This is a genomic window from Paenibacillus sp. HWE-109 (assembly GCF_022163125.1).
In the GTDB taxonomy this organism is placed as follows: Bacteria; Bacillota; Bacilli; order Paenibacillales; family NBRC-103111; genus Paenibacillus_E.
Genome location: NZ_CP091881.1, coordinates 8,490,857 through 8,837,500, shown reverse-complemented (window position 1 = coordinate 8,837,500; position 346,644 = coordinate 8,490,857). Strand labels below are relative to the sequence as shown.

Sequence of the window (346,644 nt, the reverse complement as noted above, 5' to 3'; positions counted from 1 at the left end):
TTTCGCTCACTGCCGTGTTACCGGAGCAGCGAGAAGTAATATACCATGCTGAGTTTTTTAATGCAACTACTTTTTTTCGAGTTACTTTCGCCAGCCATCTTGCGGCCGGATTTGTAATATAGCACGGTTCGCATCTACTTTGCAATGGTTTATTCTTCCATTCGACAACTTTTTTATTCTGGCTTCTTATCCATATTCATATTTCAACTATTTTGCTATTCCACGTATATATCTATTAAAAATAGCCAAGTCTAGTAGCTATAACTCTATTAATTTATCTAAGAGGAGGAGCTATCATGTTTCGTAAAATATGCTTTATGATTTTGACGCTTCCTATATTGTTCAGTTTTATGCAAGCCAACTCAGCTTATTCGTATCCCATCGGTGACGAGGATCTGGGTATGCCGCCTACCTACAGTTTTGCTTCAAATCCTAGCTCGGCTGAACCTTCCGCAGAAATCTCGCAAGTTTTTGATCCCGCACCGACACCGTCGCCTCAGCAATATCAAGTAAACAGTGGAGATACTCTTTACCGAATTGCCCGCAATTTCAACATTGATGTTTCAGATTTAATCGCTGCTAATCAGATTGGGGATCCCAACCACCTTACGATAGGACAAAATCTATCCATTCCAATAGTAGAAGGTAGCTCTGGCCTGGCAGCGGAACAGCCCAAAATTATTAAAAAAGTAATCAATACCACGCTTACAGCCTACACCGCTGGCTTCGAATCTACTGGCAAAAAAGCTTCCCATCCTCAATATGGCATTACTTACAGCGGCAAAAAAGCCAAAGAAGGGCGGACGATAGCTGTCGATCCAGCCGTTATCCCCCTTGGATCTACCGTGTTCATTGAAGGAATAGGCATACGCAAAGCCGAGGATATCGGCTCAGCCATTCGGGGCCCGAGAATTGATGTCTTCATGAATGATCTGGGGGAAGCACAGGAATTTGGCGTAAAGAAAAATGTGAAAGTCTATCTACTTGATAAGGAAAATGTTTAATACAAAAGAAGCCCCTATCGCCTACTCGGCCATGGAGGCTTCCAGCAACGCATTATTTTCGCAAAATTTGCTTGGAGACAGCATCAACTTGTTGAAGCTCATCCTCCGTTAGGGTGAATTGCATAGCCTTCACATTTTCCTCGGCATGATGCACTTTGGATGCGCCCGGAATGGCGAAAACCGTAGGTCCGTGCGCATGAATCATCCAATTCAGCGCAATCTGCGTCGGCGAAGCGTCGTACTTATGCGAAAGTTCCTCAAGCTGAGCGATCAGCGGCTGCGACTTGCGCAGTCCGGACTCGCGGAAGGCAGCCGTCCATTTGCGCGGACCCGTGATGGCTTTCACCAAAGCCGGGTTCTTATGGAACTTGCCGCTAAGAATCCCTTGCTCCAGAGGGGAGTAGGCAATGATCGCAATGCCTAATTCCTTGGCAGCGTCCATGATTCCGTTCTGTTCGATACGGCGGTCCAGCAGGCTGTATTTCACTTGATTGGAAATAAGACGAAGTCCATGCTCGCGGAGCACACGATCGGCTTCACGCATTTTGTCGGCGGAAAAGTTGCTGACGCCAACGTTCTTGATATGGCCTTGCTTCACAAGCTCCGCCATCGCATTCATCTGGCTGCGCACCGACGAGAAGGAATACGGCTGATGAACCTGGTGAAGGTGAATCGTCCGGTTCTCAAGCAGCTTCAGGCGCTCATGAATCGTTGCTGTAATGCTGTTTGCCGTACGAAGCACTGGCCACCACTTTGTCGCAATATGAGCACCATTCGCCAAAACGCCTGATTTACGCAGCGCTTCAGCAAGCATTTGCTCGGATTGCCCCCTGCCATAAACTTCGGCGGTATCGAACCAATTAATGCCGCCTTTGAGACTAGTTTGGACGATGCGAAGTACATCCTCTTTTCCCAGAACCGGCCAGAATTTGCCGACCATCCCCTGTCCATTGCTGAATTGCCAGCAACCAAGACCTAGGGGCGATAGTTCTAAATCTGAGCTGCCCAGTTTGCGCAGTACCGTTTTGCCGTCCATGAACACCCACCGTTCCTTCACTTTGTTAAGGTTCTATTTTCGTTATTTCTATTATAGGCTTAACTCCGTGAGCATACAACGAATGCAAAAAGAAAGCAGGCTGTGTCAAAAGGTTGAAAACCTTGCGAACAGCCTCTTTTTTATGTCTTGCTTGTAAATTAGGGTAGCTGATATCTATAGAAACGTTTCGATTCTTACTCATATATACTTAAAACTAGATCTTCATTGCAGATTTCAACGAATACAAGCACCAAACACGGAACCCCCCCTATATAAATTTGTTTATTGACGCCTAAACTATTGCTGTCTATAATAATTTTACATCAATCGAAACGTTTCGATAACGTATATACCAACTCAATGGCCATTTAAGAAAGCGAGTGGAAAACATGATTAGACCTAATGACACAGACATCTGCATCCGAACCGGGGAGCTAGCGTTCACTTTTATGAACAGCGGGGATATTAGACAAATCACTTACAATCAGACCATGATCAATCAGTTGATATCCAACCCCATTGACGGTTCGATGAACAACATCTTTTTGCGTATCCACCGGGATTCAGCAATCTCCTTTGTCCCGCTGCTTGGCATCCGGTCTTCCAGCCGCATCCGTCGAACCGACAGCCAGATTTCTTGGACGGGCCATGCCGAGGACCTTGAGTATGAGGTCATATTTACACTCACGCCTCAACTAGTCTGGTTCTGGGACGTACGAGTCCATGGTCATGGAGCTGATATCGATCTTGTTTACGGGCAAGATGTCGGCATTGCGGATCAAGGCGCTGTCAGATCGAATGAAGCGTATCTGTCCCAATACATCGACCATTCGGTCTTTCAAGACCCTATCAAAGGCTGGGTAGTCTGTTCTAGGCAAAATATGCCGCAACAGGGACAATTCCCTTATTTGCAGCAGGGTGCTTTAACCCATGCTGCGGAATATGCAACAGATGGTTTCCAATTTTTCGGCTTATCCTATAAGGCAACGAACAAGCCAGAAGCATTGACGCAGGTCAAGCTGCCCAGCGAGATCTATCAATATGAATTTGCCTATACGGCTCTGCAATCAAAGCGTGTGATTGTCGATGGCATGGCGCGATTTGTTTTTTACGGTCTGTTCAAGCCTCACCATCCAGATGCGGTTGTTAGCCTGGCATACCATCATGACATAGAGGAAGCATGGGCACATGCTGAAGCTTTGGATAAAAAGTGGGATGAAGAACTTATCTCGGTCAACCTACATCCTCGAATTGGTGAGCCGCTTCTAGTTGAATCTTTGACATTAGAGGAGATCGAGCGCTCTTTCCCTAGCCGTCATCAAGAGGAATGGGAGAATGGTATTCTACTGTCTTTCTTCACAGAGGGGCACGAGCATGTCGTGTTAAAAGAGAAGGAGCTGCTTGTAGAGCGTCCGCATGGACATATCCTCATGACTGGGGATAATGCCAGGATGAACGAGCATGTGCTTACTACCACCTCATATATGTACGGGATATTCAACTCGCAGCTTGTGGTGGGAAACACCTCCGCCAACAAAATACTGACGAATGCCCGCAATGCGCTGAATGTGCTCAAGACATCAGGCCAGAGGATCTATATTGAGCTGCATAATAAATTCCGCATGCTCACGATGCCTTCAATGTACGAGATTGGCTTCAATTATGTGCGGTGGACCTACAAAACGGCTGACGATACGATTATTGTCACGAACCTCACAACATTGGACACGCCGGAGGTTCATCTAACCGTACAATCTGCAAGTGGAGCTCCCTACCGCTATCTCGTTACGAATCAGGTAACCATGAACAATAATGAGTACGGTGTTCCTTCCCACATGGAACGTGAGGGCGAGGTTCTGGTGTTCCGTGCTGGAGAAGGCTCAGACAACAGCAGCACCCTGCCAGACCTGTGTTACCGTATGAAGCTCACCGGAGCGGATGTGACCGTGGCTAACGAGACAGCCTTAGCCGATAAGGTCGATCCAAGTTCCTCTTCGCTCGTTGTGCTTGAACTAAGCGCCTGCCCGGAATGGAGCTTGACGGTTCAAGGCCTTATTCATGGCGAAGAGCTGCCATTTGTGAAGCCCAATACGGCTGTAGAAATTGAACGATACCGTGACTATTTTGGCAATGTAATGAATGGTTTCCAATTATCGCACAATGGTGAAGCGACGGAAGCACTCAATAAGGTGAATGCCCTTGCTTGGTGGTACACCCATAATATGCTCGTCCATTATTCCGTGCCGCACGGGCTGGAGCAGTACGGCGGAGCCGCTTGGGGCACGCGAGACGTCTGTCAGGGACCTACGGAATACTTCATGGCAACACAGAAATACGAGCAAGTGCGCGAAATTATCAAAACTGTGTATGCCCATCAATATGAGGATGACGGAAACTGGCCGCAGTGGTTTATGTTCGATCAATACTATCGCATCCAGCAAGAAGAAAGTCATGGCGATATCATTGTATGGCCGCTTAAAGTTGTCGCCGATTATATCTCGGCTACGCACGATTACGGCATTCTTCAAGAACGAATTCCCTATACGCAGCGGAAGGATTTCGCCTTCACCGATCAATGCCCTACCCTGCTTGAGCATGTTCAGAAGCAGTTGACTTATATGAAGAATCACTTCCTTCATGGTACGCATTTGTCCGCTTATGGCGACGGGGACTGGGACGATACGCTTCAGCCAGCCAATGCGCAGCTCAAGCAGTATATGATCAGCAGTTGGACGGTCGCATTGACCTATCAAGTGCTGAATCAATTATCCGCCGCTTTAACGGATGAACACCAAGTGTTCTCTGCGGAGCTCGCCGAGCTGGCAGTTGGCATTCAAGCCGATTTCAATCACTATATGCTGCAAAAGGATGTCATTCCCGGCTTCGTGTATATGGAGAAACCGGGGGAAGCCGAGCTTATGCTGCATCCGACCGATACGAAGACGGGCATTCAGTATCGATTGCTGCCGATGACGCGCAGCATGATCGCCGAATTGCTGACTGAAGAGCAGGCAGAATCTCATTATAGGCTTATCAAGCAGGAACTGTACTGCCCTGATGGCGTACGCTTGATGAACCGCCCAGCACGATATGCCGGAGGGGTAAGCACGCACTTCAAACGTGCGGAGCAAGCGTCGAACTTTGGCCGTGAAGTCGGGCTGCAGTATGTACACGCACATATCCGCTTCGTAGAGGCGATGGCGAAGCTCGGCAAGGTCGACGAAGCCTGGCTGGGCCTGGCTATGATTAACCCGATCGGACTAAGAGAAGTGGTGCCGAACGCCGAATTGCGCCAAAGCAATGCCTACTTTAGCAGCTCAGACGGCAAATTCAATACCCGTTATGATGCCCAAGAACGCTTCCAGGAGCTGATCGAAGGAAAAGTTCCGGTTAAAGGCGGCTGGAGAATCTACTCTAGCGGACCGGGAATCTACATGAATCAACTTATCTCCAACTGCCTCGGTATTCGCCAAGAGGGAGGCGATCTGATCATTGATCCTGTGCTTCCGACGGACATGGACGGTCTTCGATTCGATTTTGCCTGGATGAACCGCCGTGTAAGTTTCGAATATCATATCAGCGGATCAGCGGAATGCCGTATCGTGATTAATGGTCATACAGCAGAAACCGAAGTCCTGCCCAACCGTTATCGCCATGGTGGTACTAGAGTTCGCCACGAGCAGTTAGCGAATATGTTAAGCGACGCAAATAATGTTATTGCCATTTACATCTAGTGGAACGGGCGATCTTTCGAAAACTGCGATATATTGATATAGTAAAGGCAACGATGGCATGAACGATAGGGGCGGTTATTGTGGTTAGTATTAAAGATATCGCGAAAAAAGCGGGGGTCTCGATCTCCACGGTATCCTACGCGATAAACGGGAACCCCAAAGTGACGAAGGAAACGAGCTCAAGAATACTAGCCGTGGCCAAGGAATTAAATTACGTCCCGAATGCAGCGGCCAGATCACTGAAGAAACAGGAAACTAAGATTATCGGGGTATTTCTTACGGATTTTACTGGAGCATTCTATGGAGAACTGCTGCAGGGAATCAAAGAAGTGCTGAATAAACAAGGCTATGACTTAATCGTATGCAGCGGCGTGCAATCCCATCGTCTGCTGCCGGAACGGAATATCGACGGCGCTATCGTGCTTGACGCCTCTTTCTCCAGCGAAGAGCTGCTTCAATATGCGGAGCGCGGGCATAAGCTGGTTGTGCTCGACCGGGAGCTACACCATGCGAATGTGAATCAAGTTCTGCTCGATAATAAGGCAGGCGCCGCATTAGCCATGGAGTACCTGATTGAAAAAGGACATCGCAAGATCTATGTCATAGCAGGGCCTGAAGCCTCATTTGATTCGATGCAGCGCCTTCTGGCTGTCCGTCAAGTCGTGGATCGCCATCAACCTCTTGCCTATACGCAGATTCAAGGCGATTTCAACAAATCTGCCGGTGAAGAAGCCGCCAAGCAGATCATTCAGGAATATACGGAACCTGTTGCAGTCTTCTGTTTGAACGATGAGATGGCTATTGGCTTATATAATGCCGTGAAGGAATCCGAGTACAAGATAGGCACACACATTCATATTATCGGGTTCGATAATATCGAATTGACACAGTATACAGAACCCCGCCTTGCAACAATTGATTATTCGAAGCGAAAATGGGGAGCTTTGGCTTCTGAACAGCTTTTAAAGCTGATTGATGATAAAAAGATCGACCACGAACGAATCTATGTGACATTGGTCAAAGGCAATTCGGTACACACGGTATAAGAAAGAGGTTGTTTCCTTAGTCATTCATTGACTCAGGGAACAACCTCTTTCTGCCATCTTATAATCTGCGCAATTGCTTTGGATAGCGTGTCAACACTTCGACATGGCCATCGGGATGCACATACACGTCATCCTCGATACGCACCCCGCCAAGCGAAGACAAGTAAATCCCCGGTTCAATCGTGAATACATGACCGGGCTCAATGAGCATCTCGCTCTCACCATGTATGGAAGGCGCTTCATGCAAATCCATTCCTAGACCATGACCGATGCGATTATTGAAATAAGCGCCGTAACCCATAGCTGCAATGACACTTCTTCCTGCTTGATCGATAGTTCCGTATGGGAAGCCAACCTTGACCGCCTGAATAGCTGCCAAATTCGCCGTTAGAACCGTTTCATAAATCGTGGATTGCTCCTTGGTTCCTTCTCCCATTAGAAACGTACGCGTGATATCCGAGCAGAAGCCTTCCATATATACGCCAAAATCGAAGAGCACAAAATCGTTCTCCTGGATTGCGCAGGCACCTGGTTTGCCATGCGGCATGGCTGACCTTTTTCCGGTTAAGATAATCGATTCGAACGCGGGCTTATCGCCGCCGAACATCCTCATCTTGTATGCCAATTCAGCGGCAAGTTCTTGTTCCATCATGCCAACTCTGACATTTTGTACGGTGCTCTCGAGTACTTTCTCGGCAATATCTACCGCCCGACGGATGCTGACAAGATCTTGTTCAGATTTCACCAACCGTTCTTTTATGATAAATGGCTCGATATCCATAACTTGCAACCCGGCAAACAATCCCTGCAATTGCTCCACCTGGTGAAGATTGACCGCTTTCTTTTCCAAACCCAACGCACCTATTCGTGTTCTACCCACTTGCTCTCTCAACAGGTTGTAAGGATTCTCGCTATCCGAGCAGGGAATCAGTTCGCGAACAAAAGCATGCTGCTGCGCAGCTTCCAAATCCAGAGCAGGAAGGATCATACTTTCCCTAGCCCTGCCCAGATCAACGATCAGCCCCATAAATCGCTCATGTGGATTCGAATGGAATCCTGTGTAGTAATAAATATTCGTCGGATTCGTGATCAAAGCAATCTCAATTCGTTCTTTCTCCAAATAACCACGCAGTTTGTGCAATCTCATCTCATATATCGAACTCATGCCCAGTCCCTCCCTGCTCTTTCAAAGGTACCGCTGTCACACTCTCCCCTACCGCCACCTGGACTGTAACACAACTGATCATTACACCGTTAACGGTTTTGATTTCTGCCTTCATGGCTAACCCGTTCACTAGAATAATTCGGCAAACGCCTACAAACTGAGCTTCCCAACTAACCGCACTCGCAGCGGAATTATTCCTTAGCGTACTCTTGGTCGCACCGTCATGTCTCAGGTAGATATCGCAGTCTCCCAAAGCTAGATGATTCACTGCCAGCCATTGGATCTCTTGCGGCAATCTGGATAAGGAGGACAGCCCGTTATGCGGTGCATTCGGGGTCACCCCCATCAATCCTTCAATTGTTTGACTGATTAACGTATAGGACACTTCCGGATAATCGCCGTTTGTTCCTTGGCTGCTGATCTCATGCGGTTCGTCCAGCCTGTCGATGATAAACTTCATCCACTTCCAGCCCAACTCATTTTGGCCATAAGGGAAAAATGTATCCGGCAAATACGTGAATGCCTCGATATTTGCCGGCGCTTGTCCGGGCATCTCGCACATGCTGTCGATCAGGATAAGGAATTGATCGGTCCGTTCGCCGGCTTCTGTCAGTTTCTTCATCGGCATGAACCAGCTAGCTTCTTTGCCGAAGCTGCTGTAGGCTTGGCCGCTAGCCTCATAGCCTCTCACATAGCCTGACTCAATACCCCTAACTCCCCAATCTGTGTTGAAGTATGTTTTCAAAGCGCTCGCTTTATCATTGAATGCCTCGTAATTCGCGATATCGCCTTTGGCTTTGGATAACTGGGCATAAGCCAGCAGCGCTTGATACTGGGACGCGATGCCGTCCCCCGCTTCCACAATAGCTTCGCCGCAGTGTTCATCGTAGGATGCTGCGCCATCGAAAATGCCTCTTCCGGTTCCTTCCGCGACTTCGTTTATCAGTTGATTATCATGAAGACGTATAAAATCAGTTACTGATTTGGTGTAGTAAGTCCACAGCGTTGTATCATTCAAATAATTCTCGTCACCCGTCCATAGGTATAAGTTGTAGGCTTTCTCCACTAACTCGAACACAGCGGGAACTTCTCTTACAAATTCATTGGCGTTGCGGTAGTCTAATTGAAACAAAGAGCCATCAAAATTAAGCGCCCAAGCCGGGTACCATTGGTGCAGTTCACTAGCTGTTCCAGCAAAGGCCTTGAGCATGGAGAAGTTCTCCAGGACAAGGCCCAACAAATGAGCGCCCGACATTTGGTGAGCCATATCCCGCGAATAGAAAGCAGAGCGATGCGCATATCCCGCCCAATAGGAGGGTATATACGACTTGATTTCCGGTAAATGGCGACCTGTTTCATCTTGGTTAATCAGACCCTCCATACCCGTTCTTACATAGGATTTGGCTTTGGACTTTGCCCAATGAAAAGCACTTTTGAGCTGCTCATTAGAAGAATCAATCATAATTTCTTTCTCAGCCACTGAATACTCCACCGTCCCTGAAGGAAATCTTCCTATCGCCTTATTTATAAGCTGGAAGCCAATTTCCATGTGCTTCGATAAGCTCGTCGCACAGCGCCACCGTATCGTCGATCGACAGTTCTGCAGCCGTGTGTGGATCTAGTAATGCCGCGTGATAGATATGCTCTTTCTTCCCGGTCATCGCCGCCTCTATGGTTAAGAGTTGCGTATTAATATTCGTTCTGTTGAGTGCTGCGCATTGCGGAGGCAAATCCCCCACATAGGTCGGATTCACGCCGCTTGAATCAACCAAACATGGAACTTCCACGCAAGCTTCTTTGGGCAGGTTAGTAATCAAACCAGTATTCATCACATTCCCGCCGATTTTGAATGGATTGTTCGTTTCCATCGCTTCAAAGATGTATGAGGCGTATTCAAGCGTTCTCTTATGCGTCAAACTCGTGTTACTAACAAGTTCTTCGCGCATCGTTTTCCAGCGATTTATCTGGTTGACGCAGCGGCGGGGGTATTCATCAAGCGGAATATGAAATCGATCAACAAGCTCCGGATACTGCCGTTTGATGAAATATGGATGGTACTCCGCATTGTGCTCGGAAGATTCCGTAATGTAATAACCGAACCTAAGCATCATTTCAAAACGAACCATGTCATCATGCTTTTCTTTCTGCTTCTCACGTGCACGTTCTTTGATTTCCGGATATAAATCGATACCGTCTTTGGTAACTTCCAGCAGCCATGCCATATGATTAATGCCTGCAATTTTCCACTGCACACCTTGATGGTCCATCCCCAGATGTTCGAAAATATGAGGTACGCAGACCTGGACACTATGGCACAAACCAACCGTTTCCACACCGCCATAAGTGTTCATCACATTCGTCAATACAGCCATCGGATTCGTATAATTCAAAAACAGGGCATCCGGACATACTTCCTGAATATCTTTGGCGAAATCCAGCATGACCGGAATGGTACGCAAATTGCGAAAAATCCCGCCAATGCCGACGGTATCCGCAATCGTTTGACGCAAGCCGTACTTTTTGGGAATTTCAAAATCGGTTATCGTACACGGATCATAGCCCCCTACTTGAATCGCATTAACCACATAAGCAGCCCCACGCAAGGCTTCCTTGCGATCTGAGTACGACTTGACTCTACATGTGCTTCCCAAAGTCTGCTTTAAATGAATAAGCATGTTTTCCGAGTCTTTCAACCGTTCCGCATCAATATCAAACAGCGCAAGTTCGAAGCCTTGAAGCGCTGGCGTCAGCATGCAGTCTCCTAACACGTTTTTGGCGAATATGGTGCTTCCCGCACCTAAGAAAGTAATTTTGGACATGTCTGTTTCCTCCTAGTATAGGGGTCTTTATCCCTTGACTGCGCCTAGCGTAAGCCCGCCGACAAAATATCTTTGCATAATCGGATAAACGAAAAAGATCGGCAGCGTAACAATCATCGTTAAGGCAGCACGCAGTGTAGTGGGCGATAATCCTCGTAGTTTTTCACTGAGGGCTAACGGATTTCTTAACTCTTCGAACGCTTCTACTTCCAAAAGCAGTCTTTTCAAATAAATGGGAAGCGTGTCCCAGTTCCCGCTTGAATTGTAGATCACCGTATCCAGCCAATAGTTCCAGTGGCTCACCGAACTAAAAATAGCAATTGAGGCGCACACAGGAATCGAAACCGGCACGGCAATCCGTACGAATATGCCAAGTTCGCTTGCCCCGTCGATTCTGGCCGACTCGAACATGGAGTCAGGAATACCTTCCATATAAGAAGCCATATAAAGCATCCAAGTCGCGTTAAACATAGCAGGAATCCAGTAAACATTGAAGGAATCCGTTAGTCCCAATCCAAGAAAAACCAGATAAGTCGGAATTAATCCACCGCTAAAATAGATCGTTATGATAAAGATGACTTTCATCATCTTTCTTCCCGAGAAATGTTTGATCGTAACTATATAAGCCAAGAGGCCCGTTGATAACACACAAGTTAGCGTACCAATAAAGACCCGCATGATCGAAATCGATAAACTGGAAAGCAGTCTTTTATCCTGAAACAGGAATTCGTAAGCGCTGAACGACAATTGGCGCGGCCATAAGTAAATACCACCTTTCAAGGCATCCGTGCCATCATTGAAAGACAGCGCAAGCAGGTTTAAAAAAGGATAAACAACAAGCAAGCCAAACAGGAGCAAAACGATTATATTTATCACATCAAAAACTTTGCCCCCAAGCGATTGTTTCGAGAATACAGTAACCATCGTGTGCTCCTCCTAGTAGATAGACGTATCCATCACTTTTTTCGTAAAGCGATTGGCCCCGAATACTAAGCTGACCGCGATGATTGATTTTACTAGTTCAATAGCGGTTGCAAACGAATAGTTTCCGAGTTGAAGTCCATACGTGAAGACGTATGTATCCAGGACTTCCGAATAGTCCCTGGTCTGCGAGTTTCCGATCAAAAGTGGAGCTTCTAGGCCTGCTGTAAAAATACTACCCAAGCTCAGAATCCACAGCACGACTATCGTAGGACGAATGGCAGGCAGTGTAATGTGCCAGATGCTTTTAAATCTGCCGAGGCCATCCACTTTCCCCGCATCATACTGCTCAGGGTCAACACTTGTAATGGCCGACAGATAAATGATCGAGTTCCATCCAACATTTTTCCACACGCCAAGTCCTGTGATAATCCCCCAGTAATATTTGCCGCCTTCCCCCAGGAAGGAAATCGGTTGGTCGCTGAAGCCGAAACGCAGCAAAAATTCGTTGAAAACCCCTTCGTTGCCAAACAAGGTAAACGTAATGCTGGCAATGACTACCCAGGAAAGAAAATAAGGCAAGTAGGACGTAGATTGAATAAATTTACGAAAAGGCTTGCTGCGAACTTCATTGAGCAGTAAGGCCAATATGATCGGCGCTGGGAATCCAAATAAAATATTCAACCCACCGATGGCCAGCGTATTGCGCATAATCATCGGGAAATCCGGTGAGGCAAAGAATGTTTTGAAATGCAGGAGGCCTACCCACTCACTTTTAAAAACAGAGGTTCCAGGAATGTAATTCATAAAAGCCGTAATCACGCCTAGCATAGGCAAGTACTGCATCACCGCAATAAAGAGGAGAATCGGGATGCAAAGCATCCAGATTTGACGCTCTCTATAGAATCTTTTCCTAAACGCTTGAAACTTCGTCTTCTTCAGCATCGAGCTTGTTCTAAGGTTATTTAATTCATTCATACTGCTCTCCATAAGGACCTCCGTATCCGATTGTTTGGATTTACTGGGACAATGCGGACAAAGGAAAGGAAGGGTTGACCCTTCCTTTCGTCATTGTTATTTCCACTCTTTCAATCTTCTTTGGTATTCATCGGTTTTATATTTCTCAATCTTATCCAGACCCGCCGCATTCAGTTTTTCTTTCAGGGCAGCGAAGTTGGTTCGACTCTCTTCCTCCGTCTTGCTCAGCACTGCCTTGGCCCACTGCGACTCCAGCAAATCTTTCACTTGCTTATCTGTAATGGCAAGCGGATCGTTGGCCGGAATTTTGATGTCCCCAACGGTATTGTCATAAATCGTATCCTTCAAATTCTCGTTCATCATCTTTTTCCATTTGGCATTATCATTGAAGTTTTGGTCAAACCAATAGGTGCTTTTGCCATCATCCTTCGTAACACCCTGGCTTGTGACCAGATTATACAAATCCATACCAAGCAGATCACCAGCATCGTAATCAAATTTGGAATCAATGATCGCTTGTTTCTGCGATTCAACGAAACTCGCCTTCCCGTCTTTGAAAGTCCATGTTGATTTGTCGGTATTCGGAACTCCCCAGCCGATTAATCTTGTACCGATATCGCTGACCGAGAAATTTAGCCATTTCATAATTTCTTCTGGATTTTTGGCCTTATTCGTGATGACAGTCATACCTGTACTTCGCGAATTCTTCCCTGACAAATTAGCTTTATCCGCACTGGCAGCTTTGGCACTCACTTGCATAAACCGTTTCTCTTCGTTCCAATTCGGATCATTCTTCTGCCAAACTTCGTGGCCTGCGTTCCAACCGATCCACCAAGCGCCGATGAAGCCCATAACGCGATCCGTTGACATTTTGGCTTTCATGTTCTCGTACTTGTTGATAAACGTATCGGGATCCAGCAAGCCATCGCGATAAACCTTGTTCATGAAAAGCGTAAGCTCAAGCCCCTCTGGCGTGTTAATCCAATGCGTAATCTTTCCGTCAGATGAGATCTTATTTCCGTCTTTCAATCCCCACATGCCCGCCAAGGTCGGAACGATCTTCTCTGTAACCGGCGCAAAACCTGAAAGGGCGTACGTCTTCTCACCCTTGTCATTCTTAGGATGCTTCTCCTGGATTTTCTTCAGGACATCATAGTATTGATCCGGCGTATCAAACTTAGGAGTCCCAAGTTCTTTCCAGTAGTCATAGCGAATATGAGCTGAAAAATCCGGGATCGGCAATGATCCCCAATAACCTGGAAGGGCATACATTTTACCGTTCGTTAAGTAAGTTTTATAAAGATCGCCTAGCTGTGACTTGACGTTGGGTGCAAACTTGTCGATATAGGGACCAAGCTCCAGCACTTTTCCCTGCGCGACCCACTTCGCTACTGTCGCCTCATCCATATTGGCGATCACCTCAGGGTAATCGTTGGAGGCCAGCATCAGATTCAGCTTATCCTCTTTCTTCGCGTCAAATGTAATTTTATTCAAGTTAACGTTGAACTTCTCCAATAAGTATTTATGCATTAGATCGCTATTCTTCTTGGTCTTGTCCGGGCTGATCGAATCTGCGTAATAGTAACTAAACTCAATTGTTTTGCTTGGTACTTCCCAACCAAACTCATTCGTTGCGGCTTTGGACGTTTCTACTTTTGTTTCGCTGGTAGCCGCCGCTGTTTCTGTTGCCTTGTTCTCAGCTTTCTGGGCGGAACAACCAACAACTACACTCATCGATAATGCCGTTGATAATACTACTCGCATTTTTTTCTTCAACTTTTACCCCTGCTTTCCTGTAAGTTAAATAAAATGAGTGCGCTTTCAAAACCCTCTCTTAAGATTTCCTCCTTCATCTCAGCAATCCAATTACGCTGTAAGCAAGTTGATCTGGGTATGGACAGCAAATATCTTTCCACACTTTTATTTTACTGATATTTACTTAAAAACACAATAGATTTTACTAAAATTATAGCGAAAAATATCTGTTTTAGAGAAAATATTTACTAAAACTTCATCCTGTTAAGTGAGAAAGCGAACCTACTCGCTTTCTCACGACAGAGTCGTTTATTGTTTTACTGTGCGTTCGCGCCACAGCTTGTTCTTATTCTAAGCTTCGTTGGAATGGTTACATGCAACGCCCGTTCACGTCCTTTCAGACGGTCAACCATTAGCTTCACGGCTGTTTCTCCCATTTCCTCCATAAACACTTTGACACTTGTTAAAGGCGGAGTCACGAAGGAGGCAAGTTCTATATCATCAATACTGACAATGGCTATATCGTTGGGCACTTGATAAGCGGATTCGCTCACTGCTTTAAGCGCAGCTATCGCCATGGGGTCACTGCCAATTACAAAAGCGGTAGGCACATCTTCTGCCTCCAGAGCTTGTTTCATTAATTGATAGCCTACTTCCGGGCGCCAATCTCCGGCAAACACATAGCTTGGGTTGAATACATTGTGCTCTTTCAAGATAACTTCAAACTCTTTTTGCCTAGCATCTGTATTAAATATTTTTCCTTCTAGGGTTCGGATGTAGCTGATACCGCCAATATAACCGATCTTTTGATGCCCAAGTTGAAGCAAATGCGTCAAAGCCTGCTTTGTCGCCTTGGGCAAATCAAACATCACGGAGTCATACTCTTCACTTAATACATAATCAATCGAAACGATATTAGGCGTTTGCGTCGTTTTATGGATGATATCCAGATGAACTTTGCCAATTACGAATAATCCATCCAACTGACTTGCATCGATATCCGTACTAGTTTCATCTATGAATCGGAATACTCTGCTTATGCTAATCCCATATTTGACGCACTCCTTCTCAATCCCCTGCCGAATTGACAAGTAAAAGGGATCCGAGTATTCCATCTGCTCAGAACACCAGATCAATAAGCCAAACTTCAAGTCCTGCATATCCGGTGATACCAGTTTCTGTTTCCGCTCACTTCTGCGATAATTCAACTTAACGGCGGTCTCCATAATGCGAATCCTCGTTTCTTCGGGTACATGAAAGGTGGTATCGCTGTTGAGCACCCTTGAAACCGTTGCTGAGGAAACCCTCGCCATTTTGGCGATATCTTTAATCGTGGCGATCATCATCACATACTCTCCAAGCATTTTTGGTGCTATTCATATACAGCTGCCACACCGCAAGGAGGAATTTCCAAACGATGAATGCCAGCATTCAATTCCACAAGTTCCTTTTTCACCAATTGCCCTTTGCAATCTCGAACCTCCAACCATCTGCTGCCCCAATCCTCTTCAAGCTCCACATTCAGCCGCGAATTCAGTGTTCCGTTCACGAACAGAACCAGTTCAGGAGGATTGCCGCCGGGTCGAACAGTAACATCTCCATAAGCGCAAACGACTCTTTTGGCAGCTGTATCGGCGATGACCAGAGGAAAGAGAAAGTCTGGATGCTGCGGCATTATCCGTCCGTCTACCAACACATCGCGATGCTCTCTCCAAAAAGTCAGCCAAAACCGTACCATTTGCAGATGCTCCTCAGGAAGACCATCCAGCTTAACGGATAGTTGCGGAACAGAAAATAAAGTGTTCACGATTTGCAGCGCTGAACTTTCAACCATTTCGTGCGGATGCCACATCACCATATCGGAATGCACAGCCGTATTTCCGCTGATTAACCGAATATCCAGTGTCCTGACTCTATTTTCGATCGCATCATTCGGACAATCCATAGCCCTAAACATGTTTCCATATTTCCTCATTAACGGACCGATGTAATTCTGGCGGAACTCGATCATGACCTCAGGCTTAATGAACCTCAATCTGTCGATGATATTGCTCATTAAGCAGTCAACAGCTTCAGGAATCGAGATATAATCCATCTCGCTATCGATCTTGTAAATCGTCTCTTCCGTCCCCACAAAACTATCGATAAAATCAAGTTTAAAGCCATCCAAATCCCATTCCGTCAGCGCTGTTTCATACAGGTCAATAATGAAGTCCCGGACATCAGGATATCGCGGGTCGAGCACACCCGTTTGCAAGCTATCGACCGTCTTTAGCATTTTCGTTTTAAAGCGCTCCCAATTTCGGCTCTTGAAGCCCACAAATGGCACCGAGTACCACAACAAATACTTCAACCCCATTCTATGAACGCTGGCAACATGGGATCTCATATCCGGAATCTTCTCTGCGCACACTTCCCAGTCTCCGCAAAATGCATAGCCGCGAGTATGATCAGACGTTTGCCAGCCATCGTCTACAATGACGGCTTCACAACCTATTTGTTTCGCTAACCTGCACTCTTGCTCGATCCCCTCTGATGTAAACTGCTGATGAAAGCTATACCAAGTGGAGTACATCGGTAATTTAGCTGACTCAGGCACAACAGCTGGCGTGTAACCTGGGAGCGTTGCCCACCACTTCTGAACATCGTTCAAGCTTTCATAATATGGCACTTCCCTGGAATCCAATCGCAAAGTCGCTTCATACACAGATAGAGGCGCGATTGGTTCAACAAATAATTTGACTCCACAGCGGAAAGTCGCAGTCTCCTCATTGACGCCAGCCGATAAGGCGACAGAATTAAGCGCATCCGAGAAAGCAAAGGTGAGACGGTTGCTGCCCAGCACATTGAACAAACTAAAGACAGGCGCCGAATAGGTTGATTTGGAAACAACTCCATCTTCCCAGTCCACACGCAGTCTCTTGGAACGATAGGCGCTAGGGTACCAACTTCCCTGAATATCTATGCCTGGATGAAACCAGACCAATTCGATTGCTGGCGGCTGCTGCAGGCTGTCACCTTCCAACTTAATGTGAATGAGTTCTACACCTTCTTGAACCGTCGTCGAAGTTAGCGAGCCGCGAAATTGATCATTGCAGCCTACTAATTGAAAATGATACGTGCCTACGGTTAATTGGATTTCGTTCAAAACTGTTGGTTTCATTGCGGTTCTTCTCCCTCACCATTATAAATTTACTAAAAGTTTACTTAAATTTAGCATTAAAATGAGATTTACTCAACAAATTTTATTTCATTTTAGTAAATCAAATATTTGTGGGCTGCGTTGAGACAATTCCGCCTTTTAACTGCTTGATAACGCCTATCCAGTTCATTAGTGAGTTGGGAGATACAATCTCTCACCGCAGAATTGGAAGCAGATAAGGATTGACCTAAAAAAAACATCCACCAAATCAATGAAGATTTGATGGATGTTTACCTATCATTCCTATGTTTTGGTGCCACAGCTTTCACGAATGATCAGTTTAGTAGGAATTGTAACATGCAATGGAACATCACGACCGTTAAAACGGTCAACCAGCAGCTTCACAGCCGTAATCCCCATATCTTCTGTCAGCACCCTCACCGTAGTAAGGGCCGGAGATACAAACGAGGCAAGCGGAATATCATCGAAGCTAACAATCGCGACCTCATCAGGCACTTTAATTTCCTCCTCATGCAAGGCTTTCAGCGCCGCTATCGCCATGGGATCGCTGCCGATCAAGAAAGCCGTCGGCGGATCGTCCAATTCCAGCGCTTGCTTCATCAATAGATAGCCCTGTTCGGTGCGCCAGTCGTTCACAAACAAGTAGGCGGGTTCGAACCAGCCTTTTTCCCGCATGATCGCTTCATATTCTTTTTGCCGGACATCAATGTTATGGACTTTGCCTTCCAACGTGCGAATATAGCTAATCCCGCCAATGTAGCCGATCTTTTGGTGACCGAGCTGGAACAGATGATCCATGGCATGTCTCGTCGCCTTTTGCAAATCGAACATCACAGAATCATAATCGTCGTCCAACACATAATCAATTGAAACTATGTGCTGAATGGGAGTCAGTTGTTTGAGCAAATCAATATGCACTTTGCCGATGACAATTAAGCCATCCAACTCCTGATCCGCAATAATCATATCCCAATCATCCATGAACAGCACCTTGTTAACGGTAATACCTTGCTTGGCGCATTCTCTGCCGATGCCTTGACGAATAAACATGAAATAGGGATCGGAAGATTCCAACTGCTCCGAACCCCAGATCACTAACCCAATCCCTTGTTTTTTCTCGGTTTCTGGCTCGCTGTGCTTGTTTGCACGTGATTTCACTTTTTTATAATCCAACTGCTTGGCAACTTCAATGATACGCTGCCTTGTCTCATCAGCAACTTGCAAAGTCATGTCGTTATTTAGAACGCGTGAAACGGTGGCACTTGAAACTTGCGCTTGATTCGCGATATCTTTAATCGTTACCATGTTATCACACACTTTCGCCATATAAATAAACAATATTTACTAAACATTCTACAGACTAAAGGTGGTAATGGCAAACCTTTTGATATCCCCCGGAACTGGCAGCTATGGGCGAAATAGCGTCTCTACGATCCGCGGACTTGCCATCAACCGCCGATTTGGAGCAAATAGCGCATCGTCGTTCCACGAGCTATAACGCCAAAGAACCTGGGCCAGCGGCCTAGGTTCTTTACGTTTATGTGCCCCTCGTGCTCCTATATCGCAGACCTGGGGAGATTGATAGGCTCAAGTGCGACTTCCCTGTCCATCCTCAAATGTCTGAGGCGCATAGAAATCGAAGCACTGTATCATTCCCTGAGTTCCTCCAGAGCGTCAGTTTTACTTTTTCTTCTTTTTTTACGGCATTGTCGGTTTGCTGCGGTGCTGCGGTGTTCGCGGCCCCTCCATCACTTTGGGTCGAACATCCGGCCAACAAGCCTCCAACTACGATAGCGATCTGCGATTGCCAATCTTACTCCCTGAGAGATCAGCCTCTTAGTAGCGACAAAACCTGTTAAGGGAACTAGAGGACGCTATATAGGCATATACAGGGATGCTATGGTATTAAGCGGAACTACAGGGTCTTATTTCTACGAAAAGTGCTGAATTCCCCCATTAGACAGCAAAATAGCGCACTGTAGTTCCCTCTGACTCGCGATAATGTCACTTTTGGCCAGAATAGCGTACTGTGGTTCCCTTATCTCCGCGCGAGGCAGCTGAGATAGTTCCGCGTACGTTCCTATTTTAAAAAAGCGCCCACCCGGAAGGGTGAACGCCATCTTTCTTACACATGTACAGCGCTGGTCTGCTGTTTCTTGCTCGCCTCAAGTCGGCTCGATCCCACGAACAACGCGGTAATGAAGCCCACGATGCCAATGCAGATGCTGAGAATAAAACCGTGATTGATGGCTGTTGCCAGAGCAGTCTGTAGAAACTCGCGAATTTCTGGCGAGATTGTACCGCCTGCCCGCATGAGCAGCTCCGGGTTCGCCAGCGTACTAATTTTATCCGCAGGAATACCCGCTTTAGCCGCGCCATCAGTGATCAATTGATGGAGATTATTGTTCACAATCGTCGCCATAATCGAAGCGCCCATGATACCGCCAATGCTGCGCCAGAAGCCGACGATCGAGGAGCTGACGCCCATATATTTGGGATCTACATTCGCTGCAATCGAACTTTGCGCGACACTCATCAGCGGTCCGATCGCTCCCAAACCAAGCAAAATCATAAGGAGGATCATATAGCCACTGGAAGCATCGCTGCTCACAATGGTCAACAGCCACGCGACGATAATCGTCATCGACATACTGACAAGCATCAGCGTGCGGAATGCAAATTTGGATTGCAGGAAGCCGAAGAGGATCGCTCCAGCTATTAAAGAAGCCATCATTGGCGTAAGTACGCCATTCGAATTCGTGTGGCCTAACACAGCCACCGTAAAGATTGGGAGATACGTGATGGCTGAGAACATCAGCACACCTTGGCAGAAGACGATGATGCTGGTTCCGAGAACCATTTTATTTTTGAAGATGCTCAGCGGGAGTACGGGCTCGGAAGCACGCAGTTCGACCATAATAAACAGAGTTCCAAAGATGACCGATACAGCGAATAAGCCGATTTCCTGCCAGGAGCTCCACGCATAATCCTTGCCGCCCCACTCCAGAGCCAGCATCAAGGAAACGGTTGTGATGACAAGGAAGATTGTTCCCAGATAATCGATTTTGGGTTTACGTTCTGAGCGCGTCTCTTTGAGCGCAATCATCAGAACGATCATGGAAGCCAACCCGATCGGTACATTGATATAGAAATTCCATCTCCAACCTAGATGTTCGGCAATAAAACTGCCCAATTGAGGACCGGCTACAGAAGAAAGTCCGAAGATCGCCCCGAAAACCCCCGACATTTTGGCGGCATCCTTAGGATCGCTAAAAATTGTATAAATAATCGTGAAACTAATCGGGAATAAGGCGCCTGAGCCTATGCCCTGAATGACCCGAAACCAGATCAACTGATCGACACTTTGAGCGACACCACACAAGGCGGAACCGATTAGAAACAGGCCAATCCCGATCATATAGAACATTTTTCTGCCGAATAAATCAGACATTTTCCCGAATATTAACATCGTGCTCGTCGCCGCTAGCATGTAGGCGGTGAATACCCAGCTAATTTTATCAAAAACGTTGAAATCCTCACTTAATTTACTGATGCAGGAAGCCACAATCGTGTTATCCAGCGATGACATCAATAATCCTAGCGCCATGGCTAAAATAATCAGTTTCTTGTTTGAACTCGAACCGTTCAATCTAATCCCTCTCCTCTAGTTGGCATTGTTGAATGCTAGCTATACCCTCGCGAATCACTTCCAGCTTCGCCTGATATTCCTTGATCCCGATTTGGATGCAAATAATTTGGGCAGGATGCATTTGATCACTGTAAAGCGCATATTTTTCACTTAAATCATCAAATTGCTTCTGAGCATGTACTTGCTCCTTCGTCAGCCAGGACAGCACTTTGTCATAGCCAACATGTTGACCAAAATAAAGTCTCATCAAAAAATCAGATTTCACACTATCGGACTCCACAGGACTTAATAAATAGTCTGTAAATTGGATTTTCCCTTTGTCCGTGATGGTGTACACATTTTTATTCGGTTTCCCTTCTTGGAGCACGTTTTCCTTCGTTATCAGCTCATCCTTCTCCAAACGGTGAAGCATCGGATAAATCGTACCGTAGCTCGAGTTATAGAAATAGGAGAATAAGCTTTCAAATAGTTGTTTGATTTCGTAGCCTGATAACGAGCGTTTCATAAGCATACCTAGAATGACATCCTGACTGTTCATGTTGTAAAGCCTCCAAGTTCCTCCTCAGATTTATATTACGAAAGTTAATATATCATTTCGATATATATCACGTCAATATAAGAATTCCAAATTTATGAAATCTTAATACGGAGGCGGGAAGCGCAAGCCGTTGTCTTCGCGGATCGCCGTTCCTCGAGATGGTCAAAGCAGCCGATTGTGTACAACTAGCTGATCATCGTTCCTCGAGATAATGAATGTAATTCCGTTTCATCCAAAAAGAGGCTGTCCCCAAAGTCAATGTAATGACTTAAGGGCAGCCTCTTTCTTTCAATATTAAACTACATGGAAAATCTTCCGTTATCTCTGTTCGCCTACCTTATTCTCCGTGCATTGTCCCCCTTCATCAAGGTCGAGGTCCCAAAGCGCAATTAAGGGAACTATAGTGCGCTATTTAGGCAAAAAGCAGGGATGCTAGGGTCATAGCGGAACTACAGGGTCTTATTTCCAAGAAAAGCGCTGAATTTTCCAACAAATAGTCAAATAGCGCCCTATAGTTCCCTCATCCCCGCTATAATAGCACTTTAGGCTAGGATAGCGCACTGATGTTCCCTTATCGTCCGTGAGGCAGGAGACAACTCCTCGATTACTCCAAAACATACCATGGTAGCCGAATAGCGCTATTTTGACCAGTGAGGTTGCCTTTTTAAGAAAAACCCAGTCCAACGCATGACGGTGCGCAATCATCCATAATAATCCAATATTTCACGTAGCATCCGCTTTATCGTCTCTATTAATTCTTGTGGCTGCTCAACTTTCACATCATTCCCCAGTCCAATGAAAAACTTCGCGTAGAACGGGATGTCGCTCTTAGGAATAGCCCCATTCAGCGAACCTGTTCCATCCTCATGGATACGCAGTTTGGAGGATGACCACACTTCCGATTCGCAAGCAGTGACCCCTTCCTTAGTGAGGTAGGCAGACATTGGAATCATAGCCTGCTCCATATGACCAACCGTCTCCCTATTCCCGAGATGAATATCTCTAAGATCTACGGGCTCCGTTTCTGAGGTATCGATTTGAGCGGCATGCATCCGGTCACATCGAAACACGCGAAAGTCCTTGCGGAGGAAACAATAGGCAGGGCAATACCATAGGCCATTGCTCGCATAAATACCGATCGGCTGAATTTTCCGGTCAGAGACTCCTTCTTGAGCCTCGTAAGCGATCAGAATTACCTTTTGATCAACAGCGCCTTCAAGCAAAATTTTGAGAAAAGGAGATTCAATCTGACGCGTTGGCGTTACAAGGTCAAACCGATTTTTCATTTGATCGATGCGATCCCTGACGTCACTTGGCATGTAATAGTAAAATTTATTCAATGCCGTAGCGGACTCCGTTTCAAAGGGGAGAAATCGGTAGTGACGCAGGGCATGACTGGCAAAAAATATGGCTACAGCCTCGTCCTCGGTGAAAGCAATCGGCGGCAAAACCCGCTCCTTCAGCACTTGATATCCGCCATGCGGTCCCACCTCAGAGTACAAGGGAACACCGATTTCACTTAGTTCCTGCAAATCTCGCAGGATTGTCCTCGTCGAAACGCCGAATTCATCGGCTAACTCCTGTACTTTGAATCTGCGCTTCCGATTGACCGTCATCATTAATTCCAGAAGCCGTTTGGATTTAGACATGCCCATTCTCCCTTATTTTTAGTTCATGACAATCCTTGTCACTATTATAAGCTATGATTGAAATCAAGAACAACGAAGTGATTGATAATCAAATAATCACAACCCAAATCAAAGGAGATGTCGGAAGATGAGCATGCAAATAACAACGTACATCATGTTGGATGGAACCGCGAAGGAAGCAATCGCCTTTTACCAAAAAGCATTGGGGGCCAAGCTGCTTTTCATGCAAACAGCGGGCGAGGGTCCACAAAATCCTGATAAGCCCATGTCTGAAGCTGAAAAAGAGCCTGTGGCGCACGCCGTATTAAAAGTCGACGGAGGCGAACTGATGGTTGCTGATTCCCTCCCTGACCAACCCCCGCAGCAAGGAAATCAAGTGAGCGTCTGCCTGACTTTGGACGAAGCCGCGCAAGCCAGAGAGATCTTTGAAGCTTTGAAGGAGAATGGACACGTGGAAATCCCTTTAGGCGAAATGTACTTCAGCCCAGCTTTTGGATTGGTCGTAGATAAATTCGGTGTAACTTTTCAAATTTTCACCAAGCGAGCCCGTTAAGCGCTGTAAAAACACCGAAAATTAGTATGGTTAACAACCGTCAGTAAGGTACTGAAAGTTCATAACAAATTAATATTAGCCAACTAACTTAAAATAAGCTATAATGAGAACTGTAATTATTTTAGGTATAGAAGGGAAGTATTAATAATGGCAACTTTATTGTACGTAACTGCACATCCGAACGATCACCAGACTTCTTATAGTTTGGCAGTAGGTAAAGAATTCGTTGAGGCTTACCGTGAAGCAAATCCTTCCGATGAAGTCATTCATGTGGATCTATACCAACAAGATATTCCTCAAATTGACGCAGAGGTATTTGGCGCTTGGGGCAAATTGCAATCCGGAACGGCTTTTGATCAACTAGCGGATTCAGAAAAAGCGAAAGTAGCACGCTTAGGCGCACTTGTTGACCAATTCGTTGCTGCTGATAAATATGTATTTGTATCCCCAATGTGGAATTTCTCCTTCCCTCCAGTTTTGAAAGCTTACATTGATTCCGTAGCTGTTGCGGGTAAAACTTTCAAATACACAGAGGCAGGTCCTGTTGGCTTGCTGACAAACAAAAAAGGTCTGCACATCCAAGCAAGCGGCGGCATCTATTCCGAAGGTCCAGCGGCTGCTATGGAAAGTGGCTTCAGCTACCTGAAAAAAATCTCCCTCTTCTTCGGCATCCCTTCCTTCGAAGCGCTGTTTGTAGAAGGTATGGCTCTTGCTCCTGACCAAGCTCAAGCCATTAAAGAGAAAGCCATCGTTAAAGCAAAAGAACTTGCAGCAAGCTTCTAAGCTTTACCTGTGCCAAAAGGCTGCCGACACGACGTCGGCAGCCTTTGCTATTTATCCACGCATATGCAGCAGCTTTCTCTCATACTTCTCAATCATTTCGAATAGAATCCCGCTTTTAATCGGCTTACTGATGTAATCATCCATGCCGGCTTCCAGGCATTTCTCACGATCACCCATTAAAGCATTCGCGGTTACCGCAATAATAAAAGGGGTTTTCTCAGGCGGCATGTTAGCCTTAATCTGCTTCGTAGCTTCCAGGCCACTAAGCTCCGGCATGCGGATGTCCATGAAGATGATATCGTAAGATTCATAAGCCAGTGCGCGAATGACCTGATTGCCATTTTCCGCGATACTCGTGTTATGGCCCATTTTTTCGATCATTTTCCTCAGTGTAATCTGATTAATCTCATTATCTTCTGCTATCAAAATGTTAAGCGGTCGTTGTTTAATCATATCCTCACCGATTGAGAAAGGCGTTAACGCGGCAGCTTGTTCATGCTCCTTAAGCCAAATCGTACAGACAAAAGTTGCACCAAGCTCGTCTGTATGTTCAACCCAGATATCCCCGTCCATTAACCCCACCAGCTTTTTACTGATCGCCAAGCCGAGGCCGGTTCCTTCTGATTTGCGTGTCATAAAGCTGTCTAACTGATAAAACGGATTAAATAAGTGCTCAAGCTTTTCTTTCGGAATGCCAATGCCCGTATCCTTGATCGTAAATTGAAGCTGACGCCTCTTGCATTCACTCATGCCATTCTCCACTACAATTGAAACGCCGCCATTATAGGTGAACTTAATAGCATTGCTAAGCAGATTCAGCAGAATTTGTTTGATCCGGTCATAGTCACCGATTAATGTATAGGGGATCTTCGGACTCACTGAAATATCAATAGACAGATTTTTCTCCTGAGCTTTGGCGAATAAAATATCGCGTGTTTCAGAGATGCAATCCCTGATATCCATCGCTTGCTGCTGCAGAACCGTCTTGCCCGCTTCAATCTTCGAGAAATCGAGGATATCATTGATAATCGTTATTAGTGTGTTGCCGCTTTTATGGATGATTTGTACATATTCTTTTTGTTCTTCGTCCAACTCCGTCGTATGCAGCAGCAAATCGGTCATGCCGATCACCCCGTTCATGGGTGTCCGAATTTCATGGCTCATCATCGCTAGAAACTCACTTTTGGCTTTATTGGTTTTCTCGGCAGCTTCCTTGGCGATAAGCAATGTTTTTTGCTCGGTCATATCTTTGGCGATCACGTAATAGCCGACGTTTTTCTTATTAATGATGATCGGTGCGATCGTTGCCAAAACCTCGATCTCCGCGCCGTCTTTATGTTTGATTGCATTGATGTGGCGCTCAGCCGTCACATCTTCGATCACACCAGACAAGATGCGGGCAACATTTTGTTCCCCGATGAATTTGGAGATGTTCTCCCCTCTCATTTCCGAAATACTAAAGCCTGTCAGTTTGGCCGCCATATCGTTCGTATTTATGATCGTCCCCTTCACATCCAGCGAAATGACGGCATCATGGTTGTATTTCTTCAAAGAAGTATAACGTTCTACAGACTCCTGCAGGTTTAACTCAGCTTTCTTGCGTTCCGTGATATCCTGCGTTGTACCGCTCATCTTGATAGGCTTCCCCTCTTCATCGAAGAGAACAGAAACGCGGATCTGCATATACTTCACCGTACCATCGGATTGCAAATTGCGAAATTCCAGGCTCGTAGGGCCTTGTCTTAACTGCTTAGCTTGGTTAATAAACGTTTGAAATTGACCCCTGTCTTCCGGATGAACAAGTATAACTAGAGCCGTCGGGTCTGATGGCAAATCACTTTTGGATATCTGATAAATGCGATAAAATTCCTCGGAAAATGCAATTTTTTCTTCAAGGAAATCAATTTCCCAACTGCCAAGCGCGGCGATATGCTGAGCTTCTGCGAGGCTGTCTTGATATGTTTTGCGTTCTGTCACATCACGTCCGATTCCCAGTATCTTCTGGAGCCGACCTTCCGCATCATGAATCAGTTTGGTTGCTGTTTCTAACCAAACATAAGTCCCATTCTTATGACGAGCCCGATAGGTCAACGTGGGCTGATCTGACAAAATAACCGATTGCAACATCGCCATATCTTCTGGATGATTCAGTTCATTGCTGTTTTTGCCAACCAATTCTTCCGGGTCATACCCTAGTAAATCACAAATAGAGGGAGACAAATATTCAATAGTGCCATCTGGATTGACTAATGTAATAATATCCCGGGCATTTTTGAAGATAAGATCATACCAATGGTCAATCCCCTCTAATTTCTGTTCCTTGCCTTTGGGGGGTGAGATCGTAGTGAGATGTAGGATAAAATAATGAGGGTCCCCATTGCCATCGCGAACCAATGAGAACTTGATGGCCTTCCATATCAGACTCCCGTTATTCGAGATGCATCGTATTTCAAGCTCATGGTTCCGTTCATTCTGAAGATGTGCTTCTTCCAGACAGGTGCGGAAACTCTGAAGATCCTCGGGCAGGACCAACTGCTCAAGTGTCATTTCAGCCGCCATTTGCTGCGAGTAGCCCAGGGTTTGAGTGAAGGCTTCATTAACCTTGCCGATCTTGCCATCTATACCTGCCAAAGCAATAGCGTTTGGCGCCAAATTGAACACTTGCTCAAAAACAGGCTCGCCATTGGAATTTATTTTCATCAATAAAGACATCAGAAGTTCATCTCCTTTACTCATATCTTACCATGGTGGGAGTCACCCTAAACAATTAGGCAACAAAAAAGAACCGTCCCCAGTCCGCATTAGCAGATGTAGGAACAGTTCTATCATAACTTATTATACCTTATGGAGTCTCGGTCCATGTCCGTCTGGGACATTCAGCTTGCTTATTTCTTCACTGTTGCATACCAGTCATTAACTTCTTTGAAACTATCGTCAGCGCCTGCGGCTTTGAATTTCGTTATGAAGGCATCAATCCCGCTAGCCGGCTCAGCGCCGAAAATCAGCTTCGTCGTATAGTCGCTCGACATCGTGTTCAATTGCAGGAAGTTTTTCGAGAAAATAGCCATGTAAGGCGCATAGCCTAACTGATCCACAACTTTGGTCGATGCTGGCGCCAAACCGTTCATCAAATTCCAGGCATCAAACAAACGCATATCTTTGCGGACGCGTGCCTGCCAGTACGTCGGGTAGTTTTTGTCATCCGTACCCGTCAAGAAATTGTTGGCCTGATTGCGTTCTTCTGTAAAAATTGGTTGAATTGGCGCATACGTGCCGTCTTTGAACGTATAGTGCTTATTTTCTTCCCCGATGGCCATCGTTTTGAATGTTTCTTTCTCCAGCTTGGCATTCATCCATTTGATGGCATCTTCGGGATGCTTGGAAGCTTTGGGGATGAAGGTAATGCGGTCAAACCCTTTGGCAGCGGATAACGCTGCTTTGCCATCTTTGCCTTTGAGTGCGGACATAAAGCCAGCCTTCGCCGTAGGAACATTTTTGACCAACGCATCCGTAATCGCCGGCACATCCGACCAGTTCATCATGATGACCCCGGCTTTGCCGCTCGTGAATTTCTCCTTGGAGGTAGCGTCCTTGTTCGCTGCAAACTCTTTATCGATCAATCCTTGTTTGAATAGATCGGCAACGAAAGCTGTGTATTCTTTGAATGCAGGATCCATCACACGAGGGGTCAGCTTACCATTCACCTCATTCCAGTAGTTCGGCATTCCGAAAGCGCCTACAATATTGCTGATGAAAGAAGCTTCCCCGCTCATGGTCAATCCGATATTCTTATCGCCGTTGCCGCCTGGATCTTTCTCCTTGAACGCTTTCAATACGGCCACAAGCTCATCGAGCGTCGTTGGCATTTTGAGACCTACTTTATCGAGCCAATCCTGGCGAATATATAAGCTGGAGACGACGGTATTCAAGCTTTTGGTTGGAATGCCGTACAGCTTGCCATCGATTTTGGCGGCTTCCAGCGCTTCCGGGTCAACGGCCGCTTTGATGTTGGGGCCAAATTTATCGATCAGCGGTCCCAAATCGATCAAAGCGCCTTTTTTGGCATAATCAGAGTAAAGCGCTTTGAAATCAGTGGACCCGAGAGTTGTTACAGCATCATACGGTTCGCCGGATGCGATCAAGATGTTTAATTTATCCTGCGGCTTATCTTGCGGGAGCATTTCGTATTGCACTTTATATCCTGTTGCTTGTTCCAGGAATTTGGCTACCGGATACGTGTTGTAATCTTCTTTTTGATAAATCTGCAAAGATTTCAGTTCAGGCTTGGGACCTGCTGCGGTAGGCGCTGCAGATGCGGCATTGGAAACCGCTGGAGAAGCGGAGCTTCCGGAGCTGGAGCCACCCGAGGAACAAGCGACAAGCGATGAAGCGGATAAACAAGCTGTAAGCGTGACAAGCATCAGCTTCCTGTGTTTTTTCAACATACATAAACCCTCCCTATGTCATTATGTAACTATATCATTAAGCCTGGAATGAGAACATCCAGAGCGTTAACGCAGCGCTAGCCTTTCACAGAACCAATCAGAACACCTTTGACAAAATGCTTTTGCAAGAACGGATACACCAGCAGCATCGGAATTATGGAAGCAATCACCGTAGCGGCACGAATGCCTTCCGGAGAAATATTCATCATATCATCTACACTTTTATTAAGGGCAGATGAACTGTCGGCATCCATCACAATATCGCGCAGGTACAACTGCAATGGCTTGAGACTCGGATTGGAGATATACAGCATCGGATGAAAATAATCATTCCAGAAATACACCGCATAAAACAACGCAATGGTCGCAATCACTGGCGTACTTAATGGCAGAATGATGCGAAACAGAATCGTGAAGTTGCGGGCCCCATCCATTTTGGCCGATTCCTCCAGCGCTTCCGGCAATGATTCGTAGTAGCTCTTAATGACCAGCATATTGAACACGCTAATCAAAGCCGGGAGCATGAGCGACCACAAATTATTAATGAGATGCAGTTCTTTCATTAACAAATAGTTCGGGATAATGCCGCCGTTGAACAGCATTGTGAATATGAACATCAGCAGGATGAACGGAATGCCGGGCAGATGCCTTTTGGACAACGGGTAAGCCGTTAATGCCGTTAACAAAATGGCAAACACCGTCCCGATGACCATCACGAGCAGAGAGACCGAAATCGCATGCAGAAATTGACTGGATGACACCACATATTTCATCGTATCGAGTTGGAAACCAACAGGGATAATACCTACCTTGCCGGAAATAACAGCGGTTTCCTCACTCAGCGCTTTGGACAGTACATTAGCCATTGGCAGTAAAGTGAGCAGTCCCGACAAGAGCAAAGCAGCGTATACACATAAATCAATCGACCAATCGCCTAACGTTTTCTTATTCATCGCTGCACCTCCTACCAAATGCTTCGCTTGACTACTTTTTTGCTAAGCTCGTTGCCCAGCACGATCAAGAGAAATCCGATCACGGAATTAAATAAACCAACAGCTGTACTAAAGCTGTAATCCTGTTGGCCCAAACCTTGGCGGTACACGTAGGTACCGATCACGTCGCCGGATTGATACACAACCGAATTGTACATCGTTAGAATTTGTTCTGTTCCCGCTTCAAGCAAGTACCCCAGCCGCAAGACAAGAATCAGAATGATCGTGGGTACGATACCCGGGAGCGTGATGTTCAGCATCTGACGGATACGTCCCGCTCCATCGATCGAGGCCGCTTCATACTGTTCCTGCTCAATGCCGGCAATCGCCGCGATGAAGATGATGGTATTCCAGCCCGATTCTTTCCAACCAGCCGTGAATACGACCACACTTCGAAAGAAATCATTATTGAGGAAGAACGAGATCGGCTGGCCCCCGAAAAACTGAATTACATTGTTAACCAAGCCGCCGCTCGGGGAAAGAATCGTGATGAACAAGCCCGAGATAATAACCCAAGACAAGAAATGCGGCAGAAAAATAATCGTTTGAATCGTCCGCTTAAACCAGCTCTTGCGCACTTCATTCAGCAGCAGCGCGATAATAATCGGAACCGGGAACAGCAGAACAAGCTTGTACAAGCTGATCAACAAGGTGTTCACGAACACTTGGAGAAATTCTTCCGAGTGAACTAATTTGGAGAACTGCGCCAGCCCAACCCATTTGCTTCCTGTGAAGCCATCGAAAATATTAAAGTCCATAAACGCGATAACAATCCCGTACATGGGCGTATATTTGAATACAAGCAAAAACAGCAGACCTGGAATCAGCAAAACATAGAGATCTATGTTGGTCCGGAACAGTTTCCACCTATTCTTGCTAACCTTTGTCGTTTCGATACGTGCTTTCAATTCTGTTGTTGTAACACTCATATCGCGCTCACCTCCAAGTTGGTATATTCGTATTATATAGTCGGGCTAAGCCTGGCTGTAGATGGTGATCTTTGTGTTTCTGGTAGTATCTTATGATCTTTATACGTAAAAAAAGAGCCTCCCCTTTGTGAATAGGGAATGCTCTTTGGAATTTGCTGTGGCTCATTGGTTGATCTTGGGGTTGAGACGAACGATAACCGTCGTTCCCTCTCCGGGAACCGCTACAATCTCCAGGCCCGCTGTTTCGCCTGTATACAACTTAATTCGCTCATTAACGTTATACAAACCATAGGAACCTGTTGCGCCATCCGAACTCTTGATTGGGCGTGGTTCCGTCAACAGACTTTGGGCGAATGCCTGCTCCATCCCGATCCCGTCATCCCTGACTGACAACGCCAGACAGCTTCCATCCATATAGGCGCGAATCCATATCGTTCCTGACTTCCCCTTGGACTTGCGAATGCCGTGCAGCAGCGCGTTCTCTACAATCGGCTGCAGCGTCAACTTAGGCATTTCGTAAGCATCCAGCGGTGTCTCAATTTGGAAAATAACTTCAAAGCTTTTGGGAAAACGGTTTTGCTGAATATCCAGATACACACGAGCCAGCTCCAACTCGTCCATGACGGTCACGACATCTCTCCCTTTATTCAGGCTTAGCCTGAAATACTTAGCTAAACCATCAATCATTTGACTGATATCATGAGCCTTATGCCCAATCGCAATCCAATTGATCGTATCCAGCGTATTATAGAGGAAATGAGGATTGATTTGTGCTTGCAGCGCCTTAAGCTGCGCTTCCCGTTCCTGCACCTTCGATTTGTAAGTTTCCTCCATTAGGTCCCTAACACGATGGATCAAATGATCGACGCTTTTCTCCAGCAGGTTAATATCTCCGCCTGATGCGCCATATCGCTCATCCAGCCCCTCGATGCCCTCCCGTTTAATGACCCTAATGACCGTTTGCACCCGGCGATTCATCCCTCGCACAATGAAAGCCAACAGAATAAACACGAGAATAAGAAATAGAATCGTCACCCCTGTCAATGTCGCCACACTGGAGAATTGATTCAGAGATGCTGCTCGCGAGCTGATGCCTTTCTTAGGCACCTCTGCGATCAGTTTCCAGCCTGTAGCTTGGACAGTCGTATACACGATATATTGCTGTATATCATTATCCTCAATAGCCGAGACACCTTCTTTGTTCATCCCGATAGCATTCAGCACGGCACTCGATTTGAGCTTAGTTCCCAATAGCGATTTATCGCTATGCAGAACGATCGTGCCGTCAGGCGCCGTTAAGAAGACATGCTGATCATCATTCAGCTTAATATTCGAAACGATATTCTCCAAAATCTTCGCATCCACATCAATCGATAAAATGCCGGACAAGTGATCGTAATGTTCAGGGTCCCGCAAAATACGAAGACCAGAGAAGATGTAAGGGTCTTCCGGAATGTCGATAAAATGTTCCAAATAGGCGCCTGTCCATACAAGAAGCCCACCGGCATTCACGACTTCCGGATACCACTTGCTTTGCTCAATGCTTGCCAAAGGAAAGAAATTCACTTTCTCATGCGAGAAAAGTTTCGATTCATCGACATATAAGCGAACGCGGAAAACATTCAGATTCGTTCTGGCATTATCCACCATGTAGCGCAATTCATTCATAGCTACGAACTGATCGTCATAGGAGGATGAACTGCTCAAATAAGTAAGCAGCTTGGGATTCATGAATATAGCATTCGATGTATCACGCAGGGAATTAATTTGGTGATTCAAGTTAATTTCAGCCTGCTTCAACGTTTGAAGCATTGTTCGCGTGACTTCTTCTTCCAATATGCGTGAATATCGCTGGGAATACGCATACAGAAATATAGAAGCCGGAATCAGAATGAGTACCACATAAGCGATCAGCCATAATCTTGCGGCAAGCACACTTTTGAAAATGATAGCTATATTCGTCCAACCTCTGTTCATGAGGTTATTCATAGGCCCTACCGCCTTTACATGACTTGATCACGAAATGAGCTTGGCGTAAACCCCGTGTATTTCTTGAATATTTTGCTAAAATAGCTGGGATCCGAATAACCGACGGCATAGCATACCTCGTAAAATTTGTTGCTTGGATCTTTGAGCAGCTCCTTGGCCTTGTCGACCCGAACTTTGGTCATATATTCGTTGATCGTTTCACCTGTCTCCTGTTTGAACAACAGGCACAAATAGGTGGAAGACAGGAATACTTCCTTCGCGATATCCGCTACCTGCAAGTTTTCGGCAAATCGCTTGTCAATCATTGCGCGTATGCGTTCAATGCTGAGCTTAGGCTTGCCGCTGCGTTTCTCGCTAATCCGCTCACAAACCTCCAGCAGATAGGAAGCAACCAGCTTCCTCAAATCGCCCAGCGTTTCTTGCAGGAACACTTTGGCCAGAAGCTCATTCTCCTTCTCATCCATCCCTTGACGCTGAATGTGAAGCTCCATCAGAATGCGGCTTCCAAGCAGCAGCAGTTGCAAGCTCAGATTGCGCCCATATTGGATGCCCTCGGCACGGTTGCGTGACAGCGCACTGAAGATATGCTCAAGCTCATCTTGCACCTTGTCCGTATCGGCTGCTTTGAGCGAAGAGATTAGCCGCTCATCCTGCATCGGATCGAATCGATACATGCTGTCTATGCCCTGCTCCAATTGGTCCATGGAGATAATTTGATTTTTCCCGAGATACCATCGCTGATCGGCTGCTTCCTTCGCCTGGGTATAAGACTGCGGAAGCTGAGCCAGCTTCGCTATTCGCTCGCCAACCCCGATCGTTACGCTGATGCGCAAATATTGCTGCAGATTGCCTCTGACTTCCTCCGCCAGTGTGAACAGCAAACTCTCCTGATCCTCTTGATCAGACAGACGCAGAATGCCAACGAATTCGCCCGTCTGATTTTCAAAAACGTAACCGCCAATTTCCCTGTCTATCAGCTCCTGCACAATATTAACGATCGAATAAGACAGCAGTTGCTGGTCACGTTCGGACCTGGCTTCCGCCACTTCCGTGGCATCGTCCACGCGGATCACAATCACCCAATAGGCCGCTTCCAGTGGAAGCTCGAGCCCCAGGAAAGCGATACGATCCTGCATGCGAGAAGGGACCGCACCCCCCTTTTTGATCAGGGACATCAGAAATTTCTCCCGCAGCAGCGGCATGCTTTGCAGCAGCTTCACCTGCATATCGACGATCAGCTTGCGCTCCTGTTCTTCGGCTTGCAGTGCAGCCACCAGGCGTTCAACGACGACAGTCAACTCTTGCAGATTAACGGGTTTAAATATATAGTCAATCGCTTTTACCTTAAGCGCAGATTTCAAATACTCGGCATCATCGTGCCCGCTTACGAACACAATTTTGATTGCAGGGAATCGATCGCTCAGAATATTCGACATTTGAATACCGTCCATCGTGGGCATGCGTACATCGGTCAGCACAATATCCGGCTTTGCACGCTCAATCACCTCTAACCCAACATCCCCGTCGTCCGCTGTATCGACAACTTCAATGCCGTACTGACTCCAATTAAAATAGGTGCTTAATCCAAAGCGTACAGTCGGCTCATCATCTACAATTACAAGTTTATACATCTCTTCGTAGACCTCCCGTCCTGCTGTACTCTTCATTATATCCTGTTTAAAAGGCCCTAGGCACCGGAGAATCTTATGATTTCTGGTTGTATCTTCGCATTGTTGCCGATTGCAGGCCGTTGGCAGCTGGTCGTGATGTCGTACTGCCGATGTGAAAATCGCCTTGAATGCGGATATGTTCAAAAGGCAATGTCGGATTGGCAAGCCGCCACAACATACGGTCAGCAGCGCGATAGCCTGTCTCTCGGATGGAAAGCAAAGGTCTAGTGAACAGGGGCAGATCTTCCGTTTGCTCATTGAGAAATCCTACCAATGACACTTCATCCGGTACGCGCCATTGCAGCTTGTGACATAGGCTTGCGACGATGGACACTTCATTATCGATCCCGCAAATAATCGCTGTCGGCATGAAATCTACCATCTTCTGCTCCAGTTCTTCGAGCCATTGCCGGCCTCCTCCGAACCGCTCGCCGATAGAGTGCTGACTCGGATCAACCTCGATGCCCTGCACGTGCATCGCATGACAGAAGGCCTGCCAGCGCAATATAAACCCCCGTTGCAATTGGATGTCCCCCACATACATAATGCGTTCATGTCCGAGGCTGTGCAAGTAGCTAACCGCTTGGAAGGTGGCTTCATAGACGTCCCAGATCACACTGTCTATTTTCACTCCGGGAGGCGGAAAACTAAGCAATATGCGAGGTTGGGGCAAAGCAAACAGGTAGGACTCCCACACCTTGGGGATAATGCTCGGCGCGATGAATATCCCATCTGCGTAAGCCATGCCGCTCTCCTCGATCCAAGATGGCATATGCTCCTCCTTGATATTTTGCGGCAGCATCAGCAGCTCGATGCGATGACCGAATGAGAAGAAGCGGTCCTCTAAGCCTTGCAGCAGAAGCCGATTGTAGGAAACGGATTCCGCCGTTTGCACCAACAGAAAGCGAAGTCTTTCGCTTGGATACGGTGCGATGCGGTCCAGCCGCAGGCTGCGAATCTGTTCCATCGTATAATAGCCCAGCCTCTCGGCGGTCTGGACGATCCGTTGTCGGGTTGCTTCGGACATGCCGGGTTTTCCTTTTAGCGCTTTGAGCACGGTCTGTACCGTTAATCCAAGCTCGTTTGCGATCGTCTTTAACGTGACTTGCTTGCGGGTCGGCATTCAGGCTGCCCCCTTTCATCGGATAACGTTGAAGGATACTTTTCGGCGCAAGCCGTTTCACTTCCTCTTTTAGATTAAACAAAAGTTAAACTAGTTCCTCCATGGCGGACGCCTATAATAAGACTCATAAGCATCCCTAGGAGGAATAAAACATGACATATGTGTCTACTCAAACGATAACGATCCCTGCACAACAACTCCCTGTCAGCTATACGCCTGACGTGGTCGTCGTAGGCGGCGGCGCATCCGGCATAGCCGCAGCAATCGCAGCTGCCCGCAATGGGGCAAGCACCCTTTTGATTGAACAAAGAGGCTACCTCGGCGGAATGGGCACCGCAGCATTGGTTCCTGCCTTCTGTCCCTATTCAGATGGGGAAAAACCTGTCATTCGCGGAATCGGTCTTGAACTGCTTGATAAAATGAAACAGGCAGCCGGAGACGACTTCTTACGGCATTACAAAGACCAGCTCGATTGGGTTCCCATCGATGTGGAAACGCTGAAACGCGTCTATGATGCCGAACTCTTGGCCAGCGGAGCCAAAGTGCTGTTCCATACCATTGCCGATCAAGTGCTGTTGGAGGGAGATCGCATCAGCGGACTTGTCATCAGCAATAAATCCGGGCGCTCCGTCATTCAAGCCAAGCTGTATATCGATGCTTCCGGTGACGCGGATCTCGCGGCGCTTGCGGGTGTTCCTTTTCTGAGCGGAGGCGAACACGGCGAACTCCAGCCTGGTACGATGTGCTATGTGGTCACGGGCGTGGACAGAGCACGTTTTGAGCAATATCTGGTGGAGACAGATGATAATAACCAGATCGAGAAAACGGTCATGAAAGCTCAACAAAACGGCGACCTCCCTGAAGGGCGCAAACGCATCTCGGGGATGGCCTGGATTACCGACTCCGTTGTCGGCTTTAATTTCGGCCATATCTTCGGGATTGACGGTACCAATGCGGAGGATTTGACCCGCGCAGCGATCGAAGGGCGCCAGTTGATTGATACGCAGCTTCGTTTCCTGCGCAAATATGTGCCAGGCTTCGAGCATATCTTCCTTGCTCATTCCGGCGACCAGATCGGGATTCGTGAAACCCGCCGCATCCAAGGCGACTACACGCTTGTGGTGGAAGATTTCCTGACGATGCGCAGCTTCGAGGACGATATTGCCCGCAATTCGTACTTCATCGACATCCATCTTGCCAACGCCAGCAGCACGATGACAATCAAGCATTTGCCGAAGGGCAAATCGCATGGCGTTCCATTTCGCTGCATGCTGCCGCAGGGCAAATCGAATTTGATCGTAGCTGGACGTTCCGTTTCGTCCGACCGTCCCGTGCAGGGCTCGCTTCGCGTCATGCCCAACTGCTTTGCCATGGGTGAGGCCGCCGGCGTGTCCGCCGCTATGGCAAGCTCGGCGGGCATCGGTTTCCGCGAAGTATCGATCCCAGAGCTGCAAAACAAATTGATCGCACAAGGCGCATGGCTTGGCGAACGGCCAGGTCAGGCCGAGGCCGACTCTCTGGTTCTCGTTGATGCCGTCAGCTACGATACCGAAAGCAATGAATAAGGAGCGGCACTAGCATGCTAAACAAGTGGACAGGAAAAACATGGGGAACGCTCGGAGACAGCATCACAGAAGCAGGCGGCTATCAGCCGCTTGTGCAGGAAGCTCTCGGCTTCTCCAGCGTATTCAATTATGGCAAAAGCGGTTGTCCGATGACAGCCGGCGGCGACCGTGACTACGGCGCAACGACGCATGTCGGCAAGACGATCCATACCGAGTTGGACTGCGTCACCATCTTTGCGGGCGTGAACGATTTCCGCTTGGATAAGCCGATTGGCTTGCTGGAATCGGATAATATCTATACCTTTTATGGCGCGTATCGGTCGCTGATTGAGCATATTCTGGCGGCGAATCCGCGCTGCCGCCTTAGCTTGTGGACGCCGCTGCAGCGGGATAAAGATGGCTACGACATCTTCTCCGTCAACGCGGCGGGCCATCGGCTCTACGACTATGTCGAAGCCATAGTCGAGCTCGGCAGGCTCTATGCCCTGCCGGTGTTGAATCTGTATGCGCAAAGCGGACTGAACAAGCTGACGCTGCCGCACTTCACATCGGATGGCTTACATCCGAATGAGGCCGGACATCGGCGGATTGCCGATATGGCCGGGCCTTTTCTGGCTGGCTTGTAGCGGGGAATTGTCACACGCTTGCTTCATTTGCTTCTGCCGCGGAACGTCGATGGGCCACTCTCATTGGAAAAATCCAATGAAAGTGGCTTTTGACGGCGTTTATTTCAACTTTCATTGGATAAATCCAATGATAGCCCCCCATACGGCACGAAATCTAGAATTCCATTGGATTTATCCAGTGGAATTGATTTTTAGCGCCCCTAATTCTGGATTTCATTGGATTAATCCAGTGAAATCTATGTCTTTGAACGTCATTGCTGCATTTGGCGCTGTCTAACCAAGGAGAATGCTACTTGTCTGGAATCATACCCTGGAGTTTGATTGAGAGGTTGGATGGGTGAGATACTTTAATGTGGCATATCCGACTGTGTGAATCCCTCTGCTGTGAGATCGCATCTACGAAAACTAATATACTCTGCTGCGGAACGTTGTTCCGCGCTGAGTCACTCTCATTGGAAAAATCCAATGAAAGGGGCTTTTGACGGCGTTTATTTCAACTTTCGTTGGATAAATCCAATGAAAACAGCTTTTAGAGGTGTTTGTTTCAACTTTCATTGGAAAAATCCAATGATAACAGCTGCACCCCGCCCCATACGGCACGAAATCTAGAATTCCAGTGGATTTATCTAGTGGAATTGATTTTTAGTGCCCCTAATTCTGGATTTCATTGGATTAATCCAGTGAAATCTATGTCTTTGAACGTCATTGCTGCATTTGGCGCTGTCTAACCAAGGAGAATGCTACTTGTCTGGAATCAGACCCTAGAGTTTGATTGAGAGGTTGGATGGGTGAGATACTTTAATGTGGCATATCCGACTGTGTGAATCCCTCTGCTGTGAGATCGCATCTACGAAAACTAATATATTCTGCTGCGGAACGTTGTTCCGCGCTGAGTCACTCTCATTGGAAAAATCCAATGAAAATGGCTTTTGCAGGCGTTTATTTCAACTTTTATTGGATAAATCCAATGAAAATGCCTTTTAGAGGTGTTTGTTTCAGCTTTCATTGGATAAATCCAATGAAAACAGCTTTTAGAGGCGTTTATTTCCACTAGCCTTGCATCGAACCTGACATGAAAACTTATAGATATAATAATTTCTATATTATGAATATATTTCACTATTTTATCTGGTAAGACATAAAAAAATCCCCTAATGTTAAGGAATAGGCATGTTACCCATTTCCTCATCAAAAGGAGAAATCGCATGGGTATCGTACCAGATAAAACCGTTATTAGTCAATGTCTTCAATTGTTGGATTTACCAAAAGCAGTCTGCGACATTTTGGATTATCGGACTCAAAAACTTACCGTTCGCAGTGCAATCCTACTTTTCATCGAAGCTCAGTTGGCACGGCGCGAAGAGCCGACTGCCATTGAGGAGCATTTGCGTTCTAACGAAAATTTGCAGGCTCTTGTAGGAACAAAATCGATTAGCGCCTCCCGTTTCTCGCGCAAATTGAACGAGTTACCTACTTTTTTACTCCAGTACGCTTTTCAAGAAATCAATCGGCGTATTGCACAGACCTTGCGAGAATCATCCCATGTAAAGGTGCGAGATGTAAAAAAGCTAACGATCATTGACTCTACCACCATCTCTTTACCCAACTTTCACGGTCAGTGGGCCTACTGCAGCAAAACGCAAAATAGCGTAAAAATGCATACCTACCTCTGCACAGATTTCCCGGATATGGCCTATCCCAGCAAAGTTATTTTATCGACGGGAGCTGTAGCTGACTCGGAAGTAGCGATCGAACTTCTCACAGATAAAAACACAACGTATGTGATGGATCGCGGATACATTAACTACGCCTTTTTCAAGAAATGGGCAGAAGCAAACATTCGTTTTGTCGTGCGAATACAAGCAAATAGTAAGACAACCGTCATCCAGGCACGACCTGTTCCAGAAGATGATCCTGGCCTTTTACGAGATGCTGATGTCCAAATGGTGGTTCCGAAGCACCCTGATCAAAAAGTAACGCTCCGATTGGTTGAATTCAAAGATGACAAAAAACGAATCTACCGCGTGGTTACAACAAGGTGGGATCTCTCAGCACGAGAAATCGCTAACTTGTACCGAGATCGCTGGATGATCGAATTGTTCTTTAAATGGATGAAGCAGCACCTTCACTTGGCTAAACTTTATAGCTATAAACCTGATGCGGTATGGAACCAAATCTACATGACACTTTTAGCCTACGGACTGTGCATCCTGGTCAAGTTGCAAACGAAAACAACAAAAAGTACATGGGAAGTGCTGAAGTTAGTTCGCATTTACGTGATGATGAGCTGGGAAAAGTTCCTTGCTGCTTTAAACAGAGCGCCCACGCGAAGTTCAAAAGGACGTCGAAAGAAAAATAAGGGCGGGCGTCCTCGAATTCATCCTATCAAGAAAAAAGCGCAGAAAAAGAAACTTGAACAGAACTAAAACAATTGAAGAGTAAATTGAAAAAAATGGTAATTTGTCTATGCGTATTTGAATGTTACTGTTTTTGTTCTTTTTCACAACAATAAACTGTAAAAATATTCCTTAAGCAAAACAATGATCTGATGTCAGCTTCTTTGCAAGGCTAGTGGTTTATTTCAACTTTCGTTGGATAAATCCAATGAAAACGGCTTTTAGAGGCGTTTATTTCAACTTTCGTTGGATAAATCCAATGAAAACATGCTGCCCCCCCCCATACGGCACGAAATCTAGAATTCCAGTGGATTTATCCAGTGGAATTCTAGATTTCGTGACCCTAATTCTGGATTTCATTGGATTAATCCAGTGAAAGCTATGTCTTTGAACGTCATTGCTGCATTTGGCGCTGTCTAACCAAGGAGAATGCTACTTGTCTGGAATCATACCCTAGAGTTTGATTGAGAGGCTGGACGGGAGCGCGACATATCCAAACACGCAAAAAAAGCTGAAGGAGCAGGCTCCTTCAGCTTTTTTCTATTTCAACATCCGACCCTTGCCATGAGGGATCACCATCGGTGTCCCGAACAACGGGTCTTTGGAGACGACGCTTTCCATGTTGAACACGGATGCAATCATATGCTCGTTCACGATGTCTTCGGGATGTCCGGTAGCCCAGACTTTCTGCTCTTTGATGGCGACCATATGGTGGGCGTAGCGACAGGCCAGGTTGATATCGTGCAGCACCATCACGATGGTGCGGTTCTCGTTCTGGTTCAACTCGAACAACAGATCAAGGACATCCACTTGGTGAGTTAAATCCAAGTAGGTGGTCGGCTCGTCCAACAGAATGGTGTCTGTGCCCTGCGCCAAGGTCATGGCGATCCAGGCTCTTTGCCGTTGCCCGCCAGACAAGGAATCCACCGTTCTCTCCGATAGATCGGCAATTCCTGTCGATTCCAGCGCCATGCGGACCATCCGCTCGTCTTCCTGCGACCACTGCTGGAGCCAGGATTGATACGGATATCTGCCCTGTTTAACGAGCTGCAGCACGGTTAATCCTTCAGGCGCTACGGGACCTTGCGGAAGGATCGCCAAGCGCTTGGCGATTTCTTTGGTGGACAGCTTGGCAATTTCGTGGCTATCCAGCAGAATGGACCCATCTTTGGGCTTCAACAGACGTGCCAGCGAGCGCAGCAAGGTGGACTTGCCGCAGCCGTTGCTGCCCACGAAGACGGTCACTTTGCCTTTGGGAATGGTTAGATTAAGGTCGTTAAATATTAAGGTATCTCCATAGGAGAGACGAAGATTTTTGGCTTCCATGGCCGTCATGGTACCTTCCCCCTTTATGTTCAGTTTAGTGATGACGATGGCGATAAATCAGATATACGAAAAAGGGAGCACCGACGGCTGCTGTGAATACGCCAGCCGGAATATCGAGCGGTGTAAAGGCTGTACGGCCAATCCAATCCGCGAGCAGAAGAATTAATGCGCCTAATAAAGCCGAAACCGGCAATACGCCGCCGAACGCCGGACCTACCAGCTTGCGGGCAATATGCGGAGCCATGAGTCCGATAAAAGCAATTGCCCCGCCAATCGATACCGCTGCTCCAGCCAGCGCAACAGCGATGAGCAGCAAGATCAGACGGTGCTTCTGCACATGACTGCCTACTCCTGCCGCCATATCATCTCCAAGCTCCTGAACATTGACATGCCTCGTATACAGGAAGGCAAGGGGCATAAGGATTAGTGTCCAAGGTAGAAGCGGCAGCACGTCTTTGGCCCAGGAAGTGCCATAGATGCTGCCTGACATGAATGTCAGCGATTTCTGCGCCAGAATATAAGGTGCTGAGATGAGGAGCATATACGTAACAGCCGTGAACGCAGCGGTCATGCCGATCCCGATCAGAACGAGACGAAGCGGTGCTACGCCTTTTTTCCATGCCATGGCATAGATGAGCAGCGTCGAAACAAACGCCCCCAGAATCGCCCCTATCGGCAGCAGATGAATGCTGACTGCCCCTGCGAAAAAGTAAAAGAACGTTACTGCCCCAAGCGTCGCCCCGCCTGTAATACCAACAATATCCGGCGATGCTAGCGGGTTGCGAATCATCCCTTGCAGAATAGCCCCGGAAACAGCCAGCGACGAGCCTACGAGAATCGCGATGACAATGCGCGGCAGCCGTAATTTATAAATAACAACATTGTAAGCACTATCGTTGCCAATATGAAGAAGTGCTTTCAGAACGTCCAATGGCGGAATTTTGAGACTTCCGCTGCTTAGGCTGACCACAATGACAGCAAGCATGAGAACAGTCAACAGCAGCGTTGCCCAAACCACTTTTTTGCTGATTAAATACGAAACCATGGGACTGCGAACCGTGAAAAATTTACTCATTTGGTTTCGCCTCCTTTGCGCGCGATATACACGAAGAAAGGCACGCCAATGATCGCTGTCATCACGCCAACCGGAACTTCCTTAGGCATGACAATGAAGCGCGCGCCGATATCCGCAGTAAGCAGCAGCAAGGCCCCAAGCACAGCACTATAAGGAATAATCCAGCGATAGTCCATGCCGACCAAATATCTTGAAATATGCGGAATAATGATGCCAACAAAAGCGATCGGCCCTGCAACAGCAACGGAGCCTCCGGCTAGAATGACAATAATGAAGGCTGCAATGGCCTTGATATAAGCAGTATTTTGCCCCAAACCAGTTGCCACATCTTCACCCATGCTCAGCACATTGATATGCCGCGACATGATAACCGATAGCAGAAGCGCCACAAGCATATAGGGATACACCGCATTCAGCATGCTCAACTCGCGCCCTGCCACAGATCCGACTAACCAGAATAGGGTTTCTTCGAACACTTTCCCGCTCGTCAATTGAATTCCCTGTGTTAAAGAAGCGAAAAAAGCCGTCATGGCTGAACCAGCCAGCGTAATTTTGATTGGCGTCATCCCATCTTTTCCTAATGATCCAATCCCGTATACCGCCCCCGCGCTTACCGCTGCTCCAAGAAAAGCAATCCACGTCAAAGCGATCAGTGAAACATCCCCGAACCAGGAAATGGCGCAAACGATGAAAAAAGCGGCCCCGGCATTCACCCCGAAAATACTCGGCGAAGCTAGCGGATTCCGCGTAACAGCCTGCATATAGGCCCCAGCTACGGCAAGAGCTGCACCAACTGTAGCAGCAATCAGCGCGCGAGGTACGCGGGCACTTTTGATAATCAGATGCTCATTCGATCCATTAAAAGCAGTATAAGCATCTACAATGCTTCGCAATGGTATTTTCGTAACGCCAAACCTAACACTGCAAGCCATCGCGATAATGACAAGCATAAAAAGCACGGTTAGTCCCAGCCATTTGTAATGTTTGGTAATAATGCCAGTATTCATTCCAATCTACTCCGCCCACGATGTATAGTAATTTGAATAAGTCGATTTTATTATTGTAGGAGACCGCCAGAATGATGTCAATGAGGTTGAAAATCATTTTCAATGAACTTGACAGATGCTCGTTTACATATTAGTATGTTAATGATAATCATTATCAACGAAAACGTTTTTAGGGGGATTACTTACATCATGTTCACGAACAGAAGAAAGACTCGTTTTACAACATTGATCACCGCAGCACTCGCTGTTTCTCTACTTCTTGCAGGATGCGGCCAAAAAGCGGCTGAAGAAAGCAAAGACAGCAAAACAGCAACACCAGCCACAGAAGAAACACGCACAATTAAACACGCTATGGGTGAAACACAAATTAAAGGAACTCCCAAACGTGTGGTTATCCTGACAAATGAAGGAACAGAAGCTTTGCTTGCGCTGGGCATTAAGCCTGTAGGCGCGGTCAAGTCTTTCACAGGAAACCCATGGTATGATCATATTAAAGCAGATATGGAAGGCGTCACCGTGCTGGGCGAAGAATCACAGCCTAACGTCGAGTTGATTGCCGGTCTTAAGCCAGACTTGATTATCGGTAACAAACTGCGTCAAGAGAAAATTTATGATCAGTTGAAAGCCATCGCGCCAACAGTTTTCTCCGAAACGCTTAGAGGCGAGTGGAAAGCCAACTTCTCACTGTACGCCGATGCCTTGAACAAGAAAACAGAAGGCGTGAAAGTCATTGCTGATTTCGATAAAAAAATTGAGGATTTCAAACAAAAAGCTGGTCCTAAGCTGCAAGAGAAAGTATCGGTTGTTCGTTTCATGGGCGGCAGAACACGTATTTACCTCTCTGATACGTTCACAGGCATTATTTTCAAACAAATCGGCATTGCTCGTCCAGCAACCAATTATAAAGATACGTTCGTAGAAGAAATTACCAAAGAACGCATTCCAGAAGTGGATGCTGACATGATGCTTTATTTCACGTATGAAACCGGAGACGGTAAAGGCAACAAGCAAGCGGAAGAATTCATGAAAGATCCGCTCTGGCAGAACCTTCCTGTTGTGAAGAAAGGCAAAGCGGTTCAAGTTAGCGATGCTATCTTCAATACAGCAGGTGGCGTGCGCGCAGCTAACCTAATGGTGGATGAGCTTTACAAAATCTACGGCGTTCAGAAGTAGGCTATAAGAAAAACCAGCGACCCTATTGGGTTTAGCTGGTTTTTTTTCACACCTTGGGTATGACCACATGCACCTTGGTTCCAACACCCGCTTCACTTTCGATGCGAATCCCATATTCGCTGCCAAAATGAAGCTGTATACGCTCCTGCACATTACGCAGGCCGTACCCGCCATTGTCTGAGGCAAGGAGATCAACCTGCCTCGCGCCTCCATGCCCTTGCCGTTATCCCTTACGATGAAATGAATCGAGTCCGCTTCTTCTCTCACCTCAATTATGGAGCACTATATTTAACAACACTGACAGCTGTCGCTTTCTGTGGCTGAGATAACTCGCAGACAAGTGACATCCGAGCATCAGGTCCCTGTCCCCCAACCCGCCGACTAAGCAATCTGTCACTCAACGAACTGTATGATGCTTATAGACCAGAAAAAGGCTACTTTTGCGAACTAATGAACTTTATTGGCGTTATTGAGTAGTTTATAGGTGGAATGGTGATGATTTGCTTGAAGTAACAATTCTGGAATTCGTTAGATTTTCCAAATGAACTATTTTGCTCAAATAAAGGTTATTGAGTTCGTAAGGAGGTTTGCCTCGAGGTTTGTTCATTGACTTTGTCGAAAGTGTTACATGCTTACAGTGGGGTAGATTCCTGTCCCCGTAAGCGAGGCAAATAAGAGCCTTGAAAGGCTCGTATTTCTTCAAAATGGCTGCCTTTTATGCAGATAAGAGCCTTCAGAGGCTCTTATCTGCTCACAATGGGGCTAATCCCCCGTAAGTGAGACACATAAGAGTCCTGAAAGGTTACTACTTAGGTCCCCTTATTCAAACCCCTAAAAATTGGTTAAGAATACTTAACGAATTTAATGGAGAAGAGGGATCAGGATGAAAATGAGCCTCGAAGAAATCAAACAAATTAGCCACAGTAGTCCAGATCAAATCGAGAAGGTCATTACGAAACTGCTAGAACGGATCACTGAACTGGAAAACAGAGTAGCCGAGTTGGAGCGCCAGCTAGGGCTTAACAGCAAGAATAGTAGCAAGCCGCCTTCAAGTGACGGGTTTCGTAAGCCCGCAAACTCCCGCATCGCTGGTGGCAAAAAGGGAGCACCCCTAGGTCATGAAGGACACACACTTAGTATGGTGGATGATCCGGATGCCATCCTCGACTTTTGCCTAACTACCTGCCCTGCGTGTCATGCTCCAATGGACCAGGAGAACTGTATAGGCTACGACCGGCGTCAGCAGATCGATCTGCCTGAACCACGCATCCAGACAACCGAGTTTCGCGCTCATACGAGCTGCTGCCCGCAGTGTAGCGGGGTTCATCAGGCTGCTTTTCCGTCGCATGTCAGCGCCTCTGTCCAATATGGAGCTGGTGTTACGGGCTGGATCGTGTATGTGAGTGCGTACCATATGATTCCACTGAAAAGGGTGAGCGAGATGTTTGCGGACCTGACCGGGCATTCGCTGAGCGAGGCTACGGTCATCGCCCATTTGAAGAAATCGCACAAGCAGCTAGGTCCCTATGAGGAACAAATTCGCCAAAACCTGCTGAATGCCGATGTTTTGCACGCTGATGAAACCGGCATTCACGTCGATGGCAAACAGCGATGGCTGCACACCCTCTCTAATGTGGACTGGACGTTCCAGGCGGTTCACGAAAACCGGGGCACCCTCGCTTTTGATGCCATCGGTCTGCTGCCGGCTTACTCGGGCATTCTAGTGCATGACTGCAACGGGCCGTATTTTAAAGAAAAATACACGTTCCAGCATGCCTTATGCAATGCGCACTTACTGCGGGAATGCCAAGGAATCGCCGATTATGATCATCACCAGTGGGCCGTGCAGATGAAACGCTTGCTACAAGTAGCCTGGCGTCTCACGCTAGCCGCCCGTAAAGTCTTGTGCTGCTTAGCTCCGAGTACGGTTAAATGGCTAGAGAATTGGTACGATGACATCCTGCAGCAGGGCGAGCTGGAATGGAATCAAGGGCGTACCAAAGCCAAAACCGGACCGCAAGGCAGGCAAAGCAAAAGTAAATCGGCCAATCTGGGTGAACGTTTCCGTCGTCACAAGGAACCGATTCTCCGGTTTATTCAAGATGTCCGTGTTCCTTTTGACAACAATGTCGCCGAACGAGACTTGCGGATGGCCAAGGTCAAAGCCAAAGTCTCCGGCTTATTCCGTACCTGGGACGGGGCTCATCAGTTCGCCCGCGCGCGCGGCTTCATTTCAACCCTTCGTAAACAAAATTTACCTGTACTCTCGACGCTTATTGTTACTTTTCGTGGGGAGTTTCGTTTTCCGCGTTTGGAAGAAGGTAAGTAGTAACCCTGAAAGGCTCTTATTTCTTCAAGATGGCTGCTTTTAGTGCAGATAAGAGCCTTCAAAGGCTTCTATCTGCTCTGAATCAGATCTTCTCTTGGCTACTCTTTAAGCGCTTATCTACTCTTATCCACTCTTATCCACTCTTATCCACTCTTATCCACTCTTATCTACTTTTTATCCGCTTATCTACTCTTGGCTACTCTTATCTACTCTTTATCCGCTTATCTACTCTTGGCTACTCTTATCCGCTCTTATCTACTCTTTATCCGCTTATCTACTCTTGGCTACTCTTTATCCACGCTTATCTACTCTTTATCCGCTTATCTACTCTTAGCTACTCTTATCCACTCTTATCTACTCTTTATCCGCTTATCTACTCTTGGCTACTCTTATCCACTCTTATCTACTCTTATCTACTCATTGCCAATCGTACCTACTCCTAACGCAGCACCTCATCAAACCGCAGCTTCAACCGTATAGCTGCCCTTGCTCGTGCCCGCCACTTTGTGAAGAAATTTCGACCCAAACCACAGTATGCAGCGCGGCAACCTGCTCATACGCCGCCGGCTATCAGCTTCTCCGGCTGCTAAGCCTTCACACTGACACGGACGTGCATGAGCGGCAGATGCCCTTCTCCAGTTAAAGCTTCACTACCGGGCATCATTTTTCAGATTCGAAATCTGAATGCCCTGTTCAGTGAAGTCAGCGCCAACGCTCGGGCTGATTTGCGGCGACGACCCAGACCGACGCTGCGGTCGTCAGCCCTTTGATGACATTGCCGCCTGCGCAGAATCGCGCCTGCTCCCAGAACGCCAATGCCGCTAATGCCCTGTGCGGTCAGCCGAGACGGATCTAGGCACAGCCTGCTCCTGCTGTCCAAGCCAATTCTTTAACTTCATAACCTCAGCACCTGCCAGCATCATAATACCGACGCCATGATTGTCATTGGTTACGGTGAGCAGATCCTTTTTATAATAATCCGGAGTAAACGCATAACGCGATCCGCTGCAAACGCCATGCACGTTCCCTTGACCATCGATAGCCTTGCGGGTTAAACCGTGCCATGCCAGCAACGCCGATGCGAGATATCGCCCAGGCTGCTTCAACCAACCAAAACGCACGCCACGCGCAAAACTGTACGTAAACATCGCCGTACAAGAAGCTTCTTCATAGGCATCCGGATCATTGAGTACCTGATGCCAAAGGCCGCTCTCTGCCTGCAATTCCACGTAACCGCTGCACAGTTCGTTGAAGAAATCCAGCAGTGCGGGACGATCCGGATGATCACTTGGCAGAACCTCCAGCACCTCTGTCAATGAGAACAGTGTCCACCCATTTCCGCGTCCCCATGGAATCCCGGTTGCCATTTGATATTTGAAATCATACACATGGGACATGATCCGCTGTTCCGGCATGAACAAGTATTTGCGGAATAAAAGAAACTGTTTGGCGGCTTCATCCAAAGCTGCATGGCTGCCTGTTATCCCGGCATAGCGGCATAGAAACGGCGTGCTCATGTACAAGTCATCGGCCCACATCGTGTTTTCCGCATATTCGCCTTGGCAAATGCGGTAGAAGGCGCCGTCTTCCTTCCGTTCCAGCCGGTGAAGGATGAAATCCGCGATCCGCTCTGCAATCAACAAGAAACCTGGATCCTGCTCCTCTTGGTAAGCTTCCAACATCGCTGAACCAAAGGAACCGCAGTTGTCCAGCATCTTCATCATGACCAACTGCTGGTTAATCGCTGGAAACCCATACTGCTCACGGTCCCACAGCGAGTAGTTGAACATGCGGGTACAACTTTGGACATGATCACGCGCATAACGGATCAAATCCGGTCGCTCAAGCAAGCGCCCTGCTTGCAGCAAGCCATAGATCGTGACCCCTAGCGGATAATCCCAGCGGGCATAATTGGTCACATTACCGACCGTCCATTTATTGCTCAGCATGGCATTCTCATAATAAGGACGAATCCAAGCTTCTGGCTGGTCCAACCGCCAATAAGCCATATCGTCAGCATCCAAACTAGTCGCATACAGCTGATCCGTACGTACTAAATCTGTATAGCGCAACTCCACTTTATTATCTAGTGGTCCTAAGTACAACCACGATTTATCCGAACCGTGAACCCTGAGAGGAGCAGCCAAAGGCATCGTTTCTCCAGCTATACTTGCACTCATGGTCCAACCCCATGCTTGATTCCCGCTTCTGCTCCGGATAACGAGATCATGTTTGCCCGGTTGCAACATCACTTCCGCTCGGAAGATGTCCCCTTCCCCGGTCACTTCCAGCACCTGCAAGCCATTCACCCATAGAGTTAGCGGACCTGCCGAGCTGCCTTCAAACACACACAACTCGCTCCGATAGCTGGTTTGGTTCAGCTTCGTCCAACCATAGAGCTGCTTGCCAGGCTGCACACCAAATAAGCGCTCGCCGATGGGCAGCGCAAGCTCGCTCGCGCTCCACTCGGTCTGCGGCAGCCAGCTTATCGCATCCTGCTGCTCTGAAGCCAAGGCATCAGGCAGTTGAGCATTCTCGAATAGATCCCCGTCCACTGGTAGCGAGTAAACCCACCCGGCTTGCCCCTGCCTCTCAGCGAAGGGAGCCAACACATTGAGAATCCTTACCTTGGCTTCATCTGATCCAAACAGACAGCCGAAACCGGCGGCGGTGTGTTTGGCTTTAATAAATAGACGATTCCAGCCTTTGACGAAATTAAAATTGAGTTTTACGCTAGCGTCTGGTTTAATTTCATCAATAACATTGGAACGGTACGCAAGCTCGTCATTTAAATACAAATGAATCGGTCCTAAACATTGCAGCAGCACATCCAAATTGCGTTCCCCATCACTCCAAACCAGCCCATACGCATAAGCGTACTGACCAGGTCTGGCTTCCGGAAATCTGTTGCCCAAGTTCAGATCGAACAGGCCATGCTCATTCTGCAAGATACCAGAGCGATAAAATGTGCGAAATGCAAAAGGAATCGGGGGATTTGCCCCCATATAGCGATCAGCAAGCACCTGCAAGGTCGCTCTGTCATCATTTCCCAAACGGGCAGAGATGCTTTCGATATCGTGAAAATATGTCGTCATCTTGAACCTTCCCCCCTAGAGCAAGCGAATCGTAAACGTACGATCAAATGGTGTCACCAAGTTCACATGAACGTACCGGCAGCCTATTGGATGCTGATCTTCCCGTAGGACAGGCAGTAAGTGCTCATAAGCGCCTGAGGAAATCTCAATAGCGTCACCCTCAGCCTCATACCTCATTCCACCGCTCTTCAAGAAATACTTGCCATCTCCGGCGTCCGCCAAATCTTCACCGCTAACCTGGCCTTCATCCCCGAGTATAAAAGATAACTGCGTAAACACATCTTCACGCGCATCGGAATGAATACGGATCTGCCATTCTGAGTCACTCTGCACGATTTCTGCCTGAATTTCATGCGTTTGCAGATGTGTCATAGGCCTATGTTGATGCGGCAGCAAGTACCAAGGACTTACTTGGCCTTGTTGGGCTGCTTCAGGCAGATACGACTGCGGGATAGGTCCGTTATATCCTTTTTCCATCACAATATTCAGCTTATAGCCGTTCTCTGCAGCAGTTAAATGATCAAACTTGATAATCCCAGGCGAAAAAGAGGTCGATAGCTTCATACCAAGCAACCGCACTTTCCCATGGCGCAAGGAGAAAAAGGAAGGTGCCAAAGGCATAATCGTCACACTCTGCTCGCGATCACGAATGCGTACGATCGGCGCACCGAAGGCGACATGCATACTGCTATGCTGAATTTTCATATGATGGCCAACACGGTCGATCTGCTTTAGATGCGTCTCCATCGGATGCTTCTCATTCAACATCAAGGTATACCGCTCTGGTAGTTCAGCACGTTCCAAATCTTCGATAGCCGTTTCTGGGTACAACAGCAAACCCAGCAGCGCATGATTGTTCACGGCTTCTGATTTGCGAATAAACGTCCCGGCATAATCCGACATCGCCGCAAACAACGGATTGCGATCGTGCGCTGCCATCAGACGGTAAATCAGGAAGTACGTAGCCATATCATATGTCTCTCCGAAATCCTGGCGACCTGAGTAATCGGTCACAACCTCGCCTGACGGATGGATCAAGTACACCATCATGTTCAGATTGCGGCGCACTCCATCCAATAAGTCAGGGCGATTAAACAACTTGGCTGTATGGTAGAGCGCAATATCACTGACTGCATTGTAGATGCCGTTGCTGCGCTCGGTCCATTCCCCGTCCTCTGTAATATCCATGCCCTCTGCCAGCCACTCATCGGCTCTAGCGACAAGCTCCGGCATCGGGAATATCTCATACAACAAGGCAAGTGCGGCTGTTATAACCCAACGATGGTTCGGCGTGTGGCAGCCCCCGGTCAGCATCGCCGGGATCGTTCTTTCCAAGAATAGCTTCAATTTGGCGGCTGCAGGCTTAACCGCTGCCCAATCATGCGCTGCCAGCAGTTGATAGAATTGCGTCACACCCCCAACGACGAACGCGGTATCCGGCGGCGAATTATAGTTCGTGGAGCCGAGCGAGACCGTACCGTCTGCATGCTGACGGTTCAGGATGAAGTCGGCTGCCATTTCGAAAGCTGTGAGCAGTTTCTCATCATGGTAATAACGCGAATCTGGATTTACTAAAGCGGAAGCCCAGCACGCCATAATGCTCGGCGTACTCATATGGTTGGCACGTGCAATGCCTGTTTCATCGATCACGCCGCCAACATATTTGGAATTCGGATCAAGTATCTGCCGCCCCAACGTAGAAGCGGTATAATCGTTATTTATTTTCACTAATTTTTGATAAATGGCATCCATACGAGTCACCTTTTAACCTTTCATCGCAGCAATTTTAGTTGTGATCAGTCGGTGACTCTCGTCAATCTCATCAGGCTGACATACCGCCTTAAGTTCATAGACCTTCACTTTGGCGAAATCGATAGCGCTCAGAAAATGATCGAAGTAAGCCATATCCTGACTGTGCACATATGGACACCAGTGATCGGATAACTCCAACGTTTCATGGATATGAACGCCATAAATATAGGTCTGCACCTCTTGCAGTTCTTTCAGGTTGTCGTACAAGCCCATTCGCCCCATCATCATGGCATGACCGATATCATACCAGAGGTAGACCGGACCGCCTTTCAGGTTATCACAAATTGTTTTGGCTTCCATTAGCGACGGCATCTGATAACAGCGCGATCTCGTCTCAATGCCGATGGCGATGTCCCAGCCTTTTTTGGCAGCATGCTCACTGACTACTTCCAGACTTTCCTGAATTCGCTTGGTATACAAGGGGCTTAACCGCTCGCGCCGTTCCATCATCTCCTGCCACAATTGTCGATAAGCCGGTGAATCCTTGCCTTGTTCCTTGTACAATTTCTTCAAATCAGAATCGATATTATAGTCAAAAGGGACTTCGCCAGGGTGCACAACCACGGCTTTGGCACCATACCGGTTCGCATAGTCCATCGACCGAATCAACAGCTCCACAGAGCGTTTACGCTTCTCCTCATCGTCGAAGCCAAGCATAACGGAGTCCGTGTCGTAGTCCTTATCGTTAATAAATGGAAATACATTATGAACACTGGACACGCCGATTTCACCTTTTTCAATCATCGGCTCGATTGTTTTCATCATCTCTTCGGTAACGTTGTAATTCAGTTCCACGTACCGGAACCCGAGATCTTTGATTTCCTCCATCATCTCTCTGCCAACGGTGTGTTTCTTAATGTTCCAACAAGTTGAGAACGAATATACGCCTTTATCCAACATGGTTGCGGCCTCCCTAAGGTGAACTTACTCTGAAAGGTCACTCAGCCGATATGCAGCACCGGATTGTGCCGACAAATTGGAAGCTTCCATCAAACGGGTCAAATCGCGTGCCAATGCTATATTCTCTGTTGCCGTCGTCCCTTGCTGAATATGAGATACCCACATCTCGAAAGCAGTTGGTACTGCTTCTGGCATCTCAGTCACCTCCTGCCACAAGGCAGGTCCGCCAGACTTGCGCATCAGCAGCTTGTTATCAGATCTGTCATACAACAGACTGCCTTCCGTACCCTGCACCTCGATGTTAAACTGCGAGTAACTGTTCACGAATCCTGCTTCAACGATACCCAGAGCACCATTCGCATAATGCATAATCGTTACGGCGCTGTCCTCAACCTGGCGTCCCATGATGGAACCATAACCGGCACTTACACGTTCTGGCAGACCGAGAAATAATCGCGCCAAGTACATCGGATGGCAGCCGAGGTCGATCATCGCGCCGCCTCCGCTTTCTAGCGGATCAAAAAAATGTGCCGGCAGTGAGCCATTGGGACTTGCGTCGGTCGGCAGCGCTCCGTTATGGGCAAGCCGGATACGAACCGTTGTTACGGTGCCGAGATCGCCTCCCTGAATGAGCCGCTGAGCCGCTTGCGTGAATCCGGTGTATAAGCGTGGCAGAGATACTACGAGCTTAATCCCCGCTGTCTCCACAGCCGCCAAGATTTCGTTGCATGCCTTCGTCGTTGTAGCGACAACTTTCTCCGTAAAAATATGCTTGCCCGCCGCCGCAGCTGCGATTAGAACCTCACGATGCTGCGTTGTAGGCGTAACAACTATCACAGCATCGATATCTGGATTTGCCAAAAGCTCCGGCAATGCCTCAAAGAAAGGAACCCCTAGTTCCTCTGCTTTCTGACGTCCCCGCTGTGGATTCTCATCCCATAACGCTGCAATTTCTGTTTGTGGATGTTCAGCAGCCATGCGCGCATAATCCTTTGCATGAACATGCCAATAGCTTAGAATAGCAACTCTTACCATGTCTGAACTGCCTCTTCCCTTATTTTAGTCGAAATAAATCGCTTTCCCTGTCCGATTCGATTCATAAATCGCTTCGAGAATCTCCGATACGACGCAGGACTGCTCAGGTGTTACCACTGGCTCCTTATCGTGGATGACGGCGTCGATCCAGACGCGAATTTCTTTATCCTGCATGCTTTCCTTTTTACCATCGTAAAAGTCTGCGCCCTTCGCTTCGAATTGCAGCTGATTCATATACAAACGGCTATGATTTTCTCCGTTAATACGAAGGCCGTCCTGCATATCAGCGCCGCCTTCCGTACCGCATAGCGTACATTTCGCTTCCTTCGTATCCAGCGTATTCAGTGCCCAACTAGCTTCTACCATGATGGTAGCTCCGTTCTTCATGACGATCATCGCAAACGCTGAATCTTCCACCTTAAATTTCTCAGGGTCCCACGGTCCCCAGGAATTAGCCGCATTTTCTTTGCTGGAAAGCTTATGGTAAGCAGTGCCAAGCACTACCTTGGGTTCATAGTTATTCATCATCCACAGCGTTAAATCAAGCGCATGTGTGCCAATATCGATTAGCGGTCCTCCGCCTTGTTTCTCTTCATCCAAAAATACGCCCCAAGTAGGCACACCGCGTCTACGAACAGCGTGGGCCTTAGCGAAGTAAATCTCGCCCAGATCGCCATCCTCAATAACTCGTTTCAAATATTGACTGTCCGCGCGAAAGCGATTGTTGTAGCCAATCGTCAGCTTTTTCCCCGTACGCTTAGCTGTTTCCACCATCCGACGGGCGTCAGCAGCCGTTTTGGCCATCGGTTTTTCACACATCACATGCTTGCCTGCTTCCAAGGCCGCAATCGAAATTTCCGCATGGGAATCATTCGGTGTGCAAATATGCACGACTTCAATTGAAGCATCAGCCAAAAGCTCCGCATAGCTTTCGTAAACCTTGGCATCAGGGGCACCATATTTGGCTGCCGCTTCCTGAGCCCTTACGCGTTCTATATCATAGAAACCGACAATAGCAACCTGCTCAATCTTGTGCAAACTCGGCAAATGCTTACCTAAGGCAATACCGCCACAACCGATAATAGCTACGTTAAGCTTATTCATTCCCGTATCCCCCTATGAGGCAATGACTTGTGCAAAGTGATCGGACAGTGCAAGCTCTGACGCCTAATCATCAGTACCTTCACTGTCCGAATCTTCACCAACAAGTATTACTTCACTTGCTCCATTTGTTGTTTTGCGATTGCCATGACATCTTTGGCAAGGAATGCTTGATCTTTATTTTCTTGGTACCATTTGTTCATGAAATCCTCAAGCTGCTTGCCGCCTGCTTTGTCCCAGGCTGCCTGTGAATCTTTGATCGCTTGTTCAGGCGTGTATTTACTTCCGCTAATAATCGCTTTAACGAAAAGATCGCCTTTTTCTTTCAGGATCGTCGTGTTGATAATTTGCAGATCGGCGTTGTACACCGGCATATGTTCACCAACGGTAAGACCTGGGTACTCTCTTTGCGGATCAAAGTACACTTTCTGAATCTCTTTATACATATCCATTGCGGACTTTTGATCAGGAACTTCGGCGTTGAAGCCGCTGAGCACAAAGCTGCATTTATCTTGGCCTGACGAGTAGAACATTTCGTAATCAAGGGCATAACCGACTTCATTTTTGGATTTGGCAGCGTCAATCGCTTGCGGACAGCTGTTCGCTGCTTTTTTCCAGTGCGTGCCTTCATCGCCATTGATTACTTTCAGAGCGGTTTCCGGTTTCATCATGAAATCCAGGTAACGGCCAACAGCTTCTGGGTCCTTGGCTTTGGCATTAATAACCGTCGTCATCTGAACCGGGTTGTCGATAGCACCCGTGAACGTCCCCACTGGGGATTTCGGATAACCTAATGGCGCAATTTCCGCAGTAGCCACATTTTTCTTCAGCGTGACCATATCATTCATCGTAAAGTCATACCAACCGCCCGTGAACTTCACGTAAATCCCGATTTTGCCATTCAGGAAATCTTGCTTCGCCTTGGCTCCATCTTTGTCATTAATGTAATCCTTATCGATGATGCCATCATCGTATAGTTTCTTCTTGAAGGTCAGCGAGGCAAGCTCATTGTCCCATTGACGAATAATTTTGCCGTCTTTCACGCCCCACGCCAGCAAGTCTTTGGAAGAGCCTTCCCCGAAGATCTCATTAATCGCTTGCTCGGAGTACGTGCTCATATTCATCCCGTAGGTATCTTTCTTCCCGTTACCATCAGGGTCGTTGTCTGCAAATGCTTTGGCAACTGCCATCAATTCATCCGTCGTTGTTGGCATCGAAAGATTCAGCTTTTTCAACCAATCTGTGCGTACGAGCAAAATGTGGGCAGGTACAGCCTCCTTCACTTTGCCGATTTCGTAAAGCTTGCCATCCGGCTTCGTTCCCGCCTTCTTCAACTGCGGATATTGCGTCAGTAATTTCTGATATTCAGGCATGTATTTTAAAATGTCATCAAGCGGCAGCAATTGCTTCTGATCATACAAACTGCCACGGAATGGCGTATTGTATTCACTGACAATGTCCGGAGCCGATCCTGATGCAAAAAGCACATTCAATTTCTTCGTTGAATCACTGCGCAGAATAGGCACGTATTTCACATTCGCCGGGCCGTTCTGATTAATCCATTTGGTCCAGCGATTTTCTTCATACGAGCCTTCGGAAGCCGGAACCGCACCACGATCATACATCGAAACGGTGACATCTCCACGCTTCGCTGCTGCCTTGTCTCCAGCTTTGGCTGTTGCTGCTGCGGTTGAGGATGCAGTTGTCTCTTTCTTATCGCTGCTGCACCCCACCAATGTTGCCCCTAATGCTACGAACCCTACTGTTACACCAAGCCACATTTTCTTGTTCGTCATTCGCATTTCCCCCAATTCATATATTGTGAAGTTTTGTTAAACGGGAACACCCTAATCAGTAACCTTGCTGTGATAACAACCATGAAACGATATCAACCCTTAACAGATCCAAGCATGACACCCTTCACAAAATACTTCTGGAGGAAGGGATATACCACCAACATGGGAACAACCATAACCACAACACCCACAGCTTTGACCATCTCGGTAGCGACGGCCGCTTGCTCCTCATTATTGAGAGAAGGCGAATTCAGCAAGTCGTTTTTTTGCAGCATAGCCTGAACGATAACCGTTAAATTCTGCAAGCTGCTCTTGTTAATATACATCAGTACGTTCATGAACGAGTTCCAGTAACTAATCCCGTAGAACAGCGCTAATGTTGCCAGCATAGGAAGCGATAAAGGGAGAATAATCCGAATGAGCAGCGATGTATCATTGCAGCCATCAATTCTTGCAGCTTCTTGCACCTCATAAGGAATATTCTCGAAATAGCTGCGCATTAGAAGCATATTGTACGTACTGATAAACCCTGTGAGCCAGATCGCCCAGTACGAATCAATCAGAGACATTTCTTTCACAACCAGGTATGTCGGAATTAACCCGCCTGAGAACAACATCGTAAAAACCATAGCCAGCACAAGAAAGCGACGCCCGATCAAATAATTTCTGGATAACGGATAGGCAGCCAATATCGTACCTAACAAGCTGAGAACGACCCCGACTATCGTAATAACAATACTATTTTTGAAAGCTTGGAAAGCTGGACTCGCGATAAAAAAGATTTTGTAGGCTGTGAACTGCAGCCCTACCGGCCAGAAGAAGACGTGACCGGAGTCGACCGCCGAGCGTTCACTCAGCGACAATGCAACAATATGAATGAATGGCATCAAACAAGTTAGTGCAATAACAGCGAGCAGCACATAGTTTATACCATAAAATATTCGTTCTCCACGTGATGTTTTCATGGGCTCCTCCTAAGCATTTGGCTAAAATAAAGCTTGGTCAAATTTTTGCGCAATCCGATTGGCAATTAAAACAAGTCTGCAGCTGATGACCGATTCGAAGAGTCCCATCGCCGTCGTTAAGCTAAACTGCGAACTGCCTAGTCCTATTTTATAAATATAGGTACTAATCACCTCAGACACATCGGCGACAGCTGAATTCTGGAGATTGTACACCTGGTCAAAGCCGACTTCCATCACGCGCCCCATCGCAAGGATCAGCAGCAGAATAATCGTGTGCCGGATGCCTGGCAGCGTAATATGCCAAATTTGTCGCCACTTCGTCGCCCCATCCATGCAAGCTGATTCATACAGTGATGGATCAATCGTGGTGAGGGCAGCGAGATAAATAATGGTGGAGAAACCCATTTCTTTCCAAACACCGGAGCCGATGAATATCGCCGTCCATGAATGAGACTCATATAGAAAAGTAATTGGTTCTATATTAAACAACTTAAACACCTTATTGATGGACCCATAATCGGTCGCGAATAACGAAAGAACAATCCCTGAGACAATGACCCATGAAAAGAAGTGCGGCAAATAGATGATCGTTTGAATCCATTTTTTGAACCAAGACTTGCGGATTTCATTGATCAGAACCGCGAGCACGATCGGTACCGGGAACCCGACAACCAGGCTTAACAAGCTGAGCCAGAACGTGTTCCAAATAATTTGCAGCGTGTTGGAGCTGGAGAACAATAACTTAAAGTACTTCAATCCAACCCATGGACTGTGCCAGATGCCGTCGGCGAAATTATAGTTTTTGAAAGCGATCACAAGTCCGCCCATCGGCCAATACTTGAACAAAATATAATAGGCGATCACGGGGATCAGCATAATGAACAAGGGAATATTTTGCTTCAATAATCTTCTTCTTCGTACTAACGCAGCTTGTTTAAGCCGTTGTACATCAAGGGTGACAGGAGTTTCCTCTAACCTGCTGCTCATCACTGCATCGCTCCTTCTTTGGTATACCCCTATTATAGAAGGTAGCGCATAGGGTTCCCTTAAAAAATTATAGATAAAACTATAATTTTATTGGGTGTTGCGAGCGCTGGCTTATTGCAGCTGCAGCTTTTCCCTTGCATTTACTCTCAGCGTCCTCCCAACCATCTGTCTACACTAGCTAACCTCAAGATTCCGCATCAAACGGAATGAGGAATTTCATTACATTGGATAAATCCAATGTAATCGTGAATTTGACCGCCCATTGGGCTGTTTGATTGGATTTATCCAACGGAATCCTAAAATATGCCGCCTATATGGCGTTTTTATCAGATAGCATTGGATAAATCCAATGTAGGTACGAATTTAACCGCCTATACGGCTGTTTGATTGGATTTATCCAATCAACAACGTGAGGTGTTCCTTAGACATTGGACGTGCTGCCGCACAGTCCGAGTATTTCAGCTACTTTCCTTTGCAACTACTCTCAGCGTCCTCCCAACCATCTGTCTGAACCAGCTAACCCCAAGATTCCGCATCAGACGGAATGAGGAATTTCATTACATTGGATAAATCCAATGTAATCGTGAAATTGGCCGCCCATGAGGCTGTTTGATTGGATTTATCCAACGGAATCCTAAAATATGCCGCCTATATGGCGTTTTTATCAGATTACATTGGATAAATCCAATGTAGGTACGAATTTAACCGCATTTACGGCTGTTTGATTGGATTTATCCAATCAACAACGTGAGGTGTTCCTTAGACATTGGATGTGCCGCCGCACAGTCCGAGCTTCTTTCCCTTGCATCTACTCTCAGCGTCCTCCCAACCATCTCATGTACGCCACCAACCAGACAAATCAAACTACAGGCGGATCGTAGATCCCCTATTTGGGCGAAATCCAGGCATAATCAGCCTGGTGCAGATCGTGGTTCCGCTATTTCGTTAATTTACTACAGAAATCAGCTACTTTCGGCGAAATAGCGCATCTACGATCCGCGTGGATGCCAGCATCGGCCGATTTGGCACAAATAGAGGATTGTAGTTTCCTTTCAACGTTGGACTTGCCACCGCACAGTCCGAGCTACTTTTCTTTGCAGCTACTCTCAGCGTCCTCCCAACCATCTGTCTAAACTAGACCAGCGGGATCGTGGAGCCTCAACATAAACAAAAAGGGCCGCCCCCCAAGTAGATAAATCTACTTGGAGGGCAGTCCCCTTTTCCCATTTAATCCACTTCAGTCGGCGAAGCCGTAGACTGTCGAATCATTAATTCAGGACGCAATACCACACGCTGCTTGGTTGTGGATTCTTTCTTCAGCTCCTGAATCAGCAGGTCGACGACCCTCTTCCCCATCGGCTCAATCGGCTGGGCGACCGTCGTGAGCGGCGGGTCCGTCACCGAAGCCAGAATCGTGTTATCGAAGCCAATCACCGATAGCTGCTCAGGTACCTTCAAGCCCAGCTGCTTCGCAGCCTGCAAAGCCCCGATAGCCAGCATATCGTTGCAGCAGAACAGAGCAGTCGGCCGAACCCCTGCCGACTCTTCCAGCAGCGCAATCGCCTGCCGCTTCCCATCTTCCACGGTATAGTGGCAGTTGCGCACACCGCTGTCCGGCAGTACAACACCCGCTTCCTCCAGCGTGTTCCGAAACCCGCGCACCCGCTCACGGCTGCTGATAACTTTGGCATGCTCCGCCAGAATAGCTAGGCGCGTATGCCCCAAATCCAGCAAATGCTTGGCCGCCAACGCGCCGCCAACGCAATCGTCCACAACAACGGTATGCACGCCGATGTCCGGCATTTCTCTGGCGATCATCGCAATCGGGATCCCTTGCTTCATTAGAGGCGTCAGCATCTCCTTGTTGTCCATCCCGGTCCCGATGATCATGCCGTCAATGCTTTTCTGTTGCAGCAGGTTCAGGTAGCGCTCGACCCGTTCATCCTTATTGTCTGTGCTGCAAATGACCAAGCTATAGCCCAAATGGTGCCCTTGATCCTCAACAGCCCGCGCAATTTCCGCGAAAAAAGGATTCGATATGTCCGGCACAAGCAGTCCCAGTGTGAAAGTCTTCTTGCCGGTTAAAGCGGATGCGATCACACTTGGCTGATAATTGAGCCGCTCCATCGTTTTGAGAATTTCCGCGCGCCGTTCTTCGCTGATCTTCCCCTTGCCGTTCATCACCTGCGACACCGCTGCAATCGAAACCCCAGCCTCGCGGGCGACATCATAAATTGTTGCCTTCATCCTATGACCCCATTTTTCCCGAAGAATACTTGTTTGTCTTCTATTATGCAGGGGCACAAGGGAAGTTGCAAACGGCCTACTCCTCCACTGGCTTCGCCATTAGCCAAGCATGCTCAGGATCATTATGGAACTTCCAGATCCGCGATGGTCCTGCCATCACATTCAGATAGTAAACGTCATAGCCGGGAGGAGCACAAACAGGATGATAGCCTCGCGGCACCAGCACAGCTTCCCCATCCTTCACCAGCAGCGTTTCATCCAGCGAGCGGTCATCCGAATACACACGTTGGATCGCAAAACCATGCCCGGGATCGACGCGATAGTAATACGTTTCCTCCAGAAAAGACTCCTCCGGAAGCGCATCCCGATCATGCTTGTGCGGCGGATAGCTCGACCAATGCCCGTTCGGTGTAAAAACCTCAACGACAAGCAAGCTGTCAGCCGGTTCATTTTCCGGTAAAATATTATGAATTTGCCGCTCGATATTCCCGTAACCGCGGGTTTCAACCCCCACATGGCTAGGCTCAATCAAGCGCGCAGGATAACCGCCAGCACCGGGAGCGCTGCAAATCGCAAGCTCCACAGCTGTTTTTGCAGCAACTTCGTACTGATCATCACTTGGGACATAGACCGAAAACGGCGGAATTTTCTCAAATACGTTCATCCGCTCTCCGATGTCACTCCAGCTTGCCTCCTTGGTCTGCACGTCCGCTTTGCCGCTCAGCAGCACTAAGCAAACTTCTTGCTCGCCCGTAACACGGCTCAGAGATTGCCCCGCCAAAAGCCTTACAATTTCAAAACCGACATAGTTCCAGCCCGCGGATTCCGGCGTTATTTTCAAAATGCTGCCCTCAGCATGAGGATGTTCCAAAGGTTTCACAATCAGATTAGGCATATCCCGCAGCTCCTTTCCTTAAAGCGCACTCTGCTGTAACAAAGCCAAAGCTTCGCTAACTTTCACCGGCCGACCCAACCTAGAAGATAACTTGGCAGCAAGTGCGATCCGCTCCGCCTGCATACCATCATGACCATCCACAGGCACAGCCTTATCGTTCAACAGACAATCTATGAAGATCTGCGTCTCTTCCATATAAGCAGCTTGATAGCGCTCGAGGAAAAAATGCAGCGGTTTCTCGCTCACAATCGCATCTGCGGTGCTAACCACAGCCGTATTCGGATGATCGTTGGCAACGGCTACGCTGCCTTTGGACCCGAACACTTCCACACGCTGGTCATAGCCATAGACGGCTTGACGGCTATTGTCGATGACGCCAAGCGCGCCATTTTCGAAGCGCAGCGTGACTATCGCCGTATCCACATCCCCATGCTCAGCAAAAACCGGATTAATCAGCACATTACCCTGCGCATACACCTCTTCAACCTCGCTGCCAGCTACAAATCTAGCCATATCGAAATCATGAATCATCATATCCATGAAAATGCCGCCGGACACCTTAATATAATCCTCATGCGGCGGATTCGGGTCACGGGAAGTGATTTTGATAATATGCGGGTTCCCGATGGTGCCTTCTTGGACAACCTCGCGAACACGCTTAAAGTTATGGTCAAAACGGCGGTTGAAGCCGATTTGCAGCTTCACGCCGGCTTTGTTCACAGCAGCAATCGCTGCTTCCGTTTGCGTAATATCCATGCTGATCGGCTTTTCACAAAAGATGTGCTTGCCTGCTTCAGCCGCTTGCTGGATCAACGGCACATGCGTGTCCGTCGACGAACAGATGAAGATAGCATCAATCTCTGGATGCTCGATCAATTCCTTACTGTCCTTCGTAACTAGGCCGATTTGGCGCGCTGCCGCCCAAGCCTCTAGCTCAGGACCTGCAAATAAATCACTCACCGCCACAATGTTCACTTGCGGCAGTCGCAGCAAATTGTCTGCGTGGATTTTGCCGATTCGCCCTGCACCGATGATTCCGATTTGAATAGTTTTCATGATAGACTCCTTCCGGCTTTGCCTGCGCTGCCGAACAATTGAATTTTGGCTCTTACGGATGCCCCAATCGCTTCCCGTGCCGGGATTAAATAATTCCGTGGGTCATAGGCCTCTGGATGCTCATTCAAAAACGATCGTATGGCCGTTGTACAGGCGATTTGATTGTCTGTGTTCACATTAATTTTGGCTGTTCCGCAGGCAATCGCCTGACGAATTTCTTCATCCGGCAAGCCGCTTCCACCATGAAGCACAAGCGGAAGACCCGTAACTTGGCGGATTTCAGCCATCCGTTCGAAGCCCAGCTTAGGCTGTCCCCGATAAGGACCATGCACGGAACCAAGCGCTGGCGCCAAGCAATCGATGCCAGTTTCCTGCACTAAACGCACGCAATCCGCCGTGACCGCATACATGCCTTCGGCTTCATCGACGACCAAATCATCCTCGCGTCCGGTAATCCGGCCCAGCTCAGATTCAACGGAAACGCCGAGAACATGAGCAGCCTGTGTCACTTGGCGGGTCACTTCGATGTTATGTTCGAGCGAATGATGCGAAGCATCGATCATCACGGAAGTAAAACCTGCGTGAATCGCCCGGATGCACACCTCATAGCTGCTTCCATGGTCTAGATGGAGCGCGACAGGCACCGTAATGCCGTAATGCTCCATCAACGATTTCACCATACCCGCGATGCAGGGCAGCCCGCCCATATAAGGAATGTAAGCCTCGCTGACGCCAAGAATGACAGGCGCTTGCTCCGCCTCGGCAGCCAGCAGAATGGCTTGCGTGAACTCCAAATTGTTTAAATTAAACTGCCCAACCGCATATTGACCGGCTAGCGCCTGATGCAGCATCTCTTTCATCGAAACAAGTCGCATGAGATTCTTCCTTTCTGGGCCTACCAGCGGGCTGTGACCATTTTTTTGCGTGTATAAAATTCAACGCCATCCGTCCCATTCGCGTGCAAATCACCGTAGAACGACTTTTTCCAGCCTGAAAAAGGAAAGAAGGCCATCGGCGCAGGAACGCCGAGATTGACGCCCAGCATACCCGCATCAATTGTTTCGCGGAATTGGCGGACATTACTGCCATCGCGCGTGAACAAGCAGGCGCCATTGGCGAATTCCGAGCGATTGGATAAAGCAATCGCTTCTTCCAGCGTTGCTACCCGAACGATGGACAGCACAGGCGCAAAAATTTCGTCCTCCCAAATTTTCATGCCGCACTCCACGCCATCAAAAATAGTCGGCCCTACGAAATATCCCTTCTCGTCGGAAGCCTTATCCTTACGTCCGTCGCGAATAAGAATCGCGCCTTCTTTTTCGCCGATCTCGATATATTTCAAGGTGCGTTCTCTGTGCTGGTCGCGAATCACCGGCCCCAAGAACACGCCCTCGTCCGCGCCATTGCCCATCGTGATGCGGTTAGCCGCATCAGTCAGCTTGCTGACAAGCGTGTCAGCCACATCGCCGACGGCAACGACAACCGAGCACGCCATGCAGCGCTCGCCCGCTGAACCAAAAGCCGCGTTGACGATTTCCTTCACCGCGATATCCAAATCCGCATCCGGCATCACAATCGAGTGATTTTTGGCGCCGGCTAAGGCTTGCACCCGCTTGCCATGGGCTGAAGCGGTTTTGTAAATGTATTCGGCTACCGGTTGGGAGCCGACGAATGAAATCGCTTTGACCTCTGGATGCTCCAGAAGTCCATTCACAACATCGTGCGCGCCATGAACGATGTTCAGCACGCCGTCCGGAAGACCGGCTTGTTGGAACAGCTCCGCCAAACGGTTAGCCAAGTGCGGCGTGCGCTCCGACGGTTTCAGCACGAACGTGTTGCCGCAGGCAATCGCCAGCGGGAACATCCAGCAAGGCACCATCATCGGAAAGTTGAACGGTGTAATGCCACCGATGACCCCGATAGGATAGCGGTACATGCCGGATTCTAGATTCGACGCGATATCAGGCAGTTGTTTGCCCATCATCAGCGTTGGCGCTCCAGCCGCGAATTCGACACACTCGATGCCGCGCAGCACTTCGCCGTACGCTTCGGTGTAGCTTTTGCCATTTTCACGCGTCACGATCCGTGCAAGCTCTTCCCAGTTGTCGACCAGCAGCTGCTGATATTTGAACAGAATACGTGCCCGGCGCGGCACCGGCGTGCGGCTCCAGGACTGGAACGCCTCTTGGGAGTTGCGAACGGCTTGATCAACTTCCTCCTTCGTAGAAATGGGAATGTATGCAAGAATTTCTTCCGTTGCAGGGTTGTATACGGGTTCTGTTTGAGTGGAGGCAGAAGCGATCCATTCGCCGCCGATCCAATTTTTCAAAGTCTCTGTCATCGTTAAGCTCTCCCTTTTCAGTCAATTATGAAGCTGTAATCTCGCCGCGGTTGCAGCGTTCGATATAATCATCCACCTGTGCAGCCGTTGGCATAGCATCCGAGCAGCTGTGGCTGGAAATGACGATACAAGCGGCTGCGCTGCCGTATTCCATACTTTTTTCAATCGTCCAGCCTTGCATGATGCCATAGATAAAGCCTGCCGCGTACGAATCTCCAGCTCCAAACGTCTTCACAACTTTAGCCGGGAAGCTCTTCGCACGGTGGCCGACACCGTCAGGCGTATAGGCAATGGAGCCCTCTTTGCCGTGTTTGATGATGACGATCTTGACCGAATAGTCGAACCATTTGGCCGCTGTAATCCGATCATCCTTCTCTGGGTTCGTCTCGAAACGTTCCATCATGTCGAATTCTTCGCGCGTGCCGAGGATAATATCGCATTTCTCCGCCGCCAAGTTGTAGTAAGTTGCTGTCTCTTCCGCTGATTTCCACGTATAGGGACGATAATCCAAATCAAATACGATCACAGCGCCATGCTTCTTCGCATAGCTGAGTGCTTGGAATACCGCTTCACGCGAAGGGCTTTGTGCAAGTGCTGTACCGGAGATCAGCAGCACCTTCGCCTTAGCGATCAGCGATTCCTGAACCTCCGCAGGGGTAAGCAGCAGATCAGCCGCATTGTCGCGATACATCAGAATACTGCAATCGGTAGGGCTTTTGATCTCGGTAAAAGCAAGCCCTGTGACAGCTCCCGTTTGATCGGTCACGACATTCGTCGTCTCGATCTGATTGCGCTGCAAGTAATCCTCGATGAAGCGGCCCATTTGGTCATTGGCGATTTTGCCGATAAAAGCCGTTTGCAGCCCAAGTCTCGCCATCCCAATCGTGATGTTGGCCGGAGAGCCTCCGACATACTTCGTAAACGTCATCGTCTCTTCCATCGGACGGTGAATTTCGTTGGCGTTCAAATCAATGCACAGTCGTCCTATTGCGGCAAAATCCAGCGGCTTATCTAGCGGAAAAGTCACGTAGGTCATCGAACCATTACCTTCTTTCTTGGGGAATAAGAGATTGGATATAACTAAGTGCATTTTTGGCATATTCATAAGGAGGATGCGCAGCCGGGTCTTGCTCGCCTTCCAGCATCGCCCATCCTTCATATTTCCGCTCCAGCAGCTCTTCGAAAATCGGCCCAAAATCAAGACAGCCGTCGCCCGGAACGGTGAACACGCCTTTGCGAATACACGTCACGAAGTCCACTTGTTCCGCTCTCGCTTCATCCAGCACCGCTTGACGAATGTCCTTCAAATGAATGTACGCGATGCGGCCGTAATGCTTGCGCAGCACGGTCAACGGATCTGCCCCGCCGTAGTAGGCATGGCCCGTGTCGAAAAGCAAATGCACGAGCGCAGGATCCGTCATTGCCATCAGCTTGTCGATTTCCTCCGGGCTTTCTACCACTGTGCCGCCATGATGATGATAGGTCAGCTTGAGTCCATACTCCTGCGCGATGGCCCCTGCAAGGTTAAGTCCTTCAGCCAAACTCTGCCAGCCTGCCTCATCCAGACGAAGCACTTCCTTCTCGTTAGGCGTGCGGCGCGGGTCAAAATGGAGCGAGCCCCCCACTTCCGCGGTGCTGATAACTGTGCTGCCCATTTCTTGGAGAAACTGCGCATGCTTGCGATAAGCGGCAAGCTCCTCGTCGCGGTAGGCAGGATCGGAGAAAAGTACCGATTTCCACTGCGAAACAAGCTGAATGCCCCGCTTCGCGAGTTCTTCTTTTAACACGGGAATGTCTGTAGGATATTTGCGCCCCATCTCGGTGCCTGCAAGCCCTAGTGCTGCTATATCATCTAAAATTTGTTCATACGTCGTATCCGCGCCATGCTCCTTAACATCTTCGCCCACCCAATTAATCGGGTGCACGCCCAGCTTGAATGGAAGCTCTGTCATCGTTCAAATCCCCTTTGTTGGTTAAATAGGTTTGGCCGCTTGGATGCGGTTCTTCATTTCTTCATGCGCTTTAAGCACCTTTTCGCTCTCGGATACCTCTGGCACGCCTACTTGCCACCAGGATTCATAGCCATCCGTGTTCGTTCCCGGCACAACCGGAATTTCGATCAAGGTCGTCACGGTCTCTTCCTTCGCTTTCAGCAGCGCTTCCCTAAGTTCTTCAGGCGTGTCTGCTTTGTAAGCCTTCGCTCCCAAACTGCGGGCATGCGCCGTAAAGTCGATCGGCATGTAGCTGCCTGTCAGCTTGCCTGTCGCCGCTTCGCGATAGCGGAATTCATTGCCGAAGCCATCGCTGCCGTGGCCTCTTTGCAGGTTGTGTATACACTGGAAGCCGTGATTATCGAACAGCAAAATCGTAATTTTGCGGCCTTCCTGCAGGCTGGTCAGCAGCTCGGAATGAAGCATCAAGTAGCTTCCGTCTCCAACGATGGCGTACGCCTCGCGATGGGGATCCGCCAGCGCCACACCAAAAGTGCCGCTTACTTCGTATCCCATGCAGGAGAAGCCGTATTCCATGTGATACGTTTTGGGCTCGGTTGATCGCCATAATCGGTGGAGATCGCCCGGGAGACTTCCGGCTGCACAAACGACAACTGCTGAGGGCTCAATGGTTTGATTGATCACGCCGAGAGCGCGCGTTTGCGACATTCCTTCGGTGTGCTCTAAGGCATACAGACGGTCGACCTCCTGCTCCCACTGCGCTTTCAAATGCTCCACATACCCGCTTTCGTAACCGCTCTCATAGTAATGAGCGGACAACGCGTGGAATAAGGTGCCTAACGTTTCTTTGGCATCTGCGGTGATGCCGATGCCGTTTAATTTGGAGGCATCGAAGCCGCTGATGTTAATATTGATAAACTGCGCATCCGGGTGCGCAAAAGCTGATTTGGAGGCCGTTGTAAAATCGGAGTAACGCGTCCCGACGCCGATGATCAGATCAGCTTCTCTCGCGAGGATGTTCGCTGCGCGAGATCCTGTCACACCGATCGCCCCGACATGCAGCGGATGGTTCCATGGCAGCGAGCTTTTGCCTGCCTGCGTCTCGGCTACCGGGATGTGGAAAGCCTCTGCGAACTCAGCCAATTCCTTCGTCGCATCGGCATAGAGGACACCGCCGCCGGCGATGATCAGCGGCCGCTTCTTCCCGAGCATCAAATCCACCGCACGGTTCACAGCTTCTCTGGCTGGAGGCCGCCGATCTACATAGTGCACCTGCTTGGCAAAAAAGGCTTCTGGGTAATCATAAGCCTCAGCCTGCACATCCTGCGGAAGCGCTAGTGTAACAGCTCCTGTTTCCGCTGGATCGGTAAGCACGCGCATCGCATGATGCGCCGCCGTCATCAGCTGCTCGGGACGCACGATGCGGTCCCAGTATTTGCTGACGGCCTTGAACGGATCATTGGCAGACAGGCTGTAATCTCCTGCGACTTCCAACTGCTGCAGAACCGGGTCCGGCTGTCTGGAAGCAAAATTATCCCCCGGCAGCAGCAGCACTGGAATCCGATTGACGGTTGCTGTCGCAGCGGCTGTCAGCATGTTCAATGCGCCTGGCCCGATCGAGCTTGTGCAAGCGTAAATTTGCTGGCGGTTCTTTTGCTTGGCAAAAGCCGCCGCCGCGTGCACCATGCCCTGTTCATTTTTCCCCTGTATGTAAGTCAGATTCCCTGCGCTGCGTTCCAAGGCTTCCCCGATGCCGGTCACATTGCCATGACCAAAGATGCCCATGACGCCCCGAACAAATTTCGTTTCATGCCCATCGACTGAGATGTACTGTTGATCCAGAAAGCGAAGCAGTGCTTGGGCCATAGTAAGACGTATCGTATGAATGGCTTTCTCCCCCTCAAAGGTAAGGTAAAGCGCTTAATCTTCGTGGGTTAAGCGCTTAATCCGATGATATAACAAATTTATTTCCATCGCAATCTTTATTTTTTATGTTATCCTTTAGGGAGTAAATTATTGAAACTGAGGTCATTACGATGCCGAATTGGATGCAAGCCTTGCTTGGAATCAACCGAAGCTTTCGCGTCAAACTTATCCTAAGCTTGTCTACCATCATACTTTTGTCCTTTGGCATCACGGGTTATTTGACCTATCAATACAACCTGAAACTATTTGAAGAAGAGATCAGCAAGCAGTTCTCTCGCACCAATGAAGAAGCTTTGGCCAAAATGGAGCTTAAAGTCCAGGAGATCATTCGCATCTCCCAAACCATTGTGTTTAATCCCCAGATTGAACAGGTCATTAAACGGATCAACTCGGCCGCAGATGCTGACGCTTTCAATTTGTATTTTGATAAAAAGCAGATCGAAGAACAGATTTTCCAAATCAAATCGGATGCCCCTTACATAACTGGGATGTATCTCTATGATCTAAACGGCAATCCTTCTTACTTCAGCTACACGACATCCACCATTAATAATTTAAGTGATCAAGTGTTTCAAGTTATTCGTTCCAAGCTTAGCGATACGTACGGCAATCTGGTTTGGACCAGCATGGCCTTGCCGAGTGCCGTTGAGCCCAGCGGCTACCGACAAACGATTATTGTCGCCCGTTACATGAAAAATAGTACGCTGAACACTTACGGTGTGCTCGTTATGGCGATGGACGAATCATTTTTCTCCGGCTCGCTGAAAGAATTAACGAAAGACGGTACAGGCGAAGTTTACTTGTTTAATAACAACAATGAACTTTTATACAGCAATATTTCTGAGAATTTGTCTGAGAAACAACAGCTGTTGGTCAACCTCAAGCAAACTCAAGTCATGGACAACCATTTATTCGTTCAAGGAGAGTCGAAGGCAACCGCGTTTAAGCTGGTAAGCGGAACTTCACTAGCGGAAATCCGCGTTAAAAATAAAGCTCTTTCCCAAAAGATTGTATATTCCGGTTTAATCAGCATTCTGCTTACAAGCATCCTGATCGTCTTGTCCACAGGAAATCTATTGCGGCCACTTAAGGATCTGCTGCTTGGACTTCGTAAAGTGCGTTCCGGCGACTTCGAAGCGCGCATCGAAATTCGTACGAAAGATGAGCTCGCCTACATCGGCGAGAGCTTCAATGCCATGGCCGAACAAGTTGGCCGCCTGATTAAAGAAGTCTATCTGACCCAGCTAAGCGAACGGGAAGCCGAGCTTCAGGCGCTGCAAGCGCAGCTGAACCCGCATTTTCTGCATAATATGTTCAATGAAATTTACTGGAAGCTCTATTTGCAAAATGAGAAAGAGACCGCTTCCTTGATTGCAGCGATATCCGAAATGCTCAAATACTCGTTAATGCCGGTCCGGACACCAACCACCGTCAGGGAAGAACTGCAGCAGATGCGCAATTATTTGAAGCTGCAAACGGAACTGTTTGAAGCAAATTTGGAGACCATCATTCAAGCGGATGAGGACATCTTAGATTGTGAAATCATGCGTTTCCTGCTTCAACCGCTTGTTGAGAATGTGTTCGTGCATGGATTCCGCAACAAAGTCGCCCACAAAGTGCTAGTCATTAGAGCTCGAAATGCGAATGGATTTCTGGAAATTGATGTGACGGATAATGGCTGCGGCATGGATGAATCCGCGATTGCGCGATTGCTCGGGATGAAAGGCGCTGCAATGCCGCAGCGTTCTGATGGGCGTGAAAGCCTTGGGGTGCGAAGCGTTGTTCGAAGAATTGAGTTAGTCTACGGTCAACCTTATCGGTTGGAAATCATAAGTGTTGTGGACAGTGGAACGACGATGCGTCTTATTTTGCCGTATATCACCATGGAGAACGGAGGGCTTGCCTATGTTGAAGGGTAAAGTGCTGATCGTGGAAGATCAGCCCAATTTTCGCAAAGGGCTGCGAAAAATGTTCGAAGACAGCCAGCAAGGCTGGACGGTGGTTGGCGAGGCCAGCAACGGTCAAGATGCCCTTGCATTAATCGAACAGGTGCAGCCTGATCTCGTGCTGACTGATATTCGCATGCCCATCATGGATGGTATTGAGTTCGTTGGGCATCTGCGGCAGAGCCAGCCGGAACTGATCGTTATTATTTTGACAGCCTACAAAAATTTCGAATACGCACAAGCGGCTGTCCGGCTTGGAGCACTCGATCTGTTAATAAAGCCATGCACCGAGCAGGATGTCAGGCAGGTTATGAGCAAGGCATCCGAGCGGTTCTATGAAAAATATACCCGGCAGCAGCAGCGTCTAGGTGAGCAGAAGCTTCAGCAAAATCAGGAGCTCCGCGCAGCACTACTTAATCTGCCGTATGCCGCTGGCGGCAATGCTGAGAAGGGCCTTGCTAACCTTCTGGATGGTAAGGATTTATGGCTGCTGCAGATGAATCAACAAGATTTGGCGAACAAAAACTACGGAAAAAACGATATGCGTTTAATCCAGTTCGCGCTCTCGAATATTGTGGAGGAGCTGCTCAAGGGCGCAGGGCTAGATGCCCGTCTTCTGCTCGTGGAACATGATAGTTTTGTGCTCGTCACGGAGCAGCATGGCATCGATGAACATTTGCAGGAAGCGATTCAACAGGCCTCGCAGGAATATTTGAAAATCAGCATTAAGCTGCTGACTATGGACGAAGCCACAACCGACAAACCGCTTGCTGAGCGCTATGTGATATCGCCTTAGGTTCTGGCTCTGGGGCAGGCAGCGCATCAAGGGGAAGTGAGGGGGACGCCGGCAGCATTGGCTCCGGTATGACCTTGTCGCTGAACCAGTCCAAAGTGCAGGAACTGGAAGTCCAACTCATGTCGGCCATTCTAGTCGGACAGGAAGAAAGCCTTCCTCAACTGCTGGATCGTATGCTGGTTGAGCTTTCCGCCATCACGCTCGATGACATGAAAATCCAGGCGCTCTCCCTCTCCATCGCGCTGCTCGGCACGATTCAGAAGCAGTTTGACCCGGATGAGAAAAACCTGCTCGCGCGCATTCCCAGCGACATGCCCCAAACCCATTGGACCGCCGAGGAAGTGCTCCGCTGGGCCAGTGAGCAAGTAGCGAACTTCTTGCATCTTTTCAACAACTGGCAAGCTTCCAAAAATGACAATCTGATCGAACGTGCCGTCAAATACATCGAAGAGCATTACAACGAGGAATGCCGGCTAACCGATGTTGCTGCTCATATTCATCTGAATGCCAGCTATTTCAGCGTGCTATTCAAGAAATCAACGGGAGAAAGCTTCACCCGCTTCGTCACTCGCGTCCGCATGGACAAAGCGGCCATCCTGCTGCGCAATACCGATATGAAAATATTCGAAATCGCCTGCGCCATTGGCTTCGATGAGCCGAATTATTTCACCAATGTGTTCAAGCAGCAGTACTTGATGTCCCCTAAGGAGTATCGGAACGGGCGGTTGACTCCTTAGGAGGCGACTTTAGATTGGAACATTGTATGTATCCTGAAACAATTCAATAACCTGCCTTAGCTTGAGATCCAGCTTTAGCATCACTTCCGACACTATCTCTTTCGGAATTTCTTTATAAAAAGCATGAGCAATGCCTCCTGTTATACAGGCGATTGTGTCGCTGTCTCCTCCAATTGATATCGCTTTGCGGATCGCATCTTCGAAATCCGTCGACTCCAAAAAAGCGATAATCGCCTGCGGCACTGATCCTTGGCAGCTTGGATCAAAAGCGTAATTCGGCCTGATGTCATCTAATTTTTGCGTCAAATTATACTTGAATTTCTGCTGAATAAAGGCTTGGATTTCTGCTTTTGGCCTATTGTTCCTAGCCAGAAAAACTGCACTTGCCACGGCCTGAGCACCGAAAATGCCTTGTCGATGATTATGCGTTACAAGTGCCGATCTCCTCGCTTCCCTCAGAACCTCCTCCAGCGTGTTAAAAGCGAATCCTATCGGGCTCACTCGCATAGCGGATCCGTTGCCATAACTGCGATACGGCTTGGGGTCGCTGCTCGACGCCCATTCCTCAAACTTTTGTCCGTAGCCAGCATTTGGGTACCATTTTGCGTATTGCCTTAGTTTATAAGCGTATAGCCGCTTACTTGCATAGTAATCCAATAGCCTGTTGCTTTGTTTTGTCTTATTCAAAACAGCATCGGCTATTGCTACTGTCAACACTGTATCATCCGTAAATCGTGTGAACCTATCGTACAACTGAAATTCAGTTGACTTGACATTATGCCACTCAAACACAGAACCAATAACATCACCGATCACTGCACCTAGCATGATTCACCTCCTATTACTTACCATCATACAAGCAAAGCTCCTTCTAACTCTATCAATTTCGTCAAATGAGAGTAAATAGGGAAATTAGCGGAGATGAGCGAATTAGGAGGCTTTGGGAGAGCCGATATTCGGTGCCCAGACGGCAAAATGTAGGCTTTGGGGACGAATATAGGAGCCTTCAAAGGCTTCTATCTACTCAAAAAGAGGTGGTTTGAGCCAAATAGGAGTCTTTGGGGACTTCTATTGGTTGCTCAGACAGCGAATTGAGGGCTTCTTTGGCGAATAAGAGCCTCCAAAGGCTTCTATCTACTCGAAAAGAGGCGGTTTGAGCCAAATAGGAGTCTTTGGGGACTTCTATTCGTTGCTCAGACAGCGAATTGGCGGCTTCTTTGTCGAGTAGGAAGAAGCTTATCCTGCACCTTCATATAGAAAAAAACCGCCTCTCCATTCGTTGGAGACACGGAATTTCTGCCGTACCTTATCTCATTTGGGAACTTTACGACAATTAATACAGCATAGCAGCCTGACGCTTATAATGGTCCTCAATAACAAGACAGGCCATCGCTTCGATCACGGGCACGACTCTCGGACAAATACAAGGATCATGCCGTCCTGTGGTCACAATAACTTGTTCCTCGCCCTTCACGTTCATTGTGTTTTGCGGCACGGAGATGGAGGAAGTCGGTTTGACTACGACACGGAATACGATTTCGGCGCCCGTGCTGATGCCGCCAATGATCCCACCCGCATGATTGCTGCTGAACCCTTCTGCATTCATCTGATCATTATGTTCGCTGCCCAGCATGCTCGCCGCAGCAAAGCCCGCTCCAAATTCGATCCCTTTGATCGCACCGATGGACAGCATCGCTTTAGCTAATTCGGCATCAAGCTTATCAAAAGCCGGCTCTCCGAGCCCCGGATCGACACCCCGGATTCGGCATTCTACAATGCCGCCGCAGCTGTCGCCAGCCAATGCCAAGGCTTCAATTTTCTCGACCATTTTAACCGCAGCTTCCGGATCACAGGCCCTAACAGGGTTAGTCTCAATAACATCCTCAATAAAATCACGGCACTGTATGCCGCCGATCTCGGTTGTATAGGCAACAATAGAGACGCCTCTGCGCTCTAGCAGCTTGCGAGCGACAGCTCCCGCCGCAACTCTGGACGCCGTTTCCCTGCCTGAAGCTCTGCCGCTTCCCCGATGGTCGCGTAATCCGTATTTTTTCAAATACGTAAAGTCGGCATGACCCGGACGAAAAGCATGTTGAATATCCGTATACGCTTCAGGTCTCATGTCCGTATTGTACAATATAATGGACAACGGTGTTCCCGTTGTACGACCTTCAAACACGCCCGATATGATATGGATTTTGTCATATTCTTTACGAGGCGAAGTGACAGACGATTGCCCTGGTTTTCTTCTATCCATTTGCACCTGAATATAAGCTTCATCGATCTCAACGCCCGGCGTCACGCCATCTATAATGACTCCGACGGCTTCCCCGTGGGATTCACCGTACGTCATAATTTGAAATCTCTCACCAAATGTGTTGCCAGCCATATGCGCATCTCCTAATCAACGATTGTTGTATCTCTATCCATGATTCTAAACGCTTCGTTGGCATAAATGAAATCGGAATAATCGCTGTTTGGCATAGAGAGAGTTTATGACTGCGGAAAAGAACCCTAAGAAAAACGGCTTCGCCACTCTGATAGATCTGCCTCTTCTTAGCCGCAAAACCTAGTAAGGGAACTAGCGGACGCTAATTAGGCAAAAAGTAAGGATGCGAGGGGGATAGCGGAACTACAGGGTCTTATGTCCATAAAAATGTTGAAATTCCCATGAAACAGCAAAATAACGCACTGTAGTTCCCCCCAACCTCCCGATACTGACACTTATGGCTATAATAGCATACCGTAGTTCCTTTACATCCGCGCGAGGCAGCTGGAGCAACTCCGCGTTCACTCCAAAACATATAAACTCTGACGCTTATATATCAAAAAAAGCCCCCCAAAAAGGAGAGCCCCTACCAATATGCGACTTGCGTCCAGCCGTTAGCTGTCTCTCTCCATCCGCTGAATGCCCTGAAACAGCGTAGCCATGTACAAGCTTTCAGCGTTGCAGTCGATGTCCGTTACTGGGCAGCCAAGCCGTACTGAAATTAGGGTGACTTGATTGCGGATATAGCCGACACGGTATAAGCCGCGGTCCGTACAAACGAATACTTCCGTGCCTTTGGTAACGATTGAGAACAGAAATAGATGTGGAAAGCGGATTTGCTCGAAGCCGCCCTTTTTGTCCCCATGCAGTAAAGCTCCGTCTTCAGTGACGCCGAGAATGTGCCCTTGATAGATGGCAAGGCCAGTTACTCCTTGCCCAATCGGGAAGTCCATCCACTCATTGATCAAACGATCATAGATGGCAACACCGGACTCTATGGCAAGGATAAAATACTGTGGATACATCAGGAAATCATAAACTTTAGCATGCGTATAGGCCGCTTTCTGCCAGCCATGATGACTGCGGCTCCACAAGCCATAAGGCGTAGCTGCCCACGAGACTCCGTAATAATCTTTGTACTGGTAGCAGCCAATCGCGAGTTCGGTATCATGCCAACGCTCACTTTCCAAATCGAACTTAAACAACCCTTTATTCGCACAGGCGAAAAGCTGTGACTCTTGAACGATGAGCCGATTCACATGAACACCCTCCGGCAAACCGTGACGCACGCCCTGCCAATCGCCTTCTTTATGTTTAAGGAATACGCCGCTTCCCAGAGGAGCTGCCACCAATGTTTCATTTTTTAGAATTTTAATGGAGGAAAAGTGAAACAGAAAATTGTCGTTATCATTTTTGTCATCTTTCTGTGAACGTTGCAGCACAAGCTCAACTCCTTCTAAACCGAAATCCATCCGGGATGGATCGCTGAATCATCATAATCCTATTCTAAGTGATAATGATTATCATTGTCAAATATTAGTTGGAAGAAGCTTCTTGCCCTTCCTCGCCACACCGTTCATCATAAAAATTTGTTCCGATACTCGGTCGGCGTCAAGCCGTATTGTTTCTTGAAGCTTTCCCGAAAATGATCCTGATCAGTATATCCAATCCAGTCGCAGATTTCGTAGATTTTGATGGCGGGGTCCTTCAACAACCGGGCTGCTTCCTGCATGCGAAGTCGAATTATCGAATGATTGATCGTCATCCCCGTGACTTCTTTAAACAGCAAATTCAAATATTTATCGCTCAAACCGACGGAAGCCGCCACATCAGACAGCGCTAATTCCTTGCGCATATAGGATTCCTTCACGAACTGGATAGCCATCTCGACCAGCTTCTTTTTCTTCAAGCTTCCGGTCCACTCCCCGCGAGGCAGCGCTTCCGACAAATTCGGAAGTTGATCTTTGGCCGTTTGCTCCGCAAGCGACAAGGTTTGACGCTCCTCCCGCTCTTTGCGCAGTACCTCAACTGCCTGCGACAGCACTCTCTCAATTTCACGCGGGTCGATTGGCTTCAATACATAATCCAGTACTTGCAGCTTAATCGCTTGACGAGCATGATCGAACTCATTCAGCCCGGATAATATAATACAACGAATATCCGGATTGCGAAATTTAACCGCCTCTATTAATTCCAGTCCATTCATCTTGGGCATCCCGATATCCGTCAAAAGCAGGTCCGGCTGCTCACGCTCAAGCCACGTCAGCACTTCTTCCCCATTCTCTACAGCGCCGAGCAGTGTAATGTCCAGAGCTTGCCAGTCAATCGCGTGCACGAGTGTTTCACGAACGATTTTCACATCTTCTGCTATCAGCAGCTTAAACATCTGCAACATCCTTTCTTCCTGTCGGCTGCTTCCCTTGATAAGGTAGTACAACTTCGACGCGGGTGCCCTCGCCTTCCCCTATCCGCACATAACGCAAGCCATACATGTCTCCGTCATGCAGCTGAATTCTCCGGTGCACGTTCAGGGTTCCGTAGCCGGTTCCAGCTTCGCTTGAATCTCCGTTCCCTCTCGCAAGCTGCTGCCGAAGCATCCCATTCATCCGGTCGGCATCACAGCCTCGGCCATTGTCGTCGACCCGCAGAATCAATCCTTCACGCTCCAAACGAGCTGAAATCACAATTCGGCAGCCTTGTTTACGATCTGAGAACCCGTGGATGATGGCATTTTCTGCAAGCGGTTGTAGGATCAAATGAACGATACTCGCATGCAGCAGTTCATCCGGTATTTTGATCTCGATTCGCAAATCGTCCATCATCATCATTTGAATATGGAGATAAGCTTCCACCTGTTTCATCTCCTCTTCCAAGGAAATCCACGTTTTGCCGCGGTTCAGACCGTAGCGGAATACGTTAGCCAGCGAACGAACGATCAAACTCGTCTCCTGATCACCAGTCATGATTGCCCGGCAATTAATAAGGTCCAGCGTATTATATAAGAAATGAGGATTAATCTGGGCATGCAGCAGTTCCAGCTGTAGTTGACGGCGTTCGATCTCTTCGGTAAAAGATTTCTCGATGAGGCCATGAATGGTTACGAGCATAGCAGCGAACTTCTGATTCAGCTCATCCACTTCGTAGATGCCCGTGTTCTGAGCTGGCAGCGGTTCTTTAAATTCCACCACCTCCGGACGCTGAATCGCCGTAACCAGCCTCGTGATAGGCACTGTCACCCTAATTACGATTCTGCGCAGCCAGAAGCCGGCAATGAGCAGAGCAGCAGCCGCCGTCGCAGCACCGATGAGTGAAATCGCCAGGGTGTAGCGGCTGAAATGACTCTCTGGAACGACGGCAAGCAGCTTCCAGCCGTTATCCAAGGTCTCGAACATGACCCGATGATTTTCTCCGTCGATCTTCGTAATGATCGAGCCCTTGGCCCCCTCTAATGCGCGAACATACGAAAGCCCGCCAACATCTTCCAGGAAATCGTAGCGTTCGCTGTACATGACACGATCCGATTCATCGAGCAATAGATGAAAACCTTCATCCAGCCTCGCATTGTCGAAAATTCCCCGGATGCTGCCTGTATCGGCGCCGATGATGACCGTGCCAACGCTGCGGCCGTCTTTGAGGCTCGTTTTTTTGCGCGCCGAATAAATCATCGCTGCATTGGCATCTGTTTTTTGACTCCACCAGACGTTCTGGCGTTCCCCGCGGCTCAGGCTTTGGAACCACTTTTGATCCTGTAAATCAGTATTCTTATAAATGCCCGTTATCGGGGAAAAATGTTCCGTAGCCATGGCGAAAAGACCACTCCCCGGTTCAAGCGCAACAGAGACGACATAGGATTGCTGCACCACATTGCCTGATCCGAAGTCATTCAGAAGCGACAATAAAGAGAGATTTTGCAAATTCGCTTCCAGCGTGTAGAAGTCTCCCACGGCCTCAAAAGGCTGCTGATACGTGCTCATGAGTAAATTTTCGATCGATTGATTGCTCATAAGGAAGGCTGCTACGTTATTCATTGTGTTAAATTGATATTCAATATTACGGTAAACAAACTTCGTCGACTGCTCTGCCATCTTCAGGGTATGGTCGTTCTGCACCCGGATCAGAATGTAGCTGGCGGCCGTGGCAAACAGGGCGATGAAAGTGACAATCAGCACGAAAATGGGCAGACTGAGCCGCGATAATAACCCTGAATGGCCGCTGCTTGCGGGGAAGCGAATCGCCATGACTGACACCTTCTCTCACCTTGATGATGGCAAAAGCCCTCTCGCCGACTGCTGCCGAACGAGGGGCTATGCACAACTTATTTGCCTGATTTTATCTTGAAGGAAGCTTCCAGCTCAGCAAGAATTTGCGTGCCGCCTTGCGATTTCCATTTGTCCGCGAATTCATCGAATTTCTTGATGTCCGCGCCCATAATGATTTGCGTAAAGACGGAATCGCGCAGTGTGTTCAGTTCCACGAGCTTGGTGATTTTCGTCGGAGAATCCAAGTAGTTGGAAGCATCCGTAATTTGGAACTTGTTATTAATCGCTACATCGAGCGCCTGCGACTGACGCAGCGGCAGCGATTCCAGATAACGCGGCCAGCCTTTCAAGCCCGGAGCGAACAGGTAGCTTTGAATCCCTCTGAAGTTCCCATTCTTATCCTGCTGCGTCTTGGGATCGATCTGATCCGTAATCACTTTCATCTTGCCATTATCGATCTTGTAGTCTTCGCCTTCAATACCCCATACGGTCAACATTTGATTCTCAAGCGACAACGATTTCTCAATGATCGCCAGCACCTTTTTCGGATCTTTGGTCTTGGCGCTGATTGCGTTCATTTGGCCGAATGGCGCGCCTGAGGGAGCTACCGCTTTACCGTCTGGACCAACAAGCGAGCTGTTCAAAGACAAATATTTGTACGGAACATTGGACTGATCCGGCAGCTTGCCGTCAGCAGCCAATTTGCCGCTTTTCTTAAGCTCATTGCTTTCCACTTGCGTGTCATAATCATTTGGTGTGGACCACCAGCCCATCCACGAGAACAGTTTGCCGCTGTAAAGCTTAGCCCGCAGCTGCTCTTCCTTAATTGTAGCGAATTCTTTATCAATGAGTCCTTCTGCGTACATTTTTTGCAAATACTGCAGAGCCTCTTTCATTTTTGGATCGATATCATAATTGCTGAATTTGCCGTCTTTTTCCGTGAAATAGCCCGGTGTTACGCCAAATGCGCCAAAAATATGATCAAAGGAATTGTTCGCATATTTCTGCTGGCCAATCTGTGCCGTATAGCCGCCGAGCGGGATGACGTCCGGTTTCTCAGCTTTTACTTTTTTCAGCAAGTTGTAGTATTCATCCAGCGTTTTGGGCACTTGAGCGCCCATGCTCTCGACGAAGTCCTTGCGCAGCACAACATTCCAGCGATAGCCTGCACCAGGTCCGCCTTGATAAGGAATCCCGTAAATTTTACCGTTTACTTTGGCTTGCTCGAAGACTTCCTTCGGCACTTCCTTGAGAATATTCGGCGTATCTTTCTCATTAATGAGATTCGTCAGATCAACGAAAGCGCCTTGCTGCGCATACTTTTGAAAATCGTCGGCGAAATCGATCCGTACGACATCGGGAATGTCACCACTGGACATTTTGAGATTAAGCTTCGTCTTGTACTGCTGAACGTCCACCATCTCTGGAGTGATTTTGATGTTCAGCTTTTTCTCTACGGCTTGCTTTACAGCGTCCTTGGTAGGATCATAAGGCTTGGATATATCTTGGGCCTTCAGCCATTTCAGCTCGTAAGGCTCCTCTGTTTTCGGTGCCGCCGATACCGCGCTGGCGGATGTCGTAGGCGCAGCAGGTGCCGGATCGCCGGTCTTACTGCAGCCTGCAAGGGTTACAGAACCTGCAAGCAGTGCAGCAAGTGCGGTATACGACCAAACTTTTCCTTGATTTGACATGAGAATTGACCTCCTTGAATTATATTTTATTTTCAGCCCAATGGGAATGAGATGGCCAATGAATTCACTAGCCTTTGACGGAGCCAATCAACATCCCCTGCTCGAAATGCTTTTGTATAAACGGGTAAATAATGAGCATCGGCAAGGCCACGATCACAATCGCAGCCATTTGAATCCCAATCGTCGGCGGTGGCGTTGATCCTGCTGCTTCAAGCAGCTCCGGCGGCAGGCTGGAACTGGTAATGATGGTGCGCAGGATGAGCTGCACAGGCGCTTTGTGCCAATCCGTCACATAAAGCATGGCGTTGAAGAAATCATTCCAATACACGACCAAATACAGAAGTCCGATCGTCGCGATCACCGGTTTGGACAGCGGCAGCACAATCTGCCATAGGATTCTGAACTCCGAAGCTCCGTCAATGGAAGCTGATTCTCGCAAACTCTCGGGAATGCTTTCGAAAAACGATTTCATAATAATCATGTTGAAAGCGCTGTAGGCCATGACCAGCATAAGCACATAGTTGGTGTTCAACAAACCCAACTGCTTGATGGTGATGTAGGTAGGAATCATTCCACCTTTGAACAGCATGGTGAAGACGAAGTAAAGCATGAAGATTCGTCTGCCGGGCAATCTTTTCTCTGCAAGCGCGTAGGCCGCTGTTGTTGTCAGAAACAAGGCGAGCAGGACACCTCCCGCCGTATTGCGGATCGTATTGCCGTAGGCCGTGAAGATCAGCGAGCCTTCTTTTAACAAATATGTGTAGTATTCAAAACTGAGCGAGCTTGGAAACAAGATCATGCCGTTCTTCTCGCTGAAAATATGGTACGGTGTTACGGAAACGGAAATCACGTACCAGAAAGGAATCACAATAATTAAGGTCATTACCGTCAAAACCAAATAGTTCGTAGTGACAAAGGCTCGCTCGCCTTTCGTTAGCTTCATCATGTCTTTCCCCTTTGTCAAAAAATACCGGAATCATTGATTCGCTTGGCAATTTGATTGGCTACCAGCATCATTACAAGTCCGATAACACCCTTGATTACGTCAGCGGCGGCGGCAAGGCTTAGATTAAATTGCTCGATGCCGACACGGTAAATGTACGTATCCAGAATATCTCCGACTTCAAAGACCATCGGATTGTACAAGTTGATGACCTGATCCAGCCCTGCACTCATGATATATCCGACTCTCAGGATGAAGATGACGATAATGGTCCCGGTAATACCTGGCAGCGTCACGTGTATAATTCGCTGAAACCGCGTCGCTCCATCCACAATAGCAGCTTCGTACACCTCCGGATTCAGTCCGGCGATTGCCGCCATATAGATAATGGCTGCCCAGCCCATCTCCTTCATCGCATCTGTGACGACCAGAATGGTCCGGAAGTAAGCGGGCTCGACGAGCAAATAGGCCGGATCGCCGCCAAAAAACTCGATGATCTTGTTAATGACGCCGGTTTCCGGCGAAAGGAGCAGTGTGATGATTCCCCCATACACGACCCAAGATACAAACCTCGGCAGGTAGACGGCCGTTTGGAGCGTTTTTTTGAACCAGACGATGCGGATTTCATTTAATGCAAGCGCTAACAAAATGGGACAAAGAAAACCGCTGATCATTTTGTATAAGCTGATAAGCAGTGTGTTCTTGAACGCATTCAAGAACATATCCGACTCAAACAGCATTTGAAAATATTTAAATCCAACCCACTGACTTCCCGAGAACCCCTGTATCGCGTTATAGTCCATGAAAGCAATGCTGATCCCATATAGCGGCAGGTAATCAAAAATGAAAACCCATGCCAATGCAGGTAGCAGCAGTACGTAAATCAGCTTGTAAGTCCATATCCTCCTTATCTGCCTAGCCAGCGATATTTCTTTGTTCGGGATGATCTTGGCAGTTGCTGGTTCCATCCATTGTCCTCCTGTCCTCTCTCTCTTTACACTACTTAGCTTATCGGAAATTGGAGGACCGGAAAACGGGAGGGAAGGACGAAAATACAGGGGAAAAGTCGTAAGCTCATCTTTTTTTGAGGGGGAAGGCTTATTTCACAGGGTTTTCTTAAGCGCCTCAATCAGGGCCTTCACGTGCGGCAAATTTCTATTTTTGAGCTTATAGGCGATGTACAAATCATTCGTTACCCGGTATGAACCCGCAACGATTTTCACTTTATTTGCTTCCAGAGCGCTTCCTAGCATATAGGTGGGAAGTATACTGATACCTGCTTTATGCTCAATGGCAGTTAGTATCGCATGCAGATCCGGCAAGACATAGACAGGCTGCAACTGTGGTCTTTTGTGAAAATGTTCCCGCCAAAATCTTCGGATAATCGGCAATTCCTGACCATAGGTAATCCAATTTTGGAGACATAGCCATTTCTCCGGATGCGCGTGCCCCTCAAGTCCCCGGTCGTCAAAATCACTGGATGCGACAACGACAAACTCCTCCTGAAAGTAGGGAATATATTCAACGCCTGGAGCAGACAGCTTTTGTGAGGTGACAATAAGATCAAGCTTCTCTTCCGATAACAACTCTAATATGTGGGCAGCAACCCCGTATTGCGCAATGACGCGCAGGTTAAAATCGCCAAGATAAGGTGCAATTTTCTCCTTAAAAAGCTCCGCCGACGCGCCAATTCTAACGACTGGAAGCTTGGGTGATGAGGATGCGTTGAAATTACGGGTTGTTTCTTCAAGTGCCTCAACAAGAGGAGCCACCTGCGTATAGAGCTCTTTGCCTCTCTCTGTAGGAAATATTTTTCGCGATGTTCTTATAAATAAAGGTTCGCCAATGTAAGCTTCCAAGGCAGCCAAATGCTGACTCATCGCAGGCTGCGTCATTAGCCGTGTCCTTGCCGCTTCCGAAACTGAATTATGCTTATAGATACTAATGAAACTGCGGTACCATTCAAAATCAACCATGACCTATTCCCCTCTATGCTCACCATTTACCTCCATTATACCAAAAAGAGCCTCGAATCAATCTCGAGACTCTCTCATCAGTTGTTTCCTGCCCCAAAGTGTAAAGATCACTCCAATGGCAGTGATGATTGCCGCCACCCATGGAACGGCTGTCAGCCCGCCACCGAATCGGTATTCAATGACAACACCACCGACATAAGCACCAAGCGCATTGCCAAGGTTAAAAGCAGCGATATTCAAAGTAGAAGCCAATGTTGGCGCTTCTTTGGCGGTATTCAACATATGCAGCTGCAGACCGGGCACGATACCGAAAGCTGCTATGCCTAACAAGAATATCGTAATCAGTGCAAGTATTTTGTTATGATCCGTCAGGCTAAAGATAGCCAGGATGATCGTCAATAAGAGGAGAATGCCGATGAGCGATGGCATTAGTTTGCGATCCGCCAACTTACCGCCATAAATATTCCCTATGGTAATCCCTAGACCGAAGAGTACAAGAATATAGGAAACTGAACTGGCTGAAAAGCCCGTAATATCCACCAGGATGGGTGAGATATAAGTGAACGCGGTAAACACGCCGCCGAATCCAAACACGGTCATTAATAGCGCTACATGCACATTGGGGCGCTTCAGGACCCCTAATTCTTGCCGCAGGCTGGATGCAACCGCATTGACCTTAGGGACAAGGAGCATAATACCAATGAGAGCGATGATCCCCATGAAAGTGATGACCCAGAAGGTCGAACGCCACCCGTAAGCTTGGCCCAGGAACGTTCCGATCGGCACGCCCAGGATGTTGGCCAAGGTTAAGCCCGTGAACATAATCGCGATGGCGCCCGCTCGCTTTTCCTTAGGAACCAACTGCGCGGCGACGACTGAGCCAACGCCAAAAAAGGAGCCATGCGTCAACGCGGCAACGATGCGCGCGATCATAAGCACGGTATAGTTGGGCGAGACCGCTGCCAATGCATTGCCTGCGATAAAAATAATCATCAACAGAATGAGCAGCGCCTTTCGCTGCATGTGATGCGTGGCAATCGTAATGAACGGTGCTCCTATGGCAACGCCGAGTGCATATCCGGTGATCAGCAAACCAGCAGATGGAATGGATACGTGCAAATTGTCTGCTACTTCGGGCAGCAAGCCCATGATGATAAACTCGGTCATCCCGATAGCAAAAGCCCCGAGTGTAAGTGCGTAAAGCGCAAGCTGCGACCCTTTGCGCATGACCGCTGAAGTGCTATTTAAAGTGCTGTGTGAAGTCACTTGGCTTCCCTCCTTCTCTTTGTGTACAACTTAGTTTATGAGGAAATACGCCATAATTCAAATTATGAATTCATCATTTATGCATAAATATTTTTATCAAATAGGAGGTTTCCTATGCGGATGCTTCGGATGAAAAAAAACCAATTCATACTCCTGTGAAGAAGTGAATTGGTTATATTATCTTGATTGGGAAATGAGGATACGCTCAACTGCTTCAGCAATTCGCTCTTTATTGTACGGTTTCACTACAAAATCTTTGGCCCCTGCTTGAATGGAATCAACGACCATTTTCTGCTGTCCCATGGCCGAGCACATGATGACTCTTGCCTCCGGATTATAACTGATGATCTCCTTCAGCGCTGTAATTCCATCCATCTCCGGCATCGTAATATCCATCGTCACTAAGTCCGGTTTAATTCGCTTGTACAATTGGACCGCTTCCTGTCCATTGCTGGCTTCTCCCGCAACCTCATAACCAAGGGAGATGAGGACATCCTTTAATATCGCTCTCATAAAAGCAGCATCATCGACAATGATAATTCTGTTTCCCATATTCGGATTCCCCTTTACATCGGTCTATATGGATCTTGCTTCTAATTCTACCAATGTCTTCTCTCAAAATTCTCACATAATCGTAGATTTATTCCCGCCATCATCCCCGCGTGGACTTGGTTTCCATGCTGGTGGTGAAATCGGCTAAGGAGGCTTGGCGCAGCCTTGGCGCAGCCTTGGCGCAGCCTTGGCGCAGCCTTGGCGCAGCCTTGGCGCAGCCTTGGCGCAGCCTTGGCGCAGCCTTGGCGCAGCCTTGGCGCAGCCTTGGCGCAGCCTTGGCGCAGCCTTGGCGCAGCCTTGGCGCAGCCTTGGCGCAGCCTTGGCGCAGCCTTGGCGCAGCCTTGGCGGGCTGAGTGTCTGGGATTGACTGCGAGGCGGGTTAAGGTTGAATTTCAACCTTACTGTCGTGCCTCAGCCAATGCCGGCGCTGTAACGCTGTAAAACAACGTTACAGCTAGAGAAAGAGCACTGTGACTGGCATTTCAGGCAAGTTAAGGTTGAATTTCAACCTTACTGTGCTGCCTCAGGCCAATGCGGGTGCTGTAACGCTGTAAAACAGCGTTACAGCTAGAGAAAGAGCACTCTGAATGGCATTTCAGGCAAGTTAAGGTTGAATTTCAACCTTACTGTCGTGCCTCAGGCCAATGCCGGCGCTGTAACGCTGTAAAACAACGTTACAGCAAAGAAAGAGCACTGTGACTGGCATTTCAGGCAAGTTAAGATTGAATTTCAACCTTACTGTCGTGCCTCAGGCCAATGCCGGCGCTGTAACGCTGTAAAACAACGTTATAGCTAGAGAAAGAGCACTCTGAATGGCATTTCAGGCAAGTTAAGGTTGAATTTCAACCTTACTGTCGTGCCTCAGCCAATGCCGGCGCTGTAACGCTGTAAAACAACGTTACAGGCTGAGCCAATTACCACCGAGCCACCTCACCGTCAATCTATCTTTCTAATGAACTGTATGATGCTTATACACGAAAAACTGGCTACTTTGAAGATCTAATGAACTGAGTTGGCGTTATCGAGCAAATTTTAGGCGGAATGGTGATCATTTTGCTTGAATAACGCAGCGAGGATTCGTTAGATTTTTTTAAATGCCCTATTTTGAGCAAATAAAGGGTATTGAGTTCGTAAGGGAGCTTGCCTCAAAAGCACATTGGCTTGTGGCACCTATTTTCCGTGCAGAACAGCAGAACTGAGTGCCGCCGGCTCCGCTTTGCCTTCAGGCCCCGCGCGACAGCCGCGTTCGGGCTGCGCACATCAGCTCCACCACCAAGCCACCCTCACCGTCAATCTATTTTTCTAATGAACTGTATGATGCTTATACACGAAAAACTGGCTACTTTGAAGATCTAATGAACTGAGTTGGCGTTATCGAGCAAATTTTAGGCGGAATGGTGATCATTTTGCTTGAATAACGCAGCGAGGATTCGTTAGATTTTTTAAATACCCTATTTTGAGCAAATAAAGGGTATTGAGTTCGTAAGGGAGCTTGCCTCAAAAGCACATTGACTTGTGGCACCTATTTTCCGTGCAGAACAGCAGAACTGAGTGCCGCCGGCTCCGCTCTGCCTTCAGGCCCCGCGCGACAGCCGCGTTCGGGCTGCGCACATCAGCTCCACCACCGAGCCACCCTCACCGTCAATCTATTTTTCTAATGAACTGTATGATGCTTATACACGAAAAACTGGCTACTTTGAAGAACTAATGAACTGAGTTGGCTTTATCGAGCAAATTTTAGGCGGAATGGTGATCATTTTGCTTGAATAACGCAACGAGGATTCGTTAGATTTTTTAAATGCCCTATTTTGAGCAAATAAAGGGTATTGAGTTCGTAAGGGAGCTTGCCTCAAAAGCACATTGGCTTGTGGCACCTATTTTCCGTGCAGAACAGCAGAACTGAGTGCCGCCGGCCCCGCTCTGCCTCCAGGCCCCGCGCGACAGCCGCGTTCGGGCTGCGCACATCAGCTCCACCACCGAGCCACCCTCACCGTCAATCTATTTTTCTAATGAACTGTATGATGCTTATACACGAAAAACTGGCTACTTTGAAGAACTAATGAACTGAGTTGGCTTTATCGAGCAAATTTTAGGCGGAATGGTGATCAATTTGCTTGAATAACGCAACGAGGATTCGTTAGATTTTTTAAATGCCCTATTTTGAGCAAATAAAGGGTATTGAGTTCGTAAGGGAGCTTGCCTCAAAAGCACATTGACTTGTGGCACCTATTTTCCGTGCAGAACAGCAGAACTGAGTGCCGCCGGCTCCGCTCTGCCTCCAGGCCCCGCGCGACAGCCGCGTTCGGGCTGCGCACATCAGCTCCACCCCCGAGCTACCTCACCATCAATCCGTCATTCCAATGAACTGTATGATGCTTATACACGAGAAAATGGCTACTTTGGCGATCTAATGAACTGAATTGGCGTTATCGAGCAGCTTATAGGCGGAATGGTGATCATTTGTCTGAAATAACGCATCTGGAATGCGTTAGCTTTTTTAATTGAGCCATTTTGATCGAATAAAGGTTACTGAGTTCGTTAGGGCTTCCCCACTAGTTCCATTGTCCATATAGACAGCCCCCTTTGCGAGTTAAGCAATGTGGAACAGGATATGAAGCCAACGGTGCAGGAATAAAAAAATAGCTCACTGTAGTTCCCTCCCACACTAGGCAGCAGGGCTAACTCCTTTTTCACTCCAAAAGAAAAACCGTCAGGAAGATCCTGACGGCCATTTTGCGTGTAAACTTATATCGGTATGAGTGGGAGTAACCCCGGACGAATGGAACTTACCCCGTTTCAATGGGAGTAACTCGCTTTCGACTTAGAGGAACACAGTATCAATAGGAGGAATCCGGTGTGCGTGTTACTCAAATCAAGCCGGATTTCTGCAATAATCTTCGGATGATGGCGGCAACTTCTGCGCGCGTCATGTTGGCGCTGGGAGCAAGCTCGGCCTCTGATCGGCCGGAGACGAGCCCCATTTTCAAGCTTGCGGCTATGCCTGATCTTGCATACTCAGCAGCACCTGGTGCATCTGCAAAGCCTGCCAGCTGCTGATCTGTTTCGCTGGTTGCAAGCGTCGCTCCCAATCCTGTGAGCTGCATGGCTCTGGCTATGATCGTCATGGCCTGCTCGCGGGAAATGGCATCCAGGGAGCCAAACGTGCCGTCTTCATACCCGGAAATAAGGCCATGCTGCTGGGCAGCTTGGATATAAGGAGCGTACCAGTCCGAATCGTGGACATCGCCAAATGGCATGTTCCCCGCATCCGCTTTGAGCTCCAATGCTTTCACCATAATGGTCGCGAATTCGGCGCGGGTGATATCACGGTCCGGCTCAAATAATTCCTCACTAACGCCGCCTAGAATCAAACGAGCGCCCAAATCATTAATCGTATCTTTAGCCCAGTGTGCCGCGACATCAGCGAATGATGTGGGACTGGCAATCAGAGCGTACATGCCGCTACTTGCCTGCGTGCGGATGATTGCATAACTTTTACCGCCCACCTGCCGGATCTGGGTAGGGACATGACGAACGGTGCCCTCCTGGTCCACGACAATGGCCGTAGACAGCTTGCTTGCTGCCGCTTCGTCAGGCAAGATAATCGCTCTCTCCACGTAAGTGTCGAAATTACCGACTTCATAAGTATTTTCACCATACGTGTAAGTCGCCTTAAAACTTACCGGGGAAGTCAACAGTGTGTATCCGCCTGCTGCAGCCGAGCTTTGAAGCCGCTTCGCCAGCTCTGGTGCAGCAGCGCGCATTTCAATGCGCACTTTGATATCTTTCAACGCAGCACCCGGCCCGAGTTTCTCGGCGATGGCCTTCACATTGAATTGCTGCGCTGGAATGCTGTAGCTAGCCTTCCCTGTATCCACAATAAGAGTAGCTTTCTTGCTCTCCATCTTCTTGATGAAGTCGGCGCTCAGCTCGCCGATCGTGATGTCAGCGCGATTGGCGAACTGAATCTTAATTTCCGATTTCTCACCTTGCTGCTCCAGCAGCTTGGCTAACACTTGCTCGTTAAGAACAATCGTTGAGGTGATAACGGATCCGTTCACTGAAGTCGTTTCGCTGCCAGCCGACTCCGCTTTGCCGTTGACAAGCACCTCAACCGTCGTGCCGACCGGAGGGAAGAAGCCTCCGCCTCCTCCGCCAGCTATCATTTTCTTGTAGGTAGCCGCGAAAATTTCGCTATTGTTTTTCCCCTCAACAAAAGCAATAGCTTTGATCGTTGTTGTACGATCCAGTGTTATAGACTGCCCATACACGAGTGAGTTTACTGTCGGATCCCGGCCGTCCACCGTATAGTAGATGATGCCGTCAGGCTCCGTCGTTGCAAGCGTCACATCGAATTTATCCTTGAAATCGGCTGGGTCAGTGCCCGTCGGTTTTCCAGCGGTCTCCGCATACAAAACTGGCTTCTTGTTGATGGCGATCGTCCTGTTTTTGCCATTCTTGGACACCGTCAAGAGCGTTTGTTCACTGCTCGTTTGGGTCGCCCAGTTCAAGGTTGGGTCCATCGTTTGCGTATAGTAGTATCTGACAGTACGATATGCGTTATCATCTGCATTCAAAATAACCGCGGCAGTCGACAGATCGCTTTCGGTCGTACCATTAAATACGGCTAATTGCGGGTAATACCCTGCCTTCGCTTTCCAAACAGAGCGATCAAGCCCAGCAGGCAAATCTGCTTTTACAAAGTCTGCCGTTTTCATCGCTGTCGCTTTGTTCACTTCTGTCGGCATCCGATTGCCCGCTTCGCTGTAATAAGCCGTTTTCAGCTGAAGCATCTGTTCATCGAAAATATTGTTGCGAAGCGTCGCTCGCTGACCCAACTGTCCTGCAATGCCACCAAAGAATGTTTGGCCCTTGGCTAGGGCGCCATTGACGTTAGCGGAGATTTGTCCGCTGTTCATTGAATCTTCAATGGAGCCTTCCGGGCCATAACCGACGATGCCGCCTGCTCTGGATAAGGTCATCCCGCTCGCCGTCACCGTTCCCGAATTGTAGCTGTCTGCAATCATTCCATGGTTCTCGCCGGCAATACCGCCTGCATGTGGCGCACCAGAGCTGACCCATAGATCCGAGTAGGAAAAACTTTGCGTAATCGAAGCTGCGGACAAATTATTACCGGCGATACCGCCGAGCGCTGTCCCATTTCCGATCATCGAACCTTGTACAGATGCTTGCGCAATCGAGCCTGCATTGACTCCTGCCAAGCCGCCGACGAAGGTTCCGTTAGCCACTTTGGCTTGTTTGGGTAATGTAACTTGAATTTGCGTAACAATGCCTTTGTTATAGCCAGCCAGAGCACCGACATACTGATTCCCCTCGACGGAGATAGGCTCTATTTTCATATCCTGCACAGTTGCGTACTGTCCGATAACACCAAACAATCCGGCATACGAGTTGGCTGTGACCTGAAGCCCGCTAATCAACAATTGATTGCCTCTAAATAATCCCTCGAACGCAGTCTGTTCCTTATTGCCAATAGGTACCCATTGATTGGATTGCAGACGAATCGGCGCTGTCAGATCAATTTCCCGGCCTTTGAAATCAAACGGCTCCATCCCCGTAATCGTGCCATTCACAATCCCCGCCAACCCCGCCAGATCGGCTTCAGTTTGGATGACAAAGCGTAAGGCGGATGGTTTTTTGGTATACCAATTGATGTTCATGTTAACCTCGTTGCCGCTTCCCCCATTCGAACCGCCCGGTGTGCCTCCGGTGTTGGCGCTCAAATTAAGTTCAGGGTATTGATAGACAGCGTTCAAAGAACCAAACCGCCATGCCGTATCGCTGAAGGTCCACTTGGATTCAACAGGGAACGTCTCCCGATTCGCGAGAGAAGCCGCAAGAATCGGACTGAGACGCGAACTCGCCTTCAGTTCGTCATAGGTACCGCCGCCAAAATCAAGACGATCGCTGTTGATCGCCAGCTTGGCATCCTTCACATAATACGAATTGTCGATGAGATCTCGGCTCACATTGTCGTAATAACCTGCAAAGCCCCCAGCCAATGCTCCATTGTTGCCATTCACCTGACCTGCGGAATAACTGCCTTTGACACTGCCTGCCTTCATTAGACCAATTAAGCCTCCCGCATAGGCATCTTTGGCATTTGCCGTGACCTCTTTTGCGGAATAGGTGTTGATCATCGTACCTGTATTTCCGCCAATCAAACCGCCGGCATACGTGTTTGCACCATTCGCCGTTACTTTAGCCGCTGTAAAACTTTTGTCTACGGTGCCGTTATTCTTGCCGACCAAACCGCCTAGGAGCGCATAATTCCCGCTCGTGCCGACAGCATTGCCAGTCAGGTCGGTTTCAATATAGGAAGCAATAACGTTACCATTGTTTTCTCCGGCAAGTCCTCCTGCGACTGTTGATGCGCCGCTGACGCTTAGAAGTGCATTGGAATACGTATAATAGATCGTTCCAGTATTTCGGCCAACCAGACCGCCAACAACACCGTTGTTCCCGTCTGAGGTGACCGGAAGCTTCTCGGCAATGCTGTTATTGGCCAAAATACTGCGATTCTCGCCGATCATGCCGCCCGTAATCGCGGACTGCGCATGGACGATTATTTTGCCCAGAACACGGCTGTTTTGCACCGTGCTGACGGCCTTCTCAATCACAGCCGCATCGGCTTGCCCGCTTCTTGCGTCATTGAGACCGATCATGCCGCCAATCGTTGAAGAGACGGCTGTGCCCGCGGCATTAATAGCTAATGACTCAATGAAGTTTAAATTCAGCACCGCTGTCTCTGCGCCTTTGTTATAGCCTGTCATTCCGCCAACGACGGACCTCTGACCTTTGGGCGTCAGGCTGATGAATGCGCCGAATACCTTTTCAACTTTACTCTCGATATTCGTTCCAACAAATCCACCTGCGTGTACTCCGCTCGCAAGGCTGTCAACAACGAGCGACAAGTTCTCCACATTGTTCTTCACAGCGTTGCCTGTCACACTAATTCGCTCAGCCTGACCCACCAGACCGCCTGCGTGTGAATCACTGCCATAAACGCTTAGCAGCATATAATCAGGCAGAACGCCTAGCGCATAGGACTGTGTAATCGACGCGTCCTTCATCTGACCCGCCAGTCCGCCAGCCTGTGTCCCAACACCATAAACGGTGAGTACAGGACTTTCGGCGACGATGTTTTGAAGCGACGCCTTATTGCTGCGGCCTACGATACCGCCAACTTGAGCACCGCTGGCCGTACTCGAAGTCGTAATCGCAACGCCTGTCACATTGCCGTCTTGACCGTTGCCTCTGATAACACTATCTTCCGCGATGCCAACGATACCGCCGACCGCGGAGTCCTTGCCATTCGCGGTAAATTTCAATATACCGCCTTCTTCTGCATACACCCGCGGATTCAAGATATCCCCTCGCGTAAATCCGGCGATGCCGCCGATCGCGCTGGCGGCTCCCCGTGTCTCGATAGTTCCGTTGTTGACCACGAGTCCTGTCAGCAGTGCGCCGTTGTCGCCCACGGCGCCACCAACCAAGCTTTCCGCTCCTTGGGTTGTAAGCGCAACGTTATGAACGACGATCGCTTGCCCGCTGGTAACACTTGCGGAAGCGACTCCTGCCACACCACCGATTCGAACACGATCTGCACCACTCTCGGCAGTTATGGTCATCTTGTTCACCGTGCTGTTAGCGATCAAGAGTGCCCCGTCATCTGCGCCGACGATGCCGCCAGCTGCCGTATTCCCCGCTGTGACTCTGATCGCAGCTGAGTCATTATTCTCCGCTTCTGCCAAGCCGACCGTCACGCCGGTCACCGTACCTTTGGCTTGACCAGCTGCGCCTCCCGCGAAGCCGCTGGCTCCGCTCGATTGAATAGCTGTAAATCGGACACTGGACGCCGCTGCCGTTCCATCCAAATAACCAGCGATACCACCAACGCGACCGTCGGAAACCAACTTGGCGAAGCTTGCGCTTGTGCCACCGATCGTCGCTCCCGTGATCGTCCCGCCGCTTACATAACCGGCTGCTCCTCCGGTACTGGCGCCCTTGCCGCCTGTCACCGTCAGCTGTCCCGCAAATGCCGGGCTCGCTAGTGTTCCGTTCACTCCGTAGTATCCTACGATACCACCTGTATAAACTGCACTGTCTTCTCCTAAGGAAGAGGCTGTGACCGTTATTTTATTGCTGAATGATTCGCTGCTCATATTCGTATCGCTGCCGGATACAATCCCAACGAAACCGCCTGTGTACAATTTTTGCGCCCCAGTGGCTGTAATGTCACCCTTGCTGAGCACGTTATTCGCTGCCTTTACATACGCTTTATTCGCAACAATACCGCCTGTGTATATCTCCGACGCGCCGGACACTGTGATCTGCCCGCTGTTTATATAAGCGTCTTTAACCGTGCTGTTAAAGAGGAGTCGGTTGCCTGCGAAGCCTACAAGGCCGCCCGTGAACACCTGATCCCCGGTTCCCGATACTTGCAGGGACGCCTTATTTTGAACCGTATTGGTAAATGTAACGGTTCCTCCCGCTTTTCCGACAATCCCGCCTGTATACAGTTCACTATCCCCGTTAACGATGATAGGAACGGTGTTAACGAAGTTTTGTCCCAACGTGAAGTCGCCATAGACAATTCCGGTTACGCCACCTGTGAAGATGGATGATCCCGCTTGATTGGTAATGGTGCCTGTTTGAGTGAAAGGAACGTCCAGCAGCATATCATGTTCGAAGGACCCCACGAGCCCTCCGACAAATGACCCCTTCGATCCCGGTGCCAACACCGAGATGTTCCCCTTGTTTGAAGTCAGATTGGAAAATGTCACAACCGCCCCGGTCTCCACTCGGCCCACAATACCGCCGATCACGCTGCTCGTGTTGTTCGTTGCCGTGATCAAAGCGCTGTTGGTGATCAGCGTATTTTGATCCTTCATAGAAAGCGAAGCGTTCGCCAAGCCAAGAATACCGCCCACATTCGCTTGATATACGCTGCCTGTCACCGTTACCGCGCCTGTATTTTCGATTTTCTTCAGCGAAAGGCCAGAACCGCCTGTTGAGGCTGCTGCGATACCGCCAACAACTCCCGTTGTGGAACCGTTCAGCGTAACGCCCGCCTGATTGACAATGTCGGACAACTCGCCGGAGCCAGCGCCCACAACACCGCCGACATAGGCTTCTTTGGTCGAGGTAACGCGGATCGATGCTTCATTTCGTATGTTGTATACGATGCTGTTTTGATCCATGAATCCGGCAATAGCACCGACTTGGACGCCTTCCGTGCTGTTGATTTGAATATTGCCCAGCACGTGGAAGCCTCCAACTGTAGCTCCGCTTAGGTAGCCGAAAAGCCCAGCTTGCTTACTGCTGCTTGCGATGGTAAGGCCGGACAGATTCATCATCTGTCCTGCTTTTCCCACCAAGGTTCCGCGAAACGGATGGCTAGCGCTTCCGACCGGCTCCCATTTATGAGCTGACAAGTCTAAGTTAGCACTAACTTCCAGCACCTTTTTATCAAAATCTGTCACACCGTTGTTAACCAGCTTGGCAACCCCGGCCAGTTTCTCTTCCGTATCGATGGTAAAGGTCTTGTAATCCTCATTGTACCAGCTCGTCGACGCATGGTCTTCCCAACTGTCATTAGCCGCATACACCATGAATGCCGCTGCCGAGAGGGACAAGATAACTGCCGAGAGCATCATAAGACCGACTCTTTTACTTTTTAACCGCATATTGCACCGTCCCGCTCTATTGATCTCATCTCAGAATTTAAGGATTGCTCACGACCATAAGATGACTCAGTCTCATGGCAATCGCCGCCGCTTGCGCTCTGGTGAGAGGGGCCGCAGGATTGATCGATTGATCCTGTCCTGTAATAATGCCGGCCTTGATGCACAAAGCAACTGCTTCTCGAGCCCAATCCGGAATGGACGCATCGTCCTTGAATGCACCAAGTGTCTCGTTCACTTGGCTTTCCGTGATCGTGCTATTAGCGCCAATCAGCTTCAAGCTGCGACTAACCATGATCATTGCTTCCATTCTCGACAGTTCCTCATTAGGCTTGTAGGTCCCGTCTTGGAAGCCATTCACAATCCCTTGATCTGCTGCGATTGCTACGCTCCGGTTGTACCAGTCTTCCTGGTTAATATCTGCAAAGGAGTGAACCGCTTGTTGGTTCATCAGACCAAGCACTCTCAGTAGCACTGTTGGATACTCCGCTCTTGTAATAGAAAGATTCGGATCGAAGCGATCGGCTGTTCTGCCCAGCATGAACAGTTGGCCGGCTGCTTCACTGATGGTTTGTTTCGCCCAATCCTGTTCGTCGACATCGACGAAATTCTTATGATTGCTGAAGAAGGCCACACTGCCGCTGCCTGTCAAAGTTAAACTGACGTAAGGCTGGTTATGCACTACTTCCAGCTTCCATGGCACCGTTGTCCAATTCCCATTCGCATCTCGCACGACAACGGCTGTAATTTCTTTGGCGTTCACATTCGCAGGGATGGCTACTTTGGCATTAACACTGCGATCTTTGTAGCCATTCGGCAATGGAAGATCGAAGCTAGCGCCTTGCCCATCGCCCAGCACATTCGCCTGAAGCTCATTTGCAATCTGTCGGAAACTGTTTTGTACACTGCTGCTATTTTTATCGATCTTCACTTTCAGATCTTGTTCAATACCAACGGCTGCTGCAGCCGGGAAGGATAATTCGGCAAAAGGCAGTTCAAAGCTGATCGTTTGCTTGCTGTTAACCGCTTGTGCCAGCCTTGTTTGACTAATGTCAAACTCGTAACCGTTAGCCGTCTTATCTTCAGATTGGATAAGCAGCGTCGCTTTGCCATTATTCATTCCCAGCGAATCAGTGATTTTCGCATAGATACGATCATCTTTGCGATCCGAGGCAATTTTCTCGCCACCGACCCGAATATCCGAATTGGCTGGAGGCATTCCTCCGCCACCAGGGCCGCCACTCCTAACTGTCCAAATAGCTGCTGGCATAAGTCCGGTAACCCCGATATTCAGCTTGCCGCCCTTAGGCTGCTTGGCAACCGCCAATTTGTCACCTTCCACAGCAGGTATAATACCGTCGGCAGGAATTGGCAGCCAACCGCTCACATCATCCTGATAAACAGGCGCAACCGGTGTCCCTTCAGACTTAGGATACAAGCGATATACAAGCGCTGCGTCCGTTAAATCTCCCGCGGAAATGATGTTGAGTTTGGTCGCTTTGCCATTATTCGCTATTTCAGCAGTATTGGCGATGATTGTGCTTTCCACGTTAATAACTGTCATCGCTTGCAGCGACATCTCATCTGATAGTTTGTACTCCGCTTTGGCAATGCCCGCTCCGACTTTCAGTGCTTTCACAGCACCGTTTCCGGTTACGGAGATCGCTTCTCCGAGGTAATTGGTGAAGGTCAGCTTGCTGGCATCAGCCTCGACCTCATTCTTGCCGTTAGCCATCCGTAAGTAGGCCTTTACTTGTGCGGACTCGTTGACTTTGAGATTCGGCACTTTTCTAAGCACTAAGGCAACAGGTACTTGAAATGCACCATTGGTCAGCATTACAGATGCCTTATTGCTGTTCCCAGCAAGGTCGCTTGCCTCAAAGGCGATGGTGAACGTCGCATCGCTGCTGACAGCCGCCACTTCGCCTTCAAACTTGCCGTTCTGACTCACCGCAACGGATTGGCCATTGACCTTGAGCGTCGCATCATTGCTCGTAGTGCCGGACACTTTGATTTTACCGTTCTTCGTCCGTTCGCCCGTTAACGGTGTATCGATATAAATCACAGGCGCCATCGTATCGACCGTCAAATACAGCATCGTGACGGAGTAATCACCTGTCGTTTTATTCCGTGTTCTAAGTTCAATGGCATATTTGCCATCGGTCTTAAACGTAGTGAGCTGTAACTTGCCTGTGCTGCCTGTCGACTGATCCGCCAGCCCTATTATGCCGATTGATTTGTCGTCATAGATCGCTTCTACCTCCACATTTTTTTGATCCGAGGTAATGGTAATGCTTTGCTCCTTCTGATTCGTCAGTACTTCCAGGAAGGAGCTTGGCACAGCGCTGAGCTGTTTCGCTTGGCTGACTTGCGCAGTAAGCTTGGGCTTGCTTGGTACAGGCAATAGTGTGCTAGCCGTGTTTACCCGCTCTGCATAATGATCATTCTGATGCTTGTCGGCTGCTTTGGACGGCTTGGCTGCTGCCGAAACGCCAACAACATACGATTGTCCAACTTCCAAGCCGGTATACTTGATTTTCCCTTCCACAGGCTGACCAGCCAAGCTCGCTTGATTAACTTGGCTTGAGTTGGAGTTCGCTGTCCAGCCGCCAAGACGAATATGTTCGTACTTGCCGCTTGTCTTATTCCAGTAAGGCGCGAGCTCTGCTTCCGTCCATTGCTGCGATGCGAAGTTCGGATATGCGCCTAGTTTCCCATTCGCTTCCTGAAGAACATCAATCGCGTAGCTGAGTTCCGCATCGGTTTGATTCAACTTTCTTCCCGCAGGCTTAAAGGACAGTTCAAAATAACCGTTGCCTGCTGGTTTTACTGTCACGTCACTGACAGGTGAAGGTGCGAGCGGATCGATGATGTCGAACTTGTTCTTCGTCGTCTTCGTCTGGAAGGTGCTTGCCGATTTCAACTCCGCACGCAAATAATAATTCCCTTGCGACAGCAAGCCGCGAATATCTTCCGTGTCGCCAAGAAGAGGCACTTTCGTGACATCTATTTCGGTTTGTCCGGATGTTACGCTGCCGGACAAGCCGCCTAAATTGGCAACTTTCAAGTCTTTGGCGATGATTAATCCCGTATCGCCGGGAGCCTTGATCTCTTCATTGAAAGCCTGTTTCGTATCGCTCACGGCATCCTTGGTGAGATACAGACTGACCGTATCGCCTGGTTTGGCATGATTCACTTTCCAGGTTGCGGTAAACTTGTTCGCATCCGTTTGACTTGGATCCAGCTTGATTTCGTCAAGCTGCGCCGCTTGCGGAATGTTCAACAGCTTGGACTCCACAGCTTGATCTGCGTACAGCTTCCATATGCTCCCGCCAATACGATCATGCGGAATAGCAATGTAGACTTTCTTGGATGAAACGCCATCCGTTGTTATTTGTTGTGTAAATGCGTTTGCTTGAGCATTCGTTCTGGTTTCATCATAGATGAGTTTAAAATCTTTGCCGTTGTTGTCTTTGAATACAAAATTAGGCGCTGTTAGGCCGTTATAAGTAAGCTCAAGCAGGGCATCGCCGGTAATTTTGTTCATCGGAATCTCATGAAGCTTTCCTTCGTCCGCTACTTTAATGCCACCGATTCCAACGTTCATGGAGCCATTATCCAACATCTCAACACCTTCAGCGACGCTGTGATACTGGATTTCATGAACAGCATCCTCTTGGGACACCCATGAAGTCGCCATGGTCTGAACGCCTTCTCCGAATACGACCAATTTCGGTCCTGTCTCCGGATCCTGCACTTGCAAGTAAAGCAGTCCCTCTGGCAAGCCTTCTCCTGAAGTACCGAATTCGACGCCTCCGTTGAAGTAATAGGTGATGCCTAGGCTAAAGAAGAGGATGGAGACGCCGCCCCACATCTTGTCATTGTTGGCTCCCAAGGAGACACCTCCGAGAGACATGCCCCCGAGAATTGGCACTTTGCCTGGCACCTGGACTCGCGCGCTGACGAAGCCTTCGAAATCGATGCGGTTTTTGAGTAAATTCTGCCCCAGGAAGATCGAAGCTTTCCCGATGATCAAGTCCCAGCCCATAACATCGATTTCGGCGGATGCGCTGACAAACCAAGGCGTCATCCACTGTGCAGAGACCGTGGCCTCCTTGAGCATCTCTACGCGATCAGACGTTGAGCTCGCTCGATAGTCCATTCTACCGACCAGCTTAATGCCGGATCGTCTCAATGTCATATCGATGCTGCCGTAGAACGTTGCCGGTTTCACGCCAAAGGAGACGTCGGCTCCGGCCTCGATGGTCAAAGGAACATCGCTGGATCCTCCAGCAATCGTATCTGCCAGCTCACGGATCGCTCCGCGAACGCTTGTTAAATACGTCCCGCCTGCGATCAGAACACCGGGATCGCCCAAGTCCGCCGAGAAGGCAATGACATTGGGAAGAATCCGCTTGTCTGCAACCTGTTTGAAGGCAATCTCGACATGTACCTGCGTAATGCCGCGAAGATTAGCATCAAAATTAAGATCGTACTTGTTCTCGACCCCCGCTTGCTTTTGCTCGTAGTGTACGAGATTGAATTCCCCGGAAGCCAGTTTCTCGTCTTCACCCTCTGATTCAGAACTGTCAATGAGACCCATGCTCTTCGACAACTCGAATTTCAAATCGGCATCAATACCCACAAAACCTTTGTCATTAAATTTAACGTTCTTGATTTCCGCATCCGCAATTTTCATTGCAATGCTTCCTCCGAAGGAGACGCCGTCTTCACGCAGGATGAAATCGTTGAACTTCAGTCCGAATCCGCTTATCGAAAAGCTTGGCGCTGCAAACAAACTATGTTTGTTGAAATAAACATCGTGAATTAATAGCTGCCTAAGCGGATTCAAGCGATCGCCGAGCTCGCCGGCTGCCCATTTCAAGGAGCCATTCAACGACTCGTCTTCGCCGCCCTTGTCCGCTTTCTCCTCTTTTTCTCCTTCCGCTAAGGACTTGTCAAAACCATTGAAGAAATCCAGCGTCCATTCTCCCTGATGGAACACAAACCCGCTGCTTGCCACGGTCAGCAAGCCATCCCCTTTTACATTCAGCGTATTAAAGAAAGGAATCCCTTTGTAACCTGGAATTTTCCCGACAAGTCCTAAGACATCCAGCTGTCCGTTCGAGAAAACCATGTCCTTCCCGCGATAAGCGACGCTTTTATTAATAATGGCGGGCTCCGACTTCGTATCGACGACATATTTGGCTTCATTGCCTGATCCGATACGGTTGATCATCCCTTCGATTTCAACGAGTACCTCCTGATGGGTTTGCTCGGCTTTTTCTTTGAACGTGTCCAGCTCTTCTTCACTCTCAAAAGCTACCAAGCGATAAGCCGGCACGCGAGCTTCCGGCAGCATCGTCGTGAGATCCAGTTCAGGATCGGCAAGTTTACTCCCTTGCTCCAATAGCCCCTTCACTTGGTTAAAAAGTGTCTTGTGTGTTTGGAAGCTGCCATTTGCGGTATATCCTGGGTAAGCCTCTTCCAGTTCTTTTTTCGTTGCATCTGTCAAGCCTTGGCCTAAATTAACCATCTTCTTCACGACGGCCAATAGATTAGCCTTCTTCACTCTGGCTTCTTCATTCTCGCTGACAACAAAACGTTGGCTCGTCGTGATATCGTACAGTTTGGCTCCGTCCGGGTCATCCCCGCTATCGCCTTTGTAGTCGATCTCGACTTGATACTCGCCAAGCGGCAGGGCAGCGCCCAAATCTCTCATTTCCTTGCCGTCGGCGTCCTTCATGACAACACCTTTCGTGTCGACAAGGTCGCCCGTACGGTAAGTAATCCGCATATCTCCGACAAGCCCGTCACCCGTCGGCTGCAGAATCACGGAATTCTTCACAGGCACTTTGTAGCGGTGTCCCGTTGCAGATTCCTTCAGATAGAGATCGAAATTCGGGTCAGCAGTTGCATTGCCGGTCGTATAAGCTTCAATATTGCTTAAATTGAGCGTAATGTATTTCACATCCGTCGTATAAGCTTCCTTAGGCGACATCGCATACACGAATGTCTGTGAACCTTGGCCTACAGCAGGCAAAAAGACAAAGTTAGCCTTATTGGACGTGTACTGCGCCTTAATCGATTCATCTTTCACATTTTCCAGCTTTAATTCGGTTTCAGGACTGCTGGCCGTCAGCATATACTCTTTGGTCGTCGGCCACGCTTTGCCCTTCGCTACGACTTTGAAGGAAGCCGTTACAGTTTCCCCAGGCTTAAATTTGGGTTGGATGCCATTTTGCGCTTCTTCCGGCGTGGCTTCTTTTTTGAACGAAATCGAAGATCTATCTGATGTCTTGGTCATGATGTGGCCGTTGCCATCGCGTTTGATCTGCCCTCTTTCGTCAAGATCGACGAACTTAAGCCCGTTTGCCAGCTGCAGTTCGGCATCGATCCGCGACTGTTCCATTTGGAAAGCAGGCAAATTTTCTATTTCGGCAACAACGTTAAACACGCCCTCATTGTCGTAGGCACTGCCATCTTGGGTCGTTGCCAGTTGATTGACAGGATCGATATATCGGATGGAAAAAACTTTATCAGGCTCTACAATTTCACCAAGTCCGTATACCGTTTCAAATGTCTTCGTTGCTTCCTTCAAGACAGGATCAGGGTTCCAGTACAAGGCAACCGCTGAATCGGCAGTACCATAATCGTTGGTATCCGTTGTGAAATCCAGATTGGGATTAACCTGATAATCCCACTTGGTATTGGCCATTTTATTCCAATGACCGACGATCATCTCATCGACAATATTAATATCTTTTTCCGAGAAATTATTAAAACCATAGGCAACCACATTGGTCGCCAGCGGGTTCGTCAAATCGTATTTGTCCTTCATCACCCAATAGGCAGGCAATGTATACAAAGGTTTTTCCTCCGGACTAATGCTCCCGTCCAATTTGGATTCATCGACGAGCTTTCTTTCGACTTGCAAAGGCACTTTATACGCTGTCCCCACTTGGAACGCAGGCCCGTCATTGCCCCCGACCATCGTGTCAAGCAGCATCCGTGAACCCACTTGAATATCAGCACCCGAGTGATTGGTCACTTCGTAACGGACATTCACATTGCCGGAATTCTTCTTATCTTTGACATCCATATACAACATAATGATTTGTTTGATCTCTACGCCTTTGATGGTCCAGACCGTTTCAATCTGTCTTGTCCCATCGGTGTTGTTGACAATCTTGGGAGGCGTCACTTCGGATAGGAAGTTAACGCCAAATTTATAAGGATTACCGAAAATATAGTCTGTACCGTCAATCCGGAACGTCGTAAACGATGATTCTGGATCATCACCTCTAAACATCATATCCACTTGCTGATCGTTCTTGCGCACCGGCTGTCCATCCACAGTACGAATCGCGAATCGTCCGGAGTGATTATCGACGGTTACTTTGATAAAGCTGTTGCTGAGCACCGTCACGTCTTTGGCATTAAGTCCATCAGCCAAGACGGCTAACGGAAAGTTCATAACGAGTGTGACGAATATCAGAATAGCCAAACATTTCCTAATAGCTCTCATTCACAATGGCTCCTTCGTTGTCTGCCTGTCTATTTATTCATTCTGCCGATGAAGAAGGTAGCAAACTCCCTCTCGCGTTCTTGTGTTCTAACAATAATCGTATACCAACCTGTTTCCGGGAAAACAACTTCGAATTTATGGTTGATCAGCTGTTCCATCGTGATTTTCTGGGCAATATACTTCATTTGTCCTTCTCGATATAAACCGCTGTGGTATAAAATATCGAAGGTTCCACGTTCATTGACTTTACTTTCCCCGTCAACATTCATCAGGTTGTAACCTGATATCGTGAACGTAATATCATTTCGATCCAATAAAATGCTTTCACTGGATGCGGAAGACAAGACTTGATCATTGCCCACGATAAGCAAACCAGCACTTGAAAGCACGACGACTTCTTGTTTGATGCTCGTTGAATTGCCAACTTCATCCGTAACGGTATAGATCACCGATTGCTTGCCCAGCTTGGAAATATCCAATTGATCTACCGTAACTTTCAGATTGCGAGCTTCCGAGACATTATCTGAAACCGTATAGCCGCCAAGATCAACAAGCGGGTTGAAGTCTTTCTTGTTTTGCGCAATCGCGGTGTAAGCACTATTCAGGCGAATAGTTGGAGCTGTATTGTCGAGCCCTTCAACCTTGATGAGCGAGATATTCGTATTTCCTAAAAGATCGCTCAGGGCCACTCGTATCTCGCCATTCGTGCCGTAAGTCATCGCATAGTCATACTTCCCAGTCACATCACTGATTAGATTAACGTAGCCTGCTCCTTCCGAAACTGGCACCGTTCCTCGGAAAACTTGATTAGGCGCATCCACTTTGCCGTGAAGGGTAACTCTCATTTTGCCTTTGGCATACCGTTTGCCGCCAATCAAGGCTGTTTGATCCTGAGTCAGAAGCTGCCCGTTGTCATTAACAAAGGCGTATTCGATAAGCTCGGGATCCGGCAGCTTGGTGACAATCGTCGTGATGTTCTCCTCCAGGACGGAAGTATTGCCCATCTGGTCCGCAATGGTGAATTCCACTCCGCCGTTCTCATACAGCGTGGACTGTTTCGGTTTTCTTACGATGATGAAATCTTTGTCACTCGCTTGGTTTTTCTCAACGCCGAAGGTTGCCCCCTGCGCCATAACCACATGACCCATGGCATCTTTTACCGTTTTGAACGTCTTCTCGCCGCGACTTCCGTAGCTGTAGGACTTCACGATATGAGCTGACGGCTGACTTCTGTCAATCGTATCAACAACGGCTGTAGCCGTGCCCGCATTCCCTGCTTCATCCTCGAACTCGAATGTGAATGTGCCGTTTTCCGTGAATAGATACGTGGAACGCCCCTCGTTGTTCTTGATGCGAACATCCTCATCGGTCGTAAGTTTCACACGGACATTCTCCGTTGTTGGACCGGCTACACTTCGCTCGATTGCGCCTTTTGGCGCCGTATTATCCACGTTCTTCACAACGATAACCAACTTATCTTTGCGGGTATCATCCGTCACATCCGTAAGATCAAAGGTGTATACGCCATTCAGGCTAACTTCAAAGTTATTGCCCTTCGTCCGTACAGGGAGTATTTGATTCTCAGTAATCGGCGCAGGAACTACCTTGATGCCAGGCTTCACCGTGATGGTCAGCAAGGCATTGCCAGCCACTGGCCGCAGTGTATTCTGGGAGGCAAGTCCATAAATCGGATCCATGGAAGAGGAATAATCCCTCGTATCTACATTCACAACATTGCTGACCGTACCGGAATCTGATTTGAATTTGACCTTGAGCTTCAATTGTGCGACGTTGCTGCTTGCCACTTCGACCTTAATAAAGTTGCTGTAAGGCAGCCATGGATGCCATGTTGCTCCGTCATCCGTGGAAATTGCATATTCGTAACCCTCTTTGGACACGCTCTTAAGTTCAATCTTCGTGATGGCATAATAGCCATCCGATTCATTGCCTTCCAAATAGACAAGGTCCGACTTCAGGACTTCAATCGGCGTATGTTCTTCTTTGGAGATTTTGAAAGAGCCCGTATGCGTGATGGCTCCGTTGCCTAATCCATCTGTGGCATACACATACAGGGTATAGTCGAGGACTTCGCCTGGAGCCATCTGCGAATTATCAATAACCACCGTACCGCTATTGCCCGGAAGGGATTTCCAATTCGCCGATGATTCATCTGGCGGCGCTGCCGCTGTAGGTATCCATTGATACTTGGTCGTCATTCCGGCTGACGCGTACAGCTCCGTTGCCACAACATCAATACTATGCGATGGTTTGGCATAGCCGACCTCTGTTTTGCTGAAATGTACAGTTGGAGCCTTGTTATCAAAATTGTAGGCACTGCTGAAGAAGTAATATTTCCCCTCCGTTTGATCTTTGATTCGGATATGCAGGTACTGCGTACCATTCAGCGACGTATCTTTCAGCGCAGTATAAACCGCACCTGTAACGCTGCTCCCTGGATCAGGCGTCGGCGCATTTGAAGCTAAGTCAAATGCTTTGAATGCACTCGCATCAGGCACAACGGCCGATGAGCTGAAAGCATATACGGCTTCTGCAACAGATACGCCTTCTATCGAAAAGTCAATATCACGACTCCGCACATACTGTTCGGAGGATTCCGGCAAGAAGGCTGAGCGAATATTCACATTGGAGTTAACAACGGCCTGTTCGTCCATCACAGTCTCCGTCTGATTGCCGGCTTTATCCATAGCTCTAAGATGAAGAACGTACTTACCATCTTTGAGGACTTCATTCCGCGTAGTAACCGTTCGGCTGTCCGGGACCCGTTTCCAACTTATCTCTTGCGGCTGCCCGCCGAGTTCCACCCATTGGAACAACAGTTGGTTCGGATCAATATCGCTGTGCTCATCACTTGCCTCTACACTTGCCTTAACTTCTGCCATATTGTTGCCGCTAGTGATATGGGCCGACACTACTGGCGCTTTGTTGTCGATCGAGATTATCCCAGTTCCATAAACCCAATTGGAATCATCTTGTTTAAAATCATTTGGCGTCCAGATGCTCAAGTTTTTATATTGGCCGACAGCTTCCATGGCTTTGCCGTCTGCATACAGTTGGGCATCCGTATCCGAGCTGCCTGGATGCGCTGCTTTATATTCATTTATCCATCCGTCATATTGGGCAGCATTGGAGGATTTGTATGTTTTCATTTTGTTGACCTGCATCAGTTCCCGTGCCGTATCCCAAGTCATATCTGCTGTCCAAGTATGCAGGTACCACTTCCCGCTGTTTTCTGGTGTGAACGCTTCAGACGGAGGCATCAACGAGTTCGTCTTATTGTTCACAACCATCAGGTTCACATCCGGAAGTTCACCCGGGTACAGCCCTTCTCTCGGTTGCAAGCCCGTGAGCGAGTACCTTTTTACCGCTGCGAATTGGTCCGCATCTTTGGCAGCTAAAGGATTAAGCTCGCTTCGGCTCCACTGGTAGTAGACAAGCCCTACCCCAGGCGAACTTTCCGGCGTCGATCCTGTCAGATTCAGTGGACGATAGATCCCGCTGCTCGGCCTTACTTTCCCAGGTTCGTCGGGATCAAGCGGAGGCGTTGTAATGGAAGGATCATTGGCATCAATCTTGATTTTCCCGGTTTTCTGGTAAACCGCATCTGTGGCGCCTCCATTTTCATAGATGTAGCTCAGAATTGGTTTCGTGTTATCGATGGACAACTTGGCCCAATCAATCTTCGTATTCGGGACCCGCTGTGACGGGTCATTATTGTCTGACTTACTTGCATTAGCGGCGTCCATGAGCAGATTGCCCGCATAATCCTGAATAACCCCTTTGTCCGATTGATCCGGCTTTTCATTGTGGGTCAACGCTATCGCTTTCAGCAGAGATACGTCCAGATCGTTTTCGCTTACCGTTGCTCGGAACGTCCAAATACTGGAGTTTTCGCCACTTTCGTAGTAGGCCTTCATCCCATTATTAAACAACAGATAGAGTCCGCCGACGTTCAAACCTGCCTTGACCGCGCTATCTTCGGTCAGTTGCACCTTGAAATCAATGACATCCCCTTTGTTGAGCGTGCTTCCCGTTACAATATCCGGTTGAATACCGTTAGCCGAAGAGGTATATTTGGGCGGAACAGCATCAATGATTACGCGATACCCTTGGCCCGACGCGAAATCGAATGGATTCACCGTCTTATTTTGCAAAAATTGGCTGCTGGCGCCGCTGGCTTTCGTAAAGCCATCTAGAGTCAGCGGATTTCCTGCTGTATCGTGAAACTCAGCCGCGTCAATTTGGGTCCATAGCGACTTATCGTTCAGCCGATGCGTTTCCAACTCGCCGCCATCTGAAATCGGGAGATTGCCGGTATGATGGAAATCAGAACCCGTGTACACATAAGGGAGCACCTTTGTATAATCAGTTAACTCATTTGCGGCCAGCGTGAGCTTCATGCTTTGATTCTCACCCGAGGCTGGCAGCCCCGTTCCCGCTGGATTCGTAAATAAGTAATGACTCGTTAGTTTGGCTGCTTGCACTGGAGCGGAAGCTTTGACAGGCTCACTGAAGTTGTAAGTCAAATTGAGTTTCTGGTCTTTTTTTAGAAATAGTTCTTTTTGATTGATCTTGGTGTTGTCATGCTCCGTACCGTTCGAAGTAAACGTGTAATCGGAGATAGTTGGCAGATCGATGTCGGCGAAATAGATGCGGATGTTAGTGACTTCCGTACCGCTTCCATTTGTTTCAGTCTGGACCTGGATCGTATCGTTCGGCCCAAATGTCAGCCATCCTGAGTCAACATTCTCTTTATCAGCTTCGCTGCTCGTAGAATGCTCGTACCAACGCTGCGTCCCATTCGTAAAAGCTTTGATGTAAGCGCCGTTGTTCGTCGTACTGTCCAGTTTCCCTGCTTTGACCAGGAATCTAGCTGTACCTCCCTCGGCAATCCGCTTAAGTGCTGGAATTTGCGCTACGTTAATATAGCCATTAAAAAAACCATCTACATGGTTCACGTCTGTATCCGTAAACTCACGATCGTCGCAATCATAATCGTCCCCCTCCATGGAGAACGAAATTCCGGGCAGCTGTGTTGCTCCGCACGGATATGCAACTCTCATAAAAACCGAGAAAAAATTCAATTCGCTAGAATCATAACTCGACGACCAGGACGGCATGTCTTTGTGATTCACAACTTTCGCACCATAGATATACGTATCCAAATAGTCAGTGTTCGTGCTGGCAGCACTTGCGATACCTGCCGTCAAACTCGTGAGCAGTGTCGTTAACAGCAAACAACCCGCCATAAACATGGAAATTCTCTTTTTCAACCGTATGTTCACACTTTGACCTCCTGTAGGTAAAAAATTAGTGACTAGTTACTCATTTCAGCCGAATCCTTCACTTTATAGGCACTATCTGTCATGACCTTTCGAATATCCTGCGCGCTGACTACGAGATGAATGTTATTCATCGTCCTAAGCGATCCGGATATGAGCCCGGCAACTTTCCCGTATTTATCCAAAACAGGGCCACCTGACATCCCGCTTACAATCTGCGCGGAGATCAGCATCCGGTCACGTCCGTTGATCGGAGCTCGCGGGCTGTTCACAATGCCCTCTGTAATGATCTTCGTTTCCTTCATGGGATAGCCAATGGCAAACATCTTTTCTCCATGCTTCATTTGGCTAGATCTGAGTTCGAGCGGTGTATCCTCGTCGGCTTGGCCTGACATGTGCCCAGAAGGGGCAAGCTTGAGCACAGCCACATCGGTTGTTTCATCCTGCGCAATGACGGAGCATGTCTCTGCCACCGTACCGTCATTCCATACACAGGCAATCCGCCCAGCCCCGCCAATTACATGATACGCGGTAAGTGCGGTACCATCCTGCCCCACTGTGAAGCCAGTCCCAACATCCTGCAGCGTTCCATCAGCACGGAACGCCCTTACATAGAAGACCGACTTTTCGGCGTGTGCATAGATGCCCTCCGCATCGTAAGTTTCCGGCGGATCTGCCCCAGAAATGGAAAAATGACTGGTGAATAGGCCTAAAGCCCCAAGCAATATCACTACTATTTTTCGTGCTTTCCGCAATTACATTCACCTCATACATCCAAAATGTCGCTGCTCTTGAACCACGCATGACTTCACTGGCGAATAGTTCTTTACACCTATACATTATAGAGAGACACTCTCTCAAAATTCTCACAAAGCAGAAAATGCTGTCGAATCACGCAAAAAAAGACGGAAGGCGCCTAAACGCCTTCCGTCTTTCTATCTATTCCAAATAAGCAGCTACTCTGGCGCTCATCCCCACAGGAGGTTCCAGCCCCAGTTCCCTCAAGTACAATGTTTTGAAGCTGGCAAAATGCTTGGCGATTCGTTCCTTTTTCCCACTGCTTGCATATAAATCCATGACCAGTTGGTTCATTTCTTCATTCAATGGATATAAGCTCAGATACGTATCCAACTTCATCTCGGCTTGACTCCAAGCTTGTTCCAACATACCTTGTTGAATCATAAGTCGTACGAGTGAAGTATATTGCTTGCCGTAGCTTTCCTCCAGTTGGGTTTTCCACAGATAGTCCTTACGTTCTAACAAAGGGCCGCGATACAGAGAAAACAATCGTTCCGCTCGCTCCTTATCCGGCGTCCCATCTATTGATGTCACTTCGCTCATCTGAAACTCCAGAAGATCGTAAGTCATACCCAGCGTATCGATCATGTAACCGTCGTTCGTTTTGAGAATATCCAAACCGATCTCTTGTTCTTTCAAGAGCTTTTTCAAGCGGTAAATCGTATTGTGCAAATTATGCGAAGCCCGGTCTTCCAGCATCTCCGGCCATAACATATCGGCCAGATGCCATTTATTAATCTCTTGTCCCGGATAACAAAGGAAGTAAGCGAACAGCTCCTCCGTTTTCTTCGTCGGCCAGCGAACAAGCGCGCCTTCCGAATTGCGCACCTCCAAACTGCCAAAGCACCGGATCGCAGACTGCCTCGCCTTCTGCTCAACAGGGACAGGCGGATGTTCAAGTTTCATCAACCGAGTTGTAATACGTTCGATGGCAGCCGGCGTGACCGGCTTTAATATATAGTCGAACGCATAGACCTTGAATGCGTCCAGCGCATACTCTTTGTAAGCAGTCGTAAAGATAATCTTGGTCGTCCCCGCCATGTCATTCATTCTTTGCGCGAGTTCAAGACCATTGATTTTGGGCATCTCCACGTCCAGGAAAGCAATATCCGGCTTGAGTTCGGGCATGCTGGCGAGCGCCTCCAAAGGGTTACTGAAAGCACCGATTATCGTATAATGCGGATTGCGCCCGATCAAAACCTTCATTAATTCGAGAATCGGCTTTTCGTCCTCTACAATAACAACCCTAAACAAGATTATCCCACCTTTCCTCGATGATATCCTGGTCTTTTCCGTTTAAGGGCAAATACATCGTAACCTTCGTACCTCGCCCCATCTCCGAGCTGACCGTTAAAGTAGCGCCTGGGATCGCATCCAACCGCTTGCGGATATTGGCAATCGCGATACCTCCGCTTCCTCGTTCACCTCGAGCAATCTGATATAGAAGATCATCCGGGATACCGACACCGTTGTCCTGCACCGTAATTTGCAAGTAGGTGTCACCTTCTTGGATCGTTAGTGTGACGGTTCCATGCCCGTCTTTCTCGAAGAAACCGTGACGAATCGCATTCTCCACGAACGGCTGAATACAAAGCGATGGAACAGCGCGATGTTTGAGACTCTCATCTACATAGCAAATGAAATCAAACCGCTCTCCATAACGAGCCTTCTCAATCTCGACATAGGCATCAATCAACTCCAACTCCCTGTGCAGGCTGACGAATAAGTCATTGCGATCCATATCCAGAATGTAACGCAAGAATTGGCTAAGCTTGGACAGCAAGTAAGCGGCCTTCTCTCCATCCGTATAGCAAAACGATATTACGCTGCTGAGAGCATTATATAGAAAATGAGGTTTAATCTGCGCCTGATGGAAGGCAAGTTCGCTCCGAATAGCTTCCTTAATGGATGTTTTCATCGCAATAAGCGTCTGAATTCTCGCTACAATCGTCTCTGCTTCGAACGGCTTTGTCACATAGTCATTAGCTCCCGCACTGAATCCGAGGGCAATATCCTGCGATGTATCCTTGACCGTGGCGAATAAAATCGGCAGATCGAGAATCGAATATTGCGTGCGCAGCGCCCGGCAAAGCTCAATACCTGATACGCCCGGCATCATCACATCCAAAATAACCAGGTCAATTTGCGGATGCTCTTTTATTTTGGCCAAAGCTTCCTTGGCTGATAAGGCTGCGATCACATTGTATTGGTGTCTTTTCAAAATATTGAGCAGCGTATAGATGTTAGAAGCCTCATCATCCACGATGAGAATCGTATGCGCATGTTCTTCCAGAATGTCCAGTGAATCGGGGTCATCAACTTCCCTTTGCTGAAGCTTATCGACGAACAAACGGTCATGACTGACAGGGATGTAATCCAAGGCGATCGGCAGCTTAAAGGCCATGCGCGTCCCTTTTCCCACCTCTGACCAGTCAATCCGTATCTCTCCGCCCATTCGCTCCACAAGCTTGCGGCTAATATATAAGCCAACTCCCATGCCTGTGTAGCCGTCCTCGGGCAAAGCATGGTCCATTTGATCGAAATATTCAAAGACCTTGTCGTACTTATCGCGCGGAATCCCCGTCCCCGTATCCTCGACCGTAATCTGGATGGTTTCTTCCAGTGTTCTCGCTTTTACGCTAATGGCGCCTCGTTCTGTATGCTTCATAGCATTGTGCACCAAATTGTACATGACTTGGCGCAAACGATTCTCGTCAGCTTGCACCCACATATCCGGCATCACATAATTATCGAGACGTACCGACTTGCCAGCGAGCTCGAACTGCAGAACATCGAAGACAATTTGTGTCACCGCCCTAACATCCACAACCGTCATGTGCAAGCGCAGCTCGCCGTGTTTCAAGCGGGTGACATCAATGAGATCTTGCATCAGCATCGACAGCTTAACCGAGGTATCCTTGATCAGCCACAGATGCTGTTTCTGCCTGGATGACAAATTGCCCTCATTGTCGTCAAGCAAAAATGATGTAATATTCAGGATGCCATGCAGCGGTGTTTTAACTTCATGCGAAGTGTGCATCAGAAACTCGTCTTTCAACTGATTGGAGATCGTGAGCCGGTGAGTCAATAGTTCTGTCTTCTCATACGCCGTAGTTAACCGGACGGCCAATAAGAGGTTCATTAAGGTAATGAAACAAATAACGCCAACTTTTCCCCACATATCCGAAGAAACGGCACTTTCCGCATAGAGAATCCCATCCACTAAAAAGACCATCAAAGCAACGAGAGCAACGATGAACAACCCAAGTTCTTTGCGTTCATACGTCCCCTTGTTGCTCTTCATGTACAGATAGACCATTCTAATGAAAAGCAGTACAGGCACCAATCCGATATAGAGAAAGAAGATGCTTCTCATTTCGTTATAAAGCGAATACGGCAAGAAGACAACGGCCAATAAAATCAAGACGACCGGGGCATTCAATAGATTCATTTTTGTGCGTGAAAGCAATTGCTTGTGGATGGAGCAAAAAAATAAAAGACTCAAAATAGAACTAAAAAACTCACAGACATCCAACATCTTGTATGCGATCTCAAATGGAATATGCGGCAGAAGCCGTTGGAAGAGCTTCTCGCCATACAACACTTGGACGCCAGCTGTGGAGAAAAGATACAGCCCGCTAAGCAAGTACGTTTTCTCACGAATGCGCAGCACATATAAGCTGATATGATAGCCCCCGAACATGACAAGCATCATAATGATGGACAGATCGCCGCCGATCAACAGGCTGTTCAGCTTCGTAATATCCGCATGCGAGCCAAATTGAATCGCATTAATGATACCGCCTGTCGGGAATTCATAGTTCGATACTTGGAGAATAATATCAAATTGCTTCGACTTTGTGTGAAAAAAAGTGCTGTAAGGCGTATTCCCCGGAATATTCGTCTCCTTGTTCATCGCCGGAAGTCCGCTTTCCCCCTCCAGCTTTCCGTCGATATAAAGCCGATGGGCCATTCGAATGCTGCGCAGTTTGATGCCGTAAATGTCGTCAGCATCCTTCACTTGTACGTTCAGGCGGTACGTTCCATACCCTTTCCTGCTCATGCCGCCCTCTTTCGTTGTTCCTTTCCACGTTCCCGGCACGTTTAAGTAGGAGACATCCGCTCGTGAACCTCCCTGGAAATCGCCAGGTCCCAGCAGCTTCCCTTCATAGAACTCCCACTCACCATCTAAAGAAACCAGCCCCAACTTGTGAAAATCATAGCTCGATAAGTCCATGACTCCGTGCTTTGCTGTCTGCTTATTTTGACTGGGGATCATCTGTGAATAAATACCGATAAATAGTAGGATAGAAAGAGAGAAAACCATTCCTATGCTTATCATTTTAGGAAAGCTTCTCACCGTTATCTCCCCTTTCTCCGTTTGTCAGATACTAATGATCCTATCATTTCACACTCACAAAAAACTCACAAGTCCGAAAGCATGAGAAATGCGGCTTCGCCCCTAGGAAACAAGTCGCTTACAAGCGACTCGGCTTTTCAAGGGAACTCCAGGGCGCTATTTAGGCTAATGGTGGGATTCTGAGGTGATAGCGGAACTACAGGGTCTTATTTCCACCAAAAGAGCTGAATTTCCCAGAAAACAGCAAAATAGCGGACTGTAGTTCCCTCTAGCTCGCGATAAGGACACTTTTCGCTAGAATAGCGCCCTGTAGTTCCCTTTCCCCAGCGCGATAGAGCTGCGGTAACTGCGGTTGCTCCGCGTGAGACGGCTGCGGTTGCTCCGCGCCAGGCGGCTGCGATAGCTCCGCGCGAGACTATGAACGCCAAAAAACAGCAAACCCTCGAGGAAGCCGTTCTCCCCTTAAGTTTGCTGGATTCTTTCTTACATGACGCTGCTGACCATTGCTCGCAACTCCCCTCAGCGAGAGGCTGACGGCTTTCATAAAGCATATTCCGAAGTATCGGCTTTGGTACACCAACGCAAGCTTGATATAGAACCCCAATGGGTTAAGAAGTTGCAAAAGGAGCCGCATTCCTTCGTATTTGAGCCATCCGAGGAGCAAGCGTTCATGTAGAATTTGATGGAAGGCAATACCGATCATGCAGCGCGCATTGAATCGATAACACAAGAAAGACCAGTGTTATGAAGGAGCAGCTAGCGCCCTACCAGCTATTGAAGGACTGCTATACCCATGGAAGCATATCCGCCTTGCTAACGGAACTGCATAGTCATATCTGTCAGATTACCTATCGAATAGGCGAAGCCAAGTTATATTCACGGAACTAAGCCTGGTTTCACTGAAGATAAGAGCCCCCAAGGTCTCTTATCCCTGAAGAATAGCCGCTTTTTCCGCGGATAGAAGCCTCTAGGAGTCTGTCCGACGAAAAGAATTAAAAGAGCACTCCATCGTGAAACTGAACGATGAGTGCTCTTTATGTGTAGCTTTGTAGCTTTTCCCTGTTCAATCTGGTTTTTCCGTAGCCTACTCCTTCTCATCCAGCCACTCTTTGTTTACGGGCAGACCTCTCCCGTTTGTACAAAGTGGCTGGTTTGGGATACTTCGCCGCATGCAATTTACGGATGTTGTGGCTTAGAGAGAGCAGTATGAACTCCCCAGATACTTTATCCTCGCCACGTAAATGGAATTGACGAAATCCTTGAACCTCCTTCAACTGCCCCCATATCGGTTCAACGATCGCCTTACGCATTCGGTAAACGGCTTTCCCCTCATCACTTTGCACTTTCGTTCGCATCTCCTCTCGCAGGGGATCATGTTCACTACGAGTGATGGAACGCTTCCCTGTTTTACTTTTTACACACTCGTCTCGAAAAGGACATTCGCTACATGCGCTGCATTCATAGACCCATGTCGTTGGTTTTTCCGCATCATTTGCATGCACGGTTCGTTTTAGTGTAAGCTCTTGGCCGGCAGGGCAGAGATAATAATCGGACTCAGGTACGTAGGTGAAGTTGGTTTTGTCGTAGGCATTATTCTTTTTTTTGTTTTCGCGATCGGCAGCAATGTAGGCATCTACTTCAGCCTCCTGTGCCGCAGCAATGTTAGTTGCACTAAAATAACCTGCATCAGCACTAAGCTTCTGAGGCCTATCTCCTGTTATTGTTTTCATGGAATGAAGCACGTTTTCAAACTGCTGTTGATCGGTTGTCTGGTTACTCATTTGAAGTCCAACAATGAAGCCATGATCGCTGTCTACGGCAATTTGTGGATTGTAGCCTTGAATGACACCTTGGTTCCGCGTGCTCATGATGCGAGAGTCGGCATCGGTAAAATTAAATTGATCGCTCTGAGGAGATTCGGCCTGTTCCGCTGGCCGCTGTTCTTCCAAATTCTCCAGCGCAGATTTTATTTGCGCGATGCGGGCATAGCGTTCCTCCAACGATAGGGAAGGACTCGTCGGATGGGGTTCCTCCAACATTTCCTCGGTAGCAGAATACTCCAATGCTTGCCGGACTTCGTCTTCCAATTGAACGAGGCGTTTTTGCATACGCTCACGTGACATCGATTTATGTTTAGAGGCGCTTGCCTTTATTTTAGAACCGTCAATGCTCACATGCCCGAGCGAGATATAGCCCAGTTCCATAGCGATTTGTATGACTTGTTTGAATAAACCTGGAAGGGTATCCAGGTGGTTCTTCCGAAAGTCACTCAGGGTACGAAAGTCTGGCAGGTATCCGCCACATAACCAGCGAAAAGGAATGCTTTCTTTCGTAGCTATTTGAAGTTTCCTAGACGTGAAGACGCCTGTCGCATATCCATAGAACCATAGTTTGAGCAGCATGGCAGGATGATAGGCTTCTTCTCCACGCTTGGAGTATTTGTTAGTAATGGCAGATAGGTCTAACTGCTCGACGATGTCGCTGACAAGTCTAACTTCATGATCATCTGTTACCCACTCGCTTAAATAGATAGGTAGAAGTTCACCTTGCTCTGTGGTATATGCTTTGAATTTAGCCATGCCTACGACACATCCTTTTACAGTCTTACTACTACTTATTCGGAATTGTTTGACTAATTCCTGTTTCGTCGGACAGACTCCTGGAGACTCTTATTCCCAGGTGGGGGGGAGTCTCGGCTGGATTTGCTGAAGATAAGAGCCCCCAAGGTCTCTTATTCCTGAAGAATAGCCGCTTTTTCCGCGGATAGAAGCCTCTGGAGACTCCTATTCCCATGGGGCTACCGAGTCTGGGCTGGATTTGCTGAAGATAAGAGCCCCCAAGGTCTCTTATTCCTGAAGAACAGCCGCTTTTTCCGCGGATAGAAGCTTCTGGAGACTCTTATTCCCATGGGGCTACCGAGCTTGGGCTGGATTTGCTGAAGATAAGAGCCCCCAAGGACTCTTATCCCTGAAGAATAACCGCTTTTTCCGCGGATAGAAGCCTCTGGAGACTCTTATTCCCATGGGGCTACCGAGTCTGGGCTGGTTTCACTGAAAATAAGAGCCCCCAAGGACTCTTATCCCTGAAGAATAGCCGCTTTTTCCGCGGATAGAAGCCTCTGGGAGTCTGTCCGACGAAACAGGAATTAGTCAAACAATTCCGAATAAGTAGTAATAAGACTTCAAAAGGATGTGTCGTAGGCATGGCTAAATTCAAAGCATATACCACAGAGCAAGGTGAACTTCTACCTATCTATTTAAGCGAGTGGGTAACAGATGACCATGAAGTTAGACTTGTCAGCGACATCGTCGAGCAGTTAGACCTATCTGCCATTACCAACAAATACTCCAAGCGTGGAGAAGAAGCCTATCATCCTGCCATGCTGCTCAAACTGTGGTTCTATGGGTATGCGACAGGCGTCTTCACGTCTAGGAAACTTCAAATAGCTACGAAAGAAAGCATTCCTTTTCGCTGGTTATGTGGCGGATACCTGCCAGACTTTCGTACCCTGAGTGACTTTCGGAAGAACCACCTGGATACCCTTCCAGGTTTATTCAAACAAGTCATACAAATCGCTATGGAACTGGGCTATATCTCGCTCGGGCATGTGAGCATTGACGGTTCTAAAATAAAGGCAAGCGCCTCTAAACATAAATCGATGTCACGTGAGCGTATGCAAAAACGCCTTGTTCAATTGGAAGACGAAGTCCGGCAAGCATTGGAGTATTCTGCTACCGAGGAAATGTTGGAGGAACCCCATCCGACGAGTCCTTCCCTATCGTTGGAGGAACGCTATGCCCGCATCGCGCAAATAAAATCTGCGCTGGAGAATTTGGAAGAACAGCGGCCAGCGGAACAGGCCGAATCTCCTCAGAGCGATCAATTTAATTTTACCGATGCCGACTCTCGCATCATGAGCACGCGGAACCAAGGTGTCATTCAAGGCTACAATCCACAAATTGCCGTAGACAGCGATCATGGCTTCATTGTTGGACTTCAAATGAGTAACCAGACAACCGATCAACAGCAGTTTGAAAACGTGCTTCATTCCATGAAAACAATAACAGGAGATAGGCCTCAGAAGCTTAGTGCTGATGCAGGTTATTTTAGTGCAACTAACATTGCTGCGGCACAGGAGGCTGAAGTAGATGCCTACATTGCTGCCGATCGCGAAAACAAAAAAAAGAATAATGCCTACGACAAAACCAACTTCACCTACGTACCTGAGTCCGATTATTATCTCTGCCCTGCCGGCCAAGAGCTTACACTAAAACGAACCGTGCATGCAAATGATGCGGAAAAACCAACGACATGGGTCTATGAATGCAGCGCATGTAGCGAATGTCCTTTTCGAGACGAGTGTGTAAAAAGTAAAACAGGGAAGCGTTCCATCACTCGTAGTGAACATGATCCCCTGCGAGAGGAGATGCGAACGAAAGTGCAAAGTGATGAGGGGAAAGCCGTTTACCGAATGCGTAAGGCGATCGTTGAACCGATATGGGGGCAGTTGAAGGAGGTTCAAGGATTTCGTCAATTCCATTTACGTGGCGAGGATAAAGTATCTGGGGAGTTCATACTGCTCTCTCTAAGCCACAACATCCGTAAATTGCATGCGGCGAAGTATCCCAAACCAGCCACTTTGTACAAACGGGAGAGGTCTGCCCGTAAACAAAGAGTGGCTGGATGAGAAGGAGTAGGCTACGGAAAAACCAGATTGAACAGGGAAAAGCTACAAAGCTACACATAAAGAGCACTCATCGTTCAGTTTCACGATGGAGTGCTCTTTTAATTCTTTTCGTCGGACAGACTCCTGGAGACTCTTATTCCCACGGGCTACCGAGTCTGGGCTGGTTTCACTGAACTCTTATTCCCAGTTGAGGGGGGAGTCTCGGCTGCTTCCGCTAAAAGGGCTCTCCGCAAGGTCATTTGACCTTGTCGGAGAGCCCCTTTGACGTATCCAGTCTTCAGTTAATCTACTGCTGAAGCAGCAACTGTCCCCGAGCTCGGCCAAAATGTCCGCCAGCTGCCTCCATAGCTTCCATAACCGCTGCATAGTCGGTTTGGAACTCTAGCATCAAGATAGCTGCGCGGGCATCGCCATTCGCCAGATCGCAGGAGCGGCGTGCAGTTTCTTCATCTACTTGAGCCGCTTCCTGAATGATATCGATGACACGTTTGCGAAGTTTATCATTCGTTGCCTGCACATTCACCATCAGGTTCTTGTATACTTTCCCCATCCGAATCATGGTAGCTGTTGATATCATATTCAATACTAACTTTTGTGCGGTGGCCGCCTTGAGCCGGGTGGATCCTGTTACAATTTCCGGTCCTACATTCACTTCAATCGGGTAATCGACAGATGTGCCCAACAGGGTATGTTGATTGCAAGCAAGGCCAATTGTCCGTATCCCAAGCCGCTTCGCTTCTGCCACAGCACCTAACACGTAAGGCGTTTTACCGCTGGCTGCGATGCCAATAAGCACATCGCTGCTGCTTACTTGCTTGCGCACTTCATCTCTGCCCGCTTCTGCGTTGTCTTCCGCATCCTCAACCGCTTCGAAAATAGCTTGCGTGCCTCCGGCAATAATGGCCGTTACCTGCTCTTTCTTCGTGCCGAACGTAGGCGGACATTCCGCAGCGTCCAATATGCCTAGCCTTCCGCTGGTTCCGGCTCCGATGTAGAATAGCCGGCCTCCGGCAGCAAGCCGCTCCACAATAGCCTCAATGGCAGGCTCGATCTGGGGGAGCGCTTCTTTTACAGCAAGCGGCACCTTCTGATCCTCCTCGTTCATCAACGTAATGATATCTACTGTGCTTAAACGATCCAAATGTTCACTTCGTTCATTGCGTTGTTCGGTTGTTAATTTCATCATCGTAGTCTTGCAAACTCCCTTCGTCCTTCACTATTTGACTGCGCCTGCTGTCATGCCGCCTGTAATTTGCCTTTGGAAGATAAAATAGAACAGCAATACAGGCACCATCGCAATGGTCAGGGCTGCGAACAAAGGTCCCCATTCCGTCCGATATTGCATCTCCGCCTGCATAACCGCAATCCCCACAGGCAGCGTATATTTTCCCGGTGTGTTGATGAAAACCAGTGCCATAATGTATTCGTTCCAAATATTCAGCACCGTTACAATGGCCAAGGAGACCAGGCCCGGCTTCGCCAGCGGGAGCATGATTCGGAAAAATGTGCCGTAATGATTGGCACCATCAATGGCAGCGGCCTCCTCCAATTCTTTGGGCAGTGTTTTGAAAAAACCAACGAGCATAAACACACCGAACGGAACGGCGGTTATCGCATATATCAACATCAAACCGCTGAGCTTATTGGTCAGATGAAGATCATTCATTAGAAAGAACAGTGGGATAATCCCCAGAAACGCTGGAATCATTTTATAAGCCAAATAGGAAAGAAATAATAGATTGCTGCCACAAAACGCAAATCTCGCAATCACATAAGCTGTGGTGGCTGATAGTAGAACGCCGAAGAACGTGCTGACCGCTGTTACACTGATGGAGTTGAGGAAATATTGACCGAATTTATACTTCTCCCACACATAGGTGTAATTCCCCCAGAGCAAAGGAAAGTTCGGCAATGCCCAGGGGTGATTTAACAGAAACTGCTGATTATCCTTCAACGAAGCGATCAACGTCCAGAATAAAGGATACATGACACAAAAGGACCAAAATACGAGAATAGCCGTCATACCCCAGGTCTGAAGTTTAGATTGTTTCATCTGTTCGTTCTCCTTCTGCTCTCCTTATGTCAATTCGATGCTGTCTCTCTTCATCAGACGCTGAAGCGTAATGGTTGTGATTAAAGCGATAATCAGGATCAATACCCCGATCGTTGCTCCATAACTGAAGTTGCCGTAATGAAACGCCTGCGCATACAAGTAAGAACTCATCACTTGTGTGGCATTATCCACACCGCCTTCGAACGTCATGATACTGACAATGATAAAAGATCCGCTTAACGTGGTTGTGACAATCCAGATGACAGACGTCTGAACTTGCTCCCAAGCAAGTGGGAGCGTTATATGCCAAAATTGCTGCCACTGCTGAGCCCCATCGATATTGGCCGATTCATATAAGGACTCAGGAATACTGAGAATTCCCGCGATTAACAAAATAATCGAGAAGCCGATGCCCGCCCAGATGGAGGTTGGCAGCAAGGCGAAGATGGACCATTTCTCACCCAGCCAGGCAAATTGGAACGGTTTCCCCGTCACACTGGAGACAAAGGAATTAATGAATCCAATGTTGGGATTGTAGATAAACCGCCAAAGAACACCGACAACCACGACCGAGATGACATTCGGGATAAAAAAAACAGAGCGGTAGAAGCCAGCACCTTTGATTCTAAAGCGGGTAAGAGCAACTGCGAGCAGCAAGGAAGGAATCATAAATCCGATGACTTTGCCAAAAACAAGGATCACGTCATTGCGTATGGATTTCGGGATAACCTCGTCATGGATCATCGCCTTATAATTATCCAACCCGATGAAATTATAGGTTTCTGATCCGCCGGACCAGTCGAACAGGCTCAAGTAAATCCCTTTTAACATGGGGTAAACGAGAAAGACGCCATAAAGGATCAATGTAGGCAAAACGAATGAAGCAACGAACAGTTTCCGTTGTGATTTAGATCCCAGCCTCAAGTCAGCTTCCTCCAATCAAGTTAAGAACTACTTGCTTTTCTCGCGTTGTTTCGCCGCTCCGTCCTCTAGACGTTTGGCCCACTCATCTTTTGTAAGTTTGCCGGTTACCAGAGCAAGGGTAGCGTCTTTTTCAATCTTGAACAGTTCTTCCGGCAGCACTGGAATTGGTGCAATAATAACGTCGGAGGAGGCAAAATAAGTGCTGGCTTGCTTGACGAGCGAACTTACTTTATCCGCTTTGCTCAAATCTGCTTTGACATTGAGAACCGATCCTGTCAGCTCCGCCCATGCCACGGCTTGTTTCTTGGTGAAAACATACTGAAGATACGCTTTGGCAGCATCTGGATTCTTAGCCTTTTTGGCAATCCCCATCGTTGCCGTGGAAGGAATAACGATTGACTTCCCGCCCTTCTCTTGCACAACCGAAGGAATGAAGCCGAATTCGAAGCCTGCCGGAATATCTTTCTTCATTTCGTTTTCCAGCCACAAACCATTGGGAATAAACGCCGCCTTATGCTGCAAGAATTGCATTTGCGAATCGGTGTGATTCAGCGCTGCTGCACTGTTTTCGATAAAGCCTTTGGTATTTAGCTCGATTAATTTATCCAGTGCTTTCATGACAGGCTCGCTTTTGAATACACCGCTCTCGAGTGCATTGATTTTCGTGATGATTGCCGGATCACTGCCATTGGCAGCAACGATCGCTGAATTGAGCAATCCTCCAATAATATATTGCGGATAAACACCTGTATGGATATAGGGAGCCATTTTACCTGAATCCTTAATTTTAGACAGGGTGGCTATGAAACTGGGCCAATCTTTGGGTTCATCCCACCCATTTTTGCGCAACTCTGCTTTGTCATAGAACGTTCCGTAGGAACCGAAGACAAGTGGAAGCGTGTAGGCTTTGCCAGGTTGATACTCTTCCGGTTTGCTAAAGAGCACGTCGGTGATTTTCTCCCCATCAACGTTCTTCGCATCCTTCAGCCAATCGGTCAGATCCATCAATTGATTATCCAGGAACATCTGCCTTGCGTTGGAGCCTGCGCCATTAATGAACATCAGATCCGGCGGGTTGCCTTGAATCCAGCGCGGTTTCATCTGCTCGTTGATTTGCGGACCTGCGATCTGCGTAATTTTCAGCTTCGGGTTCAGCTTCTGAAATTCATCAATGGACTGTTTCCACCAAGCATCCCCGTAACCGCCAACAAAATATTGAATCTCAAGTTCCCCTGTCAATTCTTTGCTGCCAGCCGTTTCCGCCGGTTTCGTTGCTGCCGCAGGACTTGCTTTAGCCTCTTTTTTCGCATCTTGCGAACCGCAGCCTGTCAATAATCCAACCGTAACCATAACACCCATAAGACTTGCGCTGATTGACTTCATTTTCATACCATCGAGCTCCCTTTTTGTAATAGAATGGATGACATCATTGTGAGAAGAATCGTTGCTGTGTATGTGGTGAAACATTAAAACCAATTATACAAATGCGAAAACTAAGATTTAGGTGTAAAAGGAAGCCAGCGCTCTGCCCCCTAGTGAGATTCTCTTATTTCTTGGACCTTTGCTTAACAAAATTGATGCCTAACCGAACTTCATCCAACAATTGGATCGACTTGTCATAGTTGGCCGTCAGCACGCACATGAATAAAATATCGATGATATGCAGCTGCGCAAGCCGCGATGACGTCGCCGCGCTGCGAAACACTTCTTCCTGCTTGGGCGATACATACAAGTTAATATCCGCGATCTCACTGATTGGCGATAAGCCATAACTCGTTAAGCTGATCGTCACTGCGCCTTTCTGCTTGGCCAGCTCCAACACTTTGCCAACCTCGAAGGTCTCGCCTGAGAAAGAGATCCCGACAACGACGTCTTGCGGTCCCGTTTTGGCTACCATCATAGCGGATAAATGATAGTCTGAACTCGACGTAGTCGAAGGATTAATCCGCACGAATTTCAGATGAGCATCTTGCGCGATAACGCCGGAAGCGCCGATGCCATAGAAATGAATTCGTTCTGCCTGTTGAAGGACTTCAACAGCTTTCTCAAGCGCTTCATAATTCATAATTTCGGCAGTTTCCTGCAGAGAGCGAATGCTGTTATTGGTTATCTTCTGCACGATGGATTGCTGCGTCTCCTGAGAGGCAAAATCGGTAAAATCAGTTTCCGACGTATTGCGAATATCGCCAGCGATCCTAAGCTTTAATTCCTGAAATCCGCTAAGGCCTAGCGACTTGCATAATCGGATAACCGCCGAAGCGCTCGTCGCACTTAATTCGCCTAGCTCATTAGCTGTGCTGCGTATGGCTTCATGAGGATTCTCCATGACATAAACAGCAATCTTGCGCTCCGAAGGCGGTAATTGTTCGGCGATTTCCTTGAGCATGATCAAGCCGCCTGTTAATGACTCAGCAAGGTGATTATCTGCCATCAAACTTATCCCCCTTTACGGTATGTTCGAAAATTGTTTCCATAGCTACTTGGACAGCCCCATCCACAGGCTCTGCGAAGGAAGCTTGGTAGCGGCCTAGCTTATGTACGTCCAAACCTGCAATAAAGCGATTTTTCACAATATCTGAATAGGTAAAAATAGAGCCAGCAACCATGACAGGAGTTGCTTCATCCAATGACGCTGACTTGCTTCGTAAACCGCGAACCAGATCTACGAGTTCATCTCCTGCGTCGTTCAATATTTTCAACGCCACCGGATCTGATTCGGCAGAGGCTTCAATGACCAGTTTAGCTAAGCTGGCAATTTCGTTCTTGTTCTTAACATCACGATATATATAATGAATGAGCTCTTGCTCACTTGCAAGCTTTAGTGTTGCCAGAATCTTCCCCGTTAATAGCGTAGGCAATTCTCTATGATCATAAGCTTTGCATACAGCATTGAGCGCTTGAAGGCCAATCGCATAGCCGCTTCCCTCATCCCCGAGAAGATGTCCCCACCCGCCATTATAAAATAACTGCCCGTCTTCCGACATGCCTATGGCATTCGATCCTGTCCCCGAAATCACAAGCACACCAGCTTCATCCTTAGGGTGCAGGGCTCCTTGGAGCGCTATATACAAATCACTTTTCACCGTGTAAATCGTATTTTCATTCACATGTAAATGATGGCCTATTTGCTCGAGTTCACGCAAGACGCTCAATCTGTTCGCCTCCACCCGCGTACCCGCGATGCCAGCGCAGATCCCAATCACTTCTCTCGGATGGATGCCACGCGCTCTTAGGCCATGATGGATGAGATGATGAAGTCTCGCTCTCATCATTTCTATACCGACCGTCAGCGGGTTCGTTCCTTCACCGACATCGCCTTCTCTATGCGGCTTCGCAAGCGGATCGTAGGATTCAACTTCCTGAAAAGCGCATATCGTTTTAGTTCCGCCCCCATCAATTCCAATGACATATGGCAAAATCGATTCACTCCAAATAGTTAGATTCGGTATATGCCAAATTATATAGGCGTTGAAATTACATGTCAATAATATTTTAATAAAAGTAAAATAATATTTTAATATACTCTGAGCGTTGCGCTTCTTAAATGCGACAAATCCTATTAAGGGAACTAGAGGGCGCTATTTAGGCAAAAAGCAGGGTCGCTGGATTGCTAGCGGAACTACAGGGCTTTATTTCCATGAAAAGCGCTGGATTTCTCATTAAACAACAAAATAGCGCACTGTAGTTCCCTCAACCTCACGATATTGACATTTTTGGATAGAATAGCGTATTGTAGTTCCCTTATCTCCGTACGAGGCAGCTACAGGACCTCCTCCGTTAAGGCAGGAAGACATTGTTTAAAGCTAAATATTCCTTTGGTGACAAAGACTGCCGCGACAGCTTTCACGTCATCAATAATAATCAAGTGACAAATATTATATTTTGTTACTTGATTATTGTTACAAGTGAATGTATACTCAACTCATGAGCAAACAGAATAACAAATCAAACAACCGAGGGAGTTTACACGATGGGCATTCATCCAAAATATCGTCAACTTACTTTTGTATCCATGATGTCTTTGATTATGACGTTTATCATGTCGGGCATTATGACTTATGTGCTGGAAGGCGGGTTCATCCCCCATTTTGTTAGCGCTTGGATGAGAGATTGGGGCATCGCCTTCGTCATTGCATTCGGGCTGAACCTTTTCTTGCCTAGTCGAATCCGCAAATTTGCAAGCAAATTCAAAAAAGGCCAATTAGTTGTCTATGTTTTCATAGCCTCACTCATTATGACCCTGATTTTGTCCTTTGTATTAACAGCGGTTGCTATGCATGGCTTTATTCAACCAAATTTCACAACCTACTGGGCAGGCGCTTGGCGTATAGCTTTCAGCATTGTGTTCCTATTAAACTTCTTTTTGCCGCAATTAGTTGGTAAACTCGTCGCTCGAATGGTTGTTAAAGCCTGTTGAAAAGAGCCACCACAAATAAAGGAGCTAAGCGTGCGCAAGCCGCTTAGCTCCTTTATTTGTGTTCGCTGCTAACGAGCAATCATCCTCAACAGCATGTCAACTCTCGGAAGCTGGTAGCCCCCGATCTTCTGCACATGAAGCACCATCAGACCCGAAAGGACCGATAAGTAGGACGAAATCATTTCGTCCACATCGCCATCCACAAGCTCGCCGGCTTCCTGTCCTTGCCGGAATAATACCTGCAGCTGCTTGACGTATTTGTCCATTGAGTAGTACTTCATCAACTCCATCACCTTCTCAGGCACTCCCTCTGATGTTCGCGCCTGATGTATCAGTAGGAAGTAGTCCGTGCCGCCTTCATCGAGCATGTCTTGCGTTAAGGCTCTGATTTTATCAATTGGCGAGCCTGGCAGATCATACACACTTTGCATAGCCTCATCCGAGGCCGTCATCGCTCTTTCAACAAGCGTGGTGAATAGCTCATCTTTGGACGCAAAGTAATGATACAGCAGCCCATGGCTAATCTCAGCTTCGGCGGCGATCATGCTCATTTTCGTCCCAATAATCCCCCGCCTTGCAAAAACCTTAAGCCCAGCGCTCATAATTTGTTCTTTGCGTTCATCTCGAATCTGATGCTGTTGTTCTTCATTTAACGGGGACAATACGCCTTTCACTCCTTACTTGGAATAATTTTGGTCAATGCTTCTTCTAATGGAAGCTCATATTCATTCAGCAGGTCTGCGAGTAGTTGCTGTCCTTCCTCTGATGCCTCAAGCACCGACTTGACCATCTGCGGATTAAACAACTCTTGTAAGGGTAATGATAATGAATTAACGCCCCAGTACAAACCGAATAGCTTGAAATTGTGATTTGCAGTTCCCTCTTTCAGGATCAAATTCATATACCTGCTGCCAAAAGAAATCCCTTTGAGCGGTTCGGTTCCTGCCTCATATTCGACGCCATCCCACTGCAAATCCGCCGCGCAATTCAGCCACCAGGCAGGAGTGATGGCTTTTTCTTGTATCATACGGAGCACCTTTTGCTCGAAATGAGGCTCGGGTTTGTTTTGTCGCTCCTGCAACAAGGTGTCTAGTAAATCTACTTCTATGGCAGCAACCGTCATTCCTTGACCAAAAATCGGATCATAGATACAGAAAGCATCCCCCAGCACTAACAATCCGGCCGGCCATCTTTCCATTTGCTCATAGTGGTGACGGTATAGTTCGGGTACGCGAAACCCCTTGGGCGGAGTGATCGGTTCGAGCTGACACAGGATTTCTGCAATCAGGGGAGAAGGAAGCTGAGCAACCTCCCGTTCAAATTCCTCCGCTTGCGTTGGCGGATAGTGCCCGCCTGGACGATACAGCAGCATCTCAGCCACCTGATTCTCTATGAAGGAAAAGACACCCGTAAACGTTCCCTTGACAGGTTGGCCCATAATGTTGATCACGTCCCATTTCTCGATCAGATGCTGCAAATGCGCAGGTACCTTATACCGGCGTGTGCTGTATCCGATAGCTGCTTTCATCCGGTCAGGGCGAGGTACGTCATAACCAAACTCCTTCAGCCATTGCGTCAGCTTAGAGGCGCGGCCGCTGGCATCCACAACAAGATCCGCCAACAAATCGCTCTTCATGCTTGTTTCCCGCTCACGTACTTGGACTCCCGTAACGGCCGTATGATTCGGGGTTGTATGAAGCCCAATAACATCTTGCTCCGCTAGCAGCCGTACATTGGGAATCGCCTTTACGCGTCCGCGAATCACCCATTCCAGTACAGCTCGGCTGAACTTGATATCATTTCGTTGGTAAGGTCCGGCTACCGTTCCATATTGATTCATCATATGAACCGTTTTATTCAGTGAACTTGGTGAACCAAGAGCCACCAGTTCTTCTTCATAACCTGGAAAGAACTGCTCTGTAATCATTTTACCACGTTGTGTAAATCTATGGGGATGAAAGCCATGCGGGGCGCCATTCCGATCCTCGGGCTGATACGGAAATTGATCCTTGTCGATCAGGATGACCTCCTCGTAATAAGACGAGAGAACCCTTGCCGTCATTAAACCTGTAATGCTGCCACCGATCACAATCGCCTTGCCTTCTTTTTGTATATTCGTCATCTGAATCGCTCCTCTGATTTTAGATTGACTCGATCAGTCAATATTAGACAAAAAAAAATATACGTAGATTGACTCGATCAGTCAATATTAGATTAAGCGAATATTTCCCATCTGTCAATAAGCAACATTCCTTTTTTTGTAAGACTGCAATAGAACGAGCACTTCACCTATGTGGTGCTGCTCGTTCTTGCCGCTTGGGATAAAGCGGCCGCCAATCTCTGAATCCCCTTAGCTACCTCAGCTTCTGATAAATTCCCATAACCCAGAATTATTCGATGATTCTGCTTCCCTTTGTTCATCGCATGAATTTCTACGGGATAGATTTTCACGCCGTTTTGCTCAATGGCATCCAATAAGCTAGACGTAAAAATGACATCCGTAAACTCAACGACGAGGTGAAGACCCGTGGAGTGTCCCCTAATAGTTATTCGGTCAGCGAAGCTTTCCATCAGAGTGGCAATCAAGAAATCTCTCCGTTTGCGGTAGATCTTTTTCATCTTTGCAATATGTCGGTCCAAATGACCTTCATCGATGAACCGGGCAAGCGTCAATTGTTCCATAGAAGGCGTGTGCAGATCTGTTAGCCTTTTCAAATTCCGCCCCCTAGCAATGAGGGATTGCGGAAGAATTAAATAACCCATGCGCAATGCCGGAGATAGAATTTTGCTAAAAGTGCCAATATAGATCACCCGGTCCGGGTCCAGCCCCTGCAAGGAACTCACCGGAGCACTCTCATAGCGGAATTCACTATCATAGTCATCCTCGACAATATAGCAACCCGTCGATCTTGCATACTGAATTAATTGAACGCGGCGCTGTATAGGCAGAACTCCTCCCAAAGGGTACTGATGGGAAGGCGTCACATAGACCAAACTTGGCTGTATATCCAAGGGGAGTAGCTGTGTTTGCATCCCCTGATGATCTACAGGAACTGGATATAGCGTCGTTCCCGGCATAGAGAACATCGTTTGAATTTCATACGTAATGGGATCCTCAATGACCGCATCAGAACCATCGGCGAGCAAAAGCTTAGCAATAAGCGATAGCGCCTGTGTAGCCCCGGTCGTAATAACCAACTGCTCTTGCTCACAGATAACCCCTCTTGTTCTGCGCAAGTAACGCATTAACACAGATCTCAGTTCTTCGCGTCCTTCCGGTTTACCATATCCAAAGGCTGTATCAGGTCCGTTGTTGTACGTATATTCAGCCAGTTGCCCCCATAATTTCCGTGGAAAAAGGTTCAGTGCCGGGAGCCCGGGACGAAAATCAATCAGCTCTGTTTCATAGCGGCTTGAATCACTCCGCCTATCATCGGCGGGGAATCTTTCATCCGCCAGCCCCTCCAGATACGTTCCTTCCGATACGAAAGTGCCAGAGCCATGTCGCCCTTCAATGTACCCCTCAGCAAGTAGTTGTTCATACGCTTCGACAACGATGTTTCGGGAGACACGCAGACTTGCTGCGAGATCACGCGTGCTGGGCAGCCGCTCTCCGCTGTGCATCTCGCCTTGCAGAATCTTCCTTCGGAAATGATCATAAATTTGCCGATACATCGGAATGCCCGAGTTTCTATCGATGTGAATCCATATCATATCATCAGTCCCTTACATAAGTGGTCCTATTCGAGTCTGTATTAAGTGGCTCTTATACAAACCATTTTATCACGGTAAGTTTATAGGTAGATAATTCAAAGAAACGATCAAAGGAGACGATGTTGAATGAACGATGCTGAACTGCGGATCATAGCTTCACAAGCACTTAAATCTATCGCTCGAAATGAACATATCAAAACCTATATCCAGGAATCAAAAGACTTATATCCGCTATTATTTCGTGCCGCGCAAAGATTCATCACAGGTGAAACAAGGGACAAGGCTATATCAGAAGCACTCGATTTCAAATGGAAAGGATACGCGGTCTCTTTGGAATACATCGGAGAAAATACGTCAACCCAGGAGGCGTGCGAACTGGCCCAAGAAGAATATTTGAAACTGATTCGAACCTCTGGCGAGGGTGGATTGCAAGCCACGATTTCTCTCGATTTATCGCATATCGGTCTGACCGTGGACCCGGAACTTTCGCGTGACCATCTGGCCCAGCTCGCACAGGAAGCTGCTCGCTATGGCAGCACCGTTATGATTAGCGCAGAAGAGTCAGCGAAAACAGATCAAATCCTGGAAATCTATAAGCATGTAGGTGACAAATTTCCAAACGTCGGGATTACTTTACAGGCCCAACTGCATCGTACGGAAAGCGATTTGCTAGATATTAAATCCTATCCGGGACGAATAAGAATCGTCAAAGGGGCCTACCAAGAACCGCAGGAGATTGCGCTTCCTCGCTCGGAGGAACTGAATGAAAGATACCTCCATTTAACGAAATTGCTGGTTGCAAGCGGTCGGCCTGTATCTATTGCTTCGCATGACGAAGCTATCATAGAGGCCGCTCGGAAGCGTGGATATCTGGAGCAGCCCAACGTCGAGATCGAGATGCTCTATGGGATTCGACCTGATTTATTGAAGAAACTGAAAGAAGAAGGCTGCCGAACCAAGGTGTATGTTTTGTATGGCAAAGAGTGGCACTTGTACGTCTGTCATCGTCTCTCCGAATTCCCGCCCAATTTGTACAGGGCAATCGCTGACATTGCAGCTCTCTGTCCATGTAAGGATTCTCTTTATTAAATAAAAAAAAGGCATATTGCCTTGAGGTGCCCTCCCCAAATATGCAAATAAGAGTCTTTAGCAGCTCCTATTTGCACAAAAAGTGGCGGCTTTTCATGAATAGCGGACCCTAAAGACTCTTATATCCGGTGAAACACGCATAAACTCCCGCACACGAAGCAGTAAGAGTCTCAAAGAGCTCCTATTCGCGCAAAATGTGGCCGATTTACACGAATAGAAGTCCTTGGAGACTTTTATCAGGAGGCAGAACCCTACGGGGTTATGACGATAACTGGACGATAGGCAGCGACACCGTATTCTTTGGAGCCATACTGCACCCAGCCCAGAGAACCTTGATTGGATGGCGAGGATAACTTCAGCGAAAGCTTCTTGTTTCCGCTTAACGCCGCTATCACTTGACTCTTCACATCAAGTTCGACAGCGGTCCCTGCTGCCGGAACTGTCCAAGTGGCAAGCAGCGTTCCTGATGCTGGTTGATTGTTCCAAGTCACCGTGGACTCCATCCATGTCGGATTTGCAATCAGATGTGCTTGATTGGTGATGCCAGCCATGCCTACTGCCGTTGGAACCAACTTAACTTTGGCGCTGCCAACCGTGCTCGTCACAGCCGAGAGGTCAAAACTAACCAGTGCATTGCGATCGTAACTGGTCGATTCCAATTTGGTATCCAGCACGGTCGCTGTTCCGTAGTTCGTGCTCGCGTAGGTGCCATCCCGCAATGTAGCGTCTGCAGACGCAGTAATGGTTTGCGAAGCAGTGGCAGCGCCTAAGTTGATTTTGGCCTGAAACGTCTTTCCTTTAGCCCCGCTTGCATAAATCGTCATCTTAATCGTAGGACTATACTGGGTAATAACGATGCCGGGGTCCGATGTAACTGTGCTAGTCCCCGTTCGGTTGATTTCCAAGTTAATGGCCTCTGTGTTGGCCTGCGTCGGGTCCGATACGCCAATCGATAATTGCCCGCCTGTTTCCTGCGTCGTAACGGATGCCTTCGTATCGCTGGTGATAAAAGGGGTGCCGCCGACCTGCACCGTCTTCGCGCCATCGTTCCAAAAATTCACGCCGATCCGATTGAACTCCGTATCTTGCACTGCATGGGCGGCTGCTGAATTCTCAAGAATGCTGATCGTCGCATTCGCCGCATAATTGGCTGTTGCCGCCGCCGTCTTCCCAGGCAATAGCACATAGGCATAGGATCCGTTCGTCGGATTCGTGCCATGAGCAAAGGCCAAGCTCAGGTATCGCTCTGACACCGGCGTTGTGCTTTGCCCTGTATTAATCTGACTCCACGATCCCGTCCGGGTTTCACGCAACCCTTGAACCGTTGCCGCCTGCGGGAAATAATAACCAATATCGGAGCCTGCCGCCGATCCGGCCAGATGAGCGTATTGCACGCCGGTCATGCTCTCCGACCAGCCGAGCATCGCTGGCTTCGCCACACCGTTCACCGTAAGCAGGTTAGTCCCCTGCGCGTTCAGCTTGCGGTTCTCGATAATCGTTTCTACGCTGCGGTTATCTGTGCTTGTGATCCCTGACCCTAACGCAACCACTTTGTCATCGAAAAGAAACCATGATTTCTTCCCTTGGAGCGTACTGCCTGTCACTTGGACCATGGCAAAATCCATCCCGACAGAACCATTCAACCCGTCGATCGACGACCCGCCGACCCATGTTTTCGTATTCGGATATGACTTCCAGTTGACCGGCGTCCCGCTGCCTGAACCATCCGTCGTTGTGCCCGGCAGCCGATAACTATTGATAGTCGGCCAGTAATTTCCGCCGTACTGCGTCGTATCCCCGTTATATAAATACGTCACGCCTGCACCCTGAAACCAGCCTTTCACATTTTCACCGTTGCCGAATTCAAAGGCCGAAATACGGTTGGAAAACAGGCTAAGTCCTAAGGCAAAACCATCTCTTTGATGAACAACACGATCCATTGCCGCAAAAACCTGATTTTTAAGCAAAGCTCCTCGCGCCTGAACACCAGAATCAGCCATGAGCGTTTTACCCAGTTGAATATTGAAGATCGTTTCCCCCGCATAAGGGTTCCAGGCTGGATCTGATGTTAACCAATTTTTCACCATGCTTTTAAATGTGGCAGCATCGGTCGAAGGAGCATATTGCGACAAGATCAGGATGGAGAAAGACGGCCCGCGAAGTCCATTCTCCGAGTACCGCGTTACCCCTCGTCCATAGACCATATCCATCATCCAGCCTCTGTAGACCAACGGTTCGTAGGAATCGGCAACCCATTTGTAGACATTGCCCAAATTGCTATCCGTCACCTGCCACGTTGAACCTCCCAGCAGGTACAGCAGCTTCGCCATATCCCCCAGCAATACAGCACCATAGCTGCCTGTGTAAGCAATATTGCTATGCTGAATAAATGAACCGTCCGTATAGAAGCCATCACCAGAGGTCACATAGAGCAGCACTTGACTAATCGCATCGCGGGAGATCGCCATTTTGGCAGCAGATTTGCCAAGCACGCCCCGCACAGCTACGACGAGCGCTTTATCCAGTCGATTCGCACCTGTTGCAGGAGCACCGCTGAACGTATCGGCATTCGGAACGAACTTATCGATTGGTTTGATATAGTTAGCAATTTGTACCGCGCTCAACTGACTATACATCATCACCATCGTATCGGTTAGCGTAAGCGGCATACCGATTTCATAATCCCAGCCGCAGGAGGCGTTGTATGTTGAGTTTTCATTAAATTTGTTCGCGTAGACCCAATCGAGCGCACTCACGATATCAGCGCCCAAGCTGGGGTCTTGGTATACAGCCGTACCCTGTGTGACATACGCGCGAGCCATCGCTTTCAATCGGCCGTAGCTGCCTGAGGCCGAGCAACTGCTTGCGAGATCGCTCCATAGATACGTTCTCCCTGCCGCTTTATTCAAAGTGTTCCAATGCCCGGTATTCTGGCCGTTCGTCACGGTATCGGAAATAGCTGCAACCGCTGCTGATATATCCGTGTCAGACGAATTGAAGGGCTGCTTCCCGACCAAATATTCGTTCCATTTTGCCCGCAGACTATCAAATTCATCTGCCGCCTGCGCCGAAGGAGCCTTTCCCACCAGAATTGTACTGAACAGCAACACAAACATCATACTGACAAGGCAACCTTTTTTCCACATTTCCATCTTCAAAATCACTCCCATTTCATAATGAAATCGCTTTCAAAATGACAAAAAGATCCTTCCCCACCAACGAAAACAATGCCCCCCCTCTCGCCCCTGAACATCTGTTCAAGGGAATAAGGGTATCGTACATGGACGTCCACGGTACCGACAATGAGCAATTCTTGACGCGTAGAGAAGGATGACAATTAATGGGAATATCTCGTCTGACAACAGTTAGCTGTCCGATTCACTTCTTTTGCCTAGCGAAGGAAACAGGCAAGAAATGGTCCTTTTTACCCTTCCACCACATCCGCGCCCAACTCGCCTGCAACCTCCATCATTCTGGGGATGACCGCTTCATTGGTCCCAGACACGTAGATATCTCCTTGATAATGGCGGAATGGGATCTTGATCTCACCGTAGCTCCACATGAAAAAGTCTCCCTCAATCGACATGCTCGTAGCGCCAGTCACTGTAAAGACGGATGTATACTCAAAGTCCGGCTTGGACGAAAAATACTGCTTGCATTCCTCCAGTGAAATGGCTTTCTCAGCATGTTCACTTTCCTGTAATCCTCTTGTAATTCGAAAGCGTTGGCTCATTGAAACTTCCTCCATTTTTGTTTAATGTCTCTTTAGTTTAACACAAGCAGTCAACTTCTTTGCTTTTGGGTGCTGCGAAATATCATTTATTGATCTGAAGCTTTCCTATCTTGATTTTTGGGGAGAAAGTCAGAAAGTTCTGCTGTTGCTGCACGGTCATATGGGAAATGCCAGAGAATTCGCGAATCATCTGATCTGCAAACAAGAGACCCTCAGCAATAAGCTGAGGGTCTGCCTGATAGCTATAAATGAACATTAAAATTGCGGTAAATATGACTTATTCTCTGCTAGAATTTCATCCAGCAACGGCTTTGCGATATCTACGGAACCTACCAACGGATGAATCGTTAATGCCTGTAAAGCAGCATTGTAGTCGCCTTTCACAGCCGCTTCAACCGCAAGCTCTTCGTAAGCTTTGACCACTTGCAGCAACCCGCGGATTTTCGCATTCATCGGTGTCGTCAATTGTACAGGCTTCGCACCGTCGGAGCCGATCACACAGTTCACTTCGATCGAAGCATCATTCGGCAAGCTTGGAATCGTGCCATTGTTTTTGACATTCACAATCTGCACGTCTTTCTTATTATTGTAAATGGAGGAAATCAAATTGAGGGCTGCCTCGGAATAATAAGCACCGCCGCGCAGCTCCAATTGCTTAGGTTTAATGGCAAGATTCGGATCTTTGTACAGCTCGAACAGCTCGTTCTCCACTTGCTTGACGATTTCGGCGCGGCTGCCCTTGGTGTCGATTTCTTCCAACTGCTTCTTGAGCATTTTTTCTTTCATATAGTAGTATCGATGATAGCCGCAAGGCAAGGAGCCCATGGATTGAATGAAAGCTTGATTCCACGCAAAACCAGGGATATTGGTCATCGTAAACTTGCTTTCCCCGGAAGCTTGGAACAAAATTTCGTCGGTTCGATCTTCGCCGTCAACGAAGATTTTGGTCGTCCAATTCAAGTGATTGATGCCTACCATCTCAATATCAATCCTGGATACGTCTACGCCCATTAAGGCGGCAATCTGCATCTTGGTTTCGATCGGCAAATTACATAGGCCAATCGTTCGTATCTTGGAATATTTAAGCACCGCTTCTGTTACCATGCCGGCAGGATTCGTAAAATTAACCAAGAAGGCATTCGGGGCTAGCTCCTCCATATCCTTGCAGATGTCCAAAATGACTGGAATGGTCCGCATTCCCTTGGCAAAGCCGCCAGCGCCCGTCGTTTCTTGGCCGATACAGTTGTATTTGAGCGGTATTCGCTCATCACGTCCACGAGCTTCCAGCAGCCCTACGCGGAGCTGCGTGGTAACGAAATCCGCATCCTTAATGGCTTCCCGGCGATCAAATGTCAAATGTACTTGGATCGGCACATTGGCTTTCTTCAACATTCGTTTCGCTAAGTTGCCAACGATCTCCAGCTTTTCTCGGCCTTCCTCAATGTCCACCAAGTATAAGTCCTTAACGGGAAGTTCCGCATATCGCTGAATGAAACCTTCTATTAATTCAGGCGTGTAAGAGGAGCCTCCGCCAATAACTGCAATTTTCAAATGTTCTTTCTTCATTGTTCATATCCTCCATGGGCAGTAAATTTCTGAAGCAGTTGTTCATTTGACGGTATTTGCAAATGGTCCATGGCTAGCAGAATCGCTCCATAAACAGGCGCCATTTGGGGAATAATCAGATCAATATACGGATTTTCCGTCTCTAATGTCCGGCGTAATGCATTCAGAAGCAGCGGGCTTCGCCCTTTCTGAATCACACTCCCGACGAGTACGATCGGAATCGGCTGCTGCGGCTTGAACCCGCCAAGTTTGCGGATAACAGCATTGCCTGTGACGCCAAGTTCTCTTCCTGCTTCCTCCAAAAGCCTTGCGGCCAGCTGATCTCCTTCATGGGCAGCTTCATGCAGCGAAATCGTTAGCTTGCCCTCGCGAATTTGGCTTACATTGCGATCCATGAAATCATCTATCAGATCCTCCATTCGAGAGAATCCAAAGTATTGCAGTAATTTATTAGGCAGAACCGATGGAATTTCTCGGCCTTCCCACGACCTGACGGCAGCCCGAAACATCGTAGTAGCCATGTAATTGGCCCCGAGTGAATCACCAAACAAATAACCAATACCTCCAACCTGCACACTTTCACCTGCAGGATTCCTGCCTGCGGCATTCGTTCCGCTGCCGCATAGCAGTACGACCCCGATGTTGTCGGGGCTCCCCGTCCGCAAGCCTTCCATCGTATCGCACACCATATCCCAGCGAGCCAAAGGAAGCGCTGCTAACGCAGGCTGCACAATTTCGTAATCTCTCAGCCTATCCAGCCCCGCTAAACCGAATTGAGCAAAGGCTATATCTGTATAAGATAGACCAGCAGCCTGCAGCGCTTGGTCAATGGATTCCGTGATATGCGCAAGCGCCTTATCTATCCCAACTACCTGATGGTTGCTTGATCCGGAAACCCCGCTGCTGACTTTATCTCCCTGCATGTTGACAATGACAGCGTAGGTTTTGGAGCCCCCGCCGTCAACACCAAGAATATAGGCCGGATCGCTCATTCTTTCACCCCTCCCGCTGTCACGCCGCCGATAATATATTTATAGAGATAGAGTGAAATAATAACGGGAGGCAGCGATGCCAAGAAACCCCCTGCTGTCATGGAACCCCAGTCTATGCTGTGTTTACCTACGAATTCGGCGATCATAATCGGCAATGTTTTGGACGCGTAGGTCTGTGTGAAAGCATTCGCGAACAAGAATTCATCCCAGGCATTCAGAAATACGAATATCGCTGTTGCGGCAATCCCCGGCATAGATAACGGTAGAATGATGCGAAACATCGTGCCGAAACGACTGCTTCCATCCACATAGGAGGCCTCTTCCAGCTCCTTTGGTATGGTTTGGAAATATCCCGCGAGCAGCCATACGACATAAGGTAAGCTGAACGAAGTGTACGAGAAAATAAGCGCCCATATAGAATCCAAGAGTGGCGGTGTCTGAAAGAACACGATGCCTGTGAATGGAATTCCCACCTTAATCCCATCTCGGATAAGGATATATAGCGGAGTAACAATACTAATTGAAGGCATAATTTGCATCGCCAAGACGACGAATAATCCCGTTTTTCTGAATGGAAACTTAATTCTGGAGAACGCGTAGGCGGCAAATAAGCCGACAAATATCGAAATGAGCGTAACCAATATCGATACGACTACACTATTTTTCAGCGCACTGGCAAACACGATGGCGTTGTTTCCGGTCAATAAGCCGATATAATTTTTCAACGTAGGTGATTGCGGAATGATATGTCCTTGAATCAGTTCGACTTCTTGTGAAATCGAGGATAGAAAGAGGTAGACGAAAGGTCCTAAGGAACAAACCGTCAACAGGATTAAACCCAGCCACAAATAAAATGGCGCAAATAAATCCGTGCTGGACGCCTTGAACATTCGGTCCCACCTTATTTTTCTTGGGTGCATGCTTCCACCTCCGGGATGCTAATCTTCTTTTTTATTCAGTAGCCGTATATAAATGATAGCCAGAATGAGAATTACGAGGGCAGTCATCCAAGCCATTGCGGACGCCTTCCCGAGGAAGAAATACCGAAACGCGTTATTAAACGTTAAGTACGATATGGAAGTCGTGGCATCTCCGGTAAATACCGTTAACACGTCATAGACTTTGAAAGCGCCCATCGTCCTTAGTACAATGGCCATCATGATAGATGGCATAAGCTGCGGCACCGTAATATAACGGATTTTGCTCCAGAATCCCGCACCGTCAAGCATCGAGGCTTCGTACAGATCGGATGAAATGGACTGCAAGCCTGCAAGCAGAATAATGGTGATAAAAGGCGTCATCTTCCAGACATCCGCGATGACAACAAAGTAAATCAAATGATTCGAGTCTGCCAGCCATACGGGATTCACATCAGGCGCAAGAAGATGAAGTTGATGCAAAATGACCGTCAGGCCCCCATAGCCAGGCTGTAGAATCCATTCCCAAGTTAGCCCGTTAACCAACGTTAACAATGCCCACGGAATAATAATAACGGCTCTAAAAAAGGACCTGCCCTTAAAATTCTGATTTAGAAGCAAAGCGCTAACGAAACCAAAGATTAGTTCCAAGACGACCGACAATACGGTAAAGATAAGCGTCCGATTCATAGCCAGCTGGAAATCCGAACTTTGCAAGACATCCAGATAATTCTTGAATCCGACATAATAAGAAGCTGAACCGTCCATCAAATCATAATGATAGAAACTCCAAATGATCGTTTGATAGACAGGGTAAATAAACGTTTTCATTAGTAAATAAGCCGTAGGTAAGATGAATAAAAGCGCCAATAGCACATTTTTCTGTTCGTTGTTTAAGGATGTCTTCCTCTTGGCTCTAAAAGTTTTATCCATATATCCTCCTTATGGAAAATGCTGCGGCCAGCCACAAGGTTGACCGCAAGCCCCCGCTATCATTTTCCAGATTCAGCAATTGCTTTTTCTACTTTTTGTGCGGCGTCATTCAAAGCTGCTTCTGGCGTCTTCTGACCAAGCAGCGCTTGATGCAGTTCAGCTGCCAAAATATCAGACCAGTTCACATAACCTGGCGCATTCGGACGGTCATGACCGTAGTTGAATTGTTCAGAAATTTTCCCGATCGTCTTCGTCGAATCCGCCGCTAACAACTCAGGATCTTTGTACAAGCTTTGCAAAGTTGGATACTGACCTTCGATCTTGAACTCATCCAACTGGTATTCCCTTTCGCCTATCCATTTCAGGAAAGCTAGAGAAGCTTGCTTATGTTTACTGTTCTTCATTAAAGCCAAGCCTTCTGAACCCGTAACGGCTGAGGAAACAACGCTTCCCTGCCCAGGCATTAAACCGACATCCGTCTTGTCTACGACACTGGATTTCGTCGGATCATTCAGATCTGGGTAGTGGCCTTCCCAAGCACTAATCATCGCTAGTTTGCCTGCTGAGAAAGCGCGTGTTACATCGGACTCGGACCATTGCAGACTCGCTGGGTCTACCGTTTTATCCTTGTTCAGAATATCAACCATGTATTTCAATGCATCCAAACCGCCGCCTTTATTGAAAGATGGCTTGCCGCTGCTATCGAAGAATTGTCCGCCGAAGGCATAAGCCAAGCTTACATAATCCGTAATTAGAGCTTCGGACTGCTTCCATGACCAACCCGAACCATAGACACCGTTTGCCGTCAATTTCTTGGAAGCTTCACGGAATTCATCGTACGTTTTCGGCGCATGATCAATGCCCGCTTTGGCCAAAAGCTCTTTGTTCCAATACAAATGCTTCGTTCCTGAATACCAAGGCATAGCGACTAAATGACCATTATAAGTAACAGATCCAAGCGATGAGGAGGTAAATTGACTCTGAACATCCTTAGGAATGACATTCGTCAAATCCTCTGCCAAATTGCCTTGGAAAAATTGTCCCGCCCAAATCGTATCCATCTCAACAACATCCAGATCTGTTGAATTGGACAACGCGGATATCGTTATTTTGGAATATAAGGAGTTATAATCTACGCCCATAATATTTACTTTGATTCCGGTCTTCTCTGTAAATTTCTTCACCATATCAACACGTGGACTTTCCGCACCTTTGGAAACAGCCCACAGAACGTTAATTTCTTGCCCTTTTAGCGAAGGATCGCTTGTTTTATTCCAATCCAACGTATTGGCCGTGCTGCTTGGACTATCTGTTTGTTTGGCAGGACCCGCATTCGGCGTTCCCGCACATCCAGCAAGCAATACCAAACTCATCACAGACACCGTTAACACTTTCCATTCCTTCTTCATATACCAACACCTCCGAATTATTATTGCCTGAATGACCTGATGTGTTACCTAAATTTGTACAAAGAAGTGGAATTTCCGATTAAGCTGAACATCCGCTTGATACATTTCCCATTATTCATATTATTGTAATAACAAATATTGTCAAAATTCTCCGTAAACGCGATGTCTATTTGTGCAATCCCCCTCCAGTTCCTCCTTATTCCAAATCCAAAGCTTGTTTATTCGTAATGTTGTTATAACAAATTTTAATACAACCCGAGTATATTACGATCCCTTTAATACGTCAACTAAATTCACACGTTTTTTCTAAAACAAAATGAAAACGCTGTTATCACTGGTATTTCATATGTATGTTATGATACATAACACCAAAACCTCCTTTCAGATGCAAATTTCTGATTTTAATGACTAATATTCGTTAGAAAGGGCTCTTCTCTCTAATACGCTTCAACAAAATAAATCATATTGTTGTTATAACAACATAGTGGTATGATAAATCATGATGGAAAGCAAGTTCATATTCGGAGGTTTGACCATGGATATCAAAAAAGAAGGCGTAGCGCTTTATCATACAGTAAAAGAAAAGCTTCATGAAATGATCGAAGAAGGCAAATATTTGCCAGGACAGCAATTTCCCACGGAATCTGACTTGTGCGAAAAGTTTAGCGTCAGCCGAACGACAATCCGCTTAGCCTTAAATCAGCTCAAATTAGAGGGCCATATTTATCAGGTCCAAGGAAAGGGCACTTTCGTATCTATGCCTAAGCTGGAACAATCGGTAGCCCCTTACCGCAGCTTCAAAGATCATCTCCAGGGGCGCGGACAACAACTCGAGAGCAAAGTCCTTGAATTTACGGTCATTTCCGCAGACAAACGATTAGCCAAAACGCTGCAAATTGCTGAGCAGGATGCCGTTTTTCGCATAGAAAGAATCCGCTATGCGGATGAAATCCCATTGCTATTTTCGATTACCTATATTCCTTGGAAAATAACCCCAGGCCTGACGAAGGAGGAGTGTTCTGGCTCCCTCTACGCGCTAATAAAAGACAAATTTTCAATCCAGCTCTCGCATTGCATGGAATCCATGGAACCAATCTTAATTGATGAAGCCATCAGCAAGCACCTGAATGTTCCTATCGGGGCGCCAAGCTTTCTCCTTAATACGATCACTTATTCCAATAGCCATATACCTTTAGAATATTCACACGAGATCATTAGAGGCGATCGCGCCAAATTTACCTTCGAACGCAAACTATAAAGCTCCGGTCACAACAAAAAAAGACTGCTTCATTAGGCTAAAACCTAGAGAAGCAGTCTTTTTAACATCAAGTTCCGCAATAAGTTCGATACGGCTGGGTTGATCGCGTAGGCATTGCGTACTCCGCTTGTTCGGGCGTGTGCGCGTAGGGGCTCGAAAGTGCTTCAAGAAGCTGCTCCATCACGCTTATGTCCCCATGTTCTGCCGCGGCTTCCAGAGCTTCCTCCACTCGGTGATTCCGTGGAATAATAGCAGGATTGCTGCTGCGCATCAATTGCTGTGCAGCAGCTCGGGATTCCTGCTGCCGCTCTAGTCTTGCCTGCCAAGACTCCTGCCACAGCACAAATTCCGGACTGCTGAACATTGCCGTATCTTCGTGTTTATCAAACGTTAGCGCTACAAAAGTATTCGTATAGTCTGCGCGGTACTTCTGCATCATATCGAGCAGATCTTTGATCAATGCTTCATCCTGCTGTTCCTCATGATAAATTCCCAGTTTGGCCCTCATGCCTCTGAACCAATGAAGATGATAAATCTCTGAGAAACCTGCAATCGCAGCTTCAGCTAATTTGAGCGCCTGCTCCTCGTCCTTATGCAGCAGCGGCAATAAAGTTTCCGCCAATCTGGCAAGATTCCACGCCCCAATATAGGGCTGATTGCCATAGGCATAGCGGCCTTTCACATCGATGGAGCTGAACACCGTTGCCGGATCATACACATCCATGAAGGCGCAAGGACCGTAATCGATGGTCTCTCCACTAATCGCCATATTATCCGTGTTCATCACCCCGTGAATGAAACCAACGAGCTGCCACTTGGCAATGAGCTGGGCCTGTCGCTTGATCACTCCCTCAAGAAGATGAAGATAGCGGTTCTCATCGTCCGCAATTTCCGGAAAATGTCTATGCCACGTGTAGTCAGCCAGCGCCTTGAGATCCTCAGCAGTGCCATATGTGGATGCATATTGAAAGGTACCGACGCGCAGATGACTGGCCGCCACACGGGTAAGAATCGCGCCGGGCAGCTCTATTTCGCGTTGTATGGATTCCCCCGTCGAAACCACCGCAAGACTGCGGGTTGTCGGAATACCCAGCGCGTGCATGGCTTCGCTGATGATGTATTCGCGCAGCATCGGTCCTAGCGCCGCTCGCCCGTCTCCCCCGCGGGAGTAAGGTGATCTGCCTGACCCTTTGAGCTGAATATCAACCCGCTTGCCTTCAGGCGTGATTTGTTCGCCAAGCAGATTAGCCCTGCCATCTCCCAACCGATTGAAATGCCCGAATTGATGCGCTGCATAGGCTTGGGCAAGCGGCAAAGCACCTTCCGGAATCTGGTTGCCGGCTAATGTGGCTTCGCCTTCGCCATTTTGCAGCAATGTAGCGTTTAGGCCCAAAGATGCTGCTAATGGTTCATTAAACATAACTAGCTTAGGTGAACGAACAGGAACTGGATTAATCTTGGTATAAAGTGATTCCGGCAGTCGAGCATAACTATTGTCAAAGTTCCATCCTGTTTCTGTCTTCGTATTTTTCGCTGTCATCTTGTCTCCTGCTTCATTTGTCATTTGATTTTAGTATACCCTTTAAACATGTAGAAAAAGTCTTTTATTCGCCTGGTTCAGCAAGCAAATGCTTATTCTCAATCGCTGCCGAGAGCACGATAAGTGTCGAAGAAAAACCATGCGGGCTGCATGAATCGAGAAAAACAGTGAACGAATCCATCGATGCCGTAATTATTTTCATCATAAAATTATACTCCCCGCTGATGCGGTACAGTTCAATAACATCCGGAGATTGCGAACAAAATTCCTGGAAGTCCGTACATCTGCTCGTCTTGAACAGAACGAAAGCCGTAACCTCCTTGCCCAGCTTCTTGGGTGAGAGAACAGCCTTATAGCCAGCGATGATCCCCTGCTCTTCAAGCTTCCGTATCCGCTCCGTAACCGCTGGTTGCGTCATTGCGATCGTCCGGCCGATTTCGGCTACCGGCATTCGCGCATTCTCATGCAGCAGGGCAAGAATCTTCGTGTCGATTCCGTCCATTGTGACCACCTCCTTTATTTTATATGTTGGAATCCTATTTTCAACTTCAATATGAAAGATTTATATGATAAACAACGTAATTTATATCTGTAAATTATACCCTTAACTTTATAAAATGTCAGTATAAGATGAAATTAAAGGAGTCGATACCTTATGATCACAACGAAATCACGGAACTTAGATACCCCCATCACCATTGGCAGCACCGAGTTTCGCAATCGGTTAATTGTGGCGCCCATGCAGCAATACAAAGGCTCGCCCCAAGGCTGCGCGACAGAACATCATATTCAGCATTACGCAAGAATTGCCAAAGGCGTCGGATTCCTGATCGTGGAGTCAACAGCTGTATCCGCGAACGGCAGGCTTGTGCCTAACGACATTGGCATTTATTCAGATCGGCACATCGATCCCCTAAAAAGAGTAACCGCTGCCGTCCATGACCAGCAAACTCCGATATTCGTTCAATTATCTCATGGCGGACGAAAATCAGCGCCAGAAGTGACGCAGCGACTGATTGCGCCAAGTGCCATCCCCTATGACGACTTTTACGGTACGCCAGCAGAATTGTCCGTCTCCGAAATGGAGGAACTCGTCGAAGATTACCGCCGGGCAGCCAGACGCAGCCTAGAGGCTGGTTTCGATGGCATTGAGCTGCATGCGGCGCATGGATTTTTGATTCATCAGTTTCTGTCGCCGCTCTCCAATCACCGCAGCGATGCCTACGGCGGAACGCCTCGCGGCAGGGCCAAACTTCTGCGAGACACGCTTGCCGCAATCCGCTCCGAAACCGGCCCGCACTACCCGGTTATCGTGCGGGTCTCCGCAACGGATTACGCCGAAGGCGGCCTTAATCCGCAGGAGCTTGCGCTCATGCTCAAACCGCTTGCAGCGGATGGACTTCTGGATGCCGTTGATGTATCATCCGGCGGCCTGCTGCCCGTCCAGCCGGCCGATACTCATCCAGGCTACCAGCTCCCTGCTGCCGCCATCATGAAGCAGCATCTTCACGTGCCGGTCATCGCCGTCGGCAAAATCTACACCCGCAGCTTCGCGGATCAGATCATCGCGGACGGATTGGCTGATGCCGTCGCTATCGGCCGCCCGCTGCTGGAAGACCCCGATTACGCACAGACGATGATTGGCTTGCAGGCGTGATGATGGTTGGCCGGGGAAGAGCAGGGGATGAGCCTCTTCAAAGCGAGACATCCTGATGAGGGAACTACAGGGCGCTATTTAGGCACATAGCGGGGATGCAGCGAGATTAGCGGAACTACAGGGACTTATTTCCACAAAAAGCGCTGAAATTCCCACCAAACAGCAAAATAGCGGACTGTAGTTCCCTCCACCTTGCCAGAATGGCACTTTTGACTAGAATAGCGCACTATAGTTCCCTCTCCTCCGCGTGAGGCAGTTGGGGTAACTCCTCGATCACTTCAACCTAGCCGATACGGCTAGGTTCTCTTATATTTTGCATATCCTCCAATTTACTATTTCCCCAGATTCTCCAAAGCCATCAATAGAATAATTTGAATATTTTACTAAATATGATATCATCATAATATCATTTTATTTCCGTATAAGAGAGGAATGACGTGAATGGATAGTCAGCTAAAGGCAATCCTTGCGACAAAGCGTGTTCAGCGGTGGGTCGATCGTCCCAACCATCAGTTAACAGTCGGATTGATTCATCATTCAGCTCGCACAATCTGGACTTCGGGACAGAGCAGCGTGGTTGATGCCTCGCACTTCCTTTATGAGATTGGCTCGATTTCCAAAACAATCACCGGCCTATTATTGGCAATCGGCGAGCAGAATGGCGTTTGGCATCGTTCTGATCGGCTGTCGGATTTCGTTCCCGAATGGTCCACTAATTCATTTGCCAGTCAGACATCCTTGCTGCAACTGGCGACTCACACGGCAGGTCTTCCAAGATTGCCGACAAATTTGAAAAACTCCATCATAAATAAAATGAATCCTTATGCGAATTACAAAGACGATGATTTATTCAGCGCTGTTTCAGCGGAAAGTGCTAAGAATTCCAACAAACACAGCTATTCCAATTACGGCTTTGGCTTGCTGGGATGGCTGCTTGCCCGACGATTGGGCGTTAGTTTGGATGCCGCTTTGCGTGATCTGGTTTTTAAACCTCTCGGCATGGTCGATACCGCATTAGAACTCCCGGGAAATCATCGCGGGCACCTGCTGCCTGTCTTCAATGCCAAGGGGAAATCTGTCCCGCATTGGGATTTTCAGGATACGGTAGCCGGGGCGGGTGCCGTGAAGTCGACGGTGTCAGATATGCTAAACTACATAGAGGCTCACTGGAAAGACGTCGCTCCCCCCTTTCCAGCTGCGTTAGAGGAATGCAGGAAAGCGCACCACGACATTATCAAAAGCAAGGGAATCGGCATTGGTTTTGGCTGGATGTTCTACAGAGAGAAGGATGGTTCCACAACGCACTGGCACAATGGAGGAACGTACGGATCGAGCAGTTTTGCAGCGTTCAATCGCGATAAACAAATCGGATTAATCATTTTATCCAATAACGGTGGTGATATTTGGGGGCAGCTTGCCCCCTTGATCGGTATCCGCAAAATGTCTGTTGATTCGCTTGCTGCCCTGCTTACAAAGAAGCTGTTTACAGCCGATTGTAGCTAAGGAGCGCAATGATTGGATGCCTAATCCGCCTCCATATGTCAAACAAACCACAGCTAGGGACTTGGGAATAAGTCCTTAGCTGCGGCTTTTATCATCACATCACTATTAAAATTTGACTATCCTTTAAGTCCAGTCGTGCTGATACCATCAACCATATATTTCTGAAATCCGGCAAAGACGAGGACGACAGGCACAAGCGATAGGACCGACATTGCGAATAAGGCGCCCCAATCGGTTTGCATGGTGGGGTCGGAAAAGTTTTTGAGCGCTAGGGCGACCGTAGCCAGCTTGGGGGAATTGAGATACAACAATGGACTGAAAAAGTCATCCCATGTCCAGTAAAACTTGAAAATCGCCACGGTAATGATCGGAGAAATGAGCAGCGGAAGAAGAATACGCGCCAAAATGCCAAATAGTCCGCAGCCATCAATTTTGGCCGACTCATCGAGTTCTTTGGGAATCCCGCGCAGAAATTGAATCAGCAGGAAAATAAAGAAGGCCCCGCCAAAAAAAGAGGGTATGATCAAAGGCTTAAACGTGTTGACCCAACCCAACTTCTGGAACAAAATATATTGCGGGATTGTCAGCACTTCGCTGGGCAGCATCATCGTCGTCATCATGCAGGCGAACCAGATGGCCGCTCCGCGAAACCGAATACGCGCAAAGCCATAGGCCGTCAAAACAGATGAAATGACCGTTCCGATCACGGATAAGATTGTGACAATCAGCGAATTTTTGAAAAATACAGCAAACGAGATGCCCGCGAATCCTTTAAATCCGTTCGAATAATTATCCAATTTAAAGGTGGAAGGGATTAATTGGTGCGCATGGACGAAGATTTCACTCGTATCTTTCAGCGAGCTTGACACCATCCATAACAGCGGGTACATCATAACCAGGGCAAAACCTGCGGTAAAGGTATGCAGCAGAATCATATGCAAGATTTGTCTTTGTTTGGAGATCATGCCGCCTAGTCTCCCCTCGATTCATAGTGCACCCAATTACGTGATGTCGCGAACAATGCCGCTGTGAAACAAGCAATTACCGCCAGCAGTACCCATGCCATAGCAGATCCATAGCCCATTTCATAATAGCGAAATGACTTCTCGTACAAATACAACGCGTAGAACAGTGTTTTATCGAACGGTCCGCCCCCAGTTACAAGCATGCCCTCCGTAAAAACCTTAAACCCATTAATAATTCCCATGACTAAATTAAAGAAAATCACCGGTGTTAGCAGCGGCAATGTGATCCAGCGGAATTTCTGCCAAGCTCCTGCCCCGTCAACGGTAACAGCCTCGTACAGTTCCTTCGGCACCTGCTTCAAGCCAGCCAGAAAGATCAGCATGGCGGAACCAAACTGCCATACGGCAAGTAGAACAAGCGAGAAAATCGCCGTCGTGGGATGCGTGATCCATGAAGTTTGGAAGGATTGTCCGGTCACTGCTGACAGCAGCGAATTGACCGCGCCTTGGGCGCCGAACAGTTGACGCCACATAACGGCCACAGCGACGCTGCCGCCAATCAATGTAGGCAAATAGAAGGCCGAGCGAAATAAGCCCGCCAGCTTCAAACGCGAATTCAGCAGAATCGCCACAACAAGTGCGAACAACAGCCGCAGCGGAACCGCAATGAACACGAACAGGAGTGTTGCAGTCACTGACTTCCAATAACGCGGATCGCCTGTGAACATTTCTTTGAAATTATCTAGTCCAACCCATTCCGGCGGTGATAAAATATCATATTTGGTAAATGCGAGCGCAAGCGAAACGATCATCGGTGCGACGGAGAACAGGATAAATCCTATGAGCCACGGCGAAATGAACGCATAGCCCGCCGCATTGCGATAATCCCGCAGCTTCTTTCCTCGCGTTGGTTGCGCCATGCCAAGTTTCCCCCTCTTTCCTTCAGCGAACAACGGGGAAGAAGACAAGCCTCCTCCCGCACGATGTTCGACAGCTGTTATTTCCCTTTGGCCAGAATTGCGCCTGCTTCTTTGCGGAATCGCTTCGCGCCTTCTTCCGGCGTCGTTTTCTCGAATAAAATTTCGTCGCTGATATTTTTGAACACCTTGGTTACTTCGGCTCCAGCAGCTGGTTCCGGTGCATCAATCGCAGACGCATATTTCTCTACATTCGTTAAATAAGCGACGACGCGTTTTTGTGTTTCCGTGAATGTATCTTGGATACCCTGAATCACTTTAGGGTTATAAGGCATACCGAAGTAAGCGTTGAGTGATTTGGCAGCTTCGATATTATTCGTATAGAAATCAATAAAGAGCGCGGCTTCCTTAGGATGCTTCGACGATTTGGCAATGGAATGGAAGAAGGATGGCTTAATGTACATCCCCTTGCCGTCGCCCGGATACATCGCTAAGCCGACATTCTTTTTCAGCTGTTTTTCCATAATATCGACGTGGTTGCTCCAATAAGAGAATCCGCCGAAAGCCGTCTGTCCCTTCGTAAAAGGACCATCCTCCAAGCTTTTCACTTCCAACTCCGTGCCCAGCGGTGTAACGAGTCCATCCTTCTGCCAGCGAAGCTGCTGCTTAAAGAAGTCGATGAAGAGCTGATCGTCCTCATACCCGAGCGCATCCTGTCCTTTGTTGAAAAGTGACTTGTCATGCTGGCGAAGCCAGACGCTGAAATGCGACTGCGCTAAGTGAGTATCACCGAAGATGCCGAGCTTATCCTTGATCGTACGCAAATCCTTCTCGTACTGTTCCCATGTATAATTGTCTGCCGGCGGTTTGACCCCTGCTTTCTCAAGCAGTTCCGGATTATAGAACATGACCAGCGCATTGTTCCCTATGTTGATGCCGTATTGCTTGTCATTGAAACGACCGCCGGCATTATGGATGGGGTTGACGCCTTCCAGATTAATCGTTTTGTCCTTCAAATAGTCATCCAATGGGAGGAGCAAATTTTTGCCGACGAAATTCGTAATTTTGGAGTAATCCATCCGGATCACATCCGGCAAATTATTCGAAGCCGCGAGCACGCTCATTTTATCCCAATACGCATCGCCCGCATAATATTCAGCCTCTACTTTAATGTTCGGGTAGGCCTTCTGAAACAGCTGCACGACAGCATTATTCCTGTCTACGGTCAATTGCGAACCTGCCCAATATGTCATGCGCAGTGTAACCGGATCTTTGGATACCGGAGCTGTCGTGGCCGCTGCCGTTGCAGCGCTTGTCGCAGCTGGCGCACTGGAAGTAGTACCGCTTGAGCAGCCTGCCAACGCCAACACAGTGCTCAAGGCAACTGTTAAACCTGTTATTCTTGCTTTTGCCATGTTTAGTCCCCATCCCTTTTTAGGTATTCATAAGTTTCACTTCATCCAGAGCTCTCTGCGCCAACCCGTTGACCACAATGTCGTCCATCGGCGGATTGTGCAGCCCTGCCCGCACGTCGCGGTACATCCGCTCCAATGGCAGGCTGCGCGACAAACTCGCAGCACCGACGACACGCATCGCTGTATCTACAATCGAGATGGCCTGATTCGTGGCTACCTGTTTAGCCAAGCCCAGCTCCGCCTTCAGCGCTTTGCGCCGCTCAGGTTCACGGTCCCAGCGATCGGCAACCGAGTATAGAACCGTACGCGCCGTCACAAGCGCGATTTCCATTTCACCGATTTGACGCCGAATATTCGGCAGTTCAGCGATCGGTGTGGTCAAGCTGTTCGGTCGATACTGCTGCGCGAAATTAATTGCAAAGCTTCTGGCCGCATGCGCAATCCCGATATAACAAGCGGGAATATGCAATAGCCAGCCGCCTTCGTCGGGTGTGCGCTCCTCGCGCGGTGCTCCCGATCGATGAACCAACTGATCATCAGGCACGAATACATCTTCAAGCACAACGTCATGGCTCCCCGTAGCGCGCATGCCAAGCGTGTTCCACGTTTCTTCCACACGCACGCCCGACCCGGCACGCACATAAAACTCCCCGGTCTCCTCCGTGCCTTCAATCGCCGCCGAAACGGTAAAACAAGTGAGGATCGGGCTCAGCGTACTGTAGGTTTTGCGTCCACTCAGCAGCCATCCGCCCTTGGTAGCAACGGCCTTCGTCTCCGGTCTTCCTCCCCGGCTCGGACTGCCTGTTGCCCGCTCCGTCGCCAAATGATTAACCAGCGCGCCGGTTTCCACCGACTCACGGCAAAAACGTGCGTACAACGTTTCCGGCCAAGCATGCGTAAAGCGCAGCTGATGCAGCAATCCTACATGCCAACCCACCGCAAGCGCCGTTGAGCCATCGCCTCGCGCGAGCCGTTCCTGGGCAAGCACCAATTCGTACAGCGACGCTTCCTCTCCACCGTAGGCACGCGGAACGGTCAACTGCAAGTAGCCTGCCTCGCGAAGATCCGCGAAATTGGCGAACGGAAAGCTTCCCTCTGTATCATGCAGCGCCGAACGCTCCGCGAAGCGAGCAGCTAATCGATCGGATCGCTGCGCAAGCTCTGCCTCGCGCTCATTCCGAATAAATGCATCTGATCTTACGTCCGTAGTCATCTCTTTCTCTCCTCTACCTATAAACATATGAGAATACTAGGAATTAAACCGAGTATATACCTGAATCGTCCAAACCAACATAGAAAAAACCGATACGTTTTTTGTGAAAATCCGAGAGAGCCCTCAGGCCCTCAGCGAGACTCGCCCGATAGACTCTTCCTGTATTCGAGCGGCGAAAGGCCTGTAAACTTCTTGAACACGTTGCCGAAATACTGCTGATCGCCGCCAAATCCCGAGCGTTCGGCGATCTCATACATCTTGCTTTCGGTCTCTGTAGCAATTAACTCCTTCGCCCGCTCGATTCGCAAACGCGTCAAATACAGCGAAAACTTTTCATTCGTTTCTTTGCGAAACAAGCGACCCAAGTACTCTGCATTCATGAACAGGTGATGCTGTCCAAGCCATTGCAGCGATAATTCTTCATGCGCCAAATAATAGGCGATCAGCCGCTTCATCCGCATGACGACTGCCGTGCCCTTATGCGTCGAGGAATCCTCGAAGCGCTGCGCCGCGATCTCCAACTCGCCAGCGATGCAGTGCTCAATGTCACCAAGCGTCGGCAAACTAAGCAGCTGCGCTGTCTTGCTCAGCAGTTCCTCCGGCGGCGTATCCTTGAGCATCGCTGTCATCAACTGAAGGCACAGGCTTAGCGACGTGTGCCGATCACAGCGGGCGGCGGCCAGCGCCTGGAAGAACGCGGCCAACTCCTGCCGCGCTCCATCGATGTCGCCGACGCGCAAAGCGGCGGCGACCAGCTCGCCGCGAGCCGCTTCGGGCGCAGCGCCAGCCGCGCGCGCCGGCTCAGCCAGCTCGCTCGTGGCTATGCGCCCGGCGCCGAGGTAGAAGACGCGCGCGGCATAAGCCTGCGCGTCCTTGTACAGGCGCGCGAGCGCCTCCGGCGGTCCGGCATCGCTGACCGCCACCGTCAGCCGCAGGCCGGGGCAGCGGCTCAGCAGCTCGTCGCGCAGCAGCTGCGCAGCGGCTACAGCCGGGGCAAGACCGGCGTCTGCGACGGACGCCAGCAGCCGGTTCCCGGCAACGGCGCTCTGTCCGAGCGGCCGATCCGCCCCGCTCTGCGCGGCAGCCACCTCGCGGACGCGCAGTTCTTGGCACGCCGTAGCCGTCTCCCACTGCACGAAGATAAGCCGCAGCTTGAGGCCCAGCTGCTTCGCCTGCCGCAGATGCTCGGCGGCATCCGGCGCCAAGACCAAGGGCTCCTCGAGCAGCAAAGCAAGCAGCGGCTCGCGTTCCGTCAGCCGCGCTTCGTCTGCTTGACGCGCGGCAGCGAGCAGCTTGTCACGGCGACGCGCCTCGTCCAACTCGCGGATGATCTCGCTGAGCGCCAGCTCGATCTCTTGCTCATCGCATGGCTTGAGCAAGTAGTGTTTGACGCCGTGATTCATCGCCCGCACGGCGAGGTCGAATTCATCATAGCCAGAAAGAACCGCGAACCGCGTGTCTGGCAGGTGTTCTTTGGTTCGACGAATCAGTTCCAGACCGTCAATCCGCGGCATTTTGATATCCGTTAGTACAATGTCTGGCCGCAGCTCTTCGATTTGTTCCCATGCTTGATGCCCATCTGCCGCTGTTCCAATCAACGTTAACCCAAGACGTTCCCAATCAACCGTTCTGGCAATCGCCTCGCGGATAATTCTCTCATCATCAACAAGTAAGATCTTATAGGCGTTCATCGCTGTTCCTCCTGTTTCCCTTGACTTTCGTTCCTGGCGGGTTCGGCAAGATCGGCACCTCAATGCGAATAACCGCACCTCGCTGGCGTCCTTGCTCAATCCGGATGCCGTATGTATCTCCGAACCACAATTGAATCCGATCATGGATATTGGATAAGCCAATTCCAGTGCTGTCCGATACAGGCTCCTCTGCGGCTGATTCATCACGATCAAGGGGGTTAGCCATGCCCGGTCCTTTATCCTGTATAATCAGTGCCAAACGATCTGCTTCTAGCTCTGCCGTCAGCGTAATCTCGCATCGCCCTGTTGCTGCATCGACACCATATTTCATGCAATTCTCCACCACTGGCTGCAGAATCAACCACGGCAAATGAAGGCTAAGCAGCTCCTCCGGTATGTCCATTTGGTAGCTAAGCCGCTCTTCAAAACGAAACTGCTGAATCGTAACATAATTGCGTAAATGAGCCAATTCCTCGCGCAAGGTTACAAATTCCTTTTGCCTAATTGTACTGCGCAGCATATCGCCGAGCGCCTTGACCATCCGGGCCAGATCTCCATGACCGTAGCCCTTCGCCATCCAGTGAATCGAATCGAGCGTATTGTACAGAAAATGCGGGTTCACTTTAGCCTTGAGCGCCTCATATTCCGCTTCTTTGAGTTGAATTTGTTTCACATAATTTTCCTTGATTAACGCATCCAGGCGCTCTGTCATTTTATCAAAGTTGCGATTCAAAATACTTAATTCATCCCTGTTTACTGGGTAAAAAGGCTCGCCGATTTCAAAATTCCCCTTCTCTACCAGAGAAATACGCTGTGTCAGCGCTTCTAACGGTCGGGTCATACTAAGTGAAAAGCGCATGCCAAGCCAGAGCAGCACAACAGCAAGCAGCACGTATAAACCAAGCAGTACATTTTTCATCATATTCACGTGACTGAAGACGGCATCATAGGAGATAAAGTGGATGAATGTCCAGCCTGTATAAGCAAGCGTAAATTGCGCTGCCAGATAGCTTTTGCCGTTTAATGCAACGACATTGGAGTCACCCCTGCGCGCGATTGGCAGAGGCAAGTCGCGGTTGCTCGTGAACAGCAGCCGGTCGCCAGAAGTAATCATCAGCTCAGAATCATAGTTGCCATGCCGCTGACTTGAGGCGTACACGACCTTAGGCGCCTCAACGCCGATCATCAGTGTGCCCAGCCGTTCCAGGCTCAAATCCGCAATTTCACGGATGTCCCTGACAGCGTAGAAAGTTTCCTGCTGCTCTTCCCCGCCGACCCACACGCTAGCCCCTCCCCAGACATGTCCAAGATTCTGAAACCGCTCCTTGTTCCCATCATTAATGCTAGCCGCGTTCACCCCTGCACTCAGCAAGTTGCCGCTTGCATCTAGAATCGTAATCGACGAGACGGAGAAATCCGACTGGTGATACGTCAGCAGTTTACGCTTCAGCTTGTTGGCAGCCTCAAACGCCTCATAGGTTGCCGGAGACATCTTCATCGTCTTCAAATCGGCTTGCACTTCCGGATCGGAAAAGATCGAGAGCGACAGCTTATCGATTTCCCGCAGCTTCTCTTCCATTCGTTCGGAAAACAAATAAAATTTGTCCGAAGCTTCCCGATAAATGATTTGCTCATACAGCTTATGCGACTGTTGTACAAACAGCCAGGCCAGCCCGCTTGAGGCAATTACTCCTGCCAGAATAAATACAAAAAGCTTATGTTTAATTTTCAAATGCTGCATCAGCGTCATTCGTTCCTCACCCAACCTGATTATATCATCGATCCGCATCGGCGTCTGTGCCCTCCATCTTGCCGATGCATACCGTGCAAGCATTGAGAAAACCTCTATCGAAGCCATTCAAAGATGAGCGACCGCGTTTAGATGTAGGTTTTATCGCCAAATAGAAAGACGTTTTCGGGAACCGAAAACTTATACTTTCTATTGTGGTGAGAAAAAAGGCCTCGCTTCCCAAAGGGATGAGCCTCTTAAATCTTTTTAACGGAACTGTAGGACTCTATTTAGGCAAATAGTAGGGAAGCAAGGGGGCTAGCGGAACTACAGGGTCTTATTTCTGCAAAAAGAGCTGAATTTGCTTGGCAAACAGCAAAATAGCGCCCTGTAGTTCCCCCAACCTCGCGGTAATGACACTTTGGGCTTGGATAAAGGCTTGACGTTCCCTTGAGGCAAACCCAAGCCCCTAACGAACTCAATACCCTTTATTCGGCCAAAATCGCGCATTCTGAAATTCTAATGAATTCCTGATGCCCTATTTCAAGCAAATGATCACCTTTCCCCCTATAATTTGCTCGATAGCGTTAATCCAGTTCATTATATCGCCAAAGTAGCCTTTTTCCGCTCTATAAGCATCCTACAGTTCATTAGATGCCCTGTGAGACCGAAAACCCCTAAAGCGAAGTCTGCGGTGGACGTCAGCAAACAAATAAGCAAGTTTAACTGCCTATGCGGCTTCTGGCCTTCACAGACCTGGCGTATTCGGAGGGGCTCATGCCGCTTACCCGTTTGAAAGCTTTGGAGAAATAATGAACGCTGCTGAAGCCAAGCCGCTGAGCTATTTCCGTGAAATTATGCACATCTTCACGAATGGACACTTTGGCCTTGTCGATTTTCAGCCGCATGAAATATTCCTTAATGCTTTTACCCGTATGTTTAGCGAACAAGTCTTTCAGCTTCGTTTTGGCTACATGAAATTTATCACTAATCTCTGTTAAGGAAATTTGGGAATCCAGCCGTTCTTCCAGGAAATGGATAATCGCTGTCACAAGCTGGGCTTCATCCTTCTCCTTGGGCAGGAACGACAAGGACTGATCGCTCTCTTGATGCGTCTCCTTGCGAAGCAGCAGAATGAGGAACATTTCCAAATAATTCTTCAGCAGTTGCTCACTGCCAATCTCCGCATTCTGCTTGCGGGTCAAGGGATATTTAAAAGGAAAAATAAAAGTATTGGCACCCTCCTCAATAATTTGGGCAAGCCGATTTCTCTCCTCATCCTGAAGCTGGAACACCTTGTTTTCAAATTGCTCCATCGCTTTCGAATAACAATCAAACGTGATGACGATCACATTCGGCGCCCTTCCATGCGTGGCTGTAAAGCTGTGAAACTCATTCGGTTTATGAAAAATCAGAGAGCCCGTCTTCAGTGTATGACTGGTTGTATCGGCAATCACTTCGACTTCGCCCTTATCCACATAAACCATTTCCCAAAAGTCATGACTTTCCCCGGAGAAAACATAATCTTTGCCAAACTCAAAATAGTACATCGTAATGATGCTGCGGATTTCTATCGTCAGATTTAAGTAAACACGTTCCAGCTCCATTAGCATGGCGTCCTTTCATTCAAAAAAGCAAAAAACTCGGCTTTGATGACAAATCTATCTGCAATCCTCCTCTCTATAATAGAAAATAGTTCAACAACTGCCAAGGAGGAAATGAAAATGAAATTAGGAGTTATTGGTTACGGAAACCGCATTCAGGATGTCATCGCGAAAATTATGAAAGAGGACAATGCTTGCCACATTGCGGCAATTTCCGACATCAGAAAGCATGAAATCCAGCAGGAGCGGCTGCCTCAATTGATGGATACCCTCTTCTATGATACACCGGAGGAAATGATGGCTTCGACGCAACTGGATGGCATCCTCATTGGGACACGGTGCCTGCTGCACACGGAAATGGCTTTGAAGGTGCTTCCGACGGGCATCCCTTTATTTCTTGAAAAGCCGGTCGCCACAACGATGCAGGATCTACGCCGTTTAAAAGCAGGCAATGACCATTACAAATCGCCTGTCGTCGTGTCGTTTCCCCTGCGAGTGACTTCCATTGTCCAATGGGTCAAGGAAATTGTGGATTCCGGCAAAATCGGCACGGTCGAGCACGTGCAAGCGATCAATAATGTTCCTTACGGCGGCGTCTATTTCCATAACTGGTACCGGGATGAGTCGTTGACAGGGGGCTTGTTTCTGCAAAAAGCGACCCACGATTTCGATTACATCAATCACGTGCTTCAGATGCAGCCTGTCAGCGTATGTGCGATGACGTCCAAGCAAATTTTCAAAGGCGACAAACCCGCTGGTTTGAAATGCGTGGACTGCACGGAGAACAGAACGTGTGAAGAAAGCACCGCTTTCGCTGAGCCTGACGTTCGTGATCGCTGGGCGTACTGCAGCTTCGCCAAAGATACCGGCAATGAAGACTCCGGAAGCGCTCTCATTTATTATGAGAACGGCATGCACGTTTCGTATTCACAGAACTTCTTCGCGCGTAAACAAGCCGCCTCGCGTGGCGCCCGCTTCCTTGGTTACAAAGGTACGGTGGAATTTGATTTTTTCACGGGCATCGTCAAGGTCTTCATGCACCATACCTCACGGGTCGAGACGTATGAAATCGATGCTTCGCAGGATCACTTTGGCGGCGACCGCATGCTAGCCAGCAATTTCATCGAACTCATGCAAGGTCGGAACACATCCATCAGTACGCTCGATGATGGACTCATCAGCGCCCTGCAATGCCTCAAAGCAAGAAAATCGGCGGAAACTAGAACGTTTCAAACGATTGATTGGTCATAACGATTGACTGGTCGTAAGGCAAAAAAAACAAAGCGGCTGTGTGGCAGCTGCTTTGTTGGGTCTGTTGAGAAATTAGGCCTGATAGGAAGATTAGTTAGACAGGAGCTTCACTTCCAGAACCCTGTCTTTTTCTTCGCCATTTGCCGTCACGATGGATTCCCATCCCGGTATATTGGCATACACAATTTCCATGTAGTTGGCCAGTTCGGCATCGTCTATAGCAACAAGATCAATTCGAACCGCACCTTCATGCAGCTCAACCCTGCGGAAGGCTGGAACATCCAGACAAGCTGCTGTCTGAATATAAAACCAATTATCCTCTTGCACAATGGAATTCACATGGTTATGTCCGCAGAAGTAGAATCCTTGTCCTTGCTTCTTGTTCAGAACAGCTCGAATATCCGTTCGCGGGTCAATCGACATCATCTCCATGGTTGAGCGTGCCGTCGTGCCATATACCGGATGGTGACCAAACACCAAAACCGGCTTATTCCCTGACTTCACGAGCTCATCTTCAAGCCATCTTAGCTGCTCCTCATCCAGCTCCCCGCCCCAGTCATCCCGATTCATTTCTTTGGTCGTATCGAGAATAAGGATATGAGCCTCATCTCGCTCGATGGCCTGATACCGCTTGTGACCGATGATTGCGGTAATGTCCGATTTGGGAAGCAAATAAGCGTCATGGTTCCCAATCACCGGTATGAAGTGACCGACATTGCCGCCGATCCACTGCAACATGTGCTCGAACTCTTCCGGCACTCCCTCATGGGTGAGGTCCCCCAGTGAAATATGATAATCAGCTTCCAATTGTACAAAATGATGAATCATAGCCCTGTAGAACTTATCCCGCGCCTCCAGCACTTCCTCAGCGCCGCCATTCATCAGCGAATAATGCAAGTCTCCCATCACGATCAATCGCATGGATAGCTGGCCTCCCTCTATCTGTTAGATGTCAAACCAATAGGCTTTTTCACAAGGAATTTTGACGGTGCAGGGCCCCGCCTGAAGAAGCGCATCATCGTCAACAAAGATGTGTTGACCGTCAATCTCTACCATATAGCGGTAGTAGGACCCCATAAATAAATGATGGCGAATAGTCCCCTGCAGCACATAATGGCCATTCTCTTCTCTTACCTGCTGCTTGCCTTCGTCATCTCGATGAACTTCACCATTTGATTCAATAAATGAGTCTCCAGAGCGGATAACAACTTTCTGACGTGTCCCTTGTCGATGAAGTGTGAGCGTGTGGCTTTCTCCCAGAAATTGAGCCGTAAAATACGTGGAGGGCTGGCGATAGATCTCTTCCGGCGTGCCCGCTTGTTCAACCCTGCCCTCGTTCATAACAATCACGTAATCGGCCATCGATAAAGCTTCTTCCTGATCATGTGTCACATAAACGGCTGTAATGCCAAAAGATTGCTGGATGCTGCGAATCCCAACCCTTAGCCTTTGACGTACCTTCGCATCCAGATTGGACAAAGGTTCATCGAGCAGCAGCACCTCAGGCTGCACGACTAGCGCTCTGGCTAGCGCAATTCGCTGCTGCTGTCCGCCGGAATATTGCTGCGGATAGCGGGCCGCAATGTCGGACGTATCGATTTCTACCCGTTCCAGCACTTCATGCACGCGGGCTTCCCGGTCCAGCTTCGCCACCTTTTGCAGCTTCAGACCATAAGCGACATTGTCGAATACGCTCATATGCGGCCAGAGCGCGTAATGTTGAAAGACCATGGCCGCTTTCCGCTGCTGGGGGGAAGTATGCGTAACGTCTTGGGAGCCGAATAGGATACGCCCCTCATCAGCCGTCAAGAATCCAGCCAGCGTCCTGAGCAGCGTCGTTTTCCCGCATCCGCTGGGCCCGACAATGGCTGTTAATCCACCTTTGGGCAGGGCTAGGTTGATATCTGTAATCCCCCTCTTTTTACCGTAACGCTTGTTCAAGCTTTGAATGGTGATGCCCATCTTAAACCCTCCCGAATGCAGCCAAATATTCTGAACGCATAAACCGTTGCAGGAAAAACAACAAGATGATTCCCGGTACCATCAGCAGTACTGAGGTGACTGAAGCGACCTGCATCTCGTAGCCATTGGCAGCGTTATACATAAAGACAGGCATCGTAATATGAAATGGCGCGCCAATTAATAAGCTGCCGGTGAACTCATCCAACGAATATAAAAAAACTAATAACGAACTCGCGATAATCCCAGGGGCAGCCATCGGCAGCACCACATGAAAAAACGTGTACACTTTCCCGCCACCGAGCATATATGAAGCCTCTTCCATCGATTCCGCTACAGATTGAAACACGGATACCAACGTCCATACTGAGAACACGATGGCTCCCACCAAATGAATCAATGTCAGCCCCGTCAACGTGCCTACCAAATCAAATCGATAGAGAAAAACCATCGCATTCGTGAAGACTGGCAGCTGCGGGAATGCCTGAGGCAGCAGAAACAACAGCAGAATCACATGCTTGAAAGGAAGCCGGTTGCGAGCAATGAGATAAGACAAAGGGACGGTCAGCACCAAACAGAGCAGTGTGACCGTAATGGCGATGGCGAAGCTCAGGCCCAGCGAGGAGAGCATTTTACCCTCAAATACTTGATGCCAATACTTGAATCCCCAAGCGCTTGGGAACGGGTGCGGCCAGAACCATTTCTCCGCCAGCGACCACAGAATAAGGCTCGACAGCGGCCCAAATATGAAAAATATCGATACGGCATACAACAATAATCGACGCGTCATACGAGCGAAGGGAGGCTTCCTGCCTATCAGATTATGCGAGCTGCTAGCAGCAGCTGCCGAAATGGATTTGCTCATTTCTTCGACAACCCCTTCAGGTAGTAAATGGCAGCTCCCATAGAAGCTACATAGGTAATAACGCCAATCGCATTCGCTAATCCGTAATTATGTTGATAGACGCTTTGATGATATAGATCCATCATCAGCATTTGATGCCCGCCCGCGTTACCCAACATAGCAGGAATCGAGAAGCAGCCTAGCATGGAGGTGAAGGTTAGAACAGCCATCACACCGATGCTGCTTTTGTTCATGGGAACGAGGAAATGCCAGATTAATCTGAGCTTGCCTGCCCCCATCCCCCTTGCCGCTTCCAGCATCCCTTCATTCACGGAGCGGAAGCCGCCAAGCACCAGGAGCAGAGCCAAACCAAGATTTTTCCACACCAAAGCGGCAACAAGGCCGAGCGTTGAGAATGCAAAGGATGGCAGCATGTCCGGATTGAACCAGCCCGTTATAGCAATGGCGGAATTCAGCGTACCATGCGGTGCCAGAAATACCCGCATCGCATGCCCTACGACAACGAACGGAACGAATAGCGGAATTTTAAATATAAATTCCAGTACAGGATAGGCGCCTAAGCGCAAAAATCCGCCGATCATCGCAGTGCATCCGATAAGCAAAACTAAACTGACCGCACACACCCACAGCGTAAACAGCAAGTCGCCACCATAAAGCGAAAACGCCTCAACATAATTTGCTAGCGTCCATACCTGCTCCTGGGAGCGGAGGCTCGATAGGAAGGAGAGAACAAACGGGTACATGAAAAGCAGCGCGACAACGGCAATAGCAGGAGTGGCGAGTCCCACTCCTGCTGCTTGATGCCAAAAGACGTTGGAATGTGAATTAGTTTTTCTCATATGCCGTTTTCAGATGGTCGAAGTAGGTATTGATGGGAAATGACTGACCACGTTTATTCAAATCCTCTGCTGTAATATCCTTGAACAACTTCTTCTTGCCTTCCTCGCTAACCTTTGGAAGCACTGCCGTTGCGTCAATGCCTGGATACCAGCTATTTTTCTCTACAATCACCTTCGCTTGCGTTTCAGGAGAGGTCAACAAATCGGCATACTTTAAAGCCGCTTCTTTGTTCTTGGCATTTTTGGGAATCACCACATACATCGGTTGACCTGGTATGCCGGGATCGACGATTTTCAAGCCATATGCAGGGTTCATGCGTCCTTCGCTCACCCATAAGTTAAACATATCGACCCATACAGGTCCCATATCGATTTCACCACGGTTCAGCATATCGAGCGTACCGTTATTGCCGTTCGTGTAGGTAACAGGAAGTGCTTTGAGCTCCTTCATAATTGCCGGCCATTTCTGCTCCAGTGACGCGTCAAACGGGCCTTCGCTCAGCTTTTTGTAGTCGCCTGATTTCCAGTACGTATACGCAGTGGCAAATGCGACGCCACTCGCACCATTCTGGATGCCGTTATAGCCAAAACGCTTGGGATTCGCTTTGATCCAAGTCGTTAGATCCTCGAAGTTAGCGGGGAATTGCTTCACTTTATCCGGGTTATAAGCAAGAGCAACCTGACTATGGAAGAGCGGAATCACATAACCTTCTACATTGGTGCCCAGGCTGTTTTTGCTGTCAGCCGAAACAACATACTGCTTGTTAGCTGATTGCGGCACCCATTTATCCAATAGGTCATTATCAATCAACTGCTGCATACCGCTTTGATGCACAATCGCAAGGTCGATATCCCACTCTGTCTTGCCTGCATCTTTTTGGGCTTTTAATTTTTCAAATATTTTTTGCGTGCCAGCGTCCCCTGCACCTGTATTCACGACTCGAACTTGAGATCCGGCGTACTGCTTTTGGAAATCCAAGGAAACATTCTTCTCCTGAAGATCCGTCATGTTCGTATCCCCAGCCGTTGCCAAATTGATTTCATATTTCTTAGGTGCGGCAGTAGTCGCAGCTGCTGCCGTCGTTCCATTCGTGACTGCTGCCGTGCTAGTCGCAGCCTCATTGGTTCCGCAACCAGCCGAAACTATTGATGTAAACGTCAGAATACACAGTACGTTCATTAATCTCTTCATAGTCCCCATCCTTTTCGAATTTCTGAAATGTTGTCTAGACATCTTCAATTCCTATTATGGATGAGCTTTATTAACGGTCTGTCAACTATGTGCGAAGAAATTGTTAAGTTCATCAATTCTGTCTTGCCTTACCTCCGACGGTTCACCCAGAATTGGAACACATCGTTACGGTAATAATCGTAGGAAAATAAGACAGGCATATGCTTTTGGTCAAAGTGGATTTGCTTCATCATGAGGACTGTTGTGTCTTTGTTCACTTGAAGCTTGCGGCAAATCGGATGGGAATGATGAGGAACGACCAACTCCGCATTGGCAGCGGTCAGATGAATACCGCATTCGGATTCCAGAAACCGAACCAAGGAGCCGATCAGCGGTGTTTTCTGAAAAGCCTGCTCAACCAAGGCAAGCGGCATAATATTCACATTATGCGCAACAGGTTCTTCATTAGCCGTTCTCGTTCGTTCATTAATAATAACAGGCGTCCCCACTGGAATTCTCAAATAGTCGGCCCATTCCTCCTGACAAGGTTCTGTTCGCACAAATTGCTTCAATTGGCCTTCCACTAATCCCGCGGAACGGATGATCTCTTCCGTCGAGATGAATTTGTCGATACTACTCGGAATGGCGTTCAACGGGCGGCGCACAAAGCGGCCAACCCCTTTCCTGACATCCAGCTTTCCTTCCTGCTCCAACTGCTTCATCGCAGCGCGCACGGTTTCCCGGCTCACTTGAAATTGGCGAGCCAGCTCTATTTCCGGAGGCATGCGATCGCCAACTTTGAGCTGACCACTTTGCATCAGCTCGTCCAGCGTTTCCTTAATGATGATATACTGACTGACTTTCGCCTGATTTTCCATGAAGGTGTCCTCCTATCCTTGATACCCCCTATTATAGCAAGCAGGGAAGTTGGTTGAAACAGCAAAACAGGGCCGCCCTCCAGGCCGTTCACCTGATGGGCAACCCTTTATTTTACAAGCATCTGCAGCCGTTCTTCCGTACTTAATTTGGGACAAGTCTGGCAGTAATCATGCTCCCCAGATGGATGCTGTATGCGATAAGCAAGGCAACAATGACGACGTAGATAGAAGGGGGAACCCTGCCACTGTGAATGCTCGAACAAACGAAACTTAACGGCAAATGCATGGCCGCTCCTCGGTTCCAAGAGCACACTCCGATCAGCCATGATCAGGCGCAGCCGTTCGGTTGTCTGCCAGATGCGCTCATCAGCCTCTAACCGCGCATACAGATTGTGCAAGTTATGTGATACTAACGTCCACATCACCTGAACATTTGCTCCCGTCTGTGCAGACACGGCTTGAAATATAGGCTGCAAATGCATTTGCAGCCGCACGACATAGTCCGTTAATCTGGCTCTGCGTTCCTCGAGATTTGAAACGGACAGCAGAGGGGAATCCTCCACCGCTGTCTCATACTGCATGGCCCCTGCCTGGGTCACCTGCAAACGCACGCGATCATGCGACAAGGCTAACGATGTATCGTGGAGACTGATAGCCGCTAAAAGTCCCATTGCGAATACCGAGTAACGCTTGGCAAATAAAGTACCTATGACAACAGGATCAGGTTGCCCCAACTGGTCAGACTGCTGCCGCAGAATTGGTGTTAGTCTTGTTGCATCGAGCAGATCCTCAGCCGAATTCGCCAACACTGGACCCTGCGAGCTTCGAATCGATGTCACAAAATATTGCTGCAAGCAAGCACCCAACTCTTGCCCGTATGAAAGCCCCATGTTCGCCATTTATTGAATCATTTTTGTTATTTCGTCGATAATCTCTCCGCGGCCTATAACACCCCATCCTTTAAATAACCAGAAGGAATCCGTTTCATACATCTTGTTGTTCAGGACGGCAGGGTTATTTTTCCACAAGGCACTTTCGTTCATGTTCTTGCGATTGTCACGGGCATTCGGGTCCACTTCCAGGACAATATAATCCGCCTGTAATTCAGGAATTTTCTCCAGGGAAAGATCCGCTCTTTGATCCTTTGGCGTAAGCGCTGATGGTGTAAATCCAAGATCATGATACAGCAAAACATTGGTTGGGTGCCCATTTTGGGCATATAGCTGAAGGTTCTTTTCTCTTACACGCAAATAGGCAAGCTTCTTATTATCCATAGCCTTGATTTTCTCTCTAACCTTGACTGCTTTCTCTTCCAACTGCGCTATCTTCGCTTTGGCCATATCGACTTTGTCATACATCTCAGCGATGGTTAACAGATCCTTTGTCCAAAAAGTCGTATCACTTTCGTAGGCAAGCCACTCATTGCCAAGAACGATGGTGGGTGCGATTTTCTGCAGCTGTTCGTACGTTTTATCCGCCGTGCGGCTTTCAATGAGAATCACATCGGGAGCGATCTGAACAATGGCCTCCAAATTCGGACTATCCGCAGTACCGACAAGCGGCACACCTGCCAATTTGCTTGCCAAATAGGGCAGATAATCCCCTCCATAACGCACTTCAACATTCACCCCGCTCGGCTTTTCGCCAATCGTGAGCAAGTGATCGATATAGGCTGCTGACAGAACTACGACCTTATTTATTTTAGCAGGAATAACGGTACTTCCTTTGAGATGAGTGATCGTTCTCGTTGCTTTGTCCGCGGTTGCTTTGGTTTGCTCCTGCTGAACTGGCTCTTTATTGCTGCCGCAAGCGACCAATAAACCTAATAGGACGGCAGCCATAAGTACTGCGGTTAATTTGAATCTATGCATTTGTTTCCGTTCCCCATTTCTAATTAATAATAATAATCATTATCATTTTAAGGAATGAGACCGGGATTAACAATGGATTATCCCCCTCTTTTTGGTTGAACTATTTCACCATGCTAGATTCTCAGCTGATCCGCGAGATCATTCAGTGCCCACATTCGTCCGGCTGGTCCTAACGTTTTGAATCGCAGATCGCTTGCGTCATACACCTGATGATTCCTTACCGCATCTAGTGATCTCCATTCCTCCGATTCCAGAAGTCTATGCAGCCGTTGTCTGGATGCCTCTGTTGGATCTGTCATAAGGAAAATATGATCGGCATTATAGCCGTTCAAATCCTGCAATTGAATATCAATAGCCCACTCCTGAGCTGAAATCGCACTTGGCAGCGTAAGTCCGGCATCCTCATAGAGAAGCGATCCTATCTGATTATCGATTCCATATATGCGGTAGAAAGTAGGGCTCACTCTAATACAGTAGGCAGTCTGCTTCCCCCATTTTTCCTTGATCTTCTTCTGAATCGCTTGCTTTCGTTCTGCATAACTATCAAGCCATACCGCCGCTTGCTGTTCCCTGCCTAATATGCCTGCTATATAAGCCAGCATGGTGCTTGAATCGTTCGAATGCTTTAGTACGGCGGTTGGTGCAATATGTTTCAAAGCCTCATTCTCTTCTAAACGATCGCTGGTAAGAATGAGATCCGGTTTGGTTTGAATCAGCTTATTATAATTCAATTTCATGCTGTCCAGGCGAACGACGTCCTTATTGAACGCAGTCAGAGAGTCGACCGGATAGGTGTGTGATACTCGCTCTACATAGGATAAGGCGGCAACGGGCTTGAGGCCCAGTGTTAGCAAGTAATCATCAATCCCATAGTACAAGGTAGCAATTCGCCGGCTTTGGTCTTTCAAATACAGCGTGGGCGCCGTTCCTTCCGCCTTCTTGAATACCCTGCTGAAATAGTGTTCATCCTTATAGCCCACTTGCTGAGCCACTTCCTTCATTTTCTCGGATGAGAAAAGAAGCTGCTTGGCTTTGGCCATACGCTGTTTGAGCACATATTCCGTAGGTGTCATATTCATCTGGTCCTTGAACGTTCTAATAAAATGATTCGTACTGTATCCAGCAATTCGCGCTAATTCACCAATTCGCGTATCCTTCATAAAGTTCTCGTTCATGTAGGCAAGGGCATGCGCCATACCCACGGCGGCTTCCGTAATATCTCCGCGTACCCCGCTGCAAGTCATGAGCAGCATAAGCAAGTGATGCAAGTCATACTTCCGCTTAATTGCGTTCGGCGTGTGTTTATTCGCGTTAGCATTCATCAACTGATCTGCCGCTGCCTTGATATCATAGTCATCAGGAGGCACTTGTATCTTGCCCTTACGCTCAAATTGAGGCTGCTGTATGCGCCACTCTTTCCTATGCTTGCTTACTTGCATGCATGAAAAGAGCCCAATTGCATATTGAATAGGGTCAACGGCATGAGAGTTGCCTTCAACAATCATACCGGGCAAGAATACGAAATAATCCCCTTGTTCAGCCGCGTAGACCTCATCATTAATGGAAACGACGCCTTTGCCACCCGTTATCACGCAGACCGCATAGAAATGAATCGTTCTTTTCCGCAAAATCCCCCCTGCTTGTCCCTGATAATGATAGATATGTAGGGAAGAGAACAATAAATTTTCGAGCAGGTTCCTATTCGATTCGCTCATTTATTCATCTTCCTCTCTAACGGAATGATTGTGAACCTATTCGAATTTTTCTTTTTCAGTATACTACAAAGCGAAGCCAGAAAACTTTTCCATCCCCGCCGAAAACCTTGGCGGCATAAATAATTTACTACATTAACGAAATGATCGTATCTATGGTAAAATTGACACAAAAAAGCATATTCAGGTGAACAATGATAACGAATTTAACAGACAGCGAAACAACTTGGGCCCGCAAAATATGGATTTCCTATTGGTATATCATCGGGGTACAACTTCTGGCTCAACTTTTCTCTTATCTTTTTTTACCTTACGACGCTCAGGTTGTGGAATTTTACTACTATGTCCTCCTGTTCCCGACTTTGAAAATGTCTGCAACTGTAGGTCTGGCCTGGATAGTCAACAAATTTTTCCGAAAATATTCCTTTTACACCTTAGTAGTCGCAGGGACGATTCTGGCGATCCTCATCATTCGACTTAACACAGATATCCGGATCATTTCTGCCCTGTTTTTACTCCCTATACTCGTATCGGTCATTTTTTATCGAAGTCGATTAACCCTTTTCTCTGCAATTTTGCAGCTGCTTGGATTTATCTTTTTGTACTTCGGGGATGAGAGTTACCGGAGCCATTTATCAGATTTCGATCTGGTTGCAATCCCTTGCTTTATCGGCGCCTGCACCCTGCTGGCCATAAACATTATGAGCCGCGGTCGTGAGCTGCAGGAAGCTTTGCTTACGACAATGACGGCCAAGCAAGAGTTAATGATTCAATATGCCATTATGCGCAAACAAGCCCAAATCGACTCGCTCACTCATTTATATAACCAAGCATCCTTCTATGAGCATTTCGATATGGCGCTGACTTACAGCGGGGAGCGCAGCTCCTCATTTTTCCTGGCTTTACTTGATATCGACAACTTCAAAACCATCAATGATACTTTCGGCCACTTGATCGGCGATGTTGTTCTTTCACGCGTTGCGCAGATCATTAAGGAAACGATCTCGTCCAACGATATTGCCGCACGTTACGGAGGCGAAGAGTTTGCGCTTCTATTGTTTGAAACCGACGTTGCGCGTGCCATCAAATTGGTCGAGACGATTCGAACCACCGTGTCCGGTACGAAGCATGAGGAAATGGCCGGCAAAGTCGTCACCATTAGTATCGGCATCGCAAGTTACGAACCTGGGATGAGCAAAGAAACCCTTTTTGAAAAGGCTGACAAAAAATTATATAAGGCCAAAAATTCAGGCAAAAATAGAACCGTGACTTAGTCGCTGTTTTTCAGCCTTACAGACTCGATTTCACCGGCTGCCTTTGCTGTAACGTTGTTTTTCAACCTTATTTGCACCTGATTTGATGCTGTCGTGCACATGTTCCTCCTGTAAGGTTGTTTTTCAACCTTACAGACTCGATTTCACCCGTCGCCTTTGCTGTAACGCTGTTTTTCAACCTTATTTGCTCCTGATTCGATGCTGTCGTGCACATGTTCGGAGGCCGAACCGCGGAATAAGGAATCGCCGTTCCGCGAGAGGACCCTATTACGCGGATCTCATTCAAATAAGGGATCATAGATCCCTTAGGAATAAATTTGTTTAGGCGCGCGGAGTTGTGCAGACGGTTGGGAGAACGCAGAGTGTAGCTAGGGGAGCAAGTAGCTGAGTATTGAACGATGAGGCATCGCGCCCATAGCTAAGGATCGACGATTCGCTATTTGTGACAAATCGGCTGTTTTCTCGTGCCTGCGGATCGTAGATACTCTATTCCGCCTAAATCAGTCTATTCCGGAGGCCGGACAGCGAAATAAGGGATCGACGTTGCGCGAGCGCCCCCTTTCTCGCGGATCTCATTCAAATAAGGGGTCATAGCTCCCTTCGGAGTAAATGTATAAAGTGCCTGCGTTGTACAGGCAGCTGCACCTAAACCGAACCGCTCACCAGTCGGCCTTGATACCAAACCGCTCGACGCTCAGCTCTTCGCGCCACTGCTTCTGCGGAGCAGCTGGCATGCACCAATACAAAGCTTGCCGCATCGCCCGCCTTTGGCCACACTTGCTCGCCTTCTGAATTAAGCGGTGTTATCCCGCCTGTGATGAACCCCAGAGACTGTGATAATGACCTTTCATCATTGTATCCATACAATTCTGCGAACCGCCCGGCTTTCTCCAGTTGATCGCCATTTCCGAACGGAGACCAGTGATCCGTCAGGCTGTCTGTGGCTAATTTCACTTTGACGCCTTGCTTATGCAGCATGGGCAGTGGCATCGTGGTTCTTCCAATGGGCACCGTCGATGCAATGGACATGCCGAGCGCAGCCATCCGGCTAGCTAGCTCTTCTGCTTCTTGCTTGGGAGCACTCGCGAACCAGAAGGCATGGCTTACGGTAACTTTTCCCTGCAATCCAGCTTCTTCGGTCAAATCAGCTAGTCGCGTCAGCGTTTGCTTACCCGCTTCGTTTCCATCATGCAAGTGAAGGTCTATGCCAGCGTGATGAAGAACAGCCAACTCGACCATGGTCTGCAGCGATTTCTCAATGTCCCCGTCCACCGTATATGGATCTACCCCGCCAACATGCGTGACTCCCTCTGCCAAAGATTGCTTGACCAACTGCACCGAATCCGATCGAAGCAGTCCATGCTGCGGAAAAGCTACAATTTCAGAAGAAATTTTGCCAGAGAATGTATCCAGCGCTTGCTTGGTTGCCTCTAATCGTCGAAGTCCGCTGACAGGCTCGATATTGCAATGGCTCCGAACATGTGTCGCGCCAAATCTCTGGATGAGCGTCAGAATGCTTTCCGCTTGCTGCTTCGCCATGGGCAAAAGTTTAGGCAGTAATACTTTCTCTTCCTCAATCCGTTCGAAAATGCTGGAAACAGGCTTTACTGCTTTCCACGGGGCATCGAGATACGTTTTATCCAAATGAATATGGGCCTCCTCGAAAGAAGGAAGCAACAACAGCGCGTTGCAGTCGTATTTGGGCAGATGACTCCGCAGTTCCGTTTCCGTTTCCATTCCAATCACTTCAGCAACAGAACCGTCCTCAATTCGGATATGAAAAAGCCCTGTTTTCGTCCCAGCCACTTGCCCATCTTCCTTAACATAGCCTTGTTCTAATCTTACGTTCGTTAGCCAATAAGAAGCATTTAACATGTCATCACACCTTTTCCCCAAATATCCATATCGGTATTAGTTAAGCACCTGCATCTATTAATAAACGCTCAATCGCTGTAAAATGATGCGCTCTTGCATGCTCCAGCGGTGTAACGCCGTCCTTATCCGGAATTGTCACATCGGCTCCGTAGGCGATAAGCACTTGTATAACCTGCTGTTGTTTTTCCTTGCCATTGCTCAAAATGATTGCTTCCATCAACGCCGTCCATCCTAGATTGTTAATGTGATTAACGTTAATCTTCGAGCGGCTAAGCAGTTCCTTAACAACCTCAATATACCCATGTTCCGAAGCTGGTATGAGCGCTGTCCCGCCATAGCGGTTCGTAATCGCCGGATCTGCTCCGGCATCGATCATGAGCTGGACGATTTCGAGCATTCCCTGCGCACCGGCATATAGCAACGGATTGTCCCGTTTGTGATCTTGCAAATTAATATCCGCTCCCGCTTCAATCAACGCTTTCACTGTTTCCACTTTATTCCCATGGGTAGCAGCCAGGATTGGCGTACGTCCAAGAGTGTCTCTCATGTTAATATCTGCTCCATTTTGAATCCATTGTAGAACTGTATCCGTATCTCCGCTCTCTGCTGCGCGAAAAAGTGCTAGATTCATGAAAGTCACATCCTCTTTTGTCCGAGTCTTCCTCTATGGTAACATAGACATTATCGAACGAAAAATATACATAAAGTTCATTTATCAAACGTTTATCGTTTGGATTGTGGGAGGCTTCTCGATGGATATTCGTCAACTTCGCTATTTCATTGCTATCGCAGAAGAGCAGCAAATTACGGCTGCCGCCCTCCGATTACACATGACACAACCGCCGCTTGGGCAGCAATTAAAACTCATGGAGCAAGAACTCGGGGTCCAACTGGTCATTCGAAACGGTAAAAGATTGGAACTCACCGAAGCTGGACAAGCCTTATATGTACATGCCCTTCATTTGACCAAGCTTCTGGAAGAAGCAGAAATGGAAGTGAAAGAAATTGGCATGGGTACGCGAGGCAAATTGCTTATTGGCGTCAACACGTTATCTTCCGCCTTTTTACCTCAGCTGCTGCGCATTTTTAAAACTCGATATCCCGAGGTTACCTATAAAATACAGCAGAATGAATCCGCGCAACTTCTTAGACTCATTAGAGAACGAGTAATCGAACTTGCTATCGTGCGTCTCCCCTTGGAGCTGCAGGAGTTCCATGTACTGGAGCTTCAGCCTGAGCCTTTTTATTTTGTTGCAGCCACCAACATGGGGCTTGAATCGCGCGAATTCAGTTACAATGATATTCAGCGTTTTCCGCTCATTTTGCCAAGTGCAGAAGGGCTTGGGCTGTATCAAAGCATTATCGACCAATTCACCAAGCGAGGCTTGACTGCCAATATCATCGGCGAATGCTCGGATATCGTGACGCTGTTGGCATGGGTATCTTCGGGAGAAGGAACAACGATTGTGCCGGCTTCCATTCTTAACATGCATCGCGGATACGACATTCAATCCTTTGCCATCGCAGACAGTGCACTCCTGCTTTCCACCGGATTAATTTGGTACAAGGATCGCTATTTAACAAAAACTGCGCAGCATTTCATCGACTTAATGAAAGAACCGCAATAAGCCATACACAAAAAGGCTGTCTCACAGGTTGCAAACCTAATGAGCAGCCTCTTATTTGTTCTTGTGGCAAAGTCTAACAGGAATTGCTCCTGTTAGTTTGGCTCTGAATAGCTCTGAACTGACATCTAGCGGGAAAACCTCCCTCTAATTCCCGAGAAAACAGCTATTTAGCGAGAAATCATCGGAATTAACAGGAGTTTTTCCATGTAATCGCTACTTTTAGTGCGTAAATACCAATTTAACGGGAGGTTTTCCAGTTAGCAAAGCGGAAGGGGCAGGAGACAACCCAGAGTCGCCCCCCGCGTCTCTACTCTCATCACACCAGTTGAGTCTTTTTCAAATACGCCCGCCAAGTAATGCACCATTGCTTAGGATCATCGAGGGACGATTCATCGTTCCGGTGTACCGTGCTGTTATGCGGAGCAGAGCGCACAATTTCCGGCTGCGTATAAGCCTCATTCGCAATGTGCTCCAGCGCTTGAATGTATTCGTCCAGATCCTCTTTGGAATACGACTCTGTCGGCTCCAAAGTAAACGGCTGCTTCACGATATACGGGTGGTGAGACGTCCAGTAATGCAGGCCGAAATCACACATGCGGCGCGTAATATCTTCGGTCGTGACACCCGTCTCATCCGTAAGCTGCTTCCAGCTGTAGCGAACCTGTTCAAGGCGGCGGCCTTTGATATAAGGGGCGCTCGCTCCGCGGATTTGGAGGATTTTATGATAGAGATAATTGTTATTCAGCACGGCAATTTGAGCGACATCCTTGAGTCCGTCCGGACCAAGACTCATAATCCAGGCATACGAACGCAGTACCGTCTGTGCTACTCCGTGGAAGCTGCGAACTTTGCCAATGCTTTCAGCAGACTGATTCTTCAAAACATAACGGCTGCCGTCGTAATCGACGAGCGGCCCTGGCAGGAAACGTTTGAGTTCTTCGCTTACTCCAAGAGCGCCCGTAGCTGGACCACCGCACATATGAGGAGCGGCAAAGGTCTTATGCAAATTGAAGAAACACATGTCGAAGCCCGCTTCTTTCGCACGCGTGATGCCAAGCAAGCCATTGGCGTTGGCCTGATCGTAGAAGCAAACGCCGCCAGCTTCGTGAACAACGTCGGTAAACTCGCGAATCCGGTGGTTGTAGATGCCCGTGTCTTCCGGATTGGCAACGACAAAGCCTGCTGTCCGCTCGGAGATGACACTCTTCAGCTTCTCCAGATCGGGGAAGCCGTCTTCGTCCGGGTGCAGCGTAATGATTTTGTAGCCCTTGACGGCAGCTGTTGCCGCTTGGGAGGGATGGGAGAAAATCGTCGTGATGATTTCATCCCGCTGTTCTCCTTCTCCCCGTGAATCATGATAAGCGCGTACGATGGAAGCCATAGCCAGCAAAGCCTGCGTGCCGCTGCTCGGTTGGAAGGAGAAAGCGTCCATCCCGCTGATCTCGCGCATCGCAAGGTCCAGCTTGTAGAAAATCTCCAGCATCCCCTGAACCGAGTCTGCCTCCTGCAAGGGATGCAGCTCCATCATATGGGGCGTGCGGATCAGCATTTCGTTGATACGCGGGATGTATTTCATCGTACAAGTGCCTTGTCCGATCTCAACATTCAAATCAGAACCCAGCGTTTCCTGAGATAGGCGCAAATAATGCCTAAGTACTTTGGCTTGCCCGATTTCGGGTAAAGCCGGCGCAGTTTTCCGCTTCATAGATGATGGGATACGTCCGATGCCGTCTCCCACCTCAGCTGCAATGCCAGCCTCTGTTCCAGGCGGAATGACACCTCGCTCACCCTCACGGTGAAGCTCAAAGATGACCGGCTCATCCCATTTGGCTTGATGAAAATTACGGACTTTATGATCTCGGCGAATTCGTTTCATGGCGTTCCGTCCTTTCTCTATATACGTCGATCACGGTTTGCGAACGATAGTTTGAATGGTGTCTGCTAAGCGATCCAGATCCGCTTGCGAATGAATTTCCGTCACACAATAGAGCGCACATTGCCCCCATGCCGGGAACGAAGCGGACAAATCTTTACCGCCGAATATCCCTGCGTCGGAAAGCCGCGCATTAATTTGAGCGACCGTTAGCCCCGTATCGTTGAAATCAACAACAAACTCCTTGAAGAAAGCTGTTTCCCCGAATCGCAGGGAAATCCCAGGAATAGCGGCTAGTTTCATCGCCGCGTACTGCGACTTCTGCATAATAGTTTCGCCAACTTCCTGCATGCCGGAAGGCCCCAGCAAGGACAGGTAGACACCTGCGGTTATCCCCCATAATGCTGTCTGGGTACCGACAGACTCCTTCCCTTTCTCCCTAAGCGCGAAGGAGGTACGCTCGTAAGCCACATCGCCGAAGCCATACTCGCCTTCTACCTCCGTCGGCACGATGCCGAACAGCCGTGAAGGATATTCCATGACGTAGGCCTCTTCATCGCGCGTCGCGATGAATCCGGCTTGACCGCCGCCGTAATTCATATGCATGCCCAGCGGCTGCAAATCTCCACAGACGATATCGGCGCCGTATTGGCTTGGCGGCTGAAGAACGCCAAGGGAAATCGGGTCTACGCCAACGATGCAGATCGCATCGACGGAATGCGCAAGCTCCGATATGTCCTGTCCTTGGTCTTCGATAATGCCGAGGTAACCCGGATTCTCGAAGTATACCGCCGCTACATCGCTGGTTAGCTTGCTGCGCAAATCAGCCAAGTCCATCTTGCCGGTTGCCTCGTCGATCTCCACAAAGCGCAGCTCCATCACAGGGGTACAGTAGTTGTTTATGATCATCACTTTGTCTGGATCGACTGATCTTGGAAGCAAGGCAGCACGGCGTCCTGTTAGGCGGCCAGCCATCCGGATAGCGGTTGAGGCTGCTTGCGCCCAGTCGAAGGTGGGGACGTTGACGACGTCCATATCCACAAGTTCAGCCATCAGACTTTGATACTCGAACAGCGTTTGGAATCGTCCGTGATCTTCATAGGGTTCACCGGCATAGGCAGTCACGAATTCGGAACGCTGATTGATCTCGTCACAGACAGCCGGAATGAAATGCTGCCAACAGCCCGCTCCGAGGAAATTCAGATACGCAGCGCCATGTTTATTCTTGGCAAGCAAGCCGTCGATATGACGGCGCAGCTCATATTCCGTCATAGCTGGCGGGAGATTCATTGCCCGATTCAGCTTCAAGCTGTCCGGGATGGCGTCATGAAGCTGGTCCATCGAAGTCAGGCCGATCTCCTTAAGCATCGCATCGCGAACCTCAGGCACGGTATTCGGTATATAAGGATGGGCATAAGTTCTTTTATTAGGCAAAGGTAACGCCTCCATTCATCGGTGTGTACTTATCGATTTATACGCTTAGATTCTTAGCTTGCCGGGCGGGCTAGCCTGCCGGGCGCTTGGCAAAGCGGGACGCGAATCGTCCTCAGGCGATGCCGCCGCCATCCACAACAAGCACGCTTCCTGTGACCCAGGAAGACATATCACTCGCTAGAAACAGCACCGCATTCGCGATATCGCGCGGCGTGCCTAATCGCTCCAGCGGGCGACCGCCAGCCGAGGCGACCAGGAACTCAGCCTCGTTGCGCTGAAGCTGCTTCGCCTCATCACGCAGCAGCGGCGTGTCCGTATCGCCAGGCGATACGCAATTCACGCGGATGTTGGCGACACCATGATCGATCGCCATCGCTCGCGTTAAATTCACAACACCAGCTTTGGCTGCGCAGTAAGCGGCAGCGCGATCCCCGCCTTTAAGCCCCCAGCCGGAACCGGAGTTGATGATGCTGCCTCCACCTTCGCGCTCCATGATAGGAACGATGTATTTGGACAGCAGGTACACGCCCTTCAAAGAGACATCGATCACCAAGTCCCAATCGCGTTCTTCCAGTTCAACAACCGTTTTACGCCGAATAATCCCGGCGTTGTTGAACAGAATATCGATTCGTCCATGGGCGGCATCGATTTCGGCTGCAACACGCTCGCAATCGGCAGAGGAAGAAACGTCACAACGGTAGAAGCTTGCTCGACCTCCCTGTTGTCGAATACCAGCCACCGCTTGTTCCCCTTGCGTTTCATTAATATCAAGAAGGATCGAATAGGCTCCACAGTTGGCCAGCAGCTCAGCTGTCGCCAGACCAATCCCAGAGGCCCCCCCAGTGACAACCGCTATTTTTCCCGTTAAGTTCAATATGTCTTGTACGTTAAGCATGGTTAGTTCCCTCCTGTGGCTGGTTCGTGTTCATTTCTCGTCTCATTTGATGGCTCAGCCGCTCTGCTTGGGCATCTTCAGATAGATAGGGCTTAAGCAGCATCCTGAAACGGAATGCTTCTGATGCGACTGCGTTCTCTGGCGATTGAGCAGGTCCACAGCTATTGCTGCCCAGACCATTCTGCCTGTAGTCCAAATTCAGTGTTATGAAGTCCCGCGCGACAAGATCAGTCGCATGTTTGGCTGCTTCCAAATCAGCGTCCGTATAGCGTCTTGCGCTGAATTCAAGTGTCGGCGCTCCTGCGGCAAGCAGGCCGGTCCCGGCGCCATCCGTAATCGACACCCATCTGACATCGGTGCGGTTGCCATTTTCCTGCGGATAAATATAAGGAGTGAATAAGTCATCTACCGACTTCTGATAAACACCGAACCGTCCCGCTTCTTTACTATCCGAGTAGCTCTCTCCAGGGCCGCGTCCATACCATTTCACAGCATCCATGTCTCCTGGAATCTCCATTTGCAGTCCAATCTTAGGAAGCATCGCAGGAGGTTTGCCTTCCGGGACCCCTTGCACGTCAATGATGATGAGCCCTGATCCTGTTAGGGTGTAGGTCGTCTCACATCGGAAGCCCCAATCGAATACCGGAGGCGCGATGCGTGACTCCCACGTTATCCGAATCGTCCCCTCATTCACCCGCTCCCAGCGGCAGTGATCGATACGCTCGCTGAGTCTATCGAGATGAGCCTTGCGCCAGTCTGGCAGGACATACATGTCGTTATCAATCGGCGCACGCCAGAAATTGAGACGCGGCCCTGCGTTCATAAGATCCTTGCCGTTAATTCGCAGTGATCTAATTCCGGCAAGACGGGTATCGAACGTGATCGTAAATAAATCATTCGTGAGGATAAGCTCGCGATCTTTCTCCAGGCAAATCAAGCTGCGAATCGGCAGACTTGCTGCTTCTGAAGTGCTGTTCTCAACTGCACTTAACGCGAATTGTCCCCAAGCTATCTCATGTCCTTGCTCGCCCCAGATACAATCCGATGCAAGCGTGAAGCCGATATTCAACCAGCGCTCAGCCCCCTGTTCCAAGAAGGCGACCTGACGGTCTGCTTGGAATGGAATGCTCAGCTCTGCACTTTCACCAGGATCAATACGCGGCAGAACCAATATGCCGCTTTGGACAGTCTGACCTTCTACCGTTACGCTCCAATCGGCGTAGAGGTGATCGAGAGTCACAAAGTCATAGCGATTCGTGATCCGTATGCGATCCTCTTTTATATGCTCGACTCGAACAGGCTCGATAATTTTCTTATATTCAATAAGACCTGGCGAAGGTGTCCGATCCGGCCGTACAAGACCATCAATGACAAAATTGCTGTTGTTCGGCACATCGCCATAGTCTCCGCCATAGGCGTAGTCGTCTCTGCCATCCGCTGTTTTCCTGCGAATTCCGTGGTCAATCCATTCCCATACGAAACCGCCCTGCAACCTTCTATAAGCATCGAAAGTATCAAAATAAGGTCTAAGCCCGCCTGGGCCATTCCCCATGGCATGCGCAAATTCGCATAGGATATGCGGTTTTGGATGATCAATCAACTGGCCGAAGCCTGCCATCTTCTCCACAGAGGAGTACATGGTGCTCACAATATCGCACACTTCCGCTTCACGATCTTCTTCATAATGAATAAGCCGGGTTGGATCTGCTTGTTTGCACCACGCTGACATCGCCCGGAAATTGCAGCCGAAGCCGGACTCATTGCCGAGTGACCAGAATAGAACCGAAGGATGATTCTTGTCGCGCTCCACCATGCGGCGCACGCGGTCTACATAAGCTTCCTGCCAGGCAGGATCATCGCTTAACCGGGAAATATTGCCCAGAGGCTCGAAGCCGTGGGTTTCCAAATCGGTTTCTTCCATGACATACAGGCCATATTCATCGCAAATATCATAGAACCGCGGGTCATTCGGATAATGAGCCGTTCTGACCGCATTGATATTATGCTGCTTCATCATTTTCACATCTTGAATCATCGTCGTTAGCGTCACTGTACGTCCTGTATCCGGATGGTGATCATGGCGGTTTACACCTTTGAGCATGATCGCTTTGCCGTTCACCAAGAACTGGCCTTCCTTCACTTCGATCTTCCGGAAGCCCACGCGCTGGGCAGCTGACTCTATCACCCTGTCGTTCTGATCTACTAGACTTAAGGCCAAATGATAGAGTGATGGAGCTTCAGCGCTCCATAGCGCAGGCTTCGTGACCGACATGGAAAACACGAGGACCGTCTTCCCGCTAGCCGCATCAGCGATCTGCTTTTCGGCCGAAACAACATGCGCCCCTTCGCTATCCAACAGCTCCAGCAGGAGTTTCCCTTGCAGCGCTTCGCCTTGCAGTTCAACCTCAACAGATAATGTCGCATTGCTGTAGGCCGCGTCCAATTCCGTCACAATCCTATAGTCCACGATCCGCGCGGAGGATGGCTCCGAAATCAGATACACATCGCGGAAAATACCGCTCATATACCACATGTCCTGATCTTCCAGATAGCTGCCGTCTGACCATTGATAGACGCGCACTGCCATTCGGTTGATTCCCTGATTAATATAGGGGGTCAAGTCAAACTCTGACGTCAATCGGCTGCCTTGACTGTAACCTACGAATGCCCCGTTCACCCATACATGGAAAGCACTGTCCACGCCATCGAATTTCACGGCCAGCTTCCTGCCGTCCCAGTGTGAAGGAAGTTCAAACTCTCGCACATAGCTGCCTGTAGGATTATCATTAGGCACATGCGGAGGATTAACCGGGAACGGATAATATAAGTCCGTGTAATGAGGGTTTCCATAGCCTTTCAACTGCCAGTGGCTCGGAACCTGGATCTCATCCCAACCAGACAGGTCATAATTCTTTTCGTAAAAATCATCCGGCGCCCATTCCGGCCCTTTCGCATAATGAAACTTCCAATAGCCATTCAAGGATTTGAACCAAGGGGAGCTCCCGCGATCATAGCTCAAAGCCCCGGTCCGATCGGAGTACGGGATGAAATACGCCCGACTCTTCGTACGATTGCGCTCCAGCACCGCCAGATTATCCCAATCGCGTGTCACTTTCTCGTTACGCATGGCTGCTTCTCCTCTCGTCTCTCTATCATTCTATCTCTACGAATCTTGCATCTATCCTTTAATTCCCGTACCTGCGATACCGCCGACAATATAACGCTGCGCGAAAAAGAAAACAGCCAGCGGCGGGATGGAGATCAGACAGGTGATTGCCATAATGGACTGCATATCGACGCCGAACATGCCTTTGAACTGCGATAATCCAAGCGTCAATGTATATTTCGATTGATCATTTAGGAAAATGAGCGGTCCGAGATAATCGTTCCAACAGCTCATCATCTGAAACACGCCGACTAAGATCAGCGACGGTCCCATGAGAGGAACGATAATCCGCACGAGAATAGCGAATTTATTCGCTCCATCAATGGTAGCTGCCTCATCCAATTCACGAGGAAGCGTGAGGATGAATTGTCTCAGCAAGAAAATGTAGTATGCTGAACCAAAAAACGATGGGACTATAAGCGGTTTGAGCGTATTAATCCAGCCCAGATAGTTAAATTCCATGTACTGCGGAATCATGGTAACTTCCCAAGGAATCATCATCGTTGCGAGCACAATCAGAAATAATAGATCGCGCCCTTTAAATTCAAATCTCGCGAACCCGTAGGCTACGAGCGTGCAGGATATCAGTTGGCCTAGCGTGGACAACAACGTCACGATGACGGTATTTTTCAGGAATAAGTTAAACGGCTGAATCGTCCACGCATCGGCAAAATTGCCGAATTTCCAAACAGAAGGAATCCATTTAGGCGGGAAAAGGTACAGCTCGGTTGGCGATTTCAGCGCCGTCGTCACCGCCCAGAACAGCGGAGCGACGAACAACAGCGAGCAGACAATCAGCAAGCCATAGACGACTACCCGTTTCATGAAGACCGCCCCCTTCCGCTGGACTTCGCTTTCTTCTGCGGTTTGCGTTTCATTTCGCCTTCATAGAACACCCACGCCTCTGACGATTTGAAGACAAGGAACGTGAGACTGAGGACAATAAGGAACATGAACCAGGCATTGGCTGCGGAATACCCCATTTTGAAAAACTTAAAGGCATTCTCGTACATGTACATCGCGTAAAAGTAGGTTGATTTCAAAGGACCGCCTCCCGTAAGCAAGAGAGCAAGCGTCAGCTGTTGAAATGCCGCAATAATGGACGTAATAAGATTAAAAATGATGGTCGGACTGAGCATCGGAATCGTCACGCTGAAAAATTGTCTTAACTTGCCTGCTCCGTCAATAGAAGCAGATTCATACAGGTCCTTAGGTATCCCCTTGAGCCCTGCAAGGAAGACGAGCATCATCGAGCCCTGTCCCCACAGGCTGGCAACGACCATCGCGACCAGAGACCAATGCGCATTGTTCAACCAATTCGGACCTTGTACGCCGATAAGCGACAGGAAATAATTCAGAATGCCGTAATCCCCGCTGTACACCCAAGCCCAAATCATCGCAAGGGCAACACCCGAGATCACAGATGGCAAATAAAACGCCGTGCGGAAAATCGCGCTGCCGCGCACTTTCTGATTGAGCAGAATCGCCAGACCTAGCGCAACCGCGATATTAAGAGGAACAAACAACGCAGCGAATTTGATCGTCACGCCGAACGATTTCCAGAACAGCGGGTCATCCGTGAACATATCGATATAATTGCCTAAGCCGATAAAACGCACTTTCCCTACAATCGGCCAATCAAAAAATGAAATAATGAGCGAGAATAACAAAGGCCCTAACGTGAACACCAGGAATCCAAAGATCCACGGGAAAATGAAGAGGTAGGGAATGACCCCACCTAAGCTTCGTTTCCTTCTAGGCATGAGGCTGGCCAATGGTTTCTCTGCGCTTGCTTGCTGCGGGTAGGTCTGAGCCATCTCCTAACCTTCTTTCTGCAGAGACTGTAGTCTTCTTATTTCAAATAACGCTCGCTGTCTTTTACTGCCTGATCCAGCGCATCTTGAGCACTGCTGCCTTGAACGACGGCTTCTACAGCTGCCGATAGCTGGCGGTTTATTTCATTCCACTTGGCATTGAGCAGGAACGCTGGCGAGTTGTCGGAGCGCTGCAGCATGGTGTAGAACGGCTTGTATAGCGGGTCTTGATCCTTCTTCAGCTCGTTCACGACACTTCCTCTGACTGGCAAATCCGCTACGCGCATTTTGATCGCTTCGCTCCCAACATAATATTTGATAAACTCCCAAGCGAGGTCCTTCTGCTTCGAATCCTTCGCAATAGAAAGGGCGGATTCAGCAATGACACCTTTGACTGGTTTACCTGGGAATGCAGGCATCTCCACGGTCCCTACATCAATTCCTGCTTGTTTGAACGATTCCAGTGGCCAGATGCCGCTTTCCCACATGGCGATTTTCCCGGCTTTGAAAATATCCTCGCCGCTTTGCTGCCCCTTGCCTCCGGCTAACACGGCCGAACCGTTCTTGAGCATATCTCCGAAAATTTGAATAGCCCCGGCGGTTGCTTTGCTGTTCATGAAGCCGTTTATCGTTTTACCGTCATCCGAAATATAAGAACCGCCATTGCTCCACACGAAACCTTGCAAATCGTACGTATCATTCTCGGCACGAACACCAAATCCATACTGTTTATTCGCCTTATCCGTCAGCTTCTTAGTAATTTCCTGGAATTCATCCCATGTCCAACCATCCTTAGGATAAGGAACTTTGGCATTATCGAAAATCTTCTTGTTGTAATACATAACACGGGTCGTAAAACCAGCCGGAATCCCATAAAGCTTGTTGTCGATCGTCGCGTAATTGAACAACCCTTTGTAGAAATCATCCTTCTTCAAATCCTTATCCCCGTCAGCGTAGCTGCCAAGCGGTTCAAGCGACTGATGATACGTTGGGAAATCCCACATGTACATCACATCCGGAGGATTCGTAGCGCCGAAACCGGCTGCCAGCTTCTGATCGAAACCGTCAGCGTAAGCTTCTACTTGAACTACCGTTCCAGGATGATTCGCTTCGAACTTCTTCGCGATATCCTGCTCAATTTTCAGTGCATCTCCGGTATCCCAGGTGGCGAATCGAAGCGTTTTCACATTGGCTGAAGGGTTCGTCTCTGCCGGCTTTGCCGCTTTGTCTTTGGTACCTTCGTTATTCCCGCATGCTGTAAGCGTTGTAATGGTGATTGCAGATGTAAGGACAATGAGTGAAAGTTTCTTCTTCATTCGGTCAGCTCCCCTATCGATGAGTGAAGTAATAATAATTGAACCGCTTTCATCATAACTAAAATGAAAGCGGTTCAAAACCGATAACTATTCGAATGTTTGCGCTTTTTTGTTCGATTTGCGAAGACGGGTGCCGTTATGTTCGGAGGGTACCGTCTTTTTGTTGGGCACGGTAGTGGCTTGGCGTTTGGCCTGTGCATCGTTTGAACCATTTGCTGAAATATTTGCTATCCCCAAGCCCTGTTCGCTCAGCGATATCCTGCATCGTCAGGTTGGTATCCTTTAATAACCCATAGGCTAATTTGAGTTTGCGTTTGTATTGAAAAGCGACGAAGCTGTCCCCCAGCGCTTTCTTGAACAAGATCGAGAAATGGCTCCGACTGAGGCCAACCTGTCCAGCCACATCACTGACCGACCAATCTGCGGCCGGATTGTCGTGCAGCAGCTTAACTGCTTTCCAGATTGGCTCTGGCCAATCCGTGGCAGTTACGCCATAGGCTTTCTCCAACTCCGAAGCTTTATGCAAGGATGCTAGCGCTTCTAAGCGTTCTTCTGCGCTTGTGAGCGGCCCTCTTCTGGCCCACTGCAGCTTCGCGCTCTCGCTTTTTCGCTCAACCAGCAAGCCCTCTGCCGCCTTCCGAAGCGATTCCGGCACGATATAGTAGCAGCGCTCCTCGCCATAAGGAATGATCGCCCCTTCACAGAGCTGGCGGTCTTCTTGGGCGCTCTCCTTCAAAAGTTCAAGCCAGGATGCCTCACACCCGGACGTCTTGATGAGGTACACATACACCGGCTCCCCGTGGAAAGACCACACCTCGCGGGTCCGTTTCTTCATTTCCTCGACGAACTTGTCATTATGCCCATTCAGCCAAGCATAAAGCAGTGTTCCGAGACGCTCATCTTCGTCTTTACCGGGAACTGCCTGAGTGACGGCCGAGACGGATGCCGTCATCGCCAAATCATGCTGAAACTTCGCCAGCATCCCCTCCAGCTCATCATCTTCGAAGGCCGTCTTGAGCAAGTAGCCTGCCGCTCCCAGCTTGATCCCTTGCTGGGCATACTCGAAATCCCGGTGGCAGCTGAGCAGGATGATTCTTGTATCCGGCGCTGCTTCCTTGACGCGGCGCGACAGCTCAATCCCATCCATTTCGGGCATTACAATGTCCGTAATCACCACTTGAGGCCGATGCTCCAGGAAAGCCTCCCAAGCTTTCCGGCCATTCGGGGCGTCCGCCACGACTTCCATCCCGTATTTATCCCAAGGCACCGTGGAACGGAGCCCTTTGCGAACGATGCTCTCATCATCTGCGATAATCACCTTAATGGTCTTCGCTGTTTCCATGCGGACTCTCCTCCTTCTTAGGCCATTCCATCGTGATCGTTGTCCCTTCCCCTTGGATCGATTGCACAGCTAAACCATATTGCTGGCCAAAATGCAGCTTGAATTTCTGATCGGCATTCAGCACGCCCAGACCGCCCCTGCCTTTGCGTTTCGTATCACCGGGCTGAAGAAGCCGTTTTAATTTATCCGCCGGAATGCCTGCGCCATTATCGGAAAGCGCAAGCAGCAACTGATTCCCTGCCTCCCGCACGCTTAAACGGATCACTCCCTTGCCATCCTCGAAGCCGTGGAAGAAAATATTTTCGAACAATGGCTGCAGCGTCATCCGGGGAATCAGATATTGCTTAAGCTGTTCATCACAGACCAACTCATAGGTGAAAACAGGACCATAGCGGACCTCTTGAATTTTCAGAAAATGCTCAATCATTCGCAGCTCTCGACCAAGCGGAATGAGCTCCTGCGAAATATCCAAATTGCCTTCCAGCACCATCGTCAGATGATACAGCATTTGGCGGATATCCTCCGCCCCCTGCAATCTGGCTTTCCACTGAATGGAATTAAGCGTATTGAAGAGCAGATGAGGATTAATTTGATAATGAAAAGCTTTCAATTCCGCTTCCTTCTTCAGCCTCTCGCTTCGTTCAACCTCACCGATCAAAGTCTGAATGCCGCGCACCATGTTGTTGAAACTCGTATCCAAACTACCCAGCTCATCCCTGGCTTCCACCTGAGTCCTCGTCTGCAGCTTGCCGAAGCCGACCTTCTGCATCGCATCCTTCAGACGACGAATCCGCGCTGTGAATCGGGAGGAGAACCAATAAGCAAACCCAAAAGCCAGCAAACATGACACAACAGCAACCAGAATCGTATTGGATCTTATTATTCCTGAAGAACTGTAGAACAACCGGGCAGGCAACCTGGCCTCTAGGGTCCATTGATTGGCCGCAACTGTTTTGTTCCACACAATATCACTCGGTTGTGATGTGATTGTCGATTGCGTCTCATATATAATTCGCCCCTGCGGATTCGTTATTCTCAGATGAGCTTTCGTATCATTCTCAAACAGCTTGAACATATGCAGCAGATCCCCGGCATTTTCTTCAATCAGAATTTTGCTGCCGCGCAGCGCGCCATAAGGATTAGTAATCGGTACTGCTAAGCCGAGCACGGGGATCCCGGATTCTTCGCTTTCCTTCATGCCATGATTCTGCGGATAGAACCCCAGCCAATATTTCCCTTCCTGTGTATCCAACATCGATTGCCAAGCCGGGATCAGTCCGAGCTTCGAGACATCAAGATTATTTTCTCCATAGTAGTAGCCAGAGCTGGTAATGATATAGATGCCAGTAGTCCGATCTGTTTTAAGCGCTTTCAGAAGGACTTCAAAGTCATCCTTATCCATAATTTCTTTATACGTCGTCGGAGCCTGGTCCCCCAAATCAACTCTTGCAGGATCAAGCAGATAGGAGTAGACCGTCTCCGTCGTTTGATTCATACGATTCAAATAGGAGCTTGTCTGCTGCTCCAACTGAGCTACTGCATTCTCGCCGTATTTGCCAAACTGGGAATTAATCACCTTCGCGGACTGATAATAGGACAAAGCCCCAAGCGAGAGCAGCGGTATAAGCGTGACAATGAGAAAGCAGAAAAGCAGCTTCGTGCGAATGCTCCGATAAGAGCCAGATAGCAGGCGGATGTTTAGTTTCTTGAGCCAAAAGTCTTTGATGATCGCACCCTCCCTTCCAGCTTGCGCTGTCCACTGATACTCAAAAGTGTAGCATGGAACCGTTTATGCAAACAAACCGTATCCCCTTCATTCTGTCAAATGAAACGGGAAAAGCACCTCATCTCTGCTTATTTTTAAACAGGGAGAAGTGCAGGTTGTAGTTAGTTTGTTGTGTACTCATGACCTAATATTAGAAACACACTGGATGTCCATGTGAAAGCGCGGTCACGCAATCCTTGTCCCGTCATTGCGTCAAAATTCTCCGCCATTCCGCTGCGATCCAGCATAGCGCAGAATCGGCGGGCAACTTCCTCCGCCAGCTCGCGATCCCCCGCTGCGGCAACGCCTTCAACAAGCAGCATCGTCGACGGTGCCCAGATCGGTCCGCGCCAATAGCCGTCTGGCTGATAGTAAGAGCTCTTCACACTCTCTGTCGCCCAGCCATTGGGAGTTAAGAAGCGCTCTTCATCCCGCAAGCCCTTCAATAAAGCTGCGCGGATTGACTCGGGAAGCCGTTTGCCGAGCAGGATTGGCACAAACAAGAGGAGACTGTCGCCTTCTGACAACGCGTGCGTGCCTGAGCGGCAAGCCGTGAAATGGTCACCCTTCCAGAAATGACGAATCATCTTCTCCAGTGTGCCCTCGGCAAGCTGTCGCCATTCCGTCGCTTCTTCGGTGTAACCGAGCAGACCTGCAATCTCAGCAAGCAGTTCAACTTGCAGAATGAGAAAAGCCGCTAAATCCGGGCTTTCTACAGGAATGCCATTATTGAAAGCCGTGCTGTTATCCCACCCAGAGTCATTGCCGTGATTGTATTGCGGAATGCCGTCTCCATCGCCGTCCCGATAGCGGAACCACCATTTCGTCCATTTGGCGAGAGGGCCGTACACTTCCCTAAGCTGCGCATCCTTAATATAATCCGTTCTGGCCATCATCCAAGCCAGCGTCCAGCCGTGTATCGGCGGCTTGTTGCAGTTCCAGAGCTCGTATTTATCATTGATGAAATCCGGGATCAAACCGCTCTCGTCCTGGCGGTCAAAGAAAATCATGAATTGATCCCACGCCAGCTTAGGATCATGACGAACGAGCGCCATCGCATTGAAGCAGTGGTCCCAGCTCCAAATATTCGTCATCCAGTTCTTCGACATATACATCGCTGGCCGCGTCAAGCATCCTTCTGCCGGAACGAGGCAGGACCACGTAATATAAGCTGCAAGCTCCCTGCTTTCTTGCCATCTCTCCGGCAAAGGCAGCGTCCTATCCAGCCACCGCGTAAATTCTTCCTTCGCTGTCGCCACCGCGTCATCGAAGGATTCCCAAGCCGCGCGCGGCTCCCATACCGTATTGAATTCCTCTATAGCAAACTCGGAAACGCCCGTTTGATCGTCAGGTATGAAATCTGCGATGACGTAAGAGCTTTTGATTTTGTCCCATGGCACTTCCATCTTCAAGTCGCCAACCAGTGCCGTCAGCATGAACCTGCATCCATGCGTGAAGCTGTTCACTTCCCAGCTGCTGGAAGCTGCTTGATAAGCATAATCGTAGGCAGCCGTGCGGAATGTTAAACGGATTCCACATCCCTTCGTGCGAATCCGAAACGTTCGGCGATCGGAGATGCAGATCTCCGCTGATCCTGCTGCCGAAGCAAGCTGAATTCGCTCCGGGCAAGCGATGGCCTCGAAAGGCACGGATTGGCCGCTTGCATCCTGGATCGCGATATGAAAGGCCTCGCCGAATTTATCGTCGCCGCCGCGCACCGTGCGCAGATACAGGCCTTTTTGTCGATCTTGGGCTTCCGGCAGAATCGAGATTGCCAAGAAGGATTCTCTACGGCTGAAAGGTACAACGTTCAGGTCAAAGTTCATCATTAGTCTCCTTTGCGAAAACAGTATGCGCTTTCATTGTAACGAAAGGAGCGTTCAGGAAGAACCGACAGTTGTTTGTGCGGGGGAGGTCATTTGTTGGGTGTTCGTGAGGTTGGGGGTTTGGGGTGTCATTTTGTTAGGGGATGTTCGTGATATTGTTCGAAATGGCTGATTCTCCCGAGCATAACCATCTGGCATTCGTATTTTGAAAGCAACGTTTGCCGAGAAAAGTTGCTCTTCCCTTGGGAGTAGTCGTTACTAGACTACAGTTAAGAGTCTCCAAAGACTCCTATTCCTCTGAATGAGCCGCTTTTGGCGCGTATAAGAGCCTTTAGAGGCTCTTATTTCTTCGTTTGGGGGAGTTTTGAGGGGACGGATTGGAGATAAGAGTCTCCAAAGACCGCTATTCCCCAAAATGAGCCACTTTGGGCGCGTATAAGAGCCTTTAGGGGCTCTTATTTCTTCGTTTCGAGGAGTTTTGAGGGAATGGATTGGAGATAAGAGTCTCCAAAGACCGCTATTCCCTAAAATGAGCCACTTTGGGCGCGTATAAGAGCTTCTATAGGCTCTTATTGGTCAAGAATAGCCGGAGGTTTTCCAGTTAGCTCAGGGTGTGCCATGTGAATTCATTCATTTGTCGGGCTGCTTGTTGCAACGGTAATACAACGAAACTCAAACCGCCCTTCAAAAACTTCCAGCTTGGTCTGATCTCCTGATCGATAATGCCTGCTCGCGCAATAAAAATGATATAGAACCCCATTCCAATAGATGACACTGGACTTATGGGCATGGATTTCATCCAGCTCCTGTTCCCCCTGCGCCCCGTGTGGGATTAAAGGCTGCTCGCCGCAGTTCCAAACCTTTAAATCGCTAGATACCGCCAAAGCACCCTGCGCGTGATTGCCATCAAAACCAAATGCAAAATTCACCCACTGCCGACCATCATGCTTGATACAAGGATCACTGATAAATTGACTAAAGAAGCTCCCTTCCTTTACTTCAAGCACGGGATTCCTCTCATAGCGCTCCCAATGGATCAAATCGTTCGAGAAAGCAAGCCCCGTCTCTTCATTCCACGGCCACTCGTCATCTCTCTTCGCATTGTAGAACATCCAGTATTGACCCTCTTGCTCGATCACACAGCATTTGTATAAACCTGCCTTCTCCCAAGCCGCTCCACCTTGATACGTAAAAACAGGCTGATCCAGCCGATGCCATTCCAGCAAGTTCTCATCCTCTGTCCAGGCCAATCCCATGACGGCTCCGCCTGCTTCATAGCCCTTATCCGGGTAGGCGTGATACATCAGCCAATAGCGATTATCTATCTTTTTTAGTCGCGGCAAATCATATAGGCCATTGGACTCCAGCAGCAGCCAAGATCCCGCGGCACCTACGTGATCCCATCTTTCATCCTTTTTCAATCGCGGAAGGATCATCGCCTTATGTTCCCAATCCAACAGGTTGGAGCTCGTCGCAAGTGCTGTCTGATAGCCAATTCCGTCAAATCCTACGTACATCATATAAAAACAATCTTGATGGGCAAAAACAAATGGGCAATCGACAGCTTGCGAGTCGAAATTCCCCGTTATTCCAGATCCTTGCATTACTGGTCTCCCTAACTTAAATGGGGTATGTACGTGATCAAATTGCTGAATATCCATCTTCGACATGATGAACCACCTGGCTTTCTTATTTTGTAAAAACACCTGCCCTCCCGTGAGGGGGGCAGGCAATCTCAAATATCAATTATCCACTTTCACAATCATCTTCCCACTGACCGCTGCTCCCGCATAGTTAACGAGTTCAGCTTGATACTCATACGTGCCTTTCGGCTTGCCGCGGATCACCGTTGTGGCTGACTGTGCGCTTGGTGATCTATCCGTAATAGGCTGCGTATCGATGAGCACACCGTTCTCGTACAAACGATACATCGTACCGTTGGTGCCCCACCACATGTTCATGCTGATGTTGAAGCTGCCATCCCCATCCCAGTTATCATGGGAGAGAACAGGTACTGCTGGTGCAGCGTGGCTAACCGTTACCGTATGAACATCGCTTCTAGTCGTACCCGCGGCATTGATGAGCTCTGCGTAATAGCGGTATATGCCGTTATTACGATACGTAACGGACGTGACAGTTGTCTGAGCATTTGGCGAGTGCGCCGTGAGGACTTGTGTATCGATCAGTAAGTCATTCTCATAAAGCTTATACGTACTGCCGTTATTCCCCCACCACATCTGCATGGTCACCGAATAGTTACCGTCCCTGATTCCCGTATCATAGCCATTGTCATCGGATAAAACAGCCTTGCCTGGAGCAGCCGCAGCATCCGGTTTCGGCGAAGGCTTCACCGTAATGGTCCCGCTTCCCTCGCCGCGAAGGAAATACGCGGCATCATTCTGGTTGAACGCAACTTGAATGGGGTAAACCTTCTCCTGATCCGCATCCGCCTCCAATTGGATGGTGTAAGACAGCGCGGCAACTCCGTTCGCATCGGTAACGGCAGTTCCGATCGTATTCCCGTATATGGTGAAAGACACCGTTTCCCCGGCAATCGGCTGCCCGCTCTTATCCTGCAGCGTTGCCCTTAGCTGAACGATATCGCTCAGCCGCCCTTCTGCGTTGGAAGCTGCTAACACCGTGCTGCGGTACAGTTTGAAAGGAACCGTTTGCTGGACACTGTTCCCTGCCCGATCAATAGCTTCCACGAACAATGTATGGTTACCTTGCGTGGTTACTGGCGTGCCGGATATCCAGTTTTCCTCATCCAAAAGCGTGCGAACGGTTTGCAGATCGCCGTCCTCATCTTCCGCCTTCACGACCGGTATCACTTGATCCGTATAGCTTTCCCCTGCTGTTACCCCTGCAATGGTGATGACGGGAGACGTTGGCGGTTTGATCCACTGAACGGTTCTGAATTTTTTGGGATCTTTGGTTTCGCCAATGCCGGAGCCCCACTCGATATACCCTTTGCGACCCGCACCGTCGTTATCATTAACCAGCAGCGAGAAGCTGAAAGCGCCATTCGTTTCTGGTTTGATCGGCGCAAGCTCAGACCATGGAAGCGCGAGCTCATACACCGTAAGCTTCTGATCTTCATTTCTGGATACCTGCAAGGAACCGTTCGTTACAAGCTCCCTAACGCTGGTATTCGGCGATAACCAACGATAGATTTGCGGCCCCACAGGCGTCTGGGAAAGGCCGAACTCATAGGAGGCCAAATTTTCGCCAGGAATACCCGCCATGGCAGCAAACTGCAGACTATCATTTTTCCAAATCTCAGCTCCGCTTACCGTCGTGTAATGAACATCGTCTTTGATCATCGCAGTCAGATTGAAATGATCCTGATCCCAGTTCACCCAGACGCTGCCGTCCAAATCCGAAGCGCCCCTATAGTTTTGCATTTTTACCGTCCCTTGCGATAGGAGCGCAACTGGCGGAGACGCGATGACCGCAGGGTCAGCCACGCCGTCAATCTGTACCGTTCCAGGAAGGATCGGATTGAAATCCAGCTTCCCTCCATAAACGAAAGGTTGTTTTCCATCAAATTGGACGGTCACTTGCGCTTGATTGCTAACACCGTAAGTAAAGCCACTTAGCGGAATATCAAACGTCTTCGTCGTATCCGGAGGAATCACAGCGGTCAAATCTTGTGTGCCTGACAGGGTACCGAACTTCCAATCGGCTTTTCTGACGGCTAGACCCAACTGCTTGGAATTGTTCTGGATTTGTATGTGCAAGGCTTCTGCTTTCGTGGCCACATCCGTAATAACTGGAATGAGGCGTGCATGATAAGAGGGAAGCGTCTGAACCTCATGTTTAAGCCTTCCGATCAAGCTTCCGTTCACAATCAAATTTCCTGTGACATAACGAATGCCTTCCTGGTCCAACCCTTGTAGGGCGAACGGCTGAAACGTATTCTGACCGACCCCTGCGTTCAAAGAATATGTCGATCCTTCCACCGTGAAGGAAGCAGCGAGAGGCGAAGCAGATGAATTCTTCGCTTCCACGGTCAGCGCAACAGGCTCGCCAGTTACAGCCTCGTCACCCGTCACAGCGAACGTCGAATCCACCGTGATTCCATTAATTTCGCTTTGGATGTAAATAGGCTCCGCAGTTAGTGTCATATACACCTTGCCATTAAGCGGCGTGAAGGTTTCCGTATTCCCCATAATATCCATGATTTGAATAGGCGAATTCGTTTGAATTGCTGCCTGCACGGGAGTATTTGCCCAAACGGTTCTTAACTTCTGGCCGTTTTTATCAAATCGATAGCTGGTAATGCCCGTGCCGACGGTTTCCTGTTCAACGAACGTGGCGCCAAGCAATTCTCGTGTCATTGCTCCATAAGCTGCATAGGCAGGTTTCGGCGTGAACTGACCTTTGGGGTCATCCTGATGGCGTATGAGGCCGAAATTATTTTCGCCATAGTCGGCTTGCATCCCATCATTCATCAAATCATACCAGAATATTTTCTCGACACCGGCGCTCAGCGCTTGCACATAAGCACGCACCAAGTAATCCGCTTGTGTTTTTTCGACTACACCCGTGGCGCCAATATGGGTCGGCCAGCCGACTTCCGTAATCCAAAGCGGTTTGTCTTGACCTTGGTTATACGTTCGGATCAAGCTTTTGGCAGCCAGGATATCTTGCAGCATGCCATCCGGCGTTCGATTGTACGGATGGATGGAAACCGTGTCCATGTATTGAAGCCCGCCAAGCTTAAACACTTCCTCCATCCATTTGAGATCTACATTCGATGCCATTCCGACAACCGTAACATCCGGTCTGGCGGCTTTCACTGTCTCATAAGTCTTCTTCAGCAGTTTAAAATAATAGTCCGGACGTGAATCGGCGGGACCGTTCCCTCGATCACCGAACCCACCGTTAAACTCATTATAGACTTCCACCCATTCCATCTGGTTGCCATATAAGTCCAGCAAAGCCTTGCCATAATTAGCAAATCCCTGTCGGCCTTCATCCGAATAAGGTGTGCTGTCCTGATCGTAAAACGGATTGGTAAAGTCGAAGGTGATGAACGGCTTCAATCCGTCCTGCTGTGTTTTCCGCATAAAGGCATCACGGCCTGGCGGCTTCTGGTATTTCCCTTTTTCGTATTCGACGTCTACCCAAGTAATTTCGTCACGGAAATTCTTGGATCCGGCACGCTTTAACAGCGTGCTTAACTCAGGCGTCCATCCGGCGCTTGTTCTTGCAAGGTGAGTGGACACTCCGAACGGAGAGTTGTTCGCCAGAGTAGGATCATCCGCGGCTAAGCGAGCAAACGAAATTTCTGTACGTTTGATCGTTTGACCCCCTTTCTCAGCAGCAAGCGAAAGCTTATAATAACCAAGCTGCTGGATAGGAATCGTCAAATTCAATTGCCCGTCCTGCACCCCACTGCTACCTGCCAAAATTGGATGATCCAGATGGTCGTATACGCTCCAACTTACGGTATCTCCCCTTGTTGCAAGAGGAAATGCTGCTGGCTCGTTCGCCAGGAAGACATTCCCCATGCGGGACTGCTCGATGGACAAATCCGGGAAGGAACTGGTCGCAACGACATTGTCGAAGCGGATATCCCCGCTTGTTTTCCCGCCTACCAGACCAGACTTCTCCACCAAGAGCCCGATTGCCTGGGCGGGACCATGCCATACCCCGTCGTTTGCCCCGTTGTAATGCAAATAGCTTGTGCCGGCATTAAAGGTCCACACTTCGATTTTCTGCCAATCCCCGGTAGGTGCCAAGGCGATTTTCTGCTGATGCACCTGCCCGGTTGAATCCTTCATCAGAAGCAGGACCACAGCATAATCGGCCGTTTTGACCCAAAATGCCAGCTTCTTCATATCCATAGGCGTAGTAAAGCTTCGTCCGAGCGAAACATTCAGCCCGCTGGCGCTGAAATTCCCGCTCAGCTTGCCTGAGTAAGCCCCCGACTTAACTTCGGCCGTATCCCGAATATATTCACCCTTGGCTCCGCCTTGCGAGGCAATCGTCCATATGTCGAAGCCCTTCTCGAAGGTGCCGATTGCGTTCTCCCATACGTTCTCCTGAGGCGGCGCCGTTACCGATACATCGTCGACCCAAGCGTCTCCGCTCGTTTTGCCGCCGATCAAGTTGGACTTCTCCAGCAAAAAGGAGATTCCGCCAGCAGGACCATGCCACTTGCCGTCATTGGCGCCGCCGAAATGCAGATAGTTCGTGCCGATATTGAAGGTGCTGATCTCGATCTTCTGCCAATTGGCATTCGCCAGTGCGATCTTCCGCTGATGCACCTGTCCGGTCGAATCAACCACGCGCAGCGTAAGGGCAGAGGCGTCGGCCGACTTAACCCAAAATTCCAGCTTCTGCATATCCAGGGGCAGAAATTTTTTACCGATGGCCACATATTTGCCGCCCGCACTGAAATCACCGTGCAGCTTCCCTGCGAAGGTCCCGGATCTCGGTGCCGACGCATCCCGCTCATACGCGCCTTGAGCTCCCGGAAACTCGGATCCCAGACCGAAATTCCAAACCTCTTCCTCACTTTCAAAATTGCCGATCGCTGTATGTTGTAACGCGTCTGCCGCATAAACGGTCGTGTTGTCTAATGATTGTAGTCCAAACAGAGGTGAGGTAAACATTAACGAAATCAGCATAAGGCTTAACATCCATTTTTTTATCACTAGTAAATTCACTTCCTCTCCTTATTGAATACGTTTTCATTTCAAACCAACACTGGCAGCCTATCGCGATTCGGCATGAACCTACCATAACAACCGCCTGTTTATATGGAAAGTCTCACTTTTTGCGGCCCTCTGCTTCTTTTGCTTAGAGGACTACACATTTTTTGCGCCGATATTCTTTGCATGATAAAGCTAAAGAAAAACGGCTTCGCCGCCCTGAGAGATCAGCCTCTAAGTAGCGCCAAAACCTGTTAAGGGAACTAGAGGACGCTATTTAGGCAAATAGCAGGGATGCTATGGTATTAGCGGAACTACAGGGTCTTATTTCCACGAAAAACGCTGAATTTGCCTTGAAACAGCAAAATAGCGGACTAGAGTTCCCTCACCCCCGCGATTTGGATACTTTTGGCTAGAATAGCGGACTGTAGTTCCCTCTGTTCGCACAAGGCTGCTGGAGTCACTCCGCGCTCACTCCAAAATATTAAAAAAATCCGAACCGCCAGCAAATCGGCAGCTCGGATTTTATCAAGATTTATCTACGTAGTTATTCATCACTAACATCGCTGCGCCTACAACGATCGATTTGCTTTTCAATTCGGAAGTCAGAATTTTAAAGGTGTCGCGAAACGGTTCCCAGACCACCTGCCCGCACTGTTCTTCGATCAAAGGCACAATCTCGCTATAATTTTCCACCAAATCGCCGCACAAAATGACGGCATCGGGATTGTACATGCAGACGATATTGTTAATCGTTATGCCAATGTAAAGCGAAGTTCTGGAAATAATGTCCTGAGCCCAGTTCTCTTCGTTTTGTGCCGCTGCAAACAACTGCTGCATATCAGCAGTCTCCTTGATTCGGTTGGCTTCATGCAGAATTGCCGACTCGTCGATATACGTTTGCAGACAGCCTCTTTTGCCGCATTCGCACATGTTGCCATTCGGATCCAGCGTTGTATGCCCTAACTCCCCGGCACTGTTTGAGCCCCCGCGAAAAATGTCGCCATCGATGATCAAAGAGGAACCGACTCCAGTGCCCAACTCAATCAATGCCGTCTTTCTCGAACCTTGCGCGGAGCCTAGTAAATACTCAGCAAGAATCTTCACTTTCAAGTCATTGTCAATGACCGTAAGAATATGCAGCTTGTCCTGGATGAACTGGGCGAAAGGGATATTTCTCCAACCCAATGTCGAGGAATATTGGACGATTCCCCGATCATGGTCGATCACACCAGGCACGCCGATGCCGATGCCGATGATTCTCGACTTATCGAGTTTTTTATTCGCAATAATCACGTTAATCGTTTCGGAGATTAAAGCAGCCGTAGCTTCAGGGGTTGCCTTCAAAGCGGTATGCTCAACCCGCTCTTCATGGAGCAGCTTGCCGCTGAATTCCATGACGCCGAACTTAATCACCTTTTTGCCAATGTCCACCCCAAAGGTAAATACCGCTTGAGGATCTATATCCAGCATAATAGCCTTGCGCCCAACCCCAACCGAGGTTAACGCGGTTTCCCTCACCAAGCCTTGCTCACATAGTTCGCCTACAATGCGCCCTACGGATGTAGGGCTCAACTTCGTGATTTTGGTGATTTCCGCCCGGGAAATAGGCCGACGCTTTTTAATAATTTCCAATATCATCTGCTTATTGTGCAGCCTGATAACATCTTGGTCATGCTTCTCAATTTTTTTCATTGACTTGGATTCCTCTTCTTTATTCCACCCATGTTAATAAGTTTAATGTTAACAATCCTGTACACCGCAGTCAACCAGCAGCATCACGATCTCTTCAAATATTTTTTATACTCTTAATTTGTTCCGTATCAATCTCATGCAGCGGATTATTATTCATCCGTACCCCTCTGCCGAAATGAATCTCTTTAACACCTGTCGCTTGAAGGAAAGCGGGAATTGCACTTACTGTCAATCCACTCCCGGCCAAAATACGCAGGTGAGAATGGTCCGTTTGCTTAACAAGCTGTCTGATTTCCTCTTGCGCATCAAGCACATTTGGCTTACCTCCAGAGGTGAGCACACGGTCAATTTGGCTATAAGCTAGAAGTTCCTCTAGAGCCTTCTCTAGATTGCTTGCTTCGTCAAATGCCCGATGAAAAGTTACGGATAACCCTTCAGCCTCATCCAACAATCGGCGCAGCGCCTCATGATCGATCCCACGCTCTGAGGTTAGCGTCCCAAGTACAATGCCATGGGCGCCAATCCGTTTCACTGTTTGTATATCTTTGATCATCACGCTCAGATCTCGCTGGTCATAACAAAAAGATTGGCTATGCGGGCGAATCATCACTTGAACAGGTATAGTCGTGCTGTGCACAACCTCGTCAATTAAGCCGCAGCTAGGCGTTAACCCACCCTCTAGAATGCCAGTTATTAGTTCAATACGATCTGCACCGCTCTGTTCGGCCAACACAGCATCCCTCACTGTAGTTGCAATAACTTCCAACAGCATAATTCTCACTCCTCCCAATTGAAATTGTTATCCTTTGACTGCACCCTCAGTAAGACCTGATACGATGTATTTTTGGGCAAAAGCGAACATAATCACAACCGGAATCAAAGATAAAATACCCGCTGCGCTCATTTGCCCCCAGTTAATATCAAATTTCTGCACAAAACTGCTTAGTCCTACAGGGACTGTTTTGGTGCTTTCGCTATTCGTAAACATAACCCCGAAAAACAAATCATTCCATGCGCCCGTAAATGCGAATACAAGTGTAGCAACAATTCCCGGCCGCATAATGGGCAGAATAATTCGGATCATCGTTTGAAACTTGTTGCACCCGTCAATAAGAGCTGCTTCCTCGAGGGATACAGGAATTCTCTGAAAGAAACTGGACATCGTCAGTAAACAAAATGGAATGTTCATGGCCGTATAAGTAATAATCAACGAAGGCAGCTTATTTAACAAGTGCAGCTGGCTGAATGTAATGAAAAGCGGAACTAGAATGACCATTACAGGAATCATTTGAGTAGCCAAAAAAGAAATAAGAAATACCTTTTTGCCTCGAAATGAATATCTAGCCATACTATAACCGCCTAGAATAGATACAAACAATACCAGGATTGAACTGCTCATACTAACGATAAAACTGTTCATAAAATAGTTTGGAAAGCTGGAATTCTGAAAAGTATCCACATAGTTCGAAAAAGTTAAATTTTGCGGCCACAGCGTTAGTTTGCCGCTATAAATTTCCTGTCTGTCCTTGAGAGAAGTGACCAACATCCAATAAAACGGAAACAAAGCACCAATTAGAAACAATGTTAACGCAAAAACTCGAGAAACTGTCGGTGTTGCATTACGAACATAGGAGACCATTAGAAATCACCTGCATCATCATATTTAGTCGCTTTCAAGAAAATTAACGTATAAAGAATAAGAATCGCCAACATCATAATTCCCAAAGCGGAGGCTTGCCCGTAGTCAGTCGTATAGAAGATTTTATTAAATATATAGGAAGGCAAGTTATGAGAAGTATTCGCTGGCCCCCCGTTAGTCATGATGTAGATCAAATCGGCGGAATTGAATACCCAAATCACTCGGAGGAGCAAGGTAATAATAATCGTCGGTTTGATATAAGGAATCGTAACTCGAAATAGTTTGGTCATTCGGCCTGCCCCATCGATATCAGCAGATTCATAGATATCTTTAGGTACGTTTTGTAGAGCAGCAAGTATCATAATTCCGAAAAAAGGCACTCCATACCATACCATTGCAGCGATGACTGGGAAAATAGAGACATGTGGAATAGCCAAAAAGGGGATGCCTTTTTCCAGAATTCCGAATTTCACCAATAAGTAGTTAATAAGCCCATTCTGTTCATTAAACAACCACTTGAAAATCATCCCGATTAAAAAAGCAGACACAGCCCAAGGCAGAAAGACAATAGATTGGTAGATGTTTTTCCCTTTAAACTGTTTATTTAGCGCTAGTGCCAAAATGAATCCAAGAACGAATTGCAAACCTACCGTTAGGACGACCCAAAGTACGGAATTCCCTAATATTTGAGGGAGATTCTTGTCTTCCAGCAATGATCTGAAATTTTCAAAGCCTGAAAAGTGAATATTGCCCGGCTCAAATAAGACATAATGCATAAAAGCCAGCTTGAGTCCTGATAGTAACGGATAAGCAAAAAAAGCTAGTATAATCAAAACAGCAGGAGCGATTAATAAATAGGGCTCAAATGATTTCCATCGAATTGCTTTTAGCATGCTTTCTCTCCCCGCCTTCTCAATACTTCAGAATAGACAACCGAGGATTCTTCCGCATCCCCGGTTGCCTGTATTCCTTCTAAGGATTTTCCTTCATATAAGCTTGCTGTTCTTTCGTTAGGAAATCCGCAAGATGCTTAACGGTATCCTCGAGCGATTGAGCTTTTGTCAAATATTTCTGCGTTTCTTCCACGGCGAACGTTCCCGTGAATTGACCGAGCTTCGTCAAATGGCTTGGCGGGCCTGCGAACACAATGTTGGAATCCGCCATAGAACCTGCGTACCCTGCAATAGGACCTTTGTTGAAGAACGGATCCTTCAGATTATCTTTGTAAATCGGAATCGTCGAATTTTTGATACTGTACTCCAGATTGTTCTCGGGAGAACTTAAGAATTCGATTAGCTTCCAAGAAGCGTCTTTATTTTGCGATTTGGAGGACATGGCATACGCCGCTGTGTAGCCCCAGAAAATATAACGTTTGCCGTCATCTGCTTTGGGCATTGGAACTACATTCCAAGTGCCTTCTTTCATATTTTTCTGAGCTGTAGTAATAACCTCTGGCGTTTGATTTAAAATAGCGGTTTGACCGTTCAAGAACCCTTGCACCATCTCATTGAAGCCCCAGTTAACAGACTCTTTGGGCGCATTTCCGTTTAAGTAAACATCATAGAACTTCTTAAACGCCGCAGCGCCTTCAGGTTTATACAGAATCGATTTGCCATCCTTATCAAACCAACTGTCAGAATGGACTGCCGCCATCACATATTCCATTGCACGAATAACGCCATTGGCGCCTCCCCTGAAGGAAATACCGTATCTGTTTTTCGCCGAATCTGTGAATTTTTGCGCTAAATTAAAATAATCATCCCATGTCGCGATAGTCTCAGGCATATTCAGTTCTTTGAACCAATCGCTTCTTATAAATAAGCCCTGCAGCAAGAATCCATCCGGAATCGCGTAGACCTTGCCTTTGAATTTGTTTCTCGCTTGCTTCGTTGCTTCCGTCAAATTATTTAATTGATCCCACTTGTCATAGAAGGGCTGCAGGTTCTCGATATAACCAGCTGAAGCCATCGCTACCAAAGAAGTATCATCAATACTCAATACGTCAGGAAGAATGCCAGCAGCACCCATCGTCATCCATTTCTTGTTCGCATCATCCCAAGGAACAGACGTATATTCAACTTCGATATTCGGGTTTTTCTCTTGGAATTTCTTCAAAAGTCCCTGCATAAGCGCTGTTCTTTCCTGGCTTGGAAGCGGATCAAGGTACGAGATTTTCGCTTTCTTGCCTGTCGTTTCTTTGGCGCCTGCGGCTCCAGTGGCTTTGGCCGCTTCATTCTGCCCGCTGTTCGTAGAGCAGCCTGCTAATGCAAAAGTAAGTACAAGACTGGTACATAAGGCTAGAATCGTAGCTTTTTTCTTCATTTTATAACCCCTCCTATAATTTAATCTATGTTATAAAATCCTGCTGAAGATAATTCTTCAACATCATTTAGTAACTAAGCCCTAGGTTTCTATCTCGTTTCTAAAGTAAACACAGCTTTGTTCGTTCCGATAATTTTCTGATTGTCGTTAATCATGTCCGTTGGCGTAAGTTGATACATTCGCTCAATCGTCTCTTGGTTGCTATAACCAATCTGCTCAAGGATAGATGCCGTAATAATAGGCCATTCATCCTCAGAACCATCCATTACTTTGAGCGCGAAACCTAGCTTTTCTTTTTTCAAGCCAAAACAGTATACGCCTTTAGCTCCACCCTTAGCGACAATATTGGGATCCATAAGTAAACTGGAGCAAATACGCTCTGAACCGGCAATCATCTCATAATGCTCGTTCATCAAAGCAGTTATTCGGATGACGGCGGATCGAATCTCACTATTTTCAATCACCTCTGGACACGCCAGCTTCATAAAGGCAGTCGCCAAATGCTTAAGAGGAATAGCGAATACTGGGAAACCGCAACCATCCGTACCAATGTGTATCTGATCTCGAGGACATTCTGATAAGTAAGCAAGCGTGTCTACGATCTCGATTTGAGCAGGATGTTCAGGTTCAAAGTAGCCTTCCGTCTTATATCCCATTGTTTTGCACAAAGCGAGGATGCCAAGATGTTTGCCAGAACAATTATGATAAATTGAACGTTTGGGCTTCTGCGCCCTAAGCATGGCTTCCGAGGCAGATACGCTTAAGGGGTACGTGGGATGACAGACAAGCGCTTCTTCTCCCACCCCAATTTTGGCAAGCATGGATTCCAAAGCTTCAACATGGAAGGTCTCCGCACGATGGGAACCGATCATAATAGCCGTTTCTTTATCAGAAAGCCCGAACTTTCTATCCGCGCCGTGTCTAATGACAGGAATTGCTTGAAACGGTTTGCCGGATGACCTTAAATAAGTCAATGATTCTACATCCCCAACTGTGTACTTAACAGCACCCGAGATGGAGACTCCGCATATATGCCCGCTATGCACGCATTCCAATGCACCTCCACGATATTCTTCAACTAATGTTTTATCCATTCGTCTTCCCCTCTTTTGCGTTTAATTTCTTGGTCTAATGTTGTTGCGGGGTAATTGTTCCATACATGTTATTAATTATCGATAAAATTTAATAAAAAAAGCATAATACCTGAATAAATAATAAAAATAGCATGTTTTTCCTTTTATTTATTCCAGTGATGTTAATAATTAAATATTAACAACTCCCCTGCCTATTGTCAAACGTTTTTTCATTATTTTGTTAAGTAAACTAACAGGTAGCGCTTTCTCTTTTAAGTACAAGCCATTTAAAGACAAATGTAAAATTAACTCATGTTAACTAAGTTGACTTGACCATTAAACAAGAGCAGCAAATTAACACAGACCGATACAGCGTCCAGTCGGACAGCTTAAAATAAGTTAATTTCGAATATTCACCTACAAAAAATAAACCACCCGGAGTGAATCAGGTGGTTTAAACTAATTTTATAGGGTCTACTTTAGATTGCTTATGTCTATAATGCCGACATGAAGCACATCCTGCGCATCCGAAAATGTGAAGGCAATCTTCCGGCTGTCCGGGCTAAAGGACGGATGCGGGTGCCCTGGATGCATCCCACGGCATGGCAGCTCGCATAACAGGGTGGATTGTTTCGTAGCCGTGTTAATCAGCACGATTTTGGAAATGCCTGGCTCCTGTGTATCCGCGGCCGCATGCTTGCCGTCAGGACTGATGCCAACATGCCAATACCGATAATCTCCGTTAATGAACTCGCTATGCTCGCCCTGCCGATCTACGAAATACACGCCTGTCGGTTGATCCGGACTATGCGGATATTTCACGAAATACAGCCCGCTCCCGTCGAACGCCCACATTTCGTGGCCGACATACTCGACAGGCAGTCCGCTTTCTGCTCTTTTTTGCAAAAAGAGATTGCGCATGTCTCCAGTACGCGTATCAACCACCCAGAGCCGATCCGGAATCTGCTCCGTTGCGCCCTCATGCGAGAAGAACACTTGCTGCGCATCGACCGGATTGATCATGGCATGATTCGCCACCGGATGAGGCTCTTCAAACCGCGGACGAGCTGCTTCGCGCACCTCACCGCTGACCGAATTCACCGTGCCGATTACCCAATCGGCTTCCTGAGAATCAGCACCCTCGGACGGATGAAGCGCCTCCTTCCAATACACGCCTAGCATCTTGCCGTCATTCGTTATCGACAAGGGCCCAAAGAACGTACAGTGCTCTTCCAGCTTGCAAATCGTACGCCGCTGCCCGCTCCATGCATCAATTGCATATAGTTCATTTTTGTCCAACAAATATAAAATATCATCGCTCGAAACGGCCCCGCTTCCCCAAATCCGGCCTTCCTCCAGCACCTGCCTGTGACCCGTTTCCGTATCGAAACGCACGATATTGCCTTTCCACGTCTCCCGGTCCATGTCCGTATACGCAATGAGATGCCGGCTGTTCGACAACCAGGACATCGCCGTAAAATAAAGATGCCCTGTATCGCCTGCTTCTGAGCCTAGTGCGAGGATCGGCAGCCCTGTGATTGTATCTGTAAATGATGTTTGCTTTAGCATCGCCCGTACCTCCTGTTGCCTTATTATTTGGTGGAATCGGCTGTTTTAACAGCGCCCTCTGCTCCTCTGAGCAGCGCTTGCTCCCGTTCCCGATATTCGCCTGGCGTAAACCCCGTGCTTTTCTTGAAAATTCGCACGAAGCTGTTGACGTTGGTGTAGCCGACCGCTCCGGAAACATCGCGGATCAGCATCTCGGTGTCTGCGAGCAATTCCTTCGCTTTCCTCATGCGAATATCCATCAAATAATCAATGAAATTTCTTTCCGTATGCTCCTTGAAAATTCGGCTCACATGCGATGCGCTCAGTTTGAACTCGCTTGCCAAATAATTTAATGACAGATCACTGTGCATATAGTGGATATCGATAAAAGCGGTGATCCGCTCAACAACATCGTTTCGCTCTCGATTGCTGCGTCTTTCCTCAATCTGCATTGCATATCGAGCAAGCTGCTCGATGACGTAATCCGACAATTCATGGATGCTTTCGTATTGGCTCAGCAGATCGAATAGCCGATGTGAAGGCGCCTCTTCGAGCAGCGCCGGATCGATCTCGCCTACAACTTTGGCCGCCTTCATCATGAAATGTACAACCAGTTGCCGTATCATATCAGGCGCAGCCCCACTGCCAGCCATCTCACCGAACCAGCGCTCCGTCTGCTTCGTCATTTTCTCGCTGTCTGTCAAGCGCAGCGAGTCAACAATCCCATCCGTCAGGCCAAGCAGCCGCATGAACTCTCCGCTTGCCGGCTCGCGAATATCTTCGCTGGAAATAATCGCATTGCCTCCGAGAATCATCTTGTAGGACAGCGCCGATATTGCGTCATGATAAGACTGCTGAAGCATGCCAATCTCTTGCATCATACGGCCGAGCCCAAGCGAAATCGTCTGTTTGAACTTTTCCTCCACGTAGCTCTTAATCAACTCAGCTACCGCCAGCGTCCGCAGTAAGTTAGCTTCCCCGTCCGCTTCGTCAAAACTGATGACAATAACGACCATGCCATCCCGCGCTTCAATGGCAACCCCTCGATACTCGGTATTGATCATCTCCTCCGCCACATTGCAGAGCGCATAGCTATACAGTTGCAGATCCTGCGGAGTTGCAATCACCGATTTACGGTCAAACTCCGCAACCATAACGATAAACTGCAGCGCATGTAGAGGATATCCGATCGCTTCAAGATTGGGAAGTAGCTCTGCCGGATTTTGACGTGCGCCGATCAAGGCATCCATCACAAGCCGCCATTTGATAACCGGCTGCGTTTCCCGCATTTGTTTATACAGTCGATTGCTGTCTGCCAAGATATACGATAAGGATACTTCAATTCCGCTGAACTCATCCTCTGCCGAATACTCATCTTGTCTTTCATAGCGGCCATACGCCTGCAACTGCTTCGTCACATTCGTAAGAACCCGGTTCACCGGCCGGAACATCCAGCTGTTGAGCACCACCGACATACCTCCGGCTAGAAGCAATAAGAGGATAGAAATACCAAACAATGTGTTTCGCACCTGTACCAGCGGCTTGCTAAGCTCAGCATCGGATACCACACTAATAATTTCCCAACCCGTATAGGGACTTTTCATATAGAAGACCGTTCGGTTAAACCCATTAACTTTGGTACGGAACGTCCCTTCATCCCGCATCTTCATTTCTTTTGACCAGAGAAACTCGCTTGCCTTCGCGCCAATCATAGATTTATCACCATGACTGAGAATCGTCCCCTCCGCATCTGCCAGGAACAAGTAGCCAAATGAAGGATCTATCGCATTTCCAATTAAATTGTAAATCGATCGCTCATCCACATTGAAAGCCACAGCACCTTTGCGGTATCCATCCCCATGTGTAAGCGGATAGGAGCGAATCAACGTCATCACATTTTGCCGAATGTTGCCTGCCTCATCCAGCGAAAGCTTACGTGTACCAACCCACTGATAAAAGCCTTTATAGCGCTCGAACGCGTTAATCCATTGATAATCAAGACCAGGCTCCGCCGTTTGAAATGGGTTCGTCTGCGACCAACGCTTTTTGGCATAGGAATACAGATCGATTGAAAAAATGGTGTCATTGCTCAGCAGCATATCCCCAATTCGCGTATTGATATTAATCGTATCCTGCTGATCGGCAGCATCATCCTCCATGAACATCCTCATATCACGGCTGCGTAGAAATTGCATCGCTTCAGCGTCAACGGCCTTCAGCACCAGCAGCAGCTTACTGTTTACCTCGTGGAGCAACGACATGTTCGTTTGCTCGACTTCTGCCTCCAGATGGTCGGTCGTGATGAAATAGGACAGGCCTGCTGTCGAAACAATACATAGGCTCAAAAAAAGCAAAATAATCGACAGCGCGCGCTTCGAACGGCTTCTCTTTTGTCGCCAAAACATGCCTTTGCCCCCCCGAGTTCTTACTAAATCAACATCCTGTTATTTGAAATTCGCTTTATTTTTCTCGTACCATTCTTGCGCGATTTGATCGGCTTTGTCGCCGCCAGCACTCTTGTACTCCTTACGGATCATTTCCAGCGCTTGCTCTGGCGTAATATCGCCTTTGACAATCGCTCGCGTGCGGATCTCGATCAGCTTAGGCTCGATGCTCGCAAACACGTTGCTGATTTCCGGAGAATTCGGAGAGTAGGGAATATCCCGACGGAACGGTACGCTAAGTGATGTCTTCATCGCTTCGGCGTTCAACTTCGCCCAGCGCTGCGAAAGCGGATCCTGTGGGGCTTTCACCATCAAATCTTCTAGTTTGAACGTCTTCGCATCGTTTCTTAAGATCGCATATTCACCTGCATATGCAACTTCCTTCTTAAATTTGTCCGCATCAATCACTTGTGGAACGCCATTCACTAATCTGAAATGCGTGTTTTCAATGCCGTTTGCCAGTGTGTACCAGCCTTTATCCAGCAACCAGTCGAGATATTGGATCGCAGCCTTTGGATTTTTCATGTTTTTATTGAACGCTACATAAATATTGGCCGGTGTTTCTTGGTAAGAGCCGAACTTCCCGTACTGCGTTGAGAAGGCTGCTAATGGCACCGGATTCGCATCTGGGAAATTCTTCATGAGATCTTTCATATAGGTATCAATGCCATTGCCAACGGTACCGATCAGGATGCCTGATTTGCCTTGCGCCCAGTCGGCCATCATCTTCTGGCTATTTTTATCCGTCAAATATTCCTTATCAATGTACACGTTCTCATACAGCTTGCGTTCGAAGTTAATAGCGCCGACATTGCGGTCAACGACCCTCGAATTAACCATTTTACCGCCATCAAGGTACCATTGCGTGCTATGTGTCGCATATAGGCCAGTGATCACGTTTGGCCAAACAAACATCGAAACGACAGGCGCGTTCGTATTTCCGGACAACCCTTTCTCCTTAAAGGCTTTGGTTACGGCGAAGAACTCTTCTTCGGTCGTCGGTGCCTTCATGCCAACCTTATCCAGCCAATCCTGCCGAATCCACATGCCGCCGTTAGCCAAGCCGTTCAATGGCCGCTTGGTCGTGATCCCGTATATTTTGCCATCGAAGGTCATAAGCGGCTTCAATTCTGGATTGTCGTTGATATAATTCTTAATCACCGTGCTGTACTGATTGATGTAATCATCGATCGGTTGCACGACGCCTTGCGAAACCAGCGTGCCGATATAGTTGCGGTCATATTCCCAAATCAAATCCGGCGCTTCGCCAGAAGCAATCAGCGTATTCAGCTTATCCTGCGCCTGATTGCGGGGAACCGGTACATATTTAACCTGAACACCAGATTGCTCCTGAATCCATTTGGTCCAGCGGTTCTGCTCATAGGAGCCTTCCTCGGCGGCCACGGCACCTCGGTCATACATGGAAACGCTAACAGCCTTCGGCAGCTTATCGTACTTGTCTTCCACCTTGCCTGCTGCGGATGGAGCCGGACTACCGCTCGCACCTTCTTCGGATTTTGCGCAGCCAGCTAAAGCCGCACCCAACGTCATTGCCAAAATCGTTGAACCCAACACCCATCGTTTTGTTCTCTTCATACGATGACCTCCCGTTTGAATAAATTATATCACAAGGCGCTTAGCGCCATTATGAACCGTTGACCAAACCTGTTTGCCCATCAAGCTAGCCTTTGACGGAACCCATCAATACGCCTTTGACGAAATATTTTTGCAGAAACGGATAAATGATCAGAATCGGCAGCGAAGCCAGCATCGCTGCTCCCGCACGCACGCCTTCCGGCGGCAGCGCATTGTTCGCGTTCGTCGAGTCTCCAATTAACAGTGCGGGATCGAGGTTGTCGATCATCTGGTAGAGCTTCACCATGAGCGACATTTGGGTTGAACTTTTAATGAAGATGAGCACGTTGTAATACGCATTCCACCATCCAACCGCGTAGAAAAGCGTCAATGCTGCGAGCACCGGAAGGGCCAGCGGAAGGACGATACGCACAAGCACAACCCAGTCCTTCGCCCCATCGATAGCGGCCGACTCCTCAAGCTCGCTCGGCAGACCTTCGAAGAACGTCTTGAGGACGAAGAAATTGTATGTGCTGAGAAGGCCAGACAACCACAGCGACCAATATGTATTCATCAGTCCCAAGTTTTTGATGAGTAGAAACTGTGGTATTAGCCCTCCTGTGAACAGCATGGTGAAAATAATCATGCCCAGAACAAGACCCCGTCCGCGCAAATCCAGTTTCGATAGCGGATAAGCCGCCATGATCGTAACCAGCATGTTCAGCGAGGTGCCGACAACGGTCATCACGACCGTGTTTTTCATCGCGATGAAGAGCTGACCGTCATCGATCAAATTGCGATAAGCATCCCATGTAAACTGCCGTGGCCATATCGAAACGCTGCCGGCACGTATGGCTTCGCCTGAGCTGAGTGAAACCGCCAGCACATTCAGAAACGGGAACAGCGTCGAGAACGTGCATAATCCCAAGATGAAATAAAGTAGTAAGCGGGGCACGCGCTCCTTCCAAACGACCATTCGCAGCCCCTCCTTTCGGTGATTGAATTTGCTGCCTTCTGCACCCTTCGCTACCATAAAGCACGCTCTCCCATTGCCCTGATGATGCGATTCACCGAAAGCACGAGGATCAAACCTACAAGGGATTGAACCAATCCAATCGCCGTCGTGTAGCTGTATTGCAGATTGACGAGCCCGAGCCTATATATGTACGTGCTCATCACGTCAGAAACGCTTGTTACCATTGGATTGGTAAGTACCCAGACGTGCTCGAAGCCTACGTCGAACATGCGGCCCATTTGGAGAACAAGCATGAGTGCTATCGTGCTGCGAATGCCAGGAAGCGTCACATGCCAGATTTGCCGTAATTTGCCGCCGCCGTCTATACGTGCTGCTTCGTACAGATGGGGATCAATGCTGGACATGGCTGCCAAATACAGAATCGTGCTGAAGCCGGCGTCCCGCCATATTCCGGAGAACACATAGACGAAGGGCCACCAGAAGGTATTCCCCATGAAATAGATCGGATCAAGTCCGAATGCCTGGAGCACATAATTGATGAAACCGCTGCCTGGGGAAAGCAGACCGATGACGATCGTACCGAGAATAATCCACGATAAAAAATGCGGCAAATAGAGAAGGTTCTGCACGACTCGCTTATACCATTCAACCCGTACTTCGTTCAGCATAATCGCGAGTGCTATCGGGACGGGGAAACCAAAAATCAGCCCGTATAGATTTAATAAAAGCGTGTTGCGAACGATCTTAAACAGATCGCTGCTGTGGAGCAATCGATTGAAATGCTCCAGCCCTACCCATTTACTCCCCCAAATGCCGTCGCCGAGCCGAAAGTCCTTGAAAGCAATGATTTCTCCATATAGGGGGAAATACTTAAATACAAGGAAGTAAGCAATGACTGGAAGAAGCAGCATGTAGAGAAACGGCCTGCGCTTCAGATCCTTCCATAACGATCTTCGTGAAGCCATCTGTTTGGCGCTTCCGGGGCTTCTGGTATGCACTGCTGGTTGTGCGAGCATACTTCGTTCACCTCCCTTTCTGTTGTCAGCCTTGTTGTCACTGGGCTTAATCCCAACTTAACAAGCATCCTCCTAATTGGAAATCATCTCTTCTTGCTGCTTTCCCCATCCCTTGCTCGTGGGACTATCCCTTTTTTGCGCGGATATTCTTTTCATGATAAAAACCCGGGTGCAGGGCACCCGGGTTGGAGGTAAACGATTCAAATTGTTATTCATCTTGGCTAGCTGTTCGCTTCCCGCTTGCGGATTGTGCTTACGCGTCAGCAACAGCCAGCCAATGTCCGGGCTGCACTTCGACGAACCGCGAACGCTCCAGCCCATACGGATCTTGGATGCTCGAATCGATCAGCGGCACGAACGCCTTGCGTGATTCCACCGCCGGATCGGGAACCGGAATCGCCGCAAGCAGCGATTTGGTATATGCGTGCAGCGGGTTCGCATACAGCTCTTCGCTCTCCGCCAACTCCACGATCTTGCCCTTGTACATGACCGCTACACGGTCGCTGATATGCTTGACCATCGAGAGGTCATGGGCGATAAAGAGGTAGGTCAACCCCAGCCGCTGCTGCAGTTCTTCCAGCAGCTTCACAATCTGTGCCTGGATGGAGACATCCAGGGCTGAGAGCGGCTCATCGCAGACGATAAACTCCGGCTCGACTGCCAGTGTGCGGGCAATTCCGATCCGCTGCCGCTGCCCGCCCGAGAACTCATGCGGGTAACGCATCGCATGGGATGCACTGAGACCGACCATCTCGAGCAGTTCCTCTATCCGATGCTGCCGCTCCTGCTTGCTGCTCGTCATCTGATGAAGGTCCAGCGCTTCGCCGATGATGTCGGCAATCCGCAGACGCGGATTTAGCGAAGCATAAGGGTCCTGGAAGATCATCTGCATATGGCGGCGCATGATTTTCATCTCTTTGCGGGATAAGCGGTTAAGCGGGATACCCTTGTAGAGTACCTCCCCACCCGTCGCTTCATTCAACCGCAAGATCGTCCGACCCGTGGTCGATTTGCCGCAGCCTGACTCGCCAACAACGCCAAGCGTCTCTCCCGCACGGATATCGAAGCTGATATCATTGACAGCTTTGATGATCTGGCCTTTGCCCAGATTGAAATGCTGTTTAAGCGATCGAACCTCCAACAAGGGACGATCATCTGCCGAACGGCTAACCGCAGAGGCCAGCTTGGGTTTCTTCTTCTCGTCAAGCCGAGGCAATGCATTCAGCAGACGTACCGTATAGGGGTGCTTAGGCGCCGAAAAGATCTCCTCCGTCGTGCCCGTTTCCACGACCTCGCCATCCTTCATGACGACAACGCGGTCGCACATGCCGGCAACGACACCCAGATCATGCGTAATCAGGATGATCGACGTGCCGAGTTGGCGCTGAATTTCCTTCATCTGGTGCAGAATTTGCGCCTGAATGGTTACGTCGAGCGAAGTCGTCGGCTCATCTGCGATAAGCAGTGACGGTCGGCAAGCAAGCGCGATCGCGATCATCACCCGCTGGCGCATGCCCCCCGAGAACTCATGGGGATACTGGAGATAGCGGGCTTCTGCGTTAGGGATGCCGACCAGTTTCAGCATCTGAATCGCTTCATTCTGTGCTTGCTGCTTGCCAAGTTTCCGATGTTTGATCAGACTCTCTTCAATCTGCCGACCGATACGCATCGTCGGATTCAAAGAGGACATCGGATCTTGGAAGATCATTCCGATATCGCGACCGCGAATCTCCTCCATCTCCGAATCCGACTTATCCGCCAGATTCTTTCCTTGAAAGAGAACCTCGCCCCCCTTCACCATCGAGGGTGGAGATGGCAATAACCGCATTATTGTGCGGGCTGTTACGCTTTTTCCACTGCCGGATTCCCCTACGATGCCCAAAGTCTCGCCCTCGCGAACGGAGAAACTTACATTACGAACGGCTTCAACTTCCTTATCGCGCGAATAGAATGAGACAGACAACTGCTTTACTTCTAAGATTGACGTCATATGATCACCTTTGTATGTGGATAAATTAAAAAGAAAGTTCTATCAATTACAATTACATGTTAAAATATAACTTCAATGGATAGCAACCATAAGAAATAATATTTCGCGTATTATTGACATTTTTCGCTTCTCACCTTAAAATCTACTATATCGATCGGAATAATGCAATATATAAAACTGACCGACAAAAAGGAGCACACGAACTTGACCGGGCACACTGTCGCAACGGATTCCCGTCTAGTCGACCGACTTGGGAACATCTTTTACAAAATGCTATTGCATCCTACTTACCGTTATCTGCTTCTGCTGGCAGGAGCCCCGGTGCATCTAATCATCTATCTAGTCTATCTGCGCCGCAAGAAGCTAAGTATGCACAAGGCCGCGCTGGACAAGATAGAACGGGAATGGACGTCTTCCGGCTACCGGGACCATCTGTTTGCAGAGGCGAAAGAACAACTTGAACGCAAACACCAATTCTTCAATCAAACCATTGACCCGGAGAAACTGGATCGCGAAGCTAATCGGATTGCGGAGAGCAAATTCAGAGAGGCGTTACGGACTCAACTTGCCGATGAGCAGAATAAGAACGGCCAATCACTGGTCAGTTACTCAGGTACTTTTACGGAGCTGCTTCAAAACCCGGTATTTCTGGCTATATCCATTGTTCTTGGCTTTATCATGTACGCGCTTATGTTCATTTATAGCAGCGCATATCTGAAATACATTATAGAGCGGCTCGTAATGACCGTCTTTGTCATTTTCGGCGTTGCCTTTCTCGTTTTTACCATTCTATATTTGTCGCCAATGAATCCTGCCGCCAATATTATTGGGGAAACCGCGACTCCTGAGCAAATTAGCGCATTCAACAAGCTTTATGGACTGGATCAGCCGTATTTGGCTCAGCTCTGGCATACGTTCCGAGGCATTCTTACTTTTGATTTAGGCAAGTCATTCGCAGGCAGCGAGGATGTTACCACTTCGATCGCCGCCAAGTTTCCTGTGACACTGACTTTGACCGTGATCTCAACGATCATAGCCGTCTTGATCGCCCTGCCGATTGGCTTAATATCTGCTACTCGGTCGAACTCTTTCTTTGACTATACGTTCATGTTGCTTGCTCTGATCGGATTGTCGATCCCTAACTTCTGGCAAGGGTTGATTCTTATCTTGAATTTCTCCATCAAGCTGCATTGGCTTCCCGCTACCTATAATCCGCAGAACGCGTTGACGATGATTATGCCAATTATCGTATTAGGAACAGGTCTTACGGCCGCAGTAGCCCGAATGACGCGCTCTTCCACGCTCGAGGTCATCCACGAGGATTATATTACGACAGCCCGGGCCAAAGGGTTAACGCGCAGTCAAGTGCTGTGGAAGCATGCTGTAGGCAATGCGCTCATTCCGATTATTACAGTCATCGGACTTCAATTCGGCGGCATGCTCGGTGGAGCGGCTGTCACAGAGAAAGTTTTCAATATCAACGGGATTGGAAGCTACATCGTGGACAAGCAGTTCATCCCTGATATCCCCAGCATCATGGGCGGTGTCATCTATACCGCTATTACGATCTCTATCGTCAATGTCGTGATCGACATTTTGTACGCGTTTTTCGATCCAAGAATTCGATCCAGAATGAAACAATACTAGCAGATGACAAAGGTGACCAAGGTGCCCAAACCCATACTTACTAAACAAGACATCCATTTCAGATTGCGTACCTGCGCCGAGTACGGACAGGCCAGCTTTGCTGGCATTGCTTCTCTAAGCTTGGCGATGGTGCTGCTGATCAACAGCTTCAAAGGAGGCGAATTAGCCGTGAATTCGGCTGTCTTCGCTGCCTTTGCCGCCTACTTCGTCTTCGCGCTGCTTCAGTTGGGGACAATGGCTCTGATCCGCAGAGATCTGCTCCAACACGGCGGGCTGCGCCGGAGCACTCGCCGACTAGGCTATGTGCTTTTGATCAGCTTGCTGACAGCTAATATCTTTGTCGTAACGGCGGCCTTCCAGCTCATTAAAAGCAAGAAGAGCGCAGCTTACACTCTCTCGGTCTACGCACTATTGACGACCGTGTTCGTCTTCGCCATTTCGGCGTTGAACGTCTTTAAGCCTTATGTTTCGGACTTATTCGTATCAGGCATGGCTCTTCTATTAATCGCAGGCGCCATTCAATTCATTACCCTGCTGCTGATCGCCCGGTATGCAGATAACCAGCTCCTGCCCAAGTGGATGTGGATTGCTGCGGTTCTGCTGCTGGCTAGCTCAGTAACAGGCAATCTGTTCGCGCTTGCGCTAGGCATTCTGTTGATAGCCAGACTTAGAAACAGGGACGTCACGTCGGGAACCAAACTGAATGAGGTCATCGATCGGCTGTCCCGCAGCTCCACCTCGATGCTGGGCTTGTGGTTCATCGGTTTCTTGATGGCGATCTCCCTATGCAGCTACTTGACGTTCGACTATGGGATGGCCATCGACAATAATTATGGGGCGATTCTTCAATCACCAAGCCTGACCTATCCCCTTGGCACGGACAACTTCGGTAGATGCCTGTTCTCGCGAATCGTATTCGGAGCGCGGATCTCGCTCTTCGTCGGGATTCTCTCCACATTGATTCCCGTGATCATCGGCGGCTCACTGGGAGCGGTATCCGGTTACTACGGACGCAGTACGGACAATCTCATCATGCGAGCGCTCGATATTCTGTACGCGATTCCCGGCATTCTGCTGGCCATTGCTATCATTGCAGCATTCGGCGCCAATACGGTCAATCTTATTCTAGCGCTAAGCATCGGGGCTATCCCGACGTACGCTCGAACAATGCGAGCCAACGTGATGCTCGTCTCGACGCTTGAGTATGTGCAGGCGGCGCGCGCCTTCGGCGCAGGCGATCTGATTATTCTGCTCCGGCATATCGTGCCGAACTCCATTGCCCCGATGATTGTCAAGTCCACTTTGACTGTGGGCGGAGCCATCATCTCGACGAGCAGCTTGAGCTATCTGGGACTCGGCGTCGAGCCGCATATCCCGGAGTGGGGCAATATTTTGAAGGTAGGAAGTGCCTATCTAGAAACCAATGCTTACACCGCTATCTATCCTGGCTTAGCTATTATCGCGCTGGTGCTGTCCTTCAACTTCCTTGGAGACGGATTACGCGACGCACTAGATCCCAAGCTTGACTAAACCATCTTGACTTATTTTAGAATCTTCATTCTTACTCCATGAGCTCTTCGTTACATAACAAACAAGAATCTGGAATGAATGTGTGTTCATACATTTAGAATTACTAGGAGGGCCAATACTATGGTTACCAAAAGCAAGGTCATTATCCCCGTCGTCCTCGGCGTCTCATTGATGCTGAGCGGATGCAATTTCACGACAAAAAAAGATGCGGCAGCGACGCCAACACCAGGTTCAACAGAAACAGCAGCCGTCAACAACACGCCCGTTGATATCGAACTGCTAGGAATGAGTTCCAATGAGACAGACCTCAACATCGTGCGTGATCAACTTGCCAAAAACGGTTTCAACGTGAAGCTGAACGTTCAGCCGGATTACGGTACATTCAAAGCCCAGCAAGACGCAGGCAACTTCGACGTTGCACTCTCCAGCTGGACCACGGTTACAGGAAACCCGGACTATGCGGTACGTTCCCTTTTCAAAACAGGCGGCGACTACAGCATTATGTCAGATCCTGAGATCGACAAGCTGATCGACCAAGCCTCGGCGCAAACACCAGAGCAATACACTGAGACATATAAGAAATTCGAACAACAGCTAGTCCTTGACAAAGCCTATATCGCACCACTCTATAACTCGCTCAAAGCACAAGCTTTCAATCAAGACGTTCTGAAAAAAGAGTCTGTGCGTCTGTCGAAGTCACGCTCCCTTCCTTGGGAAGAGCTCGATTTCAAGGATGCCGCCAAACGTGCGAAGGACCCGATTATTCTGCAATCTGCCCTTCCTTCCCTAACATCGCTTGACCCGATCAAAGCTAACGACGGCTCGATCAACATTATCAACACGAACATGTATGTACGTCTGCTCAATTTGACAGACGACGACAAATTAACGGCTGACGGGTCTCTCTCTTACAACTTCGCGATTGCTGAAGGCAATTCCGATTACTACTTCGTACTGCGGGACGATATTCATTTCGCGCAGATCAAAGACAAGCTAGCTGCCGACTCAGGCGAACGCGTGGGTGCAGAAGATGTTATCTTCTCGCTGAATCGCGCCAAGGACAAAAATTCCGTACCCAACCACCGTACGTTCACACTGCATGAGCATATTCAAAAGGTAGAGCTTGTGACAGACCCTGCGGTACTCGAATCCGTTAAGTTATCCGGCGGCTCCGGCACGCTCAAATCCGGCTTGGAAAAAGGTCTTGATTCCAAGATCTCAACATTGGTATCCGACAAGAATCAAGCAAGCAACAAAGAAGGCAAATATCAGGTTGTCAAACTGACGACTACACAGCCGTTCCCGCAAGTATTGAACTATCTGGCGCACCAATCGGCTGGCATCGTCTCAAAGAAACAAGTCCAAAGCATCAATACGTACGATGTAGCCAAATATGATGTTAATAAAGACATTTCCTACGGCGATCAATCGACGGTTACTGAGGGTGCCAAATACAACAATGCTTTGTACACAAGCGGCCCTTATATCCTGTCCTACAAGAATGATTATGAGGCTGTTTTCTACAAAAACCCAGGTTATATGAAGGGTACGAAGTACGAGCCGAAAGTTGACTCGATCAAAGTTCGTTTCATCAAAGATGCTGAAAGCTCCTTGTCGGCGCTCAGAAGCGGTGAGATTCACCTGTTCTATGGCGTATCCGAGATTAAGTTCGATGTCATCAAAGCTGATACCAAGCTTGCGCTTCAAACAGTCCCAAGCAATGCTGTCTCCTATCTGTTGTTCAACACCAAGAACCGCGAGGTTGCCAAAAGCGCTGACTTAAGACGAGCTGTGCTGTACTCGGTCAATCAGGACGAGTTCCTCGCTTACTACAAAAACAACAAGTTCAAAGCGGTATCGACGTTAAGCCCGATTGTCAAAACAGGTCTGGAAGTCAAGGCAGACGCTGCCAAAGCGAAGGATTTCCTGAACAAGTACAAAGCTAGCAAGTAAATCAACGCTGAACATACTAAAGACTGCCTCATCGTCATGAAGACGATTGGGCAGTCTCTTTCATACAAAGTCAAATATAACTAGATAGGAGCGATCCATAATGTCCACTTCTGAACTACCCCCAATCAAACTATCGCAATGGGATGCGCTAATCCTGGAATCGCTCAACCCCCAGGGATGGCACGCAGATGAACTGCTGCAGCGAGTCCACGCCGGCAATCTTCCCGTTGACGACAGCAAGTTCAAATTCGACTATACTCGCTTAACCGAGCTCGCAGACAGCGATCCGGCAGCATTCGAGCAGGCAGTCCGTCACGGCTACCAGATCAAATTCAATACGCTTCGCGGAATTGCCAGTTGGATTCTCCTCGCCTATGGGCAGGAGCCCGAGTTGCAGTTGGAACCGGGTCACGAAGCGGTCATCGCGAGTCTGACCGCGCAGGAGCATAGCCGCCTGAATGCGGTTCTCTCTTACGGCTGGGTCGTGCGAGGCGAACAGCCGGCTTCGGCTGAAGCGCGATCGACCTATGTCATCGAGCCACTGGTTCGGGCTTAATGCTAAGGGAACTCTAGGACGCTATCCGGGCAAAAAGCAGGGTTGCGAGGGTCATAGCGGAACTACAGGGCCTTATTTCCACGAAAAGAGCTGAATTTCCCATGAAACAGCAAAATAGCGGACTGTAGTTCCCTCAACCTCGCAAAAAGGACACTTTTGGCTGGAATAGCGTACTGTAGTTCCCTTTCTCCGCGCGAGGCAGCTGGAGTAACTTTGCGTTCACTCCAAAAGGAGCTAAGCTTGCAAGTGCTTAGCTCCTTTTTTTTGGCATCCGACCATGTGACCTGTGGGACAGCCTTGTTGGTTTAATGCGGTAGGATCGACAGCTTATCCAGCAGTCTGAATAACACGACAGCCATTTCCGCTCGGGAGGCCGTTCCCCGTGGGTTGATTCCTGCTCCGTCGCCTTCCACTATGCCTAGTTGAACCATGGCGGCAATGCTGTTTATGGCATATGGAGCAATGCTGCTGCGATCCTGATACGGGTCAAGCACGGATTCATTAACTTGAATATTCAACTTACCGCTTGCGTTCAGTGCTCTGACAAAAAGAACAAACAGATCTTGTCTGGTGATTGCCTGGCCCGGTATGGCATCGTTATTTCCTGTACCTGACAGGATGCCGAGCTCTTTGGCGATACCGAGTGCTTGGTAGTAATAGTCTTTCTCGCTGACATCGTTGAAATTTTCATGAAAGTCTGCTTTCAGGTTCAACGCCCGTACAAGCAAGGTAACCGCATCTGCGCGTGTGACCTCTTTACTCGGGTCAAAAGTCGTATTCGATGTGCCTTGAATAATGCCTTTCGCAGTTAGCGTTTCAATGGCTTTGGAAGCCCAGGCGAAGTTCGCCGTAACATCCTTAAACGGCTTCGGTTCAACCGGTTTGGCTGGTGTTACCGGGTCTGGTTGCACCTCTATCTTAGGTTTCTCCGATGGAGATGGTGTTGGTGTTGGTGCTGGCGCAGATGGCACCGGTGTCGATGGCGATGGTTCCGAACTACCACTCTCCGATGCCGTTTGCACGGTCACGAAAGGTCCATCATTCGTCCAGTTGCCAGCAGCATCCCCTGCTTGTACTCGGAAGGTATATGTTGTTGAAGCTTGCAAATTCGCAACTGTAAGTGTGCTTGCTGGCGCAGCAACCGCAGCTGCCAAATGGCTTCCGTTATAAATCCGATACCCCGTCACCCCCACGTTATCGGTCGCTCCAATCCAAGTCAGCTTTAAACTATTCACACTTACTTGGTCGACCGTTACCTTACTGTTCTCCGACCACACAGGAGCTATTGTTTCTAACTTGATTTGCGCGTCTAATTGGCTCGGACTCGTCTGAACGACGGTATCATTGCTCAACATGCCAAGACTCATTTTATTAACTCCCAAACTCACAGTTGAGCCTGGATGCTGAACACGAAAGACAAGCGTGGCAATCCCCCTGGATGAGCCAGCGCCAACGGAGTGAGTTTCATTCCCATCGCCGATTACGGTTGCTGCGTACAAGACACGTCCGTTCTCCGGCGTAATCACACTTTGATAACCGGTAGGCTGACCAGCGATTTGATATACACTATCAGTCACGGCCAACGAAGTACCATTACCTGCGAACATTACTGGGGTCGCACCAACGAATTGCAGCTCTGCAGGGTTATAGTCGAACTCCGCTTGCGCGGAATGAATGGGTCCTACTGCTCCGTGAAGAGCGTTCCCGCCTGCGCTAATTCGAACGCTTATTGTAGCATCCGAAGCCGCAGTCTGCAGTGTAAACTCGGAGGAGGCAACTTCACCTAGAACAGTAACGATAGCCTTGGCTTCAGAAGCGCCATAACTAACGATCACACTTGTCGTGCCGCTGCGCAGAGCCGTAACTTTCCCAGACGCATCCACCTGAATGATGGAAGGGTCCGCTGCTCGGAAGGTAGACTGCCCGGTAACGTCAACCGATTGTCCTCCCGGTCCGATCAAACTGACTTTCGTCGAATGAGCCGCTCCATTAGCTAACGTATACGCCCTGCTATCCAGTTGAATCGAAGATACCCTGACTGGATAGCTGACACTTTTCGTACTGTACGTTACGGTTATGACCGCTTGCCCAGGCGCAATGGCGTGCACGTTGCCTAGCTGATCCGCTGCTGCAACAGATGGCTGGTCAGAATAATAGCTGGCCATGCTGCTAATATCGAATGACTGACCATCCGAATACACGGCTTTCGTAATGCTTCCTGCCGTCCCGCCTACTGCAAGTTCCATTCCGGCTGCACCGGGAGAGACCGATAACAGTTCTTGCAGGACAGGAGCTATGGTTACTGTTGCTGTCGTACTTTTATCTCCATAGGTAGCGGTAAGTACTGATGTACCGTAATGAAGAGCGCGCAGCAAGCCGCTGCTGGCATCGACGGACGCGACAGTCGGATTGCTCGAAACGAAGGAAACACCCGGCATGCCGTTAACTTGCACCGGACCAGAGGAGTAGACAGCCGTTAATACAGAAAGCTGCTGCTGTCCTTCATTCAATTGATAGTCTGCCTGGTCAAGCTGTACGGCATTCAGCACAGATGCTGAACTGACTGTAACTGTCGTTGCTGCCGTTAAATCTCCGAGCGAGGAAGTGATAACCGCTGTTCCCGTGCTTAATCCTGTCACGACACCTCGTTTATTAACGGAGGCAACGGCCGGATTGGAGGAACTGTAATACACTTTGTCCGTCACATCCAAGGTATGATCACTGAAAGCTGCCGTAACTTGCGAGTTGTGCGCTGCACTTACGCTTAGATGATACGCAGGCTCCATGCCGATGGTATCCGGCAGTTGATCCACGAATAAATCATCGAATTGGATGGTGCCTTTCTGAGCTTTATCAATGGAGAAGCGAATAAGCTTCAACGTGTCTGTATTCGCTGTCGTATCCCTGAATGAGAAGCCCGCAGCTTTCTTCACTCCATCCATGTAGGCATCGTACTTTTTGGTGGCGGTATCCAGGACGAACTGGATATGATACCATTGCCCCGCCTGAAAACCAGACTGAATGGAACTGCTGGTTCCGCCATTGTACGCGGTAATATTCGCTCCAGAAAGAGATAAGCTGATGATGTTATTACTTGTGCCGGCGCCGTAAATATAAGGCGCCGACTTCGTGCCGCTTGTCTCGTCCGATTTGAAGCGATAGCTGACGATCGCTTTTCCGGTGATCGATAAATTTTTGCGATCCAGGGTCAGATTGCTGGTCGCTGTTGTTGTCGTTTTCTCAAGTCGTACGCTCTGATTTGTTGGATCAGCACTGTCTGTCACGACCTGAATTGAACCGTCAGGCGTTAGCGTCGGCGTCCAATTCGCGGCTGAGAAGGTCCCCGGTTGGAGCGAGTTGAAATTTTCATCCATGCCAACAGCCGAAGCTGCTGCTGCCGGGCCCGCCGATAAGCCAAAGGAACTTACGGTTAAACTGAGCAGCAGTACCATAGATATTTGCTTTTTTATCCAATTCATCGTTGATCACACTCCTTAAGGCTGATTGTTCGCTGGCCGCATATAGTATCCTAATTGCCCTAAATCGGCCGTATCAATTTGACCGTCGCCATTGATATCCGATGCATACGGAAATTGTTCCGGATTGCCACCCAAGCTCAGTCCCAACTGCCCGCGAAGCATGGACAAATCAGCTCCCTGAACGGAATGGCCATCGACCAGAGCCGTTTTCCCCGCTTTATCCACGAACAAGGAATGACCCTCATGCAGCACCAGTTTCATGCCCTCATCCTCGATCGTCAAGGCACGAAGCACGTCGGTTCGCGCGTCATATTTGGCCACAGATTTGACCGTAAAGCCTGACGTACTCGCATTAGGCTCGATTTTGCTGACGAAATAAACCCAGTCCCCCACTTGATAGTTGGCGGCAAGCGAACTGTCCGTCACTTGAACGGTAATTTTGTCACTGTTCGCAAATTGCACAATGGTACCGTTATTGGCTGATGAGCGAACGTTCGTCGGATCCCAAAGCGCCTTGGAGTACAAATCGTCCATCACTTTACCTGGTGTTGTGACAAACCCTGCGCTCAGCGCGCCTTCGTCCGCAGTTGACAGCCAGGTCGGCTTAGCCGCTCCGCCAGCTGGCGCATTCTCTGCCTTCAGCAGCGGAAAGCCAGTCACTCTCGCACTTCCAGCCACGAATGCAGGAGCTGATATGGAGCCTGTATCTTTGGCCAAGTCGAGAAGCGGCATACCGTCCGTTGCATAAAGTCCATTAATACGGATGCGATCCAGCTCGGTTGTCCCTGGCGCATACGCCCTTTGGGGTATGGACATATAAGGGAGACCGATCAGTTCGCCCAGCGACAAATAGCTTTGAGCGGTTCCGAATCTGACCGCCAGTATGTTGTATAGCGATTTGCCGTCAGTGATATAATATTGCTTCGTTGTATTGGCGCCACTCGAACTCACACCATCATCCTGACGAACAAAATAATGGGGGAGCGCCTGATTGGTTGTGGCTTGCTTGCTATCATCGTACTGGTAGCTTCCGTCAGCCGCTTTGGCAAACCAGCCGTTTAGACGGTCGATTTTGGGGAAGCCAGGTTTATCGGGATCGGGTTTGCCTGTATCGAATAAGCTCTCCATGAAATCCGTGCCGGAGACAGAAATATTCAGCGGCTGCCTGGAATCCGATTTGAAATAAGCGGAAACATCCCCTTTTCGCAAACTGTTTGTTTCCAGTTTTTGCTGCTGGGTTCGGTCCCACGGATATTGCGCTATCGTTTCATACATTTGCAGCGGTCCATGTACCGCCAGATGCCCGAGATTCGCTGTGTCGCCATAGGTTAGCGTAGGAGAAGCGAACGATTTGATCAAGAAGCGTCCGAGATCTGCTTTCAAGGCATGCCCCCAGTATGAAAGTCCGGAGAAGTTCCCCATATTGTAGGCCGAACTGCCGCCTTCGTTGTGGCGCGAACCGGCAAATATCCAGCCATCCGCTGACATCCGAACGTTGAAGTAGCTTGCCATTTCCAAGCCATCTTGGTACAGCAGCGTCTTGAGATCGCCAAATGCGGCATCTTGATCCGGAAGAGCCTGCATAATACCGGCCAGATCGCTTAACGATACCCCTGCATAACTCACATCAAAGCCATTGACTTCGTAAAAAATATTGTAGCCATCTATGTTTTGGCGGGCCGCCTTGCGCACGCCGCCTGAACTCGGCGGCAAATTCGTGCCTGCAATACCGCTCGCATAGTAATCGCGAATATCTCTTTTTAGAACGTCGTCCTGCAGCAGGTTGGCCATCTGAATGCCCCCCAACACAGCGACAAGCGATTGGTTCATCGATTGCTGTGTGTTAAATTGCGACACTCTGGTGAGCCAATTCCACATGGATAAAGCTTTGGCCTTCGCATCCGTCATTTGCTGCTCTGTAAACAGACCTTCGCCGTATTGGATGGCCGTAGCCAAATTGTGCAAACCAAAAGCAGTCGTCGGATAGTCGGCGCCAGTCGTGGCTCCGCTTACGCTGTAAGGAACATAGACTTCTCCGCTATTCGCCTGACCTGGCATCAATTTGCTTGCATTGGCAATATTGTCGATCGTCATTACCCTTTTATGCAAATAAAAAGAAAGTCCGTCACGCGTACGCTTTGCCAGCAATTCGTCGCTTTTGCCGCTGTGCGCCCAATTGAATGCAAGCATCCCAAGCGTCCCCAAGCCGGCTTCCGTACTGCTGGCCTGCTGATCCACGCCGATATAAGAGACGTTGTCGAACGTCACAGTGCCTTGCGTATGATTGCTTCGCAATTCGATGCGCACAGAATAAACCGGATACGGTGTATCAAAAACACCGCTGATTGTCCCCCACTGCCCTTCCGTCGGCCCGCCATAAAAGCTCTCAGTGCCGATTTGCTTTTTATTTTGATCCAAATAAACCAGACGCGCCTCTACACCTTTGCCATCAACTGCCGTGAAGCCTGGTTCCGTCTTGTATTTCAGCTGGAAAATTCGGTAATCGCCGCCGAATTGCCGTGTCCCGTTGCCGGAGGCGGACCATGTATTGCTTAGCAGAGCAACCGAAGATGTGGACGTTGTGACGATGCGTCCGCCATTACCGCTATAGCCGCCTGCTGCCGAAGGAGTGACAACTCCCGCTGGACCGCTTTCCTGCACGGGCGTCCAAGTGGCCGATGTCTCGAATCCAGCATTCGGCACAGCCGCTGTCCCTTTGGTGGCATACGGGATTTGATCAGTCCCTGACGTTGTATCCACGCGCATTAAGCGAATACCGTCCCACAGAACTGTCCCCTGACTCTCATCCATACCTGCTTGAATGACGACACCAGCCGGCTGCACCGACGGGACGCTCACCAATCCGCGTATTTCTTGCCATCCAGTCGTTCCGCTTGCTCCTTGGAACACGTAAGGGCTGCCAATCGGTTGACCGCTGCTATTCACGAACGTCACTTTCCCATAAATACCCTGTCCGTTCCCCCCTACAGACGCTTGATCAGCATTATAAAATGCACTGAAGATCATCAGGCTGCCTGGTGTTAGAACCACATCCGCAGGGGTCGTATAGTCCACCATTACATGAAAAGGATTGTTTAATTGCTGCATAAGCGCAGCGCTGCCGGGTGAAGAAGCCGTCATCTTCATGTAGCCGCTTCCTTCGAGAGCGATCGAGGTATCCTGCTGCCATGTCACATTGACGTGATTCGGCGGTCCTCCAGACCCATCCGTCAGGGTCCATCCAGTTGGAAGACCCGCAGCGCCAAGCTCGAAGCCACCATTATCGGTCACGTTCCCTGCCGTCAAGTTATTTCCTGAGACATAGACTTTCTGTGGATAATTATCGAATCGGCCGTCAGGCTGCTGATTGGCGATGAGATTCCGCTGGAAAAAATCCAACATCGTTTCGCTTTTCGCCAAGTCAGGGAATACGTTATCAACCCTATCGTAATAAATCGGAGTATCCGGCGTCATAACCGCATTGTCGACGGCTGCAGCAGCAGGACAAGCGGCGGTAACGGACAACAGGCCCGCTAGAGCCAGTGCATACCACCTCATGCTTCTTTTTGGCTTTGAACTATATCGCATAATTTACCTCCTGTGGCGTATTGGATGCGCTTACATATTTGTTGCAGAGCGGACAACCGCTCCTTCTTTCACACCGACCAAATCGGCGCCCCTGCTTCGATTTTAATCTCCTTGCTGCCAGCCACAAGCTGCATGGATGGGCGGAACGGCAAGACACCTTGCTGCGCCTCCAATTTCAGCTTCTTGGCGGCATCTTCATAAACAAGCTGCACCTTTCCATCTTTGTTTGCCAGTGTCATACTGGCAAGCTTGGCCCCTATTTCATCGTCTGGGCAATTCGCGCTATCGATGGTTAATCCGAATGCTAGATGGGCTTCACTAAGCTCAGTCAACCTTAATTCTGTAGACTCTCCTTCATACAGAACAATCTCAAGCGAGGTGCTCGTGTCCTCTTCGGTCACGCGAATTTGTGGCTTGTGGCTTCCAAAGCGGCATTCCTGAAACAGGAGTCCGATGGTAACGTCAGGCGTACGTATCAGCACCGGTTGGCCCAGTTCTAGACGATCCGGCAGCACAAGCTGGCTTCGATCCCCGCCAAATTCAAACCGGAATAGCAAGGAGGAGGCATTGATTGTGCCCTGGATCGGATCCAACACAAAATGCTTGTCACCATGGTCGGAGCAGAACTGAGCAATGCCGAGCAGCAAACCGCGATGCTGAACCGAATGCAGCAGGCCCGAGCTGAAATCATAATTGTCATGCAGACAGCGGAAACGCAAACTAGATACCTTCTTCGCTTCTCCCCAATATGCTGTCAAGGGTCTGCGCTGATTCCATAGATCACAATGATTGAAAGAACCTAACGTAAATTCAGGCGTTAGATAGGAAGACGCAACGACCGGCGTCGGCCCTTGGACGATCACCTTCTGGGTAAACGAAGCTGTTCGTGCTTGACTGAAATAGGGGACATACACGTCAGGCATGTTCAACCCAACGCGGGCCCACAAGGCGTTAATCTCCAATTCCTCTTCTTCCAGCAAATGAAGACGCCCTTGCCCTGCCAGCTGCAGAAAGGACAGATAACCTTTTCCTTGAATCGTTTCGTAGGATCGGCTGTGTGCTCCCGCCCACTGCTGTGTAGCGCTGTGATAATGCTCGGCAGCAGATGCCCAGGCCATGTCATGCAGCTCTCGAATCATAGCGAGGCTAGCCTCATCCCGAATGTGCCGCAGCATGAGCGATAGATCCTCGATCGCCACAACCGTATAGGTCGGGCTGTTGTATTCGGTGAAAGCGCCGTGCAGCGTACAATAGTCATGCAGCAGCTCCAATTTGCTTCGTCCATACGCGAACAGCTCCCTGTTCCCGAGCAATTCTCCGGCCAGCAGAGTCACATAGGTTCCCATAATGCAAATGTTCGTATACGATGGCATCACATTACGGTGCATAATGAGCATGGCTGCCGCTTCCAACGAAACTCTCATTCGTCCAAGCAGTTCGGATGGCAGTTTATCCGCATGATCCACATAGGCCTGAATAAGCGCTTTGCCGCAAAAATCAGCCCAATTGCGATCAGGAGAAGCCATATCCGCGATTGGTTCTTCCAAGTAGTAAGGCCATATTCCGTAGTTGGGACGATTTTTGTCCAGCTCTTGGAAATCCAGCAAACGTCCAATGATATCTGCTGCAAGCTTGCTATCCCCTTGTGACTGACGATCCAGCAGCGCCAAAGCGAAGTAGAATGACTCCCGGATCATGTGAACCTCGGCATTGCGCACATTCGTGTGATAATTGTAGGCTGGTCCCCTTCTCGTCTTGAGCGCGAGCCCTTGCGGGTCGAAATCCTTCCACATCTTTTCCACAATGCCGTTATACAGTTGTTTCAGCGCTTGTTCCTTCATGTCTGATATCCACCTTTATACAAAGATAACTCGACAAAAATCCCCCGAGAACCGGGGGAGCTGTCTTACTTCTTAGCACCTTTGAGCGCTTCGTTGTACTCTTGCGTTACTTTGGTTCCATTTTTATCCATAAAAGCTTTCAACGCCTGATCCCACTCCGCAGCACTCAATTGACCCATCACATATTTAACTTTGGCTTTGACAATATCCATGTACATATCTGGTGTGCTCTGCTCGGTAGCCGATTGCAGTCCAGCAATTGGGCTTGCTTTGAGATGTTTGAGCAAAATATCATTCGCTGCGATTTCCAGCTTCAATGTTTCCGGATCATCGGAATCTTTGGTATAGTTCGTGTTTTCCGGGCTCGGAAGCGCTTGTGTTGGTAAAATGTAGCCGCCGCCCAGCTTCTGCAGCTTATCCTTGTCCGTCACTTCGACATTGCCGTCGCTGTTCGCTTTGAATGTTACGCCTTCCAAACCGAAGTTCTGAAGCTTATTGTATTTTTGCGTGCCTGCTGCGACATATCCATTCTCCTTGGAAGGACCATAGTCCAGCCATTGCATAATCGTCTTCACTTTATTGGCATCTTTAGCAGCTGTCGAGCTGATAAAGATCGCACCCACGTTGCCTGGACCAGACACAACGCCGCTTTTACCTGTAGGTCCAACCGGCGGTTCGAAGGCTGTCAATTTGGCACCCGGTGTTGTTTTGGGAACAGTCGTTGTAAAATTGCGGATTACGGATACGAAGTCAAAAGCAATACCGCCTTTACCATTCTTGAAAAATTTATCCTGTGCCTGGTTCGCTTTGTTCAAGGCAAAATCGGGATCGACGAGGCCTTCACTAACCGCTTTTTTCAACCAATCTAGATAGGTTTTGTACTCTGGCAGCGATTCATTCATGGCAAGTTGACCGTCTTTCAGCACCCACCCGGAACCGTCCAGACCGAAACTGAACAGCAAATCGCCTGCTCCCCAGAATTCCCGACCATTAAAGTCGCCTACGCGACCGGTAATTTCACCAAGCTGCAGGCCGTAAGTATCTTTCTTGCCGTTGCCGTCCGGGTCGTTGTTCGTCATCGCTTGCATCGTGGCATACAGCTCATCCAGCGTCTTAGGAACCGGCAGCTTCAGCTTATCCAGCCAATCTTGGCGGATCAACGGTGCATTCGGAGCGGAAAGCAGTGAACGGGCGATTGGAATGCCATAAATCTTGCCGTTATAGCTAACATTGTCATAATGCAGCTTCGAATATTTTAAGTTCGGATATTTCGCAATAACCTCGTCCAGCGGAGCAATAGCTCCTTGTTTAATAAGTCGAATTGCGGTGGCATCGAAGTTAAAGGTGAATACATCCGGCATTGAACCGGAAGCTACCATGGCATTGAATTTTTCTTGAAAATTCGAGTTTGGAATCGGCGTGAATTTCAGATCCATATTAAACTTTTGATTTAACCACTTAATACCATCGTTGTTATCCACATCGGGAACGGTATTCACGTTCATCGAGAACGCGATAGGCACCGGTTTCGAAGGAGCTGCGGAAGCCTTGTTGTCTGTCGCTTTGGCTGTTGACGAGGTATCTTCTGTTTTGCCGCAACCGGATAAAATGAGCGTTCCCCCGATAAGAACGGTGAAGCAGGTGTAAATCGTTTTCTGAGATAGCTTTTTCATTTCGTTATCCTCCTTAGAATAGAAAGCCGAATGTATATCACGTTTTGAAAATCAACCCTTGATCGAACCGATCATAACGCCCTTCACAAAATATTTTTGCAAAAACGGATACACGATAACGATTGGCACTGTAGCCACGATGACCATCGCCATTTTGATCGGTTCTGCCAATTCCATCATTTGATCCTGATCGATCATAGACGCATTGAGCTCTGATGAGCTTAGGACCAACAAAACTTGGCGCAAAAACACTTGCATCGGCCATTTGGACGGATTATTGATATATAAAATAGCTTGGAAAAACTCGTTCCAATGTCCTACAGCGTAAAATAAAATCATGGTTGCGATAATCGGCATTGAAATCGGGAGCACAATCCGGAAGAATGTGCCATATTCGGTGCAGCCGTCAATCGTAGCCGACTCTTCGAGTCCATCCGGGATGGTCTGCATGAAAGATTTTACAATGATGATGTTAAATGCGCTTGCCGCTCCGGGAATGATTAACGCCCATAGGCTGTCCAGCAGACCCAGATTCTTGACCAGGATAAACGTAGGAATCATCCCGCCGCTGAAAAGTGTTGTGAAGAACACCAGCATCAGCATCGGATTGCGGAAGGGCAGCTGCGATTTGGATAAGGCATAAGCGAGTGTAAATGTAATAATTAGATTTAACGCTGTACCAATAACGGTAATGAAGATAGTTACGCCTAACGCTTTGATCAGATCCCCTTGCTTGAAAATATAGCTGTATGCTTCCAGCGACCATCCGCGCGGCCAGAGTACAAGTCCTCCTCTGCTCAGTTCTACCCCGCTGGACAGCGACGAAGCAAGGACATTGACGAATGGCAGCATCATAGCCGCCGATATAAGAGCAAGCAGGACATAATTCAAGCGATCAAATAGGACTTCGCTCAAGGTTCTTTTAAATCTCATGGTTTCACCTCTCTAGAAGAGCCCTTCTTCGCCTAGTTTTTTGGTGAGTTTATTTGCGCCCAGAATGAGAATGAGTCCTACGAGGGAGTTGAACAACCCAGCCGCTGAGGCAAAACTGAAGTCCCCTTGGAGAATCCCTTCCCTATACACATAAGTTGCAAATACGTCTCCCACATCCAGTACGAGCGGATTCAACATCAAGAAGATTTGCTCGAAACCGGTATTCAGAATATGCCCTAGCTGCAGCAAGAGCAGCATGATGATCGTCGGACGGATCGATGGAAGTGTAATGTTCCACAGCTGGCGCCAGCGGCTCGCGCCATCCATCACAGCGGCCTCATAAAGTTCAGGCGATACACTGCTTAAAGCTGCAAGGAAAATGATCGTCCCCCAGCCCGTTTCTTTCCATATGTTTTGCAGTACGATCGTAATTTGAAACAGCTCCGGCATCATCATCCACTTCTTGGCTGTTCCTCCAAACATGACGACGAGTTCATTAACGAAGCCTGTGGAAGAAAACATCAGTGAATAGATACCTATGACAATGACCCAGGACAAAAAGTGCGGCAAATAAACAATCGTTTGCACAAACCTCTTGTATAGCGCATTTCGAATCTCATTCAGCAGCAGCGCCAACACAATCGGCGCGGGAAAGAATAAGACGAGTTTCAACAAATTGATCATCAAAGTATTGCCCAGCAGTTTTAAGAAATTGTCCCCTTGAAAGAAATCCACAAAATGCTTGAAACCGACCCATTCACTTCCGAAAAACCCTTGAAACGGGCTGTAGTCTTGAAACGCAATCAGCACGCCCCACATGGGCAAGTAATGAAACAGCAGAAAATAAATGATGCCGGGAAGCGCGAGCACATACAGCCTGCGATAGCGGTACATGCTTCGCAGCAGTGAACGTTTGCGGGGGGCGGTCTTAGCTGACGCAGAAGTTTGTACATTCATGCCTAACCCTCCAGGACTAAAAATAACTTTCGATTACGCAAGACCCGAGCACTCCGCCAGCAGCATCAGAACAAGACCTTGACCATATAAGGTTGGAATTTGCTCAATGGATTGATAAGCCTCAATCGTCGGCATGATGGGTGTCCCCCCGGAAACGCTGTTCACTTCCCCGGTCGCGTTAATCTTGCTCAGAACGCCATCTAATGCTTTGGAAACATGCACACGATAACTCTCATTCAGCATGCCAGTGCGGATAGCCAGCATCATTCCGCAGGCAATACCCGCACTGCCTGACGTCTCTTGATAAAAGTCTGAGCGGTCCATCACCGTGTGCCACAAACCATGTTCGTTTTGATAAGTGATTAAACCGTCCATCATCCGCTTGTAGCTTTCTCTGATTTGTTCAGGAATCGCAACGAGTCCTGCGATCTCTTGCAGGATTTCCGGCACGGCCACGCAAACCCAGGCATTCGCACGTGTCCATCTTGCTGCGGACAAGTGGTCTTCCTTCACGCAGTTCCATCCGTGGAACAGAACTCCCGTTGCTTCATCCTGCAGCAAGCGCAAATGCAAGCTTACCTGTTCCAGCGCTTGCGTGGCAAGACTCGCGTCATTCGTTGCTTTTGCCGTGCGGGCAAGGAGCAGCACAGCCATGAATATCGTATCAGCCCACACCTGTTCAGGGAAACTGTCTTTTTCCGTAACCGTATGCTCGAACGCACCTTCACGCGTGCGCGGAGCCTCTTGCACGATCCACTGTGAAATTTGTTTCGCTTGATCTAAATAATATGTCTCTTTGGTTAGTTCGTACAATCGGGGAAATATGGCAAAAGGCGCCATCGAATTAATCACCTTCGTACGACCTGCTTTCTCTTGATTTCGCTCGACCCACCTGATTAAATAGTCCAATACATCCTTATTGCCTGTTCTATCGTAATAATGCAGCAAGGCAATCGTACCGACACCCGGGACCCAATCCCATTCATGGATATTCATTCCCCAGTCGGTCGATCTGCTTTCCGTCATATAGCGATAAACACGATCGGCAGCATTTCTTATATGTTCTTTCATAACAACAGCCATTCTCTTTATCCCACTCCTCTGGTTGTATACCGCTGTTCTCTGTATCGCCACCTCCGATTTATGTGATTAGCGGCCTTGAGTCCAAGTATAGTATGAAAACGGATGCAAATCTCTCGATCAATTGCGTAAAACCATACCAATATTGCTTTATTACTTTTTTGACCGTAAAATGAATGAGAGCGCATTCTACCACAGGGGGATTGGGATATGGAAGATCAAATTTATCAATCAACCGACCTTTTCGTAAACAATAAACTTCAAGAATTACCCATCCATATGAAATATAAGGAAACCGAAAAAAACTTTTACATGAACTTCCATTCACACGCTGGCTATGAAATTTATTTGTTTCATGAAGGCAGCGGCTACTTTCTGATTGAAGAAAACATCTACCCGCTCGAAGGCAACGATATGATCCTCATCAGTACGCTGGAAGCTCACAAAAGTTCGCCCAAGCTGCAAATGCCCAGCACACGTTCAGCCATTCACTTTCTGCCGGAACTGCTGGACCCCGAAATCCGCGGGAGATTCCTGGCTGTATTTGACCGCAGCAACCCACACAGGCATATCCGCCTGAGCGGCGACCGTCTCCGGCATTTCGAATACCTGCTGGAACGGCTGCATGAAGAATATACGATGCTGAATACGGACGATTTTCTTACTATGCGAATATACCTGAATGAGATGCTTCTGGAAATACATCGGCTTGTCTTTAATGGGTCGGAGCAGGAACTGGAGCCGATTGCCAGAAATACGATCAACCCCAAAATCGAAGAAGCCGTGAAATATTTATCGCAAAATTTCCAATCCGATATTCCGCTGGAGAAGCTTGCCCAGGATCTCTATATCAACCCGTATTACCTGTGCCATTTGTTCAAAAAAACGATCGGCCTGACGATTACGGATTTCCTCAACCACACGAGGATTCATCATGCGAAGCGGCTGCTCGCGAACACCAATATGCCGATTACGGAAATATCGCAATCGGTCGGCTTTAACAGCTTTTCGTATTTCGGACGCGCCTTCAAAAAACTCGTCGGCACGACGCCCCGCACTTACCGCAACAAGCAATAGCGCAAACAAGGCTGCCGATGATTTCACGGCAGCCTTGTTTTATTTTTCACAATAAATCTGCAACATACCTCTCCATCTCTTCAATCGAATTTACGGTAAATTTCTTGCGTTGATAATTGATAAAACCCTCATTCATGCACTGAGCAATGGAACGATTCAAACTTCTAATTGGCACGCAGACCTCACTGGATAACAACTGCTTGGTAAGGTTCTCTAAATCACCAACTTTATAATGATTAAGTATGCTTAATAAAATACGATCTTTCGCTGTTAGCAAGGATAGCTGCGCGGCGGTTTCCGAACTTGAAATTAGTTTGGAAGCAAGTTGCTTAATCAAGTAACAATTGAAATTAAAATCGAGTCTCATCCATTCATACACTTTTGTTTTCGGGATAGCAATCGTTTCACAATCTTCTTTGGCAATCACACCGAGCGTTTTCATTTGGTCATTAAAAATTTCAATTTCCCCGAAACAACTATAGGAATCATACAAATATAGCGAAAGCATCGTTCCTTCATAACTTTGTCTATACACTTCAGCCAAGCCGGCAGTAAGGATATACAAATAATTATTTTGTTCATTCGGATGAATAATCAAGCTGCCTTTCTTATGCTTTCTATATATAAATTCTTGCTTAACAGATGTCGGTACCTCATTCATAATCTCTTTCAAATCCATATGTTCACCTTCTTTCGTTTTTGGTCATTTGACCTATTTTCATTGTAAACGGGTTTATATAATGAGATCAAATACGAAATGGAGGTCTCTTATATGAGAAAATTAATTATTGACACAGACACTGGAAGTGATGATGCTGTAGCGTTAATTATGGCTTTAAAATCAACGGATGTTACAGTGGAAGCGATAACAACCATTTGTGGCAATGTCCCTGTTGAATTGGCAACTAACAATGCACTAATGACTATCGAAGTGGCTAATGGGCAGCAACCGCCTCTTTATGTAGGAGCTGCCAAACCACTGATGCGTGATTTGGTTACTGCCGTAAATGTTCATGGTGAAGATGGCATGGGCGATTGTGATCTAATTCATCCTACTCTCCGACCAGAAAGCAAACATGCCGTGGATGCGATCCTTGACATTATTGAAAATAACCCTGGTGAAATCGAAATTGTTACCATAGGTCCAGTTACGAACATTGCTCTTGCCATCATGAGAGCACCAGAAACTATGAAAAAGGTCAAGCATATTTTCACCATGGGCACATCCGGCTTTGGCCCCGGGAATACCACGCCTGTTGCTGAATTTAATGTGTATGTCGATGCAGAGGCTTACCGTATTATGCTGGGCTCAGGCATACCTACTACGATCATTGGGTTTGACGTATGTCTGGGAGAAGCTGCTTTGAATAAGGAAGACATGGCTGATCTGCTCGCAAGCGGTAAGAAAGAAGCTGAGTTCTCCGTTAACTGCAACCGCTCCTTGCTTGCATACAATTTACAAAGAAGCAATGAACATATCGTTGATTTACCTGATGCTGTGGCAATGGGTGTTGTGCTTTGGAATGAAATTGTGGCGGAGGACAAATTGTGTTATTGCTATGTATGTACAACAGAAGAAGCTACCTATGGTCAGGTGATTATAAATGACGGCAGCAAACTTGCTATTTCGGACGGATTTGCAGGTCATACTCCTAATGCTACAGTTTGCAAAACGATTAATAATTCTCTTTTTAAAGAGAAATTAATTAGCTTGCTAGTGCAGTAATGATGCATATTCCCTATGTGCATTGCTTTATTTATAAGGATCTTCAATTTTTGATGCTTAGAAGGAACACCCCCCCTTTTCAACATATGTGGAATTGTGTGGGAGGCAAGATTATGCCCGGTGAAACGCCACACGATGCCGTTGTTCGTGAAGTTAAAGAGGAAACTGGACTGACCCTCCAATCTGTTCAATTCAAAGGTATAGCTACTTGGAATCAAGTAGGTGGCATGTATATTTTCGTTGCCGAGGCAGGTAACGAAGATCTCATTGCAGGCCCCGAAGGAGCACTCGCTTGGAAAAGCAAGTCTTGGATCCTGCAATCTTCCGATGTCGCTCCCAGCATCCCGATAATATTGGAAGATGTGCTCACCGTGGATATTCCCGTCGAATTTATGCTCTTCTACTCGGGAATGGCCTATGAAGGAGATATCATCAACTATATAATTCGCTCTCTTGATTGATATTACGAAGGGGCTGTTCCGCCGGGTCCATTGACCTTGCGGGACAGCCCCTTTTCCGATGGTAAGCATATACTTACGAACTCCATAACCCTTAATTGGCCCGAAATGGGCATATTTGAAATATTAAAGAATTCCAGATGCGTTATTGCAGGCAAATGATCACAATTCCGCCCCTATTCTGCTTCATAACATGGCTAGAGTTCATTAGATTGAAAAAGCTGCCGTTTTCGCGTCAATAAGGATGATACAGTTCGTTAGCAGGCGTGGCGGCCCTCGCGTGGGGTTTGACAGCCGCCATGCGGCGGCGACACAACGCGCGCCCAGGATCCGCGCGCGTCTCTCCACACGCACTGAAGGGACGGCCTTTCCACACTCGTTAAGGGGACTGCTCCACACGACGCAGCGCGGCGCTACTCCCTACTTTGCGCTATACAACTGTTTAAATTCAGAGGGCGTTCTACCTGTATGTTTTTTAAACAATTCACTGAAATGCGGCCTGTCTTCGTATCCAAGGGCTTGGGCGATTTCTTGCACTTGTTTGCCTTGGGCGAGCATAATCTTGGCCTGCTCCATCCGCTCTGTTGTCACAAACTGAACGACGGTCATCCCCGTGACTTTCTTGAACAGATTGGCAAAATAGCTGCCGCTCAAATATACGAGCTTGGCATAATCATTAACAGTCATGTTGGAGGCGACATGTTGACGGATATGCGCAATCACTTGCTCCACCACTTGATTCGCATCCTCCACATGTCGTTTCTGAATCAATTCGCAGCCGATCCTGCATAGTTCCTTGATATTGCCTTGGAGCTCCTTGAGTTTATACAAGGGTTGATTTTTAATTTGCATCAACTGGCGTTCGATCTGTTTCATCTCTTCCGAAGTGAGTTTCTCTGAGAAAACACGATTGATCAGAAAAGCCAAATCATCGCAGTACCCCTTCACCGCTTCTGGCGCCGGAGGTACGACGCTCGTCACGGTTGCCACAAATAGCTCGTCTACGATATCAAATGCTTTGTTCATGTTGCCGGACCGCAGACAATAGAAAAGCTCTTTTTCCTTCTCTGGCGAGTAGCGCGGCGCTGTTTCGTGCTCCGTACTCATATTTTGATAGCTGTATACCGTATTGCCGCCCGTATAGAAACTGTAAGAAAGGGCAGAGAGCGCCTGCTCATAGGAATACGAAATTTGATGTATCGCCAAAACTTCTTCCCCAAGACCCAGGGACACCGTATATCTGGAATACTTCTCTACATTTTCACGACACTGTTCGGCAATGGCTTCCACGCTCAGGTAATCGGGCAAATTGAAGATGGCGACAAACCGGTTCGTGTTATCACGGAACACAAATCCTTTGGTGAAACCCCTTAATGTTTCTTCCAAAATATTTTGTACCGTAAATCGAATCAACTCTACCTCCTGCACAGGCAAAGTCTCGGTTTGTTCGGCAAACTGATCGATTTCCGTCAGCATAACAACGAAGTGCTCCCGTTCCAGTCCAATGTTCAAAAAGTCCCAACGTTTGACCGCTTGTTCCGGTGTTGTGCGAAATTGCAGCAGCAGTTGAAAATATTCCTGCCTCAGATACGGCAAGCTTTCCCGCAGCTTTCTTTCCATTTCATGATACCGCTGCGTTTCGCCTATTTCTTCCTCAATCGACAATTTCGCCTTTAGGACCACTTCAATAATTTTCCTCGGTGTATAGGGTTTAACAATATAATCAAAAGCGCCAAGCTGAACGGCCTGCTGCGCATACTCAAAGTCGGTATATCCGCTTAGAAAAACAATTCTTGTGCGCGGAAGTTTTTTCAGAACCTGCTTGGTCATCTCCAAACCGTTTATTTTGGGCATGCGAATATCAGTCAGGACGATGTGGGGCTCCGTTCTGTGGATGAGTTCAATGCCATTCTCGCCATTGCTTGCTGTTCCGACAATGCGAATACCATGCGATTCCCAATCAATTTGACCTGTGATCCCTTCCACCACTGTCTTGATATCATCAATTACACACATCCTAAGTTCTGTCGTCATCGTTATATCCCTCATCTGCTAGTGGTATGATTAGTGTGACCGAGGTAGATACATAGGGTTCGCTGGACAATTCGATGTTAGCCTCACTGCCGTAATGCAGCCGCAATCGTCCATAGACATTACGAAGGGCATAGCTTTTCTGTGGCGGATGCTCGACCCGCATATTCGCCATGACGGGTTGGACGTCCATGCCTGCGCCATTATCTTCCACCCTAAGCAGCAGACTAGCAGCTGAACGTGTGATGGAGATCCTGATGATCCCCATCTGTTCCATTTCCTGAAATCCGTGTAGAATGGCATTTTCCACCAGCGGCTGCAAGATAATTTTCAATATGTCTTCCTCCAGCAGCAAGTCATCCTCCACTTCAATCGTGTATTGAAACAAATCCTCGTAGCATTTTTGCTGAATCGTCAGATATTGCCTGACATGGTCTATTTCTTTGGATAACGTCGTCATTTCGTTGCCGCCGTTGAGACCTAGCTGGAACAGCAGCGAGAGCGAGGCAATCATCTCGGAAACGTCATGGTTCTGGGCGGACTCCGACTTCCATAGAATCGTGTTTAAGGTATTGTATAGAAAATGCGGATCGATTTGCGCCTGGAGCGCTTTCGCTTCCATCTTGCGCTTCTCGAATTCGGCATCCTTCACATTCTCAATAAGCGAGGCGATTTCTTCCAGCATTCGGTTAAATTTCAACCCTACCTGCGTGACTTCATCCTTATAGTTGCTGGAAAACCTTACCTCCAGGTTATTGTTTTCTACCTTCTTCATCAGTCCCTGCAGCTTATGCAGCGGCTTGAGCAGCACGCTCGAGATGACATTGGACAAGATGAAGGCTAAGACGATACAGCATAACATGATGATGAGCGTGGTTGTTTTGATCTTGTTCACCTGACGCAGCAGATCCGATTGGGTTTGCAAACTAACCATCGTCCAGTCGCCGGTCATGGTCAACCGCGAATAATTGACTAAATAAGGCTTGCCTGCAAGGTTGTATTTGAAAAATCCACGGTCTTGAGATTGCAGTTGCGCTAGAAAAGCTGGATCATCTTGAAAGGCGGACCTCGGGCTATTGATCGGCAGAACGGTCTCGCCACTCCGTGAAATCAGAAAATACGTACTGGCATGATCGAGCAAATCGTCCGTGACGACACTGCGAAGTGCGTCTTCTTTCACATTAACGACGACATAAACATCACGTACATTGTGATCCGTGACAGGCTTCATGACCATCGATATGACCCTCTGTTTCCCCGAGAACAGGAGATCCTCATGATCTTCCACCCAAACGACACGATCCGTCCTATCCAAATAACGTGCTAAGGTCGTATCCCTAAGGCTAACCTGACTGTTCCTAAGATCATTTGTAGCAAACAGTTCGCCGACTGGCGTATAGATCAAAACAGATTGAATCGACGGCTCGATCAATTTCATTTGTCCAAGAGGCGTTTGCAGAGAGGATAACCGCGTATAGTAGTTTGTTGCCACATTCGCCGATACGTCTTCCATCGCTAACTTAAATGGATCGCTTAGCATCATGGAGGAAGCTGCCACAATGATGTGCCTAAGCTTCTCGTCCAACACACGCGCCGATTTATTCAACGTATTCTGACTGGAAATAAATGCCCCCCTTTCTGTCGATCTAAAGGCAATCCAATAAGACATAATACCCGTTAATGCAATGGAGAGAATGGTCAGCATCAGAACGGAAATACGCAGCCGTTGGCGAAGAGAAAGCTGATAATACCATCTTTTCAAACAGTCCCCTCCCCTTCTAGTTATTCAATAAAGATAAGAGACGCGCTGCTTTTGGCGGCGCGCCCCTTGCCATATTGGTATCAAGTCTTTGATCGGTTGAACACTTACTTCGCGAGGCTGCCTTGCAGCTTATTCGGATCGAAGCTTGGATTCGCTTTGGTCTTCGTATCGCCTGCCGTACGTGCTTTTTCCAGTCCCGCGTTGTAACGGGTGGTCAAATCGGTCAGCATCTTGTCCACATCTCCGCCTTCAAGCATATATTTCATGATGGCGTTGCCGAATTTGATTCCCTCTACCTTCGTATCCGTCACATTAAGCGGCGTTGGCGCGTACAGCGCATCGAATTTTGTAGGCAAGAATCCTTCGATACCCGGTGTTGTCGGCTTTTTGGCAACCGCATTGACGTCAGGTACAATCGAGATCCCGTATCCTTTTTCATGATATTCCTTTTGGAAATCTAGGTTATAGATGTATTGCAGGAATTTCCAAGCTTTATCTTTGTTAGCCGTGCTTTTGCTGATACCGATATAGTTCCCGGCAATCACAGACACGGTCCCTTGTTGGTTGCCATCGATTGTCGGCGGCAGTGCGGCACTCCAGTTAATTTTGGTCGGGAATTGGCTTTGGTATACAGCAGGTTCCCCGGAGTGGTTGAAATACATACCGATTTTGCCTGCAGCGAACTGCGCGCGCAGCGGATCAATATCGAGCGACTCCACACCAGGCAGCATGCTGCCTTCCTGCTTCATTTGACGAAGCGCCTCAACAATCGGCTTGTACGTATTGAAATCGAATTGCCCTGTTTTATAGTTATAGCCATCTACCACAGAAGTTCCGCTTAACGATCCGATCGGATTGGCAATCCGTCCGAAGGCTGACGCTGGATTTTTGAAGTTTTCCGCGAAGCCGTAGGCACCGATATCTTTGCCTGCTTCCGTAATCTTCTTGGCATCCTCAACCAGTTCTTTCATCGTTTTTGGCGGCTCGGTGATTCCGGCTTTTTTGAAGAGATCTACGTTATAAATCAATCTCCAATATTGCCCCGTATTCGGAAGTGAGTAAATGCTGCCATCCATCGTATTCATTTCTTCAACCAGCAAATTGTTGTAGCGCTTCTTCATTTCGTCCGTCATCAGATCATTGATCGGCTGTAAATAGCCTTTCTTCACAAACCCCGGGAAATCATTCGTTCGCAAAATATCGGGCGCTTGGTTGCTTGCAAAAGCGATATCGACGGACTGATTAAAGTTATCGGCAAGAACTGTCATTTCGACTTCAATATTGTCCTTGTTCGTTTCATTGAATTTCTTGATGACTTCCTTCATGTAATCCGCATCGTGACGGTCAACTGTCCAGTAGGTCAGTTTCGTCTTTGCTCCGCCAGCTCCTGCGGATGCAGATGCCGTGCTTTTGGGCTCATCCGTTTGTCCACCGCAAGCCGCTAGGGAAGCGACCATCGTTACGCCAAGCAGCGTGCTTAACACTACATTTCTCTTCATGTTGTAAAACCCTCCTAGTTTAGTTTACCTTATGACTTGCTTTATAACAAAAATGTAACTGCTTTCATCTTAATTGCTCTACACCTGGAACCGTGAAGGACAAATCAACTTTTGATAGTGGGGTAAAACACTTTCCTTAGGAGATCCTTTAGCCTTTAACACTTCCGGCGGTTACCTGGATAAATGACTTGTTCGCCAGAACGTAAACAACAAGGATCGGCAGGAAGGAAAGACACGCGCCCGCCATCATAAGGTGTGATTCCGCAGCTGCGCCGATCCCGTAGCGCAAGTTGGCCAGCCCTACTGTCAATGTTTGCAGCTTAGGATTCGTCATAGTGAACACCAGCGGCAGGATGTATTCATTCCATGCGCCGCGGAACGTGAACAGGGCTGTAACGCCAAGTGCAGGACTCAGCAGCGGCAAAATAATCCGCCAATAAACCGTATAGAAATTGCAGCCATCGATGTATGCAGCCTCGTCCAGATCCTTGGGAATCGCCTTAAAAAAGCCGATCAGCATAAAGTAAACCGTGGCATGCGCGCTGATTAAGATGAAGATGACCCCCCACAGCGATTTATTCAGGCCAAGCTTGACCATGAGATCGAACTGCGGTCTCAGCACTACCGCACCGATGGAAATGAACATCGTACTGGCTTGCAGCGCCACGTAAAATCGTTTGCCTGGGAATTTCGTGCGGTCGACCGCATAAGCGGACATTGTAGCGACGAGCAGCGTACCAATCGTCACAATCGTGCTGATAAAAAGGCTGTTCCACGTAAAGCGGGCAAAGTTCGCCTGCTTCCACGCCGTCGCGTAGTTGGAGAACTTCCAGACAGCGGGCAGCAGGGTTGCCCCCGTCGTTAACTCTGCATTCGTTTTAAAAGAGCCTAGAATCGCCATAACGATTGGGAACAGCGTAAAGAAAGCTATGACCAGCAGAAATATCCATTTCAAAGTTTGTCCAGTGAAGTATCCGCTTCTGATAACACCGGATTTCGTATTCATTTGCATCATACAGTCCCTCCTTTTCTTAATCCCGATTCAAGCGTTTGGACAGATAGAAATAGACAATCGTAATGAGTCCAACAATCATAGCCGTTACAAACCCTGCTGCACTACCGTAGCCGATCTGCTGTACAGTGGAAGTAGAAGCGGAAACCGGGAAGAACAATTTGTACACATATAGGTACATGACATCGGTTCTGCCGAAAGGTCCGCCCTCGGTCAGTACCATAATGCTCTCATACCCTTTCAGCGCCGTAATGATGGCGAGCATAATAATCATTTGCAGAACAGGTCCCAGCATAGGAATTGTAATGCTCCAAAATTTCTGTACGGCATTCGCGCCATCGATGGAAGCACTCTCATAGAGATCATCAGGAATCCCTTGCAGTCCGGCGATAAACAGCAGCATATAGTTGCCGATGGCCCCCCAGATTGCCGTAATAATCACAGTCACCATAGCGTAATTCGGTCCCAGCCAATCAATCGCTTGAGAGATCACGCCATACTTGATCAGAAATTGATTGAGCAGTCCGTTATACGAATTAAATATGGTGAAAAACACGATCGACATCACCGATGTACTGATGATAGTCGGCATGAAATAGACTGCCCGCAGAAATACTTTGCCCTTGAGCCCTTTGTTCAAAATGACGGCAAGTACAAGGGAAATAGGCAGGACAATAATAATTTTCCCGGCGGCATAGACGAACGTGTTATAGACGGAATGCCAAAATTCCTGATCCCGAAATAATCTCGAGAAATTATCAAGGCCGATAAATTTCATGTCTCCGAACCCTTGATAATCGTAAAACATATAACGAAGCGCCCAAATAATTGGGTAGATCCCAAGCGCCAAAGTCAAGAATAGACTAGGAAAAATGAAGACATAGGAATTAAAAAGAGAAAACCTTTTTCGCATCGCGCATCTGCTCCTTTTGGTTTATGTATTCCAAGCATAGTACAACCCCGCTAAGGTACGGGAGCGGCTATTCAACTGTATCCGTAGGACAATTCAACTGTTTTATCATTGCTTAGAACAACCCGCCTGCGGCTAGGTCGCCCGGTCCATGCACCTTGAGGCAAGCCCAAGCCACTAACGAACTCAATACGCTTTATTCGCTCAAAATCGCTCATTCTGAAAGTCTAATGAATCCCAGATGCTCTATTACAACCAAATGATCACCATTTCGCCATAAAAGTGCCGGGTAGCGCCAACTCCGTTCATTAAATCTCCAAAGTAGCCATTTTCCGGACAATAAGCATCTTGCAGTTCATTAGATGTTTTTTGAGACAGAAAACCGCCTTAGCAAAGAATGCTGCGGTGAACTCCACGATGAACAACCCAGCCTGCGGCTAGGTCGCCCGGTCCATGCACCTTGAGGCAAGCCCAAGCCACTAACGAACTCAATACGCTTTATTCGCTCAAAATCGCTCATTCTGAAAGTCTAATGAATCCCAGATGCTCTATTACAACCAAATGATCACCATTTCGCCATAAAAGTGCCGGGTAGCGCCAACTCCGTTCATTAAATCTCCAAAGTAGCCATTTTCCGGACAATAAGCATCTTGCAGTTCATTAGATGTTTTTTGAGACAGAAAACCGCCTTAGCAAAGAATGCTGCGGTGAACTCCACGATGAACAACCCAGCCTGCGGCTAGGTCGCCCGGTCCATGCACCTTGAGGCAAGCCCAAGCCACTAACGAACTCAATACGCTTTATTCGCTCAAAATCGCTCATTCTGAAAGTCTAATGAATCCCAGATGCTCTATTACAACCAAATGATCACCATTTCGCCAAAAAAGTGCCGGGTAGCGCCAACTCCGTTCATTAAATCTCCAAAGTAGCCATTTTCCAGACAATAAGCATCTTGCAGTTCATTAGATGTTTTTTGAGACAGAAAACCGCCTTAGCAAAGAACGCTGCGGTGAACTCCACGATGAACAACCCGCCTGCGGCTAGGTCGCCCGGTCCATGTACCTTGAGGCAAGCGCCAGCCCACTGCCGCATCGTCTAACCCTCCAGCTACTTTTCCATACTGCGACTCTCCTCGCCATCCTCAGCAAACGCAAACAAGCCGCAGAGATAGCTCCGCGGCTTGTTTGCAATCTTCTTTATTTAAATAGAAGTTCAAGCTTCCTTGCTGTTTTAAGCTTCATAACGGCACCATGTCTTGCACCCGACGGAAGCTGAATCTTGTGGGTTACATCCTCCCACTTGTCCAGGTCAACGGATTGATAAGCACTGTAGCACTGCTCCTGAAAGCCGTCCACCAGCATGATCCATTGGGTGCTCCCGTCTTCCTCCAGGGCGTACATCGTGGGTCCCTCCGTAAGCTCAGGTGTCAGAAGTTCGGATACCTCCGTAACGGAAGGTCTGTTGCTATCTTCCTTAGCGACACGACAGGAACGAATTGCCTTAAATGCGGTTCCCTTTTCGTTCTGCCCACGCTCATCTTTGTAAAGCATATAATAGTACTCACCCATGTCGGTGACACTGGCGTCGATTACATTGTATCCAGGGTCAAAGAACAGGGAGGCCTCAGAGAACGATTCGAAATTAGAAGTCGTCACGGACCAAATCCGATGGTTTCGCGGACCCATGCCAACAGTGGAAGACCAAATAATCCGATACGCCCGCAGCATCGTGTCATAGAAGATTTCCGGCGCCCACGTGTTCTGTGTCAGTGGGAGGTGCTCCATAACTGGAATCAGCTTGGCATCGTGCCAATTGACCAAGTCGCTAGAACGTGCATATCCGATGCTCAAGCTGCGCCAGCCGTCTGTCCAAACAAGATGAAATCCCCCCTCTTCGTCCTCCAGAAGAAAAGGATCCCTCATTTGTTTCGTTCCCACATCGGATTCAAACAAGGGCATCCCGCCGTTGCTTTCATTCCATTGCAGGCCGTCATGGCTCGACGCTATAAACAGTTTTTCGTCATCCTCTTTGAAATAACTGAACAAATACATGTCTGATTCTCCTTTCTAGCAAGTCCAGTTGATTTCCTTACAATCAAGATGAATAGCTAGTTTTCCCGCCTTATCTGTCAAGGAGATCGAGACATTTTGCTGAATATGATCCATCGCTAGCCCAGTGATGACTGGCTGTACGGAGTCTTCCTCCAAGTCAACCGGGGTGCAGACGGTCACAATGCCCATTCTACCGTTCATTGTGCCTTTACCGACGATTGTCGATGTTTCCGTTTTAACGCCATAGATTTCGGATACCCAGCCTTGTTCGCTGACGACAGCAAAATGATCGCTTTGATCGCTGCTCACCATCCAATGCATCCGCAGCTGAATGGCTGAAGAATAGTCAATCATTGCCTTCGGCTTTGCATCGCCCTCATCAAGGATCCGCACATTCGCTGAGGGAGGAAGTTGGAATCTTTGTTCAATGTCATGCATCCCCTCGGATTCCAACCAGTCCACGACAATCATGAAGCTCCTCTTTTTCCCAAGCAGCAGCCAGCGCCGATGCTGAACAGGGGCATCAAGTCGCTGGTAACCATTGTGGGAAGCATCGATAAAATCATACTCGTCCCCTGTTATCCACCGATTCGTCACGCACTCCGCCGCTGGGATTCCCCATTCCTGTGAGGCTACGTAAGGCGTCTGATCCAGTCCATCCACTACAACCGTATTATGCGCGCGTGTGCTTTTGAAGTAGCGGCGCCATTCCCCTTCTTCATAGGTGTATCTGCCTGGATCGAGAAAGAGCAGGTTGCACTTCCACATCCATTCCAAATTCAGCGCATCCGCATGTCCATGAGCCCCGCCCATAGAGGCCGCGTCAAAAAACAAATAATTCTGATCATCCTTCATGATGTAAAAACCCGTTCGCGGGAAAGATACCGTCGTAGGCTGCTGAGGCTTAAAAGATTGCTGTTGTTTTTTGAAATTTTCAAACCTGTCTCGCCCGAACATCCAGAGAATTTCGGAACTCATTTCACCCATTGCGATAAATTGTTCCTCTTCCAGAATGGCCCCCAGTAAGGCAAGACGCTCCGTGCCGGAACTGATCAAATCCGAATCACCTGCGGCTGTAGACCCGTGATCGGGTCTGATCATGGCATGTGTGAAGGCCCCCATTCTGCGAAGGTTGTTCGCATACCATTCGGACATCGGATAGCCGGACAATTTCCCCAGCAAGTAGGGAGCTCCGAACATTTCAATACTTCCATTGTGATAATGGGTCGTTAACTCGCATTGCACACCATCTGCGTCAATCTGATGAACCATGCATAACTCCAGCCGCTCGGTGGCAAATTGCCGCCAAAAGGATGCCCGGGGATGCTCATTATAAAAAACGCTGATCATAAATAAGCCCTGCATATGCATAATGGCATGATTGATTTCTATGCTCCCCAAATAACTAGTCAAATAATTCGCATGCTCAACGAGTGACGATAGAAATTCTTCGCGAAAATGAGCTGTAATCACCGAACTGCCTTCCATGTATTTATATGCCGATATCCAGGATTGAACACGAAGTCCAACCTCCAGTAAGCGCCAAGGTCCCGGTTGTTGAAAAAACGTAGCTTCTTCGTAAGAAAGATCCTTAGGAACAGGATTCTGCACGATCCAGCCGCGCAGATGTTTGATGAAAGTATGAACATAGTCCTCTTTGTGCGTGATCAAATAGGCTCTGCCCAAATCCAGCATGTACCAATGCCGATTGAGCACCCACGTGAATTCGAGATCATTGGAAGGATTATATCGCCAATCAATCGGCTCGCCCAGGTCAACCCAATGATCCATGTCCATCGAAAAGGGAACGCGAAACAAGTTCCTGCTTGCTTGCTCCGCCTTTTCAATAGAAGCCTTCGCCAGCTCTGGATATTCCCCAAGATAATGCTTGCCCGCCTCCACTAATTCCTCATTCGTTAAATAATAATTCATCTCTGCCTTCCTCCTATTAGGTTCCAAGAGTTAAGATATGTGAACATTATAGTAGATAAGGCGAATGGCTAGAGATAGACGTTTCAACTTTTCTGAGGGGAGAATGAGACTTTCTTGGGACTAAATCAAGTCAGACTTTTGCAGCAGCCGCTCGACAATGGCCGCAACTTCAGCTCTTGTGATGTACGCTTTCGGAGCGATCTCTGACCCGTTTCTGCCCGCTGCTATGCCTGCTTGCAAACAATCGACAATGCCATCCTTCGCCCATCCCGCTGCTTGATTGGCATCTTGAAATGGCTGTAATACCGCTTGCGCTGCTGAAGACGGCAGCTTCGCTTTTAGACCCGTGATCTTCATCGCTTTGGCGATCATCGTCATGGCCTGTTCGCGGGAAATTAGGTCCAGCGGATGGAACGTGCCGTCTTCAAAACCGTTGATCAACTGGTACGCATAAGCGGTCTTCACCGCGCTGCTGTACCAATCTGATGTCTTCACATCCGAGAAAGGCATGGCTCCATTTTCCAACTTAAGCCCCAGTCCACGAACAAGGATGGCCGCAAACTCGGCGCGGGTAATCTCACGGTCAGGATTGAACATCCCATGGCCCATACCGTCAATGACCATTCGTGATCCCATGTTGTTAACGGAAAGTTTGGCCCAATGGTTAGCAACATCGCTGAATTCCACTGGATGCCATACAACCGAGTAGGTACTGTTGGTCAGGCTGCTCACTTTGGCGTAATGTTTCCCATCGATCACAATGACCTTCGTCGGAACATGGCGGACCGTTCCATCCGGTTCAATAACAACGCCTGTCGTAATCTTGGTTGGATCAACACCATCCGGAATCGCCAGAGTTCGCTCTACATAGACATTGAAACTCGCTACTTCGACTGTTTTATCTCCATAGATCCCTCTCACCGTAAAGTTCAGAGGCGGTGCGATCAGCGTGAACGTTCCTTGGGCTGCTGCGTTCTCCACGATCTTCACCATATCTGCTGTCGGTACAGCGATTTGGATCTGTACCTTGATCTCTTGGAGATCATCTGATTTGCCGATTTGATCGGATATCGCTTTAATATTGAGCTGCTGCGCAGGTATTCGATAGCTGCCGCGATCGGTTTTGATTTCCAGCACCGCTTGGTTGTCTTCCATATTTCGGACCATCCGGCCATCCAGCTCACCAATCACAACATCGGATAGTCCCTTTACAGGAATCGTGACTACCGCATGCTGACCTTCCGCCGCAAGCCTCTTTGCCAGCTTATTCTGGTCCATCGTGATGGTTGTGACAGACTGTGAATTCACCCTCGTCACCTTAACCGTTCCTGCATTCTCCAATTTGCCATTGACGAGAATAATAGCATCTGAGTCATCAGACGTTCCTCCTGATGAAGAGGACGGTTGTGTGGTGGGAGCAACCGCTTCTGGTTTTACCGCATTAGAAACATCAGAAACAAGGCTGCTGCCGACACTGTTGGTCGCAATTACCGTAAACGTATAGGTGGTACCATACGTCAAGCCCGTGACAGTAATCGGACTGCTTGTACCGTTAGCCGTTAAACCTCCCGGATTCGCGGTCACGGTGTACCCGGTTATGGCGCTGCCCCCATCGTTAACAGGTGCTGTAAATTTCACCTTTGCTTGCGATTCACCTTTTGCAACTTCAGCCGTTACAGCCGTCGGTGCATCTGGTGGCGTGGTAACGCGATCCAATTTCTGAATGCGATGATTATCGGAATCCGCCACGTAAAGCTTCCCGCTGCTATCCACAGCTACACCGAGCGGACCTCGAAATTCACCCAAGTGGCTTCCCGGACGACCACCCAGCTTCGCCCACTCGCTCCACACATTCGTTGTAACATTCAACTTCTGGATGCGGTTGTTATTGGAATCAGCCACATACACATTCTGGGCGCTATCTACCGCCAAGCTGTATGGTTCATTAAATTCACCGAGGCCGCTGCCTGGTCCGCCCCCACTCTTCTTCCACTCGCTCCATGCGCCAGTCGCTGCATCCAGCTTCTGAATCCGATGATTGCTCATATCCGCCACGTAGACATTGCCCGTGCTGTCTACCTCTACGCCGCTTGGTTCGTTAAATTCGCCGAGACCGCTTCCTGAGCCGCCACCGCTTTTCTTCCACTCGCTCCATGCGCCTGTAGCTGCATCCAGCTTCTGAATGCGATGGTTGCCGTAATCGGCCACATAGACATTCCCATAGCTATCTACCGCTACACCGCTTGGATATTCAAACTCACCTAGACTGCTTCCTGAGCCGCCGCCATTCTTCTTCCACTGACTCCATACACCTGTTGCTACTGTGAATTTCTGGATACGGTGATTATAGAAATCGGACACATAGACGTTCCCATCTTTGTCTACAGCAACATCGGTTGGTCCATCGAATTCACCCAGTCCGCTTCCTGAGCCGCCGCCGCTCTTCTTCCACTCGCTCCACACGCCTGTTGCTGCATCGAGCTTCTGGAGGCGGTGGTTGCCGAAATCAGCCACATAGACATTATTTCTGCTGTCTAGCGATAGGCCATTGGGAAATCTGAACTCGCCGAGGCCTTGTCCAATAATTGCCCCCCGATATCCCCACTCGCTCCACTGCCCACCCGCCGCACTCAGCTTCTGAATCCGATGATTATCGTAATCGGCCACATAGATATTCCTGTTGCTATCGACCGTCAGGCCCTTGGGATGATTGAATTCACCCAACCCGCCGCCAGAGCCACCGCCGCTTTTCTTCCACTCGCTCCACATGCCACTAACGGCATCCCGCTTCTGGATACGATGATTATTATAATCTGACACGTAAACATTATCGCCACTGTCAAGCGCTACGCCGAAAGGTTGATTAAACTCGCCCAGCCCGCTCCCTGCGCCGCCACCATTCTTTTTCCACTCGCTCCATAAGCCTGTAGCTACAGTCAACATCTGGATTCGATGGTTTCCGGAATCAGCTACGTAGATATGCTCCCCGCTGCTGTCTACCGCCACGCCCTTGGGATCTATGAACTGACCTAGGGCTTGGCCACTCCCCATACCATTCGCCCACTCGCTCCATTCACCTGTGGCTGCTGTAAGCTTCTGGATCCGATTATTTCTAGAATCAGCTACATAGAGATTTCCCCATTTATCTACGGCCAACCCTTTGGGATCACTAAACTCACCTGATCCGCTTCCTGACCTGCCATCACTCTTCTTCCACTCGCTCCACGTACCTGCAGCTATATCCAGCTTCTGAATGCGATGATTGCTGCTGTCAGCTACATACAAAATATCAGCTTTGTAGACAGCCACACTAACGGGCGAGCTAAATTCCCCCAGCCCGCTGCCGTAGCCGCCGCCAGCCTTCATCCACTCGCTCCATTGGCCTGTCGCTGCCGTCAGCTTCTGAATCCGATGATTACTGGTATCGGCCACGTAAACATTACTTTCGCTGTCCACCGCTACACCGCCCGGACCAGCGAATGTTCCAGCGACATCATCGCTGACTTGTCCGATCTTGGCGTATTGAATCCATTGATCTGCCGCTTGCACAGGAACCGTGAATAAGGTCATATAGACCATCAAGATTACAATACTCCATACGCCTATCTTTCCTAAACCGTGCTTTGCATGTCTCTCATTCATCTCTTTCTTGTCCTCCTCCGGAAGATTCATAAATTATGTAAGCCCCCGGTACATTCTACAGGACAGGTCTCTCAGAATTCTCACACAGGCGCACAAAAAACCTAGCCTGCGGCTAGGTCATCAAGTCAAGGTACGAGGAAAACCAAGCCCCGAGGCAAACCCAAGCCCCCTAACGAACTCAATACCCTTTATTCGATCAAAATCGCTACTTTTGAAAATCTAATGAATTCCAGATGCTCTATTTCAAGAAAATGATCACCTTTCGGCCAATAAAGTGCATGATAGCGCCAACTCAGTTCATTAAAATTCCAAAGTAGCCATTTTACTGTCTATAAGCATAATGCAGTTCATTAGATGAGACATCAGCCTCTTACTAGCGACAAAACCTATTAGCGATGGGAACTATGGGACGCTATTTAGACAAATAGCTGGGATGTGGGAGCAATAGCGGAACTACAGGGTCTTATTGTCACAAAAAGCGCTGAATTTCCCCATAAACAGCATAATAGCGTACTGGAGTTCCCTCAACCTGCCGATAATGACACTTTTGGCTAAAATAGCGGCCTGAAGTTCCCTTATTTCTGCGAAAGGAAGCTGGCGCACAAAAAACCTAGCCTGTGGCTAGGTCCTCTATCATTTGGTGCTGGAAGAAGAACCAACTACCTTATTTACCGTATCGAACCGCGTAAATCGTCGTCATCTGTCCCAAAATAAACATTCGAAACATGATCCTGCACGTCAATGTGCCCGGAGATGACATCCACAACCAGTTTTCCTTGTCTTTTATAATTTGTAATATAAACATCCTTCACACAAGACACCTGATTTACACCCTTTAACAAAGCCTTCTGCTCCCCGGCCCCCTGGTAGGTGACATTATCCAGCGTAATGTTTTGGATTATTCCCCCATCCCTATCTCCAGGAAACCGTTCATCCGTTCGGAATTGAAACACGGCAGCTTTATAGGGATCTCTAAAAGCGTCTATTCTTATATCCTTAAATACGATATTTCGAATATGATTCCCCCCATTTGCCCATAACTTCAGCACGCCTGTGAACTTATCGAGGATGTATACCCCTTGTTGATTCAGGACATCGATATTTTGAAATGTCAAATCTGAAATGTGGGCATCGGCTACACTCCCCAGACCTATGAGAATCGTATGCGCGTCATCTCCCCACAGCACACTATTTTGCACCGTATTCAAGGACGTCTTGCCATAATGATACATCACGATATCATCATCAGGCGTTCTAATAAATACACCCGTAATTAGACCATGGCTCGATCCACTAAAATGGATGCCGTCCGCATTCACTTCATAAGCAATAATATGAATGTTTTTGACAACCGGTCTTGTGGAAAAATTCATCACGACGGCCCACATGGTTGGATCTATAAGCGTAATTCCCTCCACGAGATTATCACATCCGCTGCTTAACCAAATGGCCCCGGTCCTGCCTTCGCCTGGATTCGGATTGGTATGCTGTAATTGACTGCCATCGAGGATGCCACGGCCCCTTATGGTCACACGATCCACTTCATCAGACGAAATGGACCCGTAACAAACGGCACCTGGTGCCAGGTAAACCGTCGTATCATTTTGCGAAATAAAGAAAGATTCGCCCGAATGCCAGTTCCCATAATTGGAACTTGTCTCATAACCGGTATGCTCATTCCCGTCAACGGCATGGATGTAGCTGGGCATTGCTCCCGCGATTGCGCGATTCAGCGCCAAATTCACAGTACCGCCCGCTTCATACACTTTGAACTCGCCGATTGAATTGCTGAACACCCAACCGGAAGCAACGTTGCTTCCCAGCAGCATGAGCCGCACATATCTGGCTTTCTTGGGAGCAAAGGTTCTCGTCAAATATCCCGTATCCGTATTATTGGTACCATCATAAGCAGCGGTATAAGGTTCATCCGCCTGCACTTTCGTTTCCACCACAAACTTATTCGGATACGAGAGAGGTTCCATGCCTAATCCTTGCATTTGTAATATCGTCTGCCTGAGATCAAATCGATCAATCATATACTCAGCACCAAGATCAACCTCTAGCCAAGAACCTTGCGGCAAGGTGTGCTGTCCAGGTTTAAAATAATAAGTATCTTTCCCCTCAGGCAATTGCAAAGGAATCGCATCCCCTGGATGAATGAGGTGAACATTAGGAGCGCATTCCGAAGGTACATCCGTCTCCAATGGATTCGTTAGGATATGAAGGTCTTCTGTATTCCAACTGTCATTGATGCGAATGACGATTTTACGTGGAGAATCCTCGTTTTGTGTGGTTGAAAAGGTAAGGGTATTCCCCACTTGCGCAGCATCAATGCCATAGGAATTGGGCCTAATATCGTAACAATTAACCCGCCCCCCGTGATAGGCGACTTTAACATCTATCGTGCCGGAGAAGTCGAAAATCACCATGGAAGAATCAAACTTCGTTCCATCTTGATGACCTAAACTAACATTGTAGACGAATAAATCGGTCCACTCCGTCTCATTCGCCGGCTTAATCTGAACCGTGAAGGTAGGATTCATTGCAATCCCTGCCGGTGGAGACCATGTATGAACAATATTGAGCATTATTCCTCCTATGAAACCTGAATATGATTGCAGCTTATGGCTAATTAGCAATGATTACATTGTCAAAATAAAAGATTCCGCCTACAGGAGATTCGGACGACACAAAACCTACTCTGCCTATATCATTGGTTGCGGACTCCAGCGATTTGTTCGCATTGATAAGTACATTATCGACGTACAAATCAAAAGTGTCCGTACTCGTATTGATAATGAGCTTCACATCGTACCATTGATTGATGTTGTAAGGCATTAACGCTGCCCAGACATTCCCGTTGTTGCTGTATACATTTCCGCCGCTATCGAAGCCAACTTGGGTAAGTTCAGTGCCTGCGGAGTTGTATACCGCCAGCGATTTCCAGTTGGTTTTGTTGGCTATGTTCATTCTGGCTTGTACCGTCACGATGCCGGACATAGCGTTTATGGACGTATACGAATTGACGATGCTGCTTGTCGTCTTGTACATTTTCACGCTTTTATCAGCCATACTTGGTACCGCCTGAACAGTGGCTCCCGATGTGCTGGTCCACCCGCTTGGCGCGTTTCCGATCGTATCCGAGTTGAAATCGCTATCCACAATCGTATGCAGGAAAGCTACCTTCACTTGGTCAAAATAATACGTTCCTGCGGCAGCTTCACCCGAAGTAAACATGACAGCGCCAATATTGGCAGTTGATACTTCGAATGACTGGTTGGACGCTTTAAGAACGCCATCAATAAAGAGATTGTATCGATCTGTTGCCGTGTTTAATTCTATTTTGACGTCATACCATTGATTGATATTGTAAGGCATGAAAGCAGCCCAAACCGTACCATTATTGCTGTACATGTTGCCTGCCGAGTCAAAACCGACCTGCATCAGCTCCGTCCCGGAAGCGTTCATGACAGCTAACGATTTCCAGTTGGTTTTGTCGACAATTTTCATTTTGGCTTGCACAGTCACGATACCGGATGTTGGAGGTAAGGATTTGGAACTGCTTATGGCGGCGCTTGTCGTCTTGCTCATACGGACGCTCTGGTCGCTCGCGCTCGGATCAGGCTGAACCGTTACTCCCGGGCTGCTCGTCCAGCCTGCAGGGGCGTTTCCTGCCACATCGCTATTGAAATTGGCTGTATACGAATAGTTAACATTCGATACACTCCCCGCGCTCGTGATGTTGCCTGACGCTTGATCCGTAACAAGGATGCCATTTCTTGTATAGTTGTTGATATAAATATCTTTGACATCATTGCTGCTGCTCACGCCGGACAATAACGATGTCAATTCCCCGCTTCCCTTATAGGCAATGTTATCGAGCGTGACGTTTGAAATTCGACCATTGCCTTCTCCGGCAAACCGTTCATCGGTGCGGAATTGAAACACGACGGATTTGGCAGGGTCTCGGAAGGCTTCTATCCGGATGTCTTTGAATAAGACATTTTTAATTTCATTGCCGCCATTGGGCCATAACTTCATGACACCGTTAAATTTCGTAAGATCCACAACTCCCTGTTGGGCAAGGACATCCAAATTTTGAAAAGTTAAATCGGTGATATTGGCATTAGGCTCCGTTCCCAAACCGATGAGCAGGGTATGTGCGTCATCTCCCCACAGCACACTATTCTGAACGGTGTTGAATGAGGTTGGACCATAGTGGTACATGACAATATTATCGTCCGGTGTTCTTACGAATGAATTCGTCACCAGCCCGTTCGTGCTGCCGGAGAAATGAATGCCATCTGCATTCGCCACGTAAGTGATAATATTAACGTTTCTAACTGTAGGCCTTGTTGAGAAATTCATCACGACCGTCCACATGCAGGCGTCTTGAATCGTAATTCCTTCGATCGTATTGTCGCTTCCATTATTCAGCCAAATAGCGCCTGTTCGTCCTTCCCCAGGGCTTGGGTTCGCATGCTGCAGCAGGCTTCCATCGAGGATGCCACGGCCTTTAATGGTCACATTGCTGACGCCATCAGATGAAATGGAGCCATGTACAACTGCACCTGGCTGCAGATAGACCGTCGTATTGTTCTTGGAAATATAGAACGACTCTCCCGGGTGCCAGTTGCCATACCCCTTTTTTGAGCCAAATTGGGTCAGCGAATTGCCATCGAATAATTGCGTGTAGCTGGGGAAGGCCCCGGCTATCCCATGGTTCAAAGCTAGATTCGTCGTGCCGCCAGCTTGCATAACCTTAAATTCTGTGACGGTACTGCTAAACAAATACCCCGAACTCACATTGCTTCCAAGCAGCCGCAGCCTCACATATCTCGCATTTTTGGCCGGAAAGCTCTTGGTTATCGATCCCAGTAAACTGTTGCTTGTCCCGTCATAGGCCGTCGTGTAAGCGTCCCCCGCATTGACTTTGGATTCAACGATGAACTTATTCGGATACTCAGGGCCATTCGTGTATAAAGGCGCCTGCTCAAGACCAATCTTGTCGATCGCATAGACAGCACCAAGATCAACTTCCGCCCATGACCCTTTGGGCAGCGTGTGCTCGCCAGCTTTAAAATAATACGTATCTTTGCCGGCCGGCAGCTCCAGGGGGATGGCATCTCCCGGATTGATCAGATACACATTGGACGCCGTTTGCGACGGAGCATTCGTTTCAAGCGGATTCGTTAGGATATGCAAGACGCCTGTATCCCAGCTGTTATTGATACGCACGACGATTTTACGTGGCGAGAGATTATCCTGTACCACGGAGAAAGAGAGTGTATTCCCCGTCTGGACAGCCTGAATCCCATAGGAGGATGGCGTAATATTATAGGAGCTAATCGTTCCCGCATTGTAGGTTACTTTTACGTCTAATGAACCGGAAAAATCAAAATTCACATACGATGAATCGAAATTCGTGCCATCCTGATGGCCTACTTTTACATTGTATTCATAGAGATCCATCCAAATTGCCTCGTCCGATGGTTTCACCTGAACCGTGAATGTTGAATTCGCTGCGGTGCCTGATGGAGGAGACCATGAATGGACTAGATTTGCACCTGCGGCTTTCGCATGTAACCCGCCTAAAGAACCTATCATAGCAACCAATAGGAATAAAAAGAACGGCAATCGCTTCATCATGAACATATGAATTTCCCCCGTTTCAAATTAGCGCTCAAGCGCGGTCTGGGATACAAGATAAGTGGGGAACCTAATCAAATAGGCCCCCCTGAAACAATATAGTTACTTTTTGGCTGTCGCGCTCCATTCATTCAATTGCTTTTGTTTCTCTGCAATAATTTTGTCTATGCCTGCGCTTTTCAGGGCAGCAACCATTTTGGGAATATAAACTTCAGGGTCCACGGAACCGGACATAATCGCCTGTTGGTACTGTTTGAGCACGCTGTTGCTGGCGGCCACTTCCTGCGTTAAAGATTCGGAATTCCAGGCAAATCCAAGCGCAGGCGACTTGTCGGCTGTTTCGTTGAATGTTTTGAATTTCTCCCATTTCTTCGGATCTTCATTGGGGAATAAATAGGTTAACATTTGATTCCCCCACATCCAAGGCTCGTTTTTATAGCCAACGGATGCCGCATCAACTCCGGCAGGGAAATCGATCGTTGTCTCATCCTTTTTCACATAATGGGTTCCTTCAACACCGAAATCAAACAGATTAAGAAGCGTTTTATCGCCGTAAAGCATGTTTAGGAACATCATAGCCCGGTTAGGATCTTTCGAAGTTCTGGGAATAGCCGTCATAATTCCTGTTGTGTTCAATGTAATCGGCGTGTTTACCATTTCTTTCTGAACGACCTTAACTCCCCAGGCCGAGGACATTTCGGCGTCTTTGCCAGGTTTCAGCTCCGAATACATCGCGAATGCCTTGCCAGCTTGCATAGCGCCAAAATCTTTGACCGTTGCCGCATCCAGATTCATATACTTCGCCTGATACCATTTGCGTGCCAGCTTCGCATAGTCCATGAACACTTTGGATTCAAAAATATCGACCACTTTCAACTCTTTGTTGGAACGGTCCAAGCCGCCCAAATAATCGCCAAGATTATCGAACGACGAAGAACTGACGGCAAAATTGCTCATCTGGCGCCCCTCTTGCCCAAAGAAAGGAACGATGCCTGGTTCATTGTCTTTAATCGTTTGCAGCATAGGCTCCAAATCCTCAAGCTTGTTCACCTTGCTGATATCAAATTTATATTTATCGACTAACGCCTTATTGAACAAAATGCCGTCTACACTGGCAAATTCTTTGTTCGTAGGAAGTCCGTAAATCTTCCCGCCGATCCTTGTTCCGTCCAGAAACTGGGGCTGCAAAGCCTTCGTTACATCTGCCCCGTATTTGGCAACGAGCTCATCTAAAGGCAAGAATGCACCTTTGGCTACATTTTGCGAATAACCAAGTCCGCCTGCCGTCATCATCACGTCCATTTGCTCATTCGTAGCAATCATCAGGTTGGTCTTCTCGATCCAAGTCCCCCACTCAATCGGCTTGAGTTCAACTGTAGCGTTAATTTTGTCCGTTAAATACGCATTCATCTTGTCTTGCACAGCTTTAAGGTCCTTGGGAACCGCGCCTGTTGCGTAAACGATTGTCAGCTTATACGGATCCAGCTTCGAAGAAGAAGCTTTATCCTTCGTACTTTCCGAAGTGCTTTTCGCTGTATTCTCCTTCGTCGCCGAAGAACTGCAGCCTGCTAGTACGGCACTTAATGTGAGAATTGCCGTCGTCATTACGATAACCTTTTTCATTGTGACCAAGTCTCCCCGAATGTTGTTTTGTCGTGCAGCTAGCCTTTTCCCCCTACGTGGCTTAGATGAATCACCTCCTCCATTAAATCTAGTACTAGCCTTTAACCGAGCCCACAGTGAGACCTTTCACCAAATACTTTTGAAAAAAAGGATAAGAAATAAGAATAGGACCTATGCCAATAACCGCCATTGCCATGATGATGGAATTTTGGGGCATTTCCGAAATTAATTTGGCAGAATTCGCATTTTCCGTATGTGAGGTTAAGAACTGAATGTTAAGCAAAGCTTTCGTCATTAAATATTGAACACTGAAATAGTTGGAATCGCTAATAAATATCAATCCATTAAACCAATCGTTCCAATAAGCCAGCGTGGTAAACATGCCAATCGTTGCCAGCACAGATACCGAAAGCGGGAGTACGAGTTGAAAAAAGATCCGCCATTCCCCAGCCCCGTCAATACGAGCAGACTCAATCACCGAAATCGGAACAGAGTTCGAGAAAAAGGTTCTCATGATCAGCACATTAAACCCATTCATAAGCAGCCCCGGGATCATAAGTGCCCAGATCGTATCTCTCAAATCAATGATTTGGGTGTACACCAAATACCAAGGGACCAAACCGCCATTTAGTAAAATCGTAAAAAACACATAAAAGGACAGTATCTTGCGATACGGGAAATCCTGACGGGACATAGGATACGCAACTAAACTTGAAATGAATAAGCTGGTTAAAGTCCCTCCCACGGTAATAACAATGGTCACGCCGTACGCTCGAATTAATTGATGAATGTCGATAAATAAATAGCGGTAAGCGGCTGTGCTCCATATTTTCGGGAAGTACGTGTAGCCGCCGGTACGCAGAATGCTCTCATCCGTAAAAGAGGCGATTAACACCAGCACAATCGGAAATAAACAAAACACACACATCACTAAGAAAAAAACATGCAATAAACCGCTTGCCCAAGGTGATCCTTCCCGATGCGTTCGAAACCGCTTTTGATTAACCATCTTCACTTCCATACGTATCCCCCTCTAAAATAAAGCGCTCTCTTTATCCCATTTTCTGACCAGCATATTGGCGATGATGACGAGCACGAATCCCACTGTCGATTGGTATAAACCCGCAGCCGAAGACATGCCGATATCACCTGTTACCAATAAAGCCCGGTAGACGTAAGTATCAATTACATTGGTAGTCGAGAACAAAATACCTGTATTGAGAGGGACCTGGAAGAACATGCCGAAATCGGCATAAAAGATGCGGCCAATCAGGATCAGCACCACAACGATCACCACCGGACGGATCAGCGGGAGCGTGATCTTCGTCATCTGCAGCCAGCGATTCGCGCCGTCCATGCGAGCAGCCTCATAATACTCCTGATTAATGCCGATCATAGCGGCAAAATAGATCAAACTGGAATAACCGACATATTTCCACGTATTCACGATAACAAGAATGTAAGGCCAGTATTTGGACTCCAAATACCATTCAATCGGTTGTATATGCAAGAACGGAAAAATGACTTTATTGATAAAACCGTGTTCGATACTGAAAAAAGCCAGAACAATATAGCCAACGATGCTAAAAGAAATTAAAAAAGGCAGCAGCATGATACTTTGGTACAAATTGCGCGCGAAGCGATTTTTGATCTCGTTCAACAGCAACGCTACCAGCAGGGCAATAATTAAATTATTAACGATGATAAACGTTCCATTGTAGAGCAGCGTATTCCGGGTAATGATGAAAGCATCCTGTGATTTGAATAGAAATTCAAAGTTTTTGAAGCCCACCCAGTCGCTATGGAAAATTCCTTTAGTGTAATTAATGTTCTTAAACGCAATGAATGTGCCAAGCATCGGCAAGTAATTGTTAATAAATAAATACAACACGCCAGGCAGTGTCATTAGAATCAGACTGCTATATTTCTTTGCCATTCCGCTACCCTCCACTCTATTTCTCTTCTTCATTGTAGAGGGAGCGGCTTGCATCAGATAGCGCTCAAGATACCGAACCTATCACTTAAGTTACTTCTTGGGTATAAAAAGACGAACGACCGCCCCTTTTTCCAGCCCATTTCCAATCATGAGACGGGCCTCATTGGCATAATAGGCTTGCAGTCTTTGTTTCACATTGTGAATGCCCAAATTCCCGGCCTCCTCAGATGCCTGACCCCTTGTCATGAACTTGCGCAACGCTTGCTCCGAAAATCCATTGCCGTTATCCGCAATCTGTATCCAAAAGCCACGGCTATGATCTGCTTGCTCTTCATAACAGCTAATTTTCAAACGAAAGCCCTCCTCCTGCATCACCATGCCATGGATAATGGCATTTTCGACAAAGGGCTGGAAAATCAAAGAAGGAATAAGCCACTCGCCGACATGCTCATCGATTTCAATAGCGTAATCAAAATGCAGCGGAAAACGCATCTTATGAATTTGCAAATAGTGGTCGATGTGCTTCATTTCTTCCCGAATCGTGACCATTTTCTGCGGGCTTCGGATCATGGAGCGGAAATAATGCATCAGATGCACCATCATTTTCTGCGCTAATTCGGATTTCTTAGTGGCAATTAGGTTATAAGCTATATTTAAAGAATTCAGTAAAAAATGAGGATTGATTTGCAATTGCAGGTGTTTAATTTCGGCTTGCTGTGTTTTAATATGCTCTTCATAGACGTTGATTTTCAAAGATGAAATTTCAGCGGACATGGTATTAAAGGTCTCCGAAAGCAAGGCCAGCTCCTTGGAATGACTAGGCGGCATCCTGTACTGCAAGTCCCCATCCTGCATTCGTCTCATTGCGCGAATAACACGAATGATTGGGTTCACGACGATTTTTTTTAATAAAACTACATTGATGATGAGCAAGCAGCCAATGACAAAAGGCAGGAAGTAGATTAATTTTTGCAGCAAAGAGAGCTGTTTATAGACATTTTTCTCTGGCAGGAGAACAGTCATGATCAGATTAGAGACCTGCGAGCGATTCGTAACCAATAAATACTTATCCGGGATTTCCACCGTGTGGAAGGATTTATCTGTTTGGAGAATCTTGCCAGTAAGTGGGCGCAAAAATTCCGGGGAAATCGTCGTTGCCGTTAACGGCTCTGCCTGATCAGAGAAGAAAATAATTTGCTCATCAGCGACCAAAGGAACCTTATTGGAAGGAGCAGCCAAGCTTTGAATGGGAATGATACTTCCTACGTAGAGACTCGCCCCTGATTTGACAACATGAATTAAACAAGGAATGCCCGCAACCTTCACGGTCCTCCATCCATCCCCATGTTCCACGAATTGCCCCTCGCTGCGCATCCATTCATATATGAAATCCTCTGTACTTTTGTTTTGCGGAATTTGCGACCCGTTCGCTCTTGTCATCACAAGATCTTGCGTTTTGGCCGAATAAATGAATAAAGCACCCAATTCGCTGTAGTAGTTAATATCCTTCTCCATCGTATTGGCCGCAGCGATTCGCGTCATTAAGTATTCATCGCTTCCGCGAGGCTGCCGTTCCAAGGAAATGACCGCCGGATCTTGGAAGGCCAGCCTGAACATGTAGGTATTGATTTCCGATAACTTACTGTCAATATGGCTCATTTGCCCGCTTAACAGGCTCGAATTCGTTTGGGCAACTTGATCGCGAACCAAGTTCATCGCATAGCTGTTGCTGAAAAACAACAATAAAAACAAAGGAAGGGATACTAGGATAAATACGCTTACAAATTTGAAGATTAGCGATTTCCTGCTCTTGTCATTCATCTGCCTCGCACCCCGGTATCTTCATTCTTCCATTTACGCAATTCATGCGGCGTCATCTGATAGGTGCGTTTAAACATTTTCGAAAAATGAGAAAAATGCGTATAGCCCAGAGAGACTGCAATTTGACTGATGGTAGCATCCGTTCCCGTTAAGAGATCCCTGGCCATCTTCATCCGTTCGAACGTTATGAAATCGGTGAGTGTCTCACCTGTCTCTTTCTTAAAAAAGCGCGACAAATACGCCGGGTTTAAATGAACAGACCCCGCTATATCTTCGCGGGTTATTTCCGCGGTCAAGTTCTCTTTGATATATGTCTTCACCATTTCAATCATCGTTTTTTCACCTTTGCGGCCGAATTGCCGCTGGTACATAAAGGCCTGATTGGACAGGCTGATATTGTTGCTTTCCATAGCAATCAAATCTTGATATACACGGGATAAGTCCTGGATGGTCGCCCAATTCCCGATGTAACAGGATACATGGCAATAAAAATGTTCGTTGCAGGCCCGAATAAAGGCTTCGCATCTCAGACGCCAGTCTTCCAGGGGAAGCGGCTCGCTTCCGTCCGAGTAGATGAAGATCACATTGATACCGGAATGATCCTGCAAGGCAAGTCCGTTATCCTGTCCGACGACCAGTTCCGCAGCCGCGTTTCGAATGGCATACTCAAGGACTTCCTCATCTCTGGAACTGAATTCTCGCTGCCACTTCTCCACACTGATCAGGATGGGCAGAATCGTAAAGTTGTCAGAAATGGTCAGTCCGACTTCTTGCAGCTCGCCTTCCATCTTAACTGGATCATTGGATATCCGCTCATCCAGATAATCTTGCCATATTCGTTCAATTAGCAGCGGCTTTTTGGCCTCCCACAGCGGGTAGAACCTTTCGTACGTCTCTTTGATCTCAACGAACCCCAGCTCCTTTTTGCGGATTTCCAATGCTTTCACGATAATCTCTTCGAATTCCGAGAAGTTAACGGGCTTAACGATATAATCAAATACGCCCAATTGAACCGCTTTTTTCGCATAATCAAATTCCGAATGACAAGTAAGAAACACGACAACCATAGAAGGATAATGCTGTTTAACCCATTCCATTAATTGAAGTCCATTGCCACTGGGCATCTCTATATCGCATATCATAATATCAATGGGATGCTCCGTTATGATCTTTTTGGCCATGTCGATATTATACGCTTCCAAAACCTCTGTAAACCCCAGGGATTCCCATTCCAAGTTATATTTAAGTCCTTCAATGGCATAAATTTCATCATCGACAAGCAAGATTCGACTCACTGCGAAAGCCCCCTTTTATTTACATCGTGACTGTGTCTTATAATACTGGATTAAAATGAGTATAGCAGGACACGCTCCGCAGGTGAATGAACGAACACAAGTAATTTATATTTCATAAATGAATTTTGTCCATCGGGTTGTCGGACAAATGAGAAAACTGGCTTCGCCGCCTAAAAGATAAGCCTCTTCAATGCGTAAGGGAACTCCAGTACGTTATTTTGGCAAATAGCAGGGATGCTATGGTCATAGCGGAACTACAGGGTCTTATTTCTACGAAAAGTGCTAAATTTCTAAGCAAACAGCAAAATAGCGCACTGTAGTTCCCTCAAGCTCGCTATCATGCCACTTTTGGCTGGAATAGCGTACTGTAGTTCCCTCAGCCTAGGGATCATGATGTTTTTTTGCCGACAGATTAAGAGGATACGGTGGAACAGGAGGATGCTTTCCGCAAAAAAGCTGGAGCAATGCCAAACGTTTCAAGCCGTGCATGACACGACGTTCCTTAACGTTCGAGATCGCCGACACCATCGGCTTCAGAAGCTTCCGCTCGTTTGACCGAATTTGCAAAGGAAACGGGCGCAACGCCATCGGATTTCCGGAGGATTGCGTCCGCTAACTAAAGATAAGAGCCTCTGGGAGTCTGTCCGACGAAACAGGAATTAGTCAAACAATTCCGAATAAGTAGTAATAAGACTTCAAAAGGATGTGTCGTAGGCATGGCTAAATTCAAAGCATATACCACAGAGCAAGGTGAACTTCTACCTATCTATTTAAGCGAGTGGGTAACAGATGATCATGAAGTTAGACTTGTCAGCGACATCGTCGAGCAGTTAGACCTATCTGCCATTACTAACAAATACTCCAAGCGTGGAGAAGAAGCCTATCATCCTGCCATGCTGCTCAAACTGTGGTTCTATGGGTATGCGACAGGCGTCTTCACGTCTAGGAAACTTCAAATAGCTACGAAAGAAAGCATTCCTTTTCGCTGGTTATGTGGCGGATACCTGCCAGATTTTCGTACGCTGAGTGACTTTCGGAAGAACCACCTGGATACCCTTCCAGGTTTATTCAAACAAGTCATACAAATCGCTATGGAACTGGGCTATATCTCGCTCGGGCATGTGAGCATTGACGGTTCTAAAATAAAGGCAAGCGCCTCTAAACATAAATCGATGTCACGTGAGCGTATGCAAAAACGCCTCGTTCAATTGGAAGACGAAGTCCGGCAAGCATTGGAGTATTCTGCTACCGAGGAAATGTTGGAGGAACCCCATCCGACGAGTCCTTCCCTATCGTTGGAGGAACGCTATGCCCGCATCGCGCAAATAAAATCTGCGCTGGAGAATTTGGAAGAACAGCGGCCAGCGGAACAGGCCGAATCTCCTCAGAGCGATCAATTTAATTTTACCGATGCCGACTCTCGCATCATGAGCACACGGAACCAAGGTGTCATTCAAGGCTACAATCCACAAATTGCCGTAGACAGCGATCATGGCTTCATCGTTGGACTTCAAATGAGTAACCAAACAACCGATCAACAGCAGTTTGAAAACGTGCTTCATTCCATGAAAACAATGACAGGAGATAGGCCTCAGAAGCTGAGTGCTGATGCAGGGTATTTTAGTGCGTCCAACATTGCAGCGGCGCTGGAGGCTGAAGTGGATGCCTACATTGCTGCCGATCGCGAAAACAAAAAAAAGAATAATGCCTACGACAAGACCAACTTCACTTATGTACCTGAGCTAGATTATTATCTCTGCCCTGCTGGCAAAGAGCTTACACGGAAACGAACCGTGCATGCGAATGATGCAGATAAGCCAACGACTTGGGTTTATGAATGCAGCGTCTGTAGCGAATGTCCTTTTCGAGACGAGTGTGTAAAAAGTAAAACAGGGAAGCGTTCCATCACACGTAGCGAGCATGATCCCCTGCGAGAGGAAATGCGAACGAAAGTGCAAAGTGATGAGGGAACAGCCGTTTACCGAATGCGTAAGGCGATCGTTGAACCGATATGGGGGCAGTTGAAGGAGGTTCAAGGATTTCGTCAATTCCATTTGCGGGGCGAGGATAAAGTATCTGGGGAGTTCATACTGCTCTCTCTAAGCCACAACATCCGCAAATTGCATGCGGCGAAGTATCCCAAACCAGCCACTTTGTACAAACGGGAGAGGTCTGCCCGTAAACAAAGAGTGGCTGGATGAGAGGGAGTAGGCTACGGAAAAACCAGATTGAACAGGGAAAAGCTACAAAGCTACACATAAAGAGCACTCATCGTTCAGTTTCACGATGGAGTGCTCTTTTAATTCTTTTCGTCGGACAGACTCCTGGAGACTCTTATTGCTTGAATCGAGCTGCTTTTGGCGCGGATAAGAGCTTCTGGAGGCTCTTAATTCTTCGTGCAGCGGAATTTTGCATTTAGACTTAACAGTGGACACAACGAATTGGGAAATTAGATAATAGACCTATCTAAATGACGAGGTGTCCGAGATGAATGAATTCCGCCAACGGTACAATCAAAAGTTCAAAGAAGAAACGGTTAAGTACATTCAACAACATAGTAAATCGATTCCGGATATTGCAAGCGAATTGAACATTCCAGCGAAGACATTGAGCAGTTGGGTCAGTAAATATCGCCAATTTCCAGATGAGCCCTTCGTAGGAAGTGGCAATCTACGTAGCCATGATCAGATCATGAAAGACTTGGAACAACGCAACAAAGACCTAGAGGAAGAACTAGCTATCTTAAAAAAGGCGCTGCACATCTTCAGCAAAGACCCGAAGTGAGATTCAAGTTCATTGATGACCACCGTTCAACATTTCGAGTTGAGAAGATGTGCAGCGTACTAGGTGTATCCAAGAGCGGCTATTATAAATGGCGAACCACACCCCCAAGTGAGCGGAAAAAGCACCGCGAAGCGTTGGCTAAAGAGGTGGAAAAGGAGTACTTGGAATCGGATCGGAATTACGGGAGTCCGAAAATCACAAAGGAACTGAGAAAAAAAGGTTTCAAAGTCGCTGTCAAAACGGTTGGACGCATCATGAAAAAGAAGGGCTTACGCTCACAAGCTATAGGGAAATTCAAGGTACAAACAACGGATTCCAATCACAGCCACCCGATTGCGCCAAATTGGTTAAATCAGCATTTTGATGTGTGTACAAGACCGAATCAAGTATGGGTTACCGACATCACGTACATCCATACACGTCAAGGAAACCTTTATTTAGCAAGCGTTCTTGACTTGTTTACCCGCAAAATCGTTGGCTGGCAGCTGGGCAATCGCATGACCGTGGAACTGACGCTAGACGCCTTAAATCAAGCATACGAAGCCAAAAGGCCGCCTAAAGGCCTTATCCATCATTCAGACCGGGGATCGCAGTATGCATCTAATGAGTACCGTAAACAACTGAAAGAATACCATATGATTCGTAGTATGAGCCGTAAAGGTAATTGCTACGACAACGCTTGTATAGAGGCTTTTCACAGCATTCTCAAGCGGGAATTGGTGTACAGATATAAATTTCAAAGCCGCCAAGAAGCACACCAACGAATCTACTGGTACATTGAGTTTTTCTACAACAGGAAGCGTACGCACAGCAAGCTTGGCTATTTGTCTCCAGACAAGTTTGAATCCCAGTACTACAAGCAAATAAAACTAACTTCTTAGCTCTTTTTTTGTGTCCACTCTATTGACTCAGATACATTTGGGTGGTTTTGGTTGGCGATAAGAGCCCCCAGGGACTCTTATTGCTTGAATCGAGCTGCTTTTGGCGCGGATAAGAGCTTCTGGATGCTCTTATTTCTTGGTGCAGCGGGGTCTGGTGATGCTGGTTGGATAGCAGAAAGAGAAAGGGCTGCTCGCAAGGTTGTAACCTTGTGAGACAGCCCTTCTTTGCTTTTCCAGGTGGAACTACCCTTTTACCGCCGTATTTGAAATGCCTTGAATAATGAAGCGCTGACCAAGCACGAACACGATGATCATTGGCAGGATCGCGGCACTTGCAGCAGCCATCATGCCGTTATAATCCACGTTAAACTCCATAATATAGTTTTGCAATCCCAGAGGAATCGTATATAATTTGCGATCTGTTAAGAAGACAAGCGCATTCTCGTAATCGTTCCACTGCCAAGAGAAGTCGATAATCGCCAAGGTAGCCATAGCAGGCTTTGCTAGCGGGAGCATGAGCCGAAAAAAGATTTTATAATGCCCGGCACCATCCATAAAAGCAGATTCGGAAATTTCCGCAGGGATTCGGATGAAAAACTGTCTCAATAAGAAAACGCCGAAAATTGTAATCATGCCAGGCAAAATGAGCGCCCACAAAGTGTTATAAATCCCCGCCCATTCGAACATAATGAATTTCGGCACAAACAGCACCTGAGGAGGAATCATCATCATGGATAGATAAATGAGAAACAATGTATCCCTGCCTTTGAACGTGATCCGAGCGAAGCTGTAGGCGGCCAGCGATGAGAGCAAGGTTGCGCCAATGGTGCAGGTTACAGCCACTTTCAAGGAGTTGAGATAGTAGGTGGCGAAGCTCATTTTCCCCGTCCATACCCGGATATGATGCTCCATATTGAAGTGTGCGGGGATCCAGCGGACCGGGTATTGAAAGACCTCAGCTGGAGATTTGAAGGAAGTGCTGATCATCCAAATGAACGGGACAATCATGGCAAGTCCAAAGGTAAACATGACGATCGTCATTAGTGCTTTGACCAAGGTCTGGAGCGGAAATCGGCGCTTCGTCCGAGCTTTCGCTCCTACCGTTAGGTCCGTTTGAACAGCAGCCATAGAGGTCGCCTCCTATTCCATTAATCGCCGGGTAACCAGCTTCATTGCCGCTTGTCTAATAATGAACCCACTTCTTCTGACCAAACCACTGGATAAACGTTATTGCTGCGATAATTAAGAACAATACCCAGGAGATGGTTGAAGCGTAGCCCATTTCATAATAACCGAACGCATTTTTATAGATAAAAAGAGAAAGAATTGTCGTGCTGTTACCCGGTCCGCCCTGCGTAATAGCCTGAATCAGCCCGAATGACTTGATGGTCATAATCAAACCCGTAATCAAGAGAAGGAAGGTCGTCGGGCTTACGATGGGAAATATGATCGATTTAATCTTCACCAACCCGCTTGCACCGTCAACTGTCGCAGCTTCCAACAGTTCTGGCGATATTTCCTGCAGCGCTGCCAAATAAATAATCATGTTATAGCCGAGCATGAACCATATCCATATGATGTCGATGGCCACCATAGACGTCTCTGTCGTGGACAGCCAGCCTGGCGGATGAGAAATTCCTATGGCCCGTAGCATCTGGTTGATCGGGCCCTCAGACGGTTGAAACAACAACATCCAGACGAAAGCGACTGCTACCCCGCTCGTAATGTAAGGCAGAAAGTACATGGCGCGGATCAGCCCTTTGGCAAAAACGTGCTTATTCAGCACCAAAGCAACCAGAAAGGCCAAGAAAATCGAGACCGGAACAGACAGTAGATATAAGCCCGTATTCTTAAGCGATACATAGAAGAGATCATCATGCAGCAGTCTTTTGAAATTATCGAGTCCCACGAAATGAAAGGAAGGATTCGCGAACTGGTAATTAGTGAATACAAGGCCGAAAGAAAAGATCGCCGGCAGGATAAAAAATAGGAGAACCCCCAGCATGTTGGGAGCAATAAATAAATAGCCAGTGAGGCTGTTTCTGGCCATCCAGTTGGTCTTCATGCAATGACCTCCCGTCACATAAGGAGCAGGGAAACCGACCTAAGCCAATCCCCCTGCCCTGTTTATTATTTGTTTGTTTTTAGAAATTCGCTGTGCCGTTTGACCATGGCGGCCAAAGTCGTCGCGGTATCCTGCTTGCCCAAGAAATATTTCTCATATTCCTCTCTGCGTAGATCCATTACCTGCTGCGGCAGATTGCGCGAATAGGTCGGTGTCTTGTCCTCGAACAGAACGTATTTCAGAGACGGAATGTCGTAAGTGCTCTCGTTTTCGCCCAGCAGCAGCTTGAGCGCTTGATCGGCATCCGCATCCTTGGAAGACGGAATGCGCCCGCCGGAAGCCAGTGGCATCAATCCGCCGTCCGCATACCACTTCAGGAACTTCCATGCTGCTTCTTTATTCGCTGTTTTGGCATTGATCGACACGAAGTCGCCGAGGCCGCCTCTTTTCATACTGTTCTGCCCGTTGCTGTCCAGTCTTGGGACAGGGGCGAAAGCAATTTTGAACGTGCGCGGATTTTCCTTCAAGTTATTCGAGCTGCGGAAAATCCAGGAGCCAGCGTTCAGCATAGCGCCTTCCCCTTTGAGGAACATCGTTTCCACCGGCATTTTGGTCGTTAGTTGTTCGCCCAACATCGGGGTGGATTTATCTTTCATCATCGCGTTCAGTGTATCCAGCCACGTACCAACCAGCGGATTGTCCAGATTCGAGCTACCGTCTTTCTTGGTATAGCCGTCATGTGTCAGCACGGAGTCCAACGAATCGGGATAGACTTCCAAATGTTGAAAAAGACCGAACCGCTTATCTGTTTTCAATTTAGCCGCGTAATCCTGCATGTCTTTCCATGTCCAGGAAGTCGGAAGTTTGAGATTGGCCTGATCGAGCATATCCTTGTTAAACCAAATGTAGAAGTTGCTCTTCACCGTCGGAATTCCGTAATATTTTCCGTTAACTTGCCAGTCCTTGGAATTGGCGCCCATCTTTTGCTCGATGTTGTAATCCGTGTAGCTGCTCAAGTCAAGCGCTACGCCAGCATCGACTCTCTTCTTCAGCGACGTGCCCGAGTAGTTGACGAATAAGTCGACGCCTTGCCCAGTGAGCAGTGCCGTATCCAACTTGAGATTGCCGGCATCGTCATTGACATAGCGCTCGTATTCCAATTGAATGTCCGGATTCTTGGAATTCCAGGCATCAACCACGGCTTGGGGACCCGACTCTGGCGGAACGCCCCCCCACATTTTCAGCTTAACGCTCTTAGCCGAAGGAGCCTGCGTTCCTGAACTTGAAGCGGTGCTGCTGGGAACGTTGCCGTCCGAGGATGCGCCGCATGCTGTAAGACCTAACGTAAGAGCGAGTGCACCTAGTGCCATTGTCATCTTTCTCTTTGTCATTTTCGCTGACCTCCCGCAATGGATTGCTTGTTGCTGTACCTACTATATCATTCGCAATGTGAAGTGGATAAGAAACAGAATCCATGAATCTATAGAACAAAAGTCACATTCGCGAGAGAAACCTTGCCTCTAAGGATCGCACATTGACAAAAAAGCCAACCCGCGCTAACACGGATTGGCTGCAGCTCAAACGACTAGAGAGGCTGCCGTAACCACTGCATCATGTTCTGTGCCTGAACACGGCAGGTGTCATCCCCGCAAAGCGTTTGAAGATCTTAATAAAATAATTATCATTGGCGAAGCCAACGATTTCGCCTATATGGCTAATGGTGAGATCGGTCTCACGCAGCAGTCTTCGGGCATGCTCAATACGAATCTGGTGCAAGTATTGAATGATGTTGAGGCCCATCTTCTTCTTGAACAGCCCGCTGAGGTATTTGTCATCCATACGGACGAGATTCGCAAGGCTGGCCAACGTAATCTCCTGAGCATAATGCTCATGCAGATAGGCGATGATCTTGTTGATATCCGGATGGTCGGACACCGCAATACGGGAGGCATTCAAGCGCACGTAATGCATCTCCAGACGGGCAAGCAGCACGGCTCGCAACGCCCGGTGATCCGCTGCGAGCAGCGCCTCCTTATCTACAGTGAAGAGCTGCGAGATACGGGCGCAAAGCAGCTCGATCCGAGCAGCCGCTTCCTTCACTTGATGCTGCGGCACTGCCTGCGCTTCGAACTTCTCCCACAGCTCATGAACCGCTCCAACCACGGCATCCCATCTCAACTGCTCCAGGTTATGCCAGATTTCGTGCTCCAGCCCCCATGTATCCGCAGTTTCCATCACTGAGGAATTCTCCGAAATACAGAGAGTCGCACCGCGGACCGGATGATACCACATCTTGTCGAGGGTAGCCAGCACCTGCCCCCAAGTTTCCCTTAGCCCTTCGAGATTGGTCCAATTGGCATAGACGACACAATGAGGAACGCTCCGCTCTTCAAACAAAGTGAAAGAGCAGGAAGGTGGCGCCCAGCAGAAAAAGGTGCTAATCCCTTCCGCTGTCAGCGAATGCCAGTACCGAGAGCATGCCGTATCCCCATCCAGGAGTCCGAGCGCCAGAAACTCGTCGACCGAGAATGCAGCATCTCCATGCAGCACCGCTGCAATTCGCAGCATGCGGCCACGAGCGCCCGGAATATCAGGCACACTTCCTGCATCCCTGCTCGCCCCACCGCCTCCTGTCAGCTCTGCCCAAAGTTTGCGGTAGACAGCTTCAGCCTCCCGATCTGCGGCTTGTTTGCGCTGATAAAGCTCTTTGTCCACTTTGTCCATTGTCTCTGCCAAAGTTTCATGATCCATGTACAGTTTAAGCATATAACTGGTCGCACCGAACTCCAAAGCCTGCTGCACGTATTGGAAGTCACTCATGACAGTCAGCATGACGAAACGGCAGTCATAACCTTCCTTTCGCGCTTGTTTCAACAATTCAACGCCATCCAATAAAGGCATTAATATATCACTGATGACAACGTCAGGCTGGTACTCCCTGATTTTCTCCATGGCCTCGAGTCCATTGCCAGCTTCCCCGACGATGATGAACCCCATTTTCGCCCAAGGCATCGTTTCCTTTAATCTTCGCCTGACGAACACTTCATCTTCAACGAGCAGCACGCTCCACATCGGGTTCATCTCCTTTTCCGTAAGGGGTAGAAAGCAATAAGGGAAGCTGAATACGTACCTTGCAACCCTGGGAGACGGGTACATAGTCTAAACTGGCTTCTTTTTTGAACAGAAGCGCTAACCGCTCTTTCAGGTTTTGCAAGGCAATCCCTTGATGCTGGTCCTTAGAAAAGCTGGCGCTCTGCAGCATACCGATGCCATTATCCTCCACTTCCATGATGAGATGCAGGTCCTCGCAGTAAATGCGAATGGTAATTTGTCCCTGCTCCTGAATCTGGGAAATACCGTGATAAATAGCATTCTCTACGATCGGCTGCAGGCTGAGTTTAGGAACAAGCGCGTATTTAAAATCATCCGCATATTCGTATTCAATCTGGAACTGCTGATCGTAACGGAACTGTTGAATATACACATAGCCCCTCACCAGCTCCAATTCCTGCTCCAGATGAATGAGATCCACATCGAGCTTCAATCCGGCTTCGGTCAGTCTGCCCAAGGATACACAAATTTTGGGAATGGCCGGGTCCCCCCGATCCAAAGCCAGCCAGCGAATCGTATTCAGTGTATTCAGCAAGAAATGCGGATTCATCTGCGACAGCAGCATCTGGAACCGGCTGGCTTCCTTCTGCCGTTCCTCGACCTTCAGCCGTTGAATGAGCCCATTCATATCGGCAATCATTTGGTTGAAAGCCTGCACAATGGGAAGAATATCTCCCCCATATTTGTTCTCCGGCAGCCGGACCTTCAGCTCCTTACGAACGACATCGAGCATTTTGAACTGGATGAGCCGCAGAGGTCGGGTGACTGCTGAAGCGATGATAAAGGTGATAACGATAAAAGCCATCGTAAAGAAAATGAGGGTCCCCATATAGGCATTCTGAATAGAACGAAGCTCCGCGAAGAGAATATGGGAGGGCACCGTTTTGAGCAGATAGCCTTGGAACGAAGGCACCGTAGTATAATTGATAAACGTACTGCCTTGTACGAAAAAACCGTTCTTCGCATCCGCTGCAAGCAAGCGGTCGATAATGGGCTTTTCCAATAGCAGAGCCGCCTTATCCGTGCCAGACTGGACGATAACGCTCCCGTTTCGATCAATGAGATAGTACTGGTCGGACGCTGGACTTCCGTTAGTGGCAGATCTGAACCAGGTTTGGTAATCCACGGCGATGTGAATGATGGCGCTCATGGCACCGTCTGTATCCCGGAGAGGCGCCGAAATGCCTAGCAGCTGCAGACTTTTGCTAATGTCGGGCAGCACGTCGTTGCTTTCCAGCTGCCACCGGTAAGGGGCCGACGCCGTCAAGGCGCTCTGAAACCAAGGCTTCGCCTGCACAGTATCGTAATTCAAGCGAATCGCTGGCTGAAAGGACGTGTAGATATTGTTATGAAGATCCGCAATCGTATAGAAAACGGGCGGACTTGAGATGAACAGACTGTTCGTTACCGATCGAAATCGCTCTTCGATTTTCCGCTGATTGAAGAGCTGGTCGACGCCTTGCGGCTTCTTCAGCACAGCAAGCACGGAAGAATCCTGCTCGAACATCGTGATCGTCTTGAACGTTGTAGCCAGCAGGCTTTCGAGTGATTCATTCATTTTGCTCATCTGAACCAAGCTTTGCTCGCTTGTCTTCTGCTGCAGGTTCAGCTTCACTTTCTGGAAGTTATATATTTCCAAAGTGGAAAACGGCAGGAGAATGAGCGCGATGAAGGCAAGAAATAGGCGAGATTTTAACGTTAAAGACGTAAACCAGGATAGAAACGGCACGTGACGATCCCTCGCTTCCGCTGAATGCGTAGTTGAATATTTTTCAGTCTATCACAAGGGGTCTTGAATGAGAACAAACCGAAGGAAACGAGGAAGTTCCCCTGTCACCTTCGGTTCAATGCTCGCTCTCTCATTCTATGAGCTTCCCTCCAAGCAAACAAGGAACAAATTCCTCTATTGCATAGAACGATAGTCAGATTATGCTTGAACATCAACTTACGCTGCCTCATAGTTTTTTTCCTATTTCATAAGTTCACGTTCACTCGGTAAAGCGGTCATTTCCTGTTTGGCGTTTGGCCTGTGCCCTAATGCGACCAGCAGGAAAATAATTGCACTGCCTATATAAATATACGTTATACCATTAGGCAAGCCGATAGCTAAGTAAACCAGCATCGGGCCCAGTGCGGAGCCCATATCCGTCGCAACCGAGTAAGCGGTCATAACCGCAACGACAGATGATAGATGGGCGACGTCCGATGCCAAAGCGTCCATTAAAGTAGAAACGGCTGTACTTGCCGCCAAAATGAGTAAAATAACCGCACACCACAAATAGATCGGAAGCTGCCACGGTACCAGGGCATACCCGACCGCTGAGCAGATCAGCGTGAGACAGAAAAGAGGCAAACGCCCTTTGGAGCCGTCAGATCGCAGGCCTATCCAGGTGGCAAGAAACGGTTCCCACCCCCAGCGAGCTGCCTGCAGCACGCCCGATAGCATCGTGCTCGTCACGACGATCCCTAACAGTGTCATCGGCTGCGGATAGTTGGTTTCGATCTGCAGACTTAACGTGACGCTCAGAACAGTCTGGAGGAGATAAACGAATAGTCCGGTTGCAACAATTTTAATCACAGGCTTACTCCAGATTGACTCCCGACTGTCTAGACGTTCCTTCCGCAGAAGAGAAACATCTGGCTCGTTCGCTTTACCGCCGGAGATGTAGGCAGCGACATAAGGAAGCCCTAACAGCATAAACACCCCGAAAGCAATGGAAACGATTTGCATCCCGACAAGCGGAGCGAGGACGCCGCCAACAAGCATGCCGATCAGGCTTCCCAAACGGGATATTCCGTTATACAGTCCCATGAGATGACCACGATTTGAATCGTCCGAGTAGCGGATAACGGTTAAATAGCCGCCCATGCGCAGGAAGGACCAAGCGATCCCCCATAAGCAACGAAGAACGAGCCAAATAATGAAACCCTTGAATAGGCTATAGCCGATTGTTGTCGCGGCCGCCAGGAGTATGGCTAGAATAAGACCTGTGCGCAAAGACATTCTTTTATAAAGCAATCCGATCAGCGGAGTCATTGGCAGCCTGATAAAACGATTGATGGAAAGGAGTACCCCGACCTCCCATAAGGCACTGAGGCCGACTTCCCTCCAGTAAATAGGAAGTACGATATACAACATAGAATCTCCGAGCAGACAGAGCGCGGTAACGACTGCAATAATCGTGACGGGACGCTGATTCTTTTTAAGTCGATCTTCAGATGTAGCTATACTCATGGTTTCTCTTATAACATCTCCCCCTGTATTTTGTTTAAGCCGTTATATTTACCTCCTTACCCCAACATAATCCATCTGTTTTTCCATGTAAACATCAAAAAAAAGTGATTTCTATAAAACCATCAGCAAATTCTCCCTATATAAGCAATCCGTCATTCTATATTCGCAATCTCGTACGCTTCTTATCAAACCCCGAAACATATAATTTATACAAAAAGGTGCCCCAAGGGCACCTCTAACCGAAACCAATACGATCATTGCAATTTGATCAGTCTCCACTTCTGACTTGCCGCACCGTTCGCCGTCTTAATAACCGCCGTATATTCCGTGCCGCTTAGAATCGTATCTAATGGTTTGCCGCTTTGGACACCTATAATCGTATAGGTGCCATCCGCATTAGCGGTGAATTTCCACCTTTCGTTCGGTGAACCTGCATAGGGCCATATTATCGTCTTCGAGTTGTCCGTCGTTGTGGCTGCGGAAACATTCAGCGCTTTGCCGCTTGGGACGCCAAGCAGCCTGAACGTTCCATCACCATTGTCGCTAATATTCCATTGCTCGCTTGCAGCACCGTTATCTGGTGACACAATAACGGCCGTACCATTCGCCGTTGCATTTCCTTTCACGTCCAATGCAAGGTTCCCGCTCCCCGCATTAATGAGTTTGTACACGCCTCCTACCATAGCAGACTGGCTAAATTGGAACCAGTTCAGATGAAAGAGCGGGCCGCTAACTCCCTTGTAAACGAGGAATACATTTTGCACGCCCGCAGCACCCGTTACTCCACAACTAACCGTTTGCCAAACTTGCCATCCTCCAGTAGACGGAACCTTACAAGTGCCTGCAAGTGTGCCTGCCCCACTCCCTAAACGGACCTCAATGGTCCCTCCGGGTCCGTTGCTCGCAACTCTGGCGGAGAATGAAGCTGCGCCACTTCCAAAATCAACATTGTTGTAGACGGTATAGTCATTATTGTCAATCGATGTGAGATCATACCCCGTGCCTTTGTCCGAGGCGCTCTCAAGCTGGACGCCTGATTGGCTGTCATAGTTCTCTGCTTCGATTTGGTTAAATGCAGATTGACTATTTCCGCGCACGAATGTAATCCGCGAATCCGTAAATGGATTCAGAAGTTGATTGCCGTACCGGATCACAGGAACCGTGCCGCTGGGAGAATCGATTTGAGCGGATACGAGCTGCCCATTTGCCCATTTGATGCTGAGTTCGTACCCGCCTCGCGCTTTCACACCCGTTATTTCTCCACTCGTCCAGGCCGTAGGCAGCGAAGGGAGAAGTTCAATTTCCCCGGTATGACTTTGTACAAAGAGTTCTGGATAATACGCGCTTTTTATTTGCCATTCATTTACCGAAGGATTCGTCGGATAAATGGTTGCAAGGGCGGCAGCTTTATTCCCATCATTTAGTCGTGCCCACATGTACCCGCTATCCGGGTGATATCCGCCTGAACCGCGCATGTTTAGGGATACTTTAGCTGCTTGAAATAAATCAGGCGTGCCTCTCTTCGTGATCTGATCCAGGAAACCGACACCGATGAGCTGGGAAGCATGGCGATGACTTGGATCTACGTTCGCGTAATCATTATTCCACTCTTTAATTTGACCGCCAGTTCCAATTTGATAAGGAAGCAGCTTCGGCAAAGCCGTTCGAATACGATTCAGCAAATCAACATCCGCAGGAGAATCTGTTTCCAATATGCTCCCCGCTTCAAGGACATTTTCAAACAGTTCTCGTATGACTGTCATATCAATCGTCGAACCTTGGCTCACAGCAATTTTTGTGCCATCTGACAAAACATACTTCGTTTCTGGCGAAGTAGAGGGCGATGTCACGAGATAACCCTCCTTATTAGCAACAAGTAAATCCAAAGCAAATTCCGCTGAACCTTTCATGAGAGGAAATGCTGTGTCACGAAGAAAGGTTTTGTCCTGTGTGAACCGATAATGATCGTAAACATTAAACATGAGCCACATGCCGCCCGTTGGGTAGATCGCCCACTCATTATCATTTGCGCCAAGCGCTGTTTTTGCCCAAACATCGGATGCATGCGGCACCACCCACCCGTCAAAGCCGAAATCGGATTGTGCGGTTTTTGCTCCGTTGATAGCTAAATTTTTAATATACTTCCACAGCGGATCGCCGTTCTCAGCAAGATTCCCTGTCTCAATCAATGCATACATCTTCTCTACATTTTCATTAAAGTAATGCGCTCCATTCGAGCGAGGACTCCACATGTAATTCCACATTCCCTGCTGATTATGCGGTCGGTCAAATGTATTCGCTCTGGAAGTGCAAATGGAAACGTAACGCGCATATTGATAGGAGAGCACATTGGCTCTGGCATCGCCTATGTTTCCGTTCACTTCCGTCCATAACCTGCGGAACAAGCTCCGATAATCAGTCTGGTGGGCACTCAGGAGCTGGTCATAGGTTTTGGCAAACGCCGCGTTCATAATCCCCGTTACGATTGGAGTAGGATTATTGCCGCCTTGGCTCGGATTCGGATTCGTAAACGGATCCTTGTAGCTTGTCGCATCGGCATACAGAAGTTCAATGACCGAAGCGCCTGAAATGTTCAAATTGCCTCCGGTTGCTGTTATGGTTCCTCCCGTCGTTCTGGCGCGAAGACGAGCATCGAACGTCATGCCTCTCCCGTCTGCCCACAGCGTGGTTGGGTACTGAGCGTAAGCGTATGGGGCTGTTCCTGTCATTTGGATCTCGTTGCCCGATGAAGAGATGGTTCCGTGTCCGTTCATCTCATTCGGCAGCGTCATCTTGGCCGTCATACTCATCGGCTGGCCGCCGTCATTGGTCATTCGGACAACCATAACGCGATCCGGGTAACTCGCAAATACTTCGCGCTTATAAGTCGTGTTACCCACTTTATACGTGGTAGTCACAACAGCTTTATCCAAATGAAGTTCTCGATTGTAATTCGTATATCCCGTCGTATTCGGGACATCCAAGACAATATTGCCGATGGGCAGAAAGTTAGCCATAAACGCATATCCCCACATCCCCTTGGCTGCCGTCTCAGCTTGTTTTAATTTCTCCTCGCGATACGTTACTGTTGTTGCCGTATCCGCTTGAGCAAGCAGGCTTCTTGCATTATTTAGAGCCGTCTTGCGATTTGGATCATAGTTATTGAACGGTTCGCCGGAATGAAACGTTTTGTCGTTAAGTTGAAGAATTTCAGTCGCAACACCACCTGATACTTTTGCGCCGAAGAAACCATTTCCGACTGGTGCTCCGGTAAAATCCGTCCCGCTGGCCGGCGTTGTCCAATTGATTTTCAAATCATCCCAATTGCCTGTTTTCTGAACAGGCAATGCTGTACTCCCTGCATTTGCTTGAGCTTGATTGGATGCTCCGACTGAAATAAAGCTTGCTACAAGAAGAGAACTAACAATCAAGCTTATTAAACTTGTTTTTACTTTTTTCATAACATCTTCTCCTCGATTATCATTTTAATTGACTTTCACGACCTTCCACTGCTGATGTGAACTCCCCTCCCAAGTCAAGAGCCTGCTTACATATACGGGAGGGATAAACTCCCCTTTAAAGTTGCCACTGCTTGTTAGGACTAAACCATTGGCGCGATTAGCAATTGTATAGAATCCGTCTCCTAGATCCGTCAATTGCCACTGTTGATTCTCGCTGCCTGCCCACGTGGTTTCTTTCGTATTCGTGCCTGGTGCCGCCCCGGTACCTGCACCGTCCAGTGCCAGACCATTTGTCCGGTTAAGAATCTGGAAATAGCCCGTACCGAGATCGACGAACTTCCATTGAGAATCATTACTGCTGTTCCACACATTTTCCCTCACATTCGAACCTGAAGCCACACTCCCTCCTCCATCGAGCACCAGATCTGTCGTGCGATTCGCAAGTTTGAAGTATGCATTTGAATCTAAGGATATCTTGAGCGAAGTAATCAAATCGTTATTGCTAGTGTCTTTGAGATTGTTATTGTTGCTTGCAAAAGTCCAGGAAGTCCCGCCGTAATTGTCGTCTGCGTAGGCTGTTACCTTGTAACCTGACGGCACTAGGATAGAGGAAATGCTATTATCTTCAATTCCGGCTGCTTGCAAACTTGATTTTGTGTAGTTGCCCAAAGAGAGAGGAATTCGATTACCTTCATATTGCACATGCTTGTAAAAAGTTGGACCCGACACCTGATGCAAATCTGGAATATTTCCTGTGAACGTTAGTTTTACCACATAGGCGCTTGCAGTGAATGGCTTGCTTGCCGGCATCGTAATTTTCAAACCTTCCTGATTTTGGACTCTATTAGGCAAATTAATATAGGTACCAGCGGTATCTCCTAGCAATTGCACTTTTGAAAGCGTGTTCAAATTAATCTGATTAGAATTAAGTGTGCTTATGTTCAAATTAGCGCCATTCCCCGGCCATCTCAGAACGATGGCATATAACGTGTTGTTGTTTTTGTTTCGAGTGAAACGAATATCCGTTTCCGTCCCAACAACGGGCTTTGAATGAAGCGCTCCGCCAAGCTGCGTTGGACCTTCGCCATACTCCGTCCATGCGCGCGTCGAGTAAATGCTTTCTCCAAACCGTTTCAACCAATCCCCCATCCCAAGCAAAATATTTTTTTGCTCCTGTGGAATTGTTCCGTCTGCCATCGGTGCAATATTAAGCAGCAAGTTGCCATTTTTACTTACACGATCGATGAGAGAGTGAAGCAAAGCAGGTGCCGAATAGTAGCTCATGCCAGGCGTATAACTCCAACCGCCGACGCTATCGTCTGTTAACCAGTAATTAGAAGTTAAATCTGCCGGCCCGCCTCTTTCATAGTCGACAACTTCACCTTTCAAGTTGAATCCGCCGCTCGTTTTATAGGTTGCGACAACTTCTTTGCCCCAGTCAATTGCTTTGTTATAGTAGTACGATAGGAACTTGAGACGCTGCGCTTCATCAATCTTCGTCAAGGCAAAATCCTGCCAAAGAATATCAGGCTGATAAGTATCGATAACTTCTTTCAGTTTATCGTACCACAGTTGATCCTCCTGCAATTTCGGCAGTTGACCGTATAGTTTCATCAAACTTGGGTCGGATTGTGCGGGAGCGTATTGAAAGTAACCGTTGCTGTTATAAGCATGATGCAACGCTGTCAACAGCTTCAAATTCTTGTTGCGGATAGCGGTTGCAAAGGTTCCAAGGAGATCCAAGTGGGGTCCCTTGTCCACCGAATTCCATTCATTTACAGAACTATCCCACATCGAATAACCATCGTGATGTTCAGCAACAGGACCAGCAAACTTTGCTCCCGCGTCAACGAACAATTGCGCCCATTCGTTAGGATCAAATTGACCTCCAGCTGATTTCAACTTGGGAGCGAACTCAACCCAATTCCCATTCTTATCCTGTGCGCCATTGATAAAATTGTGATAAGGCCACGAAGATGGGGTTCCGTACAAACTAACATGATTGTTGTATTCTTTACCATTTTGTACGTACATATTACGGGGATACCATTCATTAACATAGGCAGGGACGCTGAACACGCCCCAATGATAGTAGATGCCAAACTTAGCATCTTGAAACCATTCCGGGGCGGCCCTATGCTGATCAACAGATTCCCATGTGGGCTGATAAGTGGTTGCTGCATGAGCTCCTAATGGCGCGAGTAAACTGCAGGATAATACAATTGAGGTTGATAAGGCCAATACCTTCTTAAATGGCTTCATCCATACATCTCCCTTATATTAGAATTACGTTCGCTGCGAATCAGCACACTTTGACAACTTGGCTAGATATACGATTAATAGGCTAATTTCATTAATGCTTCGTTGTAAACGGACTGGCCGGAAGTCCCGCCTGATTGAACAGGTTAGGATTCTGAGGTACTCTACTGTACGCATAACGCACATACACCGGGGATGGAACGGAAGCGGATGTTACTTCGACGGTGTTGTTTGAAAGATTGATTACCGCTGTGGCCGATGTAAAGATCCCATCCGAACCCGCAATCTCGAATTCTCGCAGCGCGCCGCTGCTCGCTTGTCCATATACGTCCTTGACCATGAGGCCGCCGCCGAGTGAGTTTGCTTCAAATTCAACGATCATTTTGTTGCCGTTTATGGTTACGTTCTTGAATAACGGGCCTGTGAACACGGCCGAGGACTGACCTAGAATCATATTCTTTGCCATTAAAGACAGCCGCTTGCCGATCATATCTTTGCCGGGCGGATGAACGTCGGTAGCTATACCTTGATCGGTATCCAATGTAACGACCATGCCGATTTTAGACGGATTCGTTACACTCTTCAACGTAAGACGTTGAGCTTCACGCACAGCCATGAAATCCGCTCTGCTATGACGTGCCAACTGCGTGTAGAAGAAGGGCAGGTCCGCTTGGCCCCATTGGTTCCGCCAATCATCGATTAACGTAGGGAAGGCTTCCTTGTACATGACTTCTCGCTCTTGCTGGTAGTCACTCTCCCCTTGATACCACAACACCCCGGCAATATTATACTTGGTTATCGGGGCTATATGGTTATTATAAATGGTTCCGTTATTTGCCTTGTAATTCGGCGTGTTGTTCTCCGGCGCGCTGCGAATCCAGCGCGTTATTTCGGTGCCACCCCAGGCAGTGGATATAAGCCCGATGGGGACATTCGGGTTTGCTTGCAGCATTTGTTCGGCAAAAAATAGGCCGACCTGAGAAAAGTTCTTGTTATTATTCTCCGATAAGGTTAACCACGAACTGCTGCTGTCTCTAAACGGCACATTGAAACGAGTTTCGCTGGCATCAATTTGAGCTAGCTGGAAGTGTTTAATCATTGGGTTTGTCGGAAGGGGAGGGATGTATGACTTAAACAGGGAATCGGCATAACTCCACTCCATGTTGGACTGCCCTGCAAGCACGAATACATCGCCCACATATACGTCGGCAATCGTCTTCCCATAGCCGCGGCTTTGAATTGTAAGCGTGTATGGCCCTCCTGCAGGCAGCGGGGGTAATGAAGTCATCCAATTTCCGTTAGCGTCAACCACTGTGTTCTTTTGTGATAGAGAAGTTCCATTTGTCAATTTAACGGTAAGTGTTGTCCCAGCAATTCCTTTTCCCCAAATCACATGGTTTTTGCCCTGTTGCAGCACCATATCAGTCGTGAAGAAATTAGGCAGTATGATCCCTGTTTCGCCATTCGGAACCAAGATGACTTGAAGTTTGGAGTGATCTCCGTCATCTACGGTAGACTGAATAAATTGGGTTGCACTCGTTGTCGATGCGCCGGGTATACGGATCTCCTTGCCGCTATTGCGGTTCAAGACCTGATAATGCCCGCCGCCTAGGTCAGCCAACTGCCATTCATCATCAGCCGTATCCCCCGCCGTGTAAGACTTCTGGATAATTTGGGCTCCATTGGACGTAGAACCGCCTTCAACGGCAAGCGTTTTACCGCTGCTTCGGTTCATAATCTTGACATATCCTCCGTCTAATTTAACTACGTTCCATAGCTGATTGGGCGAGCCTACATAAGGATATTGAATAACCCGCGCGCCATCGCTCCAACTGCTTCCCGCCACATCCATCGCCATTCCTGAATGGACGACAACAAATTTATAAGTCGGAGCAGGCACTTGTTTGATCATAAATTTCTGCGTATCGCTAGGTTCAATCTCCAATTGATTAAGCGCAGTCCCAGCTTTTTGACTCGCCCCTGGAATATTAAGCGCTTTACCGCTTTTTCGGTTAATCAGCCGATAATATCCCGCTCCTTCGTCCGTTAGCAACCACTCATCATTTGCCACACTCCCGGATGTGTACGCATTTTGAACAATGCCGGCTTGATTCGCAGATGAAGCGTCTTTAACACTTAAGGCTTTGCCGCTGTTCTTGTTGATAACTTTATAGTAATTGCCATCGAGATTCGTGATTTCCCATTTTGCTTCGTCCATGCTGGCATCCGATCCTCGAATTACCGAAGAGCCTTCCAAGGTATTGTTTGCCCCTGATACGCCTACAGCAAAGCCGCTATGTTTGGCCATAATCGTGTAGGTCTCTCCAGAGATAATGCCAGCCGTGGCTGCGCTCGCTTTTCCCTCCGTTCCGAATAGTGGTGAAACCAACGCACACAACAAGCTTGCCGCAATGCCGGCTCCCAACTGCGTGCTTTTCCTGATTTCTCCCATTAAATTACTTCCTCCATCTTTATTATGACATGCGATTGCACTCGAAATTGTAAGCCCTTACATTCACCTCCCTCGCCCAACATATTCCATCTTTTATTTCAAGTAAACATCAAAAGAGAGCGATTTCTATAAAACCATTAGCAAATTCTACATATTTAAGCATTTTTTCGAAAAATTTCGAACTTCTATCTAAAAGGCTAACATGAAAAAACCGCCAATTTGTTATCATCGGCGGTCTTCTTCATTTTATGATACATAAGAAAACTTAATCACCTTATATCCAAGCGGCTTAAGCGTGTCGCGCGGTAACGACAATAATCGTGACGGGACGTTGATTTATCTAAGTCGATCTTCGGATGTAGTAAATTCATGTGGATTCTCCTTAAACCTAGCAATGAACAGTGAGCCCGTCATACGCAACACATATCCCTTGAGGTTCAAATATACTTTCCCAATCTTCATGCAATAGAGCGGAATTATGGGTGAAGTGTGTAACGTAGATTCGACCAGCATCATGAAGGATTCGCTCCTTAACGAATATATCGTGCACGTCCAGAATTGTATCCGCGTTCATATGGTAGCTCTTCTGTTTAATTCCTGTCTTTTCATGCGTGCAGTCAAGTATCGCCATATCAACCTTCTTGCCGCTAAGCCATGCCCAAGTATCCTCTGGAAACCATCCCGTATCATAACGGAAGCTCTCGTACGAATGTTTTTTCCACCAAGCTTTCGAGCAGTGAGGCACGCCTCACAACTACAAAATACATTCGGAAAGCCTTCAGACGCAGCCGTCCCAAGAAAATGAATTTTCATTGTTTCCTTTCACCTCCTTGCCCCAACATATGCCATCTGCTTTTTCATGTAAACATCAAAAAAAAGGTGATTTCTATAAATCTATCAACAAAATCTTCACAATTAAGCACTTTTCCCGAAAATTTGAATGAATGATTTTAAAACAAAGGGGTGCCCTGAGGGCACCCTTAAACTCATGATCATTACTGCAATTTGACCAGTCTCCACTTCTGACTTGCCGCACCGTTCGCTGTCTTAATAACCACCCTATAATCTGTGCCGCTTAGAAGCGTATCTAACGGTTTGTTGCTTTGGACACCAACAATGGAGTAGGTGCCATCCGCATTAGCGTTAAATTTCCACCTTTTGTTCGGTGAGCCGTCATAAGGCCATACAATGGTATAGGAGTTATCAACCGTATAGGCTCCGGCTACATCCAACGCTTTGCCGCTTTGAATACCAAGGAGCCTGAACGTGCCATCGCCATTGTCGCTAACATTCCATTGCTCGCTTGCAGCGCCATTATCTGGTGACACAATGACTGGTGTCCCATTCGCCGTTGCATTTCCTTTCACATCCATGGCAAGGTTACCGCTCCCCGTATTAATGAGTTTATACACGCCGCCAACCATAGCAGACTGGCTAAATTGGAACCAGTTCAGATGAAAAAGAGGACCGCCAGTTCCTTTGTAAACGAGGTATACGTTCTGCACGCCCGTGACACCCGTTACTCCGCAACTAACTGTTTGCCAAACTTGCCAACCTGAAGTAGACGGAACTGTACAAGTGCCTGCCAGCGCACCTGTCGGACTCCCTAAGCGAATCTCGATGGTCCCTCCAGGTCCATTGCTCGCAACTCTGGCGTAGAATGATACGGCACCGCTTCCAAAATCAACATTGTTGTAGACCGTATAGTCGTTATTATCAATTGATGTGAGATCATAACCCGTACCTTTATCTGAGGCGCTCTCAAGCTGGACCCCTGACTGGCTGTCGTAGTTCTCTGCTTCAATTTGATTGAATGCGGATTGTGTATTTCCGCGAACAAACGTAATTCGCGAATCGGTAAACGGATTCAACAGCTGATTGCCGTACCGAATTACAGGTACCGTACCAGTCGGGGAATCGATTTGAGCGGATACAAGCTGCCCGTTTGCCCATTTGATGCTGAGCTCATACCCGCCTCTCGCTTTCACGCCTGTAATTTCGCCACTCGTCCAAGCTGAGGGCAGTGAAGGGAGAAGTTCAATTTCTCCGGTATGACTTTGCACAAAGAGTTCTGGATAATACGCGTTTTTTAATTGCCATTCGTTCACCGAACTATCTGTTGGATAAATGGTTGCTCGGGAAGCGGCTTTATTCCCATCGTTAAGCCGTGCCCACATGAACGAGTCATCCGGGTGATATCCACCCGATCCGCGCATGGTTAGCGAAACTTTAGCTGCTTGAAATAAATTAGGAGTAACTCTCTTCGTGATCTGGTCAAGAAAACCAACGCCAATTAAATGGGAGGCATGACGGTGACTTGGATCTACGTTCGCGTAATCATTATTCCACTCTTTAATTTGACCGCCAGTTCCAATTTGATAAGGAAGCAGCTTCGGCAAAGCCGTTCGAATACGATTCAACAAATCAACATCCGCAGGAGAATCTGTTTCCAATATACTCCCCGCTTCAAGGACATTTTCAAACAACTCTCGAATGACTGTCATATCGATCGTCGAACCTTGACTGACAGCAATCTTTGTTCCATCCGACAATACATACTTCGCTTCGGGCGAAGTAGAAGGCGATGTAACCAGATAGCCATCCTTATTTGCAACAAGTAAATCCAATGCAAATTCTGCGGAACCCTTCATAAGAGGGAAAGCTGTATCTTGAAGAAAGGACTTGTCCTGTGTGAACCGATAATGGTCATACACATTAAACATGAGCCACATGCCGCCCGTAGGCCAAATTGCCCATTCATTGTCCCCTGCACTAAGTTCTGATTTTGCCCAAACATCGGATGAGTGGGGTACAAACCACCCGTCAAAGCCAAAATCAGCTTGCGCGTTTTTCGCCCCGTTTACAGCCAAGTTTTTAATATACTTCCAGAGCGGATCGCCATTTTCAGCAAGATTCCCTGTCTCTATCAATGCATACATCTTCTCTACATTTTCATTAAAAAAATGCGCTCCCCACGAGCTTGGCTTCCACTTGTAATTCCACATTCCCTGCTGGTTGTGCGGACGGTCGAATGTATTTGCTCTGGAAGTGCAAATGGAAACGTAACGGGCATACTGATAGGTGATAACATTAGCTCTGGCAACGCCTGTATTCCCGTCAACTTCTGTCCATAACCTACGAAACAAGCTCCGATAATCAGTCTGGTGGGCACTTAGGAGCTGGCTATAGGTTTTGGCAAACGCCGCGTTCATAATCCCCGTTACGATTGGAGTGGGATTAATGCCGCCTTGGCTTGGATTCGGATTGGTAAACGGATCTTTGTAACTTGTCGCGTCGGCATACAGTAGTTCAATGACCGAAGCACCTGAAATGTTTAAATTCCCTCCGGTTGCTGTTACCGTTCCTCCCGTCGTTCTGGCACGAAGACGAGCATCGAACGTCATGCCTCTCCCGTTTGCCCACGTGTTTGCGTCCTCGTTGTAAGGGGCTGTTCCTGTCATCTGGATTTCATTACCCGATGAAGAAACCGTTCCGTGTGTGTTCATTTCCGCCGGCAGTGTCATCTTGGCCGTCATACTCATGGGCTGGCCGCCGTCATTGGTCATTCGAACAACCATAACGCGATCAGCGTAGCTGGCAAATACCTCACGCGTATATGTCGTGCTTCCCACTTTATACTTGGTTGTCACAGTAGCTTTATCCAGATGTAGCTCCCGATTGTAATTCGTATATCCTGCTGTGTTCGGCACATCCAGGACGATTTTGCCAATTGGCAGGAAGTTGGACATTTGCACCGATCCCCACATCCCTTTTGCTGCCGTATCAGCTTGCTTTAATTTCTCTTCGCGATAGGTGACAGATGTGGCAGTATCCGCTTGAGCAAGCAAGCTTCTTGTAGCGTCCAGAGCTACTTTACGACTTGGATCCGTATGATTAAAAGGTTCGCCGGAATGAAACGTTTTATCATTAAGTTGCAGAATTTCAGTCGCAACACCGCCTGAAACTTTCGCGCCGAAGTAACCATTCCCGACCGGCGTTCCGGTATAATCTGTCCCGCTGGCAGGCGTTGTCCAATTGATTTTCAAATCATCCCAATTGCCTGTTTTCTGGACAGGCAGTGCCGTACTTCCCACATTTGCATAAGCTTGATTAGATGTCCCTACTGAAACTAAGCTTGTTACAAGAAGAGAACTTACTAGCATGCTTATTAAACCTGCTTTTACTTTCTTCATAACATTCCTCCTTGATTTTTTGTTGGGTATCCCATTGCATATCCAACTAGCCTCCTTATATGTAAGCCCTTACATTCACCTCCCAGCCCCAACGTATAGCATTTCATATTTCATGTAAACATTAAAAACAAGTGATTTCTATAAAACCATTAGCAAATTCTACATATTTAAGCATTTTTTCGAAAAATTTCGAACTTCTATCTAAAAGGCTAACATGAAAAAACCGCCAATTTGTTATCATCGGCGGTCTTCTCTATATCCGTTATCATACACCTTGTTCTCACTTGTCGTATTCCGCAACTTGTATTCTGACGTCGTAACCCCATACTTCGTCTTAAACATTTTATAGAAATAATTTTGATTCTCCCAACCAATTAAATCCAAAATCTCAGCCACATTGGTATTTGGCCTTGTAATAAGTTCTGCTGCGATACTCAATCGATAATCCATCAACCATTCAGCAATGGCTTTACCGTGAACATTGCGAAATATTTTACCCAAGTGATACTTGGAAAGGTTCAATAATAAAGCAATACTATCCTGACATAACGATTTATCCATATAATTGGATTCTATGATTCCAATGACTTTACTTACAATCTGCTGATTTCGGTTTACCTTGGAATCCATCATACTTTCGGCGATTTGACGAATAAGCACATGGAACTCAGCGTTGATCTCTCCAATCGTTTCCATTCTACTGATCATTCGAACAAAAGTACTATATTGGATATTGAACGTTGCTAATCCATTCAATTCAATTTCTTTGATCCGCTTATAAATATTAAATGCCAAATAATATAAGTAACTAATGACAATATCGTAGGAATAATGATTCAAGTAGGCGACAATCTGTTCATAGGCTTGAATCGCTTCCTCATATTTTCCATAAACAAGAAGTTCGTCAAATGTTTTTTCCAACTGGAGCGGCGGCCGGAAGTCGTCCGTTTTCATGTGTTTTAACTTATCCGATGAGATGATCGATCCTTGTCCGAAAATGAACCTGTACTTGCTAAACTGAACGGCTTCTTGATAAGAAATAGATATATCCTGAAGTTGTTTAACCGAATACCCGATTACGCCTGTCATCGAAAGTTTTAGATTGCTTTGGACCCAGTTTTGAAGTTCCGCAATGATAAGACTAATATCTCGAAGCTGTTTCTCATAGGATTCTTCAGAAGCTTCCAGAATGAAGACAACTTCATCTCCCAAATCAACCGCACAATTATTCGTGGAACGCGACGCTATTTCTTCCGCTGCATTCCCGATCGCATAACGGAAGAGTTGTTGATCTGCAGCGCTGTAAGTTCTTATAAATTGCTCATAACGGTCAATCATAAAAATAACGGCAAAATGGCGCTTATCAGCCAGCAGGCCGATGTTAAACTGATCAAAACGGGATTGTAGGTCAGCAGGGTTATCATCCAAAGAATTGCCGACCAGTCTTCGCATAAATTCCTTTTTTTGAGAAAAAAACGCGATCTTATTGTCACTCATTAATAATTCGTTCTGCTGAATGGTTTTTGAAATGATATCGCTTAAGTAGCCAATATCATCCTCATTTCCAACCAAAGACGGAGAACGGTGCAACTCCGAAACTTTACCCACCAACCCGCGAATAGGAGAATACAAACGTTTGGATACATAAAATACAATGAATATCCCTGGAATCAAAATCACTAAACAAAAGGCTAACGTAATCCAACCAAGCCGCTCCATATCATGAAAAATAATCGAATAAGGAACAATATGAATGAATTTCCAATTCAAAGCATCAGATGTTACATAAGTGATCAAATGTTTCTTTCCTTGAATTGTTGTTGTAAAAAAAGCTTCCTTACCTTTGCCGCTCTCTTGGATGGGTTTGAGAACAGCCGCTTTCTCCTCCGCCGATAATTGCTCCATGTTGCCTAGAATCAGTTGTTCGTTCTCTTCTAGTATCCATGTACTTCCTTGATTTTTTCCGTTAGAGGAGAGAGATTGAATTAAATCTTTCAAATAATCCACTTTCACGTTAACAATAATGGCGCCTTTTACGCGATCTGCTGTATCCTCATATTCATAGAAAATATAAGTCAAGACACTCATCTTCTGATTGCTGTCAATATCTTTTCCATCAGCCGAAACAAAGACAGGGATTTTTCTCAATACAGGGTAAAACTTCCCTCTTGTTACCTGCTTCTTCTGATCAATGATAGAAACTAAGCCTTGATCAAAAAAAGAATCCTTGGTATTACTGGATTGAAGCCAAGTCGAATACAATTGGTTGCTCGTTCCATTAAAAACATAGACGGAATGAACGAATTGATTCGCGTTTTTCAACTTGGAAACATCCTCCAATGCCTCTTGAATATCTTCATAATCATTATTTGCATTGTACATAACCGACTGTACCCGATTATTGGTCAATAAAGAAATGGCAAATGTCTTCGAAGCTTCATTCAAATATGTTGCACTGTAGCTGATTTGCGACAGTGCCTTCGAATTAGCGTCAGAAACGAAGTTCACGCCAATTTTTTGGAAATTAGTGTATAAGATATAGGAAAGCGCCAGTAAGATACAGATAAATATAAGGGTGAATGAAGTAAACATACGAATAAACATAGACCGAGGCAGTTTTATCTGGCTCACGAGCGATAACCCCCCAACATATCCCTTGTACGTCCATCATATAGCAAATTAATTAAGTTGAAAAGAATATTCCACTTTATGGAAAAGTAACCGCTCAATAGCTTGTATAAGCTATGAGCGGTCATTTAACTCTTACTTTTTATTTACCTTGCGCCATTCGTCCAGTTGTTTTTGAGCTTCCGCAGTAACTTTATCCAATCCTGCTTTCTTCAGTTTATCGTTAATTTCAGTCATGGTTTTCTCCGGATCGGCAGATCCAAAATTCAGTAGCGAATTCGTTACGCTGTTGTACTGTTTAATAATCGCATCGATTTGGGCCATCTCCGTTTTAATGGGATCACGATTCAAAACAAAGCCGATTAATGGGGAAACAATCGCTTCTTTGTTCACTTTATTCGTTTGCTCCCACACATCTCTAGGCTGTCCTGGACGAAGGAACATATTAAACTGACTCCCCAGTTCCCAGTCCGTCCCCGGATTATATCCGCCATTTGGCAAGGATTCAATCGTTCTGTCATCCACTTTCTTGTAATGCTTGCCTTCCATGCCTACACATAATAACTGATATAATTCTTTATCAGCGAACAATAGATCTAGATACATCATCGCGCGTTCAGGATTTTTGGAGTTTTGGTTAATCGCTGACAGAGATGAAATTAAACTCGTATTGGAAACGTAAGACGGACTTAGTTGAACATCGGTTACATCAAATCCTGCCCATCCTTTTGTATCGCCTTCATTGCCAGGCTTCACCGCTCCCGCTAGGAACATCCCATATTTCCCCGTTTTTTGTTCCGCTTTATAATCTTTAATCGTAGCTGCGTCTTTGCGAATATATCCTTTGTTGTACCATTCTCGATTCATTTTGGCCAGTTCTATCGTTTCCGGAAGTTCATACAAGTTCTTAATTTTAAAATCATTATTTTTCACATTAATTACTAGCGGATTGGTCGTATCGCCCGTAACGGTGTCATACATGAGTCCGGTATCCATTCTTGAAAGAAACTCTGTGGAAACCGATGCACCGCTCGACGTAGGCACAATGCCAGGCTCATTTTGCTTCACATTTTCCAGAAATGGTTCCAAATCACGCAATGATTTGATCTTTGTTTTATCCAGCTTGTACTTATCGGCTAAATCCTTTTTAATTGAAAACCCTTTCATTGTCGCCATAATCTGATAACTTGTTATGCCATATAGTTTGCCATTCACACGTGCCCCATCAAAAAATTGCGCTGGAATTGTTTCCTTGATATGCGTACCATATTTATTAAGAAGATCGTCTAACGGCAGGAAAGCGCCCTTCGCAACATTGTTATAAAAATTATTTGTCCATGAAGCCGTATACGTTAAATCCCAATCCTCGCCTGCAGAAATAATCACCTTCATCTTGTCGTCGAAGTTGCCCCAATCAATGGTGTTCAATGTGATTGTCGTATTGATTTTTTCTTTGGTAATCTTGTTCATGGCATCGACAACAGCTTTTTCATCCGGTTGCGGTGTGCCGACTCTGTAGATGGTTAGATTCACAGGAGCCAGCTTAGCAGGACTAGACGCCTCTGCCCCGCTTTTCGAACTCTCAGCTGGCGAAACCGCAGCGGTTGGCCCCTCCGTTGTTCCGTTGCTACATCCGCTAATTAAGGATACTGCACATACGATTGAGAATACGCTTCCAAACGCTTTTTTCATGTTTTTCATTTGTTTATCCTCCCCTAACTAATAAAGTCCACTTTTATTTGAAACCTTACGGTGTCAAACCAACGTTAAGCATCTAGCCTTTAATGGATCCGACTGTAATTCCTTTGACAAAAAATCGTTGAAAAAAAGGAAAAATGAATAACATGGGACCTGCAGCAACGACCGCCAGCGCAAAACGAGCCGATTGACTTGGCAAAACAATATTTGAAGTATTCGCTACGGACAGCGCGCTGTTTAAAAAATCAATGTTAGACATGATTCGATAAAGCAGAAGTTGCAGACTGACATACTTGCCAGTGTCAATAAACAATAAACTTAGCCAATAATCGTTCCAATAGATCAGTACGGAGAACAAGGCTATTGTTGCTAATCCGGATTTGCTAATAGGTATAATAATGGAGAAAAATACGCGATATTCGCTTGCGCCATCCATTTTCGCCGATTCAATTAATGCGAATGGGATCGTCGACATAAATCCTTTCATTAACAAGACTAGAAAAGGGGTTACGACATAGGGCAATATTAATGCGAACGGCGTATCCTTCAAATGCAAAATCCGCGATATGAGAATATACCATGGCACCAAACCGCCGCTGAACAAGAGCGTAAAAAAGATGAAAAATGAAATTTTATTCGCTAAAAAGAAATCTTTTCTACCGATCACATAAGCAACCATGGCTGTGATCATGATGCTCAGCAAAGTGCCAGTTACGGTTACAAAGATCGTAACCACATAGGAATTAATAATTTGTTTAGGATTTTCAAAAATGAATCGATACGCTTCCAAGGTGATCTCGCTTGGAAATAAGGAATATCCTTTGGTAAGTATCGTATTTTCACTCGTAAATGAAGCAGCGAGAACAAGTACAATTGGAATGATGCAGGCAATCGACGATAACAACAAGACAATGTGGATCAGGAAGAGACCCATGCGCGATTTGATTATCATTGAAAAGAACCTCCTTAGAACAGGGCGTTTTCTTTACTAACCCTTCGAATGACGAAATTTGTAAGCAAAATTATAATGAGACCAACAAAAGATTGATAAAAACCGGCGGCCGATGCCATGCCAATATCCCCGTTGACTCTCAAAGCTCTAAACACAAACGTATCAATGATATCTGTCGTTGGATAAAGGAGCGTTGAGTTCATCGTAACGTTATAAAACAGGTCGAAATTCCCAAAGAAAATACGGCTTACTTGAAGCAGCACGAGCAGAATCATTAAAGGCTTCAGCAAAGGGAGGGTAATTGACCATATCTGCTGCCAAATGTTTGCGCCATCCATTTCTGCCGCTTCAAAATACTCAGAATCAATGGATATAATAGCCGTGTAATAGATAATGGCGTAATAACCCGCATTTTTCCATAAATTAACCAATATTAAAATGTAAGGCCAATATTGGGATTCGTTATACCAAAGAACAGGCTCCTTACCGAACCAGGATAATATCGTGTTTAGAAACCCGTGACTCATATCCAGAAAAGCAAGGCATACATAACTCACGATCACGAATGAGATAAAATAAGGGAAAAATAACGCCGTTTGATGGAACTTGATAAACTTTTTCGATACTTGATTCAAGAGGAGTGCAAGAATAACGGATACTATTAATGTTGATATTATGAAAGCCACGTTGTAGAGCAGCGTGTTTCGAGTAATGACCCAAGCATCGCTGGAAGTAAAGATGAATTTAAAATTTTCAAAACCGTTCCATGGACTATGGAGGATACCGTCCCTGTAATTGTAATTTTTAAAGGCGACTATCAGTCCGTATAAGGGAATGTAGTTGAAAACAAGAACAAAGATGCAAGCAGGCAAAGCTAAAACTAGCAACTGATGAGTCTGCCTGAGCTTCTTCCAAACTGCAGGAAGTTTATGCGCCGTAGGGCCTCCTCTGGCTTTTAAAGTTGCAGGTACTCTCTCCATGTAAAACACTCCTCGTTTCGTATTTACCCTCGCTGGCCTGCTGCACTCGCAGGTTGTTTTTTGGTGTGACTTTATCATAGCTTCTGTACCTGTCATTTCTAAACATCAAGTATGTTGTTTTTCTATATTTCGGTGTGTAAAAACGAGCGATTTCTATAGAATCCAGGGGATCGAACCGTTTATGCAAGCCTTTTCCAATAGTATTTAGGATTGAAGATTTTTCCAATGATCATTTTTGGGGTTCATAACAAAAAACACGGCGTTTCCCCCCACATTTCGGGAGTAAACGCCATATTTTTTCGGTCATTATTTCAGCTTCATATAATCTGGCATAAGCTTATAACCGGTACTGATTAGATTTTTCCCAGCTACTGTGAATCTAAAAATCTTATTTCCAGCAGTAGCAAATGTGATCTGCCCCATGTCATACTCCTGATAACTTGGTACTAGATTGTATACGTCTACAGGCACGCCCAAATTTACTCCATCAATTGACAACTGGAAAGTACCACTCCCACTGTCTCTCTTGAGTCTTACCTTGACATTATAGGTTCCAGGCTGGCTCGCATAAACAGCATAGGTGACAGAATTACCAACTGCCGTTGCATTCAGGTTATTACATTTTCCATTGCTGCAATTCACATCTGCAATATCCGATTCAGTAGCACCTGATGCTACTGTCACAAGATCTTCAAGCTCAAAGACGGAATCGACTTTTTCAAATTTCACAGCATCGGCAACAACATATTGTCCATTTGCTTGATTAGTTAACTCAACATATCCTGTTTGCCCGGCTTCGAAATAATGAGTACCCAGCAAAACCCAGCTTCCGCCAGTAGGTCTCTGATCTATATAATAGGTCTGCAAGCCTCCGCTATAGGATACTTTAAATGGTGCATTAGTAGCCCGAAATTCATTTCCATTTGGCAACCAAATATACACCTTATAGTTTCCTGCCACACTCAGCTTAGGCTTCCATTTCATCTTATCTGCACCTGAACCGCCACTTGGTGAGGTTACATAATCTGCTCCATAGAAGTTAGGATAGTAGGTTGAACTCGCCCATGCGCCTGTAGCTTCGGCCTGGGTATTATCAACGATGATCTCTTTAGGCTGCTCTGGCGAATAAACGACTCCAAAGTCATCTATATAAGCATAATTACTGCCACTCGTCTTGTATCCATATATCGTAGCCGTTGTATTTTGAGGACCTGTCGTAAATCTTACATCCACTCTCTTCCATGTAGAACCGGTAGATGAACTATACACGTCATTTCCGCCATAGTCCTTTACCCCTATTCTGACTTCTGAGGAATCAGTTACCTTCGCCCATCCGCTCAGGTCATAGGTTGTGTTTGGCGTTAGCCCTTTAATGATCTGCTCTACGCCATCCTGTACGGTTTCAAGTTTTAATCCGTAGAACCCGGTCCTTGCATTGGCATTTGATGTTTGATGCGAATAGGAATATTCTGCAGCAGCAGTCTTTGCATATGTTCTTGTCCATGGAATAAGATTAGTAACCTCAAAACCCGAATTATACGTACGATTTCTGTGCAAGGGGTAAATCTTTGAAAATGTTGGGTTTGGAGGGTTTGTAAAATCATGACCGGCCTTCCAGCTAGGGGCGCCATATTCAAAAGCTCCTATATCCGGCTTACTGCCAACATATCCATTAGTAATCCCATCAATAACTTCGCCGGCATCAATATTCGGTGAATTCGCCGCAAGGTGAAAATCATTAGCTCCTGCAAAGCCTGCGTTGCTCCCTGTATAATTGGTATGCGATGTCTCGGCGTACGAGGAACTGTCATTTAAAATATTATTTACTGACCATGTACCGTACATGTCATTTACAAAGATAGTTGAAGAGCCCCCGCCAATTTCGCTGCCTTTGGGGAATGTATTATTGTATAGAAGATTAAAATTGGTAGGACCATTGATATTAGTCCCTATTCCCGTTGGACTATCGATTCCATAGACTAAATTATGATGTACGATAAAATTGGAAGAACCGTTATCCAGATAAATACCATTAGGCTTTGTATGAGAAAAGTTATCATGTAAAATATTGTATCGAATTTCGGTATTCTGACCATCTGTTGCTACCGCATAGATAATTCCAAGGTCTGTGGAAAGCAAGCCGGCATTATATAGATGATTGTGCTCGATGATACTCTTCGAAATCCCGTTCTTTAAAAGGATGATACCCCTTGAACTGTTAAATGCTGTATTGTAGCTTACGAGATGGCTGTCGCCAAATACCCTGATTGGCGCAGTGTCATTGATCCCATAATTACAGTCATGAATAAGATTATTAACTAGCCTGTTATTGTTGCCAAAAATAGTTACACCATTGGAATGACTCCATGCAATGGTACTATTCTTTATCTCATTGTAACTTCCGCCGAGGACAAAGCCAGAATCATCCCTATGTGAAGCCCAACCGTTTGTATTGGAATCATAATGATCTACATAGGTTGCATTTATACCGTCAAAAACATTACCGGTTCCGCCTTCTGTTGTTGCTGCTGTGCCGAAAAAGTTCAAACCCTGCACCGTAATATATGACTTATTTGTTAAGTTAAAACCCCAAATACGTTTTTTAACGGATACAGTATCGCTTAAGGGATTCCCTCCAGGAAACCACATATAAAGTGTTGTCGTGCCGCTATCATAAAACCATTCATTTTGAGTATCCAGCAATTCCAGCTTATTCGTAAGATAATAAGGTTGGCCTTTCTTGGTATAACCGTAACTACTACTTGCATAAAGTTTCCCACCTGTATAGCTTGTAATAATCTTAGAATTTGAAATAAAATTATCAGTCGGCATATAAGTAATAGTTGCACCTGTGTAATACCCATCAGTCGGTATTAAATCCGCATCCTTTACATAATTTGAGCCGACTTCATCAAATGCAGCCCAAGTCGGGTTCCAAAGATCTGAACTTGTATTCGGCCACCTTGCAAGCTGAGCCATATTTCCACCTATGAATACTTGATTCCTGTCTCCTAAATCCATCGTAATCTGCTTCTTGTAAATGGAACCCGAATGTTGTATCCATGATGCCGAGTCAACCCTATCAGTACCTGAAATAGTTACGCTTTCTCCTGGGTATGGCTTGAATATTATCCTATTTTCCGACGTTCCTGAATTAGCAGGAATGACTTCCTCCGGATAGGTGCCTCCCCGGATTATACAAGTATCACCCGGCTGCATCAGACTTGCTGCTTTTTGTATGGTTTTAAAAGGTCCTGTCGTACCCGATACGAAAGTGGGAGAAGTGCCATTCCAGCTATCATTTCCATTAGTAGCCACATAATAATTCGTACCTGCTGCCTTTGCTTCCGGAGTGATAAAACCCCAGTTTGTAAGCGCAACCAAAAATATAAAAACGAACAAGCTGCTCAATTTACATATTCCCTTGATATTGCTCATTATTTCCCCTTCTTTCCGTGTTTTTTGAAAATCTCGGCAACCAATTTCATGCTCAAATTGATGAGAAAGGTTACGGACTTACATACTCGAACTTCACTGCGTCTGCATTGACGCAGTCATTGTTAGCATTATTCGTCAACTCTACATAGCCATTCGTTCCCGAGGTGAATGTGAAATTCCCCAAGGAGACCCATCCTGGACTCGGCGCAACCTGTTGATTAACATAATATATATGGTCACCAGTCGTATCGTGAACGTTGAACGGCGCATTAGTAGCCCGACTGATATTGCCATTCGGCAACTTGTAGTACACCTTATAAGTACCGGAATAGGGCAAGTTTGGCGTCCATTTTATCTTGTTCGTTCCATTTGTAGTTGATGCATACAAATAGTTAGCCCCATAATAATTCGTTAGGGTCGTGGATGACATCCATGTACCGGTCAGTTGGGCGGCTGTATTATCTACAATGACTTCTGAGCTATTCACGAAAACGATTCTCGGATCCGTGTCCACATTCAGCAACTGATTCTGATAACGTACAATCGGCTTCGTTCCGAAAGGAGAATCGATCTGTGCGGATACCAGTTGCCCGTTCGCCCATTCGATGCTCAGTTCATATCCGCCTCTTGCCTTGACGCCTACGATTTTACCGCTTGACCAGCCGGTCGGCAATGAAGGGAGCAGCTCAATTTCGCCGGCATGGCTCTGAAGGAACAACTCGGGAACATAAGCGCTAATCGTCTGATATTTATTTCTGTTAGGATCTATCTGAAATAACTTATGGGCTTGCAAAGCTTTGTCGGGTTCGCCGAGACGAGCCCACATATACGATTTATCGATGGTAGCTCCAGTCCCGCGCAATTCCATAGATTTCCTGGCTGCCTCGAACCAATTTGGGGTTCCCCGTTTCGTAAGCACATCGCGCAAATTTAGGCCAACCAGATGCGAAGCGTGACGATGTAAAGGATCCTTGCCAGGGTAGTCATTATTCCATTCTTTCAACTCTCCTTGACTTCCAATAGCGAATGGAAGAAGATGAGGGGTTGCCGCAGTGATCCGATTGATTAGATCCAGGTCATCTGCGCTATTTGCTTGCAAGACGCTTGCCGCTTCAAGCACATCACGGAAGAGTTGGCGAATGAGTGACATATCCATGGTGCTGCCTTGACTCACCGCAATTAGTGTGTTATCTGACAACTTGTATTTGTTTTCCGGTGAAGTGGACGGCGAAGTAACGAGATAACCATCCTTATTGGTGACGAGCAAATCTAGTGCAAATTCCGCCGCCCCCTTCATCAGCGGATAAGCGGTGTTCTGAAGGAACGTTTTGTCTTTGGTAAAAAGATAATGTTCGTATACCGTATTCATCAACCATATGCCGCCCATAGGCCAAATCGCCCACTCGTTATTCGTGTCAGCAAGCGGTGTCGCCGCCCATATGTCGGAGTAATGCGGCGCCATCCAGCCATCAAAGCCGAAATCCTGCTGCGCCGTTTGCGCGCCGCTGATCGCCAAATTTTTTATCCATTTCCATAGCGGGTCACCCATTTCAGTCAGGTTAGCGGTTTCAATATTGGCATAATGCTTTTCCACATTTTCATTAAGGAAATGCGATGAGTCCGTTTCAGGAATCCATTCGTGATTCCACATGCCTTGCTGATTACGGGGCCGGTCAGTCGTATTTTCGCGGGAAACTGAAATCATTTCATAGCGGGAGTATTGATAGGTTTTGATATAATCTAACGCGGTTCCTGTGTTTCCGTTTACTTCTACCCAAAGCCTCCGGAACAGTTTGCGATAGTCATCCAAATGACTATTCAAAAGTGTGCCGTACGATTTAACGAGAGCTTTATTCATGATTGCGGTGACAATCGGTGCAGGGTCATTCCCGCCTTGGCTCGGATTCGGGAGCGTGAATGGATCCTTGTAGCTGGTCGCATTGGCATAGGTCAGTATAATTTCACTTGCCCCCGAGATCGCCAAATTTCCGTTCGTCGGCGTGATGGTTCCGCCCGTCGTTTTCACTCGCAAACGGGAATCGAAGGTCATACCTCTGCCTGCCGCCCACAAGGAATTTGCTTTCCCCAAATTATAGTTCGCCGTGCCCGTCATGGTCATTTCATTGCCGGAAGACTGTACGGCAGCGTGGCCCGTCATTTCCGCCGGATACGTAAACCTGGCCGTCATACTCATCGGTTTGTTCTCGTTATTGGAAATCCGCATCACAATCACGTTGTCCGGATAACTCGCGAATACTTCCCGGGTATACGTCGTTGTGCCTACCTTATATTTCGTAGTGACCGTGGCCCGATCCAAATCGAGTTCACGGGAATAACTTGTAAATCCCGTCGTACCCGGCACATCAAGCATCAGCTTGCCAATCGGCAGGTACCTGGACGCGTAACTTCCTCTTCCCCACATCCCCTTTGCCGCTTCTTCTGCCGCTTTCAGCTTGGTTTCCCTGTACGTGACGCTCGTCGCCGTATCCGCTTCCGCCAGCAGACGACGGGTTTCCGCCAGCGCCGTAATTCGGCTGGCATTATGAACGTCGCCAGGTTCGCCGGACCAGAAGGTTTTGTCGTTAAGCTGCAACGTATCCGTGGCGACACCGCCGGCGACTCTCGCTCCGATGCGGCCGTTGCCGATGACCGTACCGCTAAAATCATTTCCGTTTGCTTCTGTTGTCCATGTATACTTGAGCTGTTCCCAATTTCCGGCTTTTTGTTTTGGAAGGGTTGTGGACCCGGAAATCGCGTAAGCCCCCTGTTGCCAAACACCGCTTGCAAGCAAGGATACGCCCAATGCTGCGACCAGCAATATCTTTATTCTTTTGATCATATTTGATCCTCCTCGGGAATTTTCTCATCATTTCCCAGAACTATTAAAGCGCTTACAAATCATGAGTAAAACTATATCCCGGCTTTCTAATAATGACGAGAGCCGGGACAATGATGTACTGCAGCCTATACTTGAATAATGCTGTTCAATATAACCTATTTAGAAGCAGTCTTGATCGCTTCGTCCGCCCGCTGTTTCATTACTTCAATCGTTTTATCCAATGCTTGCGCACCCAAGAAATATTTCTCGGCCTCTTCGAACAATGCTTTTCTGATTGCTGCCGAGCCTGTCGTAGTTGGGTTTACAGCGAGCGTATAGTTCGCTTTTATGACATTCAAGAACGATGCTTTATCGAAGTACTGACCTTTATCGCCAATCAACAGCTCAGCGACCTTGTTGATATCCGTCTTCAGATTAGACGGGATACGTCCGCCAGCAACCATTTCCAGGTTGCCTTCCGTCAAATACCAGGCAAGAAACTTCATAGCGGCTTCCTTGTTTGCGCTATGCGAATTGATCGAAAGCTTATCGCTGAGTCCGCCGCTGTTTACATTTTTGCCTTTCTCCATTTGCGGTACAGGTGCAAACGCGACCTGGAACTTGCGATTCGGGAACGCTTTCTCGTCCTTGATATAGCGGATCAGGTACGTACCTGCAAATGCCATAGCCACTTTTTCTTTGAGCAACTCTTCTTCCGGCAAAATTTTATTCGCTACTCCCTCTGCGTAGGGCCGTAATGCCTTGGCATCCAGCAGTTGCTTCTGAATTTCAAGTCCTTTCTTGAAGGCATTATCCTTGAAATTGGATGTGCCGTCCGCTGCATAATAGGCGTCGATCGGTTTGGCCGTCGTCAAAGTCTGAAACGCGAGCGGTTCCCAAGTCGGAGCGAGGAAAGCGCCGAATTGTCCCGGCTTCGTTAATTTTTTGGCTAAAGCGGCATAATCATCCCACGTCCAATCTACCGGAACGGGTTCGTTAATCGCATCCAGAGACGATTTATTGAACAACATGAGATTCAAAGATTTGGCGCCAGGCAAATAATATTGTTTACCTTTATTTTTCGCCAAGTTCCCGGAACCGATGACCCCATCTACGTCAAATCCTACTTTCTTGATCAAGTCATCCAACGGCTCGACCATGCCGGCGTTAATTCTTCGATCCATGATAGCATCGTTATAGTTGATGAAGAGGTCAGGCGCGTCATTGCTTGACAAGAGCGCGGTATCCAGCTTTGTATTGCCTGGATCGTCATTGACAAAACGTACATATTCTACTTGGATGTCTTTATTGGCTGCATTCCATTTGTCTACAACAGCTTTGGGACCACTTTCCTCAGGAGTGCCTCCCCACCATTTGAGCTTCACAGCTTGTCCTGCTTGCTTAGTGGCGGAAGGACTCTCAGAAGGCGTTGTTGTCTGACTGTTCGATGCGTTATCATTCTTTCCGCAAGCGCTTACCAGGATGGAAACGGAAAGCAAGCAAGCTGCACTCAAAACTATAAATTTCTTCATTTTATTGCCCCCTTGTAATCGTTTTGCTTACATAAACAATCATATCAGCAATACTTGGGCAACTTAATGATATTTTCTTTGATAGTTTAGTGTTTTTCTTAGTACTTTAAGGTTGATTTTCGAAATTCAAGCGGAAATACCCCTTCGATCTTCTTGAAATATTTGCTGAAATGAGTCGCATCGCTGTAGCCGATCATCTCGGAAATTTCGTAAATTTTATACGAAGGATTAAGCAGCAGCTCACGAGCTTTTTTCATCCTGACTTTCATCAAATAGTCGACGATCTTCTCTCCTGTTTCCTTTTTGAATAACACACTCAAGTACGTTTCGGCAAAGCCGACACGTCTGGCAATTTCGGAAACTTTTAAAGCGGTCGCATATTCCTGTTGAATAATATTCATCACTTCGATAATTTCCTGACGATACCGCGGCTTCAAGTCCAGTCGTATAAATTCGAGGGTTTGAATGGCCCACCCGCCAAACCATTCCGATATTTCTTGCAGCGTCTCCGCATTGCGAATGATATCATACGGATACCTTTCATTGTAGGAAGGTAAAACATAGAGATCCTTGCCTAGCTGCTCCAGCTTCTTTTCGAACAATAACAGCAGATGCAGCCACTTTTCCCTTATGAGCGCAGGGGGGACTTGGAACTGTTTCTGTTTTTCGTACCATGAATGAATGGCTTCCGCCATCTGTTCGGGTTTTTGATCGATCAGCGTATTCCAATAATCTTCCTGCAGGCTCTCGATTTTTGCAGCTGCTTCTGAAACAGTCCAATCCGTATCATAAAAATAATGAGCATCCCGATGATAGAATCTGCTTTGAAGCGCATGTTCCGCTCGGATGAATGCCGTATGAAGCTCATTCAGGTTTACGGCATCTTTGACAATCCCAAAACTTAGCGAAACTTTGGCAAATGCCAATGCTGCGGAATGCATTTCGACTAACATTTCTTCTGAAAACCGCTCCATTAATATCGCGAAACGGTCATTTCTGATTTCGATTAAATCGCCTTCTCCGTATTTTTTAACGATTTCTTTCAAAATATTGATGATAGTGAAGCTTAGCAAATGTTCGCTTTTAAATCTGTTTTCATCCACGATTTGTTGGTAATTATCGATGGAAGCACAGGCAACCCAATATGTTTGTTCAATGGAAATAGAGCGGATTTCGCAAATCAATCTATCCGTTTCCATATTCGTCCCCTGCTTGACGAGCAAATTTCTAAGCAGCTTTTCTTTCAAATCCAGCTCCAGTTGCTCCATTCTATAGGTTGCTTGGGAATGTATAACTCGATTTGCGTGTTCAATCTCGAGCTCCTTACGAATACGTAAACACTTTTGCAAGAGTTCGCTGGGTACCCAGGAGAGCTTCAAAATGTAATCGTTCGCCCCGATTTGAAGCGCCCGTTGCACATATTCAAAATCGTTATAACTGGACAAGACGATGATTCTCGTGTCCGGCCATCTTTCCCGAATGATGTTCATCAGCTCAATTCCATCCATTTCCGGCATACGAATATCTGTTAGTACAATATCGCAAGGACAGTTTTCCAGAATAGTGAGCGCTTCTAAACCATTTTCTGCTTCGCCTGCGATTTCAAAGCCATTTTCCTTCCAGGAGATCAACGTTTTGAGCGATAATCGCACGAGAATTTCATCATCTACAATGAGTACACGCGTCATTCAAATATCTCCTTTTGAATAGGCAGCGTAATTGTAGCCTTTAAGCCGCCGTAATGGGATAACCCTAATGAAATGCCGTACAGTTTTCCGAAATGCAGTTTAATCCGATTGTCTACATTCGAAACGCCGATACCGCTGAATTTTGCATTATTGCCATGGATCGTTCGCTCCTGAATGATGGCAAGCTTACTCTCCGGAACGCCTTTCCCGTTGTCCTCGACGGTAATGAGCATCCCGGATCGATCTTCCATGAGTTCAGCTTCAATCCATACGGTTAACGGCAGCCTACCGCCATGAATAATGCTATTCTCGACGAAAGGCTGCAAGCTGAATTTTAAAACCCGATTATCCATGAGCGCCTCGGGGACATGGATTTTGAGGAGGATATTGTCATGAAAACGGATCTTCTGCAGCGTCATATATAACTCCAAATATTCAAGCTCCTGCCTAAGCGTCACATATTGCTGCGTTTGTTTCATAGAAAATTCGAGAAGCTTGCCAAGCGCCGTAATCATGTCGCTCACATTCTGATTCGTACCCGAAAGCAGAGCCATTAATTTGATTGAATTCAGTGTATTATATAGAAAATGCGGATTGATTTGCGCTTGCAGCGCTTGAAATCGTGCCTCTTCTTTATTTTTCTGCTCCACTTCCAAATCCAAGATCAACTGATCCAGTTTCGCAACCATTTGATTAAACTCATGGCCTAACGCCGAAATTTCGTCTCTTCCTTTTACAGTTACAGCAGTTTGAAAATTTCCTCTACCAACTTTCCGCATAGAGTGAAGCAGTGAATAAATTGGCTTGGTCAGCCTAATCATGAGCCCAAGAAACAGGATCGTCCCCATGAGAAAAACAAGCAGGATGCCGATTAACGAGTGATTCCTCGATTGATCGAGTTGATTCGTAAAATGATCGTAGGACATAAGCTCCAGAAGGGTGAATCCGGCTTGCGAGACTTCCGCTGTATTGATGAGATATCTGTTCCCATTAATCACGGCTCTCTTTGAAAAGGCATTCGTCCGCGGTTGTCCTGATTGCTCTTCTTCGAAAATAAGGTTGTAGGGATTCCACTCTGTATCCCTAACCACGTTGTCGCTTGTTTGGATCAAAAATCTTGGAATGCCGCTATCCAGCCTTGCACTTTTTCCAAAAAACGTTTCGCTCGGAACGCCAATCGCAACAACCCCCTCTCCGTTCATGTTCCCGTCATCCTTGCGAAGAATACGCGACATGAGGACATAAGGTGTCTCTATACCTACTTGTGTATACCCGTGATCCGGGTTCATTTTATAAGATATTGACCAGTAAGGAAAACCTTTGGCTTGTTGGGCTTGCGTATACCATTCTTCTTCTATGATTGCATTGTTATCATAGTTAAAAAGCGTCGATACGGCAAACCGCCGACCATCCACAACCTGGAGGAAAGCCTCGCTGTTCAGCAGCAAATCACGTGTAGTTGTAAGCCTGTTTTGCAATTGTTTCATAGGGATAAACACATTATAATTGATGTTCAAATCCGAAAAATCGGGGCGATAAAACTGATTAAAGTCCGATTCGGCGAATAGTGCGGCTTTGACCATTCTTGCCGCCATTTCGTTCATCGTATTTGCCGATTGATCGACCAGTTCCTGGTTCGCGCTATATATCTTTTCTTCGAGCACACGCTGAGAATTGTAGGAATACATCAAGAAAATAACGAGCGTCGGGACGACGATAACGAGAATGAAATAAAAAATGAGTTTGCCCCTGATCGAGTTATAGGGGTTCCAATGGTTGATCAATAGCCATCCTCTCCTGATGTATGACATCCATTCTCATCAAGTATATCATTTGTAGGTAAGCCTTTGGTTGGTGGAAATGAAAGAAAAAAAGCCCGGAGAGACGTCTCTCCGGCTAAGGCTAAACATACTAGGCATAACAACGCACTTCGTAGATCGCAGCAGAAGCATCGCCATTCGTAGCTTCCACGACAATACGAATCTGGCTTGTTGTAACAGGCTGATCAAGGATATGTTTCTGCAAACGATGATAGTTTCCTTCTTTCCTTGCTACCGTCACCCATACATCGTTGATCCATGCCTGCACATCATACTGTTTAGGACACTGCGGATCTCGGTATAGCGGTGCATAATTATGAATTTCTCTCAGCAGATGCCCAGGGAAAGTCAGATGCACTTCCGATATCGTTTGCGGGCTTTCCCACTTCAACGCAAGCCATTGAGCGAGCGGTTGATTCGGATCCGAGCGCCATATATTGGTCGATTGGTGAGGGCGGGTAACCCCACTGATGACTTGCTCGGGACGATATGACTCCTGCGGAGGAGAAACTTTAAAGCTCAACGTTCCGCCATCTTGCATATAACGGCGCATTCTTCCTTCGCCCATATCGAAAGCAGCCGTATGTCCAGGAATCACTGTGCCGGCTGAATGCCATTCTACGTTAGGGTTTGTATCCAAATCCAATCGGACATAACCATCCTTCCGATTGTGGGCCAATTGCAGCGGCCAATCCACCCATACGCCTTGCGAGTTCGCCGGCACAATCAGTTCTGCTTCGGCGAGCGGCTGACCCGGCTCGGTTCGATAGTCCCAAATATGGTTAACTTCAAGCAAGATGGCTTTAACCGTTTGTTCCTCTTTCGTCGAATTGGACAAACAGACGGAAAGTGAGTCCATATTTCCCGAACCGATGGCAATCCATTGGCCTCTTCGGTGAGTCAGCGGTTCAGCAAGATTCGCGCGTCTTATCTTCTCTTTCTCGTTGCGCAGTCCATAGGTCTTGTCTTCCGTTTCCGGTCCGGCTCCATAAACAAGCGCTGAGCTGCTTGCCGATACCTGGGCCAATCGGGCCAAGTCGGATTTATCTTCATTCTGGATATTGGGCAAGAAGCAGCCGTCCCGCAGCAAGATTTGCTGAACATCACGAATTGCATCCTTATAAATATCGTGGACGGCGATTCGTTTCTCAAGCGCAATTGCCGCTCCTACGCCAACTGCTTGTCCCATCAAAGCGGTTGTAGCCATTACGCGAACCGTACCTAGCGCCGCATGCGTTACACTGACATTGCGTCCGGCCATCATCAGGTTATCGACATCTTTCGCCACCAGCATCCGAAACGGAATGCCATAAGGACCGCAGTAGCTCTTGCGGGCGTACTCCGATGTTTCGGGGTACCCTTCTGCGCTTGCGGGCTCCGCAGTAGGAGCAAGCAAGCCTCCCGGCGTATGAAGATCAATAAACCAACCGCCAAATGCGACTTCATCCGGGAATATCACATTATTGGCCGGATCATGCTCGGTCATGAAATACTGGCCGATGACTCTGCGGCTTTCCCGTTTGCCCGGTACTTGACCGATCCAATCCAGAGCATAATTGGCAGCCTTTTGTTTAATTTCAGAATCTTTGTTCTTCATCCAATCCCAAATCCCTAACGTGTGGCGGGTAAGCTCATGGCGGATCGTTTCATTGTCATAAATCGTATTCCAAGGGACGCCGATTTCAATCCACCAGAAGCCGGATTCCAAATCGTAAAAATGTCGTCCTTGTTTGTAGAAATAGTCCGGATTTTCATGCTTAACCGCCCACTCCGGCGCTTCGAACGGAACGGGACGTCCCATATCAACGGCACGGAAATGAATCGAATTTCCCATCGTATCGCTGCTTTCCTCAGCCGGCGCATGCGGCTCCCGGAACTCATCGAAGCCTTCGCTGCCCCAGCGCCATTCGCATCCTGCCTTGTCGGCAACGATAGCATCTCCCGTGCAGTCAATGAAGATGTCGCCTTCGATGTGGAGCTCTGTTTCCGCATTAGCGACGTTTGCCTTGATGGACTTAATCGTTCTATCGTCTGACTTCTCCACGTGCAGAACGGAGGTGTTTAAATAGAAAGTCAGATGATCCGTTCTAACCGCCATATCGTACATCACCATATCCGAAATGCTGTTAGTCCGGCCATTTTCACCGATATGCTCGTGATTGCGAGCTCTCTCTTCAATTAACAATTCAGAGATAATACCGGTCTCCCTGCCATAAGCATGGAACGCAGCAGCTCCGTGCGGGGTTACCCGAATTTCGGAAGACGCATTGCCACCGAAGACCGGGCGGTCATGAATGAGCACAGTTTTGGCTCCTTGACGGGCCGCCGCTACGGCAGCGCAAAAACCGGCCAATCCGCCCCCGCATACAACAACTTGATAGCTTTCCTTTTTGACCTTCATTGCGCATGTCTCCTTGTTATTTCAATTTGAGTTGGCTGAATATGTATAAAAAAGGCTAGCCTTTTAACCCCGTATTCGCGATGCCTTCGACAAACCATCGTTGGCATAGGCATACGATGATGACGAGAGGCGCGAGCGCAAGAACCGATGCCGCCATAATGAGTGGGTAGTTCGTGCTGTTTTCACCATCTGTATAGCTAAGCAAACCTAACGGTATCGTAAACAGGTCCCGGTCTCTTAACAAAATAAGCGGATTTTCGTACTCATTCCAGTGCCAGGTGAAGGTCAAGATCAATAGCGTGACCAAGGCCGGTTTAACGAGCGGAAGCGAAATTTGCCAATACATTCTCCAATAACCGGCGCCATCGATTTTGCTGGCCTCGAACAACTCTGTAGGCAATGTGCTGAAAAACTGCCGCATTAGGAAGGTTCCCAGAACGGTAAACATGCCAGGAAGGATGATCGCCTCATGCGTATTCACAAGATGCAAATAGTCGAAAAGTATAAATCTGGGGACAAATAGCACCTGAGGCGGAACGATCATAGTAGCCAAATATATCAGGAAAATCGTATCTCTGAACTTGAACCTCAGCTTTGCGAAAGCAAATCCGGCTAATGAACTGGTCACTAGCGAGCCTAGCACCTGTAAAAATGTAATTTTTATGGAATTTATATAGAACACATAATAAGGAACTTTACCGAACCAAACTTCGTGGTAGTTCGACCAATCGAATGCTTTCGGAATCCACCGAATCGGAAACTCGAAAATATCAGCTTGGTTCTTAAACGACGCCGACGCCATCCAGAGAAACGGGAGGACCATGAGAATTCCGATCGATAACAACAATACTGTAAGAACACTTCTAAGAAGCGTATTTTTTTGAGACAGACTGAGCATGTGCATAGCCTCCTAGTACTGGTCCTGCCATTTTTTTTGAGTTCTCCACTGTACGAGCGTGACCAGGAAAATAACCAGAAACAATAGCCAGGAAACCGTCGCGGAATAACTCATTTGGTTCAACTCGAATGCTTGCGAGTAAATGTAAAGCGACATCACCATCGTTGATTGAAGCGGCCCGCCATTCGTCATGACCTGCACGGCTGCGAAAACTTGAAGCGAGGAATTAATTAAGGTAATCGCTATCAAGAATGTAGTTGGCTTTAGCATCTTTATGGTAATAGCCGTAAATTGATTGAACGGTGATGCGCCGTCGATCGAGGCCGCTTCATACAGTTCCCTGGAAATCCCTTGAAGGCCGGCCATATACAAAATCATCGCATATCCGACGTAAGTCCAGATGGTCATGATCATAATGGCCATTAATGCGTAATCCGGACTCGCGAGCCAGCCAGGTGGATCTGAAATGCCGACCACTCTCAACAACGCATTAATCGGTCCTTCCGAGCTATTGAACAACACCCGCCATACAACGGAGATAGCCACCAAACTGCTCATATACGGAAGAAAAATAAGCGTCCGGATCCATGTTTTCAAATAAACATAATTGTTCAAAATGGCAGCTAATGCGAGTCCGATCGCTATTGCCACTGAAACCGTGATGACGGAAAATACGACGTTATGCTTCAAAGAGAGGAACACGTTCTTATCGTGAATTAGCCTCTCGATGTTATCCAATCCAACAAACACCAGCCCCTTTAGTCCTTGCAAATAGTTCCAATCCGTGAAAACCAGAATCATACTAAACAGCAAAGGAAACAAAATAAAGAAACCGAAACCAAGCAGATTGGGGAAGATAAATAAATACCCGGCCACATTTTCTCTCGTCTTCTCTTTCAAATTCATAGGTTCTACTCCCCTCTCCCTTTATACGCTAAGTATAATTGAGGCTTTGCCCTGTATGAATGGGATAAACTAAGCCGAATATGTGTTTTCCTTCGATCTTCTAAACGAAACAAGCTGACTCCTGTTGAACAGGAATCAGCTTGAGAGGTTCCAATCTTTTACTAGAATTAAGAACATAGAATCTCACTACAATTGCTTAGAAAACGCCATTACGCTTTGAACGATAGCATGCTAGCATAAAAAATGCAGTAAAAAATTGGAAGGAGGAATTTTTATGAATCGCACCAGAAGGAAACTGAACTGCCTGGCTTTGTTTATCTTCCTGTTGCTTGTTTCTTTTTTTGGCGGAAGTAATGCAAGCGCTTCCGAGACGTCAACAGAAAATATCTATGAATGTGAAAGCGTTGCCAGTAAGGCATCAGGCGGTACGCTGGCAAATTATCCGGATTTGAACAGCAGTGCCGGCGCTTGGCGTATGCTTTCAACATCTACCGTCGGCGCTTACGTCGAATACACGGTGAATGTCCCAGCTCCAGGTCCATACACCGTATTTGTAAAAAACAAAAAGGTAGACTCAAGAGGTATTTACCAGTTATCCGTCGATGGCGTCAACCAGGGCGGTACAGTGGATCTTTATGCAAGTACTCCACTATATACGGAAGTTAACCATGGTACAGTCAACTTTGCCTCTGGTGGAAATAAAACATTTAGATTTACGGTAACCGGTAAGAATTCCAGCAGTTTAGGGTATACGCTTGGCTTGGACGCTATAAGGCTGGTGAACCAACGCCAATCACAGCGCCTATGGTATACCGCACCTGCTGCTAACTGGGAAACAGAAGCACTCCCGATAGGTAACGGCAAGCTTGGAGGAATGGTTTTTGGCGGCACCGGCGCTGACAGAGTTCAGATTAATGAAGCAACCATCTTTAGCGGGAAAAAGGTACAGACTACACCAGCCAACTACACCGAATTTTCACAGATAAAGACGGCCCTGAACAACAATGATTTTGCTTCTGCAAAAACTCATTTTAATAATTGGCTTAGTAATGTGCCTACGGATTATGGGCCTGAGGATTTTGGAGAATACCAGAGCCTTGGCGATATCAATCTGACATTCGCAGGACATGAATCTGGTACAAGCAATTATGTCCGTGAATTAAACCTTAATACTGGAATGGCCAAGGTTTCGTATGAAAAGGACGGTAAAACTTTTACCAGGGAGTATTTTTCCAGCTATCCCGACAATGTGATGGTCATAAGGCTCACCAGCAGTGCCCCGCAGTCCATTACAACCCAGGTGTCCATGGCTAGTGCCCAATATAATATCGTGCAATCTTCAAGCGGAAACAATACGTTGATTGTCGATGGAAAAAACAATACAGGCGCGCTTAGCTTCCAGACCAGGATCAAGGTATTGCCGAGCGGCGGTTCCCAGTCCCTAACCTCCAATGTTGCGAGTGTGACCAATGCGGACAGCGTTACAATACTCATGTCCACTTCTACCACATACACCAATAATTGGCTTAACTATGCCGGAAATACGGATTATGCAGCGGATGTAACAAATGCCGTATATAACGCCGGAAATAAGACATATGAACAGCTCAAGTCAACACATACCTCGGATTATAAAAGTCTTTTCGACAGGGTCAGCCTTGATTTTAAAGGGGCCAGTATGGACGCCGTCCCTACCGACACACGTTTGACCAATTATAAGAACGGCTCTGCTGATCCAGGGCTGGAAAGTTTGTTATTCCAGTATGGACGTTACCTTCTGATCAGTAGTTCCAGACAAGGCGGCCAGCCTGCCAACCTTCAGGGAATATGGAACAACAGCAATAATCCGAAATGGGGTAGCATGTATTGTTTCAATATCAACTTTAACATGAATTACTGGCCTGCACAGGTTGCCAATCTGACCGAAACCCATATGCCAATGATCGATCTCATTGACAGTTTGAGACCCAGTGGCAGGGAAACGGCCAAAAATTATTTTAATATCTCGACAGGCTGGTTTGCAGCAAAGAAGACAGACGTTTGGGGCTTCACAATGCCTTACAGGCCGGCTGATAGCGGGCTTTTCATGGGTGGTTCCGGATGGCTTGCCCAGGATGTATGGGAATACTACAGCTTCACAAGGGATACCAACTACCTGGCAACCAAAGGATATCCGATTTTGAAGGAAGCAGCACAATTTTATCTTCATTTCCTTACGCCATCGGGCAACTTTTTAATCTCAACGCCTTCAACATCTCCTGAGAATTCATTTAAATATAACGGTGCTTCCTATCAGATGTCTGCAGGTACGGAGGTGGACCACCGGATCATTGAAGAACTTTTCAATAATACGATAACGGCAAGTACGATCCTTGGTGTGGATGACACGTTTAGATCTCAGCTTCAAACCGCTGTTGCTAAAATCCCGCAGCCGCAAATTGGCAGCTTAGGGCAAATCAAGGAGTGGTATCAGGGTGATTTTATAGAGGCAGACCCAACCCACAGGCATATTTCCCAGTTGTACGGCCTATTCCCCGGCAATACGATTTCACCGCTTACAACTCCGGCATTGGCAAATGCAGCTAAAGTATCCCTCAATAGACGCGGGGATTTAAGCACTGGCTGGAGTATGGCGTGGAAGATAAACGCTTGGGCTAACCTTCTGGATGGACAACGTGCCTATACGCTTCTAAACATGCAGCTTAAAAATCTGATATATAAAAATTTATTTGACACTCATCCGCCTTTCCAGATTGACGGTAATTTCGGCTTTACCGCAGGTATTGCTGAAATGCTCCTTCAAAGCACTTACGCTAAGCAAATACATCTTTTACCGGCAATGCCGTCAAATTGGCCCAATGGCAGTGTGAAAGGACTCAAAGCCAGAGGAAATTTCACTGTTGATATGGACTGGACTAGCGGGAGCCTCACGAAAGCTGTAATTAAGGGTTCTCCAAACGAAACAGGAACTATAAGGTATGGAACGTCGGTTATCCCATTTACTTTGGATAGCAGCGGTGTTTATACCTATATACCATAAGGATAAAGGAGTGAAGTTTATGTTAAAAAGAGCAATTTCAGGTGTAATGGTGGTGTTGCTTTTATTGTTCGGCACTATTTTTGGAATGCCGATGGCGACGCAGGCGGCAGGAAACACCTACTACGTAGCCACAACCGGCAGCGACAGCAATTCCGGCACAATAAGCAGTCCGTTCAAGACCATCGCAAAGGCTGCAAGTGTCATGGTTGCAGGTGATACGTGTATGATCAGAGGAGGTACATACAGGGAAGTCATTCAGCCTACCAAATCGGGCACAGCCGGAAATCCAATCACCTATAAGGCTTATGCCGGTGAGACGGTAACTGTAAGCGCCGCTGACAAGGTTACCGGGTGGACGCTTCATTCCGGGAACATATACAAAGCACAGATGAATTGGAGCCTGGGAATGGAGAACCAGGTGTTCGTTAATGGTGAGATGATGCACATAGCCCAGTACCCCAACTGGACGGATACCAACGTCTTCAATCCGGGTAGGGCAAACATGGATAGCGGTGCCGACCTAACAATCGCATATTCAGGCCTTAACAAGCCTGCCGATTACTGGAAGGGGGGATCCGTTTGGATTAGGGGGACGTGGACTGCCCAAACGACTACGGTTACCGCTTCAAGCGGAAATCAGATTACAATAGCGCCGCTTTCGTCTTCCGATGGCCGTTTTACAGGTCCATTAGCCGGCAGGGAATTCTTTATCTTCAATTTATTGAGCGAGCTTGATGCCGAACGAGAATGGTTTTATGACAGCAGTACCCAGGCCATGTATTTGTGGGCACCCGGAGGCGTAAACCCCTCTACCATGAATGTTGAAACGAAAAAAAGGATTTATTGTATAGACCTTACTGGGGTTTCCTATGTCAATATCGAAGGCCTGAACACCTTCGGAGGCACAATAAGAATGGCGGACAATTCATCCAACAATGTAGTGAAGGGGATAGACGCCAAATATATCTCCCACAGGATGAACCTTCAAAATGCATATGAAAAGGACGACACGGGGGTTTATGTGGGTGGCAGCAACAATACCTTGAGGGATTCCAAACTTGCTTACAGCTCCGGAAATCTCATCATCGTTGCTGGTTCGGACAATAAGGTTATAAACAATCTTGCACATGAAGCCAACTATATGGGAACTTACAATGCAAACGTATTTATAAAGGGCAAAAGACATTTGATAAGCTATAATACACTATACAATGCAGGCCGGGATTTAGTGCAGCTACAAGACGTTGAAGCGGTTATTTTTGAGTATAACGACCTCAGCCTAAATGGATTATTAAACCATGATTGCGGCGGAATTTACGTTACAAAAGAAGATGGTGGAAAGACAGAGATCAGGTATAACCGCATCCATGACCTTACAGTTTACCAAGATACCGGGATCTATTTAGATCAGCACAGCCACAATTTTATTATCCATCACAATACGATCTGGAATACGGATTTCGCAGCAATTAAATCCAGCCAGCCAGGAAATTTTGTGCAAATATACGACAATATGGTGGATGGGATTATTAAAAGTGTTTTTGGCAGTGCATTTAATAATGACGGATATGGAACCTGGATCTACAATAATGTTGCAACTGACGGCTATTTGATAGACGGAGATGCCTTCCGGTATGGCAATACAACTGTAGGATACAACCAGAACCTCTATCCTCCGGCAGGACAAAACTTGGCTAATCCACCCAATCCTACCTATGCGCCGTCAACGCTGCAAAACACAAATAGGGTTAAAAATGCCTTCTTTGACTCAAACCTTGATTCATGGACAAAAATCGGTGCACCAACGGCAGTTTTTTATAGTGCAACCTATGACCCTATTAACATCGATAATAGAGAAACAAGGTCAGGTTATGGAAGTGTACAGCTTGGCAGCGGGCAGAATGGGGTCGAACAGTTGATAACCGGTCTTGAGCCCAATACAACCTACGAATATTCAGCTTGGGCAAGGGTACCTTTCGGTGAGACTGTAGAGATAGGTGTCAAGGAATATGGCGATGCAACCATTTATAAAAACGTATATGGCAATTATCCAAACTGGACAAGGCAGAAGGTGCAGTTTAAAACAGGCCCAAGCCATACAAGCGCAAAGGTTTATATATGGAAGAGTTCTTCGGGTGCAGGTCTGTGCTATGGAGATGACGCGGGATTGATTGAGATGAATGATACTGTCCCCTTGATCGTGGATAACGGAGACCCCAATTACAGTGAAATAAGTGGTTCATGGTTAGACAGTAACTTGACCGGTTATAATGGAAGCACTACCAGGTACGCTCGTGAAGGTGCTTCGGCGAAATGGACCGCTCCCATTTCCGTAGCCAGAACTTATGATGTCTATATGAATAAGATCATTCATAGCACCTCCGATACCAATACGAAGGTCGAGGTGGTTCATGACGGTGTTACCAGTGCAGTCTATGAGGATTATTCCACCGGCACTCCTAGCTGGAAGTATATGGGTACTTTTACGATGACACCGGGGCAACCCAACTATGTAAAAGTAACCAGAGGCAATAACTCTCTTAGGGCAGATGCAGTAAAATTTGTAGCTTCCAATAATTCGTTTGACCCTGCAGTATTTTATAAAATTGTCAACAAGAAGAGCGGGAAACTATTGGATGTTGCCAATAGTACGAATGAGCCTGGTGCAAAGGCCATCCAGCTAGGGAATTTAGGCGGAGAAAGTAAGCGATGGCAGATTATGTATAACGGCAACGATTATAGCCTAGTAAACAAGAACAGCGGCATGGCGGTTGATGTTGCAGGAAGTGCGATAACGAGCGGTGCGGAAGTTGTTCAATCTCCATACTATGGAATTATCAGTCAAGGGTGGCAGATTGCCGCTGCCGGCAATGGTTATTATAAGATCATCAATACGAACAGCGGCATGGTTGCTGCCGTTAAAGGCGGTTCCACAGCAGACGGTGCGGAGATCATTCAATCGCCATACTCTGGAAACGATAGTCAGCTGTGGAACATCGTATTAGACACAGGTGGAGATGCGCAGATTGTGGATAATGGAGATGCCAGCTACAGTGAAGTAAGTGGGTCATGGGTAGACAGCAGCGTGATCGGCTATAATGGAAGCTCGTCCAGGTACAGCGTTAGCAGCGGTGCCTCAGCGAAATGGACTGCTCCCATTACCGCAGGCGGAACTTATGAAGTCTTTATCTATAAGACAATTAGCAGCAACTCCGATACCAATACGAAGGTAGAAGTGGTTCATAACGGTACTACCAGTACAAGCTATGAGAATTATTCCACCAGTACTTCAGGCTGGAAGCTGATTGGTACTTATACGATGACTCCGGGGCAATCCAACTATGTGAAAATCACCCGGGGCAATAAAACTGTCCGGGCAGATGCCGTAAAGTTTGTTATCGTTGATTGAGAATAAGAGTAGTCGTGTGGAGTCGGCTACCCAGCTAATGGGTAGCCGAACATAGACGGAATGAACGAATTGATTCGCATTTTTCAACTTGGATATCCGAGGCAAAAAGAAAAATCCATTTTACGGAAAATAAAAACCGACCGCTCAATAGCTTATATAGCTATGAGCGGTCATTTGACTCTTATTTTTTATTTGCCTTGCGCCATTCGTCAAGTTGTTTCTGAGCTTCTGCGGTAACTTTATCCAGTCCTGCTTTCTTTAGTTTATCGTTGATTTCAGCCATAATTTTATCCGGTTCGGCAGCTCCGTAAGTCAGAAGCGAATTTTCTACACTGTTGTACTGCTTTGTAATCGCATCGATTTGGGCCATCTCCGTTTTAATGGGATCACGATTCAAAACAAAGCCGATTAATGGGGAAACAATCGCTTCTTTGTTCACTTTATTCGTTTGCTCCCACACATCCTTAGGCTGCCCTGGACGAAGGAACATATTAAATTGACTGCCAAATTCCCAGTCCGTTCCCGGATTATATCCGCCATTTGGCAAGGATTCAATGGTTCTGTCGTCCACTTTCTTGTAATGCTTGCCATCAATACCTACACACAATAATTGATATAATTCTTTATCGGCAAATAATAGATCCAGATACATCATCGCGCGTTCAGGATTTTTGGAGTTTTGGTTAATCGCTGCCAAAGATGAAATTAAACTCGTATTGGAAACGTAAGACGGACTTAACTGAACATCGGTTACATCGTATCCTGCCCATCCTTTTGTATCGCCTTCATTGCCAGGCTTCACCGCTCCCGCAGGGAACATCCCATATTTCCCCGTTTTTTGTTCCGCTTTATAATCTTTAATCGTAGCTGCATCTTTGCGTATGTATCCTTTGTTGTACCATTCACGATTCATTTTGGCTAGTTCCATCGTTTCCGGAAGTTCATACAAGTTCTTAATCTTAAAATCATTATTTTTCACATTAATCACAAGCGGATTGGTCGTATCGCCCGCAACGGTGTCATAAGCGAGTCCAGTATCAATTTTTGAAAGAAACTCTGTGGTAACCGATGCGCCGCTCGTCGTAGGCACAATGCTAGGCTCATTTTGCTTCAGCTTTTCCAAAAATGGTTCCAAATCACGTAATGATTTAATCGTTGTTTTATCCAGTTTGTACTTATCGGCTAAATCCTTTTTAATTGAAAACCCTTTCATGGTCGCCATAATCTGATAGCTCGTTATGCCATATAGCTTGCCATTCACACGAGCTCCATCAAAAAATTGCGCAGGAATTGTTTCCTTGATATGCGCACCATATTTAGCCAGAAGATCGTCTAACGGCAGGAACGCGCCTTTCGCAACATTGTTATAAAAATTATTTGTCCAGTGAGCCGTGTACGTTAAATCCCAATCCTCGCCTGCCGAAATAATCACTTTCATCTTGTCGTCGTAATTGCCCCAGTCAATGGTGTTCAGTGTGATGGTCGTATTGATTTTTTCCTTGGTAATCTTGTTCATGGCCTCGACAACAGCTTTCTCATCTGGTTGCGGTGTGCCGACTCTGTAGATGGTTAGATTCACAGGAGCAAGCTTAGCAGGACTAGACGCCTCTGCCCCGCTTTTCGAACTCTCAGCTGGCGAAACCGCAGCGGTTGGCCCCTCCGTTGTTCCGTTGCTGCATCCGCTAATTAAGGATACTGCACATACGATTGAGAATGCGCTTCCAAACGCTTTTTTCATGTTTTTCATTTGTTTATCCTCCCCTAACTAATAAAGTTCACTTTTATTTGAAACCTTACGGTGTCAAACCAACGTTAAGCATCTAGCCTTTAATGGATCCGACTGTAATTCCTTTGACAAAAAATCGTTGAAAAAAAGGAAAAATGAATAACATGGGACCTGCAGCAACGACCGCCAGCGCAAAACGAGCTGATTGACTTGGCAAAACAATATTTGAAGTATTCGCTACGGACAGTGCGCTATTTAAAAAATCAATGTTAGACATGATTCGATAAAGCAAAAGTTGCAGACTGACATACTTGCCAGTGTCAATAAACAATAAACTTAGCCAATAATCGTTCCAATTTACCCTCGCTGGCCTGCTGCACTCGCAGGTTGTTTTTTGGTGTGACTTTATCATAGCTCCTATACCTATCTTTTCTAAACAACAAGTATATTGTTTTTCTATAATTCGGTGTGTAAAAATGAGTGATTTCTATAGAAACGAGCCCCTCAACGATTATGTGCATTTCGAAAATCAATTCAGAAGTTCGATCCTCTCACGTTAATGCTCTAAAAAAAATACGGCGCTTACCCCCGCATTTCGGGTGTAAACGCCGTATTCGTCCCTCTCTAAAGCCCCGTTGGGATCGGCCCATTCGCAGCCCTCCCTGGGTTTATTTTAAAATTTCAGCTGCCTGCTTGAAATCTTCGCCGATACCACATGCCCCGCATTTGCATTACTGTGCCCGATTTCGTTCGGAGCCGGGCCGACGTACGTTGATTCTTTTCCCTTTATCATCAAGAGCCCAGGCTCTAGTGTGATTATGGCATAAATGGGTTCTTCGTAGGGAACAGATTGTCTGAAAATCGGATGCTCCTCCGTAATTTCCTCAGAATACCGAATCGTATTGAACTGAGGCCCCAGGTAATGGTAAGAAATACTGTTCATATGAATGAAGTAAATATCGTCGATCACTTTGACGCCATCAAGATGATTGTGGCCATTCATACAAGCAATCACTTTACGGAAGCCCGCTGATTGATTGGCTTCCCGCAAAATCTCACGAAGTTTGTCGCTGTTATGTATACCGACGTTAGTTCCCACATGCGTCTCTTCCAGACTTTGATGGCTGAACAAAATCGTGTGTTTGTCCGTTTGGGACAAATCTTCCCTTAACCACTCTAATTGTTCATCTGTAACATTACTGACGGAATCTGCATGCTTGGAATAATTACCAAACGAATAATCAACATATTGACTGTCAACACGGAAATAGTTTGCATCCAAAACAATGAAATGGTAGTCCCCGCAGTCGAATGAATAGTAGTTTCGCTTCATGCCAAGATAGCTCATAATCGTTTGTTTATCACAGATATCCATGTCATGATTGCCTAGCACATGATAGTTAGGCCCGCCAAACTGTTGCCAAATGCCAAGAAACGGTTTGTTTTCCGGGGTCGGGAAACAAAAATCCCCCAACTGGATAATAAAATCTAAATCCTCTTTATTGGAATGATCTATAAATGCTTGAAGCCGATCGCTTGCTTTATACATCAAATCTTGATGAATATCGGTCATTAACCCAAATCGAATTCGGTTACGTTCCATACAAATTCCCCCAACAAGTTGATTAGGATGCACAATCAAGGAGCACAACTACTGGATTATAAGATTGGTTCATAGTTCCAATTATATGCGAAATATCGCATTTTTTCAATCGATATTGCTTCAATTTGCGTATAATTAAAATTAAAATGCATTTATATGCTTCTTTCGGTATTATGAAAACATAATAAAAACGCAAGCTAGGATAAGCTTGCGTTTATGATCGAAATATTATGTTTTTTGTAAGTCTCCAGAAGACTGCTGTCCATCAAAGAATCCGTTACAATCAAATCAATCTGATCCAATCCGCTAATATTCAGGTAGGATACCGTTTCGAATTTACTGGAATCCGCTACGACAACTTTCCGCTTGGCACTCTTTAGCATCGCATTAATGACCTCTGCCTCACCTTGGCGAAAATCAGTCAGCCCTTTCTCAAGGGAAATCGCATTGATACTAATGAATGCCAGATCGATATTGAAATTCATAATTTCCTCTTCCATCGAGCGCCCGTACAAGGAAAACTCCTCATGATTCAGATAACCCCCGGGAATAATAACTGTGAAACCCTTTTTCAGCGCCAAAATATCCGCGATGCGCAGGGAATTTGTTATGACTGTGAGCTTCTCGAAACGCGCGGCAAGCCGCTTGGCAACCTCGATATTGGTCGTGCCGGCATTGAGAGAAACAGCTTGATACTCCTTCACCAGCTCGACAGCGTACATAGCCAGTTCCTGCTTTCTTTCGTTCTGCGTAATTTTACGCTTGAAGAACGCCTGATTCGTCGCTACGTCTTCTCTTTTGGAAACAGCTCCTCCATGTACGCGTCTAAGCTTCTCCTCTTGTTCCAACCGTTCTAGATCCCTGCGTACTGTATCAAGGGAAACTTGCAGCAATGACTTCAATTCCACTACGGTGACTTGCCCTTTGGATTCCAGTTCCAATAATATTAAGCGATGCCTCTCTGGTGCAAGCATTTCATCATTCCTCCGTGTTTTTGCGTTTATCAGCATGTTTACCTTAAGTAAGGGTAACAAAAATGCTTCGTCGAGTAAATGATGAAATCTCAATAATAGGCAGCGCCAACTTTCACTTAGTAACGAACATAAGTAAAAGCCGGGAATGCTTTGTCTGATCGAGCAATTACTTCCCAATCTTCGGTGTTTTTCTTCCTTTGGAACCGAACTCTCGAATGTGTATTTTTACTTCGACATCAATGTTAGCCTCACTGAACGTCTCATCCCAGTTTGTCTTTACTTGCTTCCATGTTCTGTAGTTATGTATTCTTAATTGTTCACCGAAATTGGCAACATCCACTTTATACGTATCTTTTGTTTTTGCAATGGAATGCTCAACGAGGCGTTTTACCTCTTCGGCTACTTGTTTATCCACTTTCTTAATATAATCCTCTTCGAATGCATCATTTAGTGTCCAGTCCTCACCCAGACGCCCTTCGGATTCAATGGAAACGAGAAAAGAAATCCGTTCTCCTTCTACTCTAGGCTTGATCTTTGTTTTGGTATTATTAACTTCGTAGATAATCTCTTTCTTTGTTTTCTTATCGACGACCTTAAGAACCCCTCCTTGACTGCCATGACGAGTTCCGAGAATCCAATTAATTCCTGATACCTCGTCTTTATCCAACCATCCGATCAATCGCTTTTTTTTCCCTGAAATGACTGCTGCTCCTTGCATCGTATATCCGTTTGTAAGATTAATTTCTTGAACAAGGAAACTATTGTCGCTAGACAAATTAACGGACAGCTCACCCAAGGTTGTTTGTCGAGCCATTTCTAACGTTTTGTAATGATTTCGAGACCTATAAAAAATATTAAAGGCGGGAATTTCATTATTTTCCGTCTTTTTTTCTAAAAACCCACTTGCAGGTCCTTTTGAAAAATAGACACGCACACTTCTTCTCATCTCATGATCCCGTTGAAAAAAGTTCATCAAGTCTAGCAATTGAGTGGAGGAAGTAACTTTATCGCTTAGGATGATAACCTTCAAATGTGTATAGTAGGGCGATCGATCTGTTCTTGTTGACGTTTTTCTAATAATTTCAAACAAATTAGTTCCTTCATCGATCAGGTTATAATATCCTTTAACCACCTCATCCTTCGTTCCGATGGTCGTGTTGACGAATTGTTGGGTCATCTTTATCCGATTGCTGACGGGATCTTCCGCCTGATCCAACGCGATACCGGCGATCATGCCCAACTGTTCGATTTCACGTTTATCCCAACATCCTGGAAGTACAATCAACGAAATGAATACGAGAAATACGACACTCCGCATTTTTGGCGATTTCAAGGTGTATGTCCCCTTTTTCTGAGAACAGCAATGATTAATAATAAGACGGGCATAACTCCTGCCGTTACCAAGGATAAATAGCCAATAATTTCACCAAGCTTGATGCTGCCGTTCAAATCGCTTGGATAGATTGCGATAATGTAAATGACGATCAACAAACCAACATGCACATAGTTAATGTTGATGCGAAAAAGTTGGCTAATTCCCAAGCTTGCGATGTAATGGGATATAATGTAAGTAGTGAAAATTTCAACTAACCAAACTGCAATGAAAATAACTTCGAAGTTTTCTAGAAAGAAGCCTGCCGACTCCACGTTCTTTATTAATTCCAAGGTCGGCCAAGTTAATGTGCTAGCTTCTGAAACACCAAATACATCAATGACGATGATCACGTTTATTGTGTAGAGGACGATGATCAAAGCAACACCGATGATAGCTGAGCGTATCATTTTGCTAGGTTCATTCACAAAGGCGGTGAAGACCATAATACATTCAAAACCCGAGTAGGAGAGCGCAGTCGAGAGGAGGCCACTAAAAACTGGCCGTATCCCTTCGCCAAGAACAGGACGCAAACGATCAATGTCGAAGTCTTGGACACTTAGCAGCATGACAACCAAGATACTAATATAGGTAATGGGTAATAAAAATTCCATGAGTCTGGCGATCGGATTCAATTGTCCTACGATTAAATAGGCGGCAACCGCAAGAAATGTGATCATGGTCACTTCAATCGGTGTTTGATCTAATAAAAACTGCCTGATCACTTCAGCTTGCATGCGTACTTCGAAAGCCGCCATCATAATGTAGTAAACGCAAAACACCAGGCTAAAAGCAATCCCGATCGCTTTACCAACAATGAGTTGATTGAATTCAAAAAAAGTTTGTCCGGGAAACCGTTGGCCAACTTTGGTACAAATAACTGCCAGCAGGATAGATATCAACCCTGCTATAAGTACGGTAATCCATACATCAGGTGTACCTATTTTCTCAGAAGTAGCCCTTGGCAATGTAAGGATCGACAGTCCGAGAATCATGGATGTATTGAGGACAGTTAATTGCGAAACCGAAATTTGATCACTCCGCGCTACCTTCATTCCCAGTCCCCTCCACTTGCGTTTCGTGAATATGCAATCGTTCATTATCTTTTGGCTCTAACAATCTCTGTCGGTTTTTTAGCCATTTCAGCGGAAATTTCACAATTGAATCTCTCCAATCTGTTGGGCGATAATGCACATAAACACCTGCATAGTTGGTCCCGAAGCTCTTTAATTTCATCAAATGGGAGAGAATCAACAGGGAAACCATAATAATCCCATATAGGCCCAACATTGCGGAGGCTAGCATCATGAAGAACCTTAACATGCGAATGGCAATTCCTGCGGAATAAAGAGGTACTGTATAGGATGAAATCGCCGTCACAGCAACAATAATGACCATTATGGGACTAACAATCCCCGCCTGTACAGCTGATTGCCCGATCACAAGGCCCCCGACCATGCCGATCGCTTGCCCAATCGGCTTGGGTAGACGAATAGCGGCTTCGCGAAGTATTTCAATCGTCAGTTCCATCATCATCGCTTCTACAAAAGTGGGAAATGGCACCCCTTCTCTACTAGACGTGATAGATATTGCCAATTTCGTGGGAATTAGCCCTTGATGAAAAGAGATAAAAGCAATATAGAGCGAAGGCAAGTAAAGGGAAATAACAGCGAGTGTGTATCGCATAATTCGGACTAAACTTGAAAACAACCAGCGTTCATTACTATCTTCCGGTGAGTAAAGCATCATGGGGAATGTCACTGGAACAAGAAGAACAAAAGGCGTTCCGTCCAAGAGGATGGCAACCTTGCCCTCCATCAACGCACTGACAACTCGATCCGGTCGCTCAGTATTCATGACTTGAGGGAACGGGGAGAAGGTATTATCTTCAATGAATTGTTCAATAAATCCAGATTCAGCCGCATCATCGATATCAATCAGCTCGATTCTGCGACAAACTTCCTCCACCATTTGATCATTCGCAATATCCTTAATAAAAGCGGCAACAAGCTCTCGCTCGGAGCGCTTGCCTACATGATATTGCAGCATCGTGAAAGAAGGATCTTTGATCCGCTGTCGGATCAGTGAAATATTCGTCGATATCTTCTCAACAAAGCCTTCGCGCGAGCCGCGAACCACCGATTCTGATGTCGGCTCAGCGATACTTCTTCCTTCTAAATTTGAAGTACTGAGGATGATGTAGGTGCTGATGTCCTCCAGCATTAACGCTGTATTTCCTGATAAAAGATTTCTAATGCATACCGTCCGCGAATCGGTTTCCATCATTTCTGAAAGTGTGATCGTACTTTGCATCACTCTTTCTTTGAATCGGTCTGATAGCGAATCTTCGCTTGTCGCCTCCATCTGCATCAATGGCTGCAATACATTTAAGTTAATGCTATTGGTATCGCCTATTGTCGCGATGTATATGATTGCTGCTTTGCGTCCTGTACGACCGAGTATTATTTCTCGCACCACAACATCGTAATTGTGTCCGATGACCGTCATAATCGATTCAATTTCATTCGAAAGGGATTCCCTCACAACCAATGATCATCCTCCCTTTCAACGTGGTTTCTCATTCTTTTTTGGTATTATTTGCTTGCAACCGGTTCCTTATACCTCGTAATTCCTGATGTATTAATGAGCGTTTGCATATTTCTTGCGAATACTTGCCACAAACCACAGCAACAACGGAATTCCGAACATGTTAACTGGCAATACAATTGGAATCCAATATTTGGTGACATATCCAATATCGGATAACGTTATATCCGGATACAACCACGCCTGAATGAGAATGATCGGTGCGATAAACCAAATCAGCATTCTCCAATTTTTGATATGCAACCATTGCGCAGTCCCATAGCAGCTTATAAAAAAATAGAGAGACATTTTTATGAATACACTTATGACCCAGATTAACACGATTACCACATCGATATTTTCGATAAAACCGCCAAAGGAGATAAATCTAACCATATCAAAAAATGGATGTGCCATTTTTGCGGATAACCCCGGACCAAATACCATAATGACAAAAAGACTAGAGACCGTTAGTAGGAAGCAAGCTACACTAAGTCCTAGAATGGCTCGAAGGGGTCCTTCTGTGGGCTTTTTCATGAAAGAAATAAACATAGTTAACATGCAAACCTCACCGAAAAACGATAAAGGAGTCAAAGCCCCTTTGAAAATATGAGCGATTCCAGTATCCGTATAAATCGGCAATATGCGAGTCCAGTCCATGACTTGTATATTTAATGGCAAAATAAGAATAATCATTAACACAATAAAGGGACCCAACAGCTCGCTGCATCTCCCAATGCCTTCGATCCCCCCCATATAGGTCATATACATGAGCAATAGGACCATTGTAATTGTGAGTATCCATATCGGCGTCCTGGGGAGAAGTGTTAAAATCGTGAAATCACTGAACTCCTTGAGAATCACGCCAAGCACCGAATACCACTGGATGAAATAGGGGATCATAATAAGCTTTCCCAACCATTTGCCTAAAATGTCTTGACTGTATTGAACAATCGTTCGACCGGGAAATAGAAGACTTAACTTCGTCGATACATAGGCAATAAATAAACCCAAGGCCCCCGCAATAATGCTTGCAATCCATGCGTCCTGCTGCGCCTCATTAATATTGGGGGATAGTGTAAGGAGGAGCGTATTTCCGCATTGAAATGAAACAATGATCCAGAAAATTTGTATTCCTGTCAAGTTCACTTTTTTCATTTTTCAATCTCTCTTTTTTTCAAATATAAAGAGGGGCCCGTTGTCCCTACTTGTTCCACGTTCAGCTTCACCTTAACGTCAACCTCCGCAGTAGCAAAATCGCGCTCCCAGTCACTTTTTAAGTCTCGCCAAGCTTGCGGGTATTTCTTATGAACCGCTTCACCGAAACCAAAAATATCCGTCTTGTATCGCGTCTGTACTTTATTAACAATATTCAGCACTTGTTTTTCAGTCTCCTTGTTGAGCGCATCTTCGAGCAAGTTCAGATTTTTAGTTTGCAAGAGGTCAAGTGGTGAAGTCGTTTCCATAATCGTGCCTTTTCCTTCTAAGGTTAAATGAATTCTTATTCGATCACCTATCCGTTCAGGTTGAATTTGAGATTTCATATGGGTACCCGAATAACTAAAACTTCCAAATTCAGACTTGTCAATCGTAATGATTTGTCTTTTCATATTTTGCTTAATCCAGTTCAGTATCCCGCTCTCATCCGGATTTAAAAATCCGACCAGTTTTAATTCTTTGTTAAAGATGGCAGAACCGGCTATTCGAAATCCCGATTTCACACCATTCGTCTCAATGTAATTGAGGGAATGAGCTTTAATTGTTTCTATAGCCTCTAATGTAGGACTGCTTCCATCCGTAGAGGCGGAAATTAGAAAATCCCGAAATGCCGTTTCTCCTTCCAATCCGACAGCCAAATGTTCTTTTAGAGCAGCAATAACGGGAAGGGGCTCCAACGGATATTTTTGTTTGAGCAATTCTTCCGCAGTCCCTTTAACTATCATAATATCGATCCTCAGTTTGGACCCTGGATCCCGTGTGAGACCATCCAAAATCTGAGTTACACCCTTTTTCGCCAAATCTTCGCCAATAAATAAAATTTGTCTTTGACCTCGAAGTATTCGTCTGGATACCTGAGCCTGCATGTTACGCATGACATCGAGTACATCCTTACCGCTAGCCGTTGCCGTAAAATAATGCTGACCCATTTCCCCTGCGGCACTTCTTCTCGGTAATTTAAATTGCGCCGTTATTAGGATATTCCCGTCCTTTGTTAGGTCAATGCCTGTGCCTACTACAAAAGCAACATCATTTAATTCCAAGCGGTCCCAGCACCCTGTAGTCAGAGCTATACAAACAGTAAGGACTAAGAAACATCTACTTTTTCTGATCATTTTTTGAATCGCTCCGTTTCCCCGCTTTTCCCCCTGCAGGTAATCGGGTGTTATCCCTGCCTGAAATGAATGGCTTTCTCTTTCTCAACATCCATCGGGGTGCGCGAATCAGCGTATCTTTTAAACTGTAGAACACTTGCGGTGAAACAGGAGCAAGGTAGGGCACCCCAAAGGAATGAAGGGTAACCATATGAATGATCATCACGAGTGCTGCCAGGACGATGCCATACAGGCCGAAGATGCTTCCCAAGATCAATATCGGGAAACGGAGCAGCCTAAAAGCAAATCCCATGCTGTATCGAGGAATGGTAAAAGACGCGATGCCTGTTGTTGCGACAATGATAACCATCGGAGCAGATACGATACCGGCTTGGACGGCGGATTGCCCAATGACTAACGCACCTACAATACTAACTGCTGAACCGATCTGCTTGGGGAGTCTGTTACTTGCTTCACGCAATACCTCAAACATAAATTCCATGATCAGAGCTTCACCTACGGCAGAAAAAGGAATTCCCTCTCTGGCGCTAATAATGCTGTATAATAAATTAGCTGGGATTAATTGAGGATGGAAGGTGGAAACTGCAACGTAAAATGCAGGAAGGAACAACGCTAATAGAACCATGAACAAACGAAGCAAACGAACGAAGCTCATATACATATATCTTTCATAGTAGTCATCCGGAGTCTGTAATCCTGACCAAAGCGTCATTGGCAAAATTAACACGGATGGAGTTCCATCCTCAATAATCGCTACTTTACCTTCCAACAGGCTTGCCGCCACAATGTCGGGACGTTCCGTATTCTGGATGAGCGGAAACGGAGAAAATGGTGAATCCTCAATAAATTCTTCTATGTAGCTCGTGTCCAATATGGCATCTGTACAAATCCCTTCAAGCCGATTGATAACTTCGCCCACAATTGAATCTTGGGCAATCCCTTCGATATAGGCAATTAATACGTCTGTTCTTGTAAGCTCTCCCACCGTAAGCGATTGTAATTTAAGCTTTGAGCTCCGGATTTTTCTCCGCAAAAAGCTTGTATTGGTCTTCAAGGATTCCGTAAAGCTTTCTTTAGGTCCGCGAATCGAATACTCGATATTCGGTTCTTGAATTGCCCGTGTATCGAAACCCTGTAACTTAGCAAGAAGAGCGTCCGACTCGCCAAGGATCAGAATGGCGACGTTCCCATTCAAAACCCCATCAACAACGGCTTGCAAACTGGTTGCAACCTTCGTCTCAGCAATAGCCACAATCTGCTGCATAAGTGCTTCACCGCTAGTTCCAACATCGCCCAAACCCTCTGGAACGCCTTCAAAACTGAGTTTTAGCAAAGCGCTATTTAGGATGTCGATATTTACAAGCCCGTCAATGTAAACCATCGTAATGACGGACTCACCATCTATTTGAACATGACGGAATGTGACATCTGAACAATTCGTGAAAATTTCTTTTAACTCTTGCTCCTTCTTATGAATATCGATCCCCAAGTGAACAGGACTCACGTGATCTCCCTCCACTCTTCCCCATCATCTAATAAATGTTTGCATTCATAATATAACTAAACCTTTGGTAAATTATTCAAAACCAAACCCATTCCACATAGAGCCGCATTGCTCATCGAGAATGGTAAGCGTGAGAACGGTCTCCCCGCTTTATGAAGGATTGCCAAGCGTATGCTCGCGGTTCTTTCTTTTCCCTTGCCAATCAGATACGACGACGCCAATAAGGACAATCGCCGCACCAATGTAGCCTCTTAGTGGCAATATTTCATGTGCGAACAAGAATCCAAACAGTGCGGCAAACACCGGTTCAAGCGCGAAGATTAAACCGGTTCGGGTAGGTGTCGTATACTTTTGCGCCAAGGGTTGAACAACAAAGCCAAAGGCGCTGCATACGAAGCTAAGCACCAGGATGGAGATCCATCCGTTTAACGTGGCTGGTAGCGAAGGCGTTTCAAAAATAAACGAAAAAAACAATCCTAAGGCGCCAGCAAAACCTAATTGCCATATACCCAAATTCAACGAATCCACTTTTTTAGCTGCGGTTCCAGTAAGGATGATATAAACGGCGTAGAATAATGCTGACAGAATGCATAATAAATCACCTGGATAGATATGTAATTGGCTGTTAAGCGTAAGGAGCCCCATTCCGATGAAGGCGAGGCTGACACCAACGATAAGGCTGGGATGCGGCTTTCTCTTAAATACAAGAACATAAATAAAGGGCACAAAAATGACTGTGAGGCTAACCAAAAAGCCGGCATTGGATGTCGTTGTCGTTTTCAGGCCAAAGGTAATGCATGTAAAGATACAAAACAATAAGAACCCGAGATAAGCTCCATATTTAATAGTGGGTAAGTTCGTTTTCCGTATATGTTTAAAAAAAAGGCTTGCTGTGACAAGGAAAGCAAACCCGAAACGCAAAGCGATTAAATTAAACTCATCGATGGCATTCAATCCATACTGCATGAAGAGGTACGAAGATCCCCAACATAAGGTCACTGCGATCATCAACCACTCTGCTTTTTGACGTTTCACTTCTGATCCTCCTGCTTCTTATCTTAGCTGTAATGATTTCCAGTTCCGTTGTTACCCTAGTATACTAAACCTTTATATACAAGAATAATGAATGTTTATTATACTATACATGAGAATTACTCATGTAAATTGGAAGGGGCGGATTTCATTGAGTATAGCCAAATACGAAGTTTTCATGAAAGTTGTCGAGGTGGGGAGTCTGACCAAGGCTGCCGAATTGCTAGGCTTCACCCAATCGGGCGTAAGCCACACCATTAGCAGTCTGGAATCGGAGCTTGGATTCACGCTTCTGCTCCGTGGTCGTTCCGGCATCAAATTAACGGCGAACGGCGAGCTGCTGCTCAAACCGCTCCGAGAAATCCTCAATTGGAACGAGCAATTGAAGCAGGTTGCTGCCTCGATTCATGGCTTGGAAACGGGAACGATCCGTATCGGCACCTTTACCAGTGTGTCTGTTCACTGGCTTCCAGGGATGATAAAGCAATATCAGAATGACTATCCGAATATTGCCTTTAAACTGATGGAAGGCGACTATGAAGAGATCGAGAACTGGATCACAGCAGGCGAAGTCGACTGCGGGTTTATTACAATTCCCGCACGGGGAAGCTTTGATGTTGTTCCACTGAAAAAGGACCGGATGCTGGCCATTTTGCCTATGACGCATCCCCTGAGTCAGCTCCCCTTCTTCCCTTTATCGCAAATTGACAAAGAGCCCTTCATCATTCAGCGAGAAGGATCGGATTACGATGTCAGACGCATCTTGGATCAATCGTTGATCAAACCTAACATTAAGTTCTCGTCTGGGGATGATTATGCCATCATCGCGATGGTGGAGAACGGGCTGGGCATCTCCATACTACCTGAACTTGTGCTTCAGGGAAGGGATCACAACGTTCACTCGCTGGAGTTAGAGGATCATCGTTACCGCTTCCTGGGTATTGCCGTTCATTCCATGAAGGATGCGTCACCAGCTACCAAGCGGTTTATCAATTATGTGCAGCAATGGTTGAAGTGATTTTCCTGACAAGTGAGCGAAAGCCTGCTACTCATACGGCAGCCTATTCGGCTGCGTTAAGGTTGTTTTTCAGCCTTACGGAGTGGCCGATGAGCGTTTGGCGCTCGTTAACGCTGAAATTCAGCGTTACGGTGGGGGGGCGAAGCTTTTCCCAGGATTCGGCTGCGTTAAGGTTGTTTTTCAGCCTTACGGAGTGGCGGATGGGCGTTTGGCGTTCATTAACGCTGAAATTCAGCGTTACGGTGGGGGGGGGCGAAGCTTTGCCGAGGATTCGGCAGCGCTAAGGTTGTTTTTCAACCTTATGGAGTGGCGGATGGCTGTTTGGCATTCATTAACGCTGAAATTCAGCGTTACGATGATGCCAGCATGTCCCCATCTGCACTTTGCGACGCTTACTTGTGAATTCACTATTCGACGGGAGGATCGATATGAAGATCTTGGTCCGGTTCTGTGAAACCCCAGCGAGTGAAGGTGACCTCGAATCCCGCACGGGTTGGCGAACAGGTATAAGGACCTGCCTGATTCCCGGCTTCGTAGGGAAAACGCGCTACACGAACCGTACGCCATGCATGATGTTCTGTCCGCGCCCTGATAATCACAGCATCCTTTAGAGTAGAAGCGCGCAGTGTGACTTCTTCGCCTACCCAATCCGGTACTGCCGCGAGTGACCAGTCGGAATAGCCATCGGTTACGACTACGGAAAGTTGCGGAATGCCGTCATTGATTTCAATTCCCGTTTTAATCCATTGCCCTGGGCCATGATACAACAGAATACCTGCCTGATCATAGAGCTCCGTAAAAGATCCGAGTTGAAATGATACCTCCACCGCGGTATTGTTATTCCAATCCGCCAATAAAGCGGCCCCATCCTCATACTCAAAACCATATAACGTCTTTTTCCAGAAGTCTTTTCCTTTTTCAGGTGAAACCTTAAGGAAATCCCCTTCTTTCTGGGCAGACAGAGGCGAATTAAGCCATGTTCCTGACTCCCAGTCCATTCTCTTTATCTTCATCAATACGCCCTCCATATTAAGATAGATAACTACTTGTATACACTCGCCCCTATAGATCTTATTCTATGATATTCATGGCTTTTTGTATTTTTTCTCCATGTTTCGTTTCGGTTAGCTTTGGAGTTGCAGTTTTTGAATTATTAACATTGCTGTAATAAAGAACTAAATAATGGCTTGGCTGATAAACGATTGGCGCATAGGAACTAAGAGGCTGTTGATGTTCTTGAAAACGCTTATTTCCAAGTTCTCTTTTTTCTTTCGAACCAAAGTCATAAACTCTTATAATTTCATTGTTATCGAGTTTATAACTAAGAGGTTTAATGTCATTAAGTTCAGTTTCCTTGGGTGAATCAATTGAAGTGGCATTGATTCCTTCGGACTTAATGGCTTCAATTACGGATGTATACTTTTGTTGAGACGAACATGCACTCAGCAAGAAAATGCTTAAAAACCCTACGAATATCAATTTTATCTTGAAATTATCGAAGTTAATCCATCTCCCCGCCTTCCTTAACATAGCTCGTTTCTACATTGTGTTTGAACATGCTATAGTTCCCTTATTTTAACATCATATTTATTTCTCAACAAACCTTTCCATTAACAATTGCCTCCTGTAAGATTTATATAGAGGAAGGTCAAAAGTAATGCGGAGGGATCATCTTTATTTATGAATACTTACCCTGAAGACTTTAAAACTTACACCGCTCGTGATGGCGCTCAACTTCCATACCGTTTTTTTGAGGGTCCACCCGATGTTGTGCTTATTTTTCTACACGGCATTACGGAACCTAGCCTGTATTTGAGGGAACTCGGCCAATATGTATCCCAACTCGGGCTCGCCACCGTGTACCTTCCGGATCTGCGCGGGTATGGAAATCATCCCATCCGACGCGGCGACATTGACTACATCGGGCAACTTGATGATGATATGGAGGACCTGTTCTGTTTTGTTCAGAATCAGCATCCCGGTGCGAGGATCATTGTAGGAGGTCATTCTGCGGGAGGTGCAACCGCGCTCAGACAAACAATACGACCGATTCATAAGGACATATTTGCCTATTTACTCATTTCACCAGCACTTAGCCCCAATGCGCCCCTTGATCGAAAAGGGGGTTCAGGTAACGAATCCAGGGTGAGCATCCCACGATATCTGTTGTTAATGCTGCTCAATCTACTTGGCATTCGCCGCTATAACCACGCGATTATATACCGCAGACTCACACCGATTGAAAAGCTGCATGGGACTGAATCCTGCAATCTTAGCTATCGGCTCACCTTGTCGCGCATGGTGGGGAATAATTACGAACATTATTTGTCGCAGTTGACCCAACCGACTTTCGTCATGATTGGGGCTGATGACGAGGTATTCGACGCTAATGCATATAAACCACTTTATGAAAGATTTTGCAAAGCTGAGGTCCACATCATCGCTGATCACAATCACGACTCGATTGTAAAAACGGAACATGCACTTTCAATCATGGGGAACTGGCTCAGGTCGATGCATGGAGGCGGACAAGCAAAATGAACTAGTGAAAGATAATAAATGCTTGCAATATCAATCGCACATCTAAACAATGAACTCCTAAGCCTTGTACTTACAAAGCTTAGGAGTTCATTGTCTAAGACCAATATTCGACTTTAATTTCTACTTTCGAATCCGATAAGGCTTTATATTGGTGCTGGACAGGCTTCCCTGTATGATCAACCTCGAAGGAGCCATCTTCTCTGCTGATTTGATAAACAAATTCTGCCTGAAGCGGTACTTGAAGCTGCTTGGCATACGTGTGGCTATCTGGATCATACACGAAGGGAAACCACGCATATACCTTAATATCTTCAGGTGTATCCACGGGGACATGAACGACCATTTCCAACGTCACACATTCTTTTTGAGCATTGACCACACGAATGGATTTTGCAGCTTCCAAGTCTTGATATTTGACCGTTACCGTTGTTTCCCCTTCTTCCAGCGGCACCACGGTTCCATCATCCAGAACATTCAGTATCCCTCGATCTTCTACTTCATACGTCGTCCTTAGCAAGGACATCTGGAAGCCGGTATCAAACGCAAGAATCGGATTTAGCCGGCACTCTGGGCCTGTAAGACCAACTTCTTCGCTGCCGTGCAAAGACAGAGAACATTCCTTGCCCTTAGTCCCAAAGAAATGAAGAAGTGGCGAACCTACTCGTTTTGCCCAGTCTTTCTCCGAATGAACCGCTCCTGGAGCATTGAAATAGATGAATTCCTTATCGGCTTCATATCCCAAATCCAACAGCTTCTCCGCAACTTCGCGGACATGCTTTTCCATCACCAAGGTGCCTTCACTGCCCCCCAAATCCATCCATATGTGAGAGGTCGATTGCTTCTTGCCAAATGTATGATACACCGGCGCCTCTTCCAATGTCAGTGGATCAACACAGTAGAAGTAAGGTGAAACGATGGCAAGCTTCCCAAAAATGTCCGGTCGGCGAAAGCCGATATGATAGGTGACTTGCCCCCCTCTGGATGATCCCATCAAAGCCGTATGATCAGGACCTGTTAGGGTTCGAAACACAGAATCGACGTAGGGTTTTAACTCTTCAATCATAAACGCTTCATATAAATGGCCTTTGGGCTTAATTTGAATTTTATCAGAGTGATAAAGAACACCTTCCAGCTCATGGGTAAATTCATCGGCCCTCTCTGCTCCCATGTTAGGAATGCCCACAACAATAATCTCTTCCAGCGTATGGTTTTGAATCAATCTATCCACAGTTTTGTTTACATGCCAAGAGTAGCCGTTAAAGGCAGCATGGAAAATATTTTGCCCATCATGCATATACAGCACGGGATATTTCTTTTTCTGTTCATAACGATAGCTGGGAGGAAGATATACGAAGATATCTCTCTTGTTGCCCAAATGTGTGGAGTGAAAATTTTCAACCCGCAATATACTAGATTTGCTTTCCATCCTGATCACCTCTATGAGCCGCAGCAGCTAAATCTATCCAATTCTCCACTTCGTAATTCAAGACTAATCCATCATCGGTCGTAAATACGCGGTAGGGAAGTTCTTGGCCATGACGGTCTACTTCATGCTGACCCAAGCCCCTGGAAATTCGAAATTCAAAGGACATCTCCCTGGGCACCTCGAAAGTTCCGCCATACAGCCCTTCACGAATCATCGGCAGCTCTAAGCCTGCATACAGCTTATCGGTTTTTGGCGTGAATTCCGGCACTTTAACGAACACTTTAACCGTCGCGGTCTCTGAGATATAGGGTACAACGGTGATATCCAGCGCAGCTGTTAGTTCGCCTTTCCTATATTGGATCGTCGTTTTCCCTGCTTTTTTCGGCAATAGCTTGCCGTCTGATGTAACCTCCAATATCTCGAGATCAACCACGACATAATGTGCATTTAAATCCGTCATCAGAAATCCACTATCGTAGTGTACCACCGGATTCATGGTTAACTTGGGCCCTTCTATGCCAACAATCTCAGGGCCACGCAGATCAACGTGAACAGGAGTGCCTATTTCTCCAAAAAAGTAAATGAGCGGCGCATGAACCCTTGCAGCCCAATCCTTCTGCGAGTGGCCGGAATCGACGGCCAGGTAATACATGAGATCGTTCCCAAATTCATACCCAGCTCCTCGAAGCGTATCCGTGACGTAACGAACATGCTTTTCCATGACCGTAAAGCCTTCCGAATCTCCAACGTCCATCCAAATTTTCAAGTCCTTCTTTTCCGTGTAGACGTGGCTTAGCCATCTTTCCTCCATCGTGCCAGGATCTGTGCTCACAAAGAAAGGACAAAGGGCTCCTATCATTCCAAATGTGTCCGATTGACGGAAGCCAATATTATAAGACACAAGACCGCCCGCAGACGAGCCCATAAGAGCCGTATGTTCTTTTCCCGTTAAAGTTCGGAGTGACCGATCGACAAACGGTTTAACTTCCTGAATGAGAAACTGCTCGTAAAGCTCGCCTTGATTAGTTACATCAAAAACGTTGTCCCCGGTCGGGCTTGCATGCATGTATTCTGCAATCCTTGCGTCTTCTACGTGCGAAATCGCCACAATGATGATTTCTTGCATTTTCCCTTGCGCAACCAGCTTGTCTACCGTTGAATGAACCTCCCACGATTCACCCTTTTGATCTTCGAAAAATACGTGTTGACCATCGTGCATGTAGAGAACGGGATATCGTTTATGTTGATCTGTTTCATAAGAAAGAGGCAAATACATATATATACTTCTGTAATTATTAAGGATCTTGGAATAATAACCATTAAGCTCAATGAGCCTTGATGAATTCACAAAGCATTCTCCTCGTAAAAAGTCACAATTTGGTGGTCAATAAGAAAAACTTCTCAGGGTTTACGTAATCCTGCTCATTCATGTAGCGCTCCATACTATGCACGATCTCTTCGTAGTCATCCAATTCAAACTGGGTTTTTATCATCTCTTCAGAGAGAATTTCCGGATAATGGCACGTGCATATCGCCATTGTCTTCTTATGAGTCTTGTACACTTCATTAGCCAAAAACTCATTGATGACAATCCCCGGACGATCGGCAAATTTGGATAAGAAAGTATGCATACTCTGGGTGTTCTCGTAAATATAGATCCGCTCTTCATCCAAGTTGGATTTCTCCTTAATGAGCTCCACCAGTTCTTCATTGTTGTAAGCATCCATAATGAGAAACTGCGGAGATTCAGCGAACAATTCATTCAACACGCGAAAGCTTTGCTCAAAGTTCGGCATAATTTTATGAAATAAATTGTCTTCAATATAACTGTCGATGACAAATATCGGGATACCGAAGCCGAAATAATTGGATATCGTCGAGAACTTTTCTTTATCCACATTAAGTATGAAAACACCGTCCAAATTTCTTTCCATAATGATTTTAGAAGAAGGTGCCGTACTGTCGATTTGCATAAAAAGAACATGGTAGCCGAGCTTGCTGCATAATTGCTCGATCTTATATATCGTTCTAACATATTTCAAATCCGACCATGGGTTCTGATCTTTGTCTCTAAACAACAGGATGCCAATCAGACCTGTTTTCTTAATTTTTAACGACTGCGCCGTCCGGTTTGTCACATATTTCAGTTGTTGGGCAATTTTCAGCACCTTCACGCGTGTATCATCGGAAATGGACTGCGTTTTGACATCATTTAAAATGTAAGACACTGTGGCAATGGATACGCCAGCCGCCCCAGCTATATCTTTTATCGTTGCTTTTTTCATTGAGAAACCCACCCTACTTAAACGTTTAGGTTGATTTAATCACATCAAATTTGGTTTGTCAATTACTTACAACGATGAAGCTGCAACGAGCCAACCGCATGGAGGTAAGCGGACAGAAATCTGCTTTTCAGCCAGGTTGAATGTCCCGCTGCCCATGAGAATAGTAGGCGACGATTCCGTTTGCAATGTGAAGTCCAACGAAGCCGACTGCTCGCTGTGATTAAAGCAAATGAGAAGTTGTTCATTGGCATCCTGCCTTTGTACGGCAAGCTGACGATTGTGCGCATATACAATTCGAAATGAGCCCTCTTGCAGCGCTGAATGTTTCTTTCTTAAAGCAATCAAATTCCGATAAAAATCAAGCAGTTCGTGATTTTGTTTGTCCACGTCCCAAATCATCGGTCTCCGGCAATCGGGGTCTTGGCCTCCTCTCATGCCCACTTCGTCCCCGTAATAAATACATGGCACACCTAGGAAAATAAACTGAAACAAGACGGCAAGCTGGAATCTTTTCTCGTCACCACAGATAGTTAGCAGTCTCGGCGTATCGTGACTTCCCAGAATGTTAAAGGCAGCCTCGTTTACCTGCTGTGGATACTGAGGCAGCAGCCGATTGATCTGATGGGAGAACTGCTGCGCATCCATTGTTTCTTTGGCAAAGAAGTCAATGATGGCTTCCGTAGCCGGATAGTTCATGACCGCATCGAACTGATCTCCTTGAAGCCATGGCATGGCATCGTGCCAAATCTCACCCAAGATATAGAAATCAGGCTTGATTGCTTTTAATTCCTTGCGGAATTCCCGCCAAAATGCATGGTCAACTTCATTCGCAACATCCAATCTCCACCCGTCAATATCGCACTCTTTGACCCAATACTGCGCAACGTTCAGCAAATAATGCCTCACTTCCGGATTCGAAGTATTTAATTTCGGCATATGGGACTCGAAAGCAAAACAATGATAGGAAGGCCTTGGTTCATACTTCAGCGGATATTCTTTGATGTGAAACCAATCCCAATACGCGGAACCAGGCCCTTTTTCGACCACATCTTGAAAAGGAGCAAACCAAAAGCCGCTGTGATTAAACACCGCATCGAGTATTACGCGGATACCGCGATCATGAAAAGCATGGACCAATTTCTTCAATAAGGCGATGTCGCCAAAATGCGGGTCCACTTTTAAATAATCGGCCGTATCGTATTTATGATTGGTTTTCGCTTCAAAGATAGGCGTAAAATAAATGGCATTAACGCCAAGGGAGCTTATATAGTCGATGCGGTCTAGTACGCCTTGCAGATCTCCCCCGTAGAAATCGTGAGGACCGGGATCGACATCTTCCCAAGGACGAACATTCGCAGGATCATTGCCCGGATCACCGTTCGCATAACGTTCAGGGAAAATCTGATAAAAAACGGCCTCTTTTACCCACCCCGGCGGCTTCAAAACTTCACTCGGCCAAAGGAACGGATAATCAAAGAATTTCAGTGGATCCTTAGGCTTTTCCTTGGAAAATCCACTCTCCGTGTACCAATACGTTTGCTCGCCCGAAACCAATTCAAATGCGTATCTTAACCTAAAATGCTCAGGGGCGATTTCCACTTGCCAATAATCAAAAAGCTCATCGCTGGCTATTTTATTAAGTGGCTTCTCACTTACCGTGTGTTCCCAATCATATTTATCTCCGTGGATAGCTTTCACCACCCCAAGATCGTCTTTCTTAGTCCGCAACCTGATATGGATCAAGTTGTCATCGTAGGCGTAGCAATAAGAATCAGCGGCTCTATGGTAAATAGCTTCAAAAATCATGGCAAACTCCTTACATATGATCTACTTTCCTCCATCACCCTTTATCTGCCCCCGTCGTAATTCCGTTAATTAAATATTTTTGGAAATACATGTACAGAAGAGTGATAGGCAATGCCACCAGCACAGCGCCGGATGCGAATAGCGTAAAGCTGGAATTCGTTTCGTTGGCCACCATATTATATAAGCCTTGTGCTAAAGTCATTTTCTCCGACGATCTCAACACGATTTGCGGCAAAATGAAATCCATGAAAGGTGTTATAAAACTGTTCAGGGCAACAAAGGTAATCGCCGGCAGCGATAAGGGAAATATAATTTTAAAAAACACATTCATATTGCTTGCCCCATCGATAAATGCAGCCTCTTCCAGACTTCTGGGGATGGTATCGAAATGCCCCTTCATCACCCAAGTCCCCATCGAGATGGAGCCTCCCGCATAAATAAGGATTAAGCCCAGATGGGTATCCAGCAATTTGGTCTGCAACAACAAAACAAAAATCGCCATGACGGATAAGAAGCCAGGAAACATTTGAAGAATCAACAAGGTCATTAAGCCTTGTTTTCTGCCTTTGAAGCGAAATCTCGAGAATGCGTAAGCTGTCGCCGCCACAAGGGCTGTCGACACAATGGCATTCGAAATGGCGATCTTGATTGTATTTTGATACCACAGCACAAAATCAGTGTTCTTGATAAGGTCGATGTAGTGGGCAATCGTTGGCTCATCCGGAATCATGGTACTTACCAGCAGGGCATTACCCGGGTTCAGCGACGTTCCAATAACCCAAAGGATGGGGTAGATCACCGCAATTAGCAACACGGCAAAAACCATGTAAATCCCGACGACGATCAAGTTGGATTTTATTTTAGACATTTAGACCAGATCCTCTTCCTAGACTGACTTCATCCGCTTGTAATTCCATAAGGAAAACATCGCAATAAATATGAACATAATGATCGATACGGCGGAAGCGACGTTAAATTGACTTTGATTCAGCGTCATCTTAAAGATCCACGAAATGAGAATATCCGTGCTTCCCGCGTAATAATAGGACGGACTGTCTGGTTTGCCATCCGTAAGCAGATAAATCAAATTGAAGTTATTGAAATTAAAGGCAAATTGCATAATTAATATGGGCGCGGTAGCCAGTAAGACAAGCGGAAGAGTGATTTTGATAAATTTTTGCTTCCCTGACGCGCCATCAACTTCTGCTGCTTCATACAAGTCGCGTGGCATTGTCGTTAAAACACCGGACATCAATGCCATAAGGAATGGCGTCGAAAACCATAAATTAACGAGAAGAATCGTCGCTTTCGCCATCGTTGGATCGGATAACCAAGGCACCGGAGAAAATTCCAATTTGCCGATTACTTCATTAATAGGGCCAAACGAACCATTCAATAAAACCCTGAAAACCAAGATGGAGATGAATTGCGGCACGGCCCAAGGCAAAATAAAGACGGTTCTCCAAAATTTTTTGAATTTTATTTTAGGATGGTTCAGCATCAGTGCCAATATTAACCCGCTCAAAAAGACGGATGAAGTAGAAGCTACAGCCCATATGAGATTCCAAACGGAAATGCCAAAAAACGTGAACCTCCAAGCTTTTTGGGCAAATAAATCATAAAAAGTTCTAAATCCTACCCAATCGACTAAGGATCGATCTGGAATATGAGCAGGAGCCGAGTAGTTCGTAAAAGCAATCAAAACATTAAAAACAAGCGGGATAATCGTCACAAAGAGCACAAAAAATGCCGCTGGCAGCAGTAATAAATACGGGAACTGTTTAAACTTCGCTTGTCTAACGGAAGCCATGAATCCTGGAACACGGCCTCCTTCGTCCCTCAGTCTTCCGTTCCTTTGGGCATCATAAATGTTAATCAAGTAGAAGCCTAGGAACAAAAGGATAACCACGAGTGTAATTAGACCATTTATTAACATGAAAATAGAGTGATCGCCATGCACCACTTTTCCATTGATAATTTGGGTAGGCACATCACCAAGCGTGATGAATCCTCTGATTCCCTTAAAAGCAATAGGATAATAATTCCAGAAAAATAATTGAGACAGAATGAGGAAGGCCAAGCCTTTGAGATATTGTTTGTTATATAGCTGGCCTAAACCAATAAAAACAGTGGAGCAGATAGCGGCTATCGTTCGATGTCGTAGAGCGCCTTGATTCAAATCCATACATAGGACCGCCTTATTTCTTAGTCTTCATTGCTGTCTTGATTTGTTCTACCGCGTTATTCAGGACTGTGGCCGGATCCCCATTGTCATTCCAGATGGAAGCAAGCGCAGCGCCTGCTGGTACCCAAACATTCCCCATCTCCGGAATCGACGGCATTGGCGTCGAATAATTCGCTTGTTCAAGGAAAGCCGAGGCATTGGCATCATTCTTAATGATCGGATCATTCATCAGATCTTTCCTAGGCGGCAGCTGCGTCGTCATTTTAAAGCGATTGATTAAATTCTCCTTGCTTGTTGCATAACTAGCGAACAGTTTGGCGGCAACCGGGTATTTGGTATACGAATTCACGTATAGCCCTCTAATGCCTGAAAAGCTTTGCGGATGTTCGCCATTAGGCAAAAGCGGCAGCGGCGCAACGCCATACTCAAAGTTCACCTTGGACAATCCAGACATTAACCAGGGTCCATTGATGACAGCAGCTGTTTTCCCTTCTTGGAACAAGCCTGTGATAATATTATCGTTAATGTCATTAACGTTTAACGGAAGTATGTTCTTTAACGATTGAAAGAACTTCGCCCCCTCGATCGCTTTGGTACTATTTAGACCAATATCAGTTGCATCCGTACCATTCTTGCCAAAAACATAGCCGCCGTAACCTGCAAAAAACGAATAGGATTGATACAACTGGCGTACATCCCACATAAAGGCGAACTTTTTGTTTTTCGGATCGTTATAGGTTTCTGCAAATTTCACAATCTCTTCGTACGTTTTCGGAGCCTTTTCCATTAATTTTTTATTATAAAAAAGCGCATAAGTGTCAATCGCTGTCGGGAACCCGTATAACACGCCTTTGTAGCTAACTCCGTCAATGGCCGAAGACATAAATTCATTTCGCGCGCTTTCGTTAAACACATCATTCTGTAAAACAAGTCCCGCCGTAACGGCATTGCCTAATTGATCGTGAGGTGCAGAGAAGACATCAGCCCCGATTCCCGCAGGACCATCTGTCGTAAGTTTCTTCACAGAGTCTATAGCAGGAACTACTTCCACCTTCACTTTGACGCCATATTCTTTCTCAAAGCTTGCTGAGATCGCTTTCAAATAATCCAGTTCCGGACCTTTGGACTCCCATACGAGCAGCTCCGCTCCAGCTTCTGGTTTAGCTTCTCCTTGCTTATTGCTGTCTTGTACCACGTGACCTTGTTCAGGCTGGGGCGACAACTTATTGTTCTTCGCACATCCAGCAAGGAATGAAACGCTGAAAGTAGCTGCAATAATTGAAGTAATCAACCAACGTTTGGACATTCATTTTCCCCCTTTAATTTTACTGAATCGTTTAAGTACCTAAACGTTTAAGTAACAACACACATATAATAACTTTTAACCCTTGCTCAAGTCAATGAAAAATTTATGGCCTTAAATAACCCGATGCAAAATGCCTGTTATCCAAGTGTAAAAAACCAGCAAACTGGTAAGGGGAGGCCACTGAAGAACTCTCTGTTTTCAGTGGCCTCCTCGAGGGCTTGCTGGTTTTATTTTTATTCTACATACACTACATGCTTACCTACGCCATAAGAAACACCTTGAGACAAGACGGTTACTCCTTCGGGCACTGTCAGATTCAGCCGAATTTCTAAGGCATGCTCGGTCTCGCGTTCCACCCGAACAGCCAAAACGCCGCATGTCGTCGGAATAGAACCTTCCGCCCAGGTAAGACCGCCAAGGAGCCGTGGAGAAATCTCTACTACGGTATGTCCGGGTTTCAGTGAGCGTACACCCAGAATCGCATGCAAGAACATGTACACGGGCATGCTTCCCCAGGCGTGGCACGCTGAGCTGAAGTGCACTTCCCCCGACTGCTTATCCTGATAGAATAAGCCCCACCATTCCCATACCGTCGTAGCACCGGCTTCAACCATCGGACCGTACCTCTCAAGCACCAGCTCCAGCATTCGTTCTTCACGGCCAAGCTTGCCGAGTGCCCTGTAAACGGTCAACATGAAGAATGGGCTGGCTTGAATGGCTCCCCCTGCCGCTTCAGGCGAGAATACCGCATGGTAAATCTCTTGGCTTCGCTCGTCTTCAGCCGCATGCAGAACAACCAGCGCTAGGGCGTTCGCCGATTCACTGTATAGTACACTAGGGACGCCTTTGACCAAACACTCCGTGTAGACGCCGACTTCCGGCAGCCATAAAGTTTGCTTGATACTGTCCGCTAACCGGTTGCTTACCTTCTTGTAATACGCCTCGGCCTCATGATCTCCGGTCAGTCCGGCATAGCTGATCGCTTGGCGCATCGCTTCCAGATAAAGCAAGTTGAGCGCTGTAACGATCCCACCGCGTTCTACGTCCGGCCATCTGCCAAGGGGCGCCTCACCCGCATCCACATAGGCCCAGTACGGTACGTCCACAAGCAACCCGTCTTCGTCCTCGAAACCTGAGAACCAGCGAAGTGCCTGAACGATGTTCGGCCACCATTCGGCCAGAAGCCCGTCATCCCCGTAAGCGTCCAGATACTCGCCGAAGGAACTGATCCAGTGCAGGCAAAACGACGGAATCGGCGGGTAGTTGTGATGTCCATCCGGATACCGCTGAGCCGTCATGCCCTGCCAATCCTGAGATTGGCCAACCTGTTCCAGAAGCTTGCGGTGCAGCCTTCCATCCCCTGAATAATACGTCTGGTAAAGCGCCTGCCAGCGTCCATCCCCCATCCACTGCTGCTGCTCGCGACTTGGCGAATCGACGAAAGCATCCTGCATACAGATGCGTACCGTATGCTCGGAGATGTCCCAGATCCGCTGCAGCGTCTGGTCACTGCACTTGAACGCCGCTGGCTGCGCCACAGGATAGCGACGTGTTCGCAGCCCTACCCTGTGCACGCAAACCGGGCGGGAATCCACATGCCGAACCCGCAGCTGTACGTAGCGGCACGCCTTCCAGCCAAAGCCCACTTCCAGCTGCTGCCGTCCCTCTGCGAGGATAAATCTATCCAGAGAACGATTGTTATTCCCGTTAAGCAGCGCCTTGCCTTCCCACAGCTCTTCGGCATACACCACATCGACGATGGTCCCGGCGGTACCGGTAACCTCAAGCTGCAAATACCCTGGCTCGATCCTGCCGAAATCGTAAGTCAGCACTTCAGCCTCGTCTGGTGAAGGCCGTTCAGAGCCTACGTCCCAGGGAGAATCCAACGGGCTTGCCTCGATCAGATGCATGCCCTTCGTTTCCTCAATGATATCCAGATGCATTCTCCCGGAAGGTGCCGGAAGCCTAGGGATGACGCCACGGCTCACAAACCGCAGCGCATCCAGCTCCTTCTCCTCCAGCAGCGGAATGGATCTCCGCACGAAGTTCCAGAAGGGCGACAGCCGGAAGCCTCGCTGTCGGGCCGCCTCCCAGCCGTCCACCGCAGTGTCTGGCAGATGCCAGTCCTCCCGTTCCAGCCGGGCATCGTAAATTTCGATGGGCCCTTGGCAGCCGTTCACCCGGGGGGCTTGAGAATCGTAAGCGTCCGCTTTGCGGCATAACCATGTAGAGTTCGTACCCAGAAGGATCGTCTCTCCTCCAGGCACGGAAACGTTCAGCTCAGCCAGCAGTGCGGGAATCCGATCGATTGATTGCCCAGTTCCGTAGCCGTAATACAGTACCATGACAGCGATGCAGTTGCGGCCTGGACGAAGCAGCCTCGAAACCGGAAGCTCGTCGACATACTGCCATCTCGGGTCACTCCGGCAAGGTCCTCGGCCCGCGTACATCCCATTCACATATACAATATATCTAGAGTCAGCAAAAATGCTCAGCGTTCCGGATGCCTTTGCATCCGCAGGGAGCTCAAAACTTTGGCGGAATTGACAATAAGACTGCACCGGGTGTTCATAATGCGTTTCCACCTCGGCAGGATGCCAGATAAGGCTCGTATCCGTCCCCCATTCCAATGGCAAGGGACTGCGTCTCTGAAATCGAGATATAGCCACTGTCTATCCTCTCGCTTTCCATTAGATTCTTCTGCTGTTAAGTTCATATTTCTGCGGCGAAGTGCCGGTAATTTTCTTGAAGAGCGTACAAAAATATTTCTCATTCTGGATGCCAACAGCCTCTGCTAGTTCTTGGTTCGTATAAGCCTGCTTGCGCATAAGCTCAATAGCCCGCTCGATCCTGCGCTTGGCGACGTAGTCCGTAAAGTTAATGCCCAGCTCTTTCTTGAACAGCTCGCTGACATAGGACAGATTCAAGTGAATATGGTCTGCAAGATGGCTTAGCGAGAGCGATTCGTGGAGGTGCTCCTCGACGTACAGGATCGCCTTGGCCATGTCCGGTCTTAGACTCACAGGCTCCGCTTGGGATAAGATACGCTCCCATTCCAAACGGAGCCATTCCGTCAATTGATGCAAATGCGAACAGACGTCCAACTGGAGCGGCGGCGTGTCTTCCAGCTCATTGCCGACCCGGAACAATTTGCGCTGCAGCCGGACTAACCACCTCTCGACATAGGGCAGCAGCTTGTACGAGGGAATGCGGTACGTGTGCAGCAGCTTGAGAAGCGGTGCCAGCTCGTCTTTATCGGAAGCCGAGGATACGCGATCCAGTACATTTTCAAACCGCTCGAACATGACTCGCGCATCGGCTTCGTTATAGACCAATCGGCGGTTCGGGGTTACGACCATGCTGAAGCTGAAGTAGAACGAATCAGCTAAAGCTGCCAAAGCCTCCCTATACGCTTCGGCTGCTTGCTCCCAGCCACGATGCCGGCGGCTCACTCCAATGGAAACGGACAGGCGCAAATATGACTTCATGTGGGTAAGAAGCTCCTCGGCCAGCTCAAGCCCTCGTCTGTCAAAGCCTTGTTCTCCCGCTGCCTGAATCATGGCAAATCCGACAAGCGTGTTGGGGGACATCTCACATACGAAACAACCGCCCGCATCCTGAAGCACCTCCTCCATAATATTCAGCATGCCGTACTTGAGCGAATTGCGGTCAGCAGGCGAATACTCTGCACAGAAGGCCGCATAGTCATCCAAACGAACCACAAAGCTAGCGTACTGGCCAGGGTGGAAGCTCGGAGCGTACTCAAGACTTCTTCGCTTCATCGTTGTGGCGCTCATCTCTCCGCGCATAAGCTCATCGAGCAACTGCTTGCGCATTCGGTGGGAATCACCTTTCACTGATCCGCTGAGGCTGTGCAGCCTTAGGTCCTTCTCCTCCCAAGCCAGCACATTGTCCCGCGCTTTCGCCAGTGCAGCCAGCACCTCCTGCTCCCTCAGTGGAACCTTAACCAGATATTCAAAGACGCCCATGGCAATAGCCTGCTTGGCGTAAGCAAAGTCAGCGTATGCGCTCAGAATGATAAATTCAATGCGGGGGTGACTTTCCCTCAGCTCTCTAATCATCTCCAAGCCATTCTTGCCCGGCATAACCACATCCGTCAAAATCAAATCCGGCTTCAGTCGCTCGGCCTGCTCCAGCCCCTCGCTGCCTGAATAAGCTGATCCTACCAGCTTATACGGCAGCCGCTGCTCTGCCCACCGCTCGAACATGCGCTGCAGCCGCTGCACCATCGGCGGCTCGTCATCGACGATCAAGCATGTGATCACTTCCCGCATGTCCATTCCTCCTTAGACGGCTAAGATATTCCGTTCATCCACTCGCAAATCGGGAAACCGCAGTGTGACCCGGGTCCCCTTGCCTTCCTCACTCCACACGCTAAGACCGTAAGACTCGCCGTAGTTCAACTGAATTCGCTGATGAATGTTGTACAAGCCGATTCGTTTGCGCCGTTCCGCCAGAGCGGCATTCTCCTGAAGAGGGAGAAGCAGCAGCGACACCTTCTCTGGAGACATCCCCACCCCCTCGTCCGTTACATCAATCACGAGTTGCCCCTCTTTACGCAGCGCTGTAATGCGAATTACGCCCGCTAGTCTTCCCCCGCAATAGCCGTGGAAGATACTGTTCTCCACAATCGGCTGAAGCGCCATTCTCAATACGGGATGTGTTAGCACCTCGGGATCGATCTCTTCCAGGAGCTCGAACACGCTGTCATACCGGACATTCTGGATGTGCAAGTAATCTCTTACATTCCTAAGTTCCTGGTTCAGACTGGCCCTGTCGGAGAAATCCGTAATGCCATATTCCAGAATGGCGATCAGCGCGCCGATCAAATTGTCCACTTCATCATACCTGCCGACGTCCACCACATTGCTGATCGAACCTAACGTATTATAGAGAAAATGCGGATTAATTTGCGATTGCAGCACCTGAATTTCCAGTTCCTTCTTCCTGCGTTCACTGATGTTGACTTGCTCAAGCAGCGTTCGTATCCGCCCCAGCATCGTATTGAACGTATCGGTCAGCTCGCCGAATTCGTCATTGCGTATCCTGGGAATCGTTACATTCAGATCACCCTGCCTCACCTGACTCATCTTGCGAATCAAGTAATAGACCGGTATCCGAATCATCCGGGCAACGAAGGCTGCCGTCACAATGCTGAGGAGGAGTCCAACAGCCAGCACCCAGAAGAAAAAACTTTCCATCCGCTGCAGGGATTTCTGCAGCGAGGTGCTGTCGGAGAAAGCGAACACAATCCACTTCGTTCTAGGAATGAAGCCTTTCATTACGGTAACAGGAATACCGTTCATATGCTCTTGGAACACATCATCCTTCTGATGGATCAACTCCATGCTGTCCCGGTCGTCGAACAAAAGCTGGTGGTCTCTCGCCCGGAACGGCCCGCCAGCTGCAGGCTCGAGTATGACGCGACCTTGATCGTCGAGAATGGCCAGCTGCAGGTTGCTGCCGTGACTGATCTGGTCCATCCGCTCCTGCAAAGCCGTCAAATTAAGATCAACCGCAATAACCATCGGTTCCCCGGCGAAAGTCAACGCTTTGGTGAACGTAACCGTCCAGCCGGAGAAGAAGGATTGGTAGGGGTTGCTGACCGAAATACTGCCGTAAGCGTTGCTGTAAGCAGTTCGGTACAGCTCCTCCCGAGTTGGCATTGGATCGTTCAATACCTTAGTGACAGGATTGCCTCCGAGTATGGAAAGGTCCTTTCTAATAAAATACACATCCGTCAGCATCTCCGAGTGAGTGCGATAGACCCCCTCCAACCCAGCTTGGGCCGCGCTCATATCGTTGCGCCACGTTTCGGAAGACGAGGATAACAGGGCAATCGTGTTCTGGACCAGGGCGAAATATAAGTCCATATACTGCTGCTCCTTTACGAGAAGCTGCTTGGCCAGTTCCGTTTGGCTGGTGGAAATCTCATTCTTAATGTACCGGTAGGACAAGGTGCTCACAATCACTTCCGAGCTCAGCACAAAGATGAAACAAACAATGAATAATCGGAAAGAAATAGTGTGAAACAGCTTTCGAATCCTAGCCCGCATACGTCCCACCCCTGCATGGTTATTCCCGTTCCCCATAGGGAAGAAGAGGAGGACGACGTCTCCCCTTCTTGGAACGGTTATTTAATCACGCCATCGCTTTGGAGCTGCTTGGTGTAGTTGGCGATGGCGTCGTTAAGCTTAAATTTGTCCTGCAATGTCTTCACATACGTATCCCAATTGCTGAGCGGCTCCTTGCCGGTGACGAACTTGAGCATCATCTCATTGACGTACTTGACGCGGTCCTGTGCCAGCGGATCATTCGGATCGTCAAATACCCGAGGATTGACATTGTTGTCTTTTAGATAGCTGGTATTGATTTTCTGATTAGCATTGGTGACATCTGGATTCTTGAAGTCAAAGTACACGCCGTCATTGGCCTTGCGGACGAAGGCATAGTTATAGCGCCACTCCACTTCCTTCTCATTGTAGGTCGTCCTGTCGATCAAGGCTGGCTGACCGTTCGTGGTCTTGAATGTCTTATCCTTAATTCCGTAAGCTAAGTATGGATAAGCTTCCTTATTCGTATACAAATATTGAATGAACTGCATAGCACGCTTGGTCTTGGCCGGATCCTTAAGCGCTTCCTTAGAAAGGCCGATCATGGACTGCTGGAATGGCTTCACATCGAGAATCTGATCGCCGTACGGCCCTTTCGGCGGCGCGATCTGTTTCCACTCTGGTACGCTCCCGCCGGCATCCTGCATTTTCTTCTGTTCAGCTGGTTCCATACGGCGCCAGTCTTCAATCATAATGCCGTCCTTGCCCTGATACATCTTATTATCCCGCTTCAGCCCATCATCGATCGTTACCCAGTCCGGATCAACAACTTTGGCTTGAATCATTTCGTTAATGAACTGCAGCGCTTCTCTGGTTTTCGGGTCCGTGTTGTATACGGCGACCTTACCTTCCTTCACGTCGACGAAGCCTGGCTGAACCCCGAACATCCAGAAAATTTGCTGGAAGCCTTGGGCCCCGCTAGTGCTGTATCCAAGCGATCCATCCTTAGGCAGCATGGCGAGGAATCCATATGTGTCGTTCTTGCCATTCCCGTCCGGATCATTGAATGTAAACGCCTTCATAACGTTCATAAGTTCTTGCGGATTAGTCGGAACTTGAAGGTTCAGCTTCTTCAACCAAGTTGCGTTGATCCACCAGCCATTCACGCCTCCGACCCCTTCGGATCCCGGAATACCAATCATATGACCCTTATATTTCATTGGCTCCAGCCGGGAGGGATCAAAAGACTTGGTCAGCTCCGGCACTTCCTTGAGCGCATCGTCCAGCTCAGCGACAAGCCCTTGATCGTAATATTTAATGGCGCTTGCGCGGTCGGGAAAAGTGAGAATGTCCGGTATTTGATTGGACGAAATGAGCAAATTCAGTTTATCCTTCCAATTCTCACCGCCGAGCGTCATCTCCAACTCAATATTGTTGTCCTTTTCGATCATTTGGCGGATGGGGTCGTTCTCCTTCGAAGGCATTGGCGTCGTCAGTCGGTAACCGATCGTGTTGTAGAAATTCAGCTTCAACTTCTTCTGAGCTTCCGGCTGGGCACTTGTTGTTGTCTTGTTGTCAGTCCCCGGTTTTGGATCGGCCTTGCTGCAGCCAGCCGCCGTCATACTTAGGGCAACCGTGAGGGCAAGCATAGCTTGTGCGTGTCTCTTTTTCATCGATAAACCTCTCCCTTAAAATGTATTATACATGTTTATATCAAGAGTTTCCTCATGATAACAATGGCAGAGCCTTCTCGGCTATCCCTTGACCGAACCGAGCAGAACGCCTCTGGTGAAATGCTTCTGGATGAACGGATACACGAGCAGAATCGGAAGTGTCGTCACCGCAACGGAGGCCATCTGCACCGATATGGGGTTAACCGAATTGGCTGCTTCGGCGGCATCCCCGCTGATAGCTACGGAAGCAAGTAAGATTTGTCTTAAAAACAGCTGCAGAGGCTGTTTCGATGCATCGTTGATATACAGCAAGGCGTCAAAATAGCTGTTCCAGTGCCACACCGCGTAGAATAAGCCGACCGTTGCGATAATCGGGACAGATAGCGGAAGAACGATCCGGAACAAAATGGCCAATTCCCCGGCACCATCGATTCTTGCCGCTTCATCGATAGCCTCCGGCAGTTGTTCGAAGAAGCTTTTAACGATCATCAGGTAAAAGGCATTAATCAGCCCAGGGACAATGAGAGACCATGAGGAGTCCAGCAAGCCGATCTCTTTCACGAGCAAATAGCTCGGAATGATACCTCCGTTAAACAACATCGTGAATACGATGAACATCAGGAAGTAACTGCGCCCTGGGAGAGATTTGCGGGATAGAGGCAAGGCCGTAAGGATGGTGAAGAAAAGATTGACGACCGTTCCAACCCCTACCCGGAACAACGTAGCCTGATAAGCTTCTGTCAGTCGCCCGCCTTGCATAATCGCCTCATAGGCGGTCCAGGTCACCTTAGTGGGAATGAGGACGAGACCGTCATTCTTGATTACCTCAGATATAGGCGTAACTGACACAGTGATGACGTAGATGAAAGGAATCACACATGTAGCAGCGAGCAGGGAAAGCAGCGTATAGTTCAAAATTTGCGTGATGCGTTCGCTATTGGTCATAGTATTCATAGAGCTTCCTCCTACCAGATTTGTCCGTCGAATCTCTTGGCTAGTCGGTTAGCACCGAGCACTAACATGAAGCCAATGACCGACTTGAACAGTCCTACCGCCGTCGCGAGCCCGATACGACCCTCTTGCATGCCGACCCGGTAGACCCAGGTTTCGATGACATCCGCCTTCTCCTGATTCAGCGGATTCATCATGATATAGATCTGATCGAAACCTACATCGAGAATTGCGCTGAGGCGCAGGATCAGCATCAAAATAATTACATTGCGGATCCCTGGCAGCGTGATGCTCCAAATTTGTCTCCAGCGGGAAGCACCGTCAACAGTGGCAGCCTCGTAAAGGGAAGGATCGATTCCCGTCAAAGCGGCCAAATAAATGATCGCTCCCCAACCTACCGACTGCCAAATGTCCGTTCCCACAATGAGCGATCTTATTAAACTCGGCTCTGTGAGGAATGAGATGCGCTCCAGGTGGAAGGCTGTCATCAGTTGATTGACCAGTCCGGTGCCTGGCGCTAGGAAAGCAACCATTAAGCCATAAATGATCACCCATGACAAAAAGTGAGGCAAATACGTCAATGTCTGAATCGTTCGCTTGAACCCGCCGGAAGTGACGCTATTCAGCATCAAAGCCAAAATAATT

The 346,644-nt window shown here is 47.7% G+C and carries 224 protein-coding genes and 2 pseudogenes (1 of these 226 running past the window's edge); 38 read left to right on the top strand and 188 right to left on the bottom strand.

Going from position 1 to position 346,644, the window contains the following annotated elements; genetic code table 11:
• Nucleotides 1-296 precede the first annotated feature (296 nt).
• Nucleotides 297-1,004 (top strand): 3D domain-containing protein, encoded by a 708-nt coding sequence (locus LOZ80_RS37855; RefSeq protein ID WP_238169311.1) that lies wholly within the window; start codon nt 297-299, stop codon nt 1,002-1,004.
• A 52-nt stretch (nt 1,005-1,056) separates the two neighbouring features.
• On the opposite strand, the gene LOZ80_RS37850 is transcribed toward LOZ80_RS37855, so the two are convergent.
• Nucleotides 1,057-2,040, bottom strand: coding sequence for an aldo/keto reductase (locus tag LOZ80_RS37850; RefSeq protein ID WP_238169310.1), 984 nt, complete (start codon nt 2,038-2,040; stop codon nt 1,057-1,059).
• Between the two features lie 389 nt (nt 2,041-2,429).
• Between LOZ80_RS37850 and LOZ80_RS37845 the strand changes: the two genes are divergently transcribed.
• Together LOZ80_RS37845 and LOZ80_RS37840 are read left to right on the top strand one after the other, a co-directional pair.
• Complete coding sequence (locus LOZ80_RS37845; protein ID WP_238169309.1) at nt 2,430-5,774, top strand: GH36-type glycosyl hydrolase domain-containing protein; 3,345 nt, start codon at nt 2,430-2,432, stop codon at nt 5,772-5,774.
• Between the two features lie 80 nt (nt 5,775-5,854).
• Nucleotides 5,855-6,820, top strand: coding sequence for a LacI family DNA-binding transcriptional regulator (locus LOZ80_RS37840; RefSeq protein WP_238169308.1), 966 nt, complete (start codon nt 5,855-5,857; stop codon nt 6,818-6,820).
• 58 nt (nt 6,821-6,878) lie between these two features.
• Here LOZ80_RS37840 and LOZ80_RS37835 read toward each other — a convergent pair whose 3' ends face one another.
• The 12 genes from LOZ80_RS37835 to LOZ80_RS37780 form a co-directional block, all read right to left on the bottom strand.
• Nucleotides 6,879-7,985 carry a M24 family metallopeptidase gene (locus LOZ80_RS37835; protein ID WP_238169307.1) on the bottom strand — a complete coding sequence of 369 codons (1,107 nt, stop codon included), beginning with the start codon at nt 7,983-7,985 and terminating at the stop codon, nt 6,879-6,881.
• The gene (locus LOZ80_RS37830) at nt 7,969-9,465 is read right to left on the bottom strand and encodes a hypothetical protein (RefSeq protein WP_238169306.1); all 1,497 of its coding nucleotides are present in this window, start codon (nt 9,463-9,465) and stop codon (nt 7,969-7,971) included. The genes LOZ80_RS37835 and LOZ80_RS37830 overlap by 17 nt, the downstream gene beginning before the upstream one ends.
• 40 nt (nt 9,466-9,505) lie before the next feature.
• The gene (locus tag LOZ80_RS37825; protein WP_238169305.1) at nt 9,506-10,804 is read right to left on the bottom strand and encodes an alpha-glucosidase/alpha-galactosidase; all 1,299 of its coding nucleotides are present in this window, start codon (nt 10,802-10,804) and stop codon (nt 9,506-9,508) included.
• Nucleotides 10,805-10,831: 27 nt separating this feature from the next.
• A complete protein-coding gene (locus LOZ80_RS37820) occupies nt 10,832-11,728 on the bottom strand; it encodes a carbohydrate ABC transporter permease (protein WP_238169304.1) in 897 nt (298 codons plus the stop codon).
• A 12-nt stretch (nt 11,729-11,740) separates the two neighbouring features.
• Entirely contained in the window at nt 11,741-12,715 is a 975-nt protein-coding gene (locus tag LOZ80_RS37815; protein WP_238169303.1) for an ABC transporter permease, read from the bottom strand.
• A gap of 84 nt (nt 12,716-12,799) precedes the next feature.
• Entirely contained in the window at nt 12,800-14,479 is a 1,680-nt protein-coding gene (locus tag LOZ80_RS37810) for a type 2 periplasmic-binding domain-containing protein (protein WP_238169302.1), read from the bottom strand.
• Nucleotides 14,480-14,775: 296 nt separating this feature from the next.
• Complete coding sequence (locus tag LOZ80_RS37805) at nt 14,776-15,804, bottom strand: LacI family DNA-binding transcriptional regulator (protein WP_238169301.1); 1,029 nt, start codon at nt 15,802-15,804, stop codon at nt 14,776-14,778.
• Nucleotides 15,805-15,830: 26 nt separating this feature from the next.
• Nucleotides 15,831-17,621 carry a glycoside hydrolase family 36 protein gene (locus tag LOZ80_RS37800; protein ID WP_238169300.1) on the bottom strand — a complete coding sequence of 597 codons (1,791 nt, stop codon included), beginning with the start codon at nt 17,619-17,621 and terminating at the stop codon, nt 15,831-15,833.
• A 282-nt stretch (nt 17,622-17,903) separates the two neighbouring features.
• On the bottom strand, nt 17,904-18,926 hold the full coding sequence (locus LOZ80_RS37795; RefSeq protein WP_238169299.1) for a LacI family DNA-binding transcriptional regulator: 1,023 nt from the start codon (nt 18,924-18,926) through the stop codon (nt 17,904-17,906).
• 820 nt (nt 18,927-19,746) lie between these two features.
• Complete coding sequence (locus LOZ80_RS37790) at nt 19,747-21,270, bottom strand: DHA2 family efflux MFS transporter permease subunit (RefSeq protein WP_238169298.1); 1,524 nt, start codon at nt 21,268-21,270, stop codon at nt 19,747-19,749.
• A 1-nt stretch (nt 21,271) separates the two neighbouring features.
• Nucleotides 21,272-21,808 (bottom strand): PadR family transcriptional regulator, encoded by a 537-nt coding sequence (locus tag LOZ80_RS37785; RefSeq protein ID WP_238169297.1) that lies wholly within the window; start codon nt 21,806-21,808, stop codon nt 21,272-21,274.
• Nucleotides 21,809-22,509: 701 nt separating this feature from the next.
• Complete coding sequence (locus LOZ80_RS37780) at nt 22,510-23,457, bottom strand: helix-turn-helix transcriptional regulator (RefSeq protein WP_238169296.1); 948 nt, start codon at nt 23,455-23,457, stop codon at nt 22,510-22,512.
• A 127-nt stretch (nt 23,458-23,584) separates the two neighbouring features.
• Between LOZ80_RS37780 and LOZ80_RS37775 the strand changes: the two genes are divergently transcribed.
• Nucleotides 23,585-24,010, top strand: a complete 426-nt coding sequence (locus LOZ80_RS37775; RefSeq protein WP_238169295.1) for a VOC family protein — start codon at nt 23,585-23,587, stop codon at nt 24,008-24,010.
• Nucleotides 24,011-24,157: 147 nt separating this feature from the next.
• On the top strand, nt 24,158-24,793 hold the full coding sequence (locus LOZ80_RS37770; protein ID WP_238169294.1) for an FMN-dependent NADH-azoreductase: 636 nt from the start codon (nt 24,158-24,160) through the stop codon (nt 24,791-24,793).
• A 51-nt stretch (nt 24,794-24,844) separates the two neighbouring features.
• Here the strand turns inward: LOZ80_RS37770 and LOZ80_RS37765 are convergent, their stop codons facing one another.
• The 7 genes from LOZ80_RS37765 to LOZ80_RS37735 all read right to left on the bottom strand — a co-directional run bounded on the left by LOZ80_RS37765 (nt 24,845) and on the right by LOZ80_RS37735 (nt 35,941).
• A complete protein-coding gene (locus LOZ80_RS37765) occupies nt 24,845-27,505 on the bottom strand; it encodes a PAS domain S-box protein (RefSeq protein WP_238169293.1) in 2,661 nt (886 codons plus the stop codon).
• A gap of 173 nt (nt 27,506-27,678) precedes the next feature.
• Entirely contained in the window at nt 27,679-29,238 is a 1,560-nt protein-coding gene (locus LOZ80_RS37760; protein WP_238169292.1) for an extracellular solute-binding protein, read from the bottom strand.
• Between the two features lie 77 nt (nt 29,239-29,315).
• Nucleotides 29,316-30,191 (bottom strand): carbohydrate ABC transporter permease, encoded by an 876-nt coding sequence (locus LOZ80_RS37755; protein ID WP_238169291.1) that lies wholly within the window; start codon nt 30,189-30,191, stop codon nt 29,316-29,318.
• A gap of 11 nt (nt 30,192-30,202) precedes the next feature.
• Nucleotides 30,203-31,159, bottom strand: a complete 957-nt coding sequence (locus tag LOZ80_RS37750; protein ID WP_238169290.1) for an ABC transporter permease — start codon at nt 31,157-31,159, stop codon at nt 30,203-30,205.
• 162 nt (nt 31,160-31,321) lie between these two features.
• Complete coding sequence (locus LOZ80_RS37745; protein WP_238169289.1) at nt 31,322-33,148, bottom strand: cache domain-containing sensor histidine kinase; 1,827 nt, start codon at nt 33,146-33,148, stop codon at nt 31,322-31,324.
• 14 nt (nt 33,149-33,162) lie between these two features.
• Nucleotides 33,163-34,779 carry a response regulator gene (locus LOZ80_RS37740; protein ID WP_238169288.1) on the bottom strand — a complete coding sequence of 539 codons (1,617 nt, stop codon included), beginning with the start codon at nt 34,777-34,779 and terminating at the stop codon, nt 33,163-33,165.
• A gap of 73 nt (nt 34,780-34,852) precedes the next feature.
• Complete coding sequence (locus tag LOZ80_RS37735) at nt 34,853-35,941, bottom strand: LacI family DNA-binding transcriptional regulator (RefSeq protein WP_238169287.1); 1,089 nt, start codon at nt 35,939-35,941, stop codon at nt 34,853-34,855.
• Between the two features lie 152 nt (nt 35,942-36,093).
• Here LOZ80_RS37735 and LOZ80_RS37730 point away from each other — a divergent pair, with 152 nt between their 5' ends.
• From LOZ80_RS37730 to LOZ80_RS37720, 3 genes are all read left to right on the top strand, one after another.
• Nucleotides 36,094-37,506, top strand: a complete 1,413-nt coding sequence (locus LOZ80_RS37730) for an FAD-dependent oxidoreductase (protein ID WP_238169286.1) — start codon at nt 36,094-36,096, stop codon at nt 37,504-37,506.
• Nucleotides 37,507-37,520: 14 nt separating this feature from the next.
• Nucleotides 37,521-38,132, top strand: coding sequence for an SGNH/GDSL hydrolase family protein (locus LOZ80_RS37725; RefSeq protein WP_238169285.1), 612 nt, complete (start codon nt 37,521-37,523; stop codon nt 38,130-38,132).
• Between the two features lie 1,205 nt (nt 38,133-39,337).
• Complete coding sequence (locus LOZ80_RS37720) at nt 39,338-40,558, top strand: IS4 family transposase (RefSeq protein WP_238169284.1); 1,221 nt, start codon at nt 39,338-39,340, stop codon at nt 40,556-40,558.
• A gap of 510 nt (nt 40,559-41,068) precedes the next feature.
• Here the strand turns inward: LOZ80_RS37720 and LOZ80_RS37715 are convergent.
• Genes LOZ80_RS37715 through LOZ80_RS37705 form a run of 3 tightly spaced genes read right to left on the bottom strand, consistent with a single transcriptional unit; the run spans nt 41,069 to nt 43,936 of the window.
• Entirely contained in the window at nt 41,069-41,863 is a 795-nt protein-coding gene (locus LOZ80_RS37715; protein ID WP_238169283.1) for an ABC transporter ATP-binding protein, read from the bottom strand.
• A 25-nt stretch (nt 41,864-41,888) separates the two neighbouring features.
• Nucleotides 41,889-42,929, bottom strand: coding sequence for a FecCD family ABC transporter permease (locus LOZ80_RS37710; RefSeq protein WP_238169282.1), 1,041 nt, complete (start codon nt 42,927-42,929; stop codon nt 41,889-41,891).
• Nucleotides 42,926-43,936 carry a FecCD family ABC transporter permease gene (locus tag LOZ80_RS37705; protein WP_238169281.1) on the bottom strand — a complete coding sequence of 337 codons (1,011 nt, stop codon included), beginning with the start codon at nt 43,934-43,936 and terminating at the stop codon, nt 42,926-42,928. Before LOZ80_RS37705 ends, LOZ80_RS37710 begins: the two co-directional genes overlap by 4 nt.
• A gap of 189 nt (nt 43,937-44,125) precedes the next feature.
• On the opposite strand from LOZ80_RS37705, the gene LOZ80_RS37700 reads away from it, so the two are divergent.
• Both LOZ80_RS37700 and tnpC read left to right on the top strand, forming a co-directional pair.
• The gene (locus LOZ80_RS37700; RefSeq protein ID WP_238169280.1) at nt 44,126-45,109 is read left to right on the top strand and encodes an ABC transporter substrate-binding protein; all 984 of its coding nucleotides are present in this window, start codon (nt 44,126-44,128) and stop codon (nt 45,107-45,109) included.
• 883 nt (nt 45,110-45,992) lie between these two features.
• Nucleotides 45,993-47,438: an IS66 family transposase gene (gene tnpC / locus LOZ80_RS37695; protein WP_238166678.1), complete on the top strand. Its 1,446-nt coding sequence runs from the start codon at nt 45,993-45,995 to the stop codon at nt 47,436-47,438.
• An 821-nt stretch (nt 47,439-48,259) separates the two neighbouring features.
• Here tnpC and LOZ80_RS37690 read toward each other — a convergent pair.
• The 16 genes from LOZ80_RS37690 to iolD form a co-directional block, all read right to left on the bottom strand.
• On the bottom strand, nt 48,260-50,533 hold the full coding sequence (locus LOZ80_RS37690) for a glycoside hydrolase family 88/105 protein (protein WP_238169279.1): 2,274 nt from the start codon (nt 50,531-50,533) through the stop codon (nt 48,260-48,262).
• Between the two features lie 15 nt (nt 50,534-50,548).
• A complete protein-coding gene (locus LOZ80_RS37685; protein ID WP_238169278.1) occupies nt 50,549-52,285 on the bottom strand; it encodes a hypothetical protein in 1,737 nt (578 codons plus the stop codon).
• Between the two features lie 12 nt (nt 52,286-52,297).
• Nucleotides 52,298-53,245 (bottom strand): sugar phosphate isomerase/epimerase family protein, encoded by a 948-nt coding sequence (locus LOZ80_RS37680; RefSeq protein ID WP_238169277.1) that lies wholly within the window; start codon nt 53,243-53,245, stop codon nt 52,298-52,300.
• 24 nt (nt 53,246-53,269) lie between these two features.
• Nucleotides 53,270-54,280, bottom strand: coding sequence for a Gfo/Idh/MocA family protein (locus LOZ80_RS37675; protein WP_238169276.1), 1,011 nt, complete (start codon nt 54,278-54,280; stop codon nt 53,270-53,272).
• Nucleotides 54,281-54,304: 24 nt separating this feature from the next.
• Nucleotides 54,305-55,384 carry a Gfo/Idh/MocA family protein gene (locus tag LOZ80_RS37670; protein ID WP_238169275.1) on the bottom strand — a complete coding sequence of 360 codons (1,080 nt, stop codon included), beginning with the start codon at nt 55,382-55,384 and terminating at the stop codon, nt 54,305-54,307.
• 107 nt (nt 55,385-55,491) lie between these two features.
• Nucleotides 55,492-57,177, bottom strand: coding sequence for a type 2 periplasmic-binding domain-containing protein (locus tag LOZ80_RS37665; RefSeq protein WP_238169274.1), 1,686 nt, complete (start codon nt 57,175-57,177; stop codon nt 55,492-55,494).
• A 92-nt stretch (nt 57,178-57,269) separates the two neighbouring features.
• Nucleotides 57,270-58,142, bottom strand: coding sequence for a carbohydrate ABC transporter permease (locus LOZ80_RS37660; protein WP_238169273.1), 873 nt, complete (start codon nt 58,140-58,142; stop codon nt 57,270-57,272).
• A gap of 21 nt (nt 58,143-58,163) precedes the next feature.
• Nucleotides 58,164-59,129 carry an ABC transporter permease gene (locus tag LOZ80_RS37655; protein ID WP_443147000.1) on the bottom strand — a complete coding sequence of 322 codons (966 nt, stop codon included), beginning with the start codon at nt 59,127-59,129 and terminating at the stop codon, nt 58,164-58,166.
• A gap of 1,227 nt (nt 59,130-60,356) precedes the next feature.
• Nucleotides 60,357-61,376: a LacI family DNA-binding transcriptional regulator gene (locus LOZ80_RS37650; RefSeq protein WP_238169272.1), complete on the bottom strand. Its 1,020-nt coding sequence runs from the start codon at nt 61,374-61,376 to the stop codon at nt 60,357-60,359.
• A gap of 76 nt (nt 61,377-61,452) precedes the next feature.
• Nucleotides 61,453-62,271 carry a 5-deoxy-glucuronate isomerase gene (iolB, locus tag LOZ80_RS37645; protein ID WP_238169271.1) on the bottom strand — a complete coding sequence of 273 codons (819 nt, stop codon included), beginning with the start codon at nt 62,269-62,271 and terminating at the stop codon, nt 61,453-61,455.
• An 18-nt stretch (nt 62,272-62,289) separates the two neighbouring features.
• Nucleotides 62,290-63,327, bottom strand: a complete 1,038-nt coding sequence (gene iolG / locus LOZ80_RS37640) for an inositol 2-dehydrogenase (RefSeq protein WP_238169270.1) — start codon at nt 63,325-63,327, stop codon at nt 62,290-62,292.
• The gene (fba, locus tag LOZ80_RS37635) at nt 63,324-64,202 is read right to left on the bottom strand and encodes a class II fructose-1,6-bisphosphate aldolase (protein ID WP_238169269.1); all 879 of its coding nucleotides are present in this window, start codon (nt 64,200-64,202) and stop codon (nt 63,324-63,326) included. The genes iolG and fba overlap by 4 nt, the downstream gene beginning before the upstream one ends.
• Before the next feature lie 20 nt (nt 64,203-64,222).
• Nucleotides 64,223-65,668, bottom strand: coding sequence for a CoA-acylating methylmalonate-semialdehyde dehydrogenase (locus LOZ80_RS37630; protein WP_238169268.1), 1,446 nt, complete (start codon nt 65,666-65,668; stop codon nt 64,223-64,225).
• A 25-nt stretch (nt 65,669-65,693) separates the two neighbouring features.
• On the bottom strand, nt 65,694-66,704 hold the full coding sequence (iolC, locus tag LOZ80_RS37625) for a 5-dehydro-2-deoxygluconokinase (protein WP_238169267.1): 1,011 nt from the start codon (nt 66,702-66,704) through the stop codon (nt 65,694-65,696).
• A gap of 7 nt (nt 66,705-66,711) precedes the next feature.
• Complete coding sequence (gene iolE / locus LOZ80_RS37620; protein WP_238169266.1) at nt 66,712-67,620, bottom strand: myo-inosose-2 dehydratase; 909 nt, start codon at nt 67,618-67,620, stop codon at nt 66,712-66,714.
• 21 nt (nt 67,621-67,641) lie between these two features.
• A complete protein-coding gene (gene iolD / locus LOZ80_RS37615; RefSeq protein WP_238173226.1) occupies nt 67,642-69,507 on the bottom strand; it encodes a 3D-(3,5/4)-trihydroxycyclohexane-1,2-dione acylhydrolase (decyclizing) in 1,866 nt (621 codons plus the stop codon).
• 149 nt (nt 69,508-69,656) lie between these two features.
• Between iolD and LOZ80_RS37610 the strand changes: the two genes are divergently transcribed.
• The 3 genes from LOZ80_RS37610 to LOZ80_RS37600 all read left to right on the top strand — a co-directional run bounded on the left by LOZ80_RS37610 (nt 69,657) and on the right by LOZ80_RS37600 (nt 73,025).
• Nucleotides 69,657-71,465: a cache domain-containing sensor histidine kinase gene (locus LOZ80_RS37610; RefSeq protein WP_238169265.1), complete on the top strand. Its 1,809-nt coding sequence runs from the start codon at nt 69,657-69,659 to the stop codon at nt 71,463-71,465.
• Complete coding sequence (locus LOZ80_RS37605; RefSeq protein ID WP_238169264.1) at nt 71,452-72,288, top strand: response regulator; 837 nt, start codon at nt 71,452-71,454, stop codon at nt 72,286-72,288. Before LOZ80_RS37610 ends, LOZ80_RS37605 begins: the two co-directional genes overlap by 14 nt.
• A gap of 119 nt (nt 72,289-72,407) precedes the next feature.
• Nucleotides 72,408-73,025 (top strand): helix-turn-helix transcriptional regulator, encoded by a 618-nt coding sequence (locus LOZ80_RS37600; RefSeq protein WP_238169263.1) that lies wholly within the window; start codon nt 72,408-72,410, stop codon nt 73,023-73,025.
• Between the two features lie 9 nt (nt 73,026-73,034).
• On the opposite strand, the gene LOZ80_RS37595 is transcribed toward LOZ80_RS37600, so the two are convergent.
• The 11 genes from LOZ80_RS37595 to LOZ80_RS37545 all read right to left on the bottom strand — a co-directional run bounded on the left by LOZ80_RS37595 (nt 73,035) and on the right by LOZ80_RS37545 (nt 85,981).
• Complete coding sequence (locus LOZ80_RS37595; RefSeq protein WP_238169262.1) at nt 73,035-73,853, bottom strand: ADP-ribosylglycohydrolase family protein; 819 nt, start codon at nt 73,851-73,853, stop codon at nt 73,035-73,037.
• 505 nt (nt 73,854-74,358) lie between these two features.
• Complete coding sequence (gene aroC / locus LOZ80_RS37590) at nt 74,359-75,414, bottom strand: chorismate synthase (protein ID WP_238169261.1); 1,056 nt, start codon at nt 75,412-75,414, stop codon at nt 74,359-74,361.
• Nucleotides 75,415-75,908: 494 nt separating this feature from the next.
• Entirely contained in the window at nt 75,909-76,736 is an 828-nt protein-coding gene (locus tag LOZ80_RS37585) for a hypothetical protein (RefSeq protein WP_238169260.1), read from the bottom strand.
• Between the two features lie 137 nt (nt 76,737-76,873).
• Nucleotides 76,874-77,689, bottom strand: coding sequence for a response regulator transcription factor (locus LOZ80_RS37580; protein WP_238169259.1), 816 nt, complete (start codon nt 77,687-77,689; stop codon nt 76,874-76,876).
• On the bottom strand, nt 77,673-79,532 hold the full coding sequence (locus LOZ80_RS37575) for a cache domain-containing sensor histidine kinase (RefSeq protein ID WP_238169258.1): 1,860 nt from the start codon (nt 79,530-79,532) through the stop codon (nt 77,673-77,675). The genes LOZ80_RS37580 and LOZ80_RS37575 overlap by 17 nt, the downstream gene beginning before the upstream one ends.
• Nucleotides 79,533-79,609: 77 nt before the next feature.
• On the bottom strand, nt 79,610-81,244 hold the full coding sequence (locus LOZ80_RS37570; RefSeq protein ID WP_238169257.1) for an extracellular solute-binding protein: 1,635 nt from the start codon (nt 81,242-81,244) through the stop codon (nt 79,610-79,612).
• A gap of 67 nt (nt 81,245-81,311) precedes the next feature.
• Entirely contained in the window at nt 81,312-82,190 is an 879-nt protein-coding gene (locus LOZ80_RS37565; protein WP_238169256.1) for a carbohydrate ABC transporter permease, read from the bottom strand.
• A gap of 14 nt (nt 82,191-82,204) precedes the next feature.
• Nucleotides 82,205-83,155, bottom strand: coding sequence for an ABC transporter permease (locus LOZ80_RS37560; RefSeq protein WP_238169255.1), 951 nt, complete (start codon nt 83,153-83,155; stop codon nt 82,205-82,207).
• A 135-nt stretch (nt 83,156-83,290) separates the two neighbouring features.
• On the bottom strand, nt 83,291-84,163 hold the full coding sequence (locus LOZ80_RS37555) for a LysR family transcriptional regulator (RefSeq protein ID WP_238169254.1): 873 nt from the start codon (nt 84,161-84,163) through the stop codon (nt 83,291-83,293).
• A 57-nt stretch (nt 84,164-84,220) separates the two neighbouring features.
• Nucleotides 84,221-85,390: an MFS transporter gene (locus LOZ80_RS37550; protein ID WP_238173225.1), complete on the bottom strand. Its 1,170-nt coding sequence runs from the start codon at nt 85,388-85,390 to the stop codon at nt 84,221-84,223.
• A gap of 216 nt (nt 85,391-85,606) precedes the next feature.
• Entirely contained in the window at nt 85,607-85,981 is a 375-nt protein-coding gene (locus LOZ80_RS37545; protein ID WP_238169253.1) for a response regulator, read from the bottom strand.
• 165 nt (nt 85,982-86,146) lie between these two features.
• On the opposite strand from LOZ80_RS37545, the gene LOZ80_RS37540 reads away from it, so the two are divergent.
• A complete protein-coding gene (locus LOZ80_RS37540) occupies nt 86,147-86,422 on the top strand; it encodes a hypothetical protein (protein WP_238169252.1) in 276 nt (91 codons plus the stop codon).
• A gap of 2,426 nt (nt 86,423-88,848) precedes the next feature.
• On the opposite strand, the gene LOZ80_RS37535 is transcribed toward LOZ80_RS37540, so the two are convergent.
• The 6 genes from LOZ80_RS37535 to LOZ80_RS37510 form a co-directional block, all read right to left on the bottom strand.
• Nucleotides 88,849-95,691: an S-layer homology domain-containing protein gene (locus tag LOZ80_RS37535; RefSeq protein WP_238169251.1), complete on the bottom strand. Its 6,843-nt coding sequence runs from the start codon at nt 95,689-95,691 to the stop codon at nt 88,849-88,851.
• Nucleotides 95,692-95,728: 37 nt separating this feature from the next.
• Nucleotides 95,729-103,216 carry an S-layer homology domain-containing protein gene (locus tag LOZ80_RS37530; RefSeq protein WP_238169250.1) on the bottom strand — a complete coding sequence of 2,496 codons (7,488 nt, stop codon included), beginning with the start codon at nt 103,214-103,216 and terminating at the stop codon, nt 95,729-95,731.
• Between the two features lie 29 nt (nt 103,217-103,245).
• Complete coding sequence (locus tag LOZ80_RS37525; protein ID WP_238169249.1) at nt 103,246-108,519, bottom strand: DUF5011 domain-containing protein; 5,274 nt, start codon at nt 108,517-108,519, stop codon at nt 103,246-103,248.
• Between the two features lie 32 nt (nt 108,520-108,551).
• Complete coding sequence (locus tag LOZ80_RS37520; protein ID WP_238169248.1) at nt 108,552-109,271, bottom strand: S1 family peptidase; 720 nt, start codon at nt 109,269-109,271, stop codon at nt 108,552-108,554.
• A gap of 184 nt (nt 109,272-109,455) precedes the next feature.
• On the bottom strand, nt 109,456-110,568 hold the full coding sequence (locus LOZ80_RS37515) for a response regulator (RefSeq protein WP_238169247.1): 1,113 nt from the start codon (nt 110,566-110,568) through the stop codon (nt 109,456-109,458).
• Entirely contained in the window at nt 110,561-113,674 is a 3,114-nt protein-coding gene (locus LOZ80_RS37510; RefSeq protein ID WP_337950989.1) for a hybrid sensor histidine kinase/response regulator, read from the bottom strand. The genes LOZ80_RS37515 and LOZ80_RS37510 overlap by 8 nt, the downstream gene beginning before the upstream one ends.
• 487 nt (nt 113,675-114,161) lie before the next feature.
• Between LOZ80_RS37510 and LOZ80_RS37505 the strand changes: the two genes are divergently transcribed.
• Complete coding sequence (locus LOZ80_RS37505; RefSeq protein ID WP_238169246.1) at nt 114,162-114,350, top strand: hypothetical protein; 189 nt, start codon at nt 114,162-114,164, stop codon at nt 114,348-114,350.
• Nucleotides 114,351-114,768: 418 nt separating this feature from the next.
• On the opposite strand, the gene LOZ80_RS37500 is transcribed toward LOZ80_RS37505, so the two are convergent.
• The gene (locus LOZ80_RS37500) at nt 114,769-116,253 is read right to left on the bottom strand and encodes an IS1182 family transposase (RefSeq protein WP_238169245.1); all 1,485 of its coding nucleotides are present in this window, start codon (nt 116,251-116,253) and stop codon (nt 114,769-114,771) included.
• A 623-nt stretch (nt 116,254-116,876) separates the two neighbouring features.
• Here LOZ80_RS37500 and LOZ80_RS37495 point away from each other — a divergent pair.
• Nucleotides 116,877-118,361, top strand: coding sequence for an IS1182 family transposase (locus tag LOZ80_RS37495; protein WP_238169245.1), 1,485 nt, complete (start codon nt 116,877-116,879; stop codon nt 118,359-118,361).
• 286 nt (nt 118,362-118,647) lie between these two features.
• Here the strand turns inward: LOZ80_RS37495 and murQ are convergent, their stop codons facing one another.
• The 6 genes from murQ to LOZ80_RS37465 all read right to left on the bottom strand — a co-directional run bounded on the left by murQ (nt 118,648) and on the right by LOZ80_RS37465 (nt 124,754).
• A complete protein-coding gene (murQ, locus tag LOZ80_RS37490; RefSeq protein ID WP_238169244.1) occupies nt 118,648-119,547 on the bottom strand; it encodes an N-acetylmuramic acid 6-phosphate etherase in 900 nt (299 codons plus the stop codon).
• A 30-nt stretch (nt 119,548-119,577) separates the two neighbouring features.
• On the bottom strand, nt 119,578-120,414 hold the full coding sequence (locus tag LOZ80_RS37485; RefSeq protein ID WP_238169243.1) for a carbohydrate ABC transporter permease: 837 nt from the start codon (nt 120,412-120,414) through the stop codon (nt 119,578-119,580).
• A 24-nt stretch (nt 120,415-120,438) separates the two neighbouring features.
• Complete coding sequence (locus tag LOZ80_RS37480) at nt 120,439-121,338, bottom strand: carbohydrate ABC transporter permease (RefSeq protein ID WP_238169242.1); 900 nt, start codon at nt 121,336-121,338, stop codon at nt 120,439-120,441.
• A 27-nt stretch (nt 121,339-121,365) separates the two neighbouring features.
• The gene (locus LOZ80_RS37475; protein ID WP_238169241.1) at nt 121,366-122,727 is read right to left on the bottom strand and encodes an extracellular solute-binding protein; all 1,362 of its coding nucleotides are present in this window, start codon (nt 122,725-122,727) and stop codon (nt 121,366-121,368) included.
• A 157-nt stretch (nt 122,728-122,884) separates the two neighbouring features.
• Nucleotides 122,885-123,769, bottom strand: coding sequence for a MurR/RpiR family transcriptional regulator (locus LOZ80_RS37470; RefSeq protein WP_238169240.1), 885 nt, complete (start codon nt 123,767-123,769; stop codon nt 122,885-122,887).
• Nucleotides 123,759-124,754 (bottom strand): N-acetylglucosamine kinase, encoded by a 996-nt coding sequence (locus tag LOZ80_RS37465; protein ID WP_238169239.1) that lies wholly within the window; start codon nt 124,752-124,754, stop codon nt 123,759-123,761. The genes LOZ80_RS37470 and LOZ80_RS37465 overlap by 11 nt, the downstream gene beginning before the upstream one ends.
• A 554-nt stretch (nt 124,755-125,308) precedes the next feature.
• Here LOZ80_RS37465 and LOZ80_RS37460 point away from each other — a divergent pair.
• A complete protein-coding gene (locus tag LOZ80_RS37460; protein WP_238169238.1) occupies nt 125,309-125,755 on the top strand; it encodes a DUF2798 domain-containing protein in 447 nt (148 codons plus the stop codon).
• 68 nt (nt 125,756-125,823) lie between these two features.
• Here LOZ80_RS37460 and LOZ80_RS37455 read toward each other — a convergent pair whose 3' ends face one another.
• The 3 genes from LOZ80_RS37455 to pdxR form a co-directional block, all read right to left on the bottom strand.
• On the bottom strand, nt 125,824-126,417 hold the full coding sequence (locus LOZ80_RS37455) for a TetR/AcrR family transcriptional regulator (protein ID WP_238169237.1): 594 nt from the start codon (nt 126,415-126,417) through the stop codon (nt 125,824-125,826).
• Nucleotides 126,418-126,425: 8 nt separating this feature from the next.
• Entirely contained in the window at nt 126,426-127,877 is a 1,452-nt protein-coding gene (locus tag LOZ80_RS37450; protein WP_238169236.1) for an FAD-dependent oxidoreductase, read from the bottom strand.
• Between the two features lie 167 nt (nt 127,878-128,044).
• Nucleotides 128,045-129,469: a MocR-like pyridoxine biosynthesis transcription factor PdxR gene (gene pdxR, locus LOZ80_RS37445; protein ID WP_238169235.1), complete on the bottom strand. Its 1,425-nt coding sequence runs from the start codon at nt 129,467-129,469 to the stop codon at nt 128,045-128,047.
• A gap of 126 nt (nt 129,470-129,595) precedes the next feature.
• Here pdxR and LOZ80_RS37440 point away from each other — a divergent pair, with 126 nt between their 5' ends.
• Nucleotides 129,596-130,558, top strand: a complete 963-nt coding sequence (locus tag LOZ80_RS37440) for a proline dehydrogenase family protein (RefSeq protein WP_238169234.1) — start codon at nt 129,596-129,598, stop codon at nt 130,556-130,558.
• Between the two features lie 251 nt (nt 130,559-130,809).
• On the opposite strand, the gene LOZ80_RS37435 is transcribed toward LOZ80_RS37440, so the two are convergent.
• From LOZ80_RS37435 to LOZ80_RS37405, 7 genes are all read right to left on the bottom strand, one after another.
• The gene (locus tag LOZ80_RS37435; protein ID WP_238169233.1) at nt 130,810-133,710 is read right to left on the bottom strand and encodes a polysaccharide lyase family 8 super-sandwich domain-containing protein; all 2,901 of its coding nucleotides are present in this window, start codon (nt 133,708-133,710) and stop codon (nt 130,810-130,812) included.
• A gap of 272 nt (nt 133,711-133,982) precedes the next feature.
• Complete coding sequence (locus LOZ80_RS37430) at nt 133,983-134,291, bottom strand: hypothetical protein (RefSeq protein ID WP_238169232.1); 309 nt, start codon at nt 134,289-134,291, stop codon at nt 133,983-133,985.
• 255 nt (nt 134,292-134,546) lie between these two features.
• Nucleotides 134,547-135,857, bottom strand: coding sequence for a 6-phospho-beta-glucosidase (locus LOZ80_RS37425; RefSeq protein WP_238169231.1), 1,311 nt, complete (start codon nt 135,855-135,857; stop codon nt 134,547-134,549).
• The gene (locus LOZ80_RS37420) at nt 135,854-136,849 is read right to left on the bottom strand and encodes an N-acetylglucosamine kinase (RefSeq protein WP_238169230.1); all 996 of its coding nucleotides are present in this window, start codon (nt 136,847-136,849) and stop codon (nt 135,854-135,856) included. Before LOZ80_RS37420 ends, LOZ80_RS37425 begins: the two co-directional genes overlap by 4 nt.
• Nucleotides 136,846-137,769: a carbohydrate ABC transporter permease gene (locus LOZ80_RS37415; RefSeq protein WP_238169229.1), complete on the bottom strand. Its 924-nt coding sequence runs from the start codon at nt 137,767-137,769 to the stop codon at nt 136,846-136,848. Before LOZ80_RS37415 ends, LOZ80_RS37420 begins: the two co-directional genes overlap by 4 nt.
• Nucleotides 137,770-137,787: 18 nt before the next feature.
• Complete coding sequence (locus LOZ80_RS37410; protein ID WP_238169228.1) at nt 137,788-138,699, bottom strand: carbohydrate ABC transporter permease; 912 nt, start codon at nt 138,697-138,699, stop codon at nt 137,788-137,790.
• 59 nt (nt 138,700-138,758) lie between these two features.
• Complete coding sequence (locus tag LOZ80_RS37405) at nt 138,759-140,108, bottom strand: extracellular solute-binding protein (RefSeq protein ID WP_238169227.1); 1,350 nt, start codon at nt 140,106-140,108, stop codon at nt 138,759-138,761.
• A 535-nt stretch (nt 140,109-140,643) separates the two neighbouring features.
• Here LOZ80_RS37405 and LOZ80_RS37400 point away from each other — a divergent pair.
• Complete coding sequence (locus LOZ80_RS37400) at nt 140,644-141,366, top strand: GntR family transcriptional regulator (protein ID WP_238169226.1); 723 nt, start codon at nt 140,644-140,646, stop codon at nt 141,364-141,366.
• A gap of 67 nt (nt 141,367-141,433) precedes the next feature.
• Here LOZ80_RS37400 and LOZ80_RS37395 read toward each other — a convergent pair whose 3' ends face one another.
• Together LOZ80_RS37395 and LOZ80_RS37390 are read right to left on the bottom strand one after the other, a co-directional pair.
• Nucleotides 141,434-142,906: a protein adenylyltransferase SelO gene (locus LOZ80_RS37395; RefSeq protein WP_238169225.1), complete on the bottom strand. Its 1,473-nt coding sequence runs from the start codon at nt 142,904-142,906 to the stop codon at nt 141,434-141,436.
• 64 nt (nt 142,907-142,970) lie between these two features.
• The gene (locus LOZ80_RS37390) at nt 142,971-143,408 is read right to left on the bottom strand and encodes an Lrp/AsnC family transcriptional regulator (protein WP_238169224.1); all 438 of its coding nucleotides are present in this window, start codon (nt 143,406-143,408) and stop codon (nt 142,971-142,973) included.
• A gap of 153 nt (nt 143,409-143,561) precedes the next feature.
• Here LOZ80_RS37390 and LOZ80_RS37385 point away from each other — a divergent pair, with 153 nt between their 5' ends.
• Nucleotides 143,562-144,563, top strand: coding sequence for an oxidoreductase (locus tag LOZ80_RS37385; RefSeq protein WP_238169223.1), 1,002 nt, complete (start codon nt 143,562-143,564; stop codon nt 144,561-144,563).
• A 441-nt stretch (nt 144,564-145,004) separates the two neighbouring features.
• Nucleotides 145,005-146,066 (top strand): serine hydrolase domain-containing protein, encoded by a 1,062-nt coding sequence (locus LOZ80_RS37380; RefSeq protein ID WP_238169222.1) that lies wholly within the window; start codon nt 145,005-145,007, stop codon nt 146,064-146,066.
• 116 nt (nt 146,067-146,182) lie between these two features.
• Here LOZ80_RS37380 and LOZ80_RS37375 read toward each other — a convergent pair whose 3' ends face one another.
• The 7 genes from LOZ80_RS37375 to LOZ80_RS37345 all read right to left on the bottom strand — a co-directional run bounded on the left by LOZ80_RS37375 (nt 146,183) and on the right by LOZ80_RS37345 (nt 155,603).
• Nucleotides 146,183-147,031: a carbohydrate ABC transporter permease gene (locus LOZ80_RS37375; RefSeq protein ID WP_238169221.1), complete on the bottom strand. Its 849-nt coding sequence runs from the start codon at nt 147,029-147,031 to the stop codon at nt 146,183-146,185.
• 5 nt (nt 147,032-147,036) lie between these two features.
• Nucleotides 147,037-147,951 (bottom strand): carbohydrate ABC transporter permease, encoded by a 915-nt coding sequence (locus tag LOZ80_RS37370; protein ID WP_238169220.1) that lies wholly within the window; start codon nt 147,949-147,951, stop codon nt 147,037-147,039.
• A gap of 77 nt (nt 147,952-148,028) precedes the next feature.
• The gene (locus LOZ80_RS37365) at nt 148,029-149,363 is read right to left on the bottom strand and encodes an ABC transporter substrate-binding protein (protein WP_238169219.1); all 1,335 of its coding nucleotides are present in this window, start codon (nt 149,361-149,363) and stop codon (nt 148,029-148,031) included.
• A gap of 19 nt (nt 149,364-149,382) precedes the next feature.
• Nucleotides 149,383-150,576: an acyl-CoA dehydrogenase family protein gene (locus tag LOZ80_RS37360; RefSeq protein ID WP_238169218.1), complete on the bottom strand. Its 1,194-nt coding sequence runs from the start codon at nt 150,574-150,576 to the stop codon at nt 149,383-149,385.
• A 131-nt stretch (nt 150,577-150,707) separates the two neighbouring features.
• A complete protein-coding gene (locus LOZ80_RS37355; protein WP_238169217.1) occupies nt 150,708-152,267 on the bottom strand; it encodes a response regulator transcription factor in 1,560 nt (519 codons plus the stop codon).
• Nucleotides 152,254-154,101 (bottom strand): sensor histidine kinase, encoded by a 1,848-nt coding sequence (locus LOZ80_RS37350; RefSeq protein ID WP_238169216.1) that lies wholly within the window; start codon nt 154,099-154,101, stop codon nt 152,254-152,256. The genes LOZ80_RS37355 and LOZ80_RS37350 overlap by 14 nt, the downstream gene beginning before the upstream one ends.
• Before the next feature lie 617 nt (nt 154,102-154,718).
• Complete coding sequence (locus tag LOZ80_RS37345; protein ID WP_238169215.1) at nt 154,719-155,603, bottom strand: AraC family transcriptional regulator; 885 nt, start codon at nt 155,601-155,603, stop codon at nt 154,719-154,721.
• A gap of 117 nt (nt 155,604-155,720) precedes the next feature.
• Here LOZ80_RS37345 and LOZ80_RS37340 point away from each other — a divergent pair, with 117 nt between their 5' ends.
• Nucleotides 155,721-156,851, top strand: a complete 1,131-nt coding sequence (locus LOZ80_RS37340) for a Gfo/Idh/MocA family protein (RefSeq protein ID WP_238169214.1) — start codon at nt 155,721-155,723, stop codon at nt 156,849-156,851.
• Nucleotides 156,852-156,941: 90 nt separating this feature from the next.
• Here LOZ80_RS37340 and LOZ80_RS37335 read toward each other — a convergent pair whose 3' ends face one another.
• The 9 genes from LOZ80_RS37335 to LOZ80_RS37295 all read right to left on the bottom strand — a co-directional run bounded on the left by LOZ80_RS37335 (nt 156,942) and on the right by LOZ80_RS37295 (nt 166,149).
• Nucleotides 156,942-157,772, bottom strand: a complete 831-nt coding sequence (locus LOZ80_RS37335; RefSeq protein ID WP_238169213.1) for a metallophosphoesterase family protein — start codon at nt 157,770-157,772, stop codon at nt 156,942-156,944.
• 24 nt (nt 157,773-157,796) lie between these two features.
• On the bottom strand, nt 157,797-158,813 hold the full coding sequence (locus tag LOZ80_RS37330) for an ABC transporter ATP-binding protein (protein ID WP_238169212.1): 1,017 nt from the start codon (nt 158,811-158,813) through the stop codon (nt 157,797-157,799).
• A gap of 1 nt (nt 158,814) precedes the next feature.
• The gene (locus LOZ80_RS37325) at nt 158,815-159,675 is read right to left on the bottom strand and encodes an ABC transporter permease (protein WP_189019543.1); all 861 of its coding nucleotides are present in this window, start codon (nt 159,673-159,675) and stop codon (nt 158,815-158,817) included.
• On the bottom strand, nt 159,672-160,514 hold the full coding sequence (locus LOZ80_RS37320) for an ABC transporter permease (RefSeq protein ID WP_238169211.1): 843 nt from the start codon (nt 160,512-160,514) through the stop codon (nt 159,672-159,674). Before LOZ80_RS37320 ends, LOZ80_RS37325 begins: the two co-directional genes overlap by 4 nt.
• Nucleotides 160,501-161,706, bottom strand: a complete 1,206-nt coding sequence (locus LOZ80_RS37315) for an extracellular solute-binding protein (protein WP_238169210.1) — start codon at nt 161,704-161,706, stop codon at nt 160,501-160,503. The genes LOZ80_RS37320 and LOZ80_RS37315 overlap by 14 nt, the downstream gene beginning before the upstream one ends.
• Nucleotides 161,707-161,834: 128 nt before the next feature.
• Entirely contained in the window at nt 161,835-162,563 is a 729-nt protein-coding gene (locus LOZ80_RS37310) for a GntR family transcriptional regulator (RefSeq protein ID WP_238169209.1), read from the bottom strand.
• Nucleotides 162,564-162,670: 107 nt separating this feature from the next.
• Nucleotides 162,671-163,462: a hypothetical protein gene (locus LOZ80_RS37305; RefSeq protein ID WP_238169208.1), complete on the bottom strand. Its 792-nt coding sequence runs from the start codon at nt 163,460-163,462 to the stop codon at nt 162,671-162,673.
• Complete coding sequence (locus LOZ80_RS37300) at nt 163,463-164,434, bottom strand: ABC transporter substrate-binding protein (protein WP_238169207.1); 972 nt, start codon at nt 164,432-164,434, stop codon at nt 163,463-163,465. It abuts the gene before it with no gap.
• A gap of 113 nt (nt 164,435-164,547) precedes the next feature.
• Nucleotides 164,548-166,149 carry an AraC family transcriptional regulator gene (locus tag LOZ80_RS37295; protein WP_238169206.1) on the bottom strand — a complete coding sequence of 534 codons (1,602 nt, stop codon included), beginning with the start codon at nt 166,147-166,149 and terminating at the stop codon, nt 164,548-164,550.
• Nucleotides 166,150-166,340: 191 nt separating this feature from the next.
• Here LOZ80_RS37295 and LOZ80_RS37290 point away from each other — a divergent pair, with 191 nt between their 5' ends.
• Nucleotides 166,341-167,420, top strand: a complete 1,080-nt coding sequence (locus LOZ80_RS37290) for a GGDEF domain-containing protein (RefSeq protein WP_238169205.1) — start codon at nt 166,341-166,343, stop codon at nt 167,418-167,420.
• Nucleotides 167,421-168,065: 645 nt separating this feature from the next.
• Here LOZ80_RS37290 and LOZ80_RS37285 read toward each other — a convergent pair.
• Complete coding sequence (locus LOZ80_RS37285) at nt 168,066-169,295, bottom strand: amidohydrolase (protein ID WP_238169204.1); 1,230 nt, start codon at nt 169,293-169,295, stop codon at nt 168,066-168,068.
• A gap of 40 nt (nt 169,296-169,335) precedes the next feature.
• A pseudogene (locus LOZ80_RS37280) lies at nt 169,336-169,959 on the bottom strand (ankyrin repeat domain-containing protein); the annotation flags it as partial.
• 88 nt (nt 169,960-170,047) lie between these two features.
• Here LOZ80_RS37280 and LOZ80_RS37275 point away from each other — a divergent pair.
• Nucleotides 170,048-170,923, top strand: coding sequence for a LysR family transcriptional regulator (locus tag LOZ80_RS37275; RefSeq protein WP_238169202.1), 876 nt, complete (start codon nt 170,048-170,050; stop codon nt 170,921-170,923).
• A gap of 316 nt (nt 170,924-171,239) precedes the next feature.
• On the opposite strand, the gene gcvPB is transcribed toward LOZ80_RS37275, so the two are convergent.
• The 24 genes from gcvPB to LOZ80_RS37155 form a co-directional block, all read right to left on the bottom strand.
• Entirely contained in the window at nt 171,240-172,799 is a 1,560-nt protein-coding gene (gcvPB, locus tag LOZ80_RS37270) for an aminomethyl-transferring glycine dehydrogenase subunit GcvPB (protein WP_238169201.1), read from the bottom strand.
• 30 nt (nt 172,800-172,829) lie between these two features.
• On the bottom strand, nt 172,830-174,230 hold the full coding sequence (gene gcvPA, locus LOZ80_RS37265) for an aminomethyl-transferring glycine dehydrogenase subunit GcvPA (protein WP_283214727.1): 1,401 nt from the start codon (nt 174,228-174,230) through the stop codon (nt 172,830-172,832).
• A 112-nt stretch (nt 174,231-174,342) separates the two neighbouring features.
• Nucleotides 174,343-175,125, bottom strand: a complete 783-nt coding sequence (locus LOZ80_RS37260; protein ID WP_238169200.1) for an SDR family NAD(P)-dependent oxidoreductase — start codon at nt 175,123-175,125, stop codon at nt 174,343-174,345.
• Nucleotides 175,118-178,252 (bottom strand): beta-galactosidase, LacZ type, encoded by a 3,135-nt coding sequence (locus tag LOZ80_RS37255; RefSeq protein WP_238169199.1) that lies wholly within the window; start codon nt 178,250-178,252, stop codon nt 175,118-175,120. Before LOZ80_RS37255 ends, LOZ80_RS37260 begins: the two co-directional genes overlap by 8 nt.
• Before the next feature lie 51 nt (nt 178,253-178,303).
• Nucleotides 178,304-179,116, bottom strand: a complete 813-nt coding sequence (locus LOZ80_RS37250) for a carbohydrate ABC transporter permease (protein WP_238169198.1) — start codon at nt 179,114-179,116, stop codon at nt 178,304-178,306.
• Nucleotides 179,113-180,054, bottom strand: coding sequence for a carbohydrate ABC transporter permease (locus LOZ80_RS37245; protein WP_238173222.1), 942 nt, complete (start codon nt 180,052-180,054; stop codon nt 179,113-179,115). The genes LOZ80_RS37250 and LOZ80_RS37245 overlap by 4 nt, the downstream gene beginning before the upstream one ends.
• Before the next feature lie 89 nt (nt 180,055-180,143).
• Nucleotides 180,144-181,421 carry an ABC transporter substrate-binding protein gene (locus LOZ80_RS37240; RefSeq protein WP_238169197.1) on the bottom strand — a complete coding sequence of 426 codons (1,278 nt, stop codon included), beginning with the start codon at nt 181,419-181,421 and terminating at the stop codon, nt 180,144-180,146.
• Nucleotides 181,422-181,557: 136 nt separating this feature from the next.
• On the bottom strand, nt 181,558-182,763 hold the full coding sequence (locus LOZ80_RS37235; protein ID WP_238169196.1) for a response regulator: 1,206 nt from the start codon (nt 182,761-182,763) through the stop codon (nt 181,558-181,560).
• Nucleotides 182,741-184,363 (bottom strand): cache domain-containing sensor histidine kinase, encoded by a 1,623-nt coding sequence (locus tag LOZ80_RS37230; RefSeq protein ID WP_337950988.1) that lies wholly within the window; start codon nt 184,361-184,363, stop codon nt 182,741-182,743. The genes LOZ80_RS37235 and LOZ80_RS37230 overlap by 23 nt, the downstream gene beginning before the upstream one ends.
• Nucleotides 184,364-184,650: 287 nt before the next feature.
• On the bottom strand, nt 184,651-186,354 hold the full coding sequence (locus LOZ80_RS37225) for an amylo-alpha-1,6-glucosidase (protein ID WP_238173220.1): 1,704 nt from the start codon (nt 186,352-186,354) through the stop codon (nt 184,651-184,653).
• Nucleotides 186,355-186,980: 626 nt separating this feature from the next.
• Nucleotides 186,981-188,024 (bottom strand): glycoside hydrolase family protein, encoded by a 1,044-nt coding sequence (locus tag LOZ80_RS37220; protein WP_238169195.1) that lies wholly within the window; start codon nt 188,022-188,024, stop codon nt 186,981-186,983.
• A gap of 72 nt (nt 188,025-188,096) precedes the next feature.
• Nucleotides 188,097-192,992, bottom strand: coding sequence for a sugar-binding protein (locus LOZ80_RS37215; protein ID WP_238169194.1), 4,896 nt, complete (start codon nt 192,990-192,992; stop codon nt 188,097-188,099).
• A gap of 552 nt (nt 192,993-193,544) precedes the next feature.
• Complete coding sequence (locus tag LOZ80_RS37210) at nt 193,545-194,711, bottom strand: ROK family transcriptional regulator (RefSeq protein ID WP_079414287.1); 1,167 nt, start codon at nt 194,709-194,711, stop codon at nt 193,545-193,547.
• A gap of 94 nt (nt 194,712-194,805) precedes the next feature.
• Nucleotides 194,806-195,483: a copper homeostasis protein CutC gene (locus LOZ80_RS37205; protein ID WP_238169193.1), complete on the bottom strand. Its 678-nt coding sequence runs from the start codon at nt 195,481-195,483 to the stop codon at nt 194,806-194,808.
• A gap of 27 nt (nt 195,484-195,510) precedes the next feature.
• On the bottom strand, nt 195,511-196,110 hold the full coding sequence (locus LOZ80_RS37200) for a carbohydrate ABC transporter permease (protein ID WP_283214809.1): 600 nt from the start codon (nt 196,108-196,110) through the stop codon (nt 195,511-195,513).
• A gap of 239 nt (nt 196,111-196,349) precedes the next feature.
• Nucleotides 196,350-197,243, bottom strand: a complete 894-nt coding sequence (locus LOZ80_RS37195; protein WP_238169191.1) for a carbohydrate ABC transporter permease — start codon at nt 197,241-197,243, stop codon at nt 196,350-196,352.
• Nucleotides 197,244-197,322: 79 nt separating this feature from the next.
• Nucleotides 197,323-198,672, bottom strand: a complete 1,350-nt coding sequence (locus tag LOZ80_RS37190) for an ABC transporter substrate-binding protein (protein WP_238169190.1) — start codon at nt 198,670-198,672, stop codon at nt 197,323-197,325.
• A gap of 89 nt (nt 198,673-198,761) precedes the next feature.
• Nucleotides 198,762-199,766 (bottom strand): asparaginase, encoded by a 1,005-nt coding sequence (locus tag LOZ80_RS37185; protein ID WP_238169189.1) that lies wholly within the window; start codon nt 199,764-199,766, stop codon nt 198,762-198,764.
• A 453-nt stretch (nt 199,767-200,219) separates the two neighbouring features.
• Complete coding sequence (locus tag LOZ80_RS37180; RefSeq protein ID WP_238169188.1) at nt 200,220-201,314, bottom strand: TolB family protein; 1,095 nt, start codon at nt 201,312-201,314, stop codon at nt 200,220-200,222.
• Between the two features lie 23 nt (nt 201,315-201,337).
• Nucleotides 201,338-203,698, bottom strand: coding sequence for a helix-turn-helix domain-containing protein (locus tag LOZ80_RS37175; RefSeq protein WP_238169187.1), 2,361 nt, complete (start codon nt 203,696-203,698; stop codon nt 201,338-201,340).
• Between the two features lie 39 nt (nt 203,699-203,737).
• Entirely contained in the window at nt 203,738-205,333 is a 1,596-nt protein-coding gene (locus tag LOZ80_RS37170) for an extracellular solute-binding protein (RefSeq protein WP_238169186.1), read from the bottom strand.
• 85 nt (nt 205,334-205,418) lie between these two features.
• A complete protein-coding gene (locus LOZ80_RS37165; RefSeq protein WP_238169185.1) occupies nt 205,419-206,288 on the bottom strand; it encodes a carbohydrate ABC transporter permease in 870 nt (289 codons plus the stop codon).
• 50 nt (nt 206,289-206,338) lie between these two features.
• Nucleotides 206,339-207,304, bottom strand: a complete 966-nt coding sequence (locus tag LOZ80_RS37160; protein WP_238169184.1) for an ABC transporter permease — start codon at nt 207,302-207,304, stop codon at nt 206,339-206,341.
• A gap of 253 nt (nt 207,305-207,557) precedes the next feature.
• Nucleotides 207,558-209,294: an ABC transporter ATP-binding protein gene (locus LOZ80_RS37155; RefSeq protein ID WP_238169183.1), complete on the bottom strand. Its 1,737-nt coding sequence runs from the start codon at nt 209,292-209,294 to the stop codon at nt 207,558-207,560.
• 204 nt (nt 209,295-209,498) lie between these two features.
• Between LOZ80_RS37155 and LOZ80_RS37150 the strand changes: the two genes are divergently transcribed.
• From LOZ80_RS37150 to LOZ80_RS37135, 4 genes are all read left to right on the top strand, one after another.
• Entirely contained in the window at nt 209,499-210,941 is a 1,443-nt protein-coding gene (locus LOZ80_RS37150) for an ABC transporter permease (RefSeq protein WP_443146999.1), read from the top strand.
• Between the two features lie 3 nt (nt 210,942-210,944).
• A complete protein-coding gene (locus LOZ80_RS37145) occupies nt 210,945-212,471 on the top strand; it encodes an ABC transporter permease (RefSeq protein ID WP_238169182.1) in 1,527 nt (508 codons plus the stop codon).
• Between the two features lie 120 nt (nt 212,472-212,591).
• Complete coding sequence (locus tag LOZ80_RS37140; RefSeq protein WP_238169181.1) at nt 212,592-214,424, top strand: ABC transporter substrate-binding protein; 1,833 nt, start codon at nt 212,592-212,594, stop codon at nt 214,422-214,424.
• A gap of 100 nt (nt 214,425-214,524) precedes the next feature.
• On the top strand, nt 214,525-214,980 hold the full coding sequence (locus tag LOZ80_RS37135; RefSeq protein ID WP_238169180.1) for a hypothetical protein: 456 nt from the start codon (nt 214,525-214,527) through the stop codon (nt 214,978-214,980).
• Between the two features lie 305 nt (nt 214,981-215,285).
• On the opposite strand, the gene LOZ80_RS37130 is transcribed toward LOZ80_RS37135, so the two are convergent.
• From LOZ80_RS37130 to LOZ80_RS37100, 7 genes are all read right to left on the bottom strand, one after another.
• The gene (locus LOZ80_RS37130; RefSeq protein WP_238169179.1) at nt 215,286-218,459 is read right to left on the bottom strand and encodes an S-layer homology domain-containing protein; all 3,174 of its coding nucleotides are present in this window, start codon (nt 218,457-218,459) and stop codon (nt 215,286-215,288) included.
• A gap of 15 nt (nt 218,460-218,474) precedes the next feature.
• Nucleotides 218,475-222,047 carry a hypothetical protein gene (locus tag LOZ80_RS37125; protein ID WP_238169178.1) on the bottom strand — a complete coding sequence of 1,191 codons (3,573 nt, stop codon included), beginning with the start codon at nt 222,045-222,047 and terminating at the stop codon, nt 218,475-218,477.
• Nucleotides 222,048-222,115: 68 nt separating this feature from the next.
• Complete coding sequence (locus LOZ80_RS37120; protein WP_238169177.1) at nt 222,116-223,888, bottom strand: DUF8769 domain-containing protein; 1,773 nt, start codon at nt 223,886-223,888, stop codon at nt 222,116-222,118.
• A 65-nt stretch (nt 223,889-223,953) separates the two neighbouring features.
• Nucleotides 223,954-225,561 (bottom strand): extracellular solute-binding protein, encoded by a 1,608-nt coding sequence (locus tag LOZ80_RS37115; protein ID WP_238169176.1) that lies wholly within the window; start codon nt 225,559-225,561, stop codon nt 223,954-223,956.
• A gap of 51 nt (nt 225,562-225,612) precedes the next feature.
• Nucleotides 225,613-226,494, bottom strand: a complete 882-nt coding sequence (locus LOZ80_RS37110; RefSeq protein ID WP_238169175.1) for a carbohydrate ABC transporter permease — start codon at nt 226,492-226,494, stop codon at nt 225,613-225,615.
• 12 nt (nt 226,495-226,506) lie between these two features.
• The gene (locus LOZ80_RS37105) at nt 226,507-227,451 is read right to left on the bottom strand and encodes an ABC transporter permease (RefSeq protein ID WP_238169174.1); all 945 of its coding nucleotides are present in this window, start codon (nt 227,449-227,451) and stop codon (nt 226,507-226,509) included.
• A 33-nt stretch (nt 227,452-227,484) separates the two neighbouring features.
• Nucleotides 227,485-228,534, bottom strand: coding sequence for a glycoside hydrolase family 88/105 protein (locus LOZ80_RS37100; protein ID WP_238169173.1), 1,050 nt, complete (start codon nt 228,532-228,534; stop codon nt 227,485-227,487).
• A gap of 207 nt (nt 228,535-228,741) precedes the next feature.
• On the opposite strand from LOZ80_RS37100, the gene LOZ80_RS37095 reads away from it, so the two are divergent.
• Entirely contained in the window at nt 228,742-229,608 is an 867-nt protein-coding gene (locus LOZ80_RS37095) for a helix-turn-helix transcriptional regulator (RefSeq protein WP_238169172.1), read from the top strand.
• A gap of 46 nt (nt 229,609-229,654) precedes the next feature.
• On the opposite strand, the gene LOZ80_RS37090 is transcribed toward LOZ80_RS37095, so the two are convergent.
• A complete protein-coding gene (locus tag LOZ80_RS37090) occupies nt 229,655-230,287 on the bottom strand; it encodes a Crp/Fnr family transcriptional regulator (RefSeq protein ID WP_238169171.1) in 633 nt (210 codons plus the stop codon).
• A 93-nt stretch (nt 230,288-230,380) separates the two neighbouring features.
• On the opposite strand from LOZ80_RS37090, the gene LOZ80_RS37085 reads away from it, so the two are divergent.
• Both LOZ80_RS37085 and LOZ80_RS37080 read left to right on the top strand, forming a co-directional pair.
• On the top strand, nt 230,381-231,334 hold the full coding sequence (locus LOZ80_RS37085) for a nucleoside hydrolase (protein ID WP_238169170.1): 954 nt from the start codon (nt 230,381-230,383) through the stop codon (nt 231,332-231,334).
• Entirely contained in the window at nt 231,334-231,795 is a 462-nt protein-coding gene (locus LOZ80_RS37080; protein ID WP_337950987.1) for an NUDIX hydrolase, read from the top strand. Before LOZ80_RS37085 ends, LOZ80_RS37080 begins: the two co-directional genes overlap by 1 nt.
• 417 nt (nt 231,796-232,212) lie before the next feature.
• On the opposite strand, the gene LOZ80_RS37075 is transcribed toward LOZ80_RS37080, so the two are convergent.
• From LOZ80_RS37075 to LOZ80_RS37000, 16 genes are all read right to left on the bottom strand, one after another.
• Nucleotides 232,213-233,826, bottom strand: a complete 1,614-nt coding sequence (locus tag LOZ80_RS37075; protein ID WP_238169168.1) for a response regulator — start codon at nt 233,824-233,826, stop codon at nt 232,213-232,215.
• A complete protein-coding gene (locus LOZ80_RS37070; RefSeq protein ID WP_238169167.1) occupies nt 233,810-235,585 on the bottom strand; it encodes a sensor histidine kinase in 1,776 nt (591 codons plus the stop codon). The genes LOZ80_RS37075 and LOZ80_RS37070 overlap by 17 nt, the downstream gene beginning before the upstream one ends.
• Before the next feature lie 104 nt (nt 235,586-235,689).
• The gene (locus LOZ80_RS37065; protein WP_238169166.1) at nt 235,690-237,084 is read right to left on the bottom strand and encodes an ABC transporter substrate-binding protein; all 1,395 of its coding nucleotides are present in this window, start codon (nt 237,082-237,084) and stop codon (nt 235,690-235,692) included.
• A gap of 148 nt (nt 237,085-237,232) precedes the next feature.
• Entirely contained in the window at nt 237,233-238,090 is an 858-nt protein-coding gene (locus tag LOZ80_RS37060; protein ID WP_443147096.1) for a carbohydrate ABC transporter permease, read from the bottom strand.
• A gap of 25 nt (nt 238,091-238,115) precedes the next feature.
• Entirely contained in the window at nt 238,116-239,009 is an 894-nt protein-coding gene (locus LOZ80_RS37055; protein WP_238169164.1) for a carbohydrate ABC transporter permease, read from the bottom strand.
• A gap of 909 nt (nt 239,010-239,918) precedes the next feature.
• Nucleotides 239,919-240,098, bottom strand: coding sequence for a hypothetical protein (locus tag LOZ80_RS37050; RefSeq protein ID WP_238169163.1), 180 nt, complete (start codon nt 240,096-240,098; stop codon nt 239,919-239,921).
• Nucleotides 240,099-240,202: 104 nt separating this feature from the next.
• Nucleotides 240,203-241,057, bottom strand: a complete 855-nt coding sequence (locus LOZ80_RS37045; RefSeq protein WP_238169162.1) for a glycoside hydrolase family 43 protein — start codon at nt 241,055-241,057, stop codon at nt 240,203-240,205.
• Between the two features lie 15 nt (nt 241,058-241,072).
• The gene (locus LOZ80_RS37040; protein ID WP_238169161.1) at nt 241,073-242,989 is read right to left on the bottom strand and encodes an alginate lyase family protein; all 1,917 of its coding nucleotides are present in this window, start codon (nt 242,987-242,989) and stop codon (nt 241,073-241,075) included.
• Nucleotides 242,990-243,109: 120 nt separating this feature from the next.
• Nucleotides 243,110-246,631 carry an S-layer homology domain-containing protein gene (locus tag LOZ80_RS37035; RefSeq protein WP_238169160.1) on the bottom strand — a complete coding sequence of 1,174 codons (3,522 nt, stop codon included), beginning with the start codon at nt 246,629-246,631 and terminating at the stop codon, nt 243,110-243,112.
• Nucleotides 246,632-247,299: 668 nt separating this feature from the next.
• Nucleotides 247,300-249,219, bottom strand: a complete 1,920-nt coding sequence (locus tag LOZ80_RS37030) for a glycosyl hydrolase family 28 protein (RefSeq protein ID WP_238169159.1) — start codon at nt 249,217-249,219, stop codon at nt 247,300-247,302.
• Nucleotides 249,220-249,259: 40 nt separating this feature from the next.
• A complete protein-coding gene (locus tag LOZ80_RS37025; RefSeq protein WP_238169158.1) occupies nt 249,260-252,286 on the bottom strand; it encodes a discoidin domain-containing protein in 3,027 nt (1,008 codons plus the stop codon).
• Between the two features lie 96 nt (nt 252,287-252,382).
• On the bottom strand, nt 252,383-253,903 hold the full coding sequence (locus tag LOZ80_RS37020; protein ID WP_238169157.1) for an ABC transporter substrate-binding protein: 1,521 nt from the start codon (nt 253,901-253,903) through the stop codon (nt 252,383-252,385).
• A gap of 94 nt (nt 253,904-253,997) precedes the next feature.
• On the bottom strand, nt 253,998-254,924 hold the full coding sequence (locus tag LOZ80_RS37015; RefSeq protein WP_238169156.1) for a carbohydrate ABC transporter permease: 927 nt from the start codon (nt 254,922-254,924) through the stop codon (nt 253,998-254,000).
• 12 nt (nt 254,925-254,936) lie between these two features.
• A complete protein-coding gene (locus LOZ80_RS37010; RefSeq protein WP_173226008.1) occupies nt 254,937-255,839 on the bottom strand; it encodes an ABC transporter permease in 903 nt (300 codons plus the stop codon).
• Between the two features lie 90 nt (nt 255,840-255,929).
• Nucleotides 255,930-257,660, bottom strand: coding sequence for a sensor histidine kinase (locus tag LOZ80_RS37005; RefSeq protein ID WP_238169155.1), 1,731 nt, complete (start codon nt 257,658-257,660; stop codon nt 255,930-255,932).
• Nucleotides 257,657-258,955 carry a response regulator transcription factor gene (locus tag LOZ80_RS37000; RefSeq protein ID WP_238169154.1) on the bottom strand — a complete coding sequence of 433 codons (1,299 nt, stop codon included), beginning with the start codon at nt 258,953-258,955 and terminating at the stop codon, nt 257,657-257,659. Before LOZ80_RS37000 ends, LOZ80_RS37005 begins: the two co-directional genes overlap by 4 nt.
• Nucleotides 258,956-259,671: 716 nt before the next feature.
• Between LOZ80_RS37000 and LOZ80_RS36995 the strand changes: the two genes are divergently transcribed.
• Both LOZ80_RS36995 and LOZ80_RS36985 read left to right on the top strand, forming a co-directional pair.
• Entirely contained in the window at nt 259,672-261,156 is a 1,485-nt protein-coding gene (locus tag LOZ80_RS36995) for an IS1182 family transposase (RefSeq protein ID WP_238166762.1), read from the top strand.
• A gap of 286 nt (nt 261,157-261,442) precedes the next feature.
• Nucleotides 261,443-262,620: pseudogene (locus tag LOZ80_RS36985) on the top strand (IS3 family transposase).
• A 243-nt stretch (nt 262,621-262,863) separates the two neighbouring features.
• On the opposite strand, the gene LOZ80_RS36980 reads toward LOZ80_RS36985, so the two are convergent.
• The 22 genes from LOZ80_RS36980 to LOZ80_RS36875 all read right to left on the bottom strand — a co-directional run bounded on the left by LOZ80_RS36980 (nt 262,864) and on the right by LOZ80_RS36875 (nt 305,155).
• Nucleotides 262,864-263,661, bottom strand: a complete 798-nt coding sequence (locus tag LOZ80_RS36980) for a carbohydrate ABC transporter permease (RefSeq protein ID WP_238173218.1) — start codon at nt 263,659-263,661, stop codon at nt 262,864-262,866.
• Nucleotides 263,662-263,803: 142 nt separating this feature from the next.
• Nucleotides 263,804-264,685 (bottom strand): carbohydrate ABC transporter permease, encoded by an 882-nt coding sequence (locus LOZ80_RS36975; protein ID WP_238169153.1) that lies wholly within the window; start codon nt 264,683-264,685, stop codon nt 263,804-263,806.
• A 65-nt stretch (nt 264,686-264,750) separates the two neighbouring features.
• Nucleotides 264,751-266,076: an ABC transporter substrate-binding protein gene (locus tag LOZ80_RS36970; protein ID WP_238169152.1), complete on the bottom strand. Its 1,326-nt coding sequence runs from the start codon at nt 266,074-266,076 to the stop codon at nt 264,751-264,753.
• A gap of 220 nt (nt 266,077-266,296) precedes the next feature.
• Nucleotides 266,297-267,757: a response regulator gene (locus tag LOZ80_RS36965; protein WP_238169151.1), complete on the bottom strand. Its 1,461-nt coding sequence runs from the start codon at nt 267,755-267,757 to the stop codon at nt 266,297-266,299.
• A complete protein-coding gene (locus LOZ80_RS36960; RefSeq protein ID WP_238169150.1) occupies nt 267,735-269,525 on the bottom strand; it encodes a sensor histidine kinase in 1,791 nt (596 codons plus the stop codon). The genes LOZ80_RS36965 and LOZ80_RS36960 overlap by 23 nt, the downstream gene beginning before the upstream one ends.
• Before the next feature lie 240 nt (nt 269,526-269,765).
• Entirely contained in the window at nt 269,766-271,031 is a 1,266-nt protein-coding gene (locus tag LOZ80_RS36955; RefSeq protein ID WP_238169149.1) for an MFS transporter, read from the bottom strand.
• A gap of 254 nt (nt 271,032-271,285) precedes the next feature.
• On the bottom strand, nt 271,286-274,492 hold the full coding sequence (locus tag LOZ80_RS36950; RefSeq protein ID WP_238169148.1) for a glycosyl hydrolase family 95 catalytic domain-containing protein: 3,207 nt from the start codon (nt 274,490-274,492) through the stop codon (nt 271,286-271,288).
• 24 nt (nt 274,493-274,516) lie between these two features.
• The gene (locus LOZ80_RS36945) at nt 274,517-276,754 is read right to left on the bottom strand and encodes an alpha-L-fucosidase (RefSeq protein ID WP_238169147.1); all 2,238 of its coding nucleotides are present in this window, start codon (nt 276,752-276,754) and stop codon (nt 274,517-274,519) included.
• Nucleotides 276,755-276,845: 91 nt separating this feature from the next.
• Entirely contained in the window at nt 276,846-279,203 is a 2,358-nt protein-coding gene (locus tag LOZ80_RS36940; RefSeq protein WP_238169146.1) for an RICIN domain-containing protein, read from the bottom strand.
• Nucleotides 279,204-280,198: 995 nt separating this feature from the next.
• On the bottom strand, nt 280,199-283,396 hold the full coding sequence (locus LOZ80_RS36935) for a glycosyl hydrolase family 95 catalytic domain-containing protein (protein ID WP_238169145.1): 3,198 nt from the start codon (nt 283,394-283,396) through the stop codon (nt 280,199-280,201).
• A 237-nt stretch (nt 283,397-283,633) separates the two neighbouring features.
• Entirely contained in the window at nt 283,634-286,027 is a 2,394-nt protein-coding gene (locus LOZ80_RS36930) for a helix-turn-helix domain-containing protein (RefSeq protein ID WP_238169144.1), read from the bottom strand.
• Nucleotides 286,028-286,159: 132 nt separating this feature from the next.
• A complete protein-coding gene (locus tag LOZ80_RS36925; RefSeq protein WP_238169143.1) occupies nt 286,160-287,725 on the bottom strand; it encodes an ABC transporter substrate-binding protein in 1,566 nt (521 codons plus the stop codon).
• Between the two features lie 73 nt (nt 287,726-287,798).
• The gene (locus LOZ80_RS36920) at nt 287,799-288,674 is read right to left on the bottom strand and encodes a carbohydrate ABC transporter permease (RefSeq protein WP_238169142.1); all 876 of its coding nucleotides are present in this window, start codon (nt 288,672-288,674) and stop codon (nt 287,799-287,801) included.
• 14 nt (nt 288,675-288,688) lie between these two features.
• Nucleotides 288,689-289,654: an ABC transporter permease gene (locus tag LOZ80_RS36915; protein ID WP_238169141.1), complete on the bottom strand. Its 966-nt coding sequence runs from the start codon at nt 289,652-289,654 to the stop codon at nt 288,689-288,691.
• Between the two features lie 306 nt (nt 289,655-289,960).
• Nucleotides 289,961-293,092 (bottom strand): golvesin C-terminal-like domain-containing protein, encoded by a 3,132-nt coding sequence (locus LOZ80_RS36910; RefSeq protein ID WP_238169140.1) that lies wholly within the window; start codon nt 293,090-293,092, stop codon nt 289,961-289,963.
• Nucleotides 293,093-293,162: 70 nt separating this feature from the next.
• Nucleotides 293,163-295,931, bottom strand: a complete 2,769-nt coding sequence (locus LOZ80_RS36905; protein WP_238169139.1) for a glycosyl hydrolase family 95 catalytic domain-containing protein — start codon at nt 295,929-295,931, stop codon at nt 293,163-293,165.
• A gap of 155 nt (nt 295,932-296,086) precedes the next feature.
• Complete coding sequence (locus LOZ80_RS36900) at nt 296,087-297,442, bottom strand: ABC transporter substrate-binding protein (RefSeq protein ID WP_238169138.1); 1,356 nt, start codon at nt 297,440-297,442, stop codon at nt 296,087-296,089.
• Between the two features lie 98 nt (nt 297,443-297,540).
• Complete coding sequence (locus LOZ80_RS36895) at nt 297,541-299,130, bottom strand: response regulator transcription factor (protein WP_238169137.1); 1,590 nt, start codon at nt 299,128-299,130, stop codon at nt 297,541-297,543.
• A complete protein-coding gene (locus LOZ80_RS36890) occupies nt 299,127-300,914 on the bottom strand; it encodes a sensor histidine kinase (protein ID WP_238169136.1) in 1,788 nt (595 codons plus the stop codon). Before LOZ80_RS36890 ends, LOZ80_RS36895 begins: the two co-directional genes overlap by 4 nt.
• Before the next feature lie 127 nt (nt 300,915-301,041).
• Entirely contained in the window at nt 301,042-303,351 is a 2,310-nt protein-coding gene (locus LOZ80_RS36885) for an FAD-dependent oxidoreductase (RefSeq protein ID WP_238169135.1), read from the bottom strand.
• A 55-nt stretch (nt 303,352-303,406) separates the two neighbouring features.
• The gene (locus LOZ80_RS36880) at nt 303,407-304,249 is read right to left on the bottom strand and encodes a carbohydrate ABC transporter permease (protein WP_238169134.1); all 843 of its coding nucleotides are present in this window, start codon (nt 304,247-304,249) and stop codon (nt 303,407-303,409) included.
• Nucleotides 304,250-304,261: 12 nt separating this feature from the next.
• Nucleotides 304,262-305,155 (bottom strand): carbohydrate ABC transporter permease, encoded by an 894-nt coding sequence (locus tag LOZ80_RS36875; RefSeq protein ID WP_238169133.1) that lies wholly within the window; start codon nt 305,153-305,155, stop codon nt 304,262-304,264.
• 274 nt (nt 305,156-305,429) lie between these two features.
• On the opposite strand from LOZ80_RS36875, the gene LOZ80_RS36870 reads away from it, so the two are divergent.
• Nucleotides 305,430-308,195: a glycosyl hydrolase family 95 catalytic domain-containing protein gene (locus tag LOZ80_RS36870; RefSeq protein ID WP_238169132.1), complete on the top strand. Its 2,766-nt coding sequence runs from the start codon at nt 305,430-305,432 to the stop codon at nt 308,193-308,195.
• 19 nt (nt 308,196-308,214) lie between these two features.
• Nucleotides 308,215-311,604, top strand: a complete 3,390-nt coding sequence (locus tag LOZ80_RS36865) for a golvesin C-terminal-like domain-containing protein (RefSeq protein ID WP_238169131.1) — start codon at nt 308,215-308,217, stop codon at nt 311,602-311,604.
• 181 nt (nt 311,605-311,785) lie between these two features.
• Here the strand turns inward: LOZ80_RS36865 and LOZ80_RS36860 are convergent, their stop codons facing one another.
• The 10 genes from LOZ80_RS36860 to LOZ80_RS36815 form a co-directional block, all read right to left on the bottom strand.
• Entirely contained in the window at nt 311,786-313,351 is a 1,566-nt protein-coding gene (locus LOZ80_RS36860; RefSeq protein WP_238169130.1) for an ABC transporter substrate-binding protein, read from the bottom strand.
• A 652-nt stretch (nt 313,352-314,003) separates the two neighbouring features.
• Nucleotides 314,004-314,933, bottom strand: coding sequence for a metallophosphoesterase family protein (locus LOZ80_RS36855; RefSeq protein ID WP_238169129.1), 930 nt, complete (start codon nt 314,931-314,933; stop codon nt 314,004-314,006).
• Nucleotides 314,934-315,130: 197 nt separating this feature from the next.
• Nucleotides 315,131-315,907: a DeoR/GlpR family DNA-binding transcription regulator gene (locus tag LOZ80_RS36850; protein ID WP_238169128.1), complete on the bottom strand. Its 777-nt coding sequence runs from the start codon at nt 315,905-315,907 to the stop codon at nt 315,131-315,133.
• A gap of 166 nt (nt 315,908-316,073) precedes the next feature.
• Complete coding sequence (locus tag LOZ80_RS36845) at nt 316,074-317,240, bottom strand: Ger(x)C family spore germination protein (protein WP_238169127.1); 1,167 nt, start codon at nt 317,238-317,240, stop codon at nt 316,074-316,076.
• Nucleotides 317,237-318,334 carry a GerAB/ArcD/ProY family transporter gene (locus LOZ80_RS36840; protein WP_238169126.1) on the bottom strand — a complete coding sequence of 366 codons (1,098 nt, stop codon included), beginning with the start codon at nt 318,332-318,334 and terminating at the stop codon, nt 317,237-317,239. The genes LOZ80_RS36845 and LOZ80_RS36840 overlap by 4 nt, the downstream gene beginning before the upstream one ends.
• Entirely contained in the window at nt 318,315-319,823 is a 1,509-nt protein-coding gene (locus LOZ80_RS36835; RefSeq protein WP_238173217.1) for a spore germination protein, read from the bottom strand. The genes LOZ80_RS36840 and LOZ80_RS36835 overlap by 20 nt, the downstream gene beginning before the upstream one ends.
• Before the next feature lie 96 nt (nt 319,824-319,919).
• Nucleotides 319,920-321,023, bottom strand: coding sequence for a GerAB/ArcD/ProY family transporter (locus tag LOZ80_RS36830; RefSeq protein ID WP_238169125.1), 1,104 nt, complete (start codon nt 321,021-321,023; stop codon nt 319,920-319,922).
• Nucleotides 321,020-322,198, bottom strand: coding sequence for a Ger(x)C family spore germination protein (locus tag LOZ80_RS36825; protein WP_283214726.1), 1,179 nt, complete (start codon nt 322,196-322,198; stop codon nt 321,020-321,022). The genes LOZ80_RS36830 and LOZ80_RS36825 overlap by 4 nt, the downstream gene beginning before the upstream one ends.
• Entirely contained in the window at nt 322,182-323,702 is a 1,521-nt protein-coding gene (locus LOZ80_RS36820) for a spore germination protein (RefSeq protein ID WP_238169123.1), read from the bottom strand. The genes LOZ80_RS36825 and LOZ80_RS36820 overlap by 17 nt, the downstream gene beginning before the upstream one ends.
• Before the next feature lie 150 nt (nt 323,703-323,852).
• Entirely contained in the window at nt 323,853-324,737 is an 885-nt protein-coding gene (locus LOZ80_RS36815; RefSeq protein WP_238169122.1) for a DMT family transporter, read from the bottom strand.
• A gap of 148 nt (nt 324,738-324,885) precedes the next feature.
• On the opposite strand from LOZ80_RS36815, the gene LOZ80_RS36810 reads away from it, so the two are divergent.
• Nucleotides 324,886-325,752, top strand: coding sequence for a LysR family transcriptional regulator (locus tag LOZ80_RS36810; RefSeq protein ID WP_238169121.1), 867 nt, complete (start codon nt 324,886-324,888; stop codon nt 325,750-325,752).
• Nucleotides 325,740-326,036, top strand: coding sequence for a hypothetical protein (locus LOZ80_RS36805; protein ID WP_238169120.1), 297 nt, complete (start codon nt 325,740-325,742; stop codon nt 326,034-326,036). The genes LOZ80_RS36810 and LOZ80_RS36805 overlap by 13 nt, the downstream gene beginning before the upstream one ends.
• 123 nt (nt 326,037-326,159) lie before the next feature.
• Here LOZ80_RS36805 and LOZ80_RS36800 read toward each other — a convergent pair whose 3' ends face one another.
• The gene (locus LOZ80_RS36800; protein WP_238169119.1) at nt 326,160-326,765 is read right to left on the bottom strand and encodes a DUF1349 domain-containing protein; all 606 of its coding nucleotides are present in this window, start codon (nt 326,763-326,765) and stop codon (nt 326,160-326,162) included.
• A 58-nt stretch (nt 326,766-326,823) separates the two neighbouring features.
• On the bottom strand, nt 326,824-327,282 hold the full coding sequence (locus LOZ80_RS36795; RefSeq protein WP_238169118.1) for a hypothetical protein: 459 nt from the start codon (nt 327,280-327,282) through the stop codon (nt 326,824-326,826).
• A gap of 150 nt (nt 327,283-327,432) precedes the next feature.
• Here LOZ80_RS36795 and LOZ80_RS36790 point away from each other — a divergent pair, with 150 nt between their 5' ends.
• A complete protein-coding gene (locus tag LOZ80_RS36790; RefSeq protein ID WP_238169117.1) occupies nt 327,433-328,293 on the top strand; it encodes an alpha/beta hydrolase in 861 nt (286 codons plus the stop codon).
• 94 nt (nt 328,294-328,387) lie between these two features.
• Here the strand turns inward: LOZ80_RS36790 and LOZ80_RS36785 are convergent, their stop codons facing one another.
• The 13 genes from LOZ80_RS36785 to LOZ80_RS36725 all read right to left on the bottom strand — a co-directional run.
• A complete protein-coding gene (locus LOZ80_RS36785) occupies nt 328,388-329,719 on the bottom strand; it encodes an alpha/beta hydrolase (protein WP_238169116.1) in 1,332 nt (443 codons plus the stop codon).
• Complete coding sequence (locus LOZ80_RS36780) at nt 329,703-331,067, bottom strand: alpha/beta hydrolase (protein ID WP_238169115.1); 1,365 nt, start codon at nt 331,065-331,067, stop codon at nt 329,703-329,705. Before LOZ80_RS36780 ends, LOZ80_RS36785 begins: the two co-directional genes overlap by 17 nt.
• A gap of 22 nt (nt 331,068-331,089) precedes the next feature.
• Entirely contained in the window at nt 331,090-332,004 is a 915-nt protein-coding gene (locus LOZ80_RS36775; protein WP_238169114.1) for a LacI family DNA-binding transcriptional regulator, read from the bottom strand.
• Between the two features lie 66 nt (nt 332,005-332,070).
• On the bottom strand, nt 332,071-333,810 hold the full coding sequence (locus LOZ80_RS36770; protein WP_238169113.1) for an alpha-glycosidase: 1,740 nt from the start codon (nt 333,808-333,810) through the stop codon (nt 332,071-332,073).
• A gap of 34 nt (nt 333,811-333,844) precedes the next feature.
• Nucleotides 333,845-334,678: a sugar ABC transporter permease gene (locus LOZ80_RS36765; RefSeq protein WP_238169112.1), complete on the bottom strand. Its 834-nt coding sequence runs from the start codon at nt 334,676-334,678 to the stop codon at nt 333,845-333,847.
• Nucleotides 334,679-334,696: 18 nt separating this feature from the next.
• Nucleotides 334,697-335,995: a sugar ABC transporter permease gene (locus LOZ80_RS36760; protein WP_238169111.1), complete on the bottom strand. Its 1,299-nt coding sequence runs from the start codon at nt 335,993-335,995 to the stop codon at nt 334,697-334,699.
• 13 nt (nt 335,996-336,008) lie between these two features.
• Entirely contained in the window at nt 336,009-337,301 is a 1,293-nt protein-coding gene (locus LOZ80_RS36755) for a sugar ABC transporter substrate-binding protein (RefSeq protein ID WP_238169110.1), read from the bottom strand.
• A 233-nt stretch (nt 337,302-337,534) separates the two neighbouring features.
• Nucleotides 337,535-339,970 (bottom strand): family 78 glycoside hydrolase catalytic domain, encoded by a 2,436-nt coding sequence (locus tag LOZ80_RS36750; protein ID WP_238169109.1) that lies wholly within the window; start codon nt 339,968-339,970, stop codon nt 337,535-337,537.
• Between the two features lie 21 nt (nt 339,971-339,991).
• Entirely contained in the window at nt 339,992-341,596 is a 1,605-nt protein-coding gene (locus tag LOZ80_RS36745; protein ID WP_238169108.1) for a response regulator, read from the bottom strand.
• Nucleotides 341,597-341,608: 12 nt separating this feature from the next.
• On the bottom strand, nt 341,609-343,378 hold the full coding sequence (locus LOZ80_RS36740) for a cache domain-containing sensor histidine kinase (protein WP_238169107.1): 1,770 nt from the start codon (nt 343,376-343,378) through the stop codon (nt 341,609-341,611).
• Between the two features lie 77 nt (nt 343,379-343,455).
• Nucleotides 343,456-345,048 (bottom strand): type 2 periplasmic-binding domain-containing protein, encoded by a 1,593-nt coding sequence (locus LOZ80_RS36735; protein WP_238169106.1) that lies wholly within the window; start codon nt 345,046-345,048, stop codon nt 343,456-343,458.
• 81 nt (nt 345,049-345,129) lie between these two features.
• The gene (locus tag LOZ80_RS36730; RefSeq protein WP_238169105.1) at nt 345,130-346,002 is read right to left on the bottom strand and encodes a carbohydrate ABC transporter permease; all 873 of its coding nucleotides are present in this window, start codon (nt 346,000-346,002) and stop codon (nt 345,130-345,132) included.
• Nucleotides 346,003-346,013: 11 nt separating this feature from the next.
• On the bottom strand, nt 346,014-346,644 hold the 3' portion of the coding sequence (locus tag LOZ80_RS36725; RefSeq protein ID WP_238169104.1) for an ABC transporter permease. Its footprint extends 272 nt past the window's final position; 631 of the gene's 903 nt are visible here — the last part of the coding sequence; its start codon lies off the right edge, out of view; its stop codon occupies nt 346,014-346,016.

Excerpts from the sequence above, each read along its gene's own strand:
- LOZ80_RS37005 (WP_238169155.1), bottom strand. The coding sequence starts at position 257,660 with ATGAATGACAAGAGCAGGAAATCGCTAATCTTCAAATTTGTAAGCGTA.
- LOZ80_RS37015 (WP_238169156.1), bottom strand. The coding sequence starts at position 254,924 with ATGGAAGTGAAGATGGTTAATCAAAAGCGGTTTCGAACGCATCGGGAA.
- LOZ80_RS37190 (WP_238169190.1), bottom strand. The coding sequence starts at position 198,672 with ATGAAGAAAAAAGCTACGATTCTAGCCTTATGTACCAGTCTTGTACTT.
- LOZ80_RS37360 (WP_238169218.1), bottom strand. The coding sequence starts at position 150,576 with ATGACTACGGACGTAAGATCAGATGCATTTATTCGGAATGAGCGCGAG.
- LOZ80_RS37155 (WP_238169183.1), bottom strand. The coding sequence starts at position 209,294 with ATGACGTCAATCTTAGAAGTAAAGCAGTTGTCTGTCTCATTCTATTCG.
- LOZ80_RS37310 (WP_238169209.1), bottom strand. The coding sequence starts at position 162,563 with ATGGAAAATCAGGCGAAAGTCAGTCAGTATATCATCATTAAGGAAACG.
- LOZ80_RS36970 (WP_238169152.1), bottom strand. The coding sequence starts at position 266,076 with ATGACAAAGAGAAAGATGACAATGGCACTAGGTGCACTCGCTCTTACG.
- LOZ80_RS37325 (WP_189019543.1), bottom strand. The coding sequence starts at position 159,675 with ATGAGCAAATCCATTTCGGCAGCTGCTGCTAGCAGCTCGCATAATCTG.
- LOZ80_RS36895 (WP_238169137.1), bottom strand. The coding sequence starts at position 299,130 with ATGACGCGTGTACTCATTGTAGATGATGAAATTCTCGTGCGATTATCG.
- LOZ80_RS37075 (WP_238169168.1), bottom strand. The coding sequence starts at position 233,826 with ATGACGACAGAACTTAGGATGTGTGTAATTGATGATATCAAGACAGTG.
- LOZ80_RS37210 (WP_079414287.1), bottom strand. The coding sequence starts at position 194,711 with ATGAAAAAAATTGAGAAGCATGACCAAGATGTTATCAGGCTGCACAAT.
- LOZ80_RS37720 (WP_238169284.1), top strand. The coding sequence starts at position 39,338 with ATGGGTATCGTACCAGATAAAACCGTTATTAGTCAATGTCTTCAATTG.
- LOZ80_RS37550 (WP_238173225.1), bottom strand. The coding sequence starts at position 85,390 with ATGCGCAAAGGGTCGCAGCTTGCGCTTTACGCACTTACACTCGGGGCT.
- LOZ80_RS37060 (WP_443147096.1), bottom strand. The coding sequence starts at position 238,090 with ATGAATACGAAATCCGGTGTTATCAGAAGCGGATACTTCACTGGACAA.
- LOZ80_RS37220 (WP_238169195.1), bottom strand. The coding sequence starts at position 188,024 with ATGTCGAAGATGGATATTCAGCAATTTGATCACGTACATACCCCATTT.
- iolG (WP_238169270.1), bottom strand. The coding sequence starts at position 63,327 with ATGAAAACTATTCAAATCGGAATCATCGGTGCAGGGCGAATCGGCAAA.
- LOZ80_RS37095 (WP_238169172.1), top strand. The coding sequence starts at position 228,742 with ATGGAAGATCAAATTTATCAATCAACCGACCTTTTCGTAAACAATAAA.
- LOZ80_RS37090 (WP_238169171.1), bottom strand. The coding sequence starts at position 230,287 with ATGGATTTGAAAGAGATTATGAATGAGGTACCGACATCTGTTAAGCAA.
- LOZ80_RS37750 (WP_238169290.1), bottom strand. The coding sequence starts at position 31,159 with ATGAGTGTTACAACAACAGAATTGAAAGCACGTATCGAAACGACAAAG.
- iolB (WP_238169271.1), bottom strand. The coding sequence starts at position 62,271 with ATGCCTAATCTGATTGTGAAACCTTTGGAACATCCTCATGCTGAGGGC.
- LOZ80_RS37600 (WP_238169263.1), top strand. The coding sequence starts at position 72,408 with ATGTCGGCCATTCTAGTCGGACAGGAAGAAAGCCTTCCTCAACTGCTG.
- LOZ80_RS36920 (WP_238169142.1), bottom strand. The coding sequence starts at position 288,674 with ATGATAATCAAATCGCGCATGGGTCTCTTCCTGATCCACATTGTCTTG.
- LOZ80_RS37630 (WP_238169268.1), bottom strand. The coding sequence starts at position 65,668 with ATGACAGAGACTTTGAAAAATTGGATCGGCGGCGAATGGATCGCTTCT.
- LOZ80_RS37315 (WP_238169210.1), bottom strand. The coding sequence starts at position 161,706 with ATGAAGAGATTAATGAACGTACTGTGTATTCTGACGTTTACATCAATA.
- LOZ80_RS37035 (WP_238169160.1), bottom strand. The coding sequence starts at position 246,631 with ATGAATGAGAGACATGCAAAGCACGGTTTAGGAAAGATAGGCGTATGG.
- LOZ80_RS37470 (WP_238169240.1), bottom strand. The coding sequence starts at position 123,769 with ATGGCAGATAATCACCTTGCTGAGTCATTAACAGGCGGCTTGATCATG.
- LOZ80_RS36730 (WP_238169105.1), bottom strand. The coding sequence starts at position 346,002 with ATGAATACTATGACCAATAGCGAACGCATCACGCAAATTTTGAACTAT.
- LOZ80_RS37165 (WP_238169185.1), bottom strand. The coding sequence starts at position 206,288 with ATGGTCGTTTGGAAGGAGCGCGTGCCCCGCTTACTACTTTATTTCATC.
- LOZ80_RS37815 (WP_238169303.1), bottom strand. The coding sequence starts at position 12,715 with ATGGAGAGCAGTATGAATGAATTAAATAACCTTAGAACAAGCTCGATG.
- LOZ80_RS37380 (WP_238169222.1), top strand. The coding sequence starts at position 145,005 with ATGGATAGTCAGCTAAAGGCAATCCTTGCGACAAAGCGTGTTCAGCGG.
- LOZ80_RS37560 (WP_238169255.1), bottom strand. The coding sequence starts at position 83,155 with ATGGAACCAGCAACTGCCAAGATCATCCCGAACAAAGAAATATCGCTG.
- LOZ80_RS37370 (WP_238169220.1), bottom strand. The coding sequence starts at position 147,951 with ATGGCGCAACCAACGCGAGGAAAGAAGCTGCGGGATTATCGCAATGCG.
- LOZ80_RS37385 (WP_238169223.1), top strand. The coding sequence starts at position 143,562 with ATGATCACAACGAAATCACGGAACTTAGATACCCCCATCACCATTGGC.
- LOZ80_RS36910 (WP_238169140.1), bottom strand. The coding sequence starts at position 293,092 with ATGAGCAATATCAAGGGAATATGTAAATTGAGCAGCTTGTTCGTTTTT.
- LOZ80_RS37660 (WP_238169273.1), bottom strand. The coding sequence starts at position 58,142 with ATGAAAACATCACGTGGAGAACGAATATTTTATGGTATAAACTATGTG.
- LOZ80_RS36735 (WP_238169106.1), bottom strand. The coding sequence starts at position 345,048 with ATGAAAAAGAGACACGCACAAGCTATGCTTGCCCTCACGGTTGCCCTA.
- LOZ80_RS36935 (WP_238169145.1), bottom strand. The coding sequence starts at position 283,396 with ATGAAGAAAGTAAAAGCAGGTTTAATAAGCATGCTAGTAAGTTCTCTT.
- LOZ80_RS37845 (WP_238169309.1), top strand. The coding sequence starts at position 2,430 with ATGATTAGACCTAATGACACAGACATCTGCATCCGAACCGGGGAGCTA.
- LOZ80_RS36760 (WP_238169111.1), bottom strand. The coding sequence starts at position 335,995 with ATGGATTTGAATCAAGGCGCTCTACGACATCGAACGATAGCCGCTATC.
- LOZ80_RS36785 (WP_238169116.1), bottom strand. The coding sequence starts at position 329,719 with ATGGAAAGCAAATCTAGTATATTGCGGGTTGAAAATTTTCACTCCACA.
- LOZ80_RS36885 (WP_238169135.1), bottom strand. The coding sequence starts at position 303,351 with ATGAAGGTCAAAAAGGAAAGCTATCAAGTTGTTGTATGCGGGGGCGGA.
- LOZ80_RS37775 (WP_238169295.1), top strand. The coding sequence starts at position 23,585 with ATGAGCATGCAAATAACAACGTACATCATGTTGGATGGAACCGCGAAG.
- LOZ80_RS37175 (WP_238169187.1), bottom strand. The coding sequence starts at position 203,698 with ATGTTTTGGCGACAAAAGAGAAGCCGTTCGAAGCGCGCGCTGTCGATT.
- LOZ80_RS36855 (WP_238169129.1), bottom strand. The coding sequence starts at position 314,933 with ATGGAACGTAACCGAATTCGATTTGGGTTAATGACCGATATTCATCAA.
- LOZ80_RS37255 (WP_238169199.1), bottom strand. The coding sequence starts at position 178,252 with ATGCGTAACGAGAAAGTGACACGCGATTGGGATAATCTGGCGGTGCTG.
- LOZ80_RS36925 (WP_238169143.1), bottom strand. The coding sequence starts at position 287,725 with ATGAAAAACATGAAAAAAGCGTTTGGAAGCGTATTCTCAATCGTATGT.
- LOZ80_RS37415 (WP_238169229.1), bottom strand. The coding sequence starts at position 137,769 with ATGCACCCAAGAAAAATAAGGTGGGACCGAATGTTCAAGGCGTCCAGC.
- LOZ80_RS37235 (WP_238169196.1), bottom strand. The coding sequence starts at position 182,763 with ATGGAAACAGCGAAGACCATTAAGGTGATTATCGCAGATGATGAGAGC.
- LOZ80_RS37200 (WP_283214809.1), bottom strand. The coding sequence starts at position 196,110 with ATGAGCAGTTCAATCCTGGTATTGTTTGTATCTATTCTAGGCGGTTAT.
- LOZ80_RS37195 (WP_238169191.1), bottom strand. The coding sequence starts at position 197,243 with ATGCTAAAAGCAATTCGATGGAAATCATTTGAGCCCTATTTATTAATC.
- LOZ80_RS37400 (WP_238169226.1), top strand. The coding sequence starts at position 140,644 with ATGGATATCAAAAAAGAAGGCGTAGCGCTTTATCATACAGTAAAAGAA.
- LOZ80_RS37420 (WP_238169230.1), bottom strand. The coding sequence starts at position 136,849 with ATGAGCGATCCGGCCTATATTCTTGGTGTTGACGGCGGGGGCTCCAAA.
- LOZ80_RS37115 (WP_238169176.1), bottom strand. The coding sequence starts at position 225,561 with ATGAAAAAGCTATCTCAGAAAACGATTTACACCTGCTTCACCGTTCTT.
- LOZ80_RS37715 (WP_238169283.1), bottom strand. The coding sequence starts at position 41,863 with ATGACGGCCATGGAAGCCAAAAATCTTCGTCTCTCCTATGGAGATACC.
- LOZ80_RS37825 (WP_238169305.1), bottom strand. The coding sequence starts at position 10,804 with ATGTCCAAAATTACTTTCTTAGGTGCGGGAAGCACCATATTCGCCAAA.
- LOZ80_RS37705 (WP_238169281.1), bottom strand. The coding sequence starts at position 43,936 with ATGAATACTGGCATTATTACCAAACATTACAAATGGCTGGGACTAACC.
- LOZ80_RS37395 (WP_238169225.1), bottom strand. The coding sequence starts at position 142,906 with ATGACAGCGAAAAATACGAAGACAGAAACAGGATGGAACTTTGACAAT.
- LOZ80_RS37575 (WP_238169258.1), bottom strand. The coding sequence starts at position 79,532 with ATGGCGATTCGCTTCCCCGCAAGCAGCGGCCATTCAGGGTTATTATCG.
- LOZ80_RS36830 (WP_238169125.1), bottom strand. The coding sequence starts at position 321,023 with ATGAAAAAAGTGAACTTGACAGGAATACAAATTTTCTGGATCATTGTT.
- LOZ80_RS37765 (WP_238169293.1), bottom strand. The coding sequence starts at position 27,505 with ATGTCTTTATTGATGAAAATAAATTCCAATGGCGAGCCTGTTTTTGAG.
- LOZ80_RS37795 (WP_238169299.1), bottom strand. The coding sequence starts at position 18,926 with ATGGTAACGATTAAAGATATCGCGAATCAAGCGCAAGTTTCAAGTGCC.
- aroC (WP_238169261.1), bottom strand. The coding sequence starts at position 75,414 with ATGGCTGGCAACACATTTGGTGAGAGATTTCAAATTATGACGTACGGT.
- iolE (WP_238169266.1), bottom strand. The coding sequence starts at position 67,620 with ATGACAGAGCTTCCATTCAAGCTGGGCGTGCACCCGATTAATTGGGTG.
- LOZ80_RS36940 (WP_238169146.1), bottom strand. The coding sequence starts at position 279,203 with ATGGGAGAAATCAGGAAAAGCACGCAGTTGGGAGCCGGCATTGCGGCA.
- LOZ80_RS37505 (WP_238169246.1), top strand. The coding sequence starts at position 114,162 with ATGACGCTGCTGACCATTGCTCGCAACTCCCCTCAGCGAGAGGCTGAC.
- LOZ80_RS37855 (WP_238169311.1), top strand. The coding sequence starts at position 297 with ATGTTTCGTAAAATATGCTTTATGATTTTGACGCTTCCTATATTGTTC.
- LOZ80_RS37285 (WP_238169204.1), bottom strand. The coding sequence starts at position 169,295 with ATGTTAAATGCTTCTTATTGGCTAACGAACGTAAGATTAGAACAAGGC.
- LOZ80_RS37725 (WP_238169285.1), top strand. The coding sequence starts at position 37,521 with ATGCTAAACAAGTGGACAGGAAAAACATGGGGAACGCTCGGAGACAGC.
- LOZ80_RS37545 (WP_238169253.1), bottom strand. The coding sequence starts at position 85,981 with ATGGGAAACAGAATTATCATTGTCGATGATGCTGCTTTTATGAGAGCG.
- LOZ80_RS37425 (WP_238169231.1), bottom strand. The coding sequence starts at position 135,857 with ATGAAGAAAGAACATTTGAAAATTGCAGTTATTGGCGGAGGCTCCTCT.
- iolC (WP_238169267.1), bottom strand. The coding sequence starts at position 66,704 with ATGACCTACGTGACTTTTCCGCTAGATAAGCCGCTGGATTTTGCCGCA.
- murQ (WP_238169244.1), bottom strand. The coding sequence starts at position 119,547 with ATGATGAAATTAACAACCGAACAACGCAATGAACGAAGTGAACATTTG.
- LOZ80_RS37120 (WP_238169177.1), bottom strand. The coding sequence starts at position 223,888 with ATGAAGGAACAAGCGCTGAAACAACTGTATAACGGCATTGTGGAAAAG.
- LOZ80_RS37160 (WP_238169184.1), bottom strand. The coding sequence starts at position 207,304 with ATGCTCGCACAACCAGCAGTGCATACCAGAAGCCCCGGAAGCGCCAAA.
- LOZ80_RS37140 (WP_238169181.1), top strand. The coding sequence starts at position 212,592 with ATGGTTACCAAAAGCAAGGTCATTATCCCCGTCGTCCTCGGCGTCTCA.
- LOZ80_RS37205 (WP_238169193.1), bottom strand. The coding sequence starts at position 195,483 with ATGCTGTTGGAAGTTATTGCAACTACAGTGAGGGATGCTGTGTTGGCC.
- LOZ80_RS37055 (WP_238169164.1), bottom strand. The coding sequence starts at position 239,009 with ATGCGAAAAAGGTTTTCTCTTTTTAATTCCTATGTCTTCATTTTTCCT.
- LOZ80_RS36740 (WP_238169107.1), bottom strand. The coding sequence starts at position 343,378 with ATGCGGGCTAGGATTCGAAAGCTGTTTCACACTATTTCTTTCCGATTA.
- LOZ80_RS37580 (WP_238169259.1), bottom strand. The coding sequence starts at position 77,689 with ATGTTGCAGATGTTTAAGCTGCTGATAGCAGAAGATGTGAAAATCGTT.
- LOZ80_RS37740 (WP_238169288.1), bottom strand. The coding sequence starts at position 34,779 with ATGTATAAACTTGTAATTGTAGATGATGAGCCGACTGTACGCTTTGGA.
- LOZ80_RS36900 (WP_238169138.1), bottom strand. The coding sequence starts at position 297,442 with ATGAAGAAATTTATAGTTTTGAGTGCAGCTTGCTTGCTTTCCGTTTCC.
- LOZ80_RS37450 (WP_238169236.1), bottom strand. The coding sequence starts at position 127,877 with ATGACGAATATACAAAAAGAAGGCAAGGCGATTGTGATCGGTGGCAGC.
- LOZ80_RS36915 (WP_238169141.1), bottom strand. The coding sequence starts at position 289,654 with ATGGAGAGAGTACCTGCAACTTTAAAAGCCAGAGGAGGCCCTACGGCG.
- LOZ80_RS37730 (WP_238169286.1), top strand. The coding sequence starts at position 36,094 with ATGACATATGTGTCTACTCAAACGATAACGATCCCTGCACAACAACTC.
- LOZ80_RS37245 (WP_238173222.1), bottom strand. The coding sequence starts at position 180,054 with ATGCCTAGAAGGAAACGAAGCTTAGGTGGGGTCATTCCCTACCTCTTC.
- LOZ80_RS36775 (WP_238169114.1), bottom strand. The coding sequence starts at position 332,004 with ATGAAAAAAGCAACGATAAAAGATATAGCTGGGGCGGCTGGCGTATCC.
- LOZ80_RS36790 (WP_238169117.1), top strand. The coding sequence starts at position 327,433 with ATGAATACTTACCCTGAAGACTTTAAAACTTACACCGCTCGTGATGGC.
- LOZ80_RS37040 (WP_238169161.1), bottom strand. The coding sequence starts at position 242,989 with ATGAATTATTATTTAACGAATGAGGAATTAGTGGAGGCGGGCAAGCAT.
- LOZ80_RS37440 (WP_238169234.1), top strand. The coding sequence starts at position 129,596 with ATGAACGATGCTGAACTGCGGATCATAGCTTCACAAGCACTTAAATCT.
- LOZ80_RS37185 (WP_238169189.1), bottom strand. The coding sequence starts at position 199,766 with ATGGATAAAACATTAGTTGAAGAATATCGTGGAGGTGCATTGGAATGC.
- pdxR (WP_238169235.1), bottom strand. The coding sequence starts at position 129,469 with ATGATATGGATTCACATCGATAGAAACTCGGGCATTCCGATGTATCGG.
- LOZ80_RS37800 (WP_238169300.1), bottom strand. The coding sequence starts at position 17,621 with ATGAAACCAACAGTTTTGAACGAAATCCAATTAACCGTAGGCACGTAT.
- LOZ80_RS36755 (WP_238169110.1), bottom strand. The coding sequence starts at position 337,301 with ATGTCCAAACGTTGGTTGATTACTTCAATTATTGCAGCTACTTTCAGC.
- gcvPB (WP_238169201.1), bottom strand. The coding sequence starts at position 172,799 with ATGAAACGAATTCGCCGAGATCATAAAGTCCGTAATTTTCATCAAGCC.
- LOZ80_RS37405 (WP_238169227.1), bottom strand. The coding sequence starts at position 140,108 with ATGAAGAAGGAATGGAAAGTGTTAACGGTGTCTGTGATGAGTTTGGTA.
- LOZ80_RS37355 (WP_238169217.1), bottom strand. The coding sequence starts at position 152,267 with ATGAACGCCTATAAGATCTTACTTGTTGATGATGAGAGAATTATCCGC.
- LOZ80_RS37330 (WP_238169212.1), bottom strand. The coding sequence starts at position 158,813 with ATGGGCATCACCATTCAAAGCTTGAACAAGCGTTACGGTAAAAAGAGG.
- LOZ80_RS37275 (WP_238169202.1), top strand. The coding sequence starts at position 170,048 with ATGGATATTCGTCAACTTCGCTATTTCATTGCTATCGCAGAAGAGCAG.
- LOZ80_RS37105 (WP_238169174.1), bottom strand. The coding sequence starts at position 227,451 with ATGAATGTACAAACTTCTGCGTCAGCTAAGACCGCCCCCCGCAAACGT.
- LOZ80_RS36850 (WP_238169128.1), bottom strand. The coding sequence starts at position 315,907 with ATGCTTGCACCAGAGAGGCATCGCTTAATATTATTGGAACTGGAATCC.
- LOZ80_RS37670 (WP_238169275.1), bottom strand. The coding sequence starts at position 55,384 with ATGAATAAGCTTAACGTAGCTATTATCGGTTGTGGCGGTATTGCCTTA.
- LOZ80_RS37065 (WP_238169166.1), bottom strand. The coding sequence starts at position 237,084 with ATGAAGAGAAATGTAGTGTTAAGCACGCTGCTTGGCGTAACGATGGTC.
- LOZ80_RS37770 (WP_238169294.1), top strand. The coding sequence starts at position 24,158 with ATGGCAACTTTATTGTACGTAACTGCACATCCGAACGATCACCAGACT.
- LOZ80_RS37045 (WP_238169162.1), bottom strand. The coding sequence starts at position 241,057 with ATGTATTTGTTCAGTTATTTCAAAGAGGATGACGAAAAACTGTTTATA.
- LOZ80_RS37135 (WP_238169180.1), top strand. The coding sequence starts at position 214,525 with ATGTCCACTTCTGAACTACCCCCAATCAAACTATCGCAATGGGATGCG.
- LOZ80_RS37375 (WP_238169221.1), bottom strand. The coding sequence starts at position 147,031 with ATGATCTCCAAACAAAGACAAATCTTGCATATGATTCTGCTGCATACC.
- LOZ80_RS37690 (WP_238169279.1), bottom strand. The coding sequence starts at position 50,533 with ATGACGACATATTTTCACGATATCGAAAGCATCTCTGCCCGTTTGGGA.
- LOZ80_RS37130 (WP_238169179.1), bottom strand. The coding sequence starts at position 218,459 with ATGAATTGGATAAAAAAGCAAATATCTATGGTACTGCTGCTCAGTTTA.
- LOZ80_RS36995 (WP_238166762.1), top strand. The coding sequence starts at position 259,672 with ATGGCTAAATTCAAAGCATATACCACAGAGCAAGGTGAACTTCTACCT.
- LOZ80_RS36880 (WP_238169134.1), bottom strand. The coding sequence starts at position 304,249 with ATGCTCAGTCTGTCTCAAAAAAATACGCTTCTTAGAAGTGTTCTTACA.
- LOZ80_RS37110 (WP_238169175.1), bottom strand. The coding sequence starts at position 226,494 with ATGAGATTTAAAAGAACCTTGAGCGAAGTCCTATTTGATCGCTTGAAT.
- LOZ80_RS37780 (WP_238169296.1), bottom strand. The coding sequence starts at position 23,457 with ATGTCTAAATCCAAACGGCTTCTGGAATTAATGATGACGGTCAATCGG.
- LOZ80_RS37295 (WP_238169206.1), bottom strand. The coding sequence starts at position 166,149 with ATGAGCGAATCGAATAGGAACCTGCTCGAAAATTTATTGTTCTCTTCC.
- LOZ80_RS37700 (WP_238169280.1), top strand. The coding sequence starts at position 44,126 with ATGTTCACGAACAGAAGAAAGACTCGTTTTACAACATTGATCACCGCA.
- LOZ80_RS37755 (WP_238169291.1), bottom strand. The coding sequence starts at position 30,191 with ATGAATAAGAAAACGTTAGGCGATTGGTCGATTGATTTATGTGTATAC.
- LOZ80_RS37225 (WP_238173220.1), bottom strand. The coding sequence starts at position 186,354 with ATGAACTTTGACCTGAACGTTGTACCTTTCAGCCGTAGAGAATCCTTC.
- LOZ80_RS37475 (WP_238169241.1), bottom strand. The coding sequence starts at position 122,727 with ATGAAAATGAAGTCAATCAGCGCAAGTCTTATGGGTGTTATGGTTACG.
- LOZ80_RS37500 (WP_238169245.1), bottom strand. The coding sequence starts at position 116,253 with ATGGCTAAATTCAAAGCATATACCACAGAGCAAGGTGAACTTCTACCT.
- LOZ80_RS37805 (WP_238169301.1), bottom strand. The coding sequence starts at position 15,804 with ATGATGATCGCCACGATTAAAGATATCGCCAAAATGGCGAGGGTTTCC.
- LOZ80_RS36950 (WP_238169148.1), bottom strand. The coding sequence starts at position 274,492 with ATGAAAAAAGTAAAAACAAGTTTAATAAGCTTGATTGTTAGTTCTCTT.
- LOZ80_RS37030 (WP_238169159.1), bottom strand. The coding sequence starts at position 249,219 with ATGCTCAATATTGTTCATACATGGTCTCCACCGGCAGGGATTGCAATG.
- LOZ80_RS37745 (WP_238169289.1), bottom strand. The coding sequence starts at position 33,148 with ATGAATAACCTCATGAACAGAGGTTGGACGAATATAGCTATCATTTTC.
- LOZ80_RS37250 (WP_238169198.1), bottom strand. The coding sequence starts at position 179,116 with ATGAAACGGGTAGTCGTCTATGGCTTGCTGATTGTCTGCTCGCTGTTG.
- LOZ80_RS37570 (WP_238169257.1), bottom strand. The coding sequence starts at position 81,244 with ATGTCAAATCAAGGAAAAGTTTGGTCGTATACCGCACTTGCTGCACTG.
- LOZ80_RS37595 (WP_238169262.1), bottom strand. The coding sequence starts at position 73,853 with ATGCTAGGTGCAGTGATCGGTGATGTTATTGGTTCTGTGTTTGAGTGG.
- LOZ80_RS37180 (WP_238169188.1), bottom strand. The coding sequence starts at position 201,314 with ATGCTAAAGCAAACATCATTTACAGATACAATCACAGGGCTGCCGATC.
- LOZ80_RS37665 (WP_238169274.1), bottom strand. The coding sequence starts at position 57,177 with ATGACGAACAAGAAAATGTGGCTTGGTGTAACAGTAGGGTTCGTAGCA.
- LOZ80_RS37655 (WP_443147000.1), bottom strand. The coding sequence starts at position 59,129 with ATGAGCAGCAGGTTAGAGGAAACTCCTGTCACCCTTGATGTACAACGG.
- LOZ80_RS36870 (WP_238169132.1), top strand. The coding sequence starts at position 305,430 with ATGAATCGCACCAGAAGGAAACTGAACTGCCTGGCTTTGTTTATCTTC.
- LOZ80_RS37340 (WP_238169214.1), top strand. The coding sequence starts at position 155,721 with ATGAAATTAGGAGTTATTGGTTACGGAAACCGCATTCAGGATGTCATC.
- fba (WP_238169269.1), bottom strand. The coding sequence starts at position 64,202 with ATGCGACTTGTTTCGATGAAAGAGATGCTGCATCAGGCGCTAGCCGGT.
- LOZ80_RS36955 (WP_238169149.1), bottom strand. The coding sequence starts at position 271,031 with ATGAGTATAGCTACATCTGAAGATCGACTTAAAAAGAATCAGCGTCCC.
- LOZ80_RS37535 (WP_238169251.1), bottom strand. The coding sequence starts at position 95,691 with ATGCGGTTAAAAAGTAAAAGAGTCGGTCTTATGATGCTCTCGGCAGTT.
- LOZ80_RS37365 (WP_238169219.1), bottom strand. The coding sequence starts at position 149,363 with ATGGCAAAAGCAAGAATAACAGGTTTAACAGTTGCCTTGAGCACTGTG.
- LOZ80_RS37215 (WP_238169194.1), bottom strand. The coding sequence starts at position 192,992 with ATGCTGATTTCGTTAATGTTTACCTCACCTCTGTTTGGACTACAATCA.
- LOZ80_RS37675 (WP_238169276.1), bottom strand. The coding sequence starts at position 54,280 with ATGGTAAGAGTTGCTATTCTAAGCTATTGGCATGTTCATGCAAAGGAT.
- LOZ80_RS37010 (WP_173226008.1), bottom strand. The coding sequence starts at position 255,839 with ATGGCAAAGAAATATAGCAGTCTGATTCTAATGACACTGCCTGGCGTG.
- LOZ80_RS37025 (WP_238169158.1), bottom strand. The coding sequence starts at position 252,286 with ATGTTCATGATGAAGCGATTGCCGTTCTTTTTATTCCTATTGGTTGCT.
- LOZ80_RS37565 (WP_238169256.1), bottom strand. The coding sequence starts at position 82,190 with ATGATGAAGCTAACGAAAGGCGAGCGAGCCTTTGTCACTACGAACTAT.
- LOZ80_RS36905 (WP_238169139.1), bottom strand. The coding sequence starts at position 295,931 with ATGATCAAAAGAATAAAGATATTGCTGGTCGCAGCATTGGGCGTATCC.
- LOZ80_RS36800 (WP_238169119.1), bottom strand. The coding sequence starts at position 326,765 with ATGAAGATAAAGAGAATGGACTGGGAGTCAGGAACATGGCTTAATTCG.
- tnpC (WP_238166678.1), top strand. The coding sequence starts at position 45,993 with ATGAAAATGAGCCTCGAAGAAATCAAACAAATTAGCCACAGTAGTCCA.
- LOZ80_RS37410 (WP_238169228.1), bottom strand. The coding sequence starts at position 138,699 with ATGGATAAAACTTTTAGAGCCAAGAGGAAGACATCCTTAAACAACGAA.
- LOZ80_RS37300 (WP_238169207.1), bottom strand. The coding sequence starts at position 164,434 with ATGCATAGATTCAAATTAACCGCAGTACTTATGGCTGCCGTCCTATTA.
- LOZ80_RS36825 (WP_283214726.1), bottom strand. The coding sequence starts at position 322,198 with ATGATCAGAAAAAGTAGATGTTTCTTAGTCCTTACTGTTTGTATAGCT.
- LOZ80_RS37605 (WP_238169264.1), top strand. The coding sequence starts at position 71,452 with ATGTTGAAGGGTAAAGTGCTGATCGTGGAAGATCAGCCCAATTTTCGC.
- LOZ80_RS37680 (WP_238169277.1), bottom strand. The coding sequence starts at position 53,245 with ATGTTGGATAAAGGCGTATATTCGTTCTCAACTTGTTGGAACATTAAG.
- LOZ80_RS37305 (WP_238169208.1), bottom strand. The coding sequence starts at position 163,462 with ATGGCGAACATGGGGCTTTCATACGGGCAAGAGTTGGGTGCTTGCTTG.
- LOZ80_RS37495 (WP_238169245.1), top strand. The coding sequence starts at position 116,877 with ATGGCTAAATTCAAAGCATATACCACAGAGCAAGGTGAACTTCTACCT.
- LOZ80_RS36805 (WP_238169120.1), top strand. The coding sequence starts at position 325,740 with ATGGTTGAAGTGATTTTCCTGACAAGTGAGCGAAAGCCTGCTACTCAT.
- LOZ80_RS37390 (WP_238169224.1), bottom strand. The coding sequence starts at position 143,408 with ATGGACGGAATCGACACGAAGATTCTTGCCCTGCTGCATGAGAATGCG.
- LOZ80_RS37050 (WP_238169163.1), bottom strand. The coding sequence starts at position 240,098 with ATGCGGCAGTGGGCTGGCGCTTGCCTCAAGGTACATGGACCGGGCGAC.
- LOZ80_RS37020 (WP_238169157.1), bottom strand. The coding sequence starts at position 253,903 with ATGAAAAAGGTTATCGTAATGACGACGGCAATTCTCACATTAAGTGCC.
- LOZ80_RS37335 (WP_238169213.1), bottom strand. The coding sequence starts at position 157,772 with ATGCGATTGATCGTGATGGGAGACTTGCATTATTCGCTGATGAATGGC.
- LOZ80_RS37100 (WP_238169173.1), bottom strand. The coding sequence starts at position 228,534 with ATGGCTGTTGTTATGAAAGAACATATAAGAAATGCTGCCGATCGTGTT.
- LOZ80_RS37085 (WP_238169170.1), top strand. The coding sequence starts at position 230,381 with ATGAGAAAATTAATTATTGACACAGACACTGGAAGTGATGATGCTGTA.
- LOZ80_RS37125 (WP_238169178.1), bottom strand. The coding sequence starts at position 222,047 with ATGCGATATAGTTCAAAGCCAAAAAGAAGCATGAGGTGGTATGCACTG.
- LOZ80_RS37080 (WP_337950987.1), top strand. The coding sequence starts at position 231,334 with ATGATGCATATTCCCTATGTGCATTGCTTTATTTATAAGGATCTTCAA.
- LOZ80_RS36840 (WP_238169126.1), bottom strand. The coding sequence starts at position 318,334 with ATGAAGGTAGCGCGGAGTGATCAAATTTCGGTTTCGCAATTAACTGTC.
- LOZ80_RS37460 (WP_238169238.1), top strand. The coding sequence starts at position 125,309 with ATGGGCATTCATCCAAAATATCGTCAACTTACTTTTGTATCCATGATG.
- LOZ80_RS36765 (WP_238169112.1), bottom strand. The coding sequence starts at position 334,678 with ATGTCTAAAATAAAATCCAACTTGATCGTCGTCGGGATTTACATGGTT.
- LOZ80_RS37760 (WP_238169292.1), bottom strand. The coding sequence starts at position 29,238 with ATGTTGAAAAAACACAGGAAGCTGATGCTTGTCACGCTTACAGCTTGT.
- LOZ80_RS36945 (WP_238169147.1), bottom strand. The coding sequence starts at position 276,754 with ATGAAGCCATTTAAGAAGGTATTGGCCTTATCAACCTCAATTGTATTA.
- LOZ80_RS37555 (WP_238169254.1), bottom strand. The coding sequence starts at position 84,163 with ATGGTTGATTTTGAATGGTACCGCAGTTTCATTAGTATCTATAAGCAT.
- LOZ80_RS37485 (WP_238169243.1), bottom strand. The coding sequence starts at position 120,414 with ATGAAACAATCTAAACTTCAGACCTGGGGTATGACGGCTATTCTCGTA.
- LOZ80_RS37430 (WP_238169232.1), bottom strand. The coding sequence starts at position 134,291 with ATGAGCCAACGCTTTCGAATTACAAGAGGATTACAGGAAAGTGAACAT.
- LOZ80_RS37345 (WP_238169215.1), bottom strand. The coding sequence starts at position 155,603 with ATGGAGCTGGAACGTGTTTACTTAAATCTGACGATAGAAATCCGCAGC.
- LOZ80_RS37260 (WP_238169200.1), bottom strand. The coding sequence starts at position 175,125 with ATGCTTAACGTACAAGACATATTGAACTTAACGGGAAAAATAGCGGTT.
- LOZ80_RS37785 (WP_238169297.1), bottom strand. The coding sequence starts at position 21,808 with ATGAACAGTCAGGATGTCATTCTAGGTATGCTTATGAAACGCTCGTTA.
- LOZ80_RS37350 (WP_238169216.1), bottom strand. The coding sequence starts at position 154,101 with ATGCTTGCACGGTATGCATCGGCAAGATGGAGGGCACAGACGCCGATG.
- LOZ80_RS36980 (WP_238173218.1), bottom strand. The coding sequence starts at position 263,661 with ATGACGATCGTCATGTTTACCTTTGGACTTGCCATGATTGTCCCGTTC.
- LOZ80_RS37735 (WP_238169287.1), bottom strand. The coding sequence starts at position 35,941 with ATGCCGACCCGCAAGCAAGTCACGTTAAAGACGATCGCAAACGAGCTT.
- LOZ80_RS36875 (WP_238169133.1), bottom strand. The coding sequence starts at position 305,155 with ATGAATTTGAAAGAGAAGACGAGAGAAAATGTGGCCGGGTATTTATTT.
- LOZ80_RS36795 (WP_238169118.1), bottom strand. The coding sequence starts at position 327,282 with ATGTTAAGGAAGGCGGGGAGATGGATTAACTTCGATAATTTCAAGATA.
- LOZ80_RS37685 (WP_238169278.1), bottom strand. The coding sequence starts at position 52,285 with ATGGATGCCATTTATCAAAAATTAGTGAAAATAAATAACGATTATACC.
- LOZ80_RS36965 (WP_238169151.1), bottom strand. The coding sequence starts at position 267,757 with ATGTGGAGCGTGCTGCTCGTTGAAGATGAAGTGTTCGTCAGGCGAAGA.
- LOZ80_RS36745 (WP_238169108.1), bottom strand. The coding sequence starts at position 341,596 with ATGCGGGAAGTGATCACATGCTTGATCGTCGATGACGAGCCGCCGATG.
- LOZ80_RS36860 (WP_238169130.1), bottom strand. The coding sequence starts at position 313,351 with ATGAAAAACATGAAAAAAGCGTTTGGAAGCGCATTCTCAATCGTATGT.
- LOZ80_RS37820 (WP_238169304.1), bottom strand. The coding sequence starts at position 11,728 with ATGGTTACTGTATTCTCGAAACAATCGCTTGGGGGCAAAGTTTTTGAT.
- LOZ80_RS37835 (WP_238169307.1), bottom strand. The coding sequence starts at position 7,985 with ATGAGTTCGATATATGAGATGAGATTGCACAAACTGCGTGGTTATTTG.
- LOZ80_RS36975 (WP_238169153.1), bottom strand. The coding sequence starts at position 264,685 with ATGAAGACCAACTGGATGGCCAGAAACAGCCTCACTGGCTATTTATTT.
- LOZ80_RS36770 (WP_238169113.1), bottom strand. The coding sequence starts at position 333,810 with ATGATTTTTGAAGCTATTTACCATAGAGCCGCTGATTCTTATTGCTAC.
- LOZ80_RS37240 (WP_238169197.1), bottom strand. The coding sequence starts at position 181,421 with ATGAAGAAGAAACTTTCACTCATTGTCCTTACATCTGCAATCACCATT.
- LOZ80_RS37610 (WP_238169265.1), top strand. The coding sequence starts at position 69,657 with ATGCCGAATTGGATGCAAGCCTTGCTTGGAATCAACCGAAGCTTTCGC.
- LOZ80_RS37710 (WP_238169282.1), bottom strand. The coding sequence starts at position 42,929 with ATGAGTAAATTTTTCACGGTTCGCAGTCCCATGGTTTCGTATTTAATC.
- LOZ80_RS37145 (WP_238169182.1), top strand. The coding sequence starts at position 210,945 with ATGACAAAGGTGACCAAGGTGCCCAAACCCATACTTACTAAACAAGAC.
- LOZ80_RS37170 (WP_238169186.1), bottom strand. The coding sequence starts at position 205,333 with ATGAAGAGAACAAAACGATGGGTGTTGGGTTCAACGATTTTGGCAATG.
- LOZ80_RS37850 (WP_238169310.1), bottom strand. The coding sequence starts at position 2,040 with ATGGACGGCAAAACGGTACTGCGCAAACTGGGCAGCTCAGATTTAGAA.
- LOZ80_RS37435 (WP_238169233.1), bottom strand. The coding sequence starts at position 133,710 with ATGGAAATGTGGAAAAAAGGTTGCCTTGTCAGTATGATGTTTGTGTTG.
- LOZ80_RS37290 (WP_238169205.1), top strand. The coding sequence starts at position 166,341 with ATGATAACGAATTTAACAGACAGCGAAACAACTTGGGCCCGCAAAATA.
- LOZ80_RS37650 (WP_238169272.1), bottom strand. The coding sequence starts at position 61,376 with ATGAAGGCAACAATTTATGATGTCGCCCGCGAGGCTGGGGTTTCGATT.
- LOZ80_RS37320 (WP_238169211.1), bottom strand. The coding sequence starts at position 160,514 with ATGAGAAAAACTAATTCACATTCCAACGTCTTTTGGCATCAAGCAGCA.
- LOZ80_RS37530 (WP_238169250.1), bottom strand. The coding sequence starts at position 103,216 with ATGAGAGCTATTAGGAAATGTTTGGCTATTCTGATATTCGTCACACTC.
- LOZ80_RS36865 (WP_238169131.1), top strand. The coding sequence starts at position 308,215 with ATGTTAAAAAGAGCAATTTCAGGTGTAATGGTGGTGTTGCTTTTATTG.